The 391,118-nt window shown below is 60.6% G+C and carries 356 protein-coding genes, 4 tRNA genes and 9 pseudogenes; 165 read left to right on the plus strand and 204 right to left on the minus strand.

From position 1 onward, the window contains the following. Nucleotides 1-362: ribonucleotide-diphosphate reductase subunit beta (locus TU79_RS05460; protein WP_178087838.1), on the plus strand; the 362-nt coding region annotated here is incomplete at its 5' end. A 46-nt stretch (nucleotides 363-408) separates the two neighbouring features. On the opposite strand, the gene TU79_RS25050 is transcribed toward TU79_RS05460, so the two are convergent. The 4 genes from TU79_RS25050 to dcm form a co-directional block, all read right to left on the minus strand. Further along, entirely contained in the window at nucleotides 409-846 is a 438-nt protein-coding gene (locus TU79_RS25050; RefSeq protein ID WP_197675631.1) for a hypothetical protein, read from the minus strand. Nucleotides 847-931: 85 nt separating this feature from the next. Then, nucleotides 932-2,125 (minus strand): type II restriction endonuclease, encoded by a 1,194-nt coding sequence (locus TU79_RS05470; RefSeq protein ID WP_057007071.1) that lies wholly within the window; start codon nucleotides 2,123-2,125, stop codon nucleotides 932-934. 44 nt (nucleotides 2,126-2,169) lie between these two features. Further along, nucleotides 2,170-2,637, minus strand: coding sequence for a very short patch repair endonuclease (locus tag TU79_RS25055; RefSeq protein ID WP_082638374.1), 468 nt, complete (start codon nucleotides 2,635-2,637; stop codon nucleotides 2,170-2,172). Between the two features lie 65 nt (nucleotides 2,638-2,702). Beyond that, the gene (dcm, locus tag TU79_RS05475; protein WP_057007072.1) at nucleotides 2,703-4,115 is read right to left on the minus strand and encodes a DNA (cytosine-5-)-methyltransferase; all 1,413 of its coding nucleotides are present in this window, start codon (nucleotides 4,113-4,115) and stop codon (nucleotides 2,703-2,705) included. A gap of 570 nt (nucleotides 4,116-4,685) precedes the next feature. Between dcm and TU79_RS05480 the strand changes: the two genes are divergently transcribed. The 4 genes from TU79_RS05480 to TU79_RS05495 all read left to right on the plus strand — a co-directional run bounded on the left by TU79_RS05480 (nucleotide 4,686) and on the right by TU79_RS05495 (nucleotide 7,960). Beyond that, nucleotides 4,686-5,210 (plus strand): BRO-N domain-containing protein, encoded by a 525-nt coding sequence (locus tag TU79_RS05480; RefSeq protein ID WP_057007073.1) that lies wholly within the window; start codon nucleotides 4,686-4,688, stop codon nucleotides 5,208-5,210. A 275-nt stretch (nucleotides 5,211-5,485) separates the two neighbouring features. Further along, on the plus strand, nucleotides 5,486-6,133 hold the full coding sequence (locus tag TU79_RS05485; RefSeq protein ID WP_003237904.1) for an HAD-IB family hydrolase: 648 nt from the start codon (nucleotides 5,486-5,488) through the stop codon (nucleotides 6,131-6,133). Between the two features lie 385 nt (nucleotides 6,134-6,518). Then, a complete protein-coding gene (locus TU79_RS05490; RefSeq protein WP_057007074.1) occupies nucleotides 6,519-7,472 on the plus strand; it encodes a hypothetical protein in 954 nt (317 codons plus the stop codon). 107 nt (nucleotides 7,473-7,579) lie between these two features. After that, nucleotides 7,580-7,960, plus strand: coding sequence for a helix-turn-helix domain-containing protein (locus TU79_RS05495; RefSeq protein ID WP_057007075.1), 381 nt, complete (start codon nucleotides 7,580-7,582; stop codon nucleotides 7,958-7,960). 213 nt (nucleotides 7,961-8,173) lie between these two features. Here the strand turns inward: TU79_RS05495 and TU79_RS05500 are convergent, their stop codons facing one another. The 3 genes from TU79_RS05500 to TU79_RS05510 form a co-directional block, all read right to left on the minus strand. Beyond that, the gene (locus TU79_RS05500) at nucleotides 8,174-9,685 is read right to left on the minus strand and encodes an amidase family protein (RefSeq protein ID WP_057007076.1); all 1,512 of its coding nucleotides are present in this window, start codon (nucleotides 9,683-9,685) and stop codon (nucleotides 8,174-8,176) included. Between the two features lie 130 nt (nucleotides 9,686-9,815). Continuing rightward, on the minus strand, nucleotides 9,816-10,577 hold the full coding sequence (locus tag TU79_RS05505; RefSeq protein ID WP_231986869.1) for a hypothetical protein: 762 nt from the start codon (nucleotides 10,575-10,577) through the stop codon (nucleotides 9,816-9,818). A gap of 70 nt (nucleotides 10,578-10,647) precedes the next feature. After that, the gene (locus TU79_RS05510; protein ID WP_057007077.1) at nucleotides 10,648-11,688 is read right to left on the minus strand and encodes an MBL fold metallo-hydrolase; all 1,041 of its coding nucleotides are present in this window, start codon (nucleotides 11,686-11,688) and stop codon (nucleotides 10,648-10,650) included. Between the two features lie 121 nt (nucleotides 11,689-11,809). Between TU79_RS05510 and TU79_RS05515 the strand changes: the two genes are divergently transcribed. The 3 genes from TU79_RS05515 to TU79_RS05525 all read left to right on the plus strand — a co-directional run bounded on the left by TU79_RS05515 (nucleotide 11,810) and on the right by TU79_RS05525 (nucleotide 15,261). Next, complete coding sequence (locus tag TU79_RS05515) at nucleotides 11,810-12,448, plus strand: TetR/AcrR family transcriptional regulator (RefSeq protein ID WP_057007078.1); 639 nt, start codon at nucleotides 11,810-11,812, stop codon at nucleotides 12,446-12,448. Nucleotides 12,449-12,625: 177 nt separating this feature from the next. Further along, the gene (locus TU79_RS05520; RefSeq protein WP_057007079.1) at nucleotides 12,626-13,684 is read left to right on the plus strand and encodes a diguanylate cyclase; all 1,059 of its coding nucleotides are present in this window, start codon (nucleotides 12,626-12,628) and stop codon (nucleotides 13,682-13,684) included. 257 nt (nucleotides 13,685-13,941) lie between these two features. Next, the gene (locus TU79_RS05525) at nucleotides 13,942-15,261 is read left to right on the plus strand and encodes a methyl-accepting chemotaxis protein (RefSeq protein ID WP_057007080.1); all 1,320 of its coding nucleotides are present in this window, start codon (nucleotides 13,942-13,944) and stop codon (nucleotides 15,259-15,261) included. A 167-nt stretch (nucleotides 15,262-15,428) separates the two neighbouring features. Here the strand turns inward: TU79_RS05525 and TU79_RS05530 are convergent, their stop codons facing one another. Next, entirely contained in the window at nucleotides 15,429-16,316 is an 888-nt protein-coding gene (locus TU79_RS05530; RefSeq protein WP_057007081.1) for a LysR family transcriptional regulator, read from the minus strand. Nucleotides 16,317-16,396: 80 nt separating this feature from the next. On the opposite strand from TU79_RS05530, the gene TU79_RS05535 reads away from it, so the two are divergent. From TU79_RS05535 to TU79_RS05565, 7 genes are all read left to right on the plus strand, one after another. Beyond that, nucleotides 16,397-17,104 (plus strand): CTP synthase C-terminal region-related (seleno)protein, encoded by a 708-nt coding sequence (locus TU79_RS05535; RefSeq protein WP_057007082.1) that lies wholly within the window; start codon nucleotides 16,397-16,399, stop codon nucleotides 17,102-17,104. Further along, the gene (locus TU79_RS05540; protein ID WP_057007083.1) at nucleotides 17,101-17,421 is read left to right on the plus strand and encodes an antibiotic biosynthesis monooxygenase family protein; all 321 of its coding nucleotides are present in this window, start codon (nucleotides 17,101-17,103) and stop codon (nucleotides 17,419-17,421) included. Before TU79_RS05535 ends, TU79_RS05540 begins: the two co-directional genes overlap by 4 nt. Before the next feature lie 177 nt (nucleotides 17,422-17,598). Next, nucleotides 17,599-18,726: a glycerophosphodiester phosphodiesterase family protein gene (locus TU79_RS05545; RefSeq protein WP_057007084.1), complete on the plus strand. Its 1,128-nt coding sequence runs from the start codon at nucleotides 17,599-17,601 to the stop codon at nucleotides 18,724-18,726. 89 nt (nucleotides 18,727-18,815) lie between these two features. Beyond that, nucleotides 18,816-19,130, plus strand: a complete 315-nt coding sequence (locus TU79_RS05550) for a PepSY domain-containing protein (RefSeq protein WP_057007085.1) — start codon at nucleotides 18,816-18,818, stop codon at nucleotides 19,128-19,130. 168 nt (nucleotides 19,131-19,298) lie between these two features. Beyond that, nucleotides 19,299-20,471, plus strand: a complete 1,173-nt coding sequence (locus tag TU79_RS05555; RefSeq protein ID WP_057007086.1) for a GAF domain-containing sensor histidine kinase — start codon at nucleotides 19,299-19,301, stop codon at nucleotides 20,469-20,471. A gap of 100 nt (nucleotides 20,472-20,571) precedes the next feature. Continuing rightward, complete coding sequence (locus tag TU79_RS05560) at nucleotides 20,572-21,594, plus strand: transporter (RefSeq protein ID WP_057007087.1); 1,023 nt, start codon at nucleotides 20,572-20,574, stop codon at nucleotides 21,592-21,594. Nucleotides 21,595-21,764: 170 nt separating this feature from the next. Then, entirely contained in the window at nucleotides 21,765-23,381 is a 1,617-nt protein-coding gene (locus tag TU79_RS05565; protein WP_057007088.1) for an inorganic phosphate transporter, read from the plus strand. Between the two features lie 62 nt (nucleotides 23,382-23,443). Here TU79_RS05565 and TU79_RS05570 read toward each other — a convergent pair whose 3' ends face one another. Genes TU79_RS05570 through TU79_RS05580 form a run of 3 tightly spaced genes read right to left on the minus strand, consistent with a single transcriptional unit; the run spans nucleotide 23,444 to nucleotide 26,109 of the window. After that, nucleotides 23,444-24,418, minus strand: a complete 975-nt coding sequence (locus TU79_RS05570; protein ID WP_057007089.1) for a 5-oxoprolinase subunit C family protein — start codon at nucleotides 24,416-24,418, stop codon at nucleotides 23,444-23,446. Then, nucleotides 24,415-25,293, minus strand: coding sequence for a 5-oxoprolinase subunit B family protein (locus tag TU79_RS05575; protein WP_057007090.1), 879 nt, complete (start codon nucleotides 25,291-25,293; stop codon nucleotides 24,415-24,417). Before TU79_RS05575 ends, TU79_RS05570 begins: the two co-directional genes overlap by 4 nt. Before the next feature lie 57 nt (nucleotides 25,294-25,350). Continuing rightward, nucleotides 25,351-26,109 (minus strand): 5-oxoprolinase subunit PxpA, encoded by a 759-nt coding sequence (locus TU79_RS05580; RefSeq protein ID WP_057007091.1) that lies wholly within the window; start codon nucleotides 26,107-26,109, stop codon nucleotides 25,351-25,353. A gap of 104 nt (nucleotides 26,110-26,213) precedes the next feature. Here TU79_RS05580 and TU79_RS05585 point away from each other — a divergent pair, with 104 nt between their 5' ends. Continuing rightward, nucleotides 26,214-27,131 carry a LysR family transcriptional regulator gene (locus TU79_RS05585; RefSeq protein ID WP_057007092.1) on the plus strand — a complete coding sequence of 306 codons (918 nt, stop codon included), beginning with the start codon at nucleotides 26,214-26,216 and terminating at the stop codon, nucleotides 27,129-27,131. On the opposite strand, the gene TU79_RS05590 is transcribed toward TU79_RS05585, so the two are convergent. Beyond that, nucleotides 27,128-28,024: a LysR family transcriptional regulator gene (locus TU79_RS05590; protein WP_057007093.1), complete on the minus strand. Its 897-nt coding sequence runs from the start codon at nucleotides 28,022-28,024 to the stop codon at nucleotides 27,128-27,130. The two genes, TU79_RS05585 and TU79_RS05590, sit on opposite strands and share 4 nt — an antisense overlap. Nucleotides 28,025-28,128: 104 nt before the next feature. On the opposite strand from TU79_RS05590, the gene TU79_RS05595 reads away from it, so the two are divergent. Continuing rightward, nucleotides 28,129-28,887 carry an SDR family NAD(P)-dependent oxidoreductase gene (locus TU79_RS05595; protein ID WP_057007094.1) on the plus strand — a complete coding sequence of 253 codons (759 nt, stop codon included), beginning with the start codon at nucleotides 28,129-28,131 and terminating at the stop codon, nucleotides 28,885-28,887. Here the strand turns inward: TU79_RS05595 and TU79_RS05600 are convergent. Beyond that, a complete protein-coding gene (locus TU79_RS05600; protein ID WP_057007095.1) occupies nucleotides 28,786-29,298 on the minus strand; it encodes a multidrug/biocide efflux PACE transporter in 513 nt (170 codons plus the stop codon). The genes TU79_RS05595 and TU79_RS05600 overlap by 102 nt on opposite strands. 89 nt (nucleotides 29,299-29,387) lie before the next feature. Between TU79_RS05600 and TU79_RS05605 the strand changes: the two genes are divergently transcribed. Both TU79_RS05605 and TU79_RS05610 read left to right on the plus strand, forming a co-directional pair. Continuing rightward, nucleotides 29,388-30,242 carry a LysR family transcriptional regulator gene (locus TU79_RS05605; RefSeq protein WP_057007096.1) on the plus strand — a complete coding sequence of 285 codons (855 nt, stop codon included), beginning with the start codon at nucleotides 29,388-29,390 and terminating at the stop codon, nucleotides 30,240-30,242. Between the two features lie 296 nt (nucleotides 30,243-30,538). Continuing rightward, complete coding sequence (locus TU79_RS05610; protein ID WP_057007097.1) at nucleotides 30,539-31,030, plus strand: GNAT family N-acetyltransferase; 492 nt, start codon at nucleotides 30,539-30,541, stop codon at nucleotides 31,028-31,030. 67 nt (nucleotides 31,031-31,097) lie between these two features. Here the strand turns inward: TU79_RS05610 and TU79_RS05615 are convergent, their stop codons facing one another. Continuing rightward, entirely contained in the window at nucleotides 31,098-31,580 is a 483-nt protein-coding gene (locus TU79_RS05615; protein ID WP_057007098.1) for a GyrI-like domain-containing protein, read from the minus strand. 193 nt (nucleotides 31,581-31,773) lie between these two features. Between TU79_RS05615 and alaC the strand changes: the two genes are divergently transcribed. Next, complete coding sequence (gene alaC / locus TU79_RS05620) at nucleotides 31,774-32,985, plus strand: alanine transaminase (RefSeq protein ID WP_057007099.1); 1,212 nt, start codon at nucleotides 31,774-31,776, stop codon at nucleotides 32,983-32,985. An 82-nt stretch (nucleotides 32,986-33,067) separates the two neighbouring features. Here alaC and TU79_RS05625 read toward each other — a convergent pair whose 3' ends face one another. After that, nucleotides 33,068-34,420, minus strand: coding sequence for a GntP family permease (locus TU79_RS05625; RefSeq protein ID WP_057007100.1), 1,353 nt, complete (start codon nucleotides 34,418-34,420; stop codon nucleotides 33,068-33,070). Between the two features lie 84 nt (nucleotides 34,421-34,504). Then, nucleotides 34,505-35,038, minus strand: coding sequence for a gluconokinase (locus TU79_RS05630; protein WP_057007101.1), 534 nt, complete (start codon nucleotides 35,036-35,038; stop codon nucleotides 34,505-34,507). Nucleotides 35,039-35,265: 227 nt separating this feature from the next. Between TU79_RS05630 and gntR the strand changes: the two genes are divergently transcribed. The 5 genes from gntR (at nucleotide 35,266) to TU79_RS05655 (ending at nucleotide 39,816) form a co-directional block, all read left to right on the plus strand. Continuing rightward, nucleotides 35,266-36,297, plus strand: a complete 1,032-nt coding sequence (gene gntR, locus TU79_RS05635; protein ID WP_162276087.1) for an HTH-type transcriptional regulator GntR — start codon at nucleotides 35,266-35,268, stop codon at nucleotides 36,295-36,297. Between the two features lie 317 nt (nucleotides 36,298-36,614). Further along, the gene (locus TU79_RS05640; protein WP_057007103.1) at nucleotides 36,615-36,854 is read left to right on the plus strand and encodes a DUF6124 family protein; all 240 of its coding nucleotides are present in this window, start codon (nucleotides 36,615-36,617) and stop codon (nucleotides 36,852-36,854) included. A 232-nt stretch (nucleotides 36,855-37,086) separates the two neighbouring features. Further along, nucleotides 37,087-37,719 carry a glutathione S-transferase family protein gene (locus TU79_RS05645; RefSeq protein ID WP_057007104.1) on the plus strand — a complete coding sequence of 211 codons (633 nt, stop codon included), beginning with the start codon at nucleotides 37,087-37,089 and terminating at the stop codon, nucleotides 37,717-37,719. 90 nt (nucleotides 37,720-37,809) lie between these two features. Then, entirely contained in the window at nucleotides 37,810-39,225 is a 1,416-nt protein-coding gene (locus tag TU79_RS05650; protein WP_057007105.1) for an MFS transporter, read from the plus strand. Between the two features lie 132 nt (nucleotides 39,226-39,357). Next, entirely contained in the window at nucleotides 39,358-39,816 is a 459-nt protein-coding gene (locus TU79_RS05655; RefSeq protein WP_057007106.1) for a hypothetical protein, read from the plus strand. Between the two features lie 112 nt (nucleotides 39,817-39,928). On the opposite strand, the gene TU79_RS26820 is transcribed toward TU79_RS05655, so the two are convergent. From TU79_RS26820 to TU79_RS05665, 3 genes and pseudogenes are all read right to left on the minus strand, one after another. Beyond that, nucleotides 39,929-40,498 carry a methyl-accepting chemotaxis protein gene (locus TU79_RS26820; protein WP_414896180.1) on the minus strand — a complete coding sequence of 190 codons (570 nt, stop codon included), beginning with the start codon at nucleotides 40,496-40,498 and terminating at the stop codon, nucleotides 39,929-39,931. Beyond that, nucleotides 40,472-41,302: pseudogene (locus TU79_RS26825) on the minus strand (PAS domain-containing protein); the annotation flags it as partial. The gene TU79_RS26820 and the pseudogene TU79_RS26825, both read right to left, overlap by 27 nt. 46 nt (nucleotides 41,303-41,348) lie before the next feature. Further along, complete coding sequence (locus tag TU79_RS05665) at nucleotides 41,349-42,290, minus strand: aliphatic sulfonate ABC transporter substrate-binding protein (RefSeq protein WP_057007108.1); 942 nt, start codon at nucleotides 42,288-42,290, stop codon at nucleotides 41,349-41,351. Nucleotides 42,291-42,459: 169 nt separating this feature from the next. On the opposite strand from TU79_RS05665, the gene TU79_RS05670 reads away from it, so the two are divergent. Next, nucleotides 42,460-42,870, plus strand: coding sequence for a GNAT family N-acetyltransferase (locus tag TU79_RS05670; RefSeq protein ID WP_057007109.1), 411 nt, complete (start codon nucleotides 42,460-42,462; stop codon nucleotides 42,868-42,870). 27 nt (nucleotides 42,871-42,897) lie between these two features. On the opposite strand, the gene def is transcribed toward TU79_RS05670, so the two are convergent. From def to TU79_RS05685, 3 genes are all read right to left on the minus strand, one after another. Then, the gene (def, locus tag TU79_RS05675) at nucleotides 42,898-43,437 is read right to left on the minus strand and encodes a peptide deformylase (RefSeq protein WP_057007110.1); all 540 of its coding nucleotides are present in this window, start codon (nucleotides 43,435-43,437) and stop codon (nucleotides 42,898-42,900) included. Beyond that, nucleotides 43,434-44,390 (minus strand): YihY/virulence factor BrkB family protein, encoded by a 957-nt coding sequence (locus tag TU79_RS05680; protein WP_057007111.1) that lies wholly within the window; start codon nucleotides 44,388-44,390, stop codon nucleotides 43,434-43,436. The genes def and TU79_RS05680 overlap by 4 nt, the downstream gene beginning before the upstream one ends. A 174-nt stretch (nucleotides 44,391-44,564) precedes the next feature. Then, entirely contained in the window at nucleotides 44,565-44,756 is a 192-nt protein-coding gene (locus TU79_RS05685) for a CsbD family protein (RefSeq protein ID WP_003237824.1), read from the minus strand. 200 nt (nucleotides 44,757-44,956) lie between these two features. Between TU79_RS05685 and TU79_RS05690 the strand changes: the two genes are divergently transcribed. Further along, nucleotides 44,957-45,334 (plus strand): hypothetical protein, encoded by a 378-nt coding sequence (locus TU79_RS05690; RefSeq protein WP_057007112.1) that lies wholly within the window; start codon nucleotides 44,957-44,959, stop codon nucleotides 45,332-45,334. 49 nt (nucleotides 45,335-45,383) lie between these two features. Here the strand turns inward: TU79_RS05690 and fadD1 are convergent, their stop codons facing one another. Next, complete coding sequence (gene fadD1 / locus TU79_RS05695) at nucleotides 45,384-47,075, minus strand: long-chain-fatty-acid--CoA ligase FadD1 (RefSeq protein WP_057007113.1); 1,692 nt, start codon at nucleotides 47,073-47,075, stop codon at nucleotides 45,384-45,386. A 390-nt stretch (nucleotides 47,076-47,465) separates the two neighbouring features. Further along, a complete protein-coding gene (fadD2, locus tag TU79_RS05700; protein ID WP_057007114.1) occupies nucleotides 47,466-49,154 on the minus strand; it encodes a long-chain-fatty-acid--CoA ligase FadD2 in 1,689 nt (562 codons plus the stop codon). 190 nt (nucleotides 49,155-49,344) lie between these two features. Between fadD2 and TU79_RS05705 the strand changes: the two genes are divergently transcribed. Both TU79_RS05705 and TU79_RS05710 read left to right on the plus strand, forming a co-directional pair. Next, on the plus strand, nucleotides 49,345-50,289 hold the full coding sequence (locus TU79_RS05705) for an alpha/beta hydrolase (RefSeq protein ID WP_057007115.1): 945 nt from the start codon (nucleotides 49,345-49,347) through the stop codon (nucleotides 50,287-50,289). 53 nt (nucleotides 50,290-50,342) lie between these two features. Further along, a complete protein-coding gene (locus TU79_RS05710; RefSeq protein ID WP_057007116.1) occupies nucleotides 50,343-50,813 on the plus strand; it encodes a MaoC family dehydratase in 471 nt (156 codons plus the stop codon). Between the two features lie 74 nt (nucleotides 50,814-50,887). Here the strand turns inward: TU79_RS05710 and TU79_RS05715 are convergent, their stop codons facing one another. Beyond that, nucleotides 50,888-51,355 carry a ferritin-like domain-containing protein gene (locus TU79_RS05715; protein ID WP_057007117.1) on the minus strand — a complete coding sequence of 156 codons (468 nt, stop codon included), beginning with the start codon at nucleotides 51,353-51,355 and terminating at the stop codon, nucleotides 50,888-50,890. Nucleotides 51,356-51,561: 206 nt separating this feature from the next. Between TU79_RS05715 and TU79_RS05720 the strand changes: the two genes are divergently transcribed. After that, nucleotides 51,562-51,798: a DUF3820 family protein gene (locus TU79_RS05720; protein WP_017735664.1), complete on the plus strand. Its 237-nt coding sequence runs from the start codon at nucleotides 51,562-51,564 to the stop codon at nucleotides 51,796-51,798. Nucleotides 51,799-51,808: 10 nt separating this feature from the next. Beyond that, a complete protein-coding gene (locus TU79_RS05725; RefSeq protein ID WP_057007118.1) occupies nucleotides 51,809-52,984 on the plus strand; it encodes an aminotransferase class V-fold PLP-dependent enzyme in 1,176 nt (391 codons plus the stop codon). Nucleotides 52,985-53,074: 90 nt separating this feature from the next. Here TU79_RS05725 and TU79_RS05730 read toward each other — a convergent pair whose 3' ends face one another. Genes TU79_RS05730 through zwf form a run of 3 tightly spaced genes read right to left on the minus strand, consistent with a single transcriptional unit; the run spans nucleotide 53,075 to nucleotide 55,924 of the window. Next, complete coding sequence (locus tag TU79_RS05730) at nucleotides 53,075-53,740, minus strand: bifunctional 4-hydroxy-2-oxoglutarate aldolase/2-dehydro-3-deoxy-phosphogluconate aldolase (protein ID WP_057007119.1); 666 nt, start codon at nucleotides 53,738-53,740, stop codon at nucleotides 53,075-53,077. Between the two features lie 17 nt (nucleotides 53,741-53,757). After that, complete coding sequence (pgl, locus tag TU79_RS05735) at nucleotides 53,758-54,471, minus strand: 6-phosphogluconolactonase (RefSeq protein ID WP_057007120.1); 714 nt, start codon at nucleotides 54,469-54,471, stop codon at nucleotides 53,758-53,760. Continuing rightward, on the minus strand, nucleotides 54,458-55,924 hold the full coding sequence (gene zwf, locus TU79_RS05740; RefSeq protein ID WP_057007121.1) for a glucose-6-phosphate dehydrogenase: 1,467 nt from the start codon (nucleotides 55,922-55,924) through the stop codon (nucleotides 54,458-54,460). The genes pgl and zwf overlap by 14 nt, the downstream gene beginning before the upstream one ends. Nucleotides 55,925-56,144: 220 nt before the next feature. Between zwf and TU79_RS05745 the strand changes: the two genes are divergently transcribed. Next, a complete protein-coding gene (locus TU79_RS05745; RefSeq protein WP_172832156.1) occupies nucleotides 56,145-57,005 on the plus strand; it encodes a MurR/RpiR family transcriptional regulator in 861 nt (286 codons plus the stop codon). A 121-nt stretch (nucleotides 57,006-57,126) separates the two neighbouring features. On the opposite strand, the gene TU79_RS05750 is transcribed toward TU79_RS05745, so the two are convergent. From TU79_RS05750 to TU79_RS05795, 10 genes are all read right to left on the minus strand, one after another. After that, entirely contained in the window at nucleotides 57,127-57,972 is an 846-nt protein-coding gene (locus TU79_RS05750; protein ID WP_057007123.1) for a D-hexose-6-phosphate mutarotase, read from the minus strand. A gap of 99 nt (nucleotides 57,973-58,071) precedes the next feature. After that, the gene (locus TU79_RS05755) at nucleotides 58,072-59,418 is read right to left on the minus strand and encodes a carbohydrate porin (RefSeq protein WP_057007124.1); all 1,347 of its coding nucleotides are present in this window, start codon (nucleotides 59,416-59,418) and stop codon (nucleotides 58,072-58,074) included. Nucleotides 59,419-59,505: 87 nt separating this feature from the next. Further along, a complete protein-coding gene (locus tag TU79_RS05760; protein WP_057007125.1) occupies nucleotides 59,506-60,666 on the minus strand; it encodes an ABC transporter ATP-binding protein in 1,161 nt (386 codons plus the stop codon). A 2-nt stretch (nucleotides 60,667-60,668) separates the two neighbouring features. Further along, on the minus strand, nucleotides 60,669-61,514 hold the full coding sequence (locus TU79_RS05765; RefSeq protein ID WP_057007126.1) for a carbohydrate ABC transporter permease: 846 nt from the start codon (nucleotides 61,512-61,514) through the stop codon (nucleotides 60,669-60,671). Beyond that, nucleotides 61,507-62,415, minus strand: coding sequence for a carbohydrate ABC transporter permease (locus TU79_RS05770; RefSeq protein WP_003237790.1), 909 nt, complete (start codon nucleotides 62,413-62,415; stop codon nucleotides 61,507-61,509). The genes TU79_RS05765 and TU79_RS05770 overlap by 8 nt, the downstream gene beginning before the upstream one ends. Before the next feature lie 92 nt (nucleotides 62,416-62,507). Continuing rightward, nucleotides 62,508-63,794, minus strand: coding sequence for an ABC transporter substrate-binding protein (locus tag TU79_RS05775; protein ID WP_057007358.1), 1,287 nt, complete (start codon nucleotides 63,792-63,794; stop codon nucleotides 62,508-62,510). A 103-nt stretch (nucleotides 63,795-63,897) separates the two neighbouring features. Beyond that, nucleotides 63,898-65,157, minus strand: coding sequence for a D-mannose isomerase (locus tag TU79_RS05780; RefSeq protein ID WP_057007127.1), 1,260 nt, complete (start codon nucleotides 65,155-65,157; stop codon nucleotides 63,898-63,900). Between the two features lie 304 nt (nucleotides 65,158-65,461). Then, on the minus strand, nucleotides 65,462-66,295 hold the full coding sequence (locus TU79_RS05785; RefSeq protein ID WP_057007128.1) for a hypothetical protein: 834 nt from the start codon (nucleotides 66,293-66,295) through the stop codon (nucleotides 65,462-65,464). 123 nt (nucleotides 66,296-66,418) lie between these two features. Then, complete coding sequence (locus tag TU79_RS05790) at nucleotides 66,419-67,417, minus strand: NAD-dependent epimerase/dehydratase family protein (RefSeq protein ID WP_057007129.1); 999 nt, start codon at nucleotides 67,415-67,417, stop codon at nucleotides 66,419-66,421. Between the two features lie 49 nt (nucleotides 67,418-67,466). Continuing rightward, nucleotides 67,467-68,363, minus strand: coding sequence for a LysR family transcriptional regulator ArgP (locus tag TU79_RS05795; RefSeq protein WP_057007130.1), 897 nt, complete (start codon nucleotides 68,361-68,363; stop codon nucleotides 67,467-67,469). A gap of 97 nt (nucleotides 68,364-68,460) precedes the next feature. Between TU79_RS05795 and TU79_RS05800 the strand changes: the two genes are divergently transcribed. The 6 genes from TU79_RS05800 to TU79_RS05825 all read left to right on the plus strand — a co-directional run bounded on the left by TU79_RS05800 (nucleotide 68,461) and on the right by TU79_RS05825 (nucleotide 74,300). Continuing rightward, nucleotides 68,461-68,862, plus strand: a complete 402-nt coding sequence (locus tag TU79_RS05800; RefSeq protein WP_057007131.1) for an ACT domain-containing protein — start codon at nucleotides 68,461-68,463, stop codon at nucleotides 68,860-68,862. A gap of 5 nt (nucleotides 68,863-68,867) precedes the next feature. Then, nucleotides 68,868-69,470 (plus strand): LysE/ArgO family amino acid transporter, encoded by a 603-nt coding sequence (locus TU79_RS05805; protein ID WP_057007132.1) that lies wholly within the window; start codon nucleotides 68,868-68,870, stop codon nucleotides 69,468-69,470. A 177-nt stretch (nucleotides 69,471-69,647) separates the two neighbouring features. Continuing rightward, a complete protein-coding gene (locus TU79_RS05810) occupies nucleotides 69,648-70,244 on the plus strand; it encodes a superoxide dismutase (RefSeq protein WP_003237774.1) in 597 nt (198 codons plus the stop codon). A gap of 155 nt (nucleotides 70,245-70,399) precedes the next feature. Further along, nucleotides 70,400-70,579, plus strand: a complete 180-nt coding sequence (locus TU79_RS05815) for a hypothetical protein (RefSeq protein ID WP_057007133.1) — start codon at nucleotides 70,400-70,402, stop codon at nucleotides 70,577-70,579. 198 nt (nucleotides 70,580-70,777) lie between these two features. After that, nucleotides 70,778-72,829: a putative bifunctional diguanylate cyclase/phosphodiesterase gene (locus tag TU79_RS05820; RefSeq protein WP_057007134.1), complete on the plus strand. Its 2,052-nt coding sequence runs from the start codon at nucleotides 70,778-70,780 to the stop codon at nucleotides 72,827-72,829. Between the two features lie 127 nt (nucleotides 72,830-72,956). After that, entirely contained in the window at nucleotides 72,957-74,300 is a 1,344-nt protein-coding gene (locus TU79_RS05825; protein WP_057007135.1) for an imelysin family protein, read from the plus strand. A 59-nt stretch (nucleotides 74,301-74,359) separates the two neighbouring features. Here the strand turns inward: TU79_RS05825 and TU79_RS05830 are convergent, their stop codons facing one another. Continuing rightward, nucleotides 74,360-78,496 carry a hypothetical protein gene (locus TU79_RS05830; protein WP_057007136.1) on the minus strand — a complete coding sequence of 1,379 codons (4,137 nt, stop codon included), beginning with the start codon at nucleotides 78,494-78,496 and terminating at the stop codon, nucleotides 74,360-74,362. Between the two features lie 136 nt (nucleotides 78,497-78,632). Between TU79_RS05830 and TU79_RS05835 the strand changes: the two genes are divergently transcribed. Continuing rightward, complete coding sequence (locus TU79_RS05835) at nucleotides 78,633-80,087, plus strand: TrkH family potassium uptake protein (protein WP_057007137.1); 1,455 nt, start codon at nucleotides 78,633-78,635, stop codon at nucleotides 80,085-80,087. On the opposite strand, the gene TU79_RS05840 is transcribed toward TU79_RS05835, so the two are convergent. After that, complete coding sequence (locus TU79_RS05840) at nucleotides 80,044-81,102, minus strand: AraC family transcriptional regulator (protein ID WP_057007138.1); 1,059 nt, start codon at nucleotides 81,100-81,102, stop codon at nucleotides 80,044-80,046. The genes TU79_RS05835 and TU79_RS05840 overlap by 44 nt on opposite strands. Nucleotides 81,103-81,262: 160 nt before the next feature. Between TU79_RS05840 and TU79_RS05845 the strand changes: the two genes are divergently transcribed. From TU79_RS05845 to TU79_RS05855, 4 genes are all read left to right on the plus strand, one after another. Beyond that, nucleotides 81,263-81,574, plus strand: coding sequence for an Mpo1-like protein (locus TU79_RS05845; protein WP_057007359.1), 312 nt, complete (start codon nucleotides 81,263-81,265; stop codon nucleotides 81,572-81,574). 116 nt (nucleotides 81,575-81,690) lie between these two features. Beyond that, a complete protein-coding gene (locus tag TU79_RS26710; protein ID WP_269457977.1) occupies nucleotides 81,691-81,819 on the plus strand; it encodes a hypothetical protein in 129 nt (42 codons plus the stop codon). Nucleotides 81,820-81,890: 71 nt separating this feature from the next. Next, entirely contained in the window at nucleotides 81,891-82,076 is a 186-nt protein-coding gene (locus tag TU79_RS05850; RefSeq protein WP_057007139.1) for a hypothetical protein, read from the plus strand. Nucleotides 82,077-82,170: 94 nt separating this feature from the next. Beyond that, nucleotides 82,171-83,367: an MFS transporter gene (locus TU79_RS05855; protein WP_057007140.1), complete on the plus strand. Its 1,197-nt coding sequence runs from the start codon at nucleotides 82,171-82,173 to the stop codon at nucleotides 83,365-83,367. Here the strand turns inward: TU79_RS05855 and arfB are convergent. Continuing rightward, nucleotides 83,364-83,777 carry an alternative ribosome rescue aminoacyl-tRNA hydrolase ArfB gene (arfB, locus tag TU79_RS05860; protein ID WP_057007141.1) on the minus strand — a complete coding sequence of 138 codons (414 nt, stop codon included), beginning with the start codon at nucleotides 83,775-83,777 and terminating at the stop codon, nucleotides 83,364-83,366. The genes TU79_RS05855 and arfB overlap by 4 nt on opposite strands. Nucleotides 83,778-84,026: 249 nt before the next feature. On the opposite strand from arfB, the gene TU79_RS05865 reads away from it, so the two are divergent. Both TU79_RS05865 and TU79_RS05870 read left to right on the plus strand, forming a co-directional pair. Further along, nucleotides 84,027-85,283: an AAA family ATPase gene (locus TU79_RS05865; RefSeq protein WP_057007360.1), complete on the plus strand. Its 1,257-nt coding sequence runs from the start codon at nucleotides 84,027-84,029 to the stop codon at nucleotides 85,281-85,283. A gap of 2 nt (nucleotides 85,284-85,285) precedes the next feature. Continuing rightward, the gene (locus TU79_RS05870; RefSeq protein WP_057007142.1) at nucleotides 85,286-85,912 is read left to right on the plus strand and encodes an RloB family protein; all 627 of its coding nucleotides are present in this window, start codon (nucleotides 85,286-85,288) and stop codon (nucleotides 85,910-85,912) included. 41 nt (nucleotides 85,913-85,953) lie between these two features. Here TU79_RS05870 and TU79_RS05875 read toward each other — a convergent pair whose 3' ends face one another. Then, the gene (locus tag TU79_RS05875) at nucleotides 85,954-87,375 is read right to left on the minus strand and encodes an amino acid permease (protein ID WP_057007143.1); all 1,422 of its coding nucleotides are present in this window, start codon (nucleotides 87,373-87,375) and stop codon (nucleotides 85,954-85,956) included. A gap of 647 nt (nucleotides 87,376-88,022) precedes the next feature. Here TU79_RS05875 and TU79_RS26250 point away from each other — a divergent pair. The 3 genes and pseudogenes from TU79_RS26250 to TU79_RS05890 all read left to right on the plus strand — a co-directional run. Beyond that, complete coding sequence (locus tag TU79_RS26250) at nucleotides 88,023-88,160, plus strand: hypothetical protein (RefSeq protein WP_003237751.1); 138 nt, start codon at nucleotides 88,023-88,025, stop codon at nucleotides 88,158-88,160. A gap of 73 nt (nucleotides 88,161-88,233) precedes the next feature. Continuing rightward, entirely contained in the window at nucleotides 88,234-89,193 is a 960-nt protein-coding gene (locus tag TU79_RS05885; protein ID WP_057007144.1) for a CgnE/CgnB domain-containing protein, read from the plus strand. A gap of 43 nt (nucleotides 89,194-89,236) precedes the next feature. After that, nucleotides 89,237-89,977, plus strand: a pseudogene (locus TU79_RS05890) (transposase); the annotation flags it as partial. 132 nt (nucleotides 89,978-90,109) lie between these two features. Here TU79_RS05890 and rluB read toward each other — a convergent pair. From rluB to TU79_RS05925, 7 genes are all read right to left on the minus strand, one after another. Continuing rightward, nucleotides 90,110-91,333 (minus strand): 23S rRNA pseudouridine(2605) synthase RluB, encoded by a 1,224-nt coding sequence (gene rluB, locus TU79_RS05895; RefSeq protein ID WP_057007145.1) that lies wholly within the window; start codon nucleotides 91,331-91,333, stop codon nucleotides 90,110-90,112. A 144-nt stretch (nucleotides 91,334-91,477) separates the two neighbouring features. Beyond that, entirely contained in the window at nucleotides 91,478-91,669 is a 192-nt protein-coding gene (locus TU79_RS05900; protein ID WP_057007146.1) for a DUF1289 domain-containing protein, read from the minus strand. Nucleotides 91,670-91,739: 70 nt separating this feature from the next. Continuing rightward, the gene (locus TU79_RS05905) at nucleotides 91,740-92,138 is read right to left on the minus strand and encodes a hypothetical protein (protein ID WP_057007147.1); all 399 of its coding nucleotides are present in this window, start codon (nucleotides 92,136-92,138) and stop codon (nucleotides 91,740-91,742) included. 139 nt (nucleotides 92,139-92,277) lie between these two features. Then, nucleotides 92,278-93,198 carry an SMC-Scp complex subunit ScpB gene (scpB, locus tag TU79_RS05910; RefSeq protein ID WP_057007148.1) on the minus strand — a complete coding sequence of 307 codons (921 nt, stop codon included), beginning with the start codon at nucleotides 93,196-93,198 and terminating at the stop codon, nucleotides 92,278-92,280. Between the two features lie 12 nt (nucleotides 93,199-93,210). Continuing rightward, the gene (locus TU79_RS05915) at nucleotides 93,211-94,029 is read right to left on the minus strand and encodes a segregation and condensation protein A (RefSeq protein ID WP_003193795.1); all 819 of its coding nucleotides are present in this window, start codon (nucleotides 94,027-94,029) and stop codon (nucleotides 93,211-93,213) included. Beyond that, nucleotides 94,030-94,659 (minus strand): L-threonylcarbamoyladenylate synthase, encoded by a 630-nt coding sequence (locus tag TU79_RS05920; protein ID WP_057007149.1) that lies wholly within the window; start codon nucleotides 94,657-94,659, stop codon nucleotides 94,030-94,032. 13 nt (nucleotides 94,660-94,672) lie between these two features. After that, entirely contained in the window at nucleotides 94,673-95,536 is an 864-nt protein-coding gene (locus TU79_RS05925; RefSeq protein WP_057007150.1) for a PHP domain-containing protein, read from the minus strand. Nucleotides 95,537-95,623: 87 nt separating this feature from the next. On the opposite strand from TU79_RS05925, the gene TU79_RS05930 reads away from it, so the two are divergent. From TU79_RS05930 to TU79_RS05990, 14 genes are all read left to right on the plus strand, one after another. After that, nucleotides 95,624-96,220 carry a septation protein A gene (locus TU79_RS05930; RefSeq protein WP_057007151.1) on the plus strand — a complete coding sequence of 199 codons (597 nt, stop codon included), beginning with the start codon at nucleotides 95,624-95,626 and terminating at the stop codon, nucleotides 96,218-96,220. A gap of 1 nt (nucleotide 96,221) precedes the next feature. Then, the gene (locus TU79_RS05935) at nucleotides 96,222-96,521 is read left to right on the plus strand and encodes a YciI family protein (RefSeq protein WP_057007152.1); all 300 of its coding nucleotides are present in this window, start codon (nucleotides 96,222-96,224) and stop codon (nucleotides 96,519-96,521) included. Between the two features lie 106 nt (nucleotides 96,522-96,627). Beyond that, complete coding sequence (locus TU79_RS05940; protein WP_057007153.1) at nucleotides 96,628-97,035, plus strand: SH3 domain-containing protein; 408 nt, start codon at nucleotides 96,628-96,630, stop codon at nucleotides 97,033-97,035. Between the two features lie 7 nt (nucleotides 97,036-97,042). Beyond that, nucleotides 97,043-97,720 (plus strand): response regulator transcription factor, encoded by a 678-nt coding sequence (locus tag TU79_RS05945; RefSeq protein WP_057007154.1) that lies wholly within the window; start codon nucleotides 97,043-97,045, stop codon nucleotides 97,718-97,720. Between the two features lie 325 nt (nucleotides 97,721-98,045). Further along, complete coding sequence (locus TU79_RS05950) at nucleotides 98,046-98,522, plus strand: Spy/CpxP family protein refolding chaperone (RefSeq protein WP_015372834.1); 477 nt, start codon at nucleotides 98,046-98,048, stop codon at nucleotides 98,520-98,522. Between the two features lie 69 nt (nucleotides 98,523-98,591). Continuing rightward, entirely contained in the window at nucleotides 98,592-99,935 is a 1,344-nt protein-coding gene (locus tag TU79_RS05955) for a sensor histidine kinase (protein WP_057007155.1), read from the plus strand. 40 nt (nucleotides 99,936-99,975) lie between these two features. After that, entirely contained in the window at nucleotides 99,976-100,251 is a 276-nt protein-coding gene (locus TU79_RS25965) for a hypothetical protein (protein WP_139136751.1), read from the plus strand. A 144-nt stretch (nucleotides 100,252-100,395) separates the two neighbouring features. Next, on the plus strand, nucleotides 100,396-100,758 hold the full coding sequence (locus TU79_RS05960; RefSeq protein ID WP_057007156.1) for a DUF5064 family protein: 363 nt from the start codon (nucleotides 100,396-100,398) through the stop codon (nucleotides 100,756-100,758). A 107-nt stretch (nucleotides 100,759-100,865) separates the two neighbouring features. Beyond that, nucleotides 100,866-102,374: a sigma-54-dependent transcriptional regulator gene (locus TU79_RS05965; protein ID WP_057007157.1), complete on the plus strand. Its 1,509-nt coding sequence runs from the start codon at nucleotides 100,866-100,868 to the stop codon at nucleotides 102,372-102,374. 307 nt (nucleotides 102,375-102,681) lie between these two features. Next, nucleotides 102,682-103,065: a glycine cleavage system protein GcvH gene (gene gcvH, locus TU79_RS05970; RefSeq protein WP_057007158.1), complete on the plus strand. Its 384-nt coding sequence runs from the start codon at nucleotides 102,682-102,684 to the stop codon at nucleotides 103,063-103,065. A 10-nt stretch (nucleotides 103,066-103,075) separates the two neighbouring features. Then, complete coding sequence (gcvP, locus tag TU79_RS05975) at nucleotides 103,076-105,913, plus strand: aminomethyl-transferring glycine dehydrogenase (protein ID WP_057007159.1); 2,838 nt, start codon at nucleotides 103,076-103,078, stop codon at nucleotides 105,911-105,913. 53 nt (nucleotides 105,914-105,966) lie between these two features. Beyond that, nucleotides 105,967-107,091 (plus strand): glycine cleavage system aminomethyltransferase GcvT, encoded by a 1,125-nt coding sequence (gene gcvT / locus TU79_RS05980; protein WP_057007160.1) that lies wholly within the window; start codon nucleotides 105,967-105,969, stop codon nucleotides 107,089-107,091. 392 nt (nucleotides 107,092-107,483) lie between these two features. Continuing rightward, on the plus strand, nucleotides 107,484-107,696 hold the full coding sequence (locus TU79_RS05985; RefSeq protein WP_003237709.1) for a cold-shock protein: 213 nt from the start codon (nucleotides 107,484-107,486) through the stop codon (nucleotides 107,694-107,696). 96 nt (nucleotides 107,697-107,792) lie between these two features. Then, nucleotides 107,793-108,281, plus strand: a complete 489-nt coding sequence (locus tag TU79_RS05990) for an RDD family protein (RefSeq protein WP_057007161.1) — start codon at nucleotides 107,793-107,795, stop codon at nucleotides 108,279-108,281. A gap of 22 nt (nucleotides 108,282-108,303) precedes the next feature. Here the strand turns inward: TU79_RS05990 and nadA are convergent, their stop codons facing one another. The 19 genes from nadA to TU79_RS06085 form a co-directional block, all read right to left on the minus strand. Then, the gene (nadA, locus tag TU79_RS05995; RefSeq protein ID WP_057007162.1) at nucleotides 108,304-109,362 is read right to left on the minus strand and encodes a quinolinate synthase NadA; all 1,059 of its coding nucleotides are present in this window, start codon (nucleotides 109,360-109,362) and stop codon (nucleotides 108,304-108,306) included. A gap of 224 nt (nucleotides 109,363-109,586) precedes the next feature. Continuing rightward, nucleotides 109,587-111,149: a lactate dehydrogenase gene (locus TU79_RS06000; RefSeq protein WP_231986870.1), complete on the minus strand. Its 1,563-nt coding sequence runs from the start codon at nucleotides 111,147-111,149 to the stop codon at nucleotides 109,587-109,589. Between the two features lie 150 nt (nucleotides 111,150-111,299). Beyond that, a tRNA-Lys gene (locus TU79_RS06005) sits at nucleotides 111,300-111,375 on the minus strand. 111 nt (nucleotides 111,376-111,486) lie between these two features. Continuing rightward, nucleotides 111,487-112,134 carry a 7-carboxy-7-deazaguanine synthase QueE gene (queE, locus tag TU79_RS06010; RefSeq protein ID WP_057007164.1) on the minus strand — a complete coding sequence of 216 codons (648 nt, stop codon included), beginning with the start codon at nucleotides 112,132-112,134 and terminating at the stop codon, nucleotides 111,487-111,489. A gap of 164 nt (nucleotides 112,135-112,298) precedes the next feature. Further along, entirely contained in the window at nucleotides 112,299-113,132 is an 834-nt protein-coding gene (ybgF, locus tag TU79_RS06015) for a tol-pal system protein YbgF (protein ID WP_003237697.1), read from the minus strand. A gap of 6 nt (nucleotides 113,133-113,138) precedes the next feature. After that, complete coding sequence (pal, locus tag TU79_RS06020) at nucleotides 113,139-113,639, minus strand: peptidoglycan-associated lipoprotein Pal (protein ID WP_003209827.1); 501 nt, start codon at nucleotides 113,637-113,639, stop codon at nucleotides 113,139-113,141. Nucleotides 113,640-113,698: 59 nt separating this feature from the next. Further along, a complete protein-coding gene (gene tolB / locus TU79_RS06025; protein WP_032871425.1) occupies nucleotides 113,699-114,979 on the minus strand; it encodes a Tol-Pal system beta propeller repeat protein TolB in 1,281 nt (426 codons plus the stop codon). A gap of 17 nt (nucleotides 114,980-114,996) precedes the next feature. Next, complete coding sequence (gene tolA / locus TU79_RS06030) at nucleotides 114,997-116,070, minus strand: cell envelope integrity protein TolA (RefSeq protein WP_003237694.1); 1,074 nt, start codon at nucleotides 116,068-116,070, stop codon at nucleotides 114,997-114,999. Continuing rightward, entirely contained in the window at nucleotides 116,070-116,522 is a 453-nt protein-coding gene (gene tolR / locus TU79_RS06035; protein WP_162276088.1) for a protein TolR, read from the minus strand. The genes tolA and tolR overlap by 1 nt, the downstream gene beginning before the upstream one ends. Nucleotides 116,523-116,545: 23 nt before the next feature. Then, the gene (tolQ, locus tag TU79_RS06040; protein WP_003237690.1) at nucleotides 116,546-117,241 is read right to left on the minus strand and encodes a protein TolQ; all 696 of its coding nucleotides are present in this window, start codon (nucleotides 117,239-117,241) and stop codon (nucleotides 116,546-116,548) included. Nucleotide 117,242: 1 nt separating this feature from the next. After that, nucleotides 117,243-117,698, minus strand: a complete 456-nt coding sequence (gene ybgC, locus TU79_RS06045) for a tol-pal system-associated acyl-CoA thioesterase (RefSeq protein WP_057007166.1) — start codon at nucleotides 117,696-117,698, stop codon at nucleotides 117,243-117,245. Between the two features lie 150 nt (nucleotides 117,699-117,848). Continuing rightward, nucleotides 117,849-118,907, minus strand: a complete 1,059-nt coding sequence (gene ruvB / locus TU79_RS06050; RefSeq protein WP_057007167.1) for a Holliday junction branch migration DNA helicase RuvB — start codon at nucleotides 118,905-118,907, stop codon at nucleotides 117,849-117,851. Further along, nucleotides 118,908-119,519 carry a Holliday junction branch migration protein RuvA gene (ruvA, locus tag TU79_RS06055; protein ID WP_046069316.1) on the minus strand — a complete coding sequence of 204 codons (612 nt, stop codon included), beginning with the start codon at nucleotides 119,517-119,519 and terminating at the stop codon, nucleotides 118,908-118,910. 63 nt (nucleotides 119,520-119,582) lie between these two features. Next, nucleotides 119,583-120,107 (minus strand): crossover junction endodeoxyribonuclease RuvC, encoded by a 525-nt coding sequence (gene ruvC / locus TU79_RS06060; RefSeq protein ID WP_057007168.1) that lies wholly within the window; start codon nucleotides 120,105-120,107, stop codon nucleotides 119,583-119,585. Between the two features lie 155 nt (nucleotides 120,108-120,262). Next, a complete protein-coding gene (locus tag TU79_RS06065) occupies nucleotides 120,263-121,009 on the minus strand; it encodes a YebC/PmpR family DNA-binding transcriptional regulator (protein WP_057007169.1) in 747 nt (248 codons plus the stop codon). A 136-nt stretch (nucleotides 121,010-121,145) separates the two neighbouring features. Continuing rightward, entirely contained in the window at nucleotides 121,146-122,921 is a 1,776-nt protein-coding gene (gene aspS, locus TU79_RS06070) for an aspartate--tRNA ligase (RefSeq protein ID WP_057007170.1), read from the minus strand. Nucleotides 122,922-123,028: 107 nt separating this feature from the next. Continuing rightward, a complete protein-coding gene (locus tag TU79_RS06075; protein WP_003237677.1) occupies nucleotides 123,029-123,250 on the minus strand; it encodes an FmdB family zinc ribbon protein in 222 nt (73 codons plus the stop codon). A 172-nt stretch (nucleotides 123,251-123,422) separates the two neighbouring features. Further along, nucleotides 123,423-123,764: a ribbon-helix-helix domain-containing protein gene (locus TU79_RS06080; protein WP_057007171.1), complete on the minus strand. Its 342-nt coding sequence runs from the start codon at nucleotides 123,762-123,764 to the stop codon at nucleotides 123,423-123,425. Nucleotides 123,765-123,944: 180 nt separating this feature from the next. After that, a complete protein-coding gene (locus tag TU79_RS06085) occupies nucleotides 123,945-124,418 on the minus strand; it encodes a Dps family protein (protein WP_003193874.1) in 474 nt (157 codons plus the stop codon). Nucleotides 124,419-124,744: 326 nt separating this feature from the next. On the opposite strand from TU79_RS06085, the gene TU79_RS26715 reads away from it, so the two are divergent. Next, entirely contained in the window at nucleotides 124,745-125,347 is a 603-nt protein-coding gene (locus TU79_RS26715; protein WP_057007172.1) for a cold-shock protein, read from the plus strand. Nucleotides 125,348-125,419: 72 nt separating this feature from the next. Here TU79_RS26715 and TU79_RS06095 read toward each other — a convergent pair whose 3' ends face one another. Both TU79_RS06095 and TU79_RS06100 read right to left on the minus strand, forming a co-directional pair. Continuing rightward, complete coding sequence (locus tag TU79_RS06095; protein WP_057007173.1) at nucleotides 125,420-125,626, minus strand: SlyX family protein; 207 nt, start codon at nucleotides 125,624-125,626, stop codon at nucleotides 125,420-125,422. A gap of 3 nt (nucleotides 125,627-125,629) precedes the next feature. Then, nucleotides 125,630-126,055, minus strand: a complete 426-nt coding sequence (locus TU79_RS06100; protein ID WP_057007174.1) for an HIT domain-containing protein — start codon at nucleotides 126,053-126,055, stop codon at nucleotides 125,630-125,632. Nucleotides 126,056-126,797: 742 nt separating this feature from the next. Here TU79_RS06100 and TU79_RS06105 point away from each other — a divergent pair. Then, nucleotides 126,798-128,114, plus strand: a complete 1,317-nt coding sequence (locus TU79_RS06105; protein WP_057007175.1) for an OprD family porin — start codon at nucleotides 126,798-126,800, stop codon at nucleotides 128,112-128,114. A gap of 190 nt (nucleotides 128,115-128,304) precedes the next feature. Here the strand turns inward: TU79_RS06105 and TU79_RS06110 are convergent, their stop codons facing one another. After that, entirely contained in the window at nucleotides 128,305-129,147 is an 843-nt protein-coding gene (locus TU79_RS06110) for a mechanosensitive ion channel family protein (RefSeq protein WP_057007176.1), read from the minus strand. Between the two features lie 18 nt (nucleotides 129,148-129,165). Beyond that, the gene (locus tag TU79_RS06115; protein WP_003209785.1) at nucleotides 129,166-129,651 is read right to left on the minus strand and encodes a YajQ family cyclic di-GMP-binding protein; all 486 of its coding nucleotides are present in this window, start codon (nucleotides 129,649-129,651) and stop codon (nucleotides 129,166-129,168) included. A 123-nt stretch (nucleotides 129,652-129,774) separates the two neighbouring features. Between TU79_RS06115 and TU79_RS06120 the strand changes: the two genes are divergently transcribed. Genes TU79_RS06120 through TU79_RS06130 form a run of 3 tightly spaced genes read left to right on the plus strand, consistent with a single transcriptional unit; the run spans nucleotide 129,775 to nucleotide 133,353 of the window. Continuing rightward, a complete protein-coding gene (locus TU79_RS06120) occupies nucleotides 129,775-130,692 on the plus strand; it encodes a putative 2-dehydropantoate 2-reductase (protein ID WP_057007361.1) in 918 nt (305 codons plus the stop codon). Between the two features lie 46 nt (nucleotides 130,693-130,738). Then, on the plus strand, nucleotides 130,739-132,772 hold the full coding sequence (locus tag TU79_RS06125; protein ID WP_057007177.1) for a sensor histidine kinase: 2,034 nt from the start codon (nucleotides 130,739-130,741) through the stop codon (nucleotides 132,770-132,772). A 2-nt stretch (nucleotides 132,773-132,774) separates the two neighbouring features. Further along, nucleotides 132,775-133,353, plus strand: coding sequence for a cob(I)yrinic acid a,c-diamide adenosyltransferase (locus tag TU79_RS06130; RefSeq protein ID WP_057007178.1), 579 nt, complete (start codon nucleotides 132,775-132,777; stop codon nucleotides 133,351-133,353). A 127-nt stretch (nucleotides 133,354-133,480) separates the two neighbouring features. On the opposite strand, the gene TU79_RS06135 is transcribed toward TU79_RS06130, so the two are convergent. The 3 genes from TU79_RS06135 to secA all read right to left on the minus strand — a co-directional run bounded on the left by TU79_RS06135 (nucleotide 133,481) and on the right by secA (nucleotide 138,564). After that, a complete protein-coding gene (locus tag TU79_RS06135) occupies nucleotides 133,481-134,425 on the minus strand; it encodes a Nudix family hydrolase (RefSeq protein WP_057007179.1) in 945 nt (314 codons plus the stop codon). Between the two features lie 62 nt (nucleotides 134,426-134,487). Beyond that, nucleotides 134,488-135,705 carry a bifunctional glutamate N-acetyltransferase/amino-acid acetyltransferase ArgJ gene (gene argJ / locus TU79_RS06140; protein WP_057007180.1) on the minus strand — a complete coding sequence of 406 codons (1,218 nt, stop codon included), beginning with the start codon at nucleotides 135,703-135,705 and terminating at the stop codon, nucleotides 134,488-134,490. A gap of 123 nt (nucleotides 135,706-135,828) precedes the next feature. Beyond that, the gene (gene secA / locus TU79_RS06145; RefSeq protein ID WP_057007181.1) at nucleotides 135,829-138,564 is read right to left on the minus strand and encodes a preprotein translocase subunit SecA; all 2,736 of its coding nucleotides are present in this window, start codon (nucleotides 138,562-138,564) and stop codon (nucleotides 135,829-135,831) included. Nucleotides 138,565-138,869: 305 nt separating this feature from the next. Between secA and TU79_RS06150 the strand changes: the two genes are divergently transcribed. Beyond that, complete coding sequence (locus tag TU79_RS06150; protein ID WP_003237650.1) at nucleotides 138,870-139,325, plus strand: DUF721 domain-containing protein; 456 nt, start codon at nucleotides 138,870-138,872, stop codon at nucleotides 139,323-139,325. Between the two features lie 4 nt (nucleotides 139,326-139,329). On the opposite strand, the gene TU79_RS06155 is transcribed toward TU79_RS06150, so the two are convergent. The 3 genes from TU79_RS06155 to purU form a co-directional block, all read right to left on the minus strand. Continuing rightward, a complete protein-coding gene (locus TU79_RS06155) occupies nucleotides 139,330-140,808 on the minus strand; it encodes a helicase HerA-like domain-containing protein (RefSeq protein ID WP_057007362.1) in 1,479 nt (492 codons plus the stop codon). A gap of 122 nt (nucleotides 140,809-140,930) precedes the next feature. After that, nucleotides 140,931-141,101: a hypothetical protein gene (locus TU79_RS26255; RefSeq protein ID WP_169793783.1), complete on the minus strand. Its 171-nt coding sequence runs from the start codon at nucleotides 141,099-141,101 to the stop codon at nucleotides 140,931-140,933. Nucleotides 141,102-141,183: 82 nt separating this feature from the next. Next, the gene (gene purU, locus TU79_RS06160) at nucleotides 141,184-142,032 is read right to left on the minus strand and encodes a formyltetrahydrofolate deformylase (RefSeq protein WP_003237644.1); all 849 of its coding nucleotides are present in this window, start codon (nucleotides 142,030-142,032) and stop codon (nucleotides 141,184-141,186) included. 348 nt (nucleotides 142,033-142,380) lie between these two features. Here purU and mvaT point away from each other — a divergent pair, with 348 nt between their 5' ends. Further along, the gene (mvaT, locus tag TU79_RS06165) at nucleotides 142,381-142,755 is read left to right on the plus strand and encodes a histone-like nucleoid-structuring protein MvaT (protein WP_057007182.1); all 375 of its coding nucleotides are present in this window, start codon (nucleotides 142,381-142,383) and stop codon (nucleotides 142,753-142,755) included. Between the two features lie 89 nt (nucleotides 142,756-142,844). Here the strand turns inward: mvaT and sbcB are convergent, their stop codons facing one another. After that, nucleotides 142,845-144,272 carry an exodeoxyribonuclease I gene (gene sbcB, locus TU79_RS06170; protein WP_057007183.1) on the minus strand — a complete coding sequence of 476 codons (1,428 nt, stop codon included), beginning with the start codon at nucleotides 144,270-144,272 and terminating at the stop codon, nucleotides 142,845-142,847. Nucleotides 144,273-144,439: 167 nt separating this feature from the next. On the opposite strand from sbcB, the gene TU79_RS06175 reads away from it, so the two are divergent. The 6 genes from TU79_RS06175 to TU79_RS06200 are packed head-to-tail and all read left to right on the plus strand — an operon-like array spanning nucleotide 144,440 to nucleotide 151,110. After that, complete coding sequence (locus TU79_RS06175) at nucleotides 144,440-145,132, plus strand: RDD family protein (RefSeq protein ID WP_057007184.1); 693 nt, start codon at nucleotides 144,440-144,442, stop codon at nucleotides 145,130-145,132. Continuing rightward, nucleotides 145,129-146,109 (plus strand): stage II sporulation protein M, encoded by a 981-nt coding sequence (locus tag TU79_RS06180; RefSeq protein WP_057007185.1) that lies wholly within the window; start codon nucleotides 145,129-145,131, stop codon nucleotides 146,107-146,109. Before TU79_RS06175 ends, TU79_RS06180 begins: the two co-directional genes overlap by 4 nt. Beyond that, on the plus strand, nucleotides 146,096-147,625 hold the full coding sequence (locus TU79_RS06185) for a DUF4129 domain-containing protein (protein WP_057007186.1): 1,530 nt from the start codon (nucleotides 146,096-146,098) through the stop codon (nucleotides 147,623-147,625). Before TU79_RS06180 ends, TU79_RS06185 begins: the two co-directional genes overlap by 14 nt. Then, nucleotides 147,622-148,779: a DUF4350 domain-containing protein gene (locus TU79_RS06190; protein ID WP_057007187.1), complete on the plus strand. Its 1,158-nt coding sequence runs from the start codon at nucleotides 147,622-147,624 to the stop codon at nucleotides 148,777-148,779. Before TU79_RS06185 ends, TU79_RS06190 begins: the two co-directional genes overlap by 4 nt. Continuing rightward, complete coding sequence (locus TU79_RS06195; RefSeq protein ID WP_057007188.1) at nucleotides 148,776-149,771, plus strand: AAA family ATPase; 996 nt, start codon at nucleotides 148,776-148,778, stop codon at nucleotides 149,769-149,771. The genes TU79_RS06190 and TU79_RS06195 overlap by 4 nt, the downstream gene beginning before the upstream one ends. 7 nt (nucleotides 149,772-149,778) lie before the next feature. After that, on the plus strand, nucleotides 149,779-151,110 hold the full coding sequence (locus tag TU79_RS06200; RefSeq protein WP_057007189.1) for a DUF58 domain-containing protein: 1,332 nt from the start codon (nucleotides 149,779-149,781) through the stop codon (nucleotides 151,108-151,110). Between the two features lie 59 nt (nucleotides 151,111-151,169). Here TU79_RS06200 and TU79_RS06205 read toward each other — a convergent pair whose 3' ends face one another. Beyond that, the gene (locus tag TU79_RS06205) at nucleotides 151,170-151,529 is read right to left on the minus strand and encodes a pilus assembly protein PilZ (RefSeq protein ID WP_057007190.1); all 360 of its coding nucleotides are present in this window, start codon (nucleotides 151,527-151,529) and stop codon (nucleotides 151,170-151,172) included. 222 nt (nucleotides 151,530-151,751) lie between these two features. Continuing rightward, entirely contained in the window at nucleotides 151,752-152,126 is a 375-nt protein-coding gene (locus TU79_RS06210) for a tetratricopeptide repeat protein (protein ID WP_057007191.1), read from the minus strand. Between the two features lie 174 nt (nucleotides 152,127-152,300). On the opposite strand from TU79_RS06210, the gene pyk reads away from it, so the two are divergent. Further along, nucleotides 152,301-153,752: a pyruvate kinase gene (gene pyk / locus TU79_RS06215; RefSeq protein ID WP_057007192.1), complete on the plus strand. Its 1,452-nt coding sequence runs from the start codon at nucleotides 152,301-152,303 to the stop codon at nucleotides 153,750-153,752. Nucleotides 153,753-153,830: 78 nt separating this feature from the next. Here the strand turns inward: pyk and TU79_RS06220 are convergent, their stop codons facing one another. Further along, nucleotides 153,831-154,763, minus strand: coding sequence for an iron-sulfur-binding ferredoxin reductase (locus TU79_RS06220; protein WP_057007193.1), 933 nt, complete (start codon nucleotides 154,761-154,763; stop codon nucleotides 153,831-153,833). Nucleotides 154,764-154,992: 229 nt separating this feature from the next. Between TU79_RS06220 and TU79_RS06225 the strand changes: the two genes are divergently transcribed. The 5 genes from TU79_RS06225 to TU79_RS06245 all read left to right on the plus strand — a co-directional run bounded on the left by TU79_RS06225 (nucleotide 154,993) and on the right by TU79_RS06245 (nucleotide 162,121). Next, the gene (locus TU79_RS06225) at nucleotides 154,993-156,516 is read left to right on the plus strand and encodes a fumarate hydratase (RefSeq protein WP_003237617.1); all 1,524 of its coding nucleotides are present in this window, start codon (nucleotides 154,993-154,995) and stop codon (nucleotides 156,514-156,516) included. 197 nt (nucleotides 156,517-156,713) lie between these two features. Next, complete coding sequence (locus TU79_RS06230) at nucleotides 156,714-158,480, plus strand: ATP-binding protein (protein WP_057007194.1); 1,767 nt, start codon at nucleotides 156,714-156,716, stop codon at nucleotides 158,478-158,480. After that, a complete protein-coding gene (locus tag TU79_RS06235) occupies nucleotides 158,474-159,799 on the plus strand; it encodes a sigma-54-dependent transcriptional regulator (RefSeq protein ID WP_057007195.1) in 1,326 nt (441 codons plus the stop codon). Before TU79_RS06230 ends, TU79_RS06235 begins: the two co-directional genes overlap by 7 nt. 278 nt (nucleotides 159,800-160,077) lie before the next feature. Further along, nucleotides 160,078-161,397, plus strand: coding sequence for an MFS transporter (locus TU79_RS06240; RefSeq protein WP_057007196.1), 1,320 nt, complete (start codon nucleotides 160,078-160,080; stop codon nucleotides 161,395-161,397). A gap of 91 nt (nucleotides 161,398-161,488) precedes the next feature. Beyond that, nucleotides 161,489-162,121, plus strand: coding sequence for a flavin reductase family protein (locus TU79_RS06245; RefSeq protein ID WP_057007197.1), 633 nt, complete (start codon nucleotides 161,489-161,491; stop codon nucleotides 162,119-162,121). A 48-nt stretch (nucleotides 162,122-162,169) separates the two neighbouring features. Here the strand turns inward: TU79_RS06245 and TU79_RS06250 are convergent, their stop codons facing one another. Beyond that, on the minus strand, nucleotides 162,170-162,448 hold the full coding sequence (locus TU79_RS06250) for a hypothetical protein (RefSeq protein ID WP_057007198.1): 279 nt from the start codon (nucleotides 162,446-162,448) through the stop codon (nucleotides 162,170-162,172). An 8-nt stretch (nucleotides 162,449-162,456) separates the two neighbouring features. After that, nucleotides 162,457-162,798 carry an antibiotic biosynthesis monooxygenase family protein gene (locus TU79_RS06255; RefSeq protein ID WP_057007199.1) on the minus strand — a complete coding sequence of 114 codons (342 nt, stop codon included), beginning with the start codon at nucleotides 162,796-162,798 and terminating at the stop codon, nucleotides 162,457-162,459. 326 nt (nucleotides 162,799-163,124) lie between these two features. On the opposite strand from TU79_RS06255, the gene TU79_RS06260 reads away from it, so the two are divergent. Continuing rightward, nucleotides 163,125-164,054 (plus strand): AraC family transcriptional regulator, encoded by a 930-nt coding sequence (locus tag TU79_RS06260; protein WP_057007200.1) that lies wholly within the window; start codon nucleotides 163,125-163,127, stop codon nucleotides 164,052-164,054. 46 nt (nucleotides 164,055-164,100) lie between these two features. On the opposite strand, the gene TU79_RS06265 is transcribed toward TU79_RS06260, so the two are convergent. The 4 genes from TU79_RS06265 to edd all read right to left on the minus strand — a co-directional run bounded on the left by TU79_RS06265 (nucleotide 164,101) and on the right by edd (nucleotide 169,138). Continuing rightward, nucleotides 164,101-165,570 (minus strand): ATP-binding protein, encoded by a 1,470-nt coding sequence (locus TU79_RS06265; protein ID WP_057007201.1) that lies wholly within the window; start codon nucleotides 165,568-165,570, stop codon nucleotides 164,101-164,103. Then, nucleotides 165,560-166,294, minus strand: coding sequence for a response regulator (locus TU79_RS06270; RefSeq protein WP_057007202.1), 735 nt, complete (start codon nucleotides 166,292-166,294; stop codon nucleotides 165,560-165,562). The genes TU79_RS06265 and TU79_RS06270 overlap by 11 nt, the downstream gene beginning before the upstream one ends. 64 nt (nucleotides 166,295-166,358) lie before the next feature. Further along, on the minus strand, nucleotides 166,359-167,315 hold the full coding sequence (locus TU79_RS06275; RefSeq protein ID WP_057007203.1) for a glucokinase: 957 nt from the start codon (nucleotides 167,313-167,315) through the stop codon (nucleotides 166,359-166,361). After that, nucleotides 167,312-169,138, minus strand: a complete 1,827-nt coding sequence (gene edd, locus TU79_RS06280) for a phosphogluconate dehydratase (RefSeq protein ID WP_057007204.1) — start codon at nucleotides 169,136-169,138, stop codon at nucleotides 167,312-167,314. The genes TU79_RS06275 and edd overlap by 4 nt, the downstream gene beginning before the upstream one ends. A gap of 220 nt (nucleotides 169,139-169,358) precedes the next feature. Here edd and gap point away from each other — a divergent pair, with 220 nt between their 5' ends. From gap to TU79_RS06315, 7 genes and pseudogenes are all read left to right on the plus strand, one after another. Further along, complete coding sequence (gene gap, locus TU79_RS06285) at nucleotides 169,359-170,360, plus strand: type I glyceraldehyde-3-phosphate dehydrogenase (RefSeq protein ID WP_057007205.1); 1,002 nt, start codon at nucleotides 169,359-169,361, stop codon at nucleotides 170,358-170,360. Between the two features lie 212 nt (nucleotides 170,361-170,572). Further along, entirely contained in the window at nucleotides 170,573-171,091 is a 519-nt protein-coding gene (locus TU79_RS06290) for an RNA polymerase sigma factor (protein ID WP_057007206.1), read from the plus strand. A 74-nt stretch (nucleotides 171,092-171,165) separates the two neighbouring features. After that, nucleotides 171,166-172,134: a FecR family protein gene (locus tag TU79_RS06295; protein WP_057007207.1), complete on the plus strand. Its 969-nt coding sequence runs from the start codon at nucleotides 171,166-171,168 to the stop codon at nucleotides 172,132-172,134. A 116-nt stretch (nucleotides 172,135-172,250) separates the two neighbouring features. Beyond that, nucleotides 172,251-174,815, plus strand: coding sequence for a TonB-dependent receptor (locus tag TU79_RS06300; RefSeq protein WP_057007208.1), 2,565 nt, complete (start codon nucleotides 172,251-172,253; stop codon nucleotides 174,813-174,815). A gap of 137 nt (nucleotides 174,816-174,952) precedes the next feature. Then, a complete protein-coding gene (locus TU79_RS06305) occupies nucleotides 174,953-175,561 on the plus strand; it encodes a biliverdin-producing heme oxygenase (RefSeq protein WP_057007209.1) in 609 nt (202 codons plus the stop codon). 95 nt (nucleotides 175,562-175,656) lie between these two features. Then, a complete protein-coding gene (locus TU79_RS06310) occupies nucleotides 175,657-176,070 on the plus strand; it encodes a YbaN family protein (protein ID WP_057007210.1) in 414 nt (137 codons plus the stop codon). Nucleotides 176,071-176,173: 103 nt separating this feature from the next. Next, a pseudogene (locus TU79_RS06315) lies at nucleotides 176,174-176,293 on the plus strand (methyl-accepting chemotaxis protein); the annotation flags it as partial. 181 nt (nucleotides 176,294-176,474) lie between these two features. Here TU79_RS06315 and TU79_RS06320 read toward each other — a convergent pair. Next, the gene (locus TU79_RS06320) at nucleotides 176,475-177,038 is read right to left on the minus strand and encodes an NAD(P)H nitroreductase (RefSeq protein ID WP_057007211.1); all 564 of its coding nucleotides are present in this window, start codon (nucleotides 177,036-177,038) and stop codon (nucleotides 176,475-176,477) included. Between the two features lie 140 nt (nucleotides 177,039-177,178). Between TU79_RS06320 and TU79_RS06325 the strand changes: the two genes are divergently transcribed. Genes TU79_RS06325 through TU79_RS06335 form a run of 3 tightly spaced genes read left to right on the plus strand, consistent with a single transcriptional unit; the run spans nucleotide 177,179 to nucleotide 180,802 of the window. Next, nucleotides 177,179-178,606: a di-heme oxidoreductase family protein gene (locus TU79_RS06325; protein WP_057007212.1), complete on the plus strand. Its 1,428-nt coding sequence runs from the start codon at nucleotides 177,179-177,181 to the stop codon at nucleotides 178,604-178,606. A 31-nt stretch (nucleotides 178,607-178,637) separates the two neighbouring features. Then, on the plus strand, nucleotides 178,638-179,702 hold the full coding sequence (locus tag TU79_RS06330; RefSeq protein ID WP_057007213.1) for an imelysin family protein: 1,065 nt from the start codon (nucleotides 178,638-178,640) through the stop codon (nucleotides 179,700-179,702). 2 nt (nucleotides 179,703-179,704) lie between these two features. Next, complete coding sequence (locus tag TU79_RS06335) at nucleotides 179,705-180,802, plus strand: DUF1513 domain-containing protein (RefSeq protein WP_057007214.1); 1,098 nt, start codon at nucleotides 179,705-179,707, stop codon at nucleotides 180,800-180,802. A gap of 304 nt (nucleotides 180,803-181,106) precedes the next feature. Here TU79_RS06335 and TU79_RS06340 read toward each other — a convergent pair whose 3' ends face one another. The 10 genes from TU79_RS06340 to TU79_RS06385 all read right to left on the minus strand — a co-directional run bounded on the left by TU79_RS06340 (nucleotide 181,107) and on the right by TU79_RS06385 (nucleotide 189,639). After that, nucleotides 181,107-181,334, minus strand: a complete 228-nt coding sequence (locus TU79_RS06340; protein ID WP_057007215.1) for a hypothetical protein — start codon at nucleotides 181,332-181,334, stop codon at nucleotides 181,107-181,109. Next, nucleotides 181,331-182,050, minus strand: a complete 720-nt coding sequence (locus TU79_RS06345; protein ID WP_057007216.1) for a lipopolysaccharide kinase InaA family protein — start codon at nucleotides 182,048-182,050, stop codon at nucleotides 181,331-181,333. The genes TU79_RS06340 and TU79_RS06345 overlap by 4 nt, the downstream gene beginning before the upstream one ends. A gap of 4 nt (nucleotides 182,051-182,054) precedes the next feature. Continuing rightward, entirely contained in the window at nucleotides 182,055-182,735 is a 681-nt protein-coding gene (locus TU79_RS06350; RefSeq protein ID WP_057007217.1) for a class I SAM-dependent methyltransferase, read from the minus strand. A gap of 156 nt (nucleotides 182,736-182,891) precedes the next feature. Continuing rightward, a complete protein-coding gene (locus TU79_RS06355; RefSeq protein ID WP_057007218.1) occupies nucleotides 182,892-184,178 on the minus strand; it encodes a sensor histidine kinase in 1,287 nt (428 codons plus the stop codon). Next, nucleotides 184,168-184,851 (minus strand): two-component system response regulator ColR, encoded by a 684-nt coding sequence (gene colR, locus TU79_RS06360; protein ID WP_003175870.1) that lies wholly within the window; start codon nucleotides 184,849-184,851, stop codon nucleotides 184,168-184,170. The genes TU79_RS06355 and colR overlap by 11 nt, the downstream gene beginning before the upstream one ends. 167 nt (nucleotides 184,852-185,018) lie before the next feature. Next, the gene (gene groL, locus TU79_RS06365; RefSeq protein WP_057007219.1) at nucleotides 185,019-186,665 is read right to left on the minus strand and encodes a chaperonin GroEL; all 1,647 of its coding nucleotides are present in this window, start codon (nucleotides 186,663-186,665) and stop codon (nucleotides 185,019-185,021) included. Nucleotides 186,666-186,715: 50 nt separating this feature from the next. Continuing rightward, complete coding sequence (locus TU79_RS06370) at nucleotides 186,716-187,012, minus strand: co-chaperone GroES (protein WP_003175874.1); 297 nt, start codon at nucleotides 187,010-187,012, stop codon at nucleotides 186,716-186,718. Between the two features lie 242 nt (nucleotides 187,013-187,254). Next, complete coding sequence (locus tag TU79_RS06375) at nucleotides 187,255-187,731, minus strand: FxsA family protein (RefSeq protein ID WP_057007220.1); 477 nt, start codon at nucleotides 187,729-187,731, stop codon at nucleotides 187,255-187,257. Between the two features lie 66 nt (nucleotides 187,732-187,797). Beyond that, entirely contained in the window at nucleotides 187,798-188,529 is a 732-nt protein-coding gene (locus tag TU79_RS06380; RefSeq protein WP_057007221.1) for a HugZ family pyridoxamine 5'-phosphate oxidase, read from the minus strand. 102 nt (nucleotides 188,530-188,631) lie between these two features. Further along, nucleotides 188,632-189,639, minus strand: coding sequence for a DUF481 domain-containing protein (locus TU79_RS06385; RefSeq protein WP_057007222.1), 1,008 nt, complete (start codon nucleotides 189,637-189,639; stop codon nucleotides 188,632-188,634). A gap of 194 nt (nucleotides 189,640-189,833) precedes the next feature. Here TU79_RS06385 and TU79_RS06390 point away from each other — a divergent pair, with 194 nt between their 5' ends. The 4 genes from TU79_RS06390 (at nucleotide 189,834) to TU79_RS06405 (ending at nucleotide 194,609) form a co-directional block, all read left to right on the plus strand. Beyond that, a complete protein-coding gene (locus TU79_RS06390; RefSeq protein ID WP_082638401.1) occupies nucleotides 189,834-190,148 on the plus strand; it encodes an MGMT family protein in 315 nt (104 codons plus the stop codon). Nucleotides 190,149-190,192: 44 nt separating this feature from the next. Beyond that, complete coding sequence (locus tag TU79_RS06395) at nucleotides 190,193-191,725, plus strand: AmpG family muropeptide MFS transporter (protein WP_057007224.1); 1,533 nt, start codon at nucleotides 190,193-190,195, stop codon at nucleotides 191,723-191,725. A gap of 194 nt (nucleotides 191,726-191,919) precedes the next feature. Beyond that, the gene (locus TU79_RS06400; RefSeq protein ID WP_057007225.1) at nucleotides 191,920-193,635 is read left to right on the plus strand and encodes a proline--tRNA ligase; all 1,716 of its coding nucleotides are present in this window, start codon (nucleotides 191,920-191,922) and stop codon (nucleotides 193,633-193,635) included. Nucleotides 193,636-193,655: 20 nt separating this feature from the next. Next, nucleotides 193,656-194,609, plus strand: a complete 954-nt coding sequence (locus TU79_RS06405; RefSeq protein WP_057007226.1) for a hypothetical protein — start codon at nucleotides 193,656-193,658, stop codon at nucleotides 194,607-194,609. A 130-nt stretch (nucleotides 194,610-194,739) separates the two neighbouring features. Here the strand turns inward: TU79_RS06405 and dinB are convergent, their stop codons facing one another. Next, on the minus strand, nucleotides 194,740-195,798 hold the full coding sequence (gene dinB, locus TU79_RS06410; RefSeq protein ID WP_057007227.1) for a DNA polymerase IV: 1,059 nt from the start codon (nucleotides 195,796-195,798) through the stop codon (nucleotides 194,740-194,742). A 279-nt stretch (nucleotides 195,799-196,077) separates the two neighbouring features. Here dinB and TU79_RS06415 point away from each other — a divergent pair. The 4 genes from TU79_RS06415 (at nucleotide 196,078) to TU79_RS06430 (ending at nucleotide 200,692) form a co-directional block, all read left to right on the plus strand. Then, a tRNA-Met gene (locus TU79_RS06415) sits at nucleotides 196,078-196,154 on the plus strand. Between the two features lie 259 nt (nucleotides 196,155-196,413). Beyond that, a tRNA-Met gene (locus TU79_RS06420) sits at nucleotides 196,414-196,490 on the plus strand. 279 nt (nucleotides 196,491-196,769) lie between these two features. Beyond that, on the plus strand, nucleotides 196,770-199,412 hold the full coding sequence (gene mprF / locus TU79_RS06425; protein WP_057007228.1) for a bifunctional lysylphosphatidylglycerol flippase/synthetase MprF: 2,643 nt from the start codon (nucleotides 196,770-196,772) through the stop codon (nucleotides 199,410-199,412). Then, nucleotides 199,412-200,692 carry a virulence factor family protein gene (locus tag TU79_RS06430; RefSeq protein WP_057007229.1) on the plus strand — a complete coding sequence of 427 codons (1,281 nt, stop codon included), beginning with the start codon at nucleotides 199,412-199,414 and terminating at the stop codon, nucleotides 200,690-200,692. Before mprF ends, TU79_RS06430 begins: the two co-directional genes overlap by 1 nt. Nucleotides 200,693-200,774: 82 nt before the next feature. On the opposite strand, the gene recJ is transcribed toward TU79_RS06430, so the two are convergent. Both recJ and TU79_RS06440 read right to left on the minus strand, forming a co-directional pair. Further along, on the minus strand, nucleotides 200,775-202,484 hold the full coding sequence (recJ, locus tag TU79_RS06435; protein ID WP_057007230.1) for a single-stranded-DNA-specific exonuclease RecJ: 1,710 nt from the start codon (nucleotides 202,482-202,484) through the stop codon (nucleotides 200,775-200,777). Between the two features lie 58 nt (nucleotides 202,485-202,542). Continuing rightward, nucleotides 202,543-203,085, minus strand: a complete 543-nt coding sequence (locus TU79_RS06440; RefSeq protein WP_057007231.1) for a YaeQ family protein — start codon at nucleotides 203,083-203,085, stop codon at nucleotides 202,543-202,545. 152 nt (nucleotides 203,086-203,237) lie between these two features. Between TU79_RS06440 and TU79_RS06445 the strand changes: the two genes are divergently transcribed. Further along, a complete protein-coding gene (locus tag TU79_RS06445) occupies nucleotides 203,238-204,437 on the plus strand; it encodes a CaiB/BaiF CoA transferase family protein (RefSeq protein ID WP_057007232.1) in 1,200 nt (399 codons plus the stop codon). A gap of 179 nt (nucleotides 204,438-204,616) precedes the next feature. Here TU79_RS06445 and TU79_RS06450 read toward each other — a convergent pair whose 3' ends face one another. Further along, nucleotides 204,617-204,901 carry a DUF3509 domain-containing protein gene (locus TU79_RS06450; RefSeq protein ID WP_057007233.1) on the minus strand — a complete coding sequence of 95 codons (285 nt, stop codon included), beginning with the start codon at nucleotides 204,899-204,901 and terminating at the stop codon, nucleotides 204,617-204,619. Nucleotides 204,902-205,200: 299 nt separating this feature from the next. Between TU79_RS06450 and TU79_RS06455 the strand changes: the two genes are divergently transcribed. Next, a complete protein-coding gene (locus TU79_RS06455; protein ID WP_057007234.1) occupies nucleotides 205,201-205,422 on the plus strand; it encodes a hypothetical protein in 222 nt (73 codons plus the stop codon). A gap of 84 nt (nucleotides 205,423-205,506) precedes the next feature. Here TU79_RS06455 and thrC read toward each other — a convergent pair whose 3' ends face one another. From thrC to ffh, 9 genes are all read right to left on the minus strand, one after another. Then, the gene (gene thrC / locus TU79_RS06460; RefSeq protein WP_057007235.1) at nucleotides 205,507-206,916 is read right to left on the minus strand and encodes a threonine synthase; all 1,410 of its coding nucleotides are present in this window, start codon (nucleotides 206,914-206,916) and stop codon (nucleotides 205,507-205,509) included. 67 nt (nucleotides 206,917-206,983) lie between these two features. Beyond that, nucleotides 206,984-208,288 (minus strand): homoserine dehydrogenase, encoded by a 1,305-nt coding sequence (locus tag TU79_RS06465; RefSeq protein WP_057007236.1) that lies wholly within the window; start codon nucleotides 208,286-208,288, stop codon nucleotides 206,984-206,986. 129 nt (nucleotides 208,289-208,417) lie between these two features. Beyond that, nucleotides 208,418-209,149, minus strand: a complete 732-nt coding sequence (locus tag TU79_RS06470) for a thioredoxin fold domain-containing protein (protein ID WP_057007237.1) — start codon at nucleotides 209,147-209,149, stop codon at nucleotides 208,418-208,420. A gap of 140 nt (nucleotides 209,150-209,289) precedes the next feature. Then, the gene (gene xerD, locus TU79_RS06475; RefSeq protein WP_057007238.1) at nucleotides 209,290-210,186 is read right to left on the minus strand and encodes a site-specific tyrosine recombinase XerD; all 897 of its coding nucleotides are present in this window, start codon (nucleotides 210,184-210,186) and stop codon (nucleotides 209,290-209,292) included. A 199-nt stretch (nucleotides 210,187-210,385) separates the two neighbouring features. Next, on the minus strand, nucleotides 210,386-210,736 hold the full coding sequence (gene rplS, locus TU79_RS06480) for a 50S ribosomal protein L19 (protein ID WP_003175895.1): 351 nt from the start codon (nucleotides 210,734-210,736) through the stop codon (nucleotides 210,386-210,388). Between the two features lie 43 nt (nucleotides 210,737-210,779). Next, complete coding sequence (gene trmD / locus TU79_RS06485) at nucleotides 210,780-211,553, minus strand: tRNA (guanosine(37)-N1)-methyltransferase TrmD (protein WP_173670260.1); 774 nt, start codon at nucleotides 211,551-211,553, stop codon at nucleotides 210,780-210,782. After that, the gene (rimM, locus tag TU79_RS06490; protein ID WP_057007239.1) at nucleotides 211,535-212,071 is read right to left on the minus strand and encodes a ribosome maturation factor RimM; all 537 of its coding nucleotides are present in this window, start codon (nucleotides 212,069-212,071) and stop codon (nucleotides 211,535-211,537) included. The genes trmD and rimM overlap by 19 nt, the downstream gene beginning before the upstream one ends. A gap of 5 nt (nucleotides 212,072-212,076) precedes the next feature. Continuing rightward, a complete protein-coding gene (rpsP, locus tag TU79_RS06495; protein WP_003238923.1) occupies nucleotides 212,077-212,328 on the minus strand; it encodes a 30S ribosomal protein S16 in 252 nt (83 codons plus the stop codon). Nucleotides 212,329-212,579: 251 nt separating this feature from the next. Beyond that, complete coding sequence (gene ffh / locus TU79_RS06500; RefSeq protein WP_003193965.1) at nucleotides 212,580-213,956, minus strand: signal recognition particle protein; 1,377 nt, start codon at nucleotides 213,954-213,956, stop codon at nucleotides 212,580-212,582. A 234-nt stretch (nucleotides 213,957-214,190) separates the two neighbouring features. Here ffh and TU79_RS06505 point away from each other — a divergent pair, with 234 nt between their 5' ends. The 3 genes from TU79_RS06505 (at nucleotide 214,191) to TU79_RS06515 (ending at nucleotide 217,674) form a co-directional block, all read left to right on the plus strand. Next, nucleotides 214,191-215,003, plus strand: a complete 813-nt coding sequence (locus tag TU79_RS06505) for a cytochrome C assembly family protein (protein ID WP_057007240.1) — start codon at nucleotides 214,191-214,193, stop codon at nucleotides 215,001-215,003. A gap of 12 nt (nucleotides 215,004-215,015) precedes the next feature. Beyond that, entirely contained in the window at nucleotides 215,016-216,254 is a 1,239-nt protein-coding gene (locus TU79_RS06510; RefSeq protein ID WP_057007241.1) for a transporter associated domain-containing protein, read from the plus strand. A 109-nt stretch (nucleotides 216,255-216,363) separates the two neighbouring features. Further along, nucleotides 216,364-217,674: an MFS transporter gene (locus TU79_RS06515; protein ID WP_057007242.1), complete on the plus strand. Its 1,311-nt coding sequence runs from the start codon at nucleotides 216,364-216,366 to the stop codon at nucleotides 217,672-217,674. 103 nt (nucleotides 217,675-217,777) lie between these two features. On the opposite strand, the gene purT is transcribed toward TU79_RS06515, so the two are convergent. The 5 genes from purT to TU79_RS06540 all read right to left on the minus strand — a co-directional run bounded on the left by purT (nucleotide 217,778) and on the right by TU79_RS06540 (nucleotide 221,012). Beyond that, a complete protein-coding gene (gene purT / locus TU79_RS06520) occupies nucleotides 217,778-218,959 on the minus strand; it encodes a formate-dependent phosphoribosylglycinamide formyltransferase (protein WP_057007243.1) in 1,182 nt (393 codons plus the stop codon). A gap of 69 nt (nucleotides 218,960-219,028) precedes the next feature. Further along, the gene (locus tag TU79_RS06525) at nucleotides 219,029-219,496 is read right to left on the minus strand and encodes a VUT family protein (RefSeq protein WP_057007244.1); all 468 of its coding nucleotides are present in this window, start codon (nucleotides 219,494-219,496) and stop codon (nucleotides 219,029-219,031) included. Nucleotides 219,497-219,637: 141 nt separating this feature from the next. Further along, the gene (locus tag TU79_RS06530) at nucleotides 219,638-219,853 is read right to left on the minus strand and encodes a DUF1289 domain-containing protein (RefSeq protein WP_057007245.1); all 216 of its coding nucleotides are present in this window, start codon (nucleotides 219,851-219,853) and stop codon (nucleotides 219,638-219,640) included. After that, nucleotides 219,850-220,374 carry a gamma carbonic anhydrase family protein gene (locus TU79_RS06535; protein ID WP_057007246.1) on the minus strand — a complete coding sequence of 175 codons (525 nt, stop codon included), beginning with the start codon at nucleotides 220,372-220,374 and terminating at the stop codon, nucleotides 219,850-219,852. Before TU79_RS06535 ends, TU79_RS06530 begins: the two co-directional genes overlap by 4 nt. 35 nt (nucleotides 220,375-220,409) lie before the next feature. Continuing rightward, entirely contained in the window at nucleotides 220,410-221,012 is a 603-nt protein-coding gene (locus TU79_RS06540) for a CoA pyrophosphatase (RefSeq protein WP_057007247.1), read from the minus strand. 147 nt (nucleotides 221,013-221,159) lie between these two features. Here TU79_RS06540 and TU79_RS06545 point away from each other — a divergent pair, with 147 nt between their 5' ends. The 6 genes and pseudogenes from TU79_RS06545 to TU79_RS06570 form a co-directional block, all read left to right on the plus strand. After that, the gene (locus tag TU79_RS06545) at nucleotides 221,160-221,708 is read left to right on the plus strand and encodes an NUDIX hydrolase (RefSeq protein ID WP_057007248.1); all 549 of its coding nucleotides are present in this window, start codon (nucleotides 221,160-221,162) and stop codon (nucleotides 221,706-221,708) included. Between the two features lie 19 nt (nucleotides 221,709-221,727). Next, a complete protein-coding gene (locus tag TU79_RS06550) occupies nucleotides 221,728-222,231 on the plus strand; it encodes a L,D-transpeptidase family protein (protein WP_057007249.1) in 504 nt (167 codons plus the stop codon). Nucleotides 222,232-222,493: 262 nt separating this feature from the next. After that, entirely contained in the window at nucleotides 222,494-223,252 is a 759-nt protein-coding gene (locus tag TU79_RS06555) for a GntR family transcriptional regulator (RefSeq protein ID WP_057007250.1), read from the plus strand. A 10-nt stretch (nucleotides 223,253-223,262) separates the two neighbouring features. Continuing rightward, the gene (nagA, locus tag TU79_RS06560) at nucleotides 223,263-224,369 is read left to right on the plus strand and encodes an N-acetylglucosamine-6-phosphate deacetylase (RefSeq protein ID WP_057007251.1); all 1,107 of its coding nucleotides are present in this window, start codon (nucleotides 223,263-223,265) and stop codon (nucleotides 224,367-224,369) included. Beyond that, nucleotides 224,362-224,925: pseudogene (locus tag TU79_RS06565) on the plus strand (SIS domain-containing protein); the annotation flags it as partial. The gene nagA and the pseudogene TU79_RS06565, both read left to right, overlap by 8 nt. Beyond that, nucleotides 224,919-226,346: pseudogene (locus TU79_RS06570) on the plus strand (PTS sugar transporter subunit IIBC); the annotation flags it as partial. The pseudogenes TU79_RS06565 and TU79_RS06570, both read left to right, overlap by 7 nt. A gap of 143 nt (nucleotides 226,347-226,489) precedes the next feature. Here TU79_RS06570 and TU79_RS06575 read toward each other — a convergent pair. The 3 genes from TU79_RS06575 to purL form a co-directional block, all read right to left on the minus strand. Beyond that, nucleotides 226,490-227,428 carry a pectate lyase family protein gene (locus TU79_RS06575; RefSeq protein ID WP_057007252.1) on the minus strand — a complete coding sequence of 313 codons (939 nt, stop codon included), beginning with the start codon at nucleotides 227,426-227,428 and terminating at the stop codon, nucleotides 226,490-226,492. 209 nt (nucleotides 227,429-227,637) lie between these two features. Beyond that, entirely contained in the window at nucleotides 227,638-227,949 is a 312-nt protein-coding gene (locus tag TU79_RS06580) for a YqfO family protein (RefSeq protein WP_057007253.1), read from the minus strand. A gap of 4 nt (nucleotides 227,950-227,953) precedes the next feature. Further along, nucleotides 227,954-231,850: a phosphoribosylformylglycinamidine synthase gene (gene purL / locus TU79_RS06585; RefSeq protein WP_057007254.1), complete on the minus strand. Its 3,897-nt coding sequence runs from the start codon at nucleotides 231,848-231,850 to the stop codon at nucleotides 227,954-227,956. A gap of 285 nt (nucleotides 231,851-232,135) precedes the next feature. Here purL and mltF point away from each other — a divergent pair, with 285 nt between their 5' ends. After that, nucleotides 232,136-233,596 carry a membrane-bound lytic murein transglycosylase MltF gene (mltF, locus tag TU79_RS06590; RefSeq protein WP_003238082.1) on the plus strand — a complete coding sequence of 487 codons (1,461 nt, stop codon included), beginning with the start codon at nucleotides 232,136-232,138 and terminating at the stop codon, nucleotides 233,594-233,596. A 145-nt stretch (nucleotides 233,597-233,741) separates the two neighbouring features. Here the strand turns inward: mltF and TU79_RS06595 are convergent, their stop codons facing one another. The 5 genes from TU79_RS06595 to treP form a co-directional block, all read right to left on the minus strand. Further along, nucleotides 233,742-234,020 carry a PTS sugar transporter subunit IIB gene (locus TU79_RS06595; protein ID WP_057007255.1) on the minus strand — a complete coding sequence of 93 codons (279 nt, stop codon included), beginning with the start codon at nucleotides 234,018-234,020 and terminating at the stop codon, nucleotides 233,742-233,744. A gap of 2 nt (nucleotides 234,021-234,022) precedes the next feature. Then, entirely contained in the window at nucleotides 234,023-236,554 is a 2,532-nt protein-coding gene (ptsP, locus tag TU79_RS06600) for a phosphoenolpyruvate--protein phosphotransferase (RefSeq protein WP_057007256.1), read from the minus strand. 34 nt (nucleotides 236,555-236,588) lie between these two features. Further along, nucleotides 236,589-237,809: a maltoporin gene (locus TU79_RS06605; RefSeq protein WP_057007257.1), complete on the minus strand. Its 1,221-nt coding sequence runs from the start codon at nucleotides 237,807-237,809 to the stop codon at nucleotides 236,589-236,591. Between the two features lie 59 nt (nucleotides 237,810-237,868). Beyond that, on the minus strand, nucleotides 237,869-239,527 hold the full coding sequence (treC, locus tag TU79_RS06610; RefSeq protein WP_057007258.1) for an alpha,alpha-phosphotrehalase: 1,659 nt from the start codon (nucleotides 239,525-239,527) through the stop codon (nucleotides 237,869-237,871). 118 nt (nucleotides 239,528-239,645) lie between these two features. Next, a complete protein-coding gene (gene treP, locus TU79_RS06615) occupies nucleotides 239,646-241,088 on the minus strand; it encodes a PTS system trehalose-specific EIIBC component (RefSeq protein WP_057007364.1) in 1,443 nt (480 codons plus the stop codon). 252 nt (nucleotides 241,089-241,340) lie between these two features. Here treP and treR point away from each other — a divergent pair, with 252 nt between their 5' ends. From treR to TU79_RS06630, 3 genes are all read left to right on the plus strand, one after another. After that, nucleotides 241,341-242,045 (plus strand): trehalose operon repressor, encoded by a 705-nt coding sequence (treR, locus tag TU79_RS06620; RefSeq protein ID WP_057007259.1) that lies wholly within the window; start codon nucleotides 241,341-241,343, stop codon nucleotides 242,043-242,045. A 161-nt stretch (nucleotides 242,046-242,206) separates the two neighbouring features. Then, nucleotides 242,207-243,034, plus strand: coding sequence for an alpha/beta hydrolase (locus TU79_RS06625; RefSeq protein WP_082638386.1), 828 nt, complete (start codon nucleotides 242,207-242,209; stop codon nucleotides 243,032-243,034). A gap of 269 nt (nucleotides 243,035-243,303) precedes the next feature. Beyond that, nucleotides 243,304-245,607: an autotransporter family protein gene (locus TU79_RS06630; protein ID WP_057007261.1), complete on the plus strand. Its 2,304-nt coding sequence runs from the start codon at nucleotides 243,304-243,306 to the stop codon at nucleotides 245,605-245,607. 486 nt (nucleotides 245,608-246,093) lie between these two features. Here the strand turns inward: TU79_RS06630 and TU79_RS06635 are convergent, their stop codons facing one another. Continuing rightward, nucleotides 246,094-246,345: a hypothetical protein gene (locus TU79_RS06635; protein WP_057007262.1), complete on the minus strand. Its 252-nt coding sequence runs from the start codon at nucleotides 246,343-246,345 to the stop codon at nucleotides 246,094-246,096. A 497-nt stretch (nucleotides 246,346-246,842) separates the two neighbouring features. Here TU79_RS06635 and TU79_RS06640 point away from each other — a divergent pair, with 497 nt between their 5' ends. The 5 genes from TU79_RS06640 (at nucleotide 246,843) to TU79_RS06660 (ending at nucleotide 260,093) form a co-directional block, all read left to right on the plus strand. Continuing rightward, nucleotides 246,843-248,546: a ShlB/FhaC/HecB family hemolysin secretion/activation protein gene (locus tag TU79_RS06640; protein WP_057007263.1), complete on the plus strand. Its 1,704-nt coding sequence runs from the start codon at nucleotides 246,843-246,845 to the stop codon at nucleotides 248,544-248,546. An 11-nt stretch (nucleotides 248,547-248,557) separates the two neighbouring features. After that, the gene (locus tag TU79_RS06645) at nucleotides 248,558-249,076 is read left to right on the plus strand and encodes a toxin-activating lysine-acyltransferase (protein ID WP_017139694.1); all 519 of its coding nucleotides are present in this window, start codon (nucleotides 248,558-248,560) and stop codon (nucleotides 249,074-249,076) included. A 44-nt stretch (nucleotides 249,077-249,120) separates the two neighbouring features. Continuing rightward, complete coding sequence (locus tag TU79_RS06650; RefSeq protein ID WP_057007264.1) at nucleotides 249,121-258,432, plus strand: hemagglutinin repeat-containing protein; 9,312 nt, start codon at nucleotides 249,121-249,123, stop codon at nucleotides 258,430-258,432. Next, nucleotides 258,429-259,043 carry a GAD-like domain-containing protein gene (locus tag TU79_RS06655; protein WP_032871508.1) on the plus strand — a complete coding sequence of 205 codons (615 nt, stop codon included), beginning with the start codon at nucleotides 258,429-258,431 and terminating at the stop codon, nucleotides 259,041-259,043. Before TU79_RS06650 ends, TU79_RS06655 begins: the two co-directional genes overlap by 4 nt. Before the next feature lie 144 nt (nucleotides 259,044-259,187). Continuing rightward, nucleotides 259,188-260,093, plus strand: coding sequence for a PoNe immunity protein domain-containing protein (locus tag TU79_RS06660; protein WP_003238098.1), 906 nt, complete (start codon nucleotides 259,188-259,190; stop codon nucleotides 260,091-260,093). Between the two features lie 219 nt (nucleotides 260,094-260,312). On the opposite strand, the gene guaA is transcribed toward TU79_RS06660, so the two are convergent. The 4 genes from guaA to TU79_RS06680 form a co-directional block, all read right to left on the minus strand. Beyond that, nucleotides 260,313-261,890 carry a glutamine-hydrolyzing GMP synthase gene (guaA, locus tag TU79_RS06665; RefSeq protein ID WP_003238499.1) on the minus strand — a complete coding sequence of 526 codons (1,578 nt, stop codon included), beginning with the start codon at nucleotides 261,888-261,890 and terminating at the stop codon, nucleotides 260,313-260,315. Nucleotides 261,891-261,971: 81 nt separating this feature from the next. Then, nucleotides 261,972-263,441 carry an IMP dehydrogenase gene (guaB, locus tag TU79_RS06670; protein WP_003238496.1) on the minus strand — a complete coding sequence of 490 codons (1,470 nt, stop codon included), beginning with the start codon at nucleotides 263,439-263,441 and terminating at the stop codon, nucleotides 261,972-261,974. Nucleotides 263,442-263,546: 105 nt separating this feature from the next. After that, the gene (locus TU79_RS06675) at nucleotides 263,547-264,095 is read right to left on the minus strand and encodes a hypothetical protein (RefSeq protein WP_057007265.1); all 549 of its coding nucleotides are present in this window, start codon (nucleotides 264,093-264,095) and stop codon (nucleotides 263,547-263,549) included. A gap of 143 nt (nucleotides 264,096-264,238) precedes the next feature. Then, nucleotides 264,239-265,006 carry a sulfite exporter TauE/SafE family protein gene (locus TU79_RS06680; protein WP_057007266.1) on the minus strand — a complete coding sequence of 256 codons (768 nt, stop codon included), beginning with the start codon at nucleotides 265,004-265,006 and terminating at the stop codon, nucleotides 264,239-264,241. Between the two features lie 97 nt (nucleotides 265,007-265,103). On the opposite strand from TU79_RS06680, the gene xseA reads away from it, so the two are divergent. The 4 genes from xseA (at nucleotide 265,104) to leuA (ending at nucleotide 273,588) form a co-directional block, all read left to right on the plus strand. Further along, nucleotides 265,104-266,483 (plus strand): exodeoxyribonuclease VII large subunit, encoded by a 1,380-nt coding sequence (gene xseA, locus TU79_RS06685; protein ID WP_057007267.1) that lies wholly within the window; start codon nucleotides 265,104-265,106, stop codon nucleotides 266,481-266,483. Nucleotides 266,484-266,486: 3 nt separating this feature from the next. Further along, a complete protein-coding gene (locus TU79_RS06690; protein ID WP_057007268.1) occupies nucleotides 266,487-267,308 on the plus strand; it encodes a M23 family metallopeptidase in 822 nt (273 codons plus the stop codon). Nucleotides 267,309-267,497: 189 nt separating this feature from the next. After that, nucleotides 267,498-271,538, plus strand: coding sequence for a membrane-targeted effector domain-containing toxin (locus tag TU79_RS06695; RefSeq protein ID WP_057007269.1), 4,041 nt, complete (start codon nucleotides 267,498-267,500; stop codon nucleotides 271,536-271,538). 370 nt (nucleotides 271,539-271,908) lie between these two features. Beyond that, entirely contained in the window at nucleotides 271,909-273,588 is a 1,680-nt protein-coding gene (leuA, locus tag TU79_RS06700) for a 2-isopropylmalate synthase (RefSeq protein WP_057007270.1), read from the plus strand. Between the two features lie 120 nt (nucleotides 273,589-273,708). On the opposite strand, the gene TU79_RS06705 is transcribed toward leuA, so the two are convergent. The 21 genes and pseudogenes from TU79_RS06705 to trmJ all read right to left on the minus strand — a co-directional run bounded on the left by TU79_RS06705 (nucleotide 273,709) and on the right by trmJ (nucleotide 292,532). Continuing rightward, nucleotides 273,709-274,500 carry an amidohydrolase gene (locus tag TU79_RS06705; RefSeq protein ID WP_057007271.1) on the minus strand — a complete coding sequence of 264 codons (792 nt, stop codon included), beginning with the start codon at nucleotides 274,498-274,500 and terminating at the stop codon, nucleotides 273,709-273,711. After that, nucleotides 274,488-275,636, minus strand: coding sequence for a pyridoxal phosphate-dependent aminotransferase (locus TU79_RS06710; RefSeq protein WP_057007272.1), 1,149 nt, complete (start codon nucleotides 275,634-275,636; stop codon nucleotides 274,488-274,490). The genes TU79_RS06705 and TU79_RS06710 overlap by 13 nt, the downstream gene beginning before the upstream one ends. A gap of 128 nt (nucleotides 275,637-275,764) precedes the next feature. Continuing rightward, nucleotides 275,765-277,234: a ribosome biogenesis GTPase Der gene (der, locus tag TU79_RS06715; RefSeq protein WP_057007273.1), complete on the minus strand. Its 1,470-nt coding sequence runs from the start codon at nucleotides 277,232-277,234 to the stop codon at nucleotides 275,765-275,767. A 134-nt stretch (nucleotides 277,235-277,368) separates the two neighbouring features. Continuing rightward, complete coding sequence (gene bamB / locus TU79_RS06720) at nucleotides 277,369-278,520, minus strand: outer membrane protein assembly factor BamB (RefSeq protein WP_057007274.1); 1,152 nt, start codon at nucleotides 278,518-278,520, stop codon at nucleotides 277,369-277,371. Continuing rightward, a complete protein-coding gene (locus TU79_RS06725) occupies nucleotides 278,513-279,154 on the minus strand; it encodes a YfgM family protein (RefSeq protein ID WP_003238475.1) in 642 nt (213 codons plus the stop codon). The genes bamB and TU79_RS06725 overlap by 8 nt, the downstream gene beginning before the upstream one ends. A gap of 42 nt (nucleotides 279,155-279,196) precedes the next feature. After that, nucleotides 279,197-280,486: a histidine--tRNA ligase gene (gene hisS / locus TU79_RS06730; RefSeq protein WP_057007275.1), complete on the minus strand. Its 1,290-nt coding sequence runs from the start codon at nucleotides 280,484-280,486 to the stop codon at nucleotides 279,197-279,199. Nucleotides 280,487-280,509: 23 nt separating this feature from the next. After that, the gene (gene ispG, locus TU79_RS06735) at nucleotides 280,510-281,619 is read right to left on the minus strand and encodes a flavodoxin-dependent (E)-4-hydroxy-3-methylbut-2-enyl-diphosphate synthase (RefSeq protein ID WP_003238471.1); all 1,110 of its coding nucleotides are present in this window, start codon (nucleotides 281,617-281,619) and stop codon (nucleotides 280,510-280,512) included. A 2-nt stretch (nucleotides 281,620-281,621) separates the two neighbouring features. Next, nucleotides 281,622-282,608, minus strand: coding sequence for a RodZ domain-containing protein (locus tag TU79_RS06740; RefSeq protein ID WP_057007276.1), 987 nt, complete (start codon nucleotides 282,606-282,608; stop codon nucleotides 281,622-281,624). Further along, on the minus strand, nucleotides 282,608-283,366 hold the full coding sequence (gene pilW / locus TU79_RS06745; protein ID WP_057007277.1) for a type IV pilus biogenesis/stability protein PilW: 759 nt from the start codon (nucleotides 283,364-283,366) through the stop codon (nucleotides 282,608-282,610). The genes TU79_RS06740 and pilW overlap by 1 nt, the downstream gene beginning before the upstream one ends. Before the next feature lie 25 nt (nucleotides 283,367-283,391). Further along, nucleotides 283,392-284,527 (minus strand): annotated as a pseudogene (gene rlmN / locus TU79_RS06750) (dual-specificity RNA methyltransferase RlmN); the annotation flags it as partial. A gap of 29 nt (nucleotides 284,528-284,556) precedes the next feature. After that, nucleotides 284,557-284,982, minus strand: coding sequence for a nucleoside-diphosphate kinase (ndk, locus tag TU79_RS06755; RefSeq protein ID WP_003175956.1), 426 nt, complete (start codon nucleotides 284,980-284,982; stop codon nucleotides 284,557-284,559). A 91-nt stretch (nucleotides 284,983-285,073) separates the two neighbouring features. Next, the gene (iscX, locus tag TU79_RS06760) at nucleotides 285,074-285,274 is read right to left on the minus strand and encodes a Fe-S cluster assembly protein IscX (RefSeq protein ID WP_003238461.1); all 201 of its coding nucleotides are present in this window, start codon (nucleotides 285,272-285,274) and stop codon (nucleotides 285,074-285,076) included. A gap of 14 nt (nucleotides 285,275-285,288) precedes the next feature. Next, the gene (gene fdx / locus TU79_RS06765) at nucleotides 285,289-285,630 is read right to left on the minus strand and encodes an ISC system 2Fe-2S type ferredoxin (protein WP_057007278.1); all 342 of its coding nucleotides are present in this window, start codon (nucleotides 285,628-285,630) and stop codon (nucleotides 285,289-285,291) included. Between the two features lie 3 nt (nucleotides 285,631-285,633). Further along, nucleotides 285,634-287,496 (minus strand): Fe-S protein assembly chaperone HscA, encoded by a 1,863-nt coding sequence (gene hscA, locus TU79_RS06770; protein WP_057007279.1) that lies wholly within the window; start codon nucleotides 287,494-287,496, stop codon nucleotides 285,634-285,636. Between the two features lie 53 nt (nucleotides 287,497-287,549). Beyond that, nucleotides 287,550-288,071, minus strand: coding sequence for a co-chaperone HscB (gene hscB, locus TU79_RS06775; protein ID WP_057007280.1), 522 nt, complete (start codon nucleotides 288,069-288,071; stop codon nucleotides 287,550-287,552). 8 nt (nucleotides 288,072-288,079) lie between these two features. After that, nucleotides 288,080-288,403, minus strand: coding sequence for an iron-sulfur cluster assembly protein IscA (gene iscA, locus TU79_RS06780; protein WP_003175963.1), 324 nt, complete (start codon nucleotides 288,401-288,403; stop codon nucleotides 288,080-288,082). 28 nt (nucleotides 288,404-288,431) lie between these two features. After that, nucleotides 288,432-288,818, minus strand: a complete 387-nt coding sequence (iscU, locus tag TU79_RS06785; RefSeq protein ID WP_003175965.1) for a Fe-S cluster assembly scaffold IscU — start codon at nucleotides 288,816-288,818, stop codon at nucleotides 288,432-288,434. 99 nt (nucleotides 288,819-288,917) lie between these two features. Further along, entirely contained in the window at nucleotides 288,918-290,132 is a 1,215-nt protein-coding gene (locus TU79_RS06790; RefSeq protein WP_057007281.1) for an IscS subfamily cysteine desulfurase, read from the minus strand. A gap of 50 nt (nucleotides 290,133-290,182) precedes the next feature. Beyond that, a complete protein-coding gene (iscR, locus tag TU79_RS06795) occupies nucleotides 290,183-290,674 on the minus strand; it encodes a Fe-S cluster assembly transcriptional regulator IscR (RefSeq protein WP_057007282.1) in 492 nt (163 codons plus the stop codon). Between the two features lie 302 nt (nucleotides 290,675-290,976). Then, nucleotides 290,977-291,759 carry a serine O-acetyltransferase gene (gene cysE, locus TU79_RS06800; protein WP_057007283.1) on the minus strand — a complete coding sequence of 261 codons (783 nt, stop codon included), beginning with the start codon at nucleotides 291,757-291,759 and terminating at the stop codon, nucleotides 290,977-290,979. A gap of 2 nt (nucleotides 291,760-291,761) precedes the next feature. Next, nucleotides 291,762-292,532 carry a tRNA (cytosine(32)/uridine(32)-2'-O)-methyltransferase TrmJ gene (gene trmJ / locus TU79_RS06805; protein WP_057007284.1) on the minus strand — a complete coding sequence of 257 codons (771 nt, stop codon included), beginning with the start codon at nucleotides 292,530-292,532 and terminating at the stop codon, nucleotides 291,762-291,764. A 145-nt stretch (nucleotides 292,533-292,677) separates the two neighbouring features. On the opposite strand from trmJ, the gene suhB reads away from it, so the two are divergent. Further along, nucleotides 292,678-293,493 (plus strand): type III secretion system regulator SuhB, encoded by an 816-nt coding sequence (suhB, locus tag TU79_RS06810; protein WP_003175971.1) that lies wholly within the window; start codon nucleotides 292,678-292,680, stop codon nucleotides 293,491-293,493. A 217-nt stretch (nucleotides 293,494-293,710) separates the two neighbouring features. On the opposite strand, the gene TU79_RS06815 is transcribed toward suhB, so the two are convergent. The 6 genes from TU79_RS06815 to queA form a co-directional block, all read right to left on the minus strand. Next, nucleotides 293,711-294,253 (minus strand): glycine zipper 2TM domain-containing protein, encoded by a 543-nt coding sequence (locus TU79_RS06815; RefSeq protein WP_003238445.1) that lies wholly within the window; start codon nucleotides 294,251-294,253, stop codon nucleotides 293,711-293,713. 124 nt (nucleotides 294,254-294,377) lie between these two features. Continuing rightward, nucleotides 294,378-295,292, minus strand: a complete 915-nt coding sequence (secF, locus tag TU79_RS06820) for a protein translocase subunit SecF (protein ID WP_057007285.1) — start codon at nucleotides 295,290-295,292, stop codon at nucleotides 294,378-294,380. A gap of 9 nt (nucleotides 295,293-295,301) precedes the next feature. Further along, nucleotides 295,302-297,173, minus strand: a complete 1,872-nt coding sequence (gene secD, locus TU79_RS06825) for a protein translocase subunit SecD (protein WP_003238441.1) — start codon at nucleotides 297,171-297,173, stop codon at nucleotides 295,302-295,304. Nucleotides 297,174-297,235: 62 nt separating this feature from the next. Then, entirely contained in the window at nucleotides 297,236-297,574 is a 339-nt protein-coding gene (gene yajC, locus TU79_RS06830) for a preprotein translocase subunit YajC (protein WP_003238439.1), read from the minus strand. Between the two features lie 44 nt (nucleotides 297,575-297,618). Then, on the minus strand, nucleotides 297,619-298,734 hold the full coding sequence (tgt, locus tag TU79_RS06835) for a tRNA guanosine(34) transglycosylase Tgt (protein ID WP_003238437.1): 1,116 nt from the start codon (nucleotides 298,732-298,734) through the stop codon (nucleotides 297,619-297,621). Between the two features lie 5 nt (nucleotides 298,735-298,739). Continuing rightward, nucleotides 298,740-299,789 carry a tRNA preQ1(34) S-adenosylmethionine ribosyltransferase-isomerase QueA gene (queA, locus tag TU79_RS06840; protein ID WP_057007286.1) on the minus strand — a complete coding sequence of 350 codons (1,050 nt, stop codon included), beginning with the start codon at nucleotides 299,787-299,789 and terminating at the stop codon, nucleotides 298,740-298,742. 108 nt (nucleotides 299,790-299,897) lie between these two features. Here queA and TU79_RS06845 point away from each other — a divergent pair. The 3 genes from TU79_RS06845 (at nucleotide 299,898) to TU79_RS06855 (ending at nucleotide 302,088) form a co-directional block, all read left to right on the plus strand. Next, a tRNA-Leu gene (locus TU79_RS06845) sits at nucleotides 299,898-299,982 on the plus strand. A gap of 165 nt (nucleotides 299,983-300,147) precedes the next feature. Further along, on the plus strand, nucleotides 300,148-301,389 hold the full coding sequence (locus TU79_RS06850; RefSeq protein WP_057007287.1) for a tyrosine-type recombinase/integrase: 1,242 nt from the start codon (nucleotides 300,148-300,150) through the stop codon (nucleotides 301,387-301,389). A 246-nt stretch (nucleotides 301,390-301,635) separates the two neighbouring features. Further along, nucleotides 301,636-302,088 carry a hypothetical protein gene (locus TU79_RS06855; RefSeq protein WP_231986871.1) on the plus strand — a complete coding sequence of 151 codons (453 nt, stop codon included), beginning with the start codon at nucleotides 301,636-301,638 and terminating at the stop codon, nucleotides 302,086-302,088. A gap of 403 nt (nucleotides 302,089-302,491) precedes the next feature. Here TU79_RS06855 and TU79_RS06860 read toward each other — a convergent pair whose 3' ends face one another. The 7 genes from TU79_RS06860 to TU79_RS06890 form a co-directional block, all read right to left on the minus strand. Then, a complete protein-coding gene (locus tag TU79_RS06860) occupies nucleotides 302,492-303,781 on the minus strand; it encodes a hypothetical protein (RefSeq protein WP_057007288.1) in 1,290 nt (429 codons plus the stop codon). Nucleotides 303,782-303,896: 115 nt separating this feature from the next. Then, nucleotides 303,897-305,033, minus strand: coding sequence for a DUF4238 domain-containing protein (locus tag TU79_RS06865; protein ID WP_057007289.1), 1,137 nt, complete (start codon nucleotides 305,031-305,033; stop codon nucleotides 303,897-303,899). A 694-nt stretch (nucleotides 305,034-305,727) separates the two neighbouring features. Beyond that, a complete protein-coding gene (locus TU79_RS06870; protein WP_057007290.1) occupies nucleotides 305,728-306,576 on the minus strand; it encodes a hypothetical protein in 849 nt (282 codons plus the stop codon). Next, entirely contained in the window at nucleotides 306,573-308,078 is a 1,506-nt protein-coding gene (locus TU79_RS06875) for an AAA family ATPase (protein WP_231986872.1), read from the minus strand. The genes TU79_RS06870 and TU79_RS06875 overlap by 4 nt, the downstream gene beginning before the upstream one ends. Nucleotides 308,079-309,043: 965 nt before the next feature. Continuing rightward, nucleotides 309,044-309,997: a hypothetical protein gene (locus tag TU79_RS06880; protein WP_057007291.1), complete on the minus strand. Its 954-nt coding sequence runs from the start codon at nucleotides 309,995-309,997 to the stop codon at nucleotides 309,044-309,046. A gap of 387 nt (nucleotides 309,998-310,384) precedes the next feature. Next, nucleotides 310,385-310,621 carry a hypothetical protein gene (locus TU79_RS06885; protein ID WP_057007292.1) on the minus strand — a complete coding sequence of 79 codons (237 nt, stop codon included), beginning with the start codon at nucleotides 310,619-310,621 and terminating at the stop codon, nucleotides 310,385-310,387. A 159-nt stretch (nucleotides 310,622-310,780) separates the two neighbouring features. Then, the gene (locus TU79_RS06890) at nucleotides 310,781-311,677 is read right to left on the minus strand and encodes a hypothetical protein (RefSeq protein ID WP_057007293.1); all 897 of its coding nucleotides are present in this window, start codon (nucleotides 311,675-311,677) and stop codon (nucleotides 310,781-310,783) included. A 235-nt stretch (nucleotides 311,678-311,912) separates the two neighbouring features. On the opposite strand from TU79_RS06890, the gene TU79_RS06895 reads away from it, so the two are divergent. Further along, entirely contained in the window at nucleotides 311,913-312,242 is a 330-nt protein-coding gene (locus tag TU79_RS06895) for a hypothetical protein (RefSeq protein ID WP_057007294.1), read from the plus strand. 9 nt (nucleotides 312,243-312,251) lie between these two features. On the opposite strand, the gene TU79_RS06900 is transcribed toward TU79_RS06895, so the two are convergent. Continuing rightward, nucleotides 312,252-312,887, minus strand: coding sequence for a LysE family translocator (locus TU79_RS06900; protein ID WP_057007295.1), 636 nt, complete (start codon nucleotides 312,885-312,887; stop codon nucleotides 312,252-312,254). A gap of 154 nt (nucleotides 312,888-313,041) precedes the next feature. On the opposite strand from TU79_RS06900, the gene TU79_RS06905 reads away from it, so the two are divergent. The 4 genes from TU79_RS06905 to TU79_RS06920 all read left to right on the plus strand — a co-directional run bounded on the left by TU79_RS06905 (nucleotide 313,042) and on the right by TU79_RS06920 (nucleotide 315,656). Then, the gene (locus TU79_RS06905; protein ID WP_057007296.1) at nucleotides 313,042-313,413 is read left to right on the plus strand and encodes a PH domain-containing protein; all 372 of its coding nucleotides are present in this window, start codon (nucleotides 313,042-313,044) and stop codon (nucleotides 313,411-313,413) included. 290 nt (nucleotides 313,414-313,703) lie between these two features. After that, nucleotides 313,704-314,867: an S-type pyocin domain-containing protein gene (locus TU79_RS06910; RefSeq protein WP_057007297.1), complete on the plus strand. Its 1,164-nt coding sequence runs from the start codon at nucleotides 313,704-313,706 to the stop codon at nucleotides 314,865-314,867. A 14-nt stretch (nucleotides 314,868-314,881) separates the two neighbouring features. After that, nucleotides 314,882-315,169: a colicin E3-like toxin immunity protein gene (locus TU79_RS06915; RefSeq protein ID WP_057007298.1), complete on the plus strand. Its 288-nt coding sequence runs from the start codon at nucleotides 314,882-314,884 to the stop codon at nucleotides 315,167-315,169. Nucleotides 315,170-315,173: 4 nt separating this feature from the next. Beyond that, the gene (locus TU79_RS06920) at nucleotides 315,174-315,656 is read left to right on the plus strand and encodes a hypothetical protein (RefSeq protein WP_082638393.1); all 483 of its coding nucleotides are present in this window, start codon (nucleotides 315,174-315,176) and stop codon (nucleotides 315,654-315,656) included. Between the two features lie 72 nt (nucleotides 315,657-315,728). Here the strand turns inward: TU79_RS06920 and TU79_RS06925 are convergent, their stop codons facing one another. Further along, nucleotides 315,729-316,103 (minus strand): c-type cytochrome, encoded by a 375-nt coding sequence (locus TU79_RS06925; RefSeq protein WP_057007299.1) that lies wholly within the window; start codon nucleotides 316,101-316,103, stop codon nucleotides 315,729-315,731. Between the two features lie 204 nt (nucleotides 316,104-316,307). Here TU79_RS06925 and TU79_RS06930 point away from each other — a divergent pair, with 204 nt between their 5' ends. The 9 genes and pseudogenes from TU79_RS06930 (at nucleotide 316,308) to TU79_RS06960 (ending at nucleotide 324,644) form a co-directional block, all read left to right on the plus strand. Beyond that, nucleotides 316,308-316,688: a response regulator gene (locus TU79_RS06930; RefSeq protein WP_057007300.1), complete on the plus strand. Its 381-nt coding sequence runs from the start codon at nucleotides 316,308-316,310 to the stop codon at nucleotides 316,686-316,688. Nucleotides 316,689-316,883: 195 nt separating this feature from the next. Then, a complete protein-coding gene (locus tag TU79_RS06935; protein ID WP_057007301.1) occupies nucleotides 316,884-317,498 on the plus strand; it encodes a biliverdin-producing heme oxygenase in 615 nt (204 codons plus the stop codon). Next, nucleotides 317,495-319,738 carry an ATP-binding protein gene (locus TU79_RS06940; protein ID WP_057007302.1) on the plus strand — a complete coding sequence of 748 codons (2,244 nt, stop codon included), beginning with the start codon at nucleotides 317,495-317,497 and terminating at the stop codon, nucleotides 319,736-319,738. Before TU79_RS06935 ends, TU79_RS06940 begins: the two co-directional genes overlap by 4 nt. Nucleotides 319,739-319,819: 81 nt before the next feature. Continuing rightward, nucleotides 319,820-321,712 carry an alkaline phosphatase D family protein gene (locus TU79_RS06945; protein WP_057007303.1) on the plus strand — a complete coding sequence of 631 codons (1,893 nt, stop codon included), beginning with the start codon at nucleotides 319,820-319,822 and terminating at the stop codon, nucleotides 321,710-321,712. Between the two features lie 269 nt (nucleotides 321,713-321,981). Next, a pseudogene (locus TU79_RS25080) lies at nucleotides 321,982-322,246 on the plus strand (type II toxin-antitoxin system RelE/ParE family toxin). A gap of 10 nt (nucleotides 322,247-322,256) precedes the next feature. Beyond that, on the plus strand, nucleotides 322,257-322,562 hold the full coding sequence (locus TU79_RS06950; RefSeq protein WP_057007304.1) for an XRE family transcriptional regulator: 306 nt from the start codon (nucleotides 322,257-322,259) through the stop codon (nucleotides 322,560-322,562). 119 nt (nucleotides 322,563-322,681) lie between these two features. Beyond that, nucleotides 322,682-323,695 (plus strand): sensor domain-containing diguanylate cyclase, encoded by a 1,014-nt coding sequence (locus TU79_RS06955; RefSeq protein ID WP_057007305.1) that lies wholly within the window; start codon nucleotides 322,682-322,684, stop codon nucleotides 323,693-323,695. A gap of 30 nt (nucleotides 323,696-323,725) precedes the next feature. After that, nucleotides 323,726-323,854 (plus strand): annotated as a pseudogene (locus TU79_RS25970) (aspartate aminotransferase family protein); the annotation flags it as partial. Nucleotides 323,855-323,939: 85 nt separating this feature from the next. Then, entirely contained in the window at nucleotides 323,940-324,644 is a 705-nt protein-coding gene (locus tag TU79_RS06960) for a hypothetical protein (protein WP_057007306.1), read from the plus strand. Nucleotides 324,645-324,884: 240 nt separating this feature from the next. Here TU79_RS06960 and ptaA read toward each other — a convergent pair whose 3' ends face one another. From ptaA to hmpA, 9 genes are all read right to left on the minus strand, one after another. After that, entirely contained in the window at nucleotides 324,885-325,979 is a 1,095-nt protein-coding gene (gene ptaA, locus TU79_RS06965; RefSeq protein ID WP_057007307.1) for a pyoverdine biosynthesis transaminase PtaA, read from the minus strand. A gap of 85 nt (nucleotides 325,980-326,064) precedes the next feature. Continuing rightward, nucleotides 326,065-326,760 (minus strand): 7-cyano-7-deazaguanine synthase QueC, encoded by a 696-nt coding sequence (gene queC / locus TU79_RS06970; RefSeq protein ID WP_057007308.1) that lies wholly within the window; start codon nucleotides 326,758-326,760, stop codon nucleotides 326,065-326,067. Between the two features lie 116 nt (nucleotides 326,761-326,876). Beyond that, on the minus strand, nucleotides 326,877-327,764 hold the full coding sequence (gene cyoE, locus TU79_RS06975) for a heme o synthase (protein ID WP_057007309.1): 888 nt from the start codon (nucleotides 327,762-327,764) through the stop codon (nucleotides 326,877-326,879). An 11-nt stretch (nucleotides 327,765-327,775) separates the two neighbouring features. Then, entirely contained in the window at nucleotides 327,776-328,111 is a 336-nt protein-coding gene (cyoD, locus tag TU79_RS06980) for a cytochrome o ubiquinol oxidase subunit IV (protein WP_003176003.1), read from the minus strand. After that, the gene (locus TU79_RS06985; protein WP_057007310.1) at nucleotides 328,111-328,734 is read right to left on the minus strand and encodes a cytochrome o ubiquinol oxidase subunit III; all 624 of its coding nucleotides are present in this window, start codon (nucleotides 328,732-328,734) and stop codon (nucleotides 328,111-328,113) included. The genes cyoD and TU79_RS06985 overlap by 1 nt, the downstream gene beginning before the upstream one ends. 3 nt (nucleotides 328,735-328,737) lie before the next feature. Continuing rightward, entirely contained in the window at nucleotides 328,738-330,756 is a 2,019-nt protein-coding gene (gene cyoB, locus TU79_RS06990) for a cytochrome o ubiquinol oxidase subunit I (protein WP_057007311.1), read from the minus strand. A gap of 3 nt (nucleotides 330,757-330,759) precedes the next feature. Continuing rightward, nucleotides 330,760-331,701 (minus strand): ubiquinol oxidase subunit II, encoded by a 942-nt coding sequence (cyoA, locus tag TU79_RS06995; RefSeq protein ID WP_003238385.1) that lies wholly within the window; start codon nucleotides 331,699-331,701, stop codon nucleotides 330,760-330,762. A 791-nt stretch (nucleotides 331,702-332,492) separates the two neighbouring features. Then, a complete protein-coding gene (locus tag TU79_RS07005; protein WP_057007313.1) occupies nucleotides 332,493-332,999 on the minus strand; it encodes a disulfide bond formation protein B in 507 nt (168 codons plus the stop codon). 142 nt (nucleotides 333,000-333,141) lie between these two features. Then, a complete protein-coding gene (hmpA, locus tag TU79_RS07010; protein ID WP_057007314.1) occupies nucleotides 333,142-334,323 on the minus strand; it encodes an NO-inducible flavohemoprotein in 1,182 nt (393 codons plus the stop codon). Nucleotides 334,324-334,470: 147 nt separating this feature from the next. Between hmpA and norR the strand changes: the two genes are divergently transcribed. Next, a complete protein-coding gene (gene norR, locus TU79_RS07015) occupies nucleotides 334,471-335,991 on the plus strand; it encodes a nitric oxide reductase transcriptional regulator NorR (protein WP_057007315.1) in 1,521 nt (506 codons plus the stop codon). Nucleotides 335,992-336,169: 178 nt separating this feature from the next. Here norR and TU79_RS07020 read toward each other — a convergent pair whose 3' ends face one another. Beyond that, nucleotides 336,170-337,075 (minus strand): DMT family transporter, encoded by a 906-nt coding sequence (locus tag TU79_RS07020; protein ID WP_057007316.1) that lies wholly within the window; start codon nucleotides 337,073-337,075, stop codon nucleotides 336,170-336,172. 139 nt (nucleotides 337,076-337,214) lie between these two features. Here TU79_RS07020 and TU79_RS07025 point away from each other — a divergent pair, with 139 nt between their 5' ends. After that, entirely contained in the window at nucleotides 337,215-338,087 is an 873-nt protein-coding gene (locus TU79_RS07025; RefSeq protein WP_057007317.1) for a helix-turn-helix domain-containing protein, read from the plus strand. Here the strand turns inward: TU79_RS07025 and TU79_RS07030 are convergent. The 7 genes from TU79_RS07030 to TU79_RS07055 form a co-directional block, all read right to left on the minus strand. Further along, nucleotides 338,084-340,585, minus strand: a complete 2,502-nt coding sequence (locus TU79_RS07030; protein WP_057007318.1) for a LuxR C-terminal-related transcriptional regulator — start codon at nucleotides 340,583-340,585, stop codon at nucleotides 338,084-338,086. The two genes, TU79_RS07025 and TU79_RS07030, sit on opposite strands and share 4 nt — an antisense overlap. A gap of 200 nt (nucleotides 340,586-340,785) precedes the next feature. Next, nucleotides 340,786-342,144: a DUF1329 domain-containing protein gene (locus TU79_RS07035; protein ID WP_057007319.1), complete on the minus strand. Its 1,359-nt coding sequence runs from the start codon at nucleotides 342,142-342,144 to the stop codon at nucleotides 340,786-340,788. A 26-nt stretch (nucleotides 342,145-342,170) separates the two neighbouring features. Next, the gene (locus TU79_RS07040) at nucleotides 342,171-343,961 is read right to left on the minus strand and encodes a DUF1302 domain-containing protein (protein WP_057007320.1); all 1,791 of its coding nucleotides are present in this window, start codon (nucleotides 343,959-343,961) and stop codon (nucleotides 342,171-342,173) included. Between the two features lie 441 nt (nucleotides 343,962-344,402). Beyond that, nucleotides 344,403-345,314: an SDR family oxidoreductase gene (locus tag TU79_RS07045; protein ID WP_057007321.1), complete on the minus strand. Its 912-nt coding sequence runs from the start codon at nucleotides 345,312-345,314 to the stop codon at nucleotides 344,403-344,405. A 320-nt stretch (nucleotides 345,315-345,634) separates the two neighbouring features. After that, nucleotides 345,635-346,543, minus strand: coding sequence for an alpha/beta fold hydrolase (locus tag TU79_RS07050; protein WP_057007322.1), 909 nt, complete (start codon nucleotides 346,541-346,543; stop codon nucleotides 345,635-345,637). Further along, complete coding sequence (locus TU79_RS26830) at nucleotides 346,543-346,689, minus strand: hypothetical protein (RefSeq protein WP_156418190.1); 147 nt, start codon at nucleotides 346,687-346,689, stop codon at nucleotides 346,543-346,545. Before TU79_RS26830 ends, TU79_RS07050 begins: the two co-directional genes overlap by 1 nt. A gap of 189 nt (nucleotides 346,690-346,878) precedes the next feature. Continuing rightward, nucleotides 346,879-347,334 (minus strand): flavodoxin, encoded by a 456-nt coding sequence (locus tag TU79_RS07055; protein ID WP_057007323.1) that lies wholly within the window; start codon nucleotides 347,332-347,334, stop codon nucleotides 346,879-346,881. A gap of 126 nt (nucleotides 347,335-347,460) precedes the next feature. Between TU79_RS07055 and TU79_RS07060 the strand changes: the two genes are divergently transcribed. Together TU79_RS07060 and TU79_RS07065 are read left to right on the plus strand one after the other, a co-directional pair. After that, nucleotides 347,461-347,928, plus strand: coding sequence for a PAS domain-containing protein (locus TU79_RS07060; protein ID WP_057007324.1), 468 nt, complete (start codon nucleotides 347,461-347,463; stop codon nucleotides 347,926-347,928). 58 nt (nucleotides 347,929-347,986) lie between these two features. Continuing rightward, nucleotides 347,987-348,592, plus strand: coding sequence for a hypothetical protein (locus tag TU79_RS07065; protein ID WP_057007325.1), 606 nt, complete (start codon nucleotides 347,987-347,989; stop codon nucleotides 348,590-348,592). 2 nt (nucleotides 348,593-348,594) lie between these two features. Here the strand turns inward: TU79_RS07065 and TU79_RS07070 are convergent, their stop codons facing one another. Further along, entirely contained in the window at nucleotides 348,595-349,554 is a 960-nt protein-coding gene (locus TU79_RS07070) for a MerR family transcriptional regulator (RefSeq protein ID WP_057007326.1), read from the minus strand. A 214-nt stretch (nucleotides 349,555-349,768) separates the two neighbouring features. Here TU79_RS07070 and TU79_RS07075 point away from each other — a divergent pair, with 214 nt between their 5' ends. From TU79_RS07075 to TU79_RS07100, 6 genes are read left to right on the plus strand one after another with little or no spacing between them, the layout of a single operon-like run. Continuing rightward, on the plus strand, nucleotides 349,769-350,326 hold the full coding sequence (locus TU79_RS07075) for a putative antibiotic biosynthesis monooxygenase (RefSeq protein ID WP_057007327.1): 558 nt from the start codon (nucleotides 349,769-349,771) through the stop codon (nucleotides 350,324-350,326). Between the two features lie 57 nt (nucleotides 350,327-350,383). Then, a complete protein-coding gene (gene folM / locus TU79_RS07080) occupies nucleotides 350,384-351,094 on the plus strand; it encodes a dihydromonapterin reductase (RefSeq protein ID WP_057007328.1) in 711 nt (236 codons plus the stop codon). A 20-nt stretch (nucleotides 351,095-351,114) separates the two neighbouring features. Then, on the plus strand, nucleotides 351,115-351,675 hold the full coding sequence (folE, locus tag TU79_RS07085; RefSeq protein WP_003230834.1) for a GTP cyclohydrolase I FolE: 561 nt from the start codon (nucleotides 351,115-351,117) through the stop codon (nucleotides 351,673-351,675). A gap of 2 nt (nucleotides 351,676-351,677) precedes the next feature. After that, complete coding sequence (folX, locus tag TU79_RS07090) at nucleotides 351,678-352,049, plus strand: dihydroneopterin triphosphate 2'-epimerase (protein WP_057007329.1); 372 nt, start codon at nucleotides 351,678-351,680, stop codon at nucleotides 352,047-352,049. A 16-nt stretch (nucleotides 352,050-352,065) separates the two neighbouring features. Further along, nucleotides 352,066-352,362 (plus strand): DUF1244 domain-containing protein, encoded by a 297-nt coding sequence (locus tag TU79_RS07095; protein WP_057007330.1) that lies wholly within the window; start codon nucleotides 352,066-352,068, stop codon nucleotides 352,360-352,362. Continuing rightward, on the plus strand, nucleotides 352,355-352,696 hold the full coding sequence (locus tag TU79_RS07100) for a HopJ type III effector protein (RefSeq protein ID WP_057007331.1): 342 nt from the start codon (nucleotides 352,355-352,357) through the stop codon (nucleotides 352,694-352,696). The genes TU79_RS07095 and TU79_RS07100 overlap by 8 nt, the downstream gene beginning before the upstream one ends. Nucleotides 352,697-352,821: 125 nt before the next feature. Here the strand turns inward: TU79_RS07100 and trxB are convergent, their stop codons facing one another. Continuing rightward, on the minus strand, nucleotides 352,822-353,784 hold the full coding sequence (trxB, locus tag TU79_RS07105; RefSeq protein WP_057007332.1) for a thioredoxin-disulfide reductase: 963 nt from the start codon (nucleotides 353,782-353,784) through the stop codon (nucleotides 352,822-352,824). A gap of 142 nt (nucleotides 353,785-353,926) precedes the next feature. Next, a complete protein-coding gene (locus TU79_RS26260; RefSeq protein WP_169793784.1) occupies nucleotides 353,927-354,067 on the minus strand; it encodes a hypothetical protein in 141 nt (46 codons plus the stop codon). Between TU79_RS26260 and cysZ the strand changes: the two genes are divergently transcribed. After that, on the plus strand, nucleotides 354,066-354,830 hold the full coding sequence (gene cysZ / locus TU79_RS07110) for a sulfate transporter CysZ (protein ID WP_057007333.1): 765 nt from the start codon (nucleotides 354,066-354,068) through the stop codon (nucleotides 354,828-354,830). The genes TU79_RS26260 and cysZ overlap by 2 nt on opposite strands. Before the next feature lie 54 nt (nucleotides 354,831-354,884). Beyond that, entirely contained in the window at nucleotides 354,885-356,087 is a 1,203-nt protein-coding gene (locus TU79_RS07115; RefSeq protein WP_057007334.1) for a glycosyltransferase family 4 protein, read from the plus strand. Here the strand turns inward: TU79_RS07115 and TU79_RS07120 are convergent. The 7 genes from TU79_RS07120 to rplU all read right to left on the minus strand — a co-directional run bounded on the left by TU79_RS07120 (nucleotide 356,056) and on the right by rplU (nucleotide 361,591). After that, the gene (locus tag TU79_RS07120) at nucleotides 356,056-357,159 is read right to left on the minus strand and encodes an NADH:flavin oxidoreductase (RefSeq protein WP_057007335.1); all 1,104 of its coding nucleotides are present in this window, start codon (nucleotides 357,157-357,159) and stop codon (nucleotides 356,056-356,058) included. The two genes, TU79_RS07115 and TU79_RS07120, sit on opposite strands and share 32 nt — an antisense overlap. 113 nt (nucleotides 357,160-357,272) lie before the next feature. After that, nucleotides 357,273-357,755 (minus strand): glutathione peroxidase, encoded by a 483-nt coding sequence (locus TU79_RS07125; protein WP_057007336.1) that lies wholly within the window; start codon nucleotides 357,753-357,755, stop codon nucleotides 357,273-357,275. A 100-nt stretch (nucleotides 357,756-357,855) separates the two neighbouring features. Next, complete coding sequence (locus TU79_RS07130; RefSeq protein WP_032869812.1) at nucleotides 357,856-358,320, minus strand: CreA family protein; 465 nt, start codon at nucleotides 358,318-358,320, stop codon at nucleotides 357,856-357,858. A 15-nt stretch (nucleotides 358,321-358,335) separates the two neighbouring features. Further along, nucleotides 358,336-359,454, minus strand: a complete 1,119-nt coding sequence (proB, locus tag TU79_RS07135; protein ID WP_057007337.1) for a glutamate 5-kinase — start codon at nucleotides 359,452-359,454, stop codon at nucleotides 358,336-358,338. 116 nt (nucleotides 359,455-359,570) lie between these two features. Next, a complete protein-coding gene (gene cgtA, locus TU79_RS07140) occupies nucleotides 359,571-360,794 on the minus strand; it encodes an Obg family GTPase CgtA (protein ID WP_003230855.1) in 1,224 nt (407 codons plus the stop codon). Nucleotides 360,795-360,987: 193 nt separating this feature from the next. Further along, nucleotides 360,988-361,245, minus strand: a complete 258-nt coding sequence (gene rpmA, locus TU79_RS07145; RefSeq protein ID WP_003176049.1) for a 50S ribosomal protein L27 — start codon at nucleotides 361,243-361,245, stop codon at nucleotides 360,988-360,990. Nucleotides 361,246-361,276: 31 nt separating this feature from the next. Further along, nucleotides 361,277-361,591, minus strand: a complete 315-nt coding sequence (rplU, locus tag TU79_RS07150; RefSeq protein WP_003230856.1) for a 50S ribosomal protein L21 — start codon at nucleotides 361,589-361,591, stop codon at nucleotides 361,277-361,279. 239 nt (nucleotides 361,592-361,830) lie between these two features. Between rplU and TU79_RS07155 the strand changes: the two genes are divergently transcribed. The 3 genes from TU79_RS07155 to TU79_RS07165 all read left to right on the plus strand — a co-directional run bounded on the left by TU79_RS07155 (nucleotide 361,831) and on the right by TU79_RS07165 (nucleotide 363,753). Beyond that, nucleotides 361,831-362,799, plus strand: a complete 969-nt coding sequence (locus TU79_RS07155) for a polyprenyl synthetase family protein (protein WP_003230857.1) — start codon at nucleotides 361,831-361,833, stop codon at nucleotides 362,797-362,799. Between the two features lie 194 nt (nucleotides 362,800-362,993). Next, nucleotides 362,994-363,335: a zinc ribbon domain-containing protein YjdM gene (locus TU79_RS07160; RefSeq protein WP_057007338.1), complete on the plus strand. Its 342-nt coding sequence runs from the start codon at nucleotides 362,994-362,996 to the stop codon at nucleotides 363,333-363,335. A 160-nt stretch (nucleotides 363,336-363,495) separates the two neighbouring features. Further along, complete coding sequence (locus TU79_RS07165) at nucleotides 363,496-363,753, plus strand: PA4570 family protein (protein WP_057007339.1); 258 nt, start codon at nucleotides 363,496-363,498, stop codon at nucleotides 363,751-363,753. A 129-nt stretch (nucleotides 363,754-363,882) separates the two neighbouring features. Here the strand turns inward: TU79_RS07165 and bamJ are convergent, their stop codons facing one another. After that, nucleotides 363,883-364,500, minus strand: coding sequence for a BamJ family beta-barrel-assembly machinery protein (bamJ, locus tag TU79_RS07170; RefSeq protein WP_057007340.1), 618 nt, complete (start codon nucleotides 364,498-364,500; stop codon nucleotides 363,883-363,885). 388 nt (nucleotides 364,501-364,888) lie between these two features. Here bamJ and TU79_RS26835 point away from each other — a divergent pair. Together TU79_RS26835 and TU79_RS26840 are read left to right on the plus strand one after the other, a co-directional pair. Beyond that, a pseudogene (locus TU79_RS26835) lies at nucleotides 364,889-365,818 on the plus strand (methyl-accepting chemotaxis protein); the annotation flags it as partial. Beyond that, nucleotides 365,810-366,673: a methyl-accepting chemotaxis protein gene (locus tag TU79_RS26840; RefSeq protein ID WP_462687252.1), complete on the plus strand. Its 864-nt coding sequence runs from the start codon at nucleotides 365,810-365,812 to the stop codon at nucleotides 366,671-366,673. The pseudogene TU79_RS26835 and the gene TU79_RS26840, both read left to right, overlap by 9 nt. A 93-nt stretch (nucleotides 366,674-366,766) precedes the next feature. Here the strand turns inward: TU79_RS26840 and TU79_RS07180 are convergent, their stop codons facing one another. Next, the gene (locus tag TU79_RS07180) at nucleotides 366,767-367,135 is read right to left on the minus strand and encodes a glyoxalase superfamily protein (protein WP_057007342.1); all 369 of its coding nucleotides are present in this window, start codon (nucleotides 367,133-367,135) and stop codon (nucleotides 366,767-366,769) included. Between the two features lie 160 nt (nucleotides 367,136-367,295). Between TU79_RS07180 and TU79_RS07185 the strand changes: the two genes are divergently transcribed. Beyond that, nucleotides 367,296-367,676, plus strand: coding sequence for a lysozyme inhibitor LprI family protein (locus tag TU79_RS07185; RefSeq protein WP_057007343.1), 381 nt, complete (start codon nucleotides 367,296-367,298; stop codon nucleotides 367,674-367,676). Between the two features lie 10 nt (nucleotides 367,677-367,686). On the opposite strand, the gene TU79_RS07190 is transcribed toward TU79_RS07185, so the two are convergent. The 4 genes from TU79_RS07190 to TU79_RS07205 all read right to left on the minus strand — a co-directional run bounded on the left by TU79_RS07190 (nucleotide 367,687) and on the right by TU79_RS07205 (nucleotide 371,684). Continuing rightward, complete coding sequence (locus tag TU79_RS07190; RefSeq protein WP_057007344.1) at nucleotides 367,687-369,132, minus strand: SulP family inorganic anion transporter; 1,446 nt, start codon at nucleotides 369,130-369,132, stop codon at nucleotides 367,687-367,689. A gap of 145 nt (nucleotides 369,133-369,277) precedes the next feature. Further along, the gene (locus TU79_RS07195; RefSeq protein ID WP_057007345.1) at nucleotides 369,278-370,174 is read right to left on the minus strand and encodes a LysR family transcriptional regulator; all 897 of its coding nucleotides are present in this window, start codon (nucleotides 370,172-370,174) and stop codon (nucleotides 369,278-369,280) included. A 31-nt stretch (nucleotides 370,175-370,205) separates the two neighbouring features. Further along, a complete protein-coding gene (gene mdaB, locus TU79_RS07200; protein WP_057007346.1) occupies nucleotides 370,206-370,796 on the minus strand; it encodes an NADPH:quinone oxidoreductase MdaB in 591 nt (196 codons plus the stop codon). Nucleotides 370,797-370,919: 123 nt separating this feature from the next. Next, entirely contained in the window at nucleotides 370,920-371,684 is a 765-nt protein-coding gene (locus TU79_RS07205; protein ID WP_057007347.1) for a sulfite exporter TauE/SafE family protein, read from the minus strand. A 188-nt stretch (nucleotides 371,685-371,872) separates the two neighbouring features. Between TU79_RS07205 and TU79_RS07210 the strand changes: the two genes are divergently transcribed. The 3 genes from TU79_RS07210 (at nucleotide 371,873) to TU79_RS07220 (ending at nucleotide 374,745) form a co-directional block, all read left to right on the plus strand. After that, on the plus strand, nucleotides 371,873-372,781 hold the full coding sequence (locus TU79_RS07210; RefSeq protein WP_057007348.1) for a LysR substrate-binding domain-containing protein: 909 nt from the start codon (nucleotides 371,873-371,875) through the stop codon (nucleotides 372,779-372,781). 88 nt (nucleotides 372,782-372,869) lie between these two features. Next, on the plus strand, nucleotides 372,870-374,270 hold the full coding sequence (locus TU79_RS07215) for an amino acid permease (RefSeq protein WP_057007349.1): 1,401 nt from the start codon (nucleotides 372,870-372,872) through the stop codon (nucleotides 374,268-374,270). 130 nt (nucleotides 374,271-374,400) lie between these two features. After that, nucleotides 374,401-374,745 carry a cupin domain-containing protein gene (locus TU79_RS07220; protein ID WP_003194115.1) on the plus strand — a complete coding sequence of 115 codons (345 nt, stop codon included), beginning with the start codon at nucleotides 374,401-374,403 and terminating at the stop codon, nucleotides 374,743-374,745. Nucleotides 374,746-374,908: 163 nt separating this feature from the next. Here the strand turns inward: TU79_RS07220 and mmsB are convergent, their stop codons facing one another. Next, a complete protein-coding gene (mmsB, locus tag TU79_RS07225; RefSeq protein WP_057007350.1) occupies nucleotides 374,909-375,796 on the minus strand; it encodes a 3-hydroxyisobutyrate dehydrogenase in 888 nt (295 codons plus the stop codon). Between the two features lie 15 nt (nucleotides 375,797-375,811). Next, complete coding sequence (locus TU79_RS07230; RefSeq protein ID WP_057007351.1) at nucleotides 375,812-377,329, minus strand: CoA-acylating methylmalonate-semialdehyde dehydrogenase; 1,518 nt, start codon at nucleotides 377,327-377,329, stop codon at nucleotides 375,812-375,814. Nucleotides 377,330-377,457: 128 nt separating this feature from the next. Here TU79_RS07230 and TU79_RS07235 point away from each other — a divergent pair, with 128 nt between their 5' ends. Continuing rightward, nucleotides 377,458-378,405: a LysR family transcriptional regulator gene (locus TU79_RS07235; protein WP_057007352.1), complete on the plus strand. Its 948-nt coding sequence runs from the start codon at nucleotides 377,458-377,460 to the stop codon at nucleotides 378,403-378,405. A 102-nt stretch (nucleotides 378,406-378,507) separates the two neighbouring features. On the opposite strand, the gene recD is transcribed toward TU79_RS07235, so the two are convergent. From recD to recC, 3 genes are read right to left on the minus strand one after another with little or no spacing between them, the layout of a single operon-like run. After that, complete coding sequence (gene recD, locus TU79_RS07240) at nucleotides 378,508-380,580, minus strand: exodeoxyribonuclease V subunit alpha (RefSeq protein WP_057007353.1); 2,073 nt, start codon at nucleotides 380,578-380,580, stop codon at nucleotides 378,508-378,510. Further along, complete coding sequence (recB, locus tag TU79_RS07245) at nucleotides 380,577-384,251, minus strand: exodeoxyribonuclease V subunit beta (RefSeq protein ID WP_057007354.1); 3,675 nt, start codon at nucleotides 384,249-384,251, stop codon at nucleotides 380,577-380,579. Before recB ends, recD begins: the two co-directional genes overlap by 4 nt. Then, nucleotides 384,248-387,697: an exodeoxyribonuclease V subunit gamma gene (gene recC / locus TU79_RS07250; RefSeq protein ID WP_057007355.1), complete on the minus strand. Its 3,450-nt coding sequence runs from the start codon at nucleotides 387,695-387,697 to the stop codon at nucleotides 384,248-384,250. The genes recB and recC overlap by 4 nt, the downstream gene beginning before the upstream one ends. 214 nt (nucleotides 387,698-387,911) lie before the next feature. On the opposite strand from recC, the gene TU79_RS07255 reads away from it, so the two are divergent. After that, nucleotides 387,912-390,980 (plus strand): autotransporter domain-containing protein, encoded by a 3,069-nt coding sequence (locus TU79_RS07255; RefSeq protein ID WP_139136750.1) that lies wholly within the window; start codon nucleotides 387,912-387,914, stop codon nucleotides 390,978-390,980. Nucleotides 390,981-391,118: the final 138 nt, after the last annotated feature.

Consider the following 391,118-nt stretch of genomic DNA (forward strand, 5'->3'; position numbering starts at 1 on the left):
TGCACCTGAACTTCGGTATCGACGTGATCAACCAGATCAAAATCGAAAACCCGCACCTGTGGGATGCCGAGATGAAGGAAGAAGCGACCCAGATGATTCTGCAGGGGACGCAGCTGGAGATTGAATATGCGCGGGATACCATGCCGCGTGGGGTGCTGGGGATGAATGCGGCGATGATGGAGGATTACCTCAAGTTCATTGCTAACCGTCGTTTGTCGCAGATTGGGTTGAAGGAAGAGTATCCAGGCACGACCAACCCGTTTCCGTGGATGAGCGAGATTATGGATTTGAAGAAAGAGAAAAACTTCTTTGAGACTCGGGTTATTGAATATCAGACTGGTGGTGCGTTGAGCTGGGATTGATTCAATCAATAATAAAAAGCCACCTAAAAGGTGGCTTTTATTAAAATCAAACCTTGGCCCAACCTCTATGAATAACATGGTCGGGCGCCTGTCTTTTAAGCAAAACAATATTGAGTTTGTCGTTAACGTCATAGCCGACAACAATATTATCACCCTCCTCCGCCTGCTTCATGACAATATTGGTTTCAAAGTAAAGCCGGTGCTCGGTACGAGAGGGGTGTGCCTCACGCGCGTCATACCAAGTTATACTTGCCCGGCAAGTTTCAGCTGAGCCTCGTACCGAGAACATTGCAGTTGCTGAAAACCGAGCATCTCCAAACAGGTCTTTAAGCTCTCTCACACCATTAAACTCATGCTGATTAGATCTATCAGGATCAGCTTCAACCGCTGTGAGTGTTTTAAGACATGAAACTTTAAATCTGACCGCTCCAAAATTCATAGCTAATCCTTGCCAATTTAAAAAAATAACTGAAAAAGCGGACACCTACAAAACTCCACCCAGCCTCATATCATAGGTTATCACAACACGAACACAAGAGCCATTACATGGCCACTATAAACCCATTATACTATCCAGCACCATGAGTGCGAACCAGATCAATAAACTCTTGAATATCCAACAACCAACCCCTCTGAGAATTCTTATATGTCTCCCTTAAACTGGAAGGCACTACAAGCTGCAAACCATGCTCTTTCATTTCAAAAGTCTGATGGGCGCTAATTGAAGGTTCAAGTGTTAGCAGATGTTTTGGGCGAATCCTTTCCGCTTCAGAAAGCACCTGCCTCCAACGATCCTTGCATGTAGATTTTGACGCCAGCATAAACAGTTGTTTCGCAGGGTAGAGCGAGTCGTGATATTGATCATAACCAGGAAACAAAAAATCAGCTGTTGACCGATGTTCCGTAACAACTTGCCTTTCAAACCTCAGCTCATTCGCGTGGAACACTGCCGCCAAGTGATGCTCCAACGCATGTCCAATACGTGATTTTCTTCGATTTTGTACACTTAACGAAAATTTCACAAAATGGTCTACGTCACCAAACCCGGAATCCAACTGCTCTTGAACTATTTTACGTTCGAGAGTGCGAAACAACATCTCCTCGTGTTCAATCCATTTGAGCAGAGCCAAATCTGGATCGCGTGCTGCAGAGACCTCGCAGGGACAAGTCGCTCTGGCAAACTCGCTAAAAACATGAGTTTTCGGAAAACTCGCACCAAACTTATTTAATATCGTATCTAGCCAGTTTTCATCATCCTGACGGACTTCGACACCCAACGCTTCCAAGATTACGGCTTCGACAATTGAAACTTTTCGTGAGTAATCAACCTCTTTTAGACCGAAGCCTTTTTCAGGTAAATCTGCGATTCCAAAAAGCCAGCGAAGCTGTTGCTCTACGGTTGAGTTGGCAGGCGTAAAAACTATCAAAAGTGTTTTATCTGGTCTAATGGCCACAAGACAGAAGTCGCCCTCACGAATTCGTTCGGAAACATCACTTTTTTTATAATAGAGCCTAAATTCAGGATTGCGGCCAGGCTGCGACAGCCTAGTATCATACCAAGTCATGGTACTACTAACCACGATAGGACTTTCCAATTCCTCATCAATGTATAAAACCATGCATTCAAAGGGAATCTTTTGAGAACCCGGATCCCCAAGCATTTGAGTGAAATTATTTGATCCTATTTCATGCTGCTTACCCACATCAACTTTTGTTAAATATTTAGCTCCCACGTCCGTGAAGATACCTCTCAAATCCCCCATATTCACGCCTCCTTATAAGCAGATAAAAATCCGGTAGTCCCTTGCTACGTCAGACCATTTTTTTGGCGTGGCGGCGTTGTAGGCCAAGTCATGAAATCCACATTCGACTCAATCATCTCTACGACTTCATGAAATTGCTCCTGAATACACTTCAAGCCGCATTCCCATACTACAATCACTCGCCAACCCATTAAGTTAAGTCGTGAAACATGAAGCTGATCTCGCGCCACATTCCCCACGAGCTTATCCTTCCAAAATTCCACTCTAGTAGCTGGCAGCTTTGAATAAAAACAATCTGAGTGCATATGCCAGAAGCATCCGTGCACAAAAATGACGAGCTTATACTTCGGAAGTACCAAATCTGGCTTACCTGGCAAGTCATTTCGATGAAGTCGAAAGCGGTATCCACGAAGATGGAGGTATCGACGGACTAAAAGCTCCGGCTTTGTATTCTTGCCTTTAATGCCCGCCATCATTCGAGAGCGAGTAGATCCGTTCACGACATCTATCATTTAGTAACGCCAGTTAATGCTCAAACAATGAAGCCATAACACAAATAAATCCATAAAATAACTTCTTAAACTTTTGACATTTCCATTAATTTTTTCTTCGCCTCTAGAATTCTGCCTTTCATTAACTTGGCAACCGCTTCAAATACCGGCACAGCTACAGAGTTACCAAATTGCCGATAAGCTTGGGTATCAGACACAGGTATAACAAAGTTACTTTCTCCGGGCTTATCGAACCCCATCAAGCGAGAGCACTCCTGAGGAGTAAGCCGACGTGGACGATTCATCTGATTGAGCTCATTATTAAAATCCAGACTTTCCAAAAACCCACGATCAACCAAAATTTCCGAGCCATCTTTGTGGTATCTCGCGGATAAAGTACGAGCCACATCGTTCGCGCGAGTTAGACCAAAACCAAAACCATTTCCCTTCTGCCGGTGCTTCTCTGCATATCTATAGAGATAGTCCCAGAGCTTCGGAGTAAGGACGTATTTATCGTCGACTTGTTTGTCAAGTAAATCACCAAAGCGAGGTCGTTGTTTCGGAATCAACTTGCTGATTTCACGCAGAGTAAAACCTTGGTGAACATCAAGATCACGACGAAAACCTACCAGCACAATTCGCTCACGATGCTGCGGTACAAAATGCTTCGCGTCGATGACCTTGGGATCTGAACCTTTAGGCGCGTTCACGTCCGCCACCTCATAACCCAGTTCGTCAAGCGCCTCACAAATGATCCGGAACGTATTACCCTTATCGTGACTTTTCAAATTCTTGACATTTTCAAGCAGAAAAGCTGCGGGCCGCTTTGCAGCTATAATCCTGGCAACGTCAAAAAACAGAGTACCTTGAGTCTCACATTCGAAGCCATGCTTACGGCCTAATGAGTTTTTCTTGGAGACACCAGCTAGAGAAAACGGCTGACAAGGAAAACCGGCCAGCAGGACATCATGGTCAGGAATCTCGCGATTAATATTTTTATATGCATCTTCATCGCTCACTTCGGGCTTGTCAGATTGGGTGATCGAACGAATATCTAGATTGAAACGATGGCGCTTCGGATCACAAAAGTGATTCGCCTTGTAGGTCTTTACGGCATATTTATTCCACTCAGAGGTGAATAAACATTCGCCACCGATAGCCTCAAATCCCTTCCTTATGCCTCCAATCCCTGCGAAAAGATCAATGAAGGTGAAGGATGGATTGTGGTTCAAACGTTTGGGTAGCAAAGCCTCCAGTCGAGTGAACTCGATGTGCGAGAGCGTTGGGGACGCCTTGCCCTTGATCCAACGGTTTATTGTTTCACGGCACCACTTGCTCGGACTGACGTCATTAAGAAATTCAGCAATCTGTCGTTGGTCAAAAATTTCCAGCAATTTATGAATCAACATTAGATCAGTAGTGGAGTGTGGGTCCACCTCGCTGGCGTCCGAACCCGCTCCGCCCCCCACTTCAAAATGGGATGTTTCAAAAAGATTCATTTGCGAAATTCCTCTGGGTCAAATCTGTGACGAATGGTCACCATTCTATCCCTTAAGCACCTAAAGTAAATGAATTCCTGCCGGTTCGAACGTCGGAGGAAACACGTAATGCGACCAATGCCCGCCCACCTCATCCATACACTATAACTGTATAGATGAACAGTAAACCTTCACCTTCTCGGACTGCGGATTAACCCTCACGTATTGATATTTTTGAGTTTTATAACTGGTTGACGCGAAATACCTATAGTCATACGCTCACCCCCCGAGCCTAAGAAACTCCAGAAACCAGAGCGGCCCTCCGCACCCGACAGCCATGCGGCTTTTTTTCGCCAGCGGTTTCTCAACGCCTGTGAAAAATCCCCGTTATGTCGGGAGTGGGCGAATACAAGACCCGAAAGGGAAATATGTCCGGCCCGTCTCTGGTGGGTTTCTTAGCTCCCGACACCCTAACGCATGCCCTAAGAAAGCAACCAGAGGTAACGGAAATGTCTGGATACTTTGCATCCACTGCGAAGCATGTTCGCAGCAGCACCATCTCTCAAACACGCTCCGGCCCGGAGGTGTGTCATGCATGAACCTATCGTTTTCACCCGCCACAATCTGCAACTGCACGCGCTGCTCCTGGAGAACCAGCCTTGGTTTTGTGCTCGCGACCTTGGCCGGCTGACTGGCCTCTACCTGGACGAGCGCAAAGTCAGCAAGCTGGATGAGGATCAACGACAAACGCTGGAAATCCGCTATCACGGACAGCCCGAGAACATGCTGATGATCAGCGAGTCCGGCGTGTATGCGTTACTGGTGTATCACTACGTGCCTGGGCATCGTCTGCTGCGGGCGTGGTTGACTCACCAGGTCGTGCCAACCTTGCGAGATGGGCAACAGTCACGGTCTACAGACCGCCCAATGCTGAGCTTGCTGGATTGGCCGGAGATGTCGCTGAGTCTGCTGCATTGGCAGGATGAAGGCTGGATTCGGTTGCGGGATATGCCGTATCTGCTGCTCAACAGGACTCGTCGACGCGTTCCACCGAGCAAGACTTGGCTGCAAAAGGTAGCTGAATATTTCCAATCTGCGGGTCATTCGACACGCTGAATCACCCAAGTGGTCCGTCCGAGCTGGCGTTCGGGCGGACCACCAACGCGCTCTTCCTGGTCCGCGCTGTAACAATGCCGGATACCTTCCGACGTTCATTCCTATGCGCGACCGGGTAAACTCCCTCGGATGATCACCAGCAGAAGAACAGCAACAGTCCCTTTGGCTGATCTGAATCGCATCACCGTTATCAGCCTGAACCCACACAATGGAGATCAGTCACAACGGTATGAGAACCCGCTCCACCTGATCAAGGACCACCCGTGAACCCAGACATGCTCGAAGCCGGCCCCGCTGACGCCAAAGTACTCTCTGTCTTTGACTTCGACGGCACCCTCACCCACCACGACAGTTTCGTGCCTTTTCTCAAGTTCGCTTTCGGCACGGGCGCGTTCTATGGCCGCATTGTGAAGCTGGCGGTACCGGGGCTGCGCTTTCTGGTGCGGCAGATCAGTCGGGATGAGTTGAAGGCGCAGTTGATCCGCACCTTTATGGCCGGGGTGGAGAAGACGTGGGTGCAGCGCAAGGCCGAGGAGTATTGCCAGCGCAATTGGGCGCGGTTGATGCGCCCGGCGGGTGTGTTGTCGGTGGAGCAGGAGTTGGGGTCGGGGGCGGTGGTGACGCTGTGTTCGGCGTCGCCGGCGTTGGTGTTGCAGCCATTTGCCGATCGGCTGGGGATCCGCTTGATCGGGACCGAGCTTGAGGTGGTGGACGGCGTGCTGACCGGCAAGCTCACGGGGAATAATTGCCGCTGCGAGAACAAGGTGCTGCGCCTTGAGGCGGTCTATGGGGACCTGGGGGCCTATCGGCTCAGGGCCTGGGGCGACACGCGCGGGGATCGCGAGTTGCTGGCGGCGGCGCAGGATGCGCATTTTCGGCATTTTCATGCGAAGAAGAAGCGGCGGCCGCGGTTGCAGCGTTGATGCGCAAGGTGGGGGCTAGCGGTGGACCGAAGCGATCCCATCGCTGCCCCGCCGGGGCTCGACAGCGCTTATCAAACACAAAATAACTTTTGATTTAAAACCTGAAATTCCAGGCAGCCACATTCCTGTGGCGAGCAGGCTTGTCCTGCGTTGGGCTGCGCAGCAGCCCCAAAAGCGTGCTCCGGGCAGCGTCAGGTACACCGTGTTTCCCTTGATCGGGGGCGCTGCGCACCCCAACGCGGGGCAAGCCCGCTCGCCCCATAGGCTCCAGTTTGCTGCGCGACAGCGTTAAGTCGAAGACTTGGCGGAGCCTCCCGCATTTTTGCTCTGCGTCAGTCTGATAGTTGCGTAGTATCGGGCTATCCCTCTCACGGACCCGAGCCCCATGAAGTTCGCTACGGCCTATAGCCTGAGTCTCGATGACAAGCTGTCGATCTACGACGTGCGGGACCTGAATTTCGACGAAACCGCCGCCTACGATTCCGACAAGGACAGCTTCCTGTGCCCCAACGATGCATGCCGGGCGGCGTTCGAGGTGGGCAATACGCTGGCCACGTTCAACGCGAAAAACGTCAACTACCTGCGCACGCCTCACTTCAAGAACAGGACCGGAACCCAGCATATCGACGGCTGTCGCTATGCCAGCCTGCACAAGGCCGCGAGCGGAGAAAGCGACGACACGCGCGAGGATAATTTCCCCTCGGAGTTTGTGTTGACCCGCCGCAGCTACCCGCGCAAAACGCCAGCGGCCGTCAGCCAGGGGCAGGCCTTGCCGGCGCCTGCGAACCCGCCCGCCAACCGCGTCAGCCTGCCCGTGAGTTCAAGCGACACCCCCCCGGACAAGACCAGCGTGTTCGCCCACCCGGTGGAATGCTACGTGTCGAACATCGACGACAAGGACCGGCTCAAGGCGATGCCGCTGAAGATCGGCGAGCACACCGCGACCTATTGGACGTTTTTCAAGAAGATCGAATACCTGCAGGACAACAAGGGCCTGATCTACTGGGGCAAGGTCAAGGCCATCAAGGACTACACCAGCAGCTTTCGCATCGACTTCGACAAGAAGGTGTGGCTCGATAAAAAGCCGTATTCGGTCAACGTGTACCTGAGCAAAAAACTCATCGAGAACTACCGCAAGCGCACGGCGTTCCTGGAGCAGATCAAGGCGGCGGCGAGCAGTGAGCGGGCGTTGTATTGCTTCTTCTACGGCGTGACGCCGGAGCTGAAACAGGTGCCGAGCAAAAAGAACCCCGAGCAGACGTTCGGGGTGTTCAGCGCGAATATCGAGAACCTGGATCATCTGATTATTCGGGAAGCGCCGGGGCTGCAGACGTTTTAAGCAGTCGCGCGTGGCGCACGGCGCATTTGCCCAGTAGATGAACGGCACAAAAAACTGTACAAAAAACCAGTATAGTTTGCCTTCCCGTCAAATCCTGGAGAAACCTCATGTCCTCTCTGGCAATGAGCTCGTTCGTAGACCAGCAGATCGTCCTGCACCAATTCACCGCCAAACACAGCGTACAGGCCCGTGCCATGCTGGGCTGGAGCCACGAAGACCTGGCCCGCCAGGCCGGGGTTTCGGTGGCGTCGGTGCAACAGTTTGAAAGTTGCGCGCAGGTGGACGATGAGGTGCGCCTGGCGCTGGCGTTTCGGTTGGAGGCTGAAGGCCTGGTGTTCTTCCCGGGGTTTGCGCCGGGGTGGGGGATGAGTGTGCGCCGGTTTGATACCGTCGCGACCGAGCCGGCCGCCCCAGGCATTCTTTCGCGGTTCATGAGTTCAACAGCGTCGTCAATTGACTCATCAACCCCTCAACCGAATGGTGCATAGTATCCAATCGAATAACCGGACACTTCGGCGGTTTCAACCCGCGTTCATGCCGACGAAAACTGCGCAGGCCGTGGTTGCTGCCATCGTAGCGCGCGGTCCAGGTCAGAAATGCCATGCTGTTTGCATGGCGGCTGCCGCCTTCCAATATCTGGTAACGGTAGCGCTGCATGGGCCCTGCAATTCCATAAACCCGCCACGCATTACGGCACGTGATCAATCGAGTGCTTGAGGCTTGGGACGGGTAGCGGCCTGTGATGCCTGTTCATAGCCATGTGCCACGGCGAGCAAGGTTGGCTCGGACCAGCGGGTGCCAAAAAAATAGGCACTGGTAGGCAGTCCGTTTTCGTCCGTGCCGGAAGGCACCGTGATGCCAGGGTATCCGGCAGTGGCGACGGCGAAGTAGCTGTTTGTCTCGAAATCCGCGACCACCGCGTCAAGCTTTTGCGCGTTGATCGGTTTATCTATCGTGCTGCGAAAATCCTGGAGTGTCTCGTCCCAAAGCGCCTTGCGTTGCTGCGGGGTCAGGGTGGATGCACTGACTTCCTTTAGCGCCGGCTGGTGCTCGGTATCCTTGCCGTCGCGATCTTCGTTGAACTTGATCAGTTCGGTAAGCGATCTCACCGGCAACCCCCGGCGCCCTGCCAGGTAGGCACCCAACTCTTCTTTTACATCCGAGTAGAGCAGTTCGCCATAACGTGAGCCGTCTGCCAGTCGCATGTTGATCGCAACCAATATCGCGCCTTTCTCGCCAAGCACTTCAAGCGCCCTGGCAAATTGCGCGCTGTTTTCCACCGCTTCAGGTTCACCGTTTACAGTAAACGTTGCCGGATAGCCGATGCGCTTGCCCTTCAACGCATCCGGAACCAGCAGCGCGGTGTAATCGATACCTTGCGGAGCGCCAACGCTTTGCGGGTCGCTCGTGTCAATGCCGGACATAGCGTTGAGCATCAACGCCGTGTCAAACACCGAGCGCCCTATTGGACCAGGCGTATCCTGGCGTTGGCTGGCCGGAATAATCCCTTGGCGGTTGAGCAGTCCCACACTGGGCTTGAGCCCCACCACGCCGTTCTTTGCCGCCGGCACGATGATCGATCCATTGGTTTCAGCGCCGACCGCCAGCGGTGCCAGCCCTGCCGTCACCGCAGCGGCAGAGCCGGAGCTGGAACCCCCGACGTCGGCCTCCGGGTGATGCGGGTTTAGGGTTTGCCCGCCCCGCGCACTCCAGCCATCGGGACCGCCGCGAAAACCGGCCAGTTCGGACATATTGGTCTTACCCAGGATCACCGCGCCCTGTTCGATGAGCCCGGCGACGATGGGTGCATTCTTGTCGGCAACCTCTCCCACCAGCCCAAAGGCGCCCGCACTGGTTTGCATGGTGTCAGTTTCGATCGTGTCCTTGAGCAAAACGGGAATGCCGTGCAGTGGTCCACGTACCTTGCCACTGGCCCGCTCAAGGTCCAGCGCGTGCGCGGTTTCCAATGCCTTCGGGTTGAGCTCGATGACCGAATGAAGCGTGGGATCCAGTTGCCCAATACGCGCCTGCAGGTGACTGATCAGATCAACCGAGGTCAGACCGCCTGGCCTGGCCATTTGCTCGCCCAATGCGCTGACACTCAGATACTCGGTGCCCGCCGGCGCAGGTTTGGGAACCGGGGCCGTTGAAGCCGCAATAAATTGCGCCACTCGCCCGACAATAGAACTCAAACCGAAAGCAATACCAACCATGATGCCTCTCCTGGGGTCAGAAATAACGAAGGATCAACGCTGATCCGTTCGCCAGTCTAAAAAAACCGCTCCTCCAAGGCCTTAGTACCCTTCACCTGCACAACGCAGGAGAATTCAACGGGCACCGTAATTACGCCGCACGCCCTTGCCGAAAAGCCCGCACCAGCAGACTCAACGAAGCGCGCGACCTGCGCGAGGCAAAAAACCAGAGCTGTGTGCCGTCTTCCAGCACTTCGCAGACACGAGGGTAATCGCTGGGGCTGTCGCCATGAAACGCTGCACGCCGGTCGTCCGACACCACCGCATCAAGCCGATAGTCCGCCATCAGTTCATCAATTTCATTGCGATTGCGCAGGCTGAAGTGGAGGCTGTCATCCGCTTGTTGCGCGTCCACTGCCACCCACTGCGCGCCGGCCTGGCGCAGGATGTCGAACGCTCTGCACAGGGCCGGGCTTTGTTGCGCGGGCTCTGTATGCTCGCCGCGCACATAACGGTCTACATAACCGATACGCCACCCCGCCAACAGTGGCGTAGCGGTGAACGTGGTGTTATTCAGCACCAGAGGCACCTCTACCATCACCGGCTCGGAAGGGTCGATACCACTCAACGCGACCAACGACAACGCAGGATCGCGTGCCGGCCTGATCATAGGGGCCACGGCGTTATAGCCGGGTATGAACACAGTGCCTTCGGCGTGTTCGTCACCGAAGATGATGCCGCTCAGGCAGCTTTCTCCAGCGTGGGAGTGACGCTTGGACGCCGCCAGGCCGACAGGCTCCGCCGATGCGAAGGACGAGGTCGGCCCCCGAAAATGCGTACCCAGTTGAACGTTTTTCCTACCGCCGTCATCCATCGAAGCAGACTCCCAGAGAGTAAAATTCCGGGCGATCATGCACTGTCCTCCAACGCTTGTGGCAGCGCTGAAACACCTTGAAAAGCCATTTCCGAAACGGCCCTTTACCTCAGTTGGAGACGTGCGCCTGAGCTTGCGCAGTCTCCACCTCCAGCCACCACGCGTGCCCGCGCTCCGGCTGGTTCAGGCTGAACGGCTGCCCCATTGCAGGCGTGGTAATCGACACGTTGTGCTCCCAGGCCAGGGCCATGATGCGGTCGAAGGGTTCGTGCCAGGCGTGGAAAGCGAGGTCGAATGTGCCGTTGTGAATCGGTAGCAGCCAGCGGCCCTTGAGGTCGATGTGGGCCTGCAGGGTTTGCTCCGGTTGCATGTGCACATGGGGCCAGTCGACGTTGTAGGCGCCGGTTTCCATCAGCGTCAGGTCGAACGGGCCGTATTGCTCGCCGATGCGTTTGAAACCGTCGAAATAGCCGGTGTCGCCACTGAAGAAAATGCGCCGCGCGGCATCGATCATTACCCAGGAACACCACAGAGTCTGGTTGCTATCAAACAGCCCGCGCCCGGAAAAGTGCTGGGCGGGCGTGGCGACGAAACGAATGCCCTCCACGTCCGCCCCTTCCCACCAGTCCAATTGCCGCACTTTGCCAGCGTCTACTCCCCACTTGACCAGGGTGTCGCCCACGCCGAGCGGTGCCAGAAAGTAACGGGTCTTGTCGGCCAGTTGGGTGACCGCCTTGCGGTCCAGATGGTCGTAATGGTTGTGGGACAGAATCACCGCCTCCAGCGGCGGCAGCGCGGCAAGGCTGATGGGCGGCTGATGAAACCGCTTGGGCCCGGCCCAACTGAACGGCGAGGCGCGCTCGGCAAACACCGGGTCGGTGAGCCAGAACTTGCCGCGCATCTTCAGCAACACGGTGGAATGCCCCAGGCGAAACACGCTGTGGTCGGGTGCGGCCAGCAGTTGCTCACGCGTCAAGGGTTGTACCGGGATCTGCCCCACTGGCCGGGTATTGCGCGGCTTGTGGAACAACATCTTCCAGAAGATGCCCAGGGTTTTGCCAAACCCGCCGTGGGGCACCCGAGTGCCGTTGTTGAATTGCCCCTGTGCCTGCTCGGCAGGCGCGGTGTCTTGGGTTGAAGTCGTGGCCATTACAACAAAGCTCCTGCGAACTGCGGGAAAATTACACTGCACAGTGTAGTTTCAAGATTGCAACAAAACCCGGAGCAAGTAAACTGCCGAGTGTAATTTCTCTCGGAGCCGAACGCCCGCCATGACTGCCCCCCAACGCCTCACCGACCGCAAGCGCGAAGCCATCGTGGTGGCGGCCATCGCCGAGTTTCGCGCCAACGGGTTCGAGGTCACCAGCATGGACAGGATCGCCGCCACCGCTGGCGTCTCCAAGCGCACGGTGTACAACCACTTTCCCAGCAAAGAGGAGCTGTTCGCCGAGATCCTCCATCAACTCTGGGCCAGCAGCGTCGCGCAACTCGACGTCAGCTACGCTGGCGACCGCCCGCTGCGTGAGCAACTGCGCGATTTGCTCGCCGCCAAGATGCAGATGATGGCGGACGCCAACTTCCTCGACCTGGCGCGTGTGGCCATCGCCGCCACCATCCATTCACCGGAGCGGGCGCAGGACATGGTCAACCGCCTGAGCATGCGTGAAGAAGGCTTTACCCAATGGGTGCGCGCCGCCCGGGACGATGGCCGGCTCAGTTGCAGCGACCCGGTCTTCGCCGCGCACCAGATCCAGAGCCTGCTCAAGTCCTTCGCGTTCTGGCCGCAGATCACCCTCGGCCAACCTACTCTGGGCGCGGCCGAACAGGCCCGCGTGATCGAGTCGGCCATCGATCTGTTCCTCGCGGGCTACGAAGTCCGCCCCGCTCACCTCACCGGCACTGTGCCATAAGCGACATACAAGGTCGCTTTTGGCGCATTCGTCACCGGGTTTGCGCAAATGGCCTCCAAGGCCACTGATTATTCCTTTACAAATAACTGACAATATTCCCGGGCATTATCCGATCAACGGTTGATCCAGCGAACGCGCGCCGCCGTACCTGTAAAAAATCAGCCGGGCCAGGAATTTATGGAAAACAGACGAGGCAAAGGACTTTCATTTGCCAGGCGTATCTACCAACCCAGGATTATCGGCCTGGCTGTTGGCTGCATCAGTGTCACTGGCGCTCTGTACCCGCTGGCCATGCCGGTCTGGGTGTGGGCGTTTCTGCTGGTCAACGGCTTGATATGGGGGCACTTGGCGTACCAGCTGTCTACCCGTTCGCAATTTCCCTACCAGGCTGAACAGCGCAACTTTCTGTACGACTCGGTGCTCGGCGGCTTCTGGGTCGCCGCCGCGCAGTTCACGCCGCTCACCACGGTGACCATCCTGTCGATGATCACCATGAACAATTTCGCGGCCGGCGGCAAACGTCTGTTCCTGCGCGGCGTGCTGGCCCAGGGCATGGGCATCGCAGTGGCGTGGTTGTTGTTCGGTGTGCGCTTCAATCCCGATGTGAGCCTGCTTCAGGTCTACAGCTGCCTGCCGATGCTGACGCTCTACCCCATGGCCATCGGTATGGTCTGCTACCAATTGGCGATCAAGCTGTCGGAACACAAACGCGCCCTCGGCGCCCTGAGCCGCACTGACAGCCTCACCGGCCTGCTCAACCATGGTTCCTGGAAAGACCTGCTGCACCTCAAGTTCCATGAGTGCCAGCAGCAGCGCAGCCAGGCCACCATTGCGCTGATCGATATCGACCACTTCAAGCAGATCAATGACACCCACGGCCATATCGTCGGCGATACGGTGCTGCGCGAGCTGAGCCTGGAGCTGCGACGCAAGCTGCGGGAAAACGACTTGGCCGGGCGTTACGGTGGCGACGAGTTCTGTGTGATTCTTCCGCAAATGCCGTTGGCCGAAGCCGCGCAGATCATGGAGTCCATGCGCAAGACCTTCAGCGATTACCGCCACCCGCAGATCCCCGAATTAAGGGTCAGCCTGAGCATCGGCCTGGCGAGTTTCGAGCCCTTTTTCACCGACGCCTCCCTCTGGTTGAACGCCGCGGACCGGGCGCTGTACGACGCCAAGGACACCGGACGCAACCGGGTCAGGGTGAGCGATCAGGTGATTGCACAGTTCGCCTGAAGTCGTCGTACGACACCTCGTCAGAATCTTCTTTCGTAGCACTGCAGCGGAAGCATAATGCCATCACCGGTCACCTTCCCAAAAAAGGTCCTGCCCCTGAGGCGAACTTGTTGTCAGGCTGATCACTCATAGACCCGTTCCACCTTCTGTCGGCATCAGGAAGTCGACAATGAGCACGTCCGCCGTAGGCCAAGCGCCAAACGGGGCAGGCGCCAATCCATGGATAACTCCCGACGTTGCTTGTCCGAGCACTGCACATGCTATTCAACGCCCACAAAAAAACCATCGCTGCGCTGCAACACACCCTTGCCCAGCAATCCAGCCTGCTCGACGCCATCGAGCGCTCCATGGCGGTGATCGAATTCGACCTGCAAGGCACCGTGCTGCGGGCCAACGCCAACTTTCTGCACACCATGGGCTACCGCGCCGAGCAGGTCGTCGGCCAGTCGCACCGCCTGTTCTGCACACCCGAATTTGCCCGCAGCGCGCAGTACAGCCAGCTGTGGAGCCAACTGCGCAATGGCCAGTTTCAGTCCGGAACCGTCGAGCGGCTGGGCAGCAACGGTCAGTCGGTGTGGCTGGAGGCCAGCTACAACCCGGTGCGCGATGACGCGGGCAATGTGATCAAAGTGGTGAAGTACGCCCTGGACGTGACCCCGCGCTTGCAGGCCGAAAGCGAGGCCAACGCCAAACTCGAAGCCATCGGCCGCGCCATGGCGGTGATCGAGTTCAACCTCGACGGCACCATCATCACCGCCAACGCGAACTTCCTCGCGCGCATGGGCTACAGCCTGGCGCAGATTCAGGGCAAGCATCACCGCCTGTTCTGCACCCAGGAGTCGGCCAACAGTGCGGCTTATGCCGATTTCTGGAAACGCCTGAACCAGGGCGAGCTGTTCAGCGGCCAGTTCGAGCGCATCGACAAAAACGGCCAGACCGTGTGGCTCGAGGCCAACTACAACCCGGTGTACGACGCCAGCGGGCGCCTGTGCAAGGTGGTGAAATTCGCCTCCGACATCACCGCCCGCGTGCAACAACATGCCGCCGACGCCGCGAGTGCGGCGCAGGCGTATCACATCTCCGTCAGCACCCGCGACATCGCGGAACAAGGCGCCGAGGTGATTCAGCAATCGGCCAGTGGCATGCGCGAAATTGCCGCGGACATCGACGGCTCGTCGCAACTGATCGCCAAACTGGGCGAGCGTTCGCAGCAGATCACCGCCATCGTCAACACCATTCGCGCGATTGCCGACCAGACCAACCTGCTGGCCCTCAATGCGGCCATCGAGGCGGCACGGGCCGGCGAACAGGGGCGCGGTTTTGCGGTGGTGGCCGATGAAGTCCGGCAACTGGCGGCCCGCACCAGCGGTTCGACCATGGAAATATCCGGCATGATCGCCATGATTCAGGAAGAGACCCGCCAGGCCATCGACAGCATGGACGGCACCCGCGACCGCGCAGCCCTTGGCGTGGACCTGGCCAACCGCGCCGGCACGGTGATTCTGCAGATTCGCCAGGGCACCAGCGAGGCGGTGCAGGCGGTGAGCGCGTTTGCGGGTGAGCGGGTCAGCAACTGAGCACTTGATGTGCTTGATCCGCCAAACGGTGCCTGATGTGGGAGGGGGCTTGCTCCTGGTCGCGGTGGGTCAGTGATTCCTGTGTTTGCTGATACACCGCGATCGGGAGCAAGCCCCCTCCCACATTTGAGCTTGCTCCCACATTGGGAATTGCTGCACTGCCTACCTCAGTTGGGCCTCGCTCCGGGCACGTGCTGCCCCAACTGCTCGAACAGCGTCACCACCGAACGCAATGCCCGGCAATCCGGGCGCGTCAACAGCCATAGCGCGGTATCGTGCCCTGCCAGCGCAGGGCCCAGGGGTTGCAGGTGCGCGTCCAGTAAAAAGTCCGGCAAGGCCGCCACCCCAAGCCCGGCTCGCACCAGTTCGGTCACCGACAGCATGCTGTTGCAGCGGTAACTGAGGCGCACACCCGGCAGGTGCTCGCGGCGCCAGGCCACGGTGGGGTGATCGGGCAGGAAATCATCCGGCGCGATCCAGTCCAGCTCGGCCAACGCGCGGCCCGCGTGCCGGCGCGCATAATCGGCGCTGGCACACACCCGATACGCCACGCTGCCCAGGTTGCGTCCTACCAGGTGCTGCGGCGGCGTGCGGGTCAGGCGCAGGGCAATGTCGGCATCGCGGCGGCTGAGGTTGGCAAAATCATTCGACGTGCTCAGCTCCAGCGTCAGCGCCGGGTAAGCCGGCATGAACTGCGCCAGCGCCGGCAGCAGCAGGCTTTGCAGCACGGAGTCGGTGCAGGTCAGGCGCACCGTGCCGCTGATCACTTCGCCGCCCTGCTCCACACCGATGCGCGCAGCTTCCAGGGCCTGCTCGGCACGTTCGGCCTGTTGCGCCAGGCTGCTCGCCAGGCCGGTGGGCAGGTAACCGGCGCGGCTTTTTTCAAACAGCGTCTGCCCCAGCGCCGCCTCCAGCCGCCGCACCGCGCGGAACACCGTGGACACATCCACCCGCAACAACGCCGCCGCCCGCGCCAGGCTGCCGCCGCGCACCAGCGCCAGGATCAGGGAAAGGTCGGTGTAGTCGATTTGATAGTGCGTGGCTGCATTGAGCATGTGGGCAAACGCCAATTTTGATTGCGTGAGCGCCAATCTATAGTGCGTTTCAGGACACAACAAGCCATGGGATGCCTCTGATGAAAACCACTGCTCTGCACATCGCCCTGATCGGCGACTACAACCCGGATGTGATCGCGCACCAGGCGATCCCGCTCGCGCTGCAACAGGCCGCCCAGGCCCTGGGCCTGACGGTGCACGTCGAATGGCTGGCCACCGACACGCTCACCTCCACGGCCCTGTTACAGGGTTTCGACGGGTTCTGGTGCGTCCCCGCCAGCCCCTACCGCGACACGCAAGGCGCTTTGCGCGCGGTGCGTTTTGCCCGCGAACAGCAGCGCCCTTTCCTCGGCACCTGCGGCGGTTTTCAGCACGCGGTGCTCGAATATGCCCGCCATGTACTGGGCTGGGCCGATGCCGAACACGGTGAACTGGCGCCGGATGCCCAGCGTGCGGTGATTACTCCGCTTGGCTGCGCGTTGGTGGAGGCGATCGACACCATACGTTTGGTCCCCCACACCCGCATCGCCGATGCCTACGGCCAACTGGATCTCGAAGAAGGCTACCGCTGCCGCTACGGCATCAACCCCGCCTTCGAAAGTGCATTGCTGGAAGGCGATCTGATTGCCAGCGGCCACGACGCCGCCGGCGAGCCGCGCGCCGTCGAACTGCTGAACCACCCGTTCTTCGTCGCCACGCTGTTCCAGCCCGAACGCGCGGCGCTCACAGGCACCACGCCGCCCCTGGCGATGGCGCTGCTCAAGGCCTGCCAGGCGCTGGCGACATGATTGCCAACACACCCGCGCCGCCTTACTACGCGGTGATTTTCAGCTCACTGCGCAGCGAGGGGGACCCGGGTTATGGCCAGGCAGCCCTGCGCATGCTGGAACTGGCCCGCGAACAACCGGGGTTCCTGGGCGTGGAATCGGCGCGCGAGGACGGGCTGGGGATTACGGTGTCGTATTGGCGCAGCGAAGCGGCAATTCTGGCGTGGAAGCACCACGCCGAGCACACGCAGGTACGCGAGCAAGGACGCGCCAGCTGGTATTCGGCGTTTCATACGCGCGTGTGCAAGGTCGAAAGGGCTTACGCCTTTTCAGTCTGAAATGCATCCATCTGTGGGAGGGGGCTTGCTCCCTCCCACAATTTGATCTTCACCGGGTCAAGAAAGACCATAAAACACCCCCCGCGCACGTTAATGTCGGTTTGGTGATAGCGCCGTTCACAATCACTTGTTAAAAAGGAAGCCTTCTCAAGTTACCTCCACGAAAGGACTTCGCTTATGCCTGTCACGTTTTCCAAGAGCGCTTTGCTGCTCGCACTGATGCTCGGTCTTGGCCAGGCGCAGGCAGCCGACTCGATCAGCCCGGCCGAGTTGGCGACAAACGAAGGCATCCCCTACCCGGCCGTCATCGCCCACCGCGGGGCTTCTTACGATGCCCCCGAATCCACCGCCGCTGCCTACAAGGTCGCGCGCGACCTGGGCGCCGACTACCTGGAAATGGACCTGCAGCGCAGCAAGGACGGCGTGCTGTTCGCCCTGCACGACAACAACCTGCAGCGCACCACCGACGTGGCCACCAAGTTCCCCGAGCGCAAAGACGCGCCGGCCAACGAGTTCACCTGGAAAGAACTGCAAACCCTCGACGCCGGCAGCTGGTTCAACGCCGCTTACCCGGACCGCGCCCGCCCGGGCTTCGTTGGCCTGAAAATCCAGAGCCTGGACGACATCATCAAGATCGCCGAAGGCAACCCGCAGCACAAACCCGGCCTGTACATCGAGACCAAGGAGCCCAAGCAATTCCCGGGCATCGAAGCCGACCTCAAAACCAAACTGCTGGACAAGGGCTGGCTGAGTTCCGCCGGCTCCAAACTGGGCAAGAGCAACACCGGCGTCGGCCAGGGCAAGGGCCGCGTAGTGCTGCAAACCTTCGAGGTGTCGAGCCTCAAAGAGCTGCAAAAGGAAATGCCGAACACGCCGAAAATCCTGCTGCTGTGGGTGGGTGAAGGCAGCATTGAGCCCAAATCCAAACAGACCTTCGCCGAATCCGGCGAGCCGACCAAGGCCGCCTACTACGCCAAGCAAGCGCCGAAAGACGCCGCCGAGTTCGAAAAATGGGTCGATCAGGCCAAGGACCTTGGCGCCATTGGCACCGGCCCTTCGGCCGAGCTGACCCATCACGGTGACCAGAGCTACACCGACCTGGTGAAACCGGAAATGAACAAGCTGACCCACGACAAAGGCCTGCTGGTGCACGTCTACACCGTCGATGAGCCGGTGGATTTCGAAAAAGTGATGAACGCCGGCGTTGATGGCATCTTCACCAACCGCGCGGCCGAGCTGCTGAAGTTCTACAAGCGCTGGCCGTCGTCCAGCGTGCAGGACCTGCTCAACGACTATAAATACTGAGGAATTGGTGTCAGTGAGCCATTAAGGATGAATTAAGTTGCGCTGGTTAATCTGGCGCCACTCAAACAGTTCACCCAAGAGGACACACCATGAAAACTTTGACTGCCCTGTTCGCTGCCACCGCCTTGACCCTGACTGCCGGTCTGGCCCAGGCGGATGTTCGTCCGGATCACATTGAAGGCCTGGTCAAGTCCGGCGCCGTGATGCCTTTCGACAAGCTCAACGCAGCAGCCGTGGCTACTCACCCTGGCGCTTCGATCACCGACACGGAGCTGGACACCAAACACGGCGTCGCCAACCAGTATGTCTACGAAGTGGACCTGACCGACACCACCGGCAAGCGCTTTGAAGTAAAGCTCGACGCCAAGACCGGTGCCGTACTGGAAAACAAGCAAGACACCTGAGTCAAATCCTGAAAAAACCGCGCCACCTTCGGGTGGCGCGGTTTTTTATGGGCGCAGGAAAATTCCTACTTTATTAAATGAAACTACCCCCACCACACCCAAGGTCGTTAAAATCCCCCGCATCGGGCAGGGAACCACGCCCTTCACGCTGCGCACAGAGGCTGCTGCATGGAACAAAAAGCTGCCGACATCGCCACCATTGGCCGGATCAGCGCCGTGCCCGCGATGCTTCAGGTCATCAGTGACATGACCGGCCTGCGCTTCGCTGCGGTGGCCAGGGTGACTGACGACACCTGGACCGCCTGCGCGGTGCGCGACGAACTGGAATTCGGCCTGGCGGTCGGCGGTGAGCTGGACCTGACCACCACCATCTGCCACGAAATTCGCGGTTCCCATGTGTCCGTGGTGATCGACAAGGCCAGTGAAGACCCGCTTTATCACGACCATCACACGCCGCGTATCTACCAGTTCGAAAGCTATATTTCGGTGCCGGTGTTCCGCACCGACGGGCGGTTTTTCGGCACGATCTGCGCCCTTGACCCCAACCCCGCCAACCTGCGCAACAGCACGATCCAATCCACCATGGAGTCGTTTGCGCGGGTACTGTCGCTGCAGATCGAAGCCGAAGAAACCCTGCAACACACCGAAGCGCAACTGCACGAAGAACGTGGCACCGCAGAGCTGCGCGAGCAGTTTATCGCGGTGCTCGGCCATGACCTGCGCAACCCCTTGTTCGCCATCAACTTCAGCGCCGAGCGCCTGCTGCGCAAGCATTCGTCAGCGGCCACCGACCCGCTGGTGCGGCACATTCTTACCAGCGGCCGGCGTGCCGCGCAGTTGGTCGAAGACGTGCTGGATTTTGCCCGAGGCCGCATGGGCAGCGGGATTGCGCTGCACCTGAGCGCTTGCGAAGGATTGCAGAGCGCCCTGCAACACGTGGTGTCCGAACTACAGAGCGTGCATCCCACGCGGGTGATTCGCGCCGATATTGGCGACCTGCGTGGGGTCCGCGGCGACCGCGAACGCCTGGCGCAGTTACTGTCGAACCTGGTGGCCAACGCCATCCATCACGGGCGCCATGAGGGACCTGTGGAGGTCACGGCGAAGATCGAGCATGGTCTCTTTACGCTCACGGTAAAAAACGCCGGGCAGATCAGCCAGCAGGCATTGCCCCTCCTGTTTGAGCCGTACGCGCGCCCCGTCACCGACGCCCCGCAAACAGGTTTGGGCCTGGGGTTGTATATCGTCAAGCAAATTGCCGATGCCCACGGCGGGGATCTGGAGGTATCGACCTGCGAGCATTCGGGGACGCGCTTCACCTTCATGCTGGAGACGCGCTGAGCAAGTTTTCAAAGCGTCACAAAATCGTCATCCAGCCTTGCAATGATTCGCGCATGCGAACCTGTGAAACGTCCTACAGGCGCTTTCCCTGCGAGACTCCATGAACCACAGCATTGATCACAGCCACCAGGACCCCGACCTGTTTGGCCTGCTTTACGGTTTTCGTTTTCGCCCCGGTGAAAAGGGCGAGCAGATCGACTCCGCCACCGCCCTGCAGGCCCTGCAACAACCCGCCGACCCGGACGAGTTTCTGTGGTTGCACCTGAACCTGGCCCACGCCGCGTGCGAACGCTGGATGCAGGCGCACCTGGACTTGCCCGAGGAATTCTTCGAAGCCCTGCACGAAGGCTCGCGCTCCACGCGTATCGAACATGTGGACTCGGCCTTGCTGGCGGTGGTCAACGATGTGGTGTTCAACTTCAGCAGCCTGGTGTCGTCGGACATTTCCACCTTGTGGGTGTGCGCCCGCAGCCGTCTGCTGGTGAGCGCGCGCCTGCAACCGCTGCACTCGGTGGACAAGCTGCGCTCCTCGGTCAAGGCCGGTGAGGGCTTTCGCTCGCCGCTGGCGCTGCTGGTGCATTTGCTGCGCGACCAGGGCGAAGTGCTGACACAGATCGTGCGCAAGACCAGCATCAGCGTCGACCATATCGAAGACCAGTTGCTGTCCTCGCAACTGGCCACCAACCGCGCCGAACTCGGCGCCGCGCGCCGCGTGCTGGTGCGCCTGCAACGCCTGCTGGCGCTGGAACCGGGCTCGCTGCTGCGCCTGCTCAACCGCCCGCCGCAATGGCTGCAAAAGGAAGACGTGAAAGAGTTGCGCAAATCCACCGAGGAGTTCGCGCTGATCATCAACGACCTTACGGCCCTGGGCGAGCGCATCAAGCTGTTGCAGGAAGAAATCGCCGCCAACCTCAACGAGCAGAGCAACCGCACGCTGTTCACCCTCACCGTGGTCACGGTGCTGGCGTTGCCGATCAACATCATCGCCGGTTTCTTCGGCATGAACGTGGGCGGCGTACCGCTCTCCCAGGACCCGGAAGGCTTCTGGATCCTCGTGGCGCTGGTGGCCACCTTCACCTTGATCGCCGGGCGCTGGGCGTTCCGCAAGCGCAAGGACTACTGATTGCAATGCAATCAACTGTGGGAGGGGGCTTGCTCCCTCCCACATGGGTTTGGCAGTGAGTTCTGGACAAGTGGCACTTTCATTCGCGTGAACACTGACCTGTTGCAGCATCTCTGTAACATTTTGTAATGATCATGGGCAGCATCCTTCATCACACAGGATGCTCCGGCATGGCCACCCCTTCACTGACTGCCTCTACCACCGCCTCACACACCGACCCCAAACCTCGGCTGGACAAGAAACCCGGCCTGATCACCGTGATCATGTTTTTCGCCGTGCTTGCCATGGGCCTGCTGTTCACCGCCTATAGCCTGATGCATGACATGAAGGAGATGGGCGCCGTTGTCACCACCTGGACGCCATTCCTGCTGCTGGGCGTGGCGTTGTTGATTGCGCTGGGTTTCGAATTCGTCAACGGCTTCCATGACACCGCCAACGCGGTCGCAACGGTGATCTACACCAACTCGCTGCCGCCGCACTTTGCGGTGGTGTGGTCGGGGTTCTTCAACTTTCTCGGCGTATTGCTTTCCAGCGGCGCGGTGGCGTTCGGCATCATTGCCCTGCTGCCGGTCGAGCTGATTTTGCAGGTGGGTTCATCGGCCGGCTTTGCGATGATCTTCGCCCTGCTGATCGCCGCCATCCTGTGGAACCTCGGCACTTGGTGGCTGGGTTTGCCGGCCTCGTCTTCCCACACCCTGATCGGCTCGATCATCGGCGTCGGCGTGGCGAATGCCTTGATGCACGGGCGTGACGGCAGCAGCGGCGTGGATTGGGGCCAAGCGATCAAGATCGGCTACGCACTGCTGCTTTCGCCGCTGATCGGCTTCGGCTTTGCCGCCCTGCTGTTGCTGGCCCTGCGCGCCTTCGTCAAGAATCGCGCGCTGTACAAGGCGCCCAAGGGCGACGCCCCGCCGCCATGGTGGATTCGCGGCATGCTGATCGTCACCTGCACCGGCGTGTCGTTTGCCCACGGCTCCAACGACGGGCAGAAAGGCATGGGCCTGATCATGCTGATCCTGGTCGGCACCCTGCCGATGGCCTATGCCCTCAACCGCGCCATGCCTGTCGAACAGTCGTTGCAGTTCGCGGCGGTGGCTGAGGTGACCCAGGCGGCGCTGGTGAAAAGCGCGCCACAGACGCTGCCCGGCGACCCGCGCCCGATCCTCTCTACCTACGTGCGCACCAAGGAACCCACCGCAGACCTGGTGCCGGCGCTGGCCGCCCTCACCGGACACATCGGTAACGAAGTAAAAGGCTACGGCTCCCTCGCCAAAGTCCCCGCCGAAGCGGTCGGCAACGTGCGTAACGACATGTACCTGACCAGCGAAACCATTCGCCTGATGGACAAGGACAAGGTCGGCAACTTCGACGCCGATACCCAAGACAAGCTGCAACTGTTCAAACAGCAGCTCGACAACTCCACGCGCTTTATTCCGCTGTGGGTGAAGATCGCCGTGGCCATCGCGCTGGGCCTGGGCACCATGGTCGGCTGGAAGCGCATCGTGGTGACGGTGGGCGAGAAGATCGGCAAGACCCACCTCACTTACGCCCAGGGCGCGTCGGCGGAAATGGTCGCGATGCTGACCATTGGTGCGGCCGATATGTATGGGTTGCCGGTGTCGACCACCCACGTGTTGTCATCGGGCGTGGCGGGCACGATGGTGGCCAATGGCGGTGGGTTGCAGATGCGCACCATCCGTAACCTGCTGATGGCCTGGGTGCTGACGTTGCCAGCGGCAATTCTGCTGTCGGGCAGCCTGTACTGGCTGTTCACCCAACTGTTCTGAGCTGGCACTGTTCAACATGTGGGAGGGGGCTTGCGCCCTCCCACAGAGGTTTTCTGTGTTTTTCAGGACGTGAATAACCCGGCCATTATATTGAGGCGCTTTTTGTAGACGCGCCGCGCCTCCAGTGCCTCTTCCAGGCTGACCGCCACAAACCCCGCCCGCTGGTTGGGCTGCATCTGCCCGATCAAGTCCAGGTCGGCACTGATCACGGTGCCGATCATGGCATAGCCGCCGCCCGACACCGCGTCGCGGTGCAGCACGATCGGCTCCAGACCCGCCGGTACCTGGATCGAGCCAATCGGGTAGCAGCTGTCGACAATGTTCGACGGATCGGAACCGGCGCCAAACGGCTGCTCCCGTGGCTGAAAGCTCAACGCGCTGCCGCCCTTGAAGCGATAGCCGATGCGGTCGGCCTCGGAGCCCACCGTCCAGGGTTCGGCAAAAAAGCTGCTTTTCGCGCCCGTGGTCAAGCGCTCGTAATACAGCCCCGGCACCACGCGCAGGGTTACGTCGCCGCCCACCGAACGGCGCAGGGCCATCGGCAGGCTATTGCCGTCACGGCCAGCCCCGCTGGCTTCACCGACCGGCAACACATCACCCTCCTGCAGACGCCGGCCATGGAAACCGCCCAGCGCGCCCAGGGTATAAGTGGAACGACTGCCGAGCACCACCGGCACATCAATGCCGCCCGCCACGGCCAGGTATGTGCGTGCGCCGGCCACCGGAAACGCGAAGCGCAGCACCTGGCCGGCGCGCACCGCAAAGGCGGTGTCCTGGTGCACCACCTCGCCGTCCAGGCGCGGTGACATCAAGGCGCCGCTGAGTGCCACCAACGCGTCCTGCGTAAACTCAAGCTCAGGGCCGATCAAGGTGCATTCCAGCCCCGCCGCCCCCAGCGGGTTGCCCACCAGGTGGTTGGCCGCGCTCAGCGCGTATTGGTCCAGCGCACCCGAAGGCGGGATGCCCAGGTGGTAATAACCTTCGCGGCCCAGGTCCTGCACGGAGGTGGCCAGGCCAGGTTTGAGCACCTTGATCATGCCAGCGCCTCCTGCAGGGTTTTCGGGTAGCCGACGGGGTCGGCGAGAAACGCGTCGAGGGAAAATTCCACCGGGCGAATGCGCAGGTCGAAGCGCCCGGCGTCCACCTCAGCCACCGCCAGGTCATAGGCATCACGGTCAATCGGCTTGAACTGCACGATGTCCCCAGGGCGAAAGAACACCATGTGCTCCTTGAGGTAGGCCAACTGCTGCGCCGGGTCGTAGATCGGTGCCGGGGTCACGCCAAACATCTGGTAACCGCCGGCGCCGCGCACCGAGTAGATGCAGCCGAAACAGCCGCCATGGCCCAGGGTCAGTTTGGGCGTGTCGGTGCGCGGGCGCAGGTACTTGGGCACCTGCAACTGCCGCGCGCGCTCGACCATCTGGAACATGAATGGCAAACCCGCCACAAAGCCGACCATCGACACAAACCACGGCGCGCCGCTGTGGGCGTCGATGAACGCGTCCACATCGGCCAGGCCGTTGATGCGCGCGGCGTACTCCAGATCGGTGCCGCTGGGGTCCTGGTGGCGGTCGCGAAAACGCATCAGGGTTTCATGGGTCCAGGGGTCGTTATAGAGCACCGGAATTTCGATGATGCGCGTGTGCAGGGTGCGCTCGGCCACGGCCTGGGCCTCGGCGCTTTGCACGGCGTCGAGCAACACGTGGGGCGCGATGCGGTCCGGGTCGAAGCGGATCTGGAACGAGGCGTTGGCCAGGCAGATATCCAGCACGCCTTCCAGCGCCAGACGCTCCACCGCGCGGGTTACCGCCATGCCTGTGAAGAAGGCCTCCAGGGACATGCTGTCGCTGACCTCGGCGAACAGGTGTTCATCAGCGCCGAAGCTGTAGCGGATGGGGGACGTTTCAGCCATGTCTGTTCCTCTTGGAATCATTGTAGAAAGGCAGGCAAAAAAGTAAGGGAGTCGATCTTATTGGGGGGGGCTGACGTCGATACCGGTGCGGTCCAGCGCTTCGCGGGTGGCTTCCACCAGTTCCAGCGCGCCGGGGGTGTCGCTGTGCAGGCAGATGGAATCGAATTGGATGAACAGGTCTTCGCCTTCCACGGTACGCACCCACCCGCTCTGGCACGCGCGCAGCACCCGCGCCGCCACGGTGGCCGGATCCAGCGCGCGCACGTTGCGGGTAAACACGATGGAGCCGCTGAGGTCGTACTCACGGTCGGCGTAGAACTCGCGCACCACGGGTTGCCCCAGCTCCCTGGCAACGTGCCAGATCACCGAGTTGGGCATGCAGTACAGCAACAGCGTCGGCTCGATGATTTGCAGGTTGTGGACCAGCAGGCGCGCGGCTTCCTCGTCGCGGGCCAGGTGCATATAGAGCGCGCCATGGGGCTTGATGTGTTGCAGGGGCACGCCTTGGGCCCGGGCGATTTCGCGCAGGGCGCCGAGCTGGTAGAGCATGTCGTCCACCAGCTCCTGGGCCGGCGCGTTGATATGGCGGCGGCCGAAACCGACCAGGTCGCGAAAGCCCGGATGCGCGCCGATGGCGACGCCCAGCTGTTTGGCGCGCGCCACGGTGCGGCGCATGGTGCCGGGGTCGCCGGCGTGAAAGCCGGTGGCGATATTGGCTGAGCTGATATAGGCCATCAACTCCGCATCGACGCCATCGCCGATGGTCCAGGGGCCGAAGCCTTCGCCCATGTCTGAATTGAAATCCACTGCCTGCATGGCGTGCGCTCCGTCAAAGGGGTTGCAGGGAAAGTAGGCTGCCCCTTGACCCCTTGGGAAGATCTATTATCAGATGAGGCATCTTCTGAAAATCAGATAAAGCCATGTCCCTTACCCTGCGCCAGGTTCGCTACTTCGTCGCCACCGCCGAAATCGGTCAGATTTCCCAGGCGGCGATTCACTTGAACATCTCCCAATCGGCGGTCACCACCGCGATCAAGGAGCTGGAAGCCATGCTCGGCGTGCAGTTGTTCATGCGCTCGGCCCAGGGCATGAACCTCACCGACGCAGGCCGACACTTTCTCAACCGCGCCTATGTGATCGTGCGCAGTGTCGACGACGCGCTGAACAGCCCCTTGCCGGACCACCGCGCCAGCGGCGTGCTGCGCGTGGCCGCCAGCTACACCGTGCTGGGCTATTTTTTACCGCACCACTTGCAACGCATGGCGCATTGGCACCCGGACGTGACCATCGAGGTGTTCGAACAGGAGCGCCAGGCCATCGAACAGGGCCTGCTCGACGGCGGGTTCGACATGGCCGTGGTGCTCACCGCCAACCTCACGCACCCGGCCATCGTCTCGGAAATCCTGTTCAACTCCGAACGCCGCCTGTGGCTGCCCAGCCACCATTCGTTGTGCGAACGGGGTGCAGTGAGCCTGTCGGACGTGGCGCAGGAGCCCTATATCCTGCTTACCGTGGACGAGGCCGAACACAGCGCCATGCGCTACTGGGAACAGGCCGGGCAGACGCCAAACGTGCGGCTGCGCACCAGTTCGGTGGAAGCGGTGCGCAGCATGGTCGCCAATGGCAGCGGCGTGGCGATCCTGTCCGACCTGGTGCACCGGCCCTGGTCCCTGGAGGGCAAGCGCATCGAAACGCTGACCGTCACCGACCCGGTAACGCCCATGAGCGTGGGCCTGGCCTGGCACCGCGAGCGCGCGTTCACCCCGGCGATGCAGGCGTTTCGCGACTACTTCCACGACGCGTTCCTGGCGCCGCAGCAGTTGTCGGCGCGGCGCTAGAGCTGCGCTTGCAGCACGCCGGCCAGCCAGTCCATGAAGACCCGCACGCGCAACGGCAAATGCCGCTGCCCGGCGTACAGCAGCGACACGTCCAGCGGCGGTGCCGGGTAGTCCGGCAAAACCGCCACCAGTTCACCGCTGGCCAGTTCCGCGCTCAGGCCCAGGGCTGGCACCTGGATAATCCCGAAGCCGCCCAGGCACGCCGACTTGTAGGCATCGGTGCTGTTGACCGTGACCCGCCCTGCCATGGGCAAGCGCTGCACCTTGTTGCCCTGCAGGTATTCGAAGCCCGCCGAGCGTGAACCCAATGGCCGCACGTAATGCACCAGGTGGTGATTAGCGAGGTCGGCGAGCGTGTGCGGCGTGCCAAAGCGTTGCAGGTAGGTGGCGCTCACGCAGTTGAGCATCGGCAGGCTGCACAGCCAGCGGGCCACCACGCTCTGGTCCGGCTGTGCGCCCACGCGCAGCACGCAGTCGAACCCTTCGGCGAGCAGGTCGACCTGGCGGTCGGTGGTGCTGATTTCCAGCTCGATCAGCGGGTGCGCGTGCATGAAGTCGGGCAGACGCGGCAGGATCAGGTCCCGCGCCATCACGTTGGGCATGTCCACGCGAATGCGTCCCGCCAGTTGCGCTTCGTCCTGACGAAACAGCCCTTCGAGTTCCTCCATGTGCGCCAGTAGATCCTTGCTGCGCTCATACAACACAAGGCCGTCCTGGGTCGCCTGCACCTTGCGCGTGGTGCGCTGCAACAGGCGCGCACCCAGCAGTTCCTCCAGCGCCTGCACATGCTCGGACACGGTGGAGCGCGGCAGTCCCAGGCGCTCGCCCGCCAGGGTAAAACTCGACAGTTCAGTGACCCGCACAAAGGTGCGCAGCAGCTCAAGCTTGTTCATGGATTGTTCGCCTTATCCGGCCAGTGATTCCGGTATAGCGCTGTTTATCACGTTGAGGTCGGACAAATACACTTATTCCACCCCCATACGCAGAGGTACTCACCATGACCCGTAAAATCGCATTGATCACCGGCACCAGCCGTGGCCTGGGCAAAAACGCCGCCCTGCACCTGGCAGCGCAGGGTGTGGACATTATCGGCACTTATCACAGCAAGGCCGACGAGGCGCAGGCGCTGGTAACGCAAATCGAGCAACTGGGCGGCCGCGCCGCGATGCTGCAACTGGATGTAGGCCAGAGCACCACCTTCGACGCGTTCACTGGTGACGTTGCCCGCGTGCTCAGAGATGTTTTCGCACAGGACCACTTCGACTTTCTGGTCAACAACGCCGGGATCGGCATTCACGCAAGCTTTGCCGAGACCACCGAAGCGCAGTTCGATCAGTTGCTGGCGATTCAATTCAAGGGCCCGTTCTTCCTCACCCAGAAGCTGTTGCCGTTGATTCGCGACGGCGGGCGCATCCTCAACGTGTCCAGCGGACTGGCGCGCTTCAGCCTGCCCGGTTACGCCGCCTACGCCGCAATGAAAGGTGCGATGGAAGTGCTCACCCGCTATCAGGCCAAGGAGCTCGGCGCCCGTGGCATCAGCGTCAACGTCCTCGCCCCCGGTGCCATTGAAACCGACTTCGGCGGCGGCGCCGTGCGCGACAACGCCGGTCTCAACGCCATGGTCGCCAACAATACCGCCCTGGGCCGCGTCGGTTTACCGAATGATATCGGCGGCGCCATCACCAGCCTGCTGGCCGACGGCAGCGCATGGATCACCGGGCAACGCATCGAGGCGTCGGGCGGCATGTTTTTGTAGGAGCCTGTCGCGCAGCACGTCGTAGCCCCAGTGATACACATAGGTGTATGGCAGGAAAAACAGCAGCACGCCGATGTCGAGCATCAGGGCCTGCAGCAGGCTGATCTTCATCCACGCCGCAATCAACGGCACGGCCACGATGATCAGTCCGCCTTCGAACATCAGTGCGTGCAGCACCCGTGTCCAGGCACCACCCGAGAGTTGCAGGCGCAACGTGAGGCGGTCGAACAGGCTGTTGAAGATGACGTTCCAGGTCAGCGCCAGCAGGCTCATGCCCAAGGTCACCGCGCCCATTTCCAGGGCTGGCCTGCCGGTGATCCACACCAGCAACGGCGTACAGATCAACAAGGCCAGGCCCTCGAAACCGAGGGCCTGGCAAACGCGTTCAGTGATCGACTTGGTAGGGTTCATGCCCCGGCTCCGTGATTGACGACGGTTGCCATGTTCACCCCTCTCACCGATACTTCATAACCAATAACCATCGACCAAGGCGATACCTCATGGCCTCTCACGAAGTGCTGCAGGCGTTTGTGCAGGCCGCCACCCAGGGCTCTTTTTCAGCGGCGGCGCGCAAGCTGGGCAAGAGCCAGTCGACCATCAGCGCGGCGGTGGCGAGCCTGGAGATTGACCTGGATGTGGTGCTCTTCGACCGCAGCAGCCGCAAACCGACGCTGACCCCGGCCGGGCACCTGCTGCTGCAACGGGCGGAACAGGTGCTGGAGGCCAGCAGCCGCCTGCAACTGGCGGCGAGTCAACTGGCACAGGGCCTGGAGCCGAAGGTGACGATTGCCATGTCGGACACCTACCAGTCGCCGCGCTTCGAAACCGCGATCCTCGCCTTTGCCGAACGTTACCCGGACCTGGAGCTGGAATGGCTGATCGCTGAATGCGATGACCTGGTCGACCTGGTACAAAGCGGCCGGGCGCACATGGCGTTTATCGAGCAGCAGGACGTCTACCCGCCCGACCTCACGAGTTCGCCGGTGCAGGAGCGCACCGAAACCGCATTGTTCGTATCACCGCAGCATGCCTTGGCGCGCCTTGCACAGGTGGACCCACAGCACTTGAAACAGCACCGCGAGTTGCGTCTGGCGAGCATCGTCAAACCCTACGACAACCGCGCGGCCGGGCGCGTATGGTCGGCCGCCAGTTACCTGATGCTGATGGAAATGGCGCAGTTGGGCTTCGGCTGGGCGCCCCTGCCCCGCTGGCTGGTGGAGCGCTTCGGCAATGCCAGCCTGGTGGAACTCAAGGTGCGCGGCTGGCCGCGGTCGGTGGCGATGGACGCGTTGTGGTCGCGGCAACGACCACCGGGACCGGCGGGGAGCTGGTTGCTGGGGCAGATGCTTGACTGAACCGTCAGACAAAGGGCATTTGCGTGTGACCAGCAGGCTTGTTGTGATGGTGGCGAGCGGGCTTGCCCTAATGCCGTGCAGTTAAATGTGGCGAGCAGGCTTGTCCTGCGTTGGGCTGCCCAGCAGCCCCAAAACCAGGCGCTGAGCCGTATCAGGTACACCGCGTTTTCCTTGATTGGGGGCGCTTCGCACCCCAACGCGGGGCAAGCCCGCTCGCCACAGGAGTGATCTTCGTTGTCTGGGCGATCAGGGAAGGCGTTAAACTGCTTTCCTCACTGCGCCGTTCGGTTTTCCCTATGCAAACCCGCCTTGTTTCCTACGAAGCGCTGAGCGCTGTACAACAACAGCAACTCAGCGACATTGAAGTTCACCCCGAGCAACTGCCGTTTTCCGGCGACATGCACTGCGCCCTCAATACGCTGCTGGCCAACCCCAGCCCAGGGGTGAAGGGTTTTGCCCTGCTGGCCGACGAGATTCCCGTCGCCTTCCTGCTGCTCAAGCGCCCGCCCTGCCTGCCCCACTGGGCCGACGAACACAGCGCGACGCTGCACGCGTTGCAGGTGGATCGGCGCCAGCAAGGGCGCGGGTTTGGCAAGGCTTGCCTGCTGGCGCTGCCCGCTGTGGCCATTGAAACCTGGCCGCAGATCAAGGCACTGGAATTGTCGGTGGACAGTGACAACGCGGCGGCGATGGGCTTGTACCTGCGGGCGGGTTGGGTAGACAGCGGGGAGGCGTACAAGGGGCGGATCGGGTATGAGCGCAGGTTGCGCCGGGCGTTTGATTCATGACGGTAAATGTCACGTAAACAGGACTTTCAGAGACGAATGTCATGTTTACGTGACGTCGGCTGCTGACTCAGACCTTCTGCCCAACCGGCAACCAGACCTCTACCGTGCCGGTGCCCTTGCGCCCGTCAAAGTCCGCGCTGTAACGCTCGAAATCCGCCCCCACGACCTTGTAGCCCGACGGCGGCAGCCATTCGAACATGATGCGCTCGTACGTCTGTGCCAGTGCCTGCACCGGCCCGTGATGGGTGAATACGGCGTAATTGAGCGGCGCGATGTCGATGGATTCGAAGTTGCCGGGTACATCACCTTTGGTGGGTACTTCAACACCGGCCATGTAGTCGAATTCGCCATGGTGCGCGTTATGACACACGCCATAGGTCACCCCGCCGACGCGTTTGCCGATGTCCTTGATGCAGGTGTCGAACAGCTCCCACAGGCGCGGGATGTCACCGACGGTGGCCTTGGAATAACGCCCTTTCACGCCTGCAATCACCATGGCCCTGCCCGCTTCCATGCGCGGCTCCAACGGTTGTTTTGTCTGCTGATCCATACGAACAGTCTCCTTCTTATGAGGGAACAAACCCGCGTCGAGTATAGGGGCATATCAGTGCCCCACTCCATGCAGAAATTTTTCCCACGCATATGGACAACTGGCCATCATCGACCGTATTGTCTGCCGCAGGCCACCGCAGTGGCCGACGTCGCTCGGACGGTTCCGGGCGCTTACGTACTTCGAGGCAACAATGGCCGACCAAGTTTTGCCGCGCCGCTTTGCGCGCATAGATCGACTCCCCCCCTACGTTTTCAATATCACTGCCGAGCTGAAGATGGCTGCGCGTCGGCGCGGCGAAGACATCATCGACTTGAGCATGGGTAACCCTGACGGCCCCACCCCCCCGCACATCGTGGAAAAAATGGTCACCGTCGCCCAGCGTGAAGACACCCACGGCTACTCCACTTCCAAAGGTATTCCGCGTCTGCGCCGGGCCATTTCGCGCTGGTACAAGGACCGTTATGAAGTGGACATCGACCCCGAGTCGGAGGCCATCGTCACCATCGGTTCCAAGGAAGGCCTGGCGCACCTGATGCTGGCCACCCTGGATCAGGGCGACACCGTGCTGGTGCCCAATCCGAGCTACCCGATTCATATCTATGGTGCCGTGATTGCCGGCGCCCAGGTGCGTTCGGTACCGCTGATTCCGGGCGTGGATTTTTTCGACGAGCTGGAGCGGGCGATCCGTGGTTCGATTCCCAAGCCGAAAATGATGATCCTCGGCTTTCCGTCCAACCCGACCGCGCAATGCGTGGAGCTGGACTTCTTTGAACGGGTGATCGCGCTGGCCAAGCAGTACGACGTGCTGGTGGTGCATGACCTGGCCTACGCCGATATCGTCTACGACGGCTGGAAAGCGCCGTCGATCATGCAGGTGCCCGGCGCCAAGGACATTGCGGTGGAGTTTTTCACCCTGTCCAAGAGCTACAACATGGCCGGCTGGCGCATCGGTTTCATGGTGGGCAACCCGGAACTGGTCAACGCGCTGGCGCGGATCAAGAGTTACCACGACTACGGCACCTTCACCCCGCTGCAAGTGGCGGCGATTGCCGCGCTCGAAGGCGACCAGCAGTGCGTGAAGGACATCGCCGAGCAGTACCGCCAGCGCCGTAATGTGCTGGTCAAGGGCCTGCATGAACTGGGCTGGATGGTCGAGAATCCCAAGGCGTCGATGTACGTGTGGGCAAAAATCCCCGAGGCGTACGCCGCCATGGGCTCGCTGGAGTTTGCCAAGAAATTGCTGCTGGAGGCCAAGGTGTGTGTGTCGCCGGGCATCGGTTTTGGCGAGTATGGCGATGATCATGTGCGCTTTGCGCTGATCGAAAACCAGGACCGGATTCGCCAGGCGGTGCGCGGGATTCGCGGGATGTTCCGGGCGGATGGGTTGGTTACCAAGGCCTGAATTCAATGCTGTAACACCTGTGGGAGGGGGCTTGCTCCCTCCCACATTGGATTGGGTTCACACCGTTGTTTTGCGGTGTGGATTACACCACCAGCGACAGCAACATGATGAAGATCAACGCCACCACCGACAGGATGGTCTCCATCGCCGTCCAGGTCTTGAACGTCTCGACCACCGTCATGTTGAAGTACTGCTTGACCAGCCAGAACCCCGCATCGTTGACGTGAGACAAAATCAACGACCCCGCCCCCGTCGCCAGCACCAGCAGCTCACGGTTGACCCCCGGGATCATGCCCACCACCGGCACCACGATGCCCGCGCCGGTAATGGTCGCCACGGTCGCAGAACCGGTGGCCACACGAATCACCGCCGCCACCAGCCAGGCCAGCAGGATCGGATTGATCTGCGCGCTCACCGCCATATGACCGATCACGTCGCCCACGCCGCTGGTCACCAGCATCTGCTTGAAGCCACCGCCGGCGCCGATGATCAGGATGATCGCGGCGGTCGGTGCAAGGCTCGCGTCAAGCAGCTTGAGGATCTGTTTGGAATGGATGCCCTGACGATGGCCAAAGGTGTACAGCGACAGCAGCAGCGCCAGCAACAGCGCGGTGATCGGGTGACCAATCATGTCCATCCAGTTGCGCACCACATGGCCATCCGGCAGGCCGATGTCGGCGAAGGTCTTGAGCAGCATCAGGAACACTGGCAACAGCACGGTGACCAGCGTGATGCCGAAGCTCGGCAGGGTTTTCGCTTCCGGCTCGCGGGCCAGTTGGTCCACCAGTTCCTGGGACGGGTTGCCCGGAATGTATTTGGAAATGAACGTACCGAAGATCGGCCCGGCGATGATGGCCGTCGGCAACGCGACGATCAGACCGTACAGGATGGTCTTGCCGATGTCCGCACCGAACACGCCAATGGCCAGCAGCGGGCCCGGGTGCGGCGGCACCAGGCCGTGCACCGCCGACAGGCCGGCGAGCAGCGGAATACCGATCTTGATCAGCGACACGCCGGTGCGCCGCGCGACGATGAATACCAGCGGGATCAGCAGCACAAAGCCGATCTCGAAGAACAGCGGGATGCCCACCAGGAACGCGGCAAACATCATCGCCCACTGCACCTTTTCCTTGCCGAAGGCGCGGATCAGGGTCTGGGCGATCTGATCGGCGCCACCGGATTCGGCCATCATCTTGCCGAGCATGGTGCCCAGCGCAAGGATGATGCCGACAAAGCCGAGCACCCCGCCGAAACCGTCCTGGAAGGCCTTGATGATTTTGTCCACGGGCATGCCCGAGGTCAGGCCGAGAAAGCCGGCCGCGATGATCAGTGCAATGAACGGGTGCACCTTGAATTGGGTGATCAGTACGATCAACCCGATGATAGTGACCACTGCATCAAGCAGCAGGTAGGACTCGTGGGACATGCCAAACATGGGGGGTCTCTCCTGTTTGTTGTTGTTATTAAAGCGGGTGTTGAATTTCCTGCCGGGGATAGCGCTATCTCTTCCGGCAAAAAATCAATGAGTCGGTTCAAAACCGTGCTTGAGCCACCAGGCATTGGTTTGCTCGGCCAGTTCCTCGACGCTGTCTTCGCTGGCGTTGAGGGCCAGGGTCAGCGGTTCGCCCTTGGGCGATTCAAGGGTGGCGAACTGGCTGTCGATCAGGCTGGCCGGCATGAAATGGCCGGGGCGATGGGACACGCGGTCGGCGGCCACGGCACGGGTCAGCTCCAAAAACACGAACCCCAAGCCAGGCGCGGCTTCGCGCAGGTGGTCGCGGTATTTCTTCTTGAGGGCCGAACAGGTGAGCACGGGATGCTCGCCGGCCTTGAGCGAACGGCGCAGTTCATCGCAGAGGATGTCGAGCCAGCCGGCGCGGTCGTCGTCGTTGAGGGGGTGGCCGGCGCTCATCTTTTCGATGTTCGCGGCAGGGTGAAAGCTGTCGCCTTCGATGGCGGTGGCGCCGTTCAGGCGGCACAGGGCCTCGCTGACGCTGGACTTGCCACAGCCGGAAACACCCATGATGACCAGGGCGGTAACAGGTTGACTCATGAAACACCTCAGGACGCAGATAGCGCTACCTTTGCACGCCGTAAGGTTAGTGCAAAAAACAGGCTTTTCCCGCGCCGTCTTGTCTTCTTTATATGGAGTGACGCGTGCATCCGTTCCAAATGGCTTGCTTCAAGCGCTGAACCGGGTCAGGCAACCCTGAGTTCTTCATTTGCAGCCCTTTGGAGACAGCGCTACCTTAGTGCCTCGATTTTTGTTTGGCAAGCCGCCTGATGACCTCCAAGAACGATAAGAACACGCGCACCACGGGTCGCCCGACCCTCAACGAAGTCGCCCGTCTGGCCGGCGTCAGCCCGATCACCGCCTCGCGCGCCTTGCGCGGTATCAGCAGCGTGGCCACGGAATTGGCCGAAAAGGTGCGGCAGGCCGCCGCCGAGCTCAACTATGTGGTCAACCCCGCCGCCCGCGCCCTGGCTTCGGCCCAGAGCCATTCGGTGGTGGTGCTGGTGCCGTCGTTGTCCAACCTTTTGTTTATCGAAACCCTCGAGGCCATCCACCAGGTGCTGCGGCCCAAGGGCTTCGAAGTGCTGATCGGCAACTCCCACTATTCACGCGACGAAGAAGAAAACCTGCTGCGCAACTACATGGCCTACCAGCCACGCGGCCTGCTGCTGACGGGCTTTGATCGCACCGAAAGCGCACGACGAATGGTCGAATCCAGCAACGTGCCCTGCGTGTACATGATGGACCTGGACCCCAACGCCGGGGTGAATTGCGTGGGGTTCTCGCAACTGGCGGCGGGCGAAACGGCCGCCGCGCATTTGCTGTCACGCGGGCGCAAACGCCTGGCCTATATCGGCGCGCAGTTGGACCAGCGCACCCTGCTGCGCGGCGAAGGTTTTCGCCGGGCGCTGCAACAGGCCGGCCTGTACGACCCGGCGCTGGAAATACTGACACCGCGCCCGTCTTCCGTGGGCCTGGGCGGCGAACTGTTCCTGCAGTTGCTGGCGGCGCACCCCGACGTGGACGCGGTGTTTTTCGGCAACGACGACCTGGCTCATGGCGCGCTGCTCGAAGCCATGCGCCACGGCATTCAGGTGCCGGAGCGAGTGGCGGTGCTGGGGTTCAACGACTTGCCGGCGTCTTCGTTCATGGTGCCGCGCCTGAGCAGCATCAGCACGCCCCGGGAGGCGATCGGCCGGCGAGCAGCGGAGCATTTGTTAACGATCATGGCGGGTAACCGGATCGCCAAACCGGTGGTCGATATGGGGTTTGAGCTGCAGGTGAGGGAGAGTACGTAGGAGGCCTGTAGGAAGGGGCTGACATTGCGGTAAGCGCCTTGCTCCGTTGCCTACGCTTACGTCAGAATCCGCCGGCTTGTGCGCCAGGGTGGGTCTGTCTAAGGTTTGTCGGTCGCCGAATTTCTCGGTGATCGGGTTTAGTAGCCTGATTTCTGGTCACTCCTAGTGCATGAGCCCCATCTGTGTTTGATGGCGGTTGTGCGCAGGGCATCTTCGGGTGCGCCGGCTTTGAGTGTCCACCGGTCTACTAACCTGCGTACAGCTGCCACCCATTGTTTAGTAGCGATACGGCGGCGGCTCATTTCCAGGATGCTCAAATGATCAAAGAAATAGAAAAAACGCCAACCACCCTCTTCACCGTTCTACCTGGTACTCCCCTTGAATCCCTGCTGACCAACAGCTACGAAACCGTATGCTCCGTCAGCACCCTGCTGCTCGACCTGTCCGACGACCTCACCGGCAAACACCGCGATGTAGCGCTTGCCATTCATCAATTAAGTGAGCTGAGCGTGTTGCTGGTGGGCCAAGCGATGGACCAACACACGCCACGCACTTGAAAGCCAATCCCAAAGCGGACTTGCTGTGGCGAGCGGGCTTGTTGTGGCGAGCGGGCTTGCCCCGCGTTGGGGTGCGAAGCGCCCCCAATCAAGGAGATCCCGGCGCGCAGAGCATGGTTTTTAGGCGGCTGCGCAGTCCAACGCGGGGCAAGCCCGCTCGCCACATATTACGGACTGTGCTCGCCTCGCATCCCCTGCTAGATTGACCATTCTCAATTGCCAGGGGCGCACCATGGGACATTCACTGAAAATCTTGGGCCGCACTTCTTCCATCAATGTGCGAAAAGTTCTCTGGACGTGCCAGGAACTGGGCATCGACTACGTGCGTGAGGACTGGGGCATTGGCTTCAAGCCCACCCAGTCCGCTGAATTCCTCGCCCTCAACCCCAATGCGCAGATACCCGTGATGATCGACGACCACGGCGTGCTGTGGGAGTCCAACACCATCTGCCGCTATCTCGTGGGCCTTTACCAGCGCCATGACCTGTTGCCCATCGAGCCCGCGCCGCGAGCCCGGGTGGAGCAATGGATCGACTGGCAAGCCGTCGAACTCAATCGCGCCTGGGGCGATGCCTTTACCGCGCTGGTGCGCAACAACCCGGAGGGTCTGGATGCCGCACAAATTGCCGCCGCCGTGCAGGTGTGGAACGACAGGATGGGCATTCTCGAACACCAGTTGGCGAGCACCGGTGCCTACGTGGCCGGCAATGAATTCACCCTCGCCGATATCCTGATTGGCCTGTCGGTCCACCGCTGGCAGATGACACCCATGCAGCGCCCGCACTGTCCCGCCGTCGCGGCTTACTACCAGCGGCTGGCCCAGCATGCAGGCTTCCATACCTTCGCCCTGGACGGCCATAACTGAAAAAAACAGGGCGACACGCGTTAAGTTGTAAGTAAACGTGTTTAGCTTGACGCTGAACGCCACTCCTTACCGCTCATCAAAGGGTCCCTCATGACGACACTCACCGCCTCTGCCACGGATGGCATCGATCCGGTCCGAGCCGCCCATATCAGTGCGCGCATCGACCGCCTTCCTCCCGTCGCGACTATCTGGCGCCTGGTGGCGTTGCTGTCGATTGGCGGTTTTTTCGAGCTGTATGACCTGTTCCAGACCGCTTACATCAGCCCGGGGCTGATCAGCGCCGGACTGTTCCACATCGGCAGCGAAGGTGTGTTCGGTTTCTCCGACCAGGCCGCCTTCGCTGCGGCGACGTTTCTCGGCCTGTTCTTCGGCGCCAGCCTGCTCAGCCCCATCGCCGACCGTTTCGGGCGCCGCGCGATCTTTACCTTCGCGCTGGTGTGGTACACCGTTGCCACGGTGTTGATGGGCCTGCAGACCTCAGCCCTGGGCATCATCTGCATGCGCTTTCTGGTGGGCATTGGCCTGGGGATCGAGTTGGTGACCATCGACGCCTACCTCTCGGAGCTGGTGCCCAAGCGCATGCGCAGCTCGGCGTTTGCCTTTGCGTTTTTCATCCAGTTCCTGTCGGTGCCGACCGTCGCGCTGATGTCGTGGTGGCTGGTGCCCCAGGCGCCGTTCGGCATTGCCGGGTGGCGCTGGGTGGTGCTGAGCAGTGCGGTGTTTGCGCTGTTTATCTGGCAACTGCGCAAGCGCCTGCCGGAGTCGCCGCGCTGGCTGGCGCAGCGAGGTCGGTTCGACGAAGCCGGCGCCATCATGGACAACCTTGAAGCACGCTGCCGCAAGGATCACGGCAAACCCCTGGATGAACCGGAACCCGAGGCGATCAACGTGCAGGGCAATGGCCGGTTCGCCGATATCTGGCAACCGCCCTACCGCCGCCGCGCGCTGATGCTGATCGTGTTCCACGTATTCCAGGCCATCGGTTTCTTCGGCTTTGGCAATTGGCTGCCAGCGCTGCTGTCGGGCCAGGGCGTCAGCGTGACCCACAGTCTGTTGTATGCGTTCGTCATCACCCTCGCCTACCCACTGGGGCCATTGCTGTTCGTAAAGGTGGCCAACCGCTTTGAAAACAAGTGGCAGATTGTTGGTTCGGCCATGGGCGCGATGATCTTCGGCAGCCTGTTCGCCCTGCAAACCACCGCTGTGGGCCTGATCTTCTGCGGCGTGATGATCACCTTCTGCAACGCCTGGCTGAGCTACAGCTACCACTCCTATCAGGCCGAACTGTTCCCGACCAATATTCGCGCGCGGGCGGTCGGCTTCTGCTACTCGTTCAGCCGCTTGTCGACGGTGTTCAGCAGCCTGTTGATCGGTTTTATCCTCGAACAGCTGGGCACTCCGGGGGTGTTGGCGTTTATCGCCAGCAGCATGCTGATCGTGATGATTACCATCAGTTGGTTCGGGCCGCGTACGCGCAACCTGGCACTGGAAAACATCGCCCATTGACGGCAAGGGTTGGCCGTCGCCGGGCCATCGGTTGCCGCGACGGCGGCCCGCGGCCCAATAAAATGGGCACGGCGAGGACGGCACGCTATTTGCTCCGGTGTTGGCACAGAACATTTGCGCAGGTGACCGATCATGCTGGTTAACAACAACACCCAAACCGTTTCGAACCTTCAACAGGTCAATCGGCCCGACATGGACCCGGCCAATGCCGCCGCCAGCACCCTGTACAGCGGCGTGCTGGCGGCGACGCAGCCTGCCCTGACCCTGCCGGCCGCGCAGAAGGATCTGGACAAGGCAAGCGGGCGTATTGACGAGGCGTTTGCCAAGACCCGCGTGCAGCTTCAGGCTTCGGCGCCCGCCTCCGGCACGCGCGCGGAACTCACCGAGTACATGAGCAAATCCCCGGGCGAACGCATTCGTGAGCAACTGCTCAAGGAGCAGGGTTTGACCGAAGAGCAGGCGCAGGCGCTGCCGCAGGAAAAACAGGACGCGATTTCCAGGGAAGTGGCTGCACGGTTGAAGGAACAGCAGCAGGTGGCGTCGACCACCGCGCCGGCTGAGCCGGTAAAACAGGCGCTGGCGGCCCTCTAACCAAGCATTCAAATGTGGAAGGGGGCAAGCCCCTCCCACATTGGATTCTCTTTCACACAGTATCGCCTTTCACAGGGGATCCCCCTTTTACAGGGGTTTCAGGGTGGGTGAGTTACTGCAATTGCAACGTCGAGTTGAACTGACCGATCGCGTCCACCACGTGCCGTGAGCCTTCCTGGATTTCCAGGATCACCTGCCCCGCCTCATTGGCCAGCTCCACCCCGAGCCCTGTGCGGTTCAAGCTCGACTGCATGCTCGATACCGCGCTCGCCGACAGGTCGTGGTTCTTGCGCACCACCTCGACAATTTCCAGCGTCGCCTGGCTGGTGCGCGCGGCAAGGCTGCGCACTTCGTCGGCCACCACCGCAAAGCCGCGCCCATGCTCACCGGCGCGGGCGGCTTCGATGGCGGCGTTGAGCGCCAGCATGTTGGTTTGCTCGGCGATGCTGCGGATGGTCTGCACGATGGTGCCGATGATCTCCGATTGCTTGTTCACCGCGTCGATGCTCACGGCGGCCTGGTTCAGGTCGTGGGAAATGTCTTCGATGATCTGCACCGTTTGCTGCACCACCTGCGAGCCCTTGCGCGCGCAGACGTCGTTTTGCACCGAGGTGGCGTGGGCCGAATCGGCAGCGGTGCGCAACGTGGTGACCTGGTCGGTGATGTCGCTGGCGAATTTCACCACTTTGTACAGCCGACCGCTGGCGTCGAAGATCGGGTTGTAGGAAGCCTCCAGAAACAGCGTCTTGCCGTATTTGTTCTTGCGCTCAAAACGGTGCGAGTGGTATTCGCCACGGTTGAGCGCGGCCCAGAACGCCTTGTAGGCCGGCGACTCGACCTCCTCGCGGTGACAAAACAGGCTGTGGTGCTGGCCGACGATTTCATCCAGCGAGTACTGCACCGTACGCAGGAAGTTGTCGTTGGCGTTGAGAATCTGCCCTTGGGGCGTGAACTCGATCACCGCCATGGACCGGCTGATCGCATCGATCAGGCTCTGGTTTTCGTGTTCCCGGTGGACCCGCGCGGAAATATCGGACGCCACTTTGATCACGCTGAGCACCCGCTGCTCGTCGTCCAGCACCGGCATGTAGCTGGCCTCCAGCCAAACCTCCTCGCCGCGTTTATTCAGACGCATGAAGGTGCCGCTGATGGCTTTGCCCCGCGCCAGGTCACGCCAGAGCGTGGCGTAGTCCTCGGTGTGGGTGTAGGCCTCTTCGCAGAACAGCCGGTGATGTTTGCCGCGAATGTCTTCCACGCTGTAGCCCATGGCCGTGCAGAAGTTGTCGTTGGCATCGAGGATCACCCCCGCAGGGTCGAATTCGATCATGGCCATGGAGCAGCCGATGGCGGCGAGTTTGGCATTGGATTCGGTGAGGGCGCAGGAGAAACGCTGGATCTCGAGCAGGTCGGCTTTGTGGTGGAGGTTGAACATGGTCGGATCTCCCTGATTCCCGGCGCTGAGGGCGCATTCCATTCGAATGAGCATAGCCACGACCAGGCGCTATGCAAGGCGACAGTGCCGGGACGAACGCTCAGGGCGCTTTGAAGACTGCTTGCTGAACATCGACCTTTTTCGGGATCAGGCGGTTGGCGAAAAACAGATCGGCGGTGCCTTGCTGAGTAGCGATGTCGGCGGCTGTCAGCGGGCGGAGCGGCGTGGGTGAGCGGTGCTCGAAGTAACGTTTCACCACGGCCGGCGGCAGGCCCAGGGTCTTGGCCATCAGCGCGATACTTTCCTGCGGCTGGTCCAGGGACAGGCGCTGCGCCTTGCCCAACGTCTGAATGATCGTGGCGATGGCCTGCGGGTGCTGTCTGGCGAACCGGCTGCTGACCACGAAGAAGCTGCCCGCCGGGTTGAGCCCCTGCCCGTCGCCCAGCACTCGGGCAGAACCGTCGACCACGGCGGCCGAGTAATACGGGTCCCACACCACCCAGGCGTCCACCTTGCCGTGTTCAAATGCGGCACGGCCGTCGGACGGCGACAGGTACACCACGTTCACGTCCTGCCACTGCAACCCGGCACGCAGCAGGCTCTTGAGGAACAGGTTGTGAGCGCTGGAGCCCTTGAGCAAGGCGACACGTTTGCCCTTGAGCTCGGCCACGCTGTGCAGCGTGCTGGCCTTGGGCACCAGAATCGCTTCGGTCTTGCCGTCATTGGGCTCGACGGCGATGTATTGCAGGTCGATGCCGGCGGCCTGGGCGAAGATCGGCGGGATGTCGCCGATATTGCCAATGTCCAGGCTACCGGCGTTGAGCGCTTCCATCAGCGGCGGGCCGCCGAGAAATTCGACCCATTGCACTTGGGTGCCCGGCAGCGCCGCCTCGAAAAGCTTGTGCTCGCGGGCCAGCACCATGCTCACCGAGCCTTTCTGATAGCCCACACGCAAGGTTTCGGGGTCGTCAGCCAGTGCCGTTTGGGCCAGCAACGTCAGCGCCAGCAACGAGCCCGCCAGCAGGTAGTTTAGTGGTTTCATGGGTAACCTCTTGATGATCCATTGGTGCGATCCTAACAAGCAGGCTTATTCTTTAATAATATTTAAAACTCACCCTCATATGATCAAAAAGAATATAAACCTTGATGGATTAACCCATGAACGAACGCGCTTATAATCCTCGCCCCCTGATCACGCGCACCTGAACACCATGTCCGAAGTGTCCATCCAATTGCTGAGCGAACCGCTCTGGCCGCTGCTGAACAAGTTTTACCGCGCCCACGGTTCATCGATGAAAGCGCTCAAGGGCGGTCGGTTATGGGTGGCGCGTGACACCGGGATCGTCGCGGGGCTGTGCCTGACGCCGGTGGTGGGCGGGCACTGGCTGACGGGGCTGTTCGTCGACCCGGCGTATCGTGGGCAAAAACTGGCAACGCGGCTGGTTTTGCGAGCGGTGGAGCAGGTGGAAGGCACGGTGTGGCTGTTCTGTCACCCGGACCTGCAGGGTGTGTATGACCGGATGGGATTCACGCAGGAAACGCTGTTGCCGCAATCGCTCAGCGAGCGGCTGGTGCGCTATAAACGCAACAAGCCGCTGATCGCAATGGGCTTAAAAAGCTGAAATGCAGACCAATGTGGTGTCAGAGGGTTACTCTTCTACCGCCGGCTCCAGCTCAGGGAACAGCACGTCGGTAAACCCGAATTTGCTGAAGTCGGTAATCCGCGACGGGTACAGCCGGCCGATCAGGTGGTCGCACTCATGCTGCACCACCCGCGCGTGGAAGCCGTCGGCGAAACGCACAATCGGTTCGCCCTTGGGGTCGAAACCTTCGTAGCGAATCTGCTGGTAGCGGTTGACCGCCCCGCGCAGGCCGGGCACCGACAGGCAGCCTTCGTAGTCCTCTTCCAGCACCGGGCTGAGCGGCGTGATCAGCGGGTTGATCAGGATGGTCTGCGGCACCGGCGGCGCGTCCGGGTAGCGTTCGCTGGCCTCGAAACCGAAAATCACCAGTTGCAGGTCGACGCCTATCTGCGGCGCGGCCAGGCCGACACCGCCGACGTGTTCCATGGTCTGGAACATGTCATCGATCAATTGCCACAGCTCGGGGCTGTCGAACATTTCCGGCGGTACGGGCGCGGCGATGCGCAGCAGGCGCTCGTCGCCCATTTTCAGGATGTCACGGATCATCGATCAGGCTCTACGGGAGTGGGCTTGGAATGGTCTCGGCCTAAGCCTGAGACATGCTGTTTCTCATCGGTGTGGCCGGGCTCATCAAATTCCTTTTCGCCAGCGTCCTTGCCTTCAGCCGACATGTGTTCGATCACGGCGTTCATCTCCGCGCCGAGCAACAGCACGGCGGCGGAAATATAGAAATACAGCAGCAGCACGATAATCGCACCGATACTGCCATACATGGCGTTGTAGTCGGCGAAGGTTTTAACGTAGTAACCAAAGCCCAGGGACGCGACGATCCACACCACCACGGCCAGCACGGAGCCTGGGGTGATGAAGCGAAACTTCTGCTCCACGTCCGGCATCACGTAATACATGAGGGCCACGGCAAACATCAGCAGAATCACGATCAACGGCCAGCGCACGATGGTCCACAGGGTGACGACGAATTCCTGCATGCCGATCTGCCCCGCCAGCCACTCCATCACTTGCGGGCCCAGCACCATCAGTGCGGCGGCGGCCAACAGCATGCCGGCGATGCCGATGGTGTAGAAAATCGACAGCGGGAAACGCTTCCAGATCGGCCGGCCTTCCACCACGTCGTAGGCGGCGTTCATTGCGCTCATCATCAGGCGCACGCCGGCCGAAGCGGTCCACAGCGCGATCACGATACCGACCGAGAGCAGGCCGCCCTTGGATTGCTGCAACTGGTCGATCACCGGGTTGACCTGTTCCAGCGCCTGGGGCGGCAACACCAGCTCCGATTGCAGGCGCAACCAGCTGAAGAAGTCCGGCAGGTGCAGGAAACCGATCAGGGCAATGAGGAACAGCAGGAAGGGAAACAGCGAAAACAGCATCTGGTAGGCCAGTGCCGAAGCATAGGTGGGCATCTCATCATCGATGAATTCGGTGACGGTGCGCATCAGCACCTTGTGCAGCTTGAGGCCTTGTAGTACTGGAAAGATCATAGCGTCTCCTTTCGCCGCAAAAAGGTCAGATTCGTGGGCGACTCAGGGGCCGTTTTCTACATCAAAGTAGCCCATTTGGCGACTTTGAAACAATTTCCAAAGTTTAGTTGCAGCAGCTGACACAAAAACGGCCATCCGTGGATGGCCGCTGTTGTGCGCAAACGCAGTGCCGGGTCAGGCTTTATCGACGGTATTCTTGACCGCATCCTTGGTCTTGCCAACGGCTTGCTGGGCTTCGCCCTTGAGTTCCTGAGCCTTGCCTTCAGCACGCAGTTTGTCGTTATCCGTGGCTTTGCCGACGCCTTGCTTGACGTTGCCGACGGCTTCGTTAGCCATGCCTTTTACCTTATCGGAAGTGCTGCCCATGGTATTACTCCTGATAACAATCAAATGGTTTTTAATGACTACCTGAAGATTGACCCGGGGCTGTTCTGTAGAGTTTCAATTATTTTCAGGCCGCATTTGATCGCCCCATAAAGGTTTGGCTTTATGTTTTGCGGCCAACCCACGAGAATGCCCGGCAGATTCAGGCTCAAATGCTGAATAACAGCTCCCGTAGGAAGGTTATGAAACTCGATAAGACACAGGCCATCGCTCGCAGAAACCAGGCATTGGGCGGCGCCGTACTCGGCGTCAACAACTGCCACTTCACCGACCTGGACCGCAAACGCAACATCTGGTGGTTCGACCTGCCGCTGGTGCGCATTGGCGTGGGCCAGTACGAGTGGATTCACCTGTTGATGCACAACGCCGAGACCGACCAGTTGCTGCACCTCAAAGTGCCCACGCTGTTCCTGCGCGAGAACCTGGAAGGGCTGGTGGTGCGCAATGCGGGCAAGCGCAAGCCGGAGATCACCCTGGAGTTGAGCGCGGACAAGGATTCATACCTCAAGGACGTGCGCCCGGCGGGTGCGGGAATCAGCTTCGCGCAGTTCGCCCTGTAAAAAATGTGCAGGCCATAAAAACCCCGCATTGGCGGGGTTTTTTATTGGGTTACTTTTTCAGGCCCAGCTTCTTCAGTTCTTCGTCGCGCAATTCACGTCGCAGAATCTTGCCCACATTGGTGGTCGGCAACACATCGCGAAATTCCACCGCCTTGGGCACCTTGTAGGCGGTGACGTTGGCGCGCATGTGTTCCATCACCTGATCCTTGGTCAGGGTTGCGCCTGGCTTGACCACGATGAACAGCTTGATGATCTCCCCGGACTTTTCGTCCGGTACGCCGATGGCGGCGCACTGCAATACACCCGGCAGGCCGGCCAGCACGTCTTCCAGTTCGTTGGGGTAGACGTTGAAGCCGGACACCAGAATCATGTCCTTCTTGCGGTCGACAATGCGCAGGTAGCCGTCGGGCTGGATGATCGCGATGTCGCCGGTCTTCAACCAGCCTTCGCTGTCGAGCATCTCGGCGGTGGCGTCTTCGCGCTGCCAGTAGCCCTTCATCACTTGCGGACCTTTCACGCACAGCTCGCCGGTCTCGCCCAGCGCCAGCTCGGTGCCATCGTCGGCGATGACCTTGCACACCGTGGACGGCACCGGGATGCCGATGGTGCCGATCTGGATATGCTGGATCGGGTTGACCGTGGCCACCGGGCTGGTCTCGGTCATGCCGTAACCTTCACAGATGCCGCAGCCGGTCACGGCCTTCCAGCGCTCGGCCGCCGCCAATTGCAGGGCCATGCCTCCGGACAGGGTGACTTTGAGCGCCGAGAAGTCCAGCTTGCGGAAGCCTTCGTTATTGCACAGCGCCACGAACAGGGTGTTGAGGCCGACAAAGCCGCTGAACTTCCACTTCGACAGTTCCTTGACCATCGCCGGCAGGTCGCGCGGGTTGCTGATCAGGATGTTGTGGTTGCCGATCAGCATCATCGCCATGCAATGAAAGGTGAACGCGTAGATGTGGTAAAGCGGCAGCGGCGTGATGAGGATCTCGCAGCCTTCATTGAGGTTGGAGCCCATCAGCGCCTTGCACTGCAGCATGTTGGCAACGAGGTTGCGATGGGTGAGCATCGCGCCCTTCGCCACGCCGGTGGTGCCGCCGGTGTATTGCAGCACCGCCACCTCATCGCTGGCCGGGCTCACTTCGTTGACGGTCTGACCATGGCCCCTGGCTAGCACATCATTGAACTTGATCGCCTTCGGCAAGTGGTAGACCGGCACCATTTTCTTAACGTACTTGATGACGCTGTTGATCAGCAGGCGCTTGAGCGGCGGCAGCAGGTCAGCCACTTCGGTAACGATCACGTGCTTGACGGCGGTTTTGGGCACGACCTTTTCCGCCAGATGGGCCATGTTGGCCAGGCACACCAGGGCCTTGGCCCCGGAGTCGTTGAATTGGTGTTCCATCTCCCGCGCGGTGTACAGCGGGTTGGTGTTGACCACGATCAGCCCGGCACGGATGGCGCCGAACACGGCGACCGGGTATTGCAGGACGTTGGGCAGTTGCACTGCGATTCGGTCGCCGGGCTGCAGGTCTGTGTGCTGCTGAAGGTAAGCGGCAAAGGCGCCGGACAATTCGTACAGCTCACCGTAGGTGAGGGTCTTGCCCAGGTTGCTGAACGCCGGCTTGTTGGCGAAGCGCTGGCAGGACTGCTTCAATACCGCCTGAATATTCGGATACTCGTCTGGATTGATTTGTGCAGCAATCCCGGCGGGGTACTTATCCTTCCAAAAGTCTTCATTCATGGAAGCCCACTCCTCAGCGACGCGAATTCATCATCGCATTTGATGCGATTATTATTGGTGTGTGTTTTGTACGGTGAATCCGGCGCTTCACAGCAGGCCGAGACGTCACAAAGCGCGCCGAGAGTAGCAGCTTTGCCAAGGGCCGCCTAGAGCCAAACGAGGGTCCCGCGGTCATAATCACGACTGTCCTACAATATTTAGTCACACTTTAAACGCACGTTGAATATCCCGGTAAACCGCTCTGGAACAAGCCCTCCAGCGCACCCCAAAGCAAATGTGGGAGGGGGCTTGCTCCCGATAGCGGCATATCAGTCACCCAATATGTTGACTGACCCACTGCTATCGGGAGCAAGCCCCCTCCCACACTTTTAGTAGCTGTCAATTCGAGGCTCAGGCGATGTCGCGCAGCTCCCGTCGCAGGATTTTTCCTACCGGCGTCATCGGCAACGAGTCGCGCAACACGATCTGCTTGGGCACCTTGTAGCCGGTGAAGTTGGCCTTGCAGTACGCCTTCAGTTCTTCAACGCTCACGCCCTGGGCACGCGCCACCACGAACAGCTTCACCGCCTCCCCCGTGCGTTCGTCCGGCACGCCGATGACTGCGCAATTGGCCACGGCCGGATGCGCCATCACCACGTCTTCGATCTCGTTGGGGTACACGTTGAAACCCGAGACGATGATCAGGTCTTTCTTGCGATCGACAATGCGTATGAAACCGTCCTCATCGATCACGGCAATATCGCCGGTCTTGAACCAGCCTTCGGCGTCCAGCGCCTCGGCGGTGGCCGCCGGTTGCTGCCAGTAGCCCTTCATCACCTGCGGGCCCTTGATGCACAGCTCGCCACGCTCGCCCAACGGCATTTCGACACCTTCGTCGTCGATCACCTTCATGGCAGTGGCTGGCACGGGAATGCCAACGGTGCCCAGTCGCGATTTATCGCCGTACGGGTTGGCGCTGGCCACCGGGGAGGTTTCCGTCAGGCCGTAACCCTCGCCGATTGCGCAGCCGGTGAGCTGCTGCCAGCGCTCCGCGGTGGCCTTGATCAGCGCGGTGCCGCCGGAGTTGGTGGTTTTGAGGTGAGAGAAATCCAACTGCTTGAATTCCGGGTGATCCATCAGCGCGACAAACAGCGTGTTGAGCCCGAGCAGCCCGGTGAAACGCCACTTTTTCAGCTCCTTGATAAACCCGCCAATGTCCCGTGGGTTGGTGATCAGCACGTTGTGGTTGCCCGAGACCATCATGCACATGCAGTTCGCGGTGAAGGCATAGATGTGGTACAGCGGCAGCGGCGCGATCATCACCTCCTGGCCCTCCTTGACCAGCGGCAGGCCGTCGTCGCCGGTCTGCGACATGCAGGCGCGCACCTGCTGCATGTTCGCCACCAGGTTGCGGTGGGTGAGCATCGCGCCCTTGGCCAGGCCGGTGGTGCCGCCGGTGTATTGCAGCACGGCGATATCGTCCAGGCTCACCGGGTGGCGCGTCACGTCCAGGCTTGCCCCCATACGCAGGGCGCGCTTGAACGGCACCGCGCGCGGCAGGTGGTAGGCCGGCACCATTTTCTTCACCTTGTCGACCAGGGTGTTGACCAGCCAGCCCTTGGCCGCCGGCATGAAGTCGCCCATTCGGGCTTCGATCAAGTAGTCGATGGCGGTGTCGGCGCACACTTCCTCCACGCGCGAACCAAACAGGTTGAGATAGACCAGCGCACGCACGCCGGCATCCTTGAACTGATGGCGCATCTCGCGCGGGGTGTACAGGGGGTTGGTGTTGACCACGATCAGTCCGGCGCGCAGGGCGCCGAACACGGCAATCGGGTAATGCAGCACGTTGGGCATCTGCACCGCGATGCGCTCGCCGGGCTTGAGGTCGGTGTGCTGCTGCAGGTAACCGGCGAACGCCGCACTCTGACGCTCAAGTTCGGCGTAGGTCAGGGTAATCCCCATGTTGCTGAATGCCGGACGGTCGGCGAAGGTCTTGCAGGAGCGCTCGAACACTTCGATCACCGAGGTGTAGGCGGTGAGGTCGATGGTATTGGGAACACCGGGCGCGCGTTTGTCATTCCAGAAATCAGGTTGCATTATTCTTGTCCTCTTACCTGAGTGTGTCCGGCCGCTGCTATAAAAAGCGGAGCTTTGGGGACGGTAGCAGCTATGGCCAAACAGGCAAATACGCTAAATCGTGTCATTGATTGTATGAATCTTGCCGCTGAGGCGTGGGCAGATACCTGGCGCGCGATACACTGCCCCATCCCGAGCAAAGGAAAGCGCCATGAACCACAGCACCTTCTGGCTGACCGCGACTGACCACAGCCGTCTGTACGTCAATCAATGGCTGCCGGAGGGCCCCGCCAGGGCCGTGGTGATGCTGTCCCACGGCATGGCCGAACACAGCGGGCGCTATGGGCGCCTGGCCGCAGCCCTGTGCGCCGGCGGCTACGGTGTGTATGCGCTGGACCAGCGTGGCCACGGCCTTACCGCCGAGTCAGGCACCCTGGGTCTGTACGCCGAGCAGGACGGCTGGAACACGGTGGTCGGCGACCTCGCCAGCCTCCACCAGCACATCGGCCAGCAGCAGCCGGGGTTGCCGATCATTCTGCTGGGTCACAGCATGGGCAGCTACATCGCCCAGGCCTACCTGCTGCACCACAGCGCCAGCCTGCATGGGGCAATTCTCAGCGGCTCGAATTTCCAGCCGGCGGCCCTGTATCGCGCCGCCCGGGTGATTGCGCGTGTCGAACGTGTTCGCCAGGGCTTGCGCGGGCGCAGCGCGCTGATTGACTGGCTGTCGTTCGGCTCGTTCAACAAGGCGTTCAAACCGACGCGCACGGCGTTTGACTGGCTCAGCCGCGACCCCGTCGAAGTCGACCGTTACATCAACGATCCGCTCTGTGGTTTTCGTTGCACCAATCAGCTGTGGATCGATCTGCTGGGCGGTTTGCAGCACATCAGCAAGGCATCCAACCTCGCGCAGATTGATCCGGGCCTGCCGATTCTGGTGGTGGGCGGCGAATGTGATCCGGTGAGCGACGGCAAGCGTCTCAACAGCCTGGCCCACGCCCTGCGTGAGGCCGGCTGCCAATATGTGCAATTGACGACCTACCCGCACGCGCGGCATGAAGTGTTCAACGAAACCAATCGCGATGAAGTGACAACGGATGTACTGCACTGGCTCGACCAGGCCCTGACCCTGCGCAGGCCGGCGCGCTGCGAATAACCTTTGCAAAACCGGCCATTAAATTACCGACTAGCCACAGGATGCACCTTTAGATGACCCAGGTAACCAACACCCCCTACGAAGCCCTCGAAGTCGGCCAGACCGCCAGCTACAGCAAGACCGTCGAAGAGCGCGATATCCAACTGTTCGCCGCCATGTCCGGCGACCACAACCCGGTGCACCTGGACGCCGAATACGCCAAGACCACCATGTTCAAGGAGCGAATCGCCCACGGCATGTTCAGCGGCGCGCTGATCAGTGCCGCCGTGGCCTGCGAGTTGCCTGGGCCGGGCACTATCTATGTGGGCCAGCAGATGAGCTTTCAGAAGCCGGTAAAAATCGGCGACACGCTGACGGTGCGCCTGGAAATTCTGGAAAAGCTGCCAAAATTTCGCGTGCGCATCGCCACCCGCGTGTTCAACCAGCGCGACGAACTGGTGGTGGATGGCGAAGCGGAGATCATCGCGCCACGCAAGCAACTTGAATTGACGCTGACGCAGTTGCCACCGATCAGCATTGGCTGAGTCCGAGCCCAAATCCAACGCAAAAAAATGCGGGAGGGGGCAAGCCCCTCCCGCATTGGGTTACAGCGCAGTGCTTACGACTCAGCGCGAGCCTGGTTACGCAGGGCTTTCACTTGGTCGTGGTTGCGTTGCACGCCGTGGTACTGACGCTCTACCAGGTCACGAATACCCAGCAGGTTGTGCTTGTTGATTTTCTCGATCGCTTCTTCGTAAGCCTTCAGGGCGTGGTCTTCGCCGCGCTCGGCTTCGTTCAGAACGGCTTCTTCGTCTTTACCGGTGACCATCGACTTCACGTCGACCCAGCCACGGTGCAGCGCGCCGGCAACGCTGCCGGAATCTTCTGGATCGCCGCCCAGCGCACGCACGGCGGTTTTCAGTTCTGCGGCAGCGGTGGCGCAATCAGCCGAACGCTTGGCAAACAGAGCCTTGAGCTCCGGGTGCTTGATGTCTTCAGCGCACTCTTTGAAACCTTTCTGACCGTCAATGCTGGTCTCGATCAGGTCGTTCAGTACGGAGATGGATTCTTTATTGATGTCAGTCATTTTTCAATTCCTTACGGCAGGTTAAAGGATGCAAGAGTAATTGCAGTGTCCGTGCCAGCTTTTTGAAAAAAATATTCCTATTTAAAATCAAATAGTTATGAATTATTGAACCATCTGCACCGATGTTATTTGCATGATCTGTCCTTTGGCCTTCATGCAGAATGCCTGTATTTTCACTGTCACCGTCTTAACCCCCCAAGATCGCCATGAATCCAGAGAAACTTGAACTGCTGATCACCCGCCAGATGCCCTTCGGCAAATACAAGGGGCGGATCATCGCCGACCTCCCCGGCCCTTATCTCAACTGGTTCGCCCGCGAAGGTTTCCCCCATGGCGAGCTGGGCGGCCTGCTGGCCTTGATGCAGGAAATCGACAGCAATGGCCTGGCCGAATTGCTGGAACCGCTGCGCGCCAAACACGGCAAGCCCGCCCCTCGCCATTAGGAGTTTCGCCATGCCAGGTAATGCAAACAACGAACAGCACTGGCGCGGCATCGCCCAGCGCTATGAGCAGGAGCCTGGCCCGATCAACCTGGAAAACGGCTACTTCGGGCGCATGAGCCGCACGGTACAGGCGCAGTACCTGGAACACGTAGGGTTCATCAACCGCAGCAACTCGCTGCATGTGCGCCAACGCTTCGAGCGCGGTGACAACGACGCCATCCGCTGTCAACTGGCCGAGTTGATCAACGCCGATCCGCAGGCGATAGCGTTCACTCGCAACGCCACCGAAGCCCTGCAGTCGCTGATCCGCAATTACAACCGCCTGCAGCCGGGCGATCAGGTGCTGATCAGCGATCTTGAGTACGACACGGTCAAGGGCGCGATGCGCTGGCTGGCGGGCTACCGGGGTGTGGAGGTGATCGAAATCGCCCATCTTCATCCGGCCAGTTTCGACAGCCTGGTGAGCAGCTATCGCGAAGTATTTGTGCAGTATCCGCGCCTGAAGCTGATGGCGCTGACCCATGTCACCCACCGTACCGGCCTGGTGATGCCCGTCCACACCATCGCCAGGGCTGCGCAGGCGCACGGCGTGGATGTGATCCTCGACGGCGCCCACGCGCTGGGCCAGATCGACTTCAACCTCGCCGAACTGGGTATCAGCTTTGCCGGCTTCAACCTGCACAAATGGATCGGCGCGCCGCTGACCCTGGGTTTCCTCTACATCGCCCCCGAGCGCCTGGCCGATATCGACCCGGACATGGGCGAGTGCCACTACCCTTCCACCGATGTGCGCGCACGCACGCCCTATAGCACGCCGAATTTCCCTGCGTTGATGACGTTGCCATGGGTGCTGGAAGAACATCGCAGCCTGGGTGGCGCGGCGGCCAAGGGTGCGCGGCTCAAGTACCTGAGGGACAGGTGGGTGAGTCAGGTGCGGTCGCTGCCCGCAATTGAAGTGCTGACGCCGGATGATCCCCGGCTGTACTGCGGCATTACCGCATTCAAGTTCAGTGGGCGAGACCAACAGATGATGGTGGACCGTCTGCTCAAGGAGCACGGCCTGTTTACCACGACCCGCGTAGGTACGGCGTTTGGCACGTGTATCCGGGTGACGCCAGGGGTGGTGACCTGCGTTGAAGACATCGATGTCCTGATCAATGCGATCACTCAACTAGCCAAGGACTGAGGTTTTTTACAGGCAAAAAAAAGCGGCACACCGACCAAGTGCGCCGCAAAAATGCCGTTAAGCACAGCAACAACGATTCTTTACATCCGATCAGTCCAGCAGGGCCAGCGCTTGCGCAGTGACTTCCTGAATGCGTGCCCAGTCGCCGTTCCTGATCCACTCCGGGTCAAGCATCCAGCTACCGCCCACGCACATCACGTTCTTCAACGCCATGTAGCTCTTGATATTGGCCGGGCCCACGCCGCCAGTAGGGCAGAACTTCACTTCGCCGAACGGGCCGCCCAGCGCCTTGATTGCCGCCACGCCGCCGCTGACTTCAGCCGGGAACAGCTTGAAACGGCGATAACCCAGGGCATAACCTTCCATGATGCCGGACGCATTGCTGATGCCCGGCAGCAGCGGGATCGGGCTGTGCACCGAGGCTTCCAGCAGGTCGCGCGTAATGCCGGGGGTGACGATGAATTGCGAACCGGCCACCTCGGCGGCGTCGAGCATCTGACGGTCGAGCACAGTGCCGGCGCCGGTGCACAGTTCAGGGCGTTGCTCGCGCAGCACCTGAATGGCCTTGAGGCCGAACTCGGAACGCAGGGTCACTTCCAGCGCGGTCAAACCTCCGGCTGCGAGGGCATCGGCCAGCGGCAGGATGTCCTGTTCGCGGGCGATGGTGATCACCGGCAGGATCCGCGCCCTGGCGCAGAGGCTGTCGATCAGGGCAACTTTGTCCGCCATGGAAACGGTCGGTTGAGGGCTTTTCATAGCGGCTGATCCTTGGCTCATGGGCACCAGTAAATCTCTAATGTGGGTTGCAAAAACGCGCGAATCGGCATGGCAGCAACATCATCACTGGCCAGCGCGGCGCTCAAGGTGGTCAATTTGGCGCTGCCGGAGATCGACAGCACGGTGTACTTGGCGGTGGCCAGCAGCGCGCGGCTCATGGTCAGGCGCTGATGGGGCACGGTCGGCGCCAGCATTGGCCAGCAACGGCGGGTACCGTCCGGCGCCAGCGCATCGCCAAGGTTCGGGCTGTCGGGGAACAGCGAGGCGGTGTGACCGTCATCGCCCATGCCGAGCACCAGCACATCGATGCCGGGCAATTCGACCAGCAGGCGGTCGGCCTGCTCGGCAGCGTCTTCAAGATTGGCCGCAGCGCTGTAGAGGCTCAGAAACTTCGCCTTGGCGGCCGGGCCCTGCAAGAGGTGCTGCTTGAGCAGACCCGCGTTGCTGTCGGCGTGCTCCACCGGCACCCAGCGCTCGTCCGCCAGGGTGATGGTGACGCTGGACCAGTCCAGGCCCTGCTTGGCCAACTGCTGGAAAAACGCCACCGGGCTGCGGCCACCGGACACCACCAGGGTGGCCTCGCCACGGGCACTGATGGCCGTGCGCAGTTGTTCGGCCACGTCATTGGCCAGGCCGTCCGCCAGCAGCGCAGGCGTGCGGTACTCATGGGCCGTGACGCCCTGAGGCAGTTTCAATTCAGATATCGCCATACCACGACCTCCCATCCCGCGTGATCAGTGCAATCGAGCTCATCGGCCCCCAGGAACCCGCCGCGTACGGCTTGGGCGCATCACCGGATTTCTTCCACCCGGCGATCAACTGGTCACACCACGTCCACGCGGCTTCGATTTCATCTTTACGGACAAACAGGTTCTGATTGCCGTTCATCACTTCCAGCAGCAACCGCTCGTAGGCATCGGGAATCCGTGCGCTGCGATAGGTGTCGGAAAAATTCAGTTGCAGCGGACCGCTGCGCAGTTGCATGCCCTTGTCCAGGCCCTGCTCCTTGGTCATCACGCGCAAGGAAATGCCCTCGTCCGGCTGCAGGCGGATGATCAGCTTGTTGCTGATCTGCAGGCGCTGCTCGGGGGCGAAGATGTAGTGGGACGGTTCCTTGAAGTGGATAACGATCTGCGACAGCTTTTGCGGCATGCGCTTGCCGGTGCGCAGGTAGAACGGCACCCCGGCCCAGCGCCAGTTGCGGATATCGGCACGCAACGCGACGAAGGTTTCGGTGTCGCTCTGGGTGTTGGAGTTCTCTTCTTCCAGGTAACCCGGCACCGGCTTGCCGGCGCTGTAACCGGCGATGTACTGGCCGCGTACCACCTGAGTGGTCAGGCCTTCCGGGCTGATCGGCGCCAGGGCCTTGAGCACCTTGACCTTCTCGTCGCGGATGCTGTCGGCGGACAGGTCGGCCGGCGGGTCCATGGCGATCAGGCACAGCAGCTGCAGCAGGTGGTTCTGGATCATGTCGCGCAGCTGGCCGGCCTTGTCGAAATAACCCCAGCGCCCTTCGATGCCGACCTGCTCGGCCACGGTGATTTCCACGTGGGAGATGTAGTTCTGGTTCCACTGGGTTTCAAACAGGCTGTTGGCGAACCGCAGGGCGATCAGGTTCTGGACGGTCTCCTTGCCCAGATAGTGGTCGATGCGGTAGGTGCGGTTCTCCGGGAAGAACTGCGCCACGGCATCGTTGACCTTGCGCGAGGATTCCAGGTCCGAGCCGATGGGTTTTTCCAGCACCACGCGGGTGTTGTCCGCCAGGCCGACCTTGGACAGGTTCTCGCAGATCGCGCCATACACCGCCGCCGGGGTGGCGAAGTAGGCGATCAGACGTTGCTCGCTGCCGACTTTTTCGGCGAGGGCGACGTAGTCGTCGGCTTTCATGAAGTCGACGTGCAGGTAGGTCAGGCGCGCCAGGAACCGCTGGGCCACGCTCTCATCCAGCGCCTTGCCGACGTACTTGCGCAGTTCTGTTTCGATATGGGCCAGGTGCTGCTGCTCGGAACCGGCTTCACGGGCCAGGGCCAGGATGCGCGTGTCGTCGTGCAGCAGATCGGCGCCATCGAGGTGATAGAGAGCAGGAAATAACTTGCGAAGCGCCAGATCACCCAAGGCGCCAAACAGGGCAAAGGTGCAGGGTTCTACGGTTATCGAAGGCATGATGTTTGTTCTTTTATCAAGTTAAGCTACAAATACCTTTTTTCAAGGTATCACTCAAGGAAAAATGTAGTAATAACCACAACATTTTCCCGAATTACGCATTCCGAGTGGTGGTGTTCAGCTACCCTCAGTAGGATAGGCCACCGCGAAAAGCCACTTATTGATTGGTTACCGCCTTTTTATTTGCATCGTCGCCCGAAGGAAAGACTGAATGGACCGCGTGCGAAATCTTCTGGAACAGATCCGGAACCGCCTCGAAGAATTGAACAAGGCCGAGAAAAAAGTCGCCGAGGTCATCCTGCTCAACCCGCAGCAGGCGACCCGCTTCTCCATCGCCGCCCTTGCCCAGGCCGCTTCGGTCAGTGAACCGACGGTCAACCGCTTCTGCCGCTCGTTCGGCGTCAGTGGTTACCCTGAACTTAAATTGCAGCTGGCGCAAAGCCTGGCCAGCGGCGCGGCGTATGTCAGCCGCGCGGTGGAAGCCGATGATAACCCGGAGGCCTACACGCAGAAGATCTTCGGCAGTGCCATTGCCTCGCTCGACAGCGCCTGCCAGGCGCTGGACCCGGCCCTGATCAGCAAGGCGGTGGATTTGCTGATCCAGGCGCGGCAGATCCATTTCTTCGGCTTGGGCGCTTCGGCACCGGTGGCCATGGATGCGTTGCACAAGTTTTTCCGCTTCAACCTGGCGGTCACCGCCCACGCCGACGTGCTGATGCAGCGCATGATCGCGTCGGTGGCGCATACCGGCGAGCTGTTCGTGATTATTTCCTACACCGGGCGTACCCGCGAGCTGGTGGAAGTGGCGCGTATCGCCCGCGGAAACGGTGCCTCGGTGCTGGGCGTGACCGCCGAGAACTCGCCCCTGGCCAAGGCCAGCACGGTGAGCCTGAACATCCCGTTGCCGGAAGACACGGATATCTACATGCCGATGACGTCGCGGATCATTCAGTTGACGGTGCTGGATGTGCTGGCGACCGGCATGACGTTACGGCGCGGGGTGGATTTTCAGCCGCATCTGCGCAAAATCAAAGAAAGTTTGAATGACAGCCGGTATCCGGTGGGGGATGAGTTTAACTAAGCCAGGTTGTGGGTTGGCTTTACTGGCCTCATCGGGGGCAAGCCCCCTCCCACACTTTGATTTGTGAATACCTTCAAATATGGGAGGGGGCTTGCCCCCGATGAGGCCATAAGCCACAAAGCTAAACCCCAGCCCGAGCCTGCAAACTCAAGTGCGCCCTCTCCCCCGGCGCCAGGCAGGCCGCCGCCATTGCCGACTCCACGCACACAAACCCTGACGCTTCGTTAAAACTGACGCCCAGCAGCGGCCGGCTGCCCGGGTGCCACACCACCGTATCAGCGCTCTCGCCCGTGTCGATGCACAGCTCGCGCTGCCAGGCGTGATCCTTGAGCTGCAATTCACCTTCGTGCTGGAACACCCGCTGACAGCCGCCCTCTACCCGCAGCTCACCTTCCTGCTGGCACACCTGACGATTGAGCTGGTCATAACCTTGCGCGCCATCGAGCCCAGACAGCGCTACCTCATCAACGTGACCAATACGCCAGTAAGCGTGCAACGCGTGGCTCAGTTGACAGGGCAACTCGTCCTGATGCTCGGTGCTCAGGCGCAGTTCCAGGGTATCGCCCAGATGAGCGTGCAGGTCGACCTGCCAGTCGCACAGCTGCAATTGCCAATGCAGGCGCACGCCATCTTCCGCAGTGCTGCTGTCGAGCAGTTTCCAGTCGATCAGTCGCGCCCAGCCATGGGATGGCCACGCGTTTTCACTCGGATGCCGGCCATACCACGGCCAGCACACCGGCACGCCGCCACGGATGGCGCCAACCTGCGGCCACTTGGCCGCGCACCACAGCCAGGGCTTTTGCCCGGCGGGTTGAAAATGCAGCAATTGCGCGCCCTGACGACTGAACACCGCCTGGCACAGCGGATGGTCGATCACCAACACATCGCGCATCTGAAAGCGCTCCCAGGCGAACACCGGACGTTCGCGCAGGGATTTGAAAAAGCGTTGCAGCGGATGCTCATGCATGTGCCACGGTCCTGAATTTCACAGTGCTGCGCAAAAAAAAGCGGATAGCCATGGCTACCCGCAAAATGCGCACAGAGAGAGGAGCTTATCGCAGCAGGGTTAGAACACCGACTGAATTTTCAGACCGGCGACTACCGCGTTGTCGACTTTATCCACGCCACCTGGGTGGGTGACGTATTGCAGGTTGGGACGCACGGTCAGCCAGTTGGTAACGTGGAAGCCGTAGTTGATTTCGTAGTTGTACTCGGTGGAACGCAGTGGCGCGAAGCCTGCCTGGTCGTAGTCGGTGAAGCCGTTGGAGGCATTGACCAGTTCAGCGTTCTTGCGCACATCGTCGTTCACGTGCAGACGCGCAGCGCCAATGCCGATGTCGTCTTTTGGACGTGCATCGAATGGGCCCTTGTACACCAGCATGATCGACTGATAGTTGTCGACCAGGTTGGTTTCCTTGTCGTGGAACGTGGCGTTGGCCGCGATGTTCAGACCACGGGACGCGTCGCCGTTGTGGGTGGTGAGTTGCTGTTGCGCAACGAACCAGTAGCCCTTTTTGCTGCTGTGGGTACGGAAGGCTGCGCCGGTGGTGCCCGCGTCGTTGCCGTTCACGTCTTCACGAACGTCGGCTGCATCGGCCGCGCTCTTGTAGTAGCCCACACGGTATTCGCCCGGCAGGTTGTTGACCTTCGGCGACCAGACCAATTCCACCGGAATCACGGTGCCCTTGGTGCCGCTGCCGCTGAGTTTGAAGCCGTTGCCGTGCTCCAGCTGCGACGGGTTCTGGTTGTAGGCGCCGATCTGCGCATACAGCTCAGGCGTGATGTTGTACTTCACGCGGATGGCCGCCTGGCTGACTGGCCAGTTGTACCAGGTGCTCACGTAGTTACCCACTTGCGAGCCGCAGAACGACAGGTTCTGGAAGTCGCACGGGAAGGTGTTGAAGTCTTCGCCTTCGCCGAAGTAACCGAGTTTCACGTCCAGCTTGTTGTCGAACATCTGGTGCTGGATCCAGAACTGGGTCAGACGCACCATGTGGCCACGGCCGTAGACTTCCATGGACGAACTCAGCGTGCCGGCACGCGGGTCGCCAATACGGTCGTTGGAGATGTTCTGGCCATTACGGTTGGTCAACTGGATCTTGGCCTGGGTGTTGTCCCAGCCCCACAGCTTTTGCAGATCCAGGGCAACGCCCAGACCGAACTGGTCGGAGTAGCGACCGGTCTTGTCGTCGTTGAAGCCGCCGTGGGCGTTGTAGCCCATCTCGCCCACGTAGTCAGCCTTGATGTCGATACCTTGCTCGATCAGCTTGGTACGCTCGCCACCCCAATCGCCGGTCATCCACTTGGAATCGGCGCTGAATGCATCGGCCGCCATCGCATTGGCGGACAATACCAGGGCTGCTGCTGCGGACAGTTGGCAGAGCAGTCGAGTGTTGTTGTGTTGCTTTTTCATCCCTACATCCTCGTCTTTATTGTTATTAAACTGTTCTTATCTAACGCGGTTTTACATTTTTTTAGCTAAAACAACCAGTTACCTGCTTCAGCGGCCTTTGAATTGGGCCACATTATCGACTTGCCCCGGTGAAGGCAATGCAGCAGCCGTGCCCAGGCGCTCGCCGGTTTTGGCGTCGAACAGCAATACCTTGGCCGGATCGAACTGCAGGGTCAGGGTCTCGCCCACCTGCGGTGCCACGTCCGGTGCCAGGCGGCAGCAGACCTTGGTGTCATTGAGCTGCACAAACACCAGGGTGTCCGGGCCGGTCGGCTCGGTCACCTGGACTTCGGCGCGAATGCTCGAAGCGCTGTTGCCCTCGCCCGCCGCCAGCATGATCTGCTCCGGGCGCAGGCCCAGGATCACATCGCGGTCTTCAAGGCCGGCATCGCTGATGTTCAGTGCCAGCTCGCAACGAGCCTGGCCGCTGTCGAGCAGCGCCACCAGACGACCGTCCTTGCGCTGCAGGCGCAGCGGCACGAAGTTCATCGGCGGCGAACCGATAAAGCTCGCCACGAACTGGTTGGCCGGGTTGTTGTAGATCTCTTTGGGCGTGCCGAACTGCTGGATGATGCCGTCCTTCATCACCGCCACCTTGTCGCCCAGGGTCATCGCTTCGATCTGGTCGTGCGTGACGTAGACGGTGGTGGTTTTAAGGCGCTGGTGCATCAGCTTCATTTCGGTACGCATCTCGACGCGCAGCTTGGCGTCGAGGTTGGACAGCGGTTCGTCGAACAGGTAGATCTTCGGCCGACGCGCCAATGCACGGCCCATGGCCACACGCTGTTGCTGGCCACCGGAGAGCTGACCCGGCTTGCGGTTGAGCAGGTGTTCGATCTGCAGCAACTTGGCCACGCGCGCCACTTCGGCGTCGATATCGGCCTGGGCCATCTTGCGGATCTTGAGGCCAAACTCGATGTTCTCGCGCACGCTCATGGTCGGGTACAGCGCGTAGGACTGAAACACCATGGCGATGTCGCGGTCCTTGGGGCTCATGCCGCTGACGTCCTGGTCACCAATCATGATCGCGCCGCCGGTGATGGTTTCCAGGCCCGCGATGCAGTTCATCAGGGTGGATTTGCCGCACCCGGAAGGGCCGACCAGAATCAGGAATTCGCCTTCCTTGATCGACAGTTCGATGTTCTTCAAGGTGTCGGGCAGGCCGGCGCCATAGGTCTTGTTTACATTGCGAAGTTCAAGCGTAGCCATGATTACCCCTTGACCGCGCCGGCCGTGAGGCCGCGCACGAAATACTTGCCTGCGATCACATAGACCAGCAGGGTCGGCAGCCCGGCGATCATCGCCGCCGCCATATCCACGTTATATTCCTTGGCCCCGGTGCTGGTGTTGACCAGGTTGTTCAGCGCCACCGTGATGGGCTGGGAGTCGCCGCTGGAGAACACCACGCCGAACAGGAAGTCGTTCCAGATCTGGGTGAACTGCCAGATCAGGCAGACCATGATGATCGGCGTCGACATCGGCAGAATGATCTGACGGAAGATAGTGAAGAAACCTGCACCGTCCAGGCGGGCGGCCTTGATCAACGCGTCCGGAATGCTCACGTAGTAGTTACGGAAGAACAGCGTGGTAAACGCCAGGCCGTAGACCACGTGCACAAACACCAGGCCTGTGGTGGTACTGGCCAGACCCATCTTGCCGAGGGTGAACGAAGCGGGCAGCAGCACAGTCTGGAACGGCAGGAAGCAGCCGAACAGCAGCAGGCCGAAGAACAGCTGCGAACCGCGAAAGCGCCAGAACGACAGCACGTAGCCGTTCAATGCACCAATCGCCGTGGAGATCAGAACGGCCGGAACCGTGATCTTCAGTGAGTTCCAGAAGTAGCCATCCACCGTGGCCCAGGCCTTGACCCAGCCGATGCCGGTGACCACGGTGGGCCAGCTCAGCAGGTTGCCGGTGCTGATGTCTTCCGGGGTCTTGAAGCTGGTCAGCAGCATCACCACCAGTGGCACCAGGTAGAGCAATACGGCGAGGATCAACACTGCGTAGATCGCGATGCGGCTCAGGCTGATCGCCGGTTTGTTAGCAAGACTAGTCATTACGCTTGGTCCTCAGCTCGGAGTAGAGGTAAGGCACGATGATCGCGAGGATCGCACCGAGCATCAGGATTGCACTGGCCGAGCCCATGCCCATCTGGCCACGGCTGAAGGTGAACGAATACATGAACATGGCGGGCAGGTCGGACGAATAGCCCGGGCCGCCGGCGGTCATGGCCGCGACCAGGTCGAAGCTCTTGATCGCGATGTGCGCGAGAATCATCACGGCACTGAAGAACACCGGGCGCAGGCTGGGCAGCACCACACTCCAGTAAATACGCGGCAGGCTGGCGCCGTCGATCTGCGCGGCGCGGATGATCGACTGGTCGACACCCCGCAGGCCTGCGAGAAACATCGCCATGATAAAGCCCGAGGCTTGCCACACGGCCGCGATCACCAGGCAATAGACGACGCGGTCCGGGTCGATCAGCCAGTCCAGGCGGAAACCTTCCCAGCCCCAGTCGCGCAGCAGTTTGTCCAGGCCCATGCCCGGGTTGAGCAGCCATTTCCAGGCAGTACCGGTGACGATCATCGAGAGCGCCATCGGGTACAGATAAATAGTGCGGATAAACCCTTCGCGGCGGATTTTCTGGTCGAGGAAGATCGCCAGGGTTACGCCGATGACCAGGGTGATACCGATGAACATGCCGCCAAACAGCGCCAGGTTCTTGCTTGCCACCCACCAGCGATCGTTGTCGAACAACCGCTCATACTGCGCAAGACCCGCCCACTTGTAGTTGGGCAGGAACGTGGACGTGGTGAACGAAAGAACAAACGTCCACAGAATATAGCCGTAGAAGCCCACCAGAACGATGAACATGCTCGGCGCCAGCACCAGTTTGGGTAGCCAGCGCTGCAGTGCATCGAACGGCGAGGCCTTGCTGAACACAGCAACAGAACTCATGGGGAAATCCAATAGAAGAATAAAGACAGCTGCAAGTTAGAAGCTACAAGCGGCAAGACACCACTTGCAGCTGTTAACGTGCAGCTTGCAGCTTATTTGGCCGACTTGATCGCAGCACCCAGCTTCTTGGCAGTATCGGCCGGGTCGGCTTTAGGGTCGTTGATGTAGTTGGTCACGACGTCAAAGAACGCGCCTTGCACCGCCAGCGTGGTCGCCATGTTGTGCGCCATGCTTGGCTGCAGACCACCGGACTTGGCGTCCACCAGGAAGTCCTTGGCGGCGGTCTGGGCGCAGGAGTCGAAGCCCAGCTTGTCCATTTGCGTCAGCATGTCAGTGCGCACAGGGATCGACCCCTTGTTGATGCTGAACACTTTCTGGAAGTTTTCACCCAGCACGACTTTGGCGATGTCCTGCTGACCGGCCGCAGTGCCTTTGTCTTTCTGCTTGAACACCGCCAGGGAGTCGATGTTGTAGGTGAAGGCCTTGTCGGTGCCCGGGAAGGCTACGCACTCGTAGTCCTTGCCGGCGACTTTCTTGGCGGCGGTCCACTCGGACTTGGCCCAGTCACCCATGATCTGCATGCCGGCCTTGCCGTTGATGACCTTGCCTGCTTCCAGGTTCCAGTCCTGGCCTTTGCCGTCGACGTCCATATAGGTCGCGACTTTCTTCAACTCGGTGAGCGACTTGATCATTTCCGGACCGGTCAGCGCCGCGTTGTCGAGGTCAACCAGGGCCTTCTTGTAGCCGTCGGCGCCCATCACCGAGAGGACCACGGCTTCGAATACCGTGCTGTCCTGCCAAGGCTGACCACCGTGGGCGAGCGGAATAAAGCCCGCCGCTTTCAGCTTGTCGCCGGCTGCGTAGAATTCTTCGAGGGTGGTAGGGTTTTTGGTGATGCCGGCTTTCTTGAAGACTTCCGGGTTGATCCACAGCCAGTTCACGCGGTGAATGTTCACCGGAACGGCCACGTAGTCACCGTCGTACTTCACGGTATCGGAGACTTTCTTGTCGAGCAGGGAATCCCACTTCTCTTCCTTGGCCACGTCCTTCAGAACGTCGGTGTCGAGCAAACCGGTGGACGCCCATTCCTGGATGTCGGGGCCTTTGATCTGGGCAACGCCTGGCGGGTTGCCGGCGACCGCGCGGCTTTTCAGCACGGTCATGGCAGTGGCGCCACCGCCACCTGCGACGGCACCGTCTTTCCAGGTGAAGCCGTCTTTCTCGACTTGGGCCTTCAAGACATCGACAGCCGCCTTTTCACCGCCCGAGGTCCACCAATGCACGACTTCAACCGTACCTTTGGAGTCGGCGGCAAATGCACTGAGGGGAAACAACGAGGCAACGGAAACAGCTAGGGCGAGGCGATTAATCGCATTCATCTCAATACCTTTTTTGTTGTTATGCATGCAAGTCTGGAGCTTGCGCTGCACGGAGTTTAAACATGGATTTTTCAAGCACAGGTAACAAAGGGATGCACAATTGTCACCACTTGGTGACATGGCCTCCGGCGTCCAATGCGGTCGTCATGCTCGGCGACAACGGCAGTGCAGGCAGCACCACCGCTTGCCAGGCGTGGTACAGGTCCGGTTTGCCACCCCAAATCCTGCTGCCGGGCTGGTTATGCGGGTTGAGTTCGTGATGCCAACTGCCGTGGACACGGTCGATGAACTGAGTTTCGCAGAACTCCCAGAAGCGTCTATACCAAATTTCGTAATGCAGCTCACCGGTACGCTTGAGCAGGGCCTGGGCAGCGGCGCTGGCTTCGGCATGGGTCCAGTGCAGACGCTCGCGCACCACCGGGCGATGGTTCCAATCCAACGTGTAGACAATCCCCGGCGCACCATCCACAGCCCAGGCGTATTCGCAGGCGCTGGCGAACAGACCTTTGGCGTCGCTCACCAGCCAATCCGGCGTGGACAACCCGGCCTGCAGGCGCGCGGCCTCCAGGTGCAACAGCAGCCGCGCCCACTCGAACCCGTGGCCGGGCGTGATGCCGTAGGGACGAAAGCCGTCGGCGGGGTTGTCTTCGTTATAGGCAGGCAGCGGTTTCCAGTGCGCATCGAAATGTTCGATCACCATGAACTGTTTGCCGGCCGCGAAGGTGTGGATCAGCCGTTCGACGATGCGCAGCGCGCGGTCCAGCCAGCGGGTGTCGCCGGTGACATCGGCCAGGGCGAGGAAGGCTTCGGTGGCGTGCATGTTGCTGTTGGCGCCCCGATAGGCCTCGACGTCGCTCCAGTCTCGGGCGAAGGACTCGAGCATCACGCCCTCCTCTTCGCTCCAGAAGAACTGATCGATGATGTGGATCGCGTCGTTGAGCAGGTTTTGCGCGCCGGGTGCGCCGACCACGGTGGCCGAACTGGCCGCCAGGGCGACGAACGCGTGCAGGTAGGCGGCCTTGCCGGTATTGCCATCGCAGGCATTGGCCGCGGCAAACCAGCCACCGTGCTCGCTGTCGCGCAACGGGCCGCTCAGGGCTGCGACACCGTGTGCCACCCGTTCGGCATAGCCGGGCAACCCCATGGCATGGGCCATGGCGAAGCTGTGGGTCATGCGGGCAGTGTTCATGGTTTCAGCGCGGGCGTCGGCCGGCAGTTGGCCTTTGTCGTCGAGGTTGCCAAAACCGTCAGGCAGGCGTGAGGCCTTGGCGAATGACAGCAGGCGCTGGCCTTCGGCGGCGAGCCAGGCGTGATGGGCAGGAGCGTTCAGCCAACTGCTGGCAGGCAGTGGTTGCGTGGTCATGGGTGGCCCTTATTATTTTTTGTGGGATGACCGGAGTCTAAACAAGGGCGCAAAAGGGGCAAGTAACGAAGCGGAAGGTAAATGTCACAGGCTGGTGACATTCTTGAATTCGACCGCAATTCAGGGAGGGAGTAAGCCTGCGTTGATCAAACACAAATAATTTTTTGATTTTAAGCCTGACGTTTCAGGCAAGCCCATTTATGTGAGAGCGCCTGCTTGCCACAACAGGCCCGCTCACCACAGAGGCGCCAGCCCGCTGGGCGATAGCGCCTGGCGGAGCCTCTCACCGCTGACCCGCATCAGGTCACTGACCGCCTCGCGGCGCGTTGAGCTGCTGGCTCAGGGTCTGCACCTGGCTCTGCAGGGTGGTGATATTGCGCGTGGTCTGGATACGGAATACGTCGAACTCCTTGTTGGTGGGCGCATCGACGTTGGCAGGCTGGTTTTCCTGCGCGCTTTTGAGCACCACCATGTCCTGCTCAAGGCGGGCAATGGCGGCCGTCGGGTTGCCCTGCTTTTTCAACGCGGCCACATCAGCCGCCAGCTCCCGGAGCTCGGCATCGCGCTTGCCGGCATCACCCTGCGCGGCCTTGAGGGTCGCCACGGCATCCGTCAGCGCCTGCACCTGGCCCTGCAAGGCGGCATTGGCGCTGGCCAGCTCAGTGGTGCTGGCAGTCATTTGTGCCAGGCGCTTGTCCAGCTCGGTGGCCTGGCCGGCCACGCCGACCTGTTGCTTGCCCTGCTCAAGCAGTTGGGTTTCCAGTTGCTTGATCTGTTGTTTCAGCGCTTCGCTGCCGGTGTTGACGTTGGCTTCACTGGCCACCACTTTGCCGGAAATATCCTGCAGGCGTCCCGCCGCTTCTTCGCTGATGCGCGCGAAACTTTCCTGAGTGGCCACCAGTTGCTGGCCCATCAGGGAGATCTGCTGGAAACTCCACCAGGCAAGGCCGGCAAACGCGATCAGCAGCGCGCCGACCAACGCCCACAAAGGCCCGGTGCTGGCGCTCCTGACCTTGACCACGGGCGCGGGCCGCGAGCGTACGGACGTGGCGGACGTCGGCACGAAATCATCATCGTCCCCGGTATCGGCCCGCAGGCTGGGAACATTGTCGAAATCGTCGTTGGCATCGTTACGCATGAATCAACCCTGAATCGGTGAGATGGCTGGCAAGCCGAGCGACGCGAGTATAAACCGCGCGCCCGCCGCACTGATCGACCCGGAACCGTAAATTCGGTTCCCGATGTGTTGCTGGTTGTGAGCTTATTTGAGTCCCGGATCCTGGGCCTTCCACCAACTGCAGAACTCGTCGAGGGCGGTCCACAGGCTGACCTTGGGCTCATAGTCGAGATAATGCCTCGCCCGGCTGATGTCCAACGTGAAATCTTTGTTCATTACCTGCATGCCCAAGCGCGATAACGCAGGCTCCGGGCGCCCCGGCCACATCGCGCAGAAGGCTTCGTTGAGCGCCGCCACGCTGTAGGACAAGCCGTAGGACCGATAACGGGTCACCTGGGGCATTTCCATCTGGCGCATCACGTAGTTGACCACATCCCATACTGGCACCGGCGTGCCATTGCTGATGTTGTAGGCCTTGCCCAGCGCGGAACCGGTGGCGAGCAAACTGCTGAGCAAGGCTTCATTGAGGTTGTGGATACTGGTGAAATCAACCTTGTTCAGGCCATCGCCGACGATCGCCAGGCGGTTCTTGCGCTGCATCTTCAGCAGGCGCGGGAAGAGGCTCATGTCGCCCGCGCCAGTGACAAATCGCGGACGCAGGGCCAGCACTTCGAGGCCGAATTCCTGGGCGCCGAAGACTTTCTGCTCGGCCAGGTACTTGGTGGCGGCATACGGATGCTTGAAGCGCTTGGGCACCTGCTCTTCGGTCAGGCCCAGGTGGTCGCGCCCGTCAAAGTAGATTGATGGCGAAGACAGGTGCACCAGCCGCCCGACCCGCTGCTTGAGGCAGGCTTCGACGACATTTTCGGTCACCAGCACATTGCCTTGATGAAAGTCCTGGTACTTGCCCCACAACCCGACGGCACCGGCGCAATGCACCACGGCTTCGACGTCGCGGCACAGATGGCGCACCAGCTCGGCATCACTCAGATCACCCTGGATAAACTCGGCGCCGCGCCGTACGAGGTGCTCCACGCTTTCGGCGCGCCGCCCGTTGACCCGCACATCCAGGCCCTGCTCCAGGGCGAAGCGCGCAAAGCGCCCGCCGATGAAGCCGCTTGCGCCGGTGACCAGAATCTTCATGTATTACTCCGCGTTCTTTCGTTTTTCATCGCTGCTACCTTGACGCCCGTCATTCATCCAACGACACCAGCCATTGCCCGCACGACCGGGCCAGATGCTCGGTCAACAGGCCCAACAGTTGCCCGCCGCTGCGCCAATGATGCCAGTACAACGGCACATCGATGGGCTTATCAGGCAACAACTCGACCAACAGGCCACGCTGCAACTGGTCGCGCACCTGCAGTTCCGGCACCAGGCCCCAGCCCAGGCCGGCTTCGGTGAGACGGATAAACCCTTCGGACGATGGGCATAAATGGTGCTCGAAACCGCCATCCACGCCGAGAGATGCCAGGTAACGGTGTTGCAGGAAATCATCCGGACCAAATACCAGCGCCGGTGTGCGCGCCAACTGCTCGGCCTTGACCCCCGCCGGAAAGTGCCGAGTGAGAAAGGCCGGGCTGGCCAGCGCGCGATAGCGCATGGCACCGAGCAGCAGGCTGCGCGCACCGGCCACCGGGCGTTCACTCGCGCAGATACAGGCCGCCACCTCACCGGCGCGCATGCGCTTGAGGCCCACGGTCTGGTCTTCCACCACCAGGTCAAGCAGCAGATGCTGCTCGGCGCAAAAGTCGCTGACGGCCTCGGCCCACCACGTGGCCAGGCTGTCGGCATTCAGGGCGATACGCAGGCGTTCGGGCATGCCCTCCTCGTCCAGAGCGGGCACCTGGCCCTGCAGGTCGCGCTCCAGCAGCCGCACCTGCTGCACATGGTTGAGCAGCCGTCGGCCAATTTCGGTGGGTATAGGCGGCGTGGCCCGCACCAGCACCGGCTGGCCGACACGCGCTTCGAGCAGCTTGATGCGCTGGGAAATGGCCGACTGCGACAGTCCCAGCACCTGAGCGGCGCGTTCGAAGCCGGCCTGCTCCACCACCGCCGCAAGGGCGGATAACAGCTTATAGTCGAACATCAGTTTCTCTAATGAGCGATCAGCAATATTGGTTTTTCTTATACAGCCCATGCAACGAAAATAGCCAGCACTGCCTCTCTTTAACAAGGACCTTCACATGGCTGGCGAAACCGCCCTGGCGACCCTGCTGCGCAGCATGAGCCCTCATCTTAATGACGGCGACTACGTGTTCTGCACCCTGCCCGACAACCGCATCCCGGCGGGTTGCGAGGTGATCGGCAGCTTTCACGAACAGGAAGGCTTGACCCTGATCGTGGAGCGCCTGCAAGCCGAACGGGCCGGGCTGGCCTTCGACTATGTGGCCGCGTGGATCACCCTGAACGTGCACTCGGCGCTCGAAGCGGTGGGTTTGACCGCCGCCTTCGCCAGCGCATTGGGCCGGGCCGGGATCAGTTGCAATGTGATCGCCGGTTATTACCACGACCACCTGTTCGTCGGCCGTACCGATGCGCAACGCGCCCTGCGGGTGCTGCGGCAATTGGCGGCGGACGCGGAGTAACCTCTATGTGGCAAAGCTATGTGAACGGGCTGTTGATCGCCCTCGGCCTGATCATGGCCATCGGCACCCAGAACGCTTTCGTGCTGGCGCAAAGCCTGCGCCGTGAACATCACCTGCCGGTGGCGGCGCTGTGCATCGTGTGCGATGCAATCCTGGTCGCGGCCGGGGTGTTCGGCCTGGCCACGGTGCTGGCGCAGAACCCGCTGCTGCTGGCGATTGCACGCTGGGGCGGCGCGGCATTCCTGTTGTGGTACGGCACCCTCGCCCTGCGGCGCGCGTTTTCAAAGCAGAGCCTGGACCAGGACGAAGGCTTCAAAGCGCGCTCATTGCGCGCGGTGATGCTCAGCGCGTTGGCAGTCACGCTGCTCAACCCGCACGTCTACCTCGATACGGTACTGCTGATCGGCTCACTGGGCGCGCAACAGGCGGCACCCGCAGCGTTCGTGGCCGGGGCCGCGAGCGCGTCATTCCTGTGGTTCGCCACCCTGGCGCTCGGCGCCGCGTGGCTGGCGCCATGGCTTGCACGCCCGGCAACCTGGCGACTACTGGACCTCCTGGTGGCGGTGATGATGTTCAGCGTGGCCTACCAGCTAATAAGCACGCCCTGAAGTTATTTCGAAAGGCTCTGGAACCTCTATCCCACACAGTTGTTGCGTGGTTTTGCCGCACCCCCGGTGCTATGATCCTGCCCCTGCGCCGCAAAGAGTACAAACTCCCCGGCGCTTGTTTGGCCGCCCGTGATCGGCCTTGCGCTCACCGCAACTGACCTGATTAGGAGAATCATCATGGCTTTCGAATTGCCGCCGCTGCCCTACGCACACGATGCCCTGCAGCCGCATATCTCCAAGGAAACCCTGGAGTATCACCACGACAAGCACCACAACACCTATGTCGTGAACCTGAACAACCTGGTGCCTGGCACCGAGTTCGAAGGCAAGACTCTGGAAGAGATCGTCACCTCTTCCTCGGGCGGCATCTTCAACAACGCCGCTCAGGTCTGGAACCACACGTTCTACTGGAACTGCCTGGCGCCAAACGCTGGCGGCCAACCGACCGGCGCACTGGCTGAAGCCATCAATGCTGCCTTCGGTTCCTTCGACAAGTTCAAGGAAGAGTTCACCAAGACGTCTGTCGGCACCTTCGGTTCCGGTTGGGGCTGGCTGGTGAAAAAGGCTGACGGCTCCCTGGCCCTGGCCAGCACCATCGGCGCCGGCAACCCGCTGACCAGCGGCGACACCCCGCTGCTGACCTGCGACGTGTGGGAACACGCCTACTACATCGACTACCGCAACGTGCGTCCAAAGTATGTGGAAGCGTTCTGGAACCTGGTCAACTGGAAGTTCGTGGCCGAGCAGTTCGAAGGCAAGACCTTCACTGCCTGAGTAACGCTTGCAGGATAAAGAGCCCGGCAATTGCCGGGCTTTTTTGTGGGCGATAATACTGGGCAGGATGCGGGACGCATGGAACCAGGCGGTGACAATTTGCCACGCAGGCAGTGAGAGAAATAACTCTCTCATTTCACGCAGGAGAGTTCGCAATGGATCCTATATCGATGGGTATGGCGGCTGTGTCAGCAGTCAAGCCGATACTGGAAAAAGGCATGGACATGATGAGCAAGATGATGGATCAGCAACTGCAAGGTCAAGATCAGGGGCAGGGCAAAATCGGCGAAGACACACACAAGGCCAATTCCATGCAGGTTACCTACAACTCGTAATAAAGCTGATCTTCAAGCGCTCGCCTCACGCCCAAGCGCAGTATCAGAGAGCGGCGGATGTCATCCGCCCTCTTCCCACCGTCCCTCCTTAAGCCGCTTCCGATTGCCCCGGCCCGAATGTTCCTTTGACTGCCATGCGTGGATTGCCAATACTCATGGCATATTGAAGGCCACCCGCATGAGACAAGGAATGCCCCTTTGAAGCTGGAACTCAAAAACAGCTTGTCGGTGAAGTTGCTACGGGTTGTGCTGCTGTCAGCGTTGATCGTGGGCGTGGCACTGAGCGTGGCGCAGATCGTTTTCGATGCTTACAAGACGCGCCAGGCCGTCGCCGGCGATGCCCAACGTATCCTCGACATGTTTCGCGACCCCTCCACCCAGGCCGTTTATAGCCTGGACCGCGAGATGGGTATGCAGGTGATCGAAGGACTGTTTCAGGACGAAGCGGTGCGCACGGCCTCCATCGGCCACCCCAACGAGACCATGCTCGCGGAAAAAAGCCGCCCCCTGGAGCAATCCGCCAGCCGCTGGTTGACCGACCTGATTCTGGGTCAGGAACGCTCATTCACCACGTCACTGGTCGGCAAAGGCCCCTACAGCGAGTATTACGGTGACCTGAGTATCACCCTCGACACCGCCACCTATGGCGAGGGGTTTCTGGTCAGCTCGGTGATCATCTTTATTTCCGGCGTGTTGCGTGCGCTGGCCATGGGGCTGGTGCTGTACCTGGTGTATCACTGGATGCTGACCCGCCCGCTGTCACGGATCATCGAGCACCTGACCTCGATCAACCCCGACCGGCCCAGCGAACACAAGATCCCGCAACTCAAAGGCCATGAACGCAACGAACTGGGCTTGTGGATCACCACCGCCAATCAGTTGCTCGAATCCATCGAGCGCAATACCCACCTGCGCCACGAAGCCGAGTCCAGCCTGCTGCGCATGGCCCAGTACGACTTTCTCACCGGCCTGCCCAACCGCCAGAAGCTGCAGGAGCAACTGGACAGGATCCTGATCGACGCCGGTCGTCGGCAGCGCTGCGTGGCCGTGCTGTGCGTGGGGCTGGATGACTTCAAAAGTGTCAACGAGCAGTTCACCTACCAGACCGGCGACCGCTTGCTGCTGGCCCTGGCCGACCGCCTGCGTGCCCACAGCGGTCGGCTTGGCACCCTGGCGCGCCTGGGCGGTGACCAGTTTGCGCTGGTGCAGGCCGATATCGAGCAACCCTACGAAGCCGCCGAACTGGCGCAAAGCATCCTTGATGATCTGGAAGCGGAATTCGCCCTCGAGCACGAACACATCCGCCTGCGTGCCACCATCGGCATCACCCTGTTCCCGGAAGACGGGGACAGCACCGAGAAGCTGCTGCAGAAAGCCGAACAAACCATGACCCTGGCCAAGAGCCGCTCGCGCAACCGCTATCAGTTCTATATCGCCAGCGTCGACAGCGAAATTCGCCGCCGCCGTGAGCTGGAAAAGGACCTGCGCGAGGCCCTGGGCCGCGAGCAGTTTCACCTGGTCTATCAACCGCAGATCAGCTACCGCGACCACGGTGTGGTCGGCGTTGAAGCGCTGATCCGCTGGCAGCACCCGGAACACGGCATGGTGCCGCCGGACCTGTTTATCCCGCTGGCGGAACAGAACGGCACCATTATTGCGATTGGCGAGTGGGTGCTGGATCAGGCGTGCCGGCAATTGCGCGAATGGCACGACCTCGGTTTCACCGCGCTGCGCATGGCAGTCAACCTGTCCACCGTGCAGTTGCATCACAGCGAGCTGCCGCGGGTGGTCAACAACCTGATGCAGGTCTATCGTCTGCCGCCGGGCAGCCTTGAGCTGGAAGTGACCGAAACCGGCCTGATGGAAGACATCAGCACTGCCGCCCAGCACCTGCTGAGCTTGCGCCGCTCCGGCGCACTGATCGCCATCGATGACTTCGGCACCGGCTATTCATCCTTGAGTTACCTCAAGAGCCTGCCGCTGGACAAGATCAAGATCGACAAGAGTTTCGTGCAGGACCTGCTGGACGATGATGACGACGCCACCATCGTGCGCGCCATTATCCAACTGGGCAAAAGCCTGGGCATGCAGGTGATCGCCGAAGGTGTGGAGACCGCCGAGCAGGAGGCCTATATCATTTGCGAGGGTTGCCATGAAGGTCAGGGCTACCACTACAGCAAGCCGCTGCCGGCACGGGAGCTGGTGGCTTATCTGAAGCAATCGGAGCGCGATCACGCCACGATTCTTTAAACCGACCCGGCGATACTTGATATTTCCCGCGTATAACCCTTTACACAAAATGCAAATCTTTCGCATTATGTCGCAGTTTTTGCGCGCTCCCGCGCGCCCTATCAACACTCGAAGCAGGATGTTCGCCATGATCCGTATGCCCCTGGCCACCGCCAGTCTGCTGGCCATTGCCATTTCTCTCGCCGGTTGCGGCGAAGGTAAAGACAAGGCTGCAGCACCCCAGGCGCCGACCCCGGCTGCCAGCACCACCGCTCCAGCGGCTGCCGCTCAGGCAGGCAACGTTGACGAGGCGGCCGCCAAGGCTGTGGTCGCGCATTACGCTGACATGGTGTTCGCGGTGTACAGCGATGCCGAGTCCACCGCAAAAACCCTGCAGACCGCCGTCGACACGTTCCTCGCCAATCCGAACGATGAAACCCTCAAAGCCGCGCGCACCGCCTGGGTCGCCGCGCGCGTGCCTTACCTGCAGAGTGAAGTGTTCCGCTTCGGCAACACCATCATCGACGACTGGGAAGGTCAGGTGAACGCCTGGCCCCTGGACGAAGGCCTGATCGACTACACCGACAAATCCTACGAGCACGCCCTGGGCAACCCGGGCGCTACCGCCAACATCATCGCCAACAATGAGATCCAGGTCGGCGAAGACAAGGTCGACGTCAAAGACATCACCCCGGAAAAACTCGCCAGCCTCAATGAGCTGGGCGGCTCCGAGGCCAACGTCGCCACGGGTTACCACGCCATCGAATTCCTGCTGTGGGGCCAGGACCTCAACGGCACCGGCCCGGGCGCCGGCAACCGCCCCGCTTCGGACTACCTGACCGGCGACGGAGCCACCGGCGGCCACAACGAGCGCCGTCGCACCTACCTGCGTTCGGTGACTCAATTGCTGGTCAGCGACCTCGAGGAAATGGTCGGCAACTGGAAGCCCAACGTCGAAGACAATTACCGCGCCACCCTGGAGTCGGAACCTGCCACCGACGGCCTGCGTAAAATGCTGTTCGGCATGGGCAGCCTGTCCCTGGGTGAACTGGCCGGTGAACGCATGAAGGTGTCCCTGGAAGCCAACTCGCCGGAAGACGAACAGGATTGCTTCAGCGACAACACTCACAATTCGCACTTCTACGACGCCAAGGGCATCCGCAACGTCTACCTGGGCGAGTACACCCGCGTCGACGGCACCAAAATGACCGGCGCCAGCCTGTCATCCCTGGTGGCCAAGGCCGACCCGGCTGCCGACGCAGCACTCAAGGCCGACCTGGCCGCGACCGAAGCGAAGATCCAGGTCATGGTTGACCACGCAGGCAAAGGTGAGCACTACGACCAACTGATCGCCGCCGGTAACGATGCGGGCAACCAGATCGTGCGTGACGCCATTGCGGCGCTGGTCAAGCAGACCGGTTCGATCGAAGCCGCTGCCGGCAAGCTGGGTATCAGCGACCTGAACCCGGACAGCGCTGATCACGAGTTCTGATCAACAGCAAGGCTGGTGAAATGCCCCGATTGGTTCGGGGCATTTTTTTGCCTGCCTCATTACACCCGTATGATGAAAATAGATGCAGCTCCCCCTTCAACAGGCATGTGCACGCCTCCCACCAATGGCACAAGGCTGTTGCTCGCCCGGGCCGCCGTTACCTTCTCACGGGCGAAGGCCGTCATGAGCAAATCGACAGGTGATGCGGGGCTGCCCTGACCGTCGATAATGTCGCCCACTACTCTACGCAGCCGTAACCAGTACACCGCCTCGCGACCAGGACGCCTGAAGAGCAGCTCAGCGCTCACGTTGTAGCCGGTGATGATGCGGTAACCATTACGCCGGAGCACTTCGGTCATCAGTAACTTGAGGGCGCCATGGGCGCGGTTGGTCACCACACGCTGCAAGGCAACCCAGATACGTTCGGTGCGCAGACTCAGGTGCGTGTACTGCCCTGCGCGCCGGTCCAGGCGCCAGTTGCCATCGACCATTCTTGGCGTTGTGGGGAGCATCAAGTGCGGGTCGGCTGAACGTGCCTGTGTAGACCCTTGCACACCGCGCCAGTCCAACAAGGCTTCCCACATGCCGACCATTCCTTTGTTGGTCAGCCCATTCGGGTTATGCACATTGAACAGGGCACGGGCGACGTCAACCTGGCTGGAGGCCGTCAACATCGGAAAAGCGTCGCCCACCGACCCTGACAGCGTCTTTTGGAAGGTCAGCTCGGAGGTATTGATCCAGCGACCGTCGTCTGGCGCAAAACGGGCCAAGCGTGGCTGGTCATACGGATCCGCCCTGAGCAATGATTCAAATTGATCGTAGGTGTGCAGTGACTGGTGAGGGTCGCGCATGAACACGTATTCGGAGTGCGCCTGCGCGCCGGAAGGCAGCACAGCGTAATAACGCTGATCAATTTCTATGTAGTCAGTCCCGACCCATCGCGCAGCCCCGCCGGTACGCCGATAAATGCCCAGGCCGCCGTCAAGCAGCTGGCGTTCGACCGGATCAATGGCCTGCCCCCAGTCAATGAAACGCTCGACAGGCGGACGGTTGGATGCTGCTCGGCTGGGGCCCGGTTGCGGTTCGATGGCGGTCGGCGCCGCGCCGGGCAACTCGCCGCCGCGCAGGCGCATGGACAAACGCTGCGGCGTGACACGCAAATGCAGATTGAAAGCGTCCAGTGAGGCGCCCGCCCTCAGGGTTTGAACCACATCCAGCTGAAATTCGAGTTCGCGTCCCCGTGGAAAATTGAATGAGTCAAACACCAGACGGGCCTGGTGTTCGGTGAGGAATGGATAGAGTTCCATCAACTGTTGAGTCGGTGACACTCCCCCTCTCAATCCCGTACCGGGATGAGACCCCACTTCCCAGTGCCCTGTGGCGTCGAGGCGGATCGGTTCATGGTGATAGCGATGAGGTTTACGCGCATCCTTGACCCGCCAGGCCTTTTCACCCCCTTCATCGAGGAGCGAGAACCAGCGGTTCTGCTCATTGAGGAAGTACTGCCGGGCGCCAGCCTCGCCGGAGGTATTGTAATAGAGCCCCTTGCCCTCCCAGCCCGCAAGAACCTGCACCTCACCGGGTTTGTTGCGCAGCGCCATCAGCGGGTTCACACCGCGAGATGCCGTTGTCGCGACGCGAGCGCCGGCCAGCCCACCCATTGCTCCGTCCACCAGCGCGCCAGTGAACTCGCCCAATGCGCGCACCAGGTAGTGAGCCGTCTCTGAGCGATCACTCAGGCTGGCGGCATCCACCGCGTTGAATATCGAAAACAGGCTTCTGGCCAGACCAATGGGTACCATGACCTTGATCGGCAACACCATGGACGCGATGTCGAACGCCGCCGTGGCCACCGCAATGCCCGTGTCGATGTCGGTTTGCGCGGTGGTGGTCGACAGGGCTGCGGCATCGTTGATCGCGAAATTCGCCTCCACCTCATAGGCCTCCTCCAGGAAGTGGTTGGCAATCCTCGGCATGTGCACCAGCGTAAAATCGCCGCGCCCTTGCAAAATCGAACGAATACGGCGCTGCTGCGCACGCTCGACGCGGCTCACAAGGTAGTTGCGCCACGAGCTGTTGAACGTGAAACCGCTGAACAGCTGCGCATCGGGAAACTCATGAAAAACTCGGCCTGCGGGCGCTTGCGGGGCGTAGACCACCGTTGAACCGACACTCGAAGAAGCCGTGCGAAACAGCCACACCCCACGCACCCGCTCCCCACGCAGCTTCAAGCATTGCACCAGGATGCGGTGTCCCTCGACGGTTTCGCGCTGATCGCTGTCAACAGGCTGGTCAAGCACCACGCGCACCCAGTTGAAACCGCGCTCCAGACGGTCGGGCAGAAAGTCACCGGCAATTTTCGCTTCAATCGCATCCAGCCGCACCTGCAATGCCAGGCAGCGAGCGAATTGGCCTTTTTGCGCCAGGGCCTCGGGCGAGGTGATCAGCCGGTCCTTTAAAAACACATCATAACGGTTGCCGATATTGGCGCTGCGCACCAACTCCTTGACCTGTTCGACGGTCAGGGCGGTATAGGGCGCGCCGCTCTTGTCGGTCAACCGGGAGAAATGGGTGAAATTAAAGTCCAGCCCGCCCACGTTCTCGAGGGCCAACTCGGTGAGGCTGCTTTTACGCTGTTGGTAGCGCGGCGCGTCCTGCACATGGGGTGCCGCCGCGGGAGCACCCGGCACAAAAGGCACCGACGAGACCTGCGGCGCTCGCATATGGACCAGAATCGCGTCGGGGTCGTCCTGTATCGCGTAGTCCATCTGCAAACGCTCACGCAATTGCGCCTTGCTGTAGGCCAGCAACCTGGATTTATCACTGAACTGGGCAAAGGAAGGCAATCCTTCAGTCTCGGGCAGGTTTGCCAGCGCATCGCTGTAGGCGCGCATGGCAGCTTGCCAGGCCAGCTTGTCGGCATCGGTCGCGCTTTCAAGAAAGGTTTCGAGCTGGGCCTTCCCGCGTTTTTTCAAACGCGCCACCGGCACCATGCGTCCATTGAACGCACGCTCCAGATCCGTCACGTCGTCCAGGCTCTGCGGCAGGCCTGAGCGGTCCCCTTGCAGGTCATGCGACTGGTAGCGGGCGACGGTCGCGATGAAATTTTCCTGGAGCTTGCGGCACTGGTCTTCCATGCAATGGCTGAAGGGCGAGTCCAGCCACTCCAGGTAGCGGATTTGCTCATCGGCTTTGGCCTCGCGGTGCAGAGCCAAGCCAAGGGACTGGTCTTTGTCGGCCATCAATTGCAGCAGATGGGTGAACTCCACGGGATGGTTCAAGCGTCGATGCAGTTCGCGGTCGAGGCTGGCCAGGGAGTCAAACGCCTCCACACCTTCGTCAGGCCAGCACACCAGCACGATGCCCAGGTTGCTCGTCGCCTGGACCGCGCGCACCTGCGCCGCGGCAGGCGTGTCGGTTTCCCAGGTGACCTCGGCGTCCTGCGGGTCGCGGGCGGTCAGCACAAACGCGCCGTAAAGGGGAAGGTTCGCAGCCTCTGCCCCCTTGAGCGCCAGCCCAAAGACGCACGGTTTGTAGCCCTTCAGCGCCTGACGAGCCAGGGCGTCGGGAAAGCGTGTGACGCTCTCGAACAAGGCCTCACCTGCCGCGCTAACCAGCCCGTCGTTTTTGAGCAAGGCCACTTCGGTACGCGCCTGTTCGATCCGCAAAGCCAGCAGACGCTGCCTGCGCGTGCCGGTATCGGTCGCGCCCAGCGGTGACTGATCCCAATAAGCCTGGATGAAAGCCTGATACCGCGACGCCAAACCGCTGGCCAGGTCGTCGACAAATTCGTCAAACGCCTTGGCGGTCAACCCGGCAATGGGCTGCATTGCGCCTCCTTCATCGGACACGTGACGGAACTGCGCGTTGCGACTGGCTTGAGCGGATGCCTGGCCTGTCACGATGCGCTGCACCACCGCATCCATCACCGTCGGCGGCAGGGGCTGTATCTGGGCTGACGCAGCATCGCGAGATTCAAGGTACACCTGGCGCACCTTCGGCTTAGGCTCCAACTCGCCACAGTGCTGATCAAAGGCATGCTGCACAAAAGCCTCGAACTCAGGCTGTGGCGCCAACAACTCCATGACCTGCAGATTGAGCGTGGACAGCTTCTGCACCAAGGCCATCTGTGACGGCGTGTCCTGGGCATTCAGTCGGCGTATCAGCGGCGTGCTGGTTAAGGATTCAAACGGCATGGCAGGTCTCTTCATGGAATTCGTAAGTCCCCATGCTGCTCAACCACACTGCCGTATGTGCTTTATACATGTGTCGGTTTACATGCCCTGAACCCCAGGTAGAATGGCGCCTTCCGCGATCACCCGAGCAGACTTCATGGCGTTGCCGACACTACGCATCATCGGTTTCATCATCGGCATCTTCCTGATCACCCTCGCGATCGCCATGGTCGTCCCCATGGCGACCCTGGTGATATTCGAGCGCACCGGCGACCTGCCTTCGTTCCTGTGGGCCAGCCTGATCACCTTTATCGCCGGCCTGGCCCTGGTGATTCCGGGCCGCCCCGAGCATGTGCACCTGCGCCCGCGGGACATGTACCTGCTTACGGTGACAAGCTGGGTGGTGGTGTGCATATTCGCCGCGCTGCCGTTTTTGCTGACTCAGCACATCAGTTACACCGACTCGTTTTTCGAAAGCATGTCCGGCATCACCGCCACCGGTTCCACGGTATTGAGCGGGCTGGACAGCATGTCGCCAGGCATCCTGATATGGCGCTCGATGCTGCACTGGCTGGGGGGTATTGGCTTTATCGGCATGGCGGTGGCGATCCTGCCGCTGCTGCGCATTGGTGGCATGCGCCTGTTCCAGACCGAGTCCTCGGACCGCTCGGAAAAGGTCATGCCGCGCTCGCACATGGTGGCGCGCCTGATCGTGGCGGCCTACGTCGGCATCACCATCCTCGGCAGCCTGGCGTTCTGGTGGGCCGGGATGGGCCTGTTCGATGCGATCAATCATGCAATGTCGGCGATTTCCACCGGTGGCTTTTCCACCTCCGACGAGTCCCTTGCGCACTGGAAACAACCGGCCGTGCACTGGGTGGCGGTGGTAGTGATGATCCTCGGCAGCTTGCCGTTCACCCTGTATGTGGCCACCTTGCGCGGCAACCGCCGGGCACTGCTCAGGGATCAGCAGGTACAGGGCCTGCTCGGTTTGCTGGTGGTGACCTGGCTGGTGCTCGGCACCTGGTACTGGTGGACCACCCACCTGCATTGGCTGGAGGCGCTGCGCCATGTGGCGTTGAACGTCACCTCGGTGGTGACCACCACCGGCTTCGCCCTGGGCGACTACAGCCTGTGGGGCAACTTCTCACTGATGCTGTTTTTCTACCTGGGCTTTATCGGCGGCTGCTCGGGCTCGACCGCCGGCGGGATCAAGATTTTCCGCTTCCAGGTCGCCTATATCCTGCTCAAGGCCAACTTGAACCAGTTGATTCACCCGCGCGCGGTGATCAAGCAGAAGTACAACGGCCATCGCCTCGACGAAGAAATCGTGCGGTCGATCCTGACCTTTTCGTTTTTCTTCGCCATTACCATCTGCGCCATCGCCCTGGCCTTGTCGTTGCTGGGCCTGGACTGGATGACCGCGCTGACCGGCGCCGCCAGTACCGTGTCTGGAGTAGGCCCAGGCCTTGGCGAAACCATCGGGCCGGCCGGCAATTTTTCCAGCCTGCCGGATGCGGCCAAGTGGATCCTGTCGCTGGGGATGCTGCTGGGCCGGCTGGAAATCATTACGGTCTTTGTTCTATGCATTCCGGCGTTCTGGCGTCATTGACGGCCGACGTCTGCAGCAGCCGCGCCCGGTACTCGCCGGGCGTGGCATCGAACCAGCGACGAAATGCGCGGAAGAAGTTGCTCGGGTCGGCAAAGCCCAGCAGGTAGGCGATTTCCAGCAGAGTCATGCTCGGCTGCGCCAGGTACTGCTCGGCCAGTTCGCGACGGGTGTCGTCGAGCAGCGCCTGGAAACTGGTGCCCTCCTCCTGCAAGCGACGTTGCAAGGTGCGCTGTGAGAGGTGCAGGGTCTGGGCCACCACTTCACGCTTGGGTTCGCCCTGGGGCAGCAGGCGACACAGCACCTGGCGTGCCTTGTGGGTCACGCGGCTTTCGGAGAATCGCGCCAGGTACTCACCGGCAAAGCGGTCGTGCAGCAGCGCCATGGCCTCGTTGGCCGTGGGCAGCGGCGCGTCCATGTCGGCGCGTTCAAAGATCAGCGCGTCATAGGGCGCATCGAACTCCAGGGGGGCGTGGAACGCTTGCCTGTAGGGCGCAAGATCCGTCGGCTGCGCGCCCTGCAACAACACCTTGCGCGGTTGCAGAGTGCGCCCGGTCAACCAGCCGCACAGCGCCAAGGCACTGGCCAGTGACGCTTCGGCGCTTTGCCGGGTGGGAGGGAGGTGGTCGCCATGCACGGTCAAAATCAGCGCATAACCTTCGGGTAAAAGCCTGAAACTCAAGTCAGCGCTTTCGGCAATGATGCGCTGGTAACGCACCAGGCGCATGAAGCCTTCGGCCAGGGTGTTGCTGGACATCAGCGCATACCCGGCCACATGAAACGACGCCGGGCGCACCACCTTGCCCATGTTCAGTCCAATCGCCGGGTTGCCCGACAACTCCACCGCACGCTGCCACAGACGCGTCATCGAATCCTGCGGGAAACGTGCATCGGGGTCGCTGAGCGCGGCGTAGTCCAGGCCCAGTTGCCTGAACAAGGCACGGCAATCCAGGCCGTCCATTTCCAATGCCTTGACTATCCCCATCGCCCAGCTTGCAGAAGTTGTTCGTTCGCTCATGGCGTCTTCTTAATTAGGCTGGCTTGAACGGCAGCCAGGAAGCCAAGGATACTAAAGTGGCATCTATTGTCACTGGCTGTTACCACTGATCACTCTAGACTCAATTAAGCTCCCCGCCGAACATCTGTTGGGCGATACAACAATCAAAGGGCCGTCGATCTTGGAAAATGTCAGGAAATTCACCAGTTTTGCCGAATTCTACCCGTACTACCTGCGTGAACATGGCAACAGCACCTGCCGCCGCCTGCACTTTATCGGCACCACGCTGGTGATCGGGATTCTGGCGTATGCCATTGGCAGAGGCTCATTGGCCCTGCTGATCGCCGTGCCGATTGCCGGCTACGGCTTTGCCTGGGTTGGCCACTTCTTCTTCGAAAAGAACCGTCCGGCAACCTTTCAGCATCCGTTCTACAGCTTGCTGGGGGATTTTGTGATGTACCGCGACATGATTCTGGGCAAGGTGCCCTTCTAGCGGCGCAGCGATTTAATAGTCTGTTTGTCATTTACAGTGCTGTATCCTGCCAAGGCTTTTTGAGCGCGCGCAATTACCTGCGATTGAACAAACAGACTTTGCAAGGAGCGACGACGATGCACGAGATACCTAATCTCCCCTTCCCAAGCCTGCACGAAACTGAGCAGCCAACCCCGCAACAGGCCAGCGAGAAGCAGCCTGAAGCCAAACAAGCACAACCAGTGGCCAGCGAAAGCCAGGACTGACGCCGTACCAGACCGTGTGGAAAGCGCAATGTGAGCGCTTTCCACACTGCCTGAACCATGAGATACCCGCCATGACCGATCAATCCCCCACTACCACCCCCGACGCCGCCGTACTCGACACTGCCTTGCAGATGGTCGAGGTGTGGAACCGCCTCAGCGAAAACAAGCAAGCGCTATTGCTCAAGCGCTTCGGCACCCAGGAAAACGCACTCGCCGCCCTGGTCACCACGCAACTGCTGGCCCCTGCCAAACCCTGATCCCCGATTTTTTCTTTTTGCCACCCTGCACAGGCGCAAGCATCGGTATCATTAGCAGCCTATCTTTACCTGCTGCGACAGTGGACCCTTTCCCATGCCAGATACCCAGCGCCCCATGGCGGTCACGCTGCAAGTTGTTTCCATCGTGCTGTTCACCTTTATCGGCTACCTGAACATCGGCATCCCCCTGGCCGTGCTGCCGGGCTATGTCCACAGCGAGCTGGGTTATGGCGCGGTCATCGCAGGGCTGGTGATCAGTGTGCAATACCTGGCTACCCTGCTGAGCCGACCCTACGCCGGACGCATGATCGACACCCTGGGCTGCAAGCGCGCGGTGCTGATCGGCATGGCCGGTTGTGGCTTGAGCGGTGTGTTCATGCTGCTCGCGGCGTGGCTTGCGAGCTTTCCGGCGCTCAGCCTGGCCAGCCTGTTTATCGGCCGGCTGGTGCTGGGCAGCGCCGAGAGCCTGGTCGGCTCGGGCGCCATCGGCTGGGGCATCGGCCGTGTGGGTGCGGCGAACACCGCCAAAGTCATCTCGTGGAACGGCATCGCCAGCTACGGTGCACTGGCCATCGGCGCGCCGTTGGGTGTGGTATTGGTCAGCCAGCTCGGGCTGTGGAGCATGGGTGTCAGCATCATTTTGCTGGGGGCGTTGGGCGTGGCGCTGGGCTGGCGCAAGGAGGCAGTGCCGATTGTGGCCGGTGTGCGCCTGCCGTTCATGAATGTACTGGGCCGGGTTTTCCCACACGGCTGCGCGCTGGCGTTGGGCTCTATCGGCTTTGGCACCATCGCCACCTTTATCACCTTGTACTACACCACCCAGCATTGGGATAACGCGGTGTGGGCCCTGAGCCTGTTCGGTGCCAGCTTCATCGGCGCGCGGCTGTTGTTCGGCAACCTGATCAACCGCATTGGCGGTTTTCGCGTGGCGATTGCGTGCCTGTCGGTGGAAATTCTTGGCCTGCTGCTGTTATGGCTGGCGCCGGACGCGCAATGGGCACTGGCCGGCGCGGCGTTGAGCGGCTTCGGATTTTCCCTGGTGTTTCCGGCGTTGGGCGTGGAAGCGGTCAACCTGGTGCCAGCCTCCAGCCGTGGCTCTGCGGTGGGGGCCTACTCGCTGTTTATCGACTTGTCGCTGGGCATTACCGGCCCGTTGGCAGGAGCCGTGGCGGCGGGGTTCGGTTTTGCCTCGATCTTCCTGTTCGCCGCGCTTGCCGCCCTGGGTGGCATGCTGCTGTGCCTGTACCTGTACCGCCAGGCACCCAAGGCCCGCGAAGCGCGCAACGCCTAGAAGTCGACCTTGCCGCGCCCGGCCTTGATGCTGCCGCGCTTGGTCTTGGACTCCAGCCGACGCTTTTTCGAACCCAGCGTGGGCTTGGTGGGCCGGCGCTTCTTCTCGACCTTGGTGGCGCTCTGGATCAACTCCACGAGACGCTCCAGCGCATCGGCCCGGTTCTGTTCCTGGGTCCGGTATTGCTGGGCCTTGAGCACCAGCACGCCGTCACTGGTAATCCGACTGTCGCGCAGCGCCAGCAGGCGCTCCTTGTAGAATTCCGGCAACGACGACGCCGGAATATCAAAGCGCAGGTGCACCGCACTCGACACCTTGTTGACGTTCTGCCCACCCGCGCCCTGGGCGCGAATTGCAGTCAGCTCGATCTCGGCGTCGGGGAGGTGGACGGTGTTGGAAATCACCAGCATTACTTGGAAACCTTAGGAAAACGGATAGGTCAGGTAGCTTACGGAATCGGAGCCTGGGCTCTACAGACCGCGCCCCTACCGAACAGTTTGGCATCGTTGACGCGAAACCCGTTCAACTCTGTAGCGCGCGGGATCGTAGCAGCCTACGGATTATCACGTGAAATATGGCGAAGTGCAGAAAATATGCAGCTACTTTCAATATTAGCTATATTTAGCACCTACAAGCATCCTCAACTGCGGGCTTTCTGCATGTTAATCGAATTTTCTGTCAGTAATTTTCGTTCCTTTCGGGAGAAGCAGACCCTGTCGATGGTCGCTTCGCCTCGTTTGGGGAAGAAACAAAATGTTTTTGATCCAGAGGTGGCTGGAGAGGATTTTCCAAAGCTTCTGAAAGTGGCCGCTATTTATGGGCCAAACGCGTCGGGCAAATCGAATCTTGTAAAGGCCATTAACTTAATATCCGATCTGTTACATAAAAAGCCAGGTGACAGCCATTTAATCCCCGCTGATCCATTCCGCTTTGATCGAGAGCTTGTAGACAAACCCAGCGAATTTGAAATGAACTTCATTCATGAAGGCACTCGCTTTCAATTCATATTAAAAACGACAGCCGAACGCATATTTGAAGAAACACTTTTCTTTTTCCCTAAAGGAAAAGAACATCTACTTTACTCAAGAAAACTTAGTTCCGAGACCGTTGAGAACTATACGTTTGGGGCATTGCTTGAAGGAGGCACCATCGTTCATGAAGCATGGAGAAGGCTAACCCCGCCTAACTCTTTATTCTTGGCGCAGGCGGTACTTAACAGCAGCGAAGACTTACAACAACTGAAGTCACCTTATGAGTGGCTTAAAAACTCAAACATGTGTATTGGCCAAAATGGTATAACCACTTGGTCGATAGCATCTCGTTCAATGATGATGCATAGTCCGGTGACAAAAAGTGCGTTACAAGACTTTCTTCAGCACCTAGATGTACCCATTACAGGGATACGTTTCGAAGAGAGTGAAAAATTTAAATCCGAAATAGGGCCAGCGTCTAAAATCAACGACTATGTAAAGCTAGTAGAAAGCGAAGCGAAAACAAAGCTCACGCACACCACAGCACTAGGCGACGCGGAGTTCGACTTCACCGAGGAGTCCGGAGGCACCCAAAACCTAATGGGCTTCTGGATTCCATGGCTTCACCTTCATGCAAAAAGTAGTGAAAAAGTAGTTGTCGTTGATGAACTCGACAGCAGTATCCATCCGAAAATTGTAGAACTATTAGTTGAAAATCACTTGGTCGCAGATAAAAAGTCTCAATTAATATTCACCACCCACGACACGCACCTCATGAACACTAAACTTCTGCGACGAGACCAATTCTGGCTTACCGAGCGCGACGCAAATGGCGCAACCCAAGTATTTTCCATACACGACTTTCAAGGAAGAGGCAGTGAAGATATTGAAAAGCGTTATTACGAAGGTCGCTATCGCGGTTTGCCGATCTTGAGCAGGAGCTAATAATGGCTCGTACAGCTGACTCTTTCAGGAGAAGAGAGCCCAGGTTTCAACAGCAACCCACTGTGTTGGTCATCTGTGAGGACTTGCAGTCCAGCAAGGTTTATCTGGAAGATGCAGCCATGCACTTTCGATCCCACGCAGAGATAGAAATCATGCACTGTGGCGTCACCCATCCAAAGGGAATTGTGGAGTACGCCATTGAACGTCAGCGCAAGTTCGACAAGGTCTTTTGTGCCATCGACCGTGACACGCATGAGTCCTTTGATGAGGCTATACGGCTGTCAAAAGCACACGACAAGATAACTGTCATCGCCTCTTACCCCTGCTTTGAATATTGGCTACTGCTGCACTTTGGCTACACCCGGAAACCCTATTCGCGGTCAGGAAAGTACTCTGCAGGCGATCAGGTCGGCGCAGATCTGAGAGACAAACCAGGAATGGCTGATTACGCCAAATCAGGCCTGAAAGGCTATTTTAAGATGCTTGCAGGCGAGAAATTCGAAAGCGCGCGAAAGCACTCACCGAGAAGCCTGGCGGACGCCATGAAGAGCGGCGACAGAAACCCAAGCACCGAAATTCACTTGCTGATGGATGAGTTCGAAGCCCTCTCAAAACCAAAAGCCTTATAAAAAACCCGACTTAGCGTCGGGTTTTTCCAAGACCAGCTATTTCACTTTACAACCGAAACTGCCGCCATTCGTCGCTCCCGCGCCGCCCGCTTGTTCTTGATGCCATAGCACAGGCCCATGAAGGCCACCCACACCGGAATCGCATACACCGACACCTGAATCCCCGGAATCATCAGCATGATCACCAGGATAAACACCACAAACGCCAGGCAGATGTAATTGCCATACGGATACCACAGCGCCTTGAACAAAGGCACCTGGCCGGTACGGTCCATATGCTGGCGGAATTTGATGTGGGAGTAGCTAATCATCGCCCAGTTGATCACCAACGTGGCCACCACCAGCGACATCAGCAACTCCAGGGCGTGTTGCGGGATGAAGTAGTTCATCAGCACCGCCACCAGGGTGACCGCCGCCGAAGCGAGGATCGCGCGCACCGGCACGCCGCGCTTGTCGATCTTCGCCAGGGCCTTGGGGGCATCGCCCTGTTCGGCCATGCCCAGCAGCATGCGGCTGTTGCAGTAGGTGCCGCTGTTGTACACCGACAATGCCGCGGTCAGCACCACGAAGTTGAGGATGTGCGCCGCCGTGTTGCTGCCCAGCATCGAGAACACCTGCACGAACGGGCTGCCGCTGTAGGGGTCGCCGGACGCGTTGAGGGTGGCCAGCAGGCTGTCCCAGGGTGTCAGCGACAACAGCACCACCAGCGCACCGATGTAGAAAATCAGAATGCGGTAAATCACCTGGTTGATCGCCTTGGGGATCACGGTGCGCGGCTGGTCGGCTTCGGCGGCGGTAAAGCCGAGCATTTCCAGGCCACCGAAGGAGAACATGATGATCGCCATGGCCATCACCAACCCGCCCACGCCATGGGGGAAGAAACCGCCGTGCTCCCACAGGTTGCTCACCGAGGCCTGCGGGCCGCCGCTGCCGCTGACCAGCAGGTAGCTGCCCAGAGCGATCATGCCGACAATCGCCACCACCTTGATGATCGCGAACCAGAACTCGGCCTCACCAAAGACTTTGACGTTGGCCAGGTTGATCAGGTTGATCAGCACGAAGAACGCCGCCGCCGAGACCCAGGTCGGGATTTCCGGCCACCAGTAGTGCACGTACTTGCCAACGGCCGTCAGCTCCGACATGCCCACCAGAATGTACAGAATCCAGCAGTTCCAGCCCGACAGGAAGCCGGCGAAACCGCCCCAGTAGGTGTGGGCAAAGTGACTGAAGGAGCCGGCCACCGGCTCCTCGACGATCATCTCGCCGAGCTGGCGCATGATCATGAAGGCGATGAAGCCGCAGATGGCATAACCCAGGATCATCGACGGGCCGGCGGACTTGAGCACGCCGGCCGAGCCCAGGAACAGCCCGGTGCCGATGGCGCCACCGAGGGCGATTAACTGGATATGGCGATTTTTCAGGCCGCGTTTCAGCTCGCCTGACGGGGAATGGGGTTCACTCATGGATAGGCTCTCACGCAAGGTTTGATGATGTTGAATGCAGGTTGCTGCCTTGAAGTACCGCCTCAAGCAGCGCCGCTCAAACCCCAGCGCAGGCACCAGGAGTACAGCGTCGTTCTAACGGTCATGCGTCACCTGTTTGTTTTTATCTGTGACGAAATCGAACCCGCCAGGCTCGTGGCCGGACGGAGTGATCGGGGTGGGTAAACCCCGGTTCTTGGCCTTGTGCGTGGTATACGCGAGGCGGTCACAGTAAAACGCGGGGCATTGTACACCGCTCGCCCGCTTCGGCACGCCCCAGGAAGGTGCGCGCGACAATCTGTCAGCCAATCCTTACAGCCCAGGCACACGGCTGAAGGACCGGGCATAAGCGTAAATCTATCGTTACAACCCGGAAAGCCTGCGTTACAGCGAGGTTTTTGGGTAGTTTACGAAAAATTGTCGGTTTGGGAATTTCCGAAGAATCGGTTCAGCCAATTGCCTGTTTTTTCTGCATAAACCTTTTTCCGAAAAAAACCGAAGAAAAAATCCAAATGAAACCGTGTCAATAAATATTTTGCATTTTGAAACACTCTCTCCTAGGTTCATTCCACTTGCCAGCGAAGCCCGTTGGCAAGCGTTCTCAAACAACGTCCTCTAGGAGATACACCATGCAAGCACTGGAAAAAGACCTGGAAACTGAACTGCAACTTGACGATTGGTTTGAAGCGCCGACCCATGAGGCCGCCGTTGAAATGATGCAAGCCGACGCCGTTGTGCCATTCGGCACCGCGATGTGGCCGTTCTAATACCCGGCAGGCATTCGGCAGGTGCCGTGCACGGCACCTGCCCCCTTACCCAAGGCACAGAAGGACACACGTCATGGACAAGGCCCGCGCCGTCGAACACTTTCTCTATTACCTCGCTCACCACCCGGCCCTTGAAGGCCTGAGCCGCCCTACCGTGTTGCTGGGCCATACCGAGCGCTACGACGCCATCGCCCAGGCCATCACCCACGGCAGCAACGCCCGTTTCAACTTCCAGGTGCAGCGCCTGGACCTGGCTGCCAGCGACGCCCTGGCCCAGTCCATCGAAGCCTGCGACCTGTACCTGTTTCTCTATGATTCCTCGACCCTGCCCAACCCACGCGCCGAAGGCCCGGACTTCATCCGCGCCTTGCAGGGCGTGATGGCGGAGCATTGGAAGAAATCCCTGCTGTTCAAGGACTATGGCGACTATTTCTACGACACGTTCAGCGTCGCGCCACAGCGCATTGCCGACCTTAACGCCACGCTGATCCGGCGCATGAGCCAGGCCAACGTGCTGAGCTTTACCGACAAGCACGGTTCACGCATTGAGGCGCCGATGAGCAGCATCAAGAAGTGGACCAATATCAACGGGGTCGGCAACCACGACCTCGCCCCCGGCGAGATCGCCACCCACAGTGAAGCCATCAATGGCCAGGTGCGCTTTGTCGGCACCTTTCTGAGCACCATCCCGTTTGCGCGCAAGTACGGCGTGCTGGAGTCTCCGCTGGAGCTGTGGATCGAGAACTCGACTATCTGCAGCGTGGCCAGCGAGGTGCCGGGGCTGGCGGATGACTTCAACAAGTACCTGAATGCCAACCCGTCCAATCGTCGTGTCGAGGAACTGGGGATCGGCACCAACGAAGGGGTGAAGGATTTGTATGCGCGCAATGCGGGCTTCGAGGAGCGCCACTGCGGGTTGCATCTGGGACTGGGCGGCGGGCAGAAAGGCAGCCACCACCTGGACCTGATCTTCGCCAGCGGCGTGTTGGCGCTGGATGACAAGCCGGTGTTTGATGGCACGTTTGCGTTTTAGCAGAACTTCAGGATGACGCAGCTCTCACAGTGGCATTGTGGGCGAGTCCGATGCGCAAAAAATGCGCACGCCTTCTGGCAAGTTCGTGGCGTACAACATCCAAAGCGCCGTGGACGCTGAACATTGTCTGATTCTGCACCATGAGGTAACTCAGGATGGCGCTGATCGGCAGCAGCTTGAGCCAATGGCAAAAGCTGCTAAAACCGAGCTGAATCAATCGCAATTAAGCGTCACGGCCGATGCCGGCTACTCCAATGGCGAACAGTTTCAAGCCTGTGAAGATGTCGGCATCATGGCCTTCGTACCGCCTAATCGCTCGGTCAACAATCAAGGTGACGGTACTGTTTTTTTTGATCGCACGGACTTCAAATACGAGGAACAACGCGACGCTTATCAATGCCCTGGCGGTAAATGGCTAACACTTAAGCAGATGAGCAAAGACAATCGGATTTATCAGGCGACTATCGCCGATTGTGGCGTTTGTCCGTTAAAAAGCCGCTGTACCAAAACGAGCCGCCGCTACCTCACGCGCCATGCTCATGAAGCCGCTTTTGAACGGATGGAGCAGCGAATGCGGGCCCATCCCGAGATGATGGCTAGCCGACGATCTATCGTCGAACACCCCTTCGGTAATCTCAAGCAATGGCTATTTGGCAATGGCCGGTTCTTGCTACGACAGCTGAAAGGCGCCAGAGCCGAAATGGCACTGGCGGTACAAGCCTACAACCTGAAAAGGGCGATCAAGGTGCTCGGAGCACAAAAGCTGATGGCGTTGATGGGCTGAGAGGCCCATTATTTTTCAGATTTCAGAAAAGCCAATGCCCCGACAAGTCGGGGCATTGGCTTTTAAGTAGCGGCAGACTGCGTTTTCACACAGTCCGCCGAAGGTTGGCGTTTTTTTTATGCAGCACTTACATCACTGCGGCTTCTTGCGACCAAACCCAGGACGCTGACCGGAACCGGCCGGGGCGCCACGGCGCTTGCCCGATGGCTCGTCGGCGACCAGTTTCGGGCCGGGACGCTTGTTCACCGCCGGCTTGGCCGGGCGCTTGGTGCTGGCGCTGTCGGCCGGGCGGTCCGCTTCACCACGGTTGCTGCGACCGCCGCTTGGCGCTTCGCCACGGGCAGGGCGCGGGGCGCGCGGTGCACGCTCGCCTTCCTGGCGCGATGGCGCGGCAGGACGACGCTCACCTTCGATCTGCGGTTGACGGGAAATACGTCCGCCGGTCGCCGGCGCATCCAGCGCAGGGCGCAGGGTGCGTGCCACACGCTCGGTGCGGGGCACTGGGCGCGACGATTTGCGCTGCATGCGCTCAAGCTTGTCTTTGCTCTTGGCGTTCATCTGCGGCATGGCGACCGGCGTCAGGCCGACTTCAGCGCTGAGGATGTCGACTTCGTACTGGCTCATTTCGCGCCAGCGGCCCATCGGCAGGTCCGAGTTGAGGAACACCGGGCCGAAACGCACGCGCTTCAGGCGGCTGACCACCAGGCCCTGGGATTCCCACAGGCGGCGCACTTCACGGTTGCGGCCTTCCATCACCACGCAGTGGTACCAGTGGTTGAAACCTTCGCCACCGGGGGCCTGCTTGATGTCGGTGAATTTGGCCGGGCCGTCTTCGAGCACCACGCCCGCCTTGAGGCGTTCGATCATCTCATCGTCGACTTCGCCACGTACGCGCACCGCGTATTCACGGTCCATCTCGTAGGACGGGTGCATCAGGCGGTTGGCCAGCTCACCGTCGGTGGTGAACATCAGCAAGCCGGTGGTGTTGATGTCCAGGCGGCCGATGTTGATCCAGCGGCCTTCCTTGGGCTTGGGCATCTTGTCGAACACGGTCGGACGGCCTTCCGGGTCGTCACGGGTGCAGATCTCGCCGTCGGGCTTGTTGTACATGATCACACGGCGCACCGATTCGGCGGCCTCTTCACGCTTGATGACCTTGCCATCAATGGTGATTGCATCGTGCAAATCGACGCGCTGGCCGAGGGTCGCCTCAACGCCGTTGACCTTGATGCGCTTCTGGGTGATCCAGGCTTCGACGTCGCGGCGCGAGCCCACGCCGATACGCGCCAGCACCTTTTGCAGTTTTTCGCCTGCTGGGCCGATTTCCTGGCTGTCGTTCTGGTCTTTGTCGTTCATCTTAAGCACCTCCCGGTGGGTCGATTCAGGCCTGGCCTGAAGGATGTTGAAAGCGGGGCTTTGCGCGACTGCGTCGGCAAAGGGTCGCGAATCATACGCGTATGGCGCGCATTGCGCATCACAGAGTAGTCGATAAGGCCCCGGTCATTTGCTTTTCCGCCGACCGGTGGCGCCCAGCGCGAGCAGACGCAGTTCGGCTTCGGCCAGCACCGTGCGTCTGTCGACCTTGTCGAGTTTCTTCCAGACACGGATTTCGCGCTTGCTGCGGCCGCAGCCGACACAGATGTCGTCGCTGAATTTGCAGATGCTGATGCAGGGGTCTTTGCTGGAACTCATGGGCGATCCTCCGTGGGTGCTGGCGGCATTCTTGCGCCAGCACCTGACACAGACAGCACCTTACCCTGGATTACGGCAGAGGTTTGACACTGAATACTTTGCCAGTCTTCGAAAGTTTGGCTTGCCAAGGCTTGCCATTGCAGTCGAGCTTGACCAAGACAGGAATGGTTGTGCCGTCATCGTCCTTGAACGCCGTGGGTTTGCACCCGGCCGGCAGCATGTTGCTGGCCCCGATGAATAACGCATCAGACGAACCCGGGCGGAAATACACGGGACGCTCCACTCCGGTTGGCCCGGTACTTACACCAATAGCGCCAGTGGGCGCGGCCCCATCGATGATTTTGACGCTGACATCACCACCGAGCGGGTTATAGGTCGCAGCAAGTGCTTGAGCAGAGATAAAGGCATCCAGGCCCATTAACGCTATCGCGCCCAATGAAGCCACGAGGTATCGACGAGTGCTTTTCATAATGGATCATCCTTATCAAAAGAGAGGGACTGCCACCACCGCAGAATGAAAAGGCACAAGCGCAATGGCGTTCGGCAAGTAAACGCCGGGCACCGGGGTGGAACAACTGTCAGAACTAACAGGTAGGCAGGCGGGAAAATCAGGGTTCCAACGAACGGCGCTCGTTCTCGATCGCTTCAGCCAAGGCCTGGGCTTCGGCCTCTTCGTCACTCAATTGAGGGGGGGCCAGCGCCGCAACGGCGGCCAGGAGTTTTTCCCGGGCGGCCGCAACGCCGAGACGGTCTTCTTCGGGTTCTGCCTGGGCTTCAGGTTCAACGCTCAACGAGGATTCAGGCTCGGCAGAGCCCTCTCGCAGCAGATCATCGAAGTCGGTCTTGATGCCCTGCTCCATATCGTCCAGTTCCAGCAGCAAGGTATGGAAGCTGGTTTCGTCCTTCGGCTCTTCAGGCTCGGCGCTCGCATCGGCCAGTTCCTGCAGGCTCGCGGGCACCGGCGCATCATCGAAATCGAGCACCGGCTCGGCTTCCATCTCGCGCAATTCGGCGAGGGGCGGAAGATCGTCGAGGTTCTTCAGGTTGAAATGGTCGAGGAACACCTTGGTGGTGGCGAACATTGCCGGTTTACCCGGTACGTCGCGGTAGCCGACGATGCGGATCCATTCGCGCTCCAGCAAGGTCTTGACGATATGGCTGTTCACCGCCACGCCACGCACATCCTCGATTTCGCCCCGCGTGATCGGCTGGCGATAGGCGATCAGCGCCATGGTTTCCAGCATCGCCCGTGAATAGCGCTGCGGGCGTTCTTCCCACAGGCGGCCGACCCACGGGGAAAATTTCTCACGGATCTGCAGGCGATAACCCGACGCCACCTCGCGCAATTCAAAGGCGCGGCCGTCGCAGGACTTGCGCAGGATCTCCAGCGCCTTCTTGAACACCGGCGGCTCGGGACGTTCGGCCTCTTCAAAGAGTTCGAACAGGCGCTCAAGAGATTGCGGCTTGCCCGAGGCCAGGAGGAAGGCTTCCAGCAACGGCGCCAGTTCACGGGGTTCAGTCAGATTCATCGATTCAGCTCTTTATTCGGCTCGCGCCCGCACGTGGATAGCCGCAAAAGGCTCATTCTGCACCAGCTCGACCAGGGATTCCTTGACCAGTTCGAGGATCGCCATGAACGTGACCACTACACCCAGGCGCCCCTCCTCGGCGGTGAACAGCTCGACAAACGGCACAAACCCGCCGCCCTTTAGGCGTTCGAGTACGTCGCTCATGCGCTCGCGGGTCGACAGTGCCTCGCGGCTGACCTGGTGGCTTTCAAACATGTCGCCACGGCGCAGCACTTCGGCCATGGACATCAGCAATTCCTCCAGGCTCACGTCCGGCAACAGCTTGCGCGCACGGGCCTCGGGCGCGTCCAGCTTGGGTACCACCACGTCGCGGCCGACGCGGCTGAGGCCGTCGATGCCTTCGGCGGCCGCCTTGAAGCGTTCGTATTCCTGCAGGCGGCGGATCAGCTCGGCGCGCGGGTCGTCTTCCTCGGCCTCGACGGTTTCGGAACGTGGCAGCAGCATGCGCGACTTGATCTCGGCAAGCATGGCGGCCATCACCAGGTACTCGGCAGCCAGTTCCAGGCGCACCGACTGCATCAACTCGACATAGCCCATGTACTGGCGGGTGATTTCCGCCACCGGAATGTCGAGGATGTTGATGTTTTGCTTGCGGATCAGGTACAGCAGCAAGTCCAGCGGGCCTTCGAAAGCTTCAAGGAACACTTCCAGGGCGTCCGGCGGGATGTACAGGTCCAGCGGCATTTCCATCACGGCCTGGCCGTAGACCATGGCAAAGGGCAGTTCCTGCTGGGCGCCCGCCTGGGGGTCGGCGGTTTCCACGGCCGACATTCAGGCCTCGACCATGAAGGGCGTCGGGTCGCCGCAACCGACCCGCACCACCTGCGGCTCGCCGTCAGCCAGATTGATCACGGTGGAGGCCTTGCCGCCGCCGAAGCCGCCGTCGATGATCAGGTCCACCTGTTTTTCCAGGAGCTGACGCATTTCGTAGGGGTCTTCCAGCGGCTCGGTGTCGCCGGGCATGATCAACGACACGCTCATCAGCGGCTCGCCCAGCTCGGCCAGCAGCGCCAGGGCAATCGGATGCTCGGGCACGCGCAGGCCGATGGTGCGTTTCTTCGGGTGCAGCAACAGGCGCGGCACTTCGCGGGTGGCGTTGAGAATAAAGGTGTAGGGCCCGGGCAGATGGGCCTTGAGCAAGCGAAAGGTGCCGGTGTCGACCTTGGCGAACAGGCCCAGTTGGGACAGGTCGCTGCAGATCAGCGCAAAGTTGTGGTTTTTGTCCAGGTCACGCAGGCGTCTTACACGCTCGACCGCGTTCTTGTCGCCGATCTGGCAACCGATAGCGTAGGACGAATCGGTAGGGTAGATCACCACGCCGCCGGCGCGGATGATCTCGACCGCCTGTTTGATCAGGCGCGCCTGGGGGTTTTCCGGATGAATCTGGAAGAATTGGCTCACGTGCTCTACCTGTTCAGACGGTGGCAATAATGGGGTCATGCTTGAATCGCCCCCACAACAGCGGCAAATCTTCCGGGATCGCGCGGTACTCGCCGATCTCGGACCAGCCGCCTGGGCCATGGAAATCACTGCCGGCACTGACCAGCAGACCAAATTCGCGGGCAAGGATCGCCAGGCTGCCCACCTGATCGGCGGGTTGATGCCCGTTGACCACTTCAATCGCGTGGCCGCCGGCACCCATATAGTCGCCAATCAGCTTGCGGCGCTTGCTGCGGGTGAAATCGTAATGCCAGGGATGCGCCAGACTGACCCAGGCCCCGGCAGCCCGCAGGGTCTGCACGGTATCTTCCAGAGTCGGCCAATGTTGCTTCACATCGCCCAGTTTGCCGGCGCCCAGCCATTTGCGGAACGCTTCGGCGCGGTCCTTCACGAACCCCTCGCGCACCATCCAGTCGGCGAAGTGCGGCCGGGCCGGCGCATTGCCGCTGTCGCCCAGTTCCTGCTGGATGGCGCGGGCGCCATCGAGGGCGCCGGGCATGCCTTTGAGGCTCAACTTGCGGCTTATTTCTTCGGACCGCAGCCAGCGACCATCGTGCAATTGGGCGATGGCGGCGACCAGCGCCGGCGCGTTCTGGTCGAAGTCGTAGCCCAGCACATGAATGGTGGCGCCGCCCCAGGTACACGATAACTCCACGCCATTGACCAGTTGCATGCCCAGGCTCTGGGCTGTCGCGCGGGCCTCGTCGAGGCCTTCAACGGTATCGTGGTCGGTCAACGCCAGGACTCGCACGCCTTTTTCAAACGCACGCGCAACCAGTACCGCAGGCGCCAGGGCGCCGTCGGAGGCCGTGCTGTGGCAGTGCAAATCAACATTCACGGGGGTCTGTAACCTCAAGTCAGCTGGCGCTATCGCAACCAAGGATGTTTGTTATTATGCCGCCACATCCAGCTTCTGGCTCTTACTGTGAAACAATTCATCGACTTCATCCCGCTGTTGCTGTTTTTCATTGTTTACAAACTCGACCCTCGGGTCATCGATCTGGCCGGCCACGAACTCACCTTCGGTGGCATCTACAGCGCCACCGCCGTGCTGATCATCAGCTCTGTCGTGGTCTACGGCGCCATCTTTATCTCCCAGCGCAAACTCGAAAAAAGCCAATGGCTGACCCTGATCGCCTGCCTCGTCTTCGGCAGCCTGACCTTGGCCTTCCACAGCGAAACCTTCCTTAAATGGAAAGCCCCGGTGGTGAACTGGCTGTTCGCCCTGGCGTTTATCGGCAGCCACTTCATCGGTGACCGCCTGCTGATCAAGCGGATCATGGGCCACGCGCTGACCCTGCCGGAGCCTGTGTGGACCCGACTGAACATAGCCTGGATCGTGTTTTTCCTGTTCTGCGGCGCCGCCAACCTGTTCGTCGCCTTTACGTTCCAGGACTACTGGGTCGACTTCAAAGTCTTCGGCAGCCTGGGCATGACCGTGCTGTTCCTGGTGGCTCAGGGCATCTACCTGTCGCGCCACCTGCATGACACCGACCCCACCACGCCGAAAACCGAGGACTGACATGCTCTACGCCATCATTGCCACCGACGTTGCCCACTCGCTGGAAAAACGCCTGTCCGTGCGCCCGGCCCATGTCGAGCGCCTGAAAGTGCTGCAAGCCGAAGGCCGGATCGTACTGGCCGGCCCTCACCCGGCGGTGGACAGCAATGACCCGAGCGACGCCGGTTTCAGCGGCAGCCTAATCGTCGCCGAGTTCGCGTCCCTGGCCGATGCCAGGGCCTGGGCCGACGCCGATCCGTATGTCACGGCGGGCGTGTATGCGAACGTCACCGTCAAACCGTTCAAGCAAGTCCTGCCTTGATTCAGGCGGCGCCGAACCTTATCGGTTCGGCGCGCTCCTAATTGTTCATTATTCCCGGTAACCTGCCGACAACATTCTGAATATTCGTGTGGAATCAGGAGTTCCGATGCGCTTACCTCAGTTGTGTCTGTTGGCAGTCATCATGGCCGGGGCCACGGCCCACGCTGAAGAAACCTCGAACAACGGCAGCTCCACACCGTTGTCTCTGAGTGCGGGCAGCCAGATGAACGAGTTGCAGCAACGCTTGAAAGAAAGTGAACGGCTGCGTGAAGAACTGAGCAGGCAACTGCAAACTGCGGACACCAACCGTGAAAGCGCTCAACTGAGCCGTTTGCGTCAGGAGAACCAACGCCTGGCCCAGCAGCTTAAAGAAACCCAGGGCGGGGCCTTGAGCCGCTGGCTCACCGAGCAGCAGCAGTGGTTTGTCACTGGCGCCGCCGTTGCCCTGATCGCCCTGCTGTGCGGGATCTTCGCCAGCGGTGGGCACCGTCGCCGTCGACAATGGCTAAATTGAGTGAGTCATGAGCGAGCTGTTACTGATAGACGATGACCAGGAGCTCTGCGAGCTGCTGACCAGTTGGTTGAGCCAGGAAGGTTTCCAGGTGCGCGCCTGCCACGATGGCTTGAGCGCCCGTAACGCCCTGGCCGACAGCGCGCCCGCCGCCGTGGTGCTTGACGTGATGCTGCCCGACGGCAGTGGCCTGGAACTGCTCAAGCAACTGCGCAACGACCACCCGGACCTGCCGGTGCTGATGCTCTCGGCCCGGGGCGAACCGCTGGACCGCATCCTCGGCCTGGAACTGGGCGCCGACGATTACCTGGCCAAGCCCTGCGACCCCCGCGAACTCACCGCCCGCCTGCGCGCGGTGCTGCGCCGCAGCCACCCGGCCGCCGTGTCCACCCAGCTTGAGCTCGGCGACCTGTGCTTCAGCCCGGTGCGCGGCGTGGTCAGCATCGACGAGCAGGAGTTCGCCCTCACCGTCTCCGAAAGCCGCCTGCTGGAAGCCTTGCTGCGCCAACCCGGCGAGCCGCTGGACAAACAGGAACTGGCGCAGATCGCCCTGGGCCGCAAGCTGACGCTGTACGACCGTAGCCTGGACATGCACGTCAGCAACCTGCGCAAAAAAATCGGCCCGCACCCGGATGGCCGGCCACGGATCGTGGCGCTGCGCAGTCGCGGCTACTACTACAGCCTCTAAATGCCACGCCGGTCTCTGTGAATCAGCGAATACCTCTGTGGCGAGCGAGCTTGCCTCGCGTTGGGGTGCGAAGCGCCCCCCATTAAGGAAACCTCAGAGCCTGGTGGTGGGGCTGCTGCGCAGCCCGACGCAGGGCAAGCCTGCTCGCCACAGGACAAGCCCCACCGCCACGAAACTGCCTCTAGCGCCATTCGCCGTGGCAGTTTTGTCAGGCGCCCGCCAAACTGTCTTTACCGAAGCTTTACCCTGCGCTGACAGCGGCTGACCTTGATCGCCGTACTCTACTCACATCCGGACTCACCGGAATAGAGACAGGAGAATCACCATGCGCAAGACCCTTATCGCTCTGATGTTCGCCACTGCCCTGCCCGCCGTTGCCATGGCTGCCATGCCGGAAGGTCCAGGCCCTGGCGCCGGCCCGATGGGCGGCCCTGAAGGTCGCATGATGGGTGGCCCAGGCCCGGGCGCTGATCATGGCCCACGTGGCCGCGGCGGTCCGTTGCGCGAGCTGGACCTGACCCCCGAACAGCATCAGCAGATCGACCGCCTGATGCGCGAGCAGAGGGAAGGCCGTCGCGAACTGGTCGAGAAGTACCTCGACAAAATGCCGGCCGCCGACCAGAAAGCCATGCAGGATGAGAAGGACGCCAGCCGCAAGAAAACCCAGAGCAGCATTCGCGCCGTGCTGACACCCGAGCAGCAGAAGCAGTTTGACGAAATCGTCAAAAAGCAGGACCAGCGTCGTGCCGAATGGCGAGAATTCAAAGCCTGGAAAGCGCAACAGCCGCAAAAAGCGCAATAATGCCCTAGTGTTACTCCCCCCAGCCCAGCGGCCGTGCGCCGCTGGGCTTTTCCTGTTTGAGGGTTTCCCGTGCGTTCATTGTTCTGGCGCATCCTCGCCAGTTTCTGGCTGGCCATCGCGTTGGTTGCCGGGTTGTCGCTGCTGCTTGGGCACATGCTCAATCAGGACGCCTGGATTCTCAGCCGTCATCCCGGCGTCAGCAACCTGGCCGAAGAGTGGACCCAGCTGTACGAAGCCCAGGGCGAGGATGCCGCGCAGCAACTGCTGCAACAGCGCAAGCGCCAGTACCACATCGATGTACAGGTGCTCAACGAAAGCGGCGAAGCGGTGGTACGCGGCACCTTTCCAAAAAGGGCCGCCGCGTTTGAAGCACGCCAGACCGACGGGCAGGACGGTCCCCTGCCCTGGCGGCGCCTGACCGCCGAGTACACCAGCGAAAAAACCGGCGACACTTACCTGTTCATCTACCGTATTCCGCACCCGGAACTCGACCAATGGCACCGCAGCAGCCTGGCGTGGCCATTGAGCGCACTGGCGATTGCCTTGGTGGTGCTGACCCTGTTCAGCCTGTTCGTCACGCTCTCCATCACGCGCCCGCTGAGCCGCCTGCGCGGCGCGGTGCATGACCTGGGCCAGGCCACCTATCAGCAAAACAGCCTGGCGCGCCTGGCCAACCGGCGCGATGAGTTCGGCGTGCTCGCCACCGACTTCAACCGCATGGGCGCCCGCCTGCAAAGCCTGATCGGCAGTCAGCGGCAACTGCTGCGCGATGTGTCCCACGAGCTGCGCTCGCCACTGGCACGCCTGCGTATCGCCCTGGCCCTGGCCGAACGTGCCGGCAGCGAAGAGCGGGAAAAACTCTGGCCGCGCCTGACCCGCGAATGCGACCGCCTGGAAGCGCTGATCAGCGAGATCCTGGTGCTGGCGCGGGTGGATGCCGACAACGCCAGCGTCGAGGACATCGACCTCAACCTGCTGCTCAAGACCCTGCAAAAAGATGCCCAGCTCAGCGCACCGGAACAAACGGTGCAACTCACCGCTGCCGCGAACCTGCACCTGAAGGGCTGGCCGACCATGATCGAGCGCGCGGTGGATAACCTGCTACGCAACGCCCAACGCTTCAACCCGCCCGGACAGCCCATCGAGTTGCAGGCACAGCTTCAGGGCGAGCGCATCCTGATCAGCGTGCGCGACCACGGCCAGGGCGTCGACGCCGCGCACCTGAGCCAGCTCGGTGAGCCGTTCTACCGCGCGCCCGGCCAGACTGCCCAGGGACACGGCCTGGGCCTGGCGATCGCGCGCCGTGCCGCCGAGCGTCACGGCGGCAACCTGATCCTGGCCAACCATGCCGACGGCGGGTTTATAGCGAGCATCGACCTGCCGTTGGTGCCCGGGGTTGTCACAGCGGTGTGATGATCTTCTATAGTGGTCCTTCTCTTACGGAGTGCCCTTGATGACTGACCTGCTCAACACCGTCCAAGCCGCACTCGCACTGCCCGCCACCGCGCCGACCTTCAACGGGGCCGGCGCCCTCCAGGTCTTGAGCGAGCGCTTGCGATCAGGGCTTGGTGGTGGAGCAGACCGCCTGGGGCCCGGCGCATCGGCTGCTGGCGCCGCTCAACATCAGCGGCACGCCGTTGCAATGGGATTTGCCGGCGCAGGCATTGGGCTCGCATCGGGCGCAGTGGTAAATCAGGGTTTGCTCCTGTCGAATACCGACTGCGCATGAGTTACATCCCTGTGGCGAGCGGGCTTGCCACAGAGTCTCTCCGTTTGCCGCGCGACAGCGTTAAGCGGATCGCATTTCAACGGCTGTACGCGGTCAGAGCTGTGGAAGCGGTTCACCTATCTGTGACATAGAGGAGAGATGCCGATGGCCACCTTTGAACCTGGACACCTGCATGTCGAGCGCCATGCGCTCAACCAGGACGACTACAGCTACAACCTGCACATCGATTACGCCGTCAGCCAGGACCCAAAGGAAGGCACGGGCATGCTGTTCAAGCTGCACGGTTCGGTGCAGGGCAAGGACCTCGACGAGGAATTTTTCCTGCCCAAGGACCAGGCCTTCGATTTTGCCCGGCACGCCATGCACATCGCCTACAGGTACGGCATGCCGAAAACCGCAGTCTTGAATGGCACGATGCACAAGCAATACGACCAGATGTTCGAGGATGTGCGCCATCAACTGGACGTGAAGTCCGGTGACCCGGTAAAACCCGAGCACCTGGAGTAAGAACACCGCCCCCCCCTGTGGGAGCGAGCAATCCCGCTCCCACATTTTGATCTCCGTCATCTGCAAGGCATACTTGCCGCCTCCCGCTCCAGAATTACTAGCGCCCCATGCGTATCCACGTCAGCTTTATCGACCGCGTCGGCATCACCCAGGAGGTCCTGGCCCTGCTCGGTGGGCGCAATCTCAACCTGGATGCAGTGGAGATGGTGCCGCCCAACGTGTATATCGACGCCCCCACCCTGAGCGCCGCGGTGCTCGAAGAGCTGCGCGACGCGCTGTTCAGCGTGCAGGGCGTGCAGGCGGTGACGGTAGTCGACATTCTCCCCGGGCAGCGCCGCCATCTGCAGCTCGATGCGCTGCTGGCCGCCATGACCGACCCGGTGCTGGCCCTGGACAGCGCGGGCAAGATCCTGCTGGCCAACCCGGCGTTGATTGCGCTGTATGGACGCGAACCTGCAGGCGATAGCATCAGTGAGCTGTTCAATGACCCGGCGCTGCTCGACACCTTGCTCGAACACGGCTTTCGCCTGCCCTTGCGCGAGATCAGCGTAAACGGCCAGACCCTGTTGCTGGATGCCACGCCAATCACCGATGCCGGCGCGCTGCTGACCCTTTACCAGCCCAACCGCATCGGCGAGCAACTGTCGGCGCTGCACCATGACCATGCCGAAGGGTTTGACGCGCTGCTGGGCGAATCGCCGGTGATCCGCACCTTGAAGGCGCGGGCGCAACGGGTGGCAGCGCTGGATGCACCGCTGCTGATCCAGGGCGAAACCGGCACTGGCAAAGAGCTGGTGGCCCGTGCCTGCCATGCGATCAGTGCGCGATACAACGCGCCGTTCCTGGCGCTCAACTGCGCGGCGCTGCCGGAAAATCTCGCCGAAAGCGAGCTGTTCGGCTACGCCCCAGGTGCCTTCACCGGTGCCCAGCGCGGCGGCAAACCGGGGCTGATGGAGCTGGCGAACCAGGGCACGGTGTTTCTCGATGAGATCGGCGAAATGTCGCCATACCTGCAGGCCAAGCTGCTGCGTTTTCTCAACGACGGCAGCTTTCGTCGAGTGGGTGGTGATCGCGAAGTGAAGGTCAATGTGCGCATCCTCAGCGCCACCCACCGCGACCTGGAAAAAATGGTCAGCGAGGGCACCTTTCGCGAAGACCTGTTCTACCGCCTCAATGTACTCAATATCGAAGTGCCGCCGTTGCGTGAGCGCGGCCAGGACATCCTGCTGCTGGCGCGCTACTTCATGCAGCAGGCCTGCGCGCAGATCCAGCGCCCGGTGTGTCGCCTGGCGCCCGGCACCTACCCGGCCCTGCTCGACAACCGCTGGCCGGGTAACGTCAGGCAATTGCAGAACGTGATCTTCCGCGCCGCGGCCATTTGCGAAAGCAGCCTGGTGGACATCGGCGACCTGGATATCGCCGGCACGTCCGTGGCGCGCCAGAGCGACGGCGAGGTAGAAAGCCTGGAACAGGCGGTAGAAGACTTCGAGCGCGACCTGCTGGACAAACTCTACAGCCGCTACCCCTCGACACGCCAACTGGCGAGCCGGCTGCAGACCTCCCACACGGCTATCGCCCATCGCCTGCGCAAGTACGGCATCCCCAACAAACCCTGAAGCCGGGCACCGTTCAAAAGGTGGGAGTGCACTTCGCCCTTGAGTTTTGGTCCAGGAACGACATCCAGTGTACTGAAAGCGCTACAGCGGAACGATATCGCTACACCCGCTGTTTTAACGCGTCCTGCAAGGCTTTGATCCACATAGGCTTTTTTTCAGCGGCCTGCCCGTAACGATATCGCTACACACAATGTGTCCAAGGTTATATTCATATTTATCAAGGCATTGATTTATATGGATTTATTCATATTGGCCGCGATATTGCTAATCAACTCCCATCATTCCGATTCTTGCACCAGGAGTTTCCATGAGCGAGTTGCGTTTTACTGAAGATCACGAATGGCTGCGCGCCGAAGCCGACGGCAGCGTCACCGTGGGTATCACCGCTTTCGCGCAGAACGCGCTGGGTGATGTGGTTTTCGTGCAACTGCCGGAGTTGCAGGCCTACGCCAAAGGCGCTGAAGCCTCCACCGTGGAGTCGGTGAAAGCAGCCAGCGGCGTGTACATGCCGCTGGATGGCGAAGTGCTGGAAGTGAACGACAAGCTCGATGGCAGCCCGGAACTGGTCAACGAAGACCCGATGGGCGAAGGTTGGTTCTTCCGCTTCAAACCGGCCGATGCCGAGGCGGTCGCCAAATTGCTCGATCAGGACGCGTACGATCGCCTGATCAAAGCCAACGCTGAAGCTTGAGGAGCCCACCATGACCATCACTCTCGGCACTGCCAACGAATTCATCGCCCGCCATATCGGCCCGCGCCCGCAGGACGAGCAGCACATGCTCGCCAGCCTCGGTTTTGACTCCCTCGAAGCCCTCAGCGCCAGCGTGATCCCGGAAAGCATCAAGGGCACCAGCGTGCTCGGCTTGGAAGACGGCCTGAGCGAAGCGCAGGCACTGGCCAGCATCAAGGCCATCGCCGGCAAGAACCAACTGTTCAAGACCTACATCGGCCAGGGCTACTACAACTGCCATACGCCGTCGCCGATCCTGCGCAACCTGCTGGAAAACCCGGCCTGGTACACCGCCTATACCCCTTACCAGCCGGAGATTTCCCAGGGCCGCCTGGAGGCGCTGCTGAACTTCCAGACCCTGATCAGCGACCTCACCGGCCTGCCGATTGCCAACGCCTCCCTGCTCGACGAAGCCACCGCCGCCGCCGAGGCCATGACCTTCTGCAAGCGCCTGAGCAAGAACAAGGGCAGCCATGCCTTCTTCGCGTCGATCCACAGCCACCCGCAAACCCTGGATGTGCTGCGCACCCGCGCCGAGCCACTGGGCATCGACGTGGTGGTGGGCGATGAACGCGAGCTGAGCGACGTGAGTGCCTTCTTCGGCGCACTGCTGCAATACCCGGCCAGCAACGGCGATGTGTTCGACTACCGTGAGCTCACCGAGCGCTTCCACGCCGCCAATGCGCTGGTGGCCGTAGCCGCCGACCTGCTGGCACTGACCCTGCTGACCCCGCCGGGCGAGTTCGGCGCCGACGTGGCCATCGGCAGCGCGCAACGCTTTGGCGTGCCCCTGGGCTTCGGCGGACCGCACGCGGCTTACTTCTCCACCAGGGATGCGTTCAAGCGCGACATGCCTGGCCGTCTGGTGGGCGTTTCCGTGGACCGTTTCGGCAAGCCGGCCCTGCGCCTGGCCATGCAGACCCGCGAGCAACATATTCGTCGCGAGAAAGCCACCAGCAACATCTGCACCGCCCAGGTGCTGCTGGCCAACATCGCCAGCATGTACGCGGTGTACCACGGGCCCAAGGGGCTTACCCAAATCGCCCAGCGCATTCATCACCTCACCGCGATCCTCGCCAAAGGCCTTGGTGCCTTGGGCCTGAAGGTGGAGCAGCAACATTTCTTCGACACCCTCACCCTCCACACCGGCGCCAACACCACCGCCCTGCACGACAAGGCGCGCGCCCAGCGCATCAACCTGCGTGTGGTGGATGCCGAACGCGTAGGCCTGTCGGTCGACGAAACCACCACCCAGACCGATATCGAAACCCTGTGGTCGATCTTCGCCGATGGCAACGCCCTGCCGGTTTTCGCCCAGGCTGAAAGCGCTCTGCCAGCAGCCTTGCTGCGCCAGTCGCCGATCCTCACCCACCCGGTGTTCAATCGCTACCATTCCGAAACCGAGCTGATGCGCTATCTGCGCAAACTGGCCGACAAGGACCTGGCACTGGACCGCACCATGATCCCGCTGGGCTCGTGCACCATGAAGCTCAACGCCGCCAGTGAAATGATCCCGGTGACCTGGGCCGAATTCGGCGCCCTGCACCCGTTCGCCCCGGCCGAGCAAAGCGCCGGCTACCTGCAATTGACCACCGACCTGGAAGCCATGCTCTGCGCGGCCACCGGCTACGATGCGATTTCGCTGCAACCGAACGCCGGTTCCCAGGGTGAATACGCCGGCCTGCTGGCCATTCGTGCCTATCACCAGAGCCGTGGCGATGAACGCCGCGACATCTGCCTGATCCCCTCGTCGGCCCACGGCACCAACCCTGCCACCGCCAACATGGCCGGCATGCGCGTGGTGGTCACCGCCTGCGACGCTCGCGGCAACGTCGATATCGACGACCTGCGCGCCAAGGCCATCGAGCACCGCGAGCACCTCGCTGCGCTGATGATCACTTACCCGTCCACCCACGGCGTGTTCGAAGAAGGCATTCGCGAAATCTGCGGCGTCATTCACGACAACGGCGGCCAAGTGTACATCGACGGCGCCAACATGAACGCGATGGTCGGCCTCTGCGCACCGGGCAAATTTGGCGGCGACGTGTCCCACCTGAACCTGCACAAGACGTTCTGCATCCCCCACGGCGGCGGCGGCCCTGGCGTTGGCCCGATTGGCGTGAAGTCGCACCTGGCGCCGTTTCTGCCGGGCCACGCGGCCATGGCACGCAAGGAAGGTGCGGTGTGCGCGGCGCCGTTCGGCAGCGCAAGCATTTTGCCGATTACCTGGATGTACATCAGCATGATGGGCGGCGCTGGCCTCAAGCGGGCCTCGCAGCTGGCGATCCTGAATGCCAACTACATTTCCCGTCGCCTCGAAGAGCACTACCCGGTGCTCTACACCGGCAGCAACGGCCTGGTGGCCCACGAATGCATCCTCGACCTGCGTCCGCTCAAGGACAGCAGTGGCATCAGCGTGGATGACGTGGCCAAGCGCCTGATCGACTTCGGCTTCCATGCGCCAACCATGTCGTTCCCGGTAGCCGGCACGTTGATGATCGAGCCGACCGAAAGCGAATCACGGGAAGAACTGGACCGCTTCTGCGAGGCCATGATCGCTATCCGTGAAGAGATCCGCGCAGTGGAAAACGGCACGCTGGACAAGGATGACAACCCTCTGAAAAACGCCCCGCACACCGCGGCGGAACTGGTGGGCGAGTGGAGCCACCCGTACAGCCGTGAACAGGCGGTGTACCCGGTTGCGTCGCTGATCGATGGCAAATACTGGCCGCCGGTTGGGCGCGTGGACAACGTGTTCGGCGATCGCAACCTCGTGTGCGCCTGCCCGTCCATCGAAAGCTACGCCTGAGCTGGGAGGGAGTTTGCTCCCTCTCACACTTCGCACTTTTTCAGGAGCTGAACATGTCCACCGACAATCTGTTGAAAACCCCCTTGCACGCCCTGCACCTCGAACTCGGCGCGCGCATGGTGCCCTTCGCCGGCTACGACATGCCGGTGCAATACCCGCTGGGCGTGATGAAGGAACACTTGCATACCCGTGAGCATGCCGGGTTGTTCGACGTGTCCCACATGGGCCAGATCCGCCTCAGCGGCGCCAATGCCGCCAAAGCCCTCGAAACACTGGTGCCGGTCGACATCATCGACCTGCCGGTAGGCATGCAGCGCTACGCGATGTTCACCAACGAACAGGGCGGCATTCTCGACGACCTGATGGTGGCCAACCTGGGTAACGACGAATTGTTCCTGGTGGTCAACGCCGCCTGCAAGGATCAGGACCTCGCGCACCTGCGCAAACACATCGGTGATCAATGCAGTATCGAACCGCTGTTCGAAGCGCGCGCGCTGCTGGCCCTGCAAGGACCGGCGGCGGTAAAGGTATTGGCGCGCCTGGCGCCGCACGTCACCCGCATGACGTTCATGCAGTTCGCCAGCGTTCGCCTGCTGGGGGTTGACTGCTACGTGAGCCGTTCGGGCTACACCGGTGAAGATGGATTTGAAATCTCCGTACCCGCCGCCAATGCCGAAAGCCTTGCGCGCAGCCTGCTGGCCGAAACCGAAGTGCAGCCCATCGGCCTCGGTGCCCGCGACTCCCTGCGCCTGGAAGCCGGCTTGTGCCTGTACGGCCATGACATGAACACAGACACCACGCCGATTGAAGCGAGCCTGCTGTGGGCCATCTCCAAGGCTCGTCGTAGCGACGGCGCGCGCGCCGGCGGCTTCCCGGGCGCCGAGCACGTCTTCAGCCAGCAACAGGCCGGCGTAAACCGCAAGCGCGTAGGTCTGCTGCCTCAGGAACGGACACCCGTGCGTGAAGGCGCAGAGATCGTCGACGAACAGGGCACCGTTATTGGCAGCATCTGCAGCGGAGGCTTTGGCCCGAGCTTGGGCGGCCCGCTGGCAATGGGTTATCTGGACAGCACGTTCACTGCGCTGGATACCGAGGTGTCTGCATTGGTGCGTGGGAAAAAGGTGCCATTGCGTGTAAGTAAAATGCCATTTGTGCCGCAGCGTTACTATCGCGGCTGACTGGTTGTTTCTATAAGTAACGCGGCTGCGTTAACGTGCACTGAACTGTCACGCAGCCGCCATAAAACAGTGCATCTTCGATAGAGTTTCTTATAGGCAATCACCTATAACAAGTGAACTTATCTATCGAATAAGATCGCGCTGGTTTGTTGCTCAAAATGCCACGGGGCCGAGTAAATACTGGGGGTATGGCAGGGCTTGTTTTTTCTGCGTTAGTTGGCGTAGAGTTTGCCCACTGTGTTTGCATGGGTCGCTTGGAACCTGGACCTGGGCAGTAGCTGATGTAGTTTGCTACAACCCGTTCGACGTCTCTTACTTTCCTGCAACCCAGCCCAGTACTCTTTCATGTGAAAGGGGCTGTCATTAATTTTTAGCGTCAAAGGAAAGAAGAAATGTCCACACGTCAGAGCGGTACCGTCAAGTGGTTCAATGACGAAAAAGGGTTTGGTTTTATCACACCAGAAAGCGGTCCGGATCTGTTCGTGCATTTCCGCGCTATCCAGGGCAACGGCTTCAAGAGCCTGAAAGAAGGCCAGAAAGTGACGTTCGTTGCTGTGCAAGGCCAAAAGGGCATGCAGGCTGACGAAGTACAAGCGGAAGGCTGATCCCTCCCCTGCAACAAAAAGCCCCTGATATGACATCAGGGGCTTTTTTATGGGCGCGATTCCGTAAACTGCGTATTTTTGTGCGAGAGCCTTGCCATGCCCAAGCCCCTGCTGAGCCCCCAGGGCGCGTTCCCCGCCGCCGGACTGGCTCGTCGCCTGGCAGCAATGCTCTATGATGCTCTGCTGTGCACTGCGCTGCTGATCGTCACCGCCTTTATCTACAAACTGGTGTGGATTGCGTTCGTGGGCGAGGCGAACATGCGCACGCTGAGCGAGTCCGGCGCGCTGGACGGTGACCCGATACTGTCGACCCTCCTGCTGTTTGTGCTGTTCGGCTTTTTTGCCAAGTTCTGGACTCATTCCGGGCAGACACTGGGCATGCAGGTCTGGGGCGTGCGCGTACAGAACGCCGACGGCTCGCGTATCAGCCTGTGGCAGGCGCTGCTGCGCTTTATGGTATCGATTGCGTCGTGGCTGTGCGTGGGGCTTGGGTTTGCCTGGCCACTGTTCGATAGGCACAAACGCAGCTGGCATGACATCTACTCGGACACGCAACTGGTGCGAATCCCGAAGCAGAAAAAATAAAACCTCCGTGTTCACACCTGCGTCAGGCGTTGCCGGCCAGCTTGAGCCGCGCAGCCTGGGTGAAATCCAGCATGCGCTTGAGCGGGCGCACCGCATGGGGGATCACCGACGGCTCGACGAATATCTCGTTACTGCCTTCACGCAGGCACTGCAACGTGCGCTCCAGCGTATTCATCGCCATCCACGGGCAGTGCGCGCAACTGCGGCATGCGGCGCCGTTGCCTGCGGTAGGCGCTTCGACAAACACCTTGTCCGGGCACAGCTGCTGCATCTTGTAGAAAATGCCGCGATCCGTCGCCACGATGAAGGTCTTGTTCGGCAGGCGCTGCGCGGCGGCGATCAGTTGACTGGTGGAACCCACCGCATCCGCCAGTTCGATCACGGCGGTCGGTGACTCCGGGTGCACCAGGATGGCAGCGTCCGGGTACAGTGCTTTCATGTCTTCGAGCTGCTTGGACTTGAACTCTTCGTGGACGATGCAGGCACCGTCCCACAGCAGCATGTCGGCGCCGGTCTGACGCTGAATATAGGTGCCCAGGTGCTTGTCGGGGCCCCAGATGATGGTTTCGCCGTTGTCCATCAGGCTCTCGACGATTTCCAGCGCACAACTGGAAGTCACCACCCAGTCGGCACGGGCCTTGACCGCTGCCGAGGTGTTGGCATACACCACCACCGTGCGCTCGGGATGCTGGTCGCAGAACGCCGAAAACTCATCCACCGGGCAGCCAAGGTCCAGGGAGCAGGTGGCTTCCAGGGTCGGCATGAGGATGCGTTTTTCAGGGGTGAGAATCTTGGCGGTCTCGCCCATGAATCGCACGCCGGCCACCAGTACCGTGCTGGCCGGGTGAGCAGCGCCAAAGCGCGCCATTTCCAGGGAGTCGGAGACGCAGCCACCGGTTTCTTCGGCCAGGGCCTGAATCACCGGATCGCAGTAAAAGTGGGCAACCAGCACCGCGTCCTGAGCGTTGAGCTCGGCGGCGATGGCAACGCGCAGACCGGCCTCTTCGTCGGCGCTGAGGGCCTTGGGCTGCTTGGCGTCGAGATGGGCTTGAACCAGTAGGCGTTCGGAAATGTGCGTCATGTTCGCAAGACCTGCAGGCGCAGTTGCGCGAAAGTCGAGTGTACCACCGGCTCTGGAGCCCTTCGGGCGCCGCCGGACGAAGTAAATTGTATTCATCAACCACGGGTGAAGCTGCGCAAGGCTACAGAATATCGAATGGATTCAAAAGCCTAATCTGGGGCTGGCGTGCGCATCTGCCAGGCAAAAAAAACAGGAAACCCGGTTTCCTGTTTTTTGGGACGCTGTCAACGCGACAGTGAGGAGGGATCCTCCTGCAGCAGCACAGAGGCATGCATGTTCGCCAATGCCTCCTTGAGCGTGGATTCCTCCAACGCCTGCCTGGACTTATTGCTTTCCCTTGCGGCGTGTTCCAGCAATGACACGTAGTCACGCCTGGCCGAGGCGTGCCTGGGCACGAACGTCTCGTCGACCTGCTTGCCCATCACGTATTTTTGCGTACGGGTATCCTGGCTCGCGGACTGGGATACAGAAGCATGGGTCAGCATGCCTTCCTTATACCCCAAGTGGGTCGAACTGCTGGCCTTGTCCTCGACCTGCACATAGAGGTAATTCTGCGATTCGGCCGTGGTGCCCAGCGCCGGGTTTCTTCCGCCGGCCAGATCCTTGTGGAAACTGGCGGACAGCCTCGATTGCTGATCCTGGATCACACTGCGGTCCAACGTGCCGCTGCCACCCACGCGGGTGTTCTGCGTCACGTTATAGGCGAAGTTGTCGACCTCGGACGGACGCATCGGATTGGAAGCCTCGCTGGCCTGCGTGATCGACGCCTTGAAGTCAGCCAGACCACTCAGCAGGCGCTGATCCGCCGGATTTCGGGTCAGCGCCTCGGGTGCAGCGGCACCTTGAGGATAATTGCTGTTCAGCGCGCTGAACGCGTCCTTGAACATGCCCATCAATGGCGCCTTGGCGTTGCCTCGCTCCTGCACTCGATCAAACTGCGCGAGGTAGCCTTTCAGCGCTTTGGCCTGTTGCTGAGCTTCGCCAAGGATCGCAGCGTTTTTCAGGTCCACCGCCAGGCTCAATTCACCATCCGCACCACTCATACGGAGGGTGCGGCTCTGATTGTCGGCGTGAAACGCGAGGGTCTGCTGCTGCGCGTCCGCTATCTCCAACTTGGCGTCGAGGTCGACGGACGCCAATACTTTTGAATCGAACCGGGTCAGGCCGCCCAGGTCGAGTTTCGGCGGAACGGCAGTCAGCCCGTCGACCGCCGCCTGGAAAGCGCTGCTCAATTGACCGACGGCCTTGAGCTCATCGTCGCTCAAGGTGCCGCCGTTCACAGTGGCCTGAACACCCAATCCATCGCTCTGGCTGGATAAACTGAAGGTGATGGTCTTGCCGCTGGCGGTCTTGATGTTAAGGCTGACCAGATTGTCGGCCTTGCTGTGCAGCAGCGACTGGTTGAGCTTGAGTTCGCCAGCATGTTCAGTGCCGGCATACAGCACCGACTGGGAAATATTCGTACCGCCCTCGGCAAACTGCGCCACCAGGCTTTCGCCCAGGCCTTTGAAGCGGCTGGCACTGGATAACGCATTGAAATTGGTGCCGATCGCCTTGCTCAAGGCGTCGTGACTGTTATTTTCCCAGGCCAGCACCAGCGCTTGGCCAGGCAGTTGTCCACGGCGGGAGTAGGTGTCGGAAAGCGTGTCGGAAACCACAGCGCCCAGACTGACAACTGATGAAGGTCGATCGCCAACCAGAGGAGGGGTTGGCGTCGCAGCAAGCGGCTGACCCAAGGGGCGCAGCGTCGGGGCGAGGCTGGAGCTGATAGGCGAAAGCGTAGTCATGACGATCCCTGTCGTGAGTTGAGCAGTCTCCAATTTATCCAGAATGGGGAACGATTGACAGCGGGTTGATTTTGAACTTTCAACCAGGCAAAAAAAAACCCGGAAATCCTCACTTGCGTGGGCCTTCCGGATTTTCTAAACCGCCAAATATGGTGGGTCGTGTGGGATTCGAACCTACGACCAATTGGTTAAAAGCCAACTGCTCTACCAACTGAGCTAACGACCCGCTGTGTGGTGGCGCGTATAATACTGATTTCTAAGGATTATTCAACACCTTATTTGAAATAAATCAGAAATACCGCGTTGCATCTGCCATTGTGGCCGTTTCCAGGCCCTCTCAGCGGCCAGGCTCGTCGTTCCACAGGTACTTGTGCAACTGCAATTGCAGGCGCACCGGCAGGTTGTCCGCCACCACCCAGTCTGCCAGGTCGCGGGCGTTCAGGTCGTGATGGCTGGGAGAGAACAGTACTTCACCAGCGCGACGGTCCAGACCATATTGGATCAGCTTGGAGTTGGCCCAGTCGTAGTCTTCACGGGAACAGATGACGAACTTGACCTGATCGTTGGCCGTCAGCAAATCCAGATTCTCGTAAAGGTTGCGGTGCGCTTCCCTGGAGCCCGGTGTTTTGAGGTCGACCACGCGGCTTACACGCGGGTCGACGGTAGAGATATCCAGCGCACCACTGGTTTCCAGAGACACCTCGTAGCCGGCGTCGCACAACTGCTTGAGCAAAGGAATGGCATTGGGTTGGGCCAGGGGCTCACCGCCCGTCACACAGACGTAGCGTGGCCGGTAGCCGGCAACCTGCTCGAGGATGTCGTCGAGGGTACGCACGGTGCCGCCACTGAAGGCGTAAGCGCTGTCGCAGTACTGGCAACGCAACGGGCAACCGGTGAGGCGTACAAAAACCGTGGGCAGGCCGGCAGTTCGCGTTTCACCCTGCAACGAGTAAAAAACTTCGGTAATACGTAATGTGTCTTGCATAGTCGCCACGGGCGTAACAGCTAAACAGGCTGTCCGCCTCCGTCAGGCACTTCAAGGGGTTGCGCCAATGCGCCGACCCGAGGAAGCGGGTGTCATAAAAGGGCGTGGATTCTAACGAAAAAACCCGCGCCAGGCGCGGGTTTCTTCTAAACGGACTGCATGGCTTACAAGCGCTGCAGATCCCGTTGGGCCAACTGTGCAGCTGAAGTACCCGGATATTGGGCCACTACCTGCTGCAGAATGCCTTTGACCTTGTCGGTATGACCCAGGCGGCGTTCTACATCAGCGAGTTTGTACAGAGAATCCGGCACCTTGGCGTGCTTGGGGTACAGCTGGCTGACCTTGGCAAACGCCTGGCCGGCACCTTGCAGATCCCCCTTCGCCAGGTTGACCTCACCCAACCAGTATTGGGCATTGCCCGCGTACTGACTGTTTGGGTATTTGCGCAGGAAAGCGGCAAATGCCTGGCTGGCCTTGTCAAAATCCTTGGCCTTGATCAGGTCGAAGGCTGCATCGTAATACAGTTTTTCCTTCGCCGGATCGCCCGGTTCGCTGCTCGCGGCAGGGGCCTGGCTGGCAGCCGCCCCTGCTGCTGCACCACCGGCAGCGGCACTTGGCGCGCCACCGGCAGAAGAATTATCAGGAGTAGCGGCAGGTGTAACACCGGCTCCAATACGTCGATCAAGATCCTGGTAACGCTCCAGGCCTTCTTGCTTGAGCTGATTCACTTGATTCTGCAGAACTTCAATGGTGCCTTGTTGCTGCGCCAGTTGATCCTGCATGCGTTGCAGCTGATTGAACAGTTCGCCCTGTGCCGAAGGGGCGGACGTCGCCGCCCCCCCGGCATAGGCGCCGTTCGTGCCATAACCCGCTGGCGGATAGCTGCTCCCGCTATTGTTATAGCCTGAGTTGCTGTCCGTTACAGGAACCGCAGCCCACACCGCAAGCGGTGCGAGGCTGAGAGCCAATACAGTTAGAGCACGACGGCACGTTCGCATGACGAATTACTTACGCAGTTCGACGCGACGGTTTTGAGCCCAGGACTGCTCGTCGTGGCCAGTAGCAACTGGACGCTCTTTACCGTAGGAAACCAGTTCCAGTTGGCCTGGAGCAACACCTTGCAGTACCAGGTAGCGCTGAACGGCTTTCGCACGACGCTCGCCCAGTGCCATGTTGTACTCACGAGTACCACGTTCGTCAGTGTTACCTTCCAGAACAACGCGAGCGCCGTTAGCTTTCAGGTCCTTGGCGTGAACGTCCAGAGCGCGCATGGCTTCTGGTTTCAGGTCCGAACTGTCGTATTCGAAGTAGAAAGTGGTGATAGCGCGCAGAGCAGCTTCTTCGCTCAGGGAGCCGTCAACTGCACCCGTGTTAGCGCCGTAACCAGCGTTTGGATCAACAGCTGCGCCTTCACCGGCGTTGTCGCCGCCTTTGGACGAGCAACCAACGGCTACGGACAGAGCCAGAGCCAGAGCAGCAAACTTACCAAACTTCAGCATTTCCATCGTGAAACTCCTAATGAACCCCAGTGTGTTAAGCAAATCTCTTTTTTTGTAGCGCCGCGTCAGTTCAGGTAAGGGGACCAGGATGGTTCTCTGACTTCGCCTTGTGCGGTAGGAAGCGGGAGCCTTACGCGTCCATTAATGGACACGAGCATCAAGACTCCCCGGCCCTGCTGGCGGGTGGCGTAGATTACCATGGTGCCGTTGGGCGCAACAGTGGCTGACTCATCAAGGTTGGTATCTGTAAGGATTTTTACGGTTCCGCGCTGCAAATCCTGGGCCGCAACCCGGAAATTAGTGAAACCATCCTGACGGTGAATCATCACCAACGTCTTTTCATCGGCCGAAAGCTTCGGATTGGCATTGTAGTTGCCAATGAAGGTTACGCGTTCTGCGCCACCACCACCCACGCTCGTTTTATAGATCTGTGGCTTGCCGCCCCGGTCGGAGGTGAAGTAGATGGTCGAACCATCCTTGCCCCAGAACGGTTCAGTGTTGATGCCAGGACCGCTGGTCACGCGGCTGATCTGGCGCGAAGCCATGTTCATCACGTAGATATCCGGATTGCCGTCCTTGGACAGCACGAATGCCAGGCGCGAACCATCGGGCGACCAAGCCGGTGCACCGTTGAGGCCTTCGAAATTGGTGATCTGCTCACGACGCCCTGTATCGATGTGCTGGACGAAGATGCGCGGACGCTTCTGCTCGAACGACACATAGGCAATGCGCTTGCCATCCGGTGCAAAACGCGGCGACAGGATCGGCTCACGCGATTGCAGCAAAGTCACGGCGCGTGCACCGTCGTAATCCGAGCGCTGCAGCGTGTAACGGGTGTTGTCCACCGAGAAACGCTCAGCCGTGACATACAACAGGCGCGTGGAGAACGCGCCTTTGATGCCGGTGAGCTTTTCAAACGACTGGTCCGAGATGTAGTGGGCCATGTCGCGCAGTTGCTCGGCAGTGCCCGACACGCTGCCGGTCAAAACCTGCTGCTCGGTGGCCACGTTGAACAAGGTGTACTGGATCTGCAGGCGACCGCCGGCCGGTGTGATACTGCCGACCATCAGGTACTGCGCGCCCACTGCTTTCCAGTCACGGAAGCTGACTTCGCTGGCCTGGGTGGGCTGGCTGATCATGTTGCCCTTTGGGATCGGTGCGTAGTAACCGGAGTTGCGCAGGTCGTCGCTGACGATCTGGGCCATGTCATCCGGCAGCACGCTGCCGCCCTGCCAGCCGAACGGCACTACCGCGATCGGGGTGGCCCGATCACTGCCGCTGGTTACCAGGATGTTCTTTTCATCCGCCGCCGCTATCCCTGCCATACAGCAAATAACGACAAGCATTCCTCGAAGAAGGTTTCTCACAAGGCTAGATCCTCAGGTGTGAATGTCATCTTGAATGAACGATAGGGAGCGAAGTCGCTTGGTTTCATTCCCTGCATCTCGGTCAACCGGCCAATGTTCTTGACCGCGGCAACCGCCGAACTGTCGAACGAACCGTCACCACTGGACTTGGCCACGCTGACCGAAGTCACCGTACCGTCCGGCAACATGCCGATCTGCAGCACTACTGTCATGCCTTTACGTGCCGAAGGTGGACGTGTCCAACCTTCTGCTGCCCGTGCCCGAATCAGGTCGTCGAAACTGCCCGCGACTTCATCGCCACGCTCATCGGCCAAGGCTTGCTGACGCTGCGGCGTGTCGGAGAGCAAATCTGCCAGGGCCTGAGCCTTTTTCTCTTCGGCGGATTTACGCGCTGCTTCCTGAGCCTTTTTCTTCGTGGCATCGGCGGCAGCTTTCTTCTTCGCGTCGTCGGCGACTTTCTTCTTCGCCTCGTCTGCTTCAGCTTTTTTCTTGGCGTCTTCGGCGGCTTTCTTCTTCGCGTCTTCGACTATCTTTTTCTTGGCTTCTTCAGCGGCCTTTTTCTTGGCCTCTTCTTCAGCAGCTTTTTTGGCTTCTTCTTCAGATTTCTTCTTGGCTATATCAGCCAATTGTTTCTCTTCGGCTTTTTTAGCTTCGGCAGCTTTGTCGGCTTTCTTGGCTTCATCAGCCTTTTTGGCCTCGTCGGCTTTCTTCGCTTCGTCAGCCTTTTTCGATTCCTCGGCCTTTTGAGCCGCCTCTTCTTTCTTTTGTTCCGCAGCCGCCTTCACCGCTTCCTGCTCGACCTTCTTCTGTTCCATCTGCTCGACTTCGGTCTGGCGCGCGGCCGACTTCTGGGCCTCACCCGCAATCTTCTGATTGGTCTGGGTGGTGGCCTGACTTTTCGATTTCAGCTGATACAGGGTCGCCTGCACGATCGGCTTGGCCGGCGGCAGGTCCGGGGTCATGGCAAAACTGACGAACAGCATGCCGAACACCAGCACGTGCAGGGCAATTGCCCACACGCCAGGCCAGAAGAAGCTTTCCGAGGCGGACGGCTCTCGCTGTTGCTGCATCAGGGCGCCTCGGTGATCAAACCAACGTTACCGACGCCGGCCTTCTGCAGACCACCCATGGCACCCATGACGGAGCCGTAGTCGACCGATTTGTCGCCGCGAATGAAGACCTGGGTACGCTTGCCGCCTTCGTTGCCGGAGCGAATGATTTTGGTCACCGCATCGGTCATCGCCGGCAGGGTCAGGGCCTTGTCCTGCTGTTTCTGGGTGTCGACTTCGCTGCCAAGGTTCCAGTAATAGGTCTTGTCGGACTTGATCGAAATGGTCAGCACCTGCGTGTTGTTGTCCTGCGGCAAGGCTTCACTGGAAACCTTGGGCAGATCAACCTTCACGCCCTGGTTGAGCATCGGCGCGGTCACCATGAAAATCACCAGCAGCACCAGCATCACGTCGATGTAGGGCACTACGTTCATCTCGGCGACCGGCTTGCGCTTTTTGCGCGCTCGAGCGATTAAAGCCATTGGGAATTACCTGCTTATTCTTCGCTGGTGTGCACTTTACGGTGCAGGATCGCCTGGAATTCATCGGCGAAGGTGTAGTAACGGCCGATCAGCGTTTCGCTGGTGGCAGCAAAACGGTTGTAGGCGATTACGGCCGGGATCGCCGCGAACAGGCCAATAGCGGTGGCAATCAGGGCTTCGGCGATACCCGGGGCCACGGTGGCCAGGGTCGCCTGCTGTGCCTGGGCCAGGCCGCGGAACGAGTTCATGATGCCCCATACGGTGCCGAACAGGCCGATGTACGGGCTGACGGAACCCACGGTGGCGAGGAACGGCAAGCTTTGTTCAAGCTTCTCTTCTTCACGGGAGATGGCGACGCGCATGGCACGGGCCACGCCTTCCATGACGGCTTCCGGATCGACGCCGGGCTGCTGACGCAGACGGGAGAACTCCTTGAAACCGGCACGGAAGATCTGCTCAACACCCGAATCCGGGTCCGGGTTGCTGCCAGCCTGGCGGTACAGCTTGGACAGGTCGATGCCCGACCAGAAGCGCTCCTCGAAGCTCTCCAGGGCACGTCGACCGGCACGCAGCATGTTGCTGCGCTGGAAAATCATGACCCAAGAGGTAACCGATGCGGCTACCAGGGTCAGCATGACCAGTTGAACCACAACACTGGCATTGCTGACCAGGCTCCACATGGAGGAATGGTCGACGACGGTAGGTTCCACGCTAAATCTCCTGCTCTGATTGTTTACCCGCGCCGCTCACGGCGGCAAAGGCCGCACGTAGAGTTTCGGGAATGGCCCGAGGTTTCAAACTGTCGGTGCGTACACATGCCACCAGAAACTGCCCCTCACAGAGCAGCGTTGCATCCGTTGCCCGCCTGACCTGCTGCTTGAAACGCAGGCTGACACGGTTCAATTCGATTACTTGCGCGCTGACCAGCAACTCGTCGTCCAATCGCGCAGGTGAGTGGTAACGCGCCTCGCTGGAATGCACGACGAATAACAGGTCCTCCCCTGCCAGCGTGGATTGGGCAAAGCCCAGCTCCCGTAGCCGCTCGGTTCGAGCCCGTTCCATGAACTTGAGGTAATTGACGTAATAAACGATGCCGCCGGCATCGGTGTCCTCGTAATAAACGCGACAGCGATGTACGAACGACTGATCCCCGTTTTGCGCGCGCATACTCTAGTGCTTACTCCTCAGGTTGCCAATCCGGCCCACCACTGTTTTTTCATTCCCGTTCTTCATCCTGAAGAATATTTACAACGACTGAATGACGACGCCAGACACTGGGACAGCACAAACCTCAGATAAATCGTGCGGCGCAAGCTTTTAATCGTCCACTGCATCGAGGAATTCGTCTACCACGGGCATCTCTCCCAATCGTGACGGAATATTTAGCCCGAAGTGCAGATAAGCATGGCGGGTCACCACGCGCCCCCTTGGCGTGCGCATGATGTAGCCCTGCTGGATCAGGTACGGCTCCAGCACATCCTCAATGGTATGGCGCTCCTCGCTGATGGCGGCGGCAAGGCTGTCGACCCCTACCGGGCCACCGTCGAACTTCTCGATCATGGTCAGGAGCAGGCGTCGATCCTGGTGATCAAAGCCGTGCTCGTCCACATCCAGCAGGTTCAGCGCCAGGTCCGCCACGGCCTTGGTGATGTGTCCCTTGGCGCGCACCTCGGCAAAGTCACGCACGCGGCGCAGCAGGCGGTTGGCGATACGTGGCGTGCCGCGCGCCCGACGGGCGATTTCAAAGGCACCTTCAGGGTCCAGCGGCAGGCCGAGAATGCCCGCCGACCGTATGACAATGGTCGCAAGATCGGCCGTGCTGTAGAACTCGAGGCGCTGAACGATGCCGAAACGGTCGCGCAGCGGGTTGGTCAACATGCCGGCACGGGTGGTCGCGCCCACCAGGGTAAAGGGCGGCAGGTCGAGCTTGATCGAACGGGCAGCCGGCCCCTCGCCGATCATGATGTCGAGCTGGAAGTCCTCCATGGCCGGGTACAGCACTTCCTCGACAATCGGCGACAACCGGTGAATCTCGTCGATAAACAGCACGTCATGGGGTTCAAGGTTGGTCAGCAGCGCCGCCAGGTCGCCGGGACGCTCCAGCACCGGGCCCGAGGTGGACTTGATCGACACGCCCATTTCATTGGCGATGATCATCGCCAGGGTGGTTTTACCCAGCCCCGGCGGGCCGAAGATCAAGGTGTGGTCCAGGGACTCGCTGCGCCCGCGGGCGGCCTGGATGAACAGCTCCATCTGCTCGCGCACGGTGGGCTGGCCGATGTAGTCGGCCAGACTCAGCGGGCGGATGGCGCGATCCTGGACTTCTTCACGGTCGCGCGGGCCGGTGGCTGCAATCAGACGATCAGCTTCAATCACTTAAATCATTCCCTTCAGGGCTCGGCGGATCATGTCTTCGCTGCTCAGGTTCTTGTCCTTGATGGCCGATACCGCCTTGCTGGCCTCCTGCGGCTTGTAGCCCAGGGAAATCAGCGCACTGACTGCATCGCTTTCGGCGCTGGCGACCTGCCCCGCCGGCATGTCCGGCTGGTTCGGCACCAGCGCGAACATGTTTGGCACGACTTCCCAGGCCTTGAAGCGGTCCTTGAGTTCCACCAGCAAGCGCTCGGCGGTCTTCTTGCCCACCCCCGGCACCTTGGTCAGCGCCGAAGTGTCCTGGGCCGACACCGCCCGCACCAGCTCATCCACTTCCAGGCTCGACATCAATGCCAGCGCCAATTTTGGCCCTACGCCATTCAAGCGAATCAGCTCACGGAAAAAGTCGCGGTCGCGCTTGCCGATGAAACCATAGAGCAATTGCGCGTCTTCGCGCACCACCAGATGAGTGTGCAAAGTAATCGGCTCACCGACCGACGGCAGGCGGTACAAGGTGGTCATGGGCACTTCAAGCTCATACCCAAGCCCGTTTACATCCAGAATCAGGTGCGGCGGCTGTTTCTCGGCCAGGGTGCCGCGCAAGCGTCCAATCACGGTTCGGATCCTTAAAAAGCATAGGGTCAGATCGACGCCTGACCGGGAATAACGCTGATGCTATCAGAGACGCAGGCGCCCGCCACGACTGCGTGCCGTGCCGAGCCCATGTGGCAGTAGACTGGATAGGGTATGCGCATGGCAAATGGCAATGGCCAGGGCGTCGGAGGCATCGATCTGCGGCTTGGCGGTGAGCTTGAGCATGTGCATGACCATCATCTGCACCTGCTCCTTATTCGCCCCGCCCGTGCCGACCACGGCCTGCTTGACCTGGGTCGCGGTGTATTCGGCGATCTCCATGCCCTCCTCGGCCCCCGCCACAATGGCGGCGCCACGGGCCTGGCCGAGCTTGAGCGCGGAGTCGGCGTTCTTGGCCATGAACACTTTTTCGATGCCCATGGTCACCGGGCCATAGGTCTGGATCACTTCACGCACGCCGCGATAGACAATTTGCAGACGCTCAGCCAGCTCGCCCGCCCCGGTGCGGATGCAGCCCGAGGCCACATAGACGCAGCCACGCGGGGTGTGCTGCACCACACCAAAACCGGTGATGCGCGAACCGGGGTCGATACCAAGGATTAAAGTCATAGCACCTGCGGGTTGGGTAAACACATTTTTTGATACATCAGGTTCAATGTGGGAGGGGGCTTGCGCCCGATGGCGATGAGTCAGTTATCTATTACTCGACTGAACCACCGCTATCGGAAGCAAGCCCCCTCCCACATCTGGAACTGCGTCGTCCTTCAGCCTAGTTGTTCGGCGACGGATTCAGGGATGTCAGCGTTGGAATACACGTTCTGCACATCATCCAGGTCTTCGAGCATGTCCAGCATCTTCAGCACCTTTTGCGCACCGTCCAGATCCAGCTCGGCGCTGGTGGTCGGCAGCATCACGATTTCCGCGTCGGTGCCTTTGAAGCCGGCCGCCTCCAGTGCAGTGCGCACGGCATAGAAGCTGGAGAACGAGGTGAACACGTCGATGGAACCGTCTTCGTTGGTCACCACGTCATCGGCATCGGCCTCCATTGCCGCTTCGATCAGCGCGTCTTCATCCACACCCGGCGCAAAGGTAATCTGCCCCTTGCGCTCGAACAGGTAGGCCACCGAACCGTCGGTACCCAGGTTGCCCCCGCACTTGCTGAACGCATGGCGCACGGCAGCGGCAGTACGGTTGCGGTTGTCGGTCATGCACTCGACCATCACCGCCACGCCGCCCGGGCCGTAGCCTTCGTAGGTCAGTTCGACCATGTCGTCGGTGTCGGCGGCGCCGGCACCACGGGCCACGGCGCGGTCGATGATATCGCGGCTCATGTTGGCGCCCAGCGCCTTGTCCAGCGCCAAACGCAGGCGCGGGTTGGAAGCCGGGTCGCCGCCACCTTGGCGAGCGGCAACGGTCAGTTCACGGATCCACTTGGTGAAAATCTTGCCTTTCTTGGCATCCTGACGCTCTTTGCGGTGCTTGATGTTCGCCCACTTGGAATGGCCAGCCATAACACAACTCCAATAATTCTCTAGAAACCTTTATCAATCACGCTTGCGGCGCAATACAAGCTTGTAACGCAAAGGCGCATCCGAAGATGCGCCTTTTTTGACTGCGTAAACCTCAGTGCGCTTTCACGCCGCAGCCTTACTCAGCCTTCGGCGTCTCGCGCAGACGAATGTGCAGTTCGCGCAGTGCCTTGGCATCCACCACACCCGGTGCCTGGGTCATGACGTCGGCAGCGCTCTGGGTTTTCGGGAAGGCGATCACTTCACGAATCGACTGGGCGCCGGTCATCAGCATCACCAGGCGGTCCAGACCGAATGCCAGGCCACCGTGGGGCGGCGCGCCGTACTTGAGGGCGTCGAGCAGGAAGCCGAACTTCTCTTCCTGTTCCGCTTCGTTGATGCCCAGCAGGCGGAACACCGCTTGCTGCATCTCCTTGCGGTGGATACGGATCGAACCGCCACCCAACTCGGTGCCGTTCAATACCATGTCGTAGGCGCGGGACAAGGCGCCTGCCGGATTGGCTTCCAGCTCGGCCGGGGAGCACTTGGGCGCGGTGAATGGGTGGTGCAAGGCGCTGAAACTGCCGTCGTCGTTCTCTTCGAACATCGGGAAGTCAACGACCCACATCGGGGCCCATTCGCAGGTCAGCAGGTTCAGGTCGTGACCGAGCTTGATACGCAATGCGCCCAAGGCTTCGCTGACGATCCTGGCCTTGTCGGCGCCGAAGAACACGATGTCGCCGTCAACGGCACCGACGCGATCGAGGATCGCGTTGAGGTTGTCCAGCGGAATGTTTTTCACGATAGGCGATTGCAGACCATCAACACCGTTGGCGCGCTCGTTGACCTTGATGTACGCCAGGCCCTTGGCACCGTAGATGCCGACGAACTTGGTGTAGTCGTCGATCTGCTTGCGCGGCATGCTCGCGCCGCCGGGCACACGCAGTGCGGCAATGCGGCATTTAGGGTCGTTGGCCGGGCCGCTGAACACCTTGAAGTCGACCTCTTTGAGCTGGTCGGCCACGTCCACCAGTTCCAGCGGGTTGCGCAGGTCCGGCTTGTCGGAACCGTAGCGCCGCATGGCTTCTTCGAAGGTCATGTGCGGGAAGTCGCCAAACTCCAGGTCCAGCACTTCCTTGAACAGGTTGCGGATCATCTGCTCGGTGAGGCCCATGATCTCTTCTTCATTGAGGAAGCTGGTCTCAATGTCGATCTGGGTGAATTCCGGCTGGCGGTCGGCGCGCAGGTCTTCGTCACGGAAGCACTTGGCGATCTGGTAGTAACGGTCGAAGCCGGCCACCATCAGCAACTGCTTGAACAGCTGCGGCGACTGCGGCAAGGCAAAGAAGCTGCCGGCGTGGGTACGGCTCGGCACCAGATAGTCACGCGCGCCTTCCGGGGTGGCCCGGGTGAGGATCGGCGTTTCAACGTCGAGGAAGCCGTTTTCGTCGAGGAAGCGGCGGATGCTGGTGGTCATGCGCGAACGCAGACGCAGCTTCTCGGCCATCTCCGGACGACGCAGGTCGAGGAAGCGATAGCGCAGGCGGGTTTCCTCGCCCACGTCGGAGTACTCATTGAGCGGGAACGGCGGGGTTTCCGACTCGTTCAGCACTTCAAGCTCATAGCCCAGCACTTCGATGCCGCCGGACGCCATGTTCTTGTTCACGGCACCGGCCGGACGCAGGCGCACCTTGCCGGTGATCTTCACGACGTATTCGCTGCGCACGCGGTCGGCGGCAGCGAAGCTCTCGGCGCGATCCGGGTCGAACACCACCTGGGCCAGACCATCACGATCACGGATATCGAGGAAGATCACCCCGCCGTGGTCGCGGCGACGGTGAACCCATCCGCAAAGGGTGATTTCCTGACCTTCCAGGGTCTCGTTCAGTTGGCCGCAATAGTGGCTGCGCATCATGGTCGTGGTTTCACTTCTCGTAATTCGAAATTCGGTGGAGGCCCGCCTCGTCACCGTACGGTTATGCAGGAGACGGATAATGCAGGAGCCTGCGCGTAGAGTTCAACTCAGTCTGCCTTGTCGCCGCCCGCCAGGTTCTTCTTGGCGCCGGTCTTGAAATCGGTCTCGTACCAACCGTTGCCGCTGAGGCGGAAGCCTGGCATGGACATCATTTTTTTCAATTCAGGTGCCTGACAGGCTGGGCAATCGACCAACGGCGCGGCGCTGATCTTTTGAATGGCTTCCAATTGATGACCACAGGAAGCGCATTGATAGTCGTACATGGGCATTGAGATGTCTCGGCGATCAAAACTTGCTGCGCCACGCCCTGCCCTTGTGCATAAAGCCCCGGCATGCGCAGCAAAGCGCGGGATTATATCTGGTAAATCGAGGCAGCGCAGCCGGCTTTCTCCCCGGGTGCCGACCCGCCTGAATGGCGGGTCGGTCCGAGGCACGGGCAAACTATCCTGAGCAGGAGGGGGCGACGCAGCCATTCAACACATGCACCACGCACACCACCCTCACCAGCCCACTGAAGTTCTTCACGCCGCCGTAGCGCAAATGCACTTCCCGATCAACGTAGGACAACAGTGCGCTGACCGAGCAGGTATTGATCCTGGCAATCTCTGCAAGGATATTCCAATAGATCTGTTCGAGCCGCAGGCAGGTAGAAAACCCATTGAGCCTGACCGAGCGCGACAGTGGCTTGGCCAGCCCCATATCGAACCCTTTTGCAAACGGGTCGACCTTTATCTTATGGAAACCGTTGGTTTCCATCACTCCGTTACCGACTCCACGTGACATACACCTGACACTCCATTGCCAAACAGCAGCCCAGGGGACTTCCCATTGGACAGTGACGCTATAAAACAGCAGGGAGCGACAGGCAGCCAGAAGACGCAGAGTAGATGGGCGTAGGACAACGCCAGGAAGCGCGCGGAAACACGCAGGCGGCGCCAGCAAGGCGCCACCGGTGTACGACGTTTACTGATTTTCGAGCAGGGAACGCAGCATCCACGCGGTTTTCTCGTGCACCTGCATGCGCTGGGTCAACAGGTCTGCCGTCGGCTCATCGCTGACTTTGTCGAGCAACGGGAAGATGCCACGAGCGGTACGTGTAACGGCTTCCTGGCCTGCGACCAGTTGCTTGATCATCTCTTCGGCGCTTGGCACACCTTCTTCTTCCTTGATCGAGGACAGGCGGGCATAGATCGAGTAGGCACCCGGCGCAGGGAAACCCAGGGCACGGATACGCTCGGCAATGGAATCCACCGCCAGCGCCAACTCGTTGTACTGCTCCTCAAACATCAAGTGCAGCGTGCGAAACATGGGGCCGGTGACGTTCCAATGGAAGTTGTGGGTCTTCAGATACAGTACGTAGGTATCGGACAGCAGCCGTGAAAGTCCGTCGACGATGGATTTACGATCTTCTTCACTGATACCAATATCGATTGCCATGTGTTTCCCCTTCAATTGATGAGTATTCATTGATCAAATGAACGGCCACTCTAGCAAGAAATGCCTGAAAGCCGCTCGAAAAGCCTGCATCCGTCTAGGACAAGCGTTTGAAGCAGAAATGCCGCGCTCCCCGCAAGCCCCCCACATGCTTGATTTGAGTAGGCACAGCCTTTGCTGTTAAATAGGCGCCGTGTGGCTGCCGTTTACCTGTGCGGCACGTCACATAGGCTGATCCCCGCGCACGTGCTCAACGCCTCCCATTGTTCAGAAGCGAACCGTGCCAGTCAGCTCTTCCTCGTGATCCGTCTTAAAGTGAGTTAATCAAAATGTTGAAAATCGTCCACCTGCTAACGGGCGTTGCAGCGTTGCTGCTGTCCTTTATCCCGAGCCTGCAGCCTGAAAGCCTGCCCTACCTGCAACAACATGATGCTCTATACCTGGCCCTGTTCGGCCTGCTGAACCTGACGCTCGCACCGGTAATTCCTTACTGGAACAAAGGCACGCGTCATCAACTGCAAAATCTGGTCAGCGCGCTGCTGGTGCTGGCCGTTGTCGTGCAGACTCTCACCCTACTGGCACCCATGCCTGAAGTTGGCGGTCACCCGGCCATCCTGCTCAGCCTGGTCATTGCTGTGGTCGCCATCGTTCTTCACCTGGCCATCAGCTTCTACCGTTCGTCCCCAGCGGCCGCGTCGCAAAATTACGACATGACCAACCGGGATACCGGGACCGTCAAGTGGTTCAATACCTCCAAGGGCTTCGGCTTTATTTCCCGCGATTCGGGCGATGATATTTTCGTCCACTTCCGGGCCATCCGCGGCGAAGGCCATCGCGTTCTGGTCGAAGGCCAGCGTGTGGAGTTCTCGGTGATGAACCGCGACAAAGGCCTGCAAGCCGAAGACGTGATCGCCGCGTTGCCGCGTCGCTGATTCAAACTGCCGTAGCAAAAAAAACCGCGATCCGGCATTGGCCGTGTCGCGGTTTTTTTTATTGCGCGCCCATTAATAGTGAGGCGGCGGCGCTTCTTCTTCGGATGACTCGAACTGGCCACCCATTTCTTCCTGGCGCTTGAGCAGGGCAGCGATCTGCAGTTTCAAGCGCTCGACGGCGCGCTGCTGGTTGACCAGGATATCGTTGAGGGTTTCGATGGTGTCGTCCTGGAAGGCCAGGCGGCTTTCCAGGTCGGTGACGCGGTCTTGCAGGTCCATGATTCAGTCCTGGGTGAAGATGAAGTCGGCAGGCAGCAGGTCGCGCAATTGCGCACGAATGGCCGTCACCTGCTCAGGCGTGTAGGGACGGGCTGGATGCTTGCCCCATACCGGCGCGGGCCAGGCGGCGTCATCGCGCCGGCGCACGATGACGTGCACATGCAGCTGGCTGACCACGTTTCCCAACGCACCGATATTCATCTTGTCGGCGCCAAGCCCCTCGTTCAGCAGTTGCGCCAGGGTTGTGGTTTCCTGCCACAGCACCTGCTGGTCCGCGACATCCAGCTGAAACACTTCACTGATAGCGTCAATACGCGGCACCAGGATGAACCAGGGATAATTCGAGTCATTGGACAGCAGCAGCCGGCACAGCGGGAAATCCCCGAGGGTCAGCGTGTCTTGTTGCAGGCGTTGATCCAGTGCGAACACTGCGGGCACTCCATTGAACAGGTCAGGTTTTGCGCGCCAGCATACCTTCGATTGCGACGCACTTCACGGCGAATGCGGCAAAGCGGTGGCGCAGGACGGTAAAAAACATGCCCCCTTTAGAGGCAAGCCGGTATTTGAGCTGAGCGGGAACGGGCCTCGACAGGCCGCACCAAAATGATACATCCGTGCTTCAAAGGGATTCACCGAATACCCACTCGTTGGGGTGGACGGGTAACGTTTTGCCACGATTCGGGCCTGGTGTAACGCACAGCGCGGACAAGTGATGCGCACTCAGTGCAGGTCACACCGCCCTGGAAACCCGTCTTTATGCAGCGTTTACAGGCTTTTCACGTTTTTCACGAAAAAATGACATTCGATTACCGGTTTGTGCACGCTTGTTGCAAGCTTCCTTGCATCGTCGGCAACGGCACCCGTGGATGCAGGTGTTTCGCGATAAGAACAGCAGCGATTCAATGCGCATCAGGGAAGCGTTCAAACTTCGAAAGCCGTTTGAAGACAGTATTGAAGTTGTCAGTCCAGTTACAGTTGGGCTGTGAATTTGCGACAGGGAGCTAGCGATTTACGACAGCCTCGTAAAGAAGCTGAAAGGAAAGTTGGGTAAGTATCGTCAATAGGGTCTGCGTGATATAACTTTGCGCCGACACAAAAAAGAAAGAGCCGCCCAGATAAAAATACAGGTGGGACGGCAGTACTCTTCCTAAAACCAAAGGAGCAAATCACGATGCGCGTGATGAAGTGGAGCATGATCGCCCTCGCTGTTTCAGCAGGCACCTCGCAGTTCGCAATGGCGTCCGCCCAGGACGATTCCAAGGGCTTTGTTGAAGACAGCACGTTCAGCATCAATACTCGCGCCCTGTACTTCAGCCGCGATTTCCGTAATGAGCCGCTGGCCGGCTACGACAAAGTCAACAACAAGAACAAGAGCCGTGCAGAAGAAACCGGTCTGGGCTTCAACGCCCTGTATGAATCGGGCTTCACCCAGGGCACCGTGGGTGTCGGCGTTGATGTGATCGGCCTGATGGGCTTGAAGCTCGACAGCGGCAAGGGTCGTGCCGGCACCGGTCTGTTCCCGGGCGGCTCTGACGGCCGCTCGCAGGACGAGTATTCCAAGGGCGGCGGCGCGGTCAAGTTCCGCTTCTCCAACACCGTGCTGAAAGTCGGTGACCAATACACCACCGCTCCTGTGTTCGCCTCTGACGACAGCCGCCTGCTGCCAGAGCTGCCACAAGGCATTTCGATCACCAGCACCGAAATCAAGGGCTTGAAACTTGAAGGGGGTCACTTCACTTCGAGCGTGGCGCAGAACCAGACCTTCCATGACAGCCTGGGCCTGAAGAAGACCGATTTTGTCGGCGGCGTCTACGCCTTCACTCCTGAAGTCACCGGCAGTCTGTACTACGCGAAGACCGAAGACTACTTCCGCAAATACTACAGCAACCTGAACTGGACTCACGCGCTGAGCGACAACCAGTCCTTCGCCCTGGACTTCAATATCTACGACACCAAGAGCGAAGGCGAAGGCCTGCAACGCGCCTACAAAGATCGTCTCCTGCCGCTGGCACAACAAACCAAGCTCGACAACCGCGCGTTCAGCTTGCAGGGCGCCTACACCGTCGGCGCGCACACCTTTACGCTGGCAGCCCAGAAAGTCACCGGCGACGGCGACTACGGCTACGGCGTAGACGGCGGCGGCTCCGTGTTCCTGGCCAACTCCGTGGCGCGCTCCGACTTCAACGCCGAAGGCGAGAAGTCGTACCAGGCTCGTTACGATCTCAACATGGCGACCTTCGGCATTCCAGGCCTGAGCTTCATGACCCGTTACGTAACCGGTAGCGGCGCCAACACCGCCGCCACCTCGAACGGTAAAGAGTGGGAACGCGATATCGAAGCCAAGTATGTGGTCCAGAGCGGTCCGGCCAAAAACCTGAGCCTGCGCCTGCGTCAAGCGACGTATCGTTCGGGTGATGGCGTTTACTACGGTTCGCCTTCGATCGACGAACTGCGCCTGATCGCAAACTACCCGTTGAACATCCTGTAATTCGCCGTTTGATTACAACGATGACTTAAGGCTTCTGCCTTAAGTAAAAAAGCCGCTCCCTTCTATAGAAGGGAGCGGCTTTTTTATTGCACTATTATTTCAGCTGAACATAACTAGCAAGCTAAGCAACTAAGATCGGCTGTCGCATTTAACCTGACCTGTCGGCCCAGTTAAACGCAACACTTTCCTGTTACTTCGCCGGCGCTTCCTGCATGACACGAATAACCCGCTGTGGAAACGGAATATCAATCCCCGCCCCTTTCAAACGGTCGCGCGCCAGTTCATTGAACATGAACACCACGTCCCAATAATCCGGCGTGTTGGTCCAGCAGCGCAATGAAACAGTGATCGAGCTGTCCCCCAATGTCGAAACCACCGCCGCCGGTGCAGGGTCAGCCAACACACGCGGATCCTTTGCCAGTTCCAGCAGCACTTCACGGGCTTTTTGCAGGTCGGCCTCATAGTCCACACCCACGTCAAACACCACCTTGCGGGTCGGCTGGCGATTGGTGTTGGTAATGATGCCGTTGGACAGAATGCCATTGGGCACGATCACGGTCTTGTTGTCGCCGGTGCGCAGCACGGTGTGGAAGATCTGGATGCTGTCGACCGTACCGGAGGTGCCCTGAGCTTCGATCCAGTCGCCGATGCGAAACGGACGGAACAGCAGAATCAGCACACCACCGGCAAAGTTGGCCAGACTGCCCTGCAACGCCAGGCCAATGGCCAGTGTTGCGGCACCAATCGCGGCGACGAACGAGGTGGTCGCCACGCCGATCATCGAAGCCACGCTGACCACCAGCATCACTTTCAACGCAATGTTCGCAAGGCTGGTGATGAAGTGCTGCAGCGCCAGGTCCGCTTTACGCAGAGCCAGCAAACGCCCGACGCGATTGGTAAAGACATTGATCAGCCACCAGCCGATGGCCAGGGTAATCACGGCCAGCAACACGCGGCTGCCGTATTCCATGATCATCGGGATCCAGGACTGCGAGGTCTTGATCAAGTGATCCATTTCAGCGTTCAAGTCCATCTATCTTCTCCTTTGCAATCAGTCGCGGAAATTATTGAACTGCAGCGGCATGTCGAAGGTTTTGGCGCGCAGGGCCGCAATGGCCTCTTGCAGGTCGTCACGTTTCTTGCCGGTAATCCGCACTTGCTCACCCTGAATGGCGGCCTGCACCTTGAGCTTGGCATCCTTGACATGGGCAACGATTTTCTTCGCCAGCTCCTTGTCGATGCCTTCCTTGAGCACCGCTTCCTGTTTCATCAGCTTGCCGGAAGCGTAGGCGTCCTTGATTTCAAGGCACTGCGCGTCGATCTTGCGCTTGACCAGCGACAGCTTGAGGATCTCAATCATCGCTTCCAGCTGGAAATCGGCTTCAGCGGTCAGGTTGACGGTCAACTCCTTTTCCTTGAACTCGAAGCTGCCCTTGCCTTTCAGGTCATAGCGGCGATCCAGTTCCTTGACGGCGTTCTCGACGGCGTTGGTGACTTCGTGTTTGTCCAGTTCGGATACCACGTCGAACGAAGGCATGTCATTTCTCCAATATAAGGGGCAGGCTCAGTAAAGATGGAGCGCGCCCGAGCTAAAATGCCGGAGCATTATAGCGATTCTTTCGTTCTGTTCATCGCAGGCAACCCAACGGAGCAAAAACCGATGTCGACCACCTGGCATATTCTCGGCGCGGGCAGCCTTGGCACCCTCTGGGCCACGCGCCTGGCGCGTGCCGGCATGCCGGTGCGGTTGATTCTGCGCAATACAGAGCGGCTGGCCAGTTATCAGGCAGGGCCAGGACTGACGCTGGTCGAGCACGGTGTTGCACAGACTTATCCGGTGAGCGCCGAAACGCCTGACACCCCAGAGCCGATTCATCGCCTGTTGGTGGCGTGCAAAGCCTACGACGCACAAAGCGCTATCGCACAGCTGCAGCACCGCCTTGCACCGCACGCCGAGCTGATCCTGCTGCAGAACGGTCTGGGCAGCCAGGACGCGGTCGCCGCCCGGCAGCCCCACGCCCACTGCATATTTGCCTCCAGCACCGAAGGCGCGTTTCGTGACGGCGAGTGGCGCGTGGTGTTCGCCGGGCATGGCTACACCTGGCTGGGCGACGCCGCCCGCCCGACCGCCCCGCCATGGCTGGATGACCTGCTCGTCGCCGGAATCCCCCATGAATGGAGCATCGATATTCTCACGCGCCTGTGGCGCAAGCTGGCGCTCAATTGCGCAATCAACCCGCTGACCGTGCTTTATCAATGCCGCAACGGGGGCCTGCAGGCGCACCCGTGTGAAGTCGCGACGCTGTGCGCCGAACTGAGCGAACTGCTCGACTGCTGTGGCCAGCCAGCGGCCTCACAGGATCTTCACGATGAAGTGCAACGGGTGATCCAGGCCACCGCCGCGAATTTTTCCTCCATGTATCAGGACGTGGCCAACCTGCGCCGTACCGAAATCAGCTACCTGCTGGGTTACGCCTGCCAGGCCGCCGCCCGCCATCAATTGCCCGTGCCCCATCTGCGGGCCGTGCAGGCACGTCTGGTCGAGCAGTTGGTTGCACGCGGATTGCCCAGCGACTGAGGCACGCGCTACCCTGCCTGCCTGTCTCTAAACAGCGAACACCCTGATGCCTCTGCGCCAGCGTCTTGAAAACCTTCCGGTCGGCCAGAAACTGCTGGCCGCGCTGCTGGTGCTGCTGACCACCGTGCTGCTGGTGGCCAACCTCACCTTTATCAGCGCCGCCTATTGGATTTCCCAGGAAAGCATGGCACCGCAGGCGTTACAGGCCATTGGCCGGCTGGTGTCCAACCCGGCCCTCGCCGCCGAAGCCCTCGAATCACCGGCCAAGGCCGATGCCCTGCTCAACGAATTGACCAGTTATTCGCCGTTGCGCGCCGCGGCACTGTACGACGGCGAGGGTAATCGCCTGGCGCAGATGCAACATGGCGACCGCTTGCACTTGCCGGACACCTATCGGCATATCGAGGCGTGGCGCGTCACCGAGTTTCGCAGCAACCAGGTCATCACCCTGCCCCGTCCCGGCCAGGCATCCGGGCATTTGCTGCTGGTGGCCAGCAGCGAGCTGCCCGTGGCGTTCTACACCGGCACCCTCACCGCCAGCCTTGGCATCCTGATCTTCAGTGTGCTGCTGTGGCTGGTGATCGCCCGCCAGATCAAGCGGCTGATCACCCGGCCCATCTACGAGCTGGAAGAACTTTCGCGCCAGGTGACACGCGAAGAGAACTACGCCCTGCGCGCCCGGCGCGGCAACCACGACGAAATCGGCAGCCTGGCCGAAGCCTTCAACACCATGCTGTCGCGCATCGAAGCGCGCGAACAGCAGCTCAAGCGCGCCCGGGACGATTCCCAGGCAGCCTATGACCAGGCGCAAGGCCTGGCCGAGGAAACGCGCCACACCAACCGCAAGCTCGAACTGGAAGTGCAGGTTCGCAGCAAGATCGAGAAAAAACTCACCGGTTTCCAGAACTATCTCAACAGCATTATCGATTCGATGCCCTCGGCGCTGATTGCGCTGGATGAGCAGCTGTACGTCACCCAATGGAACCAGGAAGCCAGTGCGCTCTCCGGTACACGACTGGATGAAGCGCTGAACCAGCCGATCTTCCTCGCGTTCGAGCCGCTCAAGCCGTTTCTGCCGCAGATCAAGGCCACGATCGAGCAGCATGTGGTGGAGCGCATCGAACGCGTCACGTGGATCAAGGACGACGAGGCCAAGCATTACGCCCTGACCTTCTACCCGCTGACAGGCGGCGCGGGACGCGGCGTGGTGATCCGCATCGACGACATCACCCAGCGTTTGTCACTGGAAGAAATGATGGTGCAGTCGGAGAAAATGCTATCCGTCGGCGGGCTCGCGGCCGGCATGGCCCACGAAATCAACAACCCACTGGGCGCGATCCTGCACAACGTGCAGAACATCCGCCGTCGGCTGTCGGCCGAGTTGCCGAAAAACCTGGAATACGCCGAGCAGGCCGGTATCGAGCTGGCTACGGTCAACCGCTACCTTGAAGGCCGCGAAGTGCCCCAATTGCTCGACGGTATCCAGCAAGCCGGGGCGCGGGCGGCGAAAATCGTCACCCACATGCTCAGCTTCAGCCGCCGCAGCAACCGGCAAATGGCGCCCTGCGACCTGCCCGCGCTGATTGATCAAGCCGTGGAAATCGCCGGCAATGATTTTGACCTGGCCATTGGCTTCGACTTCAAGGGGCAGGCGATCATTCGACACTTCGATCCACAACTGGGCCCGGTGCCCGGCACCGCCAATGAACTGGAACAAGTGCTGCTCAATCTGCTGAAGAACGCCGCCCAAGCCATTCACCTGCGCGACGACGGCGAGCCGGGGCGGATCATCCTGCGCACCCGCCTCAATCCGCCATGGGCCGAAATCCAGGTGGAAGATAACGGCGTTGGCATGAGCGAAAACGTGCGCAAGCGCACCTTCGAGCCGTTCTTCACCACCAAGGAAATCGGCCAGGGCACCGGGCTTGGGCTGTCGGTGTCGTATTTCATCATCACCAACAACCACAAGGGCCAGATGGAAGTGCATTCCACCCTGGGCCAGGGCACCTGCTTTACCTTGCGCCTGCCCCTGGCCGGCAGCCAATTGGCCCCCACTGCATCTAACCAACTGGAGCAATGACCATGGGCTTTCGCCTGTCGAAGATCTACACCCGCACTGGCGATCAGGGCGAAACCGGCCTCGGCGACGGCCGCCGCGTGCCCAAGGACCACCCGCGCGTGGAGGCCATTGGCGAAGTCGATACACTCAATAGCCAGTTGGGCCTGCTGTTGGCCAATCTTGAAGAGCAGAGCGGCAAGCACCCTGAACTCAGGGATGTGATTGAAGTGCTGACGCCCTGCCAGCACCGTCTGTTCGACCTTGGCGGTGAGCTGGCCATGCCGGTGTACAAAGCGTTGAATGCGGCCGAGGTGGACCGGCTGGAAGCGGCGATTGATCGCTGGAATGAAGAAGTCGGGCCGCTGGAAAACTTCATCCTGCCCGGTGGCTCAGCCTTGATTGCCCAGGCACACGTATGCCGCAGCCTGGCACGCAGCGCGGAGCGTCGGTGTCAGCACCTGAACGCGGTGGAAGCGCTGGAGGGGGTCGGGCTTGCGTATATCAATCGGTTGTCGGATCTGCTGTTTGTGGCGGCGCGGGTGATTGCCAGGCGCCAGGGAGTGGCGGAGGTGCTGTGGCAGGCGGCGGCCAAGCCGCACTGATGATCAGGCAGTGCCTTGTCTGGCCTCATCGGGGACAAGCCCCCTCCCACAGGTGACCGCATTCCAGGGTTGGAACCGGGTCAAATGTGGGAGGGGGCTTGCTCCCGATGAGGCCCTTCAGACACCCTCAACCCTGCGGCCAGAACGCCCTGATACCCGCCACACCCTGAGCCCCTGCCTCCCAGGCCCGCTCCCGCTCGGCAGGTCCTACCCCGCCCAGCAGAAACACCGGCTTGCTGAAACCGGCAATCAACTGCGCCGCCTGTTCCCAGCCCAGCGGCTGCGCATCCGGATGGGTCTGGGTCGGTTGCACAGGCGACAACGTGACAAAGTCCACGTCCATCAATTCGGCCAGCGCCAGTTCCTCGGCGTTATGGCAGGACGCAGCCAACCAGCGGTCCTTCGGCAACGGCCGGCCCTTGCTCGCGTATTTGCGCAGTTGCGCCGAGGTCACGTGCCAACCCGCCGCAGGAAAATCCCCCAGCCATTCGAACGGTCCCTTGAGCATCAATTGCGCTTTGCCGGCACACAATCCCACCGCATCCACCGCCAGGTCGCGGTATTTCGGGTCGTAACCATTGGGCGCACGCAGTTGAATCAGCTTGATGCCGGCGGCGACAGCCTGCTGGATGCCACGCAACAGCGTCGGGGTTTCCAGCTCGCCAGGAGTGATCAGGTAGTCGGCCGGCAGGCGCGCCGCCGCGACAATCGGCGTGTTGGCTGCGGGAAACGCATAGTTGAGCAGATCCCGAGGGGCGACCCACGCCAGAGGCTGTCCTTCGACGCCGTGTGGCTCGCCGGTAAACGATGAGACTTCCCAGACATCCAGCAACACCTGCTTGTCCGGGTAGTCGTGCTGCACCTTGATCAACGGACGCGCCGTCGTGACCTGAATGCCCAACTCTTCCTGCAGTTCGCGGGACAACGCAGTGGAAACCGACTCATCAGCCTCCACCTTGCCGCCGGGAAACTCCCACAAACCGCCCTGGTGCTGGGTGTCGGCACGGCGCGCCAGCAGGATCCTGCCGTCGACGCCGCGGATCACCGCCGCTGCTACATGTACTCGTTTCACGCCACTGCTTCCTCGTGTGGTAACCCCTGCAGGCGCGAACGCCTACAGGGGGAGGTTCATTGTCAGGTGCGATATTCCGCGTTGATCTTCACGTACTCGTGGGACAGATCAGTGGTCCAGATGGTTTCGCTGCAATCGCCGCGGCCCAGCTCGATGCGGATGGTGATTTCTTCCTGCTGCATCACGGCTGAACCCTGGGCTTCAGTGTAGGTTTCGGCGCGTGCGCCACGGCTGGCAATGCACACGTCACCGAGGAACACGTCGATCTTGCTCACGTCCAGCTCCGGCACGCCGGCGCGGCCGACGGCGGCGAGGATGCGCCCCCAGTTCGGGTCGGAGGCGAACAGTGCGGTCTTGATCAACGGCGAATGGGCCACGGTGTAGCCCACGTCCAGGCATTCCTGATGATTGCCGCCGCCATTGACTTCAACGGTGACGAACTTGGTGGCGCCTTCGCCGTCACGCACGATGGCCTGGGCGACGTCCATGCACACTTCAAACACCGCCTGCTTCAACGCCGCGAACAGCGGGCCGCTGGCGTCGGTGATTTCCGGCAGGTTGGCCTGGCCGGTGGCAATCAGCATGCAGCAGTCGTTGGTCGAGGTATCGCCATCGATGGTGATGCGGTTGAACGACTTGTTGGCGCCGTCCAGAATCAGGCTGTGCAGGACGTTGCGCGACACTTTGGCGTCGGTGGCAATGTAGCCGAGCATGGTGGCCATGTTCGGGCGGATCATGCCTGCGCCCTTGCTGATGCCGGTGACGGTGACGGTCACGCCGTCATGCACGAACTGACGGCTCGCGCCCTTGGGCAGGGTATCGGTGGTCATGATGCCAGTGGCCGCTGCCGCCCAGTTGTCCACAGACAAATCATCCAGCGCGGCTTGAAGAGCCCCTTCGATTTTCTCGACCGGCAGCGGCTCGCCGATCACACCGGTGGAGTACGGCAGCACCTGGCTGGCATCCACGCCGGTTAATTGCGCAAGCTTTGCACAGGTGCGCGCAGCAGCGACCAGGCCAGGCTCGCCAGTACCGGCGTTGGCATTGCCGGTGTTGGTCAGCAGGTAACGAATCGGGCCGGCCACGCGTTGCTTGGCCAAAATCACCGGTGCTGCACAAAACGCATTGAGGGTAAACACGCCAGCGACGGTCGAACCCTCGGCACAGCGCATCACTACCACATCCTTGCGACCCGGGCGCTTGATGCCGGCCGAAGCGATACCGAGCTCAAAGCCGGCAACCGGGTGCAATGTGGGCAAAGGACCAAGACCAACAGCCATGAATGCGCTCCTCAACAATAGATGATGTCTGTGCCGTCTTGATTGACGGTGAGATTAATTGCAAAACGCCGCGACGGCAGAGGCCGGTCGCGGCGCGGGGTGTTGCAGCGTCAGGCGAAAATACTAGTTGATTTCGCCGTGGCAGTGTTTGTACTTCTTGCCCGAACCGCACCAGCACAGTTCGTTGCGGCCCAGCTTCTGATCATTGCGCACCGGCGTTTGCGCCAGGGCTACGTCGATCTCTTCGCCAAGCACTTCCGGCGCGTCCAGGCCTGGCGCCTCGTCATGCTGGAACTGCATGCGTGCAGCCAGTGCCTCGGCTTCCTGGCGCAGACGCGCCTCTTCTTCGATCGGGTCTTCGCGACGCACCTGAACGTGGGACAGCACGCGAATCGAATCGCGCTTGATCGAATCAAGCAATTCGGAGAACAGCGTGAACGACTCGCGCTTGTACTCCTGCTTCGGGTTCTTCTGGGCATAGCCACGCAGGTGGATGCCGTGACGCAGATGGTCCATGGTCGACAGGTGGTCTTTCCACAGGTCGTCCAGCACGCGCAGTACGATCTGCTTCTCGAACGTGCGCAGGGCTTCGGCGCTCGCCTGCTCTTCTTTCTCGTTGTACGCGGCCAACAGCTCGGCCATCAGCTTCTCGCGCAGTGTCTCTTCGTAGAGGTGGTCGTCTTCGTCCAGCCATTGCTGAACCGGCAGGTCGACACCAAAGTCGCTCTTGAGCGCCGCTTCCAAACCGGCAACATCCCACTGCTCAGGCAGGGACTGTGGCGGAATGTGTGCGGTCACGGTGGCGTTGAGTACGTCCTGACGGAAATCGGCAATGGTCTCGCCGATGTTGTCGGCAGCCAGCAACGTATTACGCATGTGATAGATCACTTTACGCTGTTCGTTGTTGACGTCATCGAACTCGAGCAGTTGCTTGCGGATGTCGAAGTTGCGCCCTTCAACCTTGCGCTGGGCCTTCTCAATGGCGTTGGTCACCATGCGGTGCTCGATCGCTTCACCGGACTGCATGCCCAGGGCCTTCATGAAGTTCTTCACGCGGTCCGAGGCAAAGATACGCATCAGGCTGTCTTCCAGGGACAGGTAGAAACGGCTGGAACCGGCGTCACCCTGGCGGCCGGCACGACCACGCAACTGGTTGTCGATACGACGCGATTCATGCCGCTCGGAAGCGATCACCTGCAGGCCACCGGATTCCAGCACGGCCTGATGGCGCTTCTGCCAGTCGGCCTTGATCTGGGCCACTTGCTCGGGCGTTGGATTATCCAGCGAAGCCACTTCCACTTCCCAGTTGCCGCCCAACAGAATGTCGGTACCACGACCGGCCATGTTGGTAGCGATGGTCAGCGCGCCTGGGCGACCGGCCTGGGCGATGATCTCGGCTTCCTTTTCGTGGAATTTGGCGTTGAGGACCTTGTGCTCGATGCCTTCCTTGTTGAGCAGGTTGGACACGTGCTCGGACGTCTCGATGGTCGCGGTGCCCACCAGGATCGGACGACCCTGGGCCATGCCGTCCTTGATGTCGTTGATGATCGCCGCGTATTTCTCTTCGGCGGTCAGGAACACCAGGTCGTTGAAGTCCTTACGCGCCAGCGGTTTGTTCGGCGGGATAACCACGACCGACAGACCGTAGATCTGGTGGAATTCGAATGCTTCGGTGTCGGCCGTACCGGTCATGCCGGACAGCTTGTTGTACAGACGGAAGTAGTTCTGGAAGGTGGTGGACGCCAACGTCTGGCTTTCGGCCTGGATGTTGAGCACTTCCTTGGCCTCGATGGCCTGGTGCAGGCCCTCGGACAGGCGACGACCCGGCATGGTACGACCGGTGTGTTCGTCAACCAGCACGACCTGGCCGTCCTGGACGATGTATTCGACGTTGCGGTGGAACAGTTTGTGCGCACGCAGGCCGGCATACACATGGGTCAGCAGGCCCAGGTTGTGCGCCGAGTAGAGGCTCTCGCCTTCAGCCAGCAGGCCGATCTGGGTGAGCATGTCTTCCACATACTGGTGACCGGCTTCATTGAGTTCGACCTGGCGGGTCTTCTCGTCAATGGTGAAGTGACCTTCTTTGGTCACCACCCCTTCCACTTCCTCGATGTGCTGCTCCAGGCGCGGGATCAACTTGTTGATCTCGGTGTACAGGCGCGAGCTGTCTTCGGCCTGGCCGGAGATGATCAGCGGGGTACGGGCTTCGTCGATCAGGATGGAGTCGACTTCGTCGATCACGGCAAAATTGAGTTCGCGCTGGAATTTTTCTTCCATGCTGAACGCCATGTTGTCGCGCAGGTAGTCGAACCCGAATTCGTTGTTGGTGCCGTAGGTGATGTCGGCAGCGTAGGCGGCGCGCTTCTCTTCCGGCGGCTGGAACGGCGTGACCACGCCGACGGTGAGGCCGAGGAACTCATACAGCGGGCGCATCCAGTTGGCGTCCCGGCGGGCCAGGTAGTCGTTCACCGTAACAACGTGCACGCCCTTGCCCGACAGTGCATTGAGGTAAACGCCCAGTGTCGCCACCAGGGTCTTGCCTTCACCGGTACGCATTTCGGCGATCATGCCTTCATGCAAGGTCATGCCGCCGATCAACTGGACGTCGAAGTGGCGCATGCCCATTACGCGCTTGCCGGCTTCACGGGCAACCGCAAAGGCTTCGGGCAGCAGTTTGTCGAGGGTTTCACCTTTGGCTATGCGGGCCTTGAACTCTTGGGTCTTGGCGCGCAATTGCTCGTCGGAAAGGGCAACCATCTGCTCTTCGAAAGCATTGACCAGCTGCACCGTCTTGAGCATGCGTTTGACTTCGCGCTCATTCTTGCTTCCAAAAAGTTTCTTTAACAAAGGCGCAAACATATCGGCAGGTTCTTCCACACATAGGGATGGAGGGCGCACCGTCAGTGGCCCGAGCAGCCCTCACGGCCGCATGCGAACGCGCATTCTACCCGGAAACGTGGGTGAGGAAAGTGGCGTTGTTCCCGGAGGCTGGCATGGGGCTGTGAGAGGGCCTATTTAAAATAAGGGCTTTTGCGCGAACTTCAACCCATCGGATGCAGAAGTTACCTATTGATTTCACGGGAAAAGCCGGGCATCGGCAGTACGCGGGGCCGTCTGCGTGCTTTCTGTTAAGATGGCCGCTCTGTTACTTAAGGTGTCCGCTCATGGCATTTCGCCCTCTTACAGCCCGCGCGCCCAGCGTGTTGCTTCGCGAAGCCAAGCCGTTGAAAGCCATCTTCGGCCACGCCCAACGCCTGGGCCACCTGCAACGCCTGCTCGAAAGCCAGCTGCAACCCGCCGCACGCGAACATTGTCACGTGGCGTCCTGGCGTGAGGGCAATTTGCTGCTGATCGTCACCGACGGCCATTGGGCGACCCGACTGCGCTATCAGCAAAAACGCCTGCAGCGGCAATTGATGGTGTTTGACGAGTTCGCCAGCCTGACGCGCATCCAGTTCAAGGTACAGCCGCCTACCGTGCAACAAGGTGCGGTCGGCCATACGATGGATCTGTCGGAGAACGCCGCCGAGACCATCCAGGCCACCGCCGACGGGATCAGTGATCCAGGCTTGCGCGCGGCGCTGGAACGCCTCGCCGCCCACGCCAGGCCCAAGGCCTGAGCCGCTACTTGCGCTTGCTGCCGCCGAGCAACGAGCCCAGCAGACCGCGCACCAACTGCCGCCCCATTTGATTGGCTGCCTGCTGCATCGCGGACTTGAGCGCCTTGCCTGCCGCCGTTCCCAGAAACGCGCCGGCCCTGTCAGTAAAGCTCGGTTCCTGGGCGGCAGGCGTAGAGTCTGCGCCCGGCCCCAATTCCTTGCGCGCCATTAGCACTTCATAGGCGGATTCGCGATCAATCGGTTTGTCATAGCGGCCCTGCAAGGGCGAGCTGGCGATCAGCGCCGCGCGCTCAACGCCGCTGAGCGGGCCGATCCGCGATTGCGGCGGTGCCACCAGCACCCGCTGGACGACCTCCGGCGTGCCCTTTTCCTGCAAGGTGCCGACCAACGCCTCACCCGTGCCCAGCTCCGTCAGCACGGTTAATGCGTCAAACGCCGGATTCGCGCGAAAACCCTCGGCCACGGCGCGCAGGGATTTCTGTTCTTTAGTGGTGAACGCACGCAAGCCGTGCTGGATGCGCAGGCCAAGTTGGGCGAGTACGGTGTCAGGCAGATCCCCCGGGGACTGCGTGACGAAATACACGCCAACGCCTTTGGAGCGGATCAACCGCACCACTTGCTCCAGGCGATCCTGCAATGCCTTGGGGGTATCGGCGAATAACAAATGGGCCTCATCGAAGAACAGCGCCAGCAGCGGCTTTTCGGCATCGCCGCGCTCCGGCAATTGCTCGAACAGCTCCGCCAGAAGCCACAACAGGAATGTGGCGTACACTTTCGGCGCTTCATGCACCAAACGGCTGGCGTCCAATAGATGAATACGGCCGCGGCCATCGGCGGCGGGCTGCAAAATATCTTCAAGTTGCAACGCGGGCTCGCCAAACAAAGCGTCGGCGCCCTGCTGTTCCAGCACTGCCAGTCGTCGCAGCAGCGCCTGGCTGGAGCCTGTGTTCATCAATGCCGCGTCATCGCCCAGCAGTTCCGGGTGATAGTGCAGGTGATTGAGCAGCGCCTTGAGGTCCTTGAGGTCCAGCAGCAACAGGCCCTCGCGGTCGGCCACCTTGAAGGCGGCGTACAGTGCCGACTGTTGGCTATCGGTGAGCTCCAGCAGACTGCCGAGCAGCAGCGGGCCCATTTCACTGATCGTGGTGCGCAATGGATGACCGGACTCGCCGTGAATATCCCACAGCGTGACCGGGTATGCCTTGGCGGTGTAATTAATGAAAGGCATGTCGGCGATACGCTCGGCCACCTTGCCCTGGGGATTCGCGGCGGCGCCCAGGCCACAGAGATCACCTTTTATGTCGGCGGCAAATACCGCCACACCCGCATCGCTGAACGCCTCCGCCAGGCGCTGCAAGGTGACGGTCTTGCCCGTGCCCGTGGCTCCGGCAATCAATCCGTGACGATTGGCCAGGCGCATGGGCTGGGCGATGGGCTGGCCGTTTGAATCGGCGCCAATAAGCAGTTGTGTGGAATCAGGCATTTCGTTACCCATGGTTGGTCTCCAGTGCCGCAGGCAGGCGCCTGGAATATTAAGACATTAGCGGCCTCTTCAAGCGATGAATAAAAATCTGCGCTTGAAGGGTGGGCAACGCTCGACCTTCATCAGTCCCCTTCAGGCTCGGGCTTGCTGCGCTCGCGTTCCCATAACTGGGCGGCACCGGGAAAGTCCGTGCCGTCTTCACTGCTGAGTTCATCCGGGTCATAGCGGCTCAAACAGCCCTCACCCAGGGTCGCCGGGGCCTTTGCGGTGGCTTTTTCCAAAGGGTCACTCATGACTCAATCCTCGACGTTCAGGCAAAGAAAAAGGGCCTGGGACGATTTAACGCCCAGGCCCTCGATTCTTCAATCACCGTGATCAGAACACGACGGTCTTGTTGCCATGCACCAGCACGCGATCTTCCAGGTGATAACGCAGGCCACGGGCCAACACCATTTTCTCGACGTCACGGCCAAAACGCACCATGTCTTCAATGCTGTCGCTGTGGCTGACACGCACCACGTCCTGCTCGATGATCGGGCCGGCATCCAGCTCTTCGGTGACATAGTGGCAGGTTGCGCCAATCAACTTCACACCGCGCAGGGACGCCTGATGGTAAGGCTTGGCACCCACAAACGAGGGCAGGAAGCTGTGGTGAATGTTGATCACCCGGCCGGCGTATTCGCGGCACAACTCCGGCGGCAGGATCTGCATGTAGCGCGCCAGCACTACCACGTCGGCTTCATGCTGCCCGACCAGACGGGAAACCTCGGCGAACGCCGGCTCCTTGTCCTGCGGGTTGACCGGCACGTGGTAATACGGGATGCCATGCCATTCGACCATGCTGCGCAGGTCGTCATGGTTGGAGATCACGCAGGCAATCTCGCAGTCCAGCTCATCGCTGTGCCAGCGGTGCAGCAGGTCGGCCAAACAGTGGGACTCACGGCTGGCCATCAGCACCACTCGTTTTTTCTGCTCGGTGTCAGTGATGTGCCAGGTCATCGAAAACTCTTCGGCAATCGGCGCAAACGCCTCGCGGAAGGCTTGCAGGCCAAAGGGAAGCGTGTCGGCACGTATTTCGTGACGCATGAAAAACCAACCGCTGAGATCGTCCGAGTGATGGCTCGCCTCGGTGATCCAACCGTTGTGGGAGGCCAGAAAGTTACTGACTTTGGCAACGATACCAACCCGGTCCGGGCAAGCAATCACCAGCCGAAAAGTGCGCATTAGGGGGAAACTCCAGAACTTCGCAAAGGCCGCCATTCTAGCGATTGCGCAGAAAAACTGCAGTATTCCTTCGCGCTTATTCTGCGCTGCCGGTCTGCCGGTGCCCCTTAATTGTGTAAGGTTTTACCGCCCTTAGATAAATGTACAACCTTATGCGTGGGCAGTAAGCGAGAAAGGAATCAGAATGCCGTTGCGCATACCGCTACTTATTAACTCAATTGCATCGTGTGACCGCTTACTTTCAAAGTAATTCACCTGGATACACGCTTAAATGTTTACTTGAGCAAATTGCCTGACTATTATTGGCCCACTGTCCCTGTCATCCGCGTTCTACATAAGGTAGTCCACATGTCCCTGATCAACGAATACCGCGCCACCGAAGAAGCTATCAAAGAGCTGCAAGCCCGTTTGAAGAATCTGTCCCAAGACGACAAACTGAAAACCGAGCTGGAATTCGAAGGCAAACTGCGCACCCTGATGGGTGAATACTCCAAGTCCCTGCGCGACATCATCGCGCTGCTGGATCCAGAGTCGAAAGTTAAAGCACCGCGTGGCGTTGTGAAAACTACCGGCACCAAACGTGCTCGCAAGGTCAAGCAATACAAAAACCCACACAACGGTGAAGTGATTGAAACCAAAGGTGGCAACCACAAGACGCTGAAAGAGTGGAAAGCCAAGTGGGGCGGTGACGTGGTTGAAGGTTGGGCCACTCTGCTGGGCTAAGCCTTGCCAGGATCTGCCTGATTTGCGATACCCTGAAACGCCAGCTTGCTGGCGTTTTTTATTGCCGTGACAATCGCGCAATTATCTTCCTACAGATTCATCCGCGCCGCTAAAGCATCGACATACTCTTGCCATTGATCCAGCACCTGACACTGAATCGATGTAGCACTAACCGCCAACTCTCGTCGCGCAAGATTAAATGCTTCCAGGGTATTGGGAGCGCCCCATTGTGCATCCGACAAACGTTGCTGACAGAAAAGTTTCCAGCGTTGTTGCTCCTCGTGGCTCAAGGTTTCAGCAAAGTTACGGGCGCGGTAGCGGAATAACAATTCCGGCAAACGGTGATCATCAAATGGCCATTGTTGATGGGCGAGTTGTGCAGGTTCTGCGGCCCGGACTTGTTCACACAAGCGGCGGTCGCGGTCACCGATAAAACCAGCGTACAGCTGCTGCTCGGGATCTTCACTTGCGGCAAAATCGTCCTCGGCATAAATAGCCGTCAACTTGTCACGCCATACACCCTGTGCGTCAGTTAGCCGCAGTGCACGTGCCTGATAACTGTCCATGTCCAATTGCAGCCGTTCACGGTCCTGGGCCCGCAGCACACTCAAAGGGGCGACCACCGGACAACGGTTGATATGCACCAACTTGAGCGGCACAGGCATTTCGCCCTCGGCCAGTTCATCGCGGCGCTTATAGAGATGCTGACGTAAAGTTTCAGCGTCCAGCTCGAGCAGTCCCTGCGGATCAAGCCCCAGGTCGCACACAATCAAGGCATTGCGGTTGCGCGGGTGCCAGGCCAGGGGGAGCACCACACCCAGATAATGACGCTCGGCGGAAAAGCGCCCGGATATATGCACCATCGGCTGCAGCAGGCGAATCTGATCCATGACGCGCTGCTTGCTGCGCAGTTGAAACAGCCAGTCGTACAACTTGGGCTGTTTCTCACGGACCAGACGGGCCAGCGCGATCGTGGCGCGTACGTCGGACAATGCATCGTGCGCCTGGCCGTGATCAATCCCGTTGGCCTGGGTCAGGCGTTCAAGCTTGAGGGTGACGCGCCCGTCCTGTTCGGGCCAGGTGATCCCTTCGGGGCGCAACGCGTAGGCCGTGCGGACCACATCGATCAAGTCCCAGCGGCTGTTGCCGCCCTGCCATTCCCGCGCATAAGGGTCGAAGAAGTTGCGGTACAGACTGTACCGCGTCATTTCATCATCAAACCGCAAGGTGTTGTAACCGGCGCCACAGGTGCCGGGGGCCGCCAGCTGCGCGTGCACACGGGTCATGAAGTCGGCCTCGGTCAGGCCCTGTTGCGCCAGTATTGCAGGCGTGATGCCGGTAATTGCGCAAGCTGCCGGATGCGGCAGGATATCGTCACTGGGCAGGCAATACAGGTTGACCGGCGCGTCTATCTCGTTGAGGTCGTGATCGGTGCGAATACCAGCGACCTGGAGAGGGCGATCGCTGCGTGGATTGATGCCGGTGGTTTCATAGTCGTACCAGAAAATCGAAGTCACGGGCCATTCCTGAGCTGAAGATTGATAAAGTCTAGGCGTTGCAAGGCGCCCGCGGCCAGCGCCAAATATTCTGTACAAACATCCAGCAAAATCTTGGATGGTTGCTTCCACCGTCGACACTGCTAGCATCCGTGTCTTCCAGCCGCTCCGCACTGCCAGGGACCGCGATGCAATCAGCCCCATTGGACACCCGCTACCAGATCGAGACCCCGGAGGGCATCGACCTGCCCCTGCGTCCCGCCGGCCTGCTGCCAAGGGCGCTGGCCTTTGCCTTCGACCTCGGCGTACGCGCGCTGGCCATGGGCATCTTCCTGGTGCCCCTGGCGCTATTGGGCAATATCGGCATCGGCCTGGGTTCGCTGCTGCTGTTTCTGGTCAGTTGGTGGTACATGGTGCTGTTCGAAGTGCTCAACCAGGGCTGCTCACCCGGCAAGCAGGTCATGGGCCTGCGCGTGGTACAGGATGACGGCACACCCGTCGGCTGGTCCGCTTCGCTTATCCGCAACCTGCTGCGCTTTGTCGACATGCTGCCCTTCGGCTACTTTTTCGGCGCCGTCAGCTGCCTGCAACATCCCCATTTCAAACGACTCGGCGATCTCGCCGCCGGCACGCTGGTGATTTATCGCGAACAGCCACTCGCCCGCCCCAAAGTGCCGCAGGCCGCACCTCTGGGCCTGCCGTTCGCCCTGCACCTGGGCGAACAACGCGCCATCCTCGGATTTGCCGAGCGCCAGGGCGAACTGTCCGCAGAACGGGTGCACGAACTGGCGTCCATTCTCGCAACGCCCCTGCAGGTGCCGGCGGCTCACGCCGCAGAGCAACTCAATGGTGTCGCGCGCGGCTTGCTGGGGCCGACATGAAACAGAGCCTGTTCGAAAGCCGTCACCAACCACAGTGGCAAGCCTTTGCCGCACAACTGAAACAGTTGGAGCAAGGCAAGCTCAAGACCGGCGATATGGCCGACTTCCCCCATCAGTATCGGCGCCTGTGCCAGCACCTCGCCCTGGCCCAGGCGCGCGGCTACAGCAGTTACCTGGTCGACCCGCTGCAACAACTGGCATTGCGCGGTCATCAGCAGTTGTACCGGCACCGCAGCCAAGTGGCCGCGAACGCATTGAGCTTCGTGCTGGCCGACTTCCCCCGTCTGGTGCGCGAGCAATGGCGCTTCGTGTTGATCGCCGGGCTGCTGTTCTTCGGCAGCCTGGTGGTGGTTGCGCTGCTGGTGTACCTGTTTCCGGAGTTGATCTACAGCATTGTCAGCCCGCATCAGGTCGCCGAGATGCAAGGCATGTACGACCCCGATTCCAGTCGCCTGGGCCGCGTCGCCGAGCGTGCCTCCAGTGAGGACTGGATGATGTTCGGCTACTACGTGATGCACAACATCGGGATTGCCTTCCAGACGTTTGCCGCCGGTTTGCTGTTCGGACTGGGCAGTGTGTTTTTCCTCATCTACAACGGCTTGATCATCGGCGCCATCTCAGGCCACCTCACGGAAATCGGTTACGGCCAGACCTTCTGGTCGTTCGTTATCGGCCACGGCGCTTTCGAGCTCACTGCCATCACCCTCGCCGGCGCGGCAGGCCTGCAATTGGGCTGGGCCCTGATCGCGCCCGGGCGCCTCACACGCGCCGAGTCGTTGCGGCTGGCGGCGCGAAAAAGCATGCAGATGCTCTGCGGCGTCATGCTGTTGCTGCTGTTCGCCGCCTTTATCGAAGCCTACTGGTCGTCCTCCACCACCACTGCACCCTGGATCAAATACCTGGTGGGCGCCGTGCTATGGCTGCTGGTGATCGCTTATCTGACATTGACCGGACACCCCCGCCATGCGCCTGAGTGATTCAAGCGTAGTCATTCGGCCGCGTACGCCTTGGGAAGCCATGGACCTTGGCGTACTGATGGCCCGTAAACACCGTTGGCTGCTGGTAGCCAGTTGGGCGATTGTGAGCTTGCCAGTATTTATTGTGCTCAGCGCTGCGTTTTGGAAGTATCCGTCCACCGCCATGCTTCTGTTCTGGTGGCTGAAACCGGCGTTCGACCGCTTGCCGCTTTACATCCTGTCCAGGGCCTTGTTCGGCGAGACTCCCAGCCTCAGGCAGGCTGTACGCCAGTGGCCGCGTCTGCTCAAAGGCCAGTTGTTGAGCAGCTTGATCTGGCGACGGCTCAGCCTGAGTCGCAGCTTTGTGATGCCCGTCAGCCAGCTCGAAGGACTGGATGGCGACGCGCGTCAGAAACGCCTGGGTGTGCTGCTCCAACGTAACGGTGGAGCTTCGCGCTGGCTCACCCTACTTGGGATGTGCCTTGAAATAACGCTGTGGTTCGGCGCCATGGCATTGTTTTACCTGTTCATCCCCCAGCAGATCGAGCTGGACTGGGACTGGCAACGCCTGGCACAGGCCACCGGTTCGCAAGCGCTGTGGCTGGAACACATGAGCAATGCGTTCTACGCATTGATTCTGGCGTTCTGGGAACCGATCTACGTCGCCTGTGGTTTCAGCCTGTACCTCAACCGCCGTACCGTACTCGAAGCCTGGGACCTGGAGCTGGTGTTCCGCCGCCTTCGAGAGCGCCTGGGCAGCGTTGCGCCGCTGTTGCTGTTGGCTGCAGGCCTGATGCTGATGCCCTGCAGCCGACCGGCCATTGCGGATGGGGCCAACCCGCCCAAACCGGTCAGCACCCATGCCGCCAGCCAATCGATCAAGACCCTGCTGGAAAAGCCACCTTTCAAGAATCCCGAGACCGTTACGCGCTATCGCTTCGGCGAAGAAAAACCTGCGTTAAAAAACCGGGCGCGCGGTGATGGCAAACTCCCGGCCTGGCTTCAGGCACTGCTGGACAACTTCAACGGCACCAGTTTCAAACAGCTCGCCCAAGGCCTCGAAGTCCTGTTGTGGAGTGTACTGGCGGGCGGCGTGGCGCTGCTGATCTGGCGTTATCGCGACTGGCTGCGCACCTTTGTCAGCCGACGAAGGCCACGCAAGCCCGACACAGCCTTGCCTGTGCCCACCCAGTTATTCGGGCTGGCGGTGGGCATCGAGACCCTGCCCGACGATATCGCCAGCGCCGCCGAGCAACTGTGGCCCACTCAACCACGCGAGGCTCTCGGACTGCTCTACCGCGGCCTGCTCAGCCGGCTGCTGCACGACTTCAACCTGCCGCTGACAAACGCCGATACCGAGGGCCAGGTACTGGAGCGCATTCAACACGTGCAACAACCGGATCTGCTGGCCTTCAGCAACGACCTGACTCGCCACTGGCAAAACCTCGCCTACGGTCATCGGCTGCCTCCCGCGTTGACGCAACAACAGCTGTGCAGCGATTGGCGCAGCTTGTTCAACGCAGGTGCTGCCCAATGAACCGGACATTGCTGTGGGCGGGATGGCTACTGGCAGGCCTGCTGGGGGCTGGCGGGCTGTTTCTCTGGAGCAAAGCCATTGCGTATGACGAAGTAGTCGACCGCGGCCCCTCGCCGGAGGCGCTGGCCAATCCCTACCTTGCGGCAGAACAGTTCCTGCGCGGGCAAGGTCTTGTGGTTGAGCATGCCAATGGCCTGGATCGTCTCGCCGACCTTCCCGCCAAAGGCAATAGCCTGTTGCTGCTGGGCGAGCGCGGCAACATGACCCCACGTCAGGCAGATCAACTATTGAACTGGGCAAGGTCAGGCGGGCACCTGTTGCTGGTCGCCGAAGCGCTCTGGGATGAAGAGACCGATAAAAGCGGCGACTTGCTGTTAGATCGGCTGCACATCCATCAGTTATTGAGTGACGAGCCTGAGGAGCCGGCCCCCGCGCGTAAACAGAACATGCCGGACCTGACCAAACTTTACGTCGACAATGAAACCGCCCCGGCCTATTTCAATTTCGACACCGACTTCAACCTGACCGACCCCACGCATCTGGCCCAGTTTTCCGCCAACAGCGCCAGGGCCAGCCACCTGATGCAGCTCAACCTTGGGCAAGGCCGTGTGACGGTGATCACCGACAGCGACCTGTGGAAAGCGCCCATCATCGGCCAACACGATAATGCCTGGCTGCTGTGGTACCTGAACCAGGGCACGACTGTCACCTTGCTGTTCAACAGTAACGTCGACAACCTGCTCAGCCTGCTGATGCGCTACTTCCCCCAGGCTCTGGTAGCGCTTTGCGCGCTGACTGCCCTGGCTCTCTGGCAGGCCGGCATGCGCCAGGGTCCGGTGCAGGCGCCGGCCACCCGAGCGCGCCGGCAATTGCAGGAACACTTGAAGGCCAGTGCCGACTTCCTGCTGCGCCGCAGCGGCCAGGGCACGCTGTTGCAGGCCTTGCAGCGCGACATCCTGCGCGCGGCGCGGCGCCGCCATCCCGGCTTTGAACACCTCGATAACGCGGCACAGTGTCAGGTCCTCGAACACCTCACTCGCCAACCTTCTCACGTCATCAGCCAGGCCCTTGGGCCACTTGCGGCAAAACGGCTTTCCAGTGCCGATTTCAGCCGGCAGGTGGCATGCCTGCAAACCCTCAGGAACGCCCTATGAGTGAATTACCCAGCGCCACGCCCCTGACCAGTGCCAGCTTGCTACAGGCCAGCGAGTTGGCCAATGCTTTGCGCGTTGAGCTGCGCAAGGCGGTGATTGGCCAGGATGAGGTGATTGATGACGTATTGACCGCATTGATTGCAGGCGGCCACGTATTGCTCGAGGGCGTGCCGGGGCTCGGCAAAACGTTACTGGTACGCGCATTGGCCCGCTGCTTCGGCGGTGATTTCGCGCGTATCCAGTTTACCCCCGACCTGATGCCCAGTGACGTTACCGGCCACGCCGTCTACGACCTGCACACCGAACAATTCAAGCTGCGCAAGGGTCCGTTATTCACCCACCTGCTGCTGGCCGACGAAATCAACCGCGCGCCCGCCAAAACCCAGGCGGCGCTACTCGAGGCCATGCAGGAACGCCAAGTGACCCTGGAGGGCGAAGCACTTCCCATCGGCCAGCCATTCATGGTGCTGGCCACTCAGAACCCCATTGAGCAGGAAGGCACTTATCCATTGCCGGAGGCCGAACTGGACCGCTTCATGCTCAACGTTCGCATGGACTACCCGGATGCTCGGCAGGAACTGGACATGGTGCGCGAAGTCACGCGTTCGTCGCGTGCCGACATGCTGGATGTTCAACCGCTGCGTACCGTGCTGCAAGCTGCGGATGTGCTGCACCTGCAGCAGGTCGCCACCGCGCTGCCGCTGGATGAGCAGGTGCTGGACTATGCCGTACGCCTGGCTCGGGCCACCCGCAGTTGGCCTGGGCTGACCCTCGGTGCAGGCCCGCGCGCCTCCATTGCCCTGGTCAGCGGCGCCCGGGCCCGCGCGCTTTTGCGCGGTGGCGAGTTTGTCACCCCGGACGACATCAAGCGCTGCGCCATGGCAGTGTTGCGCCACCGGGTACGGATTGCCCCCGAACTGGATATCGATGGGCTGGACGTAGATCAGGTGCTCAAACAACTGCTGGATCAGATTCCGGCGCCGAGGCAATGAGCCACCTATGAAGCCAACCCGTCTGCTGCTGATCTGGCTCGGTGTACTGCTGGGTTTGAACACCCTGCTGGGTATCACCGCAGCGTTGCAGTTCAAGCTGCCCGGCACCCTGCAGCAGGTGGCGTGGGGCCTGTTGCTGGCGCTGTTGCTGCTGGCCCTGCTGGACGCCGTTCGGCTGCGTCGCCGCCCGGGCATCAGAGTGCAACGGCAGATGCCTGGCAGCCTGGCCCTGGGCCGTTGGGGCGACGTGCGTCTGACCCTGCATCACGATTATCCGCAGCCGCTGACCGTGCAGGTATTCGATCACGCACCCGATGGGCTGAGCGCGGAGAACATGCCTCAACTGATTGAACTGCGCCCCGGCGCGCGCAGCGAGTTGGGCTATCGCCTGCGTCCGCTGCGGCGCGGGCATTTCAGTTTCAGTCGGTGCGAGATTCACCTGCCCAGCCCGCTGGGGTTGTGGTCGGCTCGGCGCTTTGTGGAAGTCGCCGATGCCACCCGCGTCTACCCGGACTTCGCGCGCCTGTATGGCGCACAGCTGCTGGGGGTGGACAGCTGGCTGAGCCAATTGGGTGTTCGACAGCATCCGCGACGCGGCCCAGGGCTGGAGTTTCATCAGCTGCGCGAATTTCGCGAGGGCGACAGCCTGCGGCAGATCGACTGGAAGGCCACCGCACGCCAACGCACACCTATCGCCCGGGAGTATCAGGACGAGCGCGACCAGCAAATCGTGTTCATGCTCGACTGTGGTCGGCGCATGCGCAGCCAGGATGCCGAGCTCTCCCACTTTGACCACGCCCTCAATGCCTGCCTGCTGCTCAGCCATGTCGCCCTGCGTCAAGGCGATGCGGTGGGGCTGTGCACCTTTGCCTGCGATCAGCCCCGCTACCTGGCGCCCGTCAAAGGCACCGGCCAGTTGAACCTGTTGCTCAACAGCGTCTACGACCTGGAGACCACACAACGCACCGCCGATTACGAAGCCGCTGCCAGCCAACTGCTGGCCCGACAGAAACGCCGTGCGCTGGTCATTGTAGTGAGCAACCTGCGGGACGAGGACGATGAGGCATTACTGACTGCAGTCAAACGTATCAGCCGCCAACATCGGGTGCTGATCGCCAGTCTGCGCGAGGAAGTGCTCGACCAACTGCGCCTGTCTCCCGTGCAAACTTTGCCCGAGGCATTGGCCTACAGCGGCGCCGTCGACTACCTCACCCGGCGCGACGAACTGCATGATCGTCTGAACGCCCACGGTTTGACCGTACTGGATACGCTGCCCTCAGCGCTGGGACCGGCATTGGTAACGCGTTACATGGGCTGGAAAAAAGCCGGGGTGCTGTAAAAATGCGCACGACCACGGCGAAAGTAAACACACTTGGCCGGGTCGAAAACGCGCGGTATTTAGGCCGAAGCCTGCAAGGGGTCAAAACTGAAGTAACGCAGCAATGCGTTGATCAGTTGGCCGTACTCCGCAGGTGCCGCGACCACACTGAAACCTGAATCGTAGTGCTGCGGGTTGACGTCCTCACAACTCCACAGACACGCGGCGGTGAGGTCAATTGCCTGAACGTCACCATTCGCCATGGGGACCTTCACACACAGTTCGAACGTCGCGCCGACCATCATCGGCAATTGGCTGATCAACATCAGCCCGTCGTCAGACACATTTCCCAGGTAACCAATAGGCTTGTTCGTAAACCGATTGAACACTTGCAGGAAACGGGACAATTCATGTCGCTCAATACGTCGATCAGTAAACATGATGAGTGCCATCCATTGGATATTACTCTGGCCGAGCCAGTGATTCGGAACGGCGATACAGGCCCGCTCTCCCCGAAATCGGCGCGATGACGGCGTTGCACATCATCACTATGAATCTACCAACTCCAGGCATTCCATCCGTTTGAACACAAAAAAATCAAACGGGCATACAAATATTAGCTTAAGACGCAAGACGGGCCAGTGACAGCGTGACAAATATCATCAAAGGGATGCGGGCCGGGGTTTCGCGACGCTGGCGCCGGGGTAATGACCCAGTTGCCGCAACGTGTCGAGGCGAGCCTGGGCGCGGTACGCGTATTCGCTGGACGGGTACTGGCTGATGATGAACTGATAGGTTTGCACCGCATCCACGAACAGCTTCTGGCGCTCAAGGCACTGACCGCGCAACATCGAAACCTCCGGCTGCACGTAGCGCCGCGTACGACTTTCACGGTCGACCTGGGACAATTCCAGAGTCACGCGCTCGCAGTCACCTACCTTGTAGGCACGGTAGGCGTTGTTCAAATGATGGTCCATGGACCAGCGGGTGCAGCCGATTACACTGACGGCCAGGGCAGCAACGAGCAAAATTCGCATGGGGGTTCTCCTGTCTTGTGCAGTGTATCGACCCCTCGTCGAAAATCTTCAAGGATGTTGTCCATTCAATTGACGCAGAAACGGGCCAATCGTCAATAAGTAGTGCAAACGAACAATGACTACAACCAAAGAGCATAGTAGCCTTCCCCAGCGCTTGAACTCAGGAGTCTGTGCATGTCCGTCCGTCGCACCAAAATCGTCGCCACCCTTGGCCCGGCCAGTAACTCGCCGGAAGTCCTCGAACAGCTGATTCTGGCTGGTTTGGACGTTGCCCGTCTGAACTTCTCCCACGGCACCCCGGACGAGCACAAGGCTCGCGCCAAGCTGGTGCGTGACCTGGCCGCCAAGCACGGTCGCTTCGTCGCACTGCTGGGTGACCTGCAAGGCCCGAAAATTCGTATCGCCAAATTCGCCAACAAGCGCATCGAGCTGAAGATCGGTGACAAGTTCACCTTCTCCACCAGCCATCCGCTGACCGACGGCAACCAGCAGGTCGTGGGTATCGACTACCCGGATCTGGTCAAGGACTGCGGCGTCGGCGACGAACTGCTGCTCGACGATGGCCGCGTGGTCATGCGCGTCGATACCGCCAACCCGACTGAACTGCACTGCACCGTGATCATCGGTGGCCCGCTGTCGGACCACAAAGGCATCAACCGTCGCGGCGGTGGCCTGACCGCCCCGGCCCTGACTGAAAAAGACAAGGCCGACATCAAGCTCGCCGCCGAAATGGAAGTGGACTACCTCGCGGTGTCCTTCCCGCGCGACGCCGCCGACATGGAATACGCCCGTAAACTGCGCGACGAAGCCGGCGGCACCGCCTGGCTGGTGGCGAAGATCGAACGCGCTGAAGCCGTGGCCGATGACGAAACCCTCGACGGCCTGATCAAGGCGTCCGACGCCGTGATGGTTGCCCGTGGCGACCTCGGCGTGGAAATCGGCGACGCCGAGCTGATCGGCATCCAGAAGAAAATCATCCTGCACGCCCGCCGCCATAACAAAGCGGTCATCGTGGCGACCCAGATGATGGAGTCGATGATCCAGAACCCGATGCCGACCCGTGCCGAAGTGTCCGACGTGGCCAACGCCGTGCTCGACTACACCGACGCCGTGATGCTCTCGGCCGAAAGTGCCGCCGGCCCGTACCCACTGGAAGCCGTGCAGGCGATGGCGCGTATCTGCGTCGGTGCCGAGAAGCACCCGACCAGCAAGACCTCCAGCCACCGTATCGGCAAGGTCTTCGAAAGCTGCGACCAGAGCATCGCCCTGGCGGCCATGTACACCGCCAACCACTTCCCGGGTGTGAAAGCGATCATCGCCTTGACCGAAAGTGGCTACACGCCGTTGATCATGTCGCGTATCCGTTCCTCGGTGCCGATCTACGCGTTCACCCCGCACCGCGAAGCCCAGGCCCGCGCGGCGATGTTCCGTGGCGTCTACACCGTGCCGTTCGATCCTGCTTCGCTGCCGCCGCATGAAGTCAGCCAGGCCGCCATCGACGAGTTGGTCAAGCGCGGCGTTGTGGAGAAAGGCGACTGGGTCATCCTGACCAAAGGCGACAGCTACCACACCACCGGTGGCACCAATGGCATGAAGATTCTGCACGTGGGTGACCCGCAGTTCTGAGTGACACGCTGAAAAACAAAAGCCCTGCCATGTGAATGGCGGGGCTTTTTGCATTTCAAATGGGCTGAGGTGCTCCGCTTACCCACGGGGCAGGAACACATCGGCCAGCAGTTGATTGCGCGGCAGGCCCGCCAGAAACAAGCGCTTGGAAAACGCCTCGACGCTGGCGGGGTGCCCGCAGAGTAAAGCCAGGGTTTGCCGGGAAACCACCCGCAACTGCGCCAATGCCTGGCCCAGCTCTGCTGCCGTCCACAGCTCCACCGCCAGATTGGGATGGCTGGCGGCCAGTGCAGCCAATGGTTCGGCGAGGTAATGGCCCTCAGCATCATGGGCCAGGTGTATCACGCGAATGCTGCCCTGATGATCCTGGCGCAAGGCTTCGCGCAATACACCCCACAGCGGGCCAAGGCCCGTGCCGGAGGCCAGCAGCCACAAGGGTCGCGCCTGCCAGTCCGAATCGTAGTGCAGCGCCCCGCCGCGCAGTTCGCCCAGGCGCAGACGGTCACCCACCACCAGATGACGCGCCGCATCGCTGAATTGGCCAGGCTGACGGCAATCGAGATGAAACTCCAAAAAGCCGTCTTCCTGCGGCAAGCTCGCCAGCGAATACGGCCGCGCCACCTGCCCCGCCCATAGCACCACGTGCTGCCCGGCGCGGTAACGCAACCCACGTTCCGGCGCCAGGCGCAGGCGCAACACCGAGGCACTCAACCAATCGGCCGACGTCACGTGGGCCGATACACCGTCACGCAATGGATCGAACGCTTCAACCTGCACATCACCGGTCACCTGGCACTGGCAGGCCAGGCGCCAGCCGGCCTGGCGTTGTGCCGGGCTCAGAGCATCGGGCTGTCTGTCTGCAACTTCGCCGCGACACCGCACGAGACAGGCATGACAACTGCCCGCCCGGCAACTGTAAGGCACGGCCGTGCCCGCCTGATTCAAGGCATCCAGCAGGTTGCTGCCGGTGGGGACCGACCAGTGGCGTTCGCCGACGTACAGTTCGGGCATATAAGTGCTCAATCACAATGGCGCTCACAGGGAATCATGCCTGCGACAGTTTGACCATAGTCGGGTGTATCACCCACCGCACCGGGTTATACTGCCGCGCCTTTTTAGCGTCGCGCCAACAACACCTGCTCTTCTTGGCGACGCGCCCTGGAAAGGTGGCTTCAGCCGACCGATGCACTTCACTGCAGCCACCTTTATTGAATGTTCCCTTATAAGAGGAGCGCGACTCATGACCGTGATCAAGCAAGACGACCTGATTCAGAGCGTTGCCGACGCCCTGCAATTCATCTCCTATTACCACCCCGTGGATTTCATCCAGGCGATGCACGAAGCCTACCTGCGCGAAGAATCGCCGGCAGCCCGTGACTCCATGGCGCAGATCCTGATCAACTCGCGCATGTGCGCCACCGGCCATCGCCCGATCTGCCAGGACACCGGTATCGTTACCGTGTTCGTGCGCGTGGGCATGGACGTGCGTTGGGATGGCGCCACCATGGGCCTGGACGACATGATCAACGAAGGCGTGCGCCGCGCCTACAACCTGCCGGAAAACGTCCTGCGCGCCTCCATCCTCGCCGACCCGGCCGGCGCGCGCAAGAACACCAAGGACAACACCCCCGCCGTGATCCACTACTCCATCGTCCCGGGTAACACCGTGGAAGTGGACGTGGCCGCCAAGGGCGGTGGCTCTGAAAACAAGTCGAAAATGGCCATGCTCAACCCGTCCGACTCGATCGTCGACTGGGTGCTCAAGACTGTTCCGACCATGGGCGCCGGCTGGTGCCCGCCGGGCATGCTCGGCATCGGCATCGGCGGCACCGCCGAGAAAGCCGCGGTGATGGCCAAGGAAGTGTTGATGGAATCCATCGACATCCACGAGCTGAAAAAGCGCGGCCCCTCCAACCGTATCGAAGAGATGCGCCTGGAGCTGTTCGAGAAGGTCAACCAACTGGGCATCGGCGCCCAGGGCCTCGGTGGCCTGACCACCGTGCTCGACGTGAAGATCATGGACTACCCGACCCACGCCGCTTCGCTGCCGGTGTGCATGATCCCCAACTGCGCCGCCACCCGTCACGCGCACTTTGTGCTGGACGGTTCCGGCCCGGCGTCGCTGGAAGCGCCACCGCTGGATGCCTACCCGGAGATCGTCTGGGAAGCCGGCCCGTCGGCCCGTCGCGTCAACCTCGACACCCTCACCGCCGAAGACGTGCAAAGCTGGAAGCCGGGCGAAACGGTGTTGCTCAACGGCAAGATGCTCACCGGTCGCGACGCGGCGCACAAGCGCATGGTCGAGATGCTCAACAAGGGTGAAACCCTGCCGGTGGACCTCAAGGGTCGCTTCATCTACTACGTGGGCCCGGTTGATCCGGTACGCGAAGAAGTGGTTGGCCCGGCCGGCCCGACCACCGCGACGCGGATGGACAAGTTCACCCGCCAGATCCTCGAGCAAACCGGTCTGTTGGGCATGATCGGCAAATCCGAGCGCGGTCCAACCGCCATCGACGCGATCAAGGACCACAAGGCCGTGTACCTGATGGCCGTGGGCGGCGCCGCTTACCTGGTGGCGCAAGCCATCAAGAAGTCGCGTGTAGTGGCCTTCGCCGAACTGGGCATGGAAGCGATCTACGAGTTCGACGTCAAGGACATGCCGGTCACCGTTGCGGTGGACAGCAACGGCGAATCCGTCCATATCACCGGTCCCGCCATCTGGCAGAAAAAGATCAGTGAAAGCCTGGCGGTGGAAGTGCAATAAGCACACTCCCGCAAGGAGAAAGGCGACTGCGGCCCAAGGCCCAGTCGCCTTTTTTATTGTGAATACAGTCAGATGTGGGAGCGGGCTTAACTGAACGACCTTGGGGCAATCCCCCTCCCACACAATCCCATTCGCCACAAGACTCACGCAGCGCATGCTATGGTGCGTTCCCCCCCACTGTGCCTGCTCATCACCGTATGATCGTGATCCCCCGCCCCCTGCGCCTCACCTTCTACTCCCTGCTGATCATCGCCGGTGCGCTGTTGGCCGCCGCCCTGGCCACACGCCATGCCGAGCGCCAGGCGCTGGTGGACGATGCCGCTCGCGCCAATCAGCAGCTCGCGTTGTACGCCAACTCGCTGCACACCCTGATCGAACGTTACCGCGCCCTGCCCGCCGTGCTGGCGTTGGACTCGGAGATGATCCGCGCCCTGAAGGGCCCGCTGGACGCCGCCACTCAGGATGTGCTCAATCGCAAGCTGGAACGCATCAACGGCGCCGCGCAGTCCTCCACCCTCGAATTGATGGACCGCACCGGCCTGGCGGTGGCAGCCAGTAACTGGAACCTGCCGAGCAGCTACGTGGGCCACAACTACGCATTTCGTCCCTATTTCAGCCAGACCCTGAGCCAGGGCACCGGGCGCTTTTATGCGGTGGGGGTGACTACTGGCATACCGGGTTACTTTCTCTCCAGTGCGGTGCTCGACGAGAACCAACAGTTCCTCGGCGCCATGGTGGTAAAGCTGGAATTCCCCGAGCTTGAACGCGAGTGGGCCCAGGGCAACGACCTGCTGCTGGTCAGCGATGCGCGCGGCATTGTGTTTATCGCCAATCAGCCGGGCTGGCGTTATCGCAATCTGCGGCCGTTGTCCGACAGTGACCTGGCCGAACTCAAGGCCACACGCCAGTACGACAAGAAACACCTGCAAGCACTGGACACCAGCACCCTGCAACGTTTCGGCGAAAACGGCCATTTGATGCGCGTCAACGGCCCCAGCGGCACTGCCAATTACATTTGGGAATCCCTGCCACTCAAAGCCGAGGGCTGGACCCTGCACCTGCTGCGCAAGCCGCAGTTCGCCTTTGAAGACCAACGCAACGCAGGCCTGGCCGCCGCCGGTTCCTGGCTGGCGCTGGTGTTCCTGGTGCTGTTCCTCAGCCAGCGCTGGCGCCTGGCCCGTCTGCGCCAGCGCAGCCGCGAAGAGCTTGAACAACTGGTCGAGGAACGTACCCAGGCGCTGCGCACCGCGCAGGACGGCCTGGTGCAGTCGGCCAAGCTGGCGGCGCTGGGGCAGATGTCAGCCGCCCTTGCCCATGAAATCAACCAGCCACTGACCGCCCAGCGCATGCAGTTGGCGACGCTGCGCCTGCTGCTGGACCACGGCCGCGTGGATGACGCCTATCAGGCGCTCACGCCACTGGACGATATGCTCACGCGCATGGCCGCCCTCACCGGCCACCTCAAGACGTTCGCCCGCAAGAGCCCCAGCGGCTTGCGCGAACGGCTCGACCTGGCCACGGTGGTCGACCAATCCCTGCACTTGCTCGACGCACGCCTGCGTGATGAAGCCATCGGCGTCATGCTGGACCTGACCCGCCCGGCCTGGGTGCGCGGCGACGCGATCCGCCTGGAGCAGGTGCTGATCAACCTGCTGCGCAACGCCCTCGACGCCATGAGCAATGCGCCGCGCAAGCGCCTGGAAATCCGCCTGCACGCCGATGAGCAATGCTGGCAATTGTCTGTCGCCGACAGCGGCGGCGGGATTGCCGACGAACACCTGGCCTGTGTGTTCGACCCGTTCTTCACCACCAAGCCGGTGGGCGACGGGCTCGGCTTGGGGCTGGCGGTATCCTACGCTATCGTGCACGAACTGGGCGGGCGCCTGAGCGCCGGTAACCGGGGCGATGGCGCGGTATTCACGCTCACCCTGCCTGTCGCGCTGGAGACACCGGACCTATGTTGAACGCGGTAATTGTGGTCGATGACGAAGCCAGCATTCGCACGGCCGTCGAGCAATGGTTGAGCCTGTCCGGATTTCACGTGCAGTTGTTCAGCCGTGCCGAGGAATGCCTGGCGCAACTGCCCCGGGATTTCCCCGGAGTCATTCTGAGCGACGTGCGCATGCCGGGCCTGAGCGGCCTGGAGCTGCTGGCCGAAGTGCAACGTCGCGATGCCGACTTGCCGGTGATCCTGCTCACCGGCCATGGCGATGTGCCGATGGCGGTCGAGGCCATGCGCGACGGCGCCTACGACTTTCTGGAAAAACCGTTCAGCCCGCAGGACTTGCTCAACGGTCTGCGCCGTGCGCTGGACAAACGCGGGCTGGTGCTGGAAAACCGTCGCCTGCATCAGCAGGCCAATCATCGCGCGCAGCTGGAAACCAGTCTGCTGGGCGTATCCAAAGGCCTGCAAACGTTGCGGCGTCAGGTGCTGGAGCTGGCGAATCTGCCGGTCAATGTGCTGATTCGCGGCGAGACCGGCAGCGGCAAGGAGTTGGTCGCGCGCTGCCTGCATGATTTCGGGCCGCGGGCGAAGAAGCCGTTCGTGGCGCTCAATTGCGCGGCGATCCCCGAGCAGTTGTTCGAAGCCGAACTGTTCGGCCACGAAAGCGGTGCGTTCACCGGCGCTCAGGGCAAGCGCATCGGCAAGCTCGAATATGCCCACGGCGGCACGCTGTTTCTGGATGAAATCGAAAGCATGCCCCTGGCTCAGCAAGTGAAATTGCTGCGCGTTTTACAGGAGCAGAAACTGGAGCGATTGGGCTCCAACCAGAGCATCCAGGTGGACCTGCGCATCATTGCCGCCACCAAACCTGATTTGCTCGAAGAGGCCCGCGCCGGACGCTTCCGTGAAGACCTCGCGTATCGACTGAACGTCGCGCAACTGCGCCTGCCGCCGCTGCGCGAACGCCGCGAAGATATTCCCCTGTTGTACGAGCACTTTGCGCAAAGCGCCGCCGAGCGCCTCGGCCGTCATGTCGAGCCGCTGAGCGGGCCGCAGTTGGGTCGCCTGCTCAGCCACGACTGGCCGGGCAATGTGCGGGAGCTGGCCAACGCCGCCGAGCGTCAGGTGCTGGGGCTGGGCGAACCGGAACCGGAGGGCGTGGAGGCAGGGCAATCGCTGGCGGCGCAGCAGGAGGCGTTTGAGGCCCATTGCTTGAAAGCTGCGTTGACCCGGCATAAAGGCGATATCAAGGCGGTGCTGGCGGAGCTGCAACTGCCGCGTCGGACGTTGAATGAAAAGATGCAGCGGCATGGGTTGGTGCGGGAGATGTTTCTGTAGGTCGATATGTGCGTCGACTGCCAGGCCGCCATCGCGGGCAAGCCCGGCTCCCACAGGGGAATGCATTGCAAAGGAAAGAGCTCGCTTGCCTGCGATGACGCCAGCAGCCATAAGCGGATTTTCGCTCACTACCGCAAAATCATCAGCGACTTTCCGCTCAAAAAAATCTTGTAGCCCTTCTAGTCCGGGCCTTCATCTGTTTGGCACACCTTCTGCTACAGCCGAACCACGCTGCGTTCGCGCCGCTCCATAAAAACAACTAGATGAAGGATCCTTCGATGGATAACTCCAACTCCCTGCCTCAGGGCTCGGCGACTGCGCCCGCGCCGGTACGCACCATCTCCAGCCGCATCAAGTCGATCTTCAGCGGGTCGGTCGGCAACATGGTCGAGTGGTACGACTGGTACGTTTACGCCGCCTTTTCGCTGTACTTCGCCAAAGCCTTCTTCCCCAAAGGCGACACCACCGCCCAACTGCTCAACACCGCCGCGATCTTTGCCGTGGGCTTCCTGATGCGCCCGATCGGCGGCTGGCTGATGGGCCTGTACGCGGACCGCGCGGGGCGCAAAGCCGCCTTGATGGCTTCGGTGCTGTTGATGTGTTTCGGCTCGCTGATCATCGCCCTGAGCCCGGGCTATGAAACCATCGGCGTCGGCGCGCCGATCCTGCTGGTGTTCGCCCGCTTGCTGCAAGGCCTGTCGGTGGGTGGCGAATACGGCACCTCGGCCACCTACCTGAGTGAAATGGCGACCAAGGAACGTCGCGGCTTCTTCTCCAGCTTCCAGTACGTGACCCTGATCTCCGGCCAGCTCATCGCGCTGGCGGTGCTGATCGTGTTGCAACAAGTGCTCACCACCGAGCAACTGTACGCTTGGGGCTGGCGCATCCCGTTCGCCATCGGCGCCCTGTGCGCGGTGGTCGCGCTCTACCTGCGGCGCGGCATGGAAGAAACCGAGTCGTTCACCCGGAAGGAAAAAGCCAGGGAAAGCGCGATGCGCACCTTGATGCGCCACCCCAAGGAACTGATGACCGTGGTCGGCCTGACCATGGGCGGTACCCTGGCCTTCTACACCTACACCACCTACATGCAGAAATACCTGGTGAACACGGTGGGCATGAGCATTTCCGACTCCACCACCATTTCGGCGGCGACGCTGTTTCTGTTCATGTGCCTGCAACCCCTTGTCGGCGGGCTGTCGGACAAGGTCGGTCGACGACCGATCCTGATTGCCTTCGGCATCCTCGGCACTCTGTTCACTGTGCCGATCCTCACCACCCTGCACACCATCCAGAGCTGGTGGGGCGCGTTCTTCCTGATCATGGCGGCGCTGATCATTGTCAGCGGTTACACCTCGATCAACGCGGTGGTCAAGGCCGAGCTGTTCCCGACCGAGATCCGCGCACTGGGCGTGGGCCTGCCCTATGCACTGACCGTGTCGATCTTCGGCGGCACCGCTGAATACATCGCGCTGTGGTTCAAGAGCATTGGCATGGAGACGGGTTACTACTGGTATGTGACAGCGTGTATCGCGGTGTCGCTGGTGGTTTACGTGACCATGAAGGACACCCGTAAGCACTCGCGCATTACCACGGATTAAACAGCCGGGCGCAGCAAAACGTGTGGGAGCGGGCAAGCCCGCTCCCACATTCGGTATTATGTTTTTTTCAAAACCGAGAGCAGAACAGGCCATGTCTGACGATATCCATTTCTACGAACCCGCCAACGGCCACGGACTGCCCCATGATCCATTCAACGCGATTGTCGGCCCGCGCCCGATTGGCTGGATTTCGTCCCACGACAGTGAGGGTCGCCTGAATCTGGCGCCCTACAGTTTTTTCAACGCATTCAATTACATTCCACCGATCATTGGGTTTTCCAGTGTCGGGCGCAAAGACAGCCTGAACAACATCGAACAGACCGGCGAGTTTGTGTGGAACCTGGCCACCCGCCCGCTCGCTGAGCAGATGAACCAGAGTTGCGCGGCCGTCTCGCCACAAGTGGATGAATTCGAACTGTCCGGCCTGACGCCGGTGGCCTCGAAAATCGTCGGCGTGCCACGGGTGGGCGAGAGCCCGGTGTCATTCGAGTGCAAGGTGACGCAGATCATCCAATTGCAGCGCGCGGACCAGGAACGGGTGCCAAGCTGGCTGGTACTGGGCGAAGTGGTGGCGGTGCACATTGCCAAGTGGCTGCTCAAGGACGGCATCTACGACACCGCCGCCGCCGAGCCGATCCTGCGTGGCGGCGGCCCGGCAGATTACTTCCAGCTGGGCCCGGAGGCGCTGTTCAAGATGTACCGCCCAGGTGCCTCCAGACCCTGATTGCAATGCAGGCAAATGAGGGAGGGAGCGTGCCCCCTCCCCACCTGTTCAGTTCCTGGCAGGTTGCCAGTGCAGCACGCCTTCTGCGTCGACATCGATCAACTGCTCAAGCTGCACAGCGGCCGCGTCATCAGCATCGGACGCCGTCTTGAACCGCTGCCCGTCAAGGATCTTGTGAAACTGCGGTGCGCCCATGCCATCCAGTGCCTTGACGGCAACGGCGGCGCTGTAGCCTGCTTCACCCGGTACTACGGCGGAAACGGCTTCGTGATGGGCAAATTGTTTGCGTGCCATGTTGCAGGTCCTGGCCAATTGAAAGTCGGCCATTCTAAACCCTAACCGGCCAGTTGCAGGTACTCGCCATAGGCGTTGACGGCTGAGGCATCGGTGAACGTCTGGAAGTCGATGCTGCGTACCACCCTATCGTTCAGCAGCTCGGTGAAGATGATCAGCGCCGGCGAATTGAAGTAGGCATTCATCGCCTGCTCGCTGCTCCAGAAGCCCGAGACCAGCCATACATCCGGATCGGTGTGGGAATGCTGCAGCGAAAACTGCAGGCAACCCTGAGCCTGACGGCCCGGTTCGAGCAAACTGCTCAAGCGTGCACCGAGTTCAGTGCTGCACCCACTGCGGGCACGGATAAAGGCCATATGGCTCGCGGGAATGGGGGTGGACATGTTCGACTCTCCCGTTGAGAAGTGGTGCTCGGCAAACACTGAGGATGGGTGTTGCCACAGGATCAACGATAAGGCCGCAACTGCGCGCGCGGTTAGTCGAATCCTGCAGGCTTATTGCACAATCCTGCGAAAAGCGTAGGGAGGACGTTTACCGCCCACTGTTTATTCCATGCCACGCTCAGTATTTGCGGGTGATTTCCCACCTGCCATTGCCTGATTCACGCCTGTTCGCAGGATCAGGCAAGGATTGTGCAGAATCGACGTAACACGTTTTGAAAGTCAGCCGCTAAGCTCAGTCCATCAAAGCAACACATAGAGGACGTTCCATGTCGTCGCCCGACCCCAAGCTTCTTCCCCTCGATGCCGAGATGGAAAAACAGCGCGCTGAACTCGCCGGCATCGTGCAACGCCATACCTGGGAAGAAGGCTCCTACGGTACGGCGATTACCTCGCTGTACCTGAACCGTCAAAACACGCCGCGCGAGTTCATGCCGGTACTGGTGGAACCTGCTCTGTGCATCCTCGCCAGCGGTAGCAAGGAAGTGCGCCTGGCCGATGAAATATTCGCCTACGACCCGCTCAACTACCTGGTGTTTTCAGTGGCGATGCCGGTGGCCGGAAGGGTCATCGATGCCACGCCGCAAGACCCCAACCTGTCGGTGCGTATCAATATCGACCCGGCGCAACTGACGGCTTTGATTGCAGAAGCGGGCCCGATGGGCGTGCCTTCGCGACCGACATCTCGCGGGATGTACGTGGATCGTATCGACCACTCGCTGCTCGATGCGGTGCTGCGCCTGGCGCGTCTGCTGGAGACTCCCAAGGATATCGCGATGCTCGCGCCGCTGATCAACCGCGAGATTCTCTATCGTCTGCTGCGTGGGCCGCAGGGTTATCGGCTGTATGAAATTGCTGTGGCCAACAGTCAGAGTCATCGCGTCAGCCAGGCAATCACCTGGCTGAACGGCAACTATGAGCAACCGCTGCGCATCGATGACCTGGCCAGGGAAGTGAACCTGAGCGTCTCGACCTTGCACCACCGCTTCAAGGCGATCACTGCCATGAGCCCGCTGCAGTATCAGAAGCAACTGCGCCTGCAGGAGGCGCGTCGGCTGATGATCGCCGAAGGGCTGGAAGCGTCGGCGGCCGGGTACCGGGTGGGGTATGAGAGCCCGTCGCAGTTCAGCCGGGAATACAGCCGGCTGTTTGGTGCGCCGCCCTTGAGAGACTTGGCCCGCCTGCGCCAAAGCATCTGACCGAATGAAGAGCAAGCCCCCTCCCACAGTTGAAACATGTTGCTCTTCAGTCCAGCGTTCGGGGCAGCTGTAACGTGACCCGCAACCCACCCTCGCGCAGATTCTGCAAACTCACTTCCCCGCCGTGACTATGGGCGATGTTGCGCGCAATCCCCAGCCCCAACCCGTAGCCCTGCTGGTGCCCGGCCAGGCGGAAGTGCGGCTCGAACACCTGCTCCAGACGCTGTTCCGGCACGCCGGGGCCTTCGTCATCCACATGCAGGATGAACTGCGTGCCATCGTCCTCGATGTGCAAATGGGCGTTCTGCCCATACTTCAAGGCGTTGTCGATCAGGTTGCCGATGCAGCGCTTGAGCGCCAGCGGCTTGCCCGCATAGGCCGCCAGGGCATGTCCGTTGAGCGTTACGCGACCGTTGCCGTTGGGCGCCAGGTAAGGCTCCACCAGGCATTCGAGCACATGATTAAGGTCCACCGGCTGGATGTTTTCGTGGATATCGGTGTCTTTCACGCATTGCAGCGCCCCCTTCACCAGCAGTTCCAACTCGTCCAGGTCGCGGCCGAACTTGGCTTGCAGGTTCTCATCTTCGAGCAATTCCACGCGCAGGCGCAGGCGGGTGATCGGCGTGCGCAGGTCGTGGGAAATCGCGCTGAATAACTGGCAGCGTTCGGTCAGGTAGCGGCTGATGCGTTCGCGCATGGCGTTGAATGCACGCCCCACTTCCTCCACTTCACTGCCGCCGCCTTCGGCCACCGGCTCCACGTCGGCGCCCAGGGACATGTCCCGCGCCGCCCGTGCCAGGCGTTTGAGCGGGCGACTCTGCCAATGCACCAGCAAGCCGATGAACAGCAACAGCAGACCGCTGGTCAACACGATAAACCACACCTGCTGCGACGGCAGGCTCTGTTCTTCAAGGCTGGTGTAAGGCTCGGGCAGCAGCGAGGCGATGTACAGCCATTCACCCGGGCCGAGCTGGATCTGCGTGACCAGCACCGGCGGGTTTACCGGCTCCAGGGTCAGCGCGTAATGCGCCCAGGAGCGCGGCAGCTCATCGAGCTTGAGACCGGCATTGAAGATGCGCAGGTCTTCGGCGCTGACGAACTCCACCGAGATCAGTACATCGCCGCCCAGGGTCTGGCGCAGCACCTCGTCGACCGCCTGCAACACCGCCTGCTTGCGCGGGGTCTGCGGCAGCACCGCCATGTCCAGCGGGCGATCATTGAGGGTTACGACAAACCGCGTGCCGCCCATGCTGCGCAATTGGTCCAGCACCAACGGACGATAGGCCACCGGCAGCGAGCGGAAATAGCTCACGCTGGCGGTCATCGAGTGCGCCAGGCTGCGCGCGCTGGTGACCAGGCCTTCAAGTTGAGTAGCGCGCAGTTGCGAAACCCAGATCACGCTCGACAGCGCCTGGGCAAACAGTACCACCAGCAAGGTCAACAGGAGCATGCGTCCCAACAGCGAGCGCGGGACGGGAAAGCCGCGTTGACGATCGGTGACCGGCTCAGTGAGCATTGCCGGCAACCACGTTGGCTGCCAGTTGGTAACCGCTGCCGCGCACGGTGCGGATCAGCCTCGGCGGTTTTTCGGTGTCGCGCAGGCGCTGGCGCAGGCGGCTGACGGCCATGTCGACGATCCGGTCCAGGGGCATCAGGTCGCGGCCACGGGTGGCGTTGCCGATGGTGTCGCGATCGAGGATCTGTTGCGGGTGATCCAGAAACAACTTGAGCAGGGCAAAATCGGCGCCGGACAAAATCACCTCTTCACCGTCCACGTGAAACAGCCGGTGGCTGATCATGTCCAGACGCCATTCATCGAACACCAGCACATCCGCCGTGCCGCTGCGCTCCTGGCCGAACTGGCAGCGCCGCAACAGCGCCTTGATCCGCGCCTGCAGCTCGCGTGGGCTGAAGGGCTTGCCGATATAGTCATCGGCGCCCAGTTCCAGGCCGATCACGCGGTCGGCTTCGTCGGAACTGGCGGTAAGCATGATGATCGGCACCTGCGCCTGACGCGGATGCTGGCGAATCCAGCGGCACAGGCTGAAGCCGTCTTCGTCCGGCAGCATTACATCGAGAATGACCAGGTCGCACGGCGCCTCGTTCATCGCCTGGCGGAACCCCGCGCCGTCGGGCACGCCACGCACCTGGAAGCCGGCGCGACTGAGGTAGGTTTGCAGCAATTCGCGGATTTCCTGGTCGTCGTCGACAAGGAGAATGGATTTACTGATTACGCTCACGGGGGGCCTCCTGGGGTGGTGGGGACAAGCTTAAAGCATCTGGCGCCCTTTAGGCCGTCAGCCCCTACGCAAAAGCCTGTTCAAGCGCGACGCCCGCCCCCGTCAAGCCGGAATACGGCGCCGTCACCAACCACACAGGAATGCCTTTGAAGTAGTCGCTCATGCAGCCCTTGTCGCTGAAACTCTTGGCAAAACCACTGTTGATGAAGAAGTCTGCAAATCTGGGAATCACCCCGCCCACAATGTACACACCACCGCGTCCACCGGTGGTGAGCACGTTGTTGCCGGCGACCCGGCCCAGCCAGATGCTGAACTGATCCAACACCTCCATCGCCACCGGGTCGCCAGCCAGACCGGCCGCCGTGATGGCTTCAGGCGTGTCCAGCATCGGTACGTGCCCATCCACCGCGCAGATCGCCCGGTACAGACGCGGCAGACCGCCACCGCTCAATGCGGTTTCGGCGCTGACGTGGCCGATCTCGTTGTGAATGTGCTGCCACAGCTGGGTTTCACGCAGGCTGCTCAAAGGCAGGTCGACGTGGCCACCCTCCCCGGGCAATGCGGCAAACCGGCCCGCGCCGAGGTCCAGCAACGTACCCACGCCCAGCCCCGTGCCGGGCCCGATCACCACGGCAGGGCGCAACGGCTCCGGCGTGCCTTCGCAGACCACGCGAAATTCATCCGGCTGCAGGCGGGTCATGCCCAGGGCCATGGCCGAAAAATCATTCACCAGCAGCAGCTCATCCACTTGCAACGCCTGGCAGAACGCCGCCTTGCTCAGGCGCCAGTGGTTGTTGGTGAACCTGAATTCATCACCGCTCACCGGCCCGGCTACCGACAGGCACACCGCGCCGATGTCCCCGATTTCCAGGCCTTCTTCTTTGAGGTAAACCTTGATCGCCTCTTCCGGGCTCTGGTGATCCGCCGTGGCGTGCACCCGGATCGAATGCAGCGCCTGATCGCGCCACAACGCAAAACGGGCGTTGGTGCCCCCGATATCACCGACCAGCGCTAACTTCACTTAAGCGTCTCCAAGGCAGAGGTAAAGGCGCTGGCGCCCTGCTCTGCGGAGCTTGCGGCCAAGCGCATGAATGCAAACAGCTCGCGGCCGGCCCCCACGTTATTGCCCAACAGGCCCGTGGCGGGTGTGCGTGCTGCAAATTCTTCGGCGTCCACCTTAAGCTCCAGGGTGCCGGTAACGCCATCCACGCGAATGATATCGCCATCGCGCACGCGCGCCAGCGGCCCGCCGCTCTGGGCTTCCGGGTTCACATGGATCGCGGCAGGGATCTTACCCGACGCGCCGGACATGCGCCCATCGGTAACCAGCGCCACTTTGAAACCCCGGTCCTGCAATACGCCGAGAAACGGCGTCATCTTGTGCAGCTCGGGCATGCCGTTGGAGCGCGGGCCCTGGAAGCGCATCACGGCGACGAAGTCTTTTTCCAGTTGACCGGCCTTGAAGGCATCGGCCAGGTCCTGCTGGTCCTGGAACACCACGGCCGGTGCTTCGACCACCTGGTGCTCCGGCGCCACGGCGGACACTTTCATCACGCCACGGCCAAGGTTGCCTTCCATCACGCGCAAGCCGCCTTCGGGCGAGAACGCGCGGGCCACGGGGCGCAGGATGGTTTCGTCGAGGCTTTCGATGGGCCCGTCGCGCCAGATCAGCTCGCCGTCGACCAGGAACGGCTCCTGGGTGTAACGGCTCAGCCCCTTGCCGGCCACGGTGTTGACATCTTCGTGAAGCAGGCCGGCTTCGAGCAGTTCGCGGATCAGGAACGACATGCCGCCCGCCGCCTGGAAATGGTTGATGTCGGCCTTGCCGTTGGGATAGACGTGGGACAGGGTCGGCACCACCTCGGAGAGGTCGGCCATGTCCTGCCAGGTGAGGATGATGCCCGCCGACATGGCGATGGCCGGCATGTGCAGGGTGTGGTTGGTGGAACCGCCGGTGGCGTTGAGGGCGACAATGGAATTGACGATGGATTTTTCGTCGACGATCTCGCCGATCGGCGTGAAGTTACCGTTGGCCTTGGTCAGGCGGGTGACCTGGTGCGCCGCCTCGCGGGTCAGCGCGTCACGCAGTGGCGTGTACGGATTGACGAACGAGGCGCCCGGCAGGTGCAGGCCCATCACTTCCATCAGCAACTGATTGGTGTTGGCAGTGCCGTAGAAGGTGCAGGTGCCGGGGCTGTGGTAGGACTTCATCTCCGATTCCAGCAGCTCTTCGCGGCTGGCTTTGCCTTCGGCGTAGCGCTGGCGCACATCGGCTTTCTGCTTGTTGGAGATGCCCGACGGCATCGGACCGCCCGGGACGAAGACCATCGGCAAGTGGCCGTAGCGCAACGCGCCCATCATCAGGCCCGGCACGATCTTGTCGCAGATACCCAGCATCAGCGCAGCGTCGAACATGTTGTGGGACAGCGCGACCGCCGTGGACATCGCGATCACTTCGCGGCTGAGCAGGCTCAGCTCCATGCCGGGCTCGCCCTGGGTGACGCCATCGCACATCGCCGGGGTGCCGCCGGCGAACTGGCCGACCGAGCCGACTTCGCGCAGGGCTGTCTTGATCTGTTCAGGGAAGTGCTCGTAGGGCTGATGCGCCGAGAGCATGTCGTTATATGAAGAAACAATTGCCACGTTGGCGGCATTCATCATGCGCAGACTATTTTTATCTTCAGTGCCGCAACCGGCCACGCCGTGGGCGAAGTTGGCGCATTGCAGCTTGCCGCGCATCGGACCGTCGCTGGCTGCGCCGCGAATGAGCGCAAGGTAGGCTTCACGGGTGGCGCGGCTGCGGGCGATAAGCCGTTCAGTGACCTCAAGGACGCGGGGATGCATGTGTAGAACTCCAGGCTAACGGATGTGGCGACCTGAGTGTCTATGCTGATCAAACGCCCGCGCGCATGGGATGGCAGGGTGTCGTTTGGATCATCGGACCAGTTGATTCAGGTCACTCGTTGTAGATTGAACAAAATATTGCCACTAAAAAGGCTTGTTTTCTATTTTTATGCGAATAATCTTGTAATTCTTACAACAAATCGACGACAGGCACTTTCCAATGACTCTTCGTATCGCAATCAATGGTTTTGGTCGTATCGGCCGTAATGTCCTGCGCGCACTGTATACCCAAGGCTACCGCCAGGATTTGCAGATCGTCGCCATCAACGATCTGGGCGACAGTTCGATCAACGCCCACCTGCTCAAATTCGACACCGTACACGGCACTTTCGACGCAGAGGTCGCCCACGATCAGGAAAGCCTGACCGTCAATGGTGACCGGATTGCCGTCAGCGCCATTCGCAACCCGGCCGACCTGCCATGGGCCGCGCACAAGATCGACGTCGTATTCGAGTGCACCGGTCTGTTCACCGAGCGTGACAAGGCTGCCGCCCATATTACCGCCGGCGCGCGCAAGGTGATCATCTCGGCGCCGGCCAAGGGCGCGGACGCCACCGTGGTTTACGGGGTGAACCATGACATTTTGCGTCAATCCCACCAGATCATTTCCAACGCCTCATGCACCACCAACTGCCTGGCGCCCGTGGCCCAGGTGCTGCACCGCGAGCTGGGCATCGAAAGCGGCCTGATGACCACGATTCACGCCTACACCAACGACCAGAACCTCACCGACGTCTACCACACCGACCCATACCGCGCGCGTTCGGCCACGCAGAACATGATCCCGAGCAAGACCGGCGCGGCCGAAGCGGTAGGCCTGGTGCTGCCGGAACTGGCCGGCAAGCTGACCGGCATGGCGGTGCGAGTGCCGGTGATCAACGTGTCGCTGGTCGACCTCACCGTGCAACTGAAGAAAGAAGCCACGGCCGACGAGGTCAACGCGCTGCTCAAGGAAGCCAGTCAGCACTCGAAGATCCTCGGCTACAACACCCTGCCGCTGGTTTCCAGTGACTTCAACCATAATCCGCTGTCGTCGATCTTCGACGCCAACCACACCAAGGCCAGCGGCAAGCTGCTCAAAGTGCTGGCCTGGTACGACAACGAGTGGGGTTTCTCCAACCGCATGCTGGATAACTGCCTGGCGCTGTGCAACGCCGAATAAGCAGCCAACTCAGGTCTCCGTGGGAGCTGGCTTGCCTGCGATAGCATCACCTCGGTCCAACTGAAATACCGAGGTGCCTGCATCGCGGGCAAGCCCGGCTCCCACAAAAGCCACCTCCCACATTTGATCGGTATCGGCTCACAGCAATAGCCACTTGCCATTTCGCTTGATGATAAGCATTATCATTTGCTTGCAATCGGCCTGGTATCCCTGTGAGCCAATCTCGCTTCAACCATGTCTTTCTCACCCAACGGGTGATTCTGCTACGCACCTTGCAGCGGATGGTGAATAACCACAGCACCGCCGAGGACCTGTTGCAGGAAACCTACCTGCGCGTCACCCGGGCCCTGAGCGAGCGGCCGATCGATCACCTCGAACCCTTCGTCTACCAGACGGCGCGCAACCTGGCGCTGGACCATCTGCGCGCGCGCCGAATTCAGGCCCGCACGCTGCAGGAAGATGTGCCGCTGGATGTGCTGCAAAGCGTCGCCTCCCCTGTCAGCACCCCCGAGGATGCCACTCAGGCCGAACAACTGCTTGAGCATTTGAGCGTCAGCCTCGGCCAGTTGAGCGCGCGTCAACAGCGGATCTTCATCCTCAGCCGCCTGCACGGCTGCAGCTATCAGGAGATCGCCGATCAACTGAAGGTGTCCTTGAGCACCGTGCAAAAGGAACTGAAGCTGATCATGGCCATCTGTGTAGGTGTGGCCCAGAGGCTGGATCAGCCGTAAGCTGCATCCGACAGAACTGTCGAACCGGCCTGCAGGAACAATGACTAGAACGTGGCGAAGACCCGAGGCACACCGTGACCGACCCGAATAACCTGCGCCCCCATGAGCTGGCTCATGAGGTGTTGCAAGACGCGGCTATGGACCAGGCGCTCGACTGGCTGATCGCGCTGCAGTGCCCGCAACCCGGGCAGCAGGCGGCGTTCGAGGCCTGGCTGACCAGCGACCCGGCGCACGCCCACGCCTTCGCCAAGGCCCAGGCGGCCTGGGGCGGCGCGCCGGTGTACAGCGCCGCCGTGGCCCTGGCCGCGCCGCGCAAACCCGGCGCCTGGCGCCGCATCAAGCCACACTGGAAGCCCCTGGCCACCGCCGCCGTGGTGGTGCTGGGACTGCTGAGTTTCAGCAACCTGCCCGCGCGCTTGCAGGCGGACCACCTCACCGTGGTGGGTGAGCGCCAGCGCCTGCAACTGGACGACGGCTCCAAAGTGCTGCTCAACACCAACTCGGCGTTCTCCAGCAGCATCAAGGACCACCAGCGCACTGCGCGCCTGTATCAGGGCGAGGCTTTTTTCGAGGTCATGCCCAGTCGCGGCCTGCCCCTGGAAGTCGATGCCGGCCCGGTGCGGGCCAGCGTGCGCGACACCGCCTTCGCCGTGCGCTACCTCAACGGCGAAGCGCAGGTGCAGGTGCAGCGCGGCGATGTCGACCTGCGCAACACCTTCGACGATGCCCGCGTGCGCCTGAGCGCCGGCGAAAGCATCCGCATCGGCCCCAAAGGCTTTGGCCAGTCTGCCAGGCTGGACGCCACCAAAGACCTGGCCTGGGTACAGGGCCGGCTGGTGTTCGAAAACTGTCCGATGAGCGAAGTGCTCGCCGAGTTGCGCCGTTATTACCCTGGCTGGATCGTCAACACCAATGACAAGCTCGCGGGCGTCGCCGTCACCGGCAATTATCGCCTCGACCAGCCGCTGGACGTGGTGCGCTCCCTGGCTCATATCACCTCGGCCAGGCTCGCGGAATTCCCGGCGCTGGTCATCCTCAACTAAATGAGAATTATTTTTACTCGATGCTGACCGGCGATACGTCTCGTTATAGCCAATGCAACTGATTCCTATTTGGAGCAGTGCGCACCTATAAGATTCGTACCTCCGGAGCGTTCACGATGTCCTCTCGTTTCAACCGTCGGTCTTCCTCGCCCGTCCTGTCCCTGCTGACTGCCGCCCTCCTGATGGCCGCCGCGCCGGTGATGAGCGCTACGGCTGCCGAGCCGACCCCGCGCAGCCATGGCAATTACACGTTCAGAATCGAACAGCAGCCGCTGGTCTCGGCGCTCAATGCCTTTACCGCCGTGACCGGCTGGCAAGTGGGCCTGCCGGCCGAGCTGGGCCAGGGTGTGTCATCGCCCGGCGTGCGCGGCGCGCTGCCACCCGAGAAAGCGCTGGATCGGCTGTTGGTGGGGACCAACCTGAGCTACCGCAAACTGGGCAATAACAACATCGTGCTGGAAAGACGCGCCGGCGGCGGCACCGTCAACCTGCAACAGGTGACCATCAGCGCCACCCGTACCGAGCAGGCGGTGGACAGCGTACCGAGCACCGTCACCGTGCATGAGCGCCAGGCACTGGACCGCCAGAACGTGAACACCCTTCGCGAACTGGTGCGCTACGAACCCGGCGTATCGGTGGGCGGCGCCGGTACTCGCTCCGGCAATGCCGGCTATAACATTCGCGGGATCGACGGCGACCGCATCCTCACCCAGGTCGACGGCGTCGAAGTGCCGGACAACTTCTTCAACGGCCCCTACGCCAAGACCCGTCGCAACTACGTCGACCCGGAAATCGTCAAGCGCGTGGAAATCCTCCGTGGCCCGGCCTCGGCCTTGTACGGCAGCAGCGCCATCGGCGGCGCCGTCAGTTATTTCACCCTCGACCCGGACGACATCATCAAGCCGGGCCAGGACGTCGGCGCCCGCCTGAAAACCGGCTACAGCTCCGCCGACGACAGCTGGCTGACCTCCGGCACCGTCGCCGGCCGCGTGCAGGACGTCGACGGCCTGCTGCACCTGAGCCAACGCAGCGGTCATGAAACCCAATCCTACGACGGCAACAACGCCACCGGCCTGGCCCGCACCGGCGCCAACCCGGAGGATGCGCGCACCACCAACGTACTGGCCAAACTGGGCTGGAACTACGGGGACGACAACCGCCTGGGCCTGACCTACGAAAAGTACAAGGATGATCGCGACGTCAACCTGAAAAACGCGGTGGGTGGCCCGTTCATTGGCGGCCGCGGCTTCAACCTCTACCGCGACCGGCGCGGCAACGACACCATCACCCGCGAACGTTTCGGCCTGGAAAACACCTTCTCCCTCGAGTCGCCGATAGCCGACCGCATCAAGACCAGCCTCAATTACCAGATCGCCAAGACCGACCAGACCACCGCCGAGATCTATCAGTCGGGCCGCCGCGTTCTGCGCACCCGCGACACCCTGTACGAACAAAAGCAGTGGGTATTCGACGCCCAACTGGACAAGGCTTTCAGCCTCGGCGACACCGATCACCAGGTGACCTACGGCACCACGCTCAAACAGCAGAAAGTCACCGGTTCGCGCGAAGGCGGGGCCACGTGTCTGGCGGTTGGCAGTGGCTGCACCGCCATCGGTGCACCGAGCCCGCAAGCCAGCGACAGCGTGAAGAAATCCAGTGACTTCCCGGACCCGACCATCAACACCTATTCGCTGTTCGCCCAGGACCAGATCACCTGGGACAAATGGACCTTCCTGCCCGCCGTGCGCTACGACTACACCCAGCTCAAGCCGAAACTGACCCAGGCGTTTCTCAACACCGTAAACCCCACGGGTGCGGATTCGGTCAGCGACAAGAACAAGACCTGGCACCGCGTGACGCCCAAGTTTGGCCTGACCTACGCCCTCACCGACCAATACACCTGGTTTGGCCAATACGCCGAAGGTTTCCGCACGCCCTCCGCCAAGTCGCTGTACGGCCGCTTTGAAAACCTGAACCTGGGTTACACCGTCGAACCCAACCCCGACCTCAAGCCGGAAACCAGCAAAGGGATCGAAACCGGGATTCGCGGCGCATTCGACGCAGGCTCCTTCGAGATCGCGGTGTTCTATAACAAGTACCGCAACTTCATCGACGAAGACAACGCCGTGGTCGGCGGCACCGTGGAGCAGTTCCAGGCCATCAACATCAAGCGCGCCACCATCAAGGGCGTCGAAGCCAAGGGCCGCCTCAACCTGGAGGCCTTCGGCGCGCCGCAGGGTCTCTACACCCAGGGCGCGGTGTCCTATGCCTACGGTCGTAACGATGAAAACGGTGAACCGCTCAACAGCGTCAACCCGCTCAAGGGCGTGTTTGGCCTGGGCTACGACCAGGACAACTACGGCGGCCTGCTGAGCTGGACACTGGTGAAAAAGCAGCATCGCGTCGACAGCAGCACCTTCCACGCACCGGACGGCGACACCAGCAGCCCGTTCAAGACACCGGGTTTCGGCGTCCTCGACCTGAGCGCGTACTACAAAGTCAGCCAGGACGTGACCATCAACGCTGGCCTCTACAACCTCACCGACAAAAAATACTGGAACTGGGATGACGTGCGCAGCTACGACAGCGTCGGCGAAGCGGCAGTGACCGGCCCGGCCAACCTCGACCGCCTGACCCAGCCCGGCCGCAACGTCGCGATCAACCTGATCTGGGACATCTGACGCCACCAGCCTCACCCCGCCGCGATTGTTCAGCGCCGGGGTGAGGATTTTTTACTGTGCCGCGTCTTCTTGTTCGTCTAGTTGATAACCGCTCTCTACAGGGCAACCAGGCGCTACCCTTCTCAAGGACTTTTTCGATGACCGCTTCCCCTACCGCAGAACGCCCAAGCCTGCGCTCCCAGCGCCTGAACCAGATCACCCACGCGCCACACGCCCGGCTCGACGCCCTGGTCAAGGCCCACGCCCCCTTCGACACCCAGGCCAACTTCGCCCGTTTCGTAGTGGCGCAGTACCTGTTTCAGTCGGAACTGGTGGCGCTGTACAACGATGCCGAGCTGATCGACATCATCCCCGACCTTGCCGAACGTTGCCGCGCCGACGCCGCCCGTCTCGACCTGAGCGACCTCGATACCGAAGTGCCGGCCCCGTTCGAAGGCGCCGTGCAGAACCCGAGCAGGGCCGAAGCCCTGGGCTGGCTGTTTGTGTCCGAGGGTTCCAAGCTCGGCGCCGCGTTCCTGATCAAGCGCGCCGTGGGCCTTGGCCTGAGCGAAACCTTCGGCGCCCGCCACTTGGGCGAGCCGGCCGGTGGTCGCGCCGAAGGCTGGAAGCGCTTCACCCGTACCCTCGACGCCCTTGAGTTCAGCGCCGAAGAAGAAGCCGCCGTGGAGAAAGGCGCGATTGACGCGTTTGTACGCTTCACCGTGCTGCTCGAACAGGCGTACGCTAGCGCCCCCGAACTGGCCTGATACCTGAATTGGAATGCGATCAAATGTGAGAGGGGGCTTGCCCCCTCCCACACTGGGCTCGCATTTCACATTGATTTTCTGTGATAGCCCTACCTATGACCGGCAAACCCCAGCCCACCTCAAAAATCGCACAGCTCCTGTTCGGCCTGCTGGCCTACGTCAGCCTGGGCATCGGCCTGGTGGCGATTGTAATCCCGGGGTTGCCCACCACCGAATTCATCCTGCTGGCCGCCTGGGCCGCCACCAAAAGTTCGCCGCGCCTCAGCGCCTGGCTGGAAAACCACCGCCTGTTCGGGCCCATCCTGTTCAACTGGCGCAACGGCAAAATCATCGCGCGCCGCGCCAAGGTCAGCGCCACCGTCAGCATGCTGGTGTGCGCCCTCCTGATGCTGGTGATGCTGGATCACGGCTGGCCGATCTACCTGGCAATTGCCGGCATGGGCCTGGGCAACCTGTGGATCTGGTCGCGCCCGGAACGGCTCGCAGCCCCTGCCCAACGCGGCATGTAGTCTTTTTCCTACCGCTCATCGCCTCAAGCTCGCGCAGGCTCACCAGCAACGTGCAGAAACTGCTGCAGGCCAACGCTGCTGAACAAGCCTTGCCGTTGCAGAAAACAGCGAGCAGATCGGTTCGGTGCTGGAAGTGATCCGCAGCATCGCTGAGCAAACCAACCTGCTGGCCCTGAACGCAGCCATCGAAGCGGCACGCGCCGGCGAAAGCGGGCGGGGTTTTCCGTCAGCTTATTGGTAGCTGACCCACCGCTATCGGGAGCAAGCCCCCTCCCACACTTGGATCTCCATTTGTCTGATGGATATCACACTGCTTTTGATCTCAGGCGTGCGGGCACACCGAGCATTAGCGAGGCGCCGGAACCCCTATCAGCCGTCACCGCAGCAACCGATATGCCCCTCTGTCAAACCCCGGACCACCCCTGCACAAACGCCGCCACATCCTCCTTGGGCGCACTGCGCGGTGAATTCTGCGGCGTCCCCAAATACAGAAAACCAATCACCTCTTCCCCCTCCACCAGCCCCAACCCTTTGGCGACATGCGGCGAATACGACAACTCCCCGGTGCGCCACACCGCACCGATCCCCTGCGCATAAGCCGCCAGCAAAATGCCATGGGCCGCACAGGCTGCTGCCAGCAGCTGTTCGGATTTGGGTACCTTGAAATGCGCCTGCAGGCGAGCAATCACCACCACCACCAACGGCGCACGCAGGGGGCCGTTCCGGGCCTTGTCGATGGCCGCTTGCGGCGCCTCGGCATCATTGAGCAGCGCCGCTTCGGCCAGCAAGGTGCCCATGTGCTCACGGGCAGCGCCTTCCACCGTGAGGAAGCGCCACGGCCGCAGTTGCCCGTGGTCAGGCGCGCGCATGGCGGCGGCGAACAGCACATCGCGCTGCTCCTGGGTCGGTGCCGGCTCCAGCAGACGCGGCACGGAAACACGGTTGAGCAAAGCGTCGAGAGCCTGCATGGGCCACCTCCAGAAAAAAATGTGGGGTCATTCTAGCGGGAAAGAAACGCGATGCCAGCAAACGATAATTGCTCTTATTCATTGCCCCCGGCCCTGTTAGACTTTGCGACCCCTTTTTCGCCATCGCCTCAGGAAACTCGATGTTCCGTTCGCTTTTTCGCCTGTGCGCAGCATTGATGGCCTTGAGCCTGACCGCCTGCGACGACGCCCCCAGGTTCACCAAGGCAGCGCCTGGCGAAGCGCGGGCCGGCGGCGCAGCGACGGTGAACAAGCGGGACCAGAATGCGTTCTCCCTGCCCTCGGCCAACCTGTCGCCCACACGCCGCGTGGACTTCAGCGTCGGCAACAGTTTCTTTCGCAGCCCCTGGGTAATCGCCCCCTCCACCACCACCGCCCGCGATGGCCTGGGGCCGCTGTTCAACACCAACGCTTGCCAGAACTGCCATATCAAGGACGGGCGCGGCCACCCGCCGCAGCCCGATGCGCCCAACGCCGTTTCGATGCTGGTGCGCCTGTCCCTACCGGATACGCCGGACTACGCCAGGCTGATCGAACAGACCGGCGTGGTGCCCGAGCCCGTGTACGGCGGCCAATTGCAGGACATGGCCGTGCCGGGCGTGGTGCCGGAAGGCAAAGTGCGGGTCGACTACACGCCCGTCAACGTCACCTTCAAAGACGGCACGGTGGTCGAATTGCGCCAACCTGCGCTGCAGATCACCCAGCTCGGCTATGGGCCGATGCACCCGGACACGCGCTTTTCCGCACGCATCGCCCCGCCGATGATCGGCCTGGGCCTGCTCGAAGCCATCAGCGAAGCCGATATCCTGCGCAACACCGACCCGAAGACCGCCGGCAGGGACGCACTCATCGGCCGCGCCAATCAGGTGTGGGATGACGCCCGGCAAACCACGGTGCTCGGCCGTTTTGGCTGGAAAGCCGGGCAACCGAACCTCAATCAACAGAATGTTCACGCGTTTTCCGGTGATATGGGCCTCACCACGTCCCTGAGGCCGTTCGATGACTGCACCGACGCTCAAGTCGCCTGCAAACAGGCGCCCAACGGCAATGGCCCCGAGGGTGAGCCGGAAGTCAGCGACAATATTCTGCGCCTGGTGCTGTTCTATACCCGTAACCTTGCGGTGCCGGCGCGTCGCGGCGTCGACACGCCGCAGGTGCTGGCTGGCAAAAACCTGTTCTACCAGGCCGGCTGCCAGGGCTGCCACACGCCGTCGTTCACGACGGCTGCCAATGCCGCCGAGCCCGAGCTGGCCAATCAGTTGATTCGCCCCTACAGCGACCTGCTGCTGCACGACATGGGCGAAGGCCTGGCCGACCACCGCAGCGAATTCAAGGCCGGTGGCCGCGACTGGCGCACGCCGCCGTTGTGGGGCATCGGCTTGACGCAGACCGTGAGTGGCCACACCCAGTTTCTGCATGACGGCCGCGCCCGCAACCTGCTTGAGGCCGTGCTGTGGCACGGCGGCCAGGCACAGCCGGCGCGGCAGCAGGTGCTGTCCTTTGATGCCGAGCAGCGTGCCGCGTTGCTGGCGTTCCTGAATTCTCTATAAGCTTTGCCCCAATCCGATAAGGGAGCTCGACATGTTCCGTCCCAAGTTGTTGTTCACCAGCCTGGCCGCCCTCGCCCTCGGCGCCTGCTCACCGCAAGACCCGCAAGCCGTGACCTCGGCGGCCATCGCCAAGCAGGTGATCCTGCCGACCTACAGCCGCTGGGTCGACGCCGACCGTCAACTGGCCGTCAGCGCCCTGGCCTACTGCCAGGGTAAAGAGAGCCTGGACACCGCCCGCGCGGACTTCCTCCATGCACAAAAAGCCTGGGCCGAGCTGCAACCGCTGCTGATCGGCCCGCTGGCCGAAGGTAATCGCGCGTGGCAGGTACAGTTCTGGCCGGACAAGAAAAACCTGGTAGGCCGCCAGGTCGAACAACTGGTCACCGCACAGCCGCAGATCGACGGCGCAGCCCTGGCCAAGTCCAGCGTGGTGGTGCAAGGCCTGTCGGCCTACGAATACATCCTGTACGACGCCAAGACCGACATGGCCGACGCCGCGCAAAAAGCCCGTTACTGCCCACTGCTGATGGCCATCGGCGAGCGTCAGAAAGCCCTGGCCGAAGAGATCCTGGCGAGCTGGAACAGCACCGACGGCATGCTCGCGCAAATGAGCAAGTTTCCCAACCAGCGCTATGCCGATTCCCACGAGGCCATCGCCGACCTGCTGCGCGTGCAGGTGACCGCACTGGACACCCTGAAGAAAAAACTCGGCACGCCGATGGGCCGCCAGACCAAGGGCATCCCGCAGCCGTTCCAGGCTGATGCCTGGCGCAGCCAGTCGTCCCTGCAAAGCCTGGAGGCCAGCCTCGCTGCCGCGCGCACTGTGTGGGTAGGTGTCGACAACAAGGGCCTGCGTGGCCTGTTGCCGGCCGAGCAAAAGCCGTTGGCCGACAAGATCGACGCCGCCTACGCCGCCTCGCTCAAACTGTTCGCCAGCAACCAGCGCAGCCTCAATGAACTGCTGGCCGATGACGCCGGACGCCAGCAGCTCAACGATATCTACGACAGCCTCAACGTCGTCCACCGCCTGCACGAAGGCGAGCTGGCCAAGGCGTTGGGCATTCAGCTTGGCTTCAACGCCAATGACGGTGACTGATCATGCTCAGGCGACAGGCTTTGGCGGTGGGCAGCGTATTGCTCAGCGCCCTCACCCTTGGTGGCTGGACGGTGTTCAAGCAGAAGGACAAGAGCCCGCTGCTGCTGTCGGCGCGCGATGATGCCGATGGCAACCACTACGCCGTGGGCTACCGTCTGGATGGCAAGCCGGTGTTTGCCACCCAGGTCGGCCAGCGCTGCCACGACATCATCAACCATCCGACGCTGCCGATTGCGCTGTTTGTCGCCCGTCGTCCGGGCACCGAGAGCTACCTGATCGACCTGCGCGATGGCGCACTGCTGCAGACCATCACCGCCAACGCCAACCGTCATTTCTACGGCCATGCGGTGATTCACAAAGGCGGCGATTGGCTGTACGCCACCGAGAACGACACCTGCGACCCCGGTCGTGGCCTGCTCGGCGTGTACAGGTTCGAAGGCGAGCGACTGGTGCACAGTGGCGAGCTGTCCACCCACGGCATCGGCCCGCATCAGGTGTCATGGATGCCTGATGGCGAGACCCTGGTGGTGGCCAACGGCGGTATTCGCACCGAAGCCGAAAGCCGCGTGGAGATGAACCTCAACGCCATGGAGCCGAGCCTGGTGCTGATGCAGCGCGACGGTACGCTGATCAGCAAGGAGACCCTCGCCCAGCCGATGAACAGCGTGCGCCATATGGGCATCGCCAGCGATGGCACCATCCTCACCGGGCAGCAATTCATGGGGCCGTCCCAGGAGCGTTCCGAGCTGCTGGCGATCAAACGTCCCGGTCAGCCCTTCGTGGCGTTCCCGGTGGCCGATGAGCAGTTGCAGGCGATGGGGCATTACACCGCCAGCGTCGCGGTGCACAGTGAGCTGCGCCTGGTGGCGTTGACTGCGCCTCGGGGTAATCGCTTTTTTATCTGGGACATGGACAGCGGCGAGCTGCGCCTGGATGGGCCGTTGCCTGACTGCGCGGGTGTGGGGGCAGTGGCGGATGGGTTTGTGGTGACGTCAGGTCAGGGGCGCTGCCGGTTCTACGATTGCCGACAGAAACAGCTAGTCGCCCAACCGCTGGAGTTGCCGGCGGGGCTTTGGGATAACCACCTGCACCTGGTCTGATCTGCGCCATGACGGAGCCTCTGTGGCAAGCGGGCTTGCCCTAATGCCGTTCAGTTAAGCGCAGATTCCCTGTGGCGAGCAGGCTTGTCCTGCGTTGGGCTGCGCAGCAGCCCCAAAACCAGGCGCTGAGCCGTATCAGGTACACCGCGTTTTGCTGGATTGGGGGCGCTTCCCACCCCAACGCGGGACAAGCCCGCTCGCCACACCAAGCCCGTTCCCCTGGGTGATGGGCGTTGATTTCAGATCCGTTGCCCACAAAAAAAGGGCCTCACGGAGTAAGGCCCTTTCGGGGGTTTCAATCGTTTCAACTCTGCGGCCTCATCCCTTGGGACATCCCGAACATGAACAACAGCAAATCATGATCGGGCCTGGCCGCCACATTGGCCTTGGCAACCCGCGGCAGCAGGCATTGCCCGCTACCTTGAGTGGCGCTGAGCACTTGTGTCCGAGGTTGCTCCCACGCAGCCAGGGCAAGGGCTGATACGCCCAACGCCCCGACCAGAAACAAACCTCGTGCTATTTCTAGCTTCATTTGGTTAAACCCTTGATAGCGCTGCCAAACGCCGTCTCGTAAAAATAGCTCAGTTTCTTCCAGTCGCTATCGCTGAACGACGAATGGCGACGCAGTTGCAGCATGTCGTGGGACGCGGCCCGATAAGCGGTCAGGCGCTGGCGGCATTTTTCGAAGTCCAGCAGTGCCACTTCCACCTTGGCCGAGTCAACCTCGCCCGTCACCTTCACAAACACGTGCTTGATGTACAGGCAACCATGTTGCCAGCGACCCTTGTGCATGCGGGCCAGGGTCTCGGCCAATTCCTTGAGCAGGCGCTCATGCACCGCTTCGCCATACTGTTGGCGGCCGCCGGCGGCGTACCAGTTTTCGATCTCGTCGAAACCGTCCAGCGCAGCCGTCACCAACAACGCTTTCCATTGGTGTTCCGGGTCGCGACGCGCCTCGCAGAACACCATCTCGGGCACGCGCACGTCCAACAGGCGCAAGCCCTTGAGCGCGTCGCGCTCGCGCAATACGGTCGGACGCCCGAACGGGTGCAGCCAACTGCGGTAGATGTGCCCGGTCTGACGCTTGCTGTAGAGCAAGCGGCCGTTGGCGCTAACCACACGTTGCACACCGCTCTCTCCGCCACGTCGACGGTTGGGTTCCTCGACCCACTCGCCCTGCTGGCGCCAGAAATAATCAAATCGCTCTTCGGGAGCTACATGACTGCCTGCTACGCACTCAACTGCCATCCTGTTACCTCTTGCGCAATACGTAAACTCGCCACATGGCGTAGAGCGGGATGAAATCCAGGGATTCCTGAACACGGAAACCGGCCTGCTCAAATTCTGCCTCAACAGTAGCAGCCGGTAACACAAATCTGTTTTGGTAACCGTCCTGCTCACCTTTCCTGCGACGTTTGACTTCGGCACGCTTGCGTTTCCAGGCCTTGAAATTGCCGTCCACCCACAGCGAAATGATCACGCTGTCGCGGGTCACACGCTGGAACTCCCGCAGAATCGCCAGCCTGTGCGCCGGATCACCGATATGGTGCAGCAGGCGCATGCAAAAAATGCTGTCGACCGAACTGTCTGGCAAATCAATATCAAAGGCTGAAGTCTGCAAAGGCCGTACCCGTTTCACCACATCCGCCGGTTGAGCGAGTGTCGCGACCTTCAACATGGATGCGGAATTGTCCGCACCGATGATCACACGGTTGGGCTTTTCGGCCAGCAGCGGCCAGAAACGACCGGCACCGCAAGGCAGGTCCAACACCAGGCCCGGCTCACCGGCCATGGCCAACGCGCCGCGCGCCAATTGCTCGTCGCGTTTGTGGGACAGCCGACGCGCCAGATTGTCCTGATGCTTGAGCAAATAATTCTGCGCATGCTGATCATCGTACTTCTCGGAAAATTCGAGCTTGATTGGGGAAGGCATCTTACGTCTCCGGTCACTGATGCCTGCAACCTTAAGCAGCGAACTGTGATCAACAGGTCAATCAAGTGTGAAAAACTTGTCCTGTCTATTCTGATACATTTCAAGACGTTACTGAAAACCGCAGAAGCGAGAGTGCCCGCCCACTGCAGACTGCGCTTAAGGCTTGGGCGGATTCAGCTCGACACGAAAGCAGCAACCGCTGGGCTCCATGGTGCTCAAGCTGACGCTCCAGCCCTGGTTCTCGCAAATGCGTTGTACCAGCGACAACCCGAGCCCCAGGCCTTCACCGCGCTTCTCGCTGCCAGTGCCGCGCACGAACGGCTCGAACATCGCTTCGCGCTTCTCCTCGGGAATCCCCACGCCGGAATCCTCCACCACAAAACCACTGGGCTCCAGGGTGAGGCGAATAAAGCCGTGTTCGGTGTAGTGCAAGGCGTTGCGCAACAGGTTGCCCATCACCGCGTGCAAAAAGGTGGTGTTGTAACGCGTGTCCAGCGGGCTGCCCGAGTGGTAGATGAGCTCCAGGCCCTTGCGCTCGATGGGCTCGCGCCAGATGCCGAGCAGGTCTTCCGCCACCTGCGGCAAGGTCACCTGGGGCGACATGGTTTCCTCGCTGTGTTCGGCGCGGGCGAGCATCAGGAAGGTCTGCACCAGTTCGCGCATCTCTTCACAGGCGCGGGCGATGCGCTGCACCTGGTTGCGTCCGCGCTGATCGATCGCCGGGTTCTCCAGCAGCAGTTCGCAGGAGCTGGCCAGCACCATCAGCGGGGTGCGCAGCTCGTGGCTCACGTCGCTGGTAAACAGCTGCTCGCGCGACAGCGCCTGGCGTAGACGGCCCAACGTGGCGTCGAACGCCACGGCGAGTTCACCGACTTCGTCAGCCGCATAATCCGGTGCCAGGGGCGGTGCCAGGCCGAGTAACTGGTCGCGGTGGCGCACCTGACGGGCCAGACGTACCACCGGCGCCATCACTTTTCGCGCCAGCACCCAGCCGAGGAATACCGCCAGCGCCAGGCTGAGCACAAAGCCCACCAGCACCACGGCAAACAGCACACGCTCGCGCTCCTCGAAATCGCTCTGGTCCTGCAGCAAGACATAGCGGCGGCCATCCACCACTTCGACCATGGCGTGATACGACAGCGACTCGCGAAACACCTCATGGAAGCCCGGTTCCAAATGGCGAAGGTCCTTGGGCAGCTCGAAGTCGCCCGGCCCGCCGCTGAAATAAAACAGCTGGTCCGGCTCGGGACGGTGGCGCCAGTCCTCAACGCTGTCCATCAACAGCAGGCGTTGCAGGTCGCCGCCCAGGCCGGCCGAGATGAGTTTCTCCTCCACCAGGTGCACCGTGGCAACGATGCCCATGGCGAAAGCCCCCGCCACCAGCGCGCTCATCAGGGCAAACGCGATGATGATCCGCTGGGCAAGGCTTTGCTTAAACTCCATCTCGACCCTCGGCCAGGCGGTAACCCACGCCGTGCACGGTTTGCAGCAGCGGCTTGGCGAACGGCTTGTCGATCACCTGGCGCAATTGGTGAACGTGGCTGCGCAGGCTGTCGCTGTCCGGGCAATCATCGCCCCACAGCGCTTCTTCGAGGATCTCGCGACGCAACACGTGGGGGCTCTTCTGCATCAAGACCGCCAGCAGCTTGAGGCCGACCGGGTTGAGCTTGAGCAGGCGGCCCTCGCGGGTCACCTCGAGGGTGTCGAGGTCGTAGCTCAGGTCGCCCACTTGCAGGGCACGCCGTCCGCCACCCTGGGCACGGCGCAGCACGGCTTCGATACGTGCGGCCAACTCGGACAACGCGAACGGCTTGAGCAGGTAGTCATCGGCGCCGGACTTGAAGCCTTGCAGACGGTCATCCAACTGGTCGCGGGCGGTGAGCATGATGACAGGCGTGTCACGCCGCGCATCCTCGCGCAGGCGCTTGCACAGGGTGTAGCCGTCGATGCCCGGCAGCATGATGTCGAGCACGATCAGGTCGTAATGCTCGGTGGCGGCCAGGTGCAGGCCCGACAGACCGTCCTGCGCACAGTCGACGGTATAGCCCTTGAGCCCCAGATAATCCGCCAGGTTGGCGAGGATATCGCGGTTGTCTTCAACCAATAAAATTCGCATGGGCAATGTCTCCGTACGCGGTAACGGCCATGTTGGCTCGCGCAGCTTAAGGGCAAGTGTGGTTTACGGCTAGGGCTGGAGGGCCAATCGCCTCTGGAATGACAGCCAATAAAAAGCCCCGCCTGCATCACTGCAGGCGGGGCTTTCGGTACAGGGGTAAGGCTGGCTTACATCATGCCGCCCATGCCACCCATGCCGCCCATGTCTGGCATACCGCCGCCAGCCGAGCCTTCAGCCTTTGGCTTGTCGGCAATGGCGGCTTCGGTGGTGAGGATCAGGCCACCAATGGAGGCCGCTGCCTGCAATGCCGAACGAGTCACCTTGGTAGGGTCCAGGATGCCCATTTCGATCATGTCGCCGTAGACGCCAGTCGCAGCGTTGTAACCGTAGTTACCTTTGCCGTTCTTGACTTCGTTGACCACAACGCTTGGCTCGTCGCCGGAGTTGGCAGCGATCTGGCGCAGCGGTGCTTCAACAGCGCGACGCAGTACCGCAATACCGACGTTCTGGTCAGCGTTGTCGCCGGTCAGGTTGGTCAGCGCTTCCAGAGCACGGATCAGCGCAACGCCACCGCCAGGTACCACGCCTTCTTCGACGGCTGCGCGGGTTGCGTGCAGGGCGTCTTCAACGCGGGCTTTCTTCTCTTTCATTTCAACTTCGGAGCCAGCGCCAACCTTGATCACTGCAACGCCGCCGGACAGCTTGGCCAGACGTTCCTGCAGTTTTTCACGATCGTAGTCCGAGGAAGTTTCGGCAACCTGGGCACGGATCTGGTTGATACGGGACTGGATGTCGCCTTCAACGCCAGCACCGTCAACGATGATGGTGTTTTCCTTGGAGATGGTCACGCGCTTGGCGCTGCCCAGGTTTTCCAGGGTGGCGCTTTCCAGGCTCAGGCCGATCTCTTCGGAGATAACGGTACCGCCGGTCAATACGGCGATGTCCTGCAGCATGGCCTTGCGACGGTCGCCGAAGCCCGGCGCCTTGACGGCGGCGACTTTAACGATACCGCGCATGTTGTTCACAACCAGCGTCGCCAGGGCTTCGCCTTCAACGTCTTCGGAAACGATCAGCAGCGGACGGCCGGCTTTGGCAACGGCTTCCAGCACTGGCAGCATTTCGCGGATGTTGGAGATCTTTTTGTCGACCAGCAGGATCAGCGGGCTGTCCAGCTCGGCAACCATGGTCTCTGGCTTGTTGACGAAGTACGGGGACAGGTAGCCACGGTCGAACTGCATGCCTTCTACAACCGACAGTTCGTTTTCCAGGCCGCTGCCTTCTTCAACGGTGATCACGCCTTCTTTACCGACTTTTTCCATGGCTTCGGCAATGATGTCGCCGATGGAGCTGTCGGAGTTGGCGGAGATGGTACCGACCTGAGCGATGGCCTTGGTGTCAGCGCATGGCTTGGACAGGTTTTTCAGCTCGGCAACAACGGCGATGGTCGCCTTGTCGATGCCGCGCTTGAGGTCCATCGGGTTCATGCCGGCAGCGACGGCCTTGTAGCCTTCGTTGACGATTGCCTGAGCCAGCACGGTAGCGGTGGTGGTGCCGTCGCCTGCGTCATCGTTGGCACGGGAGGCAACGTCTTTGACCAGCTGCGCGCCCATGTTTTCGAAACGATCTTCGAGCTCGATTTCCTTGGCGACGGAAACGCCGTCCTTGGTGATGGTCGGAGCGCCGAAGCTCTTCTCGATGATCACGTTACGGCCTTTCGGGCCCAGGGTCGCTTTTACTGCGTCAGCCAGGACGTTGACACCGGTGAGCATTTTTTTGCGGGCGGAATCGCCGAATTTAACTTCTTTAGCAGCCATGATCGATATTCCTTAAATACTTTGTAGTAACGGGAAAATGAGCGGGAAAATCAGTCTTCCAGAACAGCGAGAATCTCGTTCTCAGCCATAACCAGCAGGTCTTCGCCGTCGACTTTCACAGTGTTGCTGCCCGAGTAAGGGCCAAATACAACCTTGTCACCGACTTTAACGGCCAGCGCACGTACGTCACCGTTTTCCAGAGTCTTGCCTGGGCCTGCAGCGACGATCACACCGTGGTTGGCTTTTTCAGCAGCCGAACCTGGCAGAACGATACCGCCAGCGGTTTTCTTTTCTTCTTCGCTGCGACGGATTACGACGCGGTCGTGCAGAGGACGAAGCTTGCTCATTGTCGATCTCTCCTAATTGTGTTTTTCATCGGCCGGTATCAGTACCGGCGGGTTGTAATCCGGCTATGCCGGTCGCGCCTCGCAAGGCAAGACGCGGAAGTCTGTCTGGCGTTGCCACCAGAAAACCTTTCGGTGACCGATACATAAGGGCGCATAAGCTTATTACAAGGGGCCGAGACGGATTTTTTTGCATCTGCCCCCTAACGCAACACGGCACCCGAAGGTGCCGTGTCAGTGAAGCGTTATTTGTTGTCGCGGTGTTCGAACTCGCCTTCGATCACGTCGCCTTCACGCCCAAGAGGCTGGCGCGGTGCCGGGCCGCCTCGGGGTTGCAGGTCGTCGGCGAAGGCGCGCTGGCGCATTGCTGCCTCTTCGGCACGCTGGCGCATCTTGCCGGCCAGCAGTTTGCGGGTGACCGGCAGCAGCATCACCAGGCCAACCACGTCACTGATAAAGCCTGGCAGGATCAACAGGCCACCCGCCAGGGCCATCATCAGGCCTTCCAGCATGGTCTGGGCCGGCAGTTCGCCGCGATTCAGGCTTTCACGGGCACGCAATGCCGTGGCCAGGCCGGCGACGCGCAGTACCAGTACGCCGAGCATCGAGCCGAGAATAATCAGCAACAGGGCCGGGAAAAACCCGAGTGCACTGCTGACTTGAACGAAGACGAACAGCTCCAACACCGGGAACAGCAGAAAGAGCAATAAAAAAGGGCGCATCAAATGGTTCCTCAACGCAAGAATGCCTTGCCAGTCCACCCTAGATGACGTCGCCATTGTGTGAATTCAAGCGCTGACGGGCTCTTTTTTCGGCCAGGCCTCGGCATGGGCCAATGAAACCAGGGCCTCGCGTACTTGTGTCGGCGTATTGCAAGGCGTTGCAAACGGCAACCAGTGCAGCGATTGGCCGATACGCAGGTGCAGACCTTCGCTGTCGATGCCGGCCAACTGCGCAGGCTCGCGGGTCGGCAAGTCGCCCAACTGCACGTAGTGGGCAATGGCCTTGGCATGATCGCTGTTCATGTGCTCGACCATGCTGCGTTCGGCCTTGCCGGCGAACGGGTTGGCGAGGGTCAGTTGGTCGACCCAGTGAATCGCGCCGAACCCGCCAATATAACGGTGACGTACCGGTTTGAGCACCCAGAAGTCGAAATCGTGGGCCTTGTGATAGTTGGCCGAATCGGGGAAGTAGCGGTAATAGCGCTCGGCGGCAGCCTCGATGGCAGCGGCGTCTTCGAGCCTTTCGGCTTCGGCGAGGTAAGTCAGACGCCCCACGGCCTGCACATCGTGCGCCTCGCGCTCGCCCACCAGCAGCGAGCACTTGGGGTCTTTTTGCAGGTTATGGGTGTGCTGGGCAATCCGGCTGATAAGGATCAGCGGCCGGCCCTGCGCGTCCAGGCAATACGGCACGACTGAGCCGAATGGAAAGCCGGGCATCGCTTTGGACAGTGTGGAGAGAGCCCCACGGTATTCCTTGAGCAACAGCTCTCGGGCATTTTTGGCAACCTGCGCGCTCAACGTATGACTCCTCGTGTATTCCGTCGCCCATGGCTTATGGGAATGGATCTCAACACAAGGTAATCAATCTACGCGCCGGTTGCCAGCCACTGCCCTGCAGTATTACCAGGCCACGCCAAAGCCTGCGGTGTAGCGCGTTTTGCTCAGGTCACTTTGCTCTTCACCGCTGACCACATCGCGCTCGGCCTTGAGGTTGAGCGACGCCCATTCGGTGACCTTGTAGCGCAGGCCGATTTCCGCATCCAGCGAGTAGTCAGCCGGTGCGTCTATCGGCTTGCCCAGCTCGCCGTTGGTGAAGAACTCCACGGTCTTGCCAATCAGGTAGCGGTTGTAGTTCCACTTCATGGCCAGGGAATAGAAGTTGTCCTTGCCGCCGTTGGCATATTCGTAATCGGTGCGGTTGACCAGCGAGCCGAGGGAGAATGCACCCAGTTCGTCATCCCAGAACTGATAGCCCGGACCGGTACCGACGGTGCGTTGGCGCGCCAGTTCTTCAACCTTGTCGCGCTTGTAGGTCAGGCGCCCCTGCCAGAACCAATGCTCGGTGATGAAGCGATCCAGGTCGTATTCCAGGGCCCAGTTGTCGGTGGTGGTAACGTCGTCCTGGAATTCGCGGTTGTATTCGCCCTGCCCGGTATGACGCCATTGGCCGTGACGCGCGGTGGTCTTGAAATCGATGTCGTAGTCGTTGGTGTCCCGTTCGGCGCGTTTATAGTCCAGGGCCATGTCGACATTGCCTTTCCACACCAGGTCCTGAATCACAGGCTTGGGCTTGAGGATCTGCTGGATGCTCGCCAGCTCAACGGTCTTGGGCGCTTCGCCATTGGCCAGAACCACTTTGCCATCCTCCGCAGGTTTCAGGGACTTGGCCTTCTCACCGCTGTAGGCGTCCTGCTTGACCAGCAGCTCCTGGTCGCTCTCCAGGGTTTTCACCTGCTTCCAGTCCACCGGAATGGCGCCACCGTAGCTGGTCTGGATCAGCAGTTTGCCGCCGTCGAAAACCTTGATCTTGCCCGTCAGGCGGTCACCGTTTTTCAACCAGACGGTATCGGCAAGCACGGGCGTGGAGGCGCTGAAAATAGCGAGGCACAGCAGAGTTCTGGACAACATAAGCGGATTCGGGGCTCAGGGTTGGCGAAAAAAAGACGATTATCGTGTTAGATAGCTAGCACTGACTCAAGTATGAATGTTCAGTTCAACCAATGCCCTTATTTTTACAGACGTTTCTTACAGATAGACAGACGATCTCAACGGATAGGCCCACAGTGAATCAAGCTGCCAACACCCCGCAAAGCCCCGCAGACATGCGCCGCGCCGCGTTATACCTGACGCTGGCGCAGATTCCCGAAGGCTGCGTGGTGAGTTATGGCGAACTGGCGCATCTGGCAGGGCTGGGCCGCGCTGCACGTTGGGTGGGGCGCACCCTCAGCCAGTTGCCGGAGGACACGCGCCTGCCCTGGCATCGGGTGCTGGGTGCCGGTGGTCGGATAAGCCTGCCGGCGGGCAGCGCCTCGGGCGACGAGCAACGCGCGCGCTTACGCGCTGAGGGCCTCACAGTGCGCAACAATCGCGTGGATATTCAGCGCCATGGCTGGCGCCCGGTAGAGCACAGCGGTTAGAGTGCGCGCTTTGTTTCCCGTGAATCTGAGGCAGACTCCAGCCCATGCCCCGTAAAACCTGGCGCGCCGCGCTCGCCGCCTATGCCAGCCCTTCGACGCTCGTCCTGCTGTTGCTTGGCTTTGCCGCCGGTCTGCCTTACATGTTGGTGTTTTCGACGCTGTCGGTGTGGTTGCGCGAGGCTGGAGTGGCTCGCGAGACCATCGGCTATGCGAGCCTGATCGGTCTGGCGTACGCCTTCAAATGGGTCTGGTCGCCGCTGCTCGACCAATGGCGCCTGCCACTGCTCGGCAAACTCGGACGTCGTCGCTCGTGGCTGGTCCTCGCCCAATCGCTGGTGATCCTCGGATTGATCGGCATGGGCTTTTGCGACCCGCAAAAACATTTGTCCTGGTTGATCGCCATTGCGGTGGTGGTGGCGTTCGCATCGGCCACCCAGGATATCGCGGTGGATGCCTATCGGCTGGAAATCGCCGACGACAGCCGCCAGGCCGCCCTGGCCGCCAGCTATATGTCCGGTTACCGTATCGCCGCCCTGCTCGCCACGGCGGGCGCACTGTTTTTTGCCGAGGGTTTCGGCTCTACGGGTTTCAACTATAAGCATTCGGCGTGGACCGGCACTTATGTGCTGTTCGGCGCGCTGATGGTGCCAGCGCTGCTGACCACGCTGTTCATGCGCGAGCCCAACGTACCGCTGCGCACCCAACTGCAGGCCGGGCGCTACAGCTTCATGCATCAGCTTGTTTCCGTATTTGTGCTGATCGTGCTGCTGGTGTCGGTGCCGGCGATGTTCACCCAGCTGTACAACACCGATTTCGCCAGCGTGCTGTTCCAGGGTGTGAGCCTGTGGCAGTTGCTGATGGAAGACCGCGCCTTCCTGCGCGCCATCCTCTACATCATTCTGACTGCGCTGTGCCTGTCGACCATGGGCCGCCGAGGCCTGGCGCCGGTGCTCACGCCGGTCAACGACTTTATCCTGCGCTACCGCTGGCAGGCGCTGCTGCTGCTCGGGCTGATCGCCACCTATCGCATGTCGGACACGGTAATGGGCGTGATGGCCAACGTGTTCTATATCGACCAGGGTTTTACCAAGGACCAGATCGCCGGGGTCAGCAAGGTCTTCGGCCTGATCATGACCTTGGTGGGCGCCGGTATGGGCGGGCTGCTGATTGTGCGGTTCGGCATCCTGCCGATCCTGTTCATTGGCGGCGTGGCCTCGGCCGGCACCAACCTGCTGTTCGTGATGCTCGCCGACATGGGCCCCGACCTGCAGATGTTGATCTTCACCATCTCGCTGGACAACTTCAGCTCGGGCCTGGCGACTTCGGCGTTCGTGGCGTACCTGTCGAGCCTGACCAACCTCAAGTTCTCCGCCACGCAATACGCCCTGCTCAGCTCGATCATGCTGCTGCTGCCGCGCCTGATCGGTGGGTACTCGGGGGTGATGGTGGAGAAGTTCGGCTATCACAACTTCTTTCTGATTACCTGCATGCTGGGTGTGCCGACGCTGCTGCTGATTGCGCTGCACTGGTATCAGGAGAATCAGCGGGCGCGGTTGAATCCTCCCGCCGAAGAGTGACACGCCTCGGTCAATGTGGGAGCTGGCTTGCCTGCGATGCAGACACCTCGGTACATCAGGCACGCCGCGTGGATGCCATCGCCGGCAAGCCAGCTCCCACCTGAAGCCCTCCCTTTCTGATGCCTGTACTCCGGCAGCAAGCGCCCGTACAATCCCAAGTCATTTCAAGTCCAAGCAACCGACAACGGCCTACCATGCGTACCAGTCAATATTTGCTCGCCACACAGAAAGAAACGCCTTCCGACGCGGTTGTGATCAGCCATCAGTTGATGCTGCGCGCCGGCATGATCCGCAAACTGGCCTCGGGCCTGTACACCTGGCTGCCCATGGGCTTGAAGGTGATGCGCAAGGTCGAGGCCATCGTTCGCGAAGAGATGAACGCCGCCGGCTCTCTGGAAGTGTTGATGCCGAGCACCCAGCCGGCTGAGCTGTGGCAGGAGTCCGGGCGCTGGGAAGAGTACGGCCCTGAGCTGCTGCGTTTCAAGGACCGTCACGGCCGTGATTTCTGCGCCGGCCCGACCCACGAAGAAGTGATCACCGACCTGATGCGCAATGAGCTGAGCAGCTACAAGCAGCTGCCGCTGAACCTGTATCAGATCCAGACCAAATTCCGTGACGAAATCCGCCCGCGCTTCGGCTTGATGCGTGGCCGTGAATTCATCATGAAGGACTCGTATTCGTTCCACGCCGACCAGGCTTCGCTGCAGGTCACCTATGACCGCATGCACCAGGCCTATTGCAACGTGTTCACGCGCCTGGGCCTGAAATTCCGCCCGGTTGAAGCAGACAACGGCTCCATCGGCGGCGCCGGCTCCCACGAGTTCCACGTACTGGCTGAATCCGGTGAAGACGATATCGCCTTCAGCAACGGTTCCGACTACGCAGCGAACATTGAGAAAGCCGAAGCGGTGCCGCGGGAAACCTCGCGCCCGGCGGCGGCTGAAGAACTGCGTCTGGTGGACACCCCTGAGACCAAGACCATCGCGGCCCTGGTGGAAAAATTCAATCTGCCGATTGAAAAGACCATCAAGACCCTGATCGTGCGCGCCGAGGAAGAAGGCAAACTGATCGCCCTGGTCATCCGTGGCGACCACGAGCTCAACGAAATCAAGGCGGCCCAGCAACCTGGCGTGGCCAGCCCGCTGGTGATGGCCACCGATGCCGACCTGCGCGACGCCATTGGCGCCGGTGCCGGTTCCCTCGGCCCGCTGAACCTGCCGCTGCCGATCATCATCGATCGTTCGGTTGCACTGATGAGCGACTTCGCCATCGGCGCCAACATCGACGACAAGCACTACTTCGGCGTGAACTGGGAACGTGACCTGCCGGTTCCCACCGTGGCCGACCTGCGCAATGTGGTGGCCGGCGATCCGAGCCCGGATGGCAAGGGCACCCTGGAAATCAAGCGCGGCATCGAAGTGGGGCACATCTTCCAGCTGGGCAACAAGTACAGCAAGGCGATGAAGTGCGAAGTGCTGGGCGAGAACGGCAAGCCGATCACCCTGGAAATGGGCTGCTACGGCATCGGTATTTCCCGCGTGGTGGCGGCTGCCATCGAACAGAACAACGACGACAAGGGCATCATCTGGAGTGACGCCCTGGCGCCGTTCCAGGTTGCCCTCGTGCCGCTGCGCTATGAAACCGAACAAGTGCGCGAAGCCACCGACAAGCTGTATGCCGAACTCACGGCCGCCGGTTTCGAAGTGCTGCTGGATGACCGGGACAAGAAAACCAGCCCGGGCATCAAGTTCGCCGACATGGAGCTGATTGGCATCCCGCACCGGATCGTGGTCAGTGACCGCGGCCTGGCCGATGGCAATCTGGAATACAAAAGCCGGACCGAAGCCGACGCCCAACCGTTGCCGGTGGCTGACGTGCTGTCTTTCCTTCAGGCGCGTATTCGTCGCTGAAAACCAGATCAAGAGAAGTCATGTTCAAGCGAAACACCAGAGCCCTGAGGGGTGCCGCCTTGTGCGGCGCCCTGCTGGTCAGCGGCTGCGCCAACCAGATGTCACAACGCAGTGAGCACGAGGAGCGGGTCGAGCGTAAGTTGCTCGATCACAGCCTGCAGATCGATGTAGGCGAGCCCAAAGTGCTCGAACTGCCGCAGCGCCGGGTTCGCATTCACGAACAGAAGACCTTCGAAATCACCGAATTCGAAGTCACCCGTCGTTACGACCGCTACACGCCCTACCAGCCCTGGCGCAAACTCTATGAAATGCCCCTGGGTGCCGTCGCCCTGGTGGCGGGTGCGGGCGCCAACGTGGCGAACATCTTCGCCCTCGGCAACCTGCCCGACAGCATGACCCATGACTGGCTGATCTACGGCGTGGACGGCCTCAACCCGTTCATGAACGTGCAATCCCACGGCCGTGCGCAGCAAAACCTCGCCGGCATCGATGAAGTCCAGCGCGACAAGCGCCTGGAGTATTCGAGCCTGCCGTGGAGCGAGCGCCCGGTGCAGGTCACCGCTGGCAGGCAAACCCACGAGCTGACCACCGACCGCAACGGCGTGCTGCGCCTGAACCTGTTGGACAGCCCGTTTGCCGAGCAGGACCTGAATCACATCACCACGCTGCTGATCAGCGTGCAGGATGGTCAGGACGATGTGCATTCGGATGCTTCCCTGTCGGTCAGCAACGGCCTGCGCGGCAAGCTGCTGGAAGCCCATGGGCTGATTTTTGACGACCTGGAAGACGACGAAGTGAGCCAGTGGGTGCACCGGGTCAAGCGCCTGTCGGAGCTGGGCCTGGAAGAGGAAGCCAGTGAGCTGGAGCAAAGCCTGATCGAACTGACCCGCAATGATCCGGAGTTGCAGCAGGAGTTTCTGCAGGCGCTGACCAAGGATGCGGGACGGCTGGTGGCGGACCCCGGCGCTCGCTGAGTTTTCGCAAACGCTGTAAATCCAAATGTGGGAGGGGGCTTGCTCCCGATAGCGGTGGATCAGCCAGCTTATATATAGCTGACCCACCGTAATCGGGAGCAAGCCCCCTCCCACATTTTGCTCCGGGTTTCTACCAGGAGAATTCCAACTGTTCATTGCCGTTGCTGAGGTCGAGCAACCGCACCCCAATCCCCAACAACCGCACCGGCTTGCCCCCACGATTGAACGCCTGGGTCATCAGCTGTTGATAACTCTCCAGATCCCGCCCTGCCCCGGCCTGCTCCAGGGTTGTCTGGGTAAAGTCATGAAACTTCACCTTCACGAACGGCTTGCCCGCGCGGTAGCTACTGTCGATGCGCGCCATGCGCCCGGCCAGGGTTTCCATCAGTTCGGGCAGCCTGGCCAGGCAACTGGCAAGATCGGGAAGGTCCGTATCAAAGGTATTTTCCACGCTGATGGACTGTCGCCGGCTGTCATTGTGCACCGCGCGGTCATCGATCCCACGGGCCAGGCTCCACAAGCGCTCACCGAAGCTGCCGAATTCGCGCACCAGCGCCAGCTTGTTCCACTCACGCAGTTGCAGGCAGTCCTCGATTCCCAGCCGCGCGAGCTTGTCGGCGGTGACCTTGCCCACGCCGTGCAGTTTGCTCACGCGCAACTGGGAGACAAAGTCTTCGATCTGGTCCGGGGTGATCACAAACAGGCCGTTGGGTTTTTTCCAGTCACTGGCGATCTTGGCCAGAAACTTGTTCGGCGCCACCCCGGCGGACACGGTGATGTGCAATTGATTGGAGACGCGGCGGCGGATGTCCTGGGCGATTCGGGTAGCGCTGCCGCCAAAATGCGGGCTGTCGGACACGTCGAGGTAGGCTTCGTCCAGCGATAACGGTTCGATCAGATCGGTGTAGTCGCGAAAGATCGTCTGGATTTCCTTCGAGGCTTCTTTATAGGCGTCCATGCGCGGCTTGACGATGGTCAGGTCCGGGCACAGTTTCAGGGCGTGGCGTGATGACATCGCCGAGCGCACCCCGTAGGCCCGCGCCTCATAGTTACAGGTAGCGATCACTCCGCGCCGATCCGCCGAGCCACCCACGGCCAACGGTTTTTGCGCCAGGCTCGGGTCATCGCGCATCTCGATGGCGGCGTAGAAGCAATCACAGTCGACGTGGATGATTTTGCGCTGCGTCATATAAACAGGGGTGTATTTCAACGGGTGGCCAGTATCGCACTCACCCCTGTATATAGCACCAGTAGTTTGATTCTTCCGCCTGAGCGGTAGGAAATTTACCCGATGAATGTGTTTTCTCAATCGAATCAGAGCCTCCGATAGAGCTGAGAGCCCCGGCCACGCTGGGCCAGCGCGGCTCACAGCGCCACCATGGAGAGCTAACCGATTGAACCACAAGCGCTTTTCTTCAATTTACGGGTTGACACACTCGCGTTCCTCTGTAGAATGCCGACACACAGACGCGGGATGGAGCAGTCTGGTAGCTCGTCGGGCTCATAACCCGAAGGTCGTCGGTTCAAATCCGGCTCCCGCAACCACACATCAAAAAAGGCTACTCGAAAGAGTGGCCTTTTTTGTGCGTGCCTGTTTTATCAACAACTGGACCGCGCTTTATTCGAAACGAACGGCCTGGCAGTCCGGCGCGGGGCAAGCCCGCCCGCCACCCACTCCGCTCGCCACAAAAGTGTTTTCAATCGAGCACTTAGGCGGCATGGGTGGATTAATCACACTTATTTGCCGCATCCGCCCATTAACGGTTGACACCTCGTCGCTGGGCTGTAGAATGCCGCCCACAGACGCGGGATGGAGCAGTCTGGTAGCTCGTCGGGCTCATAACCCGAAGGTCGTCGGTTCAAATCCGGCTCCCGCAACCAAACATCAGAAAAGGCTGCTCGAAAGAGTGGCCTTTTTTGTATCCGGTGAAAAAGTTCTTCTTAAACAATGACCTGGCATCTTTCATGAAACCCTCCACGGTTTGTTGAGTCCATCTCATTGCACGCTATGCTCAATGTTCAAGCACTACCCTCTACGACCAATGGCCGCTGTCGCCGCCCCCGGTGTTCCGCGTTAATATTTGTACTTATTTTGTCCATAGGGATTGGTAACTTGGCTGGATACCTCCATCCTGTCGCGCACAATCCACGAGGTGATTGATGCGCGCCAACTCGTCTGAACCACAAGAGACCGTCACAGCGGAACAACCGATCGCTCCCGGCCGTTTGCGCTGGCTGGATCTGTTGAGCAAATACCGTCAGCCCATCGGGCTGGCCGTGACCTTGCTGCTGTTCGCTATCGCCCTGATCGCCTGTCGGCATCTGCTGCTGGAGCTGGACCTTTACGCGCTCCATGATTCGATTCTGGAAGTGCCCAGGCCCGCCCTGCTCGGTGCGTTCGGCGCGGCCGTCGCCGGCTTTATCATTCTGCTGGGCTATGAGTTTTCCGGCGCACGCTATGCCGGGGTGAAGCTGCCTGCCAAGACCCTGGCCCTCGGCGGCTTCACCGCCTTTGCCATCGGCAACGCAATTGGCCTGTCGATGCTCTCCGGCGGATCGGTGCGTTACCGTTTATATGCACGCCACGGCGTGGGCGCCTCGGAAGTCGCGCACATGACCGTGTTCGCCAGCCTTGCCTTGGGCTGCGCCCTGCCGCCGCTGGCCGCGCTGGCCACCTTGAGTAACCTGCCGGCGGCTTCGACCTACCTGCATTTGCCGCAAAGCCTGCTCGGCGGCGTGGCCGGGGCCGTGCTGCTGTTGTCGGCCGCGCTGTGCATCGGCATCTACCGCCGTCGCCTGCCGGAACAGCCTTACCCGGACAACCTGCTGGTCAGGGCCGGACGCCGCACCCTGCGCCTGCCGGGTCGTCGCCTGACCTTCCTGCAGTTGATCATCACCGCGCTCGACGTGGCCGCTGCCGCCACCGTCCTCTACCTGTTGCTGCCGGAAGCGCCGCCCTTCGGCCCATTCCTGCTGGTGTACCTGCTGGCCCTGGCCGCCGGCGTACTCAGCCATGTACCGGGCGGGGTTGGGGTGTTCGAGGCGATCCTGCTGGCAGCGTTTGCCGACAAACTGGGCGCCGCACCCTTGGCCGCCGCGCTGCTGCTGTACCGCATGATCTACGTGGTGCTGCCGCTGCTGATCGCCTGTGTGTTCCTGCTGGTCAACGAAGCCCAGCGTCTGTTCCAGACCCAGCAGAGTCTGCGGGTTGCTTCAGGGCTGGCGGCGCCAGTGTTGGCCGTACTGGTTTTTTTGTCCGGCGTGGTCCTGCTGTTCTCTGGCGCCACGCCCGAAATCGACTCACGCCTGGAAAACATCGGCTTCCTGATTCCCCACCGCCTGATTGACGCCTCGCACTTTGGTGCCAGCCTGATCGGCGTGCTCTGCCTGTTGCTGGCCCAGGGTCTGCGTCGACGCTTGTCGGCTGCCTGGATGCTGACCATGGTGCTGCTGCTGACGGGCGCCCTGCTCTCGCTGCTCAAGGGATTCGACTGGGAAGAAGCCAGCCTGATGACCATGACGGCGGTGCTGCTGGCGATCTTCCGCCGCTCGTTCTACCGTGCCAGCCGCCTCACCGAATTGCCGTTCTCGCCGCTTTACCTGGTGGCCAGCGTGTGCGTACTGGGCGCGTCGATCTGGCTGCTGCTGTTTGCCTATCAGGATGTGCCTTACAGCCATCAGCTGTGGTGGCAATTCACCCTCGATGCCAACGCGCCGCGCGGCCTGCGCTCGCTGCTGGGCGCCGCGGTGCTGCTGGTGATCGTTTCGCTGACCTGGCTGCTGCGCACCGCCCGCCCGATCATTCACTTGCCGACCCCGGACGAACTGGAGCGCGCCACCCGCATCCTGATGGCCTCATCGCAACCCGACGGCGGCCTGGCACTGACCGGCGACAAGGCCCTGCTGTTCCACCCCAACGACGAAGCCTTCCTCATGTACGCCCGTCGCGGGCGCAGCCTGGTGGCCTTGTACGACCCCATCGGGCCGACCCAGCCGCGCGCCGAAATGATCTGGCAGTTCCGCGACCTGTGCGATATCCACCACGCGCGGCCGGTGTTCTATCAGGTGCGCGCTGAAAACCTGCCGTACTACATGGACATCGGCCTCACCGCGATCAAGCTGGGCGAAGAAGCCCGGGTCGACCTCAAACGCTTTGACCTGGAAGCCAAGGGCAAAGAGATGAAGGACCTGCGCTACACCTGGAACCGCGGCACCCGGGACGGCTTGTCCCTGGAGATTTTCGAACCGGGCCAGGCACCGATGGACGAGCTCAAGGTCATCTCCGATGCCTGGCTGACCGGCAAGAATGTGCGCGAAAAGGGGTTTTCCCTGGGACGCTTCAGCGACGACTACCTCAAGCACTTTCGCATCGCGATCATTCGCTTCGAAGGGCGCCCGGTGGCCTTCGCCAATTTGCTCGAGACCTACAACCACGACCTGGCCAGCCTCGACCTGATGCGTGCGCACCCCGACGCGCCGAAACTGACCATGGAATTCATGATGGTCGGCCTGATCCAGCATTATAAGAACCACGGCTACGCCCGCTTCAGCCTGGGCATGGTGCCGTTGTCGGGCCTGCAACCGCGCCGTGGCGCGCCGCTGACCCAGCGCCTGGGTTCGATGGTGTTCCGCCGTGGCGAGCAACTGTATAACTTCCAAGGTTTGCGCCGCTTCAAAGACAAATTCCAGCCTGACTGGGAACCTCGTTATATGGCCGTGCCCGCCGGACTTGATCCGCTGGTGGCACTGGCCGACACCGCCGCCCTGATCGCGGGCGGCTTGACTGGATTGGTGAAACGCTGATGATTCGACGTTCCTGGCGGTATGTATTGGCCATCGTGGTGTTGCTCGCCCTGATCGCAGGCGGCGGCTTCTGGTACTGGACCCGCCCCGCCCCGCAGCCGGTGCTGGAGCAGATGCCCCAGGCCGACGGCACGGTGATGACCCTTGTGACCCCCGCTGCCGCCGCCAAAGCCCGCGTGGCCGTGGCCGTGCCAGCCGATCAGACCCTGACCGACAGTCAGTTGATCGCCCTGAGCCAGGGCGGCAAGGCGCAGATTGTCCAGGTGATCCTGCCCAAGGACGATTGCAAGCTGCAGGAACAGGCGCTGCAAAACGCCCTGGGCCAGCTCAAGGGCCCCGCGACCCTGGTCAGCGGCATCGGCCCTGGCGCCGCCCTCGCCTGGCGCTGGCTGGCCACGCAGAACGACGACAAGGCCAACGCCATCTCCGTCGGCTTCGCCCTGGTGCAGGAAGGCTGCAAGGATCCGCTGCCGAAAACCGCCGCCCATGGCAACTGGCTGGTGGCGTGGAACGATAACCCTGACGATGAAAGCGCCAGCTTCGTACGCGATACACCGCGCGCCACCACCAGCATCAGCGATTACGACATCCATTACCCGCAAGTGCTGAACAACGAGCTGCGCAAGCAACTGGTGGGTTCAGACAACGGCGGCCTGGCCATCCCGGTGGTCGAAGTGCCCGCCGGTCAAGCCAAGGACACCGTGACGCTGTTTCTCTCCGGTGACGGCGGCTGGCGCGACCTGGACCGCGACGTGGCCGGTGAAATGGCCAAGATCGGCTACCCCGTTGTGGGCATCGATACCCTGCGCTACTACTGGCAGCACAAGAGCCCGGAACAAAGCGCCAAGGACCTCACCGAGCTGATGCAGCACTACCGGCAGAAATGGGGCACCAAGCGCTTCGTGCTGACGGGTTATTCGTTCGGCGCCGACGTACTGCCGGCGATCTACAACCGCCTGCCGGAAAATGAACAGCAACGCGTCGATGCAATCATCCTGCTCGCATTCGCCCGCACCGGCAGCTTTGAAATCGAAGTGGAAGGTTGGCTGGGCAACGCCGGCAAAGAGGCCGCCACCGGCCCGGAAATGGCCAAGCTGCCAGCGGAGAAAGTGGTGTGCATCTATGGCGCCGAAGAAGTCGACGAGAGCGGCTGCACCGACAAGACGGCGGTGGGTGAGGCGTTGAAATTACCGGGCGGGCATCACTTCGATGAAAACTACCCGGCGCTGGCCAAGCGGCTGGTGGAGATCATCGTCAAGCACCAGGCCAAAGCCGAGTAATGACGCAAAACCCAATGTAGAAGAGGGTTTATGTGGGAGGGGGCTTGCCCCCTCCCACATTTGTTTGCGGTCAGCCTGAAATTTATCGCGGTTCGATGTGGGCAATCATCAACTGCACGGTTTCATTGCCACGAAACTCGTTCACATCCAGCTTGTAGGCCAACTCCACCCAACGCACCGTCGGGTTTGGCCAGACTTCACGGTCCACCCCAAACGCAATGCCGTCGAGCTTCACCGAACCGCATTCGCTCTTGAGCACCACTTTCAGGTGCCGCTCGCCCACCACACGCTGCTCCACCAGCTGGAACACACCATGGAACACCGGCTCGGGAAAGTGCTGCCCCCACGGTCCGGCATGACGCAACGCGCGGGCCAGTTCCAGGTGAAACTCTTCAACGGCCAGGGTGCCGTCGGTCAGCAGGCGACCGGTGAGGTCTTCTTCGCGCAGTTGCCGACGCACTTCGGCATCGAACGCCTGGGCAAACAACGGAAAATTCGCCTCGGGCAATGTCAGCCCCGCCGCCATGGCGTGGCCGCCGTATTTGGCGATCAGGTTGGGATGCTGGCTGGCAACCACGGCCAGCGCGTCACGGATATGAAAGCCCTGTACCGAACGCCCCGAGCCCTTGAGCAGGCCATCGCCCGCATCGGCGAACGCAATGGTGGGGCGAAAATAGCGTTCCTTCATGCGCGAGGCGAGGATGCCGATCACACCCTGGTGCCACTCCGGATCGAACAGGCACAAACCGTAGGGCATCGACTCCACCGGCAGGTCCTTGAGCTGGGCCAGGGCCTCGCGCTGCATGCCTTGCTCGATGGACTTGCGGTCCTGGTTCATGCCGTCCAGCTGCGCGGCCATTTCCCGGGCGGCAGCCATATCGGTGGTGAGCAGGCATTCAATGCCCAGGCTCATGTCGTCCAGGCGGCCGGCAGCGTTGAGCCGTGGGCCGAGGATAAACCCCAGGTCGGTGGAGGTGATGCGCGCCGCGTCGCGCTTGGCCACTTCCAGGATCGCCTTGATCCCCGGCCGGGCGCGACCGGCGCGAATGCGTTCCAGGCCCTGATGCACCAGGATGCGGTTGTTGGCATCCAGCGGCACCACGTCGGCGACGCTGCCCAGGGCCACCAGGTCGAGCAGATCACCGATGTTTGGCTGCGGCTTGTCCGTATACCAACCCAGGTCGCGCAAGCGTGCACGCAGGGCCATCAGCACATAGAAGATCACGCCGACGCCCGCCAGGGCCTTGCTGGGGAATTCACAGCCGGGCTGGTTCGGGTTGACGATTGCGTCCGCCGCCGGCAGTTCATCACCCGGCAAGTGGTGGTCGGTGACCAGCACCTTGAGCCCGGCCGCCTTGGCCGCCGCCACGCCTTCGACGCTGGAAATGCCGTTGTCCACGGTGATCAGCAACTGCGGCTCACGCTGCAGCGCCACGGCGACGATTTCCGGGGTCAGGCCGTAGCCATACTCGAAACGGTTGGGCACCAGGTAATCCACATGGGCCGCGCCGAGCAAGCGCAGGCCCAGGGTGCCTACGGTGCTGGCAGTGGCGCCATCGGCATCGAAGTCACCGACGATCAGGATGCGCTGGCGCTGCTCCAGGGCGACCACCAGCAAGTCCACCGCCGCGTCGATGCCCTTGAGCCGCTGATAGGGAATCAACTGCTTGAGGCTTTTATCCAGCTCGACCTCGGAGCGCACCCCGCGCGCAGCGTAAAGGCGGGTCAACAGCGGTGGCAGATCACCGAGAAACGGCAGGACAGCGGGCAACGGACGGGGATCGATACGCATGGGACGGGATGGGATCTCTAGGGGGGGATTTTAGTTTCAAGCTTGCGGCTGCAACTCTTCAACCGCGCTCGCCAACCAGCCACTGCAATTGCACTTCATGCTGGCCACGGTCGTCGGTGACAAAAAGGGTGCCTTCACTGATCATCACGTCCCACTTGATCACCCGTGGCATGTCCTTGGCCAACACCTCGAGGATTTCCTGGGGCACGGCGGCGATGTGCACGTTCTTCAGGTTATTGGCCACCGGGACCACCTTGCCTTCCCACACCCGCAGGCTGCCATAGGCCAGCAGGCTGGTGCGTTCGGTGCGGCGCGAGCACCAGGTCAGGCGGTCGGCATCCGGCTGGCCGACTTCGATCCAGTGCAACACTCGGTCATCCAGGCTTTTTTCCCACAGGGCTGGCTCGTCAACATCCGACAGGCCGCGCCCGAACGCCAGTTGCTCGTTGTACCAGAGGGCGTAGGCCAGCAGGCGCACGGTCATGCGCTCTTCGGTTTCCGAAGGGTGGCGGGCGATGGTCTGTTTGACGCTCTCGTACACCGAACGATCAAGGTCGGTGAGGTTGAGTTCGAATTTGTAGGTCGTGGACGGCTGGGCCATGAACGGGCTTCTAGAGACAGGGAAAGGCGGTCAGTCTAACCGATGAAGCGCTCATTCAACGAATTCTGCGCTGCATCATCCTTATCCCTGAATGGCGCGCCTATGTTAAAAGCATCACATCCCCTCCCCGCCCAGCGCAGACAAGGATCACCATGTCGTTTAATGCCAAGCCGCTTGCCGGCCTCAAAGTCATCGAACTCGGCACCCTCATCGCCGGCCCGTTTGCTTCGCGTATCTGCGCCGAGTTCGGCGCCGAGGTGATCAAGGTCGAGTCACCGGACGGCGGCGACCCGCTGCGTAAATGGCGCAAGCTGTATGAAGGCACTTCGCTGTGGTGGTTCGTGCAGGCGCGCAACAAGAAGTCACTGACGCTGAACCTAAAACACCCCGATGGTCTGGCGATTCTCAAGCAACTGCTGGCAGACGCCGACATCCTGATCGAAAACTTCCGCCCCGGCGTGCTGGAAAAGCTCGGCCTGGGCTGGGACACCCTGCATGCATTGAACCCGAAACTGGTGATGGTTCGCCTCTCGGGCTTTGGCCAGACCGGGCCGATGAAAGACCAGCCAGGGTTCGGCGCGGTGGGCGAATCCATGGGCGGGCTGCGCTACATCACCGGCTTCGAGGACCGCCCGCCGGTGCGCACGGGCATCTCCATCGGCGATTCGATTGCCGCACTGTGGGCGGTGATCGGCGCATTGATGGCGCTGCGTCATCGTGAGGTCAATGGAGGGTTGGGCCAGGTGGTGGATGTGGCGCTGTATGAAGCCATCTTCGCCATGATGGAAAGCATGATCCCGGAGTTCGACGTGTTCGGGTTTATCCGCGAGCGCACCGGCAACATCATGCCCGGTATAACACCGTCCTCGATCCACACCAGCGCCGACGGCAAGCACGTGCAGATCGGCGCCAACGGTGACGCGATTTTCAAGCGTTTCATGTCAGCCATCGGCCGTGAAGACTTGGCGAACGATCCGCAACTGGCCAGCAATGACGGGCGAGACAGCCGTCGCGACGAGCTGTACGGCGTGATTGATCGTTGGGTCAACTCCCTGCCACTGGAGCAGGTAGTAGAGCAGTTGAACAAGGCCGACGTGCCCGCCAGCCGAATCTACAGTGCCGAAGACATGCTAGGCGATCCGCAGTTTCTCGCGCGGGAGATGTTCCTCAAGGCCCAATTGCCGGGCGGCAAGGACTTCAAGATGCCGGGCATCGTGCCCAAGCTTTCGGACACGCCAGGCAGCTGCGAATGGGTCGGACCGCAATTGGGCGAGCACAATGGTGTATTGCTGACCGAGCTGGGTTATGACGCGGCGGCGATTGTTCGCCTGCGTGAACAGGGCGCGATCTGACGCCGTGACAAATCGCGGGCAAAAAGAAACCCCGAAGCGTGGGGAGACACTTCAGGGTTAAACGTGGCCTTACAATGACCAGTACAACAAGCCACAAACACCGGAGCACAATGTTTGCTCTTGCTGTTACAAAATCTGACCGAGCATGCTGTGGGAAGTTTCCATCAATAAACAATTCTTCATGCCAGCGCCGCGCCACGTGTCTGGGCCGCGTTGCGCAGCGCCGCGATGACCGAGGGTTCCAGGCGCCCTTCGGCAATCTTGATGTCGCGCAGCAGGCAATCCACCACATCCACCAGCAAACGTTTATCCATCAATTGCACCTGGTCGACTTCACGCTCGACCACGATGGCGCCGGCAGGATTCTTCACGGTCACCAGGCTCTCGCCCTGCACACCAGAGGTGGTCAGCGTAACCTGATAAGGGCTCAGTGCTTCGTCGAGCAATAGGCTGATACTTTCCATCTCGATCACCACTCAATAGTTCGGGAACAATCGTCTTAACGGGTGCTGCATCTATCCTAAGTGACTGGTCCTGACGTAGGAAAGTTCGCTTTTTCGTCTTTCAACGGTTGCAGGGGGATGACGACACCAGCATGCGCTCGCAACATGACAAGTAAAAAACGGCGGCACATAACTGCTTACGCAATGGGCTGCTGTTTTGGGGTTTGCCGGGCGTTGAGGCTGGAGGTGAATCCTATACTCGGTGAGCGCTGCACGACTGAGCGCATGTCAAAAGGCCCTGATTGCGAAGGATGATTACGATGGTGGAAAACAAAGAGGAGCAGGCAACAATGGAGAGGATGCATGCCGATGTAAGGCGTATCTACGCCGAGATATCACGCATGCAGGCAGAGCGAGACAAGCTCAAGTCCGAGTCAATGAAGATAACCTGTGAAACGTTCTGGTACCCCATGGGGGTGGCGATGGCCGTAGTGGCAACCATCGCTTCAATCACCGGAGTGGCAATCAAACTGCTTATGTAATCAGGACGCTACCGGGCCTGCCACACACCAAAACGCCGCTGCCCCAGGGATGGGAAAGCGGCGTTTCGATTTTCGCGGAATGCCTTACAAAGGCTTGCCTCGATTGCCATGCTGGCTGACAAACGCCTGCACCGCCTTCAGGTCATTGGCCAGCACTGTGCAGCGCTCTTCACGCTCAAACAGGTCGGCCATGTGCTTGGGCAACTCCAGCGCCTTGCCAACGCCGGCCTTCTCCACCGCTTCCGGGAATTTGACCGGGTGCGCGGTGCCGAGGATCACCATCGGAATATCCAGGCTGCGACGGCATTCGCGCGCTGCCTTTACGCCGATGGCAGTGTGCGGGTCGAGCAGTTCACCGGTCCGGGCATAGACTTCAGCGATGGTTTCGCAGGTTTGCGCGTCGTCCACGGCCAGGGAATCGAACAGCTTGCGGGTTTCGGTCCAGCGCTCCTGCTCGACGCTGAAACCGCCACCGCTCTTGAAGTTGCTCATCAGGTCGGCAATGGCGGCACCGTTACGACCGTGCATATCGAACAGCAGGCGCTCGAAGTTCGACGAGACCATGATGTCCATCGACGGCGACAGCGTGGCGTGCAGGGTTTCCTTCACGTACCCGTTGCCGCTCATGAAGCGGTGCAGGATGTCGTTGCGGTTGGTGGCCACGATCAACTGATTGATCGGCAGGCCCATGTTGCGCGCCAGGTAGCCGGCGAAAATGTCGCCGAAGTTGCCGGTCGGCACCGAGAACGACACCGAACGCGCCGGCCCGCCCAACTGCAGCGAGGCATGGAAATAGTAGACGATCTGGGCCATGATCCGCGCCCAGTTGATCGAGTTCACCGCCACCAGACGCGTACCTTTGAGGAAACTCTGGTCAGCAAAGCTGTTCTTGACCATTTCCTGGCAGTCATCGAAGTTGCCTTCGATGGCGATGTTGTGGATGTTCTCGCCAAAAATCGTGGTCATCTGCCGACGCTGCACTTCCGACACACGCTGGTGCGGGTGCAGGATGAAAATGTCGACGTTCTCGCAGTGCTTGCAGCCTTCGATGGCCGCTGAACCGGTGTCACCGGAGGTGGCGCCCATGATCACCACGCGCTCGCCGCGCTTTGCCAGCACGTAATCGAGCAGACGACCCAACAGTTGCAGGGCGAAGTCCTTGAACGCCAGGGTCGGACCGTGGAACAGCTCAAGCACCCACTCGTTGCCGTCCAATTGGCGCAACGGTGCGATGGCACTGTGGGAAAACACGCCGTAGGTTTCTTCCAGGATCTTCTTGAAGTCCGCATCCGGGATGCTGCCGGTGACGAACGGGCGCATCACCCGGAACGCCAGCTCGTGGTATGGCAGACCCACCCACGAAGCGATTTCTTCCTGGGTGAAACGTGGCAGGTTTTCCGGCACGTACAGGCCGCCGTCGGTGGCGAGGCCTGTCAGTAAAACGTCTTCGAAGTTCAGGGCCGGTGCCTGGCCGCGGGTGCTGATATAACGCATGACTGGCTCCTCTACAACATTCTCGAACAGAGGCCGCCGTGCTCACGGGGCCCCTGGAACAGATCGGTTAATTCAAGTGTTCGACACGAATCCGTACCACCGGCCCCACCACGCCTTGCAGGGCTTCCATGGCGGCGATGGCTTCGTTGATATGCCGTTCGAGCACACGGTGGGTCAGCAGGATCATCGGCACCTGGCCGTTCTGCTCCTCGACTTCCTTCTGCATGATCGACTCGATGTTGATCCCGCGCTCCGACAGGATGCTGGCCACCTGGGCCAACACGCCCGGATGATCCTGGGCCTGGATACGCAGGTAGTAGGCACTTTCGCACGCCTCGATCGGCAGGATCGGATGGGCCGACAGCGAGTCCGGCTGGAAGGCCAGATGCGGCACGCGGTTTTCCGGGTCGCTGGTCATGGCGCGAACCACATCCACCAGGTCGGCGATCACCGACGAAGCGGTCGGCTCCATGCCGGCACCGGCGCCGTAGAACAGGGTGGAGCCAGCGGCGTCGCCATTGACCATCACGGCGTTCATCACGCCGTTGACGTTGGCGATCAGGCGATCAGCCGGGATCAGCGTCGGGTGTACACGCAACTCGATACCTGCCGGAGTGCTGCGCGCCACGCCAAGGTGCTTGATGCGGTAGCCCAGGGCTTCGGCGTAATTCACGTCGGCGGTGGTCAGTTGGGTGATGCCTTCGGTGTAGGCCTTGTCGAACTGCAGCGGGATACCAAAGGCGATGGAGGCCAGAATGGTCAGCTTGTGGGCAGCGTCGATGCCTTCCACGTCAAAGGTCGGGTCGGCTTCGGCGTAACCCAGGGCCTGGGCTTCGGCGAGCACGTCTTCAAAGGTACGGCCCTTCTCGCGCATCTCGGTAAGGATGAAGTTACCGGTGCCATTGATGATGCCCGCCACCCAGTTGATGCGGTTGGCGGACAGGCCTTCACGGATGGCCTTGATCACCGGAATGCCACCGGCCACGGCGGCTTCGAACGCTACGATCACGCCCTTCTCGCGCGCCCTGGCGAAGATTTCGTTGCCGTGTACGGCAATCAGCGCCTTGTTGGCGGTGACCACGTGCTTGCCATGTTCGATGGCTTTGAGCACCAGCTCGCGGGCCACGGTGTAGCCGCCCACCAGCTCGATGACGATATCGATTTCAGGGTTGCTGGCAACGGCGAAGACATCGTTGGTCATCGCAATACCGGTCGTTTGGAACTGAGGCTTTGGCGAACGCGTGGCAATCTGCGCCACTTCAATCCCGCGACCTGCACGGCGGGAAATTTCCTCAGCATTGCGCTGAAGTACGTTGAAGGTACCGCCACCGACGGTCCCTAACCCACAGATGCCTACTTTGACCGGTTTCACTGAAGAACTCCCCATGAAACGGCCGACGCTAGGTCGGCCGTGGAAAACAGCCGCACAACTGCGGCTTTCAATTAGTGGCCCGCAGGTTTGGCGGCGAGCCCTGATCGTCGAAGAGTCGACGATGCTGGTTTATTTGGCATTCAACGCCAGTTTGGCAACTTGTGGTGCCGGCTGATAGCCCGGAATCACCTGGCCGTCAGCCAAAACGATGGCCGGTGTGCCGTTGACGCCGATGGACTGGCCCAGGGCAAACTGTTTGGAAACCGGGTTGGCGCATTTGGCGGCCTTGATTTCCTTGCCATCGACCATCTTGTCCATGGCGGCTTTCTTGTCAGCCGAGCACCATACCGCCTGCAACTGCTCGTCACCGGGCGAACCCAGGCCCTGACGCGGGAAAGCGACGTAACGCACTTCCACACCCAGCTTGTTCAGCGCCGGTACTTCGGCGTGCAGCTTGTGGCAGTACGGGCAGGTGGTATCGGTGAACACGGTGATGTGGGTCTTGGTCTCGCCGATCGCCGGGTACACCACGGTCTCAGCCACCGGAATGCCGTTGATCAACCTGGACACGCCCAGGCGTTCGGCTTTCTCGGTCAGGTTGACCGGCTTGCCGTCCTTGAGCTGGAACAGGTAGCCCTGGACGACGTACTGGCCGTCGGCACTGGCGTACAGCACGCGACTGCCCTTGAGCTTGACTTCATACAGGCCGGCCATGGGGCTGGCGCCGATGCTTTCGATGGGTGTGTCGAGCTGCAGGTTGGCCAGGCTCTTGCGGATGGCCTGCTCGGCGGCGTCATCGGCGAAGGCAACGCTGGAAACCAACGCAATGGCTGCGGCGGCAATAATCTGGATCAAGCGCATGGAAACTCCTGAGGGGCAGATGCAGGGACGGTGCAGTTACGCCGATTGGAACTCGGGGGTGGACCGTCGCCTTTGCTAACCGGCAAAGCCTACCACAGTTGGGCCGCAGGGCAGCCCGTGGCGGCATAAATTGGGCGTTTTCAGCCCCTCGGGTGGTGCCTGGCATGCATATCCTGCAAGCGTGCCCGGGCAACGTGGGTGTAGATCTGGGTGGTGGACAAGTCGCTATGGCCGAGCAGCATTTGCACCACCCTTAAATCGGCGCCGTGATTGAGCAAGTGGGTAGCAAAAGCATGGCGCAAGGTGTGCGGCGACAGGGCCTTGCCGATCCCGGCAACTTTGGCCTGATGCTTGATCCGGTGCCAGAAGGTCTGTCGCGTCATCTGCTCACCGCGCTGGCTGGGGAACAGCACATCGCTGGGACGCCCGCCGAGCAGTTCATGGCGCGCATCGCGCATGTAGCGCTCCACCCACACAATGGCCTCCTCGCCCATGGGCACCAGCCGCTCCTTGCTGCCCTTGCCCATCACCCGCAGCACGCCCTGACGCAGGTTGACCTGCTCCAGGGTCAGGCTGATCAGCTCGGTCACCCGCAGGCCGCACGCGTAGAGCACCTCCAGCATGGCCCGGTCACGCTGACCGATGGCTTCGCTCAGGTCGGGGGCGGCGAGCAAGGCGTCGACGTCGGCCTCCGACAGCGACTTGGGCAATGGCCTGCCCAGTTGTGGCATGTCGATCTGCAGGGTCGGGTCGACGGCGATGAGCTTTTCCCGCAGCAAATAACGGTAAAAGCCGCGCACGCCCGAGAGGAATCGTGCGGTGGAACGCGGCTTGTAGTTCTGCTCCAGGCGCCAGGCCAGGTGGTCGAGGATCAGCTCGCGGCCGGCGTTGATCAGTTCGAGGTGCTTTTCCTGCAGCCAGCCGTTGAACAAGGCCAGGTCGCTGCGGTAGGCCTGGCGAGTGTTGTCCGACAGGCCTTTTTCCAGCCAGAGGGCGTCGAGGAAGCGGTCGATCAGAGGGTGGTCGATGGCGGGCATGGGGGCTCGGGCGGGTGGCGGTGGTGTCGGGTAGATCCTATCGCAGGCAAGCCAGCGCCCACACTTGAATATGTTTACACATCAACCTGTGGGCGCTGGCTTGCCTGCGATAGCTGCGACTCGGTTTCGGGCCAGTCAACAAATCCCAGGCACAAAAAAGCAGCCCGAAGGCTGCTTCTTTCTGCATCGGAAGCTGGACTTAAGCCAGTTTTTCCTTGATGCGAGCTGCTTTACCGGACAGGTCACGCAGGTAGTACAGCTTGGCTTTACGTACGTCACCGCGACGCTTGACGGCCATGCTGTCGATTTGCGGGCTGTAGGTCTGGAAAGTACGCTCTACGCCAACACCGTTGGAGATTTTACGAACAGTGAAAGCACTGTTCACACCACGGTTACGCTTGGCGATTACCACGCCTTCGAACGCTTGCAGACGCGAACGGTCGCCTTCCTTCACTTTCACCTGAACGACAATGGTGTCGCCCGGGGCAAAGGTAGGGATCTCTTTGGTCATCTGCTCTGCTTCGAGTGCAAGGATGATTTTGTTAGTCATGCTGTGCTCCTAAGGTAAGTCAATGGACCTACCATCGATACGTTTAACTATCGTCCCGCGCGAGGATGTATTCCTCGAGCAGCTTCTTCTCTTCTCCAGAAAGCGAGCGGCTATCCAGAAGATCGGCGCGTCGTTCATAGGTCCGACCAAGGGACTGCTGTAAACGCCAACGCCGGATGTGTGCGTGATTGCCACTTAGCAACACGTCGGGAACACGCTGATCCGCATACACCTCCGGGCGGGTGTAGTGCGGGCAATCCAGCAAACCATCCGTGAAGGAATCTTCCTCCGCGGAGTCCGCATGCCCTAAAGCTCCAGGCAGCAGCCGTGTCACCGCATCTATCAGGACCATCGCCGGCAGCTCACCGCCAGACAGGACATAGTCCCCAATCGACCACTCTTCATCGACATGAGCGTCAATAAAACGCTCGTCAATGCCTTCATAGCGACCGGCAATCAGGATCAATGCTTCCTCATTCGCCAGTTCGCGGACCCCAGCCTGTTTCAGCTGACGGCCTTGAGGGGACAGGTAAATTACCTTCGCCTTCTCCCCGGCAGCTGCCCTGGCCTGAACCAGTGCGTCTTCCAGGGGCTTGATCTTCATCACCATGCCCGGGCCACCGCCAAATGGGCGGTCGTCCACAGTGTGATGCCGATCCGTCGTGTAGTCTCGCGGGTTCCAACAGGTGAGCTGCAACAGCCCCTGTTTCACCGCCCGACTGGTGATGCCGTACTCGCTGATGGCGGAAAACATCTCGGGAAACAAACTGATCACTTCAATGCGCAAATTAGCCACGCCTAGAAGTCCGCGTCCCATTCCACCTTCATCTCGCCTGCGGCCAGGTCGACGGCCAACACGCAGTGCCCGGTATAGGGCAACAGCCGTTCGCGATCATCCAGGCTGCCAGCGCAAGGCTTGACCACCATTACATCATTGGCGCCGGTTTCCAGAAGATGATCGATTTTCCCGAGCAATTGCCCCAGTTGATCAATAACCTTCAGACCTTCCAGCTGGTACCAGTAGTACTCGCCGTCGGTCAATTCAGGGAACAGGTTGCGCGGCACACATATCTCATAACCGGCCAGAAGACGAGCTTCCTCACGATCATCAAGACCCTTGAGCTTTGCGACCAGGAACTTGTCGCTCCCGCGTCCACTGACCAGCTCGACCTGTTTCACACTACCTTCGCGCTTGAGCGTCCAGGTCTTGTACTGCAACAGGTTTTCAGTCGGATCAGTAAAGGAATACACCTTCACTTCGCCGCGAACGCCATGAACAGAGTAAATCTTGCCGATAACGATCAAATCATCAGCAACAGTTGGCGTCGCGTTCATATTGCTCAGGCTGCGGCCTTAGCCGAGTCCTTCAACAACTTTGCAACGCGCTCGGATGGCTGTGCACCCACGCTCAGCCAGTAGGCTACGCGCTCCTGGTTCACGGACAGACGAACTTCTTGACCACGAGCGATCGGGTTGAAGAAACCAACCTGTTCCTTGTGCGAACCGTCGCGCGGGTTGCGGCTGTCGGTTACGGTCAAGTGGTAAAACGGGCGCTTTTTGGAGCCGCCAAGGGCAAGACGGATTGTTAGCATGTGAACATCGTTCCTGTAGTCGGTGCTGCAAATCTAAATGCACAGCGGGCATAGGTGCCCGAAAGGCCGCATATTCTAAGGAATATCCGGACTTTTGCAAATGTCTTTTTCCGGCGCCTACCCGCGTGCCATTCAGATCTGCTATAGAGCCGTCGTTAAAAACGGCGAGTCAGCCCCCGCCAACGGCGGGTTTGCTGGAGATCCCACATCCCTGTGGGTCGGAGCGCACGCTGTGCCTGCGCTCGAATACTTTACATTTTCGGCATGCCGCCGCCGGGCAACATACCGCCCATGCCGCGCATCATCTTGGCCATTCCGCCCTTGGCGGAGAATTTCTTCATCATCTTCTGCATCTGCTTGTGCTGCTTGATCAAGCGACCAATGTCCTGCACCTGGGTGCCGGAACCCATGGCGATCCGGCGCTTGCGCGAACCGCTGATCAGCTCGGGGTCGCGGCGCTCGGCCGGGGTCATGGAATTGATGATGGCTTCCATCTGCTTGAACTGCTTCTCTGCCGCGCCCTGGGCATTGCCCATCTGCGCCAGGTTCACACCACCGATGTTCGGCAGCTTGTCCATCAGGCCGCCGAGGCCGCCCATGTTCTTCATCTGCTGCAACTGATCACGGAAGTCTTCGAGATCGAAGCCCTTGCCCTTTTTCAGCTTCTTGGCCAGCTTGTCGGCCTTGTCCTTGTCGAGGGTGGCTTCGGCCTGTTCGATCAGACTGAGCACGTCACCCATGCCGAGGATGCGCGAAGCGATACGCTCAGGGTGGAACGGCTCGAGCGCTTCGCTCTTCTCGCCCATACCGATGAACTTGATCGGCTTGCCAGTGATGGCACGCACCGACAGCGCGGCACCGCCACGGGCGTCGCCGTCAACCTTGGTGAGGATCACACCGGTCAGCGGCAGCGCATCACCAAAGGCCTTGGCGGTGTTGGCCGCATCCTGACCGGTCATGGCGTCGACCACGAACAACGTCTCGACCGGGTTGATCGCAGCATGCAGCGCCTTGATCTCGCCCATCATCTCTTCGTCGATGTGCAGGCGACCGGCGGTGTCGACGATGACCACGTCGATGAACTTGAGCTTTGCTTCTTTGATGGCCGCGTTGGCAATGTCGACCGGCTTCTGGCTCAGGTCCGACGGGAAGAAGGTCACGCCCACTTCGCCCGCGAGCATTTCCAGCTGTTTGATGGCGGCCGGACGGTACACGTCAGCCGACACCACCATCACCGACTTCTTCTTGCGCTCTTTAAGGAAGCGCGCCAATTTGCCGGCCGTGGTGGTTTTACCCGCGCCCTGCAGACCGGCCATCAGCACAACGGCTGGCGGCACAGCGCTGAGGTTCAGGTCTTCGTTGGCGGCGCCCATCAGGCTTTCGAGTTCGGCCTGAACGATTTTCACGAACGCCTGGCCCGGGGTCAGGCTGCGCGACACCTCAGTGCCGACCGCACGCTCCTTGACCGAGTTGACGAAATCCTTCACCACCGGCAAGGCGACGTCGGCTTCCAGCAACGCCATGCGCACTTCGCGCAGGGTGTCTTTAATATTGTCCTCGGTCAGCTTGGCCTTGCCGGTAACGTGGCGCAGCGTCTGCGAGAGACGGTCAGTCAGGTTTTCAAACATGCGCGATCCTTTCAGGCCCCATTCATCGAAATGCTTTGGTAGACCGAGGTAATGACGGCCCAGGCTGTGGTAAATCGCTATTAAAAACAGCGCTCGGCGAGCCTGCGGCGTGGGCAGGTCGCGGATTATAGCGAAGACTGCGCCCATGCACACCCGCTGTCTGGACCGGGAGTCTTTCGTGCAACGTCTGTGTATGCCAAACTCAGCGCCTTTCGGGCTTTCCTTCCAGGATTTATGCTTCCCTTGTCACCCAGTTTGCTACCCAGCCTCGCCGCCGCCATTCTGTATGCCGCTGCGACCCTCTACCAGGGCACCCGCCTGGCCAAATGCGTCAAGGCCGACAAACGCCTGCTGGCAGGCCTTGGCGGTCTCGCCCTGGTGGCGCACGTCGCCAGCCTCCTTACCCACCTGATGACGCCGATCGGCCTGGGTCTGGATTTCTTCAGCGCCGCCAGCCTGATCGCGGCGGCCGTGATCGGCCTGACGCTGATCGCCTGCACGCGCATCCCAGTGGAAAACCTGCTGGTGCTGCTGTTCCCGCTGGGCATGCTCACGGTGCTGCTCGCACAGTTTGCCCCCACCGGCACGGTGCAGGTGATCGATGAGGAGCCGGGCATCCTGTCGCATATCCTGCTGTCGATCCTGGCCTACGGCATGTTCACCATCGCGGTGTTCCAGGCCCTGCTCCTGCTGTTGCAGGACCACCAGCTCAAACACAAGCACCCTTCGGGCCTGATCAGGAACTTTCCGCCGCTGCAGACCATGGAAAGCCTGTTGTTCGGATTCCTGTGGGCCGGCTGGACGCTGCTGTCGCTGTCGCTGATTTCCGGCTGGCTGTTCGTCGAGAACCTGTTTGCCCAGCACCTGGTGCACAAGACCCTGCTGGCGTGCCTGGCCTGGGTGGTGTTCAGCGTGCTGCTGTGGGGCCGCAACCGCCTCGGCTGGCGCGGGCACAAGGCAATCCGCTGGACCCTGGCCGGTTTCTGCCTGCTGATGCTGGCCTATTTCGGCAGCAAGCTGGTTCGCGAATACATCCTGCATATCTGACGGGCGGCACACATGGACAACTTGCCCCTGGGGCCGATGCTCGCGGTAACCGCCCTGCTGGTGTTATGGGCGGCGCTGTTTACCGCTATCGAAGCCGCCCAGCACCACCTGCTGGCGCTACGCCCCGGCACCCGCCAGGGTGACAAGGCGGCCGCGCGCCTGAACTTCCCGCGCAACAGCCTGATCCTGTGCAACACGTTGTGCCGGGCCATGGTGGTGATTCTCTGCACCCTGCTGGCGATTTATGCGTGGGCGCAAAACGGCCCCTGGCTGGGCTGGGCGATCTCCAGCGCCGTGCTGCTGGTGCTGGCCGACTACCTGCCCCGCGCCCTGGCCATCCGCCACCCTCAGGCGGTGCTGGGATTTGGCAATGCGCTGCTGGGCGTGCCGTTGAAACTCGTCTACCCACTGGCCTGGCTGCTCAATGGCCTGGGCCTGTCGCTGCTGCGCCCGTTTGCGCGCAAACCCGGCGTGGTGAAACACAGTGATGACCCGCTGCCCGAGCATGACGACGAACCGCAAGCCGATTCCGATGAAGACCGCACGCCCGGCATGCCCGGCATCCATGCCCTGGACAACATCACGGTCAATGACATCCTGGTGCCGCGCAGTGAAGTGGATGGCATCAATCTGGATGATTCGATCGATGAAATCATCGAGCAACTGCGCAACAACGAGCGCACTCGCCTGCCGGTGTTTCACAGCGACATCAACCAGGTTGAAGCCGTGCTCAATACCCGCCAGATCCAGCACCTGCTGCCCGATGCCAGCCTGAGCAAGGACGCGCTGCTGGCAGCCTGCCACGAACCGTACTTCGTCCCGGAAAGCACGCCACTGCAACTGCAACTGCTGAACTTCCACAAGCAGCAGCGGCGCCTGGGCATGGTGGTGGATGAGTACGGCGAAGTGATGGGCATCGTTACCCTGGAAGATATCCTCGAAGAAATCGTCGGCGAGTTCGAAAGCGAGCAGAGTACGGACAACCCGCATATCGAGGCCCAGACTGACGGCCGTTACATCATTGACGGCGCCGCCTCGATCCGCGACCTGAACAAGAGCCTGACCTGGCACCTGCCCAGCGACGGCCCCAAGACCCTCAACGGCCTGGTGACCGAAGCACTGGAGACCATTCCGGATTGCGCGGTGTGCCTGAAAATCGGCCGGTATCGCCTGGAAATCCTCGAGACCGAGGACAACCGGGTCAGCAAGGTGCTGATTTGGCACACCAGCCGCGTGCCCGTCGCCGTCTGACAGAGTTGCGGTGGCTACTGCACCCCTGTTGTTCCTATAATCCCCGCGAGCCCCGCCCACCCAGCCCCATGGGTGTTCGACCAATAACAATGACCGCCAGGGATACCTCATGACCACCACGTATAACGAGGCAGCGCCTGCCGCCCCGAGCAATTCGACCGCACGGGTTGCCACCGCAAGCATCGTCGGCACCGCCATCGAGTTCTACGACTTCTATATCTACGCCACCGCCGCCGCGCTGGTGATCGGTCCGGTGTTCTTCCCGCAGACTTCCGGCACCGCGCAGATGCTCGCGTCGTTCCTGACCTTCGGCATCGCCTTTATCGCCCGCCCATTGGGCTCGGCGCTGTTCGGCCACTTCGGTGACCGCATTGGCCGCAAGTCCACGCTGGTCGCGTCGCTGCTGCTGATGGGCGTATGCACCACGCTGATCGGCTTGCTGCCCGGTTACGACAGCATCGGTGCCTGGGCGCCGATTCTGCTCTGCGTGCTGCGCTTCGGCCAGGGCCTGGGCCTGGGCGGGGAATGGGGCGGCGCGGCGTTGCTGGCCACTGAGAACGCACCCAAAGGCAAGCGCGCCTGGTTTGGCATGTTCCCGCAACTGGGTCCGTCAATCGGCTTCCTGGCGGCCAACGGTCTGTTCCTGATTCTGGCGATGAGCCTGAACGACGAGCAGTTCCGCAGTTGGGGCTGGCGTATTCCATTCATCCTCAGCGCGGTGCTGGTGATGGTCGGCCTGTACGCCCGCCTGAAGCTGCATGAAACGCCGGTGTTCGCCAATGCCGTCGCCAACCAGGCACCGGTGAAAGTGCCCCTGGTGGAGCTGTTCAGCCAACACTGGCTGCCGGTGCTGCTGGGCGCTGCGTCGATGGTGGTGTGCTACGCGCTGTTCTATATCACCACGGCGTTTTCCCTGAGCTACGGGGTGTCGACGCTGGGCTACAGCCGCGAAACCTTCCTCGGCCTGCTGTGCTTTGCGGTGCTGTTCATGGGGCTGGCGACACCGCTGGCCGCGCTGGCCAGTGATCGCTACGGGCGCAAGCCGGTGCTGATCGTCGGCGCGATCCTGACGATGCTGTCGGGCTTCACCATGGAACCGCTGCTGACCCAGGGTTCGACCTGGGGGGTGGCCTTGTTTCTGGCCCTGGAGCTGTTCCTGATGGGGGTGACGTTCGCCCCGATGGGCGCGCTGCTGCCGGAGCTGTTCCCGACGCGCGTGCGTTATACCGGCGCTTCGGCTGCGTATAACCTGGGTGGCATCGTGGGGGCTTCAGCGGCACCGTTCTTCGCGACCAAGCTGGTGGCGATGGGCGGGCTGAGTTATGTGGGCGGGTATGTGTCGGCGGCGGCGTTGATCAGCTTGATTGCGGTGCTGTGCCTGAAAGAGACGCGGGATAATGATCTGAACAAGGTGGCCTGATAGACCGCTATCGGGAGCAAGCCCCCTCCCACATTTGATCGGGTTCACAGGGTTGGATGTGTGAATACATTCAAATGTGGGAGGAGGCTTGCTCCCGATGCTTTTAGAGCTCTACAACAACAGCCTGAGCAGCACGGGTGGCTTTGGCCCGAGCCGCTTCAATCGACTCATCCCGCGCCAACGCCACACCCATGCGGCGCTGACCATTCACCTCCGGTTTGCCAAACAACCGCAACGCCGTGTCCGGCTCGCTCAACGCGGCACCGAGGTTGGCAAATGCGGTCTGCGTCGACTGCCCTTCCACCAGAATCACCGCCGACGCCGACGGGCCGAACTGACGAATCAATGGAATCGGCAGGCCCAGAATGGCGCGCGCGTGCAGGGCAAACTGCGAGAGGTCCTGGGAAATCAGGGTCACCAGGCCAGTGTCATGGGGACGCGGCGACACTTCGCTGAACCACACCTGATCGCCCTTGATGAACAACTCCACACCAAACAGACCGCGACCGCCCAAGGCGTCAGTCACTGCTTTGGCGACGCGCTCGGATTCGGCCAGGGCCACCGGGCTCATGGCTTGTGGCTGCCAGGATTCCTGATAGTCGCCCTTCTCCTGACGATGACCGACCGGCGCGCAGAACGTGGTACCGCCGATGTGGCGCACGGTCAGCAGGGTGATTTCGTAGTCGAAGTCGATAAAGCCCTCGATGATCACGCGGCCTTTGCCGGCACGTCCGCCTTCCTGGGCGTAATCCCAGGCTTTCTGCACATCGTCAACGCTGCGCAGCAGGCTCTGCCCCTTGCCCGACGAACTCATCACCGGCTTGACCACGCACGGAAAACCGAGGTCCTGCACGGCCTGGCTGTAGGCTTCGAAGGTGTCGGCGAAGTGATACGGCGAGGTCGGCAGGTCCAGCTCTTCGGCGGCCAGGCGACGGATGCCTTCACGGTTCATGGTCAGCGAAGTGGCACGCGCGGTCGGGATCACGGTGAAGCCTTCGGCTTCCAGCTCAACCAGGGTGGCGGTGGCGATGGCTTCGATTTCCGGCACGATAAAGTGCGGTTTTTCCGCCTTGATCACCGCACGCAGGGCGGCGCCATCGAGCATGTTGATCACATGGCTGCGATGCGCCACCTGCATGGCCGGCGCGTTGGCGTAGCGATCCACGGCAATCACTTCAACGCCCAGGCGTTGCAGCTCGATCACCACTTCCTTGCCCAGCTCACCGCAGCCACACAGCATTACGCGGGTCGCGGTCGGCGACAATGGAGTTCCGATTCGGGTCATCTCAGGTCCTCAGGGGAGCGGATCATGGGGAGAAAGGCCGGCATTTTACATGAACTGTAAAAATTGGCCTCAGTTGGCGACAGCCCGTTTACGCATGCGCCAGGCCATCACCAGCCACACCACCGTGACGCCGGCGAACTTCGACAGCAGCGCCGTGCCTGCCACGGCCGGGGTCAGCGCGCCGATCAGGCCGAAGAAGATAAAGGTATCCAGCGGAATGCTCAGCGCCGAGCTGATCCACAGGCGGTCATGCAGTGGCCGTTTGGTGATGCTGAACACCAGCCAGTCGATGCATTCGGACACCGCGAACGCCGTGGCGCTGGCCAGGGCGATGGACGGGTCGGAGGTGATGTAGGACAGCACCAGCGCGGCCAGCATGGCAATGATCGCACCGTGGCCGAAGCGGGTTTGCACCATGTCGCGCAGGATGAACACCAGCCCGCCCCAGGCGGACCAGATGACATCCAGGTGCGGGGCGGTGGAGAAGGCGAAGTTGATCAGCACGACGCTGCTGATGTAGGCGATCAGGAAGAGCATGGGGTAGAGCCTGTGGGTCATTAAGTTGTCAGAGAAGGCCGCATCGGGAGCAAGCCCCCTCCCACATTTGATCGGGTTCACCTAGTTGGATTTGTGAATACATTCAAATGTGGGAGGGGGCTTGCTCCCGATGGCGGTCGTTCAGGCGCCGAATTTCCCCGGCATCATAAACACCAACCCACCGACCACCGCCCGCTCATGACACAACCCCAGCACCACCCGGCGCTCGGTATTGTCCATGCGGCTCCAGCGCGTGATCTCATCCACCGTGCGCTGGCAGCCGGTACAGATATCGTCATCGTCCAACGCGCAGATACTCACACACGGCGAAGCGACAGGACGCTCGGCCGGGTTCATGCCTGCTGCTCAGCCAGGTCGCGCGCGTACCGCTGCGCGTTATGCACATAGTGCGCAGCGCTGGCCTCGAGCATGCGCTTCTGCGCCTCGGTCAGCTCACGCACCACCTTGCCCGGCGAGCCGATCACCAGCGAGCCGTCGGGAATGTCCTTGCCTTCACCGATCAGCGAATTGGCGCCGATGATGCAGTGCTTGCCGATTCTGGCGCCATTGAGGACCACCGCATTGATGCCGATCAGGCTGTAATCACCCACGGTGCAGCCGTGCAGCATGGCGTTGTGGCCGATGGTCACGCCGGTGCCCAAGGTCAGCGGGTAGCCCATGTCGGTGTGCATCACGCTGCCGTCCTGCACGTTGCTGTTCCGGCCGATCAGGATCAGTTCATTGTCGCCCCGCAACACCGCGTTGAACCACACGTTGGCGCCCTCCTCCAGCTTGACCTTGCCCACCAGCGTGGCATTGGGTGCCACCCAGCTGTCAGGGTGCGTCTCGACGCGGGCGTCGCCCAGGCGGTATTTCATGGTGTGTCCTCGCGGCTTGCCATTCAGGTGATGGCTTAGATATTGATGAAGCTCTTGGGCGGCTGGTGCAGGCTGATCCTGGCATCGTCATAAAGCAGGTTGATCAGCTCGACGATCATGATGGCGGTCAGCCCCCAGATCTTGTACTCGCCAAAGCGGTAGCTCGGCACGTACCAACTGCGGCCCTGATAATCGATGCGATGGGTGTGTTCGCGCGGGTCCTGGCGGAAAAAATCCAGCGGCACGCTGAAAACAGCGGCAATTTCGGCGTCGTTGGCCAGGTACTCGACGTAATCGGGAACCACCCCCACGTAAGGCGTAACGCGAATGCCATGCAGGGAAATCAGCGGGCTCAAGGGGCCGATCACTTCCACCAGGCCCGGCGGCAGGCCGATTTCCTCTTCGGCTTCGCGCAGCGCGGTGAAGATCAGGTCCGGGTCTTCGGGGTCACGGCGCCCACCGGGAAACGCGACTTCGCCACCATGGGTCGACAGCCCGCTGGCACGCAGGGTCAGGATCAGCTCGGGTTCGTCGCTGCGGGTAATGGGCACCAGCACAGCGGCCTCGGGGAAGCGCCCGTCGGTCTCCAGCGTGTGCGGCGTGTGATTGCTTACCCGGCGAAGTAGCTCGTCCAGCATGAGTCATCTCGGTCTGTTGGCTACCTTGCATCATGCACCAAAGCCGGCGGGCGCCCAACCCCAAAACCGCAGCCGTGTCGTGAAACGACAACTTGCAGGAACGCCCGGCACCAAGCCAAGATGCACGCAATCTCCAGGAACCCGAGCATGAACTTCTGCAGCCAGTGCGGTAAAACGGTCACCCAACGCATCCCCGATGGCGACGCGCACTTGCGTTTTGTGTGCGATCACTGCCACACCATTCACTATCAGAACCCCAATATCGTGGCCGGCACCCTGCCGGTCTGGGGCGACAAAGTGCTGCTGTGCCGCCGCGCCATCGAGCCGCGCCTGGGTTACTGGACCCTGCCCGCAGGCTTCATGGAAAACGGCGAAACGGTGGAACAGGCCGCCGTGCGCGAAACCTTCGAAGAAGCCTGTGCACGCATACGCAATCTGCAGATCTACACCCTGATCGACGTGCCGCATATCAGCCAGGTGCATGTTTTCTACCGCGCAGAACTCGTCGACCTGGACTTTGCCGCCGGCATCGAAAGCCTTGAGGTGAAGCTGTTCGACGAGGCCGATATCCCTTGGTCCGAACTGGCGTTCCGCACGGTGGGGCGTACCCTGGAATGCTTTTTCGCTGACCGTCGGCAACAATCGTTCCCGGTACGCAGCGAGGCCGTGCCGCCAATGGGCAAGCCCGCGCCATGAACCAGGGGAAACCGTTTTGATGCGTTGGTTGCTCGCTCTGCTCTTCCTTTCGTTCGTCTCGCTGTCGCCGGCGTCCACCCTGGAAACCCTGGGCGGCAAACCAGTGGAAAAAGTCCTGGTGCTTAAATCTGCCCACCAATTGCAGTTGATCAACGACGGCAAGCCCCTCAAGACCTACCGCATCTCACTGGGCAAGAACCCCAAGGGCCACAAGCTGATCGAGGGCGACCGCCGTACCCCGGAAGGTTTTTACTGGCTCGACTGGCGCAAGGTCAGCGACCGCTACAACCTGGCCATGCACATTTCCTACCCCAATATCAGCGACGCCGCCCGCGCCCGCCGCGAAGGCGTGAAGCCCGGCAGCATGATCATGATCCACGGCACCCCCGACACCGAAGACTACCCGGAGCAGTGGTTCCACACCCTTGACTGGACCGATGGCTGCATCGGCATGCGCAACGTCGACATGCGCGAGGTCTGGAACCTGGTCAAGGACGGCACCCTGATCGAGATCCGGCCGTGATCTTCGACCGCTCGTAAAATAATTCGAAATAATTTCCCGCCCCTCGCCACGTCTGCCGGTGAATACCAGTTCACCGCGCGGGCTTGCGCCGTTCTGCGTGCCATAAAGACCTCTCTAATACCACTTGATACCAGGCCCCAATACAGGACTCTGAAACCGGCAGGCGCACGATTTTGGGTGCATTGACATGGTATCTAAGTGGTATTAGTTTCCGGCCAATACCGGGCGACAACATTCCAAATAACGCATCGGACACTCACCCATGAACCCCATCCTGGCCCTGCGCCCCGACGACACACAATCCACGCCGCTGTACCTGCAACTGGCCCGTAACCTGGAAGCGGCCATCCATGCCGGCGAGTGGAAATCCGAGCAGGCCTTGCCCTCCGAGCGCGTACTCAGTGAGCAGTTGAGTATCTCGCGGGTCACTGCACGCAAAGCCCTGCAAGTGCTGTTTGCCCAGGGCCTGATCCGCCGCAGTCAGGGTTCCGGCACCTTTATCACGCCGCGCCTGGAGCAACCGCTGTCGCGCCTCTCGGGCTTCAGCGAAATGCTGCGCCTCAAGGGGTTTGTGCCCAGCTCGCAGTGGCTGGAGCGCGATATCACCCCACCGACCCACGAAGAGCTGATCCGCCTCGCCCTGTCGCCCACCGACAAGGTCGCGCGTCTCAAGCGTTTGCGCAAAGCCGATGACACGGTCATGGCCATCGAGATGACCACCCTCCCCGCCTCGGTGCTGCCACAGCCGCACACCTTGGGCAATTCGCTCTACGAATACCTGGAAGGCATCGGCAAGCCCATCGTGCGCGCCCTGCAGCACGTGCAGGCGATCAATGCGTCGGACGAGTTCGCCGCCCTCGTGGGCATCGCCCCCGGCACCGCCATGCTGCTGATGTCCCGCGTCGGCTACACCGCCGACAACACGCCGATTGAAATCACCGACACCTACTGCCGCAACGACTACTACGACTTTGTCGCAGAGCTGCGCCGCCATGATTACTCCGCTGAACTGCGACTCTAGAGAACTGCCCATGTCCGACGACAACATCCTCACACCCCAGGGCTGGATTCGCGGCCGCCTGGTGCACGAAAACGGCCGGGTGAGCGCCATCGAAGGCACGCCCTGCGATCCGGCCGACAACGACTTGCCTTACTTGCTGCCGGGCTTTATCGACCTGCATGTACACGGCGGCGGCGGAGCCGACATCATGGAAGGTGCAAGCGCCTTCGAGACCATCACCCGCACCCACGTGCGCTTTGGCACCACCTCACTGCTGGCCACCACCATGACCGCGCCGGCGGAAGAAATTTCCCGCGTACTCGGCCAGCTCGGCACCTTCTGCGAACAACGCCCCACCGGCAGCGCGCGGGTGCTCGGCGTGCATCTGGAAGGCCCCTACATCAACCCGGGCAAACTCGGTGCCCAGCCCAACTTCGCCCACACCGCCTTGATGGCCGAAGTGGAGGCCTACCTCGCCCTGGCGCCGATCCGCGTGATCACCATCGCGCCGGAAATCGCCGGCCACGCGGCGTTGATCCGCGCCCTCAGCGAACGCGGCGTGCGCATGCAGATCGGCCACACTCTGGGCAGCTACGAGGAAGGCGTGGCCGCTCTGGAAGCCGGCGCCACCAGCTTCACCCATTTGTACAACGCCATGAGCCCGCTGCATCACCGTGAACCCGGCATCGTCGGCGCCGCGCTGGCCCACGCCCAATACGCTGAGCTGATCCCGGACCTGCTGCACGTGCACCCCGGCGCCATGCGCGTGGCCCTGCGTTCGATCCCGTGCCTGTACTGCGTGACCGACTCCACCGCCGCCGCCGGCATGCCCGACGGCGAATACAAGCTGGGCAGCCACACCGTGACCAAATGCCTGGGCGGCGTGCGCCTGGCCGACGGCACCCTGGCCGGCAGCACGCTGACCATGGACCAGGCGCTGCGCAACCTGGTGAAGATCGGCCTGCCCATCAGCGAAGCCTCACAACGCCTGTCGCAATTTCCGGCGGACTACCTGGGCCTGCAGGCGCGCGGCCGCCTGCAACCCGGCAGCTTTGCCGACTGCGTGCGCCTGGACCGCGCCCTGACCCTCACCGACGTAATGGTCGAAGGAGAAACCATTGACTTCAAAAATGCTTGAGGAGGCCCTGGCCTCCGCTGATGCCGTCGCCGCGCAACTGCAACGCCTCGGCGCGCCACTGGCGAACATCGCCGAGCGCCTGCGCCGTCAGCCGCCGCAGGTGGCGCTGACCATCGCCCGTGGCAGTTCCGACCATGCCGCCAGCTACTTCGCCTACCTCGCCATGCAGCATGTGGGCATCCCGGTGGCGTCGCTGCCGATGTCGGTGGTGACCCTGTTGCAGGCGCCGTTGCAGGTCAGCGGCCAGGTGGCGTTCGGTTTCTCGCAGTCGGGGCAGAGCCCGGACCTGGTCGACAGCCTGCGCCTGTTGCGCGAACGCGGCGCCTTGAGCCTCTCGCTGGTCAACGCCGAGAACTCGCCGCTGGAAGCCGCCTGCGAATTCCACGTGCCATTGTGCGCAGGGCCGGAACTCAGCGTGGCGGCGACCAAAAGCTTTATCGCCACCCTCAGCGCCAGCGCGCAGTTGATCGGGCACTGGAGCCAGGAAGCCGATTTGCTGCGATCCTGCCGCGCCCTGCCCGACGAGCTGCGTGCCGCCGCGAAGCAGGATTGGACACCACCATCAACATGGGCATGCTCGCCGGTATCGCCAGTGGCTTGATGGCAGGCGGACTGTATAACCGCTTCAAGGACATCAAGTTGCCGGAGTACCTCGCCTTTTTCGGCGGGCGACGGTTTGTGCCGATTGTCACCGGGTTCAGCGCGGTTGGCCTTGGCGTGATCTTTGGGCTGATCTGGCCGCCGATCCAGCAGGGCATCAACAGCTTCGGCGCGTTGCTGATGGAAAGCGGCAGTCTCGGCGCCTTCGTGTTTGGTGTGTTCAACCGGCTGCTGATCGTCACCGGCTTGCACCATATCCTCAACAATATGGCGTGGTTCGTGTTCGGCACCTTTACTGATCCGGTCACCGGCGCGGTCGTCACCGGCGACCTGACCCGCTACTTCGCCGGCGACCCCAAAGGCGGCCAATTCATGACCGGCATGTTCCCGGTGATGCTGTTCGGCCTGCCCGCCGCGTGCCTGGCGATGTACCGCAATGCACTGCCGGAACGGCGCAAAGTGATGGGCGGGATTTTCCTGTCGATGGCGCTGACGTCGTTCCTGACCGGCGTGACGGAGCCGATTGAATTTGCGTTCATGTTTCTGGCGCCGTTCCTGTACCTGATCCACGCGGTGCTCACTGGCCTGTCGATGGCCGTGACCAACCTGCTCAATATCCACCTCGGGTTTACCTTCTCCGGTGGGTTTATCGACATGGTGCTGGGGTGGGGCAAGTCCACCAATGGCTGGCTGATATTCCCGGTTGGCCTGGCCTACGCGTTGATTTACTACAGCGTGTTCAGCTACTGCATTCGCCGTTTCAACCTGAAGACACCGGGCCGGGAAGATATCCAGGCGGTGCAGGCTGAGGTGATGAACGATAACCAGCGCGCCACGGCGTATATCCGCGCGCTGGGCGGCGCGGACAATCTGCTGAGTGTGGGCGCCTGCACCACGCGGTTGCGCCTGGACATGGTCGATCGCAACAAGGCAGTGGATGGGGAGCTGAAAGCGCTGGGCGCCATGGCGGTGGTGCGGCCGGGTAACGGCGGGAGTTTGCAGGTGGTGGTCGGGCCGATGGCCGACAGCATTGCTGATGAAATTCGCCTGGCGATGCCGTCGTTTGTTGCCAGTGCGCCGGTTGCGCCTGTGGATAAGCCAGCGGCGGTGAATGTGCAGGAGGCCGAGAAATGGCTGAGTGCACTGGGCGGACGAGCTAATGTGCAGCAGCTGGAGGCAATGGCGATGACGCGGTTGCGGGTGCAATTGGCGGATGATTCGGCGTTGTCCGAAACGGCCCTGACCGCGCTGGGGTGTCAGGGTGTCAGCCGGCTGGAAAGCGGTGTCTGGCACGTGTTGATGGGCGACAACGCCCTGGGCTTGGGTGAGGCGCTGGAGCGGTTGGTCGGTGGCCGTGAGGTTGGTTCCAGGGTTTAGAAGCGCAGTGGTTTCAGTGGCCCCAATCGGGAGCAAGCCCCCTCCCACATTTTGACTATGTGAACACGTTCAAATGTGGGAGGGGGCTTGCTCCCGATTGGGCCTGACAGGCGCCCGGGAATCAGGCGCCTGCCACCCAGGCCTCAGCCACCAAAGACCAGATTGCCCGACTGAGCCCCCGCGTTTTTCACCGTAAAGTCCTTGGCTTGCACGGCGGTCTTCAACGCGTAGTCATAGTTGGACTTGGCCGTCCACTGCGCCTTCGGCGACTTCTGGTTAGTGATCGCAGGCACGCTGCCGATATCGGTGAAGGTGCCGTTGCCTTTGTCGTCCAACATGCCGTTGCTGGCGCTGCCCTCACCAAAGTGGTTGTACTCGGAAAGAATGTTGGCGTTTTGCGCCAGGGTAAAGCCCAGGTGGAACTTGTTGATGTAGTTGTTATAGACATGGAAGTAGCCATAGCGCATCAGCCCCGGTGCGCGCACTTCCAGATTGTCGAAGCGGTTATGGCAGATCGTCAGCCGTGGGAAACCGTTGAACGCCGTGTTGTTGTCATCGCTCGGATGGCCGAGGATCAAGCCGTACTTGTGGTTACCAAAGAAACAGTTGCTGATGGTCGCGTAGTCGGCCTTGTCGCCAATGTAGAGCAACTTGTCGAGGCTGCCGTCGTTGACGGACCAGGTATGACCGACGAAAGAGCAATGATCGATCCAGTACTTGCTGCCGTGGTTGAGGTACAGCTGGATGTCGTCGTTGTCTTTGATACCAGCCGAGTGCTGGAAAACGATGTTCTGGAAAATGATGTTTTGCGACGCTGAAGTTGCCCGCAGGTGGATGTTGGTGAGCGTGCGGTTCTGGAACGAGCCCACCAGGGTCTTGTTGGAGCCCAGGTTGACTTTGGTCAGGCTGGAGGCCGAAAGGTTGCTGTTGATCACCAGCACGCGAGGGGTAGCGTCGCCGATATTGGCCTTGAGTTGATCCAGGTTGGTAATGCTGACCACGGGACCTGACCAACCGCCAGTAACCTTGGCAGCCTTGGCAAAGCCTGTGATGCCGTTGAGTTTGCTTTCTGGATAAGACATGTGAGTTCCCTCTCTAAAGAAACATGACCGTCCTGGTCATGGGTACAAATACTGTACGTATAAACAGTGCTTTATAAATTTATTATCGTCAACCCCTATTTAAATCCAGGGGGTCCGGGATGCCGCCTTCGCGAGCAAGTTTCAACAGACGATAAAAAACCCGCTGACCAAACCGGCCCAGCGGGTTTCCTGTTTTTACAGCCGTCGAATCAAAAATCCGCCAGCTGCCACACCTCATAAGCCGGTGTCTCATACGGGTGACTCAATTTGAGCGCAGCCACAACAGCCACAATCAACTCATCCGCCACCACCAGCTCAACCTTCCATTCTTCAACCACTTCAACCCGGCCCACCTGCCCGATAAACGGCTTACTGCCGTCCAACGCGCGGAACTGGCCCTGGCCCGGCACTTGCCAGGCGCAGCTGTCGTAGTTGCCGATGCGCCCGCCGCCGGCCGCGAAGACGGCGGTTTTCACCGTCTCCACATGGCTTGCGGGTACAAAGAAGGCGAGCTTGTACACGACCTCAGTTCACCCACACGCGAGCGTTGCGGAACATGCGCATCCAGGCACCGTCTTCGTCCCACTCTTCCGGGCGCCACGAGTTCTGTACAGCGCGGAACACGCGTTCCGGGTGCGGCATCATGATGGTCACGCGGCCGTCACGGCTGGTGAGGCCGGTGATCCCGCGCGGCGAGCCGTTCGGGTTGGCCGGGTAGCCTTCGGTGACCTTGCCGTGGTTGTCGACGAAACGCAGGGCCACGGTGCCGGACAGGTCGGCTTCGAGCAGCGCTTCTTCGCTGGCGAACTCGGCATGGCCTTCACCGTGGGCGATGGCGATCGGCATGCGCGAACCGGCCATGCCCTGCAGGAAGATCGAGTTGGATTCCTGCACCTGCACCATGGCAACGCGCGCTTCGAACTGCTCGGAACGGTTGCGCACAAAGTGCGGCCAGAATTCGCTGCCGGGGATCAGTTCGCTGAGGTTGGACATCATCTGGCAACCGTTGCACACGCCCAGGGTGAAGCTGTCTTTGCGCTCGAAGAAGCCCTGGAACGCATCGCGGGCACGGCTGTTGAACAGGGCCGACTTGGCCCAGCCTTCACCGGCACCCAGCACGTCGCCGTAGGAGAAACCGCCACAGGCGACCAGGCCTTTGAACTCATTGAGGTCGACGCGCCCGGCGAGGATATCGCTCATGTGCACGTCAATCGCATTGAAGCCGGCGCGGTCGAACGCGGCAGCCATTTCCACCTGGCCGTTGACGCCCTGCTCACGCAGCACGGCAACCTGTGGGCGGATGCCTTTTTTGATGTAGGGCGCGGCCACGTCCTGGTTGACGTCGAAGCTGAGCATGGTGCTCAGGCCCGGATTGTCTTCTTCCAGGATCGCGTCGAACTCCTGCTCGGCGCAGTCGGCGTTATCGCGCAGGCGCTGGATCTGGTAGCTGGTCTCGGACCACTGGCGTTGCAGCAGGCGGCGCTGGCCGGAGAACACGGTGTCGCCATTGAACGAGATGTTGATCTCACCGTTGTTGATCGGCTGACCGATGACGGCCACGCAGTCGTCCAGGCCAGCGGCGCTGAATTGGGCGAGTACGTCCGGGGTCGCGTCCTGGCGCACCTGGATCACGGCGCCCAGTTCTTCGTTGAACAGGATGCCGTTGATTTCGGATGCATCCTCGGCAACGCTGTCGAGCACGATGTTCAGACCGCAGTGACCGGCAAAGGCCATTTCCACAACGCTGGTGAGCAGGCCACCATCGGAACGGTCGTGATAAGCCAGCAGGTGGCCATCGGCATTGAGGCCCTGGATCACGGCGAAGAAGGCCTTGAGGTCTTCAGCGTCGTCGACGTCCGGCGCCTGCTTGCCAAGCTTGCCGTGGGTCTGCGCGAGGATCGAGGCGCCCATGCGGTTCTGCCCACGGCCCAGGTCGATCAGGATCAGGTCGGTGGTGCCCTTGTCCATGCGCAGTTGCGGGGTAAGGGTCTGGCGGATGTCGATGACCGGTGCAAAACCGGTGACGATCAGCGACAGCGGCGAGGTGACGCTCTTGTCGGTGCCGTCTTCGTTCCAGCGGGTGGCCATGGACATGGAGTCCTTGCCCACCGGAATGGTGATGCCCAGCTCCGGGCACAGCTCCATGCCCACGGCCTTGACGGTGTCGTAGAGGCGCGCGTCTTCACCGGGGTGGCCGGCGGCCGACATCCAGTTGGCCGACAGTTTGATATCGGACAATTTACCGATGCGAGAGGCCGCAATGTTGGTGAGGGTTTCACCAATCGCCATGCGGCCCGACGCCGGGGCGTCCAGCAGGGCCAGCGGCGTGCGCTCGCCCATGGCCATGGCTTCACCGGTGTACACGTCGAAGCTGGTGGCGGTGACGGCAACGTCGGCCACCGGCACCTGCCATGGGCCGACCATCTGGTCACGGGCCACGAGGCCGGTGATGGTACGGTCGCCGATGGTGATCAGAAAGCTTTTGCTCGCCACGGCCGGGTGGTGCAGCACGCGCTCGATGCTGTCGGCCAGTTCCAAAGCACTTGGGTCGAAGTCATCACCCAGCTCGGTTTCACGGACCGCCGAACGGTGCATGCGCGGAGCCTTGCCCAGCAGCACTTCGAGCGGCATGTCCACCGGGCTGTTGCCGAAGTGGCTGTCGGTCACGGTCAACTGCGGCTCGGCGGTGGCTTCGCCGACCACCGCAAACGGGCAGCGCTCGCGTTCGCAGATGGCCTGGAAACGCGCGAAGTCTTCAGGGCCGACGGCGAGTACGTAGCGCTCCTGGGATTCGTTGCTCCAGATTTCGTGCGGGGCCATGCCCGGCTCGTCATTTGGAATGTTGCGCAGTTCGAAGCGACCGCCCCGCTCGCCATCGTTGACCAGTTCCGGGAAGGCGTTGGACAAGCCACCGGCGCCCACGTCGTGGATAAAGCTGATCGGGTTCTTGTCACCCAACTGCCAGCAACGGTCGATGACTTCCTGGCAGCGGCGCTCCATCTCCGGGTTTTCGCGCTGTACGGAAGCGAAGTCCAGGTCCGCCGAGCTGGTGCCGGTGGCCATGGAGGAGGCCGCGCCGCCGCCCAGGCCGATCAGCATGGCCGGGCCGCCGAGCACGATCAGCTTGGAGCCGACCAGAATCTCGCCTTTCTTGACGTGTTCTTCACGGATGTTGCCCATGCCGCCGGCCAGCATGATCGGCTTGTGGTAACCGCGCACTTCATCGCCACGGGGGGTGGTGATGGATTGTTCGAAGGTGCGGAAGTAACCGGTGAGCGCCGGGCGCCCGAATTCGTTGTTGAACGCGGCGCCGCCCAGCGGGCCTTCGATCATGATGTCCAGCGCGGTGACGATGCGCTCAGGCTTGCCGTAGGGCACTTCCCACGGCTGTTCGAAGCCCGGGATCTGCAGGTTGGACACGGTAAAGCCGGTGAGGCCCGCCTTGGGCTTGGCGCCACGGCCGGTGGCGCCTTCGTCACGGATTTCGCCGCCCGAACCGGTAGCCGCGCCCGGAAACGGGGCAATCGCGGTCGGGTGGTTGTGGGTTTCAACCTTCATCAGGATGTGCACCGGTTCCTGCACCGCGCCGTACTGGCGGGTCTCAGGGTCCGGGAAGAAGCGACCGGCGACGGAGCCGACGATCACCGAGGCGTTGTCCTTGTAAGCCGACAGCACGCCTTCGCTGTGCATCACGTAGGTGTTCTTGATCATGCCGAACAGGCTTTTTTCCTGGCTCTGGCCGTCAATGTCCCAACTGGCGTTGAAGATCTTGTGACGGCAGTGCTCGGAGTTGGCCTGGGCGAACATCATCAGTTCGATGTCGTGGGGGTTGCGCGCAAGGCCAGTGAAGGCGTCGACCAGGTAGTCGATCTCGTCTTCGGCCAGGGCCAGGCCCAGTTCGGTGTTGGCCTTCTCGAGGGCGGCGCGGCCACCGCCGAGCACGTCAATCGCGGTGAGCGGCTTGGGCTCGGCGTGGCTGAACAGGCCGGCGGCCTGTTCCAGCTGGCTGACGATGATCTGGGTCATGCGGTCGTGCAGGCTGCTGGCGATCAGCTCGGCCTCGGCATCGCTGAACTGCCCGGCGACGTAGAAGGCGATGCCGCGTTCCAGGCGCTGGATTTTGTCCAGGCCACAGTTGCGGGCGATGTCGCTGGCCTTGCTCGACCAGGGCGAGATGGTGCCGAACCGTGGCAGAACCAGGAACAAGCGCCCGGCGGGCTCTTGAACGGGAACGCTGGGACCGTACTTCAGAAGGCGTGCCAGCACTTGCTGTTCGTCGGCGGTCAACACGCCGGTCACGTCGGCGAAGTGAGCAAATTCAGCATACAGGCCTGTAACCGCTGGAACCTTCTGGCTCAGTTGCTCAAGGAGTTTGCTGTGGCGAAAGGCAGAAAGGGCAGGAGCGCCGCGCAGGATCAACATCTTCGGGACAGCCTCGGAGGGGGTGTGCTTTGAGGCCGTGCATTCTAGCGTAAACCTTCGCCAACGGCACCCGAAACGGCACCGCTGGCGGTTGCCGGACGTCAGTTGGCCGCGATTGCACCCTGGTGGGGCAAAATCCTCGGCGCCGGGCGCAGTTATTTTAACCGTCACAATCGTGCGCCAACCCACGTTTCTGCGGGCTGCAGCACAGTTTTTGCGGCGCTAGCAGACAAGTGCGCCGCTGTCGAGATATGGCGCCACGGGCCGTTTGCGTATACTGCGCAGATGTTCTCCCCAACTGCTTTGCGCCCGCGATGCGCCAAATGGCTGCTCGCAACCGGACTCTTCCTGATGCTCAGCGCCTGTGTTGACAAACCCAGCACGCTCGAACGAATCAAGGAGGATGGCGTATTGCGGGTGATCACCCGGAACAGCCCCGCCACGTATTTCCAGGACCGCAACGGTGAAACCGGTTTCGAGTACGAGCTGGTCAAGCGCTTTGCCGATGACCTGGGCGTGAAGCTCGAGATCGAGACCGCCGACAATCTCGACGACCTGTTCGGCCAACTGGGCAAACCCAACGGCCCGGTGCTCGCCGCCGCAGGCTTGGTGCGCAGCGAGCCGCGCCAGCAGCAGGTACGTTTCTCCCATCCGTACCTGGAAGTGACCCCGCAGGTGATCTATCGCAATGGCCAGTCACGCCCGACCAACGCGGCGGACCTGGTGGGCAAGAAGATCATGGTGCTCAAGGGCAGCACCCACGCCGAACAACTGGCGGCGCTGAAAAAACAGAACCCTGCCATCGACTACGAAGAATCCGATGCCGTCGAGGTGGTCGACCTGCTGCGCATGGTGGACGAAGGGCAAATCGACCTGACCCTGGTGGACTCCAACGAAGTGGCGATGAACCAGGTGTACTTCCCCAACGTGCGCGTGGCCTTCGACCTGGGCAATGCGAGCAACCAGAGCTGGGCCGTGGCCGCAGGTACCGACAACAGCCTGCTCAACGAGATCAACAGTTACCTCGACAAGGTGGAAAAGAACGGCACCCTGCAACGTCTCAAAGACCGCTATTACGGGCATGTGGATGTACTCGGCTATGTCGGCGCCTACACCTTCGCCCAGCACTTGCAGCAACGCCTGCCCAAATACGAGAAGCACTTCCGGGCCTATGCCAAGGAAGAAAAGGTCGATTGGCGTCTGCTGGCGGCCATCGGCTATCAGGAATCGCTGTGGCAACCGGCCGTCACCTCCAAGACCGGCGTGCGCGGTCTGATGATGCTGACGCAGAACACGGCCCAGGCGATGGGCGTGTCCAACCGCCTGGATGCCAAACAGAGCATCATGGGCGGCGCCAAGTACCTGGCCCGCATCAAGGATGAGCTGGACGACAAGATCGCCGAACCGGACCGCACCTGGTTCGCCCTCGCCGCCTACAACGTGGGCACCGGCCACCTGGATGACGCGCGGATCCTGGCGAAGAAGGAAGGCCTTAACCCGAACAAGTGGCTGGACGTGAAGAAGATGCTGCCGCGCCTGTCGCAGAAGCAGTGGTACAGCAAGACCCGCTACGGTTATGCCCGCGGCGGTGAGCCGGTGCACTTTGTGGCGAACATCCGGCGTTACTACGACATCCTGACCTGGGTGACGCAGCCGCAGCTTGAGGGCAATCAGGTCGTGGAAGGCGACCTGCATGTGCCGGGCGTGGACAAGAGCAAGCCACCGGAAGACAACCCCAAACTCTGAGCACAGTACAAAAACCAATGTGGGAGGGGGCTTGCTCCCGATGGCGGTGAATCAGTCGAGGTATTGATTGACTGACACGCCGCTATCGGGAGCAAGCCCCCTCCCACAGTTGGATCTCCATTGCCGGTTGGATCTGCATTCGGGCTTAAAGGCCGGTGATCAGGTGTACCACACCGCCTGACAACACCATCACCCCTGGCACCCCCGCCGCTTTTAACGCCGCCTCATCCAAACGGCCAGGCTCCTGCAACTGCACCCTCACCCGTGTCAGCGCCACCCTTTGCTGCGATTTGAGGTTGTCCACCCCGCCCAATGCACTCAGCACCTCGGCCGACAACAGCCCCGGCACAGGCGCGGCGTCCGTCTCGGCGATCAGGTCCGGGGTCAGGGCCTTCCAGAACGCCTGCTTCAATTTATCCAGCATATTCAGTTCTCCCGCACAGGTGAGGTGTCGACGGTGGCTGCGTGAAATTGGCGCAAAGCCTCGCGTACGTGGGCGGCCTCTTCCAGACCCAGCACTTGGCGGGCGATAAGCTGGCAATCGGTCAGTGCGCGCTCACGCACCGTGGCCTTGATGGTGGGAATGAGCGGCACGCTGACCGACAGCTCATCCACTCCCAGGCCGATCAATAGCGGTACCGCCAGCACTTCGGACGCCAACGCGCCGCACACGCCCACCCATTTGCCGTGGGCATGGGCGGCCTTGACGGTGCTGGCGATCAGGCGCAGCACTGCGGGGTGAAAGCTGTCGGCCTGGCTGGCCAGCCGCGGGTGGTCGCGGTCCATGGCCAGGGTGTACTGGGTCAGGTCGTTGGTGCCGATGGAGAAAAAATCCACGTGGGGCGCAAATACATCCGCCATCAGCGCGGCGGACGGCACTTCGATCATGATGCCCAGCTTGGGCAATTCACTCAGGCCCAGCGCCTGCGCCTCCTCTTCAAGCATCCTGCGCGCCTGGTGCAGCTCCGACAGCAGGCTGACCATCGGCAACATGATATGCAGCCGCGCCAGCCCGGCACTGGCGAGGATCGCTCGGAACTGTTCGCGCAACAGCTCGGGACGCTCCAGGCACAGGCGAATGCCACGCAGTCCGAGAAACGGATTGGCCTCCGCATCCATCGGCACATAGGCCAGCGGTTTGTCGCCGCCGACGTCGAGGGTGCGCACCACCAGGCTGCGCTCGGTACCCAGGGCACGGGCGATAGCGCTGTAGGTGCCCGCCTGTTCCTCGGGGCTTGGCGCGCGGTTGCGGTCCAGGTAGAGGAACTCCGAGCGCAGCAGGCCGACGCCCTCTGCGCCCAGGGTCAGGGACTGTTGCACTTCCTGTAACGAGGCGACATTGGCGGTGATGTCGATGCGATGCCCGTCACGTGTTATGGCCGGCGCTGACGCCTGCGCCATGTCCCGCTCACGCCGCTGCAGTTGCTGTTCGCGCTCGACTTGCAGTGCTTCGATTTCGGCCAGGTCCGGCGCCAGGTGCAATTCGCCCTTGTCGGCGTCGAGCAACACCTGCTTGCCGTTGGCCAGGGCCAGTACCTCCCTCGACACGCCACACAGTGACGGCAGGCCAAGGGCGCGGGCCAGGATCGCGACGTGGCTGGTGGCGCCGCCGCCGACGGTAACAAACCCCAACACCTTGCCGGTATCCAGGCTGGCGGTTTGTGACGGGGTGAGCAACTCGGCGACGAGGATTGCGCGCTCGGGCAGTTCCCAGGCGCTGTCCTGGATGCCCAGAATCAGCTTCAGTACGCGCCGGCCGACATCGGCCAGGTCCGCCGCCCGTTCGGCGAGCAATGCATTGCCCATGCCCAGGAACAGCTTGGCGGTTGAAGTAGTGGCGCTGTTCCAGGCATACGCGGCGCTCTTGCCCTTGGAGAGCAGGCCATGGGCCTGCTCCAGCAGGGTGGGGTCGTCGAGCAGTTCCTGGTGGGCGCGGAAGATCTCCGCCTGGGCACTGCCGGCCGCTTTGTCCTGGAGCGCCTGCAAGGCTTCGGCGGCGGCCAGCAGCGCGCGGGTGAGCGTTGCGTGTTCAACCGAGGTGCCGGCGCCTTTTTCGGTGATGTGCAGCGCCGGTTCGGCCACTTGAAACACCTGGCCGAATGCCGAGCCCGGGGACGCACAGACGCCACGCAGCAAGGTCACCGACGCCTCGGACGTGGCCGCTTGCGCTGCCTGCGGCGCAGCCGCGACGGTCTCGCCGCAACCTTGCGCCAGCAGGGTCACCAGCGCCTTGATGGCCGCGTCGGCATCCTCCCCCGCCGCGCTGATCTGCAAGGTATCGCCCTGTACGGTTTGCAGTGCCATGATCGCCACCAGGGACTTGGCGTTGGCGCTCTGGGTTTGCTTGTGCAGGCGAACCGTGGCCTTGAAGCCTTTGGCCGTCTGCGACAGCACCGCCGCAGGGCGCGCGTGCAGACCGTTGGCATTGGGCAGGGTCAGCGGCTCGGAGAACACGGCATCGCCCTCGTCCCTGCCGGTTGCCTCAGTCGCGTCGGCGGGCGAAATCTGCATCAGTGGCTGCCCGACCACTACCGTGTCGGCGTCCGGCGCCAGCAGCACAAACGGCTCGCCGCTCGCCACCAGCACCAGCGTGAGCAAACTGCGGGCATTGAGCGCCACATCATCGGCATCGAACTCGATCAGCGCTTGCCCGGCCTCCACCTGCTGGCCCTCTACCACTAGCCGGGTGAAGCCCTTGCCGGCCAGGTGCACCGTGTCCAGGCCAATATGCATCAGTACCTGCACGCCATTGGCGTCGGTGACGCTGACGGCGTGCCCGGTGTCCTGGATGTTGCTGATGACCCCGGCGAACGGCGCGCAGAGGGTTTGCGACGTGGGGTCGATGCACAGGCCATCGCCAATCATGCGGCTGGAAAATACCGGGTCGGGCACCTGGTCCAGGGCCAGCAGCACCCCGGACAGGGGCGCCAGCAGTTCCACGGGTTTGGATGGGGTCATGAATTCACCTGTTGTTTTTTGAGTGGGTCCGCGTTCACTTCCACCAGTATTCAACCTGCACCCCCACGTTCGAGCCGTGTCGCGCGCTGCCGTAGGCACCGGTGTCGGACAACGCCGAACCGGCCGCCAGCTCATTCGCCGCACGCTTGGCCGCCGCGTTCCAGGTTGCGTAGGTGTAGTACAAACGCACCTCCGGCCGCGCCCAGAATTCCGGACCCTTGGGCGACCAGGTCGGGGCGAAGGTGAATTTGCTCAGCTTGCGCGTCCCGCCGGCGGCGTCGACCTGATCATGGCCGAGTTCGGTGACCAGTTTGAATTGTTCAGTGAGCGCATACGCGGGGCGCACGCCAATGGACATCCAGGTCTGGTCCTGGCTGCCGGGGCGAATGTCCTTCTGGTACACCGCCTCGACCTGCCCACCGAAACGCGGAGTCACCTGCCAGTCGAAGAACTCGACGGCGCGGTAACTTTTGCTGCTCTTGTCGAGAAAGGTATTGCCGGTGTAGCCCAGTCCCGTGCCAGGGCCTTCGCCGTATTGCAGGGCGAATTTGTTCTTGCCGCCCAGAAAGCCCGTTTGCACATGCTGGGCCGTCAAGGCCCAGCCGCTGTTGGTGTCGCGCCCTCCGGCCCTGGCGATGTAACTCAGGCCCAGTTCCAGCTCGCCGCCGGGGTTGGTGTTGAAGCCGGCGACGTTGAAGTCGTGACGGGTGGCGTATTCCTTCTGGTACAGGTTGTCCTTGCGCGACAGCGCGTAGCTGTACTTGAGGCCGCCGATCAGCACGTCCTCGATACCGCCGCCGGTGGCGCTCTGGTTCCAGTAGTAGAAGTCGGAAATATGAATGTCGTTACGTTTGTAGTAACGCCGCCCGGCCCACAGCGATCCGCCGTTAAGGGCGGGCAGATTGGACCACTGTGCATACATCTGCGGCATACGCGCCGTGCCGTGGTCGTCGCCCTGGAATCTGGGGGCGCGGTCATATTTGTTGTACAGCGACGCCATCGCATCGACGCTGAGCACCGAACCGTCGTCGAGGGTCAGCAGGTCCTGACGCAGTTCGAGTTCGCCGTATTGCTCGCATTCGTTGCCCAAGCGGTACTTGGTCTGCGCCCCCGGCAACTGGAAGCATTGCTGCTTGCCACTGCCCGTGGACGTCCCCACGCCACTGCGCAAATAACCGGAAAATTCCAGCGCCTCGGCGCCGAACGGCAGGCTCAGACAGGAAGCAACGAGGCCCAGCTTTATGGTTGTTTTCATGACGCACTCCACTCATTTTTATTATGGTTTTGAAGCGCCCCCGCATGCCCATGCAGGGGTTACAACGAGGCTCGGACCTTGAGGTGCAGCACAAAGGATTCATAAGGACGCAACGCCACCGTGCCCGCACGCGCAGGGCAATCGGGGTAGTTGCTGATCAGCAGGCGTTGCTCGCTCGCTGCATTGATCACATGGTCAGGCAGCTGGATATCGCAGGGCTGGCCGTAAAAGTTGTTAACCACCAGCAGTCGCTCGCCGTGACCTTCGCGCAGGTACGCCCAGACCTGCCGATGGCCTTGCAGCAACTCGCGGTAAACACCGTCCTGGATCAGCGGTTCGCGGCGGCGCAAAGCGATGAGCGCGCGGTAGTGGTGCAACACCGAATCCGGGTCATCACGCTGGCAGTCGACGTTGATCTGCGCCGCATTGGCCGGGATGCCGATCCACGGTTCGCCGCTGCTGAAGCCGGCGTTCGCCTCACGGCTCCACTGCATCGGCGTGCGCCCGTTGTCGCGGGACTTCTGCATGATCGCCGCCATGCTCGAGGCCTCGGGCTCACCGGCATCGCGCTGGAGACGGAAGATATTCAGGGTCTCCACATCGCGGTATTGCTCGATCCGGTCGAACCCCGGATTGGTCATGCCCAGCTCTTCGCCCTGGTATACAAACGGCGTGCCCTGCAAAAAGTGCAGCGCGGTGGCGAGCATCTTGGCCGAGACCACGCGATGCTCGCCGTCGTCACCAAAGCGCGAGACCACCCGCGGCTGGTCATGGTTACACCAGAACAGCGCGTTCCAGCCGCCGCCGGCCTGCATGCCCAGTTGCCAGTCGGAGAAAATGCGCTTGAGCTGCAGAAAATCGAAGTCGGCCTTCACCCACTTCTGCAGGTTCGGATAGTCGACTTTCAGGTGATGAAAGTTGAAGGTCATCGACAGTTCTTTCGACTCCGGCCGCGAGTAGCGAATGCAGTGCTCAAGGCTGGTGGAGGACATCTCGCCGACGTTGATCAGGTCGTGGCCGTCGAAGACTTCGCGGTGCATTTCCTGCAGGTATTGGTGCACGTTGGGGCCGTCGGTGTAGAAACGCCGGCCATCACTGCTGTCTTCGGGAAAATCGGCGGGCTTGGAAATCAGGTTGATCACGTCCAGGCGGAACCCGCCCACGCCTTTGTCGCGCCAGAAGCGCATCAGTTTGAATACCTCGGCACGCACTTTGGGGTTGTCCCAATTGAGGTCGGCCTGGGTGTGGTCGAACAGGTGCAGGTAATACTGGCCCGTCTGCGCTTCGTACTCCCAGGCCGAGCCGCCGAACTTGGACTCCCAGTTGTTCGGCTGGTCGCGCCAGATGTAGAAATCGCGGTACGGATTGTCGAGGCTGCTGCGCGCCTGCTGGAACCATTCGTGCTCGATGGAGGTGTGGTTGACCACGATATCGAGCATCAACTTGATGCCGCGTTTGGCCGCTTCGCCGATCAGCAGCTCGCAGTCGGCCATGGTTCCGTAGCTGGGGTCGATGGCGTAGTAATCGCTGATGTCGTAGCCATTGTCGCGCTGCGGCGAGCGCAGGAATGGCGTGATCCACAGGCAATCGACGCCCAGCCACTGGAGGTAATCGAGCTTGTCCACGATGCCGAGCAGGTCACCGGTGGCGTTACCCGCGTGGCTGTGGAAGCTTTTGGGGTAGATCTGGTAGATCACCGAGTGTTGCCAGTTTTGCATGGTGGGTTCCTTCAGTAGAATTTTGTGTCGTCGATGAGGGACTCATCGGGAGCAAGCCCCCTCCCACACTTGAACTGCATTCCAACGGTGGGAGGGGCTTGCTCCCGATAGCGGCAGGTCAGGCAACCCTGTACCCGGGCCGAACGATCTTCATGCTCAACACGCAGGTCAAAACAAACGGCACGACCATCGCAATCACCATGCCCACCACAAACACCGGGATGACGCTCGGCACAATCGAGATAAACCCGGGCAACCCGCCAACGCCGATGGCCGACGCCTGCACCTTGTTCAGCGCGAGGAAAATGCTGCCCAGGGCCGAGCCCAGCAGCGCGGCATAGAACGGAAACTTGAAGCGCAGGTTCACGCCGAACATCGCCGGCTCCGTGATGCCGAAGTAGGCGGAAATCGCCGAGGTCGAGGCCATGCTTTTGTCCCGCGCGTTGCGGGTCATGTAGAACACCGCCAGCGCAGCGCTGCCCTGGGCCAGGTTGGACATGACGATCATCGGCCAGATAAAGGTGCCGCCCTGGGTGGAGATAAGCTGCAGGTCGACGGCGAGGAACATGTGGTGCATGCCGGTGATCACCAGCGGCGCATAGAGCAGGCCGAAAATCGCGCCGCCGAGCATGGGCGCGATCTCGAACAGGGTGACCAGGCCTTCGGTGATCAGGATGCCGAGGTGACGCGTCACCGGGCCGATGATCGCCAGGGCCAGCACGCCGGTCACCACGATGGTGGTGATCGGTACCACCAGCAGCTGAATGGCATTCGGCACCCGCGCCCGCAGCCATTTTTCGATCACGCTCATCACAAAGGCGGCCATCAGGATCGGCAGAATCTGCCCCTGGTAACCGACCTTCTCGATCCGGAACCAGCCGAAAATATCAAAGTACGGCAGGCTCTGGCCGTCGAGTCCGGCAACGGCCTTGCCGTAGTTCCAGGCGTTGAGCAGGTCGGGGTGCACCAGCATCAGGCCGAGCACGATGCCGAGGATTTCACTGCCGCCGAACCGCTTGGCCGCCGACCAGCCCACCAGCGCCGGCAGGAACACGAAGGAGGTGTTGGCCATCAGGTTGATCAGGCTCCACAGGCCGTCCAGATTCGGATAGGCCTCCAGCAGGGTCTGGCCCTCGATGAACATGCCCTTGGCGCCCATCAGGTTGTTAATGCCCATCAGCAGACCGGCGATGATCAGCGCCGGCAGGATCGGCATGAACACATCGGAGAACACCCGCACCAGACGCTGCATGGGGTTGGTCTTGTCGCCGCCGGCTTTTTTGACGTCGGCAATGGTGGCTGCGGCCAGACCGGTCAGCTCGCGCAGGGCGGCGTAGACCTTTTCCACTTCGCCGGGGCCGATCACCACCTGGAACAGGCCGCCGGTGAAGAACGAGCCCTTGACCAGATCGACCTGATTCAACGCGCTGCCCTTGACCAGGCTGGGGTCCTTGAGCGCCAGGCGCAGGCGCGTCACGCAATGGGCGGCCTGCTCAAGATTGTCGCGCCCACCGAGGTTGTCGAGGATCTCGCGGGCGATGTTGGAATAGTCGTGGCTCATGCTTGTGGTATCCACTTTGATTTTTTTATTGAGGGCAGCCATTGGCAGCACGCCGAGAGCAAAACTACTCGTACAGACGAGTTATAGCAATAACTCGTCTGTACGAGTTACATAATGTTTGATTTTCCGAATCTGAAGTCAGACATTTCTGATCATCCGCCCGCCCTCAATGGACAAACCCCACCTCTGCCACTAAGGTTCCTGCCTTGAACGCGCCGTTCACCTTCATAACGCCGGCACAGAGCCATCCCCATGAGCAAATACAACCAGATCTATACGGATCTGCTTGCCAGCATCACCACTGAACGCCTGCAGCGCGGCACGCGCCTTCCCTCCGAAACCGAACTGATGGACAGCTACCAGGCCAGCCGAGGTACCGTGCGCCGCGCCATCGAGCAGTTGCAGGAGCGCGGGTTCGCGCAAAAGATCCACGGCAAGGGCACGTTCGTGCTGTCGCCCAACCCCATCGAATTTCAACTGGGTGGCATCGTCAGCTTCCATGAAACCCACGCCGATCTGGGCGATGACGTGCGCACCGACGTCGTCGAGTTCACCCAGTTGCCGCTGGAAGGCCCACTGCTGCAACACTTCGAAGCCGAACCCGGCACGTTGATCACCCGCATCAAACGGGTACGGCGCATCGGCGGCAAACGGGTGATTCTCGACATCAACCACTTCATCGCCGACCTGATCCCGGGGCTGGATCGCTCGATTGCCGAACAGTCGATCTATGCGTTTATCGAAGAAAAGTTACAGCTGCAGATCAGCTACGCGCAGCGCACCATCGAAGCCCTGCCCCGCAGCAAGGACGACCAGGCGCACCTGGACCTTGATGGGCAGAGTCATGTGATTGTGGTGAGTAACCAGACGTTTTTGCAGGATGGGCGGCAGTTTGAGTACACCGAGTCGCGGCATACGTTGGACAAGTTTTATTTTTCGGATGTGGCGCGGCGGTAGGCTGAGCGTGAAGCATCGAGGGATACTCATCCAACACCATGGAAAATGTCATGACTGATAAACCACCTGCCGAGGCCTCCATTGGCAATGGTGCGTGATGACCCATGATGAGTAGATATTTTCCTTCTTGTCGGGCCGGCCTCTATACAGCCTGCATGGTGATGGTCAGCGCGCTGCTCATCGCCTGCCAATCACCGCGCGAGGCACTCCAACAACTGGCTGAAGAGCACGACCGGCAAGTGGAGGTATTGTCGGGGCACAGCTTCCCCCTCGTCATACTTGCGCCACACACGGCAGAAAAGCTGACCCGCCTGCGTGTCTACCTGGAAGGCGATGGCCATGCCTGGGCGACGGCCACTCAACCCAGCCTGGATCCGAGCCCGCACACTCTGTTGGTGCCACAGCTGGCGGTCGATGATCCGACACCGAATGTGTACCTGGCACGGCCCTGCCAGTTCGTCATGACCGCAGCCTGCGAACCAGCACTCTGGACCCATCGACGCTTTTCTCAGGAAGTGGTCACCCGCCTCAGCCAGGCGCTGGACGAATTAAAACGACGATATGGCAACAGCGAGTTCGAACTGGTGGGGTATTCAGGTGGCGCCGCTCTCGCCTTATTGTTAGCAGCGCAGCGCAATGATGTTACCCAGGTGCAAACCCTTGCTGGCAATCTCAGCCCACGCCTGTGGGCGACGATGAAAGGACTGTCGCCACTCGACGGTTCACTGGATCCGTTGGCCTATCGTGATCGACTCGCCTTGATACCTCAGCGTCATCTCATCGCACAAGCAGACCTGATTATTCCAGCTGGTTTAGCTGACAAGTACCAACAGGCGCTTGGCTCGCCCCTCTCCCAATGCGTCCATGTGCCAGATGCAAGCCATGACAGGGGGTGGGAAGCGATATGGAGCCGGTGGGTTGAAACTCCGTTGGCACATGAAAATTCTGAGATTAAAGGCGGGCAGCTCCGTTTAAAAACATCCGAATAGTGCCCAACCCAGGCGAGACCGCAACGGCGCCGCTAAAGTTCCGTTTATTGCTGAATAACTCCGTACATTCTCAAAAAACAGCCAAGGCGTCGCATTTTTAGCTTTTTTCCGTCCTCTACTCTTTTTTTATGATGAATCTTCTTACACGCATCGTGTAAATTCGCACGCGCTTGAATCAGCCATTCACTGACAAGCTGGCAGGGAAGCCAAAGAAAGACGCTGACGCGTAGGTTGTTCCCTGTCAGTTTCTGCCCTGTAAGGATACTGCCTTGAACATTTCCCACCTGCGCCGCTCGTTGTTGGCGCTGTCCGTCGCGGCGACCACTGCCACGGTTCATGCCGCCTCCGCCCCCGACCTCAACTACGATCTGAGCACAGGGGCATACAGCAGCTCCGGTGATGTTTTCAATAACGCCACCTTCAGCGGGACCTCGCAAAATGCAGGTGTAGTGCTGATCGACTTGACCCTGGCGGGCAACCTGGTCAACCAGGGCAACATCAACCTGACGCCTGCGCCCGCCGCCTACTTCCCGTCCGGTATCACCATGGCGCTCAATTCCAATGTCGGTGGCGACCTGGTAAATAATGGCGACATTACGGTGAGCGGCAACGACGTCGTCGGGCTGGACCTGTATCTGGCAAAGATCGCGGGTGAAGTGAACAACAACGGCAACATCACGGTGGCTGGCGTACAAGCCGAAGGCATGTTGATCACCTCGACCCAAGCGCGCGTCAATAACTCGGGCACTATCATCGCGCGTGGCACTGACGCCATGGGTATCGACATCGAGAAAGCCCGCTTTACCGGTCAGATGGCAGGCGCGCCCTTCCAGAGTGATATCAACAACAGCGGGACTATCTCCGCTGACGGGATCGGTATCCGCCTTCGCAGTCTCGACACCTCCGGCGGTTTCGACACCCTCTCCATCAGGCAGACAGGCGGCCTGATCGAAGGCGGCACGGCAGCCATTCTGGCGGACGACAATGCCTCCCCTTCGTACTTCTACTGGCAAGGTGGTCAGGTCAAGGGTGACCTGCTGGGCCTGAGTGGTGTGCTGGTACAAGGGGACGCGATGTTCGATGGCTCGACCATCCGCGCCGGTTTCGTCGATATCGACGGTGGCCGCCTGACGCTGCTTCGCCCGCAGACCACGATTGTGGGCGACCTCGACATGGACAGCGACACTGCGCGCCTGCGTCTGCTGCTGGATAACACCACACTGCCCAACACGCCGATCCTGAAAGTCACTGGCAATACCTTCTTCTCTCCAGGCAGCCAGATCGAACTGCAGGCTCGCTCCGACGACTTCCGCACGTCGGCCCAGGGCACACGCTACACCCTCATCAACTCTGGCACTTGGGAAGAGCCGCAGAACCTGTCCGTGGTGTCCTCCTCGGCGCTGCTTGAGGTGAAGAACTTCGGCATTGAAGGCCAGGACGTGAAAGCACTGGTTGCCACTCGCAGTGATGAGGTGATCACGCAAGACCTGCTGGGTGCCCGTGGTTCGCGCAACGCGGTGAACGCCATCAAGCCGTTCAAAAATACGGTGCTGGGGCTGATGGACGAAAGCGACCCGGTATTCCAGCGTTTCGCCAACGCCGCCACCCGTGAAGACCTGGCCAAACTTGCCGAAACCCTGACCCCGGACGTCAGCCGTGGGGTGATCAACGCCGCCTCCAACAGCCAGAACCTGGTCGCCAGTGCCATCAACCGCCGCGCCAGCAAAGCGCGCAGCGGTCTTTCTTCCGGAGACGTTCTGGCAGAACAAGGCGTTTGGATGCAGGCCCTGTCCAGCGACGCCAATCAGGACAGCCGCCACGGTATCGACGGCTACGACGCCAACACCAAGGGCATCGCCGTGGGTGCCGACGGCAAACTCAACACCGACACCACCGTTGGCCTGGCTTACAGCTACCTGACCAGCGACGTCAAATCCGACCTGGGCAACAAAACCGACGTGAGCGGCCATGCACTGACCCTGTACGGCAACTGGGCCCGTGACAACTTCTTTGTCGACACCTCGCTGATGTACGGCTGGAACGACAACGAGTCCAAACGCTACATCGCCGGTACCCGCGCCAAGGCCGATTACGACAGTGAGATCTTCGGCGTCAACGCACTGGCCGGCTACACCTTCCAGCTCGACAAGCAGTGGCTGCTGGAACCACAGGTCGGTGCGCGCTATGCCAATGTATCGATTGATTCGTACCGTGAAAAAGGCAGCTCAGCCGCCCTCAACGTCGGCAAACAGCGTTATGAAATCGGCGAAATGGGCCTGGGCGCTCGCCTCGCGGCCGCTTTTGACGTAGGTGCGGGTAGCCTGGAACCGGAAGCCAAGCTGATGGCCTGGCACGATTTCATCGGCGACAAGGCCGGTACCACCTCCACCTTCGTGCTCGGCGGCACTCCGTTCACCACCACAGGCGCAACACCGGCGCGCGACAGCTACGAGCTGGGACTGGGCGCGAACTACCGCGTGGGCGCGTGGAGCGTGGGAGGGATGTACAACTACCTGACCAGCAGTGGTTTTAATGCGGACACGTTCACTGCGAACGTGCGTTATGACTTCTGATTAGCGTCCTGGTCTGAAACGACAAAGCCCGCTGATGCGGGCTTTGTTGTTTTGAAGCTGAGGGTAATGCGCTATCTGTTTTTTAGTTATAAAACAGGTGGGTGCGTATTAGCCTTACTCCCACTCGAACATAAACAACCATAAAAATTCTTTAAAAGTCATATTTTTATTTTAATTTTTTCAGCTGATACCACGAAAAATGCCATTAACGAAAAGCTGTTTTCGCACGCACTGCATTACTCATGCGGTTCGGTCATCGGTTAGGAGCAAAAACTTGCGTCACATATTTTTCCGTTATTCGAGTTGATTGGTGACCATCTCTACGCCGCCGCCCCATTCAGCCAGGACTTCGGCACCGCATGCGGAGCAGGCTTTAGTCAGCTCGGGCGATGATTAAGGCAGATGCAAGTTGGCCATACACGGTGCAGCTATACACGCAGAGAACAAGCGGATTAGTGCTGGACGACATGGCTGACTTTTCCCGAATTACTGCGCGGCCAGCCGCACGTCCAGACCCGACTCGTCATCGAGATCGAGATCGAGTTTGCGCAATGCTTCAAGCACTGCCTCGGAATGGTCGCGGGCCTGAACACCTTCAAACCGTTTGCCTTCCTGGTACGCCTCCCAACGTTTCATCGTATTGCCTCTTCTTTCCTCTTTTAGTTCAAATAGCCCTTGCTGGAGCCCAAGCCTGACGTCATGTAGGAAAACTTCCTGCAACACCGTAAACAGCGGCATAAGATCTACCGGGACATTTCACCTGCGAGACCATAAGACCGTGCGCCGCATCAACAGGGCAAATGCCTCGTGCGCTACGAGCCCCTAAGATCAGCACAACCCCGCTAATGAGGCGCGACCATTCCTGGATCTGCTCGATCCAGGTATTAATATCTAGCAAACTATCTGATTCGCTTGCCTCAGCACTCGCAATATGCGTGAAGATCGTCACATTCCTGAGCGTTTTCCTGAGCGTTGTTATCGCAGCCTTGCCCGTCACTGAACTTTCGGGCTAAGCCTCCATCAGAGCGTATGATTGAATGTAGGAAATTTCGTTTTCTGCTCGTCGAAACCTTTACATTTTTCTATTTTCTTCAGTGCCACTGCCGTTCCAGGCGGTTCACTTATTGTGCCTCTGATTCTGATCACAAGGATGTGAAATGCCTGCGGACTCACGCTGCCCACTGCACAAGCTTGGCCCCTCTCGATATGTCGTGGGGCTGGCCCGCTTGTCGTCGATGAATGCAAGACACCTCGCGCTGACGGCGCTGGCAGTGTGGACACTCTTTACGACCGCCACCGCTCAGGCTGCCGGGCCTGAAGAGGAATTACTGCGTCAGCAGGAGCGTGAACGCGCGCTGCGTGATCAATTGGAATCGCGGCCCGATGTGCGTCTTCAGGCACCTGCGCTCGACGAAGGCGGCTCTCGTCTTCCCGTAAAAGAAGCGCCCTGCTTCGCCATTAAAGACATCCGCCTGATTGGCGACGCATCCGAGAAGTTTCAATGGGCGCTGAAGGCCGCCAACCCCGAGGAAGACTCCGCAGTGGGGCGTTGCCTGGGTGGCGCGGGCATCAACATGACGATGAAGCGCATGCAGAATGCGATCATCCAGGCGGGATTTGTCACCACCCGCGTGCTTGCCGAAGCGCAGGACCTCAACAGCGGAATTCTGGTGCTGACAATCGTGCCGGGGCGCATCCGCGAAATCCGCTTTGCCGAAGGCACCAGCCGTCGCGCAACCCTATGGAATGCGATGCCTGCCAACCCCGGCGACCTGCTTAACCTGCGCGATATCGAACAGGCGCTGGAAAACTTCAAGCGCGTGCCCACTGCCGACGCCGACATTCAGATCACACCCACCCTGGCGGCTGATGCCAAGCCCGGCGAAAGCGATGTGGTGATCAAATGGAGCCAGCAGTTTCCGGCCCGCGTGAGCCTGTCCGTCGACAACTCGGGCAGCAAATCCACAGGCAAGTATCAGGGCAATGTGTCGCTGTCGCTGGACAACCTGCTATCGCTCAACGATTTGTTCTACGCCAGCTTCAACCACGACCTGGGCGGCGGCGAGTCCGGCCGACACGGCTCCAATGGCAATACGCTCCACTACTCGCTGCCGATGGGTTACTGGCAACTGGCGTTCACCACCAGCGAGTATAACTACGAGCAGTCGGTCGCCGGCGCCACCCAAACGTACCAGTATCGAGGCGAAAGCCGTACCAACGATCTGCGCCTGTCTCGCCTGCTTTACCGCGATGCCGTGCGCAAGACCACGGCGTGGGGTGGCCTGTGGACACGGTCTTCTGAAAACTTCATCGACGACACCGAGATCGGCAACCAGGATCGGCGCATGGCGGGCTGGCAGCTCGGCCTGGATCACCGGGAATTTATCGGCACCTCTATTCTGGACCTTGGCGTCGCCTACCGTCGCGGCACCGGCGCACATGACTCGCTGCCGGCCCCCGAAGAAGCCTCTGGTGCAGGCACATCCCGCTCGCAGATCATCACCGCCGACGCCCAGCTGCAAGTGCCATTCGCCCTCAGCGACCAGCGCCTGCGCTATATCGGCAGTTGGCGGTCGCAATGGAACCGCACATCTTTGGTGCCGCAAGACCGCTTCTCGATTGGCGGACGCTACAGCGTGCGCGGGTTTGACGGCGAAAACATTCTTTCTGCCGATCGCGGCTGGACACTGCGCAACGAAGTCGGCCTGGCGCTGGGGCAAACCGGCCAGGAGCTTTACACCGGTGTCGACTACGGCGAAGTCAGCGGTCAGGCCAGTAAGTTCCTGATTGGTAAACGACTGGCGGGGGCTGTGGTGGGTGTGCGTGGTGGTTACAAGGGCCTGTCTTATGACTGGTCGGTAGGCACGCCGCTCAAGAAGCCCGATGGCTTCAAGACCGCCAACGTGACCAGCGACTTTACCGTCATCTGGTCGTTCTGAGGGGTAATGCCATGCGTTTTGAAACCCTGGACATCACGGCACCCGGCCTGATCGACGAGCCTTGGAACGAGGCGGCAGTGCTGGGCTCGGTCACTTGGTTGTGGATGCATTCCAGCGCTCACCGTGATGCGCCACTGCACAGCTTACCGACACTTCTGCTGCCGGCGCTCAAGCATCGCCAATTCGTGCTGGGCAGCGAGCACGGCAAGCCGGTGTGCTACCTCTCTTGGCTTAACGTCGATGAAGCAGCGGAACAGCGCTATTTGCAGCAATCACCGTTGACATTGAGCGACGCGGACTGGAATTGCGGCGAGCGTCTCTGGCTCAACGACTGGGTCGCGCCGTTTGGCCATACAGCCACCTTTACCCGAATCCTCCAGCGCCACCTGTTCGCCAACCGATGCGGTCGCGCGCTGTATCACCGGGGCGACGAGCGAGGCCTGCAAATCAAGACATTCCAGGGCATCGGTGTGATCCCTGAACAGGCCAGAGCCTGGTTTGCAGCTCACCCGGTTGCCACAGCACCGTAACTTCAACTTTTGTATCGCGGGCCGGCTCCGCAAATGGAATTGCTATGAACAAGCACCTGTACCGAATTGTTTTCAACAAGGCACGCGGGCTGTTGATGGTGGTGGCGGAGAACGTCACCAGCCAGGTCAAGGCGCCGGGCACTCGCGTCAGCCTCACCACCGCCTCCGCGGGCTGCACGGCAACGCTCGGGCCGATGCGTTTTGCATTGATGATCGCGCTCGGGCTGGTGTCCTGGAGCGCTGTACCGGCGTGGGCGGCGGGCACGATTGTGGCCGATCCTGCCGCCGCAGCCGGCCAGCGTCCGACGGTGATTCAAAGCGCCAACGGCACGCCGCAGGTGAATATTCAAGCGCCCAGCGCGGCCGGGGTTTCGCGTAACACCTACAATCAGTTCGATGTCGACCCGCGCGGCGTCATCCTCAACAACAGCGGCGCCAACACCCAAACGCAACTGGGTGGCTGGATCGAAGGCAACGCAGCGATGGCCAAAGGCAGCGCGCGGGTCATCCTCAATGAGGTCAACGCCAGCAACCCCAGCCAGTTACGCGGCTATGTCGAAGTCGCCGGGCAACGCGCCCAGGTGGTCATCGCCAACCCGGCCGGCATTACCTGCGACGGTTGCGGCTTCATCAACGCCAACCGTGCGACCCTGAGCACCGGTCAGGTGCAGCTGGAGAACGGCAGCATCAGCGGCTACACCGTGAACGGCGGCACCCTGAACATTCAGGGCAAGGGCCTTGATAGCCGCGACGCCGATTACACCGACCTGATTGCCCGTACCGTGCAGGTCAATGCGGGTATCTGGGCCAATGACCTTAAGGTCACTGCCGGACGCAATCAGGTCAACGCCGATAACACCCAGGCCAAACCTCAGGCCGGCGCCGACGGCGACAAGCCAGCCGTCGGCATCGACGTGGCGCAATTGGGCGGAATGTACGCCGGGAAGATCGTGCTGGTGGGGACCGAATCGGGTGTCGGCATGCGCAATGCCGGGCAAATTGGCGCCATGGCGGGTGAAGTGGTCGTCAGCGCAGACGGCAAACTGCACAACATGGGCACAATCAGCGGCACCACGGCCACCCGTATCACTGCCACAAGCGTTGACAATAGCGGCTCGCTTTACGCCAAGGGCGATTTGAACCTCACCAGCTCCGGGGATATCGACAACAGCGGCACGATTGCCAGCCAGAATCAAACAACCCTCAGCGCCAAATCGATTCGTAGCACCCAGGGCTCAAGCCTGGCGGCGGGCGCAGGCGTGGACGGCAAACTGGGCAGCAGCGGCAACCTTGCGGTGCGCGCCACCCACGTCAAAGCGCAGGGTCAAAACCTGGCGGCAGGCGATGTCAGCATCCAGGCCGATGATCTGGACCTCAGCGGCAGCCAGACTCAAGGCCGCAATGTCACCCTGACCGCCAACAACGGCGATAGCAATCTCAGTGGCAGCCGCGTGGATGCCAGCCAGACCCTCGCGGCCAACGCGACAAAAACCCTGCGCACAGACAGCGCCAGCGTCAACGCCGACAACCTGCAACTGAACGCCGGTGATCTGTCCAACGTCGGCGGCGAGCTGGTGCAGACCGGCGTCGCCGACACATCGATAAACGCCACCGTGAGCCTCGACAACCGTAGCGGACGAATTGCCTCAAACGCGACCAATACCCGGATCAGCGCCGGTCGCATCGACAACGGCAGCGGCAGCATCGAACACGCAGGCAAGGGTTCGCTGGGCATTCAGGCCAACCAACTCGGCAGTACCAAAGGCAGCATTGCCAGTAATGGCAGCGTGTCGATCAAGGCTGACGACGTGGTGCTGGATGAAGGTCTGGCCCAGGGCCAACAGCTCACGCTCCAGGCCCGCACCCTGTCCAATCAATACGGGCGCATTCTGCAAACGGGGCTGGAGCCTTTACAGATCAATGTCAGCGAGCAATTCAACAATCAGAACGGCCAGGTCAGCAGCCCTGGCGCTGTGGCGATCGACGTTGGCACGCTGAATAATCAGAACGGCAAAGTTGTTGCAACCGACGGCGGCCTGCTGACGGTGACCGCCAGTGATTTGATCGACAACAGCGGCGGAACGCTGGCTGCCAGCGGCGGCGCTGAACTGAGCGGCGCGCGCCTGGAAAATGCTCAGGGCACCCTCAGCGCCGGCAGCACGCTGCAAGCCCGCTTCGGTCAACTGAACAATATCGGCGGCACGCTCGCCTCGACCCAGGGCATGGCGATCATCGCCGGACAATTCAACAACACCCATGGCGTGCTGGGTTCGGTGCAGTCCGGGCTGTCGGTGAACGTGACCGATGGCGCACTGAACAACGACGCAGGGCGTCTCGAAGCCCAGGGCGACATCGCCGTGGCGGCGCAAGGTGTGAACAACCACAGCGGTGTGATCAGTGGCCTGGCACTGGACCTCAACAGCAACGGCAATCTGTTTGACAACAGCGATGGCACGCTCGACGCACGCGCCACGCTCGACTTGCGCAGCGGCGAATTGCGTAACGCGGCGGGCTTGATTCAGTCTGCAGGCAAACTGTTTATCGACACCGGAAATCAGGCCCTCAATAACCTCGACTCCGGCACCACCAAAGGCATCAGCGGTCAGGATGCCGTGGAAATCCGCAGCGCCAGCGTCAATAACAGCACTGGCTTTTTGAGTACCAAGGGCAATCTGTTGCTCACCGCCAGCGACGTGGTCAACACCAACGGCGGCCAAATCATTGGCGAGAAAACCGTACACGTCGACGGCGCACGCCTGGATAACCGTGGCGGCCAGTTGCAAAGCCTCGGCGACGTCGAGCTGGCACTGGGTCAGGCCCTCATCAATCAGGGTGGGCTGGTCCGCAGTGCAGGCGCGTTGAACCTGAGCACCGATGTGCTCGACAACAGCGCCACCCAGGGCACCAACCTAGGCCTTGAAGGCCGCAGCATGAACCTGGCGGTCAACACCTTCAACAACCAGACCGGTGCCGTGCACACTGATGAAGGCCTGCTGCTGGGCGTGAGCCAAACGCTGAATAACCAGAGCGGGCTGATCTCTTCGACCGGTGACCTGACCATCCACGACCGCGATACCGCGCAGCGTCGCCAATCGGTGAATAACCTCGACGGCACGCTGATTGCGGGCAAGCTGCTGTCGCTCAACGCCGCGTATTACAGCGGCACGGGCCGGGCGCTGAGCCTGGGTGACATCAACTTCAGGTTGCAGAGCGGCCTTGATTTGAGCGGGCAGATTCAGGCCAACAACAACGTTGATCTGAGCACCGCCGGGGCGCTCAACAACACCGGGCGTTTGCTGGCGGGCAAGTCCCTGCTAGTCAGCGCGCAGACGCTCGACAACAGCGCCAACGCCGAAATCAGCGCGGGCCAGGTTCGTCTGAACGTCGCTGACACCCTGACCAACCGCGGGCTGATCGACGGCCAGCAAGTCCGCGTGCAGGCGGCGACGCTGAATAACCTCGGCACCGCGCGCCTGTATGGCGACCAACTGGCGATAGCCACCTCGACGTTGAACAACCTCGATGAAAATGGCACCGCAGCAACGATAGCAGCCCGTGAATCACTGAATATCGGCACCGCGACCCTGAATAACCGCGAGCAATCGCTGGTCTTCAGTGCTGGCGACCTCGCCATTGGCGGGACCTTGAGCGCGCTCGATACCGCTGAGGGTCGCGCTCAATTACTGACCAATGCCAGCGCGACCCTCGAAGCGCTTGGCGATCTGTCTTTGAACGTACAAAGCGTGCGCAACACCAACGAACATTTCAGCACGCGCGATGTTGAGGTCAGTCGAACGCCCGAGCAGGAGTTTCAACTCACCGGCTCGACCAACCGCTACCAAGCCAACGAGATCTCCCTACGTCACGATGAGGTGAATTACCTGGTCACCCCCGAGGGCCAGCGCGACAACTGGAACCGCTACGACTACACCCGCGTCGTCAACGAAACCCAGATCGCCACCTCGGCCCCGGCGCAGATCCTGTCTGGCGGGACAATGCAGATCAGCGCCGGCGACGTGCTCAACGACAAGAGCCGCATCATCGCCGGCGGACTATTGCAGGCAGACGTCACCAGCCTGACCAACACCGAAGTGTCGGGCCAGCGCACCACCGTCGACAGCGGCAGCGTCACCAACTTCTACCGCATCCAGCGCAAGGGCCGCGACCGGCAAGGCGCGAACACCGCAGCCTATACCCCTGCCCCGCTCATTCAGGATATCTCCCTGCAACCTACCGTCTTCGCGCAGAACACAGCGGTCAGCGGCACGGGCACCCAGATCAGCGCACGCGGTACTCAGGCCGTCGGTCAGCAGATCGCTTCCACCGGTACGGTCAGCGCTCCGGCCGCCCGTACCTTTCAAGTAGCTCCGATCGTTCAGGTCGCAGCGCAGACCACCCAGAACGCACAAGGCGTGGCCGAGCAAATTCGCACCGGGGGCCCGTCCCTGGAATTGCCGAATAACAGCCTGTTCACCACCCATCCGCAGACCACCAGCAATTACCTGGTCGAAACAGATCCGCGTTTCGCCAGCTATCGCACCTGGCTGTCGTCGGATTACATGCTGGAGCGCTTGCAAGTCGACCCTGCCTTGACCCAGCAGCGCCTCGGCGATGGCTTCTATGAGCAGAAACTGATTCGCGAACAGGTCGCGCAACTGACGGGGCGACGCTTTCTCGACGGCTACGCCAACGACGAAGCGCAATACCGGGCGCTGATCGACAATGCCGTCACCCTTGCCAATCAATGGCAACTGGTGCCGGGCATTGAGCTGTCCCCCGAGCAGATGGCGCAACTGACCAGCGATATCGTCTGGCTGGTACAAAAAAAGGTCACCCTCGCCAACGGCGAAACCCGCAACGTGCTGGTGCCACAGGTCTACGTGCGGGTGCAGGAAAGCGACCTCAACGGCTCCGGCTCACTGATCGCCGGGCAACGTCTGAACCTGAATATTGCAGGCGATCTGGTCAACAGCGGCAGCCTGGCCGGGCGCAGCGTGATGGCGATTACCGCGCAGAACATCGAAAACCTCGGCGGACGCATCCAGGCCGACAAGGTCTCCCTGACGGCACGGGACAACCTCGACAACCTCGGCGGCCTGATCGGCGCCACCGATACCCTGGCGATCAATGCAGGGCAAAACGTCAACGTTGTGTCCAACAGCCGTGACAGCAGCAGCACCCAGGGTACGCGCACCAATCTCTCGCGGGTGGCCGGGCTGTTTGTCAGCGGTGCTGGCGGCACCATGGACGTCAACGCGGGCAAAGACCTCAACCTGACCGGCGCTCAGGTGGTCAACGCAGGCGCCGGCGGCAGTACCTCGCTGCAAGCAGGCAACAACATTAACCTGACCACCGTTGGCGAAGCCCATCAGCAATCGGTTAACTGGAACGGCAGCAACTGGCGCAAAGACGCCAGCCAGACCGAAGTCGGCTCAACCATTCAAGGCCAAGGCGATGTGCGCCTCAGTGCCGGGCAGGACCTCAATGCCCGAGGCGCAAGCGTCACCAGTCAGCAAGGTGCAATCATCGCCGACGCCGGGCGCGACGTGAACCTGACCGCAGCGCAAAACACCCAGTTCGCCGATGAAGCGCACAAATTCAAAGGCAGCAACGGCCTGTTCTCCAGCAAGACCACCACCACACGCGACACCGTCAACCAGACCCAGGCGCAGGGCTCGACGCTGAGTGCCGAGAAAACCTATGTGCAGGCCGGTCGCGACATCAACGTCAGCGGCAGCAACGTGGTGTCCACCAACCAGACCGTCCTGGCGGCTGACAACAACATCAATATCGAAGCCGCGACGGAAAGCAGCAGCGAACGTCACGACAAGTCAGTCAAGAAAAGCGGCCTGTTCAGCGGCGGCGGCATCGCGGTCACGCTCGGCACCCAGCAGCAAACGGTCAAGGACCTCACCACCAGCCAGACCGCAGCGGCGAGTACCGTGGGGTCAACCAAGGGCGATGTGCTAATGGAAGCGGGCAAAGGCTACCGCCAGGTGGGCAGCCAGGTGAGCGCGCCCGAAGGCAGCGTCGATATCACCGGGCAAACCATCGATGTCGTCGAAGCCCGCAACACAAGCAAGCGCGAACGTGAAACCCTGTTCAAACAGACCGGGTTCACTCTGACGGTGACTAACCCTGTCATCAGTGCAATCCAGACCACCCAGCAGATGAAGCAGGCATCGGAGAAAACCGATGACGGGCGCATGAAGGCGCTGGCAGCGGCCACGGTCCTGCTGGCCGGTAATAACGCCGCCACGGCGGTGGCAATGGACCCTGGCGCGGCAGGCGGTATCAACATCAGCCTGTCGCTGGGCACCAAGAAGAACGAAAGCAAAACCACGCAGATCAGTGAAAGTGCCGCCGGATCGAGCATTACCGCCGGCAACGATGTGCGTCTGCGCGCTACTGGCGCTGGCGCAGCCAGTGACATCACCGTACAAGGCAGCCAGATCAAGGCCGGGCGTAATGTCAGCCTGCTGGCGGACGGCGACATCAACCTGCTCGCCGCCAACAACACCAGCCAGCAAAACACCGACAGCAAAGGCAGCAGCGCCAGCATCGGTATCGGCCTCTCGCTGGGCGGTAGCAGAAACGGCTTTACCCTGGACCTGGGTGCCACCGGAAACCGAGGCCAGGCCGACGGCGACGAGCTGACCCATACCAATACCAAAGTGGAGGCTGGCAACCAGTTGCTGCTGTCATCCGGCGGCGACACGCAGCTTAAGGGGGCGGTGGCCAGTGGCAAAAAAGTCATCGCCGACGTCGGCGGCGATCTTAATATCGAAAGCCTGCAAGACACCAACACGTACAAAGTCGATGAAAAGAGCCTGGGCATCGGCATCAGTCTTTGTATTCCACCGTTCTGCTACGGCATGAGCTCGATAAGCGGTGCCAGCGCAAACTTTGGCGCAACCAACATCGACTCCAACTATGCCAGCGTCACCGAGCAGTCAGGCATCAAGGCTGGCGATGACGGTTTCGACATCAACGTGCGGGGCAACACCGATTTGGTCGGCGCCGTGATCGCCAGCAGTGACAAGGCCGTGCAGGACGGCAAAAACAGCCTGGTCACATCCAGCCTCACCAGCCGCGACATCAAGAACAAGGCGGATTACGACGCCAATACCGTCAGCCTGGGCGGCGGCTACAACGAAGTCGGCAAGGACCAGAAGGGCAACGCGCAGACTGGCGGCAAGGTTAACCCGGGCACCGACCTGGCCAAAAACGAGAACAACATCGGCGCCAATATGCCGATCGCCATCAGCGCCAGCGACAAGGCAAGCAGCGTGACACGCAGCGGCATCAGTGGCGGTGCCGTCGTCATTACCGACGACGCCGAGCAGCAGAAACGCACCGGCCAGACCGCTGAACAAACCGTCGCCAGCCTCAACCGTGATGTGTCCAGTGATCGCGATGGTAGCAACTCGCTCAAACCGATCTTCGACGAAGATGAAATCCGCGCCGGTTTTGAGATCGTCAGCGCATTCTCCAACGAAGCCAGTACCTTCCTTGCGAACAAAGCCAGGGAAGCGGACCTCAAACGCAAACAGGCAAAAGAGCTGCAGTCAAAAGCAGACAATCGTGACACGCCAATGAGTGACGCTGCGCGCCTGCAACTGCAGCTCCAGGCGCGGGAGTACTCGGCACAGGCCAACGCGATCTCCGAAAACTGGGGCGCAGGCGGCACCTATCGCCAGATCACCACCGCCCTGATCGGTGCTGCAGGCGGCAATATCAGCGCGGGCAACGCTGCCTTCGTGCAAGGCCTGGTGGTCAATTATGTGCAGCAACGGGGTGCCGGCTACATCGGCGACCTGGTGGCCAAAGGCGAGCTCACCGAAGGCTCGCCACTGCACGCGGCACTGCACGGCATCGTCGCCTGCGCCGGTGCCGCCGCCAGCAGTCAAAGTTGCGGCAGCGGCGCGGCAGGCGCGGCGGCATCAAGCCTGCTCACCGGCCTGTTCTCACAAACCAGCCCCGACGAAAGCGAAGAACAACGCGAAGCCAAGCGCAACCTGATCGTCAGCCTGGTGACCGGCCTGGCAGCGACCAGCGCCTCCATCGACCCGACCACCGCCAATACCGCGGCGGGTGCGGCGGTGGATAACAACTGGCTGGCGACTCAGCAGATCGTGCAGTTCAAGAAGGAATACGACGAAGCAAAAGGCCTGATTGCCGCCGGCAAAGTCGTTGCCAAATGGTCGTACATCAGCGGCAGGCAGGATGTTCTGACCCAGTTCGGCATCGGCAAGGGGTTGGCCCAGTCAGGCTGGAATGACGTCACGGGCCTCGCCGAATTTGTTGCGCACCCCATCGAAGGGCTTACCGGCCTTGGTCAACTGATTAATAACCCGGAGGCCAGAAAGCAGTTTGGCGACAGCGTCGTCAACGAACTCAACGTCAAGATAGAAACGATCAAGACCGCGCTGGAAGTCGGCGGCGATGAAAACGCCGAAGCATTGGGCAAGGCCATCGGCGAAATCGCCTGGCAGGTCGGCAGCATTGCAACGGGGGTGGGCGGGGCTGCGAAAGGTGGCGTGGCGCTGGCCAAGGCAGGGATCAAGGTTGGAGCGCAGCAGCTTGAAAAGATGGTAGTAGACGGCGTCAAGCTGGCCAAGATCGAAGCCTCCAAGACGAGTAACGCCTTGCCACATCGGCCTGTGGCCGATGCGCCAGAGACTACACCTACGCGCACTCCCGACGAGCTCGCGGGTAATAATAAACCCACGACAGACGCTCCCAATACAAATGAGAAACCTGAAACACCGCCAAATCCGGATAAGGCCGTGCCGGCAATGGACGAGTTTACGGTAAAGGCGTTCAATCCTTTCAGTAGCGACAAGTTCAAGGCGATGACGCCAGAGCAGCAGAAAAGCTTCCTCAAGGAATACAATAAACAGCTCCTAGCGCAGCAGAATGCTATCAACCGTATGACGGTGGAGGAGTTCAAGACTGCTCGGGATGCCTACGATAAGCTCGGACGCAATCCAGATGCCGCAGCCGCACAACAGAAATTCGGCAAGGACTTCGAAAATGAAGTCAGAGACAGTATCACTGAGTCATTAATGACCAAGGGTACTGACTTCAAGACCGCCTCTGCGCAAGCGGCCGTCAGAGCCAGAGAGATTCGTTCTGAGCTGGCGGCGCTGCACGATCCTGATATGGTCGCAGGTGGTTGGTTCAGTCACGAACCTGTCAGAATGGGCGATTCACTAATCAACTCGTCAATCGGAGGCAGCTGGCCGAGCCGCTTGAAAGCGTTGGATGAGGCAGTGTCTTCGGCCATCGCCAATGGTTCAGGGCAGGCGAAGATGAATGTCAGACTGGAGTTACTAAGAGGGCGTGGAAATTGAGAGACGAATTTTTTCAATCATTGATCGATAATCTAGGCGAACCAAACTCGCGACGAGAAGTGCCCAAGTCAAGTATCGACAAGTATCGCTCAATATTACCCAAGGCCCTGCTTGGTTATTGGCAGAGTGAAGGTTGGTGCTCTTATGCTGATGGGCTGTTCTGGATTGTAGATCCGGAGCCATACAAGGCGACGCTCGATATGTGGCTGCAGGGCAGTGGCTTGGCAGAAGTCGACAACTATAATGTGATCGCCAGGGATGCATTTGGTTCGTTGTATGCATGGGGTGAGCGTTACCAGCGCAAAATTACAATATCAAGTCTAGCGGGCGGTATTGTTGCGCTGAAGAACCAATTGAGTAAGCCCAACCCGGTCCCGGATAGAACGCTGGGTATATTCCTTGGTTCTACCAGTCGAGAAAGTCTCGACTTCGAGGACAATCAAGGCAAGCCGCTGTTCCAGCGCGCACTGGCAAAGCTTGGGCCGGTTGGCGCAGATGAGATGTACGCGTTCGAGCCCGCCCTTTGCATTGGAGGAAAGGCTGACCTGGAGCATATGAAAAAAGTGGATATTCATGTTCACCTGATGATTCTTGATCAATTACGACGTTGAATAAGATTAAATAAATAAAATAACTATTCCGTTCGCAATAGGATCAATTGTGGAATTAACGACCTCCCATCATTGGCCTAAAGGAATAGGGAGCGTGATGGGCAATTGGCTTGGGCAGGGCGTACTCATTAAAGGAACAGCTGAATGATTCGCGCACCACTCGGCCATGCCAGCTATTGGGATAAGGTCGTTAACGACAGCGACAGCTATATCGCGAAGTCTCAAAAGCTTCTCTTGGCGCCAACCGCTGACCCCGATTACGCCCCCCAGTATGCGTTTGAAATCGGACAGGACCATTTGCACCAAATTTTGCGCAGATATTCCGCCGGAGATCCAATAACTCACTTGGCCCACTACTTCCCCGGTCTGCTAGCAGCATGGGAACAGGCGGAACACCTCGGCACCACCGTGTGGACTACGGAGCAGCAATTCACCCGGCACCACTGGCGCGTCAACTACGACCACTACATCATTTGCTTCTGGTTGGTCGGCTTGGCACTCGCACTCGATATTCCAGACGAGCAATGGCATCGCTTGCTGGCCTTGATCGGCAATGATGGCGAAGACGTACTTCTTGATCGGATCATTGCCAGCCGCAGTCCAGACCGCAAGATAGGAACCGTGCTTCTATATCCCAAGCCGTATGGTCGTTTGTTGAAGGCCGTGGATGCACCCGCAGACTCTCAGCCGCTGCTGCTCAACGCCTTTGTCGAGCACTGGTATCTGGAAGTGCGCACTGGCGCGAAATCCGGATCAGACCCGCAAGCGGTCAGCTATCGGCATCCTTATTGGTATACCTATGGCGACCAGAACTTTGAAGGCGGGGCTTATTTTGGTCGTTGGTGTGTAGAAGCCGTGGCTGCCGTGAAGGCGTTTGGAATGGATGACTCGCCATGTCTAGGTCAAGAGCATTATCCGGGAGACCTTTTGAGACCTGATGGCCCTGGCACTCACCCGGCAAGAGAGACAACAGAGCCACATCCACCGTTGGCTTCAGCAAAGAAAGCCGGCTTTTGGGCCCGAATTTTCACCCGGTCCAGTGATAGATAAGCGCCAGTGTGATCAAGCAAGACACGGCTATCGCAAGGCAAGCACCTGCCGAGAAGTGCCAACGTCGATGCCGGAGATGGGAGGAATAAAGTGCTTTGAACTTGGTTTGATTCACCGACAGATGAATGCCTTCAAAGCTTTCACGTCAGCAAGAATAAGCCCTTATCGCGGGCATGAAAAAACCGGCAAAAGCCGGTTTTTTCATGCCTCGCTGTGGGCTCATTCCCACTCAATCGTCGCCGGCGGCTTGCTCGACACGTCATACGTCACGCGCGAGATACCCTCAATCTCATTGATGATCCGCCCACTGACCGTCTCCAGCAGCTCATACGGCAGATGTGCCCAACGCGCGGTCATGAAGTCGATGGTCTCTACAGCACGCAATGCCACAACCCACGCATAACGACGGCCATCACCGACCACGCCCACCGATTTCACCGGCTGGAACACCACGAATGCCTGGCTCACTTTGTGATACCAGTCAGCCTTGCGCAGTTCTTCGATGAAGATGTGGTCGGCGCGACGCAGCAGGTCGGCGTATTCCTTTTTCACTTCACCCAGGATCCGCACGCCCAGGCCCGGGCCCGGGAATGGGTGGCGGTAGACCATGTCGTACGGCAGGCCGAGTTCCAGGCCGAGGCGGCGGACTTCGTCCTTGAACAGTTCGCGCAGCGGCTCGACCAGCTTGAGGTTCATCTCCTCGGGCAGGCCACCGACGTTGTGGTGGGACTTGATCACGTGGGCCTTGCCGCTCTTGGCGCCGGCCGACTCGATCACGTCGGGGTAGATAGTGCCTTGGGCGAGGTATTTGATGTTGTCCAGGTGTTTGGCCTGGGCATCGAAGACGTCGATGAAGGTGCGGCCGATAATCTTGCGCTTCTTCTCCGGGTCGGACTCGCCGGCCAGGTTGTCGAGGAACTGGTCCTCGGCGTTGGCGCGAATCACTTTGACGCCCATGTTCTCGGCGAACATGGCCATCACTTGCTCGCCTTCGTGCAGGCGCAGCAGGCCGTTGTCGACGAACACGCAGGTCAACTGGTCGCCGATGGCCTTGTGCAGCAGTGCGGCAACCACGGAGGAGTCGACGCCGCCGGACAGGCCGAGCAGCACGTTGTCGGTGCCGACCTGGGCGCGCACGCTGGCGATGGCGTCTTCAGCGATCTTGGAGGGGGTCCACAGAGCCTCGCACTGGCAGATGTCGAGGATGAAGCGCGACAGGATGCGCCCGCCTTGCTTGGTGTGGGTCACTTCCGGGTGGAACTGTACGCCGTAGTAACCGCGTTCATCGTTGAACATGCCGGCAATCGGGCAGCTCGGGGTGCTGGCCAGGATGTGGAAGTCTTCCGGCAGTTTGGTGACCTTGTCACCGTGGCTCATCCACACGTCGAGGCCGAACAGGCCATCGGCGTCGATGTGGTCTTCGATGCCGTCCAGCAGGCGGCTCTTGCCGACCACGTCGACGCGGGCATAACCGAATTCACGCAGCTCGGACCCTGCCACCTTGCCGCCCAACTGCTCGGCCATGGTCTGCATGCCGTAGCAGATACCGAACACCGGCACGCCCAGGTCGAATACCGCTTGCGGGCAGCGCGGGCTGTCGGCTTCGTGCACGGACTCGGGGCCACCGGCGAGGATGACGCCTTTGGGGGCGAAGGCGCGGATCGCGTCGTCATCCATGTCGAACGGGTGCAATTCGCAGTACACGCCGATTTCACGCACGCGGCGGGCAATCAGTTGGGTGTACTGGGAACCGAAGTCGAGGATCAGGATGCGGTGGGCGTGAATGTCGAGGGCCATGAAGTCAGTCTCGTCTAATGAATCAGAAACAACTCGGGGCTGAAAGAACAGCCCCGGTTACTTAACGTTTTGCTGGAAGCCTCAACCTACGCGGTAGTTTGGCGCTTCCTTGGTGATCTGCACGTCGTGGACATGGGATTCAGCCATGCCGGCGCCGGTGATCCGTACGAACTCTGGCTTGGTGCGCATTTCTTCGATGTCGGCGCTGCCGGTGTAGCCCATCGAGGAACGCAGGCCGCCCATCAGTTGATGGATGATCGCGCTCAGGCTGCCCTTGTACGGCACACGGCCTTCGATGCCTTCCGGGACGAGCTTCTCGGCGCCCGCCGAGGAGTCCTGGAAGTAACGGTCGGAGGAGCCTTGCGCCTGGGACATGGCGCCCAGCGAACCCATGCCGCGGTAAGCCTTGTAGGAACGGCCCTGGAACAGCTCAACCTCGCCCGGGGCTTCTTCGGTGCCGGCGAACATCGAGCCCATCATCACGCAGGACGCACCGGCCACGATGGCCTTGGACAGGTCACCGGAGAAGCGGATGCCGCCATCGGCGATCAACGGCACGCCGGTGCCTTCAAGGGCTGCGGCGACGTTGGCGATGGCGCTGATCTGCGGCACGCCCACACCGGCGACGATGCGCGTGGTGCAGATCGAGCCAGGGCCGATACCGACCTTGACCGCGTCGGCGCCAGCTTCGGCCAGGGCCTTGGCGGCAGCGCCGGTGGCGATGTTGCCGCCAATCACCTGCACGTCGGGGAAGTTCTGCTTGACCCAACGCACGCGGTCGATCACGCCTTTGGAGTGACCGTGGGCGGTGTCGACCACCACCACGTCAACGCCGGCAGCCACGAGGGCCGAGACGCGGTCGCCGGTGTCTTTACCAGTACCGACCGCCGCGCCAACGCGCAGACGACCCTGGTCATCCTTGCTGGCCAACGGGTAAGCCTTGGCTTTTTCGATGTCGTTGACGGTCATCATGCCCTTGAGGGCAAATTTGTCGTCGACGATCAGCACGCGTTCGATGCGGTGCTTGTGCAGCAGCTCACGCACATCGTTCTTGTCGGCGCCTTCCTTGACGGTGACGAGACGCTCTTTAGGCGTCATCACTTCGCGGACGGTGACTTCAAGACGGTTCTCGAAACGCACGTCACGGGAGGTGACGATGCCGACCAGGTCGCCATCGTGCAGCACCGGAACGCCGGAGATGTTGTGCATGCGGGTGAGGTCGAACAGGTCACGCACGGTGGCGTCGGCTTCGATGGTGATCGGATCTTTCACCACGCCGGCTTCGTAACGCTTGACCTTGCGCACTTCGGCAGCCTGCTGCTCGATGGTCATGTTCTTGTGGATGATGCCGATGCCGCCTTCCTGGGCCATGGCAATGGCCAGACGGGCTTCGGTGACGGTGTCCATGGCAGCGGAAACCAGGGGAATATTCAGCTCGATGCCACGGGTTAGGCGGGTCTTGAGACTGACTTCGTTAGGAAGCACCTCGGAATAACCGGGCACTAGGAGAATGTCGTCGAATGTCAGAGCTTCTTGGCTGATACGCAGCATCGCGGGGGCTCCCGAGCGGGAAAATGGAAGCGCGCCATTATACTCAGACACCCTTCAGGTCTCAATGTAAAACTCTGACATATTTGGGAATACGGATAGGAGGGGTTACAGCTCGACCTTGACCCAGGCGATCTTCTGGTCCAGCCAATCGGCGAACTCATCGATAAAGCTCTGTTTGAACCCCGCCTCCGCCCAGTTGTTGAAGATGAAACCGAGGTTGGAAAACCCGCATGCCTGCAGGAACAGAAAACCGTTGATGTCATCTTCATGCCCACACAGCGGGCAGGTGAAGTTGTCGGTGTGGCCAGGCATCCAGTCTTCCAGGCTCTCGAACAGCGCCTCGCCGATCTCCTTGAGGCATTCCGGGCAGCCGGCCTCCTCGAGAAAGCCCTTGGCCGGGGTGTAGATACAGCGTTTATAGATGATTTCCAGCCCGTTGACCGGCTCGTTGAACGGCAGCGCTTCGGGGTGCAGCACCACGGCGCGGGCGCCGTCGGCCAGGGCGTAGGCCATGCGATTGCCGGTGCGGCCACAGGTGGTGAGTTCTTCCTTGATGATGTTCTTGCGCACCAGCCAGCGCACGATCGCCCGTGCGCGGGGTTCGTGGACGGGCAAGGTGGAGATTTTCGGGACAAGGATGCTTTGGGAATTCATTGGAGTCCTGCGGTGTGGCGGCTGGCGCCATCGGGAGCAAGCCCCCTCCCACCTATTGATCGGTAAATGCATTTAAATGTGGGAGGGGGCTTGCTCCCGATGAGGCGCTGAAGGCAGGCAGCTTAATCCCTGCCCCACACAGGTCAAGAACTCAAATACCGCCCGATCAACGCAAGGCCGCTCGCCAGCACCAGCCACGTCACCACCTTCACGAACGCCTCGCGGGACAGGCGCAGGGTCAACCGGCGCCCGAACCACAGCCCCAACCCCATCGCCGGCAACAGGCACAGCGCCAACAGTAGCAGCGGCCAATCCGCATAGACCCCGGCCAGCAGAAACAGACTCAAGCGCACCAGCGTACTCGCGCTGATCAGCGCACTTTGGGTCGCCCGCGCCGACTCCTTGGGCAAACGGCTGTTCAGGTAGATGGCATATAAAAAGCCGCCACTGCCGAACATCGCCCCGAACAGCCCACCGACGGTGCCCATGGGCACCGACCAGCCTGCCGCCAGTTGTGTCGGACGCGCCTTTACCAGAAGACTGTAGATCGCGTAGGCGCTGATAAACAGCCCCATCAACAGCAGCAACAAATCCGAATGCAGGTTGAGCAAAAACACCACACCGAGGGTGCAACCAATGGCCATGCACGGCAGCAGTCGCAGCAGTTCCGCCTTGCTCACCTCGCGCCGGGTGTGCAGCAGGCCGCCGAACGCGGCGACAAAATCCAGCAGCACCAGCAGCGGGATGATCTTCGACAACGGCATGAGCAGCAGCAGAATCGGCGCCGCGATCAACGCCGTGCCGAACCCGGCGATGCCGAACACGACGTAGGCCAGCACCACCCCCAGGCCAATGATCAGCCAGTCCATCCCGGCAAAAGACCAGTGGTTCAACAGTTCGATTGCAGTCATGCAGGCTCCTTGCTCATCGCCGCCCTCAGCATAGTGCAGCCGCCCATGTGCACAAGGCCGTGGTGATTGCCCCGGGAATACCTATAAACTGCCGCCCATGATTAAAGACCCGTTTGCCCGCCTGGGCCTGGACCGCGAAGTCCTGACTGTCAGCCAGCTCAACGGCCGCGCACGCGTGTTGCTGGAAGACGTGTTCACCAATATCTGGGTTGAGGGCGAGATCTCCAACCTCGCCCGCCCGGCCTCCGGCCATGTGTACTTCACCCTGAAGGACAGCGGTGCGCAAGTGCGTTGCGCGCTGTTTCGCAACAATGCCGCGCGGGTGCGTCAGGCATTGAAGGATGGCCTGGCGGTGAAGGTGCGCGGCAAGGTCTCGCTGTTCGAGGGCCGTGGCGACTACCAGTTGATTCTCGACACGGTGGAGCCGGCCGGCGACGGTGCGTTGCGCCTGGCGTTCGATGCGCTGAAGGAAAAGCTCAGCGCCGAAGGCCTGTTCAGTGCCGAACGCAAGGTGCCGCTGCCGATGCACCCTCGGCGCATCGGCATTATCAGTTCACCCACCGGCGCGGTGATCCGCGACATTATCAGCGTGTTCCGCCGCCGCGCGCCGAACATCGAACTGACCCTGATTCCCACCGCCGTGCAAGGTCGCGAAGCTATCCCGCAGATTGTGCGCGCACTCAAACGTGCGGACGCGCGCGGGTTTGACGCGCTGATCCTGGCCCGGGGCGGCGGCTCTCTGGAAGACCTGTGGTGTTTCAACGAAGAAGCCGTGGCACGCGCGGTGGACGCGTGCGTCACGCCTGTCGTCAGCGCGGTCGGGCATGAAACCGACGTGTCGATCTGTGACTTCGTCGCGGACGTGCGCGCCCCTACCCCGTCCGCCGCCGCCGAATTGCTTGCCCCCGACGCCAGCCACCTGGTGCGCCAGGTGGAGAACCTGCATCGCCGCCTGGTGATGCTGATGCGCAACCGCCTGCGCCACGACCGCCTGCGCCTGGAGGGCATGGCCCGACGCCTGCGCCATCCCGGCGAACGCCTGCGTCAGCAGGCCCAGCGTCTGGATGACCTCGACATGCGCCTGCGTCGCGCCTTCGAGCGCAGCCTTAATACCCGCCGCGAGCGCCTGATTCGCCTGGAGACGCGCCTGGCCGGCCAGCACCCGGGCCGCCAACTGGCCCTGCTGCGCCAACGCCTGGACAGCCTCGCCGAACGCTTGCCCCGCGCCATGCGCGAAGGCCTCAAGGCACGCCGTCTGCAGTTGCAAAGCCAGGTGCAGACGCTGCAGGTGGTCAGCCCATTGGCGACGCTGGGCCGCGGCTACAGCATCCTGCTGGACGAGCGCGGCCAGGCGATTCGCAATGCTGCGCAAACCCACACCGGCCAGCGCCTGACCGCCCGCCTCGGTGAAGGCCAATTGCAAGTGCGGGTGGAAGACAACCACCTCACCCCTGTCACCCTTTCGCTACTGGATTGATCGATGCCACGTCTCCTGAGCCTGCTGATGCTGTTGTGCCTCGCGTGCAACGCCCACGCCGACAGCTACATCACCCGAACCCTGAACAAACCGGTGCCCGGCGGGGTTGCGGTGGTCGACCTCGGCCCCGCAGCCGCCGCGCCGAAAGCCAGCTACCTGGGCAAGCCGGTGCTGGTGGTGAAGGAGCAGGACAACTGGCTGGCGATTGTCGGCATCCCGCTGACGGTCAAGCCGGGCAACGAGCGCGTCAGCAGCGGTGGGCGCAGCCTGCCGTTCATCGTGGGTTACAAGAAGTACCCGGAACAGCGCATCACCCTGAAAAATAAAAGCCAGGTCAACCCCGAGCCCGCGCAACTCAAGCGCATCGAGGGCGAACTGGCGGTGCAGCTCAAGGCCTATCGCAGTTTCAGCCCCACGGTGCCGAGCAATCTGGTGCTGGACAAACCGGTGAACGGGCCGCTGTCGAGCCGGTTCGGCGTGCGCCGCTTCTTCAACGGTGAAGAGCGTAATCCCCATTCGGGCCTGGACTTCGCCGTGCCGGCCGGCACGCCAATCAAGACGCCGGCCAATGGCAAAGTAATTCTGGTGGGCAACTACTTCTTCAACGGCAACACCGTGTTCGTCGACCATGGTCAGGGCTTTATCAGCATGTTCTGCCATATGTCAAAGATCGACGTGAAGGTCGGTCAGCAACTGGTGCGCGGGTCGGTAGTCGGCAAAGTCGGAGCGACGGGCCGAGCGACCGGGCCGCATATGCACTGGAATGTCAGCCTGAACGATGCGCGGGTGGACCCGGCGATCTTTATCGGGGCGTTTACGCCTTAAGCAATTACGCCAGGGCACTTGGCGGGACCTGAAATCATCGTTTCCTGCGGACGAAGCGCGCCTGGCAACATCTATTACAAACTATCGAGGAACGAACCTGCGGCAACTATCACACAGGCTAGACGCGAAGGGAGAGAATCGCTTTTTCGGAACACTACGGATTGAAGTTCCCGCCTTAGGAAGCTTCTGATGAACTTACGCCCGATTGACTCGGATGCCGTCACCACCCGTCAACCAACGTTGAATTTCGCAGCCCCCCGCCATGCCGAGCTCACGGACTCAGTCGTTGAAGCGCCGCCCGGCACCCTCCCGCTCCCTACCGGCGCCGTAAACAAGCCTTATGTTGGAGGGATTAAACCAGTCCAGCCGCAACACACTCAGCTTTCCGAACACTTCAAAGTCAGTGATACACAATTGCTCCTGACTCAGTACAACACGCTCAGTAAAAAAATCACCATGTTGCAAGCGCAGCAGCCTACCCTGAAGGCGTTTATAAAACAGCGCCTGGAACAGGCGTTGCCGGAACAGCGCCCGCTCAATGCCGAATCCATCGAGTTCAGGATTTACCGCAAAAGCGCAGATGGACAGAAAGGGCTTGTGTCCACAGAACCTCTGCTATCGGCCGTTGCCAGAAAAATCCAGGAAACCCAGGCCCCCGTCATCAATGGGCAAGAAGGCCCCGAGGAAAGCCCGGGTGTTGAGTCCGGCTTCTATATTGGCGAGCAAAAACTCAAAAACCTGAGTTCTCTGCGTACGATTGCCACCGACATCGGGGTTGGATTTGCAGAGGCCAACAGGACCTTCTGGACCCGACACCGACCTGGCGAAACCTCGTCCCCCCAGAACAAGCTGTTGGCGATGCACAGAGAACTGCTTTCGACCCAGGCTGCGCTGCAGGTGGTGGACGGAACACTTGGCCAGCAGGGCAAGAAGCTGGTCGATACCTTCGTGCAGTACCCCGACCTGGCATCGCGTGAGCGTGAAATCAGCGCCGGCTCGCGGCCAGGCGTCTACCCGCTCAGAATAAATGACAATACCGGGACCGGCAGCCTATTGCCCGGCGCGTTCATAATCACCGCCAGCGATGGTTCGTCCTCATCCGTTCCGATCTGGCCGAACGGCACAAGGAACATCAACGCCAATGAGCTGAACGGCCCTGTGGTAGCGATCACATCAGAAAACGGTATCGAAGAGTTCAAAACCCCCGCCCAGGCACTCGAGGTTATCGCCGCGAGGTTGAACCTCAAGCATGAAATCGCAACCCTGTCTGAACAGCCCTCGCCAAAGGCTCCTCAAGGCGATGACCTGCTCCAGCGCCTGGCGCCTGTGGAAGATGATGTGATCGTCGAAGGATTTGTTACAACAATGCGTCAACAAACGCCGAAGATCAGGGAGGCCCTCACACGCGTCATGGCACCGGAGAATGAGGCTCTGCACCCCTATATGTTAAGTGACCCCACGGTGACCGGACCGGTAGAGGATGCGGCAGACCTGTCATTTCAGTTCGACGGCAGCAACGCATTGCTCGCCCGCAATCAAAAGCTTGAAGAAAAACTGCAACCTGACTGGTTGCAAAACCTGACACCTGTGCAAAAAGCATTTTTTTCAAACCTGGACAGCGCAGAGCAGGAATCTAACGAAACACTGTTCCCCTTGCTGGAAAAATTCCCTTCCTTGCCAGCCTTTGCCAAGCAGAAATTGACTCACGCATTAAAAGAACTGCTCAAAGATCACTACCCGGATAAGGGAATAGACCCCGCTAACATCAAGGTCTCCATACGCTCCCGAACCGCCATTCACGCAGGTAGATTTGCCACGGGCGAACATACTCGGGATTCCGTTCAATCGCTGTCGCTGGTAGATCTGGCACTGAAAAACCTTGGCGAATGGGATGCTGGCAGCAGCACTCAATACTCCCAAAAAACCATGACCGCCACGCTTTTGGATGCGACCGGCAAGGCGGTGGTGGACGCGCAAGGCAATCCGCTGATTCTGGATACTCAAGCACTTGAAGATCTGATCAGACCGCTCGATATGGGCGGCAAATACCTGGAGCATCTAGCAAAGGAAATGGCACCTGACGCCACCTCCGGGAGCGCGGGAGCACTGCGAAAAGCCTGGTACGCAAGCAAACTGGCCAACCTGAAAAAGGAAGCCTTTGTGGCCCAGCTCGACCCCGCAAACTACCAGGCGACATTGACCGACAACCCTTCGCAAAAGCGGAGCACTCACTGGGTCAGCGCAACGCTTGATCATACCGACCCGACTACTTGGCCAACGGTTGAAGGGCATGAGATCCGCAGCCACGCGCTGGTCATCGATGGCAAGGCGGTTGAAGGGGTTTTCGTTATCAAGTCCCCGTCGCACCCCTCCCTGGTTCTATGCGCACCGAATGCACCGGACGGGCTGACGTTTCGTGAGCTTCTCGACCAGGACAGCCTCAAAAGCCTCACCGAAAAGCCCGAGTGGAAACGCTACATCGTCGATAGAACAACGCCTTTAGACAAATATGAGCTGATTGCAAAACTGACTCAATACGTCCCCTTGGACCTGCTGAACGAAGCCGCACGCAACCATGAAAAAGGCATATCGCTCAAACCCACCAAAGGTCCATTACTCGATCACCTGTATCAGCAGCAGTTAGCGCTGTCGATGGCCAAAGCCGACGCTGCGTCCACCAGCACTGCCGAGGTTGACGCCGCCTCGAATTACAACAAATTGGTATTCGGTATCGACGTTGCGTCGAACTTGCTGGACATGGTTCCAGTGGTCGGTAAAGGCTTCTCGACCATTAACCGCCTGACAAAAGCCGGGATAAAGGCATTTCGCGCGCAAGGCAGAAGCCTGCCGGCACTCTTGAAGAACCCCAATGGCTGGGGAGCTGTCTATTCCGACTTTACGGTCGCGGCGACCGGCCAGAATATCGTCAGGCAAAGAGGGTTGCGTCCCGTGATCAGTCCACGCCTGGCGATCACCGCTCGCCCTGCTGCAACCGTGAAACCCGCCATCGCCGGTTCGTCCAGGCCCGCCTCCGGCGCAACAGCCACGCAAGTACCCGGCATGCAAGCATCTGCACGTGCAGACCTCAGCGAATATGGGGTTCCCGACGCGGTGCTCAATGGCAAGCTCACGCCTAAAAATGGTATCTACCTCGTCGACTCCCCGTCCGGGCCTCGCAGCTTTATCCGCTATACCGATAGCACGGACGTTAATCGTCTCTATGAAATCAGCCCGGTTTACACATTCGAAGGCTCTATCGTGAGGGTCATAGACCCCGCCACACGGCGGCAGGTCGCGACGATGACATCCACCGGCAGTGGAGAGTGGCGTTTAAGCCAGTTACCTGGCGGCAGGCGTGGCGCCAAACGCAGGCAGAAGAGTGAATGGCCCTACAATTACGTCGACGGCCTTCTGGTCGGCGGCCCCGACTTTACGCTGACCAGGACCGTCAGACGCCAAGCCGTTCGATGGTTCAGAGACGGAATGAATACGTACCTCGCCCAGCACGTCGCGGCGCCCTTGCCCCGTCCCGATATGCCAGCTTTGGCACACAACACATCACCTTCGCAATTGGCCCGTGAAGCACTGACCACTTCAAACGGCTTGGTATTGGGTGAGCAGCATGATCAGGTTGCCAGCAACCTGATGTTGATAAAGAACATGGAAAACTTCTCAAAAAGCGGCGTTACCACTCTGTATCTGGAGGGAGCGCTTTGGGCTGACAGCGTTCCGTACACGGCAGGGGACATACACCTGGTGCTTCCTCAGCCGAAAAACCCTGAGTACATACGCAAGATCCCGACGAGGACGGATGTGTTTTTCGCCGCCGAAAAATACGGAATTAAAGTACGGGGCCTCGAACACGATCACCTGACAATGCACTCAACACGCACCCGATCAGCTGAGTCCCTCAACCTGGAGCACACCAACGAACGTTTGAAAGAGTTCAACTACTTTGCGAGCAAAATAATCGAACAGACGCCTGCTGGCGAAAAATGGATTGCCGTGGTTGGCAGGCGGCATATGAACACCACACAAGGGGTGCCTGGAATAGCTGAACTCACCGGAGGCACCGGCATCGGCGTGTATGACGCTGCCCCAGGTGGTACCACCGTCGCCGTTCAGTCCATCGGGCCGGCCCCCGACCCTGCCAGGCGGTTTACCCTCGATGACCAGGTCGGCGATTATCAGATCCACCAAAACGTTGATGAGTATCTGAAACCCGCCTGACCATAAAAAGGTGCGGCGCCGTCAGGTGCTGCACCCTTTTTCTCGATTCAAAAAAAATTGCTACGACTGCATTTATTGCGCAACAAAAATTAATTTAAAAATCATAAATAGCCATAAAAAACCACTAAAACGCCATTTATAAGAAATTCTGCCAATCTTTTTCGACTGCTTGCCATCCTCAGCACCTACGGTTAGGGTTGAGCACATGAAAACCGCTCACACCCTCATTCAGCTCCGCCAGCACCGCAGCCTGTGCCTTGTCAGCGCACGACTGCCAGGCTGAATCGATCTGCCTCGTCCAAAGCTTTATTCCCAATAACAGTTTCACGGCAGGCCGCCTTTTTTCGGCCCCTCACCCAAGGATTTCCCGATGAGCATGCTCAAAGACCCGTCTTCTAAATACCGCGCATTCCCGACCATCGATATCCCGGACCGTACCTGGCCGTCGAAGACCATCACCAGCGCGCCGATCTGGTGCAGTTCCGACCTGCGTGATGGCAACCAGTCGCTGATCGAGCCGATGGACGCCGCCAAAAAACTGCGTTTCTGGAAAACCCTGGTGGCCGTCGGCGTGAAGGAAATCGAAGCCTCGTTCCCCGCCGCTTCACAAACCGACTTCGACTTTGTGCGCACCCTGATCGAGGACAACCACATCCCCGAAGACACCACCATCCAGGTGCTGACCCAGGGCCGTGAAGACTTGATCGCGCGCACCTTCGAATCCCTGCGCGGCGCGAAAAAGGCCATCGTGCACTTGTACAACGCCACGTCGCCGTCGTTTCGCCGCATTGTGTTCAACCAGGACAAGGACGGCATCAAGGCCATCGCGGTCAATGCGGCCAAGCTGTTCGTCAAATACGCCGCGCAGCAGCCGGAAACCCAGTGGACCTTCGAATATTCCCCGGAAACCTTCAGCGCCACCGAGCTGGAGTTCGCCAAGGAAGTCTGTGACGCCGTGATCGAGGTATGGAACCCGACGCCCGCGCACAAGATGATTCTCAACCTGCCCGCCACCGTCGAATGCGCCACGCCGAACATCTATGCCGACCAGATCGAGTGGTTCGGTCGCCATATCAATCGCCGCGACAGCGTGATCATCAGCCTGCACACCCACAACGACCGTGGCACCGGCGTGGCCGCCACCGAGCTGGGCCTGATGGCCGGCGCCGACCGCGTCGAAGGTTGCCTGTTCGGTAACGGCGAACGCACCGGCAACGTCGACCTGGTCACCGTGGCCCTGAACATGTACACCCAGGGCCTCGACCCGCAACTGGACTTCTCCGACATCGACGGCGTGCGCAAGGTCGTCGAGGAGTGCAACCAGATCCAGGTGCACCCACGTCATCCGTATGTCGGCGATCTGGTGCACACCGCGTTCTCCGGCTCGCACCAGGACGCGATCCGCAAGGGGTTTACCCAGCAAAAAGACGATGCCTTGTGGGAAGTGCCGTACCTGCCAATCGACCCGGCCGATATCGGCCGCAGCTACGAGGCGGTGATCCGCGTGAACAGCCAGTCAGGCAAGGGCGGCATCGCCTACCTGCTGGAGCAGGAATACGACATCAGCCTGCCGCGCCGCATGCAGATCGAGTTCAGCCAGGTGGTACAGGCCGAAACCGACCGTGTGGGCCTGGAGATGACCGCGCCGCAGATCTACGCGTTGCTGCAACGGGAATACCTGCAGGCCAACACCCCGTACGCGCTGGTCAGCCATCGCCTGCAGGAAGAAAACGGCAACAGCCATGTCGAGGTGGAAGTCTCGGGCAAGGGCCAGGGCGAAACCAATCTGCACTGGAAAGGCAAAGGCAATGGCGCACTGGAAGCCCTGGTGGCCGGCCTGCCGATTGGTGTGGAGATCATGGATTACAACGAACACGCGATTGGCGCGGGCACCAATGCCAAGGCGGCGGCTTACATTGAACTGCGGGTGAACGGCGAACGTCCGGTACATGGGGTGGGGATCGATGAAAACATCACTACCGCCAGCTTCAAGGCGCTGTTCAGTGCGTTGAACCGCTCGCTGAGTCAGCAGGCAGCGAAGGCGGCATAAGCAAGCAATCCAGAAGCGTTATTGGCTGGGCCGGCCACATCGGGAGCAAGCCCCCTCCCACATTTTGAATGTATTCACAGATCAAAATGTGGGAGGGGGCTTGCTCCCGATAGCGGTCTATCAGACAAACAGAAAACGATCAGCATCCAGATTCGCCGGAAACCGGGTGCGATACGCCGCCAATTCCGCCGCATCCAGGCACACCTGAAACACCCCGTCCGCCTCCCCCGCACTCAGCAAGGTCTCGCCCTGGAAGTCCAGCACCTGGCTGTCGCCGGTGTAGCCAAAGCCTTTGCCATCCGTACCCACCCGATTCACCGCCGCCACGTAGCACAGGTTCTCGATGGCGCGCGCCGGTAGCAGACGGTTCCAGTGCTGACGCCGCGCCCCCGGCCAGTTGGCGGTATACAGCAGCAGATCAGTGTCCTCGGCGTCACGACTCCACACCGGAAAGCGCAGGTCGTAGCAAATCAACGGCCGAACGCGCCAGCCCTTGCACTCGAACTGCACCTGGCGCTCGCCCGGGGTGTAGTGGTCATGTTCGCCGGCCATGCGGAACAGATGACGCTTGTCGTAGTGCAGCACCTCACCATCGGGCCGCGCCCACAGCAGGCGGTTGCGATGACTGCCGTCGGCCGCCCGGATGATCACGCTGCCGGTAATGACCGCAGCGTACTCTCGGGCCTGGGCCTGCAGCCAGCGGTGGGTGGGGCCGTTTTCCGGCTCAGCAAGGGTGTGTGATTCCATCGAGAAGCCGGTGGTGAACATCTCCGGCAATACGATCAGGTCGGCGCCTTTGGCCTGCTCCAGCAACAGCTCGAAATGGTCAAGGTTAGCCTGGCGGTCGTGCCAGGCCAGGGTGGTCTGGACCAGTGCCACCGTCAGGTTCGGCAGTGCAGTCAGATCGCGCATAGTTTTTCGGCTGCTTGCTGCAGCGTCTCCTCGCGTTTGGCAAAGCACAGGCGCACCAGGCGCTGGCCTTGGGGTGGGTGCTGGTAGAACACCGAGATGGGAATGCTCGCCACGCCGTGTTCGCGGGTCATCCACAGGGACATGGCGACATCATCCAGGTCCGGGCGAATCTGTGAGTAATCCACCAGTTGAAAGTAGGTGCCGGCCACCCGAGTGAAACTCAAGCGCGACGGCGCCAGCAAGTCGCAGAACAGATCGCGCTTGGCCTGGTAGAACGCCGGCAGTGCGTCAACGTGCTGCGGGTGGGTGGCCATGAAGTCAGCCAGCGCGAACTGCAACGGGGTGACGCAACAGAAATTGACGTACTGGTGCACCTTGCGCAATTCGGCCGTAAGCGCCGGTGGCGCGACGACGTAGCCGGTTTTCCAGCCGGTGACGTGGTAGGTCTTGCCGAAGGAGCTGACGACAAAGGCGCGCGGGTACAGCTCTGCGTGGGCCAGCACACTGACATGGGGCACGCCATCGAACACCAGATGCTCGTAGACCTCGTCGCTGAGCAGGTAGATATCGCGATCACGGATCAGGTCGGCCAATTGGTCCAGCTCGGCGCGGCTGATCAGTGCGCCGGTGGGGTTGTGCGGCGTGTTGAGGACGATCATGCGCGTGCGCGGTGACAGCGCCGCCTTGAGCTTTTCGAAGTCCAGGGCGAAGCGTTGCAGGCTCAGTTGCACATGCACGCAACGGCCACCGGCCAGTTCCACCGAAGGTGCGTAGCTGTCGTAGCAGGGATCGAAGATGATCACTTCATCGCCTCGTCGAACCACTGCCTGGATCGCGCAGAAAATCGCGGCGGTTGCCCCTGGGGTGATGGTCACTTCACTGTCGGGGTCCACCGATACGCCATAGCTGCGGGCGATCTTCGTCGACACTTGCTGACGCAGGGCTGGCAGGCCGGTCATCGGTGAGTACTGGTTATGCCCGCTGGCAACGTGCTGGCCCACCGCATCGAGCAACGCCTGCGGGCCGTTGAAGTCGGGGAAACCCTGGGACAGGTTGAGCGCGCCGGTTTCGGCAGCCAGTTGCGACATCGTGGTAAAAATGGTGGTGCCGACGTTCGGCAGCTTGCTGGTGATCATGGGAGCCCCCTTCGGGTGAGCTGCCAGTTTTAAGCTGCATGCTGCAAGCAGGTCAAGGGGCAAACCGCGAGGCAAAAAAAAGGGCTCCAAAGGAGCCCTCTCGTGTAGCTTGCAACTTGAAGCTGCTGCTATTTCTTGTCGCGGCGCTTCTTGTCGGCTTTCTTGTGGTGAGTCATCAGACGACGCTTCTTGTTCACCTGACGGTCCGTCAATGTGTTCTTGTTGCCTTCGTATGGGTTCTCGCCACCCTTGAACTCGATGCGAATCGGCGTACCGACCAGCTTCAAGACACGACGGTAGGTGTTTTCCAGGTAACGCACGTAGGACTTGGGCACCTTCTCGATCTGGTTACCGTGGATCACGATAATCGGCGGATTGGCACCACCCAAGTGGGCGTAACGCAGTTTGATCCGGCGGTTGTTGACCATTGGCGGCGCGTGTTCGCCCACCGCATCTTCCAGGATCTGGGTGAGGCGGTTGGTGGGCCAGCGGGTCACGGCGGACTTGAACGAGTTCTGCACGGACGCGTAGAGGTTGCCCACGCCGGTGCCGTGCAGGGCCGAGATAAAGTGGATATCGGCGAACTCGACGAAGAACAGCCGACGCTGCAGCTCGATCTTGACGAAGTCGCGCTCGCTGGGCGTCATGCCGTCCCACTTGTTGATCGCGATCACCAATGCCCGACCGGACTCCAGGGCAAAGCCCAGCAGGTTAAGGTCGTGGTCCACCACGCCTTCGCGGGCGTCCATCACGAAGATCACCACGTTGGCGTCCTTGATGGCTTGCAGGGTTTTCACCACGGAGAACTTTTCAACTTCCTCGTGGATCTTGCCGCGCTTGCGCACACCGGCGGTGTCGATCAGCGTGTACTTCTCCTCGTTACGCTCGAACGGGATGTAGATGCTGTCGCGGGTGGTACCGGGCTCGTCGTACACGATAACGCGGTCTTCACCGAGCATACGGTTGACCAGTGTCGACTTGCCGACATTAGGACGGCCGATGATGGCGATCTTGATACCGTCTTTTTCACTCGGGCCCGGAATGCGCTTGGCTTCCTCACCTTCGGCGACGATTTCTTCCTCACCCTCTTCTTCCTCAGCGTCATCCTTGGGAAAGGTACTGAGGGCAATTTCCAGCATCTGGGTGATGCCGCGCCCATGGGCGCCTGCGACCGGGATCGCGTCGCCCAAACCCATCGGGCTGAATTCGGCACGGGCAGCCTCAGGATCGATGTTGTCGATCTTGTTCGCGACCAGGTAGGAACGCTTGTTGCGCTTGCGCAGGTGCTCGCCAATCATCTGGTCGGCAGCGGTGTAGCCCGCGCGGGCATCCACCAGGAACAACACGACATCGGCTTCTTCGATGGCCAGCAGTGACTGCTCGGCCATCTTTTCGTCCATGCCATGCTCGTCACCGGAGATACCACCGGTGTCGACAATAATGTAGGAGCGCCCTTGCCACTTTGCCTCACCGTATTGGCGATCACGGGTCAGACCGGACAAGTCGCCGACGATGGCGTCGCGAGTCCTGGTCAGGCGGTTGAACAAGGTGGACTTGCCGACATTAGGTCGGCCCACCAGGGCGATTACGGGAACCATGCGGCTCTCCACTTCGTTATTTCAGAAAATACAAAAGCCGCTGCAAGGCAGCGGCTGGTGCTCGGGGCAGCATCGTCAGATGCCGCATGCCCCGCCGAAGCGGGGCCGCCTGGGTGTTACCCCAAGCATGGTTCTTACTTGATGGTCAGGGCTTCCAGCTTGCCGCTGTTGCCAAACACATAAAGCATGTTACCCACGACCAGCGGACGTGCACGCAGGCCGTCGCTGTCAATACGCTCACGACCCACGAAACGACCATCCACCTGGCTCAGCAGATGCAGGTAGCCTTCAAAGTCGCCCACCGCCACGTAGCTGGAGAACACTTCCGGTGCCGACAGTTGACGACGAGCCAGGGAGTCATTGCTCCACAGGGCGGTGGTGGAACGCTCGTCGACACTTTCAACGGTGCCGGACGCCAAGCTTACGTAGACGCTGCCAAACCCTTGGGCGACACCGGCGTAGCTGGAAGCATCACGCTGCCAGTTGACGCGACCGCTCTGCAGGTCCAGCGCGGCCACACGGCCCTGGTAAGTGGCGACGTAGAGGGTCTCGCCCGACAGCAGCAAGCCGCCGTCGATGTCCACCACGCGATCCAGTTCGGAACGACCTTGCGGGATGGCCACTCGGGTTTCCCAGGCCGGCACGCCGTTCTGGGTGTTCAGGGCAACCACTTTACCGGTCGACAGGCCTGCAACGGCCAGATTGTTGGTGACAATCGGACCACTGGTGCCGCGCAGGGTCAGTACCGCCGGCGTGCTGTCGTACAACCAGCGCTGCTCGCCGGTGCTGGCGTCCAGGCCGATCACTCGGTCATCCTGGGTCTGCACCACGACAATATCGCCGTTGGTGGCAGGCGGTGCGAGCACTTCGCTGGTCACGCGAGCGCGCCATTTCTCTTCACCGGTGCTGGAATCCAGCGCCACGACTTCGCCCTTGAGCGTGCCGAGCATGACCATGCCATAACCCACACCGACGGCGCCGGACACAGGCAACTCAAGGTCTTTTTTCCACTTCACGTCGCCGGTCATGCGATCCATGGACACGATCACGCCGGTCACGTCAGCGGCCACAATGTTTTCGCCGTCGATTGCCGGCACCAACATGTTGTAGGTGTCACCCTGGCCGTCACCGATGGAGCGGCTCCACTGCTTTTGCAAAACCACTTCTTCCTTGAAAGTGGTCAGCTCGGCCGGAGGCAGTTCTTTTTTACTGTTGCTGCTGCAACCCGCGGCCAGAACGGCCAGAGCCAGCAATGCTGCATGTTTCCAACGGATCACGTCACGCATCCCCTTTGGCCAAGTCGTCGAGCTTGATTTGTAGGCCACCGACCGCCGCTTCATCAGACAGCGCAGCCTTGGCCTTCTTGTACGCAGCATTGGCTTCGTCGGTGCGACCCAATTGGACCAGGAGGTCGCCCTTGAGCTCTTCGCGAGTGGCTACAAATGCCTTGTCCGCATCGCCGTCGAGCAGTTTGAGTGCTTCGTCGGCCTTGTTCTGTGCCGCCAATACCTGAGCCAGGCGCTGACGGGCGATTTCACCCAGAGTCGGGTTGGTCGGTTTGTCGGCGATGGCCTTCAGTTCAACGGCAGCATCATCCAGCTTGCCGGTATCGACCGCCACTTTGGCGACGAACAGGCTACCGTATTGAGCGTAGGTGCTGCCGCCAAATTCGCTTTTCAGCTTGCCGGCCAGGTCTGCAACCTGGGCCGGGTCAGGCTTGCCGTCCGGCGTCAGCGTGGTTTCCAGCAACTGCTGATACAGAACCGAGGCGCCCTGGGACTGGTTGGCCTGGTATTTGTGCCAGGCCTGCCAGCCGAACACCACCACCAAAGCGAGCAGACCGCCAGTAACCAGAGGCTTGCCATTACGCTGCCACCAGTCCTTGAACTCGGTCAGTTGATCATCATCAATACTCGACACCCCAATACTCCTTAAATCGCTAAATTCGGCTGTTCGACAGCTTCAACCCTGCACAACGCAGGTGGCCAGGTGCGCGGCGAGCGCATCAAAGGCAATGTTCTGTTGCTCGCCCTGGCCACGCAGGGGTTTGAAACCTATCACTTGCTGGGCCAACTCGTCATCGCCGAGGATCAGCGCATACAGCGCGCCGCTCTTGTCGGCCTTCTTGAACTGGCTCTTGAAGCTGCCGGCGCCGGCATTGATCTGCAGACGCAGGTTTGGCAGTTGGTCACGCACCTGTTCGCTCAAGGCCAGGGCTGCCAGTTCGGCAGCCTCGCCAAAGGCGCACAGGTACACGTCCACTTGCCGGGCGATTTCTTCCGGGACCTGCTCCAGGGTTTCCAGCAGCAGGATCAGACGCTCGATGCCCATGGCAAAGCCTACGCCGGTGGTGGGCTTGCCGCCCATCTGCTCGACCAGCCCGTCGTAACGACCGCCCGCGCACACGGTACCCTGGGCGCCAAGCTTGTCGGTGACCCACTCGAACACTGTCTTGCTGTAGTAATCAAGGCCGCGTACCAGTTTCGGGTTGATGACGTAGGGAATCCCGGCGGCATCCAGACGCGCCCTGAGGCCGTCGAAATGCACACGGGACTCGTCGTCCAGGTAGTCGGCCATTTTCGGCGCATCTACCAGCACGGCCTGGGTGTCGGCGTTCTTGGTATCCAGTACGCGCAACGGGTTGGTTTTCAGACGGCGCTGGCTGTCTTCATCCAGTTTATCCAAGTGGGCAGACAGGTACTCGACCAGGGCTTCGCGGTAGCGGCCCCGGGACTTACTGGTGCCCAGGCTGTTGAGTTCGAGCTTGACGGCGTCACGGATGCCCAACTGGCCCCACAGGCGCCAGGTCATCACGATCAGCTCGGCGTCGATGTCCGGGCCGTCAAGGTTGAACACCTCAAGACCAATCTGGTGGAACTGGCGATAACGGCCTTTCTGTGGACGCTCGTGACGGAACATCGGGCCGATGTACCACAACTTCTGCGGCTGACCGCCACCGGTGAGGCCGTGCTCGAGCACCGCACGCACACAGGCGGCAGTGCCTTCCGGACGCAGGGTCAGGGAGTCGCCGTTGCGGTCTTCGAAGGTGTACATCTCTTTTTCGACGATGTCGGTCACTTCACCGATGGAGCGTTTGAACAGCTCGGTGAACTCGACGATCGGCATGCGGATCTGTTTGTAACCGTAGTTATCCAGCAGGCGCGCGACCGTGCTTTCGAAGTAACGCCATAATGGCGTCTGCTCCGGCAGGATGTCGTTCATGCCACGAATGGCTTGCAGAGACTTGCTCACATCAAATCCTTAAATTCGTTCAATCAGCCGCGAGCGATCAGCGCTGCGTCAGCGGCGACCTTTTCGGCCGCTCTCTCGCGGATCAGCTTTTCCAACTGGTCCACCAGATTGTCATTCGTCAGTTTCTGCGACGGCTTGCCGTCGATGTAAATCAGGTTTGGCGTACCACCGGTAAGGCCGACGTGCGCCTCCTTGGCCTCGCCCGGCCCGTTGACCACGCAGCCGATCACTGCAACATCCAGCGGCACCAGCAGGTCTTCGAGGCGCAACTCCAGGTCGTTCATGGTTTTCACCACGTCGAAGTTCTGCCGCGAGCAGCTCGGGCAGGCAATGAAGTTGATGCCACGGGAACGCAAGCGCAGGGATTTGAGAATGTCGTAACCGACCTTCACTTCCTCTACGGGGTCTGCCGCCAGGGAGATGCGGATAGTGTCGCCGATCCCTTCGGCGAGCAGCATACCGAGACCCACCGCAGATTTCACTGTGCCTGAGCGCAGACCGCCCGCTTCCGTGATACCCAGGTGCAGCGGCTGCACGATTTCCCTGGCCAGCAGGCGGTAGGCTTCTACCGCCATGAACACGTCGGAAGCCTTTACGCTGACCTTGAAGTCCTGGAAATTCAGGCGTTCGAGGTGTTCAACGTGGCGCAGCGCCGACTCGACCAGCGCCGCCGGGGTAGGCTCGCCGTATTTCTTTTGCAGGTCTTTTTCCAGGGAGCCGGCGTTGACGCCGATGCGGATCGGAATGCCGCGATCACGGGCGGCATCCACCACCGCGCGCACGCGGTCTTCACGCCCGATGTTACCCGGATTGATGCGCAGGCAGTCCACCCCGAGCTCGGCCACGCGCAGCGCGATCTTGTAGTCGAAGTGAATGTCGGCAACCAGTGGCACCTTGACCAGCTGCTTGATGCGGCCGAAGGCTTCGGCAGCGTCCATGTCCGGCACGGAAACGCGCACGATGTCGACGCCGGCTGCTTCCAGACGGTTGATCTGGGCCACGGTGGCGGCCACATCATTGGTGTCGCTGTTGGTCATGCTCTGTACGGCAATGGGGGCATCGCCGCCCACGGGTACGGAGCCGACCCAGATCTTGCGCGATACGCGACGTTTGATTGGAGATTCGCCGTGCATGACTATTGTCCCAACTTGAGGCGAGCGGTCTCGCCACTGGTGAACGGCGCCACGTCCACAGGCTGGCCGTTGTAGACCACTTGCGCGCCACGGGCGTAGCCCAGACGCAGCGTCAGAGGAGGCTTGCCGCCCTGGTCAAGCGTGTCGCCCTTGCGCTTGAGGCCGCTGAACAGCACTTTGCCGTTGCCATCGGTGACTTGCGTCCAGCAGTCGGCGATGAAGGTAACCTGTACGTGCCCGTCACCGGCGATCAACGCAGGGGTCGTAGGGGCCGAAATAGCGGGAGCTGCTGGCGTAACCGGAGCCGTGGTCGCCGGGGCCTGGGCAGGAGCCGCCGGCGTGTGGACCTGGGCGGCGGGCGCAGCCGGAGTGGTCGGCGCAGTCACGGCAGCGGTTGCGCCCGGGGAGGTTTCCGGCGCTGGCTGCTCGGTGGCCGGCGGCGTTTCAGGTGCGGCCTGGCTTTGCACAACAGCCTGGTCTTCGGGCTCATCCAGCGGATGAATCTGGGTGGTGCCGTCGGCGCTTTCGACTTCGACGTGCTCCATGGCGTTACTGGTCATGTCCTTGGTGCGCTGGGCCGCCTGGTCCTGCCACCAGACGAAACCACCGCCGATCACCGCGATCAGCAGCAGCAGGCTGACAATCCGCAAGATCGTGTGGGAGACCCGAGTGGGCTCTTCGATACGGCCCAGGCCATGGACGTTGCTGCCCTGGGAGTCGGTGCCGGTGAACTGATCGAACTGCTGGACCAGCACGGTTTGATCGATGCCGAGCAACTTGGCATAAGCACGGATATAACCGCGTGCAAAGGTATGCCCCGGCAGCTTGTCGAACGCGCCGGCCTCGAGGTTGCCCAGGGACGTGGCCGTCAAATTGAGCTTGAGGGCCACTTCCGCCAGCGACCAGCCATTGCTTTCGCGGGCCTGACGCAAGGTGTCGCCTGGGTTTACGCGATTAGCTGCTACAACTTCCGGGTGCGCCGCTTTCATCATTGCTCCGACAGGTATTGCTGATATTCCGGCGTACCGGGATAGAGTCGTTCGAGTTGCTGGCCAAAACGTGCGGCCGTGTCGCGTTCTTCATGAACCGTCGCCAGGCGCACACCGAGCAATAGACTACGTGCATTTTGCCCGCTGAGCAGGCTAAAACGCTCGTAATAGTCACGTGCCGGCACATAATGCCTGTCTTCGTAGGACAACTCAGCCATTTCGAGCAATGCGCGAGGCTGGTGACCGTTCAGGTGCAGGGCTTTTTCCAGTTGCTGGCGCGCCAAATCGCGCTGCCCGAGGTGCATCGAGGTGACCCCAAGGTTCTCGAATACCCGAGAACGTTCTGGATACAGGGTATCGGTACTGGCTTGCTGGAAATAACGGGCGGCCTGGGCATAACGTTTCTGCTCGAACAGGAAGCTGCCGTAGTTGTTCAACAGCCGAGGATCGGCAGGCCGTACGGACAGCGCCTTGGTGAAATACCGGTCGGCCAGCTCAGGCTCGGCCTGGGCCTTGAACACCAACGCCAAAGCTGCATTGGCGTCGGCGTCATCGCTGTCCAACTCGAGGGCCTTTTTCAACGGCACCTTGGCCTGCTCGCTCATGCCTTGCTGCAGGTAACCCAGGCCCAACTGCACATACGCCACTCGCGCCTCGTCACGGCCTTTGTCTGTTTGCAAAGGGCTGTCATGGCCCGATGAAACACAACCGGCCGCAAGACCGGTAACCAGTAACAGCAGCGCAAGGCGCAAGGGCATAGAGATCCTCTCTCAGATTCGATTCACAGCGATTTGCGGCAGATCGTCAGCGGCGTTCAATTCACGCACGGCGATGTAACGTTCGCTGCGGCGGGTGCGGTCCATCACCTGCCCTACCAATTGGCCACAGGCGGCGTCGATGTCTTCACCACGGGTGGTGCGCACGGTGACGTTGTAGCCGGCCTGGTGCAGTTGATCCTGAAAACGGCGAATGGCGTTGTTGCTTGGCCGCTCGTAGCCGGAATGTGGAAACGGGTTGAACGGAATAAGGTTGATCTTGCACGGGGTGTTCTTGAGCAACTCGATCATCTCGACGGCGTGTTCGACCTTGTCGTTGATGTCCTTGAGCATGGTGTACTCAATGGTCAGCACGCGTTTCTCGCCCAGGGTCGCCATGTAACGCTGGCAGGATTCGAGCAGCATCTTAAGCGGATACTTCTTGTTGATTGGCACCAATTGGTTACGCAATGCGTCATTGGGTGCGTGCAGCGACAACGCCAGGGAGACGTCGATGTGCTTGGCCAGCTCATCGATCATCGGCACCACGCCGGAGGTCGACAGGGTCACACGGCGCTTGGAGATTCCGTAGCCCAGGTCGTCCATCATCAGGTGCATGGCCGCAATCACGTTATCGAAGTTCAGCAGCGGCTCACCCATGCCCATCATCACCACGTTGGTGATGGCACGGTCGACGGTTGCCGGGACGCTGCCAAAGGATTTATTGGCAATCCACACCTGGCCGATAACTTCGGCGGCGGTGAGGTTGCTGTTGAAGCCTTGCTTGCCGGTGGAGCAGAAACTGCAGTCCAGGGCACAGCCTGCCTGGGACGAAACGCACAAGGTGCCGCGCTTGCCCTGAGGGATGTAAACGGTCTCGACGCAGCTGCCGGACGCCACGCGCACCACCCACTTGCGGGTGCCGTCGCTGGAGATGTCCTCGCTGACCACTTCCGGACCACGAACCTCGGCAATGGCCTTGAGCTTGTCGCGCAGGGCCTTGCTGACGTTCGTCATGGCGTCGAAATCATCGACACCAAAGTGGTGAATCCATTTCATTACCTGACCGGCACGGAAGCGCTTCTCCCCGATTGAGTCGAAGAATTTCTCCATTTCCGGCTGAGTCAGACCCAGCAGGTTGGTTTTAACAGTCGATGTCGTCATGGATTCACCCTCACTCTTTAAGCCGATGCTTAGCGAGCGGTTACTTCAGTAGCAGCGAAAAAGTACGAAATTTCGCGAGCAGCAGCGGCTTCGGAGTCCGAACCGTGTACGGCGTTGGCGTCGATGGACTCAGCGAAATCAGCACGGATGGTGCCGGCAGCCGCTTCTTTAGGGTTGGTGGCGCCCATCAGCTCACGGTTCAGCGCGATGGCGTTTTCGCCTTCCAGCACCTGAACAACAACAGGACCGGAGATCATGAAAGCAACCAGGTCACCGAAGAAACCACGGGCGCTGTGCTCAGCGTAGAAGCCTTCAGCTTCGGCCTTGGACAGTTGCTTGAGTTTCGAGGCTACAACCTTCAGGCCGGCTTTTTCGAAACGAGTGGTGATCTCGCCGATGACGTTTTTTGCAACAGCGTCAGGCTTGATGATGGAGAAAGTACGTTGAACAGCCATGGTGTAACTCCAGAAACGGTAATTTACGAAAAATTAAACCCGCGAATTATACGCGGGTTATCAGGTATTGCCTAACTGCGTAAAAGGCGACTCAGTCTGCTTCTTCGATCCACAGGCCTTGAATCGCCTCGAGAACCTTTTCGCCACCCCGGTCCGGGATGTCGTCAAAATCCGGCAGCTCCATTACGAGGTTGCGCAGCTTGACGAAGTTCACCGTAAGAGGATTGACCTCAGGATGGGCTTCAGCAAGTTGTATAGCGATTTCTTGTACATCAACCCATTTCAGGCTCATGACATTTCCTTGAATCAATGCGGCGCTTCGGCTGCATGGTTGAGGGAATATTTCGGAATCTCGACAGTGATGTCCTCAGTCCCGACCTTCGCCTGGCAGCTCAGGCGCGAATGCGATTCCAGGCCCCAGGCACGGTCGAGAAAGTCCTCTTCCAGCTCGTCTGCTTCTTCCAGGGAATTGAACCCTTCGCGGATGATGCAGTGGCAGGTAGTGCAGGCGCAGACACCGCCACAGGCGCTTTCGATCTCGATGTGGTTGTCATGGGCAACGTCGAGGATGGACTTGCCGGTCTCAGCCTCAACAACCATACCGTCCGGGCAATGCTCGGCGTGTGGCAGAAAAATGACCTGCGGCATTAATTATTCCTCGAGTTCATTCAGGTTGCGGCCCGCCAGGGCGGCTTTTACCGACTGGTCCATACGGCGGGCGGCGAAAGCATCGGTCACTTGCGACAGACGTTTGGTCTGCTGCTCGATGGCATAACCATCGGTGCCTTTCATCAGTTCGGCCAGTTCCTGCATCTGCAGATCGATGACCATGCGCTCTTCGGCATCCAGCAGGCGCTCGCCGTCAGCTTCCAGGGCGCCCTGCACCGCTTCGAGCAGGCGCTGCGCGTCGACTTGTTGCTCGCGCAGTACGCGAGCGACCTTGTCGTCACCGGCGTATTGGAACGAGTCCTTGAGCATTTTGGCAATTTCGCCGTCGGTGAGGCCGTAGGACGGCTTGACCTGAATGCTGGCTTCAACGCCCGAACCGAGCTCACGCGCAGCCACGCTGAGCAAACCATCGGCGTCTACCTGGAAGGTCACGCGAATTTTCGCTGCACCGGCGACCATCGCTGGAATGCCGCGCAACTCGAAGCGCGCCAGTGAGCGGCAGTCGCTGATCAGTTCGCGCTCGCCTTGCAGCACATGAATCATCATGGCCGTCTGGCCGTCTTTGTACGTGGTGAAGTCCTGGGCGCGGGCGACGGGGATGGTGGTGTTGCGCGGAATCACCTTCTCCATCAGACCGCCCATGGTTTCCAGCCCAAGGGACAATGGAATCACGTCGAGCAACAGCAACTCGCCACCCTCGCGTTTGTTACCGGCCAGGGTATCGGCCTGGATTGCCGCGCCGATGGCAACCACTTGATCCGGGTCGATTTCGGTGAGGGGCTGACGGCCAAATGCTTCGGCCACTGCATCACGCACGCGGGGCACGCGAGTCGAACCGCCGACCATGACCACCGCCACCACCTCTTCCAGCTCGATGCCGGAATCGCGCACCGCGCGGCGGCAGGCCTTGAGGCTACGCGCGACCATCGGCTCGATCAGCGCATCGAAGGCTTGGCGGGTCAGTTGGGCCGACCAGTTGCCGTAGGACACTTCAACAGAGGCAGCCTCCGTCAGCGCTTCCTTGGCTGCACAGGCAGTTTGCAGCAGGTTACGCTGCGCGCCCGGGTCCAGGTCGGCGGACAAGCCGGCGCTGGTGATAATCCAGCCAGCGATGGCGTGGTCGAAGTCATCACCGCCCAGGGCGCTGTCGCCACCGGTGGCGAGCACTTCAAACACACCGCCGGTCAGGCGCAGAATCGAGATATCGAAGGTGCCGCCGCCCAGGTCGTAGATCGCGACCAGGCCTTCGGCGTGCTGATCGAGGCCATACGCCACCGCGGCTGCGGTTGGCTCGTTGAGCAGGCGCAGCACGTTGAGGCCGGCGAGTTTCGCCGCGTCCTTGGTGGCCTGGCGCTGCGCGTCATCGAAATACGCCGGCACGGTAATCACCGCGCCGACCAGTTCGCCGCCCAAGGTGGTTTCCGCGCGCTGGCGCAGCACCTTGAGAATATCGGCGGACACTTCCACCGGGCTTTTCGGCCCCTGCACGGTGTCGATGAACGGCATATGGGATTCGCCGCCGACAAAGCGGTACGGCAGTTGCTCACCCAGTTGCTTGACGTCAGACAGGCCACGGCCCATCAGGCGCTTGACCGACAGCACGGTATTCAACGGATCGGTGGAGGCTGCCAGTTTGGCCGACTCGCCCACTTCGGTACGGTCTGCGTGATAACGCACAGCGGACGGCAGGATCACCTTGCCATCGGCGTCGGGCAACGGCTCGGACAGGCCGCTGCGCAGGGCGGCGACCAGGGAATTGGTGGTGCCCAGGTCAATCCCGACCGCCAGGCGACGCTGGTGCGGTTGAGGGCTTTGGCCGGGTTCGGCGATTTGCAGTAGAGCCATGGTAATCAGGTCTTATCTGTCTATCAGGCGTGCATCACGGGCAGCACACTGGGTTAATCGTCGAGGCGCTCTTCAAGCTGGCGCACTTCGTAGGTGAGCTTGTCGAGGAACTGCATGCGCCGCATCAGGCGTTCGGCCTGTTCACGTTGCGCTGCATCATCCCAACAGGCTGCGAAGCTTTCGTTGAGCTCTTCCTGGGCCGTTTTCAGCCGACGCTTGAAGACCGCGACACCCGCCACATCGGCTTCGTCCTGCAGATCTTCGAGTTCTTCGCGCCACTGCATCTGCTGCATCAGGAAGTCCGGGTCGTGCACCGTGACTTCAAGGGGCAGCTCGCCACCGTTCATCGCGAGCAGGTAGCGCGCGCGTTTCGCAGGGCTCTTGAGCGTCTGATAGGCTTCGTTGAGGCTGGCCGATTGCTCCAGCGCCTGGCGTTGCTCGCGCTCGGAAGCGTCAGCAAAGCGGTCCGGATGCACCCCACGCGCCAATTCTCGGTAGCGCGTGGCAAGCTGCTCAAGGTTCAGCCGAAAGCTCGGCTGCAGCTCGAATAAAGCGAAATGACAAGGAGTGCCCACAAATAGCCTCAGATGTTGAAGCTTTCGCCGCAGCCACATTCACCGCGTACGTTGGGGTTGTTGAACTTGAAGCCTTCGTTCAACCCTTCCTTGACGAAATCGAGTTCGGTGCCGTCCAGGTAGGTCAGGCTCTTGGGGTCGATGATCACTTTCTCGCCGTGACTTTCGAACACCTGGTCTTCCGCAACCACCTCGTCGACAAACTCCAGCACGTAGGCAAGGCCGGAACAGCCCGTGGTGCGAACACCCAGACGAATCCCCTCACCTTTACCGCGCCCATTCAGGGAGCGGCGAATATGCTGCGCTGCCGCTTCTGTCATGCTGATAGCCATCGTTGACTCCTTACTCGTCGCCAAATGCTTAGATCAAGCCTTTCTTCTGCTTGTAGTCGCGAACGGCCGCCTTGATGGCGTCCTCGGCGAGTACGGAGCAGTGGATTTTCACCGGCGGCAGGGCCAGTTCTTCGGCCAGTTGGGTGTTGCTGATGGTGACAGCCTCATCCAGGGTCTTGCCTTTCATCCATTCGGTCGCCAGGGAGCTGGAGGCAATGGCTGAACCGCAGCCGTAGGTCTTGAACTTGGCGTCTTCGATAACGCCAGCGTCGTTGACCTTGATCTGCAGGCGCATCACATCGCCGCACGCCGGAGCGCCGACCATGCCGGTGCCCACATCAGGGTCTTCCGCGTTCATCTTGCCGACGTTGCGCGGGTTTTCGTAGTGGTCGATGACCTTTTCGCTGTAAGCCATGGTACTCAATCCTCACTCATCAGGGCCGCTCTGGAACCCTGTAGAAACGCCTGCGTTTCCGCCATGTTCCTACAGAGCCTGGGTGGCGGCTTCTATAATTTAGTGTGCCGCCCACTCGATCTTGGAGATGTCGACACCGTCTTTGAACATGTCCCACAGCGGCGACAGAACGCGCAGCTTGTTGACCGCCTCGCACACTTTCTGTGCGGCGTAGTCGACCTGCTCTTCGGTGGTGAAGCGGCCGAAGGTAAAGCGGATCGAGCTGTGTGCCAGTTCGTCATTGCGGCCCAGGGCGCGCAGTACGTACGAAGGCTCAAGGGAGGCCGAGGTGCAGGCCGAACCGGACGACACCGCCAGGTCCTTGAGCGCCATGATCAGCGACTCGCCTTCGACGTAGTTGAAGCTCAGGTTCAGGTTGTGCGGTACGCGGGCAGTCATGCTGCCGTTGACGTACAGCTCTTCAAGGTGCTCGACCTGCTTGTAGAAGCGATCGCTGAGGGCCTTGATACGAATATTTTCGGCAGCCATGTCTTCCTTGGCTACGCGGAAGGCTTCACCCATGCCAACGATCTGGTGGGTAGCCAGGGTGCCCGAACGCATGCCGCGCTCGTGACCACCGCCGTGCATGGCCGCTTCGATACGCACGCGAGGCTTGCGGCTTACATAGAGAGCGCCGATGCCTTTAGGGCCGTAGGTCTTGTGGGCCGAGAACGCCATCAGGTCGACTTTCAGCTTGGACAGGTCGATATCGACCTTGCCGGTGGACTGAGCAGCGTCGACATGCAGCAATACACCCTTGGAGCGCGTCAGCTCGCCGATGGCGGCGATGTCGTTGATGGTGCCGATTTCGTTGTTCACGTGGATCACGGAAACCAGGATGGTGTCTTCACGCATCGCGGCTTCGATCATGGCCGGGGTGACGATACCGTCGGTGGTTGGCTCAAGGTAAGTCACCTCAAACCCTTCACGCTCCAGTTGGCGCATGGTGTCGAGGACAGCCTTGTGCTCAATTTTGGTGGTGATCAGGTGCTTGCCCTTGGTCGCGTAAAAATGCGCCGCGCCCTTGATCGCCAGGTTATCGGACTCGGTGGCACCGGAGGTCCAGACGATCTCACGCGGGTCTGCGCCCACCAGGTCGGCGACCTGGCGACGAGCGTTCTCGACCGCTTCCTCGGCTTTCCAGCCGAATACGTGGGAGCGGGAGGCCGGGTTGCCGAAGTTTCCGTCAACCAGCAGGCATTCACTCATCTTTTGCGCAACACGCGGGTCAACCGGGGTGGTCGCCGAGTAATCAAGGTAAATTGGCAATTTCATGGACTTTCTCCTAAATCAGGCTGGCTGGCGTGCCGTTAGCTCTTCGGCTGTCACTCGACGGCGGACGCTTCAATCTTGTCCAGACGCGGCGCCCTGGTGTTGCAACGGCGCTGGTCCTGACGCTGGGCTACTTCTTGCACCTCACGGCGAGTCACAAGATCAGCCAAGCTGATACCACTCAAAAACTCATGGATCTGCAGGCTCAAGTCACACCACAGGTGGTGAGTCAGGCAGGTGTCGCCGGCGTGGCAATCACCCAGGCCCTGGCACTTGGTGGCATCGACGGATTCGTTGACCGCATCGATCACCTGGGCCACCTGGATGCCCTGCATCTCGCGGGACAACTGATAGCCGCCACCCGGACCGCGAACGCTGGAGACCAGATTGCTGCGGCGCAATTTGGCGAACAGCTGCTCGAGGTAAGACAGCGAAATGCCTTGGCGCTCGGAGATATCGGCCAGGGACACCGGGCCAGTTTGCGCGTGCAAGGCCAAGTCAAGCATGGCGGTTACCGCGTATCGGCCTTTTGTAGTCAGTCTCATGGACAAGTACCAAGGTGTTTCAGAATGGGAGCAAGTATGCGATTCCCGAGTATTTAAGTCAACTATAAGACCCAGTACTTTAGTCAGGATTACCCGTAAAAAAGGCGCGCAAATCATAGCAGGATGGGGTGGGGACGAACAGCGGGAACGGGGACGACGCTCAAACCCAGGACCAATGAAGGTCAAATGTGGGAAGCGGCTTGCTCCCGATTGCAATGGGCCTGTCACTGAATTAGACGACTGACATACCGCTATCGGGAGCAAGCCCCCTCCCACAGGGGATTGGTGGCGACTGGCAGCAATCAGCTTGCTTTGGTAGCGGCTTCGTCCTTGATCTCGGCGAAGTCTTCTTCACGCAGCTCAGGCAAATCCTTGGCGCAATAACTGCTGCCCAGCTCCTTGAGCGCGCCGCACATGCCGTCCAGCTTGCCATCAACCGCCTGCAGGTGGTCGAGCAACTGGCCGATGGCGCGCGCCACGGGGTCGGGCATGTCCTCGCTGACGCCGTAGGCATCGAAGCCGATCTTCTCGGCCATGGCCTTACGCTTGGCTTCCTGCTCGTCGCCGACTTCCGGCTTGACGATGATGCGACCGGGAATACCCACCACCGTTGCGCCGGCCGGCACCGCCTTGGTCACCACGGCGTTGGAACCCACTTTGGCGCCAGCCCCCACCGTGAACGGGCCGAGCACCTTGGCGCCCGCCCCCACCACCACGCCATTTTCCAGGGTCGGGTGGCGCTTGCCTTTGTTCCAACTGGTGCCGCCCAGGGTCACGCCCTGGTACAGCGTCACATCGTCGCCGATTTCAGCGGTCTCACCGATCACAATGCCCATGCCGTGATCGATGAAAAAACGACGCCCGACCTTGGCGCCCGGGTGAATCTCGATCCCGGTCAGCCAGCGGCCGAAGTTCGACACCAGCCGTGCCAGCCACTTCCAGCCCATGCCCCAAAAGAAGCCGGACAGGCGGTGGATCCAGATCGCATGCATGCCCGGGTAGCAGGTCAGCACTTCAAAGGCATTGCGCGCCGCCGGATCACGGTGGAAAACGCTTTGGATGTCTTCTCGCAAACGCTCGAACATTGTTAATCCTTCCGCTTAAGCAGCTCGCCACGGGCCGCTTTCTGGGTTTCCGTGAGGATGCCACGCAATATGTTCATTTCCGCACGGCTCACCGAACTGCGCCCATACAGGCGACGCAGGCGCGCCATCAGGTGCCGTGGCTTTTCCGGATCGAGAAACTCGATGGCCACCAGAGTTTGCTCCAGGTGCTCATAGAAACGCTCCAGCTCGTCCATGGTGGCCAGCTCGCCACTTTTGGTCGATGCCACTTCATCCTTCTCGACCTTGCTCGGCTGACCTGCCGCCGCCAGCCAGGCCATGCGCACCTCGTAACTCAGCACCTGCACCGCCGCCCCGAGGTTCAGCGAGCTGAACTCAGGGTCGGATGGAATGTGCACATGGTAGTGACATCGCTGCAGTTCTTCATTGGTGAGGCCGGAGTCTTCACGACCAAACACCAGGGCGATTTCGGCGCCGTCGGCGGCTTCTTCGATCACCTTGGTGCCGCACTCACGCGGGTCCAGCAGCGGCCACGGGATGCGTCGGTCACGGGCACTGGTGCCGAGCACGAGATTGCAGCCCACCAGCGCATCTTCCAGGGTGGCGACGACCTGGGCGCTCGCGAGCAGGTCATTGGCGCCGGACGCACGGGCATCGGCCTCGTGGTGCGGGAATACCCGCGGCTCGACCAGCACCAGGCGCGTCAGCCCCATGTTCTTCATGGCCCGCGCCACCCCGCCGATATTGCCGGGGTGACTGGTATTGACGAGGACGACACGAATGTTTTGCAGCAAGGGAGGCGCTCTCGGACACGGGAAAGGGGAGCAAATCTTACAGAACAGCCTAAGGTTATGCCACGAAAGCTAACGCCGCTCTTCACCTGAAGAAAGTTTCTGCTAAACTGCCCGGCTTTCTTTAACAACCTTAGGTGACCTATCCATGCAGCCCATGCTGAATATCGCGCTGCGCGCCGCCCGCAGCGCCAGTGAATTGATCTTCCGCTCCATCGAGCGCCTGGATACCATCAAGGTCGACGAAAAAGACGCCAAGGATTACGTATCCGAGGTGGATCGCGCCGCCGAACAGAAAATCATCGACGCTCTGCGCAAGGCCTACCCTACCCACGGCATCCTCGGCGAAGAAACCGGCCTGCACAAAGGCAGCGGCGAAGGCGAAGACTACCTGTGGATCATCGACCCACTGGATGGCACCACCAACTTCCTGCGCGGCATCCCGCACTTTGCCGTGAGCATTGCCTGCAAATACCGTGGTCGCCTTGAGCACGCAGTGGTTCTCGACCCGGTTCGCCAGGAAGAATTCACCGCCAGCCGTGGCCGTGGCGCCCAGCTCAATGGTCGCCGCCTGCGCGTCAGTGGTCGCACCAGCCTGGACGGCGCCCTGCTGGGCACCGGCTTCCCGTTCCGTGACGACCAGATGGACAACCTGGAAAACTACCTGGGCATGTTCCGCGCCCTGGTCGGCCAGACCGCCGGCATCCGTCGCGCCGGCGCAGCGAGCCTGGACCTGGCTTACGTGGCCGCCGGTCGTTTTGATGCGTTCTGGGAGTCGGGCCTGTCCGAGTGGGACATGGCTGCGGGCGCCCTGTTGATTCAAGAGGCCGGCGGCCTGGTGAGCGACTTCACCGGCGGTCATGATTTCCTTGAGAAAGGCCATGTGGTTGCCGGCAACACCAAGTGCTTCAAGGCCGTGCTGACAGCAATCCAGCCGCACCTGCCGGCCTCGCTGAAGCGCTAAGCGAGCAGACAAAAAAAAGCACCCCACGGGGGTGCTTTTTTCATGCCTGGAATATGGCATGAACACACATTCCAACAACATCGGATGGCAAATGTGGGAGGGGGCTTGCTCCCGATTGCAGTGTGCCAGTCTATAAAGCCATCGACTGATCCACCGCTATCGGGAGCAAGCCCCCTCCCACATTTTTACTGCACAGGGCTTTGAATCGTCCCCTGGATTACTGCTGGTTCTGACCCAGGATCAGACGACCCTCTTTATCCACAGGAATCTGACCGCCTGGATCGCGATCCATGCGCACGGTGCCTTCCTTGCCATCCAGTGTGTAACGCACGTCATAGCCGACCACCTTGTCGCTGATGTCGTTGACAGTGTTACAACGTGTCTGGGTAGTGGTGTAGGTATCGCGGTTCTGCATGCCTTCCTGAACCTTGTTGCCGGCGTAACCGCCACCGACCGCACCGGCTACGGTGGCCAGCTTTTTGCCGTTACCGCCACCGACCTGGTTACCCAACAGACCACCGGCCAGCGCACCGACCACGGTACCGACGATCTGATGCTGATCCTGCACCGGCTTCTGCCGAGTCACCGCGACGTCCTTGCAGACCTCACGTGGCGTTTTAATCTGGGTTTTTACCGGCTGTGCCGCCAGTACTTGCGCATACTCAGGGCCGCTTTTTACCAGGCTGTAGGTGGCAACAGCGCCCCCGGCAGTCACACCGACAGCACCCAATACCGCACCAACCAGCAACGACTTGTTCACGTTGAACCTCCTGACCATCACAAGCGGACCGAAAGATCCGCGCTATACCCAGCCTTGGAGCAAAAAAAAAGGCACGAGTTCAATCCTCGTGCCTCTTTTGTAACAGCGTGTCAACAAACGCCCATCAAGGACGGTCGTCGACCTCCTTGCCAGTGCTGGCCGGAGGAATCAGGTCTTCGCTGTTGAGGTTCAGCCAGATCAGCACCACGTTGGCGATGTAGATCGACGAGTAGGTGCCCGCCAGAACGCCGATGAACAGCGCCAGGGAGAAGCCCCACAAGTTGTCGCCACCGAAGATCATCAGCGCGGCAATCGCCAGCAAGGTGGAGATCGACGTCGCCATGGTGCGCAGCAGCGTCTGGGTGGTAGAAATGTTGATGTTTTCGATCAACGACGCCTTGCGCAGCACGCGGAAGTTCTCACGAACACGGTCGAATACCACGATGGTGTCGTTGAGCGAGTAACCAATGATCGCCAGCACGGCCGCCAGCACGGTCAGGTCGAAGGTAATCTGGAAATACGCCAGGATACCCACGGTCACGATCACATCGTGGATCAGCGACACAATGGCGCCGACACCGAACTTCCACTGAAAGCGGAAAGCCAGGTAGATCATGATGCCGACCAGCGCCATCAGCATGCCGAGGCCGCCCTGGTCGCGCAGCTCTTCACCCACTTGCGGGCCCACGAACTCGACGCGCTTGACCGACGCCGGGTTGTCCCCGCCGACCTTCTGCAAGGCCTCGGCCACCTGGTGACCCAGTTGCGGGTCTTCGCCCGGCATGCGCACCAGCAAGTCGGTGGTGGCACCAAAGCTCTGCACCACGGCTTCGTGATAGCCGGCCTTGACCAGCTCGTTGCGCACCAGGGTGACGTCGGCCGGCTTCTCGTAGGTCAGCTCGATGAGCGTACCGCCGGTGAAGTCCAGACCGTAGTTCAGGCCCTTATGGAACCAGCTGAACAACGCCAGAACGGTAAGGAGCACGGTGACGCCGAACGCAACGTTGCGAACGCCCATGAAGTTGATTGTACGTAACATGGCAGCCCCTTAAATCCACAACTTCTTGAAGTCACGTCCGCCAAAGATCAGGTTGACCATTGCGCGGGTCACCATGATGGCCGTGAACATCGAGGTAAAGATACCCAGGGACATGGTCACCGCAAAACCTTTGACCGGGCCGGTGCCCATGGCAAAGAGAATCCCGCCGACCAGCAGAGTGGTCAGGTTGGAGTCGAGAATCGCGGTAAATGCCCGGCCGAAGCCTTCGTTGATTGCGCGCTGCACCGTCATGCCGGCGGCGATCTCTTCACGAATCCGCGAGAAAATCAGCACGTTGGCGTCCACCGCCATACCCATGGTGAGTACGATACCGGCGATACCCGGCAGGGTCAGCGTTGCACCCAGCAGCGACATCAGGGCCAGCAGCATCACCATGTTGCCCGCCAGGGCGACGGTGGCGATCACGCCGAAGAAGCGGTAGATGGCGATGATGAACAGCGACACGAACAGCATGCCCCACAAGGCCGCATCGACACCCTTGGTGATGTTGTCGGCACCCAGGCTCGGGCCAATGGTGCGCTCTTCAGCGAAGTACATCGGCGCCGCCAGGCCACCGGCACGCAGCAACAGCGCCAGCTCCGAGGATTCGCCCTGGCCGTTCAGGCCGGTGATGCGAAATTGAGCACCCAGCGGCGACTGGATGGTCGCCAGGCTGATGATCTTCTTCTCTTCCTTGAAGGTCTGCACCGGCACGTCTTTCTCGACGCCGTTGACCATCTGCTTGGTGTAGGTGGTCACCGGGCGTTGCTCGATGAAGATCACCGCCATGCTGCGACCGACGTTGCTGCGCGTGGCGCGGTTCATCAGGTCGCCGCCGTGGCCATCCAGGCGGATGTTCACTTCGGGAGTACCGTGCTGCGAGTCGAAACCGGCCTTGGCATCGGTGACCTGGTCACCGGTGATGATCAGGCCGCGCTCGATCAGCGCAGGAGGACGATTGCCTTCGCGGAACTCGAACTCTTCGGAGGTGGCGCGGGTAGCACCCGGCTCAGCCGCGAGACGGAACTCCAGGTTGGCGGTTTTACCCAGGATACGCTTGGCTTCAGCGGTGTCCTGCACGCCCGGCAATTCAACCACGATACGGTTGGCGCCCTGACGCTGCACGATCGGCTCGGCCACACCCAGCTCGTTGACACGGTTACGCACCGTGGTCAGGTTCTGCTTGATGGAGTATTCGCGGATTTCCGCGATCTTCGCCGGGCTCATCGCCAGACGCAGTACCGCCTGACCATTGAGGTCGGCCGGCACGATGTCGAAGTCATTGAAGTTCTTGCGAATCAGCGCACGGGCCTGTTCGCGGGACGCTTCATCAGAGAAGCCCAACTGGATGGCACCGTTGAGCTGCGGCAGGCTGCGATAACGCAACTTCTCTTTGCGCAGCAGGCTCTTCACGTCGCCTTCGTAAACTTTCAGGCGCGCGTCGAGGGCTTTGTCCATGTCGACTTCCAGCAGGAAGTGCACACCACCGGACAAGTCCAGACCCAGCTTCATCGGGTGCGCGCCAATGCTGCGCAGCCATTGTGGCGTGGTCTGTGCCAGGTTCAGCGCGACAACGTAGTCGTCACCCATGGCCTTGCGCACGACGTCCTTGGCCGGCAACTGGTCTTCGGATTTGGTCAGGCGCAGCAAGCCGCCCTTGGCACCCGCGGCCAATGTTGCCGCTTTAACCTGGATACCCGCGTCATTGAGTGCTTTGCTCGCGCGTTCCAGATCGGCCTGATTGACCTGCAGCGAAGTGCTGGCGCCCGTGATCTGGATCGCCGGGTCATCAGGATAGAGATTGGGAGCGGAATAAATAAAACCGATCGCCAGCACCGCCAGGATCAGTACGTATTTCCACAGAGGGTATTTGTTCAGCATCACGCCGCCCGCTTATAACGCGGGGCGCCTTGCGCGCCCCGTCGATTGGTAAAGGTTGTTGCTTAGATCGCTTTGAGCGTGCCTTTAGGCAGCGTGGCAGCGATGGCGCCCTTCTGGAACTTCATTTCCACGGTGTCGGAGACTTCCAGTACCACGAAAGCATCGGCAACCTTGGTGATCTTGCCGGCGATACCGCCCGTGGTCACCACTTCGTCGCCCTTTTGCAGGCTGCCCAGCAGGTTCTTCTGCTCTTTGGCGCGCTTGGCCTGTGGACGCCAGATCATCAGGTAGAAGATGACCAGGAAGCCGACCAGGAAAATCCACTCGAAACCACCGCCCATAGGGCCGGCAGCGGCAGGCGCAGCGGCGTCAGCCATGGCGTTAGAGATAAAAAAGCTCATTTAGCACTCCAGTTGCAAATAGTGAATCTTAGGGTCGGGAAAACTCAGTCCAAGGGCGGCACAGGGAGCCCGCGCTTGGCATAGAAGGCATCGACGAAGGCGGCCAATGTACCCTGTTGAATAGCCTCGCGCAAACCAGCCATCAGGACTTGGTAGTGACGCAAATTGTGGATGGTATTCAACATGCTACCCAGCATTTCCCCGCACTTGTCCAGATGATGCAGATAAGCACGGGAGAAGTTCTGGCAGGTGTAGCAGTCACAGGTGGGATCCAGCGGCGATTCATCATGGCGATGGAACGCGTTACGGATCTTCAGCACGCCTGTATCGATGAACAGATGCCCATTGCGGGCATTACGGGTTGGCATCACGCAATCGAACATGTCCACACCGCGGCGCACACCCTCTACGAGATCTTCCGGTTTGCCAACGCCCATAAGGTAACGAGGTTTTTCAGCAGGCATCAGGCCCGGCAGATAATCCAGCACCTTGATCATCTCGTGCTTGGGCTCGCCCACCGACAGACCGCCAATGGCCAGGCCGTCGAAGCCGATCTTGTCGAGGCCTTCGAGCGAGCGCTTGCGCAGGCTTTCGTGCATGCCGCCCTGGACGATGCCGAACAGCGCCGCAGTGTTGTCGCCGTGGGCGTTTTTCGAACGCTGGGCCCAACGCAGCGACAGCTCCATGGAAATCCGCGCCACGTCCTCATCGGCCGGGTACGGCGTGCACTCGTCGAAAATCATCACAATGTCCGAACCCAGGTCGCGTTGCACCTGCATCGACTCTTCCGGCCCCATGAACACCTTGGCGCCGTCGACCGGCGAGGCGAAGGTCACGCCCTCCTCCTTGATCTTGCGCATGGCGCCCAGGCTGAACACCTGGAAACCACCGGAATCGGTGAGGATCGGGCCCTGCCATTTCATGAAGTCATGCAGGTCGCCATGCTTCTTGATCACCTCGGTGCCGGGGCGCAGCCACAGGTGGAAGGTGTTGCCGAGGATGATCTCGGCGCCGGTGGCGACGATGTCGCGCGGCAGCATGCCCTTGACGGTGCCGTAGGTGCCGACCGGCATGAACGCCGGGGTCTCGACGGTGCCGCGCGGGAAGGTCAGGCGACCACGACGGGCCTTGCCGTCGGTGGCCAGCAGTTCAAACGACATACGACTCATGGTTGTTCCTCTGGGCCGCGTGGCGCCGGATTGCGGGTGATAAACATCGCATCACCGTAACTGAAAAAACGGTACTCGTTGGCGATGGCGGCCTGGTAGGCGGCCATGGTTTCGGGGTAACCGGCAAAGGCCGACACCAGCATCAACAGCGTGGATTCCGGCAAATGGAAGTTGGTGACCAGGCAATCGACCACATGGAACGGGCGGCCTGGGTAGATGAAAATATCGGTATCGCCGCTGAACGGCTTGAGCACGCCATCTCGCGCGGCACTCTCCAGGGAGCGCACGCTGGTGGTCCCCACGGCAACCACCCGCCCGCCGCGCGCCTTGCACGCCGCCACGGCATCCACCACGTCCTGGCTGACTTCCAGCCATTCGCTGTGCATATGATGATCTTCAATGTTATCCACACGCACCGGCTGAAACGTGCCGGCCCCCACGTGCAGGGTCACATAGGCGCTGTCGACGCCCTTGGCGGCAATCGCATCCAGCAGCGGCTGATCGAAATGCAGCCCGGCGGTAGGTGCGGCCACGGCGCCCAGACGCTGGGAGTAAACCGTCTGATAGCGCTCGCGGTCGGCGTCTTCGTCGGGACGGTCTATATAAGGAGGCAACGGCATATGGCCGACGCGCTCCAGCAGCGGCAACACCTCTTCGGCAAACTTGAGCTCGAACAACGCGTCATGGCGCGCCACCATCTCGGCTTCGCCACCGCCGTCGATCAGGATGCTCGAGCCCGGTTTCGGCGACTTGCTGGAACGCACATGGGCCAGCACGCGATGGCTGTCCAGCACCCGTTCCACCAGAATTTCCAGCTTGCCGCCGGACGCTTTCTGGCCAAAAAGCCGCGCCGGAATCACCCGGGTATTGTTGAACACCATCAAATCGCCCGGGCGCAAATGCTCAAGCAAATCAGTGAATTGACGGTGTGCGAGGGCACCGCTCACCCCGTCCAGGGTCAGCAGTCGACTGGCGCGACGCTCGGCCAATGGGTGGCGAGCGATCAGCGAATCAGGGAGCTCAAAAGTAAAGTCAGCAACGCGCATGATGGGGTTCGTCTAGCAGGGCCGGGAAGTCTAGCGGAATTAGTCAAAATTGACCATGAAACGTGATTGACCAACGGTAATCTCGTCTCTATACTTCGCCGCCATTGAGCCCTGATGGCGGAATTGGTAGACGCGGCGGATTCAAAATCCGTTTTCGAAAGGAGTGGGAGTTCGAGTCTCCCTCGGGGCACCATATAGCAGTATCTGAAAGTCTCTACCAGACTCTCAGACCCAGAGAAACCGGCCACTTGAGCCGGTTTTTTTGTGTCTGGCTTTCTACCTCTGTATCTCCTTATCCGTTGTATCCCTGTATCCCTGCTTGTATCCTGAGAAAAATACCGAACTTTGGGATACAAGGATGAAGCGCGCAGATATCAAGCGCCGCCCTCTCGCAGACACGACGCTTGCAGGGCTGGAGCCGGAGTCAAAGGAATACCGGGAGCTAGACGGAAACGGCCTCTACTTCAGGGTCAAACCTGATGGTGGTAAATCCTGGCAGCTACGCTATAAACGTCCGGCGGGCAATTGGGCTTGGATGGGGCTCGGGGGTTACCCAGAGGTCAGCGGTGCGCTGGCAAGAGAGAAAGCTGCCGATCTACGCAAAGTGGTGAGTAGCGGCGCCGATCCCCTTGAGCAGAAACGATCCGCTAAAGCTGCAATCGATGCGGCCAAGGCTCGAACGTTTCGAGCTGCTGCTGAAGCTTGGCTCAAGGCCAAAGAAGAAAAGGGCCTCGCAACCTCTACCCTTCACAAAATCCGCACCTACCTCGACAAGGACATACTCCCGGCATTGGGAGATAAGCCCCTCGACGAAATCACCCGCACCGACTGCGCAGATCTCCAGGCATCCCTCGAAGCTAGAGACGCTCACAACGTGGCAGAAAAGTGCCGCACCTGGATCAACCAAATCTTCGGCCGAGCGATTGGTTTAGGACTCACCGAAAACGATCCGGGCAGCCGCCTTCGCGACATTGCCGCCCAGGCGCCCAAGACTCAGCAGCATCCACACTTGCTGGAGCCTGAACTCGCTGAGTTTCTCCAAGCACTCAAAAACACTCCGAGCAGACTGACGGCACGTACCGCCGCATGGCTTTGTATCTGGACTGCATCCCGCCCAGGCATGGTCCGTTTGGCTGAATGGAAAGAGTTCGACCTTGAGAAGGCCATTTGGACGACGCCTGCTGCCAAGATGAAGATGCGCCGGGATTTTGTATGCCCCCTTCCCCACCAAGCCGTTACAGCACTGAGGGACCTGCACTGTTTAACGGGACGGAGTCGCTGGCTTTTCCCCGGCGTCGGAGCAAAGAACCCAACCATCAGCGAAAACACAATCAACAAAGTCTTCGCTACCATCGGCTACAAAGGGCGTCTAGTAGGACACGGTACTCGACACACCGCGAGCACGTTACTTCGAGAACATGGCTGGCCGAAGGAACATTTTGAAGCACAGTTGGCTCACAAAGAGGAAGGCATCTCGGGGGTATACAACAAGGCCCAATACTTTGAGCAACGCGTAAAAATGATGCAATGGTACGCCGATCACCTTGATTCCCTAGAGGCCGGAAATGTAGTGCAAGGTCAATTCGGGAAGGCCGTGTGAAGCCGTCAACCCTATACCCCTTCATAAATGGTGTTACGGGTGTTACGCGTGTTACACCAACCAATAACCCATTGTATTTATTGAATATATTTAGCGTTACACGCACTGCAAAGCTTCTGAACGCCACGTGTTACATCGAGCAGTCGTGTTACAGAAAAGCCACGCCCTCAACCCTGCTGGCATTGGCGCCTCCACCTGCAAATCGCTGTAACAGCCTATCGGCTTCGGGGCGGCGGGGAGATCTAAATGGACTTTGAGCGGGGCATCGAGGCAGAAGAGTTCGAACTCGAAATCGCAGGTTTCGACGTAACGTGCCCGGTGTGGGATCAGGACGATATCGAGGCAGCCGTTCGCAGTCTTGCGCTGTTTCCGCATTTCAACGAACACTTCAAAGGTGCCTTCGATCTGATCAACACAGCCACATCGTTCTGGCTTGAGGAGGGTTCCTACTCCCCAGGTGCAGAATCGATCACACGAACCCTTTACTCCGTACGTGATGCCATCTACGACCATGCCTACTCTGCGGAAGCAGGCTCGTTGCCAAGCGTGATTCGAGGGCTCCTTCGGGTCAGCCGTTCCGCAGCAGACTCACAGCTTACGGCGACCTTTGCCCTGGTAATGGGAATGCAGGCCGTGGAGACGCTTGCAAATTGGCTGTTCGACCTTGAGCTCACCACTTACGGCGACGCTCACAATTGATGCGATCAAGACAGAGCTTGATTTCATTGACCTTCAACTCAAAAGAAAGAGCGGATGAAGAAGAAGCGGAAGCTTAAACATCTTCCGCCTCCATATATCCTATCCTTACACAGAGGGTTCAGGCTTCTTCGGCCTCTAGTCTACAGGAGCGCTTAGCTTCTGAGCGCTTTCGCCTGATTCTGTTGAAAAGTCGATCACGATTGCCACAGCAAAAAATATGCGCCAGAGATTGAAATCATGATTTTCGGCTGGTGCTACGCACTCAGATTGCCATTCGCGTGCACTCTCCCTATGTCTCATCAGTTGCAGAGATTTATTTGAGCAGCGGTTATCCACCTGAGACCGATGTAGAAGGACTAGTGGTAGTTCGCGACCGTTAGGTGAAGATGCCGGCCTACTAACTTTATTCGCCTTTGTCGCCGTCCATCAAGTCCGACGCTTCGCCGTCCTTGAACCCACAGCCTTCCATAAACATCCAAGCGCGAAGCCAGTTGTTAACTTCATTAATTTTTAGTATGGAGAGATCCTCACCCCAACCTCGCCCCTCTGCTTCGCGAGCGAAATGCTCATTGAGGAAGCCCGAATAAGCCTCACGCATCATTCCCGTCGGCCTATATGCGAAGTTATGGGTGAACCCCACCTCTAGCGAATTCGTGACGACTGCACCCCAGTAGGGTGTCTCGACTTCCGCATTATAACAATCTGTAAGGCAGTCCTTAACAGCGCGCTGTGCTAGCCGAATCAATCGTCCCTCGAAAGCCCATTCCGGCATCTCCAAAAAACCTGCACGCTCTTTCTCATCCAACTGTAACAAAATTGCATCAGAACGTTTCGGTTCCGCAATACGGAAGGGATTGAGAGCGCAGATGAATAGGCTGTTGCGGTAGTAACGGGGAATCTCACGCCAGGGTTTCCTTATAAAGCAAAATCCATGCAACCGCTCGGCTTCCATTAGCTGAGAAGCGTAACCGCTAAGACCAGATAAATGTTTCTTGGTCCAATCATTAAGACTGCCTCCTTCCTCTTCGCTATCGAACCAACCATCGAGATCTTCGAAAGAAATCACTACACAACTCATCGCATCGTGCGACAGAAGCTCATTGGTAAAATGTCTAAAATCGTTATCGCTGGGCAGGTAGAGATCAAGCTGCAAACTCTCCAAACTACCATCTGGAAAGCTAGGTCTATATACGATAATATCCCGCTCACTAATTAAAAGATCATAAAGAAAAGCTTGTTTTGTAATTTTATTATCGAGATTAGCAACCAGGACGTTGGTGATATCCTGATGACCTGACAAAGCGAAAATACTAGCTATGTAATTGCTATAAGCAAACAACTCCGAAAAAGCGTTGCGTTCTGCGGATCGGTCGACTTTCAACTCCAATACAAACAAGCCGTCTTCATGAGTGCCAAGTAGATCGAGCTCCATAGGCTTAGTGTGATCAGTAGGTAACTTGATTTTTGTACCAACGAATGTACCGTAGCGAATCGTCCCATGCAGCCGTTCTAATCTAGCAAATGCACGTGCCTTTATGATCCGCCAGAGTTGAAAGTCGGGTTCATCTATAGTTTCCTGTGCCTCTTGGAGCACATCTTCGGCTCCGTCAAATAAAGGGCAATCGACGACTACCGCCTCCAATCCTTTAGCGTGGAGGTATTGATGAACATCATCTTCGGAAAATTTGGCCATAGCTGTTCTCCAAACTTAATTCAAACTAAGCGAACACATTTTTTTGATCCGACACCCCGCGACTTGGAAAGATGGAACTTCCATCGCGCAGATCGGCAAAAAAAAGTTTAAAATATTAATCATTCATACTGCCCTCATTTTCAAAGTGAGCAGAAATAAGTCTATTGAAATGCGCTTCCATTATTTCAGCTTCTTTAACTTTGCTTTCATACTCCTCTTTAGTCGTTGGTCGACGCCCATACTCATCCTGAAAAACATACCTACCATCACTCATTCTTACTGTCATATTTCCGCCCTCCATTGCCACATGCGACGGATCAGGCAGTAAGAACAACCCCAATTTATTCCAAATACTATTCTTAAGATATTTTTCTGGATGTAGGTCATCCTCCTTATCTCCGGCTATGTATCTATCAGCCCTAGTCTTAACTATATAATTCACCTCCCTAACTTGAAGATCAGTTAACTGCCTATCTCGCTTGCAATTATCATATCGAACAAGGGGATTATCAAAAAGACGCGCATTCGTTCTTATTTTTATCGCTCTGCTTGGCCCTTGCTTTCGTGCCCACTCCCTATGAGTGATCACCATTAATTTATTTCGACTCAAAGGATATATAGTTTGAGTACCCATCCATTGCTGAAGAGGGTCTAGCCCACTCGGAACTCTTGAGTCCTTAGGAAATACGAAGCGATTAAAAAAAGTCACCGGATGATCAGAGAATATAAACTTTGCATCTGAATTATCTGCCGAAAAAATCTCCAAACTTGCTTCAGCCCACATCACACAATGCATTCGGCGCAATCTCTGCATCATAGTCATTAATTCAAGTTGCGTCTTTACAGGAGTAACGCGAGCAAGAAACGACAAACCCTTTGGAGTCCTCAATCTCTGCGCATCCATAAACTCAAAGAAATATGGGAATGTAGAATGAACAACATCCCAGTCCTCATCAAGAAAAGCCTCGACGGCAGACTTCCCTACGTCATCAATTACTCCAAACAACATTTTTTCTATATCATCGTTAGGCTCCCCAAAAGCTCGAATAGTGTATAACTCAGACTCGAAGAACCAAGCATCGGGTCCCTTATCAAGTATTGACCGTGCATGCCCCCTTATTCTCCCGCTCTTATCGCGAAATATTTCCGGTCTGAGATCAAGTACTTTAAAAGCAGTAGCGTTGGGTGCAAGAAACCTTCGCTGGTACCATTGCGGGACATAGTGATGTCGAAAGGACTGCTGCGCGGCCATTTTCATTCTCCATGAGTCGACCAGCTAAAAGGCGCGTGGCTTGAATGGTGATACGCTCATCAAGCCGCGTTGCACCAGACATTAATGATGTATAGCAGCAATTAATGGGCGAACAGACCTCAGTTGCTCATCATTGCCCCCCTCTCACCTAGGCAACGTAAGCTAGTGGTCGTTCGACTAGCACCTTTTCGCTCGCACGCGAGGGCGTGTGCCTGACCAAGGACCGTACGTAGCCAAAATGCCGGGATTTGCCCGCCAAGATGGGCTTTCAAACCTGCGAAGCAAGCCTGAATGACAAACCTACGCAATGCAGCACTTGCCCCGCTATGCATTGCTAATGCGCCGAAGAGGCGGGTTACAAGCGTTGTCTGCATATATCCGACCCCGCTTCTATTGATCCCCACGGAGGATTCATCAGCTTCCAACAGGCCGCTCAAAGGGGGATCATTCAACCAAGCCTCTGCAATGCGTACAGCCCTTTGCCACGGGCAGAAGACAGCCAAACGTGGTCTGCCTTGACCGCGACCTTTCGACTCGAAGCATCCGTGGGCAGTCGTCTATTTTTGGTCGACTTCGGTATGTCGTGTTCGACGGAAAATGTCTAGATGACGCCATCAATACCCCAAAAAAAACTGAGCGATTTACAAATCTGTCTGCCTTTAGGGGAAACCGATGGTGAATAAGCCGTCCTCTACTATGCAACTCGGACCCATTTATCGAGGTTAACGTCCCTAGCCATGGAGTCCATGAGAACAGCGATCCAATGGTTTCTACCATATACATCGCATCGATCTTTCGCTCGCCCTCTCAAAAACCCCCGAATGTCCTGACCTCCAGAGTCAAGATGAATGCGGCAGTCCTGGAGTATTTCTGCTACTTCGTCATTCCCAAGTTCGTCATATCGCTCAATCAGTTTGAGGCGTTGGAAGTGGCTACTGATGAGGTTCCAAAACTCATCGACGACACCGATAGGTCTAACTAGCGAAAAGTTCGCACCGACACCTTTAAACCCCAGGATCTCTTGAAACGTAACATTGACAAACTGAAGGTCTGGCACCGGGTCAGTGTAGGTGTGCAGAAATTGACGTCTTCCCGCGACGGAAAGCCAATCAGCATCTTTAGTGGAGTTGCATTTAGCGCAGCATGGAACCAAGTTTAACGGATGCACCGAAAACTCCGGAAATTTCACTGCGGGCATGTAATGGTCGAACGTTCCGGGAAGCGTCGTTCCACACATAGGGCAATACTTTAAAAGCCGCTTAGGTTGCGCATCCTTTATCGCCTGTTTGAGTTTCTTCAGCGGCTGAGTAGCCCCGTCATAGCAAGCACGGAGGGTATCGCCTACAAGGAGCGCTGGAGCATGGCTCTTGATACTGGCTAAGGAGCTTTTGTCGATGGCTTCCGCGTAGGCGAGATATCTCTCTTCAATCAAGGCATGGACGGCAGTGAGATTTTTCCTCGTAGTTTTATGCTTCTTGTCTCGGATAGCTACATATCGATCTAGGTAAGGCGGATCGTCGGGCAAGGCAACGAGGTTTCTCATTTGTTCTTACCTTCCTTCTTACCATACTGCGCCAGCAGGTAGGCTTCTGCGCTGAGACTTAGACCTTGATCGAAGCGAGCGAGCACCTGCTCGGCCGGCTCGCTTCTTGCCAGCCGTTTAAGCGTTCGCCTATAGACACTCTCCACCTCAATGGTCTCAAAGACATGCCTAGTTAGCTCAGTAACACTTTCTCCGAAGCTCTCGAGAAGTAAAGGGTGCGCTACTGTCAGATTCTGCTCCCGTTCGAACACCAAAACACGCTTGGCGGGAATTTCTTGTATCACGACAGGTGAATGAGTTGCCACAACCGCATATGAATCGAACTTGCCCAGAATCTCCGATAAAACCAAGAACAGACTGGCTACTGCATTAGGGTGAAGGTGGGTTTCCGGTTCATCAAACAGGACCAGGGAATTGGGCTGAATCCAGGCAAGTAGGGCCGTCACGAAATGGGCGAGAATGGATTGACCCGAACTGAGGAGAGAAAGGGCCTGGTAGTCGGTGTCAATGGTGCTATCAATTTCTGCCTTCAAGTTTGACATCAGCTGTTCGCTAAGATCTCCCAAGATGGTTTGCGCGTACTTTATCCAGTCGTCTTGCAATTCTCGTTCGCGAATACGTTCCTGATTTCTCCGATAGGTTTCATTCAGATAGGCACGAGAAAGTCCTCCCTTGTCGCTGCGTATTCCGCAGTAGACGTAGCTGCTGGAGCTGTCTGGATTTGGGCGTTTGAAGCGATCAAAAGCACTATACGAAATGGCGATGATACGAGTGAACAACGGCCGACCATCAGGAAAACGCTCCTCGCGCTCGGTCAGCTTCTCGGCCGAAGTACGCGAAATCTGAGCTAGATCTGCGCCCAGGCTAGCCAGAAAGCGAGTCTTGCCCACCGCATTACGTCCGATGATGCCAACGATTCGGCCTGGTAAGGGATCAAAGGGTTGAAATGCAAAGGATGCCTCAACGTCAGCATCAGCCCCCTCGATTGAACCAATGTAAGTAAAGAAGGGTTCTTCGTTCACCGGCTTACCAACGGCCCATGCATGGCCGAAACGACGCGCACGGTGCGCGCCGTTCTCACGCATCATTGCATTACGGAAGGCGCTGGTTGGCTCGAAGTCAGCAGCAAGTGCGGGCCGCCATGCAATATCTCGAAGTGCGACCAGCACATCGATGGCCTGAGCTCCAAGGAGAGTATGAAGTCTCGTGTAATAGTCGTCCTCCTGACCAAGGGAAATGCACTCAGCGCCCAATTCGGAAAATGAGTCTTCCAGGCGGGTTGTGCTGGCCAATACTACAGGCTCAGCATCTCCGCTTTTTTTCTGCAGGATTTTGACTGGGCCCAAGAGAGTGATTGTGCTCTTAGCATCGTGGTAGCTGAGATGGAATTGCACTTGGTGCCCATAGTCGTCCCAGTTGTCCGTCCTAAGGACGAACACGGGGAGGAGTGATGGTGCGACAGCCTCACGTCTTGCACGGACCACAAACTTTAATTTAGACAAAAACTCATTTCCTTATGTGTTGAATTAGTGCTTAAGCAAATGACGCTGAACTCAGCGTATACCAGCAACGATAGCCATAAGGCTAGTAAAGCATTCTTGGAATTTGCTTAGCTTCCAATCAATCTTATCGACCGGAATACATTATGCCGTTCAGGTTGAGTTGCCCTGAATGCTCTAGCACCTCCAAAAACGCAGCTACTGGCCGGTAGGGGCCCTTCAGAGCGCGGTGCTCTGGCCAAATAACAGTCCATTAATCAGCATATCTACCCCCCGACAAAGTAGCTCTTGATGTAACACCTATTGGCTATGTAACACGTCTACCGCCTAACGAATCAAAGTTGTGTTACTCAAAAAATACCCTTTAAAAACAAAAAGTTAACGTAAACAGTAACAAGCGTAACACCAGTAACATCGCTTTTGACGAGGTCCGCCCCTAGCCCCTCAATGGCCTTTCCTCCAGCGAGAAAACGCGGTCGCTTCGATGACGAAAAACATCGCGGGGCCCCGGAGATTTACTCTCAGCACGGGGCATGAAAACCGCGCGTTCGTGGTAGCGGCTGGATTTTTCAAGTTGGTTGACAGGTTGACGTGGTTGACACCCATCACCATGGTTGACGCCACGCAGGTGTTCGCTATCAGCAACAGATACAGCCACCTTTACCGAAGCCGTAACGATGGCCCTTTTTCTTCAAGGTCCTTTCAATTTCAACATTGAAATTTCAGTAAGCTGGTGTGATTGCCGCTACTACGATCCCACGGGTTTCTGACCCCGTGTCGTTCGAATATCCTCAGGGTCCCCGACAGTTCAGGCGGCTCGATCAAAAACTGCTTCTGTCATATCAGCGAACTTGATCATTGACGCCACTTCTAATTCGTTTCAATGCAACCGCTCTTCCGCCGTCTAGAGATCCGAGATAATGTGGTTCCTCGCAATACAGGAGAAACCATAGTTAAAGTTAATTATTTCAGAGCAGCGTCACGCTTCCGGGTGGAGCCAGCATAACCAGCTTATAATCTGGATTGTTTGTTTTAATATCGTATTTTTCCATTCTCTGCGGCGCGTCAGGATAAAACAAAACAATGCCACTCTTGATACTTGATATAAACAAATACCTTTCAAGTTGAATAAGTGAACTAGCTTGATGTTGGCGCATAGCGCTTCGCCTCAATTCAACTACCAGCTTTTCATCACCCCGACTGATAACAAGATCAGCCCTAAAACTCCTCAGTTCCGACACAGAAACTTCTGTTTCTACTTTCAACTCTGGAGCAACAGAAGATAGGAAGCCATGAAGCGCACCAAGCACTTGCGTTTCCGTCAGCCTGTTAGTGTCATCAAACGGCATGTGTGAAGCGCAGAATTCGCTTAGAAGCTCGGAGGCTTTCACTATGAGATCGGTATTTTTTGCTTGTTTTAAACTCGCTAATAATACCGCCTTCTGAGCATCCGCCTCTGCTTGTGATTTCATATATGAGAGCCGCTCAGATATTTGATCTAAGAGCAAACATGCAAATGCCGAGACAGAAACTATCGCAAGAAACGCCTCGCTTTCGTCAAAGTCGAGTTTGTAATCGTGAGCCGAAGGGTTCCGCCACTCAGTGCGGTAATTTGTCAGTTGGCTTAAAACTCGAGGACGAAAGATATTATTTTTTTCTAGATAGCTCTCGATATCATAGGGACGTTTCTTAGAGGGTTCATTGCCAGTAAGTACTCGGTAAGCCTCTTTAACACTACCTTCAAAAGCCTGATTTGTTCGATAAATAGCGTCCGTGAATGCCGTGTCATCGTCGCCATCTTGCCCTCGTGATAAATGTCGAAAGGCGGTTTCAATGTGTAGCAAGACGGCTTTAAGGCCAGGACGGTGCTCACCATCATCAAGAACGTCGATTTTCTTTTTTAGAACGTCTACCAGATCCATCATCTTCCTTGAGGTTGGGGGAATTATCTACGTCAGCGGTAAAATCGACCGCCGCCGCCGGTCTCAACCCATGCGAAATTGGCAACAAAATGTGCGAATTTTTTTCGAAGCGTTTAGCTAGCCTAGTCCAACTTTACCAGAGCGATCTATGATCCGCTTTCCATCCTCCCAAAAACTCAAATATCAAGACTGTCACGATTTCATCACCAGGACCAATCATCGTGTATCCCCTCCTGTATCCCTACTTGCATAATCCTCCTACAGCCTTGATTTATATGGAGCGCTCCAGTCTCCCTCGGCACCATCTTAAAAAAAGACCTTGAAATTCAAGGTCTTTTCTTTCGTCTGCAGGAAAGTGAATCGTGAGGCCTTAAAGCCTGCCAGCTATCACTTTTTCTTCTTGGCAGGCTTTTCCGCCTTCTCTGCCTTCTTGGCCTTTTCCGGCTTGCTATCAACCTTCTTCGGTTCGGCATCCTTTTTCTTGTCTTTCTTTTCAGAAGACTTCGAAAGGGTCGACGCTGCTGCTGATTTCTTTGCCGGTGACGACTTCTTGTCTTTCAATTCCTTACTGGCTTTTGAAGACTCGCCTTTGCTTTTCTTCTCGTCTTTAGCCACGTTGACCACCTCTCGAAGGATGCCGGTATTGGCACGCTGCCTGGGGAATTATCCACAGGCTAATCATTAGGCGAACACCGCCAAGAGCCGTTCCATTTTTTTGCTGCAGCGAGGGGCGGAACCCGCACCTCCCCTGCCGAGCGGTCGGTAAGTTTGTTTCAACACGGCTCAGACCCGCTCGCGTGCGGGCTCTTGTGCCGCAAACAATGCATTGAGCGTGTTTAGAAACACATCATGGCTCAAGATCCCCGTGGCAATAGTCGACAGCACCACTTTGCCGCTCTCGTCCTTGATCACCACGTTTTCAGTCCAGGCATTGAGGTCGACGGTACGCAACGATGCCATCGACACGTTCTCGCCCTTGTATTGCAAAAACGTTCGGCTGACCGCAATCGGCGAGGTGTTGATTTTCAGGAAGTTGCCGCTCACACGTTTGCCCCAGACCTGCCCTGAGTTGACGCAGTTGAACGTCACCGACCCGCCCGCCTCCAGCGTTGCGACCACCGCTGGCATGCGCGCGAGTACGTGACGCTCACGTACCAGTTGCTGGAATTCGTAAAAGCCCTTGAGGCTTTCGATCACGCGGTGAAACGGCTCGGACGCGTTGCGGCGATAGGCCAGGTTGGTGATCAGGCCGGTCATTGCGGTTTGCCCGGAGCCGAACAGGTACAGGTCTTCGATGTCGGCGAACGCGGTGTAGTGGCGCTGACCGTTGACGATGCGCTCTATGCCCAACTCAAACACGTTGTACACCGGCGCGCGCAGTTTTTTGTGCCAGGCGTAGACCGCAAACATGCCCAACGCGATAACCGCGAGCAAGGCGCTGGTGGCGTAGATCAGCGTCTGCGGGCTGCTGAAGCTGAATGACAGGCCGCGGGAGGTCTCGCCAGCTATGGGTCCTTCGCTGCCTGCGGGCAGGAGGGTGCCCAGGTACAGCACAAACACGGCGAGGCCCAACAGCACGACGCCAACTATCAAACTGAAAATCAGAAAGCCCTTGCCGTGGCGGAAGCTGGCGATCAGTTCGCCGGTGGCCGAAGGTACTTGGGTGGGAGATGGCTGCATGGTCGTTGCGTCCTTGTCTGAAGGAGAACGCGCCGCTGTTCAGACAGCGCGAGTTAGCCTTGCACACCGGCTCTTTGAGAACCGGGTGCATGGCGAGTTGGAGCATGGCTAATTAATATCGTTCCTTGGACTGCCCTTTGCGGCGCGCGAGCCCGTTGTACGGCGCCAGGGTCTTTTTTTTCAGACACAGAACAGTGATCATCGCCCTCCTCCACATAACCCAGGACCCAAAACCATGGAATTGACGCTGGAAGCGGTCGCGCTCTTTGCACTCAAGCTTGCGCACGAGACGGACGGCGGCAGCCCGGTTTTGCGGGATGATCTGGTGATGGATGGGTATGAGCGGGAGGTGTTTGGATTACTCGTACGCAAGGGCGATCTCGCTACGACTCAGCAAAAAATCAACGAGTGCATCGCGGTGGCCCTTTCGGCGCTGGGCGGCGCGAACACGGTAATGGGCCGTGAACTGCAACGGCTGGCGACGGACGTGCGCCAAGCGCCTACGTTTGAAGCACTCACGGCCCCGCTCGACGCACTCAAGCAGTACCTGAAAGCAATTCTGTGAGGTGGTCGCCTACCGCCGCCCCTCCACCACCATCCGCACCGCCAACCCCATCAACACCGACCCCATCACCCAGCGTTGCACCACCTGCCACCCCGGCCGGGTGACGAAAAACACGGCAACCGAACCGGCCATGCAGGCAATCACCGCGTTGACGCTCACGCTGATAAAAATCTGTGTGAACCCCAGCACCAGCGACTGCGCAAGCACACTGCCATGGCCGTGCGGGTCGATGAACTGGGGCAGCAGCGACACATACATCACCGCTACCTTGGGATTGAGCAGGTTAGTGACCAGGCCCATGGTGAACAACTTTCGCGGGCTGTCCTGGGGCAAGTCGCGCACCTGGAAAGGTGAACGCCCGCCCGGCCTGACCGCCTGCCACGCGAGGTAGGCCAGATAAAGCGCGCCGCCGATGCGCAACGCGTCGTAGGCAAAGGGAACGGCCATCAGCAACGCCGTGATCCCCAGCGCCGCGCACAGCATGTACACGACAAAACCCAACGCAACGCCGCCCAGGGAAATCAGCCCGGCCATGCGCCCCTGGCAGATCGAGCGGGAAATGAGGTAAATCATGTTCGGCCCGGGCGTCAGCACCATGCCGAGTGAGATCAGGCCGTAGGCAAGCAAGCTGGACATATCGGGCATTGTTTGGCTCCTGGATTTTTGTGCTGCCGGCGTGGAATCCTTCGCCAGGGCCGCCATGGTAGAGCGTACAAATCCCGCGCGTCAGATACAGATCCACAAGCAAAACGCCATACACCAGCACCCGTTTGAAACACCACCCACCCAGAACAGGCAGATGATCGACTTCAACAACAAAGGTTTCTTCAAGCTCAAGCAAAACAACGAATACGCCGAACGCGTATCGGCGCTGCTGCTGGACGGCGAAGAAGTGGTCGACGCCTACAAGGCCATGCGCGACGGCGTGGTCTTCACCACCCAGCGCATCATTGCGGTGAACGTGCAGGGGATTACCGGCAGCAAGAAGGACTTCACCTCGTTGCCGTACAAAAACATTGTGGCGTACTCCGTGGAAACCTCCGGCACCTTCGATCTGGACTCGGAGCTGGAAATCTACTTTTCGTCGCTGGGCAAAGTGAAATTCGAATTCACCGGCAAGACCTCTATCGTGGAAATCTCCCGGCTGATTTCCAGGCACTTGCTCGGCTGATCAGCAGGCAGGGATTTTGTGGCGAGCGGGCTTGCCCCGCGTTGGGCTGCGAAGCAGCCCGGTAAAGACGAATGCGTTTTATCAGATACTTCGTGAGGGGCTGATTTTGGGGCTGCTTCGCACCCCAACGCGGGGCAAGCCCGCTCGCCACAGAGGCATACGGCGGTGATAGAAAAGGCACCGATTGGGCATCAGTCCACTTTTCCCACGCTCAGCAGCGAACAAAGACGACATTCGCCTCTTTGCCTACCTCGTAGGCTCACTCCCTCGCACAAGGAAGTGAGCCCTTCATGTCAGAGCGCTTTTACCCACCCACCGAAGAAGATTTACGCAAGCGACGGATCCTGACCCCGCAGCCATCGCGTGTGCCGTATTCGCCGTCTGTTGATTTTTTCGAGGCATCGCCTGCTCCAGTACCCGAGCCAGCCAAACCTCCAGGCTGCGTTTTCATCAAGCCTTGCCAACTGCCTGACGGCGTCACTCATTACTTCAACCCGGCCGGGTATGTCCCGTTGGAGTTGATCAAGGAGTACAGCCATTTAAGCCTGCTGGGTGGCCGTGAGGTGGACAGCCGAGGCGCAGTCGCCTTGCGCAAGATCAGCGGCAGCACATTGCCCGCGGGCTTGGGGCAGCTGGCATTGCGTACGGCGGTTTGGGAGTCGGCGGCCACAGCCGTTGGGTCCGTCGCCGGAGGACTGCTGACGGGTTTGGTGGCGCTGGCTTGGCCTTCGGCGCTGGGTGATAGCGCGCTGTACAGCGAGGAGCAGTTGCGTTCGATGCAACGGGCGCGTTCACAGATGCGGTTGCATATCGAGCAACGTGAGGACGGCACGCTCAAAGGGTATGGGTTTTACACGGGCAATCATGCCGCGTGGCAGATGATTGATGTGGTGCAGCTTCAAAGCCGTGGCGATCAGTTTGTGGCGGATTTGGGTGAGGGCGTGGAGCTGATCTGGACGCCTGCGATTGATCCCAGTGACACGTCAGGTATTCCGGCATTGGAAGCTGCGCCGCAGGCGCCGGTGATCTGGATTTATCCGCCGACGGAGAAGGCGGCACAGATTCTGGCGAACCCGATTTATCCACCTCAGTATCGGGATTTTATTCTGGTGTTCCCGGTGAGGTCGGGGGTTCGGCCGCTGTATGTGGTGGTGAATGAGCCTCGGAAGGGATTGAAAAGTCCAGACTTTGGCTACTACCCGGCACCAAAAACCGAGGACATTACTGGCTTCCCTGGTTTGATAGAACAGAAGAGAAAGACGCGAAAACGTAACGGAGGCGGCCTTCGGGAGCGTTGGAAGGACGCGAAAGGCAAGAAACTTTTCGAGTGGGATTCAGAACAAGGAGAGCTGGAAGTCTACCGATACAGTGATGTGAAACACCTAGGTTCATTTGACCCTTATACCGGTGAGCGGCGGGGTCCGGCTAAAGATGAAAGACGTATAGAAAAATAAGCGGAGCGTTCGCTATGGCAATGAAAATACGGCTGCAATGGTTCAACAAACAAACAGAAACCCTGGAGGCATCTGAATACTCAGCAGACTTTGAGGACAGCGACAGTATTCTGACCGAACTCGACTTACACGAGGAACCACAAATCTATGCTGGAGGATTTGATGTTCTCCCAAGTTGGCTAGTGATTCTTCAGCCACACTTTCGGCGGGTGATAGAGCCAAATCTGTTCGATTTCCAGATTTCTTTTCACTACCAAGGCTCATGGCCACCGCCCCCAAAGCAACCCAACAAGGCGTCTTGACGCAATGAAGCACACACTGCAAAAGCCCCTGCTCTACCGCTCAGTCAACACCCGAACCCATGGCGTGCGCCACGGCAGTTGTCTCGCCTACCGGTATGAGCGGCATACCAAGAGCGAAAAAGACAAACCATCAAACCGCGGCTCAATGCACAGCCACCATCGACACGGTTTTGATTACACCCCGCTATTCCGTTTTCTCCTTTCCAAAGTCGGTCAGCCGTGGGATCAGGTTTTCAGCGAAGCCAACGCCCGTCTGGATCGTCCGGAGCCCATATTCTGGGTGGTTGCTTTACATGAAAGCGACAAGCAGGAGTACGTGAGAACAGATGAAAATAGCTATTACAGCGGCTTGTGGGTCGACGAAGCGGGCCTACTGCAAAAGGTTAATCCACTGCTGACGCCTGAGCACATGGAATCCTTCTCCGACTACTACACCCACTCCTTCAACGGTGTGGTATTTGCACAGCCGTTATCGAGAAAACGGTGAACAATGCCCACCGTTCAATTGCCTCCCTGGACCTGGCTTTACGCAAAATGCTCGCAACGTTTATGGGAGTGATCATTTAGGCTGGAAGGTTTCCAGATAGGCCAGAATATTCTCAATCTTCTCCCGATCACTGATTCCCCAGAAAATCATCCGCGTCCCGCTCACCACCGCTTTCGGGTCTTCGATATAGGCCGCGAGTTTGTCCCGTGTCCAAACCACACCCGAATTCTTCATCGCGTCGGAATATTGATAATCGGTGGTAACCCCCGCAGGTCGACCGATGATGCCGTTCAGCTCCGGTCCAAACCCACCCCGTGCGCCTTCACCGACGCTGTGGCAACCGCCGCAGGTCTTGGCGAAGAGCTTGCCGCCCGCTTCGGCATCACCCGCGGCGAAGGCTGAAGAGGTATCAAGAACGAGGGCTAAAGCGATCAACGCGTATTTCATGGTGACTCCACATCGGCGGTTACCGGCAATTATGCCCCATGCCAGCTCATACCGCCTGTGGGTCGATGCCGGTGCCGCCGCTCCTTGCAAACACGCAACCCAGACCCTCCAACCGACCACCCATCGTTTAAAAAACATCCAATCGAACCTAATCGTCCCCCGTCCACTCCACCTTACTGAACCCCTGATGGTGGAGTAAGGATCATGGCTCAGCCATCGATTTTGGTATTGGAAGACGACGAAATCATTCGGGCGTTGATGGTGGATGTGCTGGAAGATTTCGGCGCGGTGGTGACGTCGTTTCCTTCGGCGGATGAAGGCATGATTTACCTTGAGCGGGGCGACGAGCCGGTGGACCTGATTGTCAGTGACGTGCAGATGCCCGGGTTGCTCAACGGCTACGACTTGAGCCGCGTGGTCGCGCATCGCTGGCCCGAGGTGCAGGTGCTGCTGACCTCCGGCAATACCAGGATCGCCGAGGAGCTGGGCGGTTCGGTACGCTTCCTGCCCAAACCCTGGAGCACCAGTCACCTGATTGAATGCGTGCAGACGGCATTGACTCAGCAGGGTGTTTCGATGCATTGATAGCGTCGCGACATCACTGAAACCGAACTTCGCGCCTGTTACTGCGGTCATTTAGTCAGCAAGGAGCGACTTTTCTGATCCGCTTGTCTGCCTTTTCGCACTGTGCACGCAGCTGACGGCAATGAGTTGTGTAAAATCGTCGCCCATTTTCACGCGTCATTCATGGCCTACAGGCCCACAGTTCGAGCTTACTGAATGCACTCACAGGCCCCTGACGTTGGTGCGCCACCCCTGCTGGAAGCGCTGCGAACGGGCACTGGCCTGCTGCACGTCGCACTGGAAAAACGTATGCCGTTTTTTTCCGAGCGCCTGGATGCCCAGTGGTATCGACGTCTGCTGCAGGCTTACTTCGGCTTCTATGCGCCGATAGAAGCAGCGCTGTACGACAGTGGTTTGATCCCCGAAGGTTTTGACACATTGTTGCGTGAGAAAACGCCGACACTGGTCAGTGACCTTCACGCCCTCGGCCTGAACGACGCCGCCATCAGCGCCCTGCCCCGGTGGACCGATCTCCCGACCTTCGACACCCCCGCCGCCTGCCTCGGTGCCCTGTATGTGCTGGAAGGCGCGACCCTGGGCGGCCAGGTGTTGCGCCGGGAGATGGCTCAGCGGCTGGGCGTGGATGCCGACAACGGTGGCGCATTTCTTGATGTGTACGGCGCAGAAACCGGGCGTCACTGGAAAGCATTTCTCGATTACCTGGACCGGCAGACACTGGACGCGACTGACAAACAACGCGCCGTGACCGCTGCCCGTTCGACATTCAGCGGCTTTGAGCAATGGCTCGACCGCCAGGAGGTACTGCTATGAAAACCGAAGATTTCGAAGAGCTGCTTGCCAACTGTGCCGACGAGCCCATTCGCTTTCCCGGGGCGATTCAGCCCCACGGCGTGCTGCTGACGCTGTCGGAGCCCGACCTGAACATCATCCAGGTCAGTGCCAACGTCGGCACCCTGTTCGGCCATGCGCCCGAGTCGCTGCTGGGCCAGCCGCTGCACACGCTGATCGGCGCCGAGCATGCCGAGGCGGTGCGCGGCATGGCCGCGCACAATACGTTCGCCGACGCGCCGCCCCTGCATGTCAGCCTCAATGGCACACAGTTCCTGGGCCTGCTGCATCGCCATCAACGCGTGCTGGTGCTGGAGTTCGAGCCACGGCTTGAGGATTTCAAGCCACGGGCACTCAGCGGTCACGTCAGTAACCTGGGCAAGATGCTGCAACGCCTGCAATCGGCGAAAACCCTGCAGGCGCTGTACGAAATCAGCGTGACCGAAATCCAGGCCATGACGGGTTACGACCGCGTGCTGATCTACCGCTTTGAAGAGGAAGGCCATGGCCAAGTGATCGCCGAAGCGTCGGCACCGTCCATGGAACTGTTCAACGGCCTGTTCTTCCCGGCGTCCGACATCCCCGAGCAAGCCCGCGAGCTGTACCGCACCAACTGGCTACGCATTATCCCCAATGCGGCTTACGAACCGGTGCCGCTACTGCCCAAGCTGCGCCCCGACATCGACCAGCCGCTGGACTTGAGCTTCGCCACCTTGCGCAGCGTGTCGCCGATTCACTGCCAGTACATGCAGAACATGGGCGTGCTGTCGTCCATGAGCATTTCGCTGATGAAAGGTGACAAGCTCTGGGGCCTGATCAGTTGCGGCAACCGTGAACCGCTGTTGGTGCCGCACGAGCTGCGTAGCGCCTGCCAGACCATCGGCCAGGTGCTGTCGTTGCAGATCAGCGCCATGGAAGCCCTGGAGCTGAGCCGTCAGCGCGAAGAAAAAGTCGACGCCCTGGCCTTGCTGGATCAGGCGATGAAAGCGTCGCAAAACAATGTGTTCGATGGCCTCGCCCAACGCGGCCAGTTGCTGATGGACCTGACCTTGTCCGGCGGCGTGGCCATCATCGAGGACAAGCAACTGCACCGTTACGGCAACTGCCCGGAGCCTTCGCAGATCCGAGCGTTGCATCGCTGGTTGCAACAGAACGGCGAGCCGGTGTTCGCCAGCCACAACCTGGCGGCGCTGTACCCGCCGGCGGCCGATTTCCAGCAAGTGGCCAGCGGCGTGCTCGCCATGAGCCTGCCCAAGCCTGTGGACAACGGTGTGCTGTGGTTCCGCCCGGAAGTGAAGGAAAACATCAGTTGGAGCGGCGACCCGAACAAGCCACTCGCCCTGGAAAGCTCCGACGCCGGCATGCGCCTTCGCCCACGCACTTCGTTTGAAATCTGGAAAGTGGAAATGGCGGGCATCTCCACCAAGTGGAGCCACGGCGACCTGTTCGCCGCCAATGACCTGCGCCGCTCGGCCCTGGAAAACGACTTGTCGCGCCAGGTGTTGCGCGAGCAACAGGCGGTGCGCGCGCGTGACGAGCTGGTGGCGGTGGTGTCCCACGACCTGCGCAACCCGATGACCGTCATCTCGATGCTCTGCGGCATGATGCAGAAGGCATTCAGCTCCGATGGCCCACACACGTCGCGGCGGATTTCCTCGGCGATCGACACCATGCAACAGGCAGCGGCGCGCATGAACGTGTTGCTGGAAGACTTGCTCGACACCTCGAAAATCGAGGCCGGCCGCTACGTGGTCAAGCCGGTGCCGCTGGATGTGAGCCAGATGTTCGAAGAGGCGTATTCACTGCTGGCGCCGCTGGCGATGGAAAAAGGCATCGACCTGTCGTTCAACACCGAGCCCGGCCTGCTGATCAATGCCGACCCGGAGCGCCTGTTCCAGGTGCTGTCGAACCTGATCGGCAATGCCATCAAGTTCACCCCGCGCCAGGGCAATATCGGGATCAGCGCCATGAGCAACGGCGAGGATATTGTGTTTTCGGTACGCGATTCGGGTGAGGGCATTGCGCCGGACCAACTGCCCTATGTGTTCGATCGCTACTGGACCCAGGCTGAAAACAATCCCACGGGCAGCGGGCTCGGGTTGTATATCACCCAGGGTATTGTTCAGGCTCACGGCGGCAAAATTGTTGCGGAAAGTGAGCTGGGACGTGGCAGCGAGTTCCGCTTCACCGTGCCCAGGGTGGCCGGCGCCGCCCGCAACTGATCCGCAGGCAAACGGGGCGCCATAATCGACACGGCCTGCGTTATCCTGCGGGCCTGTTTCTCACTGTGAGTCGCCCGTTTCATGCTTGAGCAGTCGTCGCTACCCTCTGTCCTTGCCGGCCCCCTGCTACGGCGCCTGGAGCCCAGACGCCTGGTTCTGTGGCTGGTCGCCAGTTGCGAACTGACGCTTGCGTTGAGGCTGCGATTGCCCGACACAACCCTGGACATCGACCTCGATGCACATTGCCAGGTGGTGCCCGTCGGCCGTCACGCGTTTATCCACCTGATCGACGTGCCGATGGCTGACGCCCTGCCGCAGGATGTGAGCATCGGCTACGACCTGCTGGTAAACGCCAGTCCCATGGCCGAGTGGGCGCCGCATCTGCTGTACGCCGGCACCAAATGCCCAAGCTTTGTGCTGCACAGCCGCATCCATCAATTGCTGCATGGCTCCTGCCGCAAACCTCACCACAGCGCCGACGAGGGCTTGCTGTGCGCCGACCGTCTGCTGGCGAGCGCCCATACTCCCGCCGAACGCCCGGCCCTGCTGATGATGAGCGGCGACCAAGTGTATGCCGATGATGTCGCCGGGCCGATGCTCAGGGCGATTCACGCGCTGATCGAACGCCTGGGTCTGTTCGACGAGCACCTGGAGGGCGCGGTGGTGGACGACAGCGCCAACCTCTACGGGCACCACGCCAGTTACTACCACCGCGCCGACCTGCTACCGGCGCTGGACAGCAACCAGACCCTGCGCGAGCGCTTCTTCGGCGGCACCAAAAAGCCGATTTTCACCAGCAGTACCGCTGACAATCACCTGGTGACCTTCGCTGAGGTGATCGCGATGTACCTGTTGGTGTGGTCACCGATCCCATGGAGCCTGATAACTCCCGAACCGCCGCCACTGAGCGGGGACGAACCGCAACGCTACGCGCGCGAACAGGTACACATCGATCAATTCCGCCACGGCCTGCCTGGCGTCGCGCGCGTGCTCGCGCACCTGTCGACGTTGATGATCTTCGACGATCACGACATCACCGACGATTGGAACCTCAGCGCGCAATGGGAGGAAACCGCCTACGGCCACCCTTTCTCCAAGCGCATCATCGGCAATGCGCTGCTCGCCTACATGCTCTGCCAGGGCTGGGGCAATCAGCCAGAGGCGTTTGACGACCTGGTTGAGCAAACCCAGGCACTCGCCGGCCACGCGCACAACAATCACTTGAACGCCGTTGCGCAGGATGAGTTGATCGATACATTGTTGAAATTTCAGCAATGGCACTACGTGCTGCCCACCACCCCGGCCCTGCTGGTGCTCGACACTCGCACCCGGCGCTGGCGCAGCGAATTCACCCTCAAGCAGCCTTCCGGCCTGCTGGACTGGGAAGCCTTGTGTGAACTGCAACAGGCCCTGCTGGATCACCCTTCGGCGATCATCGTCTCCCCTGCGCCGGTGTTTGGCGTCAAGCTGATCGAGACCGTGCAGAAGGTGTTCAGCTGGTGCGGCTACCCGCTGCTGGTGGACGCTGAAAACTGGATGGCCCATCGCGGCGCGGCCCAGGTGATCCTCAATATTTTCCGCCACTCCCGCACGCCGGGTAACTACGTGATCCTCTCCGGTGACGTGCACTACTCGTTCGTCTACCAAGTGCTGATTCGCCACCGCAACGGCGGCCCCAGGCTCTGGCAGGTCACCAGCAGCGGCATCAAGAACCAGTTTCCCCCGCGTTTGCTGGAGTGGTTCGACCGCCTCAATCGCTGGCTCTACTCACCACGCTCCCCACTCAACTGGTTCACTCGTCGGCGCACCATGCAGGTGGTACCGCACATCCCCGAACATGCCGAAGCCGGGGAACGGCTGTGGAACTCGGCGGGCATCGGCCAGGTGTTTTTCAATGCGCAGGGCCAGCCTGAGGCGATCTACCAGCACAACGCGGACGGGAAGCCCAGGACGAGGATGGTGGAGCCCGGGTGAATTTTCTTACTCGGACATTCCTATCCTCACACATCAATATCAGAACCATCACAACCGACTGTTTTTTATGAAATTTCAAGAATAATTTCAATCCCTTTCGTTCACAGAAAAAGTGCCAGGCTCTGATCAGACTTTGAGAAAAGGCTGATCGATGATCGATTGTCATATGAACCTATTTTGGTACACTCGTCTGTGAAAAACCCACACTCGGTATTAAGCGTCACTTTTTTCGAACGGATGCTGGCAACGAACCCGTCCGTGAATGGCTGATGTCAATGCCAAGGGAGTACAGGAGACTCATTGGCATTGACATAAAGTCGGTGCAGTTTGGATGGCCACATGGAATGCCTTTGGTAAGAAAGATGGAGCATCGTCTTTGGGAAATCCGAACCGATCTGGGTACAAACATTGCTCGAGTCATTTTTTACGTTGCTTGATTGCGAGATAGTCCTGCTTCACGGGTTTATCAAAAAGAGCCAGAAGACTCCGTCGATCGCGTTGAACATCGCCAGGCTGCGCAAAAACAAACTATGAGGAACATCCCATGAACAAGCACATCGGCTCCAGCTTCGATGACTTCCTCAACGAAGACGGACTTATCGAGGAGGTCTCAGCTGCCGCACTCAAGCGTGTCATTGCGTGGCAGTTGGCAGAAGCGATGAGGGCGCAAAAGGTCAGCAAAAAAGCGCTGGCCGAACGCATGCATACCAGCCGTACCGCTGTAGATCGGGCCCTTGACCAGAACGATGCAGGCATGACACTTGCCACACTTGCCTGCGCGGCCAGGGCGTTGGGCCAACGAGTGGAGGTACGTCTGGTACCAAACAATAGCCAGTCGCCATTCCACTAAAGCAGCACACTCCTCCTATTCAAACCCCACAGCCCCCCATGTACAGTGAGCCCTGCCACGGAGTATCGGCGCCCACACACACTGGCCTTTGACGCCAGCACACGCAGGGAAGCGCGTAGATGGACGATATATCCGGCAATAACCCGTTGGGCAATGACGTTTCCGACCTCAACGCCGACATGCTGCATGCCGTCATGGAGCTGGTCAGCGACGGGATCTGGGACTGGAACGCCAACACCGGCTTCGTCTACCGCAACCCCGGCTGGTACGAGATGCTCGGTTATCCCCGCCACTCCCTGGAAAACAATGTGTTTACCTGGGAGAACGTCATTCATCCGGATGATTACCCCGGCGTGATGGTTATTTTCGATGACTACATCAATCAGCGCGCGCCCCATTACCAGTCTGAATATCGCTGTCGGAAAAAAGACGGCAGTTACCTGTGGATCGAAGACCGGGGCTATGTGATTGCGCGCAACCCCGACGGCTCGGTGGGGCGCATGGTCGGCGTGCACCGTGACATTCATTCGCGCAAACACTCCATCGAACAACTGCAAAAGCGCAACCAGTCCCTTGAAGCGCTGGTCGCCGAACGCACCCGTGAACTGTCGCGGGTCAATCAACAGCTGCAGCTGCAACTGGACGAGAACCGCATCCTCGCCGAACAGGACGCCCTGACGCACATCGCCAACCGTTATCGCCTGGAGAAAGTCCTGCTGGAAGAATGCGAGCGTGCCGAGCGCTTTCGCCTGCCGTTGACGCTGGTGGCCATGGACATTGACGACTTCAAGCTGATCAATGACCGGCACGGTCACGGCGTGGGCGACGAAACCCTGCTGCGGGTGGTCGAGGGCTTGAATGCGTGCATGCGCAACGACGACCTGCCGGCCCGCTGGGGCGGCGATGAGTTCATGGCGGTGCTGCCCGGAACCACACTGGATGCGGCAAAACAGGCGGCCGAACACATTCGTCAGCACATCGCGCAATTACCCACCTTGCACGATGTTTGCGTGACCTTGAGCCTGGGCGTGGCGCAACGTCACAGGGGGGAATCGGCGGCCGCGTTGATGAGGCGCGCCGATCAGGCGTTGTACCGGGCCAAGGCAGCGGGCAAGAACAGGGTGTCGGAGTAGACCGCAACGTTATTAATGACCCGGCGACTTTTGCTGCTGATGCCCGGCGGCAAGTCGCGGCACATCAGCCGCGTGTTGGCACCGCTGACTGTTGAGCCTGCGGTGCTGGAGCAAGGGCTGGATATTCGGCAAACGTGTCTTGCGCGACTGGACGAGTAGCACGCATGCGCCTTGACCTCACCCCCCTCCCCCCTGAAAATGCCCGACGCTTTTTGTCTCCGTTTACTGAAGTAGTGAAATTTCAATGCCTGATTCCCACCTCGAAGAATCCGTAGCCACCTTGCACGCCAAGGCTGAATACGAAAACGCCATCAATCTTTCACAGCATGTGCCTGCGGCCAAGATCATCAGCGAGATGGTGCTGGACGCGTTTCACACCTCGAAGGAAAGCGATCAGATCCGCGAGTTGCGCGTGGCTATCCGCCAGGCTCACGACGCTTTCGACGATGACAAGGCCTATGACCTGATGGGCCGACTCAAGCAGCTCAAGGACGCGGAAGCGGCCGACAACCTCGCCCTTGAGGACCTGAGCAGCACGTTCTCGATCAGCCGTATTCTGTCCAGCTTCAAGGACGACCCCGAGTTTCAGGAGCTGGTGTATGGCCTGGCCCTCAAGGTGCTGAACCAGTCGCATCAAGCCATCAGCAATCCGAGCGCCGGCAAGAGCAAGGCCGCGCGTAGCAAAAAAGACGCTGAAGTGTTCGTGATCAGCAAGGATGGCGTCAGCGTCACCCTGCCGCTGCGCACGCCGCGCTCCAGGCTCAATGTCGACCGTGAGGCATTCGAGTTCCTGGGGTTCAGCTTCGTGGGTGAAGGCGATGAGGCCGAGCTGGAAGTCGAGAGCTTTGTGGATAACTCAGGCGCCGAACAGCCGCTGAACCGCAAGAGCGTGATCACCGCGCTGCAGCAGCAGACGGCGTTCGCCGGTTACAGCATCGCGCAGCAGTAAATAGGCGAGGGGCTGTTGTGCCAAGCATGCTTGCTGTGGCGAACGGGTTTGTTGTGGCGAGCGGGCTTGCCCCGCGTTGGGGTGCGAAGCGCCCCCCCAATTGCACAAAATGCTGTGTGCCTGACACTGCGCGGAACACGGTTTTGGGGCTGCTGCGCAGCCCAACGCGGGGCAAGCCCGCTCGCCACAAGAAGCCCGCCCGCCACAGGGAGGGAGTTGCCAGATTGAGTCAGGGCCGTCTCAACTGACCGGCTCGACCTGCGCCGCGAATACCTCGCGAAAACGCGCCATCTCGTGCTTGTTACCCACCGTCACCCGCATCCATTGCGGCCAGTTGCTCCACACCCGCCCCACCAGCACGTGATGGGCTGCCAGCCGTTCAACCACCTGCTCGGCCGGTTGCTTCAGGTCGACCATAAAACAATTGCTCTGCGACGCCGTGCAGGTGAACCCGCGCCCCTTTAACCAAGCGATGGTCTCATCCCGCGCCTGGGCATTGAGGGCTTTGCGTCGCGGCAGCAGCCTGATGTCTTCCAGACTGGCCTGCGCGCCCATCAGGCTTGCACCCGCCGGGACGTTATCGCCGCCGAACACCGCCAGCCGTTCCAGCAGCGCCGGATGCCCGATCGCCAGGCCCACCCGCGCGCCGGCCATGCCGTAGATTTTCGAGAAGGTACGCAGTACCAGCAGATCGTCGTGGTCGGTCACCCAGCTCACGCAACTGGGGGCATCGCAGAAGTCGATATAGGCCTCGTCCACCACCAGCACGCTGCCCTTGGGTTTGTTCGCCAGCGCATGGCGGATCGCCTCGGTAGGCGTGAGGGTGCCGGTGGGGTTGTTGGGATTGCACAGGTACAGCATGCCCGCCTGGGGATTGGCGGCAAGCATGGCGGGGATGTCGTGGGCATGCTCGGCATTCAGGCTCACCTCGCGCACGGGCGCGCGCCACGCCTGCGCAGACTGGTGTGGCACTTCGTAGGACGGTGTGGGCATTACCAGGCCACGGGTGGGGCTGGTAAACGCCAGGACGGCATAGCGCAGGGCGGCCATGGAGCCGGCAAACACCGCCACCTGCTCTTCGGCAATGCCCTGCTGCTGGGCGAACAGCGCGGCCAGCGCGTACATGTGCGGGTAGGGATAACGCCCCGCCGCTGTAATCGCGCGCTGCATCGCGTCGCGGGCAGAGGCTGACGGGCCGTAGGGACTTTCGTTGTAATTGAGCCGTAGAGTGTCAGACGGTGCCGGCGCGGGGCCGGCGTGCGCCCAGTTCAGATGCCCCAGCACCGGCAACGCGGCGCCAAAGGCGAGAAGGGAACGACGACTGACGCTGACCATGGTGTCTACTCCTTGTAGGCGAGTGCTGAATGCTCACTGTGTAAGGAAGTATGACGAGAAGCCGGGCAGTGGATTTAACCGTGGTTCAGCTCGACTGCAACTTGTGCTTGAGGCTGCCCATGACCGTCGCCTTGTTCTGCAGGTAGTCATTCAGGCCGCGTGCACGCAGCTCGCAGGCGATGCAATTGCCACAGCCGTCGCCGATCACGCCGTTGTAGCAGGTCAGGGTCTGCTGGCGCACCAGCTCCAGCTGGCCCAGGTCATCGGCCAGCGCCCAGGTCTCGGCCTTGTTCAGCCACATCAACGGGGTGTCGAGGCGCAGTGTGTAATCCATGCCCAGCGCAAGCGCCTTGTTCAGTGCCTTGACGAATTCGTCCCGGCAATCGGGATAGCCCGAGAAGTCGGTTTCGCACACGCCGGTAATCACGGTTTCGGCCTTTACCTGGTAGGCGTAGATCGATGCCAATGTCAGGAACAGGATGTTGCGCCCCGGCACGAAGGTACTCGGCAGGCCAGTGCCAGAACTTTCGGTGGGCACCGGGATGTTGTCGCGGGTCAGGCTGCTGATGGCCAGCTCATTGAGCAACGACACATCCATCACCTTGTGCACGGTGGCGCCCAGCTGTTGGGCCAGACGCCGGGCCACTTCGATTTCGGCAACGTGGCGCTGGCCGTAATCAAAGGTAATGCAATGCACCTGTTCGTAACGCGCCAGGGCCTGGATCAGGCAGGTCGTCGAGTCCTGCCCGCCACTGAATACCAGAACGGCTGTTTTACTCATGCTTTGGTTCCTGCCTGCTTGGAAGTGGGGAAGAGTTTAAGGGTGGCTCAATAAAAAGCCCCGCGCTTCTTTCGAGGGCGGGGCTGATTCTGGCTCAAGAGCCAGTGCTCGATGACTCAGTGTGCGTAGGTCAGCAACAGCTCTTTGGGCGTCTGGAAATCCAGAGACATCATGACGCTGAGCGCGGTGATGGTGAAGATCGAGAACACGAACAGCTTGCGCGCCCAGACGGTGTCATCCACCGCCTTGTAGCCGGTCCAGGCCATGTACAGCCAGTACATGCCCATGGCGGCGGCAACGGCGAGGTAGCTCATGCCGGCATAGCCACTGAAGGTCAACATCAAGGTCGCCACAAGGAAGGCCAGGATGTAGAGCAGGATGTGTTTCTTGGCCACCTGGATGCCACGCTTGACCGGCAAAACCGGGATCGATGCAGCCAGGTAGTCATTGAAGCGGAAAATCGCGATGGCATAGGAATGCGGCATCTGCCACAGGCTGAACATCACCAGCAGCACCAGCGCGGCCATGTCGAAGCTATTGGTCACAGCCACATAACCAATCACCGGCGGCATCGCCCCCGACAGACTGCCCACCAGCGTGCCGTGAACCGACTTGCGCTTGAGGTACAGGCTGTAGAGGCCGACGTAGATGACAAAACCGATCACGGCAAACAGCGCCGCCAACGGATTGGCCACCTTGTACAACAGCACCACACCGGCAATACCCAGGACGGTCGCGAAGATCAGCGCCAGTTTCAGGGAGATAAGCCCCTGCACCAGCACACGATTCTTGGTGCGCTCCATCTTGATGTCGATGTCACGGTCGATGCAGTTGTTGAACACGCAACCGGACGCCACAACAAGGGAAGTGCCGATCATTGCCGCCAGGAAGATGGCCAGATCGACATGCCCCTTGGAGGCCAGGAAGAAGCCGCCTGCCACAGAAAGCACGTTACCGAAAATGATCCCCGGTTTGGTGATTTGGATAAAGTGCTTAAGCGACATCGGGTCTTACCTCACTTCGCCATCATGTAGGTGTGGATGCTGAACATGATCCACAGCGACAGACCAACCAGCAGAACGATCACAAGACCGGCGAACACGAACGCAATCACGTTCTCGCGCTGGGCTTCGGAGCGGTCCAGGTGCAGGAAGTACACCAGGTGCACCAGCACCTGGATCACCGCGAACGCCAGCACGATCATCAGGGTGATCGACTTCGGCAAGGTCGGGTACATCACCAGGCCGAACGGGATCAGGGTGAGGATGACCGACAGGATGAAGCCGATAGCGTAAGACTTTACGCTGCCGTGGCTCGCATCATGGCTGTCATGGGAGTGTGCATTAGCCATTACAGAGTCCCCATCAAGTAGACGACGGTGAATACGCAGATCCAGACCACGTCCAGGAAGTGCCAGAACAGGCTCAGGCAGCTCAGGCGGGTCTTGTTGGTGTTGGTCAGGCCGTGTTTATTGACCTGATACATCATCACCGCCATCCACAGCAGGCCTGCCGATACGTGCAGACCGTGAGTGCCTACCAGCGTGAAGAACGCAGACAGGAAGCCGGAACGGTGCGGGCCATAGCCTTCGGAGATCAGAAGGTGGAACTCGTTGATCTCCATGCCGATGAAGCCCAGGCCGAACAGGAAGGTCAGGCCCAGCCAGCTCAGCACGCCCTTCTTGTTGCCCTTGTAGAAGGCCAGCATGGCGAAGCCGTAGGTGATCGAACTGAACAACAGCAAGGCGGTTTCGCCGAGCACGTAAGGCAGTTCGAAGATGTCGTGGCCCGATGGGCCACCCGCTACGTTGTTTACCAGTACCGCGTACACCGCGAAGATCGACGCAAACAAAATGCAGTCGGTCATCAGGTAGAGCCAGAAACCGAAGACGGTTATCGGGCCGGTGTCGTGGTGGTCGTGGTGCCCATGGTCATCGACATGGACGTGTCCAGCATTGGTCGCTAAGTTCGACATGGTTTAAACCTGTTCCAACGGGGTTTCAACACGGTTGGCCGGGATCTTCTTCTCGGCTACCAGGCGAGCGTGCTGCTCGGCTTCGATGCGTTCGATGGTTTCCACCGGCACCATGTAGCCTTGATCGTCACGTGCAGCGTGAACGATGAAGTAACCGATAGTGCCCACCAGGCCCACGATCGCCAGCCACCAGATGTGCCAGATCATCGCGAAACCGAACACGGTCAACAGCGCGCCCATCACCACGCCAGTGGCGGTGTTGTTCGGCATGTGGATCGGTTCGTAGTGCGCAGGTTTCTGGTACGCAGTACCGTCTTCCTTGGCTTCGGTGAACGCATCAATGGTGTTCGCGGTCGGGATCACGGCGAAGTTGTAGAACGGTGGTGGCGACGAAGTCGACCATTCCAGAGTGTGGCCGTTCCACGGGTCGCCGGACTCGCACAGGTTCTGCTTGCGATCACGCACGCTGACATACAGCTGGATCAACTGGCAGGCAATACCGGCCGCGATCATCAACGCACCGAACATGGCGACGTACAGGTACGGCACCCACTCAGGGTTGGTGGTGGCGTTCAGACGACGGGTCATGCCCATGAAGCCCAGTGCATAGAGCGGCATGAACGCGACGAAGAAGCCCGAGATCCACAGCCAGAACGCAGCCTTGCCCCAGCCTTCGTGCAGCTTGAAGCCGAACGCTTTCGGGAAGTAGAAGCTGAAACCGGCGATATAGCCGAATACCGCGCCACCGATGATCACGTTATGGAAGTGAGCGATCACGAACAGGCTGTTGTGCAGCACGAAGTCAGCACCCGGAATGGCCAGCAGTACGCCGGTCATGCCGCCGATGGCGAAGGTCACCATGAAGCCCAGGGTCCACAGGACCTGGCTGGTCATGCGCAGACGACCGTGGTAGATGGTGAACAGCCAGTTGAACAGCTTCACCCCCGTCGGGATGGAAATCAACATCGTCGCCAGGCCGAAGAAGGCGTTGACGCTGGCCCCCGAACCCATGGTGAAGAAGTGGTGCAGCCAGACCATGAAGCCCAGTACCGAGATCGCGCCCGATGCATAGACCATCGAGTGGTGACCGAACAGGCGCTTGCCGGTAAAGGTCGAGATCACTTCGGAGAAGATACCGAACGCTGGCAGGATCAGGATGTACACCTCGGGGTGACCCCATGCCCAGAACAGGTTCACGTACATCATCGGATTGCCACCAAGTTCATTGGTGAAAATGTGGAAATCCAGGTAACGGTCAAGCGACAGCAGCGCCATGGTAGCGGCCAGGATCGGGAACGAAGCCACGATCAGCACGTTTGCCCAGGTGCAGGTCCAGGTGAAGATCGGCATGTCCATCAGTTTCATGCCAGGGGCGCGCATCTTGAGGACGGTGGCCAGGAAGTTGACCCCCGTCAATGTCGTCCCGAGCCCTGATAACTGCAATGCCCAAATGTAGTAATCCACCCCCACGCCCGGACTGTATTGCAGGCCCGACAATGGCGGATACGCAACCCAACCGGTCTTGGCGAATTCGCCGACGCCCAGGGACAGGTTGATCAGCACCACGCCCGATACCAGCAGCCAGAAGCTCAGGGAGTTCAGGAACGGGTAGGCAACGTCACGCGCACCGATCTGCAGCGGCAAGGCAAGGTTCATCAGGCCGGTGAAGAAAGGCATCGCCATGAAGATGATCATGATCACACCGTGGGCGGTGAAGATCTGGTCATAGTGTTCAGGCGGCAGGTAGCCCGGCGAACCCTCGGTGGCCATGGCCAGCTGGGTACGCATCATGATGGCGTCGGCAAAGCCGCGCAGCAGCATGACCATGGCCACGATGACGTACATGACACCGATTTTCTTGTGGTCGACGGAGGTCAACCACTCGGTCCACAGGTAGGTCCACTTCTTGAAGTAGGTGATTGCCGCAAACAGTGCCAGACCACCCAGCGCGATCATGGCGATGGTCACCATCACGATCGGCTCGTGGAATGGGACCGCGTCCCAACTTAATTTACCAAACATCGTTTACTCCTCTGCCCCAGCAGTTGAATTCGAGCCCGTGTCAGAACCTTCAGCCGCGGCCACTTCTTTCTTCTCGTGCTTGACCGGCTTGCCTGGTTTCATGCCTTCGTACTTGTCGACGATTTTCTGAAACAGGTTCGGCTCGTACGAGGAGTACAGGGCGACAGGGTTGTTCTGGCTTGGTTTGGTCAGGGCGTCGTATTCAGCTTGATCAAGCTGTTTAGGTGCGGCCTTGACTTCGGCGACCCAGGCGTTGAAGTCTTCCTGGCTTGTCGAGATCGCTTTGAATTTCATGCCGGTGAAGCCAGCGCCGCTGTAGTTGGCGGAGATGCCTTCCATTTCAGCTTTCTGGTTGGCGATCAGGTGCAGCTTGGTCTGCATGCCTGCCATCGCGTAGATCTGGCCGCCCAGGGCCGGGATGAAGAACGAGTTCATCACGGCGTCGGAGGTGATCTTGAAGTTCAGCGGAGTGTGCTCCGGGAAACGGATCTGGTTCACGGTGGCAATACCCAGGTCCGGGTAGATGAACAGCCACTTCCAGTCCAGCGCGACCACTTCGATGTTGATCGGCTTGACGTCCGATTCCAGCGGACGGTACGGGTCCAGTGCGTGGGTGGACTTGTAGGTCACATAACCCAGGGCAACGATGATGAGGATCGGGACCAGCCACACCGCGATTTCGATCTTGGTGGAGTGCGACCACTTCGGCGCGTAGGTGGCGCTGGTGTTGGACGCGCGGTATTTCCAGGCGAAGGCGAAGGTCATGATGATCACAGGGACCACGACCAGCAGCATCAGCAGGGTGGCGGTGATGATCAGGTTTCGTTCATCCAGACCGACCTGTCCTTTTGGGTCGAGCAAGGTCCACTTGCAGCCTCCCAGCATTAACAGCATGCCAAGCAGCGGCAAAAAGCCTAGTAATCGGGGGTACCTGTTTTTACTCATCTCACGACCTCTAAAGCAGCTTGCGCAATGCAGTTGGGTTTTGATCGCCAACACTTCACCCTGCCAAGGGTTGGCATTTCTCTTCGATTGAATAAGAGCCTGCCCGCCACACCAAAAAAACTGTACGTTTCACTGACCTGCGGCGCGTTCTTATTCGATTTCGTGGTTAAAGGCCTTGTTACAGACCAATTCCATTTGGTGCGGATAGTTGAAAGGCTGCCGGAACCTGGGTCGCGCGGAGCCATCCATCGCCCCTCGACCCTTGCGATGCTCAAATATTGCACAGCATCGGACACTCAGTGCGGGGGATTGTAGTTAGCTGGCGATGTATAAACCATGTCTGATAAAGAAATAATTTTTATCGATTACAGCAATAATTCTTTACCGACAGGGCTGGGAGGCGCGATCTTATTGCGGTCAATTCTCAACAAAACCCACAAAAAAAGCCGGGCTATTGCCTCGATCACATCATCCCTTACAGGTTGTAAGGGCATGTCCAGGCCGTCGAAGTCCCCATAAAACAAGGCATTGGCGCACCCCCTCAGGGCGACCAAGGTGACCTGTCAAAGGTACGATTCAAACGATGAACTGACAGCACAAATTGACCGATTGGTGCAAATTTGACAGCCAAAACCGTCGCTCGAAAAGGTCCTGCGACAATGTCAGTGTGACAACATGTCGCACGCCGCGCAGGCCATTTGTCGGCTTTCGTCACGGCCCTTTCACATTTGCCGACGGACAAAAAAGCCCCGGTCCCTCTTCAGGCGTGACCGGGGCTTTTCAGTGAACGTTCAGCCTGTGCGCTGACGATTGCGATAAATGCCCAGCGGCACCAGGATCACCGTCAGCACAAACGCTACCAGCGCCCACTGCGCCAGCGACAGGCCCAGCACCGGTGGGTACGGTGTGCTGCAAAAGCCATCGACCTGGAAGCCGAGCGGAAACACCTTGGCCAGTGGCAAGTCATCGACGATCGGCTGCAACACATCGACGCCACAGCTGACCTGGGGGAAGAACTGGGTGTACACATGGTGCCCCGCCGCAGCCACACCGCCGAGTGCACTGAGGATCACCAACCCTTCGAACAGGGTGACCGCGCCCTTGGTGCGCATGGCAGCGCCGATGAACGCGAAGATCGCGATCAGCAGCAAGGCGTAACGTTGCAGGATGCACAACGGGCACGGCGCCTCGCCCAGCACCACCTGCATGTACAACGCACCGCCGATCAGCGCCAGGCAGATGATGCCCAGCAACACCAGAAAGCGCCGCTCTCTGCCTAAACGCAATTCCTCACTCATCCCCGTATCCCTTTGTTTGGTTGTGCCAATGGGCGCAAGTTTACACACAGAGCATGGTTTAAACAGAGGGGGGTTAACGGGGGATTAATCAGTCAGCACACCGCCATCGGGAGCAAGCCCCCTCCCACACTTTTGCTGCGCGTTACTCCAGCGCCGCTGCAGGGCCGAAGAACTCGTAGCGCGTTTGCGCCTGCGGCACGCCCAGTGCCTTGAGGTGATGCTTGATCGCGGTCATGAAGCCTTTCGGACCGAGGAAGTAAGCATCCAGGTCGCGCTCCTGGGGCAACCACGCCGCCAACTGCGCCTGGCTCAACAGCCCAATACTGTCCGCCGCCGGGCTCACGCTATCGTCCTCGGCATAGCAGTAAAACCGCTTGAGCTGCGGATGTTTGACCGCCAGCCCGTCCACCCACTCACGAAACGCATGCACTCCGCCATTGCGCGCGCAGTGGATAAAGTGCACCGGGCGTTCGGTGGCCAGGGCCGCCTCGAGCATCGCCAGGGTCGGTGTGATGCCTACCCCGCCACTGATCAGTAGCAGCGGTTTGTCGCTGACCACCAGCGTGAAATCCCCCGACGGCGGAAACAGGTCAATCTCCGCGCCGACCCGCAGTTGATCATGCAAATAGTTGGACACCCGCCCCCCGGCTTCGCGCTTGACGCTGATGCGGTATTCGCCGCCATCACTCAGCGCCGACAGGGAGTAATTGCGGCGCACTTCTTCGCCGTCGAGCACCAGCCGCAGGCTGATGTACTGGCCCGGCGTGGCCTTGAGGATAGGACCGTCGTCCACCGGGGCAAAATAAAAGGAAGTGATCTCGGTGCTCTCCTCCACCCGTTTCACCAGCTTGAAGGGCCGCGCACCGCGCCAGCCGCCGGGCGCCTGGGCCTTTTCGTCGTAAAGGGCCTTTTCCGCACCGATCAGAATGTCCGCCAATTGGCCGTAAGCGGCCCCCCAGGCATGCATCACCGCAGGCGTGGCGATCTCGCTGCCCAGCACTTCAGAGATCGCACGCAACAGGCAGGCGCCGACAATCGGGTAGTGCTCCGGCTGAATCTGCAACGCCACGTGCTTGTTGATGATCTTCGCCACCAGGTCGCCCAACTGGTCGAGCCGATCGATGTGCCGTGCGTACATCAACACGCCATTGGCCAGCGCGCGAGGCTGGTCACCGCTGGCCTGGTGGGCCTGGTTGAACAGCGGACGCACCTGCGGGTACTCGGACAGCATCATGCGGTAAAAATGAGTGATCAGCGCTTCACCGCCGCTTTCCAGCAATGGCACGGTGGACTGGATAATGGCACGGTCTTGGGCAGTCAGCATGGGAGACTCCTGGGCTTGTTAATGAAATGCCCTGAAGCAGTCAGTATTCGTGCCAATCTAAAAATTCAATATTTTCAATTGGTTGCGGCATACCTAGTCAATATGACTTCCTACACTTTATAGTCGCAACGACTACAAGGAGTCATTATGACTGCGCACTCGCTGCTTACCACTCTGCTGCCCCTCGTTGCCGACCTGTCCCGCGACCTGCCCGAAGGCGAGCGTTACCGCCGCCTGCTGCACGCGATGCGCGCCCTGCTGCCGTGCGACGCAGCCGCGCTGTTGCGCCTGGACGGCGAGTGGCTGGTGCCGCTGGCGGTGGATGGCCTGAGCGCCGACACCCTGGGGCGACGCTTCAAGATCAGCGAACACCCGCGCTTCGCCGTGCTGCTGAGCAGCGCCGGCCCTACGCGCTTCGACAGCGACAGTGCCTTGCCCGACCCCTATGACGGCCTGGTCGACGGTGTGCACGGGCAATTGGAAGTGCACGATTGCATGGGCTGCCCGCTGTTCGTCGATGACCGGCCCTGGGGCCTGCTGACCCTGGATGCCCTGGACACCGAGCGCTTCGAGCGCGTTGAGCTGGACGCCCTGCAAGCCTTTGCCAGCCTCGCCGCCGCGACCGTCAACGTTGCCGAACGCATTGAACGCCTGGCCCTGCGCGCCGAAATCTACCGCCAGGCCGGCGGCCAGCCGCACAAGGAAATGATCGGCCAGAGCAAAACCCACAAGCGCCTGGTGCAGGAGATTAATCTGGTGGGCGGCAGCGACCTGACGGTGCTGATCACCGGTGAAACCGGGGTGGGCAAGGAGCTGGTGGCCCAGGCGATCCATGCAGCCTCAACGCGGGCCGACAAACCGCTGATCAGCCTCAACTGCGCCGCCCTGCCGGAGACGCTGGTGGAAAGCGAGCTGTTCGGCCATGTGCGCGGCGCCTTTACCGGTGCACTGAATGAACGCCGAGGCAAGTTCGAACTGGCCGATGGCGGCACTCTGTTTCTCGACGAGGTCGGCGAGCTGTCGCTGAGCGTGCAGGCCAAGCTGCTGCGCGTGCTGCAAAGCGGCCAGTTGCAGCGCCTGGGCTCTGACCGCGAACACCAGGTGGACGTGCGCCTGATCGCCGCCACCCACCGCGACCTCGCCGAAGAAGTGCGCAGCGGCCGCTACCGCGCCGACTTCTACCACCGCCTCAGCGTGTACCCGCTGCACGTACCGGCCCTGCGTGAACGCGGCCGTGACGTGTTGCTGCTGGCCGGTTACTTCCTTGAACAGAACCGCTCACGCATGGGCCTGGGCAGCCTGCGCCTGGCCAGTGATGCCCAGGCCGCGCTGCTGGCCTATCACTGGCCGGGCAATGTGCGCGAACTGGAGCACGCGATCGGGCGCAGCGCACTCAAGGCGCTGGGCAACTGCCGCGAGCGTCCGAAGATACTCAGCCTGAGCGCCAGGGACCTGGATCTGCCCGATGTCAACGCCCCGGTCATTGAAGCGCAAGCCCTGCCGGCCCCCGTCACCGGAGACCTGCGCCAGGCCACCGAGCACTATCAGCGCCAGGTAATCGACGCCTGCCTGGAACGCCACCAGCACAACTGGGCCGGCGCCGCCCGCGAACTGGGCCTGGACCGCGCCAACCTGGGCCGCCTGGCCAGGCGTCTGGGCCTGAAGTAGCAGGCAACCGCCTCCCTGTGGGTACCGGCGTGTTGTGGCGAGCGGGCTTGCCCCGCGTTGGGCTGCGCAGCAGCCCCAAAACCATACGCTGTGCAGTGTCAGGTACTCCGCGCTTTCCTTGATTGGGGGCGCTTCGCCCCCCAACGCGGGGCAAGCCCGCTCGCCACAGGGCGGAGCCTCACTGGATTGGTTCTGTCTGAAAGATCGGACTCACACCTTTAGGCTTTCGGAACACCAGCACATTGCCCAGCATCACCAGTACCAACCCGGCCAATGCCGGCGGCGTCCACTGATAACCTTCGACAAACGCCGACACGTTCAGCGCCACCACGGGAAACAGCACGGTGCAATACGCCGCACGCTCGGGCCCCATGCGCCCCACCAGCGTGAGATAGGCCGTAAACCCGATCACCGACCCTGGAATCACCAGGTACCCCAAGGCGCCGATATACCGTGCACTCCAATCCATCTCGAACGGAATGCCGCGCACCACGCACCAGGTCGCCAGCATCAAGGCACCGTAGGCCATGCCCCAGGCATTGGTGGTCAACGGCCTGAGCCCGGCCTTCTGTTGCAGGCTCGAAAGCAGATTGCCCGCCGAAAAACACAGCGTTCCCAGCAGCGCCAGGCCCAGCCCCAGCAACGTCTGCGGGCTGGCGGCGTGCCCGGCCAGTTCCGGCCAGAACAGAAAGCCCAGTCCCAGCAGACCCAGGCCGCCGCCCATCAACACATTGCGCGCCACGCGCTGGCCGAAGAACACCCGCGCGTTCAGCGCGTTCCACAGGGTGGCCGTGGAAAACACCACGGCTACAAGGCCGCTGGGGACCCACTGCGTGGCGGTCAAAAAGCACATGAAATTGACGCAGAACAGGCACAGGCCCTGGGCCAGGCAGATCAGATGCCCGCGCCGGTTCATCACCTGCAGCCTGCGACTGAGCAACAACAAAGCAAACAGCACCAGCGCGGCCAGGCCGAAGCGGTACACAATCGACACGGGAATGGCGACAGCCCCCAACTGCCATTTGAGGGCGATCCAGGTGGTGCCCCAGATCAGCACGGTGAGGACATACAGGGAAAGGTTCATGGCGCGGCTCCGAAGGTTGAGCCACAGTGTCCGCCCCAAGCCCCGGACCGCTCTTGCAGATTCTTGCGCTTTTGTCGGACCAAGGGCCCACAGCCCCGACCTCGCGCGGTAGGATGCCAGGCATCGGAGAACACACGCCATGCCTGATCTGCAATCGCTGCACATCTTTCAGTCCCTCAACCGCTCGCCCAACGCACGCCTGCACGCCTGCGCCGAGTTGGGTGACGGCGTGTCGGCGGCGCTGTGGAGCAATCACCACGATGCCCAGGATTACCAGGGGCCCAGCCATCACACGCTGTCCTGCTACATCGGCGGCGGCACTGGTACGTTTCGCCGTGACCAGCCGGGCATCAAGGGCGGCCCGGACAAGTTGTGCGTGCTGCCGGCCGAGCATCAGTCGGCCTGGGTGATCAACGGCGACATCCGCCTGGCCCATGTGTATTTCAGCCCGGAACAGTTCGCCCTCGGTTGCGTCACGCTGCTGGACCGCGAACCGCGCGCCCTGGCATTGCAGGAAGCGACCTTTCTTGAAGACCCAAGCCAGGCGCGGCGCTTTCACCAACTGATCGCGCTCAATTGGCACGAGCCGGCCGAACGCCTGCTCACCAGCAGCCTGGCCCATGAAATGCTCAGCCACACCCTGCTCAACCAGGTCGGCGCCCGCGACGGCCTGCGCTTGAAAGGCGGGCTGGCGGCCTACCAGCGGCGGCGGTTGGTGGAGTACATCGAGCAGCACCTGCAGGATCCCATCAGCCTCGGGCTGTTGGCCGGCGTGTGCGCCTTGTCGGAATACCACTTCGCGCGGATGTTTCGCCAGAGCTTCGGCCTGCCGCCCCATCAATACCTGCTGGCGCGGCGCCTGGCCCGTGCGCGCAGCCTGCTGCGCGGCGGCGCCCTGCCGTTGGGCGAGGTCGCCCTGATGTGCGGGTTTTCCAGCGCCAGCCATTTCAACCAACGCTTTCGCCAGGCCACGGGCGCAACGCCTGGCGACTACCGTCAGGCCTTCGTCTAGACCATCAGCCCGAGGGTCTTGGCCTTGGCCACCGCCTGGGTGCGCCGTTCCACGCCGAGCTTGCTGTGGATGCGTCGGGCATGGGTCTTGACCGTGTGCAGCGAGATGAACAGACGGTCGGCAATTTGCAGGTTTGAATTGCCCAGAGCGATCAACCGCAGCACTTCCAGTTCGCGCTGGCTCAAGGGATTGTCCGCCGTGCCACTGGCGGCTGTGTGCGGCTCCAGGCCCAGCTCACTCAGCACACCGGGGGAGCGCAGGCGCAGCTCACGGATCGCCTGCTGCACCTGGCAACGCGCCGCCAGGGCCAGGCCACTTTGCAGCGCACGCCGCGCCAGCGCGGTGTCGCCCAGTTGCCACGCCACCTCGCCGAGCACTAACTGCACTTCGGTTTCCAGGCAGAGCATGCCGCGCTGCCGGGCAGCCTCCAGCAGTGCGTTGAGCCGCAGAAGGGGTTGCTCGGCGCACCCCAGCTTCACTTCTGCCAACACCAGCAGGTACTCCAGACGCGGGATCAATTCCAGCGTGGCCGGCGGTGCCTGCCTGGCGTGGGGCCCGTGAAAGTGACGCAGCACGCGGCGCACCGCTTCCACGGTCAGTTCGGCGCGCCCCTGCTGCAACCAGAAATGCCCGCTGATCAACAGCAGCACCGCGCGGTAAACGTTTTGCGGGACGTGCCGCTGCTGCATCAGCCGCTCGGCCTCGCGCAGCTGGATAAATGCCTGGGCGTAGTCGCCATTGTTGGCCGCCAGCAGCGCCAGGCCCAGAAAGCCGTAGAGCACGCGTTTGTCCTGGCTGTGCAAGCACATCGCCAAGCCCGCCTGGAAACAGTCGGCGGCCAGTGCGTCCTGGCCCTGGCGCAAAGCCAGGTGGCCACGGCGCAAAGCGATCCGCCCCACCAGCGGGCCGGCCGCGATCTGCTGCTTGAGCAACATTGCCTGCACCTGCTCCAACAGGCTCTGCGCCCGATGCGGTGCGCCGCGCTGCTCAAGCAACTGGGCGTGATCCAGCTCAAGTAACGCCTCCAGCAGCAGCGAACCCTCGGCGCGGGCCAGGCACAGCGCTTCGCGATTGAGGGTTTGGGCGACGTCCAGCTCGCCGCGCAGCAAGGCTTGCTGGGTGAGCCCTGACAGGCACATCACGCGCGAGGTCCAGGCGCTGTCGGGCAAGGCCTGCAACGCCTCAAGAAAATGGGCGCGAGAGCATTCGCCATCGCCGCTCAAATGCAACAACCAGCCCCACTGCGCCTGCCAACGCGCCAGCAGGTGACGTTGCTGCATGGCGCACGGTTGCGGCGTAAAGCGCGCCAGTTGATCGATGCACCGCGCCGCCTGATCGAAGCGACCGGCGAACAGCAGCGCCGCCGTCACCAGCCCCACCAACTGCGCAGAGCACAGCAGCAGCTCATCTCCGTGCTGTTCGTGCAGGCGCAACACCAGCACGGCGTTCTGCTGGCGAAACAGGTCTTCGAAACTGAAATGCTGCAACAGGCTCACCGCCACTTCGAACGCTTCGGCCAGCAGCGCCTGCTCGAACGCGGCCTGCCAGTCGCCCTCGGCGGTAAACCATTGGCAGGCGCGCCGGTGCCAGGAGCGCCGGGCCGGCCAGGGTTCATCGCGCACCACGTGGGCCAGTGGCGCAAATATGCACAGCCAGTCGGCGCTGTGCTCCCACGGCTGGATAAAGGCACCGAGCGCCTGCAGATCGCGCAGGTAGCGGCCGCCGTCGCCAGCGCCGAACAGGTGCTCACACAGGCTCGCATTGAACCTGGGCAGATGGGCCAGCACCTGCCAGGCCTCGACCCATTCGGCGGGCCAGGTGCTGAACAGCTCGTGCTGCAGATAGTCGCGCAAGGTCTTGTCAGGATGGCCGTCGCCCAGCAAGGCGATCCGTACACCTGCGCACCAGCCGGCGCTGAACTGCATGACGCCGTCGAGGCTCTGCTCGGGACCAAGCAATGCCTGGATTTCCCCAGCGCTGAACGCCAGCTCGCCGGCGCTGCACTCCCACAGTTCATCGTCGAGCAACAGCCGTGGCCAGTTGCACGCCGGGCGCCGCCGCGTGCCCAGCCACCAGCTCAGCGCCGGGCTGCTTAGGGTGAGCAGGCGGTCGAGCAAGGCGTCCAGTTCAGGGTCGGGGAAACGACAGAAATCATCGAGAAACAGCCACGCCGGCGTTGACCAGCCACTGAGCTCAAGCAGCAGCGCGGCTTCATCGGTGAAGGACAGGCCCAGGTTCTGCGCCACGCGCCGGCAAAGACCCTCGGGGCTCAAGGCCATCCCATTGAGTGCCAGCCAGTACACCGGGCACCCCGCTGGCGCCTGCAAGGCGCACTCGGCGAACAACGCACTCTTGCCACTGCCGCCCGGCGCACACAGCAACCTCACCCGTGCCTGCGCCGCGAGCAAGGGCTGGGCCAGTCGCGGGCGCGACAGGTGGTGAGCGGACAGCCGTGGCATGAATCCGGGACGGTCCAGGCAGCGCGTCATGGCGGTCATTGCTGCATCCTGCGTTTTTAGTGTGATGGAGCCTGACGCGTACCCTAGTCCTGGGGTTGGTGGTTGTTGAAGAAGTATTCAGCGGGGTGATTGACGGCCATGCATAAAAGCCAGGGTGCACGCTTATCCAATGTGGGAGCTGACCCACCGCTATCGCAGGCAAGCCAGCTCCCACAGGTTGGTTGGATTTCACCTCACCTTCAGCGCACGCCTTCGGAGCGCAATGCTGCGGGGGTGTAGTCGGCGGCCTTGGCGGCGAAGCCGAACACGAAGCTGCGTTTCTCCTCGTTCTTCATGCCCAGGGCGATGTAGCGCCCGGCGATGAGGTCGTAGAGGGTTTCGACGGTGTAGGCCGGCACCTGGTGGTCGTAATAGAACTGCGCATGGCCTTCGGCGACGCGCCACAGTTGGCCGCGACCGTCGTAGTGATCCACCAGCGCCACCTGCCAGCTGTCTTCGTCGATGTACATGTGGCGCTTGTCGTAGACATGCCGTTCGCTGGGCTTGACCGTGCCGACCACTTCCCACACGCGGTGCAGCTCGTAGCGGGTCAGGTCCTGGTTGATGTGGCCGGCCTTGATGATGTCGTCGTACTTGAGGCTCGGCGAATCGAGCTTGTAGCTGTTGTAGGGGATGTACAGCTCTTTCTTGCCCACCAGCTTCCAGTCGTAGCGGTCGGGCGCGCCGGAGAACATGTCGAAGTTGTCGGTGGTGCGCAGGCCGTCGGACGCAGTGCCCGGGCCGTCATACGACACTTGCGGCGCCCGCCGTACGCGGCGCTGGCCAGCGTTGTAGATCCACGCCAGGCGCGGTTCCTTCACCTGATCGAGGGTTTCGTGCACCAGCAGCACGTTGCCCGCCAGCCGCGCCGGGGCCGTCACCGATTGCTTGAAGAAGCTCAGTACGTTGGCCGCCTTGGCCGGGTCCATGTCGGGGATGGCCTGGGGCACTGCCACTTCTTCTTCGAAACGGATCGGCGTGTAGCTGCCGTTGGTCTGCGGCGTGGCCTGGGTGATGATGCGCCGCAGGTTGCCGCCGTGGTAACGGGTGATGTGGTTCCACAGCACCTCCACGCCAGTCTTGGGAATCGGGAACGCGTAATAGCGGTTGCCGGTGAAGTTCTCCAGGCCGTTGCCGTCGTTGATCGCCTTGACGTTCAACGCGCTGCGCTTGATCGACGCGTAGATGTCCGGCGGCAGGTTCACCGTGCGGTGGCTGGGGTACACCGGGATTTTGTAGGTCTCGGGGTAGCGCTTGAACATCGCCACCTGGCCGTCGGAGAGTTTGTCCTTGTACTTGTCCACGGTGGCGGCGGTGATCACGAACAGTGGTTTTTCACTGGCAAACGGATCGGCCAGAAAGCCTTTGCTGTCCACCGCGCCGGCGTTTTTCGGGATGCCGCCGGTCCAGGCCGGGATCGAGCCGTCAGCGTTGCCGGCCTTTTCGGCACCGACCGGCGTGAGGGTGGTGCCCAATTGGGCGGCCTCTTGCGGCGAGACCGCCGCCATCACGTGAGCGGCCAGCAAACTCAGGGCCAACACTGCAATTGTCTTACGCATAAGTTCTTGTCCTTCTTTAAGCCAAATCAGAAGTTCACGCCGAAGCTGAGGGCGAGGAAGTCGCGGTCGGTCAGGGTGTTGTAGTCGCCGCCAAAAAAGTCGGTGTAGCTGAGGCTGGCGGTGTAAGTGCTGCGGTAGTCGGCATCCACGCCGACACTGATGGCCTTGGCGCCCTTGTTGAAGATGCCGTTGGGGCCGTAGCCGGCGACGTCATGGGACCAGGACAGGTTGGGCTTGAGGTTCACCCCGGCAATCGCGTTGTTGTAGTCCAGGATCGCCCGCGCGCGGTAGCCCCAGGAGGTGGAGGTGACGAAGCCGTCGGTGTCACCCTGGAACCCGTAGGCGCCGTACACCGAGTCGCGGCCGTAACGCAGTTTGGTTTTGTCTTCCAGCCCGGCCACGTGCACCACCGCCGCCTCGCCCACCAGGGTCAGGCGCTCGGCGCCCAGCACCTGGTCGAAAAACTGGGTCATGGTGCTCTGGACCTGGGTGATTTCCTTGCGCCGGTAACCTACGTTGTCGGCGCCGAACGAGCTGCGGATGGGCGAGGCGGTATTACCGGCAATCGGGTTGATCAGCGCCAGGGTCAGGTCGGTGGTGTTCAGTTGCACCGGAGCGTTGGGGCGGTAACTGATTTCACCGGTCCACGCGGTGCCGGTGGGCAAGGTGGTGGAGAAGCTGGCGCCGAACAGGCGGATGTCCTCGGGATAGTCGAGGTAATACTGACCGCGGCCGAGCATCAGACTTTGCACCAGGCCCGCACCGGAGCCGGGCGCCAGGCGGTTGGCGGCCCCTGCAATGGCGCCGAGGGTCGCAAGGCTGGTGTTGTTGGTAATGGTGCCCACGGTCGGCGTGCGGCTGTGGTAGTTCATGAAATACAGGCCGTACTCGGTGTCGTCGCCGAGCCAGCGCAGGGCCGCGCCGAACTGGCCGGAGTCGCGCGCATCGCGGTCGCCGGCACGCCGTACGATCACGCCTTCATTGGTCACGCCGAAACCCTGGCCGAATGCGGCTGCCACCGGTTGCAGGGGCCGGATCGCCGGGCTGCCGACCGTGTAGTTATTGGTGCAACCGTCCGCCGCCACATCGCCGCCAAAGAAGGTGCCGCAGTTGTCCAGCACCGTCTGGTCCCATTCCAGTTGGTAGAACCCTTCGACGGTGAGCTGACTGGTGAGGCTTTGGGAGGCGAACAGCATGTTCACCGGGATCAGGCCCTCCTTGATCTCGGCGCCCGGACGGCGGAACGCGGAGACGTCAACCGGGTTGATGCTGTTGATGGAGTTGCCGATAAACGTGCTTTCGCCCCAGCTGACCACTTGCTTGCCGGCGCGCACGGTGCCCGGCAGGTCGCCCAGGGAATAGTTGTGGTACACGAAGGCATCGAGGATCTGCGCGCCACTGGATTTGGCGCCCTCTTTGCGGTTGTGATCGCTGATGGGCTTGAACTCGCGGTCTTCGTCCTTGAGTTCGAAGTCGTACCAGTATTTGCCACGCACGAACACGCCGGTGTCGCCGTATTTCAACTCGAGGTCGTGCAGGCCTTTGAAGATTTTCGAGAAGGTCTCGCCTTTCTTGAAATTGAGCCGCCCGTCATCGCCCGTGGAAGCCTGGCCGCTGCCACCGTTGACGGTGCCCACCAGCTTGCGGTCGGCATCGCGCATGCCCCAACTGGCGCCCACCGACAGTGAGGAATCGAATTGCCCTTCGATCTCGCCAATGTTGAACGAAACAGCCTGCGCCTGGGCACAGCAACCCAAGGCAACCGCAGCGGCCAGCGCCTGTGGCGTGAAGATGGCGCGCATTGTTGTTTTTGTCATGCGTCTTCCCCGGTGAGTGACAGAAGGCTTCACCCTACTGCCGCCCAGGGGGAGCGATAAGCGCACCAAGGAGGTATTCGTGTTGTCGCTCGAAAGGATTAGCGGCCGCGCCGGCCGGGGTTTGGGCATGGGCATGCAGCAAGTGGATGGGAAGCCATCAGAGAAATGGATGGATCGTTACAAAATTTGCAACAGTCCTTGTCTTGATGAGGTATTACTCATTCTGTAACAAACGACTATTCTTGCCGTGCTTTAAGAGCACTGCGCTCGCTCCCACCCCAGGGTGCAAAGCCGGATTCAACTCGATTGATGTTTTTATTCAATCGGTTATCGGTGTTCATTGACGTTTATCTGCCGCTCCTTGGTACAACGTCTTACTTCAGCCGCTGCGTTTGCAGCGGCTTTTTTTTGCCTGGGGATTAAAGGACGATCACGCAACGATCAGAGGCTGTATTTCTGCAAATTGGCCATCATTTCCTTCAGTGCCTCGATGTTGTCCTGCGGATGGGCGGCCCCTTCGAAGTCGCAGATCTGCGCCCAATGGGCCGCCACATCGTCGGGCGAGAACCCGGCCTGCGGGTCAAAACCCACCCCCAGGCTGCGCTCCCAGCGGGTCTTGCCGATCCAGCCGCCACCGACTTCAAACAGGCCCGAGGTGTCCTGGCAGGCCTCGCTGCCCAGGTACACCACCAGCGGGCTGACCAACTCCGGCTTGAGGCGCTCGAACACCTGCGGCGGAATCAGGCCTTCGGTCATGCGCGTGGCGCCCGTCGGGGCGATGGCATTCACCAGAATGTTGTGTTTACGCCCTTCCAGCGCCAGGGTGCGGGTCAGGCCATAGAGCCCGAGCTTGGCCATGCCGTAGTTGGACTGGCCGAAGTTGCCGTAGATGCCAGAAGTGGACGCGGTGAAGATTACCCGACCGTAGGCTTGCTCACGCAGGTGCGGCCAGGCGGCGCGGGTGACTTTGTAGGCACCTTCGACATGCACCCGGTAAACCAGGTCCCAATCGCTGTCCTCCATCTTGTGGAAGGTTTTGTCACGCAGGATGCCGGCGTTGTTGACCACCACGTCGATGCGGCCGAATGCGTCCATGGCGTTCTGCACAATCCTGTCGCCGTCGGTGACCGAGTCATGGTTGGCCTGGGCAATGCCGCCGGCCTCGCGGATTTCGGCGACCACCCGGTCGGCCGCCGAGGCGTTGGCGCCCTCGCCCTGGGCGGAACCGCCGAGATCGTTGACCAGCACTTTGGCCCCGTGCCTGGCAAACAGCAGCGCATGGGCGCGGCCCAACCCGCCGCCGGCACCGGTGACGATCACAACCTTATCCTGGAACTGCACTGACTCACTCATACCGAACTCCACAGGCGACAATGGCAATGGCTTGAGTGTCCGGCACCGGGCGGATGGTCACAATGAACACGGCCGCGGCTGAATGGTGCGCGATAAGGCAGCGGGATGATTGCGTGCCAAGCACGTTCGTTGTGGCGAGCGGGCTTGCCCCGCGTTGGGGTGCGAAGCGCCCCCAATCAAGGAAAATGCGGTTTACCAGACCCTGCGCAGAGTCTGGTTTTGGGGCTGCTTCGCACCCCAACGCGGGGCAAGCCCGCTCGCCACGACAAACCTGCTCGCCACGGGAATATTGGTTGGCTGAAATAGGCTTACCCAAGCCTTCATCGCGAGCAAGCCCCCTCCCACACGGTGGCGCGTGCGATGTGTGCGCGAAACGTCAGGTAATGCTTGAGCACCTGCACCGGCGCTTCGATCTGCGGGTAGTGGCCGATGTTGGTCAGCAGTACGGTATCGGCGTGGGGCACCAGTTGATGGTATCGCTCCACCATGTGCGCGCCGGAGATCGGGTCGACCTCGCCATCGATCACGCGCAACGGCACATCGCCCACTTGCATGGCCGCCACCCAGCGATCGCGCAGGGCGCGGCGCTGGGGCACGTAGGCGATGAGTTTGTGCAGGATGCGCGTGCCGTCGTTGGCGCTGATCAGGCTCCAGAAATCGTCCAGAGCGCTTTCGCTGGGGCGGGTCTGGGGGCCGAAGATCTGGCTGAAGCTGTTGGACAGGGCGTTGCGCCCAAAGGCGCGGCCGATCATCCAGCCCAGGGGGCTGAGCAAGAGCTTTTGAACCAGCGCCGGGCGATGGGTTTCGGGAAACAGCCCGCCGTTGAGGAACACGCAGCTGGCCATCTGGAAGCGGCCTTCGTGGTGCCGGGCCAGCAGTTCCTGGGCGACGCTGTCACCGTAGTCATGGGCCAGCACATGCACGGGTTGCTCGACCCCCAGGTGCTTGAGCAGCGCCTGTTGCAGATCGGCCTGCTCCAGCAGGCAATAGCCGTGATCCAGTGGCTTGGCCGAATCGCCAAAGCCGAGCATGTCGCAGGCGATCACCAGGTTGCGATGGGCCAGAGGCTGCCACAGGTAGTGCCAGTCCCAACTGGCGGTGGGGAAGCCGTGGATCAGCAGCAGCGGCTCACCCTGGCCAGCCACCCAATAACGAATGGTGTGGCCGCGAAACTCAAAACTGCGGCTGCGCTTGCGCCAGGCACGCAACGGGATCTCGGCGAGCGGCATCAGGTTTTATACCCCGGGTCTTGCAGGTCGAGTTTGCGCAGCGGCGCCGACCTGACCAGCGCGCCACCCAGGCTGTGGGCACTGCGGGTGACGGCCCTGACCTGGTCTTTGACGTTGGGTGGAGATAAAACGGGGGATAGGCTCACGGCAATGACCTCCTTGGCGTATTTCTTATTATTTTTCTAATGATAGTGGGCGTATGAGCCAGTCTAGTCAGACACCCTGGCGCGATAAGTTGCCTTCGCAGCCAGCTTGATGACCGTGCGAGTCAGTTGCAAGAATAGTTCAGACAAGGGGTCGGCGGCGTCAGAGAAGCGCCGCCAGAAAAGCCGCAATCAGCCGTGCAGGGCCGTCACCAGATCGCCCAGCCAGGGCTCGGCGTCGGCTTCCGGGGTAACACTTTCGCTGGCGTCCAGACGCAGCATCGGCAGCACTTCGCGCACCCCAAGCTCGCTGAACAATTCGCGCATCTGTTCGCCACCGCTGCAAAAGGTGTCGCCATAGCTGGCGTCGCCCAGTCCGATCACGGCGCCCGGCAAGCCGCGCCAGGCGGCGGGCAGTTGGTCACGGATGCTTGAATACAATGGCTGCAGATTGTCGGGCAATTCGCCCATGCCGGTGGTGGAGGTCACGGCCAGCAACGCTTGGGGCGCAAACGCCTGCACATCTGCCAGGGTGGCGCGGGGGTTGTGCCAGGCGTCGAAACCGGCCGCATTGAGAATACCGGCGGCGTGGCGGGCGACTTCTTCAGCCGTGCCGTACACTGAGCCGGAAAGGATGGCGACTTTCATCAATCTGATCCTGTGGTTGAGTGAAAGCCTGGGATATTAACAGCTGAGGCAAATATTTCGGCGCGCCCGTGCAACATCCTGCCGGTGCCATAAACTGCCCTTTGAAAACCTGCTTTGGACCGTTCAATGATTAACCCCAACCTGATGCAAATGGTGATCAACGCTTCCAACGACGGCATCGTGGTCGCCGAACGGGAAGGCCGCGAGACGCCGGTGATCTACGTCAACCCGGCTTTCGAACGCCTGACCGGCTACACACTCGATGAAATTCTCTACCAGGACTGCCGCTTCCTGCAGACCGGTGACCGCGACCAGCCGGGTCTGACGGTCGTTCGCAAAGCCATGCGGGAGGGCACCTCCTGCCGCGAAATCCTGCGCAACTACCGCAAGGACGGCACGCCGTTCTGGAATGAACTGTCGCTTTCAACGCTGTATAACGAGGCCGACAAGCTGACGTATTTCATCGGTGTGCAAAAGGACGTTACGCTGCAGGTCAAGGCCCAGCAGCGCGTAGCGCAACTGGAAGCGGAACTGGCCGAGGTCAAGGCTGAGCTCGCAGCACTGAAGGCGGCCGCCGGATCGAATAAAGTTTAGAACCCGTGGGCATTAGAATGGATAATCGCCCCTCATTCTTCCTCATTGAGCCCGATCAATGTCACGCGAAGCGCTTCTGACTCAGGACGAGTTGGATTTCATTCAGAACATGCAGCACAACCCCCAGCTCAATCTAAGGGATGCTTCGTCGAGCCTGACGGTCAATGGCGGTGCGCAATTGCGCGACCTGCTCACCCGGCTGGCGGCTCACGATCACGTCACGCTGCAGGCGCAATTCGATAACCAGCAACTCACTTTCCCTCTGCATCTGGTGGAGGATGAGTTCAATGCAGTGCATTTGCGCGTCGGGGTGCCGAGCATCTTCGAAGACGGGCCGATGATCCGCCCGTGGCGCCTGGCGCTGGACACACCGGTGGCGCTGGAGAACATCCGCGGCACCCCCGGCGCGCTGTGGGTGCATCAGGTGTCATTCAAAGGCGTGCTGGTGGAGATGCGTGGCCGGGTCAAGCCGCCCAAGAGCTTTTCGCTGTGGTTCAGCCCATCGGGCTACGAACGCATTTCGCTGCGCGGGGCGTTCGAGCGGGAGACGGCGCGGGGCCTGTTTGCCTACCGCTTGAGCCAGGTTGATGCGGATGAAACCGAGCGCCTGCGCCAGTTCATTCTGCACGAACATCGCCGGGTGCATCCGCACATGCATGCCTGAAGTCAGGCATCCAGCTTCGCGCCGAGAAACTGCTGCAAGCGAGCCTGCATCGACTGACCGTCATTGCCCAGGCAGCCGATGGTGGAATCCGCCAGGTTTTCGCGGGCCAGGTCCGATGCATCCCCGGCCAGCAGCAGTGGGCAGTCCAGGGTCAGCGCCAGGCGCCTCAGGCGCAGCGGCAATTCGTTGCCAGGCGCGTGATTGGAAAACAACACCAGTGCGCGCGGCCGGGTCTTTTCGCACACCAGCGTCAACTCATCGAACGGCTGGCCCACGCCCAGCACCTTGACCGAGAGCTGATCGCTGCTCATCAAAACCCCAGCCACCAACAATTCAAGCTCACGACACTCGCCGGCAATGGCCGCCAGCAACACACGCGGTGCCGGAGAGGCGCAGGCCAGACGCAGGCGTTTTGAGGTGCTGGCGCGCAGGAAGTTATCGAAGAATAACCATTCACTGGCCTGGCCGAAGCGGCCTTGGTGGCGCAACAGGTCGTTCCACAGCGGCATGAGGATCTCCTGGAACGCTACGCTCGCCGGGTAAGTCGCAAAAATCTGGCCGTAGAGGGTGTCCAGCCGGGCATCGTCAAAAGCGCTGATGGCAAGCATCAACTGCGCCTGCAAACTCGGCCCTTCGCACTCCTCGCCCGCGTTTCGCTCAGCGCGCACCACCACAGCCTGCTGGTCATCACGGGCGATGATCTTCGCGACCTTGCTGACGGCCAGGCCCCGTTCGATCCAGTCGAGGATGCGATTGACTGTGTCGATATCCGCTCTGGAATACAGGCGATGCCCGCTTTCGGTGCGTGTGGGCTGGATCAGGGCATAACGACGCTCCCAGGCACGCAGGGTGACGGGGTTAACGCCGGTCAATCTGGAGACTTCACGAATGGGAAACAGCTCGTCGGAAACGGAGTCGGCAACCGGGGCGATTTCGTGGACAGAAGCAATGGTTTCGGACATCAGGAGGCCAACGACGCGCGTGAAATTGGATCCTATTTAACGCTTTTATACCGTTGTTTTTCAAGGACCGTGCCTATCGGACCAATGTCGCTGGTGTATTCGCGCAAAACAGGAATAATCCTTGCCTGCCTTTTCAACAGAGCTGCAACACCCCGCAGCTTCGTTTGTGCGCCACCTACCCGGTTCAGCGCACCCGTACATTTGGAGATACACAATGTCTACCTCACCCGTCACCTTGATGGTTGCGCGCCGCGTGGCCAAAGGACGCTACGAAGAACTGATGGCCTGGCTGCGCGAAGGCGAGCAACTGGCCACGGACTTCCCCGGTTACCTGGGCTCCGGCGTGCTGGCCCCGCCGCCCCATGACGATGAATTCCAGATCATCTTCCGCTTCGCCGACGAAATCACCCTGCATGCCTGGGAGTTTTCCGCCTCGCGCAGTGCGTGGCTGAGCCGTGGCAGCGAGCTGTTTGCCGACCCGTCCGAACACCGCGTGCGCGGCATCGATGGCTGGTTTGGCGCGGCGGGCGCGCGACCGCCACGCTGGAAGCAGGCGGTGGCGATCTGGCTGGCGTTTTTCCCGGTGTCGCTGCTGTTCAACTTTGGCCTGGGGCCGCTGCTGGGCGAGCTGGACCTGTTCCCGCGCATTCTGGTCAGCACCCTGGCGCTCACGCCACTGATGGTGTTCTGGTTCATTCCTTTGTCGACCCACCTGCTGGCCAACTGGCTCCACCCATCGCCGCCGCCCAAGGTCACGCCAGCCCCGGCCTGAGTACAGGGAAGGCCGGTCGCTGGTATAGTTTCAACTTGCCCGCGACCTGAGCCTCCCATGACCGCACCCCTTGCCCCGATCCTGATCACCGGCGCTGCCCAGCGCGTCGGCCTGCATTGCGCCGAGCGCCTGCTGGACGCGGGTCAGCCGGTGATTTTCAGCTACCGCAGCGAGCGCCCGGGCGTTCACGCGTTGCGCGAGCGTGGCGCAACAGGCCTGTTTGCCGACTTCTCCAGCGAGGCCGGGATTCTTGCGTTTATCACCGAGCTGAAAACCCACACCGACTGCCTGCGCGCCATCATCCACAATGCTTCGACCTGGGCTGCGGAAACGCCGGGCGACGAAAGCCGCGCGTTTACCGACATGTTCAGCGTGCACATGCTTGCGCCGTATCTGATCAACCTGCATTGTTCAACCTTGCTGCAACGCTCGACACCTGCCGATATCGTGCACATCAGCGATGACGCGGTACGCAAGGGCAGCCGCCAGCACATCGCCTATTGCGCCACCAAGGCCGGGCTCGACAGCCTCACGCTGTCGTTTGCCGCGCAGTTCGCGCCATTGATCAAGGTCAACGGCATTGCACCGGCGATGGTGATGTTCAACGAGGGCGACGATGCGGCTTACCGCGACAAAGTCCTGGCCAAGTCAGCCCTGGGCATCGAGCCCGGGCCCGACGTGATCTACCAGGGTGTGCGTTACCTGCTGGACAACCCCTATGTCACCGGAACCACCCTGACCGTTAACGGTGGGCGGCATATCAAATAAGCCGTTTTTGAGGATGTTGTATGACTGTATCCCTGCCCCACCACTATCGCGAGATCCTCAAGGGTCTGGGTGAAGACCCGGAGCGCGAAGGTTTGCTCGACACCCCCAAGCGCGCCGCCAAGGCCATGCAGTACCTGTGTCATGGCTACGAGCAGAATCTGGAAACCATCGTCAACGGCGCGCTGTTCGCGTCCGACAACGATGAGATGGTGATCCTCAAGGACATCGAGCTGTATTCGCTGTGCGAGCACCACCTGCTGCCCTTTATCGGCAAGGCCCATGTGGCCTATATTCCGACCGGCAAGGTGCTGGGCCTGTCGAAGCTGGCGCGCATCGTCGATATGTTTGCCCGGCGCCTGCAGATCCAGGAAAACCTCACGCGGCAGATCGCCGACGCCATCCAGGACGTGACCCAGGCCGCCGGCGTGGCAGTGGTGATCGAGGCCCGGCACATGTGCATGATGATGCGCGGCGTGGAAAAACAGAATTCAACCATGAACACTTCGGTGATGCTCGGCGCGTTTCGCGAGTCGAGCACCACGCGCATGGAGTTCCTGCAACTGATTGGACGGAGCAAGTAGCAATGCCACAACTTCAACCAGGCATGGCGCGCATCAGGGTCAAGGACCTGTGCCTGCGTACCTTTATCGGCATCAACGAGGAAGAAATCCTCAACAAGCAGGACGTGCTGATCAACCTGACCATCCTGTATGCCGCCCAGGCAGCCGTGCGCGACAATGATATCGACCACGCCCTGAACTACCGCACCATCACCAAGGCAATCATCGCCCACGTGGAAGGCAACCGCTTTGCCTTGCTCGAACGCCTCACCCAGGAACTGCTGGACCTGGTGATGGGCAATGAATCCGTGCTGTATGCCGAAGTCGAAGTGGACAAGCCCCATGCGCTGCGCTTTGCCGAATCGGTGTCGATTACCCTGGCGGCCAGCCGCTGACAGTGAAGTGAGCCCTATGAACGACCAACAACGCCTCGAACTCGAAGCCGCCGCCTTTCGCCGGCTGGTGGCACACCTGGACAGCCGCAAGGATGTACAGAACATTGACCTGATGAACCTGTCGGGCTTCTGCCGTAACTGCTTGTCCAAGTGGTACAAGGCCGAGGCCGACGAGCGCCAGATCGAACTGAGCCTGGATGACGCCCGTGAGGTGGTGTACGGCATGCCCTACGCCGAGTGGAAAGCCCAATACCAGCAAGAAGCCAGCGCCGACCAGCAGGCTGCGTTCGCCAAAGGAAAAACCCATGACTGACCTGAACACCCTGCGTGCCAGCCTCAACAGCGGCAAACACCTGTTTGCCGACACCCTGGCCTTTATCGCAGCCGGTTACGACTACCAGCCGCAAGCCTTCACCAATGGCGGCGTGGAAAATGCGGCCGGGCAGAACGAGGGGTCGTGCAAGACCCTGGGACTGGCGTTGCTGGAAGGGTTAAGCGATCAGGAAGCGCTGCTGGCGTTTGGGGAGCATTACCGCTCGGTGGTGGCGACGCCGGAGGGCAGTGACCATGGCAATATCCGCGCGTTGATCGAGCATGGCCTGGCCGGGGTGAAGTTCACCGCGCAGCCGCTGACCCGCAAATCCTGAGCCAGACATAGATCAAAATGTGGGAGGGGGCTTGCTCCCGATGGCGGTGGGTCAATCAAAGTATGAGTGACTGACACACTGCAATCGGGAGCAAGCCCCCTCCCACATTTGTTTTGCCGCGTGGTTTAGAACGAAGCGTTCTGCAGGCCGTCGAGGTAGCGCTCGGCATCCAGAGCCGCCATGCAACCGGCGCCGGCCGAGGTGATGGCCTGGCGGTAAACGTGGTCGGCCACGTCACCGGCGGCAAAAATGCCGTCGATGTTGGTGGCGGTGGCGTTGCCTTCGCGGCCGCCCTGCACCACCAGGTAACCGTCCTTGGCTTCCAGCACGCCTTCGAACAACGAGGTGTTCGGGGTGTGGCCAATGGCAATGAACACACCGTCGACGCTCAACTCGTCGAAGCTGCCGTCGTTGTTTTTCAGACGCGCACCGGTCACGCCCATGTTGTCGCCCAGGACTTCGTCCAGAGTGGCGTTGAGCTTGAGGATAATCTTGCCTTCAGCGACACGGGCGTGCAGCTTGTCGATCAGGATCTTCTCGGCGCGGAAGGTCTCGCGGCGGTGCACCAGGGTCACGGTGCTGGCGATATTGGCCAGGTACAGCGCCTCTTCCACGGCGGTGTTGCCACCACCGACCACGGCGACCGGCTTGTTGCGGTAAAAGAAACCGTCGCAGGTGGCGCAAGCGGACACGCCTTTGCCCATGAACGCTTCTTCCGACGGCAGGCCCAGGTAACGGGCACTGGCGCCGGTGGCGATGATCAGTGCGTCACAGGTGTACACGCCGCTGTCGCCGGTCAGGCTGTAAGGCTTTTTGGAGAAGTCGACCTTGTTGATGTGGTCGAAGACAATCTCGGTTTCAAAACGCTCGGCGTGCTCCTTCATACGCTCCATCAGCGCCGGGCCGGTCAGGCCGTGCACGTCGCCCGGCCAGTTGTCGACTTCCGTGGTGGTGGTCAACTGACCGCCCGCCTGCATGCCGGTGATCAGCAGCGGCTTGAGGTTGGCCCGGGCAGCGTAGACGGCAGCGCTGTAACCGGCAGGGCCGGAACCGAGAATAATCACTCGTGAATGACGGGTATCAGACATGACTCACTCCTGTCGACCGCCCGCAGAACAGGACGGCTGGAATAAAAAAGGACTGCGAAGCACTTGGGGAAGGCTTGAACTCGCAGATCCTGAAAATGATGGGTGCAGCGTATAGAGGGGGGCAAGATTAAGGAAATACGCATTAACAATCCAGCTCATAGGTGGTCTCTATGCAGCCGGCTCGACTCATCGACGGCTTTGTTACTGCTGATGTTGCCGCTTTCGACTTGCGTGCAAAGTCGGTAAGGTCGGCGCGTTCGTTATCCTGCTCGGAGTTCACCATGCCTGCTCCTGTTCTTTCCGGCCCGCAATACCTGCGCGAAGGCCTCAAACTGGTATTGAGCCCAGGTCTGCGCCTGTTTGTGCTGCTGCCGCTGGCGATCAACCTGGCGCTGTTCGTCGGCTTGATCTATTTCGCCGGCCATCAGTTCAGCCTGTGGGTCGATCACCTGATGCCAACGCTGCCCGGCTGGCTGAGCTTTCTGAATTACCTGTTGTGGCCGCTGTTCGTGGTGCTGGTGGTGCTGATGGTGTTTTTCACCTTCACCATGCTCGCCAACATCATCGCAGCGCCGTTCAACGGGTTTCTGTCGGAAAAGGTCGAAGTGGTGGTACGCGGCACCGACGACTTCCCGGCGTTCAGCTGGGGCGAGTTGATCGCCATGGTCCCGCGCACCCTGGCGCGGGAAATGCGCAAGCTGGGCTATTTTCTGCCCCGCGCCATCGGGCTGTTTATCCTGTCGTTCATTCCGGTGGTCAACCTGATCGCAGCGCCGCTTTGGTTGCTGTTCGGCGTATGGATGATGGCGATCCAGTACATCGACTACCCGGCCGACAACCACAAGCTGGGCTGGAATGAAATGCTCGCCTGGCTGCGCCAGAAGCGCTGGCAGAGCATGAGCTTTGGCGGGATTGTCTACCTGGTGCTGCTGGTGCCGGTGGTGAACCTGCTAATGATGCCGGCGGCGGTGGCCGGCGCCACGCTGTTCTGGGTGCGCGAACAAGGCGCCGAGGCGATGGCGGTGAAACCGATCACTCGGTCATAAATCCATCATCCGCGCGACACATTGGCGACATGGCCCACAGCGACACTGTGGGTCATGACGACAGCCTCGCTCCATATCACTCTGATCACCGAAACCTTCCCGCCGGAAATCAACGGGGTGGCCAATACCCTTGGTCGCCTGTGCGACGGTTTGCGCGCCCGTGGCCATGTGGTCGAACTGGTTCGCCCGCGCCAGGGCGTCGACCAGTGCCGGCCCAGCGACGACGAACTGCTGCTGTGCCGCGGCTGGCCACTGCCGGGTTACCCCGGCCTGCAATGGGGCCAGTCGTCGATGCACAAGCTGTTGCGACGCTGGACGCGCCAACGCCCGGATGTGCTGTACATCGCCACTGAGGGGCCGCTGGGGCTCTCGGCGCTGCGCGCGGCGCGTCGCTTGGGGATCAGCGTGGTGAGTGGCTTTCACACCAACTTTCAGCAATACACTAACCGCTACGGGCTGAGCCTGCTGAGCCGTCTGGTTACGCATTACCTGCGCTGGTTTCATAATCGCTCGAGCCTGACCCTGGTGCCCAGCGCCAGCCAGCGCCTGGAGCTGGAGCGCCGGCATTTCGAACGTCTGGGGATGTTGTCGCGCGGGGTCGACAGCCAACTGTTCCATCCCGCCAAACGTGACTGCACGCTGCGTGAGACCTGGGGCCTGGAGAACGACGACATCGCCGTGCTGCACGTAGGACGCCTGGCTCCGGAGAAAAACCTCGGGCTGCTCAAACGCTGCTTTGAAGGGTTGCAGGACAGCTATCCCGCTCGGCGCATGAAGTTGATCATCGTCGGCGACGGCCCGCAACGCGCCGTACTGGAACGCGACCTGCCCGACGCCGTGTTCTGCGGCACCCGGCGAGGCGAAGAACTGGCGCGCCATTACGCTAGCGGCGATCTGTTCCTGTTTCCCAGCCTGACCGAGACCTTCGGCAATGTGGTGCTGGAAGCCATGGCCTCTGGGCTTGGTGTGGTGGCGTATGACCAGGCGGCGGCCACCCAGCATATTCGCCACGGCTACAACGGCGTACTGGCCATGCCTGGCGATGAGGGCGCGTTCTGCGACGCGGCCATCTGGCTGCTGGAAGAACGCGAGACCTTGCGCAGGGCGCGCCTCAACGCGCGCCAGCATGCGAGCCGCCAGGGATGGACGGCGATTATCGAGCAATTCGAGCGCCAGCTGCGCGGTGTATGCCAGGAGCCGCATCCGTCGCCGCTCCTCACGCCCTTTACACCAGGGTCGTCAGCGCCTCACGACTGAACGGCAGGATATCGCCCTCACGCCCTTCACGCACCTTCACCGCCCACTCCGGGTCCACCAGCAGGGCTCGGCCCACGGCCACCAGATCGAATTCGTCGTTGTTCAGGCGCTCGAGCAGCTTTTCCAGGCTGGCCGGCTGCGCGACCTTGTCGGTGTTGACCATAAACTGCAGAAACTCGCCATCCAGGCCGACGCTGCCCACCGTGATGGTCGGCTTGCCGGTGAGCTGACGCGTCCAGCCAGCCAGGTTGAGGTCGGAGCCTTCGAACTCTGGCTCCCAGAAGCGACGGGTGGAGCAGTGAAAAATATCCACACCGGCATCGGACAACGGTTTGAGGAATTCTTCGAGCGCCTCCGGGGTTTGCACCAGGCGCGCGGTGTAGTCCTGCTGTTTCCACTGGGAGAAACGGAAGATGATCGGGAAATCCGGGCCCACGGCGGCACGGGTGGCCTGGACCAACTCGATGGCAAACCGCGAACGTTTGGCCAGGCTGCCGCCGTATTCGTCGGTACGCTGGTTGCTGCCTTCCCAAAAAAACTGGTCGATCAGGTAACCGTGAGCGCCGTGAATCTCCACGCCATCCATGCCGATGCGCTGGGCGTCCCTGGCAGCCTGGGCGAAGGCGTCGATCACGTCCTTGATGTCCTCAACGGTCATGCCATGGACGACCACCGTGCCGTCCTTGAGTTTTTCCATCGGGCCGTAAGCCGGCACGCTGGCGTCAGGCTCGGTGCCGAGACGACGCACACTGCCCACGTGCCACAGTTGCGGGACGATCTTGCCGCCTTCGGCATGGACCGCGTCGACCACCTGCTTCCAGCCGGCCAGGGCGGCTTCGTCGTAAAAATGCGGGACGTTGGGGTAGCCGTTGGAGGCCGGGTGACCGACCACGGTGCCTTCGGTAATGATCAGGCCCACGCCAGCGGCAGCGCGGCGGCGGTAGTACTCGATAACCTTGGCGTTGGGCACGCCGCCCGGCGAAAAGGAACGGGTCATGGGCGCCATGACCACACGGGTCGACAGTTGCAGAGTACCGAGTTGGAAGGGTTTGAACAGGGCTTGGACAGGCACGGGACACTCCACGAAAGAAGGGTTTATGACGTGGATAATATGGTCCGGACCGTGCGCCGCACAGCACTATTGATCTGAGTGATTGAGGGCCAGAAGTGAGCGGAGTCTGTGACTCAGCTCAGGGCTTTTTCGATGGCCTGGACGATTGCCGGGGCTTCCGGCGGGGTGCGTGGCGAGAAACGCGCCAGCACGCGTCCATCCTTGCCCAACAGGAATTTCTCGAAGTTCCAGGTGATATCCCCAGGAAACTCGGCGCCCTCGCCCGCCAGCAAGCGGTACAACTGGTGCCGCTCAGGGCCGTTCACGTCGAGTTTGCTGCCCAGGGGAAAGGTGACGCCGTAGTTCAGGCTGCAGAACTGGCTGATCTCTTCGTCGGTGCCCGGCTCCTGCCCCGCAAACTGGTTGCACGGCAGGCCCAGCACGGTAAACCCCTGGTCCTTGTACTGCTGATAGAGGTTTTCGAGCGCAGCGTATTGCGGGGTCAAACCACATTTGGAGGCCACGTTGACCACTAGCACCACCTGCCCCTTGAAAGGGGCCAGGGGCAGCTCTTGACCGTCCAAAGCTTTGAGTTTCAGGTCGTGGAAAGCACTCATGACGAACTCCAGATATCCATGTTCTTTGCGTTGTACAGGTTCGAGATTACAGACCGCGAGCCTGCAATCATAGACACCGCCGACAAAACTCGCCCGCCGGTTACTGAGCGGTCGGCCACGGCAGAATCGGAATCGCAGTGACCGCATTCTGCGGGCTGCCCTCGATCAGGCGGTCGCTGTAGACCAGATACACCAGGGTATTGCGCTTCTTGTCGAGAAAGCGCACCACTTGCATGGTCTTGAACACCAGCGAGGTGCGCTCCTTGAACACTTCATCGCCATCCTTGAGATCGCCCTTGAAGTGGATCGGCCCGACCTGACGGCAGGCAATCGAAGCTTCGGCGCGGTCTTCGGCCAGGCCCAGGCCGCCCTTGACGCCGCCGGTCTTGGCGCGGGACAGGTAGCAGGTCACGCCGTCAACCTTGGGGTCGTCAAAGGCTTCGACAACGATACGGTCGTTGGGGCCGACAAACTTGAAAACCGTCGATACCTGGGCGATTTCTTCGGCTGAGGCCACCAGCGGTGTGAGCAACAACAGGCCGAGTACGCACTTCATTAAACGCATCGTGTATTCCTTTGGTTAAACCAGGATCAGGTTGTCGCGGTGAACCAGTTCCGGCTCGGCCATGTAACCCAACAATCCGACAATGGCGTCGGACGATTGTCCAATAATCTTCTGCGCTTCCAGGGCACTGTAGTTGGCCAGGCCGCGGGCGATTTCGCGACCATCAGGCGCGACACACACCACCATCTCGCCACGGCGGAAGCTGCCCTGCACCCGTTTGACGCCTACCGGCAGCAGGCTTTTGTTGCCCTGGGACAACGCCGCGACCGCACCGGCATCCAGCACCAGGGTGCCACGGGTTTGCAAGTGCCCCGCCAGCCACTGCTTGCGCGCTGCCAGCATGCCGCGTTCCGGCGACAGCAGCGTGCCGATGCGCTCGCCCGCCTTGAGGCGATCCAGCACGCGTTCAAGGCGCCCGCCAACGATAATGGTATGGGCACCGGAACGCGCCGCCAGGCGTGCGGCGCGCAGCTTGGTCTGCATGCCGCCACGGCCCAGGGCGCCGCCGACGCTGCCGGCGACCGCATCCAGCGCGGGGTCGTCCGCGCGCGCCTCATAAATAAGCTGCGCGTCGGGGTTGTTGCGCGGGTCGGCGTCGAACATGCCGTCGCGGTCGGTCAGGATCACCAGCAGGTCGGCTTCGACCAGGTTGGCGACCAGCGCGGCCAACGTGTCGTTGTCGCCGAAGCGGATTTCGTCGGTGACCACCGTGTCGTTCTCGTTGATCACCGGGATCACCTTGAGCTCCACCAGTGCGCGTAGAGTGCTGCGGGCGTTGAGGTAGCGCTTGCGGTCGGACAGGTCGTCATGGGTCAGCAGGATCTGCGCCGTGTGACGGCCGTGCTCGGCAAAGCTCGATTCCCAGGCCTGCACCAGGCCCATCTGGCCGATGGCGGCGGCGGCTTGCAGTTCGTGCATCGCGCTGGGTCGCGCGGTCCAGCCGAGGCGGCTCATGCCGGCGGCCACGGCGCCTGAGGACACCAGCACCAATTCCACGCCGGCCTCATGCAAGGCCACCATCTGCTCGACCCAGACGCTCATTGCTGCGCGATCCAGACCTTTGCCATCCGCCGTCAGCAGCGCACTTCCGATCTTTACGACCCAGCGCTGCGCGCCTGTCACTTTGCTCCGCATCATCTTCAACCTTAGAGTGAGGGCTGCACGCGACCCAGCGCCGCCCATATAACGTTATACCCGGATACTAAAACGCCGCTCTTATAAGGAGCGGCGTTCAAGTTTATCGCAACGAATCAGTCGCGCACGTAAATGATTTCCGGACCGTCTTCATCATCCACGTCTTCTTCGTCCCAATCGTCGTCGCCGATGTCGTGGACCGACTTCACGCCGCTGCGGCGCAGGGCACGCTGGTCGTCCAGGGCCTGCAGCTGGGCGCGGGCTTCGTCTTCGATCTGCTGATCGAGCTCGGCGAGCTCGGCCTTGAACACCGGGTCGGCCGCCAGGCGGTCGGCGCGGTCTTCCAAGTAGCGCATGATGTCGCGGGTCAGGCGCTCGGTGCCTTCTTTGGCGATGGCCGAGATCACGTAGACCGGACCTTCCCATTCCAGGCGGTCGACGATTTCCTTGACGCGCTCCTCGTGCTCCTCTTCAAGGATCTGGTCGCACTTGTTCAACACCAACCAGCGATCACGCTCGGCCAGGGCCGGGCTGAACTTGGTCAGTTCGCTGACGATCACTTCGGCGGCATCCGCAGCGCTGGTTTCATCCAGCGGCGCCATGTCGACGAGGTGCAGCAGCAAGCGGGTGCGCGACAAGTGCTTGAGGAAGCGAATGCCCAGGCCCGCACCGTCGGAAGCGCCTTCGATCAGGCCGGGAATGTCGGCGATCACAAAGCTCTTCCAGCGGTCGACGCTGACCACGCCCAGGTTTGGCACCAGGGTGGTGAACGGGTAGTCGGCGACTTTCGGCTTGGCGGCCGAGACCGAGCGGATGAAGGTACTTTTGCCGGCGTTCGGCAGGCCCAGCAGGCCCACGTCCGCCAGTACTTTCATCTCCAGCTTGAGGTCGCGCTGCTCGCCCGGCTTGCCCGGCGTGGTCTGGCGGGGTGCACGGTTGGTGCTGGACTTGAATCGGGTATTACCCAGACCGTGCCAGCCGCCCTGCACGACCATCAGCTTCTGGCCGGCCTTGGTCAGGTCGCCGATCACTTCCTGGGTAGCCGAGTCGATAATGGTGGTGCCGACCGGTACGCGCAGTACCAGGTCTTCGCCTTTTTTACCGGTGCAGTCGGTGCTGCCGCCGTTGGAGCCACGCTCGGCATCGAAGTGCCGGGTGTAACGGTAGTCGACCAGGGTGTTGAGGTTTTCGTCGGCCATCATGTAGATGGAACCGCCGTCACCGCCGTCACCGCCGTTTGGGCCACCGTTTTCAATGAATTTTTCGCGACGGAAACTCATGCAACCGTTACCGCCATCGCCTGCTTTTACTCGGATGGAAACTTCATCAACGAACTTCATAACAAAACGCCTCTCGCCGCACGGACGAGCTTAAGAAACCAAGACATAAGACTCTTGCAAAAATGAGCGCAGCGACCTCAATCAGCGACCGCAAAACCAGCGCCTGAGCCCATTACAAACAGCTTTGCAAGAGACTCACCCCATAAACGAAAAAGCCCCGTCGCAAGACAGGGCTTTTCCAGCGATCTCGCAATTAAGCTGCGACAACGCTCACGTAACGGCGGTTGAAAGCGCCCTTTACTTCGAACTTGATCACGCCTTCGATTTTAGCGAAGAGGGTGTGATCCTTACCCATGCCAACACCGTAACCGGCGTGGAATTGGGTGCCGCGCTGACGCACGATGATGTTGCCCGGAATGATTTTCTGGCCGCCATACATCTTAACGCCAAGGCGTTTGGCTTCTGAGTCGCGACCGTTACGGGTACTACCACCAGCTTTTTTGTGTGCCATGAGTCAATTCTCCTAGTGAGGAATTAGGCTATTAAGCCTGAATACCGGTGATTTTGATCTCGGTGTACCACTGGCGGTGGCCCATACGCTTCATGTGGTGCTTACGACGACGGAACTTGATGATGCGGATTTTATCGTGACGACCTTGGGAGATCACTTCAGCCACAACGGTAGCGCCAGCAACAACTGGAGCGCCAATGTTCACGTCATCGCCATTGGCGACCAACAGAACGCGATCAAAGGTAACGGATTCGCCGGTAGCGATTTCCAGTTTTTCGATCTTCAGGTATTCACCTGGGGCGACTTTGTATTGCTTGCCACCAGTAACAATTACTGCGTACGACATGGTATTTCTCCGATAATCCTGCTCACCCAGCGCTTTATAAGAAGAGGTATTGGCTGGCATGGCTGCATGGGATGGACGTCCCGAATGCAATTGCGTAAGGCAGGTGCTGCCCAGGAAGTTCAGGGTGCGCGATTGTACGCAAGGTAAATGGGTGTTGCAAGGGGCTGTCCATCGCGCCTTGACACTGCGGGGTCAGGGTCCTAGCATGCCGCGCAACCCTTCTGGAGCGACTGTCGCTGATGCAACCCCAAGCTTTCTACCGCGCGGTCGCGGACGATTTTAGCGCCGTCGACGGCATCATCAAGCAGCAGCTCACCTCGAAAGTGCCGCTGGTCTCCAAAATTGGCGACTACATTACGTCGGCCGGCGGCAAACGCCTGCGTCCTTTATTAGTGTTGCTATGCGGCAAGGCGCTGGGCCGCGAAGGCGATGACCTGCGTCTGCTGGCCGCCACCATCGAATTTCTGCACACCGCCACCCTGCTGCATGACGACGTGGTCGACATGTCCGGCATGCGCCGTGGCCGCGAGACCGCCAACGCAATGTGGGGCAATGCGCCGAGCGTACTGGTGGGCGATTTCCTGTACTCGCGCTCGTTCGAGATGATGGTCGAGCTGGGCTCGATGCCGGTGATGAAGATTCTTTCACAGGCCACGCGCATCATTGCCGAAGGTGAAGTGTTGCAGCTGTCCAAAGTCCGCGACGCCAGCACCACCGAAGAAACCTATATGGAAGTGATTCGCGGCAAAACCGCGATGCTCTTCGAAGCCTCGACCCACAGTGCCGCTGCGTTGTGTGGCGCAACGGCCGAACAGGCCGAGGCCCTGCGTACCTTTGGCGACCACCTGGGCGTGGCGTTCCAACTGGTGGACGATCTGCTCGACTACCGTGGCGACGCCGAAACCCTGGGCAAGAACGTCGGCGACGACCTGGCCGAGGGCAAGCCGACACTGCCGCTGATCTACACCATGCGTGAAGGCACGCCGGAACAGGCGGCACTGGTGCGCAAGGCGATTCAGAAGGGCGGGATCGAAGACCTGGAGAGCATCCGCGAGGCCGTGGAGGCTTCGGGTTCGCTGGAGTACACCGCACAGCTGGCCCGCGATTACGTGGCCCGTGCCATCCAGTGCCTGGAAGCCCTGCCAGCCAGCGAATACCGGGATGCCCTGGTCGAGCTGAGCGAGTTTGCGGTAGCCCGTACGCACTGAACAATATCTGCGAGCGCAGGCTTGTGTGGGAGCTGGCTTGCCTGCGATAGCATCACCTCGGTATCTCTGACTCACCGCGATGCCTGCATCGTGGGCAAGCCCGGCTCCCACAAGGTTCCGAGGCGCCCCCCAACCTGCAATAAACCCTATATAATGTGCGACTTTTAGCCATCCCTGACTCTCGAGGAGCTTTAGTGAGCACGTTGCCACCCTGCCCGAAATGCAATTCCGAATTCACCTACGAAGACGGCACCCAGCTGATCTGCCCGGAGTGTGCCCATGAGTGGTCCGCCACGGGCGAGGCCGATGCGGCTGGCGATGACACGGTGAAGAGAGATGCCGTGGGCAATGTCCTGCAGGACGGCGACACCATCACCGTGATCAAGGACCTCAAGGTCAAGGGCACGTCGCTGGTGGTCAAGGTCGGGACCAAGGTCAAGAACATCCGTCTGTGTGACGGCGATCACGATATCGACTGCAAGATCGACGGTATCGGCCCGATGAAGCTCAAGTCCGAGTTCGTGCGCAAGGTCTGAACCTGCCGTTTCCATCCCGCAGCCACTGCGGGATGGCGTTTCGCCCTCTTTGCTGACTCAGCTCAATACCCCCACAGAAAAACACACAAATCGCCAATAGGCCCTTGCTATTCCACGAATAAGAATTATTCTCATTGAAAACCATCAAGGAGAATGAACCATGACTTATTTGATCGATGCCTGGCTGGACCGCCCACACCCCTACCTGCGAATCCTCCATCGGGAAACCGGCGAAGTCTGCGCGGTGCTGGAAGAAGAAGCGCTCAATGAGCTGCAGGACCAGGGCGACCTGGACGTGAACGGTCTGAGCTCGAGTGAACCGGGTGTGTTGAAGGAAGTGGTGCGCAACCTGTTTCTGTTCTGCTATGCGCGGGCATTGCGCCCGGCGACGGAGCTGCATGGCAGGTTTAATCCGTGAGCCAAATACGGGATATCGCGGCTTCGGTGGGAGCCGGGCTTGCCCGCGATACAGACGACTCGGTGTGAAGTAGCACCGAGGTGATCCCGTCGCAGGCAAGTCAGCTCCCACTTGAAGCCAAAGCAGGTCTTACAGAACGTCGAGCAGCTCGACGTCGAATACCAGCACGCTGTGCGGCGGAATGCTGCCAACGCCTTGAGCGCCGTAAGCCAACTCGCTCGGCACGTACAGGCGCCATTTGCTGCCGGCATTCATCAGTTGCAGGGCTTCGGTCCAACCGGCGATCACGCCGCCCACCGGGAATTCCGCAGGCTGGCCGCGCTCGTAGGAGCTGTCGAACACAGTGCCATCGATCAGAGTGCCGTGGTAGTGAGTACGCACCTGGTCTTCACGGGTCGGTTTGGCGCCTTCACCCTGGGTCAGCACTTCGAATTGCAGGCCGGACGCCAGCGTCGTGATGCCGTCACGCTTGGCGTTTTCAGCCAGGAATGCCAGACCAGCGCCAGCGGCCGCTTCAGCCTTGGCAGCCGCTTCGGCCTGCATGATTTCGCGGATGACCTTGAAGCTGGCGGCCATTTGTTCCTGGTCGACGCGGCTTGGCTTGCCTGCGAAGGCGTCGGTCAGGCCGGCCAGGATGGCGTCCAGGCTGACGCCCGGTGGCGGGTTGTCGCGCAGTTGGTCACCCAACTGACGGCCGATACCGTAGCTGACGCGGGTTTCGTCGGTGGACAGATTAACGTCGGACATGAAAAGGCTCCGCTGCAGGACCACGCGAAGTGCCGCGCCGTCCAAAATTAAAAGGGCCCGCAGACTAGCATAATAAGGACAACTGAGGATGCGCTCTCGCGGAGCATCGCCGCACCCTTTTAGTGCCATTTCTTCGCATGCCGGATAAAAACCCTACAGAATTTTCCCTGGCCGCCGATAGAGAGCTACACCTTGGCTGGCTCAAAAAACAACATCGTCCAGCAGACAGACATTTTTTCTTGCGGAGCAATCGATGAACAGCTGGTTCGGTAACATCAGCGTAAACCTCAAACTCGGCCTGGGCTTCGGCCTGGTGCTTGTCCTGACCTCGATCCTGGCATTAACCGGCTGGACCAGCCTGGGCGGCCTGATCGACCGCAGCAACTGGATGAGCGACATCACCCAACTTAATGCCTCCCTGACCAAACTGCGCATCGTGCGCCTGCAATATATGCTGGCCAACGGTGACGAGACCGTCGCACAAAACGTGCAGACCAACCTTGAAGCGTTCACCGCCCAGCAGCAAAAGCTGCTCGACAGTTTCAAGAGCCCGGAAAACCTCAAGCTGCTCAACGCACAGAAAACCGTGATCACCGCCTACCAGCAGTCGCTGAACAAGATGCGCGAGGCCTACCGCAACGGCAACGCTGCACGCGAAATGATGGGGGACAAGGCCGACATCGCCAACGCGCAGATCAGCGCCCTTGAAGCCAGCGTGCTGCAGATGCCCGACAGCCCGGAGCGCTTCGCTCAATACCAGGCGGTGGTCAATACCAAGATCGAACTCCAGCAGGCACGTTACGAGGTGCGTGGTTATACCAACAACGTCAATGCAGAGAACGAGGCCCGTGCCGCCGCGCAAATCGAAAAGGCCATCAGCAGCCTGAAGAACCTCAGTGCCGCCTTTGGCAGCAGCCAGCAAACCGCGCTGAGTTCCCTGGAAACCGCGCTGGGCGCCTATCGCAGCGCCGTGCAAAGCTACAAGGCTGCGAGTGCCAACATCGTCAGCGCCCGCGCCGAAATGACCACCCAAGGCGCCGATATCGTCACAATCAGCGAGAAGCTCTACGAGATCCAGCTGCAACGTCGTGACGCCGAAAGCGCCCAGGCCCGCAGCCTGCAGTTGATCAGCACGCTGCTGGCCCTGCTCGTTGGCATCATTGCGGCGCTGGTGATCACGCGCCAGATCACCCGCCCGCTGCAGGAAACCCTTGCCGTGGTCGAGCGCATTGCCTCCGGCGACCTGAGCCACAACATCCAGGTCACCCGCCGGGACGAGCTGGGCGTGCTGCAACAAGGCATCCAGCGCATGGGCACCACCCTGCGCGAGCTGATCAGCGGCATTCGCGACGGCGTGACCCAGATCGCCAGCGCTGCCGAAGAGTTGTCGGCCGTGACCGAGCAGACCAGCGCCGGGGTCAACAGCCAGAAGATCGAGACCGACCAGGTCGCCACCGCCATGCATGAGATGACTGCCACCGTGCAGGAAGTGGCGCGCAACGCCGAACAGGCGTCACTGGCCGCCGCCGATGCTGACGGTCAGGCCCGGGCCGGCGACAAGGTGGTGGCCGAAGCCATCGCCCAGATCGAACGCCTCGCCGCCGAAGTGGCACGTTCCACCGACGCCATGTCGCATCTGCAACAAGAGAGCAACAAGATCGGCAGCGTGATGGACGTGATCAAGGCCGTGGCCGAACAGACCAACCTGCTGGCACTCAACGCGGCGATTGAAGCGGCGCGTGCCGGTGAAGCCGGTCGTGGGTTTGCGGTAGTGGCCGACGAAGTGCGTGGCCTGGCCCAACGCACGCAAAAATCCACCGAGGAAATCGAAGGCCTGGTTGCCGGTTTGCAGAACGGTACCCAGCAAGTGGCCAACGTGATGAACAACAGCCGCAGCCTCACCGACAGCAGTGTCGAGCTGACGCGCAAGGCTGGTGTATCGCTGGAAAACATCACCCGCACGGTGTCGAACATTCAGTCGATGAACCAGCAGATTGCCGCAGCGGCCGAACAGCAAAGTGCGGTGGCCGAAGAAATCAGCCGCAGTATCGTGAATGTGCGTGACGTGTCGGAACAGACCGCCACGGCAAGCAACGAAACGGCCAGGTCGAGCGTGGAACTGGCGCGATTGGGCAGCCAGTTGCAGCAGATGGTCAGCCACTTCCGCGTTTAACAATGCAAAAAGCCGCCTCGGGGTTAACCGAGGCGGCTCTCTACAAAAAACCGCCCCGACCAGGGCGGTTTTTTATTGCCTGCTATTTACCACTCAGCCCTCGCCTTCCTCGACAAATACCAGCCGATTTCCAAACGGGTCCTTGATGCTCATCTCCCGCGAGCCCCAGGGGGTTTGCTCAACTCCGGGCTTGGCAAAACGGTAGTCTTTGGCCTGCAATTGCTGCTGGTAAGCGTCCACCCCTTGCGTCTGAATCCGCACCGCCGACCCTGGCGACGCATCGCCATGGTGCTCGGACAAATGCAGCACACACTCCCCCAGCGACACCTGCAGGTACAGCGGATAATTCGCTTCGAACCGATGCTGCCAATCGACCTTGAACCCCAGGAATTCGACGTAGAATTCCAACGCCTTGGCCTCGTCGAAACTGCGCAGGATGGGGATGACTTTTCCCAAGTGCATGGCGATCGCTCCGTGTAAAAGAGCGCCCACTATAGAGCTGAAAACCCACGAAGAAAATTCACCAGGAGAGGGGGTTTACAGCTCGCTCGGAGGTGCCCGAAACTCAAGCGCTGTCTGCGAGTCATAGACTGCGACTCCACTCAAGCCCAGGAACCCGACCATGATTCGTACATCCTTTGCCGTCAGCGCCCTGCTTCTGGCGATTTGCGGCACCGCTTCAGCCGCCGACAATCCTGCGCTGAAAAAATGCATGGACAGCGCCGAAACGACCCTCGCCATGGTCACGTGCAATGTCAAGGAAACCAAGGTGCAGGATGCGCGCCTGAACAGGGCCTACAAGACTGCACTGGGCGCCCAGGAAGGTGAACGCAAGAAGCAACTTCAGGACGTGCAGCGCCTGTGGATCCAGTACCGCGACGCCAATTGCGCGTTCGTCGGCAGCGCCACCGGCGGCACCATCGATCAGGTCAACGGCTCCGGCTGCGTACTGGACATGACCCAGACCCGCGCTCAGGAACTCGAAGATCTGGTTGGGCCATAAACAGACACGTTCAATCGTGATGCACCCTCGCTCGCTTGAGCAGCTTCTTGCAGCGTTCCGACAGGTGCAGCACCCGCACATGCTTGCCGGCCTTGGTGTAGCGCTCGCGCAGGGTCATCAGCGCAGCGATCGCTGAATAGTCCACAAAGCTCAGGTGACGGCAATCGAGCGTCACCTGGGCCGGGTCGTTGGCCGGGTCGAACCGGTTCAGAAACGGCGTGGTCGAGGCAAAGAACAAGGTGCCGTGCAGCCGATACAACTTGCTGCCATCCGCCTCCAGGTGCTCATCGGCATACAGTTCACGGGCCTGCTGCCAGGCGAAATTCAGCGCCGCGATCACGATGCCGCACAGCACGGCCGTGGCGAGGTCGGTGAACACCGTGATCACCGTCACCGCAATGATCACCAGCACATCATTGACCGGCACCTTGTTGATCACCCGCAAGGATGCCCAGGCGAAGGTCTGCTGGGACACCACGAACATCACCCCCACCAGCGCCGCCAGCGGGATGCGTTCGATCAATGGCGACAGAAACAGAATGAACAACAGGATCATTACCCCGGCAAACACCCCGGAGAATCGCCCGCGCCCACCGGAACTGAGGTTGATCACGGTTTGCCCGATCATCGCGCAGCCACCCATGCCGCCGAACAGGCCCGAGACCATGTTCGCCGCCCCCAGCGCCACGCTTTCGCGGTCCGGGTAGCCACGGGTCTCGGTGATTTCGTCGGTGAGGTTCAGGGTGAGCAGGGTTTCCAGCAGGCCGACCATCGCCATCAGGAACGCATAGGGCGCGATGATGGTGAGGGTTTCCAGGGTCCAGGGAATCTGCGGCAGCGCAAAGGTCGGCAGGCCGCCGGCGATGTGGGCCATGTCGCCCAGGGTGCGGGTGGGCAGGCCAAGCAGGTACACCGCCAGGCCCACGCCGAGGATCGCCACCAACGCCGGCGGCACCGCGCGCGTCAGGCGTGGCAGCAGGTAAACAATCGCCATCGTCGCCGCCACCAGGCCGACCATCACGTACAGCGCCGTGCCGCTGAGCCAGTGTTCGCCCCGCTTGAAATGCTCCAGTTGCGCCAGCGCAATGATGATCGCCAGGCCATTGACGAACCCCAGCATCACCGAATGCGGCACCATGCGCACCAGCTTGCCCAGGCGCAGCACGCCAAAGGCGACCATGACCAGCCCGCCGAGCAGCACCGTGGCCAGCAGGTATTGCACGCCGTGTTGCACCACCAGCGCGACGATCACCACCGCCATCGAGCCTGCCGCACCGGACACCATGCCGGGCCGACCGCCGAACAACGCGGTGAGGGTGCAGATGATGAAGGCGCCATACAGGCCCATCAGCGGGTTGAGATGGGCCACCAGGGCAAAGGCGATGCACTCGGGCAGCAATGCGAAAGACGTGGTGAGGCCGGCCAGGGCGTCGGCGCGCAAACGGGTGAAAGTCATGGAGGTACCAGGGAGTTGCGGGGGGTCAGGCGGGGAATGGTACGGAAATGTGCTCGGAGGGGCCAGTGAAGTGTGACGACAGGTGGCCCAAGGCGCGCCCTTCGCGGACGAGCCCGCTGCCACAGTTGGCGGTGTTTACCGCCTGTCAGCAGGCATAGCGCGCCAGCTTGGCCTGGATGAAATCCAGGAAGCACTGAATGCGCAGCGCCAGTTGCGAGTTGCGGTAGAACACCGCGTGGATCGGCTGGCGATACCCGCTGTTGAACGCCTCCAGCACCGGCACCAGGCGCCCGGCGCTGATGTCTTCGCCCGTCATGAAGTTCGACAGGCAGCCAATGCCCTGCCCTTGCAACGCCAGGTGCCGCACGGTTTCGCCGCTGGAGGCGACAATGGCCGGCTGGATCAGCCAGCGGTCGCCCTCCACATGGCGCAGGGGCCAGTGGTTGAGGGTCTCGGTCTGGCTGAAGCCCAGCAAGGTGTGCTGCGCCAGGTCAGCGACACTGGCCGGCGTGCCGTGTCGCTTGAGGTATTCCGGGCTGGCCAGCACATGCAGCGGCGTGCAGCCAAGAGCGCGTGCGTGCAGGGTCGAGTCGGCCAGGGCGCCGATGCGTATGGCAATGTCGGTGCTGTGTTCCAGCAGGTCGATGATCAGGTCATCGCTGTTGAGCTCCAGCTGGATCTGCGGGTACAAGGCTCGAAACTCGGCAATGTACGGCACGATCCCATGCAGCATGAACGGCACCGCTGCATTGACCCGCAGTCGCCCGGCCGGGGTTTTCTGGCGCGACGACAGGTGCTCCTCCAGCTCATCCATCTGCGCCAGGATCCGCTTGGCCTGTTCGAAGAAGTACCGGCCCTCTTCCGTCAGGTCCATGCGCCGCGTGGTGCGGTTGATCAGCGTGGTGTCGAGCTTGGCCTCCAGCCGCGAGAGCGTGCGGCTGACCGCCGAGGGCGTCTGCCCGGCCTGCTCGGCCGCCGCCGAAATCGAGCCGCACTCGATCACGCTGACGAAGATCTGTAGCTCATCGGATCGGGCTTTCAAGGGGCTGTCCTCGTGATCGGTCGACGCAAGCTTACACCGACAGGCCCAACACCTGTGCCAGATGCTGTTCGTAGCGCGCCACATCGGCTTCGATGGCCGGGCGTTTCATCACATCCACGCAAAGGAACGTCGGCAACGCGCTCATGCCGAGAAACGCATTGGCCTTGTGGAACGGAAAGTACACCGCATCCACGCCCTTGGCTTCGAAGAAGTCGGCCGGGTCGTCAAAGGCCTGCTGCGGCGCGTTCCAGGTCAGCGACAGCATGTAGCGTTTGCCCTGGATCAGGCCGCCGCTGCCATACTTTTGCGAGGCATCGGAGCGGGTACGGCCATCGCTGGCGTAGAGGCTGCCGTGGCCTTCGGTGAAGACTTCGTCGATGTATTTCTTGACGATCCACGGCGCGCCCATCCACCAGCCGGGCATCTGATAGATGATCACATCGGCCCAGAGGAACTTGGCGACTTCTTCGGCAACATCATAGCCTTGGTCGATGTGGGTGACCTTGACCTCGAGGCCGCCACGGTCGAGCACGGCCAAGGCGGCCTCATGCAGGGTGGCGTTGTAGCGGCCATCGGAATGGGCGAATTTTTTGCCACCGTTGAGCAGAAGTACTTTTTTCATGGGAGGGGTCCTGAGGGTTATCAATACAGGCCGTCAGGCTATCGATATCGCCCACCCGGAATAAGCGGCGGCGCGGCAAAATACAGTTGACCAGAACGCACGAATGGAGCGTTATTGTTGAATTCAGCCGCTGATCAGCAGGTGGGTGCCCAGCAGTGCCATGCCGATGAAGAAAATCCGCTTGAACAGCACCACACTGATGCGTTGGCGCAGCGCCTGCCCCAGCCACATCCCCAGCAGCGCGGGCACCAGTGCCAGCAACGAGGCGCTGATTTCGCCAGTGCCAAGAGTACCGTGCCAGGCCAGGCCTGCGGCCAGCGCCAGGGTCGACACGCTGAACGACAACCCCAGGGCCTGCACCAATTGGTCGCGACTCAGGCCGAGCGCCTGCAGACAAGGCACCGCCGGAATCACGAAGACGCCCGTGGCCGAGGTGATGAGGCCGGTGATCAAACCGCATAACGGCGCCAGCCAGCGCTCGGTGCGCGGCGCCATTGTGAACGTGGGCAGGCACAGGCCGCTGAGCGCGTAAATCAACAACGCCGCGCCCAGTGCGCGCACCATCCACTGCTCGGCGCCCATACCCAGCCACAGCGTGCCCAGCCCGGTGCCGAAGAAAACCAGCAACAGCATTGGCCATAGACGCTTGAGCAGCGCACTCAAATGGCCGCCGAACGCCAGTTGCCAGAGGTTGGTCACCATGGAGGGAATGATCAGCAGCGCGGCAGCCTGCGCCGGCAACATAGCCAGACCGAGCAGGCCCATGGCGACGGTGGGCAGGCCGAGGCCGATAACACCCTTGACCGTGCCGGCCAGCAGGAAGGTACCGATGACCAGCATGGTCAGGGTAGGACCGAGACTTTGGTAGAACGTGAGAAAGGTCGTCATGGGGCGATTGTGCGGGCTTCCGGCCGGATCGAAAATGCCGCATATACTGAGGCTGCCTCTTGTTTTGCGTGAGGCTTAGGGCCTCATCGGGAGCAAGCCCCCTCCCACATTTGAAAGTATTCACAAGTCTTCATGTGGGAGGGGGCTTGCTCCCGATAGCGTCAGCCCAATCAACGGAAACCCCAGCCATGCACTTTGACCTGATCGACCTGCGCCTCTACCTGCATACCCTCGACACCGGCAACATCACCGCCGGTGCCGCCCGCAGCCATCTGTCCCTGGCCGCCGCCAGCGCCCGTATCCGCGCCATGGAAGCTTCGCTGGGCATTGCCTTTCTTGAGCGCGGCCGCCGTGGCGTCGCGCCAACGCCCGCCGGCAAAGCCCTGGCCCGCCATGCACGACTGCTGCTGCAACAGGCCGATCACCTGCAACAGGACCTGGCGGCATACGCCAACGGCGTCAAAGGCCAGGTGCGTCTGCTGTGCAACACCACCGCCCTCAGCGAATACCTGCCGGAACCGCTGGCGGCGTTTCTGCGCGAACACCCCAACCTCGATATCGACCTGCAGGAGCTGCCGAGCCTGCGCATCACCCAGGCCCTGCGCCAGGGCACGGCGGACCTGGGCATCATCTCCGACGCGGTCGACACCCATGGCTTGCAGACCCTGCCCTTTCGCGATGACCCGCTGGTGCTGATCATGCCGCTGGATCATCCCTTGGCAGCCGCCCCGGTCAGCTTTATCGACAGCCTGCAACACGACTACGTCGGTCTGGCCGCCCATAGTGCGCTGGCGGTGTACCTGGAGGAACAGGCCCTGCACACAGGGTTTCGCCTGCAAACCCGCATCCGCGCCGATGGCTTCGAGGGGTTGATGCGCATGGTGGCCGGTGGGGCAGGCATCGGGATCGTGCCGCAGGCGGCGCTGGCGCGCGGGCCGGCGCCGCGTGCCTTCAAGGCTCAAGCGCTGGCGGAAGAGTGGGCCTGTCGTCGGTTGCTGCTGTGCGCGCGCTCGTTCGAACAGTTGCCGGGGTATGCCAAGGCGCTGTGGGAAGCCTTGAGCAAGCCGCTCCCACATTTTGATCTTCATTCAACTTAAGGTTCTGTAATATCTGCCCCCTCAGCGTCCGGGGATGGGTTCTGCGTGCAACCGATCCTGCGGAACAACAAGTAGAAGGTAATGTTTAATGGCGGATGACACAGTAAACCCGGTAGGCCTCAAGCGTGGCCTGAAGAACCGGCATATTCAGTTGATCGCCCTGGGCGGTGCGATTGGTACGGGCCTGTTCCTCGGTTCCGCCGGGGTGCTCAAGTCGGCGGGGCCGTCGATGATCCTCGGTTACGCGATTGCCGGTTTCATCGCGTTCCTGATGATGCGCCAGCTCGGCGAGATGATCGTCGAGGAACCGGTGGCCGGTTCCTTCAGCCACTTTGCCCATAAATACTGGGGCGGCTACGCGGGTTTTCTGTCCGGCTGGAACTACTGGGTGCTCTACGTGCTGGTGGGCATGGCCGAACTGACGGCGGTGGGCAAGTACATCCAGTTCTGGTGGCCCCAGATTCCGACCTGGGTCAGCGCGCTGGTGTTCTTCGCCGCCGTGAACCTGATCAACACCCTGAACGTGAAGATCTTCGGTGAGGCCGAGTTCTGGTTCGCGATCATCAAGGTGGTGGCGATCGTCGGCATGATCATGCTCGGCGGCTACCTGCTGTTCAGCGGCGGCGGTGGCCCGCAGGCGTCGGTCAGCAACCTGTGGAGTCACGGCGGGTTCTTTCCCAATGGCGGCATGGGGCTGTTGATGGCCATGGCGTTCATCCTGTTCTCGTTCGGTGGCCTGGAGCTGGTGGGCATCACCGCCGCCGAAGCCAGCGAGCCGCGCAAGGTGATCCCCAAGGCGATCAACCAGGTGGTCTACCGCATCCTGATTTTCTACGTCGGCGCGCTGACCGTGCTGCTGTCGCTGTACCCATGGGACCAATTGCTGCAAACCCTCGGCGCCTCGGGCGATGCCTACAGCGGCAGCCCGTTTGTGCAGATCTTCTCGCTGATTGGCAACGACACCGCCGCGCACATCCTCAATTTCGTGGTGCTGACCGCGGCGCTGTCGGTGTACAACAGCGGCGTGTACTGCAACAGCCGCATGCTGTTCGGCCTGGCCGAGCAGGGCGATGCGCCCAAGGTGCTGATGAAGCTCAACAAGCAGGGCGTGCCACTGCGGGCGCTGGCAGTTTCGGCGCTGGTGACGCTGCTTTGCGTGGTGGTCAACTACGTGGCCCCCAAAAGTGCGCTGGAGCTGCTGTTTGCACTGGCGGTTGCCTCGCTGATGATCAACTGGGCGCTGATCAGTATCACCCACATCAAGTTCCGCAAGGCCATGGGCGAGCAAGGCGTGACGCCGTCGTTCAAGACCTTCTGGTTCCCGTTCAGCAACTACCTGTGCCTGGCGTTCATGGTGATGATCATCAGCGTGATGCTGGCGATTCCGGGGATTCGCGAGTCGGTGTACGCGATGCCGGTGTGGGTGGGGATCATCTACCTGGCCTATCGGGTGCGGATGAGAAACGCAAACGCTGCGCCAGCACACTGATTGGATGCGGGAAGGGGCATCCCTTCCCACACCTCATGCGCTTACAGACATCCTGATGTCGAGTTCAGACCACTGACGCAACGCCCGAGGCCTTAGGGTGCATCCTTCCATTCCCTGCCTCGGAGTCATCATGTCCAAGCCCATCACCGTACTGCGCGACACCCATCCCCTGCCGGTCCTGGACGCGTGCAAATGGGAAAAGCTCGAAGGCGACCCTCACACCGTCAACCTCAACGCCTACACCAGCGAAGACGGCAGCAAGATCATGGGCACCTGGATCTGCACGCCGGGCAAGTGGTACGTGGAGTACGTGAAGTGGGAATACTGCCACTTCCAGGAAGGCTACTGCGTGATCACCCCTGAGGGCATGGCGCCGATCCACTTGCGCGCGGGGGATATCTTTGTGGTGGAGCCCGGGATGAAGGGCACGTGGGAAGTGGTGGAGACGGTGCGCAAGTATTTTGTGTTTGCCTGATACGCGTTGTGTTGTGGCGAGCGGGCTTGCCCCGCGTTGGGCTGCGCAGCAGCCCTGAAATCCCTCACCGCGATCTTTCAGGAAAATCGCGGTGTCTGGATTGGGGCCGCTGCGCAGCCCAACGCGGGGCAAGCCCGCTCGCCACAGAAGCGCAAAAGCCGTGTTATTTGGGCTTGCGGTAGCTGTTGATGATCGCCGAAAAGTCCTTGCCCCCTTCCCCGCGCTGGCTCATCGATTGATACAACTGCTGGGCCACTGCGCCGAGGATCACGGGCTGTTTGGCCTGGCGCGCCGCTTCGGTGGCCAGGCCCAGGTCCTTGAGCATCAGGTCGGCGCCGAAGCCGCCGGTGTAACCGCGCGATGACGGCGCGGTTTCGATCACGCCCGGCCATGGGTTGTAGGTGTCCGAACTCCAGCAACGCCCGGTGGAGCTGTTGATGATGCCCGCCAGCACCTGGGTGTCGATGCCCAACGCGTCGCCCAGCGCCATGGCTTCGCTGACGCCTACCATGCTGATGCCCAGCAGCAGGTTGTTGCAGATTTTGGCGATTTGCCCGGTGCCCACCTCACCGCAATGCACAATGTTGCGGCCCATCTGCGCCAGCACCGGCTGCAGGGTGGCGAACAATTGCGGCGTGGCGCCCACCATAAAGGTCAGCGTCCCGGCCTGCGCCCCGCCGGTGCCGCCGGACACCGGCGCATCAGCCATCACCACGCCGTGCTCGGCGGCAGCGGCCGCCACGTCGCGTGCGGTCTGCGGGTCGATGGTGCTGCAATCCACCGCCGGCACGCCGTGGCCGATACCGGCGAGTACGCCGTCTTCATTGAGCCACACGCTGCGCACATGGGCGGCGGCCGGCAGCATGGTGATCACCAGTTCGGCGCCCTGGGCAGCGGCGCGCGGCGAATCGCTGATTGTGCCGCCCAGTTCGGCGAGTTCCTTGAGTACGGTCTGATTCAGGTCGAACAGGTTCAGCGCGTGGCCGGCCTTGATCAGGTTGCGGGCCATGGGTGCGCCCATGTTGCCCAGGCCGATGAATGCAATTTTCATGATCGTCTCCCCCACTCAGCGCAGGTTGATGGTGGTGTTGACGCCATCGTTGACCGTGTCGTCGTCGAACCAGCGGCTGGTGACGGTTTTGGTCTGGGTGTAGAACTGCACCACTTGCTTGCCGTAGGGGCCGAGGTCGCCAAGCTTGGAGCCGCGCGAGCCGGTAAAGCTGAAGAACGGCACCGGCACCGGGATCGGAATGTTGATGCCGACCTGACCCACGTCGATTTCGCTCTGAAACTTGCGCGCCGCCGCGCCGCTCTGGGTGAACAGGCCGGTGCCGTTACCGAACGGGTTGGCGTTGACCAGCGCGATGGCCTCATCCAGCGTGGCGACTTCCAGCACGACCAGCACCGGGCCGAAGATTTCCTGGGTGTAAATCTGCATGTCCGTGGTCACGCCCGAGAACAGGGTCGGCCCGACAAAGTTGCCTTGCTCGAAGCCCGGCACCTTGATATCGCGGCCGTCCAGTTCCAGCGTGGCGCCTTCTTTCACGCCGCTTTCGATCAACTCCAGGATGCGCGCCTTGGCACGCCTGGAGATCACCGGGCCGACATCCGTGCCCGCTTCGCTGCCGGCATTCACCTTGAGTTTCTGCGCCAGCGCCTTGAGGTCCGGCAGCCATTGCTTGGCCGCGCCCACCAGCACCACCACCGACGTGGCCATGCAGCGCTGACCCGCCGCGCCGAAACCGGCGCCCACCAAGGCATTGAGCGTGTGTTCGCGGTTGGCATCCGGCAGCACCACCGCATGGTTCTTCGCGCCCATCATCGACTGCACGCGTTTACCGTGTTTGCCGGCCAGGTCATAAACGTGGGTGCCGACGGCGGTCGAGCCGACGAAGGACACGGCCTTGATGTGTGTATGGGTGCACAGCGCATCCACCACGTCCTTGCCGCCGTGCACCACGTTGAGCACGCCGGCCGGCACACCGGCTTCCAGCGCCAGCTCCACCAGCAGCATGGTGGACAGCGGGTCCTGCTCGGACGGTTTGAGCACGAAGGTGTTCCCGCAGGCGATGGCCATCGGGAACATCCACAGCGGAATCATTGCAGGGAAGTTGAACGGCGTGATGCCGGCGCACACGCCAATGGGCTGGCGCAGGGTGTAGGTGTCGACACCGCCGGCAACGTTTTCGGCGAACTCGCCCATTTGCAGGGTGCCGATGGAGCACGCGTGCTCGACCACTTCCAGCCCCCGGAAAATATCACCCTCGGCGTCAGCGATGGTCTTGCCCTGCTCGGCACTGAGGACTGCGGCGATGCGTTTGGACTGTTCGCGGATCAACGCTTGCAGCTTGAGCATGATGCGCATGCGCGCGCCAATCGGGGTCAGTTTCCAGGTCTGGAAGGCGCGATGGGCGGCGTCGATGGCGGCGTTGACTTCGTCAGCGGTGGCGAACGGGACTTTGGCCAGCACCTCCTGGGTCGCCGGGTTGATGATGTCTTGCCATTCGGTGGTGCCGGATTCGACCCACTTGCCGTCGATCAGCAGCTTGACCCGTTGCACGGAAATGTCGGTAGGGGCGTTCATGTGGTCTCCAAATCTTATAGTTATGCAGAGACAAGGCGCGTGTCGCCTTGGAAGTGAGGCGGTCGGACTGTTTTTGGAGTATAGATGTGCAAATCTCTAATAAGAACGCACATAAAAGCCGGTCCAACATGCAAAAAAACATCACCTCACTGGGCTCCCTGAACTGGGATGACCTGAAGTTTTTTCTCGAAGTGGCCCGCACCCGCAAGGCCAGCGTTGCGGCCAAGCGCCTGGCAGTGGACTACACCACGGTGTCGCGGCGCATCGCTTCGCTGGAAGTGTCCCTCGGCACATTGCTGTTCGAAAAGTCTCGCACCAACGGCTTCGTGCTCACCGCCGAGGGCCAGCGTTTGCTCGGTTACGCCGAGTCCATCGAAAGCACGTTGCACATGGCCTGCGAGCAGGTGTCCGGCTCCGGCGTGGCGTTGTCCGGCCATGTGCGCATGGGCTGCACCGAGGGCTTTGGCAGTTTTTTCATCACGCCGCAGTTGAGCCACTTCGTCGACACCTACCCCGCCATCTCGGTGGACATCCTGCCCCTGCCCCACTTCATCAGCCTGTCCAAGCGCGAAGCCGATATCGTCATCGCCCTGGAACGCCCGGAACACGGGCCGTATGTGTGCTGCAAACTGTGCGACTACCAATTGCAGCTGTACGCGACCCAGGACTACCTCGACCAGCACCCACCGATCCAGCGTCCCGCAGATTTGGCCGAACATCCGTTTATCAGCTATGTGGATGACCTGGCGTTCAGTTCAGAGCTGCTGTACCTCGCCAACGTGGTGCCAGGCGCCAGCGCCAGCTTGCGCAGCACCAGCGTGATCGCGCAGTACGTGGCGGCGCAGCAGGGCCGGTCGCTGGCGATACTGCCGTGCTTTCTGGCGGCGCAGGACCCACGCTTGCTGCCGGTGTTGGGGGAGCAGATTGCGATCACACGGCAGTTCTGGATGTACTGCCGCGAAGATTTGCGCAAGCTCAAACGAATCACCCTGTTGTGGGATTACATCCGTGAGGTGACCGAGCAGAACCAGAAGTTGTTGATGGGGGAAACGCGGGAGATGCGGTTTGCCGATTAAAAGTGGGAGGGGGCTTGCTCCCGATGGCTGTGAGTCAGTGACCTATCAGTGCCTGACACTCTGCTATCGGGAGCAAGCCCCCTCCCACACTTTGATTGCATTTCAGGGTGAGATGGCCTCTGTGTCCTGGCCCAGTTCCAGCATCAACCCGCTCAAGCGCTTGACCTTGCGTCGCACCGCTTCTTCGAACACGCCGCCACGCGGTTCAATCAGGCTGAACCAGCGTTTGGCGCGGGTGATGCCGGTGTAGATCAGCTCTTTGGTGAGCACCGGGTTGAGCGCATCCGGCAGGATCAGCGCAGTGTGGGTGAACTCGGAGCCCTGGGACTTGTGCACGGTCATGGCGTACACGGTTTCCACGTCGTTCAGACGGCTGGGTAGCACAAAGCGTACGCCGCCCTGGCCGTCGTTGCGCGGGAAGGCCACGCGCAATACCTGCGGGCCGCCGTCACTTTCCGGCAGTTTCAGGGCGATGCCAATGTCACCGTTCATCAGCCCCAGGCCGTAGTCGTTGCGCGTCATCAAGACCGGGCGGCCTTCGTACCATTGTTCGTCACCTTCGATCAGCTTCACTTTGCGCAAGGCGGCGGTGATGCGCAGGTTGAGGCCTTCCACGCCCCACGGGCCCTTGCGCACGGCGCAGAGCAACTGGAACGCGTCGAAGGCTTGCAACAGCTGCTGCGCCCAGTGGGTCCAGGCGGGGTCTTCGCGTGGGGTGTAAAGCGGCGGGCGCGCGGACTGCAGCAGGTTCAGGTAGTAGCGATAACCCTGGGCGCCATCGCCCTGCCCGTCGAGCACCAGCCGTTCAAGGGCGTGGTCATGCTCGCCCTTGAGGTTGACGCAAAACAGGTCGGCGTGGCTGCGCGCGGCAAGCAACCTGCGCGCTTCTTCGGCGTTTTGCTGGTTGACCCAGCGCGCCAGTTGGCCGATGCCGCTGCCTTCGCCGAAACGCCGCGAGTAACGCAGCATCACCACTTGCTGCGCCAGCGGGTGGCTGGCGTCGAGGTCTTCCTGCAAGCCGCTGGCACTGAGGTCTTCGCCGCTGACCGCTTGCAGCCATTGGCGCGTTTGCGGGCTGTACCAGCCCGCCTCGGCGTCGCGGCACAGGTCGCCGAGCACGGCGCCGGCCTCCACCGAGGCGAGCTGGTCCTTGTCACCCAGCAGCACCAGCCGCGCGTGGGACGGCAGTGCGTCGAGCAGGTTGGCCATCATTTCCAGGTCGATCATCGAGGCTTCGTCCACCACCAGCACATCCAGCGGCAACGGGTTGCCCACGTGATGACGAAAGTGCCGGGTGCCAGGGCGGCTGCCGAGCAAGCGGTGAACGGTGGTGACCTGGGTCGGGATCTTGTCCTTCACACCCTGCGGCACATTGAGCGACAACACTTGCTGGCTGATGGATTCGGTGAGGCGCGCGGCGGCCTTGCCGGTGGGCGCGGCCAGACGAATGCGCAACGGGCTGCCGGCCTCCACGGCGGGCGCCTGCAACAGCGCGAGCAGGCGCACCACGGTAGTGGTCTTGCCAGTGCCGGGGCCGCCGGTGACGATGCTGAACGCACCGCGGGTGGCCAGGGCGCAGGCGAGTTTCTGCCAGTCGATCACGCCCTCCGGCGGGGCTTGTTCGAACAGGCCGTTCAAGCGTTGGGGCAAGTCGGTCGAGACGGTTTCTTGCGTGGCCAGGCGCAGGCGCAACGCGGTGTCGATGCGCCGCTCATAGGCCCAGTAACGGCGCAGGTACAGGCGTTTGCCGGCCAGCACCAACGGCCGGCTGTGGGCAGACTCGCTGTCATCGACGGCCAACGCGACCAACGGGCTGGCCGCCAGAGCCTGGCACCAATGGGCGCCGTCAAGGCCGTCAAGCAGTTGCGATGGCAGCAGCATGGCACCGGTTTGCAGGTCGCCTTCGGGCGGCAGCGACAGGGCGAAATCCGGTGCGTTGAGGGTTTCGAACAGGTCCAGGCACACATGGCCGTGACCCAGCTGGTGACTGGTCAAGGCCGCTGCCAGCAACACCAGGGGGTCGGCGTGTGGGTCAAGCTCATTGAGGAAGCCGACGAAGGCCTTGTCCAGCGCACGCAGCCAGCCGCGCTCGACCCAACGCTCGAGCAGTTGCAACAGGTCGGCGGCGCGGCTCAAGGGCGCCAGTGCCTCCAGCGGTAGCGGCGACAGGCTCATAACAGCACTCCTTGTTCCCACGCGGGTTCAGCCTTGGGCGGTATCGATTTGCCCTGGAACAGCAGGTCCAGACCCTCGATCAGTTCGCGCGGTGGCCGGGTGAAATACGCGCCCTGGCTGGCGGCCTGGGTGCCCCGCAGGAACAGGTACAGCGCACCGCCGACATGCCGGTCGTAATCGTAATCGGGCAAACGGGCCTTGAGTTGGCGATGCAGGGCCAGCAGATAGAGGACGTATTGCAGGTCGTACCGATGCTCGAGGATCGACTGTTCCATGGCCTCGACGGTGTAGGCCGAATCATCGGGGCCGAGCCAGTTGGATTTGTAGTCGGCCACGTAGTAGCGGCCCTCGTGTTCGAACGTGAGGTCGATAAAGCCTTTGAACATGCCATTGAGCAACACCGGTTCGGCAGCCACGCGCGACACGCCGTGATGAGTGTGCTGACACACCAGCCTGTCGAGGGCGAGCACATCGACCTTGTGGCTGGCGAACCAGAATTCCATCTCGATCTGATAGTGCTGCAGACCGCTGAGCGTGACCTGATCGTCATGCAGGGGCAGCGGCGTTTCCAACAGATGGCCCAGCCAACTGCTGAGGGTGACGATCCAGCCTTCCCAGTTGCGACGATTGCAGCGCGCGCCGACGGCTTTTTCGAGCGCCTGTGGGGTCACGTCGAAACCTTCCTCACCGGCCCACTCGAGCAAACCGTGAAGGAAGGTCCCGGGGTTAGGGCCACGTGGGAAACGGTGAATATCGCCGCCGGACGCTGCCACTTCGCGCGGGGCATCGGGGTCCAGGCGTTCGTCATCGAACAGCTTCTGGGCCTGGGGGCTTTCCGGCGCTTCGAGAGGGGCGGCGCTCATGCTGTCGCCAATGCGCAGGGCACTGTAGGACGCAATCCACCAGTTTTCCGCCGCCTTGCGCGTGGGCAGCAACGGCGCCAGCAAGGTGGCCTGGTTGCGCGGCGGGTGGAAGACATTGTCCTGCGGGTCGGGCACCTCGGTGTAGTGCACCGCCGGGCAGCCTTGCGCCAGGTCCAGCAACCAGCGCGCCAGCCCGGCGGACTCGCCCAGCGCGGCGCCCGCACCGAGCAAATAACCGAGCGCCGACAGGTGCAGCACCGAGCTGCTGGTGTTGCCGCGCTTGAGGTCGGCAATGCCGAGCCAGCACGCATGTTTGGCGCGCGTGAGGGCCACGTAGAGCAGGCGCAGGTCTTCGGCCAGACGCTCGTCGTCGGCCTGGGCGATCAGCTCGGCGGTGGGACGCAGGCTGACCTGGGACTTGCCCTGTTGATCGTGGTAATGCAGCGGCAAGCGGCTGCCATCCACCGGTTTGGCCGAGCAGATGAACGGCAGAAAAACGAGGTTATATTCCAGGCCCTTGGACTTGTGAATGGTCACCACCTTGACCAGTTGCTCGTCGCTCTCCAGGCGCAGGATCTGCTCTTCACCGGCCTGACCGGACAGCGCCAGGTGTTCGGCCAGATGACGGATCAGCGCCTGCTCGCCATCAAGTTCCGAGGCCGCCTGTTGCAGTAACTCGCTCAGGTGCAGCAGGTTGGTCAGCACCCGTTCGCCATCGCTGCGGGCGATCAGGGTTTGCGGCAGTTTGAAATCGTGCAGCAAGCGACGCAGCATCGGCAGCACGCCCTGGCCGCGCCAGATCGCGCGGTAGCCACGAAACTGCATCACGCGGGCTTCCCACGCCATTTCGTCCTGGTTCAGGCGCTCCAGTTCCGCCAGCGACAGGTTCAAGGTGACGCAGGCCAGCGCGGCGCGCAGCGGGCGCTCGACGTCGGGCTCGGCACAGGCTTTGAGCCAGGCCAGCAGGTCGTGGGCTTCCTGGGCGGCGAACACTGAATCCTTATCGGACAGGTACACACTGCGCACGCCACGGGCGGCCAACTCGGCACGCACGGCCTGGGCTTCCTTGCCATCGCGCACCAGAATGGCAATGTCTGACGGCAGCACGCCGTTAAGGCGGCCATCCTGCTGCCGGAAACCTGCCGTGCCCTGTTGCCCACCGTTGAGCAGCTCGACAATCTGCGTCGCGCAGACAGCCGCCAGATGCTTGCGATAGATGACGTTGGAAATCGGCTGATCGGTGGGCAGGTGCCAGAGGTTCAGCGCCGGCAGCGTCTGACCATTGACCTGCAACTGTTCCTTGCGGCCCTGGGCCAGCACCGCGTGGAACGGTACCGGGTTATCGCCGTTGGGCTCACGGAACAGAAACGCGCCACGGCCTGCTTCCGCACGCTGGAACACATGGTTTACCGCCTCGACCATGGCATGGCTGGAACGGAAGTTGGTGCCCAGCGTGTGATGGCGGCCGAGGGTGGATTTGCGCGCGCGCAAGTAGGTGTAGATGTCGGCGCCCCGGAACGCGTAGATCGCCTGCTTGGGGTCGCCGATCAGGAACAGGCCGCTGTCGAGGTGGTTTTCCTCGATGCGGTAGATGCTGTCGAAGATGCTGTACTGCACCGGGTCGGTGTCCTGGAACTCGTCGATCAGGGCCACCGGGAACTGCTCGCGGATCACACTGGCCAGGCGTTCGCCGCCTTCGGCTTGCAGGGCGGCGTTGAGGCGGATCAGCATGTCGTCAAAGCCCATTTCGGCGCGGCGACGCTTTTCTTCCTCAAAGCGTTTGCCCACCCAACCGGCGGCATGTTGCAGCACGGCGGCGTCGGGGGTCGGCAAGGCGTCAAGGCGGGCTTTGAGGTCGGCCATGGCCTCGATGCCGGGGTGCTGCGGCGGGTCGCCCTTCCAGGCTTCGGCCATGCCGTCCGGGGTAAGCCGCGTGAAGCCGGTGCCGATGTCCAGTTGCTCCAGGCTTTCGTCGGCGGCCCAGGCGCTGATTTTTTCGAACCACGGCTCGAAGTAACGGGCCTGCATCTTGCGGCCGTCAACCGCTTTGGCGGCGACGGCCTGCAGGCAGATCTCACGCAATTCCGTTGCCCATTGTTGCCAGGGCGCCTTGAGGTGGATCAGCGCTTCGCGGCGCTCCTGCAGGCAGGCGTTGATCAACTCGGCCGGCTCGCGGGTCTCGTCGGTCGGCCGCTCGCTGCCGAACAGCGCGCGCACCCGTGGCATCAGCGCGGCCGGGCCGCCCCAGTGGCTGCGCACCCAGTTGAGTGCGTCGTCGTGCAGGGGGTAGCAGAACAGCCGCCAGTAATCGCGCAGCACCTCGCCCAGCAGATCGCTGTGGTCGGTTTCCAGGGTCTGGGTGAACAGGCTGCCGCTGTCGAAGGCATGTTCGCGCAGCATGCGCTGGCACCAGCTGTGGATGGTCGAGACGGCTGCTTCGTCCATCCACTGCGCGGCGATGTCCAGGCGATTGGCGCAGGCAGGCCATAGCTCGGGTGGGTATTCGTCGCGCAGGTCGGCGATCAGCGCGTCCGGCTGTTCGATTTCAGCGCGGAAGAAGCGTGCGGCTTCAGCCAGGCGGATGCGGATGCGTTCGCGCAGCTCCTTGGTGGCGGCGTCGGTGAAGGTCACCACGAGAATTTGCGGCGGCAGCAATTCGTGACCAAAACCGGACGTTTCGCCACCATGGCCGAGTACCAGGCGCAGGTACAGGGCCGAGATGGTGAAGGTCTTGCCGGTACCGGCGCTGGCTTCGATCAGTTGGCTGCCTCTGAGCGGGAACGCCAGGGCCAGGGGTTTGCGGGTCATGCGCCGGCCTCGTCGCGGGTAAGTGATCGCCAGGGCGCGGTGATCAGCGGGCGATACAGGGTTTCGGCCCAGCCTTCGAACTCTTCGCTGGCAATGAGCGCGGCATAATCGGGAAATTGCCGGGTGAGCGCCGGCGTTTCACGACGCTCGCCGTCGGTGGTGATGCCATCGCCTTCGTAGGCTTTGCTGGCGGCCGCCTGCGCCTTGGCGGGGTCGGTTTGGCCCAGCCAGGCAAACGCGGTTTTGACGGCGACCGGCAGCGGCTTGCTCATGCCGGTGTGCCACGCCAGCAGCAGGTCGTTGAGCAAGCCTTGCGCCATGACCTTTTCCAGCGGGGCCAGCAGCAAGGTATCGTCGCTGGCGACCAGGCCGGTGCTCAATGGCAGGCCGCAGGCGCAGGCCACCAGGTGGTTGACCCAGGGCCGAATCAGGCGGTGCCACTTGCGCGTTTTGATCGAACCGATGCTATTGGGGATGGTGGTGACGCTCAGTAACCCGCCATCGCTGCGCCGATGCAGGCCGCTGATCCAGCCGTCCAGTTGAATGCCCTGGTACTCGAAGCTGATCGGTTCCGCGCCGGTGTGGGGCGTGGGCCAAAGCACGAGCAATTGTTGATAGCGCTGCAGCAAGTCGGGCAACGGTTCGATCAACTCGTTGCGCAGGCATTCGCCGAAACCGACCATGGGCAGCAGGCCGCTGCCTTGCAGGCGCAGGGCCTGGGCGCTGAGGGCCTGATCGAGTTGATCGGGTCGGGTCAGGGCGGCGTTGAGCAAACTGTCGCTCAGGCTGTAGCGTTGCAGGGCGTCGAGGACGAAAGGTTCTTCGTCCGCCAGCGGGACTTCGGCAGCCTCGAAGAACACTTTCAGACGCTGGCTGAAGAAATGTTTGACCGGATTGCGCAAAAAATCCTGCAATTGGCCGAGGCTCAGGGGTTCTTCCTGCTGATACGGTGCGAGTGCGTCTGCGATGAGAATTGCGTCGCTCGCCTGGTGCAGCATCTGCCATTCGCGGGCGTAGCTGAACAGCGGGTCGCCTTCGTGGAAGTAACGGGCGCTGAACGGCTGCAGCGGGTGTTCCTGGGTCATGGCCTCCAGCAATAATGCTTCCCGATCGTTGTGCCAGCCGCTGGCGATATGGTCGCGCAACTGGCCGATCAGCACCGAGGCAGGCCGGTCGCTGTTGTCGCGAATGCTGCGGCCGACCCAGCTGATATAAAGCTGGTCACGGGCCGAGAGCAGGGCTTCGAGCAGCAGGTAGCGGTCGTCTTCGCGGCGTGAACGGTCGCCGGGACGGTAGTCGCTGCCCATCAGGTCGAAATCCAGCGGCGGTTGCGCGCGCGGGTAGTCGCCGTCGTTCATGCCGAGCAGGCAGACCAGCTTGAAGGGGATGGCGCGCATGGGCATCAGGGTGCAGAAATTGACAGCCCCGGCGAGGAAGCGCTGGGACAGGCGGCCCTGGTCCAGACCCGCCAGCCAGGCTTCGCGCACCACGGTGAGGGGCAGCTCGTCCTGCAGGCCGACGGACTCACAGGTTTCCAGCCAGGTTTCTCTCAGTTGTTCGAGCTGGCCGAGCAGGTAGTCGTCATGTTCGCTGGCGGGGGAGAAAAACCGTTGCATCAGGCGTTGCAGGCGCTCACCCCATTCCTGCGGCGGCGCGGGCTGGGACAGGGCTTGATGGGCATCGTGGAGCGCGTCGAGCAAGGCCACCAACGGTCCGATCAGCGCGGCGTCGAGGCCGCCGATTTCGTCGTAGGGTTCGATGCCGTCACAGGCCATGCCGGTGCCGACCGCGTAGCCGAGCAACATGCGACGCAGGCCGAATCGCCAGCTGTTCTGCTCCAGCGCTGGCGGCAGGCCCAGGCCGGCGCGCTGTTCGGCGTTCAGGCCCCAGCGGATACCGGCGCCTTCGATCCAGCGATGCAGGGTGGGCAAGTCGCGCTCTTTGATGGCAAACCGTTCGCGCAGGGCGGGTACGTCAAGCAAGTCGAGGATTTCACTGACGGGGAAGCGGCTGTCGGGCAGTTTGAGCAGGTGCTCGACGGCAATCAGCAACGGATCGCGGCCGCGCTGGCCCTGGTCGGTGAGAGTGAACGGGATGAAGCGTGGATCGCTGCGTTCGAGCTGGCCGAACACGGCGCGAATATGCGGCGCGTAGCTGTCGACGTCGGGGACCATGACGATGATGTCCCGAGGGCGCAGCGTGGGATCGGCACTGAAGCGCTGGAGCAGTTGGTCGTGGAGGATCTCGACTTCGCGTTGGGCGCTGTGGGCGATGTGGAAGCGGATTGAGGTATCGCGCTGCAGGTCGACGGCGGGCCACATTTCGCGGGTTTCATTCAAGGGGCGCAGTTCGAGGATGTCGTCCTGCAGCTGGTTGAGCAGCGTGGTCGGCTCGCTGTCGCTGAACAGGTCGATGCGACCGTCACGGAACGCGGCGCGATAACTGTTGGGGTCGTCGTAACTGTCCAGCAGGCTGATGTAGTCGCGCCCCTGCTTACCCCAGGCGGCGAGCAGCGGATGCGCGTGCTGGTGCAGGGTGTGCGGGTCGAGGGTGACGGGCATGCCGGCCTTGCGCGCCTGGCGTTTGTACTCGTTGCGCAGCAGGTCCTTGTCGGCAACGATGTCGGACCAATGATGGCGGCAAGGGTTGTGCACGCAGAGCAGCACCTGGCTGAACCGGGCCAGGCCGGCGAGGGCTTCGAGCGCCTGGGCGGGCAGTGATGAAATGCCGAAGACGATCACTCGCGAAGGCAGGCCTTTTGGCGCGTGCTCCAGGGTGTTGATGCGTTCGATAAAGCGCTGATGCACGCCGGCGCGGCTTTGGGCCATGCCCTCCTCGCCCACATCCAGCAACAGTGCGCGCCATAATTCGGCTTGCCAGCAATTGGCGGGGTTGAGGGGTTTGGACTCGCCTCGACCGTTGCGTAATTGATGACGGCCGGCGGCCCAGTCTTCCAGCCAATCGGCGCGGTAGACCTGGTACTGGTCGAACAGGTCAGCCAGGCGTTCGGCGAGCTGGTAGCGTTTGCGCAGGTCGGTGTCGTCGGTCAAGAAACGCTGCAGCGGCTCAAAGTGCGGCTGGTCGATCAGCTCCGGCAGCAGACGCATCAGGCGCCAGGTCAGGGGCGCTTTATCGAGCAGGGATTTGGGCGGGATGTCGTCGCGGCCCAGCACCATGCGATAGAGCTGCCACATGAAGCTGCCGGGCAGTTGAACGTCGATGGCGGCGGCGATACCGCAGCCCCCCATGTCGTCGTCCTGTGGATCTTCGGCCAGGGCCAGTTTGAGCCATTGAGCGATGCCGTTGCTTTGTACCAGCGCGATTTCGTTTTCCAGGGGCGCCAAGGGGTAACGGCGCATCCAGCTGACCACCAGGCTGCGCAGCTCGTCCAGGCGGTTGCCGTGAACCACCATGAACCCAGCGCTGAGGGACGTCGCATCCGGCATAACGGCTTCCTTGGGAAAAGCACAATCGAGGGGTGCGACTTTAGCACTGTGGGCCTTGATTGGCGGGTTTGAGATGGTTTACGCCCCCTTGAGCCGCCACAAATGTGTCACTGCGTATACACGGGAGTGTAAAGCCTGCTTGCTAGGGTCGGCGCCTTATCCCGATAGAGTGAAGGCGAAGGCTATGCGATCCAACACCCGAACTGCCCAGATAATGGCGTCTTCATTGCTACTTTCATTGCTTGCCGTGTCGGTTCAGGCAGCAAGCCGTGCGGGGGACAACAGCATCAACGGTGTCGATCAGCTCTCCGGATTCGGCACGCTGTGGACGACCGGCGCGACCTGGGACGCCGGCACGCCGACCGCGCTGGGTCAGGGATTACTGAGGCGCAACCTGCAAATCGTGCTCGACCGCGCCAACGCTCGCACCCTCGCCCAGGAAACCGCCGCCTACTTCGATGATCGCCGTGACCAGAGCTACAGCGCCATCAGCGGGCTCGGTTCATTGAGCGCCGCCTACAAGGCAGGTGCCGGTGCCTTCACCACTATCACGCAATTCGACGACAGCAACAAAACCGTCAGGTACGACGATAAAGGCAACGGCGCCGGCAGCTCGTCTTCGGCGCTGGGCAAGGTGGTCGATCTGGTCGGCGCGTTGCGTAATGACGCGTCTACCACGCCTGCCAAATCCCACTATCTGTATCCCCGCCCCTGGCGGCAGAGCCTGGACGGTCAAAGCCTGGAGTTCGTGGTGCAGCCTTCGCTGCGGCCAGCCAAGAGCACGACGCCGGCCAGCGATTCGGGATTCCCCAGCGGCCATACCAACGCTGCGTATTTGTCTTCCTACGCGCTGGCCTATGCGATTCCCGAGCGTTTCAGCGAACTCATGCTGCGCGCGTCGGAAATCGGTGACAACCGTATTGAAGCGGGCATGCATTCGCCTTTCGACGTGATCGGTGGGCGCATTACCGCAACGTATTTCGCCATCGATAACTTGTCCAACCCGGCCAATGCTCAACTGCGCGCCGATGCGCGGGCGCAGGCGCTGGCGTATTTCACTGCGCAATGCGGCGGCAATGTTAATAACTGCCTGGCGACCATCGACCCGTCCACTGACCGTACCTCTCAGCACGCTCAGGACAAGGCGCTGTATACGTCGCGCATGACTTACGGATTCGACCCTGTGGGCGCGACCAACCTGGCGCCGGTAGTGCCGGTTAACGCCGAAGTGCTGTTGGAAACGCGCTTTCCTTATTTGGACGCGAGCCAGCGCCGCGAGATTCTGGCGACCACTGAGATTGCCTCAGGCTATGCGGTGATCGATCAGTCAGGCGGCTATGGTCGATTGAACCTGTACGCGGCGGGCGATGGTTTCGCGGCGTTCAATTCCAACGTCACGGTGAACATGGACGCCAGCCTCGGTGGCTATAACGCTGTTGACGCCTGGCGCAACGATATCAGCGGCAGTGGTGCGCTGATCAAGAACGGCAGCGGCAACTTGATGCTGACCGGCAATAACACCTACTCGGGCGGCACGGTGATCAATGGCGGGATTCTGACCGGTCACGCCCAGGCCTTCGGCAGCGGAGCGATCACCGATAACGCAACGCTGGTGGTCGATCAATCAACCAACGATAGCCTGGCCAATACGCTGGCGGGCAACGGGGCGCTGATCAAACGCGGCGCCGGGTCGCTGAACCTGACCGGCAATAGCAGTCTGTCGGGTGCGACGACGGTGCAAGCCGGCCGTCTGGCCGTAAACGGCAATCTGGGTAACTCGCTCGTCAGTGTGCAGCAAGGCGCAACGCTGGGTGGCAACGGCATTGTGGGCGGCATCAATGTCGCTCAGGGTGGCGTGGTGGCGCCGGGCAATTCGGTCGGGCAACTGAACGTCACTGGTGACGTCAACCTTGCGCAGGGTGCGGTCTATCAGGTGGAGTCGGACGCCGCCGGCAATGCGGACCGCATCGTCGCCAGCGGCCGGGCGAGTCTTAACAACAGCACATTGTCTTTGGTTGAGGGCGGCAACTGGCTGGCCGCGAGCCGTTACTCGATCCTCTCGGCTGCCGGCGGTGTGAGCGGTGTGTTTGCCACGGTGCAAACCAACTTCGCATTCCTCACCCCGACGTTGAACTACACGGCTACCGATGTGGGCCTTACGCTTGACCGTAATGCGCAAAGCTTTTCCAGCTTGGCGACTACCGGCAATGCGAGGGCTGTGGCCCAAGGCCTGGACAGCGCGGGTGCAGGGAATGCGCTCTGGCGTCAGGTGGTTCAGGATGATGCGACGACGGCACAAGCCACGTTCAAGGCGCTGTCCAATGAGCTGCATGCTTCAACGCAGACCGCGTTGATCGAAGACAGCCGACTGGTGCGCAATGCCATGAATGATCGGCTGCAACAATCGCAGTCGGCGCAGGCATTCGGCAGCACGGCGCAAACACTGGTCGGTGATGCTTCGCGTGGCGTGGTGTGGACTCAAGCCATTGGCGCGACCGGGAAAACCGACGGCAGCCGTGACGTCTCGGGACTCGACAGTCATACCAGCGGGCTATTGTTCGGCGTTGATGTACCGCTCGCTGATACGTGGCGCGTGGGCGCGTTGGCTGGCGTGAGCAACAGCAGTTTCGATCTGCGTCATGCATCCGGCGCCACTGACAGTGACAACTATCACCTGGGCGTCTACGGGGGCGCCAAGTGGGGCCAGCTGGGCCTGCGCCTTGGCGCGGTGCGCACCTGGCACAAGCTGACAGCCAAGCGCACGCTGGACTTGCCAGGCTCTTCCGAGCACTTCAAAGAGGATTACAAGGCAGCGACCAACCAGGTCTTCGGCGAGCTGGGTTACTCCATCGAACTGGGTAACGCGCTGCTCGAACCCTTCGCCAACCTGGCGCATGTGCGACTGGACACCGATTCGTTCGATGAGAACAGCAACCTGATCACGCTGGAGAACAAGTCTCAGGACAATCACATCACCTTCAGTACGCTGGGCCTACGTGCAACCACTCATTTGAATGCTGGCAGCGTCGCGGTCAAGCCTAACGCCATGCTGGGCTGGCGTCGTGCCTATGGCGACGTGACGCCGGAGAGCCGTGCCGCCTTCAGCGGTGGCGACACGTTCGAATTGGTCGGTGCACCGATTGCTCGCAGTGCAGCAGTCATCGGTGTAGGCGTCGATCTGGGGTTGAGCGATACCTTGAACGTGGGCTTGAGCTATGACGGTCAGGTGAGTAGCAATACGTCAGATCAGTCGTTGAATGCTCGGCTGACATTGGCGTTTTAAGCGTTAGCCTGACTTTCCAATCGCCCAAAACAAAACCCCATCTGCTTTCGCAAATGGGGTTTCGGAATTTAATCTTGACGATGACCTACTCTCACATGGGGAAACCCCACACTACCATCGGCGATGCATCGTTTCACT

Source organism: Pseudomonas trivialis (assembly GCF_001439805.1).
In the GTDB taxonomy this organism is placed as follows: domain Bacteria; phylum Pseudomonadota; class Gammaproteobacteria; order Pseudomonadales; family Pseudomonadaceae; genus Aquipseudomonas; species Aquipseudomonas trivialis.

What these genes read in the sequence shown, in the direction of transcription:
- yajC (WP_003238439.1), bottom strand. Translation starts at nt 297,574, where the DNA reads ATGAGCTTTTTTATCTCTAACGCCATGGCTGACGCCGCTGCGCCTGCC.
- TU79_RS05540 (WP_057007083.1), top strand. Translation starts at nt 17,101, where the DNA reads ATGATTGCCAACACACCCGCGCCGCCTTACTACGCGGTGATTTTCAGC.
- iscA (WP_003175963.1), bottom strand. Translation starts at nt 288,403, where the DNA reads ATGGCTATCAGCATGACAGAAGCGGCAGCGCAGCATATTCGCCGCTCC.
- TU79_RS06150 (WP_003237650.1), top strand. Translation starts at nt 138,870, where the DNA reads ATGGCATTTCGCCCTCTTACAGCCCGCGCGCCCAGCGTGTTGCTTCGC.
- gcvP (WP_057007159.1), top strand. Translation starts at nt 103,076, where the DNA reads ATGACCATCACTCTCGGCACTGCCAACGAATTCATCGCCCGCCATATC.
- TU79_RS05730 (WP_057007119.1), bottom strand. Translation starts at nt 53,740, where the DNA reads ATGAAAAGCCCTCAACCGACCGTTTCCATGGCGGACAAAGTTGCCCTG.
- TU79_RS06260 (WP_057007200.1), top strand. Translation starts at nt 163,125, where the DNA reads ATGTCGTCGCCCGACCCCAAGCTTCTTCCCCTCGATGCCGAGATGGAA.
- TU79_RS26260 (WP_169793784.1), bottom strand. Translation starts at nt 354,067, where the DNA reads ATGGTGAACTCCGAGCAGGATAACGAACGCGCCGACCTTACCGACTTT.
- ybgC (WP_057007166.1), bottom strand. Translation starts at nt 117,698, where the DNA reads ATGCGCGCGCAAAACGGGGATCAGTCGTTCGTACATCGCTGTCGCGTT.
- TU79_RS05560 (WP_057007087.1), top strand. Translation starts at nt 20,572, where the DNA reads ATGAACCACAGCATTGATCACAGCCACCAGGACCCCGACCTGTTTGGC.
- arfB (WP_057007141.1), bottom strand. Translation starts at nt 83,777, where the DNA reads ATGCTGGTGATTTCCAACACCGTCCACCTCCCCGACGCCGAGATCGAG.
- TU79_RS05495 (WP_057007075.1), top strand. Translation starts at nt 7,580, where the DNA reads ATGTCCTCTCTGGCAATGAGCTCGTTCGTAGACCAGCAGATCGTCCTG.
- TU79_RS06370 (WP_003175874.1), bottom strand. Translation starts at nt 187,012, where the DNA reads ATGAGCAAGCTTCGTCCTCTGCACGACCGCGTCGTAATCCGTCGCAGC.
- groL (WP_057007219.1), bottom strand. Translation starts at nt 186,665, where the DNA reads ATGGCTGCTAAAGAAGTTAAATTCGGCGATTCCGCCCGCAAAAAAATG.
- scpB (WP_057007148.1), bottom strand. Translation starts at nt 93,198, where the DNA reads ATGAATCTGACTGAACCCCGTGAACTGGCGCCGTTGCTGGAAGCCTTC.
- TU79_RS07075 (WP_057007327.1), top strand. Translation starts at nt 349,769, where the DNA reads ATGTCTACCTCACCCGTCACCTTGATGGTTGCGCGCCGCGTGGCCAAA.
- purU (WP_003237644.1), bottom strand. Translation starts at nt 142,032, where the DNA reads ATGCGCACTTTTCGGCTGGTGATTGCTTGCCCGGACCGGGTTGGTATC.
- TU79_RS05935 (WP_057007152.1), top strand. Translation starts at nt 96,222, where the DNA reads ATGCTCTACGCCATCATTGCCACCGACGTTGCCCACTCGCTGGAAAAA.
- pal (WP_003209827.1), bottom strand. Translation starts at nt 113,639, where the DNA reads ATGGAAATGCTGAAGTTTGGTAAGTTTGCTGCTCTGGCTCTGGCTCTG.
- TU79_RS05825 (WP_057007135.1), top strand. Translation starts at nt 72,957, where the DNA reads ATGATCCGTATGCCCCTGGCCACCGCCAGTCTGCTGGCCATTGCCATT.
- TU79_RS06210 (WP_057007191.1), bottom strand. Translation starts at nt 152,126, where the DNA reads ATGCGAATTTTGCTCGTTGCTGCCCTGGCCGTCAGTGTAATCGGCTGC.
- TU79_RS05480 (WP_057007073.1), top strand. Translation starts at nt 4,686, where the DNA reads ATGCATGAACCTATCGTTTTCACCCGCCACAATCTGCAACTGCACGCG.
- TU79_RS06640 (WP_057007263.1), top strand. Translation starts at nt 246,843, where the DNA reads ATGAATGCAAGACACCTCGCGCTGACGGCGCTGGCAGTGTGGACACTC.
- TU79_RS06355 (WP_057007218.1), bottom strand. Translation starts at nt 184,178, where the DNA reads ATGGAGTTTAAGCAAAGCCTTGCCCAGCGGATCATCATCGCGTTTGCC.
- folE (WP_003230834.1), top strand. Translation starts at nt 351,115, where the DNA reads ATGACTGTATCCCTGCCCCACCACTATCGCGAGATCCTCAAGGGTCTG.
- TU79_RS06555 (WP_057007250.1), top strand. Translation starts at nt 222,494, where the DNA reads ATGAACCCCATCCTGGCCCTGCGCCCCGACGACACACAATCCACGCCG.
- TU79_RS06230 (WP_057007194.1), top strand. Translation starts at nt 156,714, where the DNA reads ATGATCGTGATCCCCCGCCCCCTGCGCCTCACCTTCTACTCCCTGCTG.
- TU79_RS05600 (WP_057007095.1), bottom strand. Translation starts at nt 29,298, where the DNA reads ATGAACCCTACCAAGTCGATCACTGAACGCGTTTGCCAGGCCCTCGGT.
- TU79_RS07065 (WP_057007325.1), top strand. Translation starts at nt 347,987, where the DNA reads ATGTCACGCGAAGCGCTTCTGACTCAGGACGAGTTGGATTTCATTCAG.
- TU79_RS05650 (WP_057007105.1), top strand. Translation starts at nt 37,810, where the DNA reads ATGACGACACTCACCGCCTCTGCCACGGATGGCATCGATCCGGTCCGA.
- mltF (WP_003238082.1), top strand. Translation starts at nt 232,136, where the DNA reads ATGTTCTCCCCAACTGCTTTGCGCCCGCGATGCGCCAAATGGCTGCTC.
- TU79_RS05565 (WP_057007088.1), top strand. Translation starts at nt 21,765, where the DNA reads ATGGCCACCCCTTCACTGACTGCCTCTACCACCGCCTCACACACCGAC.
- mmsB (WP_057007350.1), bottom strand. Translation starts at nt 375,796, where the DNA reads ATGAAAATTGCATTCATCGGCCTGGGCAACATGGGCGCACCCATGGCC.
- TU79_RS05580 (WP_057007091.1), bottom strand. Translation starts at nt 26,109, where the DNA reads ATGCAGGCAGTGGATTTCAATTCAGACATGGGCGAAGGCTTCGGCCCC.
- TU79_RS06940 (WP_057007302.1), top strand. Translation starts at nt 317,495, where the DNA reads ATGAAAACCGAAGATTTCGAAGAGCTGCTTGCCAACTGTGCCGACGAG.
- gcvT (WP_057007160.1), top strand. Translation starts at nt 105,967, where the DNA reads ATGTCCACCGACAATCTGTTGAAAACCCCCTTGCACGCCCTGCACCTC.
- dcm (WP_057007072.1), bottom strand. Translation starts at nt 4,115, where the DNA reads ATGAATCTTTTTGAAACATCCCATTTTGAAGTGGGGGGCGGAGCGGGT.
- TU79_RS05690 (WP_057007112.1), top strand. Translation starts at nt 44,957, where the DNA reads ATGAAACTCGATAAGACACAGGCCATCGCTCGCAGAAACCAGGCATTG.
- TU79_RS05750 (WP_057007123.1), bottom strand. Translation starts at nt 57,972, where the DNA reads ATGCATGAGCATCCGCTGCAACGCTTTTTCAAATCCCTGCGCGAACGT.
- der (WP_057007273.1), bottom strand. Translation starts at nt 277,234, where the DNA reads ATGGTTCCCGTAATCGCCCTGGTGGGCCGACCTAATGTCGGCAAGTCC.
- TU79_RS05570 (WP_057007089.1), bottom strand. Translation starts at nt 24,418, where the DNA reads ATGATCAAGGTGCTCAAACCTGGCCTGGCCACCTCCGTGCAGGACCTG.
- TU79_RS06375 (WP_057007220.1), bottom strand. Translation starts at nt 187,731, where the DNA reads ATGCGCCCTTTTTTATTGCTCTTTCTGCTGTTCCCGGTGTTGGAGCTG.
- edd (WP_057007204.1), bottom strand. Translation starts at nt 169,138, where the DNA reads ATGCATCCCCGCGTCCTTGAGGTCACTGAACGGCTTATCGCCCGCAGC.
- TU79_RS06915 (WP_057007298.1), top strand. Translation starts at nt 314,882, where the DNA reads ATGGCAATGAAAATACGGCTGCAATGGTTCAACAAACAAACAGAAACC.
- rimM (WP_057007239.1), bottom strand. Translation starts at nt 212,071, where the DNA reads ATGAACGCGACGCCAACTGTTGCTGATGATTTGATCGTTATCGGCAAG.
- TU79_RS05510 (WP_057007077.1), bottom strand. Translation starts at nt 11,688, where the DNA reads ATGGCCACGACTTCAACCCAAGACACCGCGCCTGCCGAGCAGGCACAG.
- TU79_RS05885 (WP_057007144.1), top strand. Translation starts at nt 88,234, where the DNA reads ATGGACAAGGCCCGCGCCGTCGAACACTTTCTCTATTACCTCGCTCAC.
- TU79_RS06450 (WP_057007233.1), bottom strand. Translation starts at nt 204,901, where the DNA reads ATGGAAAGTATCAGCCTATTGCTCGACGAAGCACTGAGCCCTTATCAG.
- rplU (WP_003230856.1), bottom strand. Translation starts at nt 361,591, where the DNA reads ATGTCGTACGCAGTAATTGTTACTGGTGGCAAGCAATACAAAGTCGCC.
- leuA (WP_057007270.1), top strand. Translation starts at nt 271,909, where the DNA reads ATGAGCATGCTCAAAGACCCGTCTTCTAAATACCGCGCATTCCCGACC.
- TU79_RS05960 (WP_057007156.1), top strand. Translation starts at nt 100,396, where the DNA reads ATGGCCACCTTTGAACCTGGACACCTGCATGTCGAGCGCCATGCGCTC.
- TU79_RS05950 (WP_015372834.1), top strand. Translation starts at nt 98,046, where the DNA reads ATGCGCAAGACCCTTATCGCTCTGATGTTCGCCACTGCCCTGCCCGCC.
- TU79_RS06650 (WP_057007264.1), top strand. Translation starts at nt 249,121, where the DNA reads ATGAACAAGCACCTGTACCGAATTGTTTTCAACAAGGCACGCGGGCTG.
- TU79_RS06605 (WP_057007257.1), bottom strand. Translation starts at nt 237,809, where the DNA reads ATGAAAACAACCATAAAGCTGGGCCTCGTTGCTTCCTGTCTGAGCCTG.
- TU79_RS06340 (WP_057007215.1), bottom strand. Translation starts at nt 181,334, where the DNA reads ATGAAGCTAGAAATAGCACGAGGTTTGTTTCTGGTCGGGGCGTTGGGC.
- TU79_RS06865 (WP_057007289.1), bottom strand. Translation starts at nt 305,033, where the DNA reads ATGGCCGCGCAGCAGTCCTTTCGACATCACTATGTCCCGCAATGGTAC.
- TU79_RS05665 (WP_057007108.1), bottom strand. Translation starts at nt 42,290, where the DNA reads ATGAAACCACTAAACTACCTGCTGGCGGGCTCGTTGCTGGCGCTGACG.
- aspS (WP_057007170.1), bottom strand. Translation starts at nt 122,921, where the DNA reads ATGATGCGCAGCCACTATTGCGGCCAACTGAACGAGACCCTGGAAGGT.
- TU79_RS05575 (WP_057007090.1), bottom strand. Translation starts at nt 25,293, where the DNA reads ATGGCTGAAACGTCCCCCATCCGCTACAGCTTCGGCGCTGATGAACAC.
- TU79_RS06690 (WP_057007268.1), top strand. Translation starts at nt 266,487, where the DNA reads ATGCCACGTCTCCTGAGCCTGCTGATGCTGTTGTGCCTCGCGTGCAAC.
- TU79_RS06095 (WP_057007173.1), bottom strand. Translation starts at nt 125,626, where the DNA reads ATGGACCTGCAAGACCGCGTCACCGACCTGGAAAGCCGCCTGGCCTTC.
- TU79_RS25965 (WP_139136751.1), top strand. Translation starts at nt 99,976, where the DNA reads ATGACTGACCTGCTCAACACCGTCCAAGCCGCACTCGCACTGCCCGCC.
- TU79_RS06930 (WP_057007300.1), top strand. Translation starts at nt 316,308, where the DNA reads ATGGCTCAGCCATCGATTTTGGTATTGGAAGACGACGAAATCATTCGG.
- pyk (WP_057007192.1), top strand. Translation starts at nt 152,301, where the DNA reads ATGTCCGTCCGTCGCACCAAAATCGTCGCCACCCTTGGCCCGGCCAGT.
- recB (WP_057007354.1), bottom strand. Translation starts at nt 384,251, where the DNA reads ATGACCCGCAAACCCCTGGCCCTGGCGTTCCCGCTCAGAGGCAGCCAA.
- TU79_RS05805 (WP_057007132.1), top strand. Translation starts at nt 68,868, where the DNA reads ATGTGGCAAAGCTATGTGAACGGGCTGTTGATCGCCCTCGGCCTGATC.
- TU79_RS06240 (WP_057007196.1), top strand. Translation starts at nt 160,078, where the DNA reads ATGGATAACTCCAACTCCCTGCCTCAGGGCTCGGCGACTGCGCCCGCG.
- TU79_RS06265 (WP_057007201.1), bottom strand. Translation starts at nt 165,570, where the DNA reads ATGCTCACTGAGCCGGTCACCGATCGTCAACGCGGCTTTCCCGTCCCG.
- TU79_RS06440 (WP_057007231.1), bottom strand. Translation starts at nt 203,085, where the DNA reads ATGGCCCAGCCGTCCACGACCTACAAATTCGAACTCAACCTCACCGAC.
- TU79_RS05685 (WP_003237824.1), bottom strand. Translation starts at nt 44,756, where the DNA reads ATGGGCAGCACTTCCGATAAGGTAAAAGGCATGGCTAACGAAGCCGTC.
- purL (WP_057007254.1), bottom strand. Translation starts at nt 231,850, where the DNA reads ATGTTGATCCTGCGCGGCGCTCCTGCCCTTTCTGCCTTTCGCCACAGC.
- TU79_RS05630 (WP_057007101.1), bottom strand. Translation starts at nt 35,038, where the DNA reads ATGAGTCAACCTGTTACCGCCCTGGTCATCATGGGTGTTTCCGGCTGT.
- ybgF (WP_003237697.1), bottom strand. Translation starts at nt 113,132, where the DNA reads ATGCGAACGTGCCGTCGTGCTCTAACTGTATTGGCTCTCAGCCTCGCA.
- treR (WP_057007259.1), top strand. Translation starts at nt 241,341, where the DNA reads ATGAGCAAATACAACCAGATCTATACGGATCTGCTTGCCAGCATCACC.
- TU79_RS06445 (WP_057007232.1), top strand. Translation starts at nt 203,238, where the DNA reads ATGTCGTTTAATGCCAAGCCGCTTGCCGGCCTCAAAGTCATCGAACTC.
- TU79_RS06695 (WP_057007269.1), top strand. Translation starts at nt 267,498, where the DNA reads ATGAACTTACGCCCGATTGACTCGGATGCCGTCACCACCCGTCAACCA.
- TU79_RS05505 (WP_231986869.1), bottom strand. Translation starts at nt 10,577, where the DNA reads ATGATCGCCCGGAATTTTACTCTCTGGGAGTCTGCTTCGATGGATGAC.
- secD (WP_003238441.1), bottom strand. Translation starts at nt 297,173, where the DNA reads ATGCTGAACAAATACCCTCTGTGGAAATACGTACTGATCCTGGCGGTG.
- TU79_RS05840 (WP_057007138.1), bottom strand. Translation starts at nt 81,102, where the DNA reads ATGAGCGAACGAACAACTTCTGCAAGCTGGGCGATGGGGATAGTCAAG.
- TU79_RS05550 (WP_057007085.1), top strand. Translation starts at nt 18,816, where the DNA reads ATGAAAACTTTGACTGCCCTGTTCGCTGCCACCGCCTTGACCCTGACT.
- TU79_RS06470 (WP_057007237.1), bottom strand. Translation starts at nt 209,149, where the DNA reads ATGCGCTTGATCCAGATTATTGCCGCCGCAGCCATTGCGTTGGTTTCC.
- TU79_RS06310 (WP_057007210.1), top strand. Translation starts at nt 175,657, where the DNA reads ATGACCGGCAAACCCCAGCCCACCTCAAAAATCGCACAGCTCCTGTTC.
- TU79_RS06515 (WP_057007242.1), top strand. Translation starts at nt 216,364, where the DNA reads ATGACCACCACGTATAACGAGGCAGCGCCTGCCGCCCCGAGCAATTCG.
- TU79_RS06910 (WP_057007297.1), top strand. Translation starts at nt 313,704, where the DNA reads ATGTCAGAGCGCTTTTACCCACCCACCGAAGAAGATTTACGCAAGCGA.
- TU79_RS07020 (WP_057007316.1), bottom strand. Translation starts at nt 337,075, where the DNA reads ATGAACCTTTCCCTGTATGTCCTCACCGTGCTGATCTGGGGCACCACC.
- thrC (WP_057007235.1), bottom strand. Translation starts at nt 206,916, where the DNA reads ATGCGTTATATCAGCACCCGCGGCCAGGCACCGGCCCTGAACTTCGAA.
- ndk (WP_003175956.1), bottom strand. Translation starts at nt 284,982, where the DNA reads ATGGCTGTTCAACGTACTTTCTCCATCATCAAGCCTGACGCTGTTGCA.
- TU79_RS06595 (WP_057007255.1), bottom strand. Translation starts at nt 234,020, where the DNA reads ATGCTGGATAAATTGAAGCAGGCGTTCTGGAAGGCCCTGACCCCGGAC.
- TU79_RS06125 (WP_057007177.1), top strand. Translation starts at nt 130,739, where the DNA reads ATGCCTCTGCGCCAGCGTCTTGAAAACCTTCCGGTCGGCCAGAAACTG.
- pgl (WP_057007120.1), bottom strand. Translation starts at nt 54,471, where the DNA reads ATGGCGATATCTGAATTGAAACTGCCTCAGGGCGTCACGGCCCATGAG.
- TU79_RS07030 (WP_057007318.1), bottom strand. Translation starts at nt 340,585, where the DNA reads ATGACCGCCATGACGCGCTGCCTGGACCGTCCCGGATTCATGCCACGG.
- hscA (WP_057007279.1), bottom strand. Translation starts at nt 287,496, where the DNA reads ATGGCTCTACTGCAAATCGCCGAACCCGGCCAAAGCCCTCAACCGCAC.
- TU79_RS05770 (WP_003237790.1), bottom strand. Translation starts at nt 62,415, where the DNA reads ATGAGTTCTGTTGCTGTGTTCAGCAAGGCCTCGCCGTTCGATGCACTG.
- TU79_RS05500 (WP_057007076.1), bottom strand. Translation starts at nt 9,685, where the DNA reads ATGGTTGGTATTGCTTTCGGTTTGAGTTCTATTGTCGGGCGAGTGGCG.
- TU79_RS06335 (WP_057007214.1), top strand. Translation starts at nt 179,705, where the DNA reads ATGCTCAGGCGACAGGCTTTGGCGGTGGGCAGCGTATTGCTCAGCGCC.
- TU79_RS06920 (WP_082638393.1), top strand. Translation starts at nt 315,174, where the DNA reads ATGAAGCACACACTGCAAAAGCCCCTGCTCTACCGCTCAGTCAACACC.
- TU79_RS06255 (WP_057007199.1), bottom strand. Translation starts at nt 162,798, where the DNA reads ATGTCCACCCCCATTCCCGCGAGCCATATGGCCTTTATCCGTGCCCGC.
- TU79_RS05670 (WP_057007109.1), top strand. Translation starts at nt 42,460, where the DNA reads ATGTCCGAAGTGTCCATCCAATTGCTGAGCGAACCGCTCTGGCCGCTG.
- TU79_RS07210 (WP_057007348.1), top strand. Translation starts at nt 371,873, where the DNA reads ATGCACTTTGACCTGATCGACCTGCGCCTCTACCTGCATACCCTCGAC.
- TU79_RS06850 (WP_057007287.1), top strand. Translation starts at nt 300,148, where the DNA reads ATGAAGCGCGCAGATATCAAGCGCCGCCCTCTCGCAGACACGACGCTT.
- TU79_RS06000 (WP_231986870.1), bottom strand. Translation starts at nt 111,149, where the DNA reads ATGACTACGCTTTCGCCTATCAGCTCCAGCCTCGCCCCGACGCTGCGC.
- TU79_RS07095 (WP_057007330.1), top strand. Translation starts at nt 352,066, where the DNA reads ATGAACGACCAACAACGCCTCGAACTCGAAGCCGCCGCCTTTCGCCGG.
- colR (WP_003175870.1), bottom strand. Translation starts at nt 184,851, where the DNA reads ATGCGAATTTTATTGGTTGAAGACAACCGCGATATCCTCGCCAACCTG.
- TU79_RS05625 (WP_057007100.1), bottom strand. Translation starts at nt 34,420, where the DNA reads ATGTTTGGCATGTCCCACGAGTCCTACCTGCTGCTTGATGCAGTGGTC.
- queC (WP_057007308.1), bottom strand. Translation starts at nt 326,760, where the DNA reads ATGAGTAAAACAGCCGTTCTGGTATTCAGTGGCGGGCAGGACTCGACG.
- TU79_RS06880 (WP_057007291.1), bottom strand. Translation starts at nt 309,997, where the DNA reads ATGGATCTGGTAGACGTTCTAAAAAAGAAAATCGACGTTCTTGATGAT.
- def (WP_057007110.1), bottom strand. Translation starts at nt 43,437, where the DNA reads ATGATCCGTGACATCCTGAAAATGGGCGACGAGCGCCTGCTGCGCATC.
- TU79_RS06385 (WP_057007222.1), bottom strand. Translation starts at nt 189,639, where the DNA reads ATGTTGTCCAGAACTCTGCTGTGCCTCGCTATTTTCAGCGCCTCCACG.
- TU79_RS06075 (WP_003237677.1), bottom strand. Translation starts at nt 123,250, where the DNA reads ATGCCCATGTACGACTATCAATGCGCTTCCTGTGGTCATCAATTGGAA.
- TU79_RS07185 (WP_057007343.1), top strand. Translation starts at nt 367,296, where the DNA reads ATGATTCGTACATCCTTTGCCGTCAGCGCCCTGCTTCTGGCGATTTGC.
- mdaB (WP_057007346.1), bottom strand. Translation starts at nt 370,796, where the DNA reads ATGAAAAAAGTACTTCTGCTCAACGGTGGCAAAAAATTCGCCCATTCC.
- TU79_RS05485 (WP_003237904.1), top strand. Translation starts at nt 5,486, where the DNA reads ATGCTCGAAGCCGGCCCCGCTGACGCCAAAGTACTCTCTGTCTTTGAC.
- TU79_RS05830 (WP_057007136.1), bottom strand. Translation starts at nt 78,496, where the DNA reads ATGCCGTTTGAATCCTTAACCAGCACGCCGCTGATACGCCGACTGAAT.
- TU79_RS05780 (WP_057007127.1), bottom strand. Translation starts at nt 65,157, where the DNA reads ATGACCACGCAACCACTGCCTGCCAGCAGTTGGCTGAACGCTCCTGCC.
- hmpA (WP_057007314.1), bottom strand. Translation starts at nt 334,323, where the DNA reads ATGCTGACTGCCCAAGACCGTGCCATTATCCAGTCCACCGTGCCATTG.
- cyoB (WP_057007311.1), bottom strand. Translation starts at nt 330,756, where the DNA reads ATGTTTGGTAAATTAAGTTGGGACGCGGTCCCATTCCACGAGCCGATC.
- TU79_RS06300 (WP_057007208.1), top strand. Translation starts at nt 172,251, where the DNA reads ATGTCCTCTCGTTTCAACCGTCGGTCTTCCTCGCCCGTCCTGTCCCTG.
- treP (WP_057007364.1), bottom strand. Translation starts at nt 241,088, where the DNA reads ATGAGCCACGACTATTCCAACATCGCCCGCGAGATCCTCGACAACCTC.
- TU79_RS07115 (WP_057007334.1), top strand. Translation starts at nt 354,885, where the DNA reads ATGACGACAGCCTCGCTCCATATCACTCTGATCACCGAAACCTTCCCG.
- TU79_RS06220 (WP_057007193.1), bottom strand. Translation starts at nt 154,763, where the DNA reads ATGCCCGAACTGTACGTCGGCGAACGCCACTGGTCGGTCCCCACCGGC.
- TU79_RS06225 (WP_003237617.1), top strand. Translation starts at nt 154,993, where the DNA reads ATGACCGTGATCAAGCAAGACGACCTGATTCAGAGCGTTGCCGACGCC.
- TU79_RS06395 (WP_057007224.1), top strand. Translation starts at nt 190,193, where the DNA reads ATGCCCCGTAAAACCTGGCGCGCCGCGCTCGCCGCCTATGCCAGCCCT.
- secF (WP_057007285.1), bottom strand. Translation starts at nt 295,292, where the DNA reads ATGTTACGTACAATCAACTTCATGGGCGTTCGCAACGTTGCGTTCGGC.
- TU79_RS06855 (WP_231986871.1), top strand. Translation starts at nt 301,636, where the DNA reads ATGGACTTTGAGCGGGGCATCGAGGCAGAAGAGTTCGAACTCGAAATC.
- queE (WP_057007164.1), bottom strand. Translation starts at nt 112,134, where the DNA reads ATGCAAGACACATTACGTATTACCGAAGTTTTTTACTCGTTGCAGGGT.
- TU79_RS05490 (WP_057007074.1), top strand. Translation starts at nt 6,519, where the DNA reads ATGAAGTTCGCTACGGCCTATAGCCTGAGTCTCGATGACAAGCTGTCG.
- TU79_RS06905 (WP_057007296.1), top strand. Translation starts at nt 313,042, where the DNA reads ATGATCGACTTCAACAACAAAGGTTTCTTCAAGCTCAAGCAAAACAAC.
- TU79_RS05985 (WP_003237709.1), top strand. Translation starts at nt 107,484, where the DNA reads ATGTCCACACGTCAGAGCGGTACCGTCAAGTGGTTCAATGACGAAAAA.
- TU79_RS26255 (WP_169793783.1), bottom strand. Translation starts at nt 141,101, where the DNA reads ATGAGTGACCCTTTGGAAAAAGCCACCGCAAAGGCCCCGGCGACCCTG.
- rpmA (WP_003176049.1), bottom strand. Translation starts at nt 361,245, where the DNA reads ATGGCACACAAAAAAGCTGGTGGTAGTACCCGTAACGGTCGCGACTCA.
- TU79_RS06675 (WP_057007265.1), bottom strand. Translation starts at nt 264,095, where the DNA reads ATGAATTCCCAAAGCATCCTTGTCCCGAAAATCTCCACCTTGCCCGTC.
- TU79_RS06680 (WP_057007266.1), bottom strand. Translation starts at nt 265,006, where the DNA reads ATGACTGCAATCGAACTGTTGAACCACTGGTCTTTTGCCGGGATGGAC.
- rplS (WP_003175895.1), bottom strand. Translation starts at nt 210,736, where the DNA reads ATGACTAACAAAATCATCCTTGCACTCGAAGCAGAGCAGATGACCAAA.
- TU79_RS05775 (WP_057007358.1), bottom strand. Translation starts at nt 63,794, where the DNA reads ATGAATGCGATTAATCGCCTCGCCCTAGCTGTTTCCGTTGCCTCGTTG.
- TU79_RS06065 (WP_057007169.1), bottom strand. Translation starts at nt 121,009, where the DNA reads ATGGCTGGCCATTCCAAGTGGGCGAACATCAAGCACCGCAAAGAGCGT.
- TU79_RS05945 (WP_057007154.1), top strand. Translation starts at nt 97,043, where the DNA reads ATGAGCGAGCTGTTACTGATAGACGATGACCAGGAGCTCTGCGAGCTG.
- nagA (WP_057007251.1), top strand. Translation starts at nt 223,263, where the DNA reads ATGTCCGACGACAACATCCTCACACCCCAGGGCTGGATTCGCGGCCGC.
- gap (WP_057007205.1), top strand. Translation starts at nt 169,359, where the DNA reads ATGACTCTTCGTATCGCAATCAATGGTTTTGGTCGTATCGGCCGTAAT.
- TU79_RS05760 (WP_057007125.1), bottom strand. Translation starts at nt 60,666, where the DNA reads ATGGCTACGCTTGAACTTCGCAATGTAAACAAGACCTATGGCGCCGGC.
- TU79_RS05785 (WP_057007128.1), bottom strand. Translation starts at nt 66,295, where the DNA reads ATGCGTAACGATGCCAACGACGATTTCGACAATGTTCCCAGCCTGCGG.
- cgtA (WP_003230855.1), bottom strand. Translation starts at nt 360,794, where the DNA reads ATGAAGTTCGTTGATGAAGTTTCCATCCGAGTAAAAGCAGGCGATGGC.
- TU79_RS07155 (WP_003230857.1), top strand. Translation starts at nt 361,831, where the DNA reads ATGCAACCCCAAGCTTTCTACCGCGCGGTCGCGGACGATTTTAGCGCC.
- TU79_RS05655 (WP_057007106.1), top strand. Translation starts at nt 39,358, where the DNA reads ATGCTGGTTAACAACAACACCCAAACCGTTTCGAACCTTCAACAGGTC.
- TU79_RS07100 (WP_057007331.1), top strand. Translation starts at nt 352,355, where the DNA reads ATGACTGACCTGAACACCCTGCGTGCCAGCCTCAACAGCGGCAAACAC.
- TU79_RS06740 (WP_057007276.1), bottom strand. Translation starts at nt 282,608, where the DNA reads ATGAAAGCGGCGCACCCGGAAGTTGTAGCAGCTAATCGCGTAAACCCA.
- TU79_RS06245 (WP_057007197.1), top strand. Translation starts at nt 161,489, where the DNA reads ATGTCTGACGATATCCATTTCTACGAACCCGCCAACGGCCACGGACTG.
- folX (WP_057007329.1), top strand. Translation starts at nt 351,678, where the DNA reads ATGCCACAACTTCAACCAGGCATGGCGCGCATCAGGGTCAAGGACCTG.
- iscR (WP_057007282.1), bottom strand. Translation starts at nt 290,674, where the DNA reads ATGAGACTGACTACAAAAGGCCGATACGCGGTAACCGCCATGCTTGAC.
- TU79_RS07050 (WP_057007322.1), bottom strand. Translation starts at nt 346,543, where the DNA reads ATGCCGCTCGCCGAGATCCCGTTGCGTGCCTGGCGCAAGCGCAGCCGC.
- TU79_RS07235 (WP_057007352.1), top strand. Translation starts at nt 377,458, where the DNA reads ATGCAAAAAAACATCACCTCACTGGGCTCCCTGAACTGGGATGACCTG.
- TU79_RS05815 (WP_057007133.1), top strand. Translation starts at nt 70,400, where the DNA reads ATGGATCCTATATCGATGGGTATGGCGGCTGTGTCAGCAGTCAAGCCG.
- TU79_RS05530 (WP_057007081.1), bottom strand. Translation starts at nt 16,316, where the DNA reads ATGCTCAATGCAGCCACGCACTATCAAATCGACTACACCGACCTTTCC.
- TU79_RS06235 (WP_057007195.1), top strand. Translation starts at nt 158,474, where the DNA reads ATGTTGAACGCGGTAATTGTGGTCGATGACGAAGCCAGCATTCGCACG.
- recD (WP_057007353.1), bottom strand. Translation starts at nt 380,580, where the DNA reads ATGAGCCTGTCGCCGCTACCGCTGGAGGCACTGGCGCCCTTGAGCCGC.
- bamJ (WP_057007340.1), bottom strand. Translation starts at nt 364,500, where the DNA reads ATGTCCGACGTTAATCTGTCCACCGACGAAACCCGCGTCAGCTACGGT.
- ispG (WP_003238471.1), bottom strand. Translation starts at nt 281,619, where the DNA reads ATGCACGGCGAATCTCCAATCAAACGTCGCGTATCGCGCAAGATCTGG.
- cysZ (WP_057007333.1), top strand. Translation starts at nt 354,066, where the DNA reads ATGCCTGCTCCTGTTCTTTCCGGCCCGCAATACCTGCGCGAAGGCCTC.
- TU79_RS05515 (WP_057007078.1), top strand. Translation starts at nt 11,810, where the DNA reads ATGACTGCCCCCCAACGCCTCACCGACCGCAAGCGCGAAGCCATCGTG.
- TU79_RS06205 (WP_057007190.1), bottom strand. Translation starts at nt 151,529, where the DNA reads ATGTTTACTGATCGACGTATTGAGCGACATGAATTGTCCCGTTTCCTG.
- TU79_RS07070 (WP_057007326.1), bottom strand. Translation starts at nt 349,554, where the DNA reads ATGTCCGAAACCATTGCTTCTGTCCACGAAATCGCCCCGGTTGCCGAC.
- TU79_RS06545 (WP_057007248.1), top strand. Translation starts at nt 221,160, where the DNA reads ATGAACTTCTGCAGCCAGTGCGGTAAAACGGTCACCCAACGCATCCCC.
- TU79_RS06120 (WP_057007361.1), top strand. Translation starts at nt 129,775, where the DNA reads ATGTCGACCACCTGGCATATTCTCGGCGCGGGCAGCCTTGGCACCCTC.
- TU79_RS06200 (WP_057007189.1), top strand. Translation starts at nt 149,779, where the DNA reads ATGAAGCCAACCCGTCTGCTGCTGATCTGGCTCGGTGTACTGCTGGGT.
- TU79_RS06400 (WP_057007225.1), top strand. Translation starts at nt 191,920, where the DNA reads ATGCGTACCAGTCAATATTTGCTCGCCACACAGAAAGAAACGCCTTCC.
- TU79_RS05645 (WP_057007104.1), top strand. Translation starts at nt 37,087, where the DNA reads ATGGGACATTCACTGAAAATCTTGGGCCGCACTTCTTCCATCAATGTG.
- TU79_RS05520 (WP_057007079.1), top strand. Translation starts at nt 12,626, where the DNA reads ATGGAAAACAGACGAGGCAAAGGACTTTCATTTGCCAGGCGTATCTAC.
- TU79_RS06405 (WP_057007226.1), top strand. Translation starts at nt 193,656, where the DNA reads ATGTTCAAGCGAAACACCAGAGCCCTGAGGGGTGCCGCCTTGTGCGGC.
- TU79_RS05940 (WP_057007153.1), top strand. Translation starts at nt 96,628, where the DNA reads ATGCGCTTACCTCAGTTGTGTCTGTTGGCAGTCATCATGGCCGGGGCC.
- TU79_RS07165 (WP_057007339.1), top strand. Translation starts at nt 363,496, where the DNA reads ATGACTTATTTGATCGATGCCTGGCTGGACCGCCCACACCCCTACCTG.
- xseA (WP_057007267.1), top strand. Translation starts at nt 265,104, where the DNA reads ATGATTAAAGACCCGTTTGCCCGCCTGGGCCTGGACCGCGAAGTCCTG.
- TU79_RS06550 (WP_057007249.1), top strand. Translation starts at nt 221,728, where the DNA reads ATGCGTTGGTTGCTCGCTCTGCTCTTCCTTTCGTTCGTCTCGCTGTCG.
- TU79_RS06190 (WP_057007187.1), top strand. Translation starts at nt 147,622, where the DNA reads ATGAACCGGACATTGCTGTGGGCGGGATGGCTACTGGCAGGCCTGCTG.
- TU79_RS06575 (WP_057007252.1), bottom strand. Translation starts at nt 227,428, where the DNA reads ATGTCTTATCCAGAAAGCAAACTCAACGGCATCACAGGCTTTGCCAAG.
- recC (WP_057007355.1), bottom strand. Translation starts at nt 387,697, where the DNA reads ATGCCGGATGCGACGTCCCTCAGCGCTGGGTTCATGGTGGTTCACGGC.
- TU79_RS07205 (WP_057007347.1), bottom strand. Translation starts at nt 371,684, where the DNA reads ATGACGACCTTTCTCACGTTCTACCAAAGTCTCGGTCCTACCCTGACC.
- TU79_RS05810 (WP_003237774.1), top strand. Translation starts at nt 69,648, where the DNA reads ATGGCTTTCGAATTGCCGCCGCTGCCCTACGCACACGATGCCCTGCAG.
- TU79_RS05900 (WP_057007146.1), bottom strand. Translation starts at nt 91,669, where the DNA reads ATGAGTTCCAGCAAAGACCCCTGCATCAGCATCTGCAAATTCAGCGAC.
- ptsP (WP_057007256.1), bottom strand. Translation starts at nt 236,554, where the DNA reads ATGACCCCATCCAAACCCGTGGAACTGCTGGCGCCCCTGTCCGGGGTG.
- TU79_RS05850 (WP_057007139.1), top strand. Translation starts at nt 81,891, where the DNA reads ATGACCGATCAATCCCCCACTACCACCCCCGACGCCGCCGTACTCGAC.
- TU79_RS06950 (WP_057007304.1), top strand. Translation starts at nt 322,257, where the DNA reads ATGAACAAGCACATCGGCTCCAGCTTCGATGACTTCCTCAACGAAGAC.
- mprF (WP_057007228.1), top strand. Translation starts at nt 196,770, where the DNA reads ATGCGCGCCAACTCGTCTGAACCACAAGAGACCGTCACAGCGGAACAA.
- guaA (WP_003238499.1), bottom strand. Translation starts at nt 261,890, where the DNA reads ATGGCCCTCGACATTCACGCCCACCGCATCCTGATCCTCGACTTCGGT.
- TU79_RS06530 (WP_057007245.1), bottom strand. Translation starts at nt 219,853, where the DNA reads ATGAACCCGGCCGAGCGTCCTGTCGCTTCGCCGTGTGTGAGTATCTGC.
- TU79_RS06860 (WP_057007288.1), bottom strand. Translation starts at nt 303,781, where the DNA reads ATGGCCAAATTTTCCGAAGATGATGTTCATCAATACCTCCACGCTAAA.
- proB (WP_057007337.1), bottom strand. Translation starts at nt 359,454, where the DNA reads ATGCGGAGCAAAGTGACAGGCGCGCAGCGCTGGGTCGTAAAGATCGGA.
- cyoA (WP_003238385.1), bottom strand. Translation starts at nt 331,701, where the DNA reads ATGAGTAAAAACAGGTACCCCCGATTACTAGGCTTTTTGCCGCTGCTT.
- rpsP (WP_003238923.1), bottom strand. Translation starts at nt 212,328, where the DNA reads ATGCTAACAATCCGTCTTGCCCTTGGCGGCTCCAAAAAGCGCCCGTTT.
- TU79_RS06660 (WP_003238098.1), top strand. Translation starts at nt 259,188, where the DNA reads ATGATTCGCGCACCACTCGGCCATGCCAGCTATTGGGATAAGGTCGTT.
- TU79_RS06080 (WP_057007171.1), bottom strand. Translation starts at nt 123,764, where the DNA reads ATGTCACGTGGAGTCGGTAACGGAGTGATGGAAACCAACGGTTTCCAT.
- bamB (WP_057007274.1), bottom strand. Translation starts at nt 278,520, where the DNA reads ATGCGTGACGTGATCCGTTGGAAACATGCAGCATTGCTGGCTCTGGCC.
- tgt (WP_003238437.1), bottom strand. Translation starts at nt 298,734, where the DNA reads ATGTCGTTTGAACTGCTGGCCACCGACGGCAAGGCCCGTCGTGGTCGC.
- tolB (WP_032871425.1), bottom strand. Translation starts at nt 114,979, where the DNA reads ATGCTTGTCGTTATTTGCTGTATGGCAGGGATAGCGGCGGCGGATGAA.
- TU79_RS05590 (WP_057007093.1), bottom strand. Translation starts at nt 28,024, where the DNA reads ATGAACAAGCTTGAGCTGCTGCGCACCTTTGTGCGGGTCACTGAACTG.
- TU79_RS06935 (WP_057007301.1), top strand. Translation starts at nt 316,884, where the DNA reads ATGCACTCACAGGCCCCTGACGTTGGTGCGCCACCCCTGCTGGAAGCG.
- trmD (WP_173670260.1), bottom strand. Translation starts at nt 211,553, where the DNA reads ATGGGACGCGGACTTCTAGGCGTGGCTAATTTGCGCATTGAAGTGATC.
- TU79_RS05905 (WP_057007147.1), bottom strand. Translation starts at nt 92,138, where the DNA reads ATGAAAAGCACTCGTCGATACCTCGTGGCTTCATTGGGCGCGATAGCG.
- TU79_RS05555 (WP_057007086.1), top strand. Translation starts at nt 19,299, where the DNA reads ATGGAACAAAAAGCTGCCGACATCGCCACCATTGGCCGGATCAGCGCC.
- TU79_RS05915 (WP_003193795.1), bottom strand. Translation starts at nt 94,029, where the DNA reads ATGTCGGCCGTGGAAACCGCCGACCCCCAGGCGGGCGCCCAGCAGGAA.
- TU79_RS05545 (WP_057007084.1), top strand. Translation starts at nt 17,599, where the DNA reads ATGCCTGTCACGTTTTCCAAGAGCGCTTTGCTGCTCGCACTGATGCTC.
- TU79_RS06635 (WP_057007262.1), bottom strand. Translation starts at nt 246,345, where the DNA reads ATGCCGCTGTTTACGGTGTTGCAGGAAGTTTTCCTACATGACGTCAGG.
- nadA (WP_057007162.1), bottom strand. Translation starts at nt 109,362, where the DNA reads ATGACGCACATTTCCGAACGCCTACTGGTTCAAGCCCATCTCGACGCC.
- TU79_RS26840 (WP_462687252.1), top strand. Translation starts at nt 365,810, where the DNA reads ATGGGCACCACCCTGCGCGAGCTGATCAGCGGCATTCGCGACGGCGTG.
- TU79_RS05605 (WP_057007096.1), top strand. Translation starts at nt 29,388, where the DNA reads ATGGCCTCTCACGAAGTGCTGCAGGCGTTTGTGCAGGCCGCCACCCAG.
- TU79_RS07130 (WP_032869812.1), bottom strand. Translation starts at nt 358,320, where the DNA reads ATGCGTTTAATGAAGTGCGTACTCGGCCTGTTGTTGCTCACACCGCTG.
- TU79_RS25055 (WP_082638374.1), bottom strand. Translation starts at nt 2,637, where the DNA reads ATGATAGATGTCGTGAACGGATCTACTCGCTCTCGAATGATGGCGGGC.
- TU79_RS05610 (WP_057007097.1), top strand. Translation starts at nt 30,539, where the DNA reads ATGCAAACCCGCCTTGTTTCCTACGAAGCGCTGAGCGCTGTACAACAA.
- TU79_RS06540 (WP_057007247.1), bottom strand. Translation starts at nt 221,012, where the DNA reads ATGCTGGACGAGCTACTTCGCCGGGTAAGCAATCACACGCCGCACACG.
- TU79_RS07055 (WP_057007323.1), bottom strand. Translation starts at nt 347,334, where the DNA reads ATGAAAGTCGCCATCCTTTCCGGCTCAGTGTACGGCACGGCTGAAGAA.
- TU79_RS06390 (WP_082638401.1), top strand. Translation starts at nt 189,834, where the DNA reads ATGCGCCGCGCCGCGTTATACCTGACGCTGGCGCAGATTCCCGAAGGC.
- alaC (WP_057007099.1), top strand. Translation starts at nt 31,774, where the DNA reads ATGGCCGACCAAGTTTTGCCGCGCCGCTTTGCGCGCATAGATCGACTC.
- TU79_RS05705 (WP_057007115.1), top strand. Translation starts at nt 49,345, where the DNA reads ATGAACCACAGCACCTTCTGGCTGACCGCGACTGACCACAGCCGTCTG.
- TU79_RS06510 (WP_057007241.1), top strand. Translation starts at nt 215,016, where the DNA reads ATGGACAACTTGCCCCTGGGGCCGATGCTCGCGGTAACCGCCCTGCTG.
- TU79_RS06645 (WP_017139694.1), top strand. Translation starts at nt 248,558, where the DNA reads ATGCGTTTTGAAACCCTGGACATCACGGCACCCGGCCTGATCGACGAG.
- xerD (WP_057007238.1), bottom strand. Translation starts at nt 210,186, where the DNA reads ATGCCCGCCATCGACCACCCTCTGATCGACCGCTTCCTCGACGCCCTC.
- TU79_RS07045 (WP_057007321.1), bottom strand. Translation starts at nt 345,314, where the DNA reads ATGAGTGAGTCAGTGCAGTTCCAGGATAAGGTTGTGATCGTCACCGGT.
- TU79_RS05800 (WP_057007131.1), top strand. Translation starts at nt 68,461, where the DNA reads ATGGCTGGCGAAACCGCCCTGGCGACCCTGCTGCGCAGCATGAGCCCT.
- TU79_RS05965 (WP_057007157.1), top strand. Translation starts at nt 100,866, where the DNA reads ATGCGTATCCACGTCAGCTTTATCGACCGCGTCGGCATCACCCAGGAG.
- TU79_RS05990 (WP_057007161.1), top strand. Translation starts at nt 107,793, where the DNA reads ATGCCCAAGCCCCTGCTGAGCCCCCAGGGCGCGTTCCCCGCCGCCGGA.
- TU79_RS06325 (WP_057007212.1), top strand. Translation starts at nt 177,179, where the DNA reads ATGTTCCGTTCGCTTTTTCGCCTGTGCGCAGCATTGATGGCCTTGAGC.
- TU79_RS07220 (WP_003194115.1), top strand. Translation starts at nt 374,401, where the DNA reads ATGTCCAAGCCCATCACCGTACTGCGCGACACCCATCCCCTGCCGGTC.
- argJ (WP_057007180.1), bottom strand. Translation starts at nt 135,705, where the DNA reads ATGGCTGTTGGTCTTGGTCCTTTGCCCACATTGCACCCGGTTGCCGGC.
- TU79_RS07215 (WP_057007349.1), top strand. Translation starts at nt 372,870, where the DNA reads ATGGCGGATGACACAGTAAACCCGGTAGGCCTCAAGCGTGGCCTGAAG.
- cyoD (WP_003176003.1), bottom strand. Translation starts at nt 328,111, where the DNA reads ATGGCTAATGCACACTCCCATGACAGCCATGATGCGAGCCACGGCAGC.
- dinB (WP_057007227.1), bottom strand. Translation starts at nt 195,798, where the DNA reads ATGACGCAGCGCAAAATCATCCACGTCGACTGTGATTGCTTCTACGCC.
- TU79_RS06925 (WP_057007299.1), bottom strand. Translation starts at nt 316,103, where the DNA reads ATGAAATACGCGTTGATCGCTTTAGCCCTCGTTCTTGATACCTCTTCA.
- TU79_RS05870 (WP_057007142.1), top strand. Translation starts at nt 85,286, where the DNA reads ATGGCTCGTACAGCTGACTCTTTCAGGAGAAGAGAGCCCAGGTTTCAA.
- ptaA (WP_057007307.1), bottom strand. Translation starts at nt 325,979, where the DNA reads ATGGTCAGCGTCAGTCGTCGTTCCCTTCTCGCCTTTGGCGCCGCGTTG.
- folM (WP_057007328.1), top strand. Translation starts at nt 350,384, where the DNA reads ATGACCGCACCCCTTGCCCCGATCCTGATCACCGGCGCTGCCCAGCGC.
- TU79_RS07180 (WP_057007342.1), bottom strand. Translation starts at nt 367,135, where the DNA reads ATGCACTTGGGAAAAGTCATCCCCATCCTGCGCAGTTTCGACGAGGCC.
- TU79_RS06195 (WP_057007188.1), top strand. Translation starts at nt 148,776, where the DNA reads ATGAGTGAATTACCCAGCGCCACGCCCCTGACCAGTGCCAGCTTGCTA.
- TU79_RS07060 (WP_057007324.1), top strand. Translation starts at nt 347,461, where the DNA reads ATGATTAACCCCAACCTGATGCAAATGGTGATCAACGCTTCCAACGAC.
- TU79_RS07035 (WP_057007319.1), bottom strand. Translation starts at nt 342,144, where the DNA reads ATGCGTAAGACAATTGCAGTGTTGGCCCTGAGTTTGCTGGCCGCTCAC.
- trxB (WP_057007332.1), bottom strand. Translation starts at nt 353,784, where the DNA reads ATGTCTGATACCCGTCATTCACGAGTGATTATTCTCGGTTCCGGCCCT.
- TU79_RS05875 (WP_057007143.1), bottom strand. Translation starts at nt 87,375, where the DNA reads ATGAGTGAACCCCATTCCCCGTCAGGCGAGCTGAAACGCGGCCTGAAA.
- iscU (WP_003175965.1), bottom strand. Translation starts at nt 288,818, where the DNA reads ATGGCTTACAGCGAAAAGGTCATCGACCACTACGAAAACCCGCGCAAC.
- TU79_RS07025 (WP_057007317.1), top strand. Translation starts at nt 337,215, where the DNA reads ATGCCTGATCTGCAATCGCTGCACATCTTTCAGTCCCTCAACCGCTCG.
- ruvC (WP_057007168.1), bottom strand. Translation starts at nt 120,107, where the DNA reads ATGACTTTAATCCTTGGTATCGACCCCGGTTCGCGCATCACCGGTTTT.
- secA (WP_057007181.1), bottom strand. Translation starts at nt 138,564, where the DNA reads ATGTTTGCGCCTTTGTTAAAGAAACTTTTTGGAAGCAAGAATGAGCGC.
- TU79_RS06330 (WP_057007213.1), top strand. Translation starts at nt 178,638, where the DNA reads ATGTTCCGTCCCAAGTTGTTGTTCACCAGCCTGGCCGCCCTCGCCCTC.
- TU79_RS06250 (WP_057007198.1), bottom strand. Translation starts at nt 162,448, where the DNA reads ATGGCCGACTTTCAATTGGCCAGGACCTGCAACATGGCACGCAAACAA.
- cysE (WP_057007283.1), bottom strand. Translation starts at nt 291,759, where the DNA reads ATGTTCGAGCGTTTGCGAGAAGACATCCAAAGCGTTTTCCACCGTGAT.
- TU79_RS06945 (WP_057007303.1), top strand. Translation starts at nt 319,820, where the DNA reads ATGCTTGAGCAGTCGTCGCTACCCTCTGTCCTTGCCGGCCCCCTGCTA.
- fadD1 (WP_057007113.1), bottom strand. Translation starts at nt 47,075, where the DNA reads ATGAATGAAGACTTTTGGAAGGATAAGTACCCCGCCGGGATTGCTGCA.
- TU79_RS05640 (WP_057007103.1), top strand. Translation starts at nt 36,615, where the DNA reads ATGATCAAAGAAATAGAAAAAACGCCAACCACCCTCTTCACCGTTCTA.
- TU79_RS05680 (WP_057007111.1), bottom strand. Translation starts at nt 44,390, where the DNA reads ATGATCTTTCCAGTACTACAAGGCCTCAAGCTGCACAAGGTGCTGATG.
- TU79_RS06105 (WP_057007175.1), top strand. Translation starts at nt 126,798, where the DNA reads ATGCGCGTGATGAAGTGGAGCATGATCGCCCTCGCTGTTTCAGCAGGC.
- zwf (WP_057007121.1), bottom strand. Translation starts at nt 55,924, where the DNA reads ATGCCTTCGATAACCGTAGAACCCTGCACCTTTGCCCTGTTTGGCGCC.
- TU79_RS06900 (WP_057007295.1), bottom strand. Translation starts at nt 312,887, where the DNA reads ATGCCCGATATGTCCAGCTTGCTTGCCTACGGCCTGATCTCACTCGGC.
- TU79_RS06705 (WP_057007271.1), bottom strand. Translation starts at nt 274,500, where the DNA reads ATGCGCGATCTGACTGCACTGCCGAACCTGACGGTGGCACTGGTCCAG.
- mvaT (WP_057007182.1), top strand. Translation starts at nt 142,381, where the DNA reads ATGTCCCTGATCAACGAATACCGCGCCACCGAAGAAGCTATCAAAGAG.
- TU79_RS06175 (WP_057007184.1), top strand. Translation starts at nt 144,440, where the DNA reads ATGCAATCAGCCCCATTGGACACCCGCTACCAGATCGAGACCCCGGAG.
- TU79_RS05720 (WP_017735664.1), top strand. Translation starts at nt 51,562, where the DNA reads ATGAATCCAGAGAAACTTGAACTGCTGATCACCCGCCAGATGCCCTTC.
- TU79_RS06525 (WP_057007244.1), bottom strand. Translation starts at nt 219,496, where the DNA reads ATGCTCTTCCTGATCGCCTACATCAGCAGCGTCGTGCTGATCAACTTC.
- TU79_RS05790 (WP_057007129.1), bottom strand. Translation starts at nt 67,417, where the DNA reads ATGAAGATTCTGGTCACCGGCGCAAGCGGCTTCATCGGCGGGCGCTTT.
- TU79_RS06710 (WP_057007272.1), bottom strand. Translation starts at nt 275,636, where the DNA reads ATGATCACCAGCAAGCTGCCGAACGTCGGCACCACCATTTTTACCACG.
- TU79_RS07255 (WP_139136750.1), top strand. Translation starts at nt 387,912, where the DNA reads ATGGCGTCTTCATTGCTACTTTCATTGCTTGCCGTGTCGGTTCAGGCA.
- TU79_RS06895 (WP_057007294.1), top strand. Translation starts at nt 311,913, where the DNA reads ATGGAATTGACGCTGGAAGCGGTCGCGCTCTTTGCACTCAAGCTTGCG.
- TU79_RS05865 (WP_057007360.1), top strand. Translation starts at nt 84,027, where the DNA reads ATGTTAATCGAATTTTCTGTCAGTAATTTTCGTTCCTTTCGGGAGAAG.
- TU79_RS06625 (WP_082638386.1), top strand. Translation starts at nt 242,207, where the DNA reads ATGGTCAGCGCGCTGCTCATCGCCTGCCAATCACCGCGCGAGGCACTC.
- TU79_RS05585 (WP_057007092.1), top strand. Translation starts at nt 26,214, where the DNA reads ATGTCCCTTACCCTGCGCCAGGTTCGCTACTTCGTCGCCACCGCCGAA.
- pilW (WP_057007277.1), bottom strand. Translation starts at nt 283,366, where the DNA reads ATGCCCTTGCGCCTTGCGCTGCTGTTACTGGTTACCGGTCTTGCGGCC.
- TU79_RS05535 (WP_057007082.1), top strand. Translation starts at nt 16,397, where the DNA reads ATGAAAACCACTGCTCTGCACATCGCCCTGATCGGCGACTACAACCCG.
- TU79_RS06985 (WP_057007310.1), bottom strand. Translation starts at nt 328,734, where the DNA reads ATGTCGAACTTAGCGACCAATGCTGGACACGTCCATGTCGATGACCAT.
- TU79_RS26250 (WP_003237751.1), top strand. Translation starts at nt 88,023, where the DNA reads ATGCAAGCACTGGAAAAAGACCTGGAAACTGAACTGCAACTTGACGAT.
- TU79_RS06955 (WP_057007305.1), top strand. Translation starts at nt 322,682, where the DNA reads ATGGACGATATATCCGGCAATAACCCGTTGGGCAATGACGTTTCCGAC.
- TU79_RS05595 (WP_057007094.1), top strand. Translation starts at nt 28,129, where the DNA reads ATGACCCGTAAAATCGCATTGATCACCGGCACCAGCCGTGGCCTGGGC.
- cyoE (WP_057007309.1), bottom strand. Translation starts at nt 327,764, where the DNA reads ATGTCGCTTAAGCACTTTATCCAAATCACCAAACCGGGGATCATTTTC.
- gcvH (WP_057007158.1), top strand. Translation starts at nt 102,682, where the DNA reads ATGAGCGAGTTGCGTTTTACTGAAGATCACGAATGGCTGCGCGCCGAA.
- TU79_RS06130 (WP_057007178.1), top strand. Translation starts at nt 132,775, where the DNA reads ATGGGCTTTCGCCTGTCGAAGATCTACACCCGCACTGGCGATCAGGGC.
- TU79_RS05715 (WP_057007117.1), bottom strand. Translation starts at nt 51,355, where the DNA reads ATGACTGACATCAATAAAGAATCCATCTCCGTACTGAACGACCTGATC.
- iscX (WP_003238461.1), bottom strand. Translation starts at nt 285,274, where the DNA reads ATGAGCCTGAAATGGGTTGATGTACAAGAAATCGCTATACAACTTGCT.
- suhB (WP_003175971.1), top strand. Translation starts at nt 292,678, where the DNA reads ATGCAGCCCATGCTGAATATCGCGCTGCGCGCCGCCCGCAGCGCCAGT.
- TU79_RS06350 (WP_057007217.1), bottom strand. Translation starts at nt 182,735, where the DNA reads ATGCCTTCCCCAATCAAGCTCGAATTTTCCGAGAAGTACGATGATCAG.
- TU79_RS07005 (WP_057007313.1), bottom strand. Translation starts at nt 332,999, where the DNA reads ATGAGTGAGGAATTGCGTTTAGGCAGAGAGCGGCGCTTTCTGGTGTTG.
- norR (WP_057007315.1), top strand. Translation starts at nt 334,471, where the DNA reads ATGACTGCGCACTCGCTGCTTACCACTCTGCTGCCCCTCGTTGCCGAC.
- TU79_RS06430 (WP_057007229.1), top strand. Translation starts at nt 199,412, where the DNA reads ATGATTCGACGTTCCTGGCGGTATGTATTGGCCATCGTGGTGTTGCTC.
- TU79_RS06960 (WP_057007306.1), top strand. Translation starts at nt 323,940, where the DNA reads ATGCCTGATTCCCACCTCGAAGAATCCGTAGCCACCTTGCACGCCAAG.
- TU79_RS05795 (WP_057007130.1), bottom strand. Translation starts at nt 68,363, where the DNA reads ATGTTCGACTATAAGCTGTTATCCGCCCTTGCGGCGGTGGTGGAGCAG.
- TU79_RS06085 (WP_003193874.1), bottom strand. Translation starts at nt 124,418, where the DNA reads ATGGCAATCGATATTGGTATCAGTGAAGAAGATCGTAAATCCATCGTC.
- fadD2 (WP_057007114.1), bottom strand. Translation starts at nt 49,154, where the DNA reads ATGCAACCTGATTTCTGGAATGACAAACGCGCGCCCGGTGTTCCCAAT.
- TU79_RS07040 (WP_057007320.1), bottom strand. Translation starts at nt 343,961, where the DNA reads ATGACAAAAACAACAATGCGCGCCATCTTCACGCCACAGGCGCTGGCC.
- queA (WP_057007286.1), bottom strand. Translation starts at nt 299,789, where the DNA reads ATGCGCGTTGCTGACTTTACTTTTGAGCTCCCTGATTCGCTGATCGCT.
- TU79_RS05525 (WP_057007080.1), top strand. Translation starts at nt 13,942, where the DNA reads ATGCTATTCAACGCCCACAAAAAAACCATCGCTGCGCTGCAACACACC.
- rluB (WP_057007145.1), bottom strand. Translation starts at nt 91,333, where the DNA reads ATGAACGACAAAGACCAGAACGACAGCCAGGAAATCGGCCCAGCAGGC.
- TU79_RS05710 (WP_057007116.1), top strand. Translation starts at nt 50,343, where the DNA reads ATGACCCAGGTAACCAACACCCCCTACGAAGCCCTCGAAGTCGGCCAG.
- TU79_RS07125 (WP_057007336.1), bottom strand. Translation starts at nt 357,755, where the DNA reads ATGAGTGCTTTCCACGACCTGAAACTCAAAGCTTTGGACGGTCAAGAG.
- fdx (WP_057007278.1), bottom strand. Translation starts at nt 285,630, where the DNA reads ATGCCGCAGGTCATTTTTCTGCCACACGCCGAGCATTGCCCGGACGGT.
- TU79_RS06870 (WP_057007290.1), bottom strand. Translation starts at nt 306,576, where the DNA reads ATGAGAAACCTCGTTGCCTTGCCCGACGATCCGCCTTACCTAGATCGA.
- TU79_RS06110 (WP_057007176.1), bottom strand. Translation starts at nt 129,147, where the DNA reads ATGGACTTGAACGCTGAAATGGATCACTTGATCAAGACCTCGCAGTCC.
- treC (WP_057007258.1), bottom strand. Translation starts at nt 239,527, where the DNA reads ATGCAAAACTGGCAACACTCGGTGATCTACCAGATCTACCCCAAAAGC.
- TU79_RS07230 (WP_057007351.1), bottom strand. Translation starts at nt 377,329, where the DNA reads ATGAACGCCCCTACCGACATTTCCGTGCAACGGGTCAAGCTGCTGATC.
- TU79_RS05615 (WP_057007098.1), bottom strand. Translation starts at nt 31,580, where the DNA reads ATGGATCAGCAGACAAAACAACCGTTGGAGCCGCGCATGGAAGCGGGC.
- TU79_RS06790 (WP_057007281.1), bottom strand. Translation starts at nt 290,132, where the DNA reads ATGAAATTGCCAATTTACCTTGATTACTCGGCGACCACCCCGGTTGAC.
- TU79_RS26715 (WP_057007172.1), top strand. Translation starts at nt 124,745, where the DNA reads ATGTTGAAAATCGTCCACCTGCTAACGGGCGTTGCAGCGTTGCTGCTG.
- TU79_RS06345 (WP_057007216.1), bottom strand. Translation starts at nt 182,050, where the DNA reads ATGGCAGTTGAGTGCGTAGCAGGCAGTCATGTAGCTCCCGAAGAGCGA.
- recJ (WP_057007230.1), bottom strand. Translation starts at nt 202,484, where the DNA reads ATGCGTATCGATCCCCGTCCGTTGCCCGCTGTCCTGCCGTTTCTCGGT.
- TU79_RS05725 (WP_057007118.1), top strand. Translation starts at nt 51,809, where the DNA reads ATGCCAGGTAATGCAAACAACGAACAGCACTGGCGCGGCATCGCCCAG.
- TU79_RS06455 (WP_057007234.1), top strand. Translation starts at nt 205,201, where the DNA reads ATGGTGGAAAACAAAGAGGAGCAGGCAACAATGGAGAGGATGCATGCC.
- tolA (WP_003237694.1), bottom strand. Translation starts at nt 116,070, where the DNA reads ATGCAGCAACAGCGAGAGCCGTCCGCCTCGGAAAGCTTCTTCTGGCCT.
- TU79_RS07190 (WP_057007344.1), bottom strand. Translation starts at nt 369,132, where the DNA reads ATGACTTTCACCCGTTTGCGCGCCGACGCCCTGGCCGGCCTCACCACG.
- TU79_RS05765 (WP_057007126.1), bottom strand. Translation starts at nt 61,514, where the DNA reads ATGACTAGTCTTGCTAACAAACCGGCGATCAGCCTGAGCCGCATCGCG.
- ffh (WP_003193965.1), bottom strand. Translation starts at nt 213,956, where the DNA reads ATGTTTGAAAACCTGACTGACCGTCTCTCGCAGACGCTGCGCCACGTT.
- TU79_RS06320 (WP_057007211.1), bottom strand. Translation starts at nt 177,038, where the DNA reads ATGCAGGCTCTCGACGCTTTGCTCAACCGTGTTTCCGTGCCGCGTCTG.
- TU79_RS06535 (WP_057007246.1), bottom strand. Translation starts at nt 220,374, where the DNA reads ATGAAATACCGCCTGGGCGACGCCCGCGTCGAGACGCACCCTGACAGC.
- TU79_RS05755 (WP_057007124.1), bottom strand. Translation starts at nt 59,418, where the DNA reads ATGAAAAAGCAACACAACAACACTCGACTGCTCTGCCAACTGTCCGCA.
- TU79_RS06305 (WP_057007209.1), top strand. Translation starts at nt 174,953, where the DNA reads ATGACCGCTTCCCCTACCGCAGAACGCCCAAGCCTGCGCTCCCAGCGC.
- TU79_RS05470 (WP_057007071.1), bottom strand. Translation starts at nt 2,125, where the DNA reads ATGGGGGATTTGAGAGGTATCTTCACGGACGTGGGAGCTAAATATTTA.
- TU79_RS06890 (WP_057007293.1), bottom strand. Translation starts at nt 311,677, where the DNA reads ATGCAGCCATCTCCCACCCAAGTACCTTCGGCCACCGGCGAACTGATC.
- TU79_RS06505 (WP_057007240.1), top strand. Translation starts at nt 214,191, where the DNA reads ATGCTTCCCTTGTCACCCAGTTTGCTACCCAGCCTCGCCGCCGCCATT.
- purT (WP_057007243.1), bottom strand. Translation starts at nt 218,959, where the DNA reads ATGACCCGAATCGGAACTCCATTGTCGCCGACCGCGACCCGCGTAATG.
- TU79_RS05835 (WP_057007137.1), top strand. Translation starts at nt 78,633, where the DNA reads ATGGCGTTGCCGACACTACGCATCATCGGTTTCATCATCGGCATCTTC.
- TU79_RS06180 (WP_057007185.1), top strand. Translation starts at nt 145,129, where the DNA reads ATGAAACAGAGCCTGTTCGAAAGCCGTCACCAACCACAGTGGCAAGCC.
- TU79_RS26710 (WP_269457977.1), top strand. Translation starts at nt 81,691, where the DNA reads ATGCACGAGATACCTAATCTCCCCTTCCCAAGCCTGCACGAAACTGAG.
- guaB (WP_003238496.1), bottom strand. Translation starts at nt 263,441, where the DNA reads ATGCTGCGTATCAGCCAAGAAGCTCTGACATTCGACGACATTCTCCTA.
- TU79_RS06115 (WP_003209785.1), bottom strand. Translation starts at nt 129,651, where the DNA reads ATGCCTTCGTTCGACGTGGTATCCGAACTGGACAAACACGAAGTCACC.
- TU79_RS06155 (WP_057007362.1), bottom strand. Translation starts at nt 140,808, where the DNA reads ATGCCTGATTCCACACAACTGCTTATTGGCGCCGATTCAAACGGCCAG.
- TU79_RS05855 (WP_057007140.1), top strand. Translation starts at nt 82,171, where the DNA reads ATGCCAGATACCCAGCGCCCCATGGCGGTCACGCTGCAAGTTGTTTCC.
- TU79_RS06185 (WP_057007186.1), top strand. Translation starts at nt 146,096, where the DNA reads ATGCGCCTGAGTGATTCAAGCGTAGTCATTCGGCCGCGTACGCCTTGG.